A 453,712-nucleotide genomic window follows, 5' to 3' on the forward strand; every position below is an offset into this window, starting at 1 on the left:
ACCGCGGCTACGTCGAGGAACACGGCATCGACTCTCCCGACTTCGTGGGCGCTGCGCGTGCTTCCGATCCCGCCGAACAGGTAGCCGCACAGATCCGGCAACGCCTCGACTTCGAGGTCGCCGACCGACGCGGGCTTGCCGGTCCCAGTGCCGCACTTCGTGCGCTGATCGATCGTGTCGAGTCGCTCGGTGTGCTCGTCATGGTGAGCGGCATAGTCGGCAGCGACACGCACCGACGACTCGATCCCGACGAGTTCCGCGGGTTCGCGCTCGCAGATCCCGTCGCGCCGTTGATCTTCGTGAACGGCAGTGACACAAAGGCCGCTCAACTGTTCACACTGATCCATGAGCTGGCGCACGTCTGGCTCGGCGGAAGCGCACTGTCCGACGCTGCACCGACCGCGACGTCCGGCGTCACCGACGAACTCTGGTGCAATCGCGTTGCGGCCGAGGTGCTCGTACCCAGATCTGTCCTGCACGACGAGTTCAACGGTCACGCCGACCAGATCGAGATCACTCGACTCGCACGCCTGTTTCGTGCAAGCACGCTCGTTGTGATCAAGCGCCTGTTCGACATAACGTTGCTGGATTGGGCCGACTACCAGCAGGTCTACAACGACGAACGCGCCCGTCTCCTGAGTTTCATCCGCGATACGAAGCGCAGCGACGGCGGCGACTTCTACAACACTCAACCGCTTCGGCTCAGCCGACGGTTCACCCGATCCGTCATCGGAAGCACCGTCGAAGGGACCACTGCCTACCGCGACGCTTATCAGCTGCTCGGGACGAAGACGCACGCCACGTTCGAGAAACTCGCAGAGCGAGTCGGGGTCGCGTGATGTACCTCGTCGACGCGAACGTTCTCATCGAGGCGAAGAACCGCTACTACGCCTTCGATCTCGCCCCCGGCTTCTGGGATTGGATCGATCACGCGCACCAGCAGAACCTGGTGTGCAGCATTGACGCTGTCTACACCGAACTGACAGTCGGTACGGATGCGCTCGCGACCTGGGCGGAGCGGCGTCCAACGTTCTTCCGCCCGATCGACGAAGCAACTACGCGGCATTTCGCACCGCTGACGCAATGGGCCACGTCAACCGGCTTCACGCCGGCAGCGCTCTCGAAGTTCACCGGCGACAACACCGACTACCTCCTCATCGCCTACGCCCGCGAGCACGACCACGTCGTCGTCACCCACGAGATCTCTCAGCCAACAGCACGGAAGCGCGTCTTGATCCCCGACGCCTGCCACGCCATGGGAGTGCACACTGTCAATACGTTTGACATGCTCCGGGCGTCCGGCGCTCGGTTCGGGCTGCAGTTGCCCGCCTAATCTACCGAGCCCCGGCGAGTGCTGAAACTAGTCGCGTCCGGTCTGGTCCGGTCCGCGGAGCTCTTGATGCCTACTCCGTACATCTGGACAATTACGCGGTCCAAAAGTGCGGACTAAGCGCCGTTGACCGCCAACCCACACAGAACGCCCAATCCGATATCTTAGTAATCGGCTCGCCCTCCGAACAGCGCGCTCAGGAGGTGCTGGAATGCTGCGCGAAGGCCTGTACGACGCACTCAAGTCATTGTCGGCGCTCTACTCCGGACCTCCGGATGAAGCTCTCCTTTTCAACGATGCGGTAGCGACGGTCTTCTCTCTCACTGGCCCGATGTCGGGACGCTCCGAGGTTGAACGAGACCTGCTTTCGGAGGTCTACCTACGTCTCCACAAGCATGAGTGGACAGATCTGCTGGAACCGTTGATCGACGCGGCTCGCAGCAACGAAACCGAATCCGCTTTCGAGCTGAGCCTCGATCAGCTGGTGGCCGAGCACCAGAGCCTACGAGATGCCAGTGACGCATTACCGCACCTCAAACGCGAACGCCGAAACCTCCAGTCGATGATCGACATCGCGGCGGACGATTCCAAGAGACGGTTGCAGTATCACGTCGACGACGTCGAACAGCGCCTACGCGCCGCCGAGGAGATGCTGGCGAAGCACCTCGAAGTCGACAGGGTGGGCAGGACCGCAGCACGCACATACCGACTCAATTCCGACGGCATCAGGGAGTCGTTGAAGGCTCGCATCACCCGCGACGGCCCGGTTGCGGCCAGGGCATGGCTCCGACACGCGAATTTCCGAAGCGCCGTGGCCGACAGCGACTTCGCGGGACTCGCCGTCGGCCACGTCAAATCCTGGTGCCGAGAACACATGTCGGGGTTCGTCCCCGACGACGAGCAAGCCATCGCGATCGCAGCGGCGGGCGCTCATGCGATCGTCGAGGCACGCGCCGGAAGCGGGAAGACCGCCACCATGATCGCCCGCGCGGCCTACCTGATCGACGTCCACGGCGTCGACCCGCGATCGATCATGTTTCTCGCCTTCAACACCGCGGCAGCGCAGGAAGTCGCGGACAGGTTGGCCAAGTACCTGCCCGACGCGACCGTGCCGCACGCGATGACCTTCCACGCTCTGGCCAAACGCATCGCGAGACCACCGGAGAACATCCTGGTGGACTCGAGCGAGACGTCGCGCCCGCTGAGCCGGCTGGTCCAGACGGTGATCGACGAGTTCGTCCACGACCCCGCGCACATCAACCGTGTTCGCGATCTCATGCTCGAGTACGCGAGGCAGGACTGGGCGGAGATCTCGCGCCGCGGCGACGACCTTCCACCGGAGTTGCAGGTCCAGTTCCGCCGATCGCTGCGTCAGGAGACGATTCGCGGCGAATACGTGAAGTCGTTCGGCGAGAAGCTGATCGCCAACACCTTGGCCGAGCACGGCATCGCCTACCGGTACGAGAAGTTCTTCGCGTGGAATGGAAGTCCGTACCACCCAGACTTCACCATCTTCGATGCTCAGCACCGCGCGCGGATCGTCATCGAGTACTTCGGCATGACCGGCGACGCCGACTACGACGAGCAGACCTCGCAGAAGCGCGCGTTCTGGAAGGAACACAATGCTTCCGTCCAACCGTCGGATCAAGTGCACTTTCTGGAGTACGCACCACGCGACATCGCTCGTCCAGATTTCCCCGATATGCTCCTCGCCGATTTGGCCGAGATCGGCCTGAGTCCGGACCGGCTCTCGGAGGACGAGATCTGGTCGCAGATCAGGAAACGGTCCATCGGCAAGTTCACCGACATCATCACGAGCACGATCAACCGTGCCCGTCAGCGTCGTTGGTCGGGTTCGGACCTGCGAGCGGAGTGGGCCCGGTTCGATTCCTCGGCCGCCATCGTCGACGAGTTCATGGAGCTCGGCGCTGAGGCCGTGGACCGTTACGCGGAGTTGCTCGTCGAGACCTCGCAGATCGACTTCACCGGCCTGCTGTGGCGGGCCGTCGACGAGATGGCAGCGGGCGCCGTCGAATTCGGCCGCGGAGGCCGCGTCGAAGGTGACATCCGGACGCTTCGGTACATCATCGTCGATGAGTTCCAGGACTTCTCGCCGGTCTTCTACGAGCTCCTTCGGCAGGTCCTCGATGCCGCACCGCAGGCCGAAGTCATGGCTGTCGGCGACGACTGGCAGGCCATCAACGAGTTCGCGGGATCGACGACCAAGTACTTCACCGACTTCGACGAGTACTTCCCCGGCGGCAAACGCTTCCAGCTTCGCTCCAACCGACGGTCGATCGGTCGTGTCGTCGCACTCGGCAATGCAGTGATGGAGGGGCACGGGTTCCCCGCGTGGCCGATCGTCCGAGGCGACGGAGAGATCCGCGAGCTGGTCCTCGACGACTTGGTACCGACCCGCCACGAAGCAGAACAGTTCAGCGGCGACCTCCTGACCCCCGCACTGCTCCGCCTCATCGCCTCACACCTGGACGCAGACCCTCCGCGATCGGTTGCGGTCCTGGACCGCAGACGCACACGCTCGTATTGGACGTCCATCGACGGAAAGTCCATCGAACTGAAGGGAATCGAAGAGTACGGGGCCCGCCTCCTGAGGCTATTGGATCGCGGCGACGTCGATGTGCAGTTCGGTACGGTCCACGGGTTCAAAGGGCGCGAGGCGGACGCCGTCATCCTGACCGCTGTCGACGTGGAGTCGTATCCCCTCGTCCACCCGACGTGGGCCCTCGGCACCGTGTTCGGCGACACCTTCCCGTCACTTGTGGAGGCGGAACGGCGCCTGTTCTACGTCGGGACCAGTCGCCCCAAGAACTACCTCGACGTTCTCGTTCCCAGAACAGGCCAGTCCATGTTCTGGAGTCGGCTGCCCGCTTCGCTGATCATCCGGAAAGCGACCTGGGCGGAATTGAGGACTGCGGTCCAGGACCGATCAGACCGTGTCGAGATTCGTGTGTTCTTCTCCAAGTTGTCCGATGACGAATTCCAAGTCGTGAGATCGTGGCTGAAAGAAAACCGATTCAAGTTCAGCTCTCGCACAGGTGCAAAGTACTGGTGGACAGTGCTCGATGAACTAGATGAGGACAGGGCCAGGGACAGCTGGATCGGGCGTCACGCCGGCGTCACCCTCGAAGGCTGGCAGAACGACCGCTTGATCTTCTCGCATCCCCGGCCGCGCAGACCGTTCTAGCGTGCGCGTGTACGCCCCCGGTCCCGCCGACTCGTCAACTCGCCGCCACCAACGCCGACTCCCGCACCGACTGCAGCACCGCCAGGATCCCGTCGACACCGTTGTCGTCGAAGACTCCGGCCACGCCGTCGGACGCGTTGTCGATGTACGGGCTCTCGAACAACCGTCCCGGCTCCATGACGCCGTTCTTGGTCAGCTCGTCGATGATCAGGTCCACGAAGCGGATCTGCTCGACGGAGAAGCGGGAGCCGTCGAGGAACTCCGCGAACGCCTCCGACGCCGCCCCGCGGTCCAGCCCCACCAGGCCGCGGATGAAGATGCCCAAGCCTCCGGGCTGGGATGACGCCCACGTCAGATCCCCTTGGTCGCCGACACCGCTGTCGATGAGCATGGTTTCCAACGACGTCAGATCGTCTGCGGTCAACTGCTTGTTGCGACGAAGGCGTTGCAGTGCAACGTGGTTCACGTTTGCCTTCAGGTACGCCTCCGCCTTTGAACGGAAGCGCTCCAGATTCGTGCCCGGAGTGACGCCCGGGAGGTCGACGACGACGCCGTCGATCATCGTGTCCGTGAAGTCGCTGTAGAGAGGATTCGTGGGCTCCCGTCTGATCAGATTCACGAGACCGCGGATCCGCAGACGCGCCACCTCCAGCATCGGCAGGGTGACGTCGATCCACCACTCGTCGCCGGCGACGGACTCCAACAGTTCCATCTGCTGCTGCACCGAGGGAATCGCGTCCATGCCCTTCAACTGCGCGGCGATCGCCTGCATGGTCTCCCGAATGCGTTCGGCCGTCGACGTGTCCCCGTCCAGCTGTGCGAGCTGACGACGCAGCACCAAGATGTCGAATCGTTTCGCCTGCTCGTCGGCGTCGCCCACCGTCGACGGCAGCCCGGCGATCGCGTCGAGTTGTTCGGCGTCCTCCGCAGACAGCGACTCCCAGGCGCCGGCCTCCGCGAACCGCTCAACGGCCCGGCGGTGCGGTCGCACGACGAAGTTCTCGAGGTTCATCCCTGCGACGATCTCGCGCAGCGTGACGGCCGTGTCGTCGCGAAGCGTTCGCTCAGCAGGGTCCTCCGCGGCCGCAAGTCCGCGGATCAGTGCGACGCGTGCCTCGAAGATCCGATGCGACAGCGACTTCTGCGTCTGTCCCTCAGAGCCGGGCAGGTCTTGGCTGAAGAACTCGAGATTGCCGCAGAAGTCGAAGACGAAGAAGTCCTTCTTGTCGTGGCCCGGCCCGTACAGGTTCGGGCACAGTCGGGTGCCGCGGCCGATCATCTGCCAGAACTTCGACTTGGCGCGCACCATCTTGAAGAAGACGAGGTTCACCACCTCGGGCACGTCGATGCCGGTATCGAGCATGTCCACACTGATCGCGATGTGCGGCGCCTTGTCCGCCTGCTTGAACGAGTCGATGAGCGATTCCGCGTACGGCGTTCCGTGCGTGATGACCCGCGCGAACTGTCCCGCGTACTGCGGGTAGTTGATGTCGAAACGCTCGCCGATGAACTCCGCGTGCCTGCGGCTCTTGGCGAAGATGATCGTCTTGCCGAGCCGATCACCACCCTCCACCGTGTGCCCCTGCGTCATCAGATGCTTCAACACCTTGTCGACCGTGTCGGTGTTGAACAGGAAACGGTTGATCGCCTCGGAGTCCACCTCGTCGGGCGGTCCGTCCTCACCCCAGTCCAGCAGGTCCCACTGGTCCTTCTCGTCCGGGGTCAGCTCGTCGTACCGGATACCCGAGCGAAGGAACTTGGTGCCGACGCTGATGGCCTTCGGCGGCACCAGGTAGCCGGCGTCGACGGCCTCCTCCAGGGTGTACGCATCGGTCGGGACACCGTCCTCCAGATGGAACAGGCGGTACGTGTTGTGGTCCACCTCGTCCTTCGGCGTCGCGGTCAAGCCCACCAGCAGGGAGTCGAAGTAGTCGAAGATCGCACCGTACTTGGCGTACACCGAGCGGTGCGCCTCGTCGATGATGATGAGATCGAAGTAGCCGGGACCAAAACGTCGGCCACTTTCGTCGACGGCATTGATCAAGTTCATCATCGTCGGGTAGGTGCAGACGAAGACTCGCCCCTCCGTGGACTTCTCGGTCACCAGGTTCACGGTGGTGGCGCTCGGCAGGTGCTCCTTGAATGCGCCGACAGCCTGCGAGACCAGGGCCGTGCGGTCGGCGAGGAACAGGACCCGCTTCACCCAGTTGGCCTTCATCAACTGATCGACGAGAGCGACGACGGTCCGCGTCTTTCCCGTTCCGGTCGCCATGACCAGGAGAGCTTCGCGGTTCTTGTTGTCGAACACCGCGTCGATCGCTCGGATGGCCCGCTGCTGGTAGGGGCGGCCGGCGATCTCGGCATTGGTCGGCGCGGCTGACAGCGGCTGCCGAGTGGTGCGCCGCTGGATCAGGAGCTCCAACTCATCGCGCGTGTAGAAGCCGCGGACCTGACGCGGCGGGTAGCCGGCGGCGTCGTCCCACATCCAATGCTCGTAGCCGTTGGTGTAGAAGACGACAGGGCGTCGACCGAGGTTCCGTTCCAGGCAGTCGGCGTAGAGCGAAGCCTGCTGCTTGCCCACCTGCGGCGACTTGCTTGTTCGCTTCGCTTCCACCACAGCGAGCGGCAGGCCGTCGGCTCCCCAGAGGACGTAGTCCACGTAACCGGTGCCGCTAGCACTCGGCATCCCGGTGACCTCGTACTCGCGATCGCGCGCCTGGTCCAGCGGCCAGCCGGCCTCGTTCAGAAGCACATCGATGAAGGCGTCGCGCGTTGCGTCCTCGTCGTAGTCGCGGTCGTCGGGTGCGGTCTTGGTCGCTTGGGCAGCCTCGATCTCCTTGCGGAGCCTGGCGATCTCCGCTTCCTGCTCGGCGAGGAGCCCTTCCTTCTCGGCGAGCGCCTGCTTGTGCGCCTCGTCCTGATCGTTGAACATCTTCAGCAGGCGAGCAACCTCGGCCTTGCTGAGCGGCGCCGACTTCTTGGCCAGCGCGACATCGAACGGTGCGCCCATCGGCGCCGCTGCGGGATTCGGCGAATGGTTGTACGACGCCCAGAGCATCACGTGGTGCAGGTCTTTGATCACCTGGAACGCCGCGTTCGGCGGGATCGGCTGCACCTCGTGCGCGGCAGTGTTGCCAACCTTGCGGATCAGGTTCAGCTTGGCGACGATTCCGTTGCCCACCCGGGCCTTGAACACACCATCGTTGATGTGTGCGGACAGGTCGTCCCGGTACGGGTCGGCCAGGTTCATCACTCGGTAGAGATGTCCTACCAGGAGTTCCGTTGCCCGACGCGCGTAGACGCACGCCGACCGGGGATCAGACTGCATATAGCTCTCGGCCCGAGCACAGTCCTCATAGACTGCCGGGAGCGTGGTGTGTACGAAGTCGAAGTTGCCCATCGCATGTAATCCTATGCCGTGGTTACGACATACCGGTCAGAAACGGGACACTCGAGGTCTCCCCGCCGAGCCCCGACAAGCACCACCTCGGCCACGACTCACTCTGGTACCCAGCGGAGCCCACCTCCGTCACAGACGCCGCCGGCGAGGACCAGCCCCGCCACTACCTCCATTAGTCATTGCGTCCCGAAGGCCACATCGTCCGGACAACCCCCAACACCGGGATGGACAGCAGGAAGCCACCGGCCACGTTGTTTCCGACTGAGAAGAAGACAACCGCCGCGACGAAGAACGCGAGCAGGAAGAACGTGGCCATGCTCCGATCAGACTTTGCGTTGTCGATCTCCGCGTTGACCAGACGATCCTGGCGACGCGACCTGTCGACAGTTTGCGACTCAGCCATTCGCATGATCCGTTCGGCCGCGTCCGGAATCAGCATCTGATAGTCGCGCATCTCCTGCGCCGGCGGCATTGGGCCAGACCACCGGCGATGCTGGGTCAGTTCGATCGCGACCTGCTGAGCGACTTCAGTCAGCTGCGTTTCATCGCCCGACTGATCGAGCGACTGATCGACTCGTCGTAGATCGGCTCCCGATCCATCTCCTCGATCCGCATGCGCATGCGTCGAATCCGCGTGGTCTGATCCAGCGTCAGCCCCTCGAGACCACGCTCGATCGACCGGAGAAGACTCCGCCGATGCGTCCGATTCGTCACGCTCGTCATACCTCAACCCTAACCCCGATCCCCGAACATCGCGATCCGATTCCGCAGTGCGTCGAGCACCAGCAGATCTTGCACGGCCCCTCCCGCAACACCTCCGCACTATACCGACATAACGGACGATTAAGACATGTTCGAAGAACCTACTCGAAGAAGTCTTCATCCACTTCAACGACGTGCAGCGTCTGCTTCACCTGGACGCCGACACCGAACCTGATCATCAAGCGAGTCAGCCGGTCTCCGTCGATCAGGACGACACGCGTCGGCACCGAGTCGGCGTAGGCGATGGCGTCGGCACTGTACCTGCTGGTCGTGATGAAGACGCCCTGACTGGCCTGGTTGCCGGCGAGAGCCCCGACGAAGCCTTGGATCGCAGGCCGCCCGACGATGTTGTCACGCGCATACCGCTTCGCCTGGACATAAATGCGCGACAGGCCGAGTGCGTCTTGGTCGATCACCCCGTCAATGCCGCCGTCCTTCGACAGCCGAGTATGAAGTGCCGATCCCTCAACTCCGCCGTATCCCATTCCGATCAGCAGGTCCAGCACGGCCTTCTCGAAGAACGCCCAATCCTGATCCAGCAGTCGGTTCAACAACTGATCGGCAACGTCCGCTTTGATCCGCGCAATCCCCTCTTCGATCTGCTCACGAGGATCGAGCACCGTCTCGATTTCTGACGGCACCACCGCCGCAGGTTCCCCACTTGGACTTGGAAAGGCCTTCCAAGTGTGCGGTGCATTGGGGTCACCGGACAGCGCGCGGAGATGCTTCTCCGTGATCCCGTCCGGATGGTCGGCGAGCAGCTTCCGTCCGACGTCGGTGATCCGATAGTGCGCACGACTCGTCCGCTCCAACGCCCCGACCCGAGTCAGGTACGACAGCGACCAGTTCCCACGGTTCACCCACTGGTTCTGGCCGGACGGGATGACGATCGCGCGCTGCTCCTCCGACAGCCCGAGAAGGTCTGATGCGGCCTGAACGAGGTCCCGATTCCGACGGATCTCACCGTCCAGCGAAGCGCGCAGTGTCGGCGCCATGTACTGATCCCACGTCGGTGCTGCCATCAGAGTTCACCTCGGAATGCTCGGGATTGGAGGGCGGCAAAGAGTTCGTCATCGGCTGCTAGAGCGCGTTGAACAGCCTCGGCCATGCGAGCAATGCACTCATTCCTCGACCGATAGCTCTTCTGCTGATCCTCGGCAAGCTCAGGCACTGGCGCATTGCGCACAATGTCACTGTTCAGGTTCGGCAAGGTCGCACCCAACGAATTCCGCTTAAGATGGTCCTTCATCCTGACCGATGCCATCAAGGCATGCAAGTACTCCGGTACGATTCCCTCACGCGGCCGAAGAATCATCGATCCTGTGCCACACAACGAACCAACGTGTTCACGTTTCACCAGGCCTGCACGACCCATTTCGCCCCGGCGCCCTAGCACTACGTCTCCCTCAATCAGACGAAATGCGGTAAGGCCAGCTGCTTTTTCGGGCGATACCGAGAACGACCTGTCCACAGTAATCTTGCCGTCAACTAAATGCATCGGGTTGATCACTGGAATGCCATCATTGATGTAGTCATGCTTGTGAAGGAGGGACCCAAAAGGACCGATCTGTACCTCGGCAATACCTTCGACCCTCCCAGACCAATCCCGCCCTTCGATCGCTCCGCGAAAAATCGAACGCGACAGGTCGTCAAGGTGGGCCAACGTCTGGCGACGCTTGGTGCGGATGGCGTCGGCTTGGTCGAGGATCGCGGCGATGCGGCGTTGTTCGTCGAGGGGAGGGAGGGGGATCTCCAGTTCCGAAATATCAGCACGGTTCACCTGAAGGAAGGTTGCGCCCTTCCCTTTCGAAAATAGTTCACGCTCTGCCTTCGACAAGAAATGCCACAGATAGGAACTATCAAGTTCAGGTCCTGCTGTCAGTCCCGCAACACCACGCCCAAGACAGTAATCAGCATCCGCTGGAACCTTCGCTCCGATCGAGGCGCGAATACTCAAGACAATATCGCCAGGTTTGCATACCTTTGTTGGTCTGGTCGTGTACTTTTTCGGCAGAATTGTGCCGTTCATGAAGTCGCCTGCACCTGCAATCAGCGGTAGCCCGTCTTCGCTCCCATTATATGAATCACCCGACGGGGCTTGCCCCATTGTTATGGTGCATACCGAACCGAGCTCCACCATCCTCACGACAGCATCTCCTTCAACTCGGCCACACCGGCGGCGATCTCACCGTTCAGCGCTTCAATGTCGGCGATGATGTCCAGCGGCGGGCGATGCTCCACCTCGTCGTACTCGATCTCCTTGTACCGGTTGATCGACAGGTCGTAGCCCTGGGCCACGATGTCGGCCTTCGGGACCAGGAAGCTCTGGTCGGTCCGGGCCCGCGCACGTTCGGGTGAGTCCTTGCCCGACAGGGTCTTCCAGCGCGCGACCACATCCGCCAAGTCGTTGGCCTCGATCGGGTTGCGCTTGTCGTCGAGGGAGAAACCATCGGTCTGCACGTCGTAGAACCAGACGTCGTCGGTGCCGCCGGAGTTGGTCTTCGTGAAGAACACGATCGCCGTCGACACCCCCGCGTACGGCTTGAACACCCCGGATGGGAGCTTCACGATCGCGTCGAGTTTCTGATCCTCGACGAGGATGGTCCGCAACGCCTTGTGCGCCTTCGTCGAGCCGAACAGCACGCCGTCCGGCACAATCACCGCCGCACGACCACCCGGCTTCAGCAACTTCAAGAACAAGGCCAGGAACAACAGCTCGGTCTTCTTGGTCTTCGCGACCGCCTGGAGCTCCTTGCTCGTCGACTCGTAGTCCAGCGAGCCGGCGAACGGCGGGTTCGCCAGAATCAGCGTGTACTTATCCGCATCCTCACTCGCACCTTCGGAAAGAGAGTCACGGTAGCGGATGTCCGGAGCCTCGATGCCGTGCAGCAGCATGTTCATGCTGCCGATCCGCAGCATCGTCGAATCGAAGTCGTAGCCGTGGAACATGGAGTGGTGGAAGTGGTTGCGCTGCTCCGCATTCAGCAGCGCGTCGGCATGGTGCTCGCGCACGTACTCGCTGGCCTCCACCAGGAAGCCTGCGGTGCCGCACGCCGGATCGCAGATCTCGTCGCCGGGCGCGGGAGCGGTCATCGCCACCATCATCTCGATAATGTGCCGCGGCGTCCGGAACTGACCGTTCTTACCGGCGGAGGCAATCTGCGACAGCAGGTACTCGTAGAGATCGCCGTTGGTGTCTCGGTTGTCCATCGGGATGTCGTCGAGCATGTCAACGACCTTGCTCAGCAGCGCCGCCGTCGGGATCGTGAAGCGAGCATCCTTCATATGCTCGCCGAACGTCGAATCGTCGCCGCCGAGCTGCCGCAGGAACGGGAACACCTCCTCACCCACGGTCCGGTACATGACTTCCGGGGCCGAGTTCTTGAACACGCTCCATCGCAGATGGTCTTGACCGGGCAGGAACGTCGGGTTCTCGATCTTCCCGGTGACCCGCGCCTTCTTCTCCGCGCGCGTCTGCAACTCGTCCAGGCGACGGATGAACAGCAGGTACGTGACCTGCTCGATCACCTCGAGAGGATTGCTGATGCCGCCCGACCAGAACGAGTTCCAGACGGCGTCGATCTTATTCTTCAAGTCACCGGTGATCACGGGTCAGACTCTAGCGCCAAGGTCGGACATTTCTGCCGTCAGATGGTGCGTGGGGGTGTTTGTTCCCGGGGCCCAGCCCGGCGTCGATCTCGATGCGCTCCTCGCTTGCTCGATCAGCGTGGGGTGACGGAGCGTCGGCGCGGAATGCGACGACCGCGGAGTAAGGGCTCGAGTCCCCTCACTCCTCCGCGAACCCCGGGTTGCACCTGGTCCGAACCATCTCGTCCGGGGAGACGACGGGGCGGTCGGGCTCGATGTTCCAGGTGGGCTTGTTCGGCTGGACCAGGCGGGCGTAGGTCCAGTGGCACAGGAACTGGTCCTTCATGCCGGGGGTGTCGGCGGACGGGTCGAGCTTCAGGACCTCCGCCCAGGCCTCATCGCCCGCCGTGGGCGACGACACCTGGCGGCCGTTCGGAGTCGGCGCGATCTGCAGGCTCGGCCCCACCTCGGTCTCCACCCACGTCGCGGACTCGATGTAGGGCGGCGGCAGGACGGGCGTCGGAGACGGGGACTCGACGGAAGGGGACTCGACGACCGGGGACGACGACACCGTGGTCGGTGCGGGCGCGTAGTCGGTGATACCACCGTCGTCGGACCCGCCCGAGCAGCCCGTCAGGATGAGGGCGGCCGCGCAGCACGCGACCGCCGGCAGCGCGCGTCGGGTCACCCGGTCACCTGAAGGTGCACGCGTTCCCATGCGGCGCGACGCTCCCCGTCGGGATCGACCTCGACGCGGGTCGGGTCGTCGAGGATCATCACGCGACGATCGTCGACGGAGTAGGCGGGCCAGTCGGTCGCGGGCTTCCCGGTCCGCGCGAACCAGGTCCACCGCGACTGCAGGGTGGCGGTGATGCGCTTGGTGGACCCCCAGCTGCCTGCGGCGGCCAGGCCCGCGCCGATCGGGTCGCGGTAGATCCCGAAGACGGCGAACAGCTCGGTGGCGTGCGTGGCGCCGATCCCGCTGGCGCGCAGGAGGGTCGGCGCATAGTCGTACCGGTAGACGTAGGTCGGCGCGTGCGCGCTGTGATAGCCCGCGAACAGGATCGTCGGCGTCCAGAAAGTGGCGTCGGCGGAGAGCCGGACGTCGTCGCGCCTCCCCGGATACAACCGCTGCAGCGCTTCGCTGATCTCCGGATCGTCGATGCCCACCAGCGCCTGCGACGAGTCCGGCAGGATCTTCCAGAACCGCACGAAGAGCTCGCCCTCGTCCTTGTTGTTGCCGATGATCGTCGGCACCGGGAGCGTCTTGCCTGCGCGGGCGGCGTCGACCGGCCGCAGCGGCAGGTAGTCGCCGTCGATGACGGGCGCGAACGGGATCGGGTCGCTCATCTGTGCGGCGCGGGTGAACCCGAGGAGCTTGTTGCCGGTCGCCAGCAGTTCGAGCGCGGTGGCGTCGCCGACGACGCGGGCCACCTCGGCCGGGTCGAGCGGCGGCTCGTCGCGCTCGGCGCCCTTGCGCCGCGACGGATCTTTGAGGAGTCGGACGAACTCGTCGGCGAAGATCTGCGCGTTCTCCTTGGTGACGACGAGGTCGGGGGCCGGGCTCTGCGAGATGGCTCGCGAGAACAGGCCCTCCGCGGCCGGCGTCGACAGCAGGGTGAGGACCGCCGATCCGCCTGCGCTCTCACCGAAGATCGTGACGCGGTCGGGGTCGCCGCCGAACTCGGCGATGTTCCGCTGCACCCACTCCAGGCCGGCGACCATGTCGCGCAGGCCCAGGTTGCTGTCGAACCGGCGCTCATCGGTGGAGTAATCGCTGAAGTCCATGAACCCGAGCGGCCCGACACGGTAGTTCACCGTCACGACGATCACGTCACGGGACCGGGCGAGATACGAACCGTCGTAGATCGGCGTCGACGTGCCGCCCAGGATGTAGGCGCCGCCGTAGAAATACACCATCACCGGGCGCGGCGTCACCGACCTGGTGGAGGGGGTGAAGACGTTGAGAGTCAAGCAGTCCTCGCTGCGCGGCTGGAACCTGCCCGCGCCGCGCGCGGTGAACAGCTTCTCCTGGATCGGTGCGTTGCCGTAGTCGAAGCATTCGCGGACACCCGGCCACGGGGTCAGCGGCCGCGGCGCGCGCCAACGGTACTGCCGCACCGGGGGTTCCGCGAACGGGATACCGAGCCAGGAGACTGTCCCGCGCCGACCGAGTCGGCCGCGCTTGCCCTCCACTGCGCCGTCGAGCGTCTGGACCACGGTTTCCATAACTGCCATGGGTCGAGACTATCGGGAAACGGTCATTACCATGAACGACGTGGCCTCCCCTTCCCGCACAATCGATCTGAACGCCGACCTCGGTGAGGGCGTCGGCGACGACGCCGCGATGCTCGCCCTGGTGACGAGCGCCAACATCGCGTGCGGCTTCCACGCGGGCACCCCGACGCTGCTGCACCGGACGTGCCGAAACGCAGTCGAGGCCGACGTGCGGATCGGTGCGCAGGTCTCCTACCCCGACCTGCCGGGCTTCGGCCGCCGGTTCATGGACGTGACGCACGACGACCTCGTCGCCGACGTCCTGTACCAGGTCGGCGCGCTCCGAGCACTCGCCGAATCCGTCGGCGGGACGGTGGAGTATGTGAAGCCGCACGGTGCGCTCTACAACACGATCGTCCATCACACCGCCCAGGCTCGAGCCGTGGTCGACGCCGTCGCCGCCGCCGGTCTGCCCCTCATGTGTCTGCCCGGATCGGAGGCGCAGCGGCTGGCACGCGACGCCGGTCTGCCGGTGATTCTGGAGGCCTTCGCCGACCGCGGTTACACGCCCCAGGGCACGCTGGTGCCGCGCTCGGAGCCGGGGGCACTGCTGACGGACCCGAGCCGAGTGGCCGAACGTGTGGTCCGCTTGGCGCAGTCGGGGCAGATCGTCGCCGTCGACGGTACGGTGCTCGACGTCGCAGCCGACTCGGTCTGCCTACACGGCGACACCCCCGGGGCCGTCGAGCACGCACGCCACGTCCGCGCCGCACTGGCCGGCGCCGACGTCGTCGTGCGCGCTCGATGATCGCGAAGACCGGCTCAGAGAACGCGCGGGGCCTGGTCGCCGGGTTCGGCGCCTACGCCATCTGGGGCCTGTTCCCGATCTTCTTCGACGCCCTGCGCCCCGCGGGACTGTGGGAGATCCTGGCGCATCGCATCCTGTGGACGCTGCTGCTGTGCGGCATCGTCCTGGCGGTGCTGCGCGACTGGGCGTGGCTCGCGCCCCTGCGCCGACAGCCCCGCCTGCTGGCGGGCGTCACCGCCGCCGCGATCTTCATCGCGGTCAACTGGGTGGTCTACGTGGCCGCAGTGACCTCCGGACACACCAGCGACGCCGCGCTCGGCTACTTCCTGAACCCGCTCACCACCGTCGCCCTCGGCGTGGTGGTGCTGCACGAACGTCTACGACCGCTCCAGTGGGCCGCGGTGACCGTCGGCGTGGTGGCGGGCGTCTACCTCGCCGTCGCGGCGGGCACCTTCCCCACGACGGCGCTGATCCTGGCCGTCTCGTTCGCCCTGTACGGCCTGGTGAAGAAGAAGGTCGGCGACACCCTCCCCGCGCTGCACAGCCTGTCGCTGGAGACTGCGATCCTCTCCCCCGCCGCCGCGGTGATCCTGGCGGTCGTGGCGTTCACCCCGGTCGGTCTGACCTTCGGCGATCATCTGGGCCACACGAGCCTGCTGGTCCTGTCGGGCGTCGCAACGGCGATCCCGCTGCTGCTGTTCGCGGCGGCCGCCCGCCGCATCCCACTGGTGTCGATCGGGCTGATCCAGTTCATCACGCCAATCATGCAGCTGCTGTGCGCGGTGCTGGTGCTCGACGAGCATCTGCCGCGCGAACGCTGGATCGGCTTCGGGATCGTCTGGGTAGCCCTGGCACTGCTGGCCGCCGACAGCGTCCTCAGAGCTTGGTCGACTCGGTCTTCTTCAGCTCACGACTGATCGAACCGACCGTCTGTCCCGCCCAGGTGCGGGCCGCGTGAGCCATATCGGCGGCGCGATCCTGAAGCGCGACCGGACGCGGCGGTAGCGGCGCCATGTCCACCGGGATCTCCTGCACATCCGGATGGAGCTCGATGGTAAGGAAGCCCGCAGCCACCACCAGCACCGCACCGATCAACAGCAGGCCGCCGATGGCTCCGCTGGTCGCCATCTCGACGGACAGGTAGCGGGTGGAGAGCAGGATGCCGGAGAAGATGGTCGTGCCGACGGCGATGACCGACAGCCGATGCTTGGACCACCCCAGCTCCGGTCGGGTCAGCGCCGCCTCCAGGGTGAGGGTGAAGATGGCGCCGGCGAGGACGTCGATCGCGTAGTGGAAACCGAAGCCGAGGGTTGCGCCGGTGGTGCCGACCAACCAGGCGGTGCCGAAGATCTTCGACGCCAGCGGGCCGCGCCAGCCGTGCAGGAAGATGCACATGGCCCACGCGGTATGCAGGCTCGGCATGCAGTTGCGCGCGATGCCCTGGTCGTAGAACAGGGCTCCCGGATCACCGATGATCGGCAGCTGCATCGGCCACACGTCCTGCCAGCCGGCGTCGGCCAGCTCGTGCCCGAACGCGTAGGTGGGGCCGACCACCGGGAACAGGAAGTAGACCACCGGGCCGATCATGCCGATCAGCAGGAAGGTGCGGATGATGTGGTGCCGAGGGAAGCCGTCGCGCGCACTGTTGCGGAGTTGGAAGAAGGCGATCACCGCGGCCGCGACCGGCAGGTAGACGTACACCTTGCTGAGAATCTCAGCGAGCCACGCGTGCTGCGACACGATGGAGCCGACGGCCCACGACGGACTGCCAAGCGCACGGTCGGCGAGTTCGACGTACTCGTCGAAGACCGTCGGGTTGGCGCGACTCGACAGGACCAGCCACACGTCGCCGACGCGCCCCATCACGATCAGCAGCAATCCGAGGCCGGCGGCCTTCATGGTGCTGGCGCGTTCGGCGCCGTGCAGTTGCCAGGCGGCGAAGCCGATCAGACCGAGGAGGACGAACAGGATGCCGTTGCCGACGGTGCCCGCGTTGCCGACGAGGACCCGCTGCAGGTTCCACGCCAGTTCCAGGCCCACGGTGATCCCGAAGACCGGCAGGCGCAGGCGTGACGGCAGGCAGACCAGAGCCAGCAGCATTCCGGCGATCTTGATCTCGCCGATCTGCGGTCGGCCGACGAGGTCGGTGGCCAGCAGGCTCAGCGGGCCGCGGATGTGGTTGACCCGCGCGACGATCTCGATGGCGAGAGCGAACGCGACGAGCACACCGACGAGGAGCGCCCACATGGCGCCAGAGAATTCGACGCGGCGTCCCGAACGCAGTTGCGCCCCCATCGAACGCACGGATTCCCCACTGAACATTCACTACACGCTAGTGAACATTTACTGAACAGTAGACATCGAGTGATCGAATCGTCATTCAACCGGTTGTCGACAGCCACAATTCCGGCCGTTTAGTCGGGAATGCGGGAAACCCCCGAGGGTCGCCCGATCAGGCCAGACGACGCTGCCGAGCGAACTCGGCGAGCACCACGCCCGCCGCGACCGAGGCATTCAGACTCTCGACGCTGCTCGCGATCGGGATCGACAGGATCGAATCGCAGTTCTCCCGGACCAGTCGCGAGAGGCCCTTGCCCTCCGACCCGACGACGATGACCACCGGGCCGGTGCCGTCGTACTCGTCCAGCGAGACGTCGCCGCCGGCGTCGAGACCGACGATCTGCGCGCCCGCCTTGGCCCAGTCGATGAGGGTGCGGTTGAGGTTCGGTGCCGTCGCGACGGGCAGTCGTGCCGCGGCGCCGGCGCTGGTGCGCCACGCGACGGCCGTCATGCCCGCGCTGCGCCGCTGCGGGATCAACACGCCGTGCCCGCCGAACGCCGCGACACTGCGGATCACCGCGCCGAGGTTGCGCGGGTCGGTGATGTTGTCGAGGGCCACCAGCAGCGGAGCCTGCGCGCTCGCGAGGGCGTCGGCCATCAGATCGTCGGGGTGCGCGTACCGGTACTCGGGCACCTGCAGCGCCAAGCCCTGGTGCATGCCGTTGGGCGACATGCGGTCCAGTTCCGCGCGGCTGGCCTCGAGGATGGAGATGCCGCGGTCGCCCGCGGTCTGCACGGCCTCCTTGACGCGCTCGTCGGCGTCCACCGTGCCCATCACGTAGAGCGCCGTCGCGGGGACCTCCGCGCGCAGGCACTCGACGACCGGGTTGCGACCGACCACGTACTCGGGGCCGCCGTCCTCGGACTTGCGGTGGGTGCGACGACCGGCGGCCTTGGCCGCGGCCTTCGCCTTCTTGTGCGCCGGATGGTAGACGCGGTCGACAGCCTTCGGTGTGGCGCCGCGCCCCTCCAGACCGCGTCGGCGCTGACCACCGGAGCCGACAGTCTGGCCCTTCTTGCTTCCGTCTTTACGAATCGCGCCGCGGCGCTGCGAGTTCCCCGCCATCAGTCTTCCTTCGAGTTGAGCGCCCAGGTGGCGCCGTCGGGAGTGTCGGTGACGTCGATGCCTGCTTCGGCCAGGCGGTCGCGCACCTCGTCTGCCACCGCCCAGTCCTTCGCCGCCCGGGCCTGCGCCCGCCGCTCCAATTCTGCCTTGATCAGGACGTCGAGCGCAGCGTGCGCGTCGTCGCTGCCGGATTCCACCTCCCAGTGCGGGTCCAGCGGGTCGGTGCCGAGCACTCCGGTCATCGCGCGCACCGATGCGCCGACCGCCTGTGCCTGCTCGCCGTCGCCGGCCTCGAGGGCGGTGTTGCCTTCGCGGACCGCGTTGTGGACGGCGGCAAGCGCCGCGGGCACGCCGAGGTCGTCGTCGAGGGCGGCCGCGAAGTCGTCGGTCACCTCGCCGACCGTCACGTCACCGACGCGGTCGACGACGCGGTGCACGAACGATTCGATGCGCCGGTATCCGGCGGCCGCCTCGTGGAGCGCCTTGTCGGAGTATTCGAGCATCGAGCGGTAGTGAGCGCTGCCCAGGTAGTACCGCAGTTCCACGGGACGCACCTTCTGCAGCATCACCGGGATCGAGACGACGTTGCCGAGCGACTTGCTCATCTTCTCGCCGCTCATCGTCACCCAGCCGTTGTGCAGCCAGTACTGCGCGAAGCCGTCCCCGGCGCCGTGACTCTGGGCGATCTCGTTCTCGTGATGCGGGAAGATCAGATCCATGCCGCCGCAGTGGATGTCGAACTCGGCACCGAGCAGCGACGTCGCCATCGCCGAGCACTCCAGGTGCCAGCCTGGCCGGCCGTCGCCCCAGGGGGTGGGCCACGACGGCTCACCGGGTTTCGCGGCCTTCCACAGGGTGAAGTCGCGGGGGTCGCGTTTGCCGGTGCCCGCGCTCTCGCCCTGGTGGACGTCTTCGAGTTTGTGACCCGAGAGGGCGCCGTACTCGGGGAGGCTGCGGACGTCGAAGTAGACATTGCCGTCGGCGGTGTAGGCGTGGCCGCGCTCGATGAGCCGCCCCATGTAGGTGACCATCTGCGTCACGAAGCCCGTGGCGCGCGGCTCGGCGGACGGAGGTAGGACGCCGAGGGCGTCGTAGGCCTGCGTGAACTCGCGCTCATGGGTCGCGGCCCATTCCCACCACGGACGTCCGGCCTCGGCGGCCTTGCGGAGGATCTTGTCGTCGATGTCGGTCACGTTGCGCACGAACAGCACGTCGAGGCCACGGTGGGCGAGCCAGCGGCGCAGGACGTCGAACGCGATGCCGCTGCGCACGTGTCCGATATGGGGAACGCCCTGAACCGTCGCACCACACAGGTACACCGAAGCCGTTCCGGGTCGAAGGGGAACGAAGTCGCGTACCTCGCGGGTGGCCGAGTCAAACAGGCGGAGAGTCACGGCCTGCAATTCTACTTCAGCGCAAGCAGTGCTGTTGCCACCGCCGCGATCCCCTCGCCGCGGCCGGTGAGGCCGAGGCCGTCGCTGGTGGTGCCGGACACCGACACCGGGGCGCCGAGCAGTTCCGACAGCCGCCGCTGCGCCTCGGTACGGCGCGGTCCGATCTTGGGTCGGTTGCCGATGACCTGCACCGCCGCGTTGACAGGGGTGAGACCTTCCGCGTCGATCAGGTCACGGACGTGCACGAGCATCGCCGCGCCGGTGACGCCGGCCCATTCGGGGCGCCCGACGCCGAACACGGCGCCCACATCGCCGAGACCGGCGGCGGACAGCAGGGCGTCGCAAAGGGCGTGGACGCCCACGTCGCCGTCGGAGTGTCCGGAGCAGCCGTCGGCGTCGTCGAACAGCAGGCCGACCATCCAGCACTCGCGGCCGGGTTCGATCGGATGAACGTCGGTGCCGATACCGGTTCGGATGTCCATGTCGGGGTGCTCCTACGGTCGGTTCGACGGCGTCCGGGATCGGATCATGCGGGCCATCGCGAGGTCGAATTGTGTGGTGACCTTGAACGCCATCGCGTCGCCGGGCACCACCCGGACGGGAACGCCGAGGGCTTCGACGAGACCCGCGTCGTCGGTGGCGTCGCCGCCGCCGCTGTGCGCTTCGCGGAGGACGTCCGCGGTGAATCCCTGCGGGGTCTGGACGGCGCGGAGTTCGCTGCGATCCGGGGTGTCGACCACGGTGCCGTCGGCGTCGACCCGCTTGAGGGTGTCGGCGACGGGGACTCCGGGAACCACAGCGCGCGCCCCGCCCGCCAGCGCCTGCACCACGGAGGTGAAGAGCGCGGGCGGCGTGAGCGCGCGTGCTGCGTCGTGAACGAGAAACAGGTCGGCGTCGGGTGCGGCCGCGAGGCCGGCCCGTACCGAGTCACTGCGCTCGGCTCCTCCCGCGACGACGACGGCGTCGGGGACGAGGGCAGTTGCCTTCTCGATGAGCTCTGCGGGGGCGGCGACCACGATCTGGTCCACCGCGCCCGACTTCCGGGCCGCGTCCGCGCTGAGTTCCAGCAGCGTGGCACCGTCGACCTCGACGAACGCCTTCGGGATCGCCTCTCCGAGACGGGTTCCCATACCCGCTGCCAGAATCAACGCGGCCACACGGCCGCGACGGTTTTCGGTCAGGATGCCTCGGCCAGGATCTCGTCGAGCATGCTGTCGGCCTTCTCGTCATCTGTGTGCTGTGCCAGCGACAGCTCGTCGACCAGTACGCGACGGGCACGGGTCAGCATGCGCTTCTCACCTGCCGACAGACCGCGGTCCTGCTCGCGACGCCACAGGTCGCGGACGATCTCGGCGACCTTGATGATGTCGCCCGAGATCAGCTTCTCCTGGTTGGCCTTGAAGCGACGCGCCCAGTTGGTCGGTTCCTCGGTGTGCGGAGCCCGCAGCACCTGGAAGACCTGATCGAGTCCTTCTTCACCGACGACGTCCCGCACACCGACGTATTCGAGTTTGCTCGACGGAATCTGAACCGTCATGTCGCCGTCGGCGACCTTCAGAACGAGGTATTCGACCTCTTCACCCTTGATGGTTCGAACGACGATGTCTTCGACGTGAGCCGCACCGTGATGGGGATAAACAACGGTGTCGCCAACTTTGAAATTCAATGTCCACTACCCCTTTCGAATGTAACCAGTCTAACACGCGCCGCCGACACCCCTTCACCAACGGTGCAGGTCAACCCAGGTGGCAGCAGGTGAATCGTGGTATACGCACCGAGTTCACCATGTTCCGGACACGCGGTTGCGGTCCGAACGCGACGGCTGCGGCGCTACGATTACCGAGATGTTTCGGCGACCCGGAGGAACTTTTCCGGCGCCCGCCCACTACGCTGCGTAGTGAACCCCGCTACCTAGCGGATACCGCGACGACCACCGGAGGAAATGGTGTCAGTGCTCAATCGGTCCACCCGACGTCTGGCCTCGGCAGCTGCTGTCGGCGCATTCGGCATCGCCATCGCTCTCGGCACCACGGCCTGCGGCTCGGGCAAGATCTCGCAGACTGCGAATCAGGCCCCCGCAGTCCCCGGTGCGGCAGGAACCATCCAGCTCGCGCCGAGCGACGTCAGCGGCGACACGAACCGCTCCGGCACCATCGCCGTCCGCAACGTCCACATCCTGTACCCGACCGACAAGGCCGACGCCATCTTCGGCGACGGCGGCCCGTTCCAGGTAGCGTTCCTCGTCTCGAACGACAGCGTGAACCGCACGGTGAAGCTCGACAGCATCACCGCGAAGACCGGTGATGTGAAGGTGACCCCGCCGACCGACGCCAAGGACGGCAACCCCGCCGAGCTGCGCCCGAACACCGCACTGCAGGCCGGCGAGCCCGCCGGTGCCCTGACCGGCGCCGACGACAAGACCGAGGTCCCGCGCTTCACCGTCGAGCTGAACAACACCGGCAACACCGTCGCCGCGGGCCTGACGACGCCGCTGACCTTCAACTTCTCGGTCTACGACCTCCAGGGCAAGAAGGTTCAGACCGTGTCGACCACCATCGACACCCCGGTCGACGGCAACACCCTCCCCGGCCGCCAGGACATCGTCCGCGACCGTCAGGGCGAGTGACCTCGACTCTCGGATAGACCACCTCGGCACCCCGGTCCCCTTTGGGATCGGGGTGCTGTCGTAGGCGTCGCCTACAGTGGCTCCCGTGGCGAAGGCGAAATCGATTTTCCGGTGTTCCGGGTGCGGCCATCAGGTGCCGAAGTGGATCGGGCGATGCCCCGACTGCGGCGAGTGGGGAACCATCTCCGAGTCCGCTCCGGCAGCGGTCGCGGCGCGCGCGGGGACCACGTCGGTGGCGCCGTCGAGCCCCGCCGTCCGGATCACGACGGTTCGCGCCGACGCCGCGACGGCCACCCCCACCGGCATCGCCGAGTTCGATCGAGTGCTCGGCCGCGGTGTGGTTCCCGGGTCGGTGATCCTGCTCGCAGGCGAGCCCGGCGTCGGCAAGTCGACGCTGCTGCTCGAGACCGTGAAACAGTGGGCCGCGCAGGGCAAGACGGCGCTGTACGTGACCGGTGAGGAGTCGGCCGGGCAGGTGCGGTTGCGCGCCGAGCGGACCGACGCCGTCCACGAGAACATCTTCCTGGCCGCCGAGACCGACCTCGCGACCGTCCTCGGCCACGTCGAGCAGGTCTCACCCACCCTGATGATCGTCGACTCCGTCCAGACGATGGTCGCCACCGGCACCGACGGCGTCACCGGCGGCGTCACCCAGATCCGAGCCGTCACCACCGCGCTGGTCTCACTCGCGAAAACCAGCGAGATCGCGATCATCCTGGTCGGTCACGTCACCAAGGACGGCAACGTCGCCGGACCGCGCTCGCTGGAGCATCTGGTCGACGTCGTGCTGGCCTTCGAGGGCGACCGCCACTCGTCGCTCCGCATGGTGCGCGGCATCAAGAACCGCTTCGGTCCGTCCGACGAGGTCGGCTGCTTCGAGCAGCGGTCCGACGGCATCTACGAGGTCTCCGACCCGTCGGGCATCTTCCTGCACCAGCACGAGTCGGAGGTCGCGGGCAGCGCGGCGCTGGTGGCGATGGACGGTCGTCGCGCGATGGTCGGCCAGATCCAGGCCCTCCTCAACGACACCCAGATGACCTCGCCGCGCCGCGCGGTGTCCGGGCTGGACTCCTCCCGCGTCGCGATGATGCTGGCCGTTGCGGAGAAGCACGCGGGCATCACCGCGAGCAAGAAGGAGGTGTACGCCTCCACCGTCGGCGGCATGAAGGTCACCGAGCCGGCCGCCGACCTCGCGATCTTCCTGGCCCTCTACTCATCGCACAAGGACGTGCCGATCCCGTCGTCGACCGTCGCGATCGGCGAGCTGGGGCTCGCCGGGGAGGTCCGCCGGGTCTCGTCCATCTCCCGTCGCGTGGCCGAGGCCAAGCGTCTCGGCTTCCAGCACGCGATCATCCCCGCGGGCAGCGACGAGGAGCTCCCGAAGGGCATCCGCATCAGCCGGGTGAACAACCTGCTGGAGGCCTACCAGGCCGCTCGCGGATCGTCCCGCAGCAACGTGATTCAGGCTCCGTTCTGAGGCACTACTCCCCGGCGTGAACCGCCTTGTCGCGGTAACCGGCGAAGTGCTTCTCGAGGTCGATCTCGATGAACAGCGCGTGCGCGCCGGCGACGAGGACGTCCGGGTCGCCGAGGTGCGCGTAAGCCCGCGTGTAGATCTTGCGGCCGACGCCGCCGAGGATCTCGCAGGTGAAGTGGACCGTGCTGCCGAGCGGGATCGGTTTGGCGTAGTCGATCGCCAGATGACCCGTGACGACCGGCTTGCGCAGCAGCAACGGGGTGGTGCCCATGACCTCGTCGAACGCTGCGGACAGGACGCCGCCGTGGATGACGCCCGGACCGCCCTGCATCCAGTCCTCGACCTTCATGGTGGCCGTCGTCGTCACGCCTTCACCGGCGACGACGGTGATGCGAAGACCGACCGGAGCCTCGTCGCCGCAGCCGTAGCACATCGAGTGGTGCAGGCCGATCTTCTCGCCCGGCCGGGTGGCCTTGGGATGGCGGGCCAGCGGCTCGATGTCTGTGGGCAGCACGAATGAGGTCTTCACGTACGGCTACGCTAGTGCAGGTGAACGACTCCGTGATGCCCGAGGTCCGCCTCGGTGAGCAAGTCCGGTCGGCGCTTCGACGTGTGGCGCCCGGCACGGGACTCCGCGACGGTCTCGAAAGGATCCTCCGCGGCGGGACCGGCGCGCTGATCGTCCTGGGATACGACGACGACACCGAACGCATCTGCGACGGAGGCTTCCACCTCGACATCGAGTTCGCCCCCACCCGACTGCGCGAGCTGTCGAAGATGGACGGCGCCGTCGTGCTGTCCGACGACGGCAAGCGCATCGTCCGCGCCAACGTGCAACTGATGCCCGACCCCAGCATCCCCACCGAAGAGTCGGGTACCCGGCACCGCGCCGCCGAACGCACGGCCGTCCAGACCGGCGTCCCGGTGATCTCGGTGAGCGCGTCGATGTCGATCGTGAGCGTCTACGTCGCCGGTCAGCGCCGCGTCGTCGAGAACCCGGACGCCATCCTCTCCCGTGCCAACGTCGCCCTGGCGACCCTGGAACGGTACAAGTCCCGGCTGGACGAGGTCAGCAGCCAGCTCTCTCGCGCGGAGATCGAGGACTATGTCCTGCTGCGCGACGCGATGAGCGCGGCCCAGCGGATGGAGATGGTTCGCCGCGTGTCGGTCGAGATCGAGGAGTACGTCCTCGAACTGGGCGTCAACGGTCGTCAAGTGGCACTGCAGTTGGAAGAGCTGATCAGCGACAACGACACCATCCGAGAGCTGCTTGTCCGCGACTACCACGCCAGTCCCGAGCCGGCGAGCACCGAGCAGGTGCGGCAGATCCTGGAGGCCGTCGAATCGCTGACCGATGCCGATCTCCTCGATCTGACGATGGTCGCCGGAGCGTTCGGCTATCCGACATCGCTGGAGGCGCAGGACACTGCGATGAGTCCGCGCGGATACCGACTGCTGGCTCGCATCTCGCGGCTGCAGTTCGGTCACATCGATCGTCTGGTCCGCCACTTCACGACCCTGCAGGCGCTGCTTGCCAGCAGTGCCGCCGACTTGCAGTCCGTCGAAGGCATCGGCAGCATCTGGGCCCGGCACATCCGCGAAGGCCTGTCTCGGCTCGCCGAGAGCAGCTTGGAACGCTTTGACTGATCTCCCGTTCGGGCCCGGCAAACAACTGTGGAGGCCTTCTCCCGTCCGGGGTGAAGACCTCCACAGTTGTTTGAGCTAGAAGTTCCTACGCACCCGGGGCGGCCGGTGCCACCACGTTGAACGTGATCGGAGCCGACTCGCGCTCGCCGAGCTTCGCACTGGCCTGGTAGCCGCCGGGAGCGATCTGGACACGCTTCTTCTTGCAGCCGGGGCTGCTGGTGGTGCCCGACCAGGTGATGTCGTCGCGGGCCTGCTGTCCGGGCTGGAGCACCTGGATGTTCACCGACTTGTCGGGGGCGCAGTCCTGCGCCGACCACAGGGTCCGGGCGCCGTCGAGCGTCCGGACGGTGACGTTCGACGCGGCCTTGCCGACGTCGCGTGTGCACGCGGCCAGTCCACCGTTGGTGCTGACGATCGTGAAGACGGGCTGATCGCCGACGGTGTAGGTGGGCTTGTCGGTGTACAGGACCACCGAGATGCTCTGGTCGGAGCACAGGGGCACGCCGGTCTGCGCGGCGGGATCGCCCGGCGGCGGAGCCGCGGGTTCACTCGGCTTGGCGCTCGGGTCGCCGCCCGCACCGTGGTTTCCGCCCCCGCTGGGGGCCTCACTGGAGGCCGGTGCACTCGGCGTGCTCGACGGCGCCGGCGGCGTCGACGTGGCAGACGATTTCGCGGCCGCGTTCTTCGAATCGGACGCGCTGTCACCGGACCCGCCACTGAGGGCGACGATCAGGAGGATGACCGCAACAACCGCAACCACGACGCCGACACCGGCGACGACACGCCGTCGCCAATACACCTCGGGTGGCAGGGGTCCCTGTGGTTCAATCACGGCTCCAACGGTATCGTCGACCCCCTGTATCAGGCTCGACGACTATCGGCGTGTCGTGAAATTCAGAGGTGTGTCACAGTCCGACTTCGCCGATGTCACCGATGGCATTGATGAACTCCACCTTGCCGTCGTCGAGGTGGTAGGTGAGACCGACGACCGCCAGAGTCCCCGCTTCGACGCGGTCGGCGATGATTCGGCTGCGCTCCACCAGCAGGTGGACGGTCTCCTTCACATGGCGGCCGACGAAGTCGTAGTAGTCGGTGATGCCCTCGGCACGGCCGGCGAGGATGCTCGGCGCCACCTTCTCGACGATGGCGCGGACGTAGCCGTTGGGGATGGTGTTGTCGGCGAGCGCCTTGAGCGTTGCGCCGACGGCTCCGCAATTGCTGTGACCCAGGACGACGATCAGCGGGACGTCGAGGACGTCGGGGCCGAACTCGATGGTGCCCATGACCGCTTCGTCGAGGACGTGACCAGCGGTGCGGACGACGAACATGTCGCCGAGGCCCTGGTCGAAGATGATCTCAGCGGCCAGTCGGGAGTCACCGCAACCGAAGAGCACCACGTGCGGAGCCTGGCCCGCGGCGAGTGCCGCACGCTGCTCACTACTCTGGTTCGGATGGATAACTTCCCCGTCGACAAAACGCTTGTTGCCCTCTTTGATGACCTGCCATGCCTGAGCCGGGGTTAGATTTTCCATGACTGAAAGTATGCCACCGCACCTTCTCCTCGAATGGTTCACCCGGTCACAACGCGACCTCCCGTGGCGCGAACCCGGCATCCCGGGTTGGCACATCCTGATCAGCGAGATCATGCTCCAGCAGACACCCGTCTCGCGCGTTCTAGAGCCGTGGCGCGAGTGGGTCCGGCGGTGGCCGACACCGTCGGCGATGGCCCGCGAAAGCAGCGGAGAAGTGGTCCGGGCCTGGGGAAAGCTGGGATATCCGCGGCGGGCGATGCGCCTGCACGAGTGCGCGGGCATCATAGCCGAGAAGCACGACGACGTGGTGCCCGACGACGTGGACACCCTCCTCTCATTGCCCGGCATCGGCGACTACACGGCGCGTGCCGTCGCCTGCTTCGCATACGGGCAGTCGGTACCGGTGGTCGACACCAATGTTCGGCGGGTCATCGCCCGAGCGATCGACGGTCGCGAACAGCCCGGTTCACCGTCGAAGCGCGACCTCGCCGACGCCGAACGCCTCCTCCCCCGCGACGCGGACGGCGATTACTCGGCGACCGCACCGACGTTCTCTGCGGCGCTCATGGAACTCGGCGCGCTGGTGTGCACGGCCCGTGAGGCGCGCTGCGATCTATGCCCGCTGGAACGGTCGTGCGAGTGGGTGCGACGCGGCAGACCGGCCCACGACGGCCCCGCCCGCAAGACACAGAAGTACGAGGGCACCGATCGTCAGGCGCGCGGTCGCCTGCTCGACGTCCTGCGCAACACGTCCGGCCCCGTCGAACAGGCCGCCCTCGACCTCGCGTGGGAACGGGACCCGGGACAGCGGGCTCGCGCCTTGGACTCGCTGCTGGTCGACGGACTTGTCGAGGTGACCGACGACGGGTTGTTCTGCTTGGCGGGCGAGGGGTGAAGGCCTCAGTCGTCCGGAACCGTCAGACCATCCCGATAGCCTGATTCATGCCTATATACGTAATTCCACAGCACGTATCACGATCCGGTTTCGAATGATTGAACTAATCAAGTGTGATCTATATCATTATAAGTGCAATGAGCGAGGTGGCTTGCGGGTCGTCTCAAGTTGTTTGAGAAGTCCATAGCGCGTCGCGGCACAGGCGACACGGGCCATTTCCGGGGCGTGGGAGCTGGAGGGGTGGCCGGTGGGTGTCCGACGGCAAAAGGTGGGACGCCGTCGGTCGGGGTTCGGCCGGCAACGGGTGCGGACCGTTCGCCTGAATCCGACAGGGACGTCGAGCTGCGGGGAAGGTCGCTCGAGGACCTCGCCGGAGCGGGAGTCCCCAGTGGGGCTTCGGCATCAGGTATGCGAGTCCAGTGCCAGGCCTCGGCGACGGCGTCTCCTGCTTTCGTGATCGCACCGGAGTGTGGTTGCGGTGGTCTGCTCGTGCGTCCGATTTCGGAAATGTGGGAGTTCGATGCACGGTCGCCGACGCCCGCGGCGATCCTGCGGCCGGGTCGGCGATCGCGCGGAAAAGTTTGGTGAAGGCGAGGGGATTGTGATGGCTGGAATCGAAGCAGCGTTCGCTGATGTTGTCGATCAGTTCGCTGATGTGTTGACCGAAGCACTCTGCCCGCCAGGGGAATCCACGCCGGGCGGTGAGCTCGCACGCTTGTGTGCATCACCGTCCACGATCGGATCCGATGATGATCGGATCCTGGCGATGATGGTGGGCCTGGCGAGAGTGCTGAACCTGTCCACGACCGCCCTGTCGCAGGTGGCGGACGTGGCCGAACGTGCCGGAACTCGACGCCGGAAACGGTTGAAGAGTCCGGTGGAATTGTTGAAGCAGTTGGGGGTCGTGCCGGCGTTGGCGCAGCGGTTGGTCCGGGTCGGGCAGACGGCGCGGCTGATGCCGGGATTGATGAGCCGGGCGCGAGTCGGTGGGGTGCCGATCGAGCAGACCGATGCGGTCGCTCGTGGAATCGGCTTCGTCGAGAAGCGGGTCCCCCTCGACGAGGAGGCTCGCGCCGACCTGGTGCGACGCCTGTCATCCCAAGTCACGCCGAAAGACGTCGACAACCGAGCGCGCGAGTTGGCGATCGAATGGGCACCCGCAGTCGACGAGGCCGATCCCGATGCTGTGCCGGTCGCCGAGAATCCCGAGCTGAACGAGATGACTCTGATGACCGGCGACGATGGTCGGACGATGGTGTCGCTCGATACCGATGCGTTGTCTGGGGAGGAGTTGCGTCAGGCGCTCGACCCGTTGTGCAAGCCGGTTCTGCAACCGGATGGGACGCAGGATCCGCGGTCGGCGGGTCAGCGTCGTGCTGATGCTCACGCGCAGATCATTCGCGAGTATCTGGCAGGCCGTGATCGACCGACCGTCTCCGGTGGTGTTCTTCCGCATGTGTCGTTGATCGTGCCGATCGAGCGGGCCGGGAGTGCGGGCAGTGGCACGCCGTCGGAGGCTTCGCGGGTTGCTTCGCTCGGGTTCACCGGGCCGGTCTCCTCCGCGACGGTCGGGCTCGTCGTCTGTGAGGCGGCGATGCGACGAGTCGTGATGGATGCTGATTCCGCGCCCCTGGATGTGGGTCGCGAGCATCGGCTGGTGACCGCAGGACTACGCAAGGCCTTGGAAGCACGCGATCGTGGATGTGCGTTCCCCGGGTGCGGGCGCCCGGTCTCCTGGACCGACGCTCATCACTGCACTCCGTGGTCGGAAGGCGGTGACACCGCGATCGACAACTGCGTGCTCCTGTGCCGGATGCACCACACCGTGATCCATCAGACCGGGTGGGAGGTGTTCATCGGCCACGATCGGCATCCGTGGTTCCGGCCACCGCTGGATCCGGAGCATCCGGAACGATTCCGGGAACCGATCCGCTCCAATGCACGACGGACGATGACACTCGAACCGACGGCTGCCGCTTAGCCAACATCGAACCGCATGGTTGCATCGAGGCGAGAGTTCCGGCACGATTGCCGGCGACTACGCATTTCTCGCGGGCAGCCCCGACAGGAACGCCTCCACCGCCCCGCGATAGACGTCGGGATGGTCGTCGTGCACCAGGTGACCTGCACCCGGGACCTTCAGGTAGCGAGAATCCGGTCCGCGCCGCGACATCTGCTCCATCTGCCCCTCGGGCGTCACCGAGTACTCGGCCTCGATGAGCAGAGCGGGTGCTTGAACGGAGTCCCACTGTGCCCAGAAGTCGCGGGTCCCCCACTCCTCGGCGATAGCGCCCCAGACCGGGATGCTGCCGTGGAGACGGCCATCGTCGAAGGCCTCGTAGAAGTAGCGGCCCGCGACGTCACCGAACATCGCGGTCGCCTCGCCCATGCTCGCGAACCGCTCAGGCCACGAATTGAACCAGGGAGCCCAATCGCCGGTGGTGCGGCCCTGGAAGTCGGGTGCCATGTCCTCCACGACCACCGCGGAGACCAGCTCCGGGAACTCGGCGGCCGTGCACCAGGCGTGCAGTCCACCCATCGAGTGGCCGATCAGGACCGCAGGTCCGCGGTCGATCCAGGTGATCACCTCCGCGACGTCCGCGACGAACCGCTCGGTGGAGATCTCGTCGGGCTCGGGCATCACATCGGAGTCGAGTGCCCCCTGGTGAAACGCCGCGTCGAAGGTGAATACCCGACCGTAACGCCGCAGCCACGGGATTTGCCGGCTCCAGGTGCGACCTCGGCCCATCAGCCCGTGCAGCAGGACGATGGTGCCCAGCCCGGCCCGATCGGGATCGCTCTCATCGGGGTCGAGGCCGCCGTAGTCCAGAAGACCATTCACGCCTTCCGACCCTAATCGGCCCCGCTCCGCTTCCGTAGGGTGGTCGGCATGGCAGTTGTGAAGATCAATGCGATCCAGATCCCCGAGGGCGCAGGCCCCGAACTCGAGAAGCGCTTCGCCGCCCGCGCCGGCGTCGTCGACGAAGCCGAGGGCTTCCTCGGATTCCAACTCCTCCGCCCGGTGAAGGGCGAGGACCGCTACTTCGTCGTCACCCAGTGGACCGACGACGCGAGCTACGAGGCATGGGCCAACGGCGACGCCCGCGCGGCCCACAAGAGCGACCGCAAGCCGGTCGCGTCGGGTGCCAACCTCCTCGAGTTCGAGGTGGTTCTGGACGTCGCGCCGAAGGCCTGACGAACCATAGCGAGGGTTCATACCCTGGAAACGTTTTAGAACGTGTTCTAGTATCGGGAGAAAGGGGTCCCCGAACTAGGAGCACGCATGACCGAGCCCATCGAAACCACCAAGCTGTACATCGGCGGCGCCTGGGTGGAGCCGCACTCCACCGAGGTGCTCGAGGTGTTCTCCCCGGCCACCGGGGAGAAGGTGGGCTCGGTCCCCCTCGCAGACGAGCAGGATGTCGACGCCGCGGTCCGCGCGGCCCGCGCATCGTTCGACGCGGGCGTCTGGCGCAATACTCCTCCGGCCCAGCGAGCTGCGGTTATCCGCCGCGCGGCCGAGCTGATCAACGAGCGCGGCGCCGACATCGGTGCCCTGGTGTCAGCGGAGATGGGTGCCACCCCCGGCGATGTCGCCACCCTCCAGCAGCTCGCCGGAACCGGCGTCCTGAACGCCTATGCGGATGCCGCCGAGGCCTACGAGTGGGAGGAGAAGCGCACCGGCATCTTCGGTGAGACCCTGGTGGTCCGGGAGCCGGTCGGCGTGGTCGGCGCGATCATCGCGTGGAACGTCCCGCTGTTCCTTTTCTGCAACAAGTTCGGGCCCGCTTTGGCAGCCGGTTGCTCAATTGTGCTCAAGCCCGCGCCGGAGACTCCGCTCAACGCGAACCTGCTCGCCGAGTTGTTCACGGAGGCGGGCGTGCCCGAGGGCGTCATCTCGATCGTCCCCGGCGGCATCGAGACCGGTCAGGCACTCGTGAACCACCCCGACATCGACAAGATCACCTTCACCGGCTCCACCCGCGCCGGTCGTGCCATCGCCGCCACCTGCGGCGACCAGCTGAAGCGGTGCTCGCTGGAACTCGGCGGCAAGTCCGCGGCCATCGTCCTGGACGACGCCGACATCGCGGCCAGCGCACCGATGCTCGTCTTCTCCGGAATCCTGAACTCCGGCCAGGCATGCGTCGCACAGACCCGCGTGCTGGTCCCGCGCAGCAAACACGACGAGGTGGTCGACGCGATGGTCACCGTCGCATCCACATTCACGCCGGGACTGCCGACCGATCCGGAGACCAAGGTCGGACCGATCATCAACAGCCGCCAGCACGAGAAGGTGACCGGCTACATCGCCAAGGGCAAGAAGGAGGGCGCCACCGCGGTCCTCGAGGTCCCCGCACCGGAGATCGGCACCGGTAACTTCGTCGGGCCCACCATCTTCACGGGCGTCACCAACGACATGACGATCGCCCGCGAGGAGATCTTCGGTCCGGTCATCAGCGTCATCGCGTACGACGACGTCGACGAGGCCATCGCGATCGCCAACGACTCCGACTACGGCCTCGCCGGCTCCGTGTGGACCGCCGATGTGGCGAAGGGTGTCGAGATCGCCAAGCAGATCCGTACCGGAACGATGGGCATCAACTGGTACGCGATCGACCCGTCGTCGCCGTTCGGCGGCTACAAGAAGTCCGGCATCGGCCGCGAGAACGGCCGCGAAGGACTGGAGAGCTACCTGGAGCACAAGGCCATCCTGATGCCGATGGGCTACACCTCGTAGCTAGCTCTCCCCACAGACCGGCGCCCGCCCCGACCATCACCCCGGGGCGGGCGTCGTCATATCGATATCGTCAAAAACAGCAGTGACTGTGGAACCCAACGGACAATAGTCGCAAACAGCTCGCGCGCGGCATTTCGCTGATCACGACCGCCGACCTCCCCGCAGCGACGAGCCCCCGGTCGTGTTCTGAAACTCCACTGCCTTGGATCGGTGGATCCGATGGACGGCTGGCAAGGCGGAGGAGGGAGGCATAGCGGCAGCTATGTCGACCGACGACAACGCAGCCAGGCGTTCATCGGGCCGCCGAGACAGGCAAAGGGAGTTTCATAACACGACCCGGGCGAGGAGCGAGGACTGCGGAGGCGGCGTGATCAGCGAACCGCCGCGCGCGAGCGGGGCGGGTCGGAACAGAACCGAACTCAACCGGCAGGCTGAGTCGGCTGCGCCGGAGTCGTCTGCGCCGGAGCACTCTCCGAAGGCGGTCCGGGAATCGGAACCGCGTTGGTCGGTGGAGTGCCGTCGCCACCACCCTGCACGTTCTGGTTCAGGCTGTCGTCCTCGAGGATCTCGATCTCGTTGATCTTCCAGGTGTCGCCCTGCTTCTCCATGGTGAAGACGACGCGGCTCGCGGCGATCTGGACCTCGGCGGCGTCGTTGCGGGTGGACGACTGGTTGATGAACAGCAGCACGCGTGCGGTGTCGCGAGTGTTCTCGATGACGCCGGCGCCCTGGATCTTGAGCTGGGTGGAGACGCCCTGCGACTTGACGTTCTCGGCCACCTTCTCGCGAACGATGTTCTTCTGGTACTCCGTCTTGGCCGTGCCGACCAGGCGACCCATCGTCGCGTTGACGTTGGCGTCGATGGTCTTGGGGTTCCAGCTGAACATGTCGACGACGTAGGTCTGCGCGGCGTCGAGCGCCGAGTCGCGGGCCCGCTCCTCGGCGGATGCGTTCGCGAACATGACGCCGAGGACGACGGTCACCGCGATCACTGCGACCGAGACGAGGGCGAGTGCGACGAGCAGCCAGCGCTGCGCGCGGCTCATCAGGCGACCCAATCGAGGTAGGTCATCTTGGGCTCACCGTTGATGCGGGTGATGTCGACGCGGAGACGGAACGACGCCGACTGCGCGGCCTTCGGATCCTTCTTCGGGTGCCCGGTCCAGTCCAGGACGATCAACACGGATCCCTCATCGGCGGTCGCTTTCGACACCGCGTCGGCCAGGACCGTCGTCTTGGTGACCATGTCGCCCTCGCGGATCATCTTCGCGGTGTTCTTCATGTTCTCTTGGAACATCTGCTTCGCTCGGCCGCTGGTGTTGGCCATGACGTTCTTGTACATCTGATCGGCGTTGTCGGGGTTCAGGGTGAACATCGAGACCACCATGTTCTGGGCGAACGTGGAGTACTCGGCGCGCAGTTCCCGATCCTTCTTGATGTGGTAGTACTGCACACCGAAAACGGTCGACAGCACTACGCCGGCCACCAGCAGGAAGGCCGTCGAGGCGACGGCGATGAGCGTCCACGCGGAGCGATCTCCGGCGTCTCGCCCGGTGGCGGACTTCCGCACCACGGCCCGCTTACGGCGTCGCTCCCGGTACTCGGCGTTGCGAGCGAGTTCATCGGCGTCGGGTTCGACTGCGGCGGCCTCATTCTCGTCGGCCCCATCCTCGTCGGTCTCGGCCTCATCGGTCCCGGCATCGATGGCCACGAACGCATCCGGCTCGCTCGCCGAATCGCCGGCGGGCTCGGACTCCTCCACCTCGGTGCCTGCGTCGACCACAGTGTCCGGGTCGTCAGCGCTGTTCGGTTCGTCAGCGGCGTCCTGGTCGGCAGCGGTGCCGTCGTCGGCCGCAGCGGTCTCGACGGTCTCGTCGACCGGCGGGGTCGCCTTGGCCGCCTTCGACTTCTTCCGGCGGGCCATCGGGCTGGACCGTCGGACCACCTTCTGCTCAGGCTGTTCGGACCGGGATTCGGCGTCGTCCGGGGAGTTCAGGACTTCACCGTCTTCGTGATCAGGTCGTACCATTTCGTCTTCTGACTGTCCGTAGTCGGCTTCTGTGCGGCGTCCGTGGTGTACGTCTTGCCGTCGGGGCCGATGAACTCGCCGGTCGTTGGGTCGTAGGTGGTCGCGTACACGGCCGGGCCGGCGTCGTAGTCGCCCGGCGTACCCGGAACGACGTAGCCAGCGGGCTGCTTCGGCAGGTTAGTTCCGGGGAAACCGTTAGGCAGTGCCACATTGTCCCGAGCGGACGGCTTGAAGCCGGTCTTGCACTCGGCCGGAGTCGGGGCACGGCGGCCAGGGTACTCCACGCACGGGAAGTTACGAGCGCCGCGAACCGACGACTGGGCGTCCTGCGGGAGACGGCACAGCAGGCCCGGCGGAAGGTCCCGTGCGTCCTGTGCGGACGGGAACCGCCACTGGTCGGGCGGCAGGAAGCCGACGGTGCAGGTCGGCGGATCCTGGAAGCCGAGCGTGAAGTTCACATTCGGCCCGTGCCGGTTGGAGCCGGAGTTGATCGCGGTGATCAGCGCCGACAGCACTCGCGGGTACAGGACGATGGTCTGCCGCAGATTCGGCAGGTACACGGCCATCGTGTGCGCAGCCACCGACAGATTCGAGATCGCCAGCGGGAACGACTGGTTCATGTCCTGGAACAGCTTCTGGCTCTGCGCCGCGACACCGGGCCCCTTATCAAGGATGTCGGTGATGTCGGGGCGGCTGGCGCGGAGCTGGTCGGTCACGCGGGTCAGGCTCTTGGTCCACGACCGGATCTGATCGGCGGTGCGGTTCTGCGTCGCCATGATCGGACCGGCCTGGTCGACCAGGTCGATCACGCTGTCGACGTTCTTGTCGAGCTCGCCGACGAACAGGGTCATCGAGTCCATGAGTCGCTGCAGGTCCTGCCCGGTGCCGTTGAAGGCGAGGAAGGCCTCATCCATCACCGACCGGAGCTTGGTGTCGCTGACCTCATTGAGGAGTCCGTCAGCTTGGTCGAGCATCGCCGAAATCTCGACGGGCAGGTCGTCGGAGGTGATGGTGTCGCCGTCGCGGAGGTTCGACTCCGACGGATCCTTGGGCGGGGTGAACTCGACGAACTGCTCGCCGATCGCCGACACGCTGCGCACCGAGGCCTTCGCATCGGACGGGATCTCGGTGCCGGAGTCGATCCTGAGGTCGGCGGCCACGCCGGTGGGAGTCAGCCGAACCCCGGTCACCTTGCCGACGTTCTCGCCGCGGAAGCTGACGTTCGCGTTCTGGTACAGGCCGCCTGTCGACTTCAGGTCCAGCGTCACCGTGTAGCTGCCGATGCCGAACATCTTCGGGATCTGGATGTAGAACACTGCCATCGCGACCATCGCGATCACGGTGACGATGCTGAAGATGATCAGCTGCATCCGAACGAATTTGGTGATCTTCATCAGTTGCCGCCCCGCTTCTTCGGCAGCAGATCAGTCAACGACGGGTTGCCCGGATCGCTCTGCTTCTTCTGCTTGATGCCCGGCTGCGGAGCCTTGTAGGGGTTCGCTCCCCCGCGGGCGGCGCCTGCGGGCTTGCCCGAGACCACCTCGGGCCCGACGGTGGTCGTCACCGACGCGAGCATCGTCTTGTTCAACCGACTCCAGGTCAGGTCCAGGACCAGGTCGGAGTTCACGTAGTCGCCCTTGATGATGGTCGGGATCTGCTCCTCCAGGAACGGAAAGGTCAGCAGGATGCGCAGCGAATTCGCGAGCGCCGGCCCGGTCATCGACAGCTGCTGCAGCAACTCCCGCAGGTTGGGCACGATCACCTTGAGGTCGTCGCTGTTCTTGTCGAGAACCTGGTTGGCGGTCTTCGACAGCTTGCCGACGCTGTCGAGGGCGTTGGTCAGGTTCTGCCGCTGATCGACGAGCAGCTGCAGGATCCGCGGCCCGCTCTCCAGCGCGCGCTGGACGGTCGGGGTCTGCTTGTTGATGGTCGCCGAGAGCCGATCCAGACCCTCCATGGCGCTCACGATGTTGCCGGTCTGCGAGTTCAGATCGGTCACCAGCGTGTTGAGTCGCGGGATCAGCTTCGAGAGGGTCTCCTCGTTGCCGCCGAAGACCTTGCTCAGCTCGTTGACGACATCACCCATCTGCGAGAGGCCGCCACCGTTGAGGACCACCGACAGCGAGCTCAGCACCTGCTCGGTGGTCGGGTACATGCACGGGTCCACGTGCTGCGCGGACGTGACGTCCGGGATCTTGTCCGGCGACGTCTGCGGCAGGTTCTCCTGCTTCGGGCAGTTCGGCAGCGACAGCGAGCCGCCGTCGGCGACGAACTTCCCGGTGGGCTTCTCCGGCGGCACGATCGCGATGTGCGACGAGCCCAGGACGCTGGTCATGCCGATCATCGCGTGTGAGCCGACGGGAACCTTCACGCCGCCGTTCAGCCGCATCGTAACGCGGGCGCTCCACTTCTCGATCGTGATGTCGCCGATGCTGCCCACGGTCGCGTCGTGCATCATCACCGGTGCGTTGCGCACCAGTCCGGCGGCCGACGGGATCAGCGCGGAGATCTCGTACGCATCCGCACCGGTGCCCGCAGCGCCGATCGCCGACAGCGTCGAGACGCTGTTGCTACTGCATCCGGCGGTGACCGGCACGATGATCAGGGACGCGGCCGCCAGGGCGGCGACCATCCTCTTCGACCTCATCAGCCCTCACCTCCGAACGGCACCAGCAGCTTGGTCAGCGGATCGGGCATCGCCTTGCGGCTGGCGGCGTCGCGCTTGCGGACACCGGCCTGAGCGCGCGCCTTGGTGTCGTCGTTCTGGTACGTGATCTGGTTGGGCGTCGCCGTCCGACCGATCACCGGGTTCGCCATGAACGGCGGGTAGTTCACGACGAGATCCTTCAAGACCGGCGCCAGCAGGTCGACGCACTGTTCGATGTCGGCTTCGGTGTCACCGGGGCGGTTGGTGGACGCCATGGTGCCGCACAGCAGCGAGATCAGATTGTTGCCCATGCCGAGGCCGAAGACGCCGTCGAGCGAACCGGTCAGCGGGTTGTAGATGTTGAAGAAGTTGGCGAGCTGGTTGGGGGCCGAGTGCAGCAGGCCGCGCATCTGCTCGTCCTTCTTCTTCAGCGTTCCGGTCAGCGTCGCGAGCTTGTCCATCGTCGAGGCGACGGTCCCGCTGTTGCGTCCGAGGAAGCTCTCGAGCTCGCCGATGGCCTCGTTGAGGTTGGTCATCGCGTCACCGAGCTGATCGCTGCTGTCCGAGAGGACGCTGCTGACGCTGGCCATGCGGCCGTTGAACTGCACCAGCTGCTCGTGGCTCGTCGAGAGTTCGTCGGTCAGCTTCTGCAAGCTCTTGATGGTCGCGAAGACGTCGCCGCGGTTGTCGGACAGGGTGCCCATGACCCGCGACATCTCCTTGATGGAGCCGGCGATGGCCGTACCGTTGCCCGCGAGGTTCTTGTCCATCACGTCGATGGCGTCGGCGGCGGTGCCGCGGTCGGCGCCCTGCGGGCCGACGGCCTTCGAGAGGTCGTCGAGCTGCTTCTTGACGTCGTCCCACTCCATCGGGACCGCGGTGCGTTCCATCGGAATGGTGTCGCCGTCAGCGAGCTGCTTGCCCGTGGTGAACACCGGTGTCAGCTGGATGAACCGGCCGGACACCAGCGACTGCGCCACCACGACGGCCTTCGCGGTGGCCGGAATCGGGGTGTCGTCGTCGATCCGCATGGTGACCTTGACGTCGCCGCGACGCGGTTCGATGGACGTCACCGAACCGATCTTGACGCCGATCACGCGCACCGGATCGCCGCTGTACAGGCCCGTCACGGACGGGAAGTAGGCGGTGATGGTGCGGGTGGTGGCCTTCTGGACGCCGATCAGGACGACGGCGGCGAGCACGGCCACCGCGACGACGGCCGCGATGACGGTCCACGTTCGTTTCGAGAGGCTCATGTCAGTCTCCCGTTCCATGTCGCTGACCCGGTTTCAGGTCCTTGTTGTTCTGCGGTGCCTGCGGGATCGGCGTCGGGTACTGACGCTTCGGCTTGGGTCGGGTCGCATCGGGTGCGCCGACCGGCGGTGCGGGCGACCAGTTCTTCGGGAACAGCGGGTTGCCCGAGTACTCGTAGAAGTAGCGGGCGGCCTCCGGGTACTTCTTCTGCAGGACCTTCAGGAAGGCGCCAAAGTAGTCGCCGAAGGTCGGGATGCCGACCAGGGACGAGAAGTACGGGCCCGAGCTGACGGCCTCGCCGAGGATGTTGGCGTAGGGGCCGAGTCGGTCGATGGCCTTGCTGAAGTTGTCGGCGTTGTCGTTGAGGATGTCGACGACGCCGTTGAACTTCTCCAGCACGGGCTTCAACTGCTCGTTGTTGTCGTCGACGAACTTGGAGATCTCGGCGGTCACGTCGCGGGTGCCGACGATGACCTGGCGGATCGCCTCGCGACGCAGGTTCAGCTCGCCGAGGAGCGCGTTGGCGTCGACCAGCATCTGCCTGATCTGCTTGCTGCGGTCACCGACGATCTCGGTGACGCCGCGTGCGCGTCGCAGCAGATCGTTGAGCGCGTTGTCGCGGTCGGCGATCGCCTTCGACAGTCGGCTGACGCCTTCGACAGCGCCGCCGACGTTGGCGGGCGTCTTCGAGAACGTCTGGGTCAGCGTCGCGAGCGCCTTGTTGAGCTCGTCGGTGTTGGTCTCTTCGAGCGTGTTGGTCGCGTCGTCGAGCGCATCGGTCAGCGAGTACGGCGACACCGTCGAATCGATCGGAATCGATCCGCCGGGGCGGATACGACCGGTACCGATCGGAGTGATCGTCAGGTTGCGTCGGCCGAGCACCGTCTCGGTCTTGATCGAGGCGCGCGTGCGGTCACCCATGATCACCGTGTCGTTGAGACGGAAGTGGACCTTGGCCTTGAGTCCGTCGTCGGTCTTGGCGAGGTCGATGCCCTCGACGGCGCCGACCTTCACGCCTGCCACCATCACGATGTCACCGGTGACGAGGCCGCCGGCGTCGTCGAAGTACGCGTCGTAGGTGCTGACCTGAGCCAGGAACGGCAGGCGATCCATCTGCATCGCCATGACGACGATCATCGCGGTCAACAGGACGCCGATGAAACCGACCTGGTACTTGGGCCGACCGGCCCGCGCGAAGGGCTTCGGCTTCGGCGCCTTCTCGGGTTCGGTACTCGGGTTCTCCGGGTTCTCGCTCAACTCGCGCACCTCCCGCCTGCCTTGGTCGAATCCCCCATCACGTCGATGGCGGTGAAGTAGTACTGGGTGTTGCCCGGACCGGGGAGCAGCAGGCGGATGCGGCAGAAGTAGATCTGCAGCCAGGCGCCGTAGCTGCCGAGGTTCGAGAGCATCTTGAAGTCGCCGGGCAGCCTGCCGAGGAGGTCTCGGATGAAGTCCTCGCTCTTCAACGCTTCCTCGCTGGTCTTGCCGATCGCGGTGATGCTCTTGGTCAGATCGGGTTCGATCACGTTCATCAGGCTCGCGAGTCCGGTGGTGGCCTTACCGGCCTGCGTGATCGAGTCGCCGATCACGTCGCGGTCGCCGGAGAGTCCGGTGATCAGCTTCTGCATGCGGTCCACGCTCTGATCGAGCCCCTTGTGGTCGGCCTCCAGGGTGCCGAGCGTCTGGTTGAGGTTGTCGATGACACTGCCGATCAGGCGGTCCCGGTCGGCGATCGTGTTGGTGAACTCCGCGGTGTTGGCGAGCAGGTTGTTCAGCCCGGCGCCCTGCCCTTGGAACACTGCGATCAGGGCCGACGACAGCTTGTTGACCTGCTCGGCGTCGAGCGTCCGGAACAGCGGCTTGAATCCACCGAGGAGGTTGTCGAGGTCCAGCGCCGGTTCGGTCTGGCCGACGGGGATCTCGTCACCCGCCGACAGCGTCTTGCGGATGTCGCCGGTGCCCGGCTGCAGTTCCAGGTACCGGTCGCCGGTGAGGTTCTGGTAGCGGATCAGGGCCTGCACGGACGTCGGCAGCCGATAGTTGTCGTTGACGCTGAAGGTGACTCGTGCCTGGTTGTCGCGGGTCAGCTCCACACTGCTCACGCTGCCGACGTCGACGCCGGCGATCTTCACGACGCTGCCGTTCTTGAGCGCTGATGCGCTGGTGAAGACGGCGCTGTACTTGTCGCTGCTGCCACCCTGGTACCGGCTGAACACCAGCACCAGGCCGACGAGGACCAGGATCATCGTGACGGCGAAGGCGCCGAGTTTGATGACTGTCGCGCGGAATGCGCGTGCGCGACTATCCACGAGGGGTACCTCCGAACAGCAACTGGAAGAGCTTGCGCGACTCCACCTTGGGGGTGGTGCGCGGCTGGTAGGGATTCGGGGCGTTGTCGACCACGTAGAACGGGATGTGCTCCTTGGACTGGACGTCGCTCAGGCCTGCCTGGCAGGTGGGCGGGCCGTCACCGCGGACCTCGGGGAGGTCGTTCGGGTAGCGGTAAGGGTCCTGACCGGGGATCAGGCCGGCGTCGAGGAGCAGCATGCCGTTCTTGCCGCCCAGGAGCGGCGTGGCGATGTCGGCGGCGTCGGATGCACCGGTGATGAAGCAGCGGAGGCCGGGAGCCTGCCTGCCGAGGAGTCGGGAGACCGGGTTCAGGTCGGTCAGCGTCGCCATCAGGTCCTTCTTGGAGCGCGAGAGCACCCCGTTGATGGTGTTGCCCATGCCGGTGACGTTCATGAGCAGGGAGTCGAGGTTGGCCGCGTTGTCGACGAACGTGTTGCCGACGACGGTCGCGTTGTCGACCACCCGCATCAGATCCGGCATGGCGTCGGCGTAGACGTTCGTGGCGCCGGCGGCCTCCGTGAGGAGCCGATTGAGCTCGGGCAGGTGCGGGTTGGTCTTGCCGAGGATGTTGGTGAGCTTCACCAGCGAGTCGCCGATCTGCTGGCCGCGACCGGACAGTGCCTCGTCGACAGCGCCGATGGTGATGTTCAGCTTGTCGGGCTGGAGCTTGGCGAGGACGTCGACCAGCTGCTGGTACACGGTGTTCAGTTCGACGACCACGTGGTCGGCCTTGATCTGCGAGCCCTTGCCGAGCTGCCCCTTCGCCCCTTCCTGGGGGATCACCAGGTTGACGGCCTTGGCACCGAAGATGGTGTTGGACTTGATGTCCGCCGTCACGTTGGCGGGGACGTACTTGAGCTGATCGGTCTGCATCTCGAGCTCGATGCGCGCCCGGTCGCCGTCGGTGGTCACCGAGCCGACCCGGCCCACCTCCACGCCGCGCAGCTTCACGCGTGCGTCGGGGTTCATCACCAGGCCTGCGCGGGGCGCGAACAGGGTGACGTTGGTGGTGCTGGAGAACCAGCCCAGGAATTGTCCCGACGCCAGCGCGACGATGCCGATCAGCACGCCGACCATGACGACGGCCGCGATCTTCCGGGTGCCGTTGCTGTACCCGTGGTTGCCTCTGCTTGCCATCTCGAGTCAGCCCGCCAGGTTGAAGTTGCCGTCGGCACCGTAGATGGCGAGCGACGTGAGGAGCGTGATGACGACGACCACGACCAGCGACGCGCGGACCGCGTTGCCGACCGCGACGCCGACGCCGACCGGGCCGCCGGAGGCGTTGAAGCCGTAGTAGGTGTGGATGAGCATGACGGCCACGGCCATGCAGATGGCCTGGACGAACGACCACAGGATGTCCGACGGGATCAGGAACGTCGAGAAGTAGTGGTCGTACACGCCGGACGACTGCCCGTACAAGAAGACGGTCGCGAACCGGCTCGCGAGGAACGACGCGAGGGCCGCGAGCGAGTACAGCGGGATGATCGCGACCAGGCCTCCGACGATGCGGGTGCTGACCAGGTACGGGACCGACGCGATGGCCATGACCTCGAGGGCGTCGATCTCCTCGGAGACGCGCATGGCGCCCAGCTGTGCCGTCGCGCCGGCGCCGATGGTGGCGGCGAGCGCGATGCCGGCGATCACCGGGACGGCGATGCGCACGTTGATGAAGGCCGAGAAGAAGCCGGTGAGGGCCTCGACGCCGATGTTCGCGAGGGAGTTGTAGCCCTGGACGGCGATGGTGCCGCCGGTGAACAGCGTGAGGAAGCCGACGACGACCACCGTGCCGCCGATCATCGCGAGCGCGCCGGTGCCCATGGAGATCTCGGCGATCAGTCGCAGCGTCTCCTTCTTATAGAGGCGCAGGGCGCGCGGGATCGAGATGATGGCGTCCCAGTAGAAGAGCGCTTGGTCGCCGATCTTGTTCCAGTCCTCGCCGAAGCGCTTGAGCGCGACGCGGGCGGTGAGCAGTCGTGTAGTGCCAGGAAGAACCATCAATCAACCCATCGTCGCCTTGAGACCGACCGCGGTGACGACCACGTTCACGACGAACAGCGCCATGAACGAGTAGACGACGGTCTCGTTGACGGCGTCACCGACGCCCTTGGCTCCGCCCTTCACATTGAGGCCGCGATAGCAGCCGACGAGGCCTGCGAACAGACCGAACAGGGCTGCCTTGACCATGGAGATGACCAGCTCGCCGAGACCGGTGAGCAGCGTCAGGTTGGCGATGAAGGCGCCGGGGTTCACGTCCTGCAGGTACACCGAGAAGATGAAGCCGCCGGCGATGCCGATGGTGCAGACCAGGCTGTTGAGCAGCAGCGCCACACCCGTCGACGCGATGACGCGCGGGACGACGAGGCGGTGGATCGGGTTGATGCCGAGCACCTCCAGCGCGTCGATCTCTTCGCGGATGGTGCGCGCACCGAGATCCGCGCAGATGGCGGTCGCACCCGCACCGGCGACGATGAGGACGGTGACGATCGGACCGATCTGGGTGATCGTGCCGAGTGCGGCGCCGGCGCCGGAGAGGTCCTGCGCACCGATCTCGCGGAGCAGGATGTTCAGCGTGAAGCTGACGAGAACGGTGAACGGAATCGCGACGAGAAGGGTCGGGACCAGGGAGACGCGGGCGATGGCCCACGACTGCTCCACCGTCTCCCGCCACTGAAATGGCCTACGGAACAGCTCTCGGGCTGATTCCACCCCGAGGGAGACGAACTCTCCTACGCCGTTCATCGGGGCCGCGAGCTTACTCGACAAAACCCCTCCTCCCGCTCCGATGCTGGCAACGTACCATGTGGACGAAATTGTGCTCGGCGTTACAACCCAAGCCGACACACTCTAGGGAAATGCGTGCTAATCCATCAAATCTGACGCCGAGAACGTGCCACGCTCTTCGGGATTCGCGAAGTACCCGCCCATCGCTTCGCCCAGCGCGTCGGGCGACCACTGGTCGCCGTCGGCCGCGAACACTTCTTGCACCTTGGGTGCCGCCATCAGACTGACCTTCGGTCCGTAGACCACAAAGACCTGACCGGAGACGTTCTGTGCCGCCGGGCTCGCAAGGAAGCGCACCAGGGTCACCACATGGTCCGGCGACAGCGGATCCACCTGGCCCTCGGGGGCGTCCCCGAACACGTCGGCGGTCATCGCCGTCCGGGCGCGCGGGCAGATCGCGTTCGCGGTGGCGCCGTAGCGGGCCAGCGCACGGCTGGCCGAGACGGTGAGCATCGAGATGCCGGCCTTGGCCGCCGAGTAGTTGGCCTGTCCCGCGCCGCCGAGCAGCGCGGCCTCCGACGAGGTGTTGATGAGGCGACCGAAGACGGGAGCGCCCGCGGCCTTCGACTCCGCGCGCCAGTGGGCTGCGGCGTTGCGGTTCAGCAGGAAGTGCCCACGCAGGTGAACGCGCTGCACCAGGTCCCACTGGTCGTCGGTCATGTTGAACAGCATCGCGTCGCGCGTGATGCCCGCATTGCTCATCACCACGTGCAGGCCGCCGAGGCCTTCGACGGCCACGCGCATGATCTCGGTCGCGGTCGCTGAGTCCGAGATGTCGCCGGCCACCGGGACGGCCTTGCCGCCGAGTGCCGCGATCTCGTCGAAGACGTCACTGGCGTCGAGCGCCTGCTGCAGATCGTTCACGATGACGGTGGCACCGTCGCGCGCAAGACCTATGGCCTCCGCGCGTCCGAGACCTGCACCCGCACCGGTGACGACCGCGACCCGACCGTCCAACGATTCACTCACTTGAATTCCCTTCGATCCGCCAAAACTAGAACTTGTTCTAACACAGAAGTCCCCGAGTGGCGAACAGATCGGGCACGAATGCGAGTCAGTCGTCGACGATCGACAGCGCCGAGCGGGGGCAGCTGGCGACCACCTGACGCATCTCCTCGCGACGCGACTCGGCGACGTCGTCGGTGAGAATCAGCAGGTAGTCGTCGTCATCGAGCTCAAAAACGTCGGGTGCCATGCCGACACAGACGGCATTGGACTCACACAGGTCGTGGTCAACGGTGATACGCATCAGGTTCTCCTCCGATCGGGGTCCGCGACAGTTGACGGACTCGACATCTACACGTTAGAACGTGTTTCAATAATAGGGAACCACCCCGGGATACGAAAGCGCGACCCGACGGGTGAACGGCAACGGCGGGAGAGCCATGCAGATCGCCTACACGCAGGCACAGGAGGAGCTCCGTGCCGAGCTCCGCGCGTACTTCTCGAATCTGATGACCCCGGAGCGGCGAGCCGCTTTGACCGGGGGCGACGGTGAGCTCGGCGAGGGCGACGCCTACCGCGACGTGGTGCGCCAGATGGGTCAGGACGGCTGGCTGGCCCTGGGCTGGCCGACGGAGTTCGGCGGCGCCGACCGCTCGATGATGGATCAGCTGATCTTCACCGACGAGGCCGCGATAGCCGGAGCACCCGTCCCCTTCCTGACCATCAACTCGGTGGCGCCGACGATCATGCACTACGGCACCGAGGAGCAGAAGAAGTTCTTCCTCCCGAAGATCGCGGCCGGCGATCTGCACTTCTCCATCGGCTACTCCGAGCCGGGCGCGGGCACCGACCTCGCCGCGCTGCGCACCACCGCGGTGCGGGAGGGCGACGAGTACGTCGTCAACGGCCAGAAGATGTGGACCTCGCTGATCCCGTACGCCGACTACGTGTGGCTGGCGTGCCGCACCGATCCCGATGGGGCGAGCGAAGCGACGGGAGATCGACGCCGGTCGAAGCACAAGGGCATCTCGATGCTGATCATGCCCACCACTGCGGAGGGCTTCTCCTACACCCCGGTCCACACCATGGCCGGCGTCGACACCAGCGCCACCTATTACCAGGACGTGCGGATCCCGGTGTCGAACCTGGTCGGCGAGGAGGGCGGCGGCTGGGGCCTGGTGACCAACCAGCTCAACCACGAGCGCGTCGCCCTGTGCAGCGCCGCCCCCATCCAGACCGCGTTGCGCGAGACTCTCGCCTACGCGACCACCGAGGTCGACGGCCGTCGCCCGGCCGACCAGGCGTGGGTGCGCGCCAACCTGGCCCGGGTCCACGCCAAGGTGGAGTTCCTGAAGTTGGTCAACTGGAAGATCGCGTCGATCGCCGCGTCGGGAGGCTCGCCGTCGCCCGCGGACGCGTCCGCGACCAAGGTGTTCGGCACGGAGTTCGCGACCGAGGCCTACCGGCTGTTGATGGAGGTGGTCGGACCGGCCGCCACCCTCCGCGCGGGCAGCCCCGGCGCCCACCTCCTCGGTCGCCTGGAACGCTTCCAGCGCACCTCGCTGATCCTGACCTTCGGCGGCGGCACCAACGAGATCCAGCGCGACATCATCGGCATGCTCGCCCTCAAGCTCCCCCACGCCCGCCGCTGACCGGCCGCAGATTTAAGGACTCACCCATGGACTTCACCCCCACCGAAGCGGCGACCGACCTGTCGAAGCTGACCGCCGACATCGTGTCCCGGATCAGCCCGGCGGAACGAGTCGCCGACCTCGAGGCCGAGCGCGCGCCGATCGACGAGCGTCTGTGGTCCGAGGTCGCGGCCGCAGGCCTGCTGGGCCTCGCCGCACCCGAGACCGTCGACGGCGCAGGCCTGACCACGCTCGAGACGGTCGCCGTCGCCACCGAACTCGGCCACGGCCTGGCTCGTCTCCCCTACGGCCCGCACGCCCTCGCCGGCGTCCCGCTGATCGCCGAGCACGCGAGCGACGAACTGTCTGGGCGACTCCTGTCCTCCCTGGTCGACGGCACCGTCGTGCTGTCCGCTGCCGTCGAGGAGGACGGCAACTACGACGCCGCCGCGCCCCGCACCCGCCTGACCGGGTCGGCATTGACCGGCGCCAAGGTCAACGTTCCGTACGCGGCGGCAGCGGGCGTACTGCTGGTGACCGCCGCCGCGGACGACGGTGCCGCGCTGATCGCCGTGCCCACCGACCGTGACGGTGTCAGCATCGTCGAGACCGTCGCCACCGGCCTCTCCCCCGTCTACACCGTGGAGTTCGACGGTGTGACCGTCGACGAGGCGGAGGTGCTCGGCGGAGGCGGCGCGACCGTCGCGCAGGCGCTGGACCTGCTCCGGCTCGGCGTGGCCGCCGACCAGGCGGGCACCGTCGAAGCCGCTCTCGCCGCGACCGCGGAGTACGCCCGCGAACGCGAGCAGTTCTCTCGCCCCATCGGCTCGTTCCAGGCCGTCGCACAGCGGTTGGCCGACGGCTACATCGACGCGCAGGCGCTCTCGTTGACCGTCACGCAGGCCGCATGGCTGCTGTCCGGGCTGGCCGACGCCGAACCCGGTGAGCCGACGGCCGCGATCGCGACCGCCAAGTTCTGGGCCACCGAGGCCGGACATCGGGTGGCGCACACCGCCGTCCATGTGCACGGCGGCGTCGGCCTCGACACCAGCTATCCGGTGCACCGCTACTTCCTGCGCGCCAAGCAGAACGAGTTCACACTCGGCAGCTCGCCCGTCGTGCTCGACGAGCTCGGCGACCTGCTCACCGTCGAGCGCTGACGCATGACCGCTCCCGCATCGTCGGTCACCGACGCCCGCACCCTCGCCGACCTGCTCGGCGGTCTCGCCGACGTGGACGACCGCGGCCTCTACTTCGAAGGCGCGTTCGTCTCGTGGCGGGATCACCTCGCCGCCAGTCGACTGCGGGCGTCGGCACTGCGGGGGCGGCTCGATCCGGCACGACCGCCGCACGTCGGCGTGCTGCTGCCGAACATCCCCGAGTTCAGCCTCCTGTTCGGGGCGGCCGCACTCGGCGGCTTCGTCCTCGTCGGCCTCAACAGCACCCGGCGCGGCCAGGCCCTGGTCGACGACGTGCTCCGCGCCGACTGCCAGCTGGTGCTGGTCTGCGACGAGACCGCCCCACTGCTGCCGAACGTCAAATCCGTGCCGACGTTGAACATCGACGATCCGACGTGGACCGAGCTGCTCGAATCGGCGCCCGACCGGACGCTCGGCGACGTGTCGCCCGACGATCTGCTGATGCTCATCTTCACTTCGGGCACCACGGGCGACCCGAAGGCGGTGCGCTGCAGTCAGCGGAAGTTCGCGGCGCCGGGCGTGATGCTCGCGGACCGTTTCGGACTGGGCTCGACCGACGTCGCCTACCTGTCGATGCCGATGTTCCACTCCAACTCGTTGATCGCCGGATGGTCGGTCGCGGTCGCCGCGGGAGCGTCGATCGTGCTGCGGAAGAAGTTCTCCGCCAGCGGGTTCTGCGACGACCTCCGTCGCTACGGCGTCACCTACGCCAACTACGTCGGCAAGCCGTTGCACTATGTCCTCGCGACACCCGAACGCGACGACGACGCAGACGTCTCCCTCCGCATCATGTACGGCAACGAGGCGGGCGCCGCCGATCGCGCCGAGTTCCAGCGCCGCTTCGACGCTCGGGTGGTGGACGGCTTCGGCTCCACCGAGGGCGGCGTCTCCATCACCCGCACGCCGGACACCCCCGATACCGCGCTCGGTCCGCTGCGGGCGCCGAACGCGGTCGTCGACCCGGAGACCGGCGAGCCGTCGCCGGTCGGGACGATCGGCGAGATCGTCAACGCCGACGGCCCAGGCCTGTTCGACGGCTATTACGGCGACGACGCAGCGACCGCCGACCGGCTCCGCGGCGGCATGTACCGCACCGGTGATCTCGGGTGGGTGGACGCCGACGGCTACGTCTACTTCGCCGGCCGCATCGGCGACTGGCTCCGCGTCGACGGCGAGAACCTCGGGACGCGCCCCATCGAGCAGATCCTGTTGCGGCACCCGCTGATCCGCGAGGCGACCGTCCTCGGCGTCCCCGCCGAGATCGGCGAGACCGTCGGCGCCGTCCTGGTGGCGCCGGGCCTCGACCGTGCATCGCTCGACGAGTTCCTGCGCGCGCAGGACGATCTCGGCCCCAAGCAGTGGCCGACCACTGTCTGGCTCACCGACGAGGTCCCCGAGACCGCGACCTTCAAGACGGCCCGTGCCGCGCTGGCGGCGTCGTTGGGCGAGCCGAGCTGGCGGTCGGACCCCCTCGCCGGTTGAGCGCCCTTCGACAGGCTCAGGACCCGCGAAAGCGGGTCGAAACCCCTTCTCACCAAGCGCGACCGGCCGACACCGGCAGCAGCGCCATCTCCCTCGCGTTCCGCACCGCGGTGGCGAGCTGCCGCTGCTGCTGCACCGACAGCCCGGTCACCTCGCGCTTGCGGATCCGCCCGCGATCAGTGAGGAAGCGGCGCAGCGTCGCGGTGTCCTTGTAATCGAAGGTCAGGGTCGGATCGGCCTTGCGCTTCTTGGTCTGCTTCATCACCAGCTCGCTTTCTGAATGCCGGGCAGTTCGCCGCGGTGCGCCATCTCGCGGAACCGGACGCGGGACACGCCCGCCTTCCGGAGGTAGCCGCGGGGGCGACCATCGACGGCGTCGCGGTTCCGTAGCCGCGTCGCACTGGCATTGCGCGGCTGCTTCGCGAGCGCCACCTGCGCCGCCCGCCTGGCCGCAGCGTCCCGGGTCGGGTCCGCGATCGTCTTCTTCAGCTCGGCACGTCGTTCTGCATACCGCTCCACCACCGCGCGACGCTGTCGGTCGCGCGCGATCTTCGACTTCTTCGCCATCAGCGGTCCTCCTTGAACTCGACGTGCCGTTTCACTATCGGGTCGTACTTCCGCAGGACCAGCCGGTCGGGGTCGTTGCGACGGTTCTTCCGGGTCACGTAGGTGTAGCCGGTGCCGGCGGTCGAGCGGAGCTTGACGATCGGTCGGATGTCGGTGCTCTTCGCCATCAGACCCGCTCCCCTCGCTGCAGCATGCGTGCGACCACCGCATCGATCCCGTCCCGGTCGACCACCTTGATCCCCTTCGCACTCACGCGCAGGGTCACCGAACGCCCCAACGACGGCACCCGATAGGTCTTCCGGAACAGGTTGGGGCGCCACTGCCGTGACGTCCTCCGGTGCGAGTGCGAGACCTGCTTTCCGAACCCGGGAACCCGCCCGGTCACCTGACATCGTCCTGACATCACCACTCCTTAACGACAATGATTCGCATTAATGACGGAGGTGAGACTACAGTGGCGAACCAGTAAATGAAAATGACTATCGATAAGGAACGAGTGTGGACCCCCTCGAACCCGCCGATCGAACCCCGCTGACCCTGGTCACCGGCCTCGATCGCACCGCCTCAGCACGCATCACCCTCGCCATGCACAACCGCGGCACGGCCACCGTCTCGCACGACCTCCGCAATCTCGAACACGGCGTCGTCACCCGCATCGTGCATCGGATCGACGGCGCGGGCACCGACCGTCTGACCGTCGACGACATCGAGATCGAGCACGGCTGCATCTCGTGCACCGTGCGGCTCAGCCTGATCCCGCTGCTCCGGGAACTGCACGGAGATCCGGAGACCTCCCGGATCGTCGTGACGCTGGATCCGGCGATGGAGCCGGATCGGGTCGCGCTCGAGATCCGCACTCGCGCAGGAGATCAGTTGCAGATCGTCGACACCGTCGTCGGCGTCGACGCCGCGACCTGGCTCACCGCCGCGACCGGCGAGATCACCGTCGCCGAGGCCGGCCTCTCGGTGGACGAGGACGAGCGCACGCTCGCCCAGCTCGCCGTCGCGCAGGTCCGTTTCGCCGACGCGATCGTCATCGAGGGCGCCGACCAGGTCGGCGGGGCGTGGGAGCTCGCACGACTGCACGCCGTGCTGCTCCGGCTGGCGCCGGCCGCAGGCATGCGCACCCTCAACAGCCTGCAGATGCTCGATGCGAAGCTGCTCGCCGGACTGCGTGCATCGGAGACCGACGAGTCACCGCACGGGCGACCGCGACGACCGTTCGATCCGCTGCTCGCCGGTCGGCCGACACTCGACGACGACTGCGGCGTCGCTCTCACGACCTTCGAAGCGAGTCGGCCGTTCCATCCGGAACGACTGCACGAGGCCCTCGACGTCCTGCTCGACGGCGTCGTGGCGTCGCAGGGACGCCTGTGGATCGCGTCGAACCCCGACGACGTCCTGTGGCTCGAGTCGGCAGGCGAGGCGCTGGGCATCCACCACGTCGGACACTGGATCGCCGCCCGCCCCGATGGGGTGGCCGATCCCGAGCATCAGCTCGCGGCGTCCGTCCACTGGGACCCGATCCACGGCGATCGACATTCGAGCATCGTCGTCCTGTGCCACCGCGCCGACCCGGACCAGGTGCGGACCGCACTGGAGGACGCACTGGTGACCGACGCCGAGTTCGCCCTCGGGCCCGACCGTCTCGCCGCACTGCCGTCGCCGTTCGGCCGCAGTCACCAGGACCCGTGCGACGACTTCCCCGCGTCCGAACGCTCACCGCTCTCGTCCGACACCACCGAAGGAGAATCCCGATGAAGCCTGGAATCCACCCCGACTACCACCCGATCGTCGTGCGCGATGCGACCACCGGGACGCAATTCCTCACCCGCTCGACGGTCACCTCGAACGCGACCGTCGAGTGGGAGGACGGGCGCACCTATCCGCTCGTGACCGTCGACGTCACCAGCGACTCGCACCCGTTCTGGACCGGTACGAGTCGTCTGGTGGACGCCGAGGGGCGCGTGGAGCGTTTCAAGCGGAAGTACGGACTGTAGGTCAGTCCAGCGTCGCGTTCATCCGCGCGACGGCGTCCTTGTACTCGGCGACCAGTCCGTCGACCAGTTCCTGGACGGGCGTGATCGCGTTGCAGCGGCCGACGATCTGGCCGGCGGGCATGGCCACGACCTTGGGGTCGTCGGACGCCGAGATCCGCGCGTGGGCCTCGCCGACCAGCAGATTCTGCAGCGGCATGGGCAGCGGATCCGGCGCGCCGGGCGCATCCCAGGCGTCGGTCCACGCGGTCTTGAGCAGTCGTGCGGGCTTGCCGGAGTAGATGCGACGGCGGACGGTGTCGCGAGAGGTCGCGGCCAGCAGCGCCTGCTGCACGGTGGACGGTTCGCCCTCCTTGTGCGCGCCGAGGTTGTACTCGGCGGCGGTGAGCCAGTAGGTGCCCATCCAGACGCCCTGCGCGCCGAGCGCGATCGCGGCGGCGATCTGTCGGCCGCTGCCGACGCCGCCCGCCGCGAGGACCGGGTGGTCGCCGACGGCGTCGACGAGCTCGGGCCACAGGATCATCGAGGTGACCTCGCCGGTGTGGCCGCCGCCCTCGTAGCCCTGCGCGATCACGATGTCGACGCCCGCGTCCACGTGATGCAGCGCATGTTCCTTGGCACCGGCGAGCGCGGCGACCGCCACGCCGTTCTGGTGCGCGAGGTCGATGACGTCGGCCGGCGGCGAGCCGAGGGCGTTGGCGATCAGCTTGATCTGCCCGTACTTGCGGGTGTGTTCCATGGCGACGTCGACGTGCGAGCGCGCCACCGAGTGCAGCCAGCCGAGCACGCCGGTGTTGACACGATCGCCGCCGTCGGGCAGAGGCGGGACGCCGAGGTCGTCGAGCGTGCGCTCCACGAACGCACGGTGCTCCGGCGGGATCATCGAGTCCAGATCCATCTTCGATCCCTCGGTCGGGATCTTGGCGGGCATCACGACGTCGACACCGAAGGGCTTGCCGTCGGTGTTCTCGTGCATCCATTCCAGGACCGCGTCGAGTTCCTCGGTCTCGTTGAACCGGACGCAGCCGAGCACGCCGAGTCCGCCGGCGCGGCTGATCGCGGCGGCGACTTCTTCACTGGGGGTGAACCCGAAGATCGGGTACTCGATCCCGAACTTCTCACACAGTGGGGTCTTCATGAATGTCCTTGTCGTTGAAGGGAGGTTCTAGCAGGCTTCGTCGGCCGGGCGCTGCTCGGTGAGCTCGCGCGCCCAGCGGTAGTCGGGTTTGCCTGCGGGTGAGCGCTTGATGCGGTCGACGAACCACACGCTGCGCGGACACTTGTATCCGGCGAGGTCGACGCGGACCGCCTCCCCGAGCGAGCCGAGCATCGGGCGGCCGGCACCGTCGCGCAGCTGCACCACTGCCGCGACGCGCTGCCCGAACCGCTCATCGGGCACGCCGACGACCACCGCGTCGAAAACGTCGGGATGCGATTTCACCGCGGCCTCGACCTCTTCGGGGAACACCTTCTCGCCGCCGGTGTTGATGGATCCGGATCCGCGGCCGAGCATCGTGATGGTGCCGTCGGCTTCGACGGTCGCGTAGTCACCCGGCATCGAGTAGCGGACGCCGTCGTAGACGACGAAGGTGGCGGCCGATTTCGTGGGGTCGTTGTGATAGCGCAGCGGGATGTGGCCGGACCGCGCGATGCGACCGATCTCCCCGCTGCCGGGTTCCAGACGTCGGCCGTCGTCGGCGAGGACGTGGGTGTTCGGGTCGGCCTTCACCGTGGGCGCGCCCACCCGGCTCTGGCCTTTGACTGCGGCGCTCATGCCGCCGAAGCCGGTCTCCGACGAGCCGATGGCGTCGACGATCACCGCGTTCGGGAAGCGTTCCAGGTAGCGGTCCTTCACCGCCGGGGAGAACAGCGCCGCCGATGACGCCACGGACACGACCGTCGACGTGTCGTAATCGCCCGCCTCCAGCGCCTCGATCATCGGTCGCGCCATGGCGTCTCCGGTGATGAAGACGACGTGGACCCCGTGTCGTTGCACCGCCTCCCACACAGCGTTGGCGTCGAAGTCGGGGTAGACGACGGCTTTCCCGCCGGCGAACAGCGACTGGAAGACGGCCCACTGGCTGCCGCCGTGAATGAACGGCGGGATGGCAAAGCGCACCAGCTGACCGCCCGCGGCACCGGTGCGCGCGTGCTCCCACTCGTCCTCCACCGGCCGCCCGGTGTACCAATCGATGCCGCCGCCGAGGACCCGCCAGACGTCCTCCTGCCGCCAGACGACGCCCTTCGGCTTCCCCGTCGTGCCGCCGGTGTAGAGCATGTAGAGGTCGTCGTCAGAGCGTTCCTCGAAGTCCCGTTCGGTCGACGACGACGCGATCGCGTCCTCGAATCCGGTCACGTCCTCGTCGTCGGTGCCGCACCCGATCGGGCCGTCGGAGCTGTCGTCGACGACGATGCGGTGAGTGATGTCCGTGGCCGTTTTCGATAACACGTTGCACACCCGCGGCGAGTACTGCCGCTCGTGGATCAGCACGGACATCTGCGAGTCGACGAAGATGTGCTCGAGCTCGTTCTCCACGTACCGATAGTTGACGTTCACCATCACCGCGCGGGCCTTGAAGATGGCGACCATCGACTCGACGGCTTCGATGGTGTTTCTGCTGTACAGACCCACTGCATCGCCGGGTTTCACACCCCGGTCGCGCAGCGTGTGCGCGAGCGCGTTCGCCCGCCGATCGAGCTCGGCGTAGGTGCGCGTGACGTCGCCCGACTCGATCGCGACACGGTCGGGCATCAGGTCGACCGCATGCTCGAAAAGGTCTGCGACGGTGAGGGCCATGCCTCAAAACTAGAACGTGTTATCGTTCGCGGCAAGGTATTCGTTGCAGCAGTTCGTCGCACCAGGAGGAATGATGACCGTCGAGAGCACCACCGACGCTCCGGAATGTCTCGTCGAGAAGCGCGGGCACGTCCTGATCGTGACGATGAACCGGCCGCACGCGCGCAACGCGCTGTCCGGTCCGATGATGCGGATCATGGAGCAGGCGTGGGATCAGGTGGACGCCGACCCCGAGATTCGCGTCGCGATCCTAACCGGCGCGGGCGGCTACTTCTGCGCAGGCGCCGACCTCAAGGCGATGAATCAGTCCGCGCCCGGCGACTCGTTCGCGAAGGGCGGCTGGGACCTCACCAAACTCCCCGCCCTCCTCAAGGGCCGCCGGCTGTCCAAGCCGCTGATCGCCGCGGTCGAGGGTCCCGCGATCGCCGGCGGTACCGAGATCCTGCAGGGCACGGACATCCGCGTCGCCGGTGAGAGCGCCAAGTTCGGCGTCTCCGAAGCGAAGTGGGGCCTGTTCCCGCTCGGCGGCAGCGCAGTCCGCCTGGTCCGCCAGATCCCGTACACGATCGCCGCCGACATCCTCCTGACCGGCCGCCACATCACCGCCGCCGAAGCCAAGGAGTACGGCCTCATCGGCCACCTGGTGCCCGACGGCACCGCCCTCGACAAGGCCCTGGAGATCGCCGACCAGATCGCCGCCAACGGCCCCCTGGCAGTCCAGGCGATCCTCAAGACCATCCGAGACAGCGAGGGCCTGCACGAGGAGGAGGCCTTCAAGATCGACGCCGAGCTGGGCGCCACGGTGTTCCAGTCCAACGACGCGAAGATCGGTCCACGCGCGTTCGCGAACAAGCAGAAGCCGGAGTTCACCGGGGAGTAAGGGCAGTTGACCCGCACCACCTCGTCGAGCACCCTCACAGAGCATGGACATCACTCTCGCTCAAGCCGTACTCGACGCCCAGCCCTTCAGCCGTCTCCTCAATGCGCGGATCACCGAGGTCGGTGACCGCCACGTCGTCCTGGAGGTGCCGATCGACGACCGTCTCCGCCAGCAGTTCGGCCTCGTCCACGGCGGCGTGCTGTCGTACCTGGCCGACAACTCCTTGACCTTCGCCGCCGGCATAGCGCTCGGCGAGAGCGTGCTGACCAGTGGATTCACCATCGATTACCTGGCCGCGGCGCGGGACGGGGACGTGGTCCGGGCCACCGCGACGCTGACGCACGGCGGTCGCCGCAAGGCGTCGACGCGGTGCGAGATCGAGGTCGTCGCCGCGGACGGAACGGCGAAGCTGTGCGCCGTCGCCATGGGCACCTCGCTGTCGACCGCCGCGTAGCCCAACGGGTGTCATTCACCCGACAGACAGCACAGTGCCGACGCCGAGGAATCGCGGTACGAAGGAATGGACCACGAACTCGGCTCGGCGACGCGGCGGCGACATCGGATCCCCGATGCCGTCGCCGCTACCTTTGAACCCCGGAGTCGACAGGTGTGACCTGTAACACCATCACCCGATCGGACGACACTCTGAGTACGAAGCCCACGGGAAGATCGGATGACCACCGAAATGCGCCACCAGACCGCCCGCAAGATCGCCGCCACGGCCGTCGCCCTCGCCGCGACCGCCGCGTCCGTCGCCGCGCCCGGCACCGCGAACGCGGACCAGAGCAAGACCTACGCCATGCACGACTGCATCAACATCAGCCCGAACATCGTCGACATGCCGTATCGGCCGTACCGCGTGATCGTCTCGAAGTACCTCTCGAACACCTACCTGGTGATCGACTACACCAGCTACTGGATCGGCGTCGGCTACGACTCGGCCGCGCGGCTGGACTGGAAGAACCTCACGACGGGTCAGAAGGGCACACGCATCGCGCGCAATCACATCTCGCCGCCGTATCCGGGCACCCATCAGTTCCAGATCCCGACGGCGAAGCTGGGCCCGGGCAAGGTGAAGCTGACGCTGAGCACCGTCAACAGCAACGCGCTGTGGGCCGTCCCCGCACGCAGCTGCAGCGGCGTCATCGTCACTCCGTGACGCGACCGGAATTGTCGTAGGCCGGCGATACCTTGCCTTCACGAACCCACCCGTGAAGGAGGCCCCGATGTCCCCGATCCCCGTTGCCCGCCCGTTGGCTCCCGGCATCATCCTCCCCCGCCGATTGCCTCGGCACACCGTCCACCTGGCGGTATCGCGAAGTCAGTTCGGTCGGTGCCGGTATCTGGCGACGTCGACGCTCGGCAGGTGGTCCGCGATCGTCGCGACCGACCATCCGCGAGTCGCGCTGCTCGACGCCGTCCAGGCAGTCCGATCGGCGATTCCCGATGGCCACATCGCGCGAGTCGCCGTCAGGCTTGCCGGGCCGGCGATGACCCGACCGCTGCTCACCGACTTCGAAGCGTGCTTCCCTCAGATGCTGATCGAGCGTGAAACGGCGGCCGACGGTGCTGCACTCGACCGGATTCAGGCCGACCTCGACGCCCGGATGCGGGCCGACGCGGCCTGCGTCCCGCCGCTGGTCGTGGCGACCGACGGCTCCGTCGTGAAGAAGGCGACCGGCAGCGGGTGGCTCACTGAACTCGGCGACCACGGCCTGCGCACCTACCCTGCTCGTCCGTACTGGAATCACGGGTATCGCGTCATCGCCGCGGAGCTCCGTGCCGTGGCCTCGGCGATGGACGCCATCCCCCACCGCCGCTTGCAGTTCCTCATCGACAGCCGGCCTGCGATCACCGCACTGCTTCGGTGGCAGCGCAGCGGCCCCAGCGCACTCAGCACCTTCGACAACGCCGTCGACGACTCCCGGACGCTGTCGAGACTGCGCACACGGGTCGGCGACGAACGCGAGCGCCTCGACTTCACCTGGGTGCCGGGCCACGGCGGGGTCCCCCTCAACGAGGGGGCCGACTCTCTCGCGAAGTTGGCCCGTCTGCGCATGCAGGGAGTGGTGCCCGTCGACGAGTACCCGACCCGCGCCGCGGCGATCGCCACCGCGTTCGCCGACCAGCATCGAGCCGGTACCCACGAATCTGTGGCCGCTTAGGACGCGGGCCTAGACCCGGCCTAGACCAGCGCACCCAACTGCTGCACCGTCTCGACGTCCTTCGCCGTCACCATGAGCGTCGTGACCCCGGCGGCTTCCCAGACCTTGATCTGATCTCGGACCTCGTCGGCGGTTCCGACGAGCATGGTCTCGCGGACCATCTCGTCGGGGACAGCGGCGACGGCCTCGGCCTTTCGACCGGCGCGGAAGAGTCGGCCGATGTCGTCGACCACTTCCTGGTAGCCCATGCGGCAATAGAGGTCGGCGTGGAAGTTCTTCTCCGCGGCTCCCATCCCGCCGACGTACAGGGCCGTCGACGGGCGGTACCGGTCGAGGGCCGCGGCGACGTCGTCGGTGATGACGCACTGAACGGTCGCGGAGATCTCGAAGTCCTCGCGTGATCGACGCGCTCCCGGCCTGGCGAAGCCCTCGTCGAGCCACTCGTCGTACATGCCGCGCAGCCGCGGCGTGTAGAAGATCGCGAGCCAGCCGTCGGCGATCTCGGCGGTCTGCGCCACGTTCTTCGGCCCCTCCGCGCCGAGCCAGATCGGAATGTCGGCACGCAGCGGATGCACGATCGGCTTCAGCGGTTTGCCCAGCCCGGTGACGCCGGGACCGTCGCGCAGCGGCAGCGGGTAGTGCGGGCCGTCGTTGGTGACGGCGCCCTCGCGAGCCAGGACGTCACGGACCACGCGCACGTATTCGCGGGTCCGCGCAAGCGGTTTCGCGAAGGGCTGGCCGTACCAGCCCTCCACCACCTGCGGCCCGGAGACGCCGAGCCCGATGATGTGCCGACCGCCGGAGAGGTGATCGATCGTCAGCGCGGCCATCGCCAGCGACGTCGGCGGGCGGGCCGACATCTGCGACACCGCGGTGCCGAGCCGGAGCGTGCTGGTCGCCGCTCCCCACCAGGCCAGCGGCGTGTACGTATCCGAGCCCCACGACTCCGCGGTGAACACCGAGTCGAAGCCCGATTCCTCTGCCGCGCGCAACAATTCAGGGACGCCGTCGGGCGGCTGCGCGCCCCAATATCCCAGCTGGAGGCCAAGTTTCACTGCGGAGTCCTTCCGTCAAACCCTTGCGAACCAATACTAGAACGTGTTCTACTTTGCTCGTGTCCAATAGTGCAACCCACCCGTCCCCCGAGGTGCAGGTACCCGCACCCGAGTCACACATTCTGTCCGCGGAGCTGACCAACACCTTCGCCTACACACGCTCACTCGGACCGGTCCTGTCCCAGTTCGCCCTCGCTCTGCGCGACGGCCGCATCGTCGGCAGCCGCGGCTCCGACGGCCGCGTCACCACGCCGCCCGCCGAGTTCGACCCGGTCACCGGAGCCCTCACCACCGACCTCGTCGAGGTCGCCTCCGTCGGCACCGTCCAGAGCTGGTCGTGGCAGCCCGGCCCCTACGACGGCCACCCCCTCGACAAGCCCTTCGCGTTCGCCCTCATCAAGCTCGACGGCTCCGACACCGCCCTGCTGCACGCGGTGGACGCCGACGACCCGTCGCAGATGAGCGTCGGCGCCCGCGTTCACGCCGTGTGGCATCCGGTGCGGACCGGCTCCATCACCGACATCGCTCACTTCAGTCTCGGCGAGGACGCCACCGCCGCACCGGATCCGACCGGTGACATGACCGTCGACGACGCGGGCAACGTGGTGATCTCCACCCCGATCACGACGACGATCATGCACTCGGCCGCCGAGGCCGAGAGCTGGTATCTGGAGGGACTGAAGAACGGCAAGCTGATCGGCGGCCGTGTCCAGACCGGCGAGGTCTACTTCCCGCCGCGCTACGTGAGCCCCGCCGACGGCAGCCCGACCGTCGAGCGCGTCGAGGTCTCCGACACCGGCACCATCACCACGTTCTGCATCGTCAACGTGCCGTTCCTGGGCCAGCAGATCAAGCCGCCGTACGTGGCGGCCTACGTGCTGCTCGACGGCGCCGACATCCCGTTCCTGCACCTGGTCCTCGACGTCGACGCCGCAGAGGTCCGGATGGGCATGCGCGTGAATGCCGTGTGGCGCCCGCAGGCGGAGTGGGACCACACGATGCGCAACATCAGCCACTTCGCCCCGAACGGCGAGCCCGACGCCGACTTCGAGTCGTACCGGCACCACCTCTAGAGCGGGAAGGAAAACCACATGAGTTCACAGAATCTCCCCGCGTCGAATCTGCCCAGAATCGCAGTCGTGGGATTCGCACACAGCACCAACGACCTCGCGTCCACCGGCACCACCAACGGCGTCGAGATGCTGGTCCCCTGCTTCCAGCAGTTGTACAGCGATCTCGGCATCAGCCGCACCGACATCGGTTTCTGGTGCAGCGGGTCGTCGGACTACCTGGCGGGCCGTGCGTTCTCGTTCATCTCGGCCATCGACGCCATCGGCGCCGTGCCGCCGATCAACGAGTCGCACGTCGAGATGGACGGCGCCTGGGCGCTGTACGAGGCGTGGATCAAGATCGCGACCGGCGAGGTCGACGTCGCCCTGGCCTACGGCTTCGGCAAGGCCTCGGCCGGAGACTCCGATCGGACTCTCGCCCTCCAGACCGATCCGTACACCGTGCTGCCGCTGTTCCCCGACGCCCGGTCACTTGCCGGACTGCAAGCCCGCGCCGGTCTGGAGTCGGGTGCGTGGACCGAGGCCGACATGGCCGCCGTCGCCGCCCGGACCACCGGAAAGTCGGTCGACGAGCTGCTGGCCGCCGACTACGTCGCCGATCCGCTGCGCGCCCACGATATCGCGCCGTACACCGACGCCGGCGCGGCAGTGATCCTCGCGTCCGAGGAACGGGCCCGCGAGTTGGTCGAGAATCCGGCGTGGATCACCGGCTGGGACCACCGCCTGGACACTCCGAACTTCGGTGCCCGCGACCTGACACGATCGCCGTCCACCGCGATGGCCGCCGACACCGCGTTCGGCGACCGGTCACGCGATGTCGATGTCGCCGAGATCTACGCGCCCTACACGCATCAGGAGCTGATCGTGAAGCGCGAGCTCGGCATCGGCGATCGCACTCGCATCAACCCGTCCGGCGGCGCCCTGACCGGCCACTCGCTGTTCTCGGCAGGACTGCAGCGCATCGGCTACGCCGCGCACGAGATCTTGACCGGCACCGCCGACACCGCCGTCGCGCACGCCACCAGCGGCCCGCTGCTGCAGCAGAACATGGTCGTCACGCTCGCGAGCGAGAAGTCGCTCGCAGGAGGAGAGAACTGATGAGCCGCAATCGCGTCGCGGTCCTCGGAACCGGCCAGACCAAATACGTCGCCAAGCGCCTCGACATCACCATGGCGGGCATGGTCCGCGAGGCCATCGACCGCGCACTGGCCGACGCCCACCTGACGATGGACGACATCGACGCCATCGCCATCGGCAAGGCTCCCGACCTGTTCGAGGGATCGATGATGCCCGAGCTGTCGATGGCCGAAGCCATCGGCGCTGTCGGGAAACCGCTGCTCCGCGTGCACACCGCGGGCTCGGTGGGAGCATCGACGGCGATCGTCGGCGCGTCGATGGTCGGCAGCGGCATCCACCGCCGGGTGCTGGCCGTCTCGTGGGAGAAGCAGTCCGAATCGAACGCCATGTGGGCGCTGTCGATCCCGGTCCCGTTCACCATGCCGGTCGGTGCGGGTGCGGGCGGCTTCTTCGCGCCGCACGTGCGGTCGTACATCCACAACTCGGGAGCGCCCGAGCACATCGGTGCGATGGTCGCAGCCAAGGACCGCCGCAACGGCGCCAAGAACCCGCTCGCGCACCTGCACCAGCCCGACCTGACGGTCGAGAAGGTGATGGCCTCCCAGATGCTGTGGGACCCCATCCGTTTCGACGAGACCTGCCCGTCGTCCGACGGCGCGTGCGCCGTGGTCCTCGGCGACGAGGCCACCGCCGACGACGCGATCGCCGAGGGACGGAAGGTCGCGTGGGTGCACGCCACCGCGATGCGCACCGAGCCGCTGTCCTACTCGCACCGCAATGTGGTCAGCCCGCAGGCCGGGCGCGACGCATCCGCGGCGCTCTGGCGCGACGCCGGGATCACCAACCCCCTGGAAGAGGTCGACACGGCGGAGATCTACGTGCCGTTCTCGTGGTTCGAGCCGATGTGGCTGGAGAACCTCGGGTTCATGCCCGAGTACCAGGGGTGGAAGTTCACCGAGGCCGGCGAGACCGAGATCGGCGGCAAGCTGCCGGTGAACGCGTCCGGCGGCGTGCTGTCGTCGAACCCGATCGGCGCGTCCGGAATGATCCGCTGTGCCGAGGCCGCGATCCAGGTGATGGGCAAGGGCGGCGACCACCAGGTCCCGGACGTCCGCAAGGCCTTCGGCCACGCCTACGGCGGCGGTTCACAGTACTTCTCGATGTGGCTGCTGGGGGCCGACAAGCCGTAGCGGGCCAGAACCCGACCGCAACGCAGAACGTTGGCGACATCTTGCCGCTCAGAGCGGCAAGATGTCGCCAACGTTCTTCTTCGCTACGCCACCTGCTCGGGCATGTTGTTCTGAACGGCCTCCACCAGGGCTCGGACGGCGGCCGCGACGGCCTCGCCCGCCGACGTGAGCGCGTATTCCGGATGCGAGGGCTTGTCCTCGGACATCGTGCGGGTCACCAAACCGTCGCCGACCAGCGTCTTGAGGGTCTGCGTCAGCATGCGATCGCTGATGCCCTCCACTTCCTCACGCAATTCCCAGAAACGCTTCGGCACAGTGCTGAGCTTGCCCATGAGAAGGGCTCCCCAACGCCCGGTGACGTGCGAAAACACCTCGCGCGACGGGCACTGCTTCGCGAAGACGTCGAAGGGGATCATGCTTCGATGCTAGCGCGCAGGGCTTGAACTTACGAAAAGTAAGTGATTGAATCTTGCCGTCGCCTCGACTACCGGCGGGGCCGACGACGACACCGCCCGGTGTCACCGACGACCTCACACAGGGAGCCCCGCTTCATGAACACCATCAAGACCGGCCAGTCGCTGACCGTCACCATCGGCCGCGTGATCCTCGGCATCATCTTCATCGCCCACGGATGCCAGAAGTTCTTCGTCTGGGGCATGGACAACGTCGCCACCAACTTCGAGGCCATGGGTGCTCCCGTGCCGTCGCTGTCGGCATGGGTCGCCGCGATCGCCGAACTGGTCGGCGGCGGATTGCTGGTCATCGGTCTAGCAACCCCGATCGTCGCGGCCATCCTGATCCTCGACATGATCGGCGCCATCTTCATCGCCCACATCGATTACGGCTTCTGGGTCGGCGACGGCGGCTACGAGCTCGCCCTCGCCCTGATCGCCGGCCTGCTGGCCGTCGGCTTCGTCAACCAGGGACCGCTGGCCGTCGACTCCTACCTGCTGAAGGCGGCGGGCAAGGACGACGCACGGGAATCGATCGACGCCTGAGACCCCGCCGACAAGCGTTGCAACCGTCTGCAACGCTTGTCGGCGTCTGGCGCGGCGATCAGAGTGGGGTCCCCGACCGCTCTACGAGAGGACCCACCATGAGAGCCGCCCGCTACTACGACCGCGGAGACGTCCGCATCGAGAACATCGACGATCCCGTCGTGCAGCCGAGAATGGTGGGCATCGACGTCGCCTGGTGCGGCATCTGCGGCACCGATCTCCACGAGTACGCCGACGGTCCGATCTTCATCCCGCCCGCACACCATCCGCAGCCGCTCAGCGGTGAGAGCGCGCCGGTCACCATCGGCCACGAGATGTCCGGCGTGGTGTCCTCGGTCGGCGAGGGCGTCACCGACCTGGCCGTCGGCGACCACGTGGTGGTGGAGCCGTACATCATCGCCGACGACGTCGACACCGGCCCCGACAGCCACGACTACCACCTCTCTCCCGACATGAACTTCATCGGCCTCGGCGGGTGCGGCGGCGGGCTCGCCGAGCGGATCGCCGTGAAACGGCGCTGGGTGCACAAGATCTCGCCGTCGGTCCCGCTCGATCAAGCCGCGCTGATCGAGCCGCTCGCCGTCGGCTTCCACGCAGTCCAGCGCAGCGGAGCCGGCGCCGGGGCCGTCGCGCTGATCACCGGTGCCGGCCCGATCGGCCTGCTGACGGCCGCCAACTGCCGAGCGCGCGGCATCTCGGTGATCATCAGCGAGCCCAGCCCGCTGCGCCGCGCGAAGGCGACCGAGACCGGGGTCGCCGACCACGTTCTCGATCCGGCGTCGGAGGACGTCCTCGCCCGGGTGCGCGAGCTGACCGGCGGCCGCGGCGCCGATGTGGGTTTCGAATGCACGTCGGTGCAGGCCGCCCTCGACACCCTGCTCGACGCGCTCAAGCCGACCGCCGTCCTGGTGGTGGTGTCGATCTGGGGGCACCCGGCCTCCGTCGACATGCAGAAGCTGGTGCTCAAGGAGATCGACATGCGCGGCACCATCGCCTACGTGAACAGCCACCCGGAGACGATCGCGTTGGTCGAGAGCGGCGAGATCGACCTCGCCCCGTTCATCACCGGCAAGATCGGCCTCGACCAGCTGGTCAGCGAAGGTTACGACACCCTGCTGCACCGCAACGAGACGGCGGTCAAGATCCTGGTCTCGCCGTCCGGCGCCGGTCTCTGATCCGAGCCGGAGACGACCGAGCCCCGTCCATTCGTTGAATGGACGGGGCTCGGCGTTCGGGCCGATGGTCGCGTCAGGCCTTCCGCGTCGAGGCGATGGTCGCCTCGACCTCCCAATAGGCGCGGAGCGCCTGCATCTTGCCGTCGGCGTCGGCCCGGTACGTGAACACACCCTCAGCCTCGGAGATGTGTCCAGCGATGTACGTGACGATCTTGCCGATGTACGCCACCTCGTCGCCGCAGATGATCTCCTTCTCGAACTGGAAGTCGATCTTCTCCGTCGGCGCGATCGCCTTGTCCCAGAACGCCGACAGCCCCTCGGCGCCCCGGTGACCCTTACCCTCTTCGTCGAACATCGACGGCCCCACCGGATCCTCGACGGATCCGGTGGCCGAGAAGTTGTCGAGCCAGGCCTGCTTGTCGCGGACCTCGACCGCATCGCGGGAACGACGGCCGGCGAGCACGGCCGGATGGTTCTCGCGATCGATGTTCAGGTAGGCGGGAGCCTCGCTCATTGCTCGGTTCCTGGGCGCGAAGCGTTCAGCGAACCGCTCATTTCACAGTTCCATAATCGACCTGGAGCTCCTTGATGCCGTTGATCCAGCCGTGGCGCAGACGACGGGGGTCGCCGAGCTTGCTGATGTCGGGCACCATGTCCGCCAGGGCGTTGAACATCAGGTTGATCTCCATGCGGGCCAGGTTGGCTCCGATGCAGAAATGAGTTCCGTTGCCGCCGAAGCCAACGTGCGGGTTCGGGTCGCGCAGGATGTTGAACGTGAACGGGTCCTCGAAGACGTCCTCGTCGAAGTTGGCCGAACCGTAGAACATGCCGACACGCTGACCGGCCTTGATGTCGACGCCGCCGACCTGCGTGTCGCGCTTGGCGGTGCGCTGGAAGACGTTGACGGGGGTGGCCCAGCGAACGATCTCGTCGACCGCGGTGGCCGGCCGCTCCTTCTTGAAGAGCTCCCACTGCTCGGGGTTCTCCAGGAAGGCGTTCATGCCGTGCGTGATCGCGTTGCGCGTGGTCTCGTTGCCCGCGACGGTCAGCAGGATGAAGAAGAAGCCGAACTCCGCCTCGGTGAGTCCGTGGCCGTCGATATCGGCCTCGACCAACTGGGTGACAATGTCGTCGGCCGGGCACTTCTTGCGCGACTCGGCCATGTTGTAGCCGTAGCCCAGGATCTCCATGTTGGCGGTGAGCGGATCCGTCGTGAACTCGGGATCGTCGCCGTTCATCATCGAGTTGGACCAGTCGAACAGCTTCATCCGGTCTTCTTCGGGCACGCCGAGGAGGTCGGCGATCGCCAGGAGCGGCAGGTCGACGGCCACCTGGTGGACGAAGTCGCCGGAGCCGGCCTCGGCGGCACGGCGGACGATGTCGCGAGCGGCGTCGTCGAGCTTCTCCTCGAGGGCGTGGACCGCCTTCGGGGTGAACGCACGCGAGACCACCTTGCGCAGACGGGTGTGATCCGGCGGATCGTGGTTGATCAGCAGAGACTTGGTGACCTCGATCTGCTCCGCGGGCATGTCGTCCTCGAAGCGGATGATGACGCCGTTCTCGTTGGCCGACCAGTCGTCCGCATTCTTGGAGATCTCGCGGATGTGCTCGTGTTTCGTGACGGCCCAGTATCCGCCGTCGTGGAAGCCGCCACCCTTGCCGGGCAGCTGAGCGTTCCACCAGACCGGGGCGGTTTTACGCAGCTGCGCGAACTCCTGGACGGGAACACCTTCCAGCAGCAGGTCGGGGTCGGTGAAATCCCACCCCTCCTGATGCATGAACGGACACGTGCCGGACGCGCTGTCGCTCTGCGTCTGGGTCACGTCATCACCTCAATTCTTGAACCTCTTCGGATCCCCGCGGACAGGAATGAGAACCCGTTACAATTTTGGTAGCTCTCACTCTGCCACACTGGATAGACGCGAACAAGAACTTGTTCTAGTTTTGAGTCAGATGCATTCAGCAGAGAAGGAGTCGCCATGGGCGTGCCAGTGATCGTCGAAGCAGTTCGTACCCCGATCGGAAAGCGGAACGGCTGGCTGTCGGGCCTGCACGCGGCCGAGATCCTCGGCGCCGCCCAGCGCGGCGTCGTCGAACGCGCAGGCATCGACCCGGCCCTCGTGGAGCAGGTGGTCGGCGGCGCGGTGATGCAGGTCGGCGAGCAGGGCAACAACGTCACGCGCACCTCCTGGCTGCATGCGGGACTGCCGTGGCAGACCGGCGCCACCACCATCGACTGCCAGTGTGGATCTGCTCAGCAGGCCAATCACATGGTCGCCGGCCTGATCGCGACCGGCACCATCGACGTCGGAATCGCCTGCGGCGTCGAATGCATGTCGCACGTGCCGCTGGGTGCGAACGTCGGCGAGAACGCCGGGCCGCGTCGCCCGGAGTCGTGGAGCATCGACATGCCCAACCAGTTCGAGGCCGCCGAGCGCATCGCGCAGCGTCGCGGAATCACGCGGGCCGACGTCGACGAGCTCGGGTTCCGCTCGCAGGCCAACGCCAAGCGCGCGTGGGACGAGCACCGCTTCGACCGCGAGGTCCTCACCGTCAAGGCCCCCGAGCGCACCAAGGAAGGCGAGCTCACCGGGCAGATCCTCGAGGTCAACCGCGACCAGGGCCTGCGCGACACCACCCTCGAGTCCCTCGGGAACCTGAAGCCGGTCATCGAGGGAGGCATCCACACCGCGGGCAACTCGTCACAGATCTCCGACGGCGCCGCTGCGATCCTGCTGATGGACTCCGACCGCGCCAAGGAACTCGGCCTGCGCCCGCGCGCCCGCCTGGTGAGCCAGGCGCTGGTCGGCGCGGAGCCGTACTACCACCTCGACGGCCCGGTCCAGGCCACCGAGCGCGTCCTGTCGCGGTCGGGGATGAGCATGAGCGACATCGACGTCTTCGAGGTCAACGAGGCCTTCGCGTCGGTGGTACTGAGTTGGGCGCAGGTCCACAACGCCGACATGGACAAGGTGAACGTCAACGGCGGCGCCATCGCCCTCGGCCACCCGGTCGGCAGCACCGGCTCGCGACTCCTGACGACGGCACTGTACGAGCTGGAACGCAGCGACCAGCAGACCGCCCTGGTGACCATGTGCGCGGGCGGCGCGCTCTCGAGCGCGACCATCATCGAACGCATCTGACCGGCGGAGCAGGCAGACATGGATCCGAATGCGCGCCCCGCGCAACTCGATTCACCGGTGGTCGCGCAGGTCATCAAGCTCGGCTCGCGCCTCAACACCCGGCTGTACCGAGCCACCCGCGGGAAGCTCGGCGGGACCTGGCGCGTCGGAGCAGCACTGAAGAAGCCCACACCTGTCTGTCTGCTCACGACCGTCGGTCGCAAGTCCGGGCAGGAGCGGACCGTCCCGCTCCTGTACCTGCGCGACGGCGGCTCAATCATCCTCGTCGCCTCCCAGGGCGGACTGCCGAAGAACCCGGACTGGTACTACAACGTGCGCGACGAGCCGCGAGTTCGCATCCAGACGGGCGGCGACGAGCTTCCGTATCGCGCACGGATCGCCGACGACGCCGAGCGCGCCGACCTGTGGCCGCGACTGGTGGAGCTCTACGCGGACTTCGACACCTACGCTGCGTGGACCGACCGCCAGATCCCCGTTGTGATCTGCGAGCCGGCGTGACACCGGGCCGACCCCACCGCGGGGTCGGCCCGGTCTCGGTCAGGGCAGTTCGACGGGCTTTCCGTCTGCGAGCAACGTGAACACCGACTTCGGGCAGCGCGTCACGGCATTGATGACGCGGCCCTCCGCCTCCGAGGTCACATCGCTCTTCTTCACGACGACGAAGCCGTCGTCGTCCAGTTCGAAGTAGTCGGGCGCGGCCTTCACGCATTCGCCGTAGCCGTCGCAGAGGTCGAGGTTCGCAACGACGGTCAGTTCGGGAGAATCACTCATCGTCGTCAGCCGACCTTCCGGCCGGCGCCTTCCCAGAACTCGGCGCGGAGCGCCTTCTTATCGGGTTTGCCGAGTGCGGTCAGCGGCAGCGCATCCACGAAGACCACCTGCTTCGGCGACTGCACCGCCCCCTTGCGTTCCTTGACCGCCGCCTGGATGTCCGCGGCCACCGCGGCTTTCGCGTCGTCGCCGGTGTCGGCGTCGGGCCGGAGCACCACCACCGCGGTCACCGCCTCACCCCACTTCTCGTCGGGCACGCCGATCACACCCACCTGCGCGACGGCCGGATGCTCGGCGACCACGTCCTCCACCTCGCGCGGGAAGACGTTGAATCCGCCGGAGACGATCATGTCCTTGGTGCGGTCGACGATGAACCAGAAGCCGTCGTCGTCCTCGCGAGCGACGTCGCCGGTGTGCAGCCACCCGTCGACGAAGGTCTCGGCCGTCTGCTGCGGCAGGTCCAGGTAGCCGCCGGCCAGGAGCGGTCCGGAGACGCAGATCTCGCCCGGCTCGCCGCGGGCGACGCGATTGCCTTCCGGATCCAGCAGTGCGGTCCGCAGGAAGGCGGTCGGACGACCGCAGCTGCCGAGGCGTGCGGCGTCGTGCTCGTCCTTGCGGAGGTAGCTGATGACCATGGGCGCTTCGGACTGCCCGTAGTACTGGGCGAAGATGGGGCCGAAGCGGTCGATGGCCTCGGCCAGGCGGACCGGGTTCATCGGGGAGGCGCCGTAGTAGACGGTCTCGAGCGACGAGAGGTCGCGCGTCTTGGAGTCGGGGTGGTCCATCAGCGCGTACAGCATCGACGGCACCAACATGGTGGCGGTAATCCGTTCGCGCTCAATGGTTTCCAGCACTTCGGCAGGGTTGAAGCCGCCGAGCACCAGCATGGTCCCGCCCTTGATGAGCGTGGGAACGAAGAACGCGGCGCCAGCGTGCGAGAGCGGCGTGCACATGAGGAATCGGGGGCGCTCGGGCCACTCCCATTCCGCCAGTTGGATCTGCGTCATGGTGAGGATGGAGCGCGCCGTCCCGATGACGCCCTTCGGCTTGCCGGTGGTGCCGCCGGTGTACGTGATCGAGACGACGTGCTCCGGATCGAGGATCGCGGCGCGCAGTTCCTGGGCCTCGTACCCGGCTGCGGCGGCGACGATGTCGGTGCCGACGTCGGCCAGTTCCGCGGGGACCGGCCCCAGGGTCAGCACCTGCGTCAGGCTCTCGACTCGATTCACCAGGTCGACGGCGCGCTCGACGAACTTCGGGTTCGGGTCGATCACCAGGGTCGAGACGCCGGCGTCGGCGAGGACGTACGCGTGGTCGTCGAGCGAGCCGAGCGGGTGGAGTGCGGTCCGACGCCAGCCCTGCGTCTGACCGGCACCGATGACGAACAGCACCTCGGGTCGGTTCAACGCCAACAACCCGACCGCCATGCCGGCGCCCGCGCCCGCGGCCTCGAAGGCCTGAATGTACCGACTGACGTGCTCCGCCATCTCGCCACCGGTCAGTTCCGCATCCCCGAGGCGAAGCACCGGCGTGTCTCGATGCCGATGCAGCGCGGCGACCATCAGGTCGCCGAGGTGGACGGGGTTGCGCAGCGCATCGACGGCATTCGTTTCGGATCCCATAGGCGAATACTAGAACGTGTTCTAACTTTGCGAAAGGAAGTGTCCGAAAACCGTTGCCCGACAGCAACAGCCGCCGCGCGACGGTCGGACGAACGGTTCGACAACATTCCGATCAGCGAGAGAAAGAACAAGCACGCGGCCGCGATCGCACCTACTATCGAGCTATGACTGATCTGGACCAGGCAGCAACCCGACGAGACATCACCGACGCGCTGTTGACGGCGATGGAACGACGCCACGACGTTCTCGACGCGATCGTCGACGCGGAGGACCGCGACGCGGCCGCGACCGCCATCGCCGAGCTGCTCGGCAAGTCGAAACTGGGCGCCGAAGCCATCCTGAACATGTCGTTCCACCAGCTCACCAAGACCGAGCGTCGCAACAACCAGGCCGAGCTCGACAACCTCAACGAATCCATCACCTTCACCCTCGCCGAGCGTCCCGCCAGCACCGGCGACACCCTCGACCTCCGCCCCTTCTCCGCCGACGACGACGCCGATCTGTTCGCCGAGCGCACCGCCGAGCAGGGCGTGGCGGGCGACGGCTCGGGCGCCCCGGCCGGCGAGGTCAGCGAGGAGATCGCGAAGGGCGTCGGCCGCGTCGACGCCGAGGACGCCGTCTGGCTGGTGGCCCTCGAGGGCGAGGAGAAGATCGGCATCGTCTTCGGTGAACTGAGCGGCGGCGAGGTGGACGTCCGCATCTGGATCCGTCCGTCGGCCCGCAAGAAGGGCTACGGCACCGCCGCACTGCGCAAGTCGCGCGGCGAGATGGCCGCACTGTTCCCCGGCGTCCCGATGGTCGTCCGCGCCCCCAGCGCGTAACCCTGATCGACCACGACAGGCCCGGTCTGCGAGGACCGGGCCTGTCGTCGTCTGCGCCTACCCGAGCATCGGCGCCTTCTCCCCCAGCGTGTGCTCCAGCATCGACTGGAATCCGACGCGCAGCGCGTCCAGCGATTCGACGGTGCTCATCTGATAGCCGATCAGCAGATACATCGCCACCTGCGCGAAGACCTCCGCCCGGTCGGGATCGTCGATCACGGCGGCGCTGGTGTCGGCGATGACCCGGGCGCGCTCGCGATCCACCTCCTCCAGGTGGCCGCGCACCTCGTCGTCGTGGGTCGACCACACGCGGATCGCCGCCTCCGACGCGCGGTCGAGCGTGAGGCCGACGTCGGTCAGGAAGGTGATCCGCTCGATCGGATCGTCGATCGCGAGCGCGCCGTCGATGAGGCGCCGACTCTGCTCCTGCCGCCAATGCGCGATGAGCGCCGTCTTGAAATCCGCCCAACTGGAGAAGGCGTGATAGAAGCTGCCGGTGTTCGCTCCGGCAGCCGCGCAGACCTGCGCCAACTTCAGCCCGGCGTGTCCCCGTTCGCCCAGGACAGCTATGCCCGCATCCAGGAATCGTCGTCGCGCATGCTCGGACGGAACCGACTTCTTCGCCATGGCGACCAGCTTTCCACACGACGAGAAGTGACCTCTTGCACAAAACTATAAGTCCACTTATAGTTTGGCTCATCGCCCAGTTGAGGAGCTGACGACCATGGCATTGCCCACTCTCGCACCGAAGTCTCTGAAGAACACCGCGTCGCTGACCGCGGGGATGGACCCGGAGACGCAGTTCCACGAGATGTACCGAACGCTCGCGACGTACGAGTTCCCGTGGGACATCATGCAGGCGCTCAGCTTCGCCCTCTTCCGGACGTACGCGGTCCCCAGCGTCGGCGAACTGCTCGACGACACCCGCCAGTTCCGCGACCACGCGCAGAAGCGGTACGACGACACCGCGATCCTCCTCGAGGTCCCGCTGCTCGAGGGCTTCGACAGCCGCGACGGCAAGGACGCGATCCGCCGCATCAATCAGATGCACAAGATGTACGAGATCCCGAACACCGACATGCTGTACGTCCTCGCGACGTTCGTCGTGGTCCCGGTCCGCTGGATCGCCGACTACGGGTGGCGGCAGTTGACCGCCGACGAGGTCCGCGCGATCACGCTGTACTACCGTGCGCTCGGCCGCCACATGGCGATCAAGGACATCCCCGCGACCTACGATGAGTTCGCCGAACTGATGGACTCCTACGAGGCCGAGCACTACGTCCCGGGCGGAACGCCGGGCGTGCGCCGGACCGGCGACGCGACCCTGGCTCTGTTCACCACGTTCTATCCGAAACCGCTGCGCCCGCTGATCGATCCGTTCAGCCGCGCGATCATGGACGATCCGCTGCTCGACGCGTTCGGCTACGACGCGCCCCACCCGGCGATTCGGAAGGCCTCGATCGCCGGCCTCAAGCTGCGCGGGAAACTGGTCTCCTACCTGCCGAAGCGCCGGACGATGAAGCGGATCCAGGACATGGCACGCCAGAAGACCTACCCGGACGGGTACGAAATCGGGCAGATGGGCACGTTCGCACATGCGGGTTGCCCCGTGAAGCACTGACAGCGCAGAAGTTTGGCGACATCGTGCCGCCCTGAGCGGCAAGATGTCGCCAAATCTCTGTCTCACCAAGGAAATCGGCCGTCATCGGCGTGTCGTGGAACCGGACTCGCCTCCGCTGCGTCCAATCCACGTGGAACTCACTCGAAAAGGCCCCGCCAACCCCCATCTCGCCGTCGCAGATCATCTCGCCGACCACGACGGGGTGATCACCCGATCGAAGGCGACCGACCTGGGGCTGTCGCGCCATCAAGTTCAGAACCGCCTCGACACCGGACTGTGGACCACCGAATCGCAGGGCGTCTACCTGTCGGCCGAGCACCGCCTCACCGAGGCCGCGCGGGTCAGGATCGCGGTCGCAGCGCACGGCGGAGTCGCCGACCGATCGACGGCGGCCTGGTGGCACGGACTCCTCGACGAATTACCCGGCCCGCTGACGGTGTCGGTGCCGCGCACCACGCGCAACCGTCTTCAGCTGGGCTTCGAGGTGGAGGCCAAACGGCGAACATTTCCGGCCGAAGATCTGACGACAGTCCGTGAACTACCTGTCACCGACCTGCCTCTCACGGTGCTGCAGGTGGCGGCCGAGCACGAGGACGGTATCGCCATCATGGACCGCGCGCTGCAGGAGCGGCGCGTTCATCTCACCGACCTGCGACGGAGTCTCGAACGCAATGCCGGCTCGTTCGGCATGCACAGGGCTCGAATGCTGTTGGAGGCGGCGGAGGATCCTTCCGAGTCCGAGGCCGAGCGACTCTTCGTCAGGTTGCTCAAGGAGTACAACATCGACGGCTGGTCACAGCAGGTCCCGTTCTGCGGCTATCGCCTCGACTTCGCGTGGGTCGACGAACAGATCGGGGTCGAGATCCATGGTTGGAAGTTCCACAAGAACCACGACCGCTGGGATCGCGATCAGAAGAAGGGCAACCAGCTCGCCCTGATGAGCTGGCTCCCATTGAGTTTCAGCTGGGCTCGGCTGGTCACCGAACCCGATGCCTGCATGCGGGAACTCATCGAGGCCATTGAACTGCGTCGAGCGATGTGAACGACAGAGATTTGGCGACATCTTGCCGCTCTGAGCGGCAAGATGTCGCCAAATCTTCTGGGAGTTGCGCTACTTGCCCTGCCAGTTCGGTTCACGCTTCTCGGCGAAGGCGCGCGGGCCCTCCATCGCGTCGGCGGAGGTGAAGACCTTGAGGCCGAGTTCCCCGTTGACGGCCCACGGCTCCTCGGTGCCCCACGCCGGGTTCCAGTCCGACGGGCCGGACTGGGTGCGGTAGAGCATCTGCTTGCTGTACTGCACCGACAGCGGCGCGTTGGCCGCGATCTTCCGAGCCAGCTCCAGAGCGGTGTCGAGCACCTGGTCGGCGGGCACGACCCGGTTGATCAGCCCCCAGTCGAGGGCGACGGCGGCCTCGATGCCGTCGCCGGTCAACGCCAGCTCCAGCGCCCGCTTCATCGGGAGCTGCCGCTGCAGCCGGATCACGCCGCCGGCGCCCGCGATCAGTCCGCGCTTCACCTCGGGGAGGCCGAAGACCGCGGTGTCGGCCGCGACCACCAGGTCGGACGCGAGCGCCAACTCGGTGCCGCCGCCCATCGCGAAGCCGTTGACGGCGGCGATGATCGGTTTGTCGAGCCAGTGCTGCGCCAGGCCCGCGAAGCCCCACTCGGGATGCCCCTCGGCGGCGATCGACTCACCGCGCGAGATGGCCTTCAGGTCGGCGCCGGCGCAGAAGGCACGACCGGTGCCAGTCAGCACGACCACCCGCGCGGCCGGGTCGGTGGCCGCCTTCTCGATCGCCTCGCCGAGACCGGTCGCGAGGGCGGCGTTGACCGAGTTCATCGCCTCCGGGCGGTTCAGCGTGATGACAGCGACGCCGTCGCGGAGGTCGTAGAGGACGGGGCTTGCGGACGTGTCCGACACTGCGGATTCCTTTCGCGAGAGGTCAAAGCGCCTTGCGGCGCGGAACGGAGAACGACGCGACGATCGTGGTGATCTCGCCGTCGTCGTTCACCACGAACGACTCCACCACGCGGGCGGCGAGCCCGAGCGGTTTCGGCTGAACGTGCACGTAATACGTGCTGTGCACGGTGTCGCCGTCGACGGAGGCCTCGAACTCGCTGATCGCGTGGATCAGTTTGAACTGCGGGCCGCCCTCCAGGCTGCGCGCGATGTGCGCGCCGTCGCGCCCGGTCTTGACGCCCAGCTCGGTGCGGGTGCACATCGGATGGAGCCGGACCGCGGACGCGTCGTGACTGACGAGCGCGTCGACGTAGGCGCGAGCGGCCGCGATCCGGTCCGCGTCAGCGAGCGCCATAGGCCTTGACCTGCGCGGGCGACGCGGCGATCAGCTCGGCGATCACCGGCGTGAGCTCGGCGGGCTCCCAGCGGGCGCCCTTGTCGCGCGACGCGGCGCGCTGCCAGCCGTCGAGCACGGTGACGGTGCCGCCCTCCACCTCGAAGAGGCGGCCGGTCACGTCGCCGGACTCGGGCGAGCCGAGCCAGACGACCAGCGGGGAGATGTTGGCCGGGTCCATGGCGTCGAACGAGCCGTCCTCGGGGGCGGCCATCTGCGCGGCCATCGCGTCGCCGGCGCCCATGGTCATCTGGGTGCGCGCGGCGGGGGCGATGCCGTTGACGGTGACGCCGTAGCCGCCGAGCTCGGCGGCGGCCTGGATGGTCAGCTCGGCGATCGCGGCCTTGGCGGCGGCGTAGTTGCCCTGACCGACCGAACCGAAGATGCCTGCGCCGGAGCTGGTGTTGACGATGCTGGCCTGGACCTGCTCGCCGGCCTTGGCCTGCGCGCGCCAGTACGCGCCGGCATGGCGCAGCATCACGAAGTGACCCTTGAGGTGCACGCGGGTCACCGCGTCCCACTCCTCCTCGCTGAGCGAGAGCAGCATGCGGTCGCGCAGGAAGCCCGCGTTGTTGACCAGGACGTCGAGGCGACCGAAGGTGTCGATGGCGGTCTGCACGATCTTCGCGCCGGTGTCCCAGTCGGCGACATCGCCCGCGGCGACGACGGCTTCGCCGCCCGCAGCCTTGATCTCCTCGACGACGGTGGCGGCCGAGTCGGCGGCGTAGTCGTTGACGACCACCTTGGCGCCGTCGGCGGCGAAGGCGTGCGCGTGGGCGCGGCCGATTCCCTGGCCGGCACCGGTGACGATGACGACGCGACCGTCGTTCAGCTTGTTACTCATGGTTTTTCGCTTTCTCTTAGGACTCGTTGCCCGCGTTGGCCGCGGCGAGGAAGGCCGGCTTCTCGCCGCCGCCGTGGACGGTGACGGTGGAGCCGGTGATGTACTGCGCGAGCGGCGAGAGGAAGAACGCCACCGCGTTGCCGATGTCGGCGGGACGGGCGAGGCGACCCATCGGGATGGTCGCGCCGACGGCGGCGATGCCGTCGTCGTCGCCGTAGTGCATGTGGGAGAGCTCGGTCTCGACGGGACCGCAGATCACGGAGTTCATCCGGACCGAGGGTGCCCATTCGACGGCGAGCGAGTCGGTCAGGTTGTCGAGGCCCGCCTTCGCGGCGCCGTAGGCCGACGTGCCGGGCGACGGCCGGTGGCCGCTGACGCTGGAGATGTTGACGACGGCGCCGCCGCCCTCCTGCTCGACCATCACCTTCTGCGCGGCACGCGCGACGATCAGCGGCGCGATGAGGTTGAGCTCGACGATCTTGCGCGCGAAGTTGTCGGACGCGTCGGCGGCCAGCGCGAACGGCGAACCACCCGCGTTGTTGACGACGCCGTCGAGCCGTCCGTGCTTGGCGACGATCCGGTTGATCATGTCGGCCACCGCGTCGGAGTCGCGGACGTCGCACGGGTAGAACTCGCGGTCGTCGTCGCCGGGGCGGCGGGCGCAGACGATCGGGACGGCGCCCAAGTCGTCGAGCACCTGCGCGATGCCCGCGCCGACGCCACGCGCGCCGCCGGTGATGAGGACGGTTTTTCCTGCCAGCCCCAGATTCACCGGGCTGTGCACTGCTTCGGTCATGGTGCTACTGTAACAAACAACCAAGCATTTGCTTGGGTAGCTCCCACGCTCTCCCAAGAGCCCCTTTCCAGCCCCGAACAAAGGAGACGGTGTGCCGATCACCACCGCCCGAGCCGAATCCGGCATCGTCACCGTGACGGTCGACTTCCCGCCGGTCAACGCGCTCCCCAGCGCCGCCTGGTTCGAACTCGCCGACGCGATCCTCGCCGCAGGCGCCGACCCGGAGACCTCCGTGGTGATCCTGCGTGCCGAGGGCCGCGGCTTCAACGCAGGCGTCGACATCAAGGAGATGCAGAACACCACCGGCTTCGGCGCCCTGATTGACGCCAACAAGGGCTGCGCCGCCGCGTTCTCCGCGGTCTACGACTGCGCCGTCCCGGTGATCGTCGCCGTCAACGGCTTCTGCGTCGGCGGCGGCATCGGCCTCGTCGGCAACGCCGACGTGATCGTCGCGTCCGACGACGCCGTCTTCGGTCTGCCCGAGGTGGACCGCGGAGCCCTCGGCGCCGCCACCCACCTGGCGCGCCTGGTCCCGCAGCACATGATGCGCACCCTGTACTACACGGCGCAGAACGTGACCGCGCAGCAGCTGGTCCACTTCGGCTCCTGCTACAAGGCCGTTCCGCGCGAGGAACTGCTGGAGACCGCGCTGGAGGTCGCCCGGAAGATCGACGCCAAGGACACCCGCGTCATCCGCGCCGCCAAGGCCGCGATCAACGGCATCGATCCCGTCGACGTGAAGACCAGCTACCTGCTGGAGCAGCGCTACACCTACGAACTCAATCTCGCCGGCGTCGCCGACGAGCACCGCGATGCCTATGTGGCCACCGGAAAGACTCTGAAAGAGGGGAAGTGACTGGCATGGCTGCCAAGACTGACAAGACGTCGAGCCTCGACGACGTCGTCGCCGAACTGCGCGACGGCATGACCATCGGCATCGGCGGCTGGGGCTCCCGGCGCAAGCCGATGGCCCTGGTCCGCGCGATCGCCCGGTCCGACGTCAAGGACCTGACGGTCGTGACCTACGGCGGCGCCGACCTCGGCCTGCTGTGCGCCGCGGGCAAGGTGAAGCGCGCCTACTACGGCTTCGTCTCGCTCGACGCCGCACCGTTCTACGATCCGTGGTTCGCGAAGGCCCGCACCAGCGGCGCCATCGAGGCCCGCGAGATGGACGAGGGCATGGTCAAGTGCGGCCTCGAGGCCGCCGCCGCCCGCCTCCCCTTCCTGCCGATCCGTGCGGGTCTGGGCTCCGCGGTCACCGAGTTCTGGGGCGACGAGCTCAAGACCATCGAGTCGCCGTACCCGGACGCGGACGGTCGGACGCAGACGCTCATCGCGATGCCCGCACTGAAGCTCGACGCGGCCTTCGTCCACCTGGACCTGGCCGACGCCCACGGCAACGCCGCCTACACCGGCGTCGACCCGTACTTCGACGACCTCTACCTGGCCGCCGCCGAGCGCCGGTACGTGGAGGCCGACCAGATCGTCAGCACCGAGGAGCTGGTCTCGTCGGTGGAGCGCGAGCGTCTGATCGTGAACCGCATGAACGTGGACCGCGTGGTGCACGCCCCGAACGGCGCGCACTTCACCTTCGCCGGCGGCTACGGACGCGACAACGCGTTCCTGAAGCACTACGCCGCGTCGGCCGCCGACGACGAGAGCTGGACCGCGTTCCGCACCCGGTTCCTCGACGTCGACGAGGCCACCTACCAGAACGAAGTCACCAAGTGGCAGGCCGAGCAGGAGGAAGCCAAGTGAGTACTGCAGAAATCACGCGCGCGGAGTACTGCGTCGCGGCCTGCGCGGACATTTTCACCGGCGCCGGCGAGATCATGGCGTCGCCGATGGCCACCAACCCGCTGATCGGCGCGCGCCTGGCGCGGCTGACCACCGAACCGGATCTGCTGATCACCGACGGTGAGGCGCTGATCCTGGCCGACACCCCGGCCGTCGGAAAGGTCGGCGCCATCGAGGGCTGGATGCCCTTCCGCAAGGTCTTCGACGTCGTCGCCTCCGGCCGTCGCCACGTGGTGATGGGCGCCAACCAGATCGACCGTTACGGCAACCAGAACCTGTCGGCGTTCGGCCCGCTGCAGCAGCCGACCCGCCAGATGTTCGGTGTCCGCGGCGCGCCCGGCAACACCATCAACCACCCGACCAGTTACTGGGTCGGCAACCACACCAAGCGCGTGTTCTGCGAGCAGGTGGACATCGTCGCCGGCGTCGGCTTCGACAAGGTGGACGAGCGCAACCCCGCGTACGACGACCTCAACATCCACCGGGTCGTCACCAACCTGGGCGTCTTCGACTTCGGCGGCCCCGGCCACACCATGCGGGCGCTGTCGCTGCACCCGGGCGTCACCGCCGAGCAGGTGGCCGAGAACACCGGTTTCCCGATCTCCGACCTCGACTCGGCACCGGTCACCGCGGCCCCCACCGACGAGCAGCTCCGGCTGATCCGCGAGGTCCTGGATCCGAAGAGCCTGCGCGACCGCGAGGTCCGCTCGTGAGCGACGACCAGAACGCACCCGCACCGCTGTCGACGCGGTTCACCGAGATGGTCGGGATCAAATACCCGATCGTGCAGACCGGCATGGGCTGGGTCTCCGGCCCGTCGCTGACCGCGGCCACCGCCAACGCGGGCGGTCTCGGCATCCTCGCGTCCGCGACGATGACGTACGACGAACTCGAGTTCGCGATCAAGAAGACCAAGTCGCTGACCGACAAGCCGTTCGGCGTCAACCTGCGGGCCGACGCCACCGACGCCGAAGAGCGCGTCGACCTGATGATCCGCGAGGGCGTCAAGGTCGCGTCGTTCGCGCTGGCTCCCAAGAAGGAGCTGATCGCCAAGCTGAAGGATCACGGCCTGGTCGTGATCCCGTCGATCGGCGCCGCCAAGCACGCGGTGAAGGTCGCGTCGTGGGGCGCGGACGCCGTCATCGTGCAGGGCGGCGAAGGCGGCGGACACACCGGTCCGGTCGCCACCACGCTGCTGCTGCCGTCGGTGATCGACGCGCTCGGCGGCCAGGACGGCCCCACCTCGATTCCGGTGGTCGCCGCGGGCGGCTTCTTCGACGGCCGCGGCCTCGTCGCCGCGCTGGCCTACGGCGCCGACGGCATCGCGATGGGCACCCGCTTCCTGCTGACCTCCGATTCCGCCGTCCCCGACAGCGTGAAGCAGGAGTACCTGAAGCGCGGCCTCAACGACACCGTCGTCTCGAAGAAGGTCGACGGCATGCCGCACCGCGTGCTCCGGACCGAACTCGTCAACGCGCTCGAGAGCGGTTCCAAGGCCAAGGCGCTGATCGCCGCGGCGCGGAACGCCAACGAGTTCAAGCAGATGACCGGCATGCACTGGAGCACCATGCTCCGCGACGGCGCGTCGATGAAGAAGTCGGGCGAGCGCACCTGGCAGCAGATCATCATGGCGGGCAACACCCCGATGCTGTTGAAGGCCGGACTGGTCGACGGCAACACAGAGGCCGGCGTCCTCGCCTCCGGTCAGGTGGTCGGCATGATCGACGACCTGCCCTCGTGCCAGGAGCTGATCACCACGATCATGACGCAGGCGCACGCGCGCCTGGCGTCGCTCCCCCGCTGACCCCTCGACAGCAGCACCCTCCCAAGACTCAGGCCCGGCCGACGACGTCCCCTCGTCGGCCGGGCCTGACCCCATTTCCGCACCTGTTCCGTCTCCCGCACTCGGTCTCGACCGAGTGCGGGAGTCGGAAGCGGTGCGACTGGAGCGGGATGTGGTGCAGGACAGTCATCCCGACGACGGACCGTCGTCGAAATGCCCGATAGGCTCCGGGCGTGACCGAACCCGACCCCATCAGAGACCGCACCGGTGACGTCGTCGCGATGGTCGTGACCGCGGTCAGTGTCGGCACCGTCGTCGCTGCACTCGTCATCTCCGTCATGTCGCTGCTGTCCGGCGGCCCCGATCTGAGTCCCGAGGTCGATCAGTACCGCGTGTCGGTGTTCCTCGGGTTCGGCATCCTTGCGGCCGCGGCGCTCGTGGTCGCCGCCATCGTTCTGCTGCGACGGGACAGGGTGAGCCGCCGGACCCCGGCGGTCGTGCTGACGGGCATCTGGTTCCTGTCGTCGGTGGTCGCCGTCGCGAATCGGGTCGACGGTGCGGAGACGATCGACTACCTGATCCATCGCGCGGACATCGTCGGCTTCCTCCTGTTCCTGGCGGTTCCGGCGACGGCACTGTGCCTCGACAACGCCATCCAGTCCCGACGGCCACCGTTGCGCGGCAGCCGGATCGTGGCGATCGGGCTCGTGGTGGCGGTCGTAGCGACAGCCCTGACGACCGCACCCCGCGCCCCCGAATCGGAGTCCACCGCCCTCGTCGTGACGAAGCTCGACGTCCATCCGGTCGCCACGAGTCCGACTCCGACGTCCATCTCGACGCAGTCGCAGGCCGTCGAGATCGAACCCAACCCCCACCCCGACGCCCGACGGTCCATGAGGAACGCACGACCGGTCGGTCCCGGTTTCCTGGTGGCCACAGGCGAGCTGATCAACGCCGACACCGGCACCGTCCGCTGGCGAACCAACCTGCCCGCCGGTGAGGTGTCGATGCTGGCGGACCAGCGCAACGGACTGGTCATCGTCAGCGATCCCGACCGCGACGCGCCCTGGACGGCCGCGATCGACGCCGACACCGGCGACATCCGGTGGACGTCCGACCTTCCGCTCGCGGGCTGGGTCGATTGGGCCGCCTTCGATTCGCCCACGGTCTTTCTCGACGGCGGCTTTCCCGTCTCCGTGACCGACGATCTCCGGACGGTCCGCGCCTTCCGCCCGAAGGACGGCAGCGTTCTGTGGACGTACACCGTCCCGCGTGACTGCGCCGTCGACCAGATCCGCGATCGACCACGGCTGACCCTAGTAACAGCGTGCACCGGAGGCGAAGCCGGTCGAGTGCTGGCCCTCGACCCGACCACCGGCGCAGTGCTGTCGTCGCGGAGGTCGCACGGCCGGCCCGATCTCGCGCTCCAACCTCAGACCGCGGAGCTCCCCGACCGCTTCGTCCCGGTGACGGCAACCGGCACCGACTGGAGACTCGACGGAATCCGCGATACGACCACTGGCCGACTGGTCCTGGACTTGCGCGACAGTCGGTCCGCCGGCAGCTCAGTGGAATCGTGCGCCGCGAACGGTGAGTGCGTTGTACGCGACTGGAGCACGCGGCGGCCCGACCGTCTCCGCATCGTGTCGCTGACCGGTGCCCACCCCGACCTTCCGGTGCGCGGCGTCGATCGCTCTCCCGTGGAAGTCGTCTGGCTCCGCGACCAGATCGTCTGGACGCAGGATCGGTCCGACGACGGCACGCTCCCCGACGCGCTCGTCATCGTCGACCGGAGGACCGGCGCGGCACAGATCGTGACCGGCGCCGGCGGGGTTCCGCTGATCGGCCCAGTCGGAGTGACGGCCCTCAGCGACGACACGCTGGTGCGATTCGAGGGGAAGCAGTCATGACCACGACCGAATCGACAGGCGTCCCCGTCGTCTGGGGCGTCGGAGCCGCCACTGCGCTGACCGCGATCTCCTGCGCCACAGCCTCGTTGATCGGTGTGGACAACCTCGACATCGTGCCCGACAGCCAACGACTCACGATCCGCGCCGCCGTCGTGGCCCTGGTCGTCGGCGTCACCGTTCTGCTTCTGCTCTGGCACCTCGCGGCACGGGCTCGCTCCGACCGTCCGAGCCGACTCGATGCTGCGACCACCTGGCTGAGCCTGTGCCTGTTCGCCGCCGTCGCGATCTGGACGCGGATCCTCGCCGGCTCGCTCGCCGACGACTTCGCCACGCTGCGGCTCCTCGACGTCGGGTATTCAGTCCCGCTGGCGCTGATCGGACTGTCGTGCGCGGTGATCGGCATGCTCTGCGTCGGCGCGGTGTCGCACGGCGTCTGGGTCACGGCGCGCGACAGCGAGCCGCAGCCGATGCTCGGACTCAGCCGGTCCACCGCGATCTCCGCAGCCGTGACCTTCACGGTGTGCGCGGCAGTCGTCGCCGGATCGGTGGTCGTCGCCCGGCCGGCGCTGACCATCCAACAGCACACCGCGCCGGAGGCGAAGGTGCCCGCGTTCCCGGAGTCGATGGACACGGTGACTTTCCGTCACCGGATCGGCGGCAGCCGTGTCGCCGTGATTCCGACCGACGGTGGCTTCGTCACCGTCACCGGCGACGACGTGACCGCCTACGACGCGTCGACCGGCGCTCCGGTCTGGTCGTTCGACGGTCGAGCGATCGGCGGAATCAAAACACCGAGCGCGGCCTCCGCCCAGCTGACCACCGGCGCCGAAGCGCAGGTGCTCGTACTTCCGGGTGAGAGCCTGACCGTCGGTCTGGACGTAGTCACCGGCGCGGTCCGATGGCGATCGGCCGATCCCTGGGACGGCGGACGATGGCGCGTTCGAGGGGCAGCAGGCTTCGACGCCGGCGAGACGACGCAGGCCGAGTCCACCGAGGTCACGCTGATGAACCCTGACGACGGAACCGTTCAGCGCCGTATCTCCCTCCCGTGCAGTCCGAAGGTGGCCGTCACCCGCATTCACGTGCTCCGGACCGAGTGCGGCGCGCCGAACACGCTCGTCGTGGCCGAGTCGGCGACCGGTCGCGAGCAGCGCGTCACCGTCGATCCGACTATCGACTGGCGCTACCGTCAGATCTCCGCCATCGGGTCCGGCCACTTCGCGGCGACGTTCACCACGCGGCCTTTCGACGACGGCAATCCGACCTTCACCGCGATCATCGAGGAGGAGTCGGGTTCGGTGGTCGATCAGTTCACGAGTACGACGACGACGCTGTCGGCGCTGTACGACGGCAAGATCGCACTGATCGACGCCCCGCAGAAGGGTGCGCCCTTCTTCGGCACCACCCCGGCCGTCATGGTCCGAGACGTGCACGCACACCGGTGGACGCGGATCCCTGCGGCCGGCATTCCCACTCAACCGGGTTTCGTCGAGCCGGTCTGGCTGGGCGACACGGTGGTCGTCGGTGCCCGCGACGGCTTCCTCGTCGTGAACCCGCGGCAGCGCTCGGTGACGAGACGACCCGCGCAGTGCCTGCCCGGAACACTGACCCACGATCTCAGCCTGAGATCGCTCACCGTCGTTCCCGGCGCGGTCCTCGCCGTCTGCTTCGGATCGAGAGGCGGCTCCGTCATGACCGAGATCGTCGGTCTCCGCTGACCCGAAGCCCGTTCTCCCGCACCGGTTCCGCATTCGCCGGTCGGGCCCATCGGGAACGCGCACAATGGGGGCATGGCCGCAACAGAGATTCGGATGGATGGTTCCCTCGCCCGCGCAGCACGGCACCTCAGCGGGGTGTCGGCAGGCACGATCGCCCGACACGCCGAGGTCGAGACGAAGGCCCTACGCCAGTACGAGAAGGGCGGTGAATCGCTCACTTCCGAGGAGATCCACCGCGTCGCCCGCGCCCTGGTCCACTACGGCGCGCAGTTCGTCCCCGAGGACGAGTTCGGCGGCGTCGGCGTGCGCCGCAAGTTCACGGAGACCAGCGTCATGCTGATCGAGACGTGGGAGAGCGAAGGCGGCCCCGTCGGCGACGACGACGTGTAGCTGACGGCGGGTCGCACCACTTGTGGTTCCCGCACTCGGTCGCGACTGAGTGCGGGAACCGGAAATGGTGCTGCAGCGCCAGAAGTGGTGCGGTAACCGCTCACAACGTCTCCGGCAGCCCCGCCAGCCGGAACAGCTCCGGCTCGAAGAACGCGCCGACGTGCGTGATCTCGCCGCCTGCGATGGTGAGGACGTCGAGCTGGAAGCGGCGCCAGACGTCGCCGTCGCGCATGTACATGCCGGCGGCGGGCTGCCCGTTGCAGGTGGTCTTGACCATCTTGACGTCGCCGGCGACCTTGGCGGGACACTGCTCGAGGCTGAGCACGCCGATCTCCTCCGCGCCGATGTACCAGCCGGGGAACGGCGGCATCTCCCACACCGCGTCGGAGGCGAGCACGCCGACGACACCGGGGATGTCGTGCCGCTCGAAAGCCGAGCAGAAATCGTCCCAGACCTGCTGTTCGTGCTCGGTGAGCTCCGCGGCACGACGACCCTCCCGCCGGGTGCCCTCCCCGACCGTCGACCGCGCCCGGGCGAGCGCGCTGTTGGCCGCGGCCACCGACATGTCGAGGGCAGCCGCGGTCTCGGCGGCGCTGAACGCGAGGACGTCGCGCAGGATCAGGACCGCGCGTTGACGGGCGGGCAGGTCCTGCATGGCGGCGACCATCGCCAGCCCGACGCTCTCGCGCGCCGTGACCGCCGACGCGGGATCACCGAGCGCGCCGTCGGGCAGCGGCTGCAGCCAGAGGATCTCGTCGTTGGCGAAGACCGGCTCGCGCGGATCCGACGCCTCGGTGCCCAGACCGGTCGGGAGCGGCCGACGGGCCTTGCCCTTGAGCGCGGTCAAGCAGGTGTTGGTCGCGATGGTGTACATCCAGGTCCGGACCGACGACCGCCCCTCGAAGCGGTGAAACGCCTGCCACGCGCGCAGGTACACGTCCTGCAGCACGTCTTCGGCGTCGGTCGCCGAACCGAGCATGTGGTAGCAGTGCACCAGCAGCTCGGCGCGCAGAGCGCTGGTGGCCTCGTCGAAGGCGCGGTCGTCGGTCATGCCCGATCAGTTCCCGTTCTGTGCGGCGGCGTAGGCCTCGGGTCCGGCCTCCACGGCGGCCGGGTCCATCCACATGATCTCCCAGCCGTGGCCGTCGAGGTCGAAGAACGAGCTGCCGTACATGAATCCGTGGTCCTCGGTGTTGCCGAAGGTCGCGCCGGCGGCGAGCGCCTTCCCGACGATCTCGTCGACCACCTCGCGGCTGTCGGCGTCGAGGCAGAGGATGGCGCCGCTGGTCGTGGTGGCGTCGATGATCTGCCGCCCGGGGACGAAGGTCTGGTAGAAGTCGCGTTCCAGCAGCATCGCGACCATCGTCTCGCCGAGCACCAGCGCAGCGCACTGGTCGCCGCCGAAGCGGTCGTCGAAGCGGTACCCGATCTTGCCGAAGAAGGCGCGCGACGCCTCGATGTCGGCGACCGGCAGGTTCACGAAGATCATGGTGTGCATGGCGGGTTCCTCTCGTCTGCGGCTCCCGTCGGGATGCCGTCATAGAGATAGACCGACGCCGCGCTCGAAACTGATCGGTGTCGGCGAAGAAACTTCAGCGCGGGGACACGTCCCGGATCGTCGGGGCGTCGTCGGGCACGCTGAGGACGACGATCTCATCGCCCGCCGCGATGCTGCCCCGTTCGACGACGCGCAGGTACGGTCCGACGCGCGCCTCCTGCGCGAAACGCTTCACCCAGCCGCGGCCGTCGGCGTCCCTACCCCCACCGCCCATCCAGCGCGCGAAGGTCTGGCACGGGATCCGCGGGGAGGTGACCTCCACGACCACCTTCTCTCCGATCCGCCAGCGTTCACCGATGCGGGCGCCGTTGACGTCGATGCCGACGGTCCGGAGGTTCTCGCCGAAGAAGCCCGCGGGGATGTCGCGGCCGAGTTCGTCCGACCAGAAGTCGGCGTCCTCCTGCGCGTATGCGTACAGCGCCTTGTCCGGGCCGCCGTGGTATTTACGGTCGGCCTGCACATCGGCGTACGCGCCGTACTCGCTGATCGTGACCGGCCCGTTGACCGGTTGTTTGTCGATCGCGGTGGTGCCGATCTTTCCGGCGTCGGGATGCAGTCGGGCCACGACGCAGATCGCCGTCACGGATGCCATGCGGCCAGGGTAACGGGGTCAGCGCGCGGCGAGCATCTCGCGCGGATCAAAGGTCACCTGCACGCGGGTGATGAGACCGTTCTCGACATGGGTCCAGTTGGCGACGGCGGTGGCGGGCGCACCACCCATGCCGAGGTCGAACCAGGTGATGACGTCGGCGTCGTCGGCCAGCCGTTTGCGGACGACGAGGCTATCGGTGCCTGCGGCCATGCCCTTCAGTCCGGCGAGGAACTCGTCGGGTCCGGAGGCGGTGCCGAACACGCCGGTGAACTCGCAGTCGGCCGCCAGATACGGGGCCAGGTCGGTGAAGTCTTTCCGCTCCCAGCAGTCGACGTAGAGTTCGGCGATCTGGCGGGGCGTGAGGGTCTGTGCTGTGGTCATGTCTCTACTGTCCGCCCGGCGGGACCATACGTCCAACAGCTGGTTCTTCTACAAACTAGAATCAGCAGTCATGGAACTGCATCAGTTGCGCTATCTGGTCGCGGTGGCCGATCACGGCAGTTTCACGGCGGCGGCCGACGAGGTGCTCGTGAGTCAGTCCGGCGTCAGCGCGCAGATCGCGAAACTGGAGAAGGAGTTGGGGCAGCGCCTCTTCGACCGGTCCGGTCGCACCGTCACACCGACGCCGGCAGGCGAGGCGATCCTGGAGCACGCGCGGGCGGCGCTGCGCGCGGTGCAGGCCGTCCGCACCACCGCGGACGAGCTCGCGGGCGTGGTTCGCGGGCACGTGCGTCTCGGAACCGTCATCGGCTGCACCGTCCCCGGTTACCTGCGGGGGTTCGCCGCGTTCCGCCGCGACCACCCCGACGTGTCGGTGTCGGTGGTGGAGGACAACTCCGATCGGATGATCGCCGACCTGCTGCGCGGGCGGCTCGACGTCGCGCTGGTCGCGCACGGCGAACCGCTGCCGGAATCGCTGCGGTCGTGGACGCTGATCCGTGAGCCCCTGGCGGCGGTCGTTCCGGTCGACCATCCGTGGGCGGACCGGGACCGCATCGCCCTGGCGAAGCTCGCCGAGACCACCGTCCTGTCGCTCCCGGAGGGGACCGGCGTGCGGACCGCGCTCGACGGGACGTGCGCCGCAGAGCAGGTGCAGGTGGTCCCGGCGGTCGCCGCGCACTCCCCCGAGGCGGTCCTGGCGCTCGCCGAACTCGGCAGCGGCGTCGGACTCCTTACGCCGTCGATGGCCTCGGGACGTCCGGGGGTGGTGGCCGTACCGATCGCGCGGTCGCGCCGGACGTCGCTGTCGCTGGCGTGCCGTGCGGATCCGTCGTCCGCGGCCCGGGCGATGGCCGAGACGCTGGCGACGACTCTGACTCAGTGACGCAGCGTCGTCAGGAATGCGCAGGCCGAGAGCAGCGTGCAGATCACGACGACGATGGCCATCGGCACCGGGCTCGCCGATCCGCCGAGGCCGACGAGCGGCGGGACGATGGCGCCGACCACGAACTGCAGGGTGCCGAGGACCGCGGAGCCGGTGCCCGCGCGCTCGCGGACCTCACCGAGGGCGAGCGCCGTCGCATTGCCCGCGGTGAGGCCGAACGACGAGGTGAGGCAGAACATCAGCACCAGCAGCAGCCAGTGCACGCCGGGCGCGAGCGTGACCGCGAGAATCATCGCGATGCCGACCGTCACCAGCAAGGCGACGCCGACCGCGAGCAGCCGCTGCGGGCGCACGCGGCCGACGAGCTTGGTGTTGACGGTGCCCGCGATGCCGATGCCGACGGCGTTGATCGCGAACAGGATCGAGAACGCGCCGGGCGAGAAGCCCATGTACTCCTGAATCACGAACGGCGAGGCCGAGATGTAGGCGAACATGCCGCCGAAGCCGATCGCGAAGGCGAGCGTGTAGCCGAGGTAGCGGCGGTTGCCGAGCACGGCGCGCATGTTGTGCGCGATGGTCCCGGCCTGGAACGGATGCCGCCGTTCGGTCGGGAGGGTCTCGGGGACGAAGGCGAGCACCGAGAGCAGCATGACGACGGCGAGGCCGGTGAGCACGACGAAGATGCCGCGCCAGCCGATGGGGCCGATCAGCGCGCCGCCGAGCAGCGGTGCGACGACGGGTGCGGCGCTGGTGATGATCATCATGATCGAGAAGAGCTTCGCGGAGCGGTCGCCGCTGGTGCGGTCGGCGATCACCGCGCGCGCCACCACCACGCCGATGCCGCCGGTCAGACCCTGCACGAAACGGAAGACGATCAGCACCGCGATCGACGGCGCCACCGCGCAGCCGATGCCTGCGGCCACCAGAAGCACGGTCCCGAGGATCAGCGGGCGACGGCGTCCGAGGCTGTCGGACATCGGACCCATCAGCAACTGTCCGGCGGCGAGCCCGAGCATGAACGTGGTGAGCGTGAGCTGCACCGTTGCCTGGGACGCGTGGAGGTCGTCGCCGAGCACGGGCAGGCCCGGCAGGTACATGTCGATGGCGAGCGGCGCGATGGCTGCGAGCAGCGCGAGGGTCAGGAGCATCGGGACGGGGATCGCCCGTCGGGTCGATGTCGCTGCGGGAGAAGACATGAGGCGACGGTACCGCCGCGAGGCGACGATTCCGGAATCGCTCTCGCTCACCGGTAACCTCGCGAACGTGGACTTCTCCCTGCTGCGACGCGACCCCGACGTCGACGGCGCCGACCTCGCCGCGTCGGACGCCGCCGATCGGCTGATCCTCGACGAGGCCGCCTCACTCCTCGCCGAGAGCGCGCCGGGGACGGTGGCGGTGATCGACGACGCGTACGGCGCGCTCGCGACCGGCGCTGCCGCGTCGGGCGCCGTGGGCGTGCGCAGCCACCAGGACGTGATCACCGGGCAGCGGGCGCTGCAGCGGAACGCCGATCGGTTCGGCGTCTCCGTCGAGTCGCTCCCGTTCGACGCCGCCGCGGTCGCGGGCGCCCGCGTCGTCCTCCTTCGACTGCCGCGCAGCCTGGACCGGCTCGCCGAGGTGGCCGCACTGATCGCGGCGCACGCCGATCCCGAGGTCGTGGTGGTGGCCGGCGGTCGTATCAAGCACATGTCGGTGGCGATGAACGACGTCCTCGGCGAGGTCTTCGACCGCGTCGACGTCAGTCACGCCCGGCAGAAGTCACGCGTCCTGTTCGCGCGCCGACCGCGCGCCGATGTCGCGGCACAACAGCTCGCGGCGTGGCCGAAGACGCAGCGGCACGACGACGTCCAGCTCACGGTCTCCGCGAACGGCGGCGTCTTCGCAGGCACCCGGATCGATGTCGGCACCCGTTTCCTGTTGAGCGTGCTCGACGACGCGCTCCCCGACGCGACGACCGCCGTCGACCTCGCGTGCGGCAGTGGTGTCGTCGCCGCGCGGCTGGCGCTGTCACGCCCGGAGATCACGGTGCTCGCCACGGATCGGTCGGCCGCTGCCGCGACGTCGGCCCGCGCGACCGCCGATGAGAACGGTGTCGCCGACCGCGTGACGGTCGTGCAGGCCGACGGCCTGGAGGCGGTCGACGACGCCTCACAGGAACTGGTCGTGCTGAATCCGCCGTTCCACAGCGATGCCGCGCTCTCGACCGGGATCGCCCGCCACCTGTTCGCCGACGCCGCCCGCGCGCTGGCCCCAGGCGGCGAACTGTGGTGCGTGTGGAACTCGCACCTGCGCTACCGCCCGACGCTGGAGAAGGTCGTGGGACCGACCCGGCAGGTCGCGCGGAACGCGAAGTTCACGGTGACGGCATCCGTGCATCGATAACCGGCCGGCTCAACCGTGTAGTTCGATTCCGGCTAGAGCCTCCAGGTGGGTCGAGTTCGACGCTGCGAGCTTGCGAGCAACGATCGAGTATCGAGACCTCCGGGCTGGCGGGCTGGGTCATGCACCATCGAAAACAACTGCGTGCCAGCGAAACTCACGGTGGTCTCGATACTCGTCGAGCGCTCGCAGGCTCGCGTCGGCGAACTCGACCATCCTGAAAGCAGCGCCCTTACCGGGGCAGGATGCCGTCGAGGACGATCGACAGGTACTGGTCGGCGATCTGCTCGACGGTCATCGAGCCGCCGGGGCGGTACCAGCGGACGGCGACCCACACGGTATCGCGCATGAAGCGGTAGACGAGGTCGATGTCGAGGTCGGCACGGAAGTCGCCCTCGTCGACGCCGCGGCGGAGCTGCGACTCCCACAGGCGGCGGAACTCGACGTTGCGGTCGCCGATGTACTCGAACCGATCCTGACCGAGGAGATGGCGCGACTCGTTCTGGTAGATCGCGACCGCGGTGTGGCGGGAGTCGATGGCCTCGAACGACGCGACCACCAGCTGGCGGAGAGTATCGGTCGCAGGGAGTCCGGCATCGACGATCTCGCGGTAGCGAGCGAACAGCGAGTCCAGAAAGTCGCGCAGCAACTCGTCGACCATGGACTCCTTGGAGTCGAAGTGGTGATAGAGGCTGCCGGACAGGATTCCCGCGGCATCGGCGATGTCGCGTACCGTTGTCGATCGCAGCCCGCGATCGGCGAACAACTCCCCCGCGATGCCGAGGAGCTCGTCCCGCCGACTCGGACCGCTCGTCGTCTTCGACGCCACCATGCCTCCCTCGATTGTTCCGCTCCCTTCACCCTAGCAAACGCTTGGTTGGTGAAACTGTCGGCGTCTGCTACTCGACGCAAAGACGCCACCGCCGCGGACTCGTCTCCGAGTCCGCGGCGGTGGCGTTGATCAGGCGAGCGGTCAGCGCTTCTTCGCCGACTTCTTGACGGCACGACCGTTCATGAAGCGCCAGAACTTCATCTGCATGTCGGCCATCCGCCGATCACGCTTGGTGAACGGCGCGGTCATGATCTCCGCGAACGAGATCGGCAGCTTGGACACCGTCACCGCGCGGGCATGGCTGAAGGTGTTGAAGCCGAACTCGCCGTGGTAGTTGCCCAGGCCGGACCGGCCGACGCCGCCGAACGGCAGGCCCTGCGACAGCATGTGCAGGCCGAAGTCGTTGCCGGAGATGGACCCGCTGCGCGTGTTGTCCGCGACGGTCTTGAGGTTGTCGTTGTCGTCGCCAGCCCAGTAGAGGGTCAGCGGGTGGCCGCTGGAGTTGATCTTGTCGATCGCCTCCGACAACACGCGGTACGGGTACACGGTCAGGACCGGGCCGAAGACCTCGTCGTCCTCGATCTTCATGCCGGGGGTGACGCCGGTCAGCAGCGTCGGCGGGATCTTGCGCACAGCGTCGTTCGGGAGCTGCTCGCCGGCCGGCATCACCTGGCGCTTCTGTGCACCGAGTTCGACGGCGTCGTCGATCAGCCCGACGATCCGCTGGTAGTTCTTCTCGTTGATGGTCGACGTGTAGTCGTCGTTGTCGACGATGGTCGGGAAGTTCTTGGTCCAGCGGGCGATCACCTTCTCGGTGAACTCGCCGACCTTCTCCTCCGGAACGAAGACGTAGTCGGGACACAGGCACACCTGGCCGCCGTTGATCATCCGGGCGTCGGCCAAGAAGTGCGCGGCCTTGGTGATGTCGGTGGTCTTGTCGACGATCGCCGGGTTCTTGCCGCCGAGTTCCAACGTCACCGGGACCAGGTTCTTCGCGGCTTCCTGCGCCACCGAGGAACCGACCTCGGGCGAGCCGGTGAAGAACATGTGGTCGGCCTTCAGCTTGGCGAAGTCCGAGCCGCCGCCGTGCTTGCTGGTGATGACCGCGAGTTCCTCGATCGAGAAGTAGTCCGGGGCGACGCGCGCGATCACATCGGTGGTCTTCGCGGTGATCGACGACGGACGCATCAGCACCCGGTTACCCGCGGCGAAGGCCGACGCGGCGGGCACGATCGTCAGCTGCAGCGGGAAGTTCCACGGCCCCATGATCGCGACGACACCCAGCGGATCGCGGCGCAGACGCTGTTTGAAGCCGAGGGCGCCCGCGATGCGCGCGACGTTGGTCTCCTTCATCCACTTCTCGGCACTGCGCCGCTGGTGCGCGATGTCGATCATGCAGCCGGCGACGTCGGCCGCGATCGAGAGGTCGGCGGGCCGGGTGCCGAAGTCTGCAGTCAGCGCAGCGGTGATCTCGTCGGCGTGATCGAGCAGCATCTGCCCCAGACGATTGATGCGATCGATGCGGGTGTGCGCGTCGGGGATGCCATCACGCAGGAACGCCGCCTTCTGGATCTCGAGCAGCTCTTCCATCGTGTGCGACTCGGACGAGACCTTGTCTCCGGCACGCACCGCCACATCAGCAGGCTTGGTCATTCCACACTCCACTCACTTGTTTGAGACAAATTTGCCTTCTCATCCCAAGTGTAGCGGGAGCGTGGCGCCGATCACAGGGGGCACGGTCTCCTCAGTACAGAACTTGGTCGCCATCTCAATGGCGCCACCAACGGCGATACGGTCGGCGAGCCTTGCGAGATCCCCGCGATCGCGTTCTTGCCCGGTGACGACGCGAGGCCCGGGCCGACATGTCGTCGGCCCGGGCCCAGCGAAACCGCGGTGAGCGTCAGCCCAGTCGCTCGATGATCGTCACGTTCGCGGTGCCGCCGCCCTCGCACATGGTCTGCAGACCGTAACGCCCGCCGGTGCGCTCCAGTTCGTTGAGCATGGTCGCGAACAGCTTGGCGCCGGTAGCGCCGAGCGGGTGACCGAGAGCGATGCCGCCGCCGTTCGGGTTCACGCGGGCCGGGTCGGCGCCGGTCTCCTTCAGCCACGCCAGCACGACGGGGGCGAAGGCCTCGTTGATCTCGACGACGTCGATGTCGTCGATGCTCAGGCCGGTCTTCTCCAGCGCCCACTTGGTGGCCGGGATCGGCGCCGAGAGCATCATCACCGGGTCGTCGCCGCGCACGGTCATGTGGTGGATGCGGGCGCGCGGCGTCAGGCCGTACTCCTTCAGCGCCTTCTCGGAGACGACGAGGGTGGCGGATGCGCCGTCGCAGATCTGCGAAGCGACGCCCGCGGTCAGGTCGGATCCTTCAGCGAGGACCTTGAGGGAGGCCATCTTCTCCAGGGAGGTGTCACGCGGGCACTCGTCCACGACGCAGTCTCCGAGCGGCACGTACTCGTTGTCGAAGTGACCGGCGGCGATCGCGGCCTTGGCACGCTGGTGGCTCTGGAGGGAGAACTCCTCCATGTCCAGGCGGCTGATGTTCCACTTCTTGGCGATCATGTCGGCGCCGACGAACTGGCTGACCTCGGCGTCGCCGAACCGCTCCTGCCAGCCCTTGGACTCGGCGAACGGGGTGGTGAAGCCGAGCTCCTGGCCGGCGATCATGGCCTGGCTGATGGGAACGGCGCTCATGTTCTGGACGCCGCCGGCAAGCACGACGTCCTGGGTTCCGCTCATGACACCCTGCGCTGCGAAGTGGATGGCCTGCTGGCTGGAGCCGCACTGGCGGTCGACGGTGGTGCCGGGGACGCCGAGCGGCATGTCTGCGGCGAGCCACGCGGTGCGGGCGATGTTGCCCGCTTGCGGTCCGACGGTGTCGACGCAGCCGAAGACGACGTCGTCGACCACGGCGGGATCGATGCCGGTGCGTTCGACGATCGCCTTCATCACGTGGGCGGCGAGGTCGGCGGAGTGGACGCCGGCGAGCGAGCCGCCGCGCTTGCCGACGGGCGTGCGGACGGCGTCGACGATGTAGGCCTGGGGTGTGGTCATGGGAGGTTCTCCTTGGGAGGGGTGGGGCCTGGCTGCGAGCGTCAGGCTCGCTGGCTGGAGACGGCGACGACCTCGCCGGTCATGTAGGTGCTGTAGTCGCTGGCGAGCATGGCGATCACCGAGGCGATCTCCCACACCTCGGCCGCGCGGCCGTAGGCCTCGCGGGAGGCGAGCTCGTCGAGCAGCTCGTCGGTGGTGACCTTCGCCAGGAACGGATGCTTGGCGATGGACGGCGAGACGGCGTTGATGCGGACGCCGTAGTCGGCGGCCTCGACGGCCGAGCAGCGGGTCAGCGCCATGACGCCGGCCTTGGCGGCGGCGTAATGCGCCTGGCCGCGCTGGGCACGCCAGCCGAGGACCGACGCGTTGTTCACGATGGAACCGCCGTGGCCCGCGTCGCGGAAGTAGCGCAGGGCGGCGCGGGTGGCGCGGAAGGTGCTGTTCAGCGTGATGTCGAGGACGCGGTCCCACTGCTCGTCGGTCATGTCGGCGACGGGGGTCTCGCCGCCGAGGCCCGCGTTGTTGACCAGTACGTCGATGCGGCCGAGCTGCTCGGCGGCGTTCGTGATGAGGGCGTCGACCTGCTCGGTACTGGAGACGTCACAGACGAACGAGGTCACCTGGCGGTCGGGGAACTCCGCGGTCAGCTTCTCGACGGTCTCGCCGAGGCGGCGCTCATGGAAGTCGGAGACCAGCACGTCGCCGCCCTCCATGAGGACGCGACGGGCGGTCGAGAAGCCGATGCCGGTGCCTGCGGCGGCGGTGACGACGACCTTCTTGCCCGCGAGGAGGTCGTGACCGGGCGTCTCTTCGGGAGGAGTCGCGAGGGGGGAAACGGGTCGGGTCATGCTGGTCGTGCCTCTCGGGGAAGGCCGAGCACACGCTCGGCGATGATGTTGCGCTGCACTTCGTTCGAGCCGCCGTAAATGGTGTCGGCGCGGGTGAAGAGCAGAAGTCGTTGCCACTCGTCGAGTTCGACGTTCTCCGGATCGGAGAGGTCGTTGGCACGACCTTCCGTGGTGGCGGGCGGGCCGATGAGCGACGGCGCTCCGACGACGGCGACGGCGAGTTCGCCGAGGTCGCGGTGCCAATTGGCCCACAGCAGCTTGGTGACCGACGCGGCGCCGGCCTCGGAGACGATGTCGCCGGCGAGCGTCCGGCGGGCGTTGGCCTCCATGACCGTGAGTCCGACCTTGGCGCGGCGCAGGCGGGCGGCGATCTCCGGGTCGTCGACGGCGCCGTTGCTGTGGGCGATGGCGATGAGGTCGTCGAGCTCGCGGCGGAAGCCGACCTGCTGGCCGAGGGTGGAGACGCCGCGCTCGAACTGCAGCAGTCCCATCGCGACCTTCCAGCCGTCGCCCGGTGCGCCGACGATCAGGTCCGCGTCGGTGCGGGCGTCGTCGAAGAAGACCTCGTTGAACTCGGAGGTGCCGGTGATCTGCTGGATCGGGCGGATGGTGACGCCGGGCTGGTCGAGCGGGACCAGCAGGAAGCTCAGGCCCTTGTGCCGGGTGGAGCCCTTCTCGGTGCGGGTGATGACGAAGGCCCACTGCGACAGGTGCGCGAGGGACGTCCAGATCTTCTGGCCGTTGATGACCCACTGGCCGTCGTCGAGGACGCCGGAGGTCGAGACGCCGGCGAGGTCGCTGCCCGCGCCCGGCTCGGAGTAGCCCTGCGCCCAGAGCTCGGTGACGTTCACGATGTGCGGCAGGAAGCGTTTCTGCTGCTCAGGCGTGCCGTACTCGATGAGCGTGGGACCGAGGAGCTCCTCACCGAGGTGATTCACCCGCGCGGGCGCGTTGGCCCGCGCATACTCCTGGTGGAAGATGATCCGCTGCTCGATGGTCGCACCGCGACCGCCGTGCTCGGTCGGCCAACCGAGGCAGGTCCAGCCCGACGCCGCGAGGTGTCGGTCCCATTCCAGTCGCTCGGCGAAGAACTCGTGTTCGCTGCCGGGACCGCCGCGCCCGCGGAGCTCGGCGAAGTCGCCGACAAGGTTCTCCTCGAGCCAGGTGCGCACTGCTTCGGCGAAGACGGTCGCCGCGTTCGGCGTCGCCTCTGCCCATTCGCCCAGATCGACGGTGCGATCGGCGAGATTGATCGTCGTCATGACCGCTAGCTTAACCTACCAAGCATTTGCTAGGTTTTGGTTATGTTCCCGAACGTGCTGACCACCCCTGCTGCCCTGCATCGCGCCGAGAAAGAATGGCCCGACGGTGTCGCTGTCGTCGACGACCAGTGGGGACACCGCGTCAGTCTCACCTGGCCCGAACTCGCCGACCAGGTACGACGATTCGCCGCCGGCCTCATCTCGCTCGGCGTGCAGCACGGCGACCGCGTCGCCGTCTGGGCGCCCAACAGCTTCCACTGGCCGGTCGCCGCACTCGGCGTCCAGTACGCCGGTGCCGTTCTGATCCCGCTCAACACCCGCTACACGGTGAGCGAGGCGTCCGACATCGTCGACCGCGCCGGCGCTCGGGTGGTCGTGGTGTCGGGCGCGTTCGCCGGAATCAACCGTCTCGCCGAGGTTCTCGGATCGTCGATCCCGCAGGGGCGCACCGTCGTCTCCGTCCCGCTCGACGACGCCGCCGAGGCCGACGGCGTCCTCACCTGGGACGCACTGATGGCGACTGCCACCGACGAACTGATCGCTCAGGCGCGCGAGCGCGCCGACGCCGTCGCCGAGGACGACCTCTCCGACATCCTGTTCACCTCGGGCACCACCGGCGCACCGAAGGGTGTGATGGCCGAGCACCGGCAGACCATTCACGGTTCGCACGCGTGGGGCGCCAACGGACGGCTGTCTGGGACCGACCGCTACCTGATGGTGAACCCGTACTTCCACACCTTCGGCTACAAGGCCGGCATCCTGCCGTGCCTGCTGTTCGGCACCGCCATGGTTCCGCTCGCCGTCTACTCGCCGTCGGTGTCGATGGAGGTGGTGGCGAAGGAGCGGATCACCGTCTTCCCCGGCGCCCCGACCATCTTCCAGACCATCCTCGACGACCCGAAGCGCACCGAGCACGACCTCTCGAGCCTCCGCCTGATCGTCACCGGCGCGACCATCGTGCCGGTCGTGCTGATCGAGCGCCTGCAGTCCGACCTCGGCGTCGAGACCGTCGTCACCGCCTATGGACAGACCGAGACCAGCGGTTTCATCACCACGTGCCGGCCCGACGACGACGCCGTCACCGTCGCCACCACGTGCGGTCGTGCGTTCGACGGCATGGAGGTGAAACTGTCGGAGCAGGGCGAGGTCCTCACCCGCGGTCTGATGGTGATGCGCGGCTACCTCGACAATCCCCGCGCCACCGCCGAGACCATCGACGCCGACGGGTGGCTGCACACAGGCGACATCGGCACCCTCGATGAACGCGGCAACCTCACCATCACCGACCGTCTGAAGGACATGTACATCTGCGGCGGTTTCAACGTCTACCCCGCCGAGGTGGAGCAGTTGCTGTCGCGCTTCCCCGACGTCACCGAGGCCGCCGTCATCGGCATCCCCGACGATCGGCTCGGCGAGGTCGGCAAGGCCTTCGTCACCGTGAAGCCGGGCGCCGACGTCTCCCCCGACGCCGTCATCGCGTTCGCGAAGGAGCACCTCGCGAACTTCAAGGTCCCGCGCGTCGTCGAGATCATCGACGCCCTCCCCCGCAACGCCTCCGGAAAGATCCTGAAGCGCGAGATGCGCTGAGTCTCCGACCGATACAGAAAGATTTGGCGACATCTTGCCGCTGTGAGCGGCAAGATGTCGCCAGACTTCTCGCGCCCGTCTACGACCGCCGCAGAATGAACCGCTGAATCTTGCCGCTCGGCGTCTTCGGCAGCGAGTCGACGAAGTGCACGGTCCGCGGGTAGGCGTGCTTGGAGTACTGGTCGCGGACCAGGTTCTTCAGCTCGGTCTCCAGAGCGTCGGTGCCGTCGAATCCGTTGCGCAGCACAACGAACGCCTCGACCACCTCGCCGCGGATGCCCTCCGGGTCGGGGCGGCCGACCACGGCGACCTCGCTGACCGACGGATGCCCGGCGAGGACGCTCTCGACGTCGAACGGTCCGATGCGGTAGCCGGCGGCGAGGATCACGTCGTCGTCGCGGGAGGTGAAGGAGAAGTAGCCCTCGTCGTCCACCTTGCCGGTGTCGGCGGTCAGGTACCAGGCACCGTCGTCGGTGAAGCGTTCCGCGGTCTTCTCTGGCGCGGCATCGTACGCGGTGAACCACAGCAGCGGGCTGTCGGCGACGTTGATCGCGATCTGACCGTCGACGATGCTGCAGCGGTAGCCGGGCATGGCCTGCCCCATCGATCCGACCTTCAGCGGCTGCGCGAGTTCCGGATGCCAGTGGTTACCGATCACCATGCCGAGCTCGGTCTGCCCGTAGTGGTCGCGCACCTCGCAGCCGAGGTTCTCCACGCCCCACGCGACGATGTCCGGGGTCAGCGGCTCACCAGCCGACGACGCGCGGCGCAGGCTGATCGCACTGAGGTCGGCGCCGGCGCGCATCGCGCGGTAGATGGTGGGCGCGGCCGCGAAGTTGGTGACGCCGAACTTCTCGATGACCGCGACGGTGGACTCGGGTGTGAAGCCCTGATTGAGCAGCAGGCTGGTGCGTCCGGCGACCATCGGCGCCAGCAGCGCGTAGTAGAGGCCGTACGCCCAGCCCGGGTCGGCGGCGTTCCAGAAGACGTCGTCCTCGCTGACGTCGAGCGAGTAATGCAGGTACGTCTGGAACGAGGCCAGGCAGTACAGCGGCACCGGAACGCCCTTCGGCTTGCCGGTGGTACCCGACGTGTAGAGCTGCACCAGCGTGCCCTCGCCGCCGATCGCGACGGACTCGGCCAGCGGCTGCGCGTTCTCGGCTTCGGCGACCAGCTCGTCGACGTCGAGCACGGTGACGGCGGCGATGGGGTCCACCTTCTCGCGCTGCGAGGCATCGGTGACCACGTAGCGAGCACCCGATCCCTCGGTCCGGAGCTCCACGGCGCCGGTCGCGAAAGCGGTGAACAGCGGGACGTGGACGGCGCCGAGACGCCAGAGGGCCAGCAGCGTGACGACCAGCGCGCGACGCTTGCCGAGGAGGACCGGCACGCACTCCCCGCGGGCGATCCCCTTGTCGGCCAGCACGGTCGCCATCCGACGCGACTCCTCGGCGAGCTCACCCCAGGTCAGCGACACCGCGGAGAGGTCGGGCTCCACGAGGGTGAAGGCGACGGCGGTCGGATCGTGGCGGTCGCAGAGGAGGTGAGCCGCGCTCGCCTCGGGACTCCGATAGGCCTCCAGCCAGGCCTGGGTCTGCTCTTCCGCGTTCATCCGAACTCTCCTAGTCGTCTCGACGGCACGATCTGAGACAATGATCGTTGTGACCCGCGACACCGGCAACCCTCCGAAGAGGGGTGCGACCCACGACGACCTCGGTCGGCATCTGCGCCGCCCGTTGGAGCGGCTCCGCAGGCACACCGGCGCCAGCCTCGCCTTCGCCGGCCGCGTGGTGCCCGGCCGCGGGGCCGACGACCACGGGATCGAGCTGAGCTACTTCGACGGCGACGTCGTCGGTCCGCTCCGCGGCGCGCTGCTCGACGCCGGGCACGGACTCGGCGGCCGCGTCCTCACCAGCCGCCGGGCGACGGCGCTGCACAATTACGTCGAGTCGCCGCTGATCACCCACACCTACGACGCGATCATCCGCGCCGAGAAGCTCCGCTCGTTCGTCGCCGCACCGATCATCGTGGGCCGCAAGCAGATCGGCGTCCTCTATGCGGCCCGCCGCAGCAGGCACGACCAGCTCGACGCCTCCCTCGACGCGGTCGCGGACGAGGCGCGCGCCGTCGAACAGCAGCTCACCGTGTCCGAGGTCCTCGGCATGCGGACCGACGAGGAGGAGATGGAGCTGGCCGCCTGGCGCACCCGCGTCCAGGACTCGTATACCAAGCTGCGCGGGCTCGCCGACTCGGTCGATGACCCGTCCGTCCGCGCGCAGATGCTGGAGATCGCAGCCGAACTCGCGGGTCAGGCGCCCGACGACGACCTCGCCGTCCACCTCACCGCCCGCGAACAGGACGTCCTCGGCCTCCTCGGCGCCGGTCTCACCAATCCCGCGATCGCCGACCGGCTCGGCATCGGCCTGCACACGGTGAAGGGACACGTGAAGTCACTGCTGGTGAAGCTCGACGCGTCGTCGCGCTTCGAGGCGGTCGTGAACGCACGACGGGTGCGGCTGATCCCGTGACGCGGCACCCCGCTCGCTAGGACGAACCGAACGAGAACAGATCTGCCAGGCTGCCCGTGCTCGAGCCTCCAGAACCGCCAGTCGAATAGACGATCGTCACCGACGGCCGATCCCGCACCGTCGTGGGGTTCTCGAGGTACCGACCATTGAGCATCGAGGAACCGCCGCCACCGCCCCCATGTTCGGCACCGCCACCGCCTCCGTAGTACCCGCCGCCACCGCCGCCGCCGTTGCCGGTGGCGTCAGTGCCGACTCCGAGCCGACCACCGGATCGTGCATCCGTGTCTGCACCCCTGCCTCCCCCGATGTAGCCATACCCGGATTGGCCAGCGCTTCCACCGTTGTACACTTCTCCCCCTCCTCCACCGCCCCACTGTCTCCGCCGCCGTTCGCGCCTCCCCGAGCAACGGATCCGTCTTCTCTGCTCTCGCCAGACCCCGCCACGTGGATGAACACCGTGCGATCGGCGGGCACGGACACCGCACCCGAGACCTTTGCCCCGAGACCGCCGACTCCGTTGGGGACGACTCCGCCTCGGCCACCGATCGCCGTCACGGTCAGCCGCCACACTCCCTCGGGAACGACGAACTCGGCCGTCTCCGCCTCCCGCCACACACACGTCACCGTCGTGCCCGACTCCGTGCAGTGTTCGTCGAGCGCAGCATGCGCCGCGCCCGGCGCGGCCACCGCCGAGGCGCCGATCAACGTCATGCCCGCACACACCCTCGACCACCTGCGAAACACACTCATTGCCGCTCCTCACTTCGGAAATCACCGATGACGCCGACCGCCATCGCGACGACGAGACCACACCCAGCCACCGGCCCGCGTCACCTGCACTACCTGCTTTTCGGGCGGGTACTACCTAATGGCTGCGGTGCCCTTCTCACCACGACACGGGCGCGTGACCGCCGGTCAGCACATCCGCTGATGGGCGTCATTCATTCGGACGACCGTCGGGCAACGCTGGAAACGCTCCCCCGCGACAGTCCAAGTAAGCGGTCGACAACACCGACAGACGCAGGGCAGCGCGGTCGGACCGCTGCCGCTCCACCTGCGAGAGGAAGTGACCATCATGCGCACGCGCATCAGCACGACCACTCGAATCGCGGCGACCGCCCTCGCCGCCGTCGCCGTCGCGGCGGGAACGGGAGCCGTCGGCGCCGGAACGGCCGCGGCCGACGGCCTCCCCGGAGGGCCGTACTGCAGCGGCCCCGCCAAGATCCTCGCCGAGTCGGCGTGGTCCCGAGTCGCGATCTGCCCGGTGCAGGGACCGACCGGTTGGGCGTACGAAGGAGTCGCCAAGACGACCGGCGATCCCATCGCGATCTGGGGCGCCACCTGGGATTACAACGGCTTCCACGCGAGCAACAACGGATACACCTACCACGTGCACCGCGATCGCCTGATGATCACCGCCCCCAACGGGACGCTGATCTCCGACGAGCCGTGGATCACCTACGAGGAGCGCTGATCGAATGACGTCGAAGTACACGAAAGCAGCCCTGACCGTCGCGACCGCAGCGGTCGCCGTCGCAGCACCGCCGCGTGCGAGCAGCGGGTATCACGTCGCTCATCGCGGGTACCGCTTTCACGTGCGACCGGACGCTTTGGAGATCGAGGGGCCCGACGGCAACGTCGTCTCGTACGAGCCGTGGATCCTCTACGAATCGACCGAGTAGCCCGAGGAAGAATCTGTGGGATCTGAGCCCTCCACGGGCTCAGATCCCACAGAATTCTCAGTTCTGAACGGGCTTCACCAGCGGGAACAGCACCGTCTCGCGGATGCCGAGACCGGTGATGGCCATCAGCAGGCGGTCGATGCCCATACCGGTGCCCGCGGTCGGCGGCATGCCGTGCTCCATCGCGGCGAGGAACTCCTCGTCGAGGACCATGGCCTCGTCGTCGCCGGCGGCGGCCAGTCGCGCCTGGTCGACGAAGCGCTCGCGCTGGATCACCGGGTCGACGAGCTCGGAGTAGCCGGTCGCGAGCTCGAAGCCGCGGACGTAGAGGTCCCACTTCTCGACGACGCCCGGGATGGTGCGGTGCGAACGCACCAGCGGCGAGGTCTCGACAGGGAAGTCGCGGACGAAGACCGGCTCGTCGAGCTTGCTGCCGACCATGTGCTCCCACAGCTCTTCGACCAGCTTGCCGTGGCCGTAGCCCTTGCCCTTGGGGACCTCGAGGCCGACGCGGTCGGCGATCTTCAGCAGGTCCTCGACCGAGGTCTCGACGGGGACGATCTCCTCGCCGAGCGCCTCGGACAGCGACGGGTACATCGACAGGGAGGTCCACTCGCCGGAGAGGTCGTAGGTGCTGCCGTCGGGCATGGTCGGCGTCAGGGTGCCGACCGCGCCCAGCGACACGGCCTGGACGAGCTCGCGGATCATCACGGCGGCGTCGTCGTAGGTGCCGTAGGCCTGGTAGGTCTCGAGCATCGCGAACTCGGGCGAGTGCGTGGAGTCGGCGCCCTCGTTGCGGAAGTTGCGGTTCACCTCGAAGACTCGCTCGATGCCGCCGACCACGCAGCGCTTGAGGAACAGTTCCGGCGCGATGCGCAGGTACAGGTCCATGTCGAAGGCGTTGGAGTGGGTGACGAACGGTCGTGCCGCGGCGCCGCCGTGCAGCGTCTGCAGCATCGGCGTCTCGACCTCGAGGAAGTCGCGATCGGTCATGAACTTGCGGAGTTCGGCCATCGCGGCGACGCGGGTGCGGGCGACGGCGCGCGCCTCCGGGCGAACGATGAGGTCCACGTAGCGCTGGCGGACGCGGGACTCCTCGTTCATCTCCTTGTGCGCGACGGGAAGCGGACGGAGGGACTTCGACGCCATCTCCCAGGCGTCCGCCATCACCGACAGCTCACCGGTGCGGGAGCTGATGACCTCGCCGTGGATGAAGACGATGTCGCCGAGGTCGGTGTCGGCCTTCCAGCGGGCGAGAGCTTCCTCGCCGACGCCGTTGAAGCTGACCATCGCCTGCAGCTGAGTGCCGTCGCCCTCCTGGAGGGTGGCGAAGCAGAGCTTGCCCTTGTTGCGCAGGAAGATGATGCGGCCGGCGACGCCGACCTTCACACCGGTCTCGGTGTCGGCTTCCAGCTCCGGGAACTCGGCGCGGATCTGCGCGAGGCTGTGGGTGCGCTCCACGGCGACCGGGTACGCCTCGCGTCCCTCGTCGAGGATCCGCGTCCGCTTGTCCTGGCGGACCCGAACCTGCTCGGGAGTCTGGTCTGCATGCTGGGCGTTGGAAGGCTGGTCACTCACGTACCCAAGGTTATGCGGCACCGCCGCACCATGACCAATCGAGGCGGGGTCGTCGCGTCAGTGCGCGTCGAACATGTCGAGGAGGTCGTCCCCCACGGTGCCGTTGATGTGCGCCGACCGCAGTGCCGCGTGGCCGCCGACGACGAACCGCGCGCCCTGCACGCCGCGCGCCTGCAGGTGCCAGGCCAGCATCTCGGCGTCGTAGCCGTCGTCGGAGATCAGCACCCAGCGAGCGTCGACGGTGGCGCCGCGCAGTCGGTTCGACGAATCGGGGGCCAGGAGGTCGAGCGCTTCGGCAACGTCGAGCGCGATCGCACCCATCAGCGGTCCCTCGGCGATGCGAGTGCGGGCGTCGCGGAGGTCGACGGCGACGGCACCGTCAGCGAGCGCCGACCGGTACTGGCCGACCTGCAGTGACAGCGGAACAGCGGTGTACGACGTGGTGACAGGTGCAGAGAATGCGAGAGTCATGACGAGGGAGTCCTCAGGTGATGGAGCGAGTGGGGTTGGCGAATGGGGCCGACCGCGGAAGGCGGCGTCAGCCTCGACAACACTCCTGACAGCTCTTGATCACGACGACGATATTGCCACAGCGCCGCGGCCGTGACCAGGCTTTCCACTCAGTCTGGTTTTAAGTCACAGCCGACCCCCGCGTAGACAACAAATGAACGTCATCTGACACGCAGGTGTATCCGACAAATGTGCCGCGCATTACAGTTGCTGCCATGTCGAATCGCTTCTCACGTCGTCAGTTCCTGCGCGCGAGCGCCGCCACGGCGGGGGTCGTCGCCGCGGGCAGCGCATTTGCGGGCCACGTGCACGCGAATCCGGCCGCGACGGCGAACACGTCGGGTACCACCCTCGCGCAGACCGCGGCGGCCGGCCGGGCCCGGAAGGGCGGGTACCGCCCGCTGGTCGCAGGCAAGGGCTGGCCGCTCTACGTGCGTCAGGAGCTGGCGACGGCGAAGGCGAGCCGCGAGAGCAAGCGGTCGGCGCTGGCGTCGTACGTGCAGCTCACCGACATCCACATCACCGACGTGCAGAGCCCCGCGCGCTTCGAGTACGTGCACCCGATCCAGGGACCGGCGTTCCGACCGCAGGAGGCGCTGGGCACGCAGGGCGCCGTCGCACTGATCAACCGGATCAACGCGGTGGCCCGCGGCCCGTTCACCGGCCGCGCCTTCGACTGCGTGGTCTCGACCGGCGACAACACCGACAACCACGAGCTCATCGAGCTGCAGTGGTTCCAGCGACTGCTGTCGGGCGGCACCGTCACGCCGAACACCGGCGCCAAGAACCGTTTCGAGGGCCTGCAGGCGCTGGGGTCGTCGCTCTACTACCGTCCCGAGCTGGACTCCTGGGACATCTACAAGGACCGCGGCTTCATCCAGATCCCCGGCCTGCTGCACGCCGCGATCCGCTCGCACCAGAGCCCCGGGCTCAACGCGCCCTGGTACGCCGTGTTCGGCAACCACGACGACCAGCTGCTCGGCACCGTCCCGAACAACATCGTCGACTGGCTGTACAACTCGGGCATCAAGTACGACCTCCCCGACACCGATCCGACCGCCGTCGCCATCGGCCGCGCGCTCAGCACCAACCCCGCCGAGCTGGGAGCACTGCTCGCCAAACTCCGCGTCACCGGCCCGGCGATCCCGGTGACGGCCGACGCGCGGCGTCGTCCCGTGTCGCCGCGCGAGTTCGTCCGCAGGCATTTCGATCCGGCCATCAAGGGCGCCGGCCCGCTCGGCCACGGATTCACCGACCCCGACGGACCCACCTGGTACAAGTTCCAGATCGCCGACGGGGTGCTCGGCATCGCGCTGAACACCACCAACAGCATGGGCATCGCCGACGGCTCCATCAGCCAGCGGCAACTGGACTGGATGAACCGCACCATCTCCGCCCACCGCGACCAGCTGGTGATGGTGTTCAGCCACCACACCTCGTCGACGATGGGCTCCATGCTCCCCAACCCGGAGACGCCCGGCGAACGGCAGTACGACGGCGCACACCTGGTGAGCCAGCTGCACCGCCACTCGAACGTGATCGCGTGGGTCAACGGACACACTCACAAGAACGAGATGATCGCGCACAAGGGTGCGACGTCGAAGCAGAGCTTCTGGGAGATCAACACCGCCAGCCACATCGACTTCCCGCAGCTGGCGCGCATCATCGAGGTCGTCGACAACCGCGACGGCACCCTCAGCATCTTCACGCCGCTGATCGAGGCCGACAGCCCGTACACGGCCGACCCGTCGGACCTCTCCCAGCGCGGCCTCGCCAGCCTGTACCGCGAGCTGTCGTTCAACGACATCCACTACCAGGCCGACCTGCTCGGCAAGGCCCAGGACCGAAACTGCGAGCTGCTGCTGACGAACCCCCTGCACTGAGCGGGTTCGTCAGCAGCAGCCAGAGGACTGAGCGTCGAGACGTAGAACCCGACAAGAGCTTCTACTAGACTTATTGCATGACTACTATCGGCATCGCAGATCTGAGTCATCGAGGCTCTGAACTCGTCAAGAAGGCCGAAGCCGGGGAACGGTTCACGGTGACGCGGCAGGGCCGGGACACCGGCGTGGTCCTTGCTCGGGAATCAGGCCCGGCGTCACCGCCAACAGCAGCCGCATCGCTGCTGCGTGAAGTGCTGAGCCGCGGCCCGGCCCTCTCGGACGAACAGCGCCGCGAACGACTCCGCGAGATCGAAGAGGGTCGCGACCAGGATGTATTGGAGTGACGACCTACCATCTCGACACCAACGTACTCATCCTTGGTGTCCCGGAAGGATTTCCAGACGCTGCAACCCAGATCAGTTCACTTGTTTATGCGGAGTTCTTGGACGGGTTGAACTCTGCGCGGACCGAGACCGTCATCAGAACGCAGCGCGATGCTGACGGCCTGGCGCGCCTCTACGGCGGCGGCGTGCCCTTCGACGGCGAGGCTGCCCGGATCTACCAAGTCCTCTCGGCAGTCTCCCTCCGTTCGGGGAAGAACAGTCGGCGACGGCGAGTCGACCTGATGATCGCCGCGACCGCCGTCTGCCACAACGCAGTCCTCGCGACCTACAACCCGTCGGACTTCGACGGGATCGAGGGCGCTCTCGAAGTTCTCGACCTCGGGTCCGTGTAGCTACAACGACCGCCCGATCAGCTCCTTCATGATCTCGCTGGTGCCGCCGTAGATGGTCTGCACGCGGGTGTCGGCGTACATGCGGGCGATCGGGTACTCCATCATGTAGCCGTAGCCGCCGAACACCTGCAGGCAGCGGTCGACGATCTCCTTCTGCTTCTCGGTGGCCCACAGCTTGGCCATCGACGCGGTCGCCGGATCCAGGCGTCCGGCGATCTGCTCGGCGACGCAGTGGTCGACGAGGGTCTTGCCCGCGAGGACGTCGGCCTTGCATTCCGCGAGGACGAACTTGGTGTTCTGGAACTTCAGGATCGGCGAACCGAATGCCTGTCGTTCCTTCGCGTAGGCGATGGCCTCCGCGACCGCCGCCTCGGCGACCGCGACGGCGCCCACCGCGAGGATCAGCCGCTCCCGCTGCAGCTGACTCATCAGCTGGTAGAAGCCCTGCCCTTCGACGCCGCCGAGCAGATTCTCGGCCGGCACCCGCATGTCCGTGAACGACAGCTCGCGGGTGTCCTGCCCGTGCTGGCCGATCTTGTGGAGCACCCGCCCGCGCTCGAAGCCGGGGAGATCCTTGGTCTCGGCGACGAACAGCGAGATCCCCTTGGAGCCCAGCTTCGGGTCGGTCTTGGCGACGATCACTAGCAGGTCGCAGTGGGTCGCGTTGGAGATGAAGGTCTTGGAGCCGTTGATGACGTAGTGATCGCCGTCGCGGACGGCGGTGGTGCGGACGGACTGCAGGTCGGACCCTGTCCCCGGCTCGGTCATCGCGACGGCGAGCACCTTCTCGCCGGCGGCCGCCGCGGGCAACCAGCGCTTCTTCTGCTCATCGGTCGCATAGTTGTTGAGGTAGTGCGCGACGATCGTCGAATGCACGGCGAAGCCGAACGACGAGTTCCCGACCGCGCCGAGTTCCGACACGATCACCGCCTCGTGCCCGAAGTCTCCGCCGGAACCACCGAACTCCTCGGGGACGTCCAGGCAGAGCAGTCCTGCCGCGCCGGCCTTGGTCCACAGCTCGCGGTCCACCATGTGCTGCTCGGCCCAGCGCTCCTCGTTCGGGACCACCTCCTTCGCGAAGAACGCTCGGGCGTGGTCGCGGAGCGCCGCCTGGTCGTCGGACTCCCACGGGGAGCGGTAATCGGGGAACAGCCTGCTCATGAGTTCTCACCTTCGTAGAGGTCCGCGTACTGCGCGCGGAGGACTTTCTTGTCGAGCTTGCCGACGCTGGTCCGGGCGATCGCGTCGACGTAGATCACGGTGTCGGGCAGCTGCCACTTGGCGAAGCCGCCCTCCAGGAGCGCATGGATCTCCTCGATCGGGAGTTCGGCGCCGTCGACCGTGTGGACCAGGACCACCGGCCGTTCCTGCCACTTGGGGTGCGGGACGCCGATGACGGCCGCTTCGAGGATCTTCGGGTGACCGACGATCGCGTTCTCCATGTCGATGGAGCTGATCCACTCGCCGCCGCTCTTGATGACGTCCTTGATGCGGTCGGTGAGCTTGAGGTAGCCGTGCTCGTCGATCACCCCGATGTCGCCGGTGCGCCAGTAGCCGTCGAGGAAGCGCTCGTCGTTGTCGGGGAGGTCGTAGTAGCTCTCGACGATCCACGGACCGCGGACCAGGACCTCGCCCTGCGCGACGCCGTCGTGCGGGAGGTCGTTGCCCGCGGGGTCGACGATCCGGATGTCGACACCCGAGACCGGCAGCCCCTGGCTGCGCTTCTGGTCCCAGCGGACCTCCTCACCGAGCCCGCGCATCGACGGCTTGATGCCGCGGTTCATCGACACGGCGGGCGTCGTCTCGGTGGCACCGTAGCCGTGCACGATGTCGGCGCCGGTGGTCTCGAAGAAGCCGCGCATCATCGACTTCGGCGGCTCGCTGGCACCGGACAGGAAGCGGGCGCCGGAGAAGTCGGGCTTCTCCGGGAGGGTCTGGATGTAGCGGAGCATCGGCTCGAAGATCACCGGCGCGCCGTTGGCGATGGTGACGTTCTCGGCGATCATCACGTCGACCAACTCCGAGGTGTCCTCGGCGGCGTACCGGCCGGGGAGGACGAAGCGCGTCGCGGCCAGGGTGCCCGACTGCGGCAGGCCCCAGCAGTTGGCGTGGAACATCGGGGTGATCAGCATGATGGTGTCGTCGGGCGTCATGCTCAGGCACTGCGCCTGCGCCATGCCGTGCAGGTAGATGCCGCGGTGGGAGTAGTAGATGCCCTTCGGCTTACCCGTGGTGCCGGTGGTGTAGCAGGCGCTGTAGGCGGAGGTCTCCTCGATCATCGGGAAGTCGATCTCGTCCGACGCCGCGTCGACGAGTTCCTCGAACGAGACGACGTTCGGGAGCGTCGTGGAGATCTCCGACAGCGGCTTGTCGGACATGACGACCCACCGCGTCACCCCGACGCCCTGCGCTAGCAGGCCTTCCGCGACGGGCAGCAGCGTCTCGTCGACGAAGATCGTCCGCGCGTGGCTGTGATCGGTGACGAACGCGAGGTCCTCGGTGCCCAGGCGCAGGTTCATCTGCAGCATCACGGCGCCGAGCGCGGGGATGGCCCAGTAGAGCTCGAAGTGCCGCTTGCTGTTCCAGTCCAGGACGCCTGCCACGTCGGCCGGGCCGATGCCGAGGTCGCGCAGCACGTTGCCGATCTTGCGGACCCGGCGGTAGCAGTCGGCGTAGGTGTAGCGGTCCCAACCGCCGTCGGCGGTGCGGTAGACGATCTCCTGCTCGGGGTACGTGCGGGCCGCCTGGCGGATCGCGGTGGTGGTGTTGAGCTGGTAGTGGTCGCCGTGCGTCGACGGCAGGCCTTTCACGATGTCGTACACGGTGATTCGCTCCCCAGTCCGGCAGTTCGATGACGGTCGCGTTCGCACTGTCCGCGGCGTGATTCACGGTAGGCACGCCCGATCCGTCGCCGCAGTCGTTCCCGGCCAACCCGCGTCCGGACGAGCGTTTTCGTGCTCGACTCACGTCCGTCCAATACATATGTACAGTAAACAGTTCATTTACATTGGTCAACGGTCGAAAATTCCCGCCGCTCGGGCCCTCCCCACCCGTAGCAGTACTGTTCGCTCAGACCCTTCCACGACAGGAGACGACCATGACTTCCGAGGCCTACGACGCCGGGCTGTCGATCCGCCGCGAGGTGATGGGCGACCCGTTCGTCGACCGCGCCCTCGAACGCACCGCGGGCACCCACGCCGAGGTGCTGCAGCAGCACATCACCGAGCACGCCTGGCACGGCGTGTGGTCGCGCGAGGGGCTCACGCGCCGCGAGCGCAGTCTGATCACCATCGCGTTCCTCACCTCGCTCCGCGCGCATGAGGAACTGGTCGGGCACGTCCGCGGCGGCATGACCAATGGCCTCACCCCCGAGGAGATCACCGAGGTGATGGTGCAGGCCGTCGCCTACTGCGGTGCGCCCGCCGCGCTGTCCGCGATGAAGGTGGCCCAGCAGGTGTTCGACGACGCCGCCGGCTGATCGCTCTTGTGCCGTACTTCCGTCCCACCATGTGGGTCGGAAGTACGGCATAAGGCTGCTGTACGGTCGCACCGGAAATCGGTCACACGTATCGGGTCGTTTGTATACTCACCTCGGGAAAGAGGTGACGAGATGAGCGATCCGCGAGCCGCGGCGGGCGATCTGACCGCGAAGGCGAAGATCCGCAACGCCGCACTCGACATGTACGCCGAGCACGGCGAGGACCGCGTCTCGATGCGGGCCGTGGCCGCGGAAGCCGGGGTCACGGTCGGGCTGGTACAGCACCACTTCAAGACCAAGGACGGGTTGCGGCACGCCGTCGAAGAACTCATCGTCGACTACCACCGCACTGCGATCGCGTCGGCACCAAGCGACGGCACGCCGGCCGAGGTGGCGGCCGCACGCGACGCCGCGGTGCGCGACATGCTGAACGCGAACCCCGCCGTCGTCGGCTACATGCGCCGCGTCCTGCTGGACGCGAGCGTCGAACAGTCTCTGCTTCGGCAACTGACCGAACTCGCTCGCGAAGAAGTCGACAAGATGCGCGACGCCGGGCTCGCGTCGACCAAACGCGGCATCGCCGAACAGACCGTCGGCATGATGGTCCGCAACGTCGGACAGCTGTTCCTGCAGCCCATGGTCGACTCGATGTGGGAGCAGCTGGCGACCGGTGCCGACTGCGACGGGAAGCCGCGGTTGTCGGTGGATGCGCGGAGCTGAGAGCGGTCGGCGGGCCGAGTTCCAGCGTGTGTCACGGGGTTTCGACACGGTCCTCGGCTAGCGCCTCGGATCGGCTCAACCAACGGAAGGGGCGCTCAACCAGCGGTGGTGGCGGCGGGCGGTGCCGCCCACATCAGCGATGACATCGCCGCGCGCAGCACCGGCCTCCCCTCGACCGTCATCTCGGAGTCGACGTCGACGAGGGTGCGGTTGCGGTCGTCGAAGTCCAGTCCGGTGATCGTGAGCGTGCCGGTCAGGACATCGCCCGGGCGAACGGGGCGCAGGAACGACGTGTCGCGCAGAGTCTTGCCCGCGATCACCGCCCAGTTGTCGTAGACGTCGATGACCGAGAGTCGCTGCATGATCGCGAGCGTCTGGATGCCGCTGGCGATGAGTCCGCCGTAGGCGCCGGACTCGGCGATCTTCTCGTCGATGTGGAAGCCCTGCGGATCCCATTTGTTCGCGAAATCGAGGAGGTCCTCGCGGGTCAGCGTGTACTCGCTGAGCCCGAACACCTGCCCGACCTCCAGGTCGCGCCCGTACACCAGTGCAACCTTCTCGATGTCAGTGCTCAATGCCGCCCCTTTCCGACGCGGCGGCTGCGCTCATAGACACGGCGGAGGCCGTCGAGCGCGAGGTACTTGTGGTGCGCGGTGACGGTTCGGCACTCACCGACCATCAGCGGTGCCAGGAAGCCGGTGGCGACCACGGTGACGTCGGGCCCGTCGAACCCGGGGATCTCGGCGCGGATGCGTTCGACGAGGCCGTCGACCTGCCCGGCGAAGCCGTAGATGATGCCCGACTGCAGCGCCTCGACGGTGTTCTTGCCGACGACGCTGCGCGGCGGCATCAGCTCCACTTTGCGGACGGTGACGGTGTGCTCGCTCAACGCTTCGACGGCCAGGTTCACGCCGGGTGCGATGACGCCGCCGAGGAACTCGCCCTTCGCGGAGATCGCGTCGATGACGGTCGCGGTGCCGAAGGCGACGACGATGCACGGCCCGTCCGGATAGTTCTCGTGGGCGGCCAGGCAGTGCGCGACGCGGTCGGTGCCGACCTCTTTCGGATTGTCGACGAGCAGCGGCACGCCGGTGCGGACACCGGGTTCCAGCAGTACGTGCGGTCCGGGACCGAAGTAGCGCGGCGCCATCTCGCGCATCTCCCGCAGCAGCGACGGCACCGTCGACAGACCGGAGACGGCGGTCACCTGATCGATGTCGGGTCCCAGCAGACCGCGGAGTTGCAGTGCGAACTCGTCGGCCGTCAGGTGCGGCTGCGTGTGGATCCGCCAGTCATGCACCAGGTGTGCGTGAGCGCCGGTCCCTGCGAAGACGCCGACCTGGATGTTCGTGTTGCCGACGGCGACGGTGAGAAGCACTGCGCGGAGACGATCAGACCGATGCGGTCGCGAGGACGCGAGGGTCCTTGAGACCGGAGCCCTCAGGAACGTCGGCAGGGTCGCTGCCGAGCGTGATCGGGCGGTTGTCTGCGTCGACGAAGACGACGTGCGGCGAGTACTCGGCGAGCTCAGCCTCGTTCATGACGCCGTACGCGATGATGATGACCAGGTCACCGGGGTGCACCAGATGCGCTGCGGCACCGTTGATGCCGATGACGCCGGTGCCGCGCTCGCCCGCGATGACGTAGGTCTCGAGGCGGTTGCCGTTGTTGATGTCGACGATGCAGACCTGCTCGCCCTCCATCAGATCGGCAGCGTCGAGGAGGTCGGCGTCGATGGTCACCGATCCCACGTAGTGCAGGTCGGCCTGAGTCACGGTGACGCGGTGGATCTTGGACTTCATCATGGTGCGAAACATTGGGATTACTCCTCTTCCTGTGCTGCGGCGTCGTCCGCAGCGATCGAGTTGAATGCGTTGTCTGTGAAGCCTGCGACGGCCTCGGGGTCACGGAGGTCGATGCCGATGAGGACGCCGACGTTGTCGATGAGTCGGGCCGGTCCGACGCGGGCGGCCACCAGAAGGCGACCATCACCGTGGTCGGGCGCCTCCTGCAGTCCTCGTCCGTAGAGCTCCAGGTAGTCCACCCGGACCCGCGGTTCGGTGTCGAGCACCGCGCGGGCCGCGGCCACGATCGCGTCGCGTCCGCCCGCTGCGGCGTGAGTACCTGCGACCAGAGCGGCCGACAGGATCGTCGCGAGTTCGCGCTCCTCGGCGGAGAGGTAGCGGTTGCGCGACGACAGCGCCAGTCCGTCGGCCTCGCGCACAGTCGGCACTCCGACGATCTCGACGTCCATGTCGAGGTCGCGGACCATCTGGTTGATGAGAACCAGCTGCTGGTAATCCTTCTCGCCGAAGTAGGCGGCGTGCGGCGCGACGATGTTCAGGAGCTTGTTGACGACGGTCAGCATCCCGGCGAAATGGGTGGGGCGCGACGCCCCTTCCAGGATCGCGCCGGTCTCGCCCGGGTGAATGGTGGTTCGCGGACCGGACGGGTACATCGCCGAAACGGTGGGCGCGAAGACCAGTTCCACGCCGAGCGGCTCCAGTAGGGCGCAATCCTCCTCGAAGGTGCGCGGGTATGCGTCAAGATCCTCCACCGCGCCGAACTGCAACGGGTTGACGAAGATCGAGACGATGACGACGTCACACCGCAGCTTAGCCATCTTCACCAGCTGCAGGTGACCTTCGTGCAGTGCGCCCATGGTCGGCACCAGGCCGACCCGCTTACCCGCGGCCCGCATCGCCTTGGTGACGCGGTGCAGCTCGTCGGGGTGCCGATGCACGGTCAGCGTGCCGGGAGCGTAGAGGGTCGATACGGTCATGAGCAGACCTCCAACAGTTCTCGTAGGTCGCGGCCTGCGCCGCTCTGCGCAACGGCACGAGCCGACAACGCGCGATAGCCCGTGACCAGGTCGTGGTCAGGCAGCGCGGACAGTGCCGCAAGGTGACGGCGGACGGTGGCCGCGTCGTCGCGGGCGACCGGTCCGGTGAGGGCCGACGGCCCCATCTCCAGGACGTTCTCCAACGAGGCGCGCACCAGCGGGCCGAGGATGCGGGCGGCGACGCCGGCGTCCGGACCGTCGACCGTGGCCGTGGCCCGCCCCAGCCCATCCGGTCCGGCGATCGCGGCGTCGAGCGCGGCGACGGCGTCGGTGATGAGCGCGATCAGATTGTTGGCTCCGTGCGCGAGGGCCGCGTGGTACAGGGTCCGGTCTGCCTCGGCGATCCGAACGGGCGTGCCGCCGGTCTCGAGGACCAACGAGGCGGCGATCGCGTCGCCGATCTCATCGGCGGACGTGATGCCGAAGCACGACGACGCCAACCGCGCAGTGTCGTCGGTCGTCCCGACGAAGGTCATGGCGGGGTGCAGCGCGAGCGTGATCAGACCGAGTTCTGCGAGCGGTTCGAGGATCTCGACGCCGTGCGCTCCCGCGGTGTGCGCGACGATGGTTCCGGGACGGGGATTCGCCGCGGCCACCTGGTCGATGACGCCCGGAAGCGCGGTGTCGGGGACCGCGAGCAGCAACAGCTGGGCTTCGGCGACGACGCCGGGAAGATCAAGGACGCGGGCCTGCGGCAGCCGAGTGGCCGCACGGTGGAGAGAGTGGGGGGAACGCGCCGTCAGCGCGACGATCTGATGCCCCGCTGAGGCCAGCGCCTCGCCGAGCGCGGTGCCGACGCGACCGGCCGACACGATGCCGACACGCAGACGTGCCGGAGCCATCGGTGAATTCACCGCCGTTCCTCCATTCCGTTCCAGTCCCGACTCTGTGCCCTGGAGGGACACGCGGGTACCAGACGTTCGTCACTACGATAGGCGCGACGGCGCCGTCGATGCCACCCGCTGTGACAACCTTCACGGGCGGAAACGATTCGACCCCGAACCTCGATGATCGAGGTCCGGGGTCGAGCCCGAGAGGTCGGTCAGGCCGCGTCAGTCGCGCCGACGGCGGCTGCGACCACCGCCGTTGCCTGCGGCCGCGCGGAGCTGGCTCAGCAGTTCGCTGGCGGGCAGGCCGGCCGAATGGGCGCCGTCATCGCTCGGCGCGGTGCCGCGCCGTGCTCGTTCGGCGGGCTCGGCCTCTTCCTGGACCGGGATCGGGCCGGTCTGCGGCGGGACGGGCGGCGGCTCGTAGGCCTGAGCGCCGTAAGCGGCGCGCTCGAAGGCGCCGGTGTCGGGGTCGCGGGGCGGCTCCACGTACTCGTGGGTCGGCTCGTCCTCGTGCTCAGCGACCGGCTCGACGTCGTCGGCCTCGGTGTCGGCGAGACCCTGAAGCGCCTGCGCCGCATAGTCTGCGGGGTCGTCGGTGACGACGGGGATGATCTCGGTGAGCTGCGTCGGATCCACTTCTTCGACATCCTGCGGTTCCTCCGGCACATGCCGCCCGGAGTCGACGGGCGGTGCGGTGGTGGCGAAGTCGCGGTCGGCGACCACGCGGTCGTCGTGCACAGCCTGCGCATAGTCGGCGCCGCGCAGCCCCGATCCCAGCTCGCGCGGACGGTCTAGACCGATGGCGGCGCGGACGTCGGGCAGCGGCTTGCCGAGCAGATGCTCCAGGCTGGCCCGCAGCGCGAGGACCTGCATCTTGAGCTCTTCCAGCTCCACGTTCGACTCGGCGGCCACTTCGTGGCGGATCGCCGACTCGACGTCGGACTCGTACTGGCGACGGGCGGCGATCTCACGTTCCAGCTGCAGCTCGTAGACGAGGCGGAGGTCCTTGCTCCGCGCGTCGGCGACGTCGGCCTGCTTGCGGTACTTGGTGACGAGGACGGCGCCGATGACGGCGGCCCACAGTGCTGCGATCACGGCGAGGGTCGCGGTGATCGAGAAATCGTTGCCGAAGATCATCAGCAGGCTCGCGATCAGAGCCAGAACCACCAGAGTCCCGAGCAGCCATTGCCCCGCCGAGGAGGGTCGTTGGGATGCGGCCTCGTCGGATCGGGTCCGGGCGGATCGGTTCCTACTGGTCATGCAGGCAAACTTACCGCCCATCCCGACGCGACCGGTGTCACACGGGTGCCGTGTCGGAGATTCGACGCTCAGGCGACCGTCGGCGACCCGTCCGGGGCTGGGTCGGCATTGTCGGACATCGGATCATCGGGCGTGCGGCAGCAGTGCTCCAACCAGAGCGCCGCGGCCGCGAGGAGGACACCGCCGACGATGCCGATGATCGCGCCCGGACGGTCGGCGCGCGCGGCGTCGAGGATCAGGTTCTGCAGCAGAAAGACCAGGATGCCGGCCCATCCGCCCGCCGCGACGGCACCGAGGATCGCCGACGCCTTTGCGAGGGCGACGAGGCGCGCGACATTGATCGGATGCAGTTGTCTGCTGCCAGAGCCGATCTCGCGGTCGGCGATCCGTTTGCGGACGACGAAACCGATGACCACTTCGAGTGCGGCGACGGCGTAGAGGGAGATCCCGGCGAGCCACGGCAGGCTCGGGAAGGCGCCGTAGTTGTAGCGGATGACGATCCACAGCGCGAGCGCCGCCACCACGGCGACGGCGAGGAGGTCGCGGACCCGGGTGGGGCCGAGCTTGTGCTCGTCGTCGGGACCGGGCTTCCCGGTCGGTACGGGCGCCGTCACGGCTGCTCCCCGGTGCTGTGCACGCCCGCCACCTCGGCGGGATCGAGCGCAGCGACCAGATCGGCGACCGGCCGCACGCCGTCGGGCGTCCACAACTGCGCGTCGGAATCTATTTGGAGCCACGGGACCAGCACGAAGGCGCGGTCGCGGGCCCGCGGGTGCGGCAGGGTCAGCGCCTCGTCGTCGGACACCACCGGCTCACCGTCAGCCTCGACGGACACGACGTCGACGTCGAGGGTCCGCGGCCCCCAGCGGATCTCGCGGACGCGGTCGGCGGCGCGCTCCAGTTCCCAGCAGAACTCCAGCCATTCGCGGGGTGTGCGATCGCCGTCGGCGATGAGGGTGATGTTCGCGAAGTCGTCCTGTTCCACGCCGCCCCACGGGGGCGTCACGTGCACGTCGGACACTGCGCGGAGGTCGTCGCCGAGGGCGTCGACGACGGTCCGCAGGTGCGCGCGGCTGTCGCCGATGTTCGAGCCCGCGGACAGCACCACCCGGGTCGTCATGGCGTCAGACCCTCTCGTGCCACCGCGATGGACGGGGTCTTCAGCGATCGCCGGGTGACGACGGCGACGTCGTCGAAGGCGAGGGGGATCGGCGCGGACGGCTTGTGGACGGTCACCTCGACGGCCGAGATCCGTTCGTCGACCATGATCGCGTCGGCGATCTCCGCGCCGACCGTCTCGATCAGATTGCGCGGCGTCCCGGCGACGATATCGTGCGCGGTCTGCGCGAGGGCGCCGTAGTCGACGGTGTCGGCAAGGTCGTCGCTCGCCGCGGCCTGCTGCAGGTCGAGCCACAGGGTGATGTCGATGAGGAAGTCCTGGCCGTCGCGGCGCTCGTGGTCGAACACCCCGTGGTTGCCGCGGACGCGCAGGCCGCGCAGCTCGATCCGGTCAGCCATGTTCTCTGCCTCTCCTGCCGCCGCCCCGCCAGGCGGTGGCCACCTCGATCGCGTCGCGACTGGATGCGACGTCGTGCACTCGAACGCCCCAGGCGCCGCCCGCCGCGGACAGCGCGGAGATCGCCGCGGTGGCGACCTCGCGACCGGCCGGCGGTCGATCGACGCCGTCGGCCGCCAGCAGCGTACCGAGGAAACGTTTGCGGGACGCGCCGATGAGCACGGGGAAGCCGAGGCCGACGAGGGTCGGCAGCGCGTGCAGCAGCGCCCAGTTGTGGTCGGCGGTCTTCGCGAACCCGAGACCGGGGTCCAGGACGATCTGGTCGGGGTCCACGCCGGCAGCGACGGCGGCGTCCACCTGGCCGAGCAGCTCGCCCGAGACCTCGGCCACCACGTCGCGGTAGCCGCCTGCGTCGTCGACGCGGTGGGTGAAGTGCCTGTCGCCGGTGGGACCGCTGCCCGCCGGACGCCAGTGCATCAGGATCCACGGCACGCCCGCGTCGGCGAGAACGCGACCCATGTCGGCGTCGGCACGACCGCCGGAGACGTCGTTGATGATCGCGGCGCCCGCGGCGAGCGCATCGGCGGCGACGGCCGCGCGCATGGTGTCGACGGAGATCCTGGCTCCCGCGGCGACGAGCTCGCGGATCACCGGAAGGACGCGCGCCGATTCGGTCGCCGGGTCCACCCGGACGGCGCCCGGCCGCGTGGACTCGCCACCGACGTCGATGATGTCGGCGCCCGCGGCGAGCAGTTCCAGGCCGTGCTCGACAGCCTTGTCGGTCCGCAGGAAGCGGCCGCCGTCGGAGAACGAGTCGGCCGTCACGTTGAGCACCCCCATGACGAGGGTGCGTTCGTGAGAGTCCTCGTGGACCGTCACCGGACGCTCGGAGGTCACCGGGTGATCAGGTCCAGCGCTTCGCCGCGGGAGACCGCACTGGTCTTGAACAGACCGCGCACCGCGGACGTGGTGGTGCGGGCGCCCGGCTTGCGGATGCCGCGCATCGCCATGCACAGGTGCTCGGCCTCGATGACGACGATGACACCGCGCGGGTTGAGCTTGCGGACCAGGGCGTCGGCGATCTGGCTGGTGAGACGTTCCTGCACCTGCGGGCGCTTCGCGTACAGGTCGACGACGCGCGCCAGCTTCGACAGGCCCGTCACCTGGCCGGTGGGGCCGGGGATGTAGCCGACGTGGGCGACGCCGTGGAATGAGACGAGGTGGTGCTCGCACGTGGAGTACATCGGGATGTCCTTGACCAGCACCAGCTCTTCGTGGTTCTCGTCGAAGACGGTGGCGAGCACCTCGTCGGGATCGCAGTACAGGCCGGCGAACATCTCCGCGTAGGCCTTCGCGACGCGATGCGGGGTGCGCTGCAGGCCGGGGCGGTCGGGGTCCTCGCCCACCGCCAACAGCAGCTCGCGCACGGCGGCCTCGGCACGCTCCTGGTCGAACACCTTGGTCTCAGCGGTGTCCGGAACTGCCAATGCGTCCACTGCGTGGTCCGTCGTCATGTCTTTCAGATCTCCTTCACTGACCGTCGCGCGGCGGGTCTGCGGGCGGCCACCCGGGGGCCGACCAGTCGCGCGGAGCACCGTAATCCGGTCGGGTGCCGTGAGTCTGCTGCCCGCCCGTCGGCGCGCCACCATTCTGCTCCCCCGGCGCTCCGTGCTGCGGAGCACCGTACTGCGGCTGACCGTACTGTCCGTATTGCGGATCCCCGTACTGCGGAGCGGCATGCTGAGGTTCGCCGTACTGGGGCTGCCCGTGCTGGGGCTGCTGACCGTAGGGCTGGCCGTACACCGGCTGCTGCCCGTATTGCGGCTGACCGTACTGCGCGGGGGCGCCGTTCGCGGGCTGGCCGTAGGCCTGCTGACCGGTGGTCGGAGCGGTCGGCGCGGGCACCGGGACCGGCTCCTCGACCGGAGGCCACGGTTCGCCGCGTTCCTTCGCGAGCTCGCCGGGCGTCTTGATCGGCGGCTTGCTGCTGGGCGTGCGCTCGCCGAAGACGTCGAACTTCGTGATGCGCGGACGCTTGGTGACCTCTTCGAGGATCACCTCCAGATCCTTGCGGATCAGCGTCTCCTTCTCCAGGAGCTGACCGGCGAGGACGTCGAGCACGTCGCGGTACTGGTTGAGGATGGCCCACGCCTCGGTGTGCGCGGCCTCGATCAGGTTGCGGACCTCTTCGTCGATCTCCGCGGCGACGCCGCTGGAGTACTCCGGAGTGGAGCCCATGCCGCGGCCCAGGAACGGGTCGCCCTGCTCCTGGCCGTAGCGGACGGCGCCGAGCTTGGCGCTCATGCCGTACTCGGTGACCATGGCGCGCGCGATCTTGGTGGCCTGATCGATGTCGGAGCTGGCGCCGGTGGTCGGCTCGTGGAACACGAGCTCCTCGGCGGCACGACCTCCCATCGCCATCACCAGGCGCGCGATCATCTCCGACCGCGTCATGACGTCCTTGTCCTGCTCGGGCACGGCGAGCGCATGGCCGCCGGTCCGGCCGCGGGCCAGGATCGTCACCTTGTAGATCGGGTCCAGGTCGGGCATCGCCCACGCGGCGAGCGTGTGACCGCTCTCGTGGTAGGCGACGACCTTCTTCTCGTGCTCGCTGATGACGCGGCTCTTGCGACGGGGCCCGCCGATCACGCGGTCGACGGCCTCTTCCAGGGCCTCGCCGTTGATCACGGTCTTGTTCTCACGCGCGGTGAGCAGGGCGGCCTCGTTGATGACGTTCGCGAGGTCCGCACCGGACATGCCGGGCGTGCGCTTGGCCAGGCCGTCGAGGTCGGCGTCGGGCGCGATCGGCTTGCCCTTGGCGTGCACGCCGAGGATCGCCTTGCGACCCGCGATGTCGGGATTCGAAACCGGGATCTGCCGGTCGAAGCGGCCCGGACGCAGCAGCGCCGGATCCAGGATGTCGGGGCGGTTGGTCGCGGCCATCACGATGACGCCGGAGCGGTCGCCGAAGCCGTCCATCTCCACCAGCAGCTGGTTCAGCGTCTGCTCGCGCTCGTCGTGACCGCCGCCCATGCCCGCGCCGCGCTGGCGGCCGACGGCGTCGATCTCGTCGACGAAGATGATGCAGGGGCTGTTCTGCTTGGCCTGCTCGAACAGGTCGCGGACGCGGGAGGCGCCCACACCGACGAACATCTCGACGAAGTCCGAGCCGGAGATGGTGAAGAACGGGACGCCGGCCTCGCCGGCGACGGCGCGTGCCAGCAGCGTCTTACCGGTTCCGGGCGGGCCGTACAGCAGCACGCCCTTCGGGATCTTGGCGCCGAGCGCCTGATAGCGCGCCGGGTTCTGCAGGAAGTCACGGATCTCGTCGAGCTCCTCGACGGCCTCATCCGCGCCGGCGACGTCCTGGAACGTCGTCTTGGGCATGTCCTTGGTGAGCTGCTTGGCCTTCGACTTGCCGAAGCCCATCACTCCGCCGCGACCGCCCTGCATGCGGCTCATCACGAACAGGAACAGGCCGAACAGGATGATCATCGGGAGGATGAAGACCAGGATCGACTGCCAGATCCCCGAGTCCTTGGTGACGTTGGTCTGGTACTCGGCGCCGGTCTTGGTGACCGCGTCGAAGATCCGACTGGACACCTGCGCCGGGTACTGGGTCTGAATCTTGCTGGCTTCGGAGTCACCCTGCTTGATCGGCGTCTTGAGCTCCACCCGCAGGCGCTGCTCGCGATCGTCGATCTGGACCGACTTCACGTTCTTCTTGTCCAACTGGGTCATCGCCACCGACGTGTCGACGTCCGTGTACTCGCGGTCGGAGTTCCGGAGCATCGAGAAACCCCAGATCGCGAACAGAATGACGGCCACGATGGCCAGATTCCGGAACAGTGTCTTGCGATTCATGCGTGCACGCGAGGGCACGGATCCCGGTGATGGTGAGTCATCACGTCGCCGCGCCCGTTGTCCTTCCCGTCGGCTCGGAATACGAGGCTACCTGTAGCGGGCCGCATAACCGTCGTCGCCGCTTGATCCGTCGACGACAGCCGCCGACTGACCCGTTAACGCCCGAAGCGACCGATTGGTTCCTCGGCGGGTGTCAGTCGGAGTAGACCGACGGGTGCAGGCGGCCCACGTACGGCAGATCGCGGTACCGCTCGGCGAAGTCGAGGCCGTAGCCGACGACGAACTCATTCGGGATGTCGAAGCCCACATCAGCCACCTCGAGGGTCGCGCGGACGGCGTCCGGCTTGCGCAGGAGGGTCACGACCTCCAGCGAGCGCGGCGAGCGCGTCGCGAGGTTCTTGATGAGCCACGAGAGGGTCAGCCCCGAGTCGATGATGTCCTCGACGATGAGGACGTCGCGATTGGTGATGTCGCGGTCGAGGTCCTTGAGGATCCGGACGACGCCCGACGACGACGTCGACGAGCCGTAGCTGGAGACCGCCATGAACTCGAGTTGCGACGGGATCGAGAGGGCGCGAGCGAAGTCGGTCATGAACATGACCGCGCCCTTGAGGACGCCGATGAGGACGACGTCCTCGGGTGCGTCCTTGTACCGCTCGCTCACCGCATGGGCCATCTCGACCGTCCGCGCCTGAATCTGTTCCTGAGTGATCAGGACTTCTTCGATGTCATCGCCATAGCAATCGTCGCGCTCCACCCTTCTAGCTTCGCATGTCGTTCGGCGGACTCGAGAGCGGGTTTGGCTATCCACCGACCGGCGGCGCCGCATCTCCGACATTCCCGTCGGGAACGCCGAGCGAACTCAGCAGCGCCACGCCACCGTCCGGGTCACGATCTCCGCCGCGAGTCAAGGCCGACATGTACCCCATTGGGGTGAATCTCGTTGTCATCCGAACGGTCCAAATTGTGCCTACAAGGGCCCCTCACGTCCCATTCTCCAAAAAACATCCCAATTCGGACTAGCGTGATCCGCCGTTGTCTGCCATCTTTGATAAAGATTCGGTGTCGGTTACGTCACCACGATCCTGTTTCTGAGAGGAACCACATGTCTTTCCGCCACCTGATCCGCGGTGTGTTCATCACGCTGCTCGCGGTGCTGACTGCGCTGCCCTTCCTGGCTGCACCGGTCAACGCGGCGCCCGCGAAGGCGACCGCCGACGTCCAGAAGGGCACTGACGGCGATGTCATTGTGCGGATCCACAACGGATCCATCGTCGTGACCGACAAGGGCCTGGAACTCCGCAACAACGCGGGCAAGACCCTCGAGACCGTCCCGTTGAGCTACACCGGCAAGGACGCGCGCACCTACCCGATCGACGCGAAGGTGAAGGGCAATGTCGCGACTCTCGTCGCGTCGAAGGACGTGAAGCGTTCGGTCGACACTCCGGAGAGCGTTCTGAAGGCGGGCGCGAAGCCCGCCGCGAAGGACAAGGTCATCTGCGGCCCGCAGACCAAGAAGCAGCGTGACCAGCAGGCCCTGCAGACCCTGCAGACCGAGCTTGCCACTGCAGCCACCATCGGCGCCGTCGCCGGTGCCGTCATCGGCCTCATCATCGGTCTCCTCGGCGGCCCCCTCCTTCCCGTAGCAGGCCTCGCCGGTGCCGCTATCGGAGCAGTCGGCGGCCTCGCCGGCGCTGCCATCAACGGTGCGTTCGCCCGCTACTTCGGAACCATCAACCAGAAGAAGTTCAAGCCGAAGACCTGCTACATCTAGGTCAGCGCGACTCGCGCCCCGCGCGAAGCTCCCGAGCCCGCCTCGTCACGACGAGGCGGGCTCGTTCGTCTCCGCCGACGGCGACGGAACCCTGTCCGTGCCAGTCGGTGACGAGGGCGTCGACCGCCGACACCGTGCGGTACGACGGCTCCGGCGCTCCGATCGAGAGCAGCCAGGCGCGCAGCACGCGGGTGCGCAGGGCTGCGGGGACGTCGTCGAGCGGCTCCAGATCCAGTACGCGGCCGTATGCGCAGTCGGCGAGGAGATCGTCGGCAGGATCGTCGAGGGCGTCGAGATCGTCCTGCAGCTGCAGAGCGGTCCGCGCCAGAGCTTCTGTCACGCCGCCGCCGAGGACGTCGTCGAGCAGCGGCAGCACCTCGGAGCGGACCCGGACGCGGGTGAAGCGCGGGTCGTCGTTGTGCGGGTCGTCCCAGACCCGCAGTCCCCACCCCTCGCACGCCGCGCGGGTCTGCGCCCGTCGGATACCGAGCAGCGGTCGCCCCCACGGCCGCGACCACGCACGCATCCCGGCCAGCGACCGGGCACCGGAACCGCGACCGAGGCCCAGCAGGACAGTCTCGGCCTGGTCGTCGAGAGTGTGCCCGAGCAGGACCGGCCGCGAGCTGCGCGCATCGTCGAGCGCCCCGTACCGGACGCGGCGTGCTGCCGCCTCGGTGCCGCCGGGGCCGTCGACGGTCACCGCGCAGACCTCGGCGGTGGCACCGAGCCGTCGTGCGATGTCGGCGGCGCGCTGAGCCACCTCGCCCGACCCGTCCTGCAGACGGTGGTCCACCACCACCGCGTGCACGTCCAGGCCCGCGCGGAGGGCGCCAGCCGTCAACGCCAGGGAGTCGGCGCCGCCGGAGAGGCCGACGCAGACCCGGTCGGCCGGCGCGTACCGGGCGGCGAACGCCCGGACCGCGCCGATCACCGCGCGCTGGGCCGCCGCGGACTCGGGTGTCAGAGAACTCGCTCGATCCATGCGTCGGGCTGATCGATCTCCGCCATCAGCGGCATGGTCTCGGGGGAGGTCCAGATGGTGTTGAACTGCTCCATCCCCACCCTCTCGACCACGTGGTCGACGAAGGCCTTGCCGCGGACGTACTGCGCCATCTTGGCGTCCATGCCGATGAGGGCGCGGATCAGTCGCTGCAGCGGGTTCTTGGGCCCCTTGCGACGCTGGTCGAAGGCGGCACGAATCGATTCGACGCTCGGCACGTGGGCCGGGCCGACGGCGTCCATCACGTGATCGGCATGGCCTTCGAGGAGGGTGCCGAGCGCCAGGACCCGTTCGAAGGACTCGAACTGCTCGGGCGACTGCACCAACTGCATCAGGCCGATGACGCCCTTCTCACGCTGCTTGCCGCTGCGCAGACTCTCGGTGACGCGGCCGACCAGGTCGGCGACCGAATCGTCGTCGGTGCCGGTCAACGACGCCACGTTGGAGCGCATGTAGTCGGCCAACCACGGGTTGGCGGAGAACTGCACGCGGTGGGTCACCTCGTGCAGGCACACCCAGAGGCGGAAGTCCGACGGGTCCGCCCGCAGGGCGCGTTCCACGGCGATGATGTTGGGCGCCACCAGCATCAGGACGCCCTCCTGCCCGGTCTGCGGATCCACGCTGAACGGGTCGTACTGGCCGAGGATGGCGCTCGACATGAAGGCGAGCAGGCCGCCGGCCTGCACGCCGGCGATCTTGCCGCTGATGCCGTGGCCGGAGCGGTGGTCGTCGGACGCGTTCTCGGCCTCATCGGCGGACGGCACCGGCGCCAGCATCGCGGGCATGGAGCGGGAGGCGGCGTCGATCCAGCCCGAGCGGTCCAGGATCTGCGCGGTGGGAACGGCGAGGCCGTCGGCCAGTCCGGTCACCTCGCGGACGGGGCCCTCGGCGCGGACGGCGGCGTCGAGCAGTTCGGCGTTGGCTCGTTCCCACGTGTAACGGGTGACGCGCGGCCCGGGGCGCGCGACGCGCTTGCCGATGGTCGCGGCGAGCCCCCAGTCGATGTTCTCAGCAGGACCCGAGTTGTCGGCGGGTGCCTGCTCCGTGTCGGCGACGGTATCCACAGTCTTGTTCCTTCCGGTCGGTCAGCCGCGGCAGCCGCAGTCGCGCAGGGCGCCCACCACCGCGTCGACGGCGGGGCGTGCGTCTTCGGGGGAGGTTCCACCGGAGATCATGGCGAAGGCCAGGACGCGACCGTCGACGGTCTGCACTACTCCGGTCAACGAACTCACGCCCGTCAGTGTTCCGGTCTTGCCCCGCACCCACCCGGCACCGGCGGTGAGTTTGGGATCGAAGCGGTCGGCGAGGGTGCCGGTGCCTGCGGCGACGGGCAGGGAGTCGAGCAGCGACCGCAGCTTCGGGTGCCCCTCCCCTGCCGCTGCGGACATCAGCTGATCGAGCAGTGACGCGGGCACCCGGTCGGCGTACGAGATCCCCGACGAGTCCACCAGAGTCGCCTCGTCGGCGGCGAAACCGTTCTCACTCAACGTCGTCAGGACGGCCTTCGCACCGCCCTCGATGCTCGCCTCGCCTCCAGTGGCGCGAGCCAGTTCGATGGCGAGCGACTCGGCCAGGACGTTGTCGCTGAACCGCATCATGTCTCCGACGCGCACCGTGAGGGGCGCGGACTGGACCTGCGCGATGGTGGGGGCGTTCGACGGCGCGGTCGTCTCCTCCACCTCACTGTTGATGCCCAGTGCGCTCGCCAGCGCGCGGCCGGCGTCGAGGGCGGGTTCCTCGGTGCGGGGCGAGTACTCGTCGTTCGGCTTGAGTCGGCCGCCGTCGACCATCAACGACTCGATGGGGGCGATGTCGCCGCCCTTGATGTCACCGCGGTCCCAGGTCTTGGACATCGAGGGGCCGGTGAACAGCGAGGTGTCGACGGCGATCGAGGTGACGGTCTTCCCCGACTTCTTGATCTGCTCGGCGAGGTCCTCGATGTGTGCCGGGTCGGAGTAGAAGCTCGGATCGCCCTTCAGGGTGGAGGTGAGGGTCGGATCGCCGGCGCCGATGATGACGGCGCGGCCGGAGGGGTCCAGGACCACCTTGGTGGTGAGGCGCGCATCGTGCGGGAGGGCCAGCAGCACTGCGGACGCGGTGAGGATCTTGGCGTTGGACGCGGGGACCCGCGGCTCGTCGGCGCCCTTCGACCACAGCACGGTGCCGGTCAGCGGATCGGTGATCTGGCCGGTCAACTTGCCGAGCGCGTCGTTCTTGAGCGGCTTCGACAGTGCCTTCGCCACGCCGGCCCGGGTCGGGACCGGTGCGTTCTTGGAGACGGCGACGATGCTCGGGTCCACCGACGTCAGCGCGGGCTGCGCGGGCGTCCCGGCCGGGATCGGATCGGCCCGGTTCTGGTAGAGCCACCAGCCCCCGCCCGCACCGGCTGCCAGGAGCACCACCAGGGCGACGATCAAGAACCAGCGCAGGAATCTACGCGGCCGACGGGCGGCAGGACTTGTCGGCTGTGCCACATGTACTCCGGTCTGGGGACTGCGAGGGACGGTCTTAACAGTATCCTTGACACCCGTCGAAGCAATTTCCCGCCGCGAGTCCCAGATCAGCAGGCGCAGAAGCAACAGGAGGCAGCATGGAGTTCGAGGTCACCATCGAGATCCCCAAGGGTGGTCGTAACAAGTACGAGATCGATCACGAGACCGGGAAGATCTACCTGGACCGCTACCTCTACACCCCGATGGGTTACCCGGCCGACTACGGCTACATCGACCACACCCTCGGTGAGGACGGCGACCCGTTGGACGCGATGGTCCTCCTGCCCGAGTCCGTGTTCCCCGGCGTCATCGTCAAGGCTCGCATCGTCGGCATGTTCACCATGACCGACGAGGCCGGCGGCGACGACAAGCTGCTCGCAGTTCCCGCGGGCGACCCCCGCTGGGATCACATCCAGGACATCAACGACGTCAACGAGTTCGAGCTGAAGGCCATCGCGCACTTCTTCGAGCACTACAAGGATCTGGAGCCGGGCAAGGAAGTCACCGCCGGTGGCTGGGTCGGCAAGGACGAGGCGGCCAAGGTCGCCCAGGCCGCCGTCGACCGCTTCCAGGGCTGATCCCCTCAGCGTTCACTTCGATCCCCCGCTGCCACCACGGCCGCGGGGGATCGTTCGTTCGGTCGACCGTGGCGTCATTCGTTCGTGCGGTCGAGGGTGTCGGATCTGTACGGTCTAATAGAAGGCACTGGCGGATCGGGTCCACCGACGGCTCGACGACGACAACGGGGTGAGCACATGGGAATCATGGCCAAGATGCGCGGCGAGCTCGTCGACATCATCGAGTGGATCGACGACTCGCGGTCGACGCTCGCCTGGCGTTTCCCGCGCTACAACAACGAGATCAAGAACGGTGCCGAGCTGATCGTCCGCGAGGGCCAGCAGGCGGTCTTCGTCTACCGCGGACAGCTGGCCGACCAGTTCGGTCCGGGCCACTACCAGTTGACCACCGAAGCGCTGCCGATCATGAGCACGCTGCAGGGCTGGAAGCACGGCTTCAACAGTCCGTTCCGCAGCGAGGTGTACTTCGTCAACCGTCGCCCGGTCACCGACCTGCGCTGGGGCACCCCGAATCCCATCACACTGCGCGACCCGGACTTCGGCATGGTGCAGGTGCGTGCCAACGGTCTGTGCGTCATCCGCATCGCCGACCCGGAGATCTTCCTGCGCGAGGTCATCGGCACCGACAGCCAGGTGGACTCGAACGAGATCTCCGAGCTGCTGCGCCGCGTCATCGCCACGGCGTTCTCCGACATGATCCTGGAGACCGGCGTCGGTGCCATCGACCTGCAGGGCAAGCAGGGCGAACTGAGCGAGAAGCTCCGCGAATACGTCCAGACGCGCGTCGACGACGAGTTCGGCCTGTCGATCGAGTCGATCGAGATGACCATCTCGCTGCCCGACGAGATCACGGCGGCCATGACCCGGGGTGTGGCACGCGGCGTCGAGGAGCGCGGTTTCACGCAGAACGTCGGCGACATGCAGCGCTTCCAGCAGGGTCGCGCCGCCGACGCCATGCTCGCAGCCGCGCAGAATCCCGGAGGGTCGGCGATGGGCGACCTGATGGGGGCGGGCATGGGCATGGCGATGGCGAGCCAGATGGCCGGGCAGTTCGGTCAGGCCGGAAACGCACCGGCGCAGACACCGCCGCCGATCCCGGCGGCCCCCGTCTTCCACATCGAGCAGAACGGCGCGGCCGTGGGCCCCTACCCGGTCGAGCAACTGCGCGGCGTCATCACCGCGACCACCCTGGTGTGGGCGCCGACGCTGTCGGGGTGGACCCCGGCCGGTCAGGTTCCCGCTCTGGCCTCGCTCTTCGCGCCCGCGCCGCCGCCGCTGCCCCCGCAGGGCCCCGGCTCGCCGACGCCTCCCCCGCCGCCCGCCCAGTAGCGTGACGCTCCTTCTGCACCGCGGAGATCTTCGATGACCCAACCGCCCGGGGACCAGCAGCCCCCAGTGCCGCCGCCACTGCCCGACGCTCCGCGGGTGCCGCAGTCCGCGGTGCCGCCGCCGCTTCCGCACCGAGCTGTGCCCGAGGCTCCGACCGCATCGCCCCCGCCGCAGCCTCCGTCGCCGCCGCGACAGGCTCCCAGCGAGCCGCCTCGCGCACCGCGCGCGTCGGATCGGGCGATGCTGCACGTCACCGAGCAGACGCGCACCTACCCGTGCGGGTCGTGCGGTGCGGCACTCGCGTTCAACCCCGACCAGCAGAACCTGGCGTGCGGGTCGTGCGGCACCACGTATCCGATCGTCGTCGACCCGAAGGCCTCGGTCTCCAAGCACGACCTGCACGCGACGGCCGACAAGCTGCGGACGCTCGCAGCGCCCGTCGGCCAGACCGGCAACGAGCGCGAGGTCACGTGCCAGTCGTGCGGCGGTCGCACCATCTTCAACGGCACGCTGACGGCCACCCTCTGCCCGTACTGCGCCACCCCCATCCAGCGGACCGACATCCAGAATTCGCCGGAGCGCCTCGCCGTCGACGGGATCCTCCCGCTGCGCGTATCCGAGGATCGGGCCCGCGCAAGCATCACCGAGTGGATCAACAGCCGCTGGTTCGCGCCCAACGAGTTCAAGAAGTATCGGACGCTCGGCTCCTTCACCAGTGTCTACATGTCGTACTTCACCTACGACGCCGACGCGATCACCCAGTACCGCGGACGCCGCGGCGACAACTACACGGTGGTCGTCGGCTCGGGCGAGAACCGGCACACCGAGACCCGCATCCGCTGGCGGTCGGTCAGCGGCACCGTCCACAACCGCATCCGCGACCTCCCGGAGAACGCGAACACCGGCTTCGACGCCGGCCGCGTGCGGGAGTTGGAGCCGTGGCCGATCGCCGAGGTGACGCCGTACAAGCCGGAGTTCGTGGCCGGTCACCTGTCACGGACCTACGACAACGATCCGGTGCAGGTCTTCAACAGCGCCGCCCAACCGCGGATCGACAGCATCATCGACTCCACCATCCGCTCGGACATCGGCGGCGACCACCAGCAGATCAGCGGTAAGCAGACCAGCTTCTCCCTGCTGCAATTCATGTACGTCCTGCTGCCCCTGTGGCTGCTGACGGTGAATTTCGAGAGCAAGCCGTTCCAGGTCTTCGTCAACGGGCTGACCGGCGAGGTGCAGGGTGAGCGGCCGTGGAGCAAGATCAAGATCATCGCGACGAGCGTGGCGGTATTGATCGTCGTCGCGATCATCGCCTATTTCGTGTGGGGAAGAAGGTGACATGGGAACCGCCATCATCGTCGTCCTGGTCCTCGGGCTGCTGATCCTCGGCGCTCTCGCTGCCGGCGGCATCGCGCTGGCGCTGGGATCGGTCAAGGCGAGCCGGAAGAACGCCGCCATCGCCGGCGTCGACGTGACGGTCCCGCAGGAGTGGGCGCTGGGTCACGATCCGGAGGCACGACTGCACCGGCGCATCGCCGCAGCCGTCTCCGCGCTCGATGACACGATCGGTCAGGCAGGCGTCGCAGATCTGGAACTGCGGGCGCGGTTGATGAACGACGCCGCGGACCTCGACCGCACGCTGGTCTCCATCTGGTCGCTGCCCCGCGACGCGAAGCCCGCAGCCCTCGCCGACGTGGAACCCCGCGTCGCCGCCCTGGAGTCGGCAGCCACGCAGCAGGCGCTGAATCCCGACGTCGACCGACCCCGCCTCGGCGAGCTCCCGACCTTGCCGCCGCTCCCCGATCCGCCGGGCGCCGCACCGTCGCCGGCCGAACCCGAGGTCGCACAGCCCCGGCCCGCCCCTCGTCAGGAGCCGGAACAGCCCGCGTGACGTCGTCGACCCGGCCTTCCCGCGCCGGGTAACCGTTCCCACATGAGCCGTTGCTTCCCGCTCCACGTCTGACGTGTAGCGGGAAGCAACGCTTCATGTGGGAATCACGATGTCAGCGCCCGGACCGCGAACACCAGCCGGTCGACGTCGTCGACCGTCGTTCCGAGTCCGGTGCTGACGCGGATGACGCCGGACGGCTGGGCCCGGCACACACCGACGCCGTGCCGCACCGACAGGTGCTCGACGACCTCGACGGCGGAATGCCCGTCGACGATGAAGGCGTAGACGCCGGCGCGGTCGAGCGGGTCGTCGAAGTTCTGCATGCGACGCACACCGGGCACGGCCGCGAAGCCGCGGTCGAGCCGCTGGTGAAGCGCCTGCTCGCGGTAGCCGAGCTCCTCGAATCCCAGCGACACCAGCGCTTCCGCGGACGCGGCGACGGCTCCGACGGCGACCCCGCCCGGTTCGGATCGTGCGGCGACCGGGGCGAGCCAGTCGCCGCGCCCGACCAGGACGTGCACGTCGAAGAGAGCGTCGAGCTCTCGGCTGGAGAAGAGCACGTAGTCGATACCCCAGGAGGCGATAGAGACCGCGCGGTGCGCCACCAGGTGCTCGGCGTCGACCACGATGCGAGCGCCGTGACGATGGGCGGCCGACGCGAATCGGCCGGCCGGGAGCACTTCGCCGGTGACGTCCGACGACGCGGTGATCACCACGAGTGCCGCCGGGCGCGCGACCAACTCGGCTTCGAGTGCTGCGACGGTGCCGTCGATCGTGGCCGCCGGTTCGACGATCCGCGCTCCCGGGAGTCCGGGATGGCCGGCGAGGACCACGACGTCAGCCGGTGCCCCTGCTGCGAACAACCTCATCAGATCGGCGGAGGTGCGGGACAGGACGACGGCGTCGTCGCTGCGGCCGCCGACGAAGCGGCGCAACCGATCCGGTGCGGAACCGCGCTCCATGGCGGGCGCGGCGGGACGGACTGGGGCCCGGCTCGGGGCCCGTTCGAGGAGGAGGCTCATGCCGAGAAGACTCCTCCGCCGAGTCATTCACGGGAAGCATTTGACCCACCGCGACTTCAATGACAGACCGGAATCGGGTTAGCGTGGGACCAACGAGCAGCGAAGAAAGGCACTCAGTGGTTCATCCGTCCGATCCGCGTCAACCGAACGGCGGCGCAGAACAGTTCGGCGAGACACAGGTGGGTGTCCCGTACTTCAACACCGCGGGTGTCCCTCAGCAGCCGGCCCAGCCCGGATACCCTCAGCCGCAGTACTCTCAGCCGCAGTACGGTCAGCCGCAGTACTCGCAGACCCAGCAGCCGGCACCCCAGCAGCCGGCACCGCAGCCCCAGTACGGTCAGCCCCAGTACGGTCAGCAACCGTTCGGCGCACCGCAGCAACCCGGCGGTCCCCAGTTCCAGCAGCCGCCGTTCCACCAGGGTCCGTTCCCTCCCGGCCAGTACGGGCCGTTCCCGTACGGGCCGCCGCCGAAGAAGAGCCGCAAGCCGCTGATCTTCGGACTGATCTCGATTCTCGCGGTGGCGGCGATCGTGGCGACGGTGATGGTGATGGCACCGTGGAAGTCGACGCCGGAAGAGAAGACCCTGTCGTTCGCTCTGGGCGACGGCGTGTCCGTGCAGGTGCGTCTGCCCGCAGGGTGGGACGCACAGTCCGACACCGAGGACGGCAAGACGCTCATCCGCATCCACGAGGACGGCGACGACCGCATCCTCACCCAGCTGTCCGACAATCTGCGATCGCTGAGCAAGACCGGCTCCGGCACGGCGATGCACACCATCGTGATGTTCTCGGACAAGTGCACAACCAGTCCGTCCGGTCAGGACTGGTCCACCAAGAACCGCGACGACTCGTCGACCAAGCACACGGAGCGGTGGCTGTACGCGTCGTCGAAGGTCGACGACCGTCGCTGCATCAACCTCTCCGCGGTCGACAGCGCCGCCGACTCGGTGACCGCGGGAAGCACGGCCCGCAAGACGCTGCAGAAGCTGATCGACGAGGATCGCGTCACCGCCTCCAAGTCGGTGTGAGACAGGCCGGATCCCGGCCGAACACGGTGCCCGGTCGACGAGGAACGCGTCACACCGTCGCCGTCACGGCATCGGTTCGCGGGTAACCTGACCTGGTGTCTTCCGGTCTCTCGTTCGTGTTGTCGAACACCGAGTGCAATGCTCGCGGTTTCGGTGTCCGCGCCGCCTACGGGTCGGTGAGCGACGCCGCCGCGGCGCTGCGTTCGGGGTCTGCTGAGTTCGTCGGCGGCGCCATCGGCTTCGACTCCGCCGCGACCGCCTCACTGATCGCCCCCGAACGCCTCGTCTTCTCCCCCGTCCCTGAGGAGACGAGGTCCGACGACGTCGAATCTGTGGTCGAGAGCCTGTCGGTGACCCCGGATGCCGTCCACCGTGCGCGGGTGGAGGCCGCCGTCGACGCCATCTCGGCGGGCCGGGTGGAGAAGGTGGTGGTGGCACGCAGTCTGGAGGCGCGACTGTCGGAGCCCGTCTCTCCGGAGGAGATGGTGCAGCGGTTCGCCGCCACCGCAGGCGATTCGACGGTCTTCGCCGCCGACCTGCGCGCCGCACCCGGATACGACGGTCGCTGGCTCATCGGCGCCAGTCCGGAGCTCCTGCTCCGCAAGCGCGGCGCGACGGTCCACTGCGTCCCTTACGCGGGGTCGGCGGCGAAGTTCGACGCCGCCGGCGTCCCGGTCCCCGACGCCGCGGAGGGGTTGGCACGGTCGGACAAGGACCTGCGCGAGCACGCCTACGTGGTCGACTACCTGCGCGAACTCCTGTCACCGCTGTGCATCGAGATCGATGTCCCGGCACGACCGACCACCATCGCCACCGAGCACGTGTGGCATCTGGCGACCCCCATCGTCGGTCGGCTGGTCGATCCCACGATCACCGCGCTCGACCTCGCCGCGCTGCTCTCCCCCACCCCCGCCGTGTGCGGGACTCCCACCGCTGCGGCCGCCGAACTGATCGGCGAGATCGAGGGGCCGCGCGACTTCTACGCGGGCGCCGTCGGCTGGTGCGACGCCGCGGGCGACGGCGAGTGGGTGGTCTCGATCCGCTGCCTGGAGCTCGACACCGCGGCGTCCACCGTCACCGCGTGGGCGGGCGGCGGCATCGTCGCAGGCTCCGACCCCGACGCCGAGGTCGCCGAGACGACGGCCAAGTTCCAGACGGTGCTGTCGGCGCTGGGGCCGGTTCCGTCGCCTCTCGCCGGTTGAACGTCAGCCCAGTGCGGCGTCGAGGTCGCGCAGCAGGTCTTCCGGGTTCTCCAGACCGATGGACAGGCGGAGCATCGAGTCGGTGAGACCGATGGCGGCACGACCCTCCGGCCCCATCGCGCGGTGCGTGGTGGTGGCCGGGTGGGTGATCAGGCTCTTGGCGTCGCCGAGGTTGTTGGAGATGTCGATGAGTTGGAGACGGTTCAGCATCGCGAATGCGGCCTCCTTACCGGTCTTGCCCGCCTGCTCGGCGAGCTCGAACGTGATGACGGTTCCGCCGCCGGACATCTGCGACTTCGCGAGCTCGTACTGCGGGTGCGACGTCAGGAAGGGGTAGATCGCCTTCGCGACGCGGGGATCGGCGTCGAGGAACTCGGCGACGCGCAGCGCGGTGGCGACCGACTGATCCAGGCGGATCTTCATGGTCTCCAGGCCCTTGAGCATCACCCACGCGTTGAACGGGCTCAGCGCGGGACCGGTGTGGCGCATCATCGCCTTCACGGGACCGTCGATGAACTCCTCGGTGCCGAGCACGGCGCCGCCCATCACACGGCCCTGGCCGTCGATGTGCTTGGTGCCCGAGTAGACGATCACGTCGGCGCCCATCTCAGTGCCGCTCTGCAGCAGCGGGGTGGCGAAGACGTTGTCGAGCACCACCTTCGCGCCGGCGGCGTGCGCCAGTTCCGAGACCTTGCGGACGTCGACGAGGGTCTGCATCGGGTTGGACGGCGTCTCGAAGAACACGGCGTCGGCGGGCGTGGAGAGCGCGCGTTCCCACTGCTCCAGGTCCTCGCCGTCGACGAACTCGGTCTCCACCCCCCACGCGGGCAGGATCTCGTTGCAGATGACGAAGCACGAGCCGAACAGGCTGCGGGCGGCGACGACGCGATTGCCCTTCTTCAGCAGCGCGGCCAGCGCGACGAAGACGGCGGCCATGCCGCTGGCGGTCGCGAAGCAGGCCTCGGTGCCCTCGATCTGACGCAGACGTTCCTGGAACATCGCGACGGTCGGGTTGCCGTAGCGGGTGTAGACGAAGCGCTGGTCCTCGCCGGTGAAGGCGCGTTCGGCTGCTTCTGCGGACTCGTAGACGTAACCGCTGTTCATGAACAGCGCCTCGGAGGTCTCGAAGAAGCCCGAACGGAGGATTCCGCCGCGAACTGCGACGGTCTCGGGCGACACCCAATCAGGTAGTTCTCGGCTCACGGTTCGGTTCTCCTTATGACTGTTGCCACGGCAGCGACGCGGCTCGCCACCCTGCGCCGCCGCGGTGCCCGTCGGCGTCGATCGGGCCTTCGAACCCGTCCAGAATGTTGTACGCCTGCTCGTAACCGGCGGCGAGCGCAGCCTCGGCGGCGCCGAGCGAACGGTGACCGGAGCGGCACAGGAACAGGACCTCGTCGGTCTCCGTGACACCCGCGGCACGCAGTTGGTCGACGAACGCCGGGTTCAGCGCGCCGTCCGGGTATCCGAGCCACTCGACGAAGACGGTCCGCTTGCCGATCGAGCTGATGTCGGGGACGCCGACGAAGTTCCACTCGGCCTGGGTCCGGCAATCCACCAGCACGGCTCGCGGATTCTCCGACAGACGCTCCCACGCCTGCTCGCACGTCACGTTTCCGGTGATCGTCATCGTCCGCACACCTTCCATTCGCCCTTCTCGTTGACCAGCGTCAACTGCGTCTTCTGCTTGGCGTTCTCGTCGTTCTGCCGGTTCCAGTGCGCGGTGACCGCGGCGCGATCACCGGTCACCTCCACGTCCATGCTCGAGACGACGATCTTGCCCTTGGCGTCGTTGTCGGCGCGGTTGTCGTCGGCGAACTGCACCGAGGTCGGGAACTCCTTCGCGGCCACGTCGGCGGCGCAGAACGACGCGCGGTAGCGCTCATAGTTCAGGGTGCCCATCGCGCTGTACATCTGATTGACCGTCAGCTGAACCTTCGCCGAATCCGAGATCCGCTCCTCGGAGGGGCTCGCCAGTGCCGAGATGCCGATCCAGGCGAGGATCGCGAGGACCAGTCCGCCCGCGATCATCATGGGGAGCGCGGCCTTCCACGAACGCGGTTCTTCGGCTGTCTGTTCGTCGTCCGGGCCGTCCACGGCGGGCTCGTCTACGTTCATGAGATCCGAGTCTATCGGCCCCGCACCTGCGGCTTAGCGCGTGGAGCACCCTTCTGAGGTGATGGTCATCGAGCCTGATTCGTCAAGAGTTTTCTCCACCGCTCATTCAACTGAGGCATACCTCACACGGAAATTTTGGCGGTGGCGCGCCAAGACATAACGTAGGAGGCATCCCTGTCCAACCAGCTGAGGAAGCACCAGTTCATGAGTGACAACAGCCGCCCCTTGCGGGTCGCGATCGTCGGCGCCGGACCTGCCGGCATCTACTGCGCTGATGCGCTGATGAAGTCGGAGACGGCATCCCAGCGCGGCGTGAGCATCGACCTGTTCGAGCGCATGCCCGCCCCGTTCGGCCTGATCCGTTACGGCGTCGCCCCGGATCACCCGCGCATCAAGGGCATCATCAACGCACTGCACAAGGTGCTCGACAAGCCGCAGGTCCGCCTGCTCGGCAACATCGATTACGGCACCGACATCACGCTGACCGATCTGCGCAAGCTCTACGACGCGATCGTCTTCTCCACCGGAGCCACCGACGACCGCGCGCTGAAGATCCCGGGCGTCGACCTGGAGCGCAGCTACGGCGCAGGCGAGTTCGTCGCCTGGTACGACGGCCACCCGGACTTCTCGCGCGAATGGCCACTGGAGCAGGAGAAGGTCGCCGTCATCGGCGTCGGCAACGTCGCCCTCGACGTGGCCCGAGTGCTCGCCAAGACCGGCGACGAACTCCTTCCGACCGAGATCCCGGACAACGTGTACCAGGGACTCAAGGCCAACAAGGCCGTCGAGGTCCACGTCTTCGGTCGCCGGGGTCCCGCCCAGGCCAAGTTCACGCCGCTCGAACTCAAGGAGCTCGACCACTCGCCGAACATCGAGGTCATCGTCGACCCCGAAGACATCGATTACGACGAGGGTTCGGCCGTCGCGCGCCGGTCCAGCAAGATCACCGACCAGGTCGCGACGATCATCGAGAACTACGCGATCCGCGAGCCCAAGCAGGGTGCGATCCACAAGCTGTTCCTGCACTTCTTCGAGAACCCCGTCGAGATCCTCGGCGAGGACGGCAAGGTGGTCGGCCTGCGCACCGAGCGCAACCAGCTCGACGGCACCGGCAACGTGAAGGGCACCGGCAAGACCCGCGACTGGGATGTGACCGCCGTGTACCGCGCCGTCGGCTACCTATCGGACAACGTCCCGGACATCCCGTTCGACGATCAGGCCGGCGTCATCCCCAACGAGGCCGGACGCGTCTTCGACGAGGGCAAGCACCTGACCGGTCTATACACCACCGGCTGGATCAAGCGCGGCCCCGTCGGCCTCATCGGCCACACCAAGGGCGACGCCTCGGAGACCGTCGAGTGCATCATCGACGACATGAAGAACGACCACCTGAACCCCGCCGAGTCCCCCTCGGAGGAGGCGGTGATCGAGCTGCTCAACGAGCGCAAGATCCCGTTCACCACCTGGGACGGCTGGTACCGCCTCGACGAGCACGAGCGCAACCTCGGCGCCGCCCAGGGCCGCGAGCGCGTGAAGGTGGTCGAGCGTGAAGACATGCTCGCCGCCTCGGAGCCGAGCAAGGTTCAGAAGTAGTCACGGCACAGACAACGACGAGACCCGCCCCGAGAATTCGGGGCGGGTCTCGTCGTTCGTCTTGGGCGTGATCGCCGGAGACACTAGCTGGTGGGCTTCTCCTCGATCTTGCCGTTCTGGCCGTCCTTCGGCGGAGCCTGGCGGACGTTCTGCCAGAAGCCGACGTTGTTCATCGGGTTCTCGACCTGGTTGGCGATGGCGTAGCCGGAGATGGAGGCGGGCCAGCAGCCCTTCCACTTGGTGGAGAACAGGATCGAGGCCTGACCCGGCTTCAGCTGGCCGACCTTGGTGCCCTTCGCCTTGTTGGCCGGGACCCACTTGGTGGGACCGCCGAACTCGGTGACGGTGACGCCGGTCATCGTGGATCCGCCGACGTTGACGACACCCATCCAGCGGTGCATCTGCCACTGGGGACCGTCGGACCAGTTGGGGCCCCACGGGGAGAAGGTGCAGCTGACGCCACCGATGATCGCGAGATCACCCGGGCCTGCAGCCTGCGCCTGCGGCGCGGCGACGAGAGTGCCGGCGCCGATGGCGCCCGCAGCGACGGCGACCGTCGCAATCCGTGTCAGGGACTTCTTCATGTCGAAAGCCTTTCGTGTCATCGGTCGGTGGGTCAAGGTGTGTCCCCAACCCTTACCCTCCTATCGTCGGCGTCACAGTGCCTTGTTACCGAATCGTTCAGCAAACCTCACCCGCTCATGCGATTCATCCGTCCGACCGGCCGATCCCGACGAGAGAGCTCCCTCCATAGTTAGGTAAGGTAATCCTTTGTGAAGAAGGGGTTGGGAGTCGTCTTTCTGGTGATCGCGATCGCGATCGCCTTCATGGCATCCGTCGCGATCGGCTCACGCGTGGTGCCGTGGAGCGAGACCGTCGACGCGCTCCGGACCGCTCTCTCCGGTGCCGGACTGCCCGACCTCTACGACCGCAGGCTCACCCGCACCGTCCTCGGCCTGGTGGTGGGACTGGCGATCGGCGCGGCCGGCGCCCTCACCCAGGGGCACACCCGCAACCCGCTCGCCGACCCCGGCCTGCTCGGCATCAATGCGGGTGCCGCCTGCGCCGTGGTCATCGGCGCCTTCGTCTTCGGCACGTCCGGCACTCTGGTCAACACAGTCCTCGGGCTGGTCGGTGCGCTGATCGCGGCCGCCGCGGTCTTCGGCCTCGCCAACGTCACCGGATCGTCGCCGCTGACTCTGGTCCTCGCGGGCGCGGGACTCACCGCGTGCCTCACCGCCGTCTCCTCGGCGCTCGTCCTGATCGACGGCGCCAGCCTCGACACCTGGCGCTTCTGGAACGTCGGCGCCATCCGGCACGACCCCGACGTCCTCTGGACCACCCTGCCGTTCATCGTCGTCGGACTGGTCCTGGCCTTGATCGGGGGCTGGTCGCTGAATGTGTTGAGCCTGGGCGACGACATGGCCACCGCACTCGGCGGCCGCGTCGGCCTGATCCGCGCGGGCGGCGTCCTCGGCATCGCCCTGCTGGCCGGCGCCGCGACCGCCGCGTGCGGCCCCATCGTCTTCCTCGGCCTGGTGGTTCCGCATCTGGCCCGGGCGATCACCGGCCCCGACTACCGATGGATCGTCCCCTACTCGGCCCTGGCCGGCGCGCTTCTGATCCTGGTGTGCGACGTCCTCGGCCGCGTCGTCGCACGCCCCGGGGAGGCGCAGGTGAGTGTCGTCCTCGCGCTGATCGGCGGGCCGATGCTGATGCTCATGGTTCGTCGCAGGAGGCTTCCCACGGTATGACCACCCGCACTCGCGCTCTCGACATCGGTCCCACCTCCTGGGTGGTCCGACCGCGGCTGGCGATCTGCACCGGCATCGGCGTCGTGACCACCCTCCTGCTGATGGTCGTCGGGCTGTCCGTCGGTTTCACCACGCCCGTCGACACCGCACGCATCCTGCTGGGCGGCGGCCGCGTGGCGGAGAACATCGTCGTCTTCGACGACCTCCTCCCGCGCGTGCTCATCGCGGCCTTCGCCGGCTTCGGCCTGGCCCTGTCCGGCTGCCTGACGCAGGTCATCACCCGCAATCCGCTGGCTACCCCCGATCTGCTGGGCATCACCTCCGGCGCGAGCGTCGGCGTGGTCCTGGCGGTCACCTCGACCAGCACCGGCTTCGGCTCGGTCTTCGCGTCCATCGGCGTCCCCACCTCGGCGCTGCTCGGCGGCCTGGCGACCGCCTTCCTCATGTACCTGCTGGCCTGGAGCAGGGGTCAGGTCGTCACCAGCACGCTGCGGCTGATCCTGATCGGCGTCGGCATGACGTGGATGATGCAGGCGGTGGTCGGCTATCTGCTGTCGCGCGCCGACGTGCACGACTCGTCGACCGCGCAGCGCTGGATCGTCGGCTCCCTCGGCGGTACCGGCTGGAGCTCGGTTGCGCCGGTGATGATCGCCGCCGCCATCGGTCTCGCGTGGACGGCGATCATCGCCCGACCCCTCACAGTCAGCGGTCTGGGCCCCGACGTGGCGCGCGGTCTCGGCGTCCGCCTCGGCGTCGTCACCTACGGAACGCTGCTGGTCGCGGTGGTCGTGGCGTCCCTGGCCGTGTCGGCGGCCGGCCCCATCGCCTTCGTCGGTCTGGTGGCGCCGCAGATCGCGCTGCGCCTGGCGAAGACCGCGCAGCCGACACCCGTCTTCTCCGGCTTGATCGGTGCCGCCATGGTGTTGCTCGCGGACATCGTCTGCCGCGGTGCGCTTCCCGGCGGGCTCCCCGTCGGCGTGGTGACCGCCGCGGTCGGCGGCCCGTTCCTGATCTTCCTGATCGTGCAGACGGCCCGGAAGTCGTCGGTGTAGCGCAACCCGAAGTGGTACCGTGACCTTGTACCACTCACATTCTGAGGTGATGTCATGTCCATCAGCGCCAGTGAGGCCCGTAAGACCCTGTTTCCCCTGATCGAGCGGGTCAATGCCGACCACGAGGCCGTCGAGATCGTGTCCCGTCACGGCAATGCGGTTCTCATGCCCGCCGACGAGTACGCGGCATGGCAGGAGACGGCCTACCTGTTCCGCTCCCCCGCCAACGCTCGCCGTCTGCTCGATGCTTACGAGCGTGCCCGTGCAGGCACGACAGAGACCCACGACCTCGACCGAGACGTCTGAATGCGCCTGGTCTGGGACCCCTCGGCCTGGAACGATTACAAGCACTGGCAGACTGCGGACCGCCGGATTCTGAAACGAATCAACACCCTGATCGATGCGTGCCTCCGCGACCCCTTCGAGTGCATCGGCAAGCCCGAACAACTCAAGTACGGAGCCTCGGGAGCCTGGTCCAGGCGCATCACCGACGAGCACCGACTCGTCTACCTCGTCATCGACGACGACCTGATCATCCTCCAAGCGCGATACCACTACTGAGTGCCGCTGAGATCAGTCCAGTCATCGTGCGCCGACGGCAGTCTCGAGCTGTTGCAGTTTCGCCCCAGCGCGAGACACCAGCCTGGGGCGAGACTGGAACGGTCCCGTCTTCCGGCGGCTTGCTACGCTGCGAGGGCCAGTCGACTGTCCGTGAGAACGGCCGGTCAGGGAATCCGGTGAGAGTCCGGAACTGACGCGCAGCGGTGTGGGTGACGGGCGGAGCACGACGCGAGACAGGGTCTCGCGCAGCCACTGGGACCAAGAGTCCCGGGAAGGCGTTCCGTCCCGGACGATCCCGAGTCCGAAGACCTGCTGGCCCTTGCGGTGACACCGCGAGGTCAGTACTTGGGGTGACGCGCAGAGCCCCCGACCTCGAGGATGGAAGTGTCGACTCCGACGCGAACGCGTCCCGACCGATGCCCCGGCGTACTCCGCCCATGGGCCGCGGACGACGGCGCTCTGACCCGCATCCGGGTGCCCGGCGGACAGGTCTCCGTCTCCAGCCTGCTCACGCTGGCCGAGATCGCCGACCTGCACGGCGACGGCCTGATCCACGTCACCGGACGCGCCAACCTGCAGCTGCGCGCGCTGCCTGCGATCGACGGCTCCCTCATCGGCCCCGTGGTCGCCGCCATCGAGGCGACCGGGCTGCTGCCGTCGCGCAATCACGACTTGGCCCGCAACATCCTGGTCTCGCCGCAGACCGGGCTCGCGGGCGGTCGTGCGGATCTGCGTCCAGTCCTCGCCGACCTCGACCGCCGGCTGCTCGCCGAGCCTCGACTGGCGGAGCTGCCCGGCCGGTTCCTATTCGTCCTCGACGACGGCCGCAGTGATCTGCACGACCGCCACCGCGACCTCGGCCTCATCGCCCTCGACGGTGCGAACTGCCAACTCCGTGTCGGGAAGACCTTCGGCCCGGTGCTCCCGCTCGACGACGCCGCCGCAACACTGGTCCGCCTGGCCCTTCGCTTCCTCGACCACCGAGGCTCCGGTCCGACCGCCGCCTGGCACGTCGCCGAGCTCCCCGCGCCGCTGTGCGCGGCGTGCACGCCCGCGCCGCAGTCGTGCGTCCGCACCGAACCACTCCCCTACGGCCGCGTTCCCGGCGGCCACCACGTCGACGCCCTCGAAGGCCTCACCCGCAGTGACATCGCGGGCTGGGGCGCCGACCGCGTCGTGCTGACCCCGTGGCACGGCGTCCTGATCCCGGAGAACTCATGAATCCCGCCCCGACCGACCGCACCGCCGTTGCCGACCTCACGGCCCCGCCGCGCGCCTACGACTACCTCACGTCCGGCGCAGGCATCTACGACCGTTCGTTCGCCACCATCCGTGCCGAGTCCGACCTGAGCCGGGTACCGGCCGACGCCGAGAAGCTGGCCGTCCGGATGATCCACGCGAGCGGGCAGACCGATCTGGTCGACGACCTGGTGATCCACGCGCGGCTGCTCGCGGACGGTCGTGCCGCGTTGAACGCCGGGCGGCCGATCCTCGCCGACACCCAGATGGTGGCCCGCGGCGTCACCGCCGGTCGACTGCCCGCCGCCAACGACGTCCACTGCCTCCTCGGCGACCCGCGCGTCGCCGACCTCGCCGCCGACTGGGGCACCACGCGGACCGCGGCCGCGGTCTCGCTGTGGGAGCCGATGCTCGACGGTGCCGTCGTCGCGATCGGCAACGCCCCGACCGCCCTGTTCCATCTCCTGGAGATGCTGATCGCCGGAGCTCCGCGGCCGGCCGCGATCATCGGCTGCCCCGTCGGTTTCATCGGCGCCGCCGAATCGAAGGAGGCCCTCGCGGCGTTCGCCGACGAACACGGCATCGACGTCCCGTTCGTCACCGTCCGCGGACGACGCGGCGGCTCAGCCGTCACCTCCGCCGCGATCAACGCCCTGGCGCAGGAGGCGGAATGAGCGGCACGTTCACGATCGTCGGGCTGGGCCCCGGCGACCCCGAACTCATCACCCGCAAGGCCGCCCGCCTGATCGGGGAGGCCGACGTCGTCGCCTATCACGCGGGTGTCCGGAAGTCGTCGCACGCGCGGCGGATCGCCGCCGACCTGATCCCCTCCGAGGTCATCGAGGAGGAGCTCCGCTACCCGGTCACGACGGGGACCACCGACCATCCCGGCGGGTACGTCGGCGCGCTGACCGACTTCTACGAGGGATCCGCCGCGCGGATGACCGCTCACCTCGATGCCGGGCGCACCGTCGTGCTGCTCGCCGAGGGCGACCCGCTGTTCTACGGGTCGGCGATGTACCTGCACGACCGCCTCTCGCCCGACTACCCGACCGACGTCGTCCCGGGCGTCCCCGCGTACGCCGCGGCGACAGCCGCGCTCGGCACTCCGCTGGTCCGGCAGGACGACGTCCTCACCGTCCTCGCGGGAACGCTGCCCGAGCCGGAGCTGGCACGACGCCTCGCCGACACCGACGGCGCGGTGATCATGAAGCTCGGCCGCACCTTCCCGGCCGTGCGTCGTGCCCTGCACGCGGCCGGCCGACTCGACGGCGCCTGGTATGTGGAGCGCGCCTCGATGCCCGAACAGGAGTGGCGGCCGGTGGTCGACGTCGACCCGTCGACGGTCCCGTACTTCTCGCTGATCGTGGTTCCTGGCGACGCCGCCCATCCCGGCGAGGCGCGGCGCATGCGGACCGGTGCCGAACCGGAAGCGCAGACGACCCGCCCCGAGAACGCCGCCGAACTGCTGGTGATCGGCCTCGGGCCCGGCCCGGCCGAGTGGCTGACACCCGAGGCGTCGACGGCGCTCGCCGAGGTGGAACACGTCATCGGGTACGCGCCGTACGTGAACCGCGTCCCGCAGCGGCCCGGCCTCACCCGGCACTCCTCCGGGAACACCGTCGAGGTGGATCGCGCCAGACAGGCACTGCGTCTGGCACGCGCCGGGGAGCGCGTGGCCGTGGTGTCCGGCGGCGACGCCGGCGTCTTCGGCATGGCGGCCGCCGTGTTCGAGGCCGCGGAGGACCCGGAGTTCGCCGACGTCCCGATCCGGGTGGTGCCCGGCGTCAGCGCCGTGCAGGCGGTCGCCGCCCGCGCCGGCGCCCCGATCGGCGCCGACTTCGCCGTGATGAGCCTGTCGGACCGGCTGAAGCCGTGGGAGGTGATCGCGTGCCGACTGCGCGCCGTCGCCGAGGCCGACCTTGTCCTCGGGATCTACAACCCGGCATCGCACTCGCGGCGTGAGCAGATCGTCGCCGCCCGCGACCTGCTGCTGGAACACCGTGATCCCGCGACCGTCGTGATCGTCGGCCGTGACATCGGGCGCGACGAGGAGTCGCTGACCGTCACCACGCTCGGCGACCTCGACCCGGAGACCATCGACATGAAGTGCCTGTTGATCGTCGGGGCGTCGTCGACGCGCGTCACCGCGTCCGGTCGGGTGTGGAGTCCGCGGTCGGTGCCCGCCGGGGCGCTGCTGTGACGCCGCCGGTCACCGTGATCGGCGTCGGTGCGGACGGCTGGGACGGCCTCGTCGAACCGACCCGGCAGCGGATCCTGGACGCCGATGTCCTCCTCGGCGGCGACCGTCACCTGGCGCTGATCCCTCCGGTGGATGGGCAGGTCCGACGTCCCTGGCCGCGCCCGCTGTCCGATCTCGACGGCTTCCTGGCCGAGTTCGGCGATGCCCGCGTGGTCGCTCTGGCCTCAGGCGATCCCTTCGTCTCCGGCATCGGGACGCGGCTCGCCGCGATCCTCGGCGAGCGCCTCGAGTCGATTCCCGCCGTCTCGTCGGTGGCTCTCGCGCGGTCCCGGATGCGGTGGTCGGCGGAGTCGTCGACGGTCGTCACGCTGGTCGGCCGTGACCCGAACACCCTGCGCCGCGAGTTGGCACCCGGCGCACGACTGCTGGTGCTGTCGTCGGACGAGTCGACGCCCGCCGCGGTGGCCCGGATCCTCGTCGAGCACGGTCTCGGCGACTCTCGGGTCACCGTGCTCGGCGACCTCGGGGCCGTCGACGAGAGCCGCACCGAGTTCACCGCGAGCGACGGGCCGGGCACCTCGATCCCCCGCCTCCACGCCCTCGCGATCGAGGCCCGCGGCCCCGCCGGCCCTGCTACGAGCTGGGCCACCGGCCTGCCCGACGAGGCCTTCGAGCACGACGGTCAGCTCACCAAACGCGACCAGCGCGCGAGCGCCCTCTCTCGCCTCGCGCCCCGGCCCGGAGCCCTGCTGTGGGACGTCGGTGCAGGGGCCGGGTCGGTCGCGATCGAGTGGCTGCGCGCCCACCCGACCACGGCGGCGATCGCCGTCGAGCACCATCCGGACCGGGCCGCGCGGATCGTGCGCAACGCCGCTCGCCTCGGCGTGCCGCGACTCCGGCTCGTCACCGGTCGCGCGCCCGATGCTCTCGCCGACCTGCCCGCACCCGACGCGATCTTCGTCGGCGGCGGTGCCACGGCGGACGGTCTCCTCGACCTCTGTCGTGACGCCCTCACCCCCGGCGGACGGCTCGTCGTGCACGGCGTGACCTTCGAGACCGAAGAACTGCTGCTCGCCGCGTTCCGCGCGCACGGCGGCGAGCTGACGCGCCTGTCGGTGGAGCACGCCGCACCGCTCGGCGGCCGGTTCCACGGCTGGCAGCCGAGTCGCGCCGTCACCCAGTGGGCCTGGACTAAGCCTCTGACCGAACGGGAGAACGCATGACCGTCCACTTCGTCGGCGCCGGTCCCGGGGCGGCCGATCTGATCACGCTTCGCGCCGCACGACTGCTCGCCGCCGCCGACACCGTCCTCTATCCCGGCACCTACCTCGACGCCGAGGTGCTGAGCCACTGCCGGCCCGACGCGCAGTTGATCGACACCGCGAGACTGGACCTGGATCAGATCGTCGTCGCGATGGTCGACGCCCCCGGCGAGGTGGTCCGACTGACCTCCGGAGACCCGTCCCTGTACTCGGCGCTGCACGAGCAGACCCGCCGCCTCGACGCCGCAGGCGTGCCATGGGACGTGACACCCGGCGTACCCGCGTACGCGGCCGCCGCCGCCCGCGTCGGGCAAGAGCTGACGGTGCCGCTGGTCGCACAGTCGGTGGTCCTCACGCGCACGCAGGCACGATCCACCCGAATGCCCGACCGCGAACGGCTCCAGGACTTCGCCGCCACCGGCGCCACCCTGGTGCTGCACCTGGCGATCACTCGGATCCGCGAACTGATGGCCCAGGTGGAACCGCACTACGGCGCGGACTGCCCGGCGGTCGTCGTCTACCGCGCCTCCCAGCCCGACGAGACGGTCCTGCACGGGACCGTCGGCGGCGCGCGGCCGATCGCCGACGCCGTTGAAGACGCCGGTCTCCGGCAGGCCGCGGTGATCCTGATCGGGCCGGCGCTCGCCGCCCGCGAGTCCGGCGGCGAGTCGTACCTGTACTCACCGCACCGCGACCGTTCCCGCACCGCAGTCGACAGTAAGGACAGAGGATGAGCACTCCGCACTATCCGTTCACCGCCGTCGTCGGCGCCGACTCGCTCGACGAGCCGCAGCCCATGGCACTGGCACTGCTGCTGACCGCCATCTCCCCCGCCGTCGGCGGCGTCCTGGTCCGCGGTGAGAAGGGCACCGCGAAGTCCACGATCGTCCGGGCCCTCGCCGCCGTCCTCCCGCCGCTCGACGACGCCCCGGTGCCCCTCGTCGAACTCCCAGTCGGCGCCACCGAGGACCGCGTCATCGGCTCCATCGACCTCGAGACCGCGCTCGGCGAGGGCAAGACCCGCTATCAGCCGGGACTGCTCGCCAAGGCGCACCGCGGGCTCCTCTACGTCGACGAGGTGAACCTGCTGCACGACCACCTCGTCGACCTCCTGCTCGACGCCGCCGCGATGGGCCGCGCCACCGTCGAGCGCGACGGCATCTCCATGACGCACGACGCCCGCTTCGTCCTGGTCGGCACCATGAACCCGGAGGAGGGCGAACTCCGCCCGCAGCTCCTGGACCGCTTCGGGCTCACCGTCGAGGTGGCCGCGCCGCGCGAGCCCGCAGTCCGCGCCGAGGTGGTGCGCCGCCGCATGGCGTACGACGCCGACCCCGCCGGATTCGCCGCCCGCTATGCCGACTCCGAGGCGGCTCTCACGACCCGCATCGCGACCGCGCAGAAGTTGCTGCCGGAGGTGGTGCTGTCGTCGGCGGCGCTGCTGAAGATCGCCGAGGTGGGCGCCGCGTTCGACGTCGACGGTCTCCGCGCTGACATCGTCACCGCGCGGACCGCCGTCGCCCACGCCGCCTGGTGCGGTCGGACCGCGGTGACGGTCGACGACATCCGCGTCGCGGCCCGCCTCGCCCTCCCGCACCGTCGCCGACGCAACCCGTTCGACGCCCCCGGCCTGGACGAGGACCTCCTCGACCAGATCCTCGGCGACGACGACCTGCCGCCCGACCCGCCGGAGGGTGGGGGTCCCGGCGACGATCCCGCGGGCGACGGCGGTGAAGCCGACGCCGGCCCCTCGACCGACGCCGCTGACGGCCCCGCCCACTCGACTGACGACCCGGCAGACACCGCCGACGCACCCCCGCGCTCGACCGCCGACTTCGCGGACACCGCCGACGCACCCCCACGCTGGTTGAGCCGGTCCGAGGCGCCAGCCGAGGACCGTGTCGAAACCGCCGCGGGCACGCAAACAACCACCACCATCCCCGCCGGAACCCCGTACCGCACCCGCCTCCTCACCGTCGCCGGAACGGGAGCCGGAACCACCGGTCGCCGCAGTCGCGCGAAGACCTCCTCGGGTCGCCGCGTCGGCGTCGACCCCGCCGCCACCGCCGGTGCACCGCACCTCGTGGAGACGATCCGCGCCGCGATCCCGCACCAGCATGCGCGGGGCCGGACCGACGGTCGGCTGCTCATCGAGACGTCGGATCTGCGTCGCGCCGAGTACGAGGGCCGAGAGTCGAACCTCGTCCTGTTCTGCGTCGACGCCTCCGGGTCCATGGCCGCACGCAAGCGGATGGCGCAGGTCAAGACCGCGGTCCTGAGCCTGCTGCTCGACGCCTACCAGCGGCGCGACAAGGTCGGCTTGGTGACCTTCCGCGGTCACGACGCCGAGGTCGTGCTGCCGCCGACGGGGTCGGTCGACGTCGCCGCGGCCCGCCTGCAGGATCTTCCCGCCGGCGGTCGTACCCCGCTCGCCGAAGGGCTGACGAAGGTCGCCGAGTTGCTCGCCGTGGAGCGGATCCGCGATGCCCGACGTCGACCGCTGCTGGTGGTGGTGACGGACGGTCGCGCCACGTCGGGCGCCGACGCCGTCGCACGGTCTCACCTGGCCGCCGACCGTCTCGCGCAGCAGGGCGTCGCATCGGTGGTCATCGACTGCGAGTCGGGGCCGCTGCGACTGGGTCTGGCCGCCGACCTCGCCCGCCACCTCGGCGCCGACTACCTGGAGGTCGGCGACGTCAGTGCCGGTGACCTCATTGCCGCCGCACGCATCGCCACCGAAGGAGCCGCCTGATGCCCAAGGGACAGCCCACCGTCGTTCCGGACGACGGCCTCACCACCCGCCAGCGGCGGAACCGGCCGCTGATCATCGTGCACACCGGTCCCGGCAAGGGGAAGTCGACCGCCGCATTCGGCCTCGCCCTGCGCGGCTGGAACGCCGGTTTCCGGATCGGTGTGTTCCAGTTCGTGAAGTCCGCGAAGTGGCGGATCGGCGAGCAGACGGTTCTCGAACGGCTCGGCGCCCTGCACGCCGAGACCGGCGAGGGCGGCCCCGTCGACTGGCACAAGATGGGATCGGGTTGGTCGTGGAGTCGCAAGGGCGGCACCGAGGACGACCACGCGGCTGCGGCCGCCGAAGGCTGGGAGGAGATCAAGCGCCGTCTCGCGACCGAAGCGCACGACCTCTACGTCCTCGACGAGTTCACCTACCCGATGAAGTGGGGTTGGGTGGACGTCGACGACGTCGTCGAGACCCTGCAGAACCGTCCCGGCCGCCAGCACGTGATCATCACCGGCCGCGACGCCGATCCCCGCCTCCTCGAAGCCGCCGATCTGGTCACCGAGATGACTAAGATCAAGCATCCGATGGACGCGGGTCAGAAGGGTCAGAGGGGGATCGAATGGTGAGCAGGGAGGCCTAGGCCATGCACCTCCCCCGCATCCTCGTCGCCGCACCGGGCACCGGCCAGGGCAAGACTACGGTCGCCACCGGTCTCATGGCTGCACTCCGTCGTGCCGGGCACGAGGTGAGCGGCCACAAGGTGGGACCGGACTACATCGACCCCGGCTATCACGCGCTCGCCTGCGGACGCCCCGGCCGCAACCTGGACCCGCACCTCGTGGGCGAGGACCTGATCGTCCCCCTCCTCCAGCACGGCGCGCGCGACGCGGGCGTCGCCGTGATCGAGGGCGTGATGGGTCTGTTCGACGGCCGCATCGGCACGCAGGGTTTCGCGTCCACCGCGCACGTCGCAACACTCACGCGAACACCGGTGATCCTGGTGGTCGACGTCGCCCGCGCGTCACGGTCTATCGGCGCCGTCGTCCACGGCATGGCGACGTGGGATCCGACCGTCGGCGTCGCGGGCGTCATCCTGAACCGCGTCGGGTCGGCGCGGCACGCGGAGGAGATCCGCGAGGCCGTCGGTCTGCCGATCCTCGGTGAGATCCCCCGCGATCCGAACCTCGCGACTCCGTCCCGCCACCTGGGGCTGGTGACCGTCGCCGAGCGGGACGAGTCGGCGGCGACGGTCGCCGAACTCGCCGACGTGATCGCCCGGCACGTCGACCTGGACGCGATCGGCGACATCGCGCGCAGCGCCCCCGACCTCGAGGGGGACCCCTGGCACCCGGTGACCGCGCTCGGCGATGCCGCCGTCGTCGAACCGGCACGACGGCCCGTCGTCGCGATCGCCGCGGGCCGAGCCTTCACGTTCCGTTACGCCGAGACCGTCGAACTGCTGTGCGCGGCCGGATGCGACGTGATCGCGTTCGATCCCGCTCGCGACCGTCGGCTCCCCGACGGCACCGCGGGCCTGTACCTCGGCGGCGGATTCCCCGAGGAGCACGCCGCCGCCATCTCCGACAACGTCACGCTCCGCACCCAGATTCGCGAGGCCGTCGCCGACGGACTCCCCACCGTCGCAGAGTGCGCGGGACTGCTGTACCTGTGCACCACGTTGGACGAGCGTCCGATGGCCGGTGCGATCGACGCCGACGCCCGCATGACCGATCGCCTCACCCTCCGTTACCCGCAGGCCATCGCGACCGAGGACACCCTGCTGACCCGCGCCGGGGAACGCATCACCGGGCACGAGTTCCACCGCACGCAGGTGACGCCCGAGACGGTCGGCACGCCGGCGTGGTTCGTCGATCGCGCGCCGATCGGCTTCGCGAGCGAGACGCTCCACGCGTCGTACCTGCACACTCACTGGGCCGGATACCCGCAGATGGCGGCCCGCTTCGCGGCCGCGGTGCACGCGCGCTGACGCTTACTCCGTAGATTTCGACCAGTATGTGGTCGAAAAGTACGGATCGGATCAGTTCAGCCACTCACGCGTGTAGACGTCCTGCCAGCGGACGTGGATGTTGGCGCAGGCCTCCGCCGTCGCCGACGGTCCGAGGGAGTCGACGAGGACGGCCCGCGCGGCCTCCCGCACCACGTCGGCCCGCTCATGGAGGTCATCGCGGTACCGCGCGATGAGGCCGACGGTGACGCCAGTCAGGGCCGCGTCGTCGCCGTGCAGTTCCAGGCGCACCACCAGACGTCCCGACGCGGTGCGGATCCGCGTCGCGAGAAGCTGCTTGATCACCCGGTCGTTCACGGTGACGAGCTCGTCGTCGGTGTCCAGTTCCCGCCCAGGACGGCGCAGCTGCGGCAGGCCGCTCACGATCGACGAGATCAGGCGTGCGACGTCGCCGGTCGGTTCGTCGAGCCGACGACTGGCGTCGACCAGCCAGGCGTCCATCCGTTCTCCGCTGAGATTCGCGTTCGTCATCACTGCCTCCCTTCTCGTCCCGATTCCGTGACCTGCCCGGCGCTCGCCTCCGTTGATGCGCCCGGCCTCCACGGTGCCAGTCTGGTGGTGAGAAACGCACGACTTCGCTGCAGATGACCGCGAACCGAGCCGTCGCTGATGGCGAGGACCGTCGAGATCTCCGCCAGCGTCAGGCCCTCGACCTCCTTCAACCACCAGATCGCGCGCGGCGTGAACTGCATCTTCGACAGTTCCGCGCGCAGGGCATCGCGCAGGGCGGTGTGCTCTGCGGTCTCGGCGGGCAGCGGCTCCGGCGACTCCAGGTCGGCGAACCTCGTATCCGGTGCGGGCACGTCGCGGCGCCGACGGAAATGATCGACCACCTTCCGGTTCGCGATCCCCAGCACCCAGGTCCGCACGGAGCTGCGGAATGCGAAGTCCGGCAGTCCTCGCCAGGCGGCGAACAGTGTCTCCTGGGCCAGGTCTTCGGCGGTCTGGGCGTCGTCGACCATGCGGCGCACGAAGCGCAGCACGATCGGAGCCATGCGAGCGAGCAGGACCTCGAACGCTTCCGGATCGCCGGAGGCCGCAGCGGCCGCCAACTCCTCATCCGAGAAGCCTCCGAGCTCGTCGTCCTCCCCGCCCGCGCCTCGGTGATGTACGTCACTGAACAATTCGCGTGCAACTTTCTGCTCGGTAGCGACTGACTTTATACCCGAGCGAATGAAGCCGGGGATCGAGAAGGGACCGAGATGACCGAGCAGACCAACACCGAGAACGGCACCGACGCGCAGTCGACACCGAGCGCCACGGGCAAGGACCTCGAGCTTTCACGAAACGCCAACACCTCCCTCAACGGGCCGCACGGCACCACGTCGATCGCCGATCTGGTGGTCGCGAAGATCGCGGGCATCGCGGCCCGCGAGATCGACGGCGTGTACGACCTCGGCGGCACCACCGAGCGCGCGGTCGGCAAGGTCCGCGAGGTGATCCCCGGCACCGGATCGAGCGTCACCCAGGGCATCAGCGTGGAGGTCGGCGAGAAGCAGGCGGCGGTCGACGTCGCGATCGTCGCCGAGTTCGGCGTCGCGATCCACCAGCTGGCCGGTGCCATCCGCCGGAACGTCATCACCGCGATCGAGCAGATGACGGGACTGGAGGTCACCGAGGTCAACGTGACCGTTCACGACGTGCACTTCGACGACGATGTCGAGTCCGGCGAACCGCGCGTTCAGTGATGTCGTCACCGGCAGATCGACCCGACATCCCGCTGGCGAAACGGGTCGCGGACGCCGTCTCAGCGGTCCCGGGTGTCGTCGGCCTCGATGGTGGACTGTTCGGAGAAGTCGCCGCCTACCTGCCCGGAGAACGGGTCAGCGGTGTGCAGCTCTCCGACGACGAGGGGTCGGTCCACATCGTCGTCGATCCACGACGCAACCTGCGGGCGGTCGCGGCACAGGCCGCGGAGGCCGCCAGCGCCGCCAGCGGACTGCGGATCTCAGTGACGGTGGAGGACGTCGCCGTTCCGCAGCCGGAATCGGATGCTGCTCCAGGAGGATCGGATGAATAACGCTGCAACGATCGGTCTGCTCGCCGGGCTGCTGTTGGCGCTGGCCGCGATCACCGGCGGCATCGGGGGTTTCCTGCTCGCCGCGGCCTTCGGGGCGGTGGGGCTGCTCGTCGGCCTGCAGATCCAGGGCACGATCGACCTGCGCGCGATCGTGCGCAGCAGCAGCCGTGGCTGACTCGGAGCCGGAGTTGCGCGTCCCCGGTCGGGTGATCATCGACGACACGGTCTTCGAGAAGATCGCCCTCGGCGCCGCACTCGACGTCGCCGGAGTCGTGCGTTCCGACGACTCGGTCGTCGGCCGCCTCGGCGGCCTGGTCAGTCGCGAAACGACCGTCGGCACCGCCTATCCGCGCGTCAGCGTGGAGACCGTGGGCGGCGCCGCGCACGTCGTCGACCTGACGCTCGCCGTCGCATGGCCGTCCGCCATCGGGCAGGTGTGCCGCGAGGCCCGGGCACGGGTGGGGGACGAACTGCTCCGGCTCACCGGGGTACGTCCGGTCCGGGTGAACGTCACTGTGGCGCAGGTGCTGCCGCGGTCCTCCATGCGCCTCAGCACCCCGGGATTCGTGGAACTGCCGGATCCCGACCGTCTCGACTCCGGCCGTTTCGATCCCGATCGTCCCGGCAGGGACGCCACCGATGGGGAGGTGCACCGATGACCACCGACGAGGACGAGCGGATGTTCGACGCCCCCCGGGACATCACCCGCGAACCGGTCGACAGTCCGACCGCGTTTCCGGGCGTCGCCGTGGCCGGCGGACTGCTCGGCGTCCTGCTGCTCGTGGGCTGCGGGCTCCTGGTCCGCGACCTGCTCGCGGCGGCAGGCGTGATCGGCGGCGACACGTGGGTGCATCGTGCCGCGGTGGAGCTGGGCCATCAGACCTGGTCGGACTGGATGTGGGTGCTGCCGGCCGCCTGTGCCGTGATCGGCGTCGCCGCGCTGTGGATGTCCGTGAAGCCTCGGCATCGGACGCACGTGACGGTGAGCGACCAGTCGATCGTCTGGACGCGACGGGTCGACGTGGCTCGACGCGTGAGCGCCGCTGTGACAGATCTGCCCGACGTGCGTCGTGCCGTCACCGTCGTCGGCCGGCGGCGAGTCAAGGTCGTCGTGACAGCGGCAGGTCGCGTCGACACTGCCCGAATCGTCCGCACCGCACGGACCGCCGTCGGCGCGATCGCCGTGCCCGGCAAGGTGGTCGTCAAGGTCAAGACAGGAGTACGAGCATGAACCGCGGCGCCGCAGCACTGCATCGACTGTCGGTCGGACTGCTCGGGGTGCTCCTGGTCGCGTTCGCGATCGCGGTGGTCCTGACTCGGTTCTCCGTGCGTCCGGTCTCCGACTGGGTGTCTCGCATCGACACAGCCGCCGTCGCCGACGCGACCGGGACGGGGTGGTTCGCCGCTGTCGTCGCGGCGGTCGCGCTGGTCGCACTGTTCTGGGGTTGGCGGCTGATCCGGACGACGATCGCTCCGCAGCACCCGGACGTCGTCACCCTCGCCCACAGCGGTCCGGAGGGGATGCTGACCGTGCCGCCGAAGGTGGTCGCCCAGGCCGTCGAGTCGTCGCTCCGGGAGCAGACCGTACTCCGCCAGGCCCACGTCCGGGCGATCGACGACCGAGGCAGCACCATCATCCGCATCACCGTCGAGGCCCGGCCCGAACGCTCCTACGACGAGATCATCTCCATCCTGGCCAGGCCCATCGAGGATCTCCGCACGGCCTTCGCCGGCTCCGGCGTCCACGTGCAGGCGATGGTGCACTTCGAGCGTGTGGAACGGTGAGTCCGCCGCGGCTCAGACCGCGGTGGACATCGTCAGCACCCAGTCCCGCGCGGCGGCGACGTCGCTCACCGTCTGGACGCTGTCGGGCGGGGCGGGTCGTCGCACGACGACCGCCGGAATCCCCAGCGCCTCCGCAGCCTCCATCTTCGGCCAGGTGTGGGTGCCGCCGGAGTCCTTGGTGACCAGGACGTCGGCCGCGTGGTCGCGCAGCAGCGCCAGCTCGCCGTCGAGCTCGTAGGGGCCGCGGCTGAAGAGCAGGCGCCAGCGGTCGGGGACGTCGAAGTCGGGTGGGTCGACGACGCGGGCCACCGCATCGGTGTCACCGAGCGCAGGCACGAAGCGTGCCAGTTCCTGGCGGCCGATCGTCAGGAACGGCCGCGCGCCCAGCGAAGCGGCGGTCGCCGCCGCCTCCTCATGCGTGTCGACCCAGCGCCAGGACGGCCGACTGTGCGCCTCCCATCCGGGACGCGCCAGGCGCAGCAACGGCACGTCCTCCACGGCGCACGCCGCGGCCGCATTCCGAGTGATCCCCGCCGCGAACGGGTGCGTCGCGTCGACGACCACGTCGTAGTCCGCCAACGCGCGCCGCAGCCCGTCGACGCCGCCGAAGCCGCCGATCCGCACCTCGCCGACCGGCAGTCGCGGTCGCTGGACTCGGCCGGCGAGGGAGGTCATCACGTCGACCCCGGTGTCGACCAGCGCGGCGGCCAGGGCTCGGGCCTCGGCCGTCCCGCCGAGGATCAAGACGGTCACGAGTCGGCCGCCAGCGCGAGCAGCGCGTCCACGTCGAGGTGCTCGTCGACCAGGTCGCCGAGCAGGTCCAGGCGCCGTTCGCGGGCCGCCGGGAACGACGCCGCGGACCGCACGCCCAGCGCGTCGGTGAGGTAGGCGGCGCGGACGCCGTCGTCCTCCATCACGCCGTGAACCATGGTTCCGACGACGGCTCCGGAGCGGCCGTCGACCCAGCCGTCGCGGCCGGTGCCGGTGACGGTCCCGTGGTGGATCTCGTAGCCGGCGGGCTCGTGGAGTCGCAGGGTCTTCGCCGCACCGAAGACGGTGTCGAGGTCGAGCAGGCCGAGGCCGTCGACTGCGGCACCGACCGACCCCTCGATTCCGTCGGGGTCTGCGATGGTCTGCCCGAGGATCTGGCAGCCGCCGCAGATCCCGAGCACCGGGCGCCCGGAGCGGGCGTGCTCGATCACGGCGCGGTCGAGGCCGCGGTCTCGCATCCATTGCAGGTCGGCGAGGGTGGCGCGTGTCCCGGGCACGACTACCAGGTCGGCTTCGGCGATCCGCGCGGCGTCGGCCACGAAGCGGACGTCGAGGTCGGGTTCCACGCCGAGGGCGTCGACGTCGGTCAGGTTGCTGATCCGCGGAAGCCGCACCACCGCCACGACTTTCGCGCCGCCCGTCCGGGATCGTCGACCGTCCAGGTCGAGGGAGTCCTCGGAGTCGAGCCACAGGTCGGGGTGCCACGGCAGAACGCCGAACGTGGGTCGGCCGGTGCGCCGCTGGAGGTCGTCGAGGCCGGGCTGAAGCAGGCTGACGTCGCCGCGGAACTTGTTGGCGATGAAGCCCTTGATGAGCTGCTGGTCGGCGTCGTCGAGCAGAGCGAGGGTGCCGTAGCTGGCGGCGAACCAGCCGCCGCGGTCGATGTCGCCGACGACGACCGTCGGCACCTGCCCATGCTGCGCGAGCCCCATGTTGACGTAGTCGCTCGCGCGGAGATTGATCTCGGCGGGGCTGCCCGCCCCTTCGGCGAGCACGATGTCGTACCTGCTCACCAGATCATCGAAGGCGGCGAACGCGGCCTCGGCGAGGCGACGTCGGCCGTCGACGAAGTCGCGCGACGAGACCTCACCGTCGGGCAGGCCCATCCGGATCACGTGGCTGCGGCGGTCGCCGCCGGGCTTCAGCAGCACCGGGTTCATCGCCACCTCGGGGACGGCTCGGGCGGCGGCCGCCTGGATCCATTGAGCGCGGCCGATCTCCCCGTACCCGCCGTTCTCGAGCGGCACGACCATCGAGTTGTTCGACATGTTCTGCGCTTTGTAGGGCGCCACCGTCAGGCCGCGTCGGGCGAGGGCACGGCAGAGTCCGGTGGTGACGACCGATTTCCCAGCGTCCGAGGTGGTGCCGGCGATCAGCAGCGCGGCCATGTCAGGACTCCTTCCGGAGCAGGAAGACGTCCATCATCCATCCGGCCTTCTGGTGCAGCCGATCCCGCGCGGCCTCGATCTCGGCGCGGACGTCGCCCACGCGGCCGGCCACCAGCACCTCGTCGACCGCTCCGAGGTTGCCGCCCCACCAGATCCGCCAGTCGTCCAGACCGGGCAGCGCGACGTCGCGGTTCAGCATCGCGACGATGTTGTCGTGCCCGGCGTCGACGGCGTCACGAAGGGCCCGCCCGGTGGTGACGTGCAGCGGTCGGCCGACGCCGTGCAGCACGATCGCGTGCCGCGCGGCGAGGAGTTGGATCGAGGAGATGCCCGGGATCACGTCGACGTCCACCGCGATCCGCTCCGTGATCCGGTCGACGATGCGGATGGTCGAGTCGTAGAACGCGGGGTCGCCCCACACCAGCAGGCCGACGTCGCCGTCGTTCTCGGACAGCGCTGCGAGGTAACGATCCACCCGCGCCTCGTGCCACGCGGTGACGGCCGCGCGGTACTGATCGTCGGTGCCGGTGAACTCCGCACGACGCTCCCGCGGAGCATCGGTCACCCGCACGATCGTCGCCGGTCCGTCGAGGTGGCGGGCCAGCAGTCGCTCGCGCGCCACGACGAGCGGATCGGGCCGGTCGGTGCTGACCCCGGTCTTGTCGACGACGAGAAACCAATCGACCGACCGCATCGCCGCGACCGCCTCGAAGGTCACCTGCTCCGGATCGCCCGGTCCGACACCGATGATCCTGATCCGCCGCTCAGGCATCCGCGCCGTCCTCCAGATCGCCTTCGACGTCGAGGTACACCTGCTGCATCTGCGCGAGCACCTCCGGATCGGGCGACTCCCAGAGTTCACGGGACGCCGCCTCGTGGAGCCGTTCGACGATCCCCCGCAACGCCCACGGGTTCGACTTCTTCAGAAACGCCTGGTTGGTCTCGTCGAGGACGTACTCCTTGGCGAGGGACTCGTACATCCAGTCGTGGACGACGCCCGCGGTCGCGTCGAAGCCGAAGAGGTAGTCGACGGTCGCGGCGAGCTCGAAGGCACCCTTGTAGCCGTGCCGCTGCATGGCGGCGATCCAGCGGGGGTTCACCACGCGGGCGCGGAAGACCCGGTTGGTCTCCTCCTGCAGGGTGCGGGTGCGGACGGCGTCGGGCGATGTGGAGTCGCCGACGTAGGCCTTCGGGTTGTCGCCGGTCAGCGCGCGGACGGTGGCGATCATGCCGCCGTGATATTGGAAGTAGTCGTCGCTGTCGGCGATGTCGTGCTCGCGGGTGTCGATGTTCTTGGCGGCCACCCGGATCCGGCGGTAGTTGGCGCGCATGTCGTCGGTAGCGGGAACCCCGTCCAGGTCGCGACCGTAGGCGAAGCCGCCCCACGCGGTGTAGACCTCGGCGAGGTCGTTGTCGTCGCGCCACGAGCCGGCTTCGACGGCCTGCAGGATCCCGGCGCCGTACGAGCCCGGTTTCGAGCCGAAGATGCGGGTGGTGGCTCGACGGCGGTCGCCGTGCTCGGCGAGGTCGGCGAGGGCGTGCTTGCGGACGAAGTTCTGCTCGACGGGTTCGTCGAGGTCGGCGACCATCCGGACGGCATCGTCGAGCATCGCGACCACGTGCGGGAAGGCGTCGCGGAAGAAGCCGGAGATGCGGACTGTGACGTCGATCCGGGGGCGGCCGAGTTCCGTCAGCGGCACGACGGTCAGTTCACGGACGCGTCGCGACGCCTCGTCCCACTCCGGTCGGACGCCGAGCAGGGCGAGGACTTCGGCGATGTCGTCGCCAGCGGTCCGCATGGCTGACGTGCCCCACACCGAGAGCCCCACCGAATCGGGGTAGGCACCCTCGTCGTCCAGGTAGCGCGAGATCAGCGACTCGGCCATCGCCTGCCCGGTCTCCCACGCCAGGCGCGACGGGACCGCGCGCGGGTCGACGGTGTAGAAGTTCCGGCCGGTCGGGAGCACGTTGACCAGGCCGCGCAGCGGCGACCCCGAAGGACCCGCGGGGACGAAGCCGCCGTCGAGCGCGTGCAGCAGGGCGTCGAGCTCGTCGACGGTGCTGTTCAGTCGGGGCACCACCTGGGTGGCGGCGAACTCGAGGACCGCCGCGACGGCCGGGTCGTCGTGCAGGCGGGCAGCGTCGGCGGGATCCCAGCCGCGCTTCTCCATCGCTTCGATCAGGTCGCGGGCCTGCGCTTCGAGCTGGTCGATCTGCGGGAGCGGGAGGTCGGCGATGTCGCCGCCGTGGAGCGCGGTCCGCAGTCCCGGCACCGCCCCCTTCTGCCCGCCCCACATCTGTGCGGCGCGCAGGATCGCGAGGACCAGGTTCACCCGCGCCTCGCCGTCGGGCGCCTGCCCGAGAATGTGCAGGCCGTCGCGGATCTGGGCGTCCTTGATCTCGCACAGCCAGCCGTCGACGTGCAGCAGGAAGTCGTCGAAGGCCTCGTCGTCGGGTCGCTCATCGAGGCCGAGGTCGCGGTGCATCTCGGCGGCGTGCATCAGCTGCCAGATCTCGCCGCGGATCGCGGCGAGCTTGCCGGGGTCCATCGCGTTGATGCGGTCGTACTCCTCCAGCAGCCCCTCGAGCCGGGCGATGTCGCCGTATGACTCCGCGCGCGCCATCGGCGGCACCAGGTGGTCGACGATCGTCGCGTGCGCGCGACGCTTGGCCTGTGCGCCCTCGCCGGGATCGTTGACGAGGAACGGGTAGATCAGCGGCAGGTCGGCGATCGCGGCGTCGGTTCCGCATCCCGAGGAGAGGGCTGCGTTCTTGCCCGGCAGCCACTCCATCGAACCGTGTTTGCCGAGGTGGACGACGGCGTGCGCGCCGAATCCGTGCGCCACCCAGCGATAGGCGGCGAGGTAGTGGTGGCTGGGCGCGAGGTCGGGCTCGTGGTAGATCGCGACGGGGTTCTCGCCGAAGCCGCGCGGCGGCTGGATCATGATCACGACGTTCCCGGCCTGCAGGGTGGCGAGGACGATCTCGCCGGCGTCGTTGACGAACAGCTCGCCGGGCGACGGCCCCCACGCCTGCGTCATGCCGTCGCGCAGGTCCTGTGGGAGGTCGGCAGTCCACTCGTCGTAGTCGGCCTTGCTCACGCGCACGTGCGCGTCGGTGAGTTGCGCGGTGGTCAGCCACTCCTCGTCCTGCCCGCCGGCGGCGATGAGCGCGTGGATCAGGGCGTCGCCTGCCGCGGTGTCGTCGCCCGAGGCGTCGGCCTGATCGAGGATGGCCGTGACGTCGTTGCCGTCGCCGAGGTCGTAGCCGAGCGCTCGCATCGCGCGGAGCACGCGGATCGCGCTGACCGGGGTGTCGAGGCCGACGGCGTTGCCGATCCGGGCATGCTTGGTCGGGTAGGCGCTGAGCATGACGGCGATCCGCTTGTCGGCGTTGGCGGTGCGACGCAGCCGGGCGTGGTTCACCGCGATGCCCGCCACCCGCGCGGCGCGTTCGGAGTCGGCGACGTAGTGCGGCAGGCCGTCCTCGTCGATCTCCTTGAACGAGAACGGGACCGTGATGATGCGGCCGTCGAACTCGGGGATCGCCACCTGGCTGGCGTAGTCCATCGGGGTGACGCCGTCGTCGGACGCCGCCCAGTCGGCGCGACTGCTGGTCAGGCACAGTCCCTGCAGGACGGGGATGTCGAGGTCGGCCATCCGCGCGACGTCCCAGGCCTCGTCGTCCTGGCCCGCGCTCGCCGCCGCGGGCGTGCTGCCGCCGGCGGCGAGGACCGTCACCACCACCGCATCGAGGGTGCCGAGTTCGGCGTAGAGGTCGTCCGACGCGGTGCGCAGCGAGCCCGCGAAGATCGGGACGGCGACGGCGTCGCGCGCGTCGATCGCGTCGCAGAGGCCGTGAACGAAGTCGGTGTTCCCGCTGGCGTGGTGGGCGCGGTAGTAGAGGACGCCGACGCGCGGGCCGTCGCCCGCGGACGGTCGTGCGAGGTGTCCCCAGGTCGGGATGGTCTCCGGCGGCTCGAAGCCCTCACCGGTCAACAGGACGGTGTCGCAGAGGAACGCGTGGAGCTGTCGCAGGTTGGCGGGGCCGCCTTCGGTGAGGTACCGGTGGGCGTCGGCGGCGACGCCGGTCGGGACGGTCGACGCCGCCATCAGCTCGGCGTTGGGCGTCTGCTCCCCGCCGAGCACGACGACCGGCTTGCCATGCTCCCGGATCGCGTCGAGCTCGTCGGCGTACTCCTGGACGGAGCCGAGCAGCCGAACCACCGTCAGGTCCGCCTCGGCAGCGGCCTCGCCGAGCTGGGCGACGGTGGCGCGAGACGGGTTGAGCCAGCGGAAGTCGGCACCGCTGGCTCGGGCAGAGATCAGGTCGGTGTCCGACGTCGACAACAGGGCAACGCGCATGGTGAGTTCTCCAAAACCCTCGTGGAACCATTACGCCGTGGCCGGTCTCCTGGCTTCCGCGTCATCGGCGGGCGGTCGACCTTCCCAGACTCGCGTCCAGTGGCCCGTGCACCGTGAAAGTGCACGCGAGGACCGCCTTCCTCGGCGGTTACAGTGGCGAGGGCCGCGCCGGCATCGAACCGGCTTCCCGAACACCACGACTGCGTCAACGGTACCGAATGGCGTTCGTCGGCCCCAGCCCGCGGCTACCTCGATGCGCTCGTACCTCCACCATCAACAGTGTTCGATGTGACCGCGCGGTGGTCACATCGAACACCGTTGATCGTCAGCCGACAATGTCGTCACCCGCGCGGAGGCGGACCCTGGGGCGGGAAGCCCGGACGGGGCGGCGGCGGACCTGCGGGACGCTGGCCGCCGGGGCCGACGGGACCGCGCGGTCCGGGCTGACCGGCGGGAGCGGGGCGCATGGGCGGGCCGGGCGGCATCGGCGGGCGCGGCATCGGGGGCGCGTCGCGGCGGATCGGCTGCTCGGGACGTCGCGCGATCTGCGGGCTCGCCTCGATCATCTCGGTCTTGGCCTCGTCGGCGGGCCCCTCGGACGCCGGTCCGGCATCGGCTGGCTTGGGCGCGGGCGTCGGGACCGGCTTGATCTCGGTCGGCTCCACGCGGTCCTCGTGGTTCGACGGGAGCGGCTTCACCAGGCCGGCGGCGTGCCCGGCCTTGCGGCGCGCCCCCTCCACGGTCGGGGCGGTCGCCACGGCGACGCCGACACGTCGTCGTGCGAAGCTCTCGGGCTTCCCGAACAGGCGCAGGTCCACATCGGGATCGGCGAGGGCGTCCGCGACGCCGGCGAATGCGATCCCCTTGTCCTCGTGCTGCCCGTAGATCACGGCCGACGCGCCGGGACCGCGCGTCGCAGTCGACACCGGCAGACCCAGAACGGCGCGGGCGTGGAGTTCGAACTCCGACAGCCGCTGCGATGCGAGGGTCACCAGGCCGGTGTCGTGCGGGCGGGGGCTGACCTCGGAGAAGTAGACCTCGTCGCCCTTCACGAACAGTTCGACACCGAAGACGCCCCGACCACCGAACTCGCCGCGCCCCATCGCGTTCACGACGCGGGCGGCGATGGAGCGGGAGATGTCGTAGGCGGGCAGGCTCATCGGCTGCGGCTGCCAGCTCTCCACATAGTCGCCGTCCACCTGGCGGTGACCGATCGGCTCGCAGAAATAGGTGGTGAGCGCCCCGGTCGCGGGATCGATCGCGCGGACGGTCAGCAGAGTGATCTCGTAGTCGAACTCGACGAACCCTTCGACGATCACCCGCTCGTTGTCGACGCGGGCGCCGGTCCGTGCGTACTCCCACGCGGCGTCGACGTCGTCCGGTCCCTTCACGACGGACTGCCCCTTGCCCGACGACGACATCACCGGCTTCACCACGCACGGGAACCCGATGCTGCCGACCGCGGTCCGCATCTCCTCCAGCGATCCTGCGAACAGGTACGGCGAGGTCGGGATGCCGAGCTCCTCGTCGACGAGGCGACGGAGCCGTTCGCGATTGAGGGTCGCCGAGACGGCCTTGGCGCTCGGGATCACCTCCGCGATGCCCTCTGCCTCGACGGCTTCGAGGGCCTCGGTGGCGATGGCCTCGATCTCCGGCAGCACGTAGTCCGGGCGGTGCTTCTCGATGACGGCGCGCACCTGCTTCGCGTCGGTCATGTCGATGACCTCGGCGTGGTGCGCCACCTGGTGAGCGGGCGCGTCCGCGTACCGGTCGACGGCGACCACCTCCACCCCGAGGCGCTGCAGCGCGATCGTGACCTCCTTGCCGAGCTCACCGGATCCGAGCAGCAACACCTTCACCGCATTCGCACTCAGCGGCGTCCCGATCACCTTTGCAACCATGTCGATGAGTCTACGGTCGGACGTGGCATTGAACACGCTTGCCCGTTCAAGCGATAGACGCGGAAGGTGTGAAGATCTTGGTGCTCTCGCTCCGGCCGCGGAGCACCGTCGCCCGCCGCTCACACCAGCGAGCTGCCTCCTTGCGGCCCGCCGCCACGACCGTCCGCTCCGACGCGAACGGCAGTCGCGGCTCCTCCTTCGCCACCTCCGACAGCCGCGCGCTCTCGTTCACCGGATCGCCGATCACGGTGAACTCGAACCGCTGGATGGCGCCGATGTTGCCCGCCACCACATTCCCGTAGCTGACGCCGATGCCTGCCTTGAGTTCCGGGACCTCGGCGTCGAGGCGATCAGCGATCTCCCGCGCCGCGGCGAGAGCCGACCCCGCGCAGTCGTCGAGCTCGATCGGCGCGCCGAAGATCGCGAGCACCGCGTCGCCCTCGAACTTGTTCACCAGGCCGCGGTGATTCTCGACGGCCTCGACGATCACCTGGAAGAAGCGATTGAGCACGGCGACGACCTCGGTCGGGGTGCGCTGCGTCGCCAGCGCGGTGGAGCCGATGACGTCGACGAAGATCACCGCGACCACCCGTTCTGCGCCACCGAGCTCCGGATCCTGACGCAGGGCGGCCGCTGCGACGTCGCGACCCACGTGGCGGCCGAAGATGTCGCGCATCCGTTCCTGCTCACGCAGCCCCGCGACCATCGAATTGAAGCCGAGCTGCAGTTCGCCGAGTTCGGAGGCGTCGTAGACCACCAGATCGACGTCCGGACCGACCTCGCCGGCGCGGACCTTCGACATCCCGGACTGGACGTTCTGGATCGGACCGGTGACGTCCCAGGAGAAGAGGAACATGACGAGCAGTCCCACCGCACCGGCCACCGTCACGAGCACGGTCACCGAGATGAAGAAGCTCGTGACCGAGACCCGCTCGCCGACCGCTGCGAACAGGGTGAGGATGAAGATGCCGAGCAGCGGGATGCCGGTTCCGATCACCCAGGCGTTGATCGCTCGGGACCGGACGGTGCCCGCCCGGACCTTGTAACCGGCCTGCACGATCTTCGCGTAGACCGGCCGGAGCAGGACGTCGAGGAACAGGTTCACGATCGCGATCACGACCATGCCGCTCATCAGCACGATGAGGACCAGCTTGGGCCACAGACCGGAGTCGATCACTCCGTACCAGATCCCGAACATCAGCGCTGCACCCGCCCAGAGCAGTCCCTGAAGCGCCGTGAGCCGTCGACGAGCCCACACGGTGCGTTTCACGTCGACGGCCGTCGGCGTGCTCTCGTCGATGGACCATCGCAGCGACTTGACCGTCATGATGGTGCCGACCAGCACGCCGAGCACCAGTGCCATGACGATGTAGATCGGGAACGCGACGAAGTTGACCCACACCAGATCTCGGCGCAGGAACGACGGTTCCGGGATGCCGACGGTCGCGAGCCCGATCGCGATGAGGATGCCGATCACGTGGGCGAGGACGATGGTCGACGTCATCAGCAACTGGATCCGGACGCGCTGCTTACGGCTGCCCTCGTCGACCCGCCCCAAAAGCATTGAGCCGTAGTCACGGCTCAAACCCCGACTACGGCTCATCGCTTCGCTGACCGGTCAGACGATCTCGTGCCGCACGATGGTCTCGTCGCGGCCCGGACCGACGCCGATGCACGAGATCCGCGCGCCGCCCAGCTCTTCGAGCCGGTGGATGTAGTTCTGCGCGTTCTGCGGAAGCTCCTCGAACGTGCGGCAGGCGGAGATGTCCTCCGACCAGCCGGGCATGGACTCGTAGATCGGCTTCGCGTGGTGGATGCCGGTCTGCGTCATCGGCCAGTCCTCGACTCGCTCTCCATCGACCTCGTAGGCGACGCAGACCGGGATCTCCTCCAGACCCGACAGGACGTCGAGCTTGGTGAGGAAGTAGTCGGTGATGCCGTTGACGCGAGTCGCGTAGCGGGCTATGACGGCGTCGAACCAGCCGCAGCGGCGGGCGCGTCCGGTGGTGACGCCCACCTCGCCGCCGGTCTTGGCCAGGTACTCGCCCCACTGGTCGAAGAGCTCCGTCGGGAACGGCCCCTCGCCGACGCGGGTGGTGTACGCCTTCAGGATGCCCAGGACCGTGGTGATCTTGGTGGGGCCGACGCCGGAACCGACCGCGGCGCCGCCGGCCGTCGGGTTGGACGACGTCACGTACGGGTACGTGCCGTGGTCCACGTCGAGCAGGGTGCCCTGCGAACCCTCGAACAGGATGGTCTCGCCGCGTTCGAGCGCCTGGTTCAGCAGCAGCTGAGTGTCGGCGATCCGGTGCTTGAAGCCCTCCGCGAGCTGCAGCGTGTCGTCGACCACCTGCTGCGGGTCCAGGCCCTTGCGGTTGTAGATCTTGGTGAGGATCTGGTTCTTGATCTCCAGGGCCGCCTCGACCTTCTGGGTGAGGATTTTCTCATCCAGCACGTCGGCGGCGCGGACGCCGACGCGGGCGATCTTGTCCTGGTAGCACGGGCCGATGCCTCGTCCCGTGGTACCGATCTTGCTGTTGCCCAGGAACCGCTCGGTGACCTTGTCGATCGCCACGTGGTACGGCATCAGCAGATGCGCGTCGGCGGACAGGATCAGCGACGTGGTGTCCACGCCGCGATCTTCCAGCCCCTTGAGCTCGGTGAGCAGCACACTGGGGTCGACGACGACGCCGTTGCCGATCACGTTGTTCACGCCCGGCGTCAGGATTCCCGAGGGAATCAGGTGCAGCGCGAACTGCTCGCCGTTCGGCAGGACGACCGTGTGTCCCGCATTGTTTCCGCCCTGGTAGCGCACCACCCACTGAAGCTTTCCGCCCAGCAGATCGGTCGCCTTACCTTTGCCTTCGTCGCCCCACTGGGCGCCGATGAGCACAATCGCAGCCATATCAGGTGCTCCTCCTAACGTGCCTACCCTACTGGGTCGAGTCCATATTGTTGGTGCCCGCCGCGTATATCCTCGTGCACGTGTCCTCTCTGCTGATCACCGTGGCCGACGGCGACGATGTTCCCACCTCCCTGACCCGCAGACTCGCGGCGATGGTGAGCGATCCCTCCGTGACCCGTCTGATCGTCTCACCCGGGTCCGACAGTTCCATGGCGCCCGACGCCTTCTTCGCTCGCGTCGCGGCCGCGCTGATGAAGCTGGAACGCCTGGACATCGAGGTGGCGTATGTGGCTCCGCACGCCACGGCGGCCACCAAGAACTTCGGCCTCCCCCACGGCGACGCCGCACAGCGGCTCGCCGAAACCGGGACGGCACAGCAGCTTCCGCTGATCCGCGACGACGCGGCCACCGTCCTCGTCGGACGGGCTCGCCATCTCGGCGCCGACGGAGCCAAACTGCACGGCGAGTGCATCGCCGACTCCGACACGATCTTCAACGGCGACGCCCGCGGCGTGGAGATCGAACCGCTCACGGTGGAGCCCGGTGTCCGCGGACGCCTGATCCGCCGCCTGCCCGGCGGCTGGAAGACCGGCCGCGCCGTGCAGACCGGCGGCACCAACGTCACCGTCGAACGCGAGGGCGAGTGGACGCAGCGCGTGGTGAAGCGGTCCACCTTCTACCGACACCACATCGACTGGAACCTGGTGCTGCCATGACGACGCCGACCACCGCCGCCCTGAAGTCGGTGCGCCCGGGGCCGGTCTTCGCGGCCTTCTTCATCGCAGTCGGCGCCGGCGCTTATCTCCTCTTCGACAGCGGCTCGCAGAACAACGCATCGGCCATGTTCGGCGCCATGCTGTTCGTCGTCGGCGGCTGGATGATCTCGTTGTGCCTGCACGAGTTCGCGCACGCCTTCACCGCATTCCGCTACGGCGACCGGTCGGTGGAGGTGCGCGGCTATCTGACCCTCGACCCACGCAAGTACACGCACGCGGCCTTGTCGATCGTGCTGCCGCTGCTGATCGTCGCGATGGGCGGCATCGGCTTCCCCGGCGGCGCCGTCTACCTCAACACCGCGGGCTTCACCCGCGCCCAGCGCACCAAGGCCTCCCTCGCCGGGCCGGCCACCAACCTGTTGCTCGGCGTGATCCTGCTGGTGCCGCTGAGCCTGGTGGAGCCGACCGGACAGAACCTGAACCTGTGGGCCGCGACCGCCGCCCTCGCCTTCCTCCAGCTCACCGCTACCCTGCTGAACCTCATCCCGGTCCCCGGATTCGACGGCTACGGAGCCATCGAGCCCTACCTCTCGTACGAGACGCGGGCGACCGCCGCCAAGATCGCTCCGTTCGGCTTCCTCGTGGTGTTCCTGCTGCTGTTCATCCCCGCGCTGAACCGCGCCTTCTTCTCCCTCGTCTACGCGGTCTTCGACGCGTTCGGAGTCTCGAGCGGCCTCGTCGGGTACGGCATCAGGCTGTTCGCCTTCTGGCTCTGAACGACGCGTTCACCGCGACTGCGGATCACCTCTTGCAATATATGCGTATCTACGCATATATTGAGCGTATGAGCACAGAGAAGGAACACGGTCACAGCCACGGGCCCACCGCCGCGGACCTCGTCGGCGACGCCGCCACGCGGCGCCGCATCTGGCCCATGGTGGTCTCCCTCGGCATCATCGGCGTCTTCTTCGTCGTCGAGTTGGTCGCCGGACTCATGTTCGGTTCCCTCGCGCTCGTCGCCGACGCCGGTCACATGGCCACGGACCTCGTCGCACTGTCGATGGGCCTGGCCGCGCTTCTCCTGGCCCGACACGGCAGCCTCTCCGACGGCCGCAGCTTCGGCTGGTACCGCGCCGAGGTCTTCACCGCCGTCGTGAATGCGATCCTGCTGCTCGGCGTCGGCGCGTACGTGCTCTACGAGGCCATCGAACGCCTCGGCACCGACCCCGACGTCCCGGGCGGACCGATGATCATCGTCGCCGTGCTCGGACTGATCGCCAACATCGTGGTCATGTACCTGCTGCGCGCCGACGTCGAGGACTCGCTGGCCGTCCGCGGCGCCTACCTCGAAGTCCTCGCCGACGCCGTCGGCAGCGTGGGCGTCCTGATCGCCGGCGTCATCGCGATGACGACCGGCTGGGGCTACGCCGACCTCATCGTCGCCGTGTTCATCGCACTCTGGGTGGTTCCCCGTGCCCTCAAGCTCGCATTCGACGCGCTCAAGATCCTGAACCAGCAGGCACCGGCGTCCCTCGACCTCCCCGCCCTGCGCGCCGAACTGGAGCAGCTTCCCGAGGTGCAGAACGTGCACGACCTCCACGTGTGGTCGGTGACCAGCGGCATGGATGTCGCGACCGTGCACCTGAGCAGCACGGGCGACCACTGCGCGGCGCTGACCGCCGCCCAGCGAGTCTTCGCCGAACACGGCCTGTCGCACGCGACGGTGCAGGTGGAGAAGCCCGGTGCCGACGGCCAGTGCGAGAGCCTGACCTGGTGACTACTTGGTGAGGTGCAGTTGGGCGATCGCCGACATCCGCGACAGCCCGGCCACCATCATCAGGTCCACCAGGAGCGATCGGAGTTCGACGAGCAGCGCGGCCTCCGACAGGTCTTCGACGTCGTCTGCCAGCGACGTCCGCGCCTTGCGGACCACCGAGCGCAGGGCGCGGGCCGCGTCGGCCTGATCCGGCGACTCCCCCGGCTCGGCGAGCATCATCTGCCGAAGCACCTCGAAGACGTCACCGATGCCGTCGATGATCTCGATCATCGACTCCTCCACCGCGACGCCGCGCTGCGTCAGCGCCAGCGCCCGCCGGTTCACGACGCGGAAGTTGCGCACGGCGTTGTCGATGGGATCGGCGGTCGCGGCGATCTTCTTGAGCCGCGGCCGAGAACCCCAGTACAGCGGAGAGAGGGTGCCGACCTCGCGACCGGCCAGCACGTCGGCGCGCAGGCCGTCGATCGCAGCCTGTGAGCCGCGGGCCTTCGCGAGGACCCGATAGACCCCGTCCTCGTCGTCTGCCCGCAGGGCCGTGGCGAGGTCGTGGCTGAGGTCGCGGAAGGTGTTGAGGATCCCGGCGGCGTCGCGGCGTGCACGGCGGGCCGGGTTCACCGGGACCAGCGCTCCGACGAGCACTCCGATCAGGCCACCGATCACCGCATCCACCGCGCGTTCATAGGCCGCCGCGTCGCCCGGCGGCAGCAGTGTGGCGACCAGCACGGCCGACGACGCCGCCTGCGTCGGGAGCATCGGGCCCTTGTCTGCGAAGACCGCCACCGCCATCGCGGCCGCGACCACCACGCTGATCTGCCAGGCACCCGACCCGATCCAGGTGATGACGACATCGCCGACCAGGATGCCGATCGACACCCCGAAGATCAGTTCCACCGATCGGCGCCACCGCCGGGCCAGGGAGAGGCCCAGCGAGACGACCGCCGCGATGGGCGCGAAGAACGGCCGCTCGTGGTTCAGGAGGTCGAACGCGATGAACCAGGCCAGCCCCGCGGCGATCGCGCACTGCGAGATCGGGACGATCGACAGCCAGAGCCGTCGCACGCGCCCGCGCAGGGTGGGGTGCAGGCCCTGCACGGCCTGCGATCCGACCTCGCGGACGGTCGGCCGCTCATCAGGCTGTGTCGAATCCGTCACTCGCGTCCTCGACCCTCATCGACGGTGGTAGGTCGACCGAAGCGTCAGTCGAGTCCCAGTTCGGTGATCGCGCGCGGATCGCTGTCGTTCAGCAGATCCAGGCAGCGCAGGTACTCGTTCTCTTCCCCGACGGCCTGAGCCGCCCGAGCCAGCGCACCCACGCACCGCAGGAATCCGCGGTTCTCCTCGTGGCTCCACGGCACCGGGCCGAAGCCCTTCCATCCGTGGCGTCGCAGCTGGTCAAGGCCCCGGTGATAGCCGGTGCGGGCGTACGCGTACGCCGCGACCACACGCTCGAGGTCGGGTTCGTCACCGTCCAGGGCGCCGTCGAGCGCGGCCTCGGCGAGGTAGGCCCAGGCGATGGACGCGGACGGGTAGGCGGCCGCGACCGCTGCGGGATTCTTCCCGTTCAGCAGGTCCGACTCGGCCTCGTCGTCGCCGGGAAGCAGGGTGGGCGGGGGTCCGAGCAGATCTCCAAATGACGTCACCCTGTCATTCAATCACCAGTCACCCGCTCCTCCGAAGAGGATGCAGTCGGGCAGGTCCGATATCCTGGCGGTTGCGCTCAATGCGTCACGGTCCCCGACGAACATTGGATTTTGGATAGAATGTCTGATTCGGACAAAGACACTTCGGCTGCCATCAACAAGGTGGTCGGCGCTTTCCGTGCTCAGCGCGAGCAGGGCAAGGCCGCCGCGCCGGAGGCGGACTCCGAGCCGAAGCGGGAGCCCACTCCCGTGACCCGGCTCGACGAGCCTGCACCGAAGCCGCAGGGCGGCGGCGGGTCCGAGGCTCCGACGAAGGCGTTCAAGGTGCCTGCCGAAGCCATCGCGGCCGCGACCGCGGCGACCGGCGATGATCGCACCGGCAAGGAGCTCCGCGAGGAGACTGTCGTCGGCGATGAGATGTCCGCCGACGCGTCGGACGTCGCAGCCATCGTCGACGCCCCGGTCACGGAGAAGGCCGACCTGGTGGAGCACTCCGTCGAACTGTCCGACGAGACCGCCGACACCGACGACGCCGCCGAGACTCCCGAGGCGCAGCCGACCGATGACGCCCCGACCGAGGCCATTCCCGCCGATCAGGTGGCTGCAGCCGCCGAGATCGGCGAGTCCGAGGCCCCGACCACGAAGATGAAGGTCCCCGCGGCCGCCGTCGCCGCAGCTGCCGCGACCACCGCCGCAGCGGCCACCGCGGGCAAGGCCTCCGCCGCCAAGGCGCCGGTCGAGTCGATCCCGAAGCCCGAGCCGAAGGTCGTCGCACCGGCCGCGAAGGAGGCGGGCAAGCGCAAGTCCGGCAAGCTCGTCGCGATCCTGCTGGCCGTCCTCGTCGTGATCGCCGTCGTCGCCGTGGGCCTCTGGTACCTGCTGGTGGGACAGTCGGACGAGAACAAGGTCGCCGACGCCGCCAAGGACTATCAGAACGCGATGGCCGACGGCGACCTCGACGACCTCCGCGATCTCACCTGCGGCGCGAAGTACGACTACTACTCCACCGTCTCGCCGGAGGACTTCCAGAAGGCCGTCGACGCGCAGAAGGCGCGCAACGAACTGATGACCTTCGACGACGTTCAGGCCGTCCAGATCGACGGCGACGTCGCCCGAGTCGGCGTCGACATGTACCCGAGCAGCGACCCGTCGAAGAAGGTTCCCGCCCAGATCACGCTCCACAAGATCGACGGTGCGTGGAAGGTCTGCACCAGGCCGTAACCCGCACAGGCATGAAAAAGCGGGCCGCCCGAATCTTAGGCGGCCCGCTTTTTCACGTTCATCGGTCGGGGCGTCGGGCGACGACGCTGCGTGCGGTCGGATCAGTCGGAACGCAGGTGACCGAAGACCACGACGTCGGCGACCCTGTCGAGCCCGGGCACGCCCTCGGTCCGACCGTAGGTCACCAGCGCCACGGCTTTCGCGACCGGATCCGCGGCCACGCGCTTCTGCAACTCCACCGGGTCGGGTGCACGGACACCGGTGACCACGTCGTTGACCAGATAGGTGACGATCTCGTTCGTCTCCGATCGCAATACGATCTTGTCGCCGCGGTTCATGCCGCCGATGCCGTCGAAGACTCCCGGGTCGGCGGGCTCGCCGGAACGTCCCACGATCACCGACATCCCGCCGGCGCCCGGCTTGGGACCGTTGGACCACCACGCGGCGCTCGTCTTCTCCGACGGGAGTCCGAAAGCGGTGAGGTCTCGTCCCACCGCGGGCGAGTACTCGGTCACCGACCGTTTCGCCTCAACCCGAGTCTCGATGTCGATGGTCGGCAGTGCGATCCGCACCGGGACCAGCCCGTCGTCGCCCACCTGCTCCGACGGCAGCACCCGTGCCGAGTCGTCGAGCTCGCCCACCACTCCGTGTCCGGGACCTTCGGGTCCCACCATCCACCAAGCCACCGCGGCGACGCAGATCGCCGCGACGATCATCGCAGTCACCGCCAGCGCCGCCGCCGTGCGACTCGAGCGGTCCCTCCCGCCGATCTCCCCCACTGGTCTTCCTCCGTTTGAACCCCCGGGGCCGGTAATCGCCCCATCACGAAACTCGCGCACCTTAGACGCTAACACCCGAGAATGCGACATCTCCCCCGATGTCGTTTAGAACTGACGTTTTTCTCCCGAAAGACATTCGACGCAACAGAAGGGGACGCCCGGATCTCTCCGGACGTCCCCGCGTCTGAATCGACGAACCCGTGCGACGTCAGCGGCCGATGGTCTTGCCGGCCGAGCCGAGGTCGTTGCAGGCCTCGACGACGCGCTCGGCCATCGAGGTCTCAGCCTTCTTCAGGTAGCTGCGCGGGTCGTAAACCTTCTTGTTGCCGACCTCGCCGTCGACCTTCAGGACGCCGTCGTAGTTGCTGAACATGTGGGCGGCCACCGGACGGGTGAACGCGTACTGGGTGTCGGTGTCGACGTTCATCTTGATGACGCCGTAGCCGACGGCCTCTTCGATCTCGCTCTTGGCCGAGCCCGAGCCGCCGTGGAAGACGAAGTCGAAGGGCTTGGCGTCGGCGTCCAGACCGAGCTTGGCGATCGCGGCGTCCTGGCCCTCCTTGAGGACCGCCGGGCGCAGCTTGACGCCGCCCGGCTTGTAGACGCCGTGGACGTTGCCGAAGGTCGCGGCCAGCAGGTACTTGCCGTTCTCGCCGGTGCCGAGCGCGTCGACGGTCTTCTCGAAGTCCTCGACCGAGGTGTAGAGCTTCTCGTTGATCTCGTTCTCGACGCCGTCCTCTTCGCCGCCGACGACGCCGATCTCGACCTCGAGGATGATCTTGGCCTCGTTGGCCTTGGCGAGGAGTTCCTTCGCGATCTCCAGGTTCTCGTCGATCGGCACGGCCGAGCCGTCCCACATGTGCGACTGGAACAGCGGGTTCTGGCCGTTGGCGACACGCTCACGCGAGATCTCCAGCAGCGGGCGGACGAAGCCGTCGAGCTTGTCCTTGGGGCAGTGGTCGGTGTGCAGCGCGATGGTGATGTCGTACTTGTCGGCGATCACGTGCGCGAACTCGGCGAGGGCGACGGCGCCGGTCACCATGTCCTTGACGCCCAGGCCGGAGCCGAATTCGGCGCCGCCGGTCGAGAACTGGATGATGCCGTCGCTGCCTGCGTCGGCGAATCCCTTGATCGCCGCGTTGACGGTCTCCGACGAGGTGCAGTTGATGGCGGGGAAGGCGTAGCCCTCTTCCTTGGCCTTCGTCAGCATCTCGGCGTACTTCTCGGGGGTTGCGATCGGCATTCTCACGTCCTAGAACCGGTGGATGTTTTCCACTCATGTGTAACTGGTCCACCCCAGTATGACGGTTCACGGCTCGCGTCGGGGCAGTCCCCTGGCAACAGGCGCTTTAAGGCTTCTCGAAGGTTGTCGCGGTAGTGTAATGGCCTGTGATCGACACTCTGCTCGCCGAGACCACGACCAACGTGGCATTGATGCCCGGCTTCATGGACCCGTTCAACTTGATCGGGTACTTCGGCGCCGCCGCGTTCTGGGGACTACTCCTAGTCGTCCTGATCGAGTCCGGCGTACTTTTCCCTGTCCTCCCGGGCGACTCCCTGCTATTCGTCGCCGGCCTGATCGCCGCGGGTGAAGCTGGCGCCAACGCCGACAAGGTCGCAGACTCTGGGCTCACCCTGTGGCCGCTGCTCATCGGAGTCCCCATCGCCGCCATCATCGGCGGCCAGATCGGTTATTGGATCGGCCGGTACGCGGGCACGTCGATGTTCAAGCCGGAAGCGCGCTTCCTGAAGCAGAAGTACCTGGACGAGGCGCACACGTTCTTCGAGAAGCACGGCCCCATCACCATCTTCCTGGCTCGCTTCGTGCCGATCGTCCGCACCATCGCGCCGATCGTCGCCGGCGCCGCCAAGATGAAGTTCGCGATCTTCACCGTCTACAACGTGGTCGGCGCCATCGTCTGGGGCGCGGGCATCACGCTCCTCGGCTTCTGGCTCGGTCAGTTCGAGATCGTCCAGAAGCTCATCGAGCCGATCTTCATCCTGATCGTGCTGCTGTCGGTGCTGCCGATGATCATCGAGTGGCTGCGCAGGCGCAAGAACAGCCCGGAGACCGCGGTCGAGGCCGAATAGTCTCACCCCCTCTCCTCGAAGGCCCCGGACCGCCCGTCGGTCCGGGGCCTTCGGTTGTCTGCGGACCACAGGGCACTCCCATGATCTGCACACTCGAATGCCAAGGTCGGCGCCCATCCTCGATGACATGAGAAACCGCAGGAAGATCACCCCGACGACATTCCGCTGATCGTGCTCAACGACCAGACCATCGACTACGCCCGCTCCCGCGCCGCCGCAGGCACACCGATGGCCGTGGTGAGCGACAAATACTCCACCGTGGTGCCGTTCATGCTCGGCAACAACGGCTACACCATCGCGCTCGTCGCCGACGTGAACGATCCCATCCAGCTCGACGAGGTCCTCGACCGCGTCCAGTCCCGGATCGGCGCCGTGACCCGCACCGTTCGCGGCACCGACTCCCTTCCCGCGGCATGACCGCACCCGTCCGCAGAACTTTGTAGTCCTACTGGGCGTGGCGCCCAGCAGGACTACAAAATTCTCGACGGAACCGATCGGCGGCCTGGTGCGTCTAATTTATATGGGGGATTTCGGGAAGATTGCGCAGATTCTGGCCGAGAACGACGGCATCATCACCACCCAGCAGGCACTCGGCGCAGGCCTGACGCACGACCACCTGAGGGGCAGGGTCGACCGCGGAGAATGGCTCCGCCTCTTCCGATCCCTGTACCGCTCAGCGTCGCATGAGTTCACCGAGGCGGCGATGGTGCGAGCAGTCGTCCTGGCGCATCACGGCTGCGCCGACAGCGCCACGGCCGCGTGGTGGCACGGCATGCTGGACGATCTCCCGTCCCCGCTCACCGTCAGTTGCGAGGCCAAACCACCGCCCCTTGACTGGCCGGTCTCCGTCCGCGCCGTCCGCCGTAAGTACCAACCAGGATCGGTCGTCGAAGTGCGCGGCCTCCCGGTGACCGCCAAACCACTGACCGCACTGATGGCTGCCGTCGAACTCGACGACGGCACGGCGTATCTCGATCGCTGGCTCCAGACCGGCGCCGTGGATCTCGCTGACCTGCAGCGCGCGCTCGACGACAACGCCGGAATGCGCGGAATCGTCGAAGCAAGACGTCTGGTGAACCGGTACCGCCCCTCACCGTGCCGAAGTCCCAGCGCCTCTCACGTGGTCTCGACCGACGCCTCGGCCTTCGGCCTCGGAAGTCGGCTCGACCTGTCGCTCCGCTCCATTCGCGTGGCCTGAGCAACGCCTTGCAGTCGAGATCTCCGGCTGGACCTGGCATCAGACCGCCAAACGCCGCCGCAACGACTTCGCGAAGGCCAACCATCTCCAGGGCATCGAATGGAAGGAACTCCAATATGACTGGCACATGCTGAACAACGACGGAGCGGCCTGCATCCAGCAAGTGATCGACAACCTCAACGCTCGGGGTGCGGTTGCACTGTGACGACCTGGGGAAGAATCTTGTCGTCCTACCCGTTGCCACGACCAGTAGGACGACAACATTTTGATCCGAGCGAAGGGGAATCGCGATGAGCGACTGGAATACGAAGATCATCGAGGAGTTTCGGGCCAATGCGGGCCACGTCGGAGGGCAGTTCGAGGGGGCACCGATGACATTGGTGCACCACGTCGGACGAAAGTCTGGAAATCAGCACGTCTCACCGATGATGTATCTGGCTGACGAGCACGATCCGTCGGTCGTCTACGTGTTCGCCAGCAAGGGCGGCGCCCCGAGCAATCCTGACTGGTACTACAACCTGATCGCGGCTGGACGGGCGGAGATCGAGATCGGCACGGAGAAGCGCGACGTCAGCGTCGCCGAGATCACCGGCGCCGAACGCGATCGGATCTTCGCCGAGCAGGCGCGCCGTTACCCGGGATTCGCCGAGTACGAGCGGCAGACAGCAGGCGTTCGGACCATTCCGGTGCTCGCGCTGACGCGAGTCTGATCACCACGCCCGACCGAGATCGGCGTGCTGCGCCACCCAGGCGTGCATGACGATCCCGGCGGCGACGCCGGCGTTGATGCTGCGGGTGGAGCCGAACTGGGCGATGGACACGGTGACGTCGGCGCGGTCCTGCGTCTCCTCGGTGACGCCCGGCCCCTCCTGCCCGAACACCAGGAGGCAGCGACGCGGCAACTGGGTGCGCTCCAGGGGAACCGAGCCCGGAGTGTTGTCGACGGCGACCACGGCGAGGTCCTCAGCGCGTGCCCACGCCATCAGGTCGTCGACGGTCGCGTGGTGACGAAGATGCTGGTAGCGGTCGGTGACCATGGCGCCGCGGCGGTTCCAGCGTCGTCGTCCGACGATGTGCACCTCGGCCGCCATGAAGGCGTTCGCCGTGCGGACCACGGTGCCGATGTTGGCGTCGTGTCCCCAGTTCTCGATGGCGACGTGGAAGTCGTGGCGGCGGGTGTCGAGGTCGGCGACGATCGCCTCGCGCGTCCAGTAGCGGTAGCGGTCGACCACGTTGCGGCGGTCGCCCTCGGCGAGCAGCTCGGGGTCGTAGCGGGGATCGTCGGGCAGCGGTTCTCCGCGCTCAGTGAGCCACGGACCAACGCCGACGGCGGGGCCGATCCCGGTGACCCACTCCGTGGGGCCCGGTTCGGAGGCCTCAGGCAAGGCCGAGGTCGGCCAGACCCAGCAGCGAGCGGTACGGGACGCCGAGCTTCGAGATGACCTCGTCGGCACCGGTGGCGCGGTCGACGACCGTCGCCACGCCCACGACCTCCGCGCCGGCCTCACGGGCCGCCTCGACGGCCTGCGACGGCGAGGCGCCGGTGGTGGAGGTGTCCTCGACGACCAGCACACGGCGGCCGGTGATGTCCGGGCCCTCGATGCGGCGCTGCATGCCGTGCGTCTTGGCGGCCTTGCGGACGACGAAGGCGTCGATGACCGGGCCGTCGGCGTGCATGATCGACGTCGCGACCGGGTCCGCGCCCAGGGTGAGGCCGCCGACGGAGACGTAGTCCCAGTCCGCGGTGAGCTGGCGCATCAGCGACCCGATCAGGCGGCTGGCCTCCGAGTGCAGCGTGGCGCGACGCAGGTCGACGTAGTAATCGGCGATCTTGCCCGACGACAGCGTCACCGTTCCATGGACCACCGCCAGCTCGGTGACGAGCTCGGCGAGGCGGGCGCGCGCAGCGGGATCGATCTCGGGAATGATGTCGGACGACGACATGGGGTCACCAGCTCCTAGGGGAGAGAAAGGTCAGCGGTCGCGCGGATCGGTCAGCGGCGGCAGATCCGGCGGCGCGAACCGACCGGACCGCGGCTCGGCGACCGGACGCTGCGCCGGACGGCGGATCGGCTCGATGCGCGGCGGGCCCGGGCGAGTCTGTGGCTCGGCAGGCTCGGTGACGCGAGGAACCGCGGGGCGAGCCTCTGGAGCGCGCGGGTCGGACGGACGCGGCGTGGCGTCGAGCAGCGACTGCTTGGGCTCACGGGCCGCGGCGGTGGCCTCCTCGATGCGACGACGACGTTCCTTGTCGCGGAGCGACTCGGTCTTCTCGTCGGCCAACTCGTCGTTGGTGGGGCCGTGCGGGTCGCGCGGATCCGGAGCGTCCTGCGGGACCACCGACGGCGGCAGGACGCGCAGCAGGTCGGCGAAGCGTCGGACGGCGTCGAGCGCGACGTCGAGGCGCTCGTCCTCATTGGTGACGGGCAGGGCGCCGAGCACCCAGTTGCCCTCGTTCCACAGGATCTCGACGTACGACGGCGTCTCGGTGGCGAGGGTCACCATGCGGCGGTCGCAGATGCGGCGCGCGGCGTCGAGGTTGCTGGCGAACATGACGCGCGATCCCATGGCGCCGAGCAGGTCGACGTCGTCCTCGGCCGGGGCCAGGACGTCCTCGTACCGCAGGTCGACGGTCACCGACGACCCGGCCGGGCGACGAACCGCGATGATGGTCGCCGTCTCCTCGAGGTCGAAGACCACGGCCTCAGCACCCTCGTAGACGCCGTAGGCGACGTCCCGCACCTGGACGTGGTCCGGCGCGTCCATCGCGGCGCGATGGAAGACTGTGCGGAGCTTGCTGTCGGTCTCGCGGAACTTGAAGGAATGCGTCTCGCCCCACACAGCACGCTGGTGGTGAACCTGTTGCGACCGGTTCCGGTCCAGCCACAACAGGGCGCCCGCACCGGCAAGGGCGAGCACCGCAATCACGAAATACACAATGGCCATCGGGCATAGCCTACTATCGAGGCCCGCAGGCGCGCCCGACGACTCGACAGTGTGCGCCCGATGAGCCGACAAGCGAGCACCCCGACCACCCGATGCCCGAGGAGATGGCGAGCGAATGTCCACCCACCCGCGTGAGCAGGTCGACGCCCTGGCAGGCACCGTCGACGCCGACCGGATCGCCTCGCTCACCTGTGCGCTGGTCGCCGCCCCGAGCGTCAATCCCGGTGGGACGGAAGAAGAAGCCGTCGCCGTGCTGGCGCAGGCCTGCCGCGATGCGGGCTTCGATGTGGAACTGTCCGAGGCGGCTCCCGGCCGCCCGAACCTGATCGCCACCGTCAACGGCGACGCGGCGGGCCCCGGCCTGATGATCCTGGGGCACTCCGACGTGGTGCCCGCCGGTCCCGGCTGGTCGGCCGACCCGTTCGTGCCGCGCCGCGACGGCGACCTCATCATCGGGCGCGGAACCAGCGACATGAAGGGCGGCATCGCCTCCGCGGTGGAGGCAATGATGGTGATCGCTCGCGCCGTGGAGCAGGGACTTCGCGTGTCCGGTCCGGTGCGACTCGTCGTCACCGTCGACGAGGAGGAGCATGGCGTCGGCGTCCGCCATCTGGTGGAGAATCCACCGCCCGGACAGTACGTCGGCTGCATCGTCGCCGAACCCACCCGGCTCGACGTGGTCCGCGGCTGCCGCGGGGCGTCGTACTTCGACATCGAGGTGACCGGCCGCGCAGCACATTCGGGTCGCCCGAGCGACGGCGCCTCCGCCATCGACGCGGCCGCGAAGGTCATCGGCCTGATCGGCGACGACCAGCGGCGGATGGCCGCCGACCCCGATCCCCTGCTGGGTTACGGAACATGGAACGTCGGGACCATCGAGGGCGGTCAGGGCATCTCCGTGGTGGCGCCGACCTGCTCGATGGGCGTCGACCGCCGGCTGATGCCGGGCGAGGATGTGACCGAGATCGGCCGTCGTCTTTCTGCGGAGATCGGAGCGGCGGGGATCGACGGCGACGGCATCGAGGTGTCGGTGACGCCGACGATGTACCTGCCCGGATTCGCCACCGACGCCGACCATCCGCTGGTGACCGCCACGGCGCAGGCCGTGATCGACTCCGGTTCGCCGAGCACCGTCGGCGGCTGGTCTGCGGCGTGCGACGGCGGCTGGACCAGCAGCGCTCTCGGCATCCCGACCGTGGTGATGGGTCCGGGCGACATCAACGGTCAGGCCCACCAACCCGACGAGTCGGTGCCGCTCAGCGAGTTGGTGACCGCCGCGCAGGCCTATGTGCGGGCCGCGCTGGCGCTGCTCTGAGACAACCGTCGTCCCCCGCGTCCCAGCGCTACTCACGAGGTTTCGACACGCCACTCGCTAGCGCGAGGGGCTGCTCAGCCAGCGGGGACGTCTCGCACGCGGACGCCGATGGTCGCGTCCGCTCCGCGGCGCAGCCTCGAACCGAACGTCGTGAGCCGCCCCATGATCCCGTACTTGCGGTTGATCGCGTCGACGGCGTAGTTCCGGTCGACGATCTCGGCGATGCCCGCCACCTGCGGACCGGTGGTCTTCTTGCCGTTCACATTGCACGCCTGGACCAGGACGTTGTTGTTGCGGCGGAGACGCTTCACCTTCCACGAGTCGGCGACGGTCCACAGGAGCATGGCGTCACCGTCGGGTGCGGCCCACAGCGGCGACGCGACGGGCGTCCCGTCCTTCTTGTAGGTGGTGAGCATGACGTACTGCGCGTCGGCGATCTGGGCGACTGTCGAGGTCATGGAGCCGAGGGTACTGCAGCCACCGCAGTCATCGGACGAACCGATAACCCATGCCGGGCTCGGTCATCAGGTGCACGGGGTGTGAGGGGTCGTCCTCGAGTTTGCGCCGCAGTGCGGTCAGATAGACGCGCAGGTAGTTGGTCTGGCTGACGTAGGTGGGACCCCAGACCGCCGTCAGGATCTCGCGTTGACTCACCAGGTTCGGCTCGGCGCGGACCAGCAACTCCAGGACGGCCCACTCGGTGGGCGTCAGTCGCACCGGGTTCCCGTTGCGCGTCACCCGGGTGCCTGCCAGGTCAACTTCGATGGCTCCGGCTCGGATCACCGGGGTCTCGGCGGGACCGGCCGCGGTGCTGCCGCGGCGGATGGCGGCGCGCAGGCGCGCCAGGAACTCCTCCATCCCGAACGGTTTGGTGACGTAGTCATCGGCGCCGGCGTCGAGCGCCTGCACCTTGTCTGCGGCGTCGGTGCGGGCCGACAGCACGATCACCGGCACGGACGTCCACCCTCGAAGGCCGTCGAGCACCGTGAAACCGTCCATGTCCGGGAGACCGAGGTCCAGGACGACGACGTCAGGCAGGTGCTTGCTCGCGGCCTCGAGCGCCTGCGCGCCGGTGGCCGCGGTGGTGACGTCGAAGCCGCGCGCACGGAGGTTGATGCGGAGCGCGCGCAGGAGTTGGGGTTCGTCGTCGACGACGAGGACGTGACCGTGTTCGGCCATCAGCGGTCTCCTTCCTCGCCGACGGGCATCTGCACCACCATGGTGGTCCCGCCGCCCGGTGTCTGCTCGGCGGTCAGGGTGCCGCCGATCGCGGTCACGAAACCGCTCGCCACCGACAACCCCAGGCCGACACCGGACGACCGCCGATGCTGATCACCGTATTGGTGGAACGCGACGAACACGCGGGCGCGTTCGTCGGCGGGGATGCCGGGGCCGTGGTCGATCACCCGGACACGGCAGCGCGGACCGGTCGGGTCGTCGCCCGGGACCAGGTCGGTGCGTACCTCTACCCCGCCACCGCCGTGGCGGAGTGCGTTGTCGATGAGGTTGGCCAGCGCCCGCTCCAGCAGGCCGGCGTCGGTGAGCGCCCAGTCGCACCCGATGTCGACGACGATGTCGGGACTCCCCTGCCCCGCGGCGGCTCCGGCCCGGTGAATCACCTCGGCGAGATAGGTCCGCGTGAGGTGCGGGCGCACCACGCCCGCCGCCAGTCGCGACGAGTCGAGCAGGTTGCCGACCAGCGACGACAGCTGGTCCACCGACTCCTCGACGGTCGCGAGCAGCTCCGCGGTGTCCTCCTCGTTGAACGTGACGTCGGGGCTCCGCAGGCTCGACGCCGCCGCCTTCGCCGCTGCGAGGGGTGTGCGGAGGTCGTGGCTGACGGCCGAGAGCAGGGCGCGGCGGAGTTCGTCGGTTCGCGCCAGTTCGTCGGCGACGGCCGCCTCGGCCTCCAGCCGGTCGCGTTCGACGGCGGCGGCCACCTGGCTCGCGACCGCGGCCAGGACGCGCTGGTCGGCAGCACCCACCTCCGGCCCGCGCAGCAGCAGTTCGTACTCGCCGCCCGCCGCGGGGCAGACGGTGTCGGCGCTCGCCGCGGTGTCCGGAGGTTGGTGTCCGACCGACGCCGCGACGGTCTCCCCGCGGTCGTCGCGCCGGGCGACGGCCACCGCCGTCTGCTGATAGGTCTCGCGGACCCGGTCCAAGAGCCCGGAGACCCCTGCGCCGTCGAGCACCGCGCTGGAGAACAGCGCAAGGAGTTCGGCATCACGGCCCGCGCGCTGCGCCTGGTGGCGGCGGACGGTCGCCGAATCCACCAGGGCCGCCACCGCGATCGCGATGATCAACATGACGACCAGGGTGATGACGTTGTCGGGCTCGGCGATGGTGAACGTGAATCGCGGCGGTGCGAAGAAGTAGTTCAGCAGCAGGCCCGAGGCGACTGCCGACAGGGCGGCGGGCACCATGCCGCCGAGCATGGCGACGGCCAACACGACGACGAAGAACAGGGCGGTCTGACTCGAGAAGCCGACGAGCGGGTCGATCACGCTGAGCACTCCGGTCAGCGCCAGCGGCAGCACCACCGCGAGGATCCAACTTCCGGGTCGGTGGAAGCGGGTCTGGCGGATGTCGAGGCGGCGGCGCACGGCGGCCTTCTCATGGGTCACCATGTGGACGTCGATCCGGCCGCTGTCGCGGATCACGACGGCGCCGACGCCCTCGTCGAACAGCCGCTGCCACCGCGACCGGCGCGACGTGCCGAGGACGAGCTGGGTGGCGTTCATCGCGCGGGCGAACTCCAGGAGCGTCTGCGGGACGTCGTCGCCGACCACCGAATAGACGCCCGCGCCGACGCCGGCCGCGAGACTCCGCAACGCGGTGAGGTCGACGGCGCCGCGGTCGGCGAGTCCGTCGCCGCGCACCACGTGCAGCACCAGCAGTTCGGCACTCGATCGCGACGCGATGCGGCTCGCCCGACGGATCAGGGCCGACGACTCGGGTCCGCCGGTCACCGCGACGACCACCCGTTCGCGGGCCTCCCAGGTGTCGGTGATCGCATTGGCGGCACGGTAGGCCGCGAGTTTGTCGTCGACGCGGTCGGCGAGCCACAGCAGCGCGAGTTCCCGAAGGGCGGTCAGATTGCCCTGCCGGAAGAAGTTGGCGAGGGCGTCGTCGATCCGCTCGGCGTCGTACACCTTGCCCTGTTCGAGTCGCTGTCGGAGGGCCCGCGGCTCGATGTCGACGAGCTCGATCTGATCGGCCGCCCGAACCACCTCGTCGGGAACGGTCTCCCGCTGGGTGATGCCGGTGATCTGCGCGACGACGTCGTTGAGGCTCTCCAGATGCTGGATGTTGACGGTCGACAGGACGTCGATCCCGGCATCCAGGAGGACGTCGATGTCCTGCCAGCGCTTGGCGTTCCGGAGCCCGGGCGCATTGCTGTGGGCGAGCTCATCGACCAGGACGACGGCCGGTCGCCGGGTCAAGATCGCGTCCAGGTCCATCTCGTGCAGGACGGTGCCGCGGTGCTCCACCGGTCGCCGGTCGATCACCTCCAGGCCGTCGATCAGCGCTGCCGTGGCCGCACGACCGTGCGTCTCGACGACACCGACCGCCACATCCACGCCGTCGTCGAGCAGAGTCCGGGCCTGCTCGAGCATCTCGTATGTCTTCCCGACGCCGGGCGCACAACCGAGGAACACCTCCAACTGGCCGCGCGGCGACTCGGTGTCAGGCATGTCGCCAATGTTAGCGGCATCCGGTGCCATCGAACGCCTTCGGCGCAGCCGCAGCGAGGTCGCGGTTCACCTGCTGGACGTTGACCCGCTCCTCCCCGAGAAAGCCCAACTGACGACCGTCCGTGTGCGCGGCGACGATCTCGCGGACCCGCTCCATCGGCAGCCCGGTGACGCGGGCGATGCGCGGCGTCTGCAGCGCGGCGTACGCGGGGCTGATGTCGGGATCGAGGCTCGATCCCGAGCCGGTGACGGCGTCGGCGGGGACCTGCGACGGCGCCACGTGCTCGCGCTGCGCGATCGTCGCGCGTCGTGCGTCGACGATCTTCACCAGTTCCGGACTGTTGGGGCCCAGGTTGCTCGCCCCGGAGGCCGACGGGTCGCCGGGCGCCATCGGGTCGTCGACGCCGCCGGCGACGCGGTTGTGCAGGAACGGGTCCGGGCGTCCGGCGGGGACGCGCTGGTCCACGCCGATCAGCGTCGACGTGGTGCAGCCCCGCGCATCGGTGACGAAGGAGCCCTCGGCGGCGGTCGCGTCGACGCGGGAGATTGCCCACACCGCGACGGGGTACAGCCCGCCGACCACGACGGTCAGGGCGATCAGCGCGAGGAGTGCCAAGACGCACTGTCGGGCGAATCCGGTGACGAAGTTCTTCATGATGTTCAGCCCATCCCCGGCAGCAGCCGGACCAGCAGGTCGATCAGCCAGATTCCGATGAACGGGGTCACGACGCCGCCGACCCCGAACAGCAGCAGATTGCGGCGCAGCAGGTCGGCGGCACTCGCTGCCCGGTAGCGGACGCCCTTCAGCGACAGCGGAATCAGCGCGATGATGATCAGCGCGTTGAAGACGACGGCGGAGACGATCGCCGACTGCGCCGAATGGAGCCGCATGATGTTGAGCGCGTCGAGCTGCGGGTACGTGGACGCGAACAGCGCGGGCAGGATCGCGAAGTACTTGGCGAGGTCGTTCGCCAGCGAGAACGTGGTCAGTGCCCCGCGGGTGATCAGCAGCTGCTTGCCGATCGCCACCACCTCGATGAGCTTGGTCGGGTCGGAGTCTAGGTCCACCATGTTGCCCGCCTCCTTGGCGGCCATGGTGCCGGTGTTCATCGCCAGGCCCACATCGGCCTGCGCCAGCGCGGGCGCGTCGTTGGTGCCGTCGCCGGTCATCGCGACCAGCCGCCCGCCGGACTGCTCGGCGCGGATCAGGTCCAGCTTGTCCTCGGGCGTGGCCTGCGCGATGAAGTCGTCGACGCCGGCCTGCGCGGCGATGGCCTTCGCGGTGAGCGGGTTGTCGCCGGTCACCATCACCGTGCGGATGCCCATCGCCCGTAATTGAGCGAACCGCTCGGCCATGCCCGGTTTGACGACGTCGGACAGTTCGATCACGCCGAGGACGTGTGCCCGCAGGCCCGTCTTGGTCGCGACCACCAGCGGGGTGCCGCCGCGGGTGGAGATCTCGTCGACGGTGCTGCGCACGTCGGCGTCGAGCCGTCCGCACCACTTCTCGACGGCGTCGGCGGCGCCCTTGCGGAAGCTGTGTCCGTCCGCGTCGACGCCGCTCATCCGGGTCTGCGCGGTGAACGGCACGACCGTCGCGCCGGAGTCGTCGCCGGTCGTCACCTGGTACTCGTCGCGGGCCAGGTCGACGATGCTGCGGCCCTCGGGCGTCTCGTCGGCGAGGCTGCAGCGGTGGGCGACGGCGGCGAGCTCAGTGGTCGATACCCCGTCGGCCGGGTGGAACGCGGTGGCGCGGCGGTTGCCGAAGGTGATGGTGCCGGTCTTGTCCATGAGGAGGGTGTCGATGTCGCCCGCGGCTTCGACGGCGCGACCGGACATGGCGAGCACGTTGCGCTGCACCAGGCGGTCCATGCCCGCGATGCCGATCGACGACAGCAGCGCGCCGATGGTGGTGGGGATCAGGCAGACGAGGAGGGCGATCAGCTTCACCGGATCGGGGGCCTGCCCCGCGAACCCCTGCATCGGGCCGATCGCGAGGACCGCGAGCAGGAAGACGATGGTGAGGGCCGTCAGCAGGATGTTCAGGGCGATCTCGTTGGGCGTCTTCTTGCGCGAGGCTCCCTCCACCAGCGCGATCATCCGGTCGACGAAGGTGCTGCCCGGTTCGGCGGTGATCCGCACGACGATCCGGTCGGAGAGGACCACGGTGCCACCGGTGACCGCCGAGCGGTCACCGCCCGACTCGCGGACGACGGGCGCGGATTCTCCGGTGATCGCGGACTCGTCGACGGTCGCGATGCCGTCGATCACGTCGCCGTCGCCCGCGATGGTCTCGCCGGCCTCGACGACGATCCGCATTCCGACGTGCAGGTCGGATCCGGGCGTCTCGACGATGGCGCCGTCGTCGGTGAGGACGCGGGCCACGGTGTCGCGCTTGACCTTGCGGAGGCTGGCGGCCTGCGCCTTGCCGCGGCCCTCGGCGACCGCTTCGGCGAGGCCCGCGAAGATCACCGTGAACCACAGCCACGCGACGATCAGCCACGCGAAGACCGAGCTCGACGCCGCGGCGAGGATCGTCGATGCGATGGCGCCGAGGTAGACGACGAACATGACGGGGTTCCGCGCCTGGTCGCGCGGCTTCAGTTTCCCGACGGCCTGCGGCAGCGAGGCGACGAGTTGTCGGGCGTCGAACGCGCCGCTGTGGACGAGTTCGGTGTCGCTCGGCGTGTGGGGAACGAGTGTTGCGGTCATCTAGAGTGCCTCCGCGATGGGTCCCAGCGCCATGGCCGGGAAGAAGGTGAGTCCGGCGACGAGGAGTGCGGTGCCGAGGAGCAGCGCGCCGAACAGGACGCCGCTGGTCGACAGTGCCGCGGCCCGCTGCTCACCGGTTTTGGGCTTCTGCCGGGCGAGCGATCCGGCGAGGGCGAGGACCAGCACGATCGGCACGATCCGGCCGAGGAGCATGGCGAGGCCGAGGGAGATCTGCAGCCAGTCGCTGGTGGCGGTGAGGCCTCCGAAGGCGCTGCCGTTGTTGTTGGCCGCCGACGCGAAGGCGTACATGACCTCGCTGAATCCGTGTGCGGCACTCCGGCTTCCGACGAGGCCGTCGTTACCGAGGGCGTCGCCGATGGAGCCGAGAAGGACCGTGATCGACGCTCCGGTCAGCACCAGGGCGGGCATCACGAGGACGTACAGCGCGGAGAGGGTGATCTCGCGGCGGCCGACCTTCTTGCCGAGGAACTCCGGTGAACGTCCCACCAGGAGCCCGCCGACGAAGACCGTGATGATCGCCAGCACTAGCAGGCCGTAGAGACCGGAGCCGACACCGCCGGGCGCAACCTCCCCGAGCAGCATGTTCCAGAGGAGGCCGCCGCCTCCCCCGGCGGAGAAGCTGTCGTGCGCGGAGTTCACCGCACCGGTCGAGGTGCCCGTGGTCGACACCGCGAACAGCGCGCTGCCGGGGATCCCGAAGCGCGTCTCCTTGCCCTCGAGCATCGCGCCGGCCGCCTGCGATGCGGCGCCGTCGGTGCGCGACTCCATCGTCCAGACCAGGGCCAGCATGCCGCCCCAGATCGTGGCCATCACGCCGAGGAGGGCGAGGCCCTGCCTGCGGTCGTGCACGAGGGTTCCGTACGTCCGCGTGAGGCTGACCGGGATGATCAGGATCGCGAGGACCGAGACCACGTTGGTCAGCGGCGTCGGGTTCGAGAACGGGTGCGCCGAGTTGGCACCGTAGGTGCCGCCGCCGTTGGTGCCGAGCAGTTTGATCGACTCCTGCGAGGCGAACGGCCCCAACGGGATTCGACTGCGCGTGCCGTCGAGCATGGTGATCGTCGCGCCGGTGTGCCACGACTGCACCGCACCCTGGAACACCAGGATCGCTGCGACGACCGCCGCGAGCGGCAGCAGGATGCGCACCGTTCCGCGGATGAGGTCCACCCAGAAGTTGCCGATCTCGCCGTTGCCCCGGTGGTTCGCGATGCCGCGGATCAGGGCGACGGCGACGGCCATTCCGACCGCCGCGGACAGGAAGTTCTGCACTGCGAGGCCGAGCATCTGGGTCAGGTTGCTGATGGTGGTCTCCGGCTCGTACGACTGCCAGTTGGTGTTGGCGACGAACGAGATCGCGGTGTTGAACGCGACGGCGGGCGACATGCCCGGCTTGCCGTCCGACCACGGGAGATGACCCTGCAGTCGTTGCAGCGCGTAGAGCGCCGCGAGGGAGACCGAGGTGAACGCGAGCGCGGACAGCCCGTAGCCGCGCGCGGTCTGGTTGCCACGCGGGTTCACCCCCAGCACGCGAAACACCAGGCGCTCGGGTGCTGCGTCGCGCGGCGTCGAGTAGACGCGCGCCATGTAGTCGCCGAGCGGTACGTACGCCGCGGCGAGGATGGCGAGAACGGATGCCAGCTGCAGAAGGCCGGCCGAAAGATCTGTCAACGCACCGGCCTTCAGAACTTGTCCGGGTACAGCAGTGCTGCCACCAGGTAACCGATGAGAGCGACCGCGGCCGCCACCAGCAGCACCGCTTCGGCGCCCGCCGCGGTCATCGCCGCGACCCCCGTTCGAGCACGTACAGCAGACCGGAGCAGATCGCCATCGCGATCACTCCGATCCCCACCATCAGCAGATCGGCCATCGTCCTCGCCCCATTCGTCGACGGCCCGTCGTTCGACGGGCTCGACTCTCACGCTCGCCCCGGAAGGCGGTGGGCGCCAGAGGCTTTAACGCGATCTATACGGCGCGACGGCGAATCTTGACGGCTCCCCTACGCGCTCCGCCGACTCAGCGTCCCCGCAGCCAGTGCCAGCGCGATCAGCGTGCATGCGGCGACGATCCCGATATCGCGCCACATCAGTGACGTCGCCGCCACGTTGGCGGCCACCTCCTGCAGCGCCTGCACCGCGTAGGTCAGCGGCATCACCGTCGACAGCGCCTGCATCCAGCCGGGCAGGTCTTCGCGCGCGACGAACAGGCCGCACAGGAACAGTTGCGGGATCACCACTATCGGCAGGAACTGCACGGCCTGGAACTCGGTTTGCGCGAAGGCGCTGCACAGCAGCCCCAGCCCCACGCCGAGCATCGCGTCGAGCATCGCGATGACGAAGACCCAGCCGATCGAGCCGGCGAGCTGCAGGTCCAGCAGCCAGTACGAGACGCCGACGGCCAGAACCGCCTGAATCGCGGCGAGGATCGAGAACGCGAGCCCGTAGCCGCCGAGGAGGTCGAGCCTGCCGAGCGGCGTCGTCAGCAGGCGTTCCAGGGTTCCGGACCGTCGTTCGCGGAGCATGGCGATCGACGTGATCAGGAACATGGTGGTGAACGGCAGGATGCCGAGCATCACGGTGCCGATGCGGTCGAACGGGTTCGGCGCGAACGGGCTGTGCGGCGCCTCCGAGAACATGAAGTACAGCAGCGTCATCAGGATCACCGGGATCCCGAGGATCAGTCCGACGGTCCGCGGGTCGGCGCGGAGCTGCCGCAGCACGCGCACGGCCGTGGCGAGGAGCAGTTTCGGGCGGATCGGACCGGTGCGGGTCGTCGTCTCGGTCGAGCCGGTCATGCCGTCGCCCCCTCGATGAGTGCCAGGAAGGCTCTTTCCAGGTTGGTCTCCCCGGTGCGCGCCCGCAGTTCCGACGGCGGCAACTGCGCCACCAGACCGCCGGCGCGCATCAGGATCAGTTCGTCGCAGTGCTCGGCCTCGTCCATCACGTGGCTCGACACCAGCAGGGTGACCCCGGCGTCGGTCAGCCGTTTGAAGCGCTGCCAGAGGTCCGCGCGAAGGACGGGGTCCAGGCCGACCGTCGGCTCGTCGAGGATCAGCAGCTGCGGACGCGTGACCAGCGCGCAGGCGATGGAGACCCGGTTCAACTGCCCGCCAGAGAGGTCGCCCGCCAAGTGGTCGACGTGGGAGCCGAGGTCCACTGCGTCGATCGCCTCGGCGATCCCGTTCTCCGCGCCGTAGATCTGCGCGAAGTAGCGGACGTTCTGTTCCACAGTGAGGTCGCCGTAGACCGACGCCGCCTGGGTCACGTAGCCGACGTCGCGGCGCAGGCTCGGAATTCCGGCCGGACGGTCGAGCACGTCGATCCGGCCCGACACGTTCTTCTGAGTTCCGACGATCGCGCGCATCAGCGTCGTCTTGCCGCATCCAGACGGGCCGAGCAGCCCCGTCACCGAACCTCGCGGCACCGAGACCGTGAGGTCGTCGACCGCTTGCACCTTCCCCCGCCGAACGCTGACGTTCTCGCATCTGATCGCCGCGGGCATGTCGCCTCGATTCATCGATGGTCGATAATTCATCGTGCGTTGAATTTAACGCCGACGGTTCCGCATCGTCAAGATCCGCGTCGATTCGATTTGCGCACCGTCACGACGGTCCGTTTTAGTGGGATGGTCGGTCTCACTCTAGGGAGTTCCTCGTGAAGCGTTTGGCAAAGTTCGCCACCGTCGCCGCAGCGTCCGCCGCTGTCGCCACCGTCGGTCTCGTCGCCGTCCCCGGCGACGCCGCCGCGGGCACCGTCGCCGCCTACACCCAGCCGTCATCGGGCGCCGTGTCGATCACGTCGGGCAACAACGAGATCAACGTGATGGTCATCAACCGCACCGACGCCGACAAGTGCACCGTCACCGCCACCCGCAAGGACGGCAAGACCGGCACCAAGACGCTGACCCGAACGGTGTCGCTGAACGTGCTGAACCAGCACACTGGCATCGCCAACTTCGGCGGCATGCTGAACAACACCACCTACACCGTCTCCGGCACCTGCGTCGGCCCGAAGCCCGCCCCGGCCGAGGAGAAGAAGGACGACTCGAAGACTGACGGCACCAAGACCGACACCGTCAAGAACGACGCGGCCGAGACCACCGAGACCGTCACCACCAACCTGCTCGGCGGCACCAACAAGGTGGCCGTGAAGGTCGACAACTCAGTGGTCCCGAAGTACGACCAGTGCCTCCAGATCGTCAAGGGCACCGCCTGGGAACTGGGCCTGCGCGGCAGCCCGCTGCAGTTCGTGATGGGCGTCGCGACGCAGTTCTGCCCGCGGTAGTCACCGCTCTCCGACCCACGACGGTCCGGTTCCCTTGCGGGAGCCGGACCGTTCGTCGTTCTCATGCTCCTCTCCGACCGCCGTTTCTCGGCATGTGGGACGCCGCCACGCCGGAGTCGCGACCTCGCCCTACGATGCGACGATGACCGACACCGCCACCAGCCGCATTCGGCTGCGCGATCGACTCTCCGCTGCCCTCCCGGACGGCCGAGTCATCGTCGACACCGACATCACGTCGTCGTACGCCCGCGATCAGGCGGTGTGGGCTCCCGCGGGCGTGCCGATCGCGGTCGTACGTCCGCGCAGCACTGCGGAAGTGCAGACGACCGTCAGGATCTGCATTGAGTCGGGCACCCCGATCGTCCCGCGCGGAGCCGGCACCGGCCTGTCCGGCGGAGCGAACGCCGTCGACGGCTGCGTCGTTCTGGCCATGGAGTCGATGGACGCCATTCAGGCGATCGATCCTCTCGAACGTCTGGCGATCGTGCAGCCGGGCGTCGTCAACGACCAGCTCCGTGCCGCGGTGGCGAAGAAGGGGCTCTGGTATCCGCCTGACCCGTCCAGCGCACCGTGGTCGACGATCGGCGGAAACGTCGCGACCAACGCCGGCGGCGTGTGCTGCGTCAAATACGGCGTCACCCGCGACTACGTCTTGGCGCTGGAGGTCGTGACCGGACTCGGCGATGTGGTCCAGCTCGGACGGCGCACCGCGAAGGGCGTGGCCGGCTACGACCTCGCCGGGCTCATGGTCGGCTCCGAAGGCACCCTCGGCATCGTCACCGGAGTCACCGTTCGGCTGCGACCGGCCCCCGACCACCAGCGCACGATCGCAGGCTATTTCGATTCCGTCGGCGACGCAGGCGACGCCGTCGAGGCCGTCGCCGCCGCAGGATTGACACCGTCGGCGCTCGAGTTGATGGATCGCCGATGCCTCGTCGCGGTCGACGAGTGGAAGGGCATGGGCCTCTCCGCCGACGCCGACGTCATCCTCCTCGGCCGCATCGACACTCCCGGATCCGTCGGCGACGACGAGGCCGCACGGATGAGCAGGTGCTTCACCGGTGCGGGTGCGACGTGGGCGGCTGTCTCCACCGACGAGGCCGAGGCCGAAGCGCTCTTCGCCGCACGTCGGCTCGCCTACCCCGCGCTCGAACGACTCGGTCCGGTCCTGACCGAGGACGTCTGCGTCCCGAAGGGCCGCGTCGCGGAGATGCTGCGTCGCATCGAGGCGATCGGCGTCGAGCACGACACCGTCATCGCCAACCTGGCACACGCCGGCGACGGGAACCTTCATCCCCTGTTGATCGTCGACGACGGCGACGCCGCCGCCGAGGACCGAGCACAACGGGCGTTCACCGCGATCATCGACGCCGCCGTCGAACTCGGCGGCACGGTGACCGGGGAGCACGGCGTCGGACTGCTGAAGCGCGACGGTCTCCACAAGGAGTTCGCCCCCGAAGTTCTCGCCATGCATCATGCGGTGAAGGCCGCCCTCGACCCGCACGGGATCCTGAATCCGGGGAAGGCGTTCTAGAGAGCCGAGTCCTGGACGCGCACCGAATCGCAGGTCAGAGCGCCGACTCCACATCCGTATGCACGAAGTCCGACCCCTTGTACAGCAGCGGCCGCCCCTCCGCCTTCGCCGCACCATAGGAGAGACAGTCCCCGAAGTTCAGCTTCGCAGGCGAACCGGATCCGCGCCCGTACCGCGCATGCCCGATCCGTGCCCACCGAAGGTGCTCGGCGTCGACAGTGATGACCTCGATGCGAAGGTCGCGCAGGAAGTCCTCGACCAGCTCCGGTCCCGCCGACGCAGCGACGATCGAGAGTTCCAGCACGCCGGCCGCCGACATGCCGAGACGCGGAGCAGCACCCATCGCCGCGATCATCGCTGCGGCCTCCGATTCGGCACGCAGTAGCGCAACTGCGGCCGAGGTGTCGATGATCATCGCGGCAACCCGGCCTCGTCGTATATCGTTCCGCGCAAAAGACTCCGAATTCCACAGCTTCTGCACGTCACCGCCCCGAACGACAAACGGTCCCGCCCCCGAAGAGGGAGCGGGACCGTTCGTTTCGCTCAGGTCAGCCGATCACCAACGAGTCGCCGTCGGCGCCGACGTTCACCGGCACGGTGTCGCCGTCGCGGACGTCGCCGGCCAGCAGCGCCTTGGCGAGCTGGTCGCCGATGGCCTGCTGCACCAGGCGGCGCAGCGGACGCGCGCCGTAGAGCGGATCGAAGCCGCGCTCGGCGAGCCATTCCTTCGCCTTCGGCGTGACGGCCAACTCCAGACGACGCTGACGCAGTCGCTTGGCGAGGTTGTCGAGCTGGATGTCGACGATCCGGACCAGCTGCTCGGGCGAGAGCGCGTCGAAGATGACGACGTCGTCGAGCCGGTTGATGAACTCCGGCTTGAACGCCGCGCGGACGGCCGCCATCACCATGTCCTTGTCACCGCCGGCGCCCAGGTTGGACGTCAGGATGAGGATGGTGTTGCGGAAGTCCACCGTGCGTCCCTGACCGTCGGTCAGACGCCCCTCGTCGAGGACCTGCAGCAGCACGTCGAAGACGTCCGGGTGGGCCTTCTCGACCTCGTCGAACAGGACCACCGAGTACGGGCGACGACGCACGGCCTCGGTCAGCTGACCGCCTGCCTCGTAGCCGACGTAGCCGGGAGGGGCGCCGACGAGCCGCGCGACGCTGTGCTTCTCGCCGTACTCGCTCATGTCGATGCGGACGATCGCTCGTTCGTCGTCGAACATGAACTCGGCGAGGGCCTTCGCGAGCTCGGTCTTACCGGTGCCGGTGGGGCCGAGGAACAGGAACGAACCCAGCGGCCGGTTCGGGTCGGCGACTCCGGCGCGAGCGCGACGGACCGCGTCCGACACGGCCTTCACCGCGTCGAGCTGCCCGATGACGCGCTTGCCCAGCTCGTACTCCATGCGCAGCAGCTTGGCGGTCTCGCCCTCGAGCATCTTGCCCGCGGGCACGCCCGTCCACGCCGAGACCACCTCGGCCACCTGGTCGGGACCCACCTCTTCCTGCAGCATCACGTCACCGGTCTCTGGGTCGCCGCCGCTCTTCTCGATCGCGGCGTCGAGCTCCTTCTCCAGGCTCGGGATCCTGCCGTAGCGGAGTTCGGCCGCCTTGCCCAGGTCACCGTCGCGCTCGGCGCGGTCGGCTTCGCCGCGGAGGCGTTCCAGCTCCTCCTTGACGTCGCGAACTGCGTCGATGGCGGTCTTCTCCGACTGCCAGCGAGCCGACAGCTCGTTGAGCTTCTCGCGATGGTCTGCGAGTTCGCGGCGCAGCGCCTCCAGTCGTTCCTTCGACGCGGCGTCGGTCTCCTTTTCCAGGGCGACCTCCTCCACTTCGAGGCGACGGACGATGCGCTCCACCTCGTCGATCTCGACGGGGCGCGAGTCGATCTCCATCCGGAGGCGCGACGCGGCCTCGTCGACCAGGTCGATGGCCTTGTCGGGCAGGAACCGCGACGTGATGTAGCGGTCCGACAGCGTCGCGGCCGAGACCAGCGCCGAGTCGGTGATGCGCACACCGTGGTGCACCTCGTACCGGTCCTTCAGACCGCGCAGGATGCCGATGGTGTCCTCCACCGACGGCTCCCCGACGTAGACCTGCTGGAAGCGGCGCTCGAGCGCAGCGTCCTTCTCGATGTACTTGCGGTACTCCTCGAGAGTCGTCGCACCGACCAGACGCAGCTCACCGCGGGCGAGCAGCGGCTTGATCATGTTGCCTGCGTCCATCGCGGATTCGCCGGTGGCACCGGCGCCGACGATGGTGTGGAGCTCGTCGATGAACGTGATGATCTGCCCGTTCGACGCCTTGATCTCGTCGAGCACGGCCTTCAGCCGCTCTTCGAACTCGCCGCGGTACTTGGCGCCCGCGACCATCGAGCCCAGGTCGAGCGAGATGACGGTCTTGCCGCGCAACGACTCCGGGACGTCGCCGGCGACGACACGCTGCGCCAGCCCTTCGACGATCGCCGTCTTGCCGACGCCGGGCTCACCGATGAGCACCGGGTTATTCTTGGTGCGGCGCGACAGCACCTGCACCACGCGACGGATCTCCGAGTCGCGGCCGATCACCGGGTCGAGGTCGCCTTCGCGAGCCCGCTTGGTGAGGTCGGTGGAGTACTTCTCCAGCGACTGGTAGGTCGATTCCGGGTCCTCGCTGGTCACGCGTGCGGTTCCGCGCACGGCGACGAACGCATCGCGCAACGCTTCCGGAGTCGCACCGGCTCCGCCGAGGAGCTTGGCTGCGTCCGACTCACCCGTCGCCAGACCGACCATCAGATGCTCGGTGGAGACGTACTCGTCTGTCAGTTCGGTCGCGAGCTTCTGCGCGGCGGTGATCGCCGCGATCGACTCACGGCTCAGCTGCGGCTGCGCGCTCGCCGACGACACCGTCGGTGCGCGGTCGACGAGGTTCTTCGCCTCGTTGCGGATCCGCACCGGATCGACGCCCACCGCCTTGAGCAGCGGCGACGCGATGCCGTCGGTCTGCTCGAGAAGTGCGACGAGGATGTGGGCCGGGCGCACATCGGGGTTGCCCGCAGCTGCCGCGTCCTGGACGGCGGCCTGCAGTGCAGCCTGAGTCTTGGTGGTGGGGGTGAAACTGTCCACTGGGTTCGCCTCTCTGTTGGTCTGTCGTGTTCAGAGCGATTCTGAACTTAAGTCTACGAGGCTCATGTTTGCCTCACGACTCGTTCAACCAACACAGGGTTGAGCGTATTCCGCTTAAGTTTGAGTTTCGAGTGATGTGCAACACGCTTTCCCGCAGAGAGGCTGCCGCACCACTTGTCGACCAGTAGCACCACTTGTGCTTCCCACACTCAGTCGCGACCGAGTGCGCGAAACAGAGGTGGTGCGAGCTGTGTCCGACCGACGGCAACGCAGCCAGGCGGTCATCGGATCCACAGAAACCCGAAAGCAACTCCCGGCGCAGGACACTAGCTCCCCAGAACCAGAGCGAATCCAGTCCCCTGGACGGATGACACGAACCGGCCGCGAGGCGAACAGTAAGGGCATGTCCACTGCACCGTCCCGCCCCGCATCAACACCTCGTCTGTCGGCGCGTCTGATCACCCTGATGGGCGCCCTCTTCGCCCTCGGCGTGGCGCAGGGTGCGCTTGTGTACCTGCAGCGCTCCCCGGTTCTTGAAGCGCAGGTCGCCGACACCGACGGATGGGCGGTCCACGCGGTGCTGGCTGTCGTCGTTGCCGTCGTCGCACTCGCGGTCGCCATTCGTAGGCGTCGACTCGGGCGTCGCGGCTCGGCCCTGCTCCTACCGGTCGGAGAGAAAGCCGCACGACGAGTCCGCCTCACAGTGCGGCAGCGCCCGCGTCCCTGGTGGCGGCTGGGTGCCGCGGTGCTCCCGACGATCCTGCTGTTGTACGGCCCGATTCGCGCGGGCGAGCAGATCATCGCCGGCCTGGACCCGAACTTCACCGTCAATGCCTGGGGTGGCCCCGGCTACCTCGGTGCCATGGCCTGCCACTACCTCGACACACTGGTGATGATGGCCGTCGCGGCCTGGCTTCTAGACCGGATCCTGCTGCCGGACCGGGCGTGCACGGCTGCTGATCGGTCCGTTGACTAGGTCTCACCGCGGCCGCGATTCCCCCTCGGAACGTGCGGTTTCACGACGACATCACGTCACCGGCCGAGGCGGGAGGTGTGGACTCGGCCCGTGCCCGACCGCCCGCTGCAGAGCACGCGCGTACCGCATTCCGACCCGACCGCTTCGCTTCGTACAGCGCGCCGTCGGCCGACGACAGCATCCGATCGAACGCCTCGGTCTGATGCAGCTCACCGACGGAGATGCCGATGCTGACCGTGAAACCCGCCGACGATGCGGCAGACCGCCTCACGTCGTTCACGTCGTCACGGATCGCTTCGGCGACCGCGACGGCGGCATCGAGATCGGCCCCCGGGATCACCACGCAGAATTCGTCGCCTCCGAACCTCGCAAGAATGCCGCGCGCACCGAGGTGCGGCCGCACGACGTCGGTGAGGTCGACGAGTGCTGCGTCGCCTGCCAGATGCCCGGCGGTGTCGTTGATGGCCTTGAAATCGTCGATGTCGATCAGGAGGACCGCCGCGCGATCCGCTTTCGAGGTCAGCTGCTCGACCTCGACGGCCAACCCCGCACGGTTGAGCGCGCCCGTCTGGTGGTCGTGCCGCAAGGATTGGGCGAGTTTGCGGTCGACGCGTTCGCGCGAAGCGAGCATCTCGACGACGCCGATCATCACGACCAGCGCCAACAGGATCAACGCGGTGATCGACTGCACGGGTGAGGACCCGACCGGGTTCGTGGCGTCCGGAATCCAGATGCTGGACACCATCCGCGCGCCCATCGTGGCGACCCACGTCCACAGCACCGCCGCCAGTCCGCGTCGCCAGACGAGACGCTCGCGGGAGTTCGCGCGGTGAGCGTGCACAGCAGCCCACCCGAGCACCGCCGACACGCAGACGCCGTTGATATAGGTCTGCATCGCGATGTCGGAGTTGATGGTCGGCACGCTGAGGAATCCGACCAGCATCACGACGAGGGGCAACACGAGGACCGTTCGAGAGATCTTCGCGACGTTGAAGGCGACGACGCCTGCGGCGTCGATGGAGACGGCGAGGACGATCAATGCGTTGCCGACGGTGACCGATAGGAGGTCGGGGACGATCTCCCGGACCGCGAGGAGCGCAGCGCCCACCGCACCGGTCAGTTTCGCGATCCCCCATAGCAGCATCGCGGTCTCGCTCCGGTTGATCAGGAACTGGACCACCTGCAGTCCGCCGATGACGATTGCTGCGGCCGCGATCGTGCACCACAGGGTCATTGCGTCGAGGTTCATCCATTGATCCACATCTGTCGCTCCGCAGCCGACCAGATCCGCGCGGACGGGTCCGGTCGACGCCGCCTCCGTGCGGGTGACGTCGTCATCACGAAGATCGGGCCAACATCCTCCCACGTCGAACACCCGTCGACCCGGTCGAAAGCACTCATTACTCATGAGAACGCCAGTACGCTGAGCCGATGCAGATCCGAACGATGTTCTTCCGCATCCTCGGTGCGGGCCTGGCGGCAGCGTTCTTGACGCTGTCCACCGCAGTCGGCACATCGGCCTCGGCCGATGCCGCGCCGAACGGGAAGCATGAAGTGACGACGGTCGTTCGGAGCTGCACGGGCGCCAAACAGATCCGGCCAAGAGATCTGACCTCGATCTCTTGCGGCGACATGGGCCTGTACGTCACTGGCATCGCGTGGGTCGGCTGGACCGACGGCTGGGCGGCCGGGTACGGCACCGAACACCGGAAACTCTGCAAGCCGGACTGCGCCACGGGCCGCACCGCCAGTCGCCCCGTCGGGGTCTGGCTGTTCGCCCCCAAGGCCGGCAATTTCACGAGGGTCTCTCTGTACTCCTCTGTCACCGCACCCCCGGAGACCCTCCGCCTGACCGGTAACGTCCCACGCTGATCGACGCATCGAGTGGTGCCCGAGGCACGCCCGGAACACGTGCGCGACGACGACTTCCGACGTCCGGAATAGATCCCGAAGCAACCGCGTTGCACCGGCTGGATCGGTTGCGTTCCGTGTCCCCCGGGCTCAACCCTTTGCCTTCGCGGAATACCGTTCGGCTGGAGCCGCGTTGCGCCTTTCGCCGAGAGGCGACCGAACGCAGCCGGTCCGCAAACTTCTCCTCGTCGGGAGCTCAGACCGGTGGCCGAGGCCACCGGTTCGCGAAACCCGACCAGAATGGCCCGGTTCGTCAGGTAATTAAATCTTCGATGACGGAAATTCGGTGACCACCCCACGTCGACAGTGTCCTCAGAGCCTTGACCTGCACTGATCGTTACATCGTTCGAATGACGCCGGTCGCGTCACACTTGACCCGCCACCCCTTCGATGCCGTCCGCCCCGAAGTCCCCTGCGCAACACCCGTCTACAGCGTTAGGGTCTTTCTACCCAGCGACTGCTGGATGAGGACTGAGAGGGGATTTCATGAATCACGTTGCTCGACGAGTGGCCGGGGTAGTGGCCGCAGCTTCGCTCACCGCGACGGTCGTCGTGGGTTGCAGCAGCAACGACAGCGATGACGCCGCTTCCGCATCGTCCGGCACCGTCGCCGCGACCGCGACCGACGGCGCCACCAGCACCGACGGTGCGGACGCCAGCGGCGACAAGACCGGCGAGACCGGCGCCAACGCAGGCGAGTCGGTCGAGCTGACCGCCGCCGACGGTTCCAAGGTGACGCTGAAGGGCGCCATCGCCAAGAAGTACAGCTCGGCCACCGAGAAGCAGAAGAAGGATCTCGGCAAGCCGCTGACCGGCGAGAAGGGCTCGGGCACCAGCGCGAACGGCGTCATCTTCCAGCAGTTCGACGGCGGCGTCATCACCGCCAAGAACGCGGACGCGACCGCCTACATCACCTGGGGCAAGATCCGCGACGCCTGGAACGTCAAGCGCGACGAGACCGGCCAGCCCGCCGCCGACGGCAAGAGTGGCTCGGAAGGCCCGCTCGGCACCGCGACCAGCGACGAGACCGACGAGGGCGATCTGAAGGTCTCGACCTTCGAGAACGGCAAGATCACCTTCTCCCCCAAGACCGACAAGGTCGAGGTCACCGTCAAGGACAAGGTCGTCCCCGCCAAGTAATTCTTCGGCAGCACGACTCGACGACGCCCCGCTCGCACCCGCGAGCGGGGCGTCGTTCCGTGTGAACATGCTGGCCAGAGCCACAACGGTGCCTCACGTCACAAAAGTTACTCACAAGTAGCTTTTGTTTAATAAGTCATTACACTTACCGGATACCTCCCACACGCCCCTTGTGAGATCCCGGAGCAGTTCATGACCACCGCGCCCCCTCGTCCGAAAATGCAGCGATCACGGCTCGTCCGACTGATCGTCGCCCTACTGGTGACCATTCCGCTGGTCCTCGCCGCCGTCTACATGTGGGTCCTGTGGGATCCGACGAAGAAGGTCGACCAGATGCCGGTCGCGATCGTCAACAGCGACACCGGGTTCATCAAGGACGGTGCGCCGATCGACGCCGGGAAGAATGTCGTCGACAACCTCCTGGAATCGCAGGCACTGGGCTTCGAGCTCGTCGATGAGCAGACTGCCGTCCGCGGCCTCTCGACCGGCGAGTACTACTTCACGATCGAGATCCCCGCGAACTTCAGCGAGACGCTCGGCACCATCGCGACCGTCGCCGAGGCTCCAGCACTGATCACCGTCACCTTCAACGACTTCAACACCATCAAGGCCTCGCAGATCGGCGGCGCCGCGATGGAGAAGATCTACCAGTCGGTCCTCAAGGGCGTCGCCGCGACGACCGTCGGCGGACTGGTCGACGGCGTGCAGACTCTCGGCGACGGGCTCCGCAGCGCGGCCGACGGTTCGGTGAAGCTGTCCGACGGCGCAGGAACCCTGGCCGAGGGCATCAACGACGAACTCCGTCCCGGCGTCCGCTCGGCGCGCGAGGGCAGCGCGAAGCTGGCCGCGGGCGCGGGCACCCTCTCCGAAGGCCTCGTCACCCTGCAGGGCGGCACGGACAAGCTCGGTGACGGCGCCACCCAGGTGGCCGACGGCATCGAACGCCTCACCGGCCAGATCCCGATCGCCGAGGTGGAACGACTCCTGAAGCAGGCGCAGGCCGTGGTCCCGAACTCGTCGCAGCTCGCGACCGTCACCGAACTCATCGAAGGCCTGAAGGCGCTCAAGGCCGGCAGCCGCCAGATCGCGACCGAACTGACCGACCCGAACGCGCAGTACCGCAGCGGACTGAACCGCCTCGTCGAGGGCGGCGCCGAACTCAGCGCCGGATCCTCGGAGCTGGCCGCCGGTCTGGTGAAGATCGACGACGGCGTCGCCAAGGTGGCCGACGGAGCCACCCAGCTCGACGACGGCGCCGAACAGCTCCGCAAGGGCCTGGTCGACGGGTCGAAGAAGGCACCGGACTTCGGCGACGAGGCGTCGCGGATGACACTCGCCCAGCTGATCTCGAGGCCGGTCGACAAGCAGACGGTGCACGTGGCACAGGCGCAGTTCCAGGGGCCGGGTGGCGCGGTGACGATCCTGATCATCGCCACGATGCTGATCCCGATCGTGGTGTTCATGAGCTTCCGCGGCCACCGCTTCGTGACCGACGACGAGACGCCGCGCAGCCTCCGTCACAGCCTGCGCCGCGGCCTGCTGGTCAGCGGGATCAGCCTGGCGGGCGTGCTCGCGGTGGCTGTCGGCGCGTGGGCGTGGCTGAGTCCTGCACCGGATCCGGTGCACCTGTGGCAGGTGGTGCTGATCTCGGCCGGCGCGACACTGATGAACGTCGCCCTGATCTCGGTCCTGTTCACCCTGTTCGGCTATGTGGTCGGCGCGTTGAGCTCGCTGGCGTGGATGATGTTGCAGCTGTTCTCGTACGGCGGCATCTGGATGATCCAGACCGTCCCGGCGCCGTTCCAGTGGCTGCACTGGATCTCGCCGATGACGCTGGTGCGCCACGGGTACATCGCGGCGTTCAACGGCGCGCCCGGCTTCGGCGCGACTCTCGTGAGCCTGCTGCTGCTGGCCGCGGTCGGTGGCGCAGCGGTGTTCGCCGCGGTCCGCTTCCAGCAGAAACGGTTCCCGGAGACGACGCCCGACGACGGCGCGACGCGAGAACTGGTGACGGCCTAAACGCGGGTCCGGCGCGACCACCACGCGAGGAATCCGGCGGCCAGCACGACGATCGCGACCACGTCGACGATCGGATCCGCCAGCGCGGCGGCGCCGTCCTGCAGCCTGAGCTGCAGGTCGGCGTCGACCGGGTCGGAGAGCGCGATGAATCCGTTGGTGAACCAGAACGCGACGCCGACGACGATCAACAGCAGCCCGGTGACGACGTTGGTCGTGTGCAGACGCACCCGCCCGATCCGTAGCTCGCGGCCCCGGAGACCGGCGCGGATACGACCCCCGATCCGGTTCCACAGGGCGGCGATGAGCAATAGCGGCACCACCATGCCCATCGCGTACACGGCGAGGAGGACGCTCGCTCCGGCCATGCCGCGGGTCGCCGCCAGGGTGAGCACAGCGCCGAGGATCGGGCCCGTACAGAACCCCGCGACTCCGCTGACGGCACCGAGAAGCAGCGTCTTGACCAGCCCGGTCCGCCGCACCGTCTCCCGCTGCAGCCGGGACACACCTGGGATCGCACGGCCGAGATCGAAGCCTCGACCGACGAGCTGAATCACACCCATGAGGACGATGACCACCGAAGCGACGGCGATGATCGTCGACCGGTGTTCGGCGACGGCCCCGGCCAGCGCGCCGACTCCGATCCCCACGGGTAGCAGGGTGATCAGCAGGCCGACGTAGAACACCACGCCGTGCATCAGCAGCGCACCGCGCGCACCCACCGTCGACGCGAAGAACGCAGGCAGGAGCAGCGCCGCGCACGGGCTCAGCAGCGCGAGGACACCGCCGGCGAAGGCCGCGACCAGTCCGATGTCCACGCGGTCAGTCCGGGGTCCCGGGCAGCAACTCGTCGAGCTTGGCCAGGTACGTCTCGGGCGGATTGGCGCCGAGCATCGGCTGCCCGCCGAGGATGAAGGTCGGGGTGGAGTACGCGCCGGCAGTGGCGGCCTCACCCTCGCTGAGATCGACGGCCGCCACGGTCGCCGCGGACGTCAGGTCAGCACGGAACCGATCGACGTCGAGTCCGAGCCCGGCGGCGGTGCGGACCAGCGCCTCCCCAGAGAGGTCGCCCGCCGCTCGCTTCTTCCCGTTCGCGAACAGGGCGTCGTGGAAGTCGAGGTAGCGGTCCTGCAGTGCGGCCGCATAGGCGGCCTGGGCGGCGCGCCGCGACGCGTCGCCGAAGACGCTGATGTCGCGCATCTCGATCCGGAGCTGCCCGGCGTCGACCCGCTTCAGCAACGCGGGCAGCGACTCGGTCGACCACTGCGCGCAGTACGGGCACTGGAAGTCGCTGAAGACCACCATGGTGACCGGTGCGTCGACCTTCCCGAATGCGAGGCGGTCGGCGGCATCGCGTCGCTCGATCCCACTGTCGTAGGGGAACAGCTCCCCGGCCTGCGGCCGTTGCGCGGGGGCGGCATCGTCACCGGAGTTGTAGACCAGGACGAAGCCGATCAGCGCACCCGCGAGGATGACGACCAGCGCCGGCACCAGCCATCCGGGCCGGTTCGATCTTGCTTCGGACACCGTTCTCCTGTCGTCGCGTGCATCGGTGGTGAATGCATCGTCCCCGTGAGCGGCCGCCGCGGCAAACAGACCCCGGCTCCAGGGACGCAGAATCCAGTATCGGGCATACTCGCCGTCATGACCGTCCCCGCTGCAGCCGCATGAGCGCCGCCAACTCCCGTCGGCCGTACCTGATCGTGGCGGCCGCACTGGTGGCGGCGGTCGCGGTGATTCTCCTGGCGCTGCAGCTCCGCGACACCGCACCCGACGCGGCGGCACCGCCTGAGTCGACCGTGTTGAACACCAACACCGGCCCCGCCGGGGACGTACCACGTCGGGCTGCCGACGATCCGCTGATCTTGGGCGACGACGCGGCACCGGTGACGATGGTCGTGTTCAGTGAGCTGACCTGCCGCTACTGCGTGCACTTCGCGACACAGATCCAACCGAAGCTCGTCGACGAGTACGTGAAGACCGGGCGGCTGCGCATCGAGTGGCGCGACGCTCCCGCATCCGGCCCCGCAGCCCGGACGACGGCGCGCGCGGGGCGTGCGGCTGCCGAGCAGGGCCGCTTCTGGCAGTTCACCGACGCCGTCGTCCGCGCCGACCAGCGCTCGCCGCTGACGGTCGACGCACTCACCGACCTCGCTCGCACGGCCGGGATCACCGACCTCGAACGGTTCCGCTCCGACGCGGACGGCACGGCCTTCGACCAGCAGATCGACGCCGACCTCCGTCTGGCGCAGAGTCTGTTCATCCCGCCGTCGCCCGCGTTCTGGATCGACGGGACCCCGCTCCTCAGCGGTCTGCCCTTGCGCGCCTTCACCGATGTCATCAACGGGAAGCTCAAGCTGCACAACGCTGACTGAGCCGGGTACCGGCCGACCATCGCTCCAGCAGAACCGGGTCTGTCGAAATACCCCGAAACCGATCACACGCTCCTATCGTCGATCTCATGACCACCGACGAGAACTCCACCGATCCGGATATCAAGCCGCGCAGTCGCGATGTCACCGACGGGCTGGAGCGCAGCGCCGCCCGAGGCATGCTCCGCGCGGTCGGCATGGGCGACGACGACTGGGCGAAACCGCAGATCGGCGTCGGCTCGTCGTGGAACGAGATCACCCCGTGCAACCTCTCGCTCGACCGCCTCGCGAAGGCGGTGAAAGAAGGCGTCCACGAAGCAGGTGGCTACCCGCTCGAGTTCGGCACCATCTCCGTCTCCGACGGCATCTCGATGGGGCACGAGGGCATGCACTTCTCGCTGGTGTCCCGCGAAGTGATCGCCGACAGTGTCGAGACCGTGATGAGCGCCGAACGGCTCGACGGCTCGGTGCTCCTCGCCGGCTGCGACAAGTCGCTGCCCGGCATGCTGATGGCCGCCGCGCGCCTGAACCTCGCGTCCGTCTTCCTCTACGCCGGATCCACGCTGCCCGGGTACGCCACCCTGTCCGATGGGTCCGAGCATCAGGTGACGATCATCGACGCCTTCGAAGCCGTCGGCGCATGCGCGCGCGGGCTGATGAGCCGCGAGGACGTCGACACCATCGAGCGCGCGATCTGCCCCGGTGAGGGCGCATGCGGCGGCATGTACACGGCCAACACGATGGCCAGCGCGGGCGAAGCGCTGGGCATGTCGCTGCCCGGCAGTGCCGCCCCGCCAGCTCCCGACCGTCGGCGCGACCGTTACGCCCGCGAGTCGGGTGCCGCCGTCGTCGAACTGCTGCGCCGCGGCATCACCGCCCGCGACATCATGACCAAGGAGGCGTTCGAGAACGCGATCGCCGTGCTGATGGCGTTCGGCGGATCCACCAACGCCGTGCTCCATCTGCTGGCGATCGCCTACGAGGCGGACGTCCCCTTGACGCTCGACGACTTCGCCCGCATCGGGGCCAGGGTTCCGCATCTGGCGGACGTCAAGCCCTTCGGCAGGCACGTGATGACCGACGTCGACCGCATCGGCGGCGTCCCGGTGATCATGAAGGCGCTGCTCGACGCGGGGCTGATGCACGGCGACTGCCTCACCGTCACGGGGCAGACCCTCGCCGAGAACCTGAGGCACATCGCCCCGCCCGACCCCGACGGTCAGGTGCTGCGCGCCACCGGCTCCCCGATCCACGCCAGCGGCGGCATCACGATCCTGCACGGCAGCCTCGCACCCGAGGGCGCGGTGGTGAAGTCCGCGGGCTTCGACACCGACGTCTTCGAGGGCACCGCGCGCGTGTTCGACCGCGAGCGCGCCGCCATGGATGCACTCGAGGACGGCACCATCACGGCGGGCGACGTCGTGGTCATTCGCTACGAGGGTCCGAAGGGCGGACCCGGCATGCGCGAGATGCTGGCCATCACCGGTGCGATCAAGGGCGCGGGCCTCGGCAAGGACGTTCTGCTGCTGACCGACGGCCGCTTCTCCGGCGGCACCACCGGGCTGTGTGTGGGACACGTGGCGCCCGAGGCCGTCGACGCCGGGCCGATCGCCGTGGTCCGCGACGGTGATCGGATCCGCCTCGACGTCAGCGCCGGGACGCTGGACGTGCTGGTCGACGACGCCGAGATCGCCTCACGCCTCGAAAGTTTCGAGCCGCTGCCGCCGCGCTACACGCGCGGCGTGCTCGCCAAATATTCGAAGCTGGTCACGTCGGCGTCGCAGGGAGCGATCTGCGAGTAGTCGACGACGGTCACGAGGACAACGGTCAAGAGTCAGTCGACAGCGACGTCGCCCGTTCGATCATCATGGTCTGCAGGCGTTCCGTGTCCCGCTCATCGAAACCGATCTCGACGCATCGAGACGACCAGGGGAGGGCCGCCGCGATGAGCTCGTCGAGCATCCGCTCGACAGCCTTCGCGCGGAGTCCCAACCGAGTTGCCGCATCGACGAAGTCCTGCCGTCGCAGACGGTTGGCCCGGCCGTAAAGGTCCATCGCCATGGGGTCACGCCATCGGAGATACGGCTGGGTGGTGACGAGGTCATAGGCCGGCGTCGGCATCCACAAGCCGTCGGGCGCGTAACAGGAGAGATTCTTGCCGTGCAGATCACCGTTCCCAATGAGCCAGGAGAAGGCGACAATCCGCAGGAGTTCCAGTGTCGCCGCCATCCGCGAGCCTCCCCCGGCCTCGCACACGTCGGCGATTGCCGCGATCGCGGTCTCCGCCTTGATCCGGTATTTGGACGCCGGGTACACGTCGAGAACTTGACACGCATCTTCCTGCGCGACCCTCGTACCTCCCCGTCGATCGAAGCGTTCCACCAGGAGACCCGAGCGGCCGTCGACATCGTGAACGATGCGCGTCCGTGCGGACCGTACCCCACACGCGGACGCCATCGTCATGAAGAAATGCTCGTTCTCGACCAGACGGGGGAATCCCGACGGTGGTGTGAGTTTGAGGATCGCCGCCCCGGCGGTCGTCGCGGCCGGCACCGACCACATGGCAGCGCTGGCTTTCGGCTGAACCCCCGGCAGTGCAACAGGATCCGCCCCGAAGTCACCGGCGAGCCGACGGAAGACCGCCGTCAGGTCTTCGATCCGATCCTCATCGATCATCACCGGGAGGCTCTGCGGGCCGGTTCCGGCGGGAACGACGCGCACGTTTCCGATCGCGTCACCCCCGACCGCGAGTAGCAGGGTGAAGTGGTCGTCGACCGAAGTCTTCGTCGCAGTGACGACAGCCCCCAAACGCACCCCTTCGGGCAGGAGACCGGCGAAGAAGGCCGGAATCGCGCCTCCGACCGATCGGGCTTCACGCATAAAACGCGGAAGACTCCACGCGATGGCGTTCGATCGACCGCCCGACTCAGCACCGTCGTATGTCAACATAACGACGTCACTGCGATCGCGGATCAGCGTCGCCACCTGTTCGTCGTCGACGTAGACATCCGCAGCATCGACTTCCCGCAGTCCGCCGAAGTCACTCATCGCGTCGCCCCTTGGTCTCAACACCCATCTGCAGCCCGAGAGCGTCCAGCACGTCGATGAACGATGCGAGCTTCACTGACGCCCGGCCGTACTCGATCGCTTGGACACTGGAACGTGACACGCCGGCGAGATCCGCCAGCGTCTCCTGCGTCAGCCCGAGTTGAACGCGACGTGTGGCGACAAGAGCCGCTATGCCTTCGAACCCATGCATAGCAACATTGGCGGGTCGCTTTGTTCGACGGGGCGTCGCCATGCTTCTCCTTATGCCGTTAATCCCAAGCATAAATCAAGTCAAGCCAGCCTGACGGCAAGTCGCCCCGCCTTGCGCGTTCAAACCCACGCATAAGGACAAGGACACAAAGCTCAGAGACGCACGTCGGGCGCGAAATCGCGCTCGGCGACGAGCATGCGCACCTGGTCCTCGACGGGAGCCTCATCGTCTGCGGCGACCGCGGGAACGCCGATCTCGATGGCGTACGGCATCGTCGGTCCGAGATTGGCGATCACCTGACGTCCGTCGACCGTCGGGATTACGAATGGCCGCGCACCGAGGAAATTCTCTGCGGTGTCGGCGACGAACTCCATGATCCGGTCGCCTGTCTCCGCGGTGATGGGATACCGAACGCCGGCGAAGACGAAGGTCACGTGGGGCGCAGTCATGCGGGTCCTCCTGGACGACGGAGAAGAAGGTCCAAGACCGGCACCGGCGGCGGATGCTCCCCCCTGGGATCACCCGCCGCCGGCGGTCCTGCCGCACTCGCGCGAACCGGCCACACATTCCGAAAGTTGGATGACACCAACATCATCCACGTAGTCGAAACCCGTTACCGCCGGTTCACCGAGGCACGTCAGTTACCGTACAGCAAACGATCGATAACAACCAGCGTTGAGAGGGAATTTCCCGCCGAATCACCATTCCAGGTCAGACATAATTGCTGGTCAGACGCGAATTATGGGCATCAAAAAAATTTCTTGAGTCACACCCCTCGTACGGGATGTGGCAAATCACGTTTCCTTCAGCAACGCGCGGTTGCTAGAGTGTTAACTGCTGGGGAGGACCATGCACCAGAGACGGCACCGGGACCGCATCCACGAGGCGCGTACGCGCGCTTCGAGTGAATTGCGAATCGGGACCGACATCCCTGGGGCTACCATGTGTCGGGCATCAACAGGGGTGACGACCGCCTCCTCCGCACCTGGACACTCGAGAAGGCATGATGGAAGACGGCTTTGCAGGACGGCTGAACAAGCTGTTCGAGACTGTGCACCCTCCGGGGCGCAAGCCGCACACGAACGCCGAGGTCGCGGACGCGGTGACCGCGGCCGGACACAAGATCTCCAAGCCCTACCTGTCGCAGTTGCGCAACGGTCACCGGACCAATCCGTCCGATGAGACCGTCGCCGCACTCGCCCGGTTCTTCAAAGTGAAGCCCGAGTACTTCCACGACGACGTCTACGCGGCGAAGATCGACCACGACCTGGAACTGCTGTCGCAGCTGCGAGGACGCGGCCTGCGACGGCTGTCGAGTCGCGCCTTCGATCTCTCCGAGGAGTCACAGGACATGTTGACCGCGTTCGCGGAGAAGCTGCGACGCGGCGAAGGACTCCCCGAGAGCCCGCTCGACTGATTCCTACGAATCACCGTATTTGCGGGTCAAACGTTTGAGCGACCCGCATCCCCCAGGTAGTTTGGATAATCGATGCTGTTCCGGAACCTCCCCCGCGCCGTCGCGCGACCGTTGAGCGTCGCCGCACTGACGTTGGGCACCATGTGCGCCGTCCCCGCGGCGGCGCACGCTTGGCCGAGCATCACCATTGAATTCCCCACCGGACCAGGCAACGGCGGAAACAACGGCGGAGGCCTCGGCAACAGCCCAGGTAGCAACAACGGCAACGGTCCGGGCAGCAACAACGGCAGCGGCAGCAACGGCACGCCCGGCGGCAGCAACAGCGGCAACGGGAACGGCCCCGGCAGCAACAGCGGCAACGGCAACACCGGCAACGGCGAAGGCCACAACGGAAACGGGAACGGCGATCCCGGTCAGATCACCGTGACCAACGATCCCGAACCACCGACGGAGCCGGAGACCACGCAGCCTCAGCGCCCGAAGCCCGCACCGCAAGCGCCCGAGGCACCCGAGACCCCTTCAGCAGCAGTCCCGGCCCCGCCGGCCAAGAAGGCACCGCCCAAGACTCCCAAGAAGCCGGACGCCTCCAAGCCTGCGGTGCCGAAGACCGAGAAGCCGACGCCCGCTCCGGTCACCCCGAAGGAGTCGACCGTGGAGCCCGTCGTCCCGACAGCGTCGGAGGCGCCGTCGCTCGGCGACTACGCCGCGGCAGGCGGCGGCATCGGCGCGATGATCCTGATCGCGGGCGCCGCAGGCGGTATGACGTACCGGAACGCACGACTGGGTCGCCTCCGTGTGAACGCAGCGCGCGCCGAATTCCTCTCCCCCGGCGGCCGATAGCCGATGACCGACGCCGCCGACGCGCCGAGAGCGCGCCGCTCCCATCGCCGTGTTCACGCGGCGGTGGACGCGGTCCTCGATGTCGCTGCACAGAAGCACGCCAACTCCCTCGAGGAGATCGTCAACGCCGTCGGTGACAGCCGACAGCGTCCGATCACCGTCCTCGTCGAGGACCTGGCTCCGGGCGTCTGGGGCCAGCGCCGGGAGTACGACGATCACGACGAGATCGTGCTCGCACGGTCGTTGCCGAGCGAGGCCCGTACCCTGGCGCACGAGCTCGGGCACGTCGTCTTCCGCCATCCCGGCGCTGCCGCCGACACCTCCACCGTGGCCGCCGAGGACGACCTGATCGCCTACATGCTGGGCATGGCCGCCGAGGAGGAGACTGCAGCCGACGGCGCCGCGGCCGTCTCCCCGGTCGCGGACGCCGAGCACGACCTCCACGAGTGGGAGGCGGAGGCCTTCGCCGCACGACTTCTCCAGCGCCTCAACCAGCTGTATCGGAGCCACTCCTGGCGGCCGATGCTCCGCTACGACGAGGCTCTCGGATGACCTGGCTGACCTGGGTGATCGCCGCTCTGTGTTCGGCGGCCGTCGGTGCCCGGCTCGGGCGCCTCACCGTCCGTCCGCCGTCCCTGGCACGCACCTCGGTCGCCGTCGCGGCCATCGCCGTCGCCGCCGCAGCAGCCGTCCGGACCCCGACCGTCGCCACCGTCATCGGGTCACCGGGCAGCAGCGCTCCGATTCTCGTCTTCGTCGCCTGCTGGATCGTGGCGTCTTCGGCGACGGCCCTGATCGCCGCCTCCGCCCTGTCCCAGCTGGGCAGACGAGGGCTGACCACCGTCACCGTCGCGGTGTCCGCACTCGCCGTCGCCGACGTGATCGCCATGGTGATTCTCGGCGAGACGATGGTCGGCGCGATCCTCATCGTCCTGGCCGACCTGTTCGCTCTCGGGGTCGGCGCCCGCTACATCGCCTGGAATCCGCTGGGTCGGGCCATCGCCCTCTATCTGATCGGCGTGGCCGTCATGGTGGTGGTCCTCGTGGTATCCCCCGACGAGGTGACTCCGACCGGCGGCTGGTGGGCCGTGACGATCATCGCGCTGAGTGCCTCGTGCTGCTCGGTGATGGTGGAGTCGTGGCTCGTCGCCCGGCTGGATCTGCGGCGGACCCTCGCCCTGCACAGCGCGCTGATCGACGCGCACCCGGAACTGGCCGACCCCGACTACCGCTCCGCGACCCCGGTACTGCAGGCCAACGATCGAGTCTCCGAGATCCTCGACGGCCTGTACCTGCACGCCGGTGCGGGCCTGGTCCCGGCCGAGGGCAAGGAGTTCGACGAGAGTCCCCGAGACCGCGCCCGCAAGATCGCAGCCTGGCTCCGCACCGACGAGTTCACGGTGATCGATCCGCATCTCCTCAGCACCCCGCAACCGCTCTCCGACCTTCGCTGGGTCCGGCTCATCGCCCGGGAATACGACCGCGCCGCCTGAGCGCTCGGTCCGAGGCCGAGACTTCAGCCGCGCCGGCCCCCGGCGGAAAACTACTGCTGAAATCAGGCCGTCTGCACCTCGCCGAGGGAAGATCGGGCTGTTGCAGTTCGCCCCAGCGCGGGACACCAGGTTGGTCGAGTGTCGCCTGCGAGCGAAGCGAGCACGCTGTGCATCGAGCCTTGGGGGGAGAGAAACTGCGACAGCCCGAAATCGCCGTCAGAGAGCCGCAGCCGGCCTGATTTCAGCGATATCGACGGCTAGGCCGTGTTGGATGAGTCTTACGAGAGACAGTGGCCGGTCCCGGGGACACACGCGATGATGGGAGCATCATGATTTTCCTTGCGGGGTTGACGATCATCGGCGTGATCTTGCTGTGGATGTTCGGCGCCGGCATGGCGCGGTTCATCGGCATCGTGCTCATCCTCGACGGCGTCGGTGGAATGGCCATCCGTAATAGTGTCACCGAGAACCCGCGGTTCCCGATCGAGGCAGTCGTCGGGCTCGGGCTGTGGCTGCTTGGGCACTGGCTGTTCGCGGCGAAGGACGGCCTGTGGCGATCCCGCCTGGGGCAGCGCGTGTGGCGGTTGCCAGGGCTGTCGTGGATGTCGCCGGTTCGTCACGGCTGACGCGCGATCGCGCGCTGGGTATGAAGGTTGGGCTGCGGCCGTCGACTCGTTCAGAGTCGGCGGCCGTGGTGCTGTTCGGGGTGTGTCGCCGTGCGATCTCGCGGCCCCCGACATGCTGAGCTCGCAGAATCGCGATCTCCCCGTTCGGGAAATGACAGATAGCGGTTACCCGGCGCGACAAGGTTCAGTGGCGGCATCCCACCACCGTGCCGGAACCACCGGCCACCGACCGCCGACGACACGTCCACAGCAGCTGCCGCAGCCTCGGTCGATGCGCCAGCGACAATCTGTTTCCAGAACAAACGCTCAATGCTGCGTCGAGTCGCCAGTGCGCCCGGCGAGATCATCGCCGACCTTGTTAGCTTCGTTCTTCAGATGCTACATTCCTGGATGAAATTCATACACGAATGTAGGGACTTAAGGCTGATGGAACTGTTCAACCCCACGACGAGCGAGTTCGCGGAGTTCGATGCGCGGACGCGCGAGTTGTTGCGCGCCACCGTGGAGTACTTCGAGGGGCGTGGCAAGAACCAGTTGCTGGCCGATCATCGCGATCGGGTCTGGTACGCGGACTTCCTCGACTTCGTGAAGCGGGAGAAGGTCTTCGCTACGTTCCTCACGCCGGCGGCGTTGGCTGAGGGGAACCCGGACAAGCGGTGGGACACAGCTCGTATCGCTCGGATGAGTCAGATCCTCGGCTTCTACGGCATGGAGTATTGGTATGTCTGGCAGGTCACGGTCCTCGGTCTCGCGCCGATCTGGCAGAGCCGGAACGAGGTCGCGCGGCGCCGTGCGGCCAATCTCCTCGACAGTGGCGGGATTTTCGCGTTCGGGCTGTCGGAGCAGGCGCACGGTGCCGATGTGTACTCGACCGACATGCTGCTGACGCCGCGCGCCGCCGGCGGGTTCGTCGCCAACGGGTCCAAGTACTACATCGGTAACGGCAACGCCGCCGCCATGGTGTCGACCTTCGGCCGGCGGACGGACGCATCGGTGGTAGATGTGTCCGCGGCGTTGGGGCGGATCAGCGACGACGAGTACGCGGGATATCTGTTCTTCGCTGCGGATCCCACCGCCGACGGCTATCGACTTCGCAAGAACGTGGTTGACTCGCAGATGTATGTTGCAGCATTCGACCTCGAGGACTACCCGGTCGACGACGACGCCGTCCTCCACACCGGCCGCGAAGCCTTCGACGCGGCGATGAACACGGTCAACGTCGGCAAGTTCAATCTGGGGTTCGGAGCGATTGGCGCCTGTGAGCATGCGATGTACGAGGCGATCGACCACGCTGACCGCCGCATCCTCTTCGGTCAACGCGTCACCGAGTTCCCGCAGGTCCAGAGCTTGGTAACCGACAGCTTCGGGCGGTTGGCAGCCATGAAGCTCTACAGCGAGCGCGCCGTCGACTACATGCGGTCCGCGCACGCAGGCGACCGCAGATACCTGCTGGTCAGTGCGATCGAGAAGATGACGGTGACCCGTCAGGGGCAGCGGATATACGAGGACCTGGCCGACGTCATCGCGGCCCGCGGCTTCGAGAACGACATGTACTTCCCGAACGGCATGCAGGCCATGCTGGGGCTCCCGCGGCTGGAGGGCACGGTGCACGTCAATATGGCGCTCGCCCTCAAGTTCATGCCCAACTACATGTTCCACCCCACCGACGCGGGGCTCGCCGCACTGCGCAGCGTGCCCGGCGCCGGGCGAGCACCGAGTGCCGTGATCGATCCGCTTGCCGAGGCGCTGCGGTGGTCGGGGCGAGCCGTGGCGCCCGTCGTGCCGCGACTGCGATCGGAGACCGCCAAGACGGCGCCCCAGGATGTCCGGGTGCGCCGGGAACCGTCCGACGACACGTTCCTGTTCAAGCAGGGACCCAGCTCGAGACTGGGCAAGATCCGCTTCGGTCGATGGCGGGAAGCGTTCGACGGGTTCGCGCACATCCCGAACGTCGCCGTATTCACCGAGCAGGCCGCGGCGTTCCAGGTGCTGCTGGCCACCGCGGCACCCACCGACGAGCAGCAGCGCGACGTTGACTTCCTGTTCGCGATCGGGGAGTTGTTCACCCTGATTCCGTACGGCCAACTCATTCTGGAACAGGCAGACATCGACGACGCTGATCCGGCGGTGGTGGACCACATCTTCGACCTCCTGGTCCGTGAGTTCTCACGGCACGCGGTGACCCTGAACGGAAAGCCGACGGCAACGCCCGAACAGCAGACCCGGTCGTTGAACCTCATCCGCAGACCCATCGCCGACCCGGCGCGTAAAGCTGCCGTCCTCGCTCGCGCGCGCGCACTAGTAGGTGCCTACGAGATGGCACCGTGACCCCCACACGACCCGTGGCCCCGGCCCGAACCGAGACCACAGCCGACACCAAGGAGGCATCGCCCATGACCACCGACACGCAACGACCTCAGTTCCACACACCGGACCGTCGAATCCGCAGCGTCGACTACGGGTTCTTCGGCCCGGGCTCGCCGACCTGGAAGGTGTGGACGGCGCCGACCGCCGTCATCGCGTTCCAGCGCGCCGTGTCCCTCGAACACTTCGATTCGGGGTTGACCGCATCCGTCGCCGATCTCGGCGGAATCTACTCCGATCCGCTGGGCCGGTTGGACCACACGTTCGCCTACTTTCTGATCGTCGCCGTCGGCGATAGTCAGATGGCGATCGAGGCCTCCGAGCACCTCATGGCCGTGCACGCGAAGTCGACGGGCATCGACCCGATCACCGGCCGCCGCTACAGCGCCAACAACCCGGACTCGCAGCTCTGGATCCATGTGACCGGTTGGCACTCGGTCCTCAAGTGTTACGAGGTGTACGGGCCGGGACCCCTGACTCCGGAAGAAGAGGCCCGCTACTGGGAGGAGTGCGTCATTGCGGCTGAGCTGCAAACCTGCAAGATCTCCGACGTTCCTCGGACCCGCACTGAGGTCCGCGAGTACTTCGAGCGCGTCCGCCCCACCCTGTGCGTCTCCGAACGCGCCCGCCGAGGGATGCACTACCTGCTCTTCACTCCGTATTCGCGGGGGTTGAAGATCGGGCTATTCGCGAGACTGTCGGCGCCTGCCGCAATTGCGACGCTGCCGCGGTGGATGCGCCGGCTCGGCGGCTTCGAACTCCCGCCCGGCTTCCAGACCGCGTACCGGCCTCTCGTGCGCGCTGCCGTCGCGTCCATCGCGAACCGGCCCGCGGCCTCCGCGAAGGTGGCGCGTCAGGTTCTCGGACCGATGACGGGCAAGCTGTACCATCAGCACGTGGTCGCGGGGACCCCGACGGACCCGTCGGTCGTGACGGTCGCCGATGCGCGCGAGCGCTATGGGCGGACCGGTCGCAGCGGCTCGGTCGAGGCCGCCGCAACGTCGGAAGCGATCCCTTTCGCGTGAAACAAGCTGCGCCGGAACGGAAGTCATGGCGTGGCCGTGTCCGCCGCGCCGAAACTTCGGCGCCGAGGACTCGCACAACGGAACGGAGGAGTGCCTGCATGGCGCACGCAGTTGAGGCGAGCACACCGGCGACCGCGCCCCGAGTCCGGGCGCGACACCTGGGGCCGGAGCGTCGTCGACCGCAGATCCTCGACACCGCCTTGGAGATCGCCGCGGAGTCCGGCATCTCGGCGGTCACTATCGTGGCCATCGCCGAGCGCATGCACGTGACCCGACCGGTGATCTACGCGGGTTTCCCGGGCCGCACGGCGGTCCTCAAAGCGTTGATCGCCCGGGAAGAGAAGTACTTCGCCGAGGCCCTCGACGCGATCCTCCACAACCGCCAGGTGGAGGCCCCCGAGCAGGTCTTCATCGACGGCTTCCAGGCGTTGCTCACTGCCGTGCGGGCCAGGCCGCAAGCGTGGCTCCTGCTGTACGGAAGCCCTGACAACGACGTGATGGATCTGTTCGGGCGCGGGCGAGCGGTGGTCGCGGCACGATGCGCTCAACTCCTCGAGCCCACCCTGCGATCCTGGGGCACCGTCGATGTCGACGCGAAACTTCCCGTCCTTGTGGAGCAGTGGGTCTCGGCGGGCGAAGGCGCAGTGCGTACGCTGCTGTCGCAGCGGGCCGACGACCCGGTCTGGACTGTTGAGGACCTGGGCACCTTCGTCGGGCAGTCGGTCTATCGGTCCCTCCGCCACGCCTGAATCACGGTGGTGCGGCGCGGAACTCGGTCGGGATCTGAGCCCCACTTCGACGCGACGGTCAGCCGCGTCGAAGGATGCCGGTGGTGCAGGTAGCGGCGATCGTGAGGGAAGCCGTGGTCTCGCCCCGCGCAACGAGATAATGCTGGATGCTGCGAACGGCACGCTGTGCGCGCTGTCGGTCGGGCAACCCGCGCTGTCGGTCGCGGTCGATCCCGGCGATCCGTCTCGTCTGGTAGGTCTCGTCTGGTAGGTCTCGTCTGGTAGTCGGCACCGAGTCGGGTGAAATCGTCCGACTGGTAGTTCCGCTCGCCCACGGTCGGGTGGGACGGTCGTGAGACCGATTGCCACAGCGTGGAACTGGGCGAGAAGTCGCTTTCCGCCGAGCCGAGTGTGAACGAGCCGGGGGAGGGGCGGGTGCCGGCACCGTGACCTGCGACCCGCCATTCCGAGTAACAGCCAAGCTCCCGCGATCGCGTCGAAGGTGGTGGCGAACGTCCGTCACAGCATGAACCTGCGAGGTGTCGCCGACGCGCGAGTTCCACGACCCGCAGCCTGAAGCGGGTGTCGATTGGCCGGTCGACGGATTCGTCACGCCACGGCGCGGCACGCGCGCCGGGGTGTTTGTGGAGGTCCACCTGACGGTCGATGAGTGCCGCAGGTGATGCCGAACATCTCCGCCGCGTTTTCTGAGAACGACGTCAGAATCGCCGCAGCGTCTCCGACGGGTTCTCGCCATACCGCTTTCGATAGGCGGCGGCGAACCGGGGCAGGTGAGAGAAGCCGTATCGGAAGGCGATGTCGGCGACGGTCTGACCATCGCCGGGCTCGGCGGTCTGCAATGCGACCCGGCAGCGCGAGAGTCGGACACGTCGAACGTAGTCCATCGGTGCGAGTCCGAGGTGCTCCGCGAACGCGGCTTGCAGTGATCGGACGCTCACCCCGGCAACTGCAGCAAGTGACGACGCCGTGTGCGCGCCGCCGGGTTCGGCTTCGATGAGATCGGTGACCCGTCGCACCATACGTGGTCGCGGCGGCCGGGCCTCGCCGGCGATTCGTCCCGCGAAGGTGTTCGGCGCGGCGACGAGCAGTCGGCTCACGACCAATTCCTCCAGCGGACGTAAGACGAAGTCCGGGGACGCCAACTCGATCGATTCGCTTAACAACTCCACTGTTGCTACCCAAGCCCGACCTGCGGGAGTCGCGACATCGAACGCCAGGTCGAACTCAACGATCTCGTCGGGGGTGCGGCCGGTCAGTTGTTCGACGGTCGAGTCGAGAAGTTCTCGGCTGATCTTCACGGCGAGCTGTCGACAGTCGGCGCTCCAATGCATGAGCGAATCGCGATGAGGGGCGAACACGGCAGCTACCGAAGCATCGGACGTCAACTCTTCGTCCCCCCACACGGAGCCGGTGCTTCCTGCGAGTGGGATGTTGATCTCGTAATAGGAGTCGAGGGTGCCGGGAGCGATCACCACTTCAGTCCCGTGACCGATGCGGGCGATCGTCATCGAATCGGTAGCGTAGGCGTCCACCCGCACATCGAGGTCGGCCTCCGGCCCGACGATCTGCATTTGATGTGCGCTGAATACCTCCGAGACCTCGGCCACGGCCCTGTCACGATCAGTCGTGTGTATCGCGATATGCGACCAGCGTAAAGCGGCTTCAGGGCGCTGGCTCGGTGTGGCCGTCAATGCAATGCACCTCGTTCCCGGCAATCGAAACCGTCACAGCTCGCCCGCCAGAAACCCGTCGACGACGGTGTTGAAGGCCGCGGTCTTCTCGATCTGAACCCAATGTCCGCATTCGGCGAAGACGTGGAGTCGGCTGTCGGGGATGAGATCGAGAAGTCGGAGGCTGTTCGACAGGGGGATCACCTGATCGTCTCGCCCGTGCACGATGAGTGTGGGACAGCCAATCGCGCTGATCGCCGATTCGTCGACCGCCATCTCAGCGACCTTGCGCTGCCTGGGCGCGGGGAACATCGACGCGTACGACTCCTGGACGCCGGGCCGAATCGATGCTGCGTAACGGAGTTCGGCGAGTTCGTCGGTCGCGTAGCGCTCGTCGTAGGCGAAGACGTCGAGCAGTCGACGCATCGCCGGCACCGACGGCTGATACCCCCACACCGCGTCGAGTCCGGGCGTGATCGGGAAGAGTACGCCGACACTGCCCATCAGGACCAACCTCTCGACGCGGTCCGGATGTCGAGTGGCCAGCCTCATGGCCAGCGCACCGCCGAAACTGTTGCCGACTACAGACACCTTCTCCAGGCCGAGGGCATCGATCAGCCCCACGAGGTGGTCCAGCCAGGTTTCGGCGTTGTACTCGGCTCCGTCGGGACGAGTGGTGTAGCCGAATCCGAGGATGTCCGGAGCGATGACTCGGTGACGATCAGCGAGTGTAGGAATGGTCAACCGCCAGTTGGCCCAAGCAGACACGCCCGGCCCGGAACCGTGAATCAGCAGGACGGGGGCGCCCTTGCCCTGATCGTGATAGTTGGTGGCGACTCCGTTCACATCGATGCTGCGGCCGATCTCCGGGGTCTCCACCGGTGTCGTGGTCGTCATCGGAACGCTCCTCTCGGTGCGGTGTTCCCACCGCCCTCAGTTGTGAATCTGACATCTTTACGAGAAGTGTGCAACGTCATTGACGAAGGCGGAAGTAGTCCAAGGCACCTTCTCGCGCGAGGTGGACATCGGCTGCGCAAAGTGGATAAGGCGTCGTCGATCGGCGATCACGCGCGCCTGCCGACGCCGCGCACGGTGAGGTCATTGCCTGCGGTGGCAGGACCGCGGAAGGTGGACCGCACGGCGGATTACCATTTGTGGTCCGGCACGACTCGCAGGTCGCCGGGACCGATATGGCTCACGACGACAGACTTGGCGTGGGCGTCGGTGGCGACCCGGCCAACATCCTGAGGCGTCGTATGCGCCTGCTTCATATGCTCGATGAGACCGGCGCCGCCCAGGGCCTTCGCGTAGTAGTCGACATCGATCGTCTCGTGGACGAGTACGTCGGTGTCGGCAGCGACGCGGGCGACGTTGTCGCTGCGTGCGGTGTCGCCGGAGAAGGTGACCGAGCCCTCGCCGGAATCGAAACGGTAGGCCAGCGACGGGAACACGGGGCCGTGCGGTACGAGGATGGCGCTGACCCGGACTCGGTCGTCCTCGAAGACCGTCCACGGGTCCATCGGCGGCGCGGTGTTCAGCGAGTTGGCACCGACATGTTCCGGCGGCAGGACGTCCCGTACGGAATTGAGTTCGTGATAGTCGACGGGAGCACCCTGTTCGGTGTTGCGAACGTTGATCTCGTGCGCGTATGCGTCGAGCAGGCGGTTCCACATGTCCTTGGTGCCCGGAACCGGATTCTCCGGCCGAAGTACGGGGATCGAGTCGACGCCGAAAGGCTTGGGCAAGGCGTCGGCAGCGCCCGGCCCGTATATCTGAATCGGCTGCGTGAACTGACCGTACGAGTTGCCGGGATTGGCGAACCAGAACAGGTTGAACAAGTCGCCGATGTGATCGTTGTGCATGTGGGTGACAAAGACACTGCTGAGCGAATCTGGATGAATCCCGGCTTGACCGAGCCTGCGGGTGGCCGCCGGCCCTGCATTGACGAGATAGGTGCGATCGCCGACCATCACGGCGCTCGAGGTGCCCGCTCACGACGGCACGAAGAGCGGGCCGGCCGCCGTTCCCAAGAGCATGAGTTTCATGCGGCACCCGTCGGCGCCGCCGCGCACTTGGTTCGGTTCGGCGGGCACGGGACCAGAGCTGTCGGCAGGCTGCTGTGGTGCCGGGTCGTGGGCGGCACAACTCGTCGCCGTTGCCGCGGCCAAGGCTGCCAGACCGCCGAGCATGGCTCGGCGAGTCACGGAGCGGGGGTGGGGAGGTCGGTAGTCTCCGTTGTCACTGGGCATGAATCGGCTCTCCTCAAGTCTGGCGGATGCATTACATCGGCGCGGTGAACGAATCCCGAAATCGGGAACGGTCTGTGTGTAACCGCTATCTGACGCTTCGAATCTGACATCGATCCGATCAGTGAGCAAGACCACTTCTGCATCACGAATGTGAGCAAAGACAACTCGTTGCGTGAGGTGGATATTTTCCGCGTAGGACGGATAGAAACCGCAGGTCAGCACTCATAGAGTCCTTCGGCAAAGGCCCGAGAGGAATTGGCGGGCCGAGGAGCGAAAGGGAGCCGACGATGAGTTCACTAACCGCGCAAGTCACGGAGATTCAGATTCTCCCGGCGGGAATCCGATTGGCGATCGATCCCGGTGAGACGATCATCGGCGCAATACGGCGACACGGATACCGAACCCGCTACAGCTGCCGGCGCGGCGGCTGCGGGGCTTGCAAGGCGGACCTCGTTCAGGGCCGCGTGAGCTACCAGGTCGCGATCGCCGACAGCGTGCTCTCCCACGAGGAACGTGCGAACGGCAAGTGTCTTCCGTGCCGGGCCGTACCGAACGGCGACGTCGTGATTCACCTCGCGCCGCGGGACCGACTCCACGACGTGCTCGGCACCCGCGTCCGCAACTGCGCATCCACCCCGTCCATCGAACCCGACTAGGAGCTAGAAATGAGCGTCATTCGTCTCGGCTACGTTCACATCCGCGTTGCCGATCTCGCTGAATCAGCCGAGCACTACCAGAACACACTCGGCATGGATCGTGTCGCCGAAGCCGACGGCAGGCACTACCTCAAGTCATGGGACGAGCACGATCACCACTCGGTGGTCCTTGAAGAGGGTGGGGTCGGGTTGGTGAAACTCGGCTACAAAGTCGAGTCGACTGCGGACCTCGATCTCTACGAGAAACGCGCTCGCGCATTCGGCACCACCGTCCAGCGGATGAGCGCGGGCGACAACGTCGGCATCGGTGACGGCCTGCGGATCACACTGCCATCCGAGCACGTCTTGGAGCTGTACAGCGACGCCGAATACCTGGGCAATGCCACCGGCAACTGGAACCCGGACCCCTGGCCGCGCGAGGGCCTGCGCGGCATCGGCGTGCCACGTCTGGACCATACGCTCATCACCACCGAGTCCCCCGCCCTGCTGGAGAGATTCTTCTCGGAGGTGCTCGATTTCCGTGCTGCCGAACATCTGGTCGGTGGCGAAGACAACGAGGACCTCATCGCATCCTGGATGTTCTGCAGCGACCAGCCGCACGACATCGCCTTCGTGAAGGGCGAGCAGGGCAAACTCCATCACTTCGCCTACCACGTCGACGACTGGTCTTCACTGCGTCACGCGGGCGATCTGTTCTCGATGCGTGACGTCCCGATCGATTTCGGTCCGGCCCGTCACGGGATCACTCGCGGCGAGACGCTGTACTTCTTCGACCCCGCGGGCAACCGCAATGAAGTGTTCGCCGGCGGGTACCGCACCGGCCCGGATTTCCGAACCATCACCTGGACAATGGACAACGCCGCGCGGGGCATCAACTACACCCACCGTGAACTCGATCCCGACTTCCTCAACGTCGTCACCTGATCGCAGCCCATATCAGGCGACTCGAACGACCATCGAAGGAGACCAACCATGACTGCAACAGCCCCGAAGCCTCCGCAGCACCAGCCCAGCGGACTCGATCAACGTCTGCTGCGCCGCGTGATGGGAGAGTTCTCGACCGGCGTCACCATCGTCACCTATCGGGATGCGGAGGGCGAGTGTCGGGGAGCGACGATGAACTCGTTCACCTCGGTTTCGATGGACCCGCCGCTCGTCCTCGTCTCGGTCGCGCGGCAGGCCCGAGCGTGCGCAGGCCTCGACGGCAACCCGTTCACCGTCAACATTCTCTCGGCCAATCAACTCGCGGTCGCCCTGCATTTCGCGGGTCAGCCCGACCCCGATCTGTCTGTGCCGTGGCACGAGGCCGCAGACGCGCCGCCGCGACTGCTTGGCAGCACCGCCTGGCTGCAGTGTCAGCCGTGGCAGACCTATGACGGCGGAGACCACGTACTGGTACTCGGACAAGTGGTGCGCCACGACGTTCGCGCCATCGAACCGCTGACCTTCCACCGCGGCGAGTTCCGTCGCCTCGGACTCAAGATGTTCCAGATGCCGAGGACGGTCTCATTCGACGGCCGACCGGCCGTCGAATGGGCCGCGAGTCTGCACCAGTTGCATGGACTCGCCGAGCGAGGCGTCGGCCCGGACGACTGCCTCGATCTCTAACACCGCGGGGCGCAGAAACCGTAAGCGAATCTCCGGTTCGCGCCGCGAGGGTGTTCCTCCCGGATCCCCTGCGAGACCAGCAAAAGGCATCTGGGCGGCGTCCCCGAGTGGCTCTCGCAACGCAGCCACCTCACCTTTCACCATCCATCTCACTCTCGACAAGGAGCGCAAACATGAAAGTCACCTATTTCCAACAGGTCCCGTACAGGGAGCTGCCATCAGATTTCGAGGATCGGCACGAATCAGTCATCACCACCCCGTACTTCGATGTGACGAAGCCGGAGAAGGTGACCGCGGACTTCAGGTCGGCGCTCGACGAACTCATGTTCGCGGCCCGCCTGGGATTCGACGGCCTGGCCGTCACCGAGCACGGCCAGAGCTCCTACGACATGGCGCCGAACCCGAACATCATCGAGGCCGCCGTCGCGTACGCGACGGAGGTCGAGGGGATCGACACCGCGATCTACCCGCTAGGAAGGTCACTCGGCAAGAGCAAGGAACCACTGCGTGCCGCCGAGGAACTGGCGATGATCGACCAGATGTCGAATGGTCGCTTGATGAGCGGATTTCCGGTGGGCCTGGCCTACGACGCCAACATCAACAACGGCGTCCCACCCGCCCAGACCAGGCTCCGATTCGACGAGAACCTCGAGCTGGTCCTCAAAGCCTGGAGCGAGCCGGATGCGTTCGCGTGGAACGGCCGGTACGCACAGCATCCCGCGGTGAACATCTGGCCGCGGCCGGTGCAGCAGAATCCATTACCTCCGGTGTGGATTACCGGTATCGGTAATCCCCGGACCATGCAGTTCACCCTCGATCGTGAGTTCGGTTTCAACTACTTCGGTTGGTTCGGACTCAAGGTCGCCGGCCGCCGCATCTTCGACCGCTTCTGGGAGACTGTGGAGCAGTCCGCTAAGGAGGCGAATCCGTATCGGCTCGGGTTCATGCAGACGGTGTGCGTCGCCGAGACCGATGCCAAGGCCGAGAAGCTGTTCGCCGAGCATGCCGAGTACTTCTTCCAGAAGGGGATCGGCTCCATCCCGATGCACCGACTGGCGCTACCCGGCGGCATCGACATCCGCGGTGTCGAGGCGATCATGCGCGATCCCGGCGACTTCGGCATCTACACCCGGATGAAGACCGCATCGTTCGCCGATCTGATGGATGCCGGCTCGATCGTCTGCGGCTCGCCGGACACAGTCGCCGAGACCCTCGCCGCCCACGCACGCGAATACCGGATCGGCAACCTGCACGCCATGCTGCAGTTCGGCTCCATGCCGCACGAGCTGGCCAAGGACAACATCTCGCTCTTCGCCAGCGAGGTCATGCCGCGGCTGAAGAACGTGTGGAACGACGAAGGCTACGACCACCACTGGTGGCCCGAGCGACTCGGCGGCGTCCCCAATCCCATCGCATCGAACACGGCAGGAGCACTGGTATGACCACCGCACAACTGGCTGAACGCGTCGTCGACGTCTGGGGCGGCGCTGTCCGCATGCGAGTGAAAGTGGCCGGAAGCGGTCCCGCACTCGTCTATCTGCACCCTGCAGCAGGTTTCGCATGGGACGATTTCCTCGACCGACTCGCGCAGCGTTATACCGTCTACGCCCCCGAGTTCCCCGGCACCTCACCCGCGGACCCGTATGCCATCCACCACGTCCACGACGTGTGGCAGGTGGTGCTGATGTACGAGGAGCTGGTCCGCAAGCTAGAACTGGACGCCCCAGTTCTCGTCGGCCAGTCATTCGGCGGCATGCTGGCGGCAGAGATCGCGGCCGGGTTCCCCGGTCGTTTCGACAAGGTGGTTCTTCTCGACGCGATCGGGTTGTGGCTCGACGATCATCCCGTAGCGAACTGGATCGCGGCCGCTCCGGACGATCTGCCTCGCCTATTGTTCGCGGACCCGCAGGGACCGGCGGCGCAAGCGATGCTGGCCCCGCCGGAAGACCCCGAGGAGGCCATCGCGGCGGGCGCGGGCATGGTGTGGGCGCTCGGTTGCACCGGCAAGATCGTGTGGCCGATCCCTGACAAGGGACTCGTGGATCGGCTGCATCGCATCGATGCGCCGTCGTTGATCGTCTGGGGTGAGCACGATGCTCTCGTCCCCGCGGTGTACGCCCAGGAGTTTGCGGACCGGATCCCTGACAGCCGCGTCGTTGTCGTTCCCGGTGCCGGTCACATTCCACAGGTGGAGGCGACCGCGGAGACCTATCACGCAGTGTCCGAGTTCCTCGCGATCTAAGGTACGTGCCGGGGTGCCCGGCGCGTACCCTCGCCAAATCGGGGCCAACGGTACCGCTTCTTTGCGGGCTGACGGCACCAGGCCGGTCGGAACTTTGTAGACATGGCCGACGGAGGAGTCGGAGCGCGCGGCGTTTCGCGACTCCTTGCGAACAGCGACACACGAGTACGACTTCTTCTACCTAGGAGTCTGCTGAATAATCGGGCGTGTTGCGTCGGGATTCGGTGACGGGCTGGGACGCTTCCGCCTCGATCAGGGCCTGCGGGCCGGCCCGCAGGATCTCCGGGAGCACCCCGGCCAGGCCGAGTTCATCAGAGCGCAGTGAGGCGAATTCGGTCAGTTGGTCGAGCAGGGCAGAATGGTCGTGGGTCATCGCGCGAATGCCTTTCAGTTGAGTCACTTGCCGGTAACTCACGCGAATGCCCGCTCAAGCTCGCGCACCAGTCGCGGCGCGTCGATCGAGCGTTCCACGATGTTGATCACCGACTGCTTGGTGTGCGCGTCGACCCCGGATGCGATCTTGATCGCCTTCCCGTCGATCGTGGAGTCGAACTGAAAGTCGATGGACCACACCACCTTCGGGGCATCAGCTTCCACCGCCGGAGGTACCGACGATTCACCTGCACGTTTACGAGCCGAACGAACCCTGCGCTGCAGGCCCTCCTCGATCCACAGTCGGTGGACCTTCTTCTTGTTGATCTGCCGGCCCTCGTCATGACGTAGCGCCGCCCAGGCACGCCGGAATCCGTGACACGGATTCTTCACCGAGTACCCGCGGAGCCAACCGCGTAGTTCCCTGTCCGGATCCTGCGGCGTGTCAGCGACTTTCGTCCGACGGTAGGTCGATCTCGGGAGCCCGACCGCCTTGCACGCCAGCCGTTCCGACATACCCAACACCTGCTTGAGCATGTCGACGGCGGCGCGTTTGGCGTCCGGGCTCAGAATTTTCCCTTCGCAACCTCCCGCAGGGCGTCCTTCTCCAACTCCGCATCCGCGAGCAGCCGCTTGAGCCGAGCGTTCTGATCGCGCAGCTCCTTGAGCTCCTTCGCGGCGTCCATGTCCATCCCGCCGTGACTGCGACGCCAGTTGTACAGCGTCGCCGCCGACACCTCCAGCTCCGCCGCGATCTGCTCACCCGTCGAGCCTGCCGCAGCGAGCTCATCAGCCCTCCGCAGCTTCCGGACGATCTCCTCCGCAGAATGCTTCTTCCGACCAGCCACACCAATCAGTGTCCTATCCGCCCCACCTCGGGGCGATCACAGACTCCAATCAGAGCCGGACCGATCTACCGGGAACACGCCAACAGTTCCACCGGGAATCGATCATCTAGGAGACCGCTGAATAATCGGGCGTGTTGCGTCGGGATTCGGTGACGGGCTGGGATCCTGGATGAGTGCAGGGTGAAGCCGATCAACAGCGTGATGTACTCGATGTCGAATCGGTAGCGGGGCAGCTACTGCCCGCCGGCAGTGTGTTCGCGTGGTCAAGTCCCGGGTAGTGGTGTAACTGGTTTGTGATCCTTCGTTGGTGTTCAGGCGGGTAGTTCTATCAGCGGGTCGGTACTCACCTCCGTCTTCGGGTCGGTGTCGGTGTCGGTGGTCAGGGTTAGTCGGCATCGGCCCAGGACTTCCAGGCCGAGGTATCGGCGTCCTTCGGCCCATTCGTCGGTCTGTTCGGCCAGGACGGCGCCGATGAGCCGGATGATGGCGTCTCTGTTGGGGAAGATGCCTACGACGTCGGTGCGGCGGCGGATCTCGCGGTTGAGTCGCTCGGTGGGGTTGTTGGACCAGATCTGTCGCCACACGTCGTCAGGAAACGCGGTGAACGCCAGTAGGTCCTCGCGAGCATCGCCGAGGTGCTCGGCCACATCGGGGAGCCGTCCTTCGGTGTACTCGATGAGCCGGTCGAACTGGGCGTTGACGGCCCCTGCGGTGGGCTGGTCATACACGCTGTGCAGCATCGCCTTCACCGCTGGCCACATCGACTTGGGGCACACGGCCATCAGGTTCGCGGCGTAGTGGGTGCGGCAGCGCTGCCACGCCGCTCCCGGCAAGTTCGCTGCGATCGCTTCGATGAGGCCGGCGTGCGCGTCGGAGGTCACCAGCCGGACTCCGCCGAGGCCGCGGGCCACCAGGTCGGCGAAGAACGTGTGCCACGAGGCTTTGCTCTCGCTGGTGGCCACCTGCATACCGAGGACTTCGCGGTGGCCGTCACCGTTGACGCCGGTGGCTAACAGTACGACGGCTTTGACGACCTGCTTGTTCTCGCGGACCTTGATCGTCAACGCATCGGCGGTGACGAACGTGAACGGGCCAGCCTCGTCGAGACGGCGATGACGAAACGCAGCGACCTGTTCATCAAGATCTTCGGCCATCCGGGAGACCTGCGACTTCGACAACGAATCAATGCCCAAGGTCTTGACCAACTTGTCCATCCGGCGGGTCGAGACTCCGGCCAGGTAGCAGTCCGCCACGACAGTGATCAGTGCGGCTTCGGCGCGTTTGCGGCGTTCGAGCAACCACTCGGGGAAGTAGGTGCCCGAGCGCAGCTTCGGCACAGCGACGTCGATCGTGCCGACGCGAGTGTCGAGGGGGCGGTGCCGGTAGCCGTTGCGGTGGTTGGTGCGGTCTTCGGAGCGGCGGCCCCATTCGGCGCCGCAGACGGCGTCGGCATCGGCCGATAACAGGGCGTTGATCATCGTCTGCAACAGCTCGCGCATCAGATCCGGTGATGCATCGGCGAGGGCTTGGCTCAGCAGGCCAGCAGGGTCGACAATATGGGGTGCGGTCATCGTGATGACTCCGTTCGAGGATTCTGTGGAAGGTTGACTCGAAGGATCACACGGTGACCGCTCCCGTCCCCGGCAACGACACGCTGCCGGCGACCGTCCTGGTCACCGAGTTACACCACTCTATGGGGCACCACCGTTCGCGTTTCTGGGCGAGCATCGTTCGCGGTTGTTTCCGGCCGAGATGTCACCGATCTGTTCCCGTCACGGCGCGGGCGGCCGTCGGTACCGCCAGAGGTGATGGCCTCGGTTCTGGTGCTGCAAGCCTTGCATGGCTTGTCCGATCGAGAAGCGGTCGACGCGGTCACTTTCGACCTGCGATGGAAAGCCGCGTGCGGCTACCCGATCGACGCGGCAGGATTCCATCCTTCGACTCGGCGTGGAAAAGAACGATCACTGGCTGCACCGGCGGATTGCTGGGATCAACCTGCGACGCCTGCTCGCGATGGGCCTCACGGTCGATAGCGGAGCCTGGACAATCGCCTGACCAGGCGACTACGGGGCGGTTTACGTCCTCTGCGGCTCGATCGCGGCCGCGTGCACGCACTTCCTGCTGGTGCATGAGCACGATAGAGCCGATGCGGTCCTCGGCTGAGTCGCCGACACCGTTTGCGATGGTTCGCGACGTCGCTGAGAGCATCCCGCGGAACTCCGTTTATTCAGCGGTCTCCTAGGCACCGGCGGACGGTCGGAGACCACGCCGTACATGGTCATCCCGTGCCAGACCCTCGTGTCGAACAGCGTGGTGTTCCATCCGAGTTGGAATCAGTCGCGCAGTTTCGGCGAACCGGTCCATGCGTAGAACGGCAGCTCGTGGTCGCGGCAGTACTCCTCGATCGGTCGCGTGATGCGCGTGATCGTGTCGCCACCTCGGGCGTCCGGCGTTGCCGACGCGAACATCAGGTTCACCGCGTCGGGGACCGGCGGCGGGAGCGGCGGGCGGGTCCACAGTTCCAGCAGCCGTTCGCGCAGCCCGGGCGTACGCACGGCCACCTCGACGTCGTCCGGCGTCAGGGGCGGCGCGCCGTCGGACGACAGGTCGAGGTCGGGCGGCCGCCACACGACGAGACCCACCAGGCGGCCGTCGTCGACCGCACCCACCGTGCAGCCGACGCGGAGCAGCGGCCGCATCAGGAGTTCGGCGAGCCACTCCCGCTTGTCACGCTCGCCGATGTGCTCACCCAGCAGCCACTGATACAGCGGGATCTCCACGATCCCGTCCGCCAACAGCGAGATCGCGTCGCGCAGTCGCGTCTCGTCGAGGGTGATCACTTCCACCGTGAACCATCGCCTCTCGCAGACAGGCGAACCGCCCCGCCAAGTCGCGGGACGGTCCGTGCCATCGAGTTGATGCTGGATCGGCTAGGCAGCAGGGCCACCGCTGCCACTGTCGCTGCTGCCACCTTCACTGGAGCCGCCCGATTATGGGCGTGAGGAAGTCGATCTGCATCACAATGGGACCGTCGGCCATGTGCTTCTTCTTTCTCTCGGGAGGGGCGATACGTGCGGTTCAGGTCGATCGCACGTATCGACCAGACTGCCCCGAGATGTCGCCTAGATCACACAATGGGACCGAAGTGTCGTATAAACGATGTAGTTCATACAGACGACAAGCAGTGTCGCTTGATCGAACGACAATGTCGGGACGCTCACATTTGTCGACGGGTCCGGGAAGTCAGCGGTCGCCCGGAGACGCCGCCGTACATGTGGACACCGTTCCACTCCACCTCCGCGAACACCCGACCGTGCCAGCCGGCGGCGAACCAATCGCGGACCCGCGGCGACCCGGTCCACAGATACGCGGGGCGGTCGTACTCCCGGCAGTACTCCTCAACCGGCGCGACGAGGTCGGCCAGCACATCGCCGCCGCGCACCTCCGGCAGCACGGTCACCAGAATCATGTTCACGCCGTCGGGAACGGGCGGCGGCAACGGCGGCTCGGTCCAGAGCTCCCGCAACCGCTCCAACAGTTCCGGCGTCTCGATCACCGCACTGAAGTCGTCGCGGGTCAGCGCCCCCTCGGTGACCACACCCAGGTCGAGGTCGTGCGGCTGCCAGGCGAGCACACCGACCAGCCGACCGTCGACCTCCGCGCCCGCGACGCACCCTGCCCGCAGGAGCGGGAGCAGCAGGATCTTCGCCAGCCACGCCCGCTTGCCGAGGTCGTCCGCGTGCTCACCCAGAAGCCAGCGGTAGAGCGGGATCTCACGGATCCCGCGGGCGAGGACCGCCACGGCGGCGTCGAGATCCGCGTCGTCGAGAATCCGCACGTCGGCCACGATCACACGACCTTCCTTCGGGGGTTGGACGGCACGGTCCGAGTCCACCGAACATACCAACGAGGCCATTGACTCCCCTTCGACACGGCGTACGATTGTCAACAATCAACACTGAGCGGAGGGATTTGAATGACCGATGTGCGCACCGACCTCTGTGACCTCAGTGCACTGGAACTGTCCCGGGCGTATCTCGCAGGCACCCTCTCCCCCGTCGAAGTGATCGACGAGGTCCTCGCCGCCGTCGACCGCGTCGACGGCGATCTGAATGCCTTCTGCCAGGTGCATCCCGAGGTCGCACGCAGCGCCGCCCGCTCTGCTGAGCAGCGCTACCGCGCAGGCGAATCCATCGGACCGCTCGACGGTGTCCCGGTCTCGATCAAGGACATCTTCCTCACCGCGGGCCATCCAACGCACCGCGGCTCGCGCCTGGTGGCCGACCGGGACGACGGCACCGCGCCGACCGTCGACGCACCGGCGGTGGCCGCGACCCTGGCGGCGGGCTGCGTCCCGTTCGGCAAGACGACGACACCGGAGTTCGCATGGAAGGGTGTCACCGATTCTCCGCTGACGGGGATCACCCGTAATCCGCACGACCCGGCGACGACGCCCGGCGGATCCAGCGGCGGCTCGGCTGCGGCGGTCGCCGCGGGCCTGGGGCCGCTGTCGATCGGCACGGACGGCGGCGGTTCGGTCCGCATCCCCGCGTCGTTCACCGGGACCGTCGCACTGAAGCCCACGTACGGGGTGGTTCCCATGTACCCGTCGAGCCCGTTCGGCACGCTGGCGCACGCCGGTCCGATGACCCGGACCGTGACCGACGCGGCCGCGTTCATGGACGCCTTGATCCGACCCGACGCGCGCGACTGGTCGGCGATTCCCCCGTCGGCCACCAGCCCGGAGTCCGACGGCTACCTGGTCGCGGCGATCGACGGGACCCTCGGCGATCGGCCCCTCGCCGGGCTCCGCGTCGCCTACAGCCGCGACCTCGGATTCGTCACCAACCGCCCCGACGTGGAGCGGACCGTGGACGCAGCGGTCGCGACGATGTCCGATCTCGGCGCGGCCGTCGACGAGGTGGAACTGGGACTGTCGGACCCGGTCGACGCGTTCCACGTGCTGTGGTTCGCCGGAGCGGCTGCAGTGCTGAAACCGTACGGCGACGGCGCCGTCGACCAGGTGGATTCCCGTCTGCGTGACGCCCTGGACCGCTACCGCGACTACACCGCGCAGGACTATCTCGACGCCGTCGCCGAACGCATGGCGCTGGGTCGACGACTCGGCGCCCTCCACGCCGACTACGACATCCTGGTGACACCGACGATGCCGATCCCCGCGTTCGCGGCCGGCGCCGACGTCCCACCCGACTGGCACAGCCCCGACTGGACCTCGTGGACGCCGTACACCTACGTTTTCAACATGACTCAGCAACCAGCGCTGTCGATTCCGTGCGGCGTGTCCGACGACGGCCTCCCCGTCGGACTGCAGCTCGTCGGCGAGCGGTTCTCCGACCGCCTCGTCATGCGGACCGGTGCCGCCGTCCACGCGCGGATCGCCGACCAGACACCGCGTCCACGGATCCACGCGTGCGGCGGAGGTGCGCGCTGATGCCCGACTACGCGGCGATGTCGTTGGAACCCGTCGTCCAGGAGTCGACGCCGGCGATCATCGCGCGGTCGCTGCGGCGGGCGATCGCCGAAGGCGATTTCCCTCCCGGCACGCAGCTCGGCGAGGCCGCCCTCGCCAAGCACCTGGGGGTCAGTCGCGGACCGCTCCGGGAGGCGATGCAGCGGTTGACGCAGGAGGGACTGCTGGTCTCGCACCGCAATCGCGGCCTGTTCGTCCCCGAGCTCTCGCCCGCCGCGGTGTCGGACATGTACGTGCTGCGGACCAGCATCGAGCGCGCGGCGATCGAACAGATCCTGCTCGCGGGCGACGGCCCGGCCTGTGCCGCGGTGCTCGACGCCACCGTCGCTCGCATGGAGACACTGAGCCCGGATTCCCCGGAGATGCTCGCGGCCGACCTCGACTTCCACCGTCTCCTGGTGGAGGCGGCGGACAGCGAACGACTCTCCCGCGTGCATGAGACGGTGCTCGTCGAGACCAGCATGTGCCTGCGCGCGATGTCGTCCACCTACCGCCCAGACGAGGACCGGGTGTCCGAGCACCGCGATCTGGCCGATGCGATCCGCGACGGCGACGTCGTCCGGGCCACCGCGGTTCTCGCCGAGCACATGCGCGACGGGCTGGAGCGGCTGGTTCCTTCCGCTCGTTGAGCGAGCGAAGCGAGTCGAAACCGCCTACATCCTAGCGCAAATCACCGCACACGCACCGGGATCGCCACGTACTTCGTCTCCAGGAACTCGTCGATGCCGGTCAGACCGCCCTCGCGGCCGAGCCCGGACTGCTTCACACCCCCGAACGGCGCAGCGGGGTTGGAGACGAGGCCCGTGTTGAAGCCGACCATCCCGGACTCCAACTGCTCGGCGATCGTGAACCCGCGGTCCACCGACTCGGTCATCACGTAGGCGACGAGCCCGAACTCCGTGTCGTTGGCCAGCTCGACGGCCTCCTCGTCGGAGTCGAACGGCACCAATGCGGCGACCGGCCCGAAGATCTCGGTGCCCATCAGATCGGCGTCCGGGGAGACCGACGAGAGGACGGTCGGCGGATAGAAGTGCCCGGGTCCGTCCGGCCGTCCGCCGCCGCAGAGCACTTCGGCACCGCGCTGGACGGCATCGTCGACCAACGACGACACCTTGTCGACAGCCTTGGCCTCGACGAGCGGTCCGACGTCGGTGCCGGGGTCGGCGCCGTCGCCCACCGTCAACGACGACATCCGGCTCGCGAGCCGATGCGCGAAGTCGCCGATCACACTGCGGTGCACCAGGATCCGGTTGGCGGAGGTGCACGCCTCGCCCATGTTCCGCATCTTGGCGGCCATCGCGGCGTCGAGCGCGATGTCGAGGTCCGCGTCCTCGCAGACGATGAACGGCGCGTTGCCGCCGAGCTCCATCGACGTCCGCAGCACGCCGCGGGCGCACTGCTCCAGCAAGAGCTTGCCGACGGCGGTGGATCCGGTGAACGACAGCTTCCGCGCCTTCCCCGAGTCGATCCACGGTTCGACGACACTGCCCGCCGACGACGTGCACACCACCGACAGCACGCCCTCCGGGAGGCCGGCCTCGATCAGCAGATCCGTCACGTACAGCGAGGTCAGTGGGGTCAGTGCGGCGGGTTTGTAGACCATGGTGCAGCCGGCGGCGACGGCCGGGCCGATCTTGCGAGTGATCATCGCGAGCGGAAAGTTCCACGGAGTGATGAGGATGCACGGTCCCACCGGCTCCTGCGTGACGATGAACCGCGACTTCCCATCCGGACTGCGGCGGGCGTCGCCGCGGATCCGGACGGCCTCCTCGGCGAACCAGCGGAAGAACTCGGCACCGTACGCCACCTCGCCGCGCGCTTCGGCGAGCGGTTTGCCCATCTCGGTGGTCATCAGCAGCGCCACTTCGTCGGCGCGCTCGGTCAGGAGTTCGTAGGCGCGGCGCAGGATCTCCGACCGTTCGCGGGCAGGTGTCGCCGCCCATCCCTTCTGGTGCGCGGCAGCGGAGTCGATCGCCGCGAGGGCGTCGTCACGCCCGCCGTCGGCGAGAGTCGCGATCACCTGACCGGTGGCCGGGTTCTCCACGTCGAACGAGTCGCCGGACGCGGCGGTCCGCCAACGTCCCTCGATGTGGATGCCGGTTCCGAGTCCGGCGATGATGTCGGCGACGGAGCGGGTCATGACGCACCTCCTGATCGGTGTGGTTACTTCGGTGGCTTCACCGTCGACTCGGTCGGACGGGGATCGGGGTCGAGGAGTTCCAGCAGGTGCCTGCCGCGTCGACCGTCGCCGTCGTCCCCGCAGGTGGTGGGGTCCACGGTGGCGAGACGACGGATCTGGGTGGCGCACGAGAAGCCGTCGGTGAGGACGGTCGCGTGCGGGTGGCGGCGCAGGGCGGGCGCGAGCGCCTGTTCGGCGACGGCGTCGGACACCGCTTCGTGCCCCGCGGTGAAACCGAAGTCGCCGGCGACACCGCAGCATCCGGCGGCTTCGACGACGCTGCCGACGCCGAGTGCGGTCAACGCGGCGCGCTGCACGCGGTTCCCGAACGACGCGTACTCGTGGCAGTGGGTCTGGACGACGACGTACTCGGGCACCTCACCGGGCCACGCCGGTGCGCGTCCCTCGGCGGCCAGCTCGCCGAGGTGCGTCGCGACGGACCGGACGCGGGCTCCGACGCGGCGGGCCCGTGCGGCCTCGTCGGCACCCACCTCGTCCTCGGTCAGCAGTCGGGGGAGGTCGTCGTGCAGGGTGGCTGCGCAGCTCGGTTCGACGACGACGATCGGCGCTTCGCCGCCCAGTTCGTCGAGGTGGCGGGCGGTGCGCCGCAGTGTCTTGCGGGCGGCGTCGAGGCGGCCGGTGGTGATCTGGGTGAGACCGCAGCAGTGCTCGGCGGTGCACGCGACGGACCGGTGGACACCGCCGAGGACGCGAACCGCAGCTCCGGCCACCTCCGGGCGCAGACCGCGGGTGAACGAGTCCAGAAACAGCACGATCTCCGGGGGCGCGGGAGCGTTGATGCTCGCCGGCGCGTGCCGCAACTGCTCCTGGAGGGCGGCGGCCGACGCGAACTCCGGCAGAACGCGGTCGACGCCGATGCCGCCCAGCCGCGCTCCGGCACGACCGGCCCGGGTGCGCAGCACCGCGTTGAGCGGTCCGGCCAGGTACGGCGTCACGCGCAGCCAGGTGGGCAGCATGCCGAGGGTGTAGTGTTCGCGCGGCCGCAACCGGCCCTTGTAGCGGTGGTACAGCACCTCGGACTTCATGGCCGCCATGTCGACGCCGGTGGGGCAGTCCGACGAGCACGCCTTGCACGAGAGGCACAGGTCCATCGACTCGGCGAGGGCCGACGCCCGCCAGTCCACCCGGTCGAGGCCGTCGCGGGTGGCCTCCTGCAGCACGCGGGCGCGACCGCGGGTCGAGTCCTTCTCATCGCCGGTGGCTCGATACGACGGGCACATCACCCCGCCGGTGTGGGTGCGGCAGCGGCCGACGCCGATGCACGCCTGCGACGGATGCTCGGCGGTCACGTCGGCCAGCGACAGGTCGGCGTCGATCGGGGCGGTCTGCCGGAGGCCGCCGGGGGCCAGAATGCCTGCCGGATCCCAGACGGCACCGAACAGTTCGAAGGCGTCGAGCATCTCCGGCGAGTACATGATCGGCAGCAGCTCCGACCGTGCACGACCGTCCCCGTGTTCCCCCGACAGCGACCCCTCGTACCGCACGACGAGCCGCGCGGCGTCGGTGCAGAACTGCCGGAAGACGCGGCGGCCCTGCGCGCTGCGGAGGTCGAAGTCGATGCGGATGTGCATGCAGCCCGCGCCGAAGTGCCCGTACATGACGCCGGTCAGACCGTGGCGGGTCAGCAGATCGCGGAACTCGGCGAGATAGTCGCCGAGGAGGTCGGGGCGGACCGCGGCGTCCTCCCAACCGGGCCACGACAGGATGGTCTCCCCGGTGTCGGGGTCGACGAGACGCGAGCTGAGACCCGCACCGTCCTCGCGGACCCGCCACAGGTCCGCGCGTTCCGTCGGCTCAACGACCTGTCGGAGGTCCAGGGCACGACCGTCCGCGCGGAGATCGGCCTCCAGCGCGGCGGCGCGGGGGAAGCCGTCGTCGGCAGTCTCGTCGATCTCGATGAACAGCCAGGCGCTGCCCTCGGGGAGGTCGGCGACGGCGTCGGCGCCGCGACGCTCGCGCATCGTCGCGACGATCACCTCATCGACGCCCTCGACGGCGGTCGGCCGGTGCTTCAGCAGCAGCGGAACGTCACGGGCGGCGTCGACGATGTCGGCGTATCCGGCGACGATCAACGACGTGCGCGCGGGTTGTTCGGCGAGTGCGACGGTCGCCGAGGTGACGACCACGCACGTGCCCTCGCTGCCGACCAGGGCGCGGGCCACATCGAAGCCCTCCTCCGGCAGCAGATGCTTCAGGTGGTAGCCGGACACCTGCCGCGGGATGCGGCCGAGTTCCACACGGATGGCGGCGAGGTGGTCGTCGGCGAGCGAGCGGAGTTCTGCTTCCAGGTGCTCGGCACGCGCGGCGGCGATGTCGTCGCCGGGCACCGTCGCCCGGATCCCGGTGCGCGTCACGGTGATCCGCAGTCCGTCGGCGGTGACGGCGCGGAGTTCCACGACGTGGTCGGCGGTGCGCCCGTAGCGGACGGAGTGGTTGCCGCAGGCGTCGTTGCCGATGGCACCGCCGAGGCATGCGCGGCTCTGGCTCGACGGGTCGGGCGCGAAGGTGAGCCGTCGGTCGGTGGCGTCGAAGACCGCGGCGCGCAGCTGCGTCAGGACGACGCCGGCCTCGGCCGTCGCGGTGCGCGCGCGTTCGTCGACGGCCAGGACGCGGTGCATGTGGCGGGAGAGGTCGAGGACCAGGCCGCCGCCGATCGAGTTGCCCGACATCGACGTGCCGCCGCCGCGAGCGGTCACCGAGACGCCCAGCCGATGGCAGACCGACAACGCGGTCGCGACGTCGTCCTCGGAGTGCGGGAACAGGACCGCGGCGGGCGTCACGCGGTAGTTGGACGCGTCGTACGAGTACTCGGCGAGGCGTCGCGGATCGTGTTCGGGTTTCAGGCCTTCCGCGCGCAGTGCCGTTGTCAATGCGTTCGGATCAGCCATGCTGTCAGCTTTCCACTGCGCGTCGCACCGCGCGAATGAATCGCTGCGTGCCGGTGGCGATCTCGTCCTCGCTGACGGTCAGCGCGGGGATGATGCGGACGATCGATCCCAGCGGACCGCAGGTGAGGGTCAACAGGTCCTCATCGATGCACGCCTGCTGGACGGCGCCTGCCAGTCGGACCGCCTCCAGGGATTCGGGGCCGCCGGCGTTGGCCGTGGGATCACCGAACTCGACGGCCAGCATCAGGCCGATGCCGCGGATGTCGCTGATGGCGTCGACGTCGGCGAGACCTTCCTTCAGGCCGGTCAGCAACTGCTCGCCGCGGATCCGCGAGTTCTCGACCAGACCCTCCCGTTCCACGACGCCGAGCGTCGCGACGCCGGCCGCCGCCGAGACGGCGTTGCCACCGTAGGTGCCGCCTTGCGAGCCGGGCCAGGCCTTGGCCATGATCTCCTCGGGAGCGGCGATCGCCGAGATCGGGAAGCCGGATGCGATGCCCTTGGCGGTGATGATGACGTCGGGCACCAATCCGTCGACGTGCTGGTGCCCCCAGAACCTGCCGGTGCGGCCGACGCCCGCCTGGACCTCGTCGAGCACCATCAGCGCACCGTACTTCTCGGTGCGTTCACGCAGGCCGGCGAGGTAGGCGGGCGGCACCTGGAGGTAGCCGCCGTCGCCGAGGACCGGTTCGATGAGGACGGCGGCGAGCTCGCGCGGGCTGATGCGCGTGGCCATCATGTAGTCGAACTCCTTGAGCGCGTAGTCGACGGCGTCGGCCTCCGACAGCTGCAGTCGTCGAGCATCCGGGAAGGGCGTGGATGCGACACCGGCCATCATCGGGCCGAAGCCCGCGGAGAACTTGGTGCCCGCGGTCGTCAGCGACGCCGCCGCCACGGTCCTTCCGTGGAAGCCGCGCTGCACGGTGACGATGTACTGCCGTCCGGTGGCCATGCGTGCAAGGCGGACCGCGGCCTCCACCGCCTCCGACCCGGAGTTGGAGTAGAAGACGGAGTCGATGCCGTCGGGCAGGTGCTCGCCGAGCTTCTCGGTGAGCTGCAGCAGCGGCTGGTGCATGACGGTCGTGCACTGGGCGTGAATGATCCTGGCGCACTGGGCCTGTGCCGCAGCGACCACGTCGGGATGGCAGTGGCCGGTGCTGGTGACGCCGATGCCCGTCGTGAAGTCCAGGTAGCGGCGGCCGTCCGTGCCGTAGATCCACGACCCGAGCGCGTGGTCGACGACGACAGGCGTCGCCTGCTTGAGAACCGGGGAGAGCGATGCCTTCGTCATACGGCCAGTGTGTGCCTCCCGCCACCTACTGTCAATAGTAGGATTGTAGACAATAGTTGTTGGGGTTACGGTGGTCGACATGAGCGCTGATTCCCCCGTCGTCGTGCTCCTGACGGCCGACGACGTGCCCCCGCCGAGCGACCTCTCCACCGTCGAGCGACTCGCCGACGTGCGGCGCGCAACCGCCGCCTCCCTGGCCGACGCGCTGCCCGGCGCCGACGTGCTGCTGGTGTGGGACATCTTCTCGGGCGCGCTCGCCGACGGCTGGCACGCCGCCGACTCGCTGCGCTGGGTGCACGTCGCGGCGGCCGGGGTCGACAAGCTGCTCTTCGACGACCTCCGCGCCTCCGAAGTGGTCGTCACCAATGCGCACGGCGTGTTCGACGAGCCGATCGCCGAATACGTTCTGGCGTGCGTGCTCGCCAACGACAAGCAGCTGCACCGCACCGAGGAGTTCCGGCGGCGCGGCGAGTGGGTGCACCGCGAGACCCTGCGGGTCCGCGGGAGGCGAGTCCTGGTGGTCGGCACCGGCGGGATCGGCCGCGCGATCGCGCGGATGCTGACCGCGGTCGGCCTCGACGTCCGCGGCGCCGGCCGCACTCCGCGCGACGACGACCCCGACTTCGGGACGGTCGTGAGTTCGGCGGACCTCGCCGCGCATCTCCAGGACGTCGATCACCTGGTGATGGTCGCGCCACTGACCGACGCGACGCGCGGCATGCTCGGCGTCCGCGAACTGGCCGCTCTGCCCGACGGCGCGCACGTGATCAACGTCGGCCGCGGCCCGCTGATCGATCAGCCTGCACTGACCGCGGAGATCGCCGCCGGTCGACTGACCGCACACCTGGATGTACTGGTCGACGAACCGCTCCCCGCCGACGATCCGCTCTGGACTCTGCCCGGGGCACACATCAGCCCCCACATGTCCGGCGACGTGATCGGCTGGCGGGACGCCCTGTCCACCCAGTTCCTCGAGAAGCTCCGCGACTACGTCGCCGGCCGCACACCCGGCCCGGCGGTCGACAAGCAGCGCGGGTACGTGCCGGGCACGGTTCGCTGACCCAGCCCGAGTGCAACGGGTTTCGACTGCGGTGCTCGCTGCGCTGCGCTCCTCGCTCAATCAGCGAGTGGGGCGTCGGCACCACAGGTCGGTCGAGTTCGCCGACGCGAACGCAGTGAGCGCTCGACGAGTATCTCGAGACCACCGCACGACAGGCTGGGTCCGGCACCCGTCAGCCGGGCGCCGCCAACCCCACCGCAGCCGCCCCGTCGATCATCGCGTCGATGAAGGCGTTCAGCGGTTCGCGGTCGGCGTCGCGGGCGCGGAACGCTATGGACAGGTTGCGCTGGAAGTGCCCGGCGAGCGGGGTCAGTTCGACGCCGTCGGGCAGGGTCCGCGCGCCGAGGTCGGACACGAGGGTCACGCCGAGGCCCGCCGCCGCGAGAGCCAGGGCCGTCGACTGCTCCCCCGCCGAGTGGTGGACGTCGGGGTCGAAACCGGCTTCGCGGCACGCGAGCCGGACGGCACGACCGAAGTGCGATCGTGCGTCGGACAGGATCCACGGACTGGTGGCGAGTTCGGCGAGCTCGATCGGCTCGCTCCCGAAGGTCCCGGCACGCGCGGCCACCGACATCTGCTCGACGGCGATCGGCCGCCACCGCAGGGTGCGGATCTGCGGCATCGCGTAGTTGGAGTAGTCGATGACGAAGCAGAGGTCCAGCGAGCCGTCGCGCACGGCATCGGATCCGGCCTCCGGTTCCAGTTCGACGGTCTGCACGGCGATCCCGGGCGACCGCTGCGCGAGCAGCGCGAGCCCGGTCGGGAGCAACCCCGACGCGACCGACGCCCACACCCCGGCGTGCAGGGAGGCGGTGGTGCCGTCGCGCAGCGACTCGATGGCGTTACCGGCGCTCTCGACGGCGTCGAGGATGTCCTCGGAGTGGTCGGCGAGCACGCGCCCGGCCTCGGTGAGCACGATCCGACGACCGTGCCGTGCGAACAGCGGGGTCTGCGCCTCGCGCTCCAATTGGGCGAGCTGCTGGGAGACCGCAGACGCGGAGTAGTGGAGGGCGTCGGCCACCGCGGTCACCGTGCCGCGGTACCGAAGCTCTCGAAGCAGTTTCAGGCGGTGCAGCGAGACCTCCATGCATCGAGGTTACTGAACGATGCTGTGCACGAAGTCGACATGGACGCGATGCCCGTTTCGCCCCGACCATGAAGGTGCAGGTGATTCCTGCGATCCCACGATGCGACAGCAGAGGAGGCGACGATGACGCTCACCCCGATGGACCCCACCGCCCTGGGACGGACCGATGCGACCCCGTTGGCGACGCCGGAGGTCACGCCATCCGTCCTCCCCGTCTCCGACCGTCGCCCGCCGTACCTGCGGATCGAATGGCACGACGACGTCACCGGTGCCGTCGGCTACCTGGTGGTCGACTCCCTGGTGCACGGCATGGCCACCGGCGGAACCCGCATGCGCGCCGGCTGCACCGTTGACGAGGTCGCGGACCTCGCCCGCGGCATGTCGAACAAGACCGCGGCCTTCGACCTCCCGGTCGGCGGTGCCAAGGGCGGCATCGACTTCGACCCGAAGGACCCGCGCGCCCTCGACGTCCTCACCCGGTTCTGCGAGGCGATGAGCCCGTTCCTCGATCGGCACTGGGTGACGGCCGAGGATCTCGGCGTCTCGCAGGAGACGATCGACACGGTCTTCGATCGTCTCGGCATGCGGCAGTCGTACCACGCGGCCATCGAGCGCTCCGCCGATCCCGCAGCGACCGCCGACCGCGTTCTCGCCGGCCTGCACGCGCACGCACCGGGCGGCCTGCTCGGCGACGTGATCGGCGGATACGGCGTGGCGCAGGCGTGCCTGGCCGCGACCCGGGCACGGGGCCGGACGCCCGCGGAGACCAGTGTCGCGGTGCAGGGTGTCGGGACGATGGGCGGCGGCGCGGCGTTCTACCTGCACGAGGCGGGGATGCGCGTCGTCGCGTTGGCGGACGCCGTCGGCACCCTGTACGACGCCGACGGCCTCGACGTCCCGCTGCTGCTCGCGTCCCGGAATCGGTACGGCGAGATCGACCGCGCCGTGGTCCCGGACCGGGTCGCCCGATTCCCGCGCAACGCCGTCGTCGCCACCCACTGCGACATCCTGGTGCCCGCCGCGGTCTCGTACGCGATCACCGCGGAGAACGCTGGCGACGTCGCCGCCGAGGTGATCGTCGAGGCCGCCAACGCGCCGACTACCGCGGACGCCGAGTTGGACCTCACCGCGCGCGGCATCGCGGTGATTCCCGACTTCATCGCGAACGCGGGAGCCGTCGCGTGGGCGTGGTGGCTGCTGCAGGGATACGTCGGCGACGACTACCGCGACTCGTTCACGCGTCTGCACGCGGAGATGGACGCGAAGGTGTCGTCGCTGCTGCGCGGGTGGGACCCGTCGAGGGGCCCCATCCGCTGGGCTGCCGACGTCTCGCAGGCCGTCCGGTCGCCTGTGCCGCTCGTGGTGCCGTAGCCGGGCTGCGTGCGATCAACTGGTCGGGCTGACGCCGACGCGTCGGATGCGTACCGTCGAAGCCATGGCTGCCATCACGATCATCGGCGGGCACGGCAAGATCGCGCTGCTGCTCGCCCCGCTCCTCATCGCCCGCGGTGACACCGTCACCTCGATCATCCGCAACCCCGACCACGCGGCCCAGGTCGCGGCCACCGGAGCCGATCCCGTCGTGTTCGACATCGAGCGCGGCTCTGTCGAACAGTTCACGGCGGCCCTGCAGGGCTCCGACGCCGTGGTGTTCAGCGCGGGTGCCGGCGGCGGGAACCCGCAGCGGACGTACGCGGTGGACCGCGACGCGGCGATCACCTCCATGAGGGCGGCCGAAGCGGCCGGGATCCGCCGGTACGTGATGGTGTCGTACCTCGGGGCGCAGACCGATCACGGGGTGCCGGAGGACAACTCCTTCTTCCCGTACGCGGAGGCCAAGGCCGCGGCCGACGCGGCTCTCCGCGCGTCCGACCTCGACTGGACCATCCTGATGCCGGGTCGGCTGACGCTCGATCAACCGACCGGCGCGATCGATCCCGTCGCCCGACGCTCCGGAGACAATCCGGGCACGTCGCGCGCCAACGTCGCGATGGTGGCGGCCGCAGCGCTTGCCATGCCCTCGACCATCGGCGAGGACATCCCGTTCACCGACGGCGACGTGCCGATCGAGCAGGCGCTGGCGTGAGGTGAACTCCGACACCGCATCTCGTGCGACTGTCGGACCGAACTCGCGATGCCGAGCGCCTCGGGCGCAGTAAACTCCTGTCCCGATGCCTCCCAGTACCACCCGACGACGGCGGGCCGAACACCTCGGCCCGCAGCGTCGCCGACCCCAGATCCTGGACGTGGCACTCGACATCGCGGTGACCGAGGGCATCTCGGCGGTCACCGTCGCGTCGGTCGCCGAACGGCTCGACGTGACACGACCGGTCATCTACACGTGCTTCGCCAATCGCGTCGAATTGATCGACGAGCTGGTGCGCCGCGAGGAGGATCGACTGAGGCAGAGCGTCGGCGCCGTCCTCCGCCGACGTGAGGTGGACGCGGACGCCGACGTCTTCGTCGAAGGGTTCCGGGCGCTGTTGGGCACCGTGGTGGACCATCCGAACACTTGGCGCCTCGTGTACGGCTCTCCCGACGCCGAGGTGGCCGACTACTTCGGTCGCGGTCGTGCCGATGCCGTGACTCGCTGCACCGCACTCCTGAGGCCCACCCTGGTGAAGTGGGGCATGCCGGAGTCCCAGGTCGAGAAGAAGCTCGGCGCCATGGTGGAACTGTGGGTCTCGACCAGCGAGGGGATGGTCCGGACTTTTCTCGCCGACGACTCGTGGGATCCCGGCGAACTCGCCGAGTTCATGGGCCGCAGCGTCTACCGGGCGCTGCGCGCCGCCGTCTGATCCGACGGACCCGGCTCAGCGGCGCAGCGCTTTGGTCGCGTCGAACTGCTCCTCGTGCTGGCCGAGGTGCCAGGCGTGCCAGCGGCGCCAGCGCTTCATCTGCACGGCCTGCCAGCGGTCGTCGACGCCCGGAACCACGCGACGCAGCACTTCGACCGCGGCGATGAACGGCGCGCGGCCGATCAGGATCGCCAGGCCGGGGAGACCGCTGGGCAGCCGGTAGTTCCGTCGGTTCCACGGGAGCATGAACAGCCTCGTGAACCCGGCCTGCAGGCGCAGATGAAGGGTGCCGCGCAGGCGTGCGACGCCGTGGGCGTCCGCCGGCGGCTGGAACGACGGAACGAAGGACTCGACCAGCTCCGGTCCCAGGTCGCCGGAGTCGTGCTTGCGCGTCGCGTCGAAGTAGTAGAGGAGCCGCAGGCCGTCGGCGTAGGTCTGCGGATACATGTCGTCGACGCTGCAGCCGACCAGGTGCCCGAGGTAGCGGTTGAAGTGCAGGACGGCGCGGACCTCGGCCGGGCTGGTGAGGAAGCCGAGCGCCGTGAGGCCGAACGCCGGGCCCACGCTGCCGCCGAGCAGGGTCAGGAGCATCTCGCTCTGGCTGATCGGCAGGCCGTGTGCGGCGGCGTTCCACTCCGCGTGCTCGGCGACGCGGGCGCGGACCGACACGTGCATCACGCGAACCTTGAGCGAGAGTTCGCGCGCCTTGGATCCCGGTGTCAGGACCGCGCCGGGCTTGCAGACCTCGAGCCACCACTTGCTGGTCTCGAGGTAGCGGTTCAGTGCGCTGGCGCCCGCGTATCCGCCCGACAGCGAGAGCGGCACCGCGAGGGAGCCCTCGGTGTAGGTGTCCATGGTTCCTGCGTTGCCGACCGCACCGAGGCTGTAGCCCCACCGACGCCAGACGGCGGCTCCCTGCTCGATGAGGTCGGGGTCCAGCCAGTCGGGGATCGTTTCGAATTCGGCGAACAGCGCCCGCATCGATTCGGGGGCGTCGGGCACGTTGTCGATGCCGACGCGGAGTGCTTCGTCGAGGAGGGCCGCAGACTTCTCGCCGCCGAGTGCTCCGTGGTAGGTCTCGGCGACGAACTTCTCCGCGGTCGGGTCGCCCGCCGTCTGCCCGGCGAGGAACGCCGCCTGCACCGCCGGCGTCGGGAAGAGGTCGACGCGCGTCGCCCGCTTCACGCGGTCGCGCAGTTTCTGATGGGCCGGTGAGACCGTCAGTTCCATCGTCGTTCCCGTCGTCGTGCGGTGTGGGGTGGTGCCACCACTCCAATGAGACTACTTTAGAAATTCATCTCACGCCTCCCCTCGGTCCCGACGCCGCCTACGATCGACGGAAGTGCCCACGCCGCCCGCGACACCAGGAGTTCCGCTCATGCAGACCAGCGTCGTCTGGACCATCAACGCCCGCACCGCCTCCATCGACAAGGCGGTGGCCAACCTGGCCGAGATCCACGCGGAGGGATTCCGACGTGTCTGGACTACGCAGATGCCGAACGAACCCGACGCCCTGACGATGATCACCGTCGCCGGACGCGAGGTGCCGGAGATCGAGTTCGGCACCAGCGTGCTGCCGATGCAGGTGCAGCATCCGATGCTGCTGGCCCAGCGCGCGCTCACCACCCAGGCGATCATCGGGCCGCGACTGAACCTCGGCCTCGGACTGAGTCACCAGGTCGTGACCGAGGGCATGTGGGGCGTGTCGTACAAGCGACCCGTGCAGCGCACCTCGGAGTTCCTCGACGGACTGCTCCCCCTGTTGAACGGCGAGAAGGTCAGCGCCGCAGGTGAACTCATCACGACGCGGGGAGCCCTCACGATGACCGACGTCCCCGCGCCGCCGGTGTACCTGGCGGCGCTGGGACCGAAGATGCTGGGCGTCGCCGGCAGTCGTACGGCGGGCACCGTCACCTGGATGACCGGCCCCAAGACGCTGCGCGACCACATCATCCCGACGCTCCGCGCCGCGGCCGAGGACGCCGGTCGTGCCGCGTCGGACGTCCGGACCGTCGCGATGCTGCCGGTGTCGGTGACCGACGACGTCGACGCCGCCCGTGCGACCGCCGCCGAGCAATTCGCCATCTACGACACCCTGCCGTCCTACAAGGCGATGCTCGATCGCGAGGGCTTCACCGGCCCGGTCGACACGGCGATCGTCGGCGACGAGGCCACCGTCGGCGACCGCATCCGCGAGCTCGGCGACTTCGGCGTCGACGAGTACGTCGGCATCCTCTTCGACCGCGACCCGGAGGTTCGCGCCCGGACCCGCGCCCTGCTGCGGACGCTGGATCGGTAACCACCCACTTGTCGGCGAGTCGCACCAGCGCTGGGTAAAACCCCCAGGTTGGTCGAGTGCCGCCTGCGAGCGAAGCGAGCACGCGGTGTATCGAGACCGCCGCGAGTTCCGTTGGTCCACAGTGCTTTTCGGACAATCTGAGTGGCTGCCCGTCATGCGTGGGTCTCGATACTCGTCGAGCGCTCGTAAGCTCGCGTCGGCGAACTCGACCAACCTGGGGGCGAAACTACCGGGAATCAATCATCGAGAGCACAACCTAGCCCCGGCTTACCTAAGTTAGGCAAGCCTGCGTTACCCTTCTGGTCATGAAGTCGACGGTGAAGACCCTCCTGACCGTGCTCGCAGGCATCGTGGCGATCGCACTGACGCTGACCGCGTGCAGCCCGCCCGCGGAAGAGGAGAACGCAGGCGGCCCGATCCAGGTGAACACCGCGCAGGGGCCGGTCACGATCAAGGGCACACCGAAGAGGATCGTGACACTCGGCGCCCAGTGGATCGACACCGCGCTCGCATTCGGGGTCAAGCCCGTCGCCTATCTCGACAACATTCAGATCCTGACCGGGGCGCCGTCGCCGTGGACCGCTGACAAGCTCGACGGTGCCACCGCCCTCGACCCGGAGAACCTGGTCGCCGAGATCGCCAAGGCCGATCCCGATCTGATCCTGGCCGAGGGCTACATGCCGACCTCCCAGCCGGAGAACTTCAAGAAGATCAAGGACATCGCGCCCACCATCCCGGGCGTCACCGGCAAGCAGGTGGATCCGTGGCAGGACCTGGTGAAGCTGATGGGCACGCTGCTGCACGACGACGCGAAGGCTCAGCAGATCACCGACGACGTCAACGGCAAGATCGCCGATCTCAAGAAGTCGCTGCCCGGCCTCGCAGGCAAGACCTATGCGATGGCGTACATGTACTCGGCCGACCAGATCCAGGTGATGGCCGATCCGAACGACGGCGCCGCCTACCTGTTCAACGAGCTCGGCATGACCGTCGCGCCGAAGCTGCTCGCCCAGTTCCAGAAGACCAAGAACCCGCGCTTCCCGATCTCCACCGAGAACATTCCGATGCTCGACGCCGACGTCCTCATCATCACCGCGAACACCCCCGCGTTGAAGAAGGCCCTCGCGAAGCTCCCGGGGTACTCGGATCTGACGTCGGTCCGCAGCGGTGCGGTCGCGAACATGTCGCTCGCGGACATCAGCGGCATCAACCAGCCCACGCCGCTGGCGATCCCGTACCTGCTCGACAAGCTGGAGCCTGCCTTCGCCAAGGCCGCGAAGTAGCGACGTGACCGGTTCCGACCTGCGCACCGTGTACGCGTGGACGTCCGGGAGCAAAGCCGTCCTCGGCGCTCCCGGAGCCGCCACCGTTCTACCCGCCAAGGAGCAGCTGACCGGGCTGCTCCCCATGCAGGGCGGTGCCCTGAAGGCCCTCAACGCCGGGCCGATCGCCTTCGACGGACCGCCTCCCGCCCCGATCGCCGATCTCGTCGACCGACTGCTCGCGATCGGCGCCCTGCAGGTGACGGTGACCGCCGGCGATGAGCAGCTCTACACGGTGCGGCCGTTCCGCGGTGCGACGGGCGGTCGTGCGGAGGCGTCGACGGGCGTACTGTCGCGCTTCACCGTTCTCCGCCGCGACGGCGGCGAGTTGGTCGCCGAGAACCCGCGGTCGTGGTGCGACGTGGTGGTGCACAGCGGGGCGGTCGCCGGTGCCCTCGTGGGTGGCGGGGACACCCCGTGGACGGCCCGCCTGTGGTCGGATCTCCGGTGGACCGGGCACGCCGTCGCCGACGACGCAGTCGAGACCGGCGTCTTCCCGACGGCGTCGTGGAGTCCTCACGAACTGTGGTTCCACCGCCGCAGCACGGTCGGCGATCGCAGCACCAGTTGGGCGCACTTCGGTCCGACGCGGTGGGCGGACGGTCGTTTTCCGCCGGTGCCCGCCGCACCGGACTCCTATCCGGGCGAACCGATCTCGCTGCCCGTCCCAGATCTCGACGTTCTGACCGTCCCGTTGGCCCGCGCCGTCGAGGAGCGGGTGTCGACGCGCAGCTTCGATGACGCCTCCCCGATGACCGTGAACGAGCTCGGCGAACTCCTGTATCGCTGCGCGCGGACACGCGGAGTGCGGACGATCGAGAAGCCCGGGACCGCGACGACCGAGTTACCTTCGCGCCCTTACCCTTCCGGCGGATCGATCTACGAGCTCGAGGTCTATCCGGTGATCCGGAATGTCGTGGGCGTCGCGCCCGGGATGTACCACTACGACTCGATCGAGCACGTCCTGCGGCCGGTCTCGGCGATCGACGAGCCCGCTGTGCAGCGCCTGCTCTCCCCCGCGTCGCTGACCTTGGCCGACGGTGAGCGTCCGCAGGTGATGTTGACGATCGCCGCCCGAGCCGGCCGCATCATGTGGACGTACGAGCAGATGCCGTACGCGGTGATCCTGAAGCACGTCGGCGTCCTGACCCAGACCCTGTACCTGACCGCGACGGCGATGGGCCTGGGCGGCGTGGCCCAGGGCTACGGCGACACCACCGCCTTCGCCGAAGCGACCGGTCGCGACGAGCTGATGGAGTGCAACGTCGGCACCTTCGTCGTTGGCCGGCCGCGGTAGACCCAGCGCGCGGCGATCTCGATGCGCAGGCTCGCTCCGCTCGCGTGCTTACTCGATCAGCAAGAACACACGCTAGTCGAAGAGCGAGGAACGAACGCATCGCGCCAGCAAGTTCCTACGCTGGTCGAAGAGCGACGAACGAACGCATCGCGCCAGCAAGAAAACACGCTGGTCGAGTAAGCGAGGAACGAGCGCATCGAGACCGCCGCGGGCTGGGTCAACCCCTACTTCGCCCGGTTCAACGCGACCGCGGCCTGCACGATCGCAATGAAGGCATCCGAGTCGAGCTCATCGCTCTCGGCCAAGTCGATCGCGCGACGTATCCCCGTCGCAGGCAGGAACAACCCAGACGGGTCAGGCAACGACGCGCCTTTCGCGAAGGTGACCTTCACCTTGGCCTTGTACGTCTCGACCGTGCAGATCAATCCGTCGAGTGTGAAGGTCGGAACGCCATCGGGGTTCGACGCCTTCTTCCATTTCGCCTCTTCGACGACGCCGGGCGCCGCCTGGTTGATCAACGCGCGGATCTCGTCGACGAGAACTTCCCGCCAGTCTGCCGTCATGACGCAACGGTAGCGCCCGACCGTGTGGAGGCTCATCGTGCCGGGCGAAATCCCTTCTTCGCAGCCCGATGCAACGCCTCGAAGTCGCCGGCGATCAATGCCTCCCGCTTCGCACGTGACCACTTCTGAACTCGCTTCTCCATGGCGTACGCCTCACCGATCGTCTCGAACTCCTCGCAGAAGACGAGTTCGACGGGTCGTCGCCAACTCGTGTATTCGCAGCCCTTCCCCGATTGGTGCTGTTCGAATCGAACCTCGATGCTTCGGGTGCTGCCGACGTAATAGCTGCCGTCGCAGCATTTGAGGATGTACATGAAACCGGACATCGCTCGACTGTCTCTGATCGCCGAGTCCTCGACAACGTCGTTGTCCACAGGTTCCGGCAGATCTATCAACAGACCCAGCCCGCGGCGGTCTCGATGCGCTCGTTCCTCGCTTACTCGACCAACGTAGGAAAGCGGCCGATCTCGATGCGCTCGTTCCTCGCTTACTCGACCAACGTAGGAAATCGGCCCTTGCTGATCGAGTAAGCACGCGAGCGAAGCGAGCCTGCGCATCGAGATCGACGATGGCTGGAACCCGACCCGCGTCGGGAGTCGATCAGGACAGGGCGGCTACCGACCTCTCCCACAGGGTCGACAGGCGGGCGACGTCGTCCGCGGACAGGACCGTTGAGCAGTAGCGCCAGTTCGTCACGAGCTGGGGGCCGTCGTCGGTGGCCCGCACGACCGCCACGACGTCCAGCGCGTAGCGGAGGGGCAGGTCGGGCTCCGGATCGGTGGGGAGGTGCTCGTTCAGCTCCAGGTCGAGCACCGGCTGCCACGCGCCGGGCTCCTCGTCGGCGACGCCGAGATCGAATCGGCCGAGGTAGTTGAACTCCACCTGCGGGTCGACGCCGCCCACCAGCTCCGGATCCTTGTCGGCATACCGCAGGAGTCCGTAGTCCAGGCCCCGGTTCGGGATCGAATCCAGTTCCTCGGCAACCGATTCCAGCAGTGCACGACCGGCCGCACGATCGTTCTCCAGTACGTCCAGCGTCACCGTCCGACCGGCCGCCAGGCGCACCGGGAACACCGTCGTGAACCAGCCGAGCGTGCGGCCGGTGTCGACGTCGTCGCCGACTGTCGAGTCCTCACGGCCGTGTCCTTCGAGCGCGATCAGCGAGCCCGCCGACGCGTCCTGCCCGCGCTCGGCACGCCACGACGCGAACGTCACCGCGAGGGCGGTCAGCAGAAACTCCCGCAGCCCGAGGCGTTGGTCGATGCGCGCCAGGATTCGGGCGGTCACGTCGACGTCGGTCAGCACCGGCGCCGAACGGAGGTCGGCCCACGTGTCGCGACCGATCTCGGGGACCCGGCTGCCGATGACCGGGTCCTCGGCCGCCACCTGCGAGCGCCAGTACTCGCGCTGTGCCGCCACCGCGTCGGATCCCGCACGGGACAGGAGTTCTCGACACCATGCGCGATAGTCCGTGTACTCGGGGGCGAGCGTCGGCTCGCTGCCGTGGGTCACCGCGGCACCGGCCTCGACGAGGTCGCCGAAGAGCACCTGCCAGCTCACCGCGTCGACGGCGAGGTGATGGATCGCCAGCAGCAGGAGGTCGCCGTCGGACGACACGATGCGGACGGCGGCGAGCATGTCGCCGCTGTCGGGGTCGACGGCCTCGTTGGCCTGACGGGCCGCGGCGGTGACGAGTCCCCCGAGGTCCCGGTCCTCGTCGAGCGCCCAGAACCGCGACGAGACGTCGACGACGCCCGGCTCCCGGGTCACGAGGACGCCGCTCTCGCGGGTGGCACGCAGCATGTCGTGCCCGTCGACCAGCGCCTGCAGCACCGCTACGACCTCCACGTCTGCGACGCCGGCGGGCAGGCGGAACAGCAGGGTCTGGGTGAAGCGTCGCCAGCCACCGCCCTCGTACATCCACTCCACGACGGGCAGCGCGGGCACCGCACCGTACTCGCGGTCGGCGACGATCCGCTGCAGGTGCGCGCCGCGGCGGACAGCGGCGGCGAGATCGCGGACGTTCGGGAAGGTCATGACGTCGCGGGCGGCGACCTCGTCGCCACCGGTCCGCAACGCGGTGACCAGCGCCATCGCGACGATGCTGTCCATGCCGAGGTCGAAGAAGTCGTCGTCCAGTCCGGGACGGGTGCCGAGAACACCGGCGACCGCGGTGGCGACGCGTTCCTGGACGTCATCGAACACCTCGTCCCCTCGACCACCGCCGGTCAGGGCGGCGCGCGCCGACTCGCCCAGCACGGCGGCGTCGAGCTTGCCGTTCCTGTTGACCGGCAACACCGGCAGCACCAGCACGCGCGTCGGGATCATGTGCGCGGGCAGCCGATACGACAGCCCCGCGCGCACCGTCGCGGCATCCAGCCCACTGCCTGCAACGAAACCGACAAGGGCGGCGCCGATGGGCCGGTCGACGACGATGACGGCGGCCTCCCGGACACCGGGGACGGCGCGGAGCCCGGCCTCCACCTCGCCGACCTCGATGCGATAGCCGCGGATCTTGACCTGGTGGTCGCCGCGGCCGACGAACAGGATGTCGCCGGCGGCGTTGCGGCGCACCAGGTCTCCGGTGCGGTACATGCGCTGTCCCGTTCTGACGGGGTCGGCGACGAAGGTGCCCGCGGTCTGCCCGGGGCGATTCTGATAGCCGCGCGTCACCTGGTCACCGGTGAGATACAACTCGCCGATCACGCCGTCGGCGACGGATCGCAGCCGGGAGTCGAGGACGCGTGCGCTCATCCGGTCGGTGGGCCCGGCGATGGTCGGAACCGGCGACGCGGACACCCGCGCGACCATGGCTTCGACGGTGGTCTCGGTGGGTCCGTAGCAGTTGAAGACCGCGGTCCGCCGCAGCGCACCGAGCTGTTTCCAGAGGGCCGGACCGATGGCCTCGCCGCCGAGCGCGAGGACGGTGAGCGTCGGCCGTCCGGGCTCGCCCGAGACCAGGCCTGCGGCGGAGAGCTGCCCGAACATCGACGGCGTGGTGTCGATCATGTCGATGTCGCGACGGCCCAGCGCGTCGACGAGTCGCGCGGCGTCGTGGGTCTCCTCCTCGGAGAACAGGTGCAGTTCGTGACCGTCGAGCAGGGCTGCCAGCGGCTGCCAGGAGGCGTCGAACGAGAAGGTCCAGGCATGGGCGACGCGCATCGGACGGCCGAGGCTTTCGCGTCCGACGGACAGCACACGGTCGCGGTGGTCGCGCGCATAGCTGGCGAGCGCCCCCTGGGTGCCGATCACGCCCTTGGGCTCGCCGGTGGAGCCGGAGGTGAAGATCAGGTAGGCGGCGTCGTCCGGAGCCGGCACGGGTGCGTCGGCCGGGACCCGGTCTCGGACCGTCCAGTCGTCGATCACGGTGCGGCCGTCGAAGATTCTCGCGAATTCGGGATCGGTGAGCACTGCGGAAACACCGGACTGCTCCAGCAGGTTGTCGATGCGGGCGGCGGGCATCGCGACGTCGATCGGAACGTAAGCCGCCCCGGCGAGCATGGCGCCGAGGATCCCGGCGATCGACCGCCCGGATCGACGCGGCGCGACGGCGACCACCGAATCGCGTCGGACGCCGGCGTCGCGCAGGTCGGCGGCCACGTTCAGCGCCCACCGCTGCAACTCCGTGTACGTCCAGGTGCCGTCGTCGGCGACGAGCGCGACCGCGTCGGGAGTGGCCGCGACCTGCTCGACGAAGAGCCCGATCGCCGTCGTTCCGGCCGGCAGCGCGGACCCCGAGGAGTCCCGTGCCGCCCAGTCCTTCTCGTGCGGCAGCAGGACGTCGAGTCGGTCGGCCGGGCCGTCGGCGGCGTCGGGCAGTCGGGACAGGACCGCGATCACGCGGTCGACGATCTGCGCGGCGTCGACGGTGCCGAGCGCGTCGGGGACCGACTCGGTCATGACGACGAGCTCGCCCGCCGCCTCGTAGGCGACGACGGTGAGCGGGTAATGCGCCAGCGACTCCATGGCGAGGGGCAGGAAGCGGGTGCCGTCGGCGGCGGTGACCGGTTCGGTCGCCGAACCGATGGGCGCGTTCTCGTACACGAAGAGGGTGTCGAACAGGGTGGGAGCGCCTGCGACGCGGGCGATCTCGGCGAGGCCGAGAAAGCCGCGGTCGCGCATCTGCGCCGACGACCGCTGCATGGCGACGAGGCCGTCGAGCACGGTGGCCTCGACACGCAGGTCCGCGCGGACGGGGACGGTGTTGATGAACAGGCCGACCGTCTCCGCCGCGCCGGGCAGGCTCTGCGGGCGGCCGGAGATGGTGGTGCCGAAGACCACGTCGTCGGTGTCGGCGAGGCGCCCCAGGACCACCGACCACGCGTACTGCGTGACGGTGGCGGGAGTCAGGCCGTGACGACGCGCCCAGCCGAGGATGCGCTCGGTCTCAGTTGCTGCGATCGTCCGCCGGTGCCGGACCGGTTCCGAGGCAGGCGTTCCCGGAGCGCCGAGGAGCAGCGGGGCGACGCCGTCCAGGTACCGCTTCCAGGCGGCGAGAGCGCCGTCGGAGTCCTGCTGTGCGAGCCACGCGATGTAGTTGCGATAGGGCTTCGCGGGCGGGAGGCCGTCGACGGACCCGTCGGCGCTGTACGCGGCGAGGAGCTCGCGGAAGAACAGTGCGACGGCCCAGCCGTCCATGAGGACGTGGTGTGCGGTCAGCAGCATCCGGTGTCGGCCGTCGGGCAGTTCGGCGAGGACGACGCGGAGCGCGGGACCGCGTCGGAGGTCGAACCGGTGCGCCCGTTCGGCGCGCAGGAGGGCGTCGAACTCGTCGGGGGTGGTCGCGATCTGCCGCCACGGCACGCGCGCGTGCGCCGGAACGATCTGAACGGGGTGCGGAACGCCCTGGTCCCACAGGCTCACGCGCAGGTTCGGGTGGCGGACGAGCATCGCATCGACACTGCGGCGCAGGACGTCCGGGCGCAGCGGGCCGCTGATCTCGACGACGAACTGCATGCTGTAGACGTCGAGCCCACCGTCGGCCATCTCCGACAGCGAGAACAGTCCCGACTGGAGCGGTGAGAGGGCGAGGACGTCCTCGATGACGGGCTTCTGCGTTTCCGTGGAGTCGGTCTGCGCGGTCACTGCTGGGCCTCCCAGGCGGAGCCGAGCGCCGACAGCATGTCGGCGGACAGACCCGACGCGGCCATCGGCGCGGCGTCGACTGCCGGTTCCGCGGGCTTCGCGGCGGACTCCGTGCGGGCGGCGTCGACGGCTTCGGCGAGCTCGGCGATCGAGTAGTGGTCGAAGATCTGCTGGGGGTCCAGCGCGATGCCGGATGCGGCGGCGCGTGCGGACCATTGGATGGAGATGACGCTGTCGCCGCCGACGGCGAAGAAGTTGTCGTCACGCCCGATCCCGGTGACGGACAACAGTTCCTCGAGCATGGCGACCAGAGCGCGCTCGGTCGGGGTCTCGGTGCCGCCGCCCGCGGTGAAGACTTCCGCGACCGGTGCGGCGGCGGGCGCGGCCGCGTGGTTGTCGATGACGAGGGAACCGGGCGAGAGCGCGCGGAGGGTCTCGCCGAGTGACTCGGCGGCTCCGGGTCCGTCGACGATCCACGTGGCGACGGACGCGCAGTGCGTGAGGCCGGCGTGCGGGAGCCCGGCGAGTGTGGTCGGCCGCGCCTGGATGCGACGCGGTGATCCCGCCGCGACCAGTTCCGCGAGAACGGCCGGATCGTCGCCGTGCGTGGAGGCGTCGAGGGTGTCCGGCAGCGGGCGGATCGCGAACTCGGCGGGACGTCGTCGTGGATGTCGGGCGAGTTCCTCGAGGAGCGCGACGAAGCGGTCGGCGATGCCGCGCGCGGTGTCGTCGTCGTAGAGGTCGGCGCTCGCGACGAGACGGATGTGGAGGCTGCCGTCGTCGCCGGTGACGACGATGAGGTTGAGGTCCAGATACGAGGTGTCGACGGTCATCGGGAGCACCCGGACCGACGTACCCGGAGCGAGTTCGACCGGGGCCTCGTCAGCGGCGTCCCGGAAGTGGATCATGCTCTGGAAGAGCGGATTACGGGATCGGGTGCGACGCGGATTGAGTGCCTCGACGAGTCGTTCGATCGGCACCTCCTGGTGCGCGAAGGCGTCCAGGACGGCATCGCGGGACCGGTGCAGGGTCTCGGCGAGCGTCGGTGTGCCGGACAGGTCGGTGCGCAGGACAACCATGTTGGCGAGGAGACCGACAACGCCCTCGGTGCCCGGAGCGACACGACCGGCTGCCGGTGTCCCGACCGCGATGTCGTTCCCGCCGCCGAGGCTGCTGAGGGTGGCCGACCAGATGCCTGCCAGGGCCATGAAGTCGGTGACGCCGTTGGCCGCGAAGACGGTCTTGAGTTCGGCGTAGCGCTCGGCGGGGATCTCGACGTCGACCACGTGCCCGCGACGACCGAGTCCCTCCGGTCGGGGTCGGTCGGCGGCGACGAGGATCTCGTCGGGCAGTCCTGCGAGACGCTCGCGCCAGAACTCGATCTCGTCGCGACCGAAGCGGGCGGCCTCGCTGTCCGGGTCGGTGTCGAGGCCGAAGATCGCGTGTTGCCAGGCCGCGACGTCGGCGTACTCGACGCCGGTCTCGCGGTCGGGCAACGCGGGGCCGCCGGTGCGGGCTCGATAGGCGGTGGCGAGGTGATCGACGATCAGCGCGACGCTGCCGTGGTCCACCACCATGTGGTGGATGACCAGGGCGAGCACGGTGGCGTCCGCGCTGCGAATGAGGTGCGCGCGCACGAGCGACGGGTCGGTGAGCGGGAGGACGGCCGCGCTCGCGGCGGCGACGGCCGCGTCGATCCGGTCGTCGGTGTCGGTGATGGTGAGGTCGACGTCGACGTGATCGGCGATCACCTGCACGGGAAGTCCGTCGATCTCCTGGAACGACGTCCGCAGCGACGCGTGTCGGGCGACGACGTCGTTCACCGCACCGCGGAGCGCATCGAGGTCGACGGGACCGTCGACGCCGAGTTTCACGGTGATGTTGTCGTCGGCGCTCGCTCCGGTGAAGCGGTGGTTGAACCACATCGCCAGTTGGGAGAACGACAGCGGCGGTCGTGCGGGGGCGGTTCCGGCTTCGAGGGGCGGTCGTGCCGCCGCGGCCGAGGCTGTGGGAGCACCGAGTGCGACGCCGCCGAAGTCGGTGGCGGCCCAGTCGTCGGCCCAGTCCGAGTCGCCGTCGGCGTCGAGGTCGATGCCGAGTTCGTCCTGCGCTTTCGCGGCGAGCATGGCCGCGAGCCCGGCGACGGTCGGATGCTCGAACGGGGCGCGGACGTCGACGTCGAGTCCGAACTCGGCGGTCAGCGCGGTGACGAGGCGCGCGGCGAGGAGCGAGTGCCCGCCGAGGTCGAAGAACGAGTCGCCGGCGCCGATCTCGCGACCCGGGAAGAGTTCGGCGAAGACGTCGGCCACGCGGCGCTGTGTCGGGGTCGACGGCTCGACGAAGGCGACCGTCTCCGGTTCCGGGACGGGGAGGGCGTCGCGGTCGAGCTTGCCGTGGACGGTGTACGGGACGTGGTCGATCGGCACCACGGCGTCCGGAACCATGTGTGCGGGAAGGTGTTCGGCGACGTGGTCGCGGACGGCGACGGCGTCGAGCGCGCTGTCGGTCTCGGCGATCGCATAGGCGAGGAGGCGGTCGTCGATGACGGTGACGAGGGCGCGCTGCACGTCGGGGTGAGCGGTGAGGGCGGCTTCGATCTCGCCGGGCTCGATGCGGAAGCCGCGGACCTTGATCTGATCGTCGGACCTGCCGACGAAGCGGAGTTCGCCGTCGGAGCCGCGGCGAGCGAGATCGCCGGTGCGGTACAGCCGCTCCCCCGCCGCGAACGGGTTCGCCACGAAGCGGGATGCGGTGAGGGCGCTGCGGCGCAGGTAGCCGCGCGCGAGTTGCCGACCGCCGAGGTAGAGCTCGCCGACCACCCCGTCAGGCACGGGCTGCAGCCCCGCGTCCAGGAGGTGAGCGGTGACGCCCGGGTTCGGTCGCCCGATCGGGACCACGGAGCCGCCGCGCGGGCCGTCGACCCGATGGTGCGTCGCGGCGACGACGGCCTCGGTGGGGCCGTAGTTGTTGGAGAGATCGGCGGTGAACGCCGTGGTGAAGGCGTCGGCGACCTCGCCGGGCAGGGCCTCGCCGCCGACCGGGACCGTGCGCAGCGTGGTCCACTGCTTCACCTCGGGGATCAGCAGCAGGGTGGACAGCATGCTCGGCACCATGTGCATCACCGTGACGTGCTCGCGGACCAGCAGGTCGGCCAGGTATCTGATATCGGTGAGGGCGCCTCGCTTGGGGACCACCAGGGTGGCGCCGACGGTGAGGGTCGCGAAGATCTCGAACATCGACGCGTCGAAGCTGACCGACGAGGTCTGCACCAGGCGGTCGTCGGGGCCGACGACGCTGGTGGCACCGAAGGCGCGCAGGTGTTCGGCGATCGCGCGGTGGTCGACGGCGACGCCCTTCGGGGTTCCGGTGGAGCCGGAGGTGTAGATGACATAGGCCAGCGACGACGGTGCGGGGCCGGTGAGGGCGATGTCCGTGGGCGGCTCGGCACGCAGCCGCGCAACCTCGTCGGCGTCGAGCACCAGGGCCGGTCGGGCATCGTCGAGGAGGAAGGCGGCGCGGTCATCGGGGTAGTCCGGGTCCACGGGCAGGTAGGCGGCGCCGGCCTTCATGACGGCGAGGGCGGCGACGACGAAGTCCTCGCTCGCCGACATGCGGAGCGCGACGATCGCGTCCGGCCGCGACAGCGCGTCGCCCGCCTCGACGGTGATCCGGCGGGCGAGCGCGGTGGTGGCCTCGTCGAGGTCGCCGTAGGTGAGGGTGCGGTGGTCGGTGACGAGGGCGGGGTGGTCGGCGCGGATCGCGACGGCGGCGGCGAACATGTCGACGAGGGTCTCGGGACGGTCGTCGACGACGGGTCCGCCGGCTGCGGTGACGACGGCGTCGCGGGCGGCGGCGTCGAGCAGTCGCACGTCACGGATCGGTCGGTCGGGTTCGGTGAGCGCGTCGGCGAGGAAGGTCGCGTACGACGACAGGAGCGTCTCGGCCTCGGCGGCGTCGAAGCGGTCGGTGCCGTACTGCAGTTCCAGCATCGGGGTCTGGCCGGAGACGACGGCGAACTCCAGCGGCAGTTGCGCGTTGGGGGTGTGGAGGTGGTCGAGGTGCTCGCCGGTGACGCCGTCGAGATGCAGGCCGCCGAGTTCCCTGCGGACGGTGAGGCTGGCGGAGACCAGACCTTCCAGTCCGGCGCGGCGGTCGTGCGCGACTGCGGCGACCACCTGGTCGATCGGCGCTCGGTTGGCGCCGAGGCCCGTCGCGAGGGTGTCGCGGGAGGCGTCGATCAGCGAGGTCAGCGACTGGCGCGGTTCGACGGTGCCGCGCAGCAGGACGGAATTGCCGAAGTAGCCGATGAGGTTCTCGGAGCCGGCCGGGCGGTCGGTGGTCGGGACCGCGAGGAGCACGTCGTCGGCGCCGTAGACGCGGTGCAGGAAGGCCTGGGTCGCGGCGACCAGGACGGCGAAGACGGTGGTGCCGCGCGACTTGGCGAGAGCGGCCGCGGCGCCGGCGATCCGATCATCGAGCGGGCGGTGCGCACGACCGCTCCCCGCGGCACCGACGGCGGCGGGAAGGTCGAGCGGTTCGGGCGCCGGAGTCAGCGTCCGCGTCCAGTAGGCGAGGTCCGCGTCGATCTGGTCGGCGGTCGGGTCGGGGATGTCGACGTACTGGCGGCCGAGCGGCGGGAGGTCGTGCCCGCGGTACGCCATGGTCAGATCGGCGAACAGGACGCGCCACGACTCGTCGTCCCAGGCCACGTGGTGAACGGTCAGGAGGACGACGCGGTGGTCGTCGGCGAACTCCAGCACCGTGACGCGCAACGGTGCCTCGGCGTCGAGCCGGAACGGAAGGCGAGCCTCGCGGGCTGCGAGGACCTGGGTGCGTCGCTGCGCGGCGCTGTCGGAGAGGTCGCGCAGGTCGACGACGGTCCACGCGATGCCGTCGCCGACACGGTTCTCCATCACCGGCACGCCGTCGTCGCCGGGAAGGTAACGGGCTCGGAGCGTCTCGTGGCGTGCCGCGACGGCAGTGAAGGCGGCGTGCAGCCGTTCGGTGTCGACGGCGCCGCGGAGGCGGAAGCCGACCGAGACGTTCAGCGACGTGTCTGCGGCGTCGCGGTGCCCGGTGAACCAGAGCCGACGGGCGGCGATCGGCAGTGCAGTCCGTTCGCCGTGCGCTCGCGCGGGTACGGCAGACGCCTCGTCGTGGTGGGCCAGACCGGCGGCTTCCAGGCGCTGGCGCAGGAGTTCACGGCGACGTGCGGAGGCGTTGATCGTCATGCCAAGACTTTAGCCTAGCCTAACCTAATGAACGGACCCGGGCCGAAGTTCAGCCCGGGTCCGTTCAGGTTCGAGATCGATTACAGATTGCAGGGAATGTTCGCGTACGACCCCAGCGCGCAGACCGAGCTGTTCGTCATCTTCCAGCGCCCGTCCTTCCAGACCCAGGTCAACTTCATGTAATTGGGCTGGTAGCCGGGCGACGACAGCTTGAGACGAGCGGTCGCGGTAGTGCCGTTCACGGTCACCGGGTCGACGATCTGGTAGCTCAGCCCCATCGGCTTGAACTTCTTGGCGAGCGCCAGGATGCCCTGAGCCTGGCCGACAGCACGTGAGCCGCCCTCGAGCCGCTGTGCCTTCTGCGACGTCGACGCGCCCGAGGCCAGGAAGTCGAGGTCGTTCTGCAACTGTGCGGCGGTCGGCTTGGTCGGCGCGGCCGACGTCTTCGTCTGAGTCTGCGCGGGCGCCTGGGCGACCGGAGTGGTCGCCTCGGGAGCCGCTGCGACCGGAGCGTCGTCGGTCGGAGTCTCCGGCGCGGTGGTCTCGGACGGGTCGTCGGTGGTCGTCGTCGGTGCCGCGGCCTGCGGCTGCTGCGCCTGCTGGGCGCCGAGGTTGACGACGGTGGCCGGCGGTTCCTGCGCCGTCGGGCGGGAGCCGACGTCACTGAGCATGATGCCGACCAGTCCGATCGCGAGAATGATCGCCGAAACGACCGCCGAGATTCCTGCCGCCATCATCACCGTGGGCCAGTTGACCGAGGATCCCGATCCGCCGCCCGCCGCGGGCTCAGCCTCCGGCTGCGCCACGTGCTCATCGTCATACATTCCGTCATTGAACCAGGTATGAAGAAGGTAAGTCTAGCCTTAGTATGGTTAGCCTGGTCACTGTTGCGGATTCCGTGCTGATCGGTGAGCGCAGCGCGCCGGAACCCGGCTTCGTACCAGCGCAGCTCACGGGGGTTCGACTCGTCTGACAGCGCAAACCACGAAGTGGACGGACCGCCCGGCGCTACGAAGCCGCTCCCATCAAGCCGACCACCTCGTTCAAGCTGGCGCCGCCGAGGATCGCCTCGACGGGTAGGTCGCAGGCGAGCGACGCCTGGACGCGCTTGCGGAAGTCGAGGGCCTGCAGTGAGTCCATGCCGAGGGCGACGAGCGGGGTGCTCGGGTCGATGTCGTCGGGGCCGAGGCCCATCGTCACCGCGAGTTCGGCGGCGAGCTCGGAGCCGAAGTCGCCGGACAGCACCGGCTCGACGACGGCCTCGGCCTCGGCCGGTTCCGGGTCTGCGACTGGCTCGGACGGTTGCACGATCGGCTCGTCGATCACCTCGACCACCGCGTCCGGCACCTCCGAGATCAGCGACGCCGTCCCGGTCATCGCCAGCAGATCACGCAGATCGGGCCACGACGCGGCGAGAACCTGGGCGTCGAGTCCGCTGATCGGGAGTCCGGCGTCGAGCGCCGCGGACGGCGCCATCGGGACGACGCCGGTCGCTGTGACGCGGGCCAGCCTCTCGGCGTCGAGCGGCCCCTGCACCGACCAGAGACCCCACCCGATCGCGACTGCGTCGACGCCCTCGGCGCGCAGCCGAGCGGCCTCGACCTCGAGCAGCCGGTTCAACGCCGCGTACAGCGCCTGGTCGCGGCCGCCGATCGTCGCAGCCAGCGACGAGCAGATCAGCACGCGGTCGACGCTGCCCACCGCATCGAGCAGTCGTCGGAGGCCGAACACCTTCGCATCGACGGCCCGGTGCACGTCGTCGGTCGAGATCCGGTCGAGCGGCCGGTCGACGTAGTCGAGCGCGGCGTGGACGAGCAGCGTCACCGGCGGCAGATCGGCGGTCGCCCGCGTGATCGTCTCCTGATCGGTCACGTCGCAGCGTCGGACGTCCACGTCGACGCCGAAGCGATTGGCGATGCGAGCAACGCTGCGGTGTGCGGCATCCCCGCCCCCGCTCCTGCTGAGCAGGGTGATCCGGCGTGCCCCGTCGCGCGCGAACCGTTCGGCCATCACCAGCCCCACCTGACCGGTCCCGCCGCTGATCACGACGTGCGTCGGGTCGGGGGACGATGGCTCCGAGCCCTCCGCCGACATCAGACGTTTCACGTGAACCACGCCGTTCCGGACGGCGAGCGCTGTCTCCCCGGCGATGTGCACCGCCGACAGGACGTCGTCCGCGGAGGAGCCCGTGGCCGGGAGATCGAGGTGCGCGACGCGCACACCGCTCTGTTCGATCGCCAGGCACCGCAGGCCGGCGGCGAGCGCGGCATGCACCGGGTCGGCGACGTCCCCGTCGACGACGGCCTCCGCACCGACCGTGACGACCCAGAACGTGGCGGGCAGATCGGTGAGACCCGCGCGCCACCCGGAGTCGGCGAGGATCGCCGCGAGGTCGCCCTCCACGTCTCCGCTGCCCGGCGGCAGCATCAGCAGCACCGCGTCCATCGGTGCGATGTCGGCGCCGCCGTCGGGCACCTGCCAGGCGACGGCGCCGTGGTGCGGGGCGGCGTCGCAGATCGCGGCCGCCAGCGCGGTGTCGGCTCCGCGCGGTGTCACGATCGCGATCCGCTGGGGCGCGATGATGTCGCGTCGCGACGGCCGTTCCCAGGAGGTCCGGAGAACGCGGACGTCATGGTCAGTGCGCGGCGCAGCCCATCCCGGCCGGTTGACCGCGTCGTCGGCACCGGCGTCGTACCGGGCCCACAGATGAGTCCTGCGCATGACGGAGTTCGGGAAACCCTCCAGGGGAACGCCTCTGGTGCGGCCGGGGACGGCCCAGCTCGACCAGTCGAAGTCGGCGTCCGCCGCGGCGACGGCGAGGACGTTGCGGGTGAACAGCGCGTGATCGGTGCATTCCCGTCGCCGGGTGCCCAGGATGGTCGTGCCGTTCGTCTCGGCGAGGGTCTCGGACAGTGCCAGCACCAGGGTCGGGTGCTCGGCGATCTCGATGAAGGTGTCGGCACCGTCGTTCGCGGCGCGGGTGACGGCGCGGTCGAAGCGGACGCGGTTGCGCAGGTTCCAGAACCAGTAGTCGCGGACCGGCATCGTCTGGTCGACGGGCTCGCCGAGTGTCGCGCCGATGCAGGGGATCTGTGGCTCCGCGAAGCGCTCCCGCATGCCGTGCGCGTCGAACGCCGTGCAGAGGACGTCGGAGAATTTGCTGACGATACTGGTGTGCGCGGGGTAGGCGACGCGGATCTCCTTGGCGAACTTCCCGTCCGCTTCCAGCGTGGCGATGAGGTCGAGGACGGCGTTGCGTTCGCCGGAGACGCAGAGGATGTGCGCGGAGTTCACCACGGACAGTTCCATCCAGCCGGAGTTTCGCGCCAGGAGGCGTTCGGCTTCGTCGAGGTCGATGCCGAGCACGGCCATCGTGTAGCCGCGCGGCGCGATCCGGTCGACGGCTCGCGCGCGTTCGGTGACGACGACGAGCCCTTCGCGCAGGGTGGCGACACCGCTGCGCACGGCGGCCGCGATCTCGCCCTGACTGTGGCCCACGGTCATGGCCGGCCGCACACCGGCGGCGTCCCACATGGCCGTGAGACCCAGCATGTGCATGAACAGTGCGGGCTGGACGACGGTGACGTCGTCGGTCTCGGCAGCACCGTCCCTGCCGAGCACATAGTCGAGGGGCGAGGTCCCGAACAGCGCAAGGGATTCAGCGTGGCATTCGTCGACGGCCTCGCGATACGCCGTGGACTCCCGATAGTCGACGGCGCCCATCCCCGGACGCTGACTCCCCTGCCCCGGATAGACGTAGGCGAATCGGTGCGACGACGCCGTCCCGCGCACCGCGTCGGGGTGGGGGCGGTCGGCGGCGACGGCGTCGAGCGCATCCAGCAGACTCGCGCGATCAGTGGCTGCGATGAGGGCGCGGTGTCGGCGGACGGGCCGCGCGTCGAGGAGATACGCAGCGACCTGATGGATGTCCAGACCGGCGTTCGCCCGCACGTAGCGCGCGACCGACGAGGCGTACCGGCCGAGGTTCTCGGCGGCGTCGGCGGAGACGACGACCGGGATCCGACCGTCGGGGAGGCGGTAGTGGAGATCAGACACGGGTGGCCTCCGGCATGTCGAGGATGAGGTGGGCGTTGGTTCCGGAGACGCCGAAGCTGGAGACGGCGGCGTACCGGTGGCCGTCGCGGGCGGGCCACGCCTCCCGCTCCGCGGCGAGACGCAGACCCGAGGCGTCCCAGTCGATCTCGTCGGTCGGCTCGTCGGCGTAGAGGCTGGGCACGATGGTCCCGTGTCGACCGCACTGCAGCACTTTGATGAGTCCCAGGACGCCCGATGCGGCCTGCGCGTGGCCGGCGTTCGACTTCACCGAGCCGACCGCCGCCGGGTTCTCCGGACCGCGGGCGGCGCCGTAGACGGAGGCCAGGGCGTCGAGCTCCATCGGGTCGCCGAGGGTCGCGGTGCCGTGGCCCTCGATCAGATCGATCATGGCGGCGTCGACTCCGGATGCGGCGACGGCGCCCTCGATGACGCGGCGCTGCGCCTGCGCGTTCGGCACGACGATCGGGCCGCCCGCCCCGTTGTGGTTGACGCGCGATCCGGCGATCACGCCGTAGATCCGACGGTTCGCGGCGCGGGCCGACGCGGCGGTCTCGACGACCACCGCGCCGGCGCCCTCGCCCCAGACGGTGCCGGTGGCCCCCGACGAGTACGACCGGCACCGTCCGTCCTCGGCCAGCGCATTGCTGCGCGAGAACTCGAAGAAGGCGGCGGGAGAGGCCATCACGCACACCCCGCCGGCGACGGCCCAGTCGCAGTCGCCCGCGCGGATCGCCGCGGCGGCCTGGTGCACCGCGGTCAGCGACGACGCGCACGCCGTGTCGACGACGACCGACGGTCCCATCACGCCGAGCGCATGCGAGATCCGTCCGGACACCGCACCGAGCGCGGTCCCGGCGATGCGGTGGCCCGAGTACTCGTTGACGGTGGCGGCGCGCGGCCCGTACTCCATCAGGGAGGCGCCGAAGTAGACGCCGACCTCGTCGCCCGACAGCGCCGCCGGGTTGATGCCCGCGTTCTCGACGGCGCGCCAGGCGACCCGCATGGCGACGCGCTGCTGCGGGTCCATCGCGGCCGCTTCGCGGGGGCTCAGCCCGAAGAACTGCGGGTCGAACTCCGCTGCGCCGTCGAGGAATCCGCCGGCATCGGGCACCGCGCCCCAGCCCGGCTGTCGGTCGAGGGCGAGGACCTGGTCGACGGGCCAGTCGCGGTCGCGCGGCATGGGGCCGATCAGGTCGGCGCCGGCTGCGAGGGCCGCGTAGAAGTCTTCCGGGGTGTCGATGCCGCCCGGGGCCTCGACCGCCATGCCCGAGATGACGATGGCGGTGTCGCGGACCCAGCCGGTCATCGCGGCACCGCCGCGGCGAGGATGTCGACCAGTTCTCGCGGGTGCTCGTTCAGGTAGAAGTGGCCGCCGTCGACGATGCTGACGTCGACGGTGTCGGCGTGGTCGGTCCACGAATGCAGTTGAAACGGTTTGATGATCGGGTCGTCGGCACCGCCGATCACCTGGATCGGGACGGCGACGCGCGCGTCGACCGGGCAGTCGTAGGCGTCGAACGCCCGATAGTCGGCGCGCAGCGCGGGCAGCGCCATCCGCATCACCGACTCGCTGTTCATCACCGCGCCGCCGGTCCCCTGCAGACCCGACAGGTGCGCCATCAGCTCCTCATCCGAGTCCGGATGCTTGGGCAGCGCGGCGACCCGACTCGGTGCGGTGGCCGCCGACACGACGAGGCGAGCGGGCGCGCGACCCGCGTCCTGCAGCCGTCGGGTGAGTTCGAAGGCGACGATCGATCCCATGCTGTGGCCGAACGCGACGACGGTCCGCCCGACGAGCCCCTCGTCGGCGAGGACGGCCTCGAAGGCTTCAGCGGCCAGATCGGTGAGGTCGGTGGCCGCCGGTTCGCGCATCCGGTCCTGGCGGCCGGGGTACTGCATGATCCGGACGTCGAAGTGCGCCGAGAGCAGGCCCGAGAGCTCACGGTACGACGACGCTCCCCCACCCGCGTGCGGGAAGACGAGCAGGGCCGGAGCGTCCGGTCGGGTCGGCTTGTGGAAGGCGCGGAGGGCGGGCGGTGTGCTCACTCGACGGGCAGGTGCGGTGGTCATGCGGTGAGAACCTCTCGTTCGAGCAGATGCAGGGCGATGCGTCGTTCCGGCCTGACTTGGAACTCGCCGTGGTCGGTCCAGCCGCGTTTGACGAGGGCGCGGCGCATCGGGGCGTTGTCGGACGCCGGTTCCACGGCGATGCGCGGGCAGGCGGGGTCGGCGTCGAGCAGGGCCTCGGCGAGCTGTCGGATCAGACCGGAGACCAGGCCGCGACCGAGGAGGTCGGGATCGGCGGTGGCGACATGCAGGCCGAGGTCGTGCGGGTGGACGTCGTAGAGCCGGGCGATCTCGTCGCGCGCCACCCGGTAGATCTCCAGGTAGCCGACGTCGATGCCGTTGCGGGAGAAGACGACCGGTCGCGAGTAGTCGCCGGCGAGGCGGTGAGCGGCGTCGGCGCGCCAGCGTGCGGCGTCCCACTCCTGTTCCCAGGTCTGCACCAGGTGCGGGCGGGCGAACCACTCCTGGAGTCGCTCGGGATCGCTGCCGGTCGGGTCGACGAGGCGGAGTGCGAAGTCGCCGTCGATCATCGGGACCGGCGGCGGTCCCGCGGTGACGACGGCATCGGGGACGTCGACGATCTCGCGGGCGATCGCGTAGGGCTGCACAGTCATCAGCGCACCCCCGCCGGGGCGGAGACTCGACCGCTGCGGCGGTCCACGGCACTGCGGTCCACGGAACTGCGGTCCACGGCACTGCGGAGGACGCGGTTCGAGAGCTCGCCGAGGCAGCTGAGATTCGGGAAGCCCGGTCCCTGCGCGAAGCCCGCGAGGTTCGGCAGGTACAGCGGCTGCGGGAGTCCGGTGACGGCGAGGTCGTGGCCGATGGCGTTCTCCAGATTCCGCAGGTCGGGGGCGGCCCCGATCGCCAGTTCCAGCTCGTCGAGGGTCTCCGCATCGAGGAGGTCGAGGAACCACAGCGGACGACCGCCGGTGGCGTCGATGACCAGGTCGAACGCGTGCTCCACGGCCGTGCAGTCGGGGTTGCAGAGCGCCAGATGCACCGAGTCGCCGACGCGGCGTGCACGCGTCACGCGGCCGCGCAGGTGGTTGATGCGATCGTCGGCCAGCAGGTTCTCCTGAACGCTGACCGAGAACACGCCGCGATCGGTGCGGCGGATGACGTCGCGGCGTTCGGCGGCAGGCAGCGACGGCCACCCCGTCGGGTCGGAGAAGACCGAGTTCTCGAAGTAGCTCTCACCGCGCGTGTAGATGGTGGGTGCGGGCGAGATCACCGAGATCGACATGACCTCGTGGCGAACCAGCTCGTCGAGGGCGGACGCCGCGGTCTCGCCGCCGCCGATCACCGCGGCCCGCGACGACGCCGGGATCTCCCTGCGGGACACCGCATGCCAGAATTTCGACACCGAAAGCACGCGGGGATCGTCGAGCAGTGGCTCGTCGCTGGACCCGGGTCCGGTGACGAGAAGTCCGTCGCCGTCGACCGTCTCGACGGTGCCGTCGGCGCGACGGTACGCGACGTTCCAGCCGTCGTCGGTGAGTCGGACGGTCTCGGCGGTGCCGATGCGGACGTCGACGCCGGAGCGGGCCGCGGCCCACTCCAGGTATCGCGCCCAGACGTTGTGGTGCGGGTTGGGGCGACCGCGGTCGATCCACTCGGTGTACGTCTGGTGCGCCACGAGGAACGCCATCCAGCTGTACTCGAGCATCCCGGCGTTGATCTGCGCGGCGTGCGTGCGGTGCGGGGCGCCGCGGTAGGGGAAGCCGAGGTCCTTCTCGGGGCTGGTGCCGAGCCGGTGGCGGCCGTCGGTCCAGCCGCCGAGCGGCAGCCAGTTGCCGCCGACGCCGTGCTTGTCGATCACGACGACGCGCGGTGCGGGCAGGCCGAGGTCGGCCAGGACGCGCGCCTTCGCCGCCACCGCGAGGGATTTGGGTCCGGCGCCGATGGCGACGAGAGTGCCTGCGGCGCCGTACGCCTCGATGTCCGTCGGGGTCGGGTTCACTGGGCGATCAACTCCTCGTCGTCCATGGCGGCGATCTCCAGGTAGAGGTCCGCGATCTGCTCCAGGCGTCCGGGACGCTCGTCGGCGTCGTCGAGCCGCTGGGCGAGGTCGGCGACGGTGCGGGCGGCGAAGATGTCGGCGACCCCGGCCTGCGGGGCGTCGAGCAGGTCGCGGATCCGCGCGATGACCGTGGTGGCGAGCACCGAGTCGCCGCCGGAGGCGAAGAAGTCGTCGTCGATGCCGAGCGGACGATCGCTGCCGAGGACACCGGCGACGATGTCGAGCAGGGCTCGCTGCAGACGGTCCTCGGGTTCGCGGACGGGTCTGTCGTGTGTGCCCGTTCCGGCGAGACTCGCGGCGATCGCGGCGCGGTCGAACTTGCCGTTACCGGTCAGCGGCAGACCGTCGCGGACGTCGATCACGGCCGGGACCATGTACGACGGCAGCAGTCGTTCGAGACCGCTGCGGAGGTCGTCAGCGCTCAGTCGTTTCCCCGGCTGCGGGGCGACGACCGCCGCGAGCGTCGCAGGACCGCCACCGGTGACGAGAACGGCGACGGCGTGCCGGACGCCGGGGAGGGTGCGGAGGGCGCCCTCGATCTCGCCCAGTTCCACGCGGAAGCCGCGGATCTTGACTTGGTTGTCGGCGCGGCCGAGGAACTCGACGGTGCCGTCGGGCCAGTAGCGGGCCAGGTCGCCGGTGCGGTACCAGCGTCGTCCTTCGAAGTCGACGAAGCGTTCGGCGGTGCGCTGCGGTTCGTTGCGGTAGCCGTGGGCGACACCGTCTCCGCCGACCCAGAGCTCACCGGTCACCCAGTCGGGGCAGTCGGTGCCGAGTTCGCTCACCACGCGGCAGGCGACGTTGTTCAGCGGGGTGCCGAACGGCACCGACGTCCAGTGCGCGGGCGGCCCGTCGGCATCGACCTCGCAGACGGTGCCGTGGATGGCGATCTCGGTGGCGCCGCCGAGCCCGGCGAAGCGTGCTCCTGGAGCGAGGGCACGGAGTCGGCCGGGCAGATCGGCGCCCACCCAGTCGCCGCCGAGGAGGACGGCGCGGAGTGAGTCGCCGAGTCCCCCGCTGCCGGTCTCCGCGATGGTCAGCAGCATGTCGAGAGCGCTGGGCACGCAGGTCAGGACGCTGGCGCGGTGCTCGACGAGAAGGTCGCGCCAGGCGGCTGGATCCTTGGCGTCGTCGGCGCCGACGGCGATCACCGCGCCGCCCGCGCTATAGAGGCCGAAGAGGTCGTACACCGAGATGTCGAACTCGAGGGCGGCGACGGTCAGGGAGCGGTCGTCGGGACCGATGCCGAAGCGGGCGTTGACGTCGTCGATGGTGTTCATCGCGGCGCGGTGCGGCACCTCGACGCCCTTCGGCGTTCCGGTGGATCCGGAGGTGAACAGCACGTACGCCACCGCTTCCGGGTCGGGCAGGTGCGGCCCCGACAGCGGCTGCGCGGCCAGCGCATCCGACAGTTCCAGGATCGGGACACCGACGGTGTCCGGCGCGACGACGCCGTCGGCCAGGAGTGCTGCGCAGTCACCGGTCGTCAAGATCGCGGAGCGACGGGCGGCCGGCTGGTCGGCGGACACCGGCACCCACACGGCACCGGCGGCGTAGACGCCGAGGGTCGCGATCACCTGGCGGTACCCCTTGCCGACCTGGATGCCGACGGCGTCGCCGGGCGCGACTCCCGCGAAGCGGATCGCGGAGGCGACAGCGAGCGCCTGCCGAGCCAGTTCGCCGTAGGTCAGGCTGCCGTCGCGCCAGATCAGCGCGGTCCGGTCGGGGTCCTCGGCGGCGACGGCGAAGAAGCCCTCGTGGAGGATGCGGCCGCTGGCGGGCACGTCGGTGCTGTTGACGGCGCGGCGCACGGCGCGCTGGTCGGCGGGCAGCTGCGGCAGCGCCTCGGCGAGCCATCCGGCGGGCGATTCGGGATCCGCGAGACGGTCCAGGGTGGCGGTGAAGTGCGCGAACATCGCCTCGACCACGTCGTCGGGGAACTGGTCGATCCGGACGTCCCAGTTGGTCAGCAGACCGCCCGCGACCTCGGTGACCTGGGCGTCGAGCAGCACTTGCGGCCCTTGACTGATGATGTGCGCCGGCTGCCCGAGGCGGTCGTAGACGCCGTCGGCGAACAGTTCGCCGAGGCCGAGGGCGCTGGTGAAGACGACGGAAGCGAGGACCGTCTCACCACGTTCACGGCCGAGGTCGCGCAGGACGTCGAGCGCACCGTACGCACTGTGCGAGGCTGCCTCGTGCATGCGTCGCGACAGGTCGCGGGCCAGATCGAGGACCGACCCCTTGCCGGGTTCGGTGAGGACGCGGAGGTCCACGTCGACGAGGATCGACGAACTGAAGTCGCCGGACACCGCGTCGATGTCGGCGTGGGTCGGGACCCGTTGGAACAGCGGAACGTTGAGCAGGAAGGTGGGGCTCGACGACCATGCGCCGACGCTGGCCGCGTACACGGCGGCGACGACCGCGGCCGACGTGACGCCGTGGGCGCGGGCCGCGGTCAGCAGTCCGTCGCGGGCCTCGGGGCTCAGCCAGTGGTTCATGCGGGTGACCCGCGGGACGTCGCTGCGCGACTGACCGGCGGGCCGCGTCGGGAGGACGGGGCCGCCGGGCAGGTCGGCGAGGCGGTCGGTCCACCACCGCTGGTCGGCGACGCGCGCCGGATCCGGGTGCTGCGCACGGTGGCGCAGGTAGTCGCGGTAGTCGACGGCGAGCGCGGGAAGGTCGGCGCCGTCGTAGAGGGCGACGAGGTCGCGCAGCAGGGTGCGGTAACTCATGGCGTCGGCGGCCAGCATGTCGATGTCGAAGTGCAGGCGGTGCCGCCCCGCGGGGAGGAGCGTGAGGGTGAGGTCGAAGACCTGCCCCGTCGCGACGTCGAGGAGCTGGTGGCTCTTCGCCTCGCGACGCGCGGTCAGGGTCGCGTCGATCTCGGCGGAGTCCGCGGCGCGCAGGTCGTCGACGGTCAATGCCGGGCGTGGCAGTCGCGGCAAGATGCGCTGACGGCCGTCAGGGGTGAACTGCGCGCGCAGCATCCCGTGCCGTGCGACGAGAGCTTCGGCTGCGGCGGTGAGGCGCGCAGCGTCCAGGCCCTCGCCGTCGAACTCCACGTAGAGATGGGCGGCCACGTTCCCGAGGTCGGCGGCTCCGGTGCGGCCGACCCAGTACGCGTGCTGCATCGGCGCGAGGGGGAAGTCGTCTCCGGCCCAATCGGATTCGTCGAAGACGGCGTCGACCTCCGGTGCGGAATCGACAGCGGGAGCGAGCAGCGACGCCCAGTCCGCGATGGTCGGCGAGGCGGCCAGGTCGGCGAAGTTCACGTCGAACCCGGCCTTGCGCCATCCACCGGCCAACCGCATCATCCGGATGGAGTCGAGGCCCAGACCGATGAGGTCGTCGGCGTCGGCGATCGTCTCGGGGCCGACACCGAGGAGGGTCGCGACGTCGTCCCGGATGGCGTCCAGGACCGGCGCGCTCACTGGGCGGCTCGCACGACGAAGGGCGCGACGCTGCCGAGCTTCTCGCAGGTCTCCTCGAACTCGCGGTCCGGGCGCGACTGTCCGACGATCCCCGCGCCGGCCCGCAGCCAGGCGCGGCCGCCTTCGGCGAAGATCGAGCGCAGCGCCAGCGTCGCCTCGAGCTCACCGCTCGAGTCGGCGACCAGGACGGCACCGGAGTACAGCTCCCGACGGTCAGGTTCCAGACGATAGATCGCTTCGAGCGCAGGGGCTTTCGGGATTCCCGAGGCGGTGATGGACGGGAACAGCACGCCGAGGGCGCGCCACGGTCCGGCGTCCGGGTCCAGTCGGCCGGAGACGGTGGAGGCCAGGTGCTGGACGCTCCCCCGCTCCCGGACCTCCATGAACTCGTCGACGGCGGTGGTGCCCGGCAACGCGACGGATTCGATCTCGCTGAAGCAGGCGCGCACAGACATGGCGTGCTCGGCGATCTCCTTCTCGTCGGCGAGGAGCTCTGCCTTGGCGGCGGCGTCGGCGGCCGCGCCGCGACCGAACGCGCGGGTCCCGGCGAGGGGTTCGGTGACGACGGTGCCGAGGCCGTCGGCGGCGACGACGAGTTCGGGGCTGAATCCCGCGGCTTCGAGGCCCCCGAGCTGCAGCAGGTACGACCGCGCGGGGCTGTTGCCCCGGCGGCCGCGAACGTACGTGGCGGGGATGTCGACGTCGAAGCCGATCTCGACGCGGCGGGACAGGATCACCTTCTGGTAGCGGCCGTCGTTGATCTCGCCGACCGCGGTGGCGACGCGGCCGCGGTAGTCGTCGAGGTCGTCGGAGACGTCGATGGTCTCCTCGGCTCCGGCGCTCACCGGGGTGTCGGCGAGGACCCGGAGGCGGTCGAGGGTCGCCTCGTCCGCGCCGGGCGCGGAGATGCCGTCGACGTCGACGAAGGCCTCCAGTCCGGGAACGATGAGGTGCGCGAGGACGACGTCGTCCACGACGTGGTCCATGAGGCCGTGGTGGGGTGCGCAGTAGTCGAATCCCACCCAGCCGTACAGGCGCCAGTGCGGCAGGCCGAGCCCGTCGAGCGCCTCGCTCAGGGCGGCGGCGGGCTCCCCCGTCCACGGGATCTCCCGCTGAACGCTTTTGCCGTCGAGTGCACCGTCGACGATCACGCGGCTCTTGGTCAGGATGATCCGGGCCTGCGCTCGTGCGGCGAACATCCATCGGCCGTCGCGCTCGTAGACCACGTGCTCACCGAACTCGCCGGACGCCGCCCAGGCTCCGCAGACCGATGCCGCGCGGGCGGCGAGCTCGTCATTCGAGGGCGTGCCTGCGCTGATCGATTCCGTGCCGATCGTTTCTGGGCTGATCGATCCGGGAGTCCCCGGAGAAGCAGGTGCCACAACCATTGTTCAGTCCCATCGCTCACTTCATACTTATTAGGTGAGGCTAATCTACATTAGCTTGATTTCAATAGGTTAGGCTGCCCTGGTTAACAGGTTAGGAGTGAGCATGCCATCGTCCACCCGCGCTCTCGCGACCGGGTTCGTCCCCCACCGCTCGGACCTTGCTGAGCAGTACCGTTCCGCCCGCCTCTTCGACGACCGCCCGCTGTGGACGACGCTTGCGGACCGCGCGGACTCGGACGCACGGGCGGTGTCCGACGACGACGGCCGATCGCTCACCTACCGGGAGTTCGCTGCGGCAGCGGATCGTCGTGCGGCCGGCTTCGCCGCCACCGGGCTGGAATCGGGTGACCGCGTCGTCCTTCAGCTGCACAACTCCGTCGAGTTCGCCGTCACGTTCTTCGGCCTGCTCCGCGCGGGACTGGTTCCGGTGATGACGCTGCCCGCCCACCGGATCTCCGAGATCGCACACCTCGCCGCCGGCTCCGGCGCCCGCGCCTATGTCTGCGACGACGCCCGCGGCGGCTTCGACTTCCGCGATCTCGCCGCCGAGTTGCGCAGCCGCGTTCCCGACATCGAGCACGTCTTCGTGAACGGCGAGCCGGGCGCGTTCGCTCCGCTCCCCGCCGCCGACGTCGCGTGGACCCCACCGACCGTCGACCCGGATCTGCCCGCCATCTTCCTGGTCTCCGGCGGCACCACCGGACTGCCGAAGCTGATCGCGCGGACGCACAACGACTACGCGTTCAACGCCCGCACCTCGGCCGAGATCGCCCGACTGACGGCCGACGACGTGTACCTGGCCGCACTGCCCGCCGCGCACAACTTCCCGCTCTGCTGCCCGGGCCTGCTCGGGATGATCGGCGCCGGCGGCCACACCGTGTTCACCCGGAACCCCAGCCCGGACGCCGCCTTCGACGTGATCGAGAAGCACCGCGTGACCGTCACAGCTCTGGTCCCCGCCCTCGCCCAACTCTGGTGCGCCGCAACTGAATGGGAGCCCGCCGACATCTCCTCGCTGCGTCTGCTGCAGGTGGGCGGTGCCAAGCTCTCCTCCCCCGACGCGGCGGCGATCGACACTGCGATGGGGCCGGTGGTGCAGCAGGTGTTCGGCATGGCCGAAGGACTGATCTGTTACACCCGGCTCGACGACGACCGGGACCTGGTGCACGTCAGCCAGGGCGCCCCGATGAGCGGGTTCGACGAGGTCCGCATCGTCGACGAGGACGGCCGCGAGGTGGCCGACGGCGACGAGGGCGAGTTGCAGGTCCGCGGGCCGTACACGATCCGCGGTTACTACCGCGCGCCCGAGCACAACGCGCGCAGCTTCACCGCCGACGGCTTCTACGCGTCCGGCGACCTGGTGCGGCGACTCCCGTCCGGGCATCTGTCGGTGACCGGACGCATCAAGGACACCATCGTCCGGGCCGGCGAGAACGTGGCCGCCGACGACGTCGAAGAGCATCTCCTCGCACATCCCGCGATCGCGCACACCGCCGTCGTCGGACTGCCCGACGACGCCCTCGGCGAGCTGATCTGCGCGGTGGTCGTGCCGGGCCGGGACGCAGACGCCCCGTCCCTGCCCGACATCCGCAGCTTCCTCGCAGACCGGGGTCTCGCATCCTTCAAACTCCCCGACCGCGTCCACGCGCTCGGATCACTGCCGGTGACCTCGGTCGGCAAGATCGACAAGGCGTCACTGCGGACGAGTCTGGCTCAGCAGAAGTGCGCGGCACCGACCAGGATGTAGTCGTCGCGCACGGCGAGCTCGCCGGACACCAGATCCAGCGGATCCTCGATGGCGACGCCGCCACCGTTGGTGAGCCAGAGGTTCAGCGAGTAGCCGGGCTGCACCCCCACCACCGTCGCGCCGACGATCGGGATGTCACCGGTCACGGTCGCTCCTCGCCGCGGCCTCGCGCCGCCGTTGCGACCAGCGCGACACCACCGTTGTGAGCACGACGAACGGCACCATCAGCGCCAGGGCGTGCCACAGCGTGCCGTACAGGACCTCGCAGAGAGCACCGATCGTCGTGACCGCGGTCACGACGACCAGCGCGATGATCATCGCCGTCCAGATCCATGGTGCCGACTCGGACCAGCAGCGTCGTACTTCATTCTTCACGGTCATCGATCAACGCCTTCCCCCGAAGCGCATCCTCGCATGGGTGCGCTATCCCCCTGCGGGAGTTTCGGATTCGACGAAACACTGCACGTGTCGAATCGTCATCCCGACAGAGAACGTTACACGCGCGAGTGACACATCGACGAGTGGTGTCGCACCGTCCGCCGCGTGTGATCGCTCACGCGCGAGCCCCCGGCGCTCGCCCGGAGTGGCGATCAGCCGACCTCCACCGCGCGCGAGTCGTCCGCAGACCACTGCGAGTACGAGCCGGGGAACAGGGTCGCGTCGATGCCGATGCTGGCGAGGGCTGCGATCTCGTGCGCGGCGGTGACACCGGAGCCGCAGTAGACGACGACGTCACGCCGATCGGCGCCCAGCTGCTCGAACCGGGCACGGAGCTCGTCGGCGGACTTGAACGTCCCGTCGGCGGTCACGTTGGCACCGGTCGGCGCGTTGACGGCGCCGGGGATGTGACCGGGGCGCGGGTCGACGGGCTCGCTCTCGCCGCGGTAACGCTCGGGACCGCGGGCGTCGAGCAGCAGCGTGCTGTCGGTGTCGAGCGCGGCCACCTCGTCGATCGTCACGGTCGGCAGATGCCCCTCCGACAGCACCACCGTCCCGACGCGCGGCGTGGCGTTTCCGCTGGAGATCCGCATGCCCGCGGCCTTCCACGCGCCGAGACCGCCGTCGAGGATCAGCACCTCGGCGACGCCGGCCCAACGCAGCAGCCACCACGCGCGCGCCGCAGCCTTGCCCTCCCAGTCGTCGTAGACCACGACGGGTGATTCGAAGCCGACGCCCCAGCGACGTGCGGCCGTCTGGAGGTCGTCGATGCTCGGCAACGGATGCCGACCGGCCTCGGGCGTGGCGGGGGCGGCGAGCTCGGTGTCGAGGTCGACGTAGACGGAACCGGGCAGGTGTCCCTCCTTGTAGTGTTCGAGGCCGTTGGGGTCGCCGAGTTGCCAGCGCACATCGAGCACCACCGGCGGCCGCGACGACAGCATCGCCTCCACCAGATCCTCGACCGTGATGAACACCTGTCCGCTGCGCTCTGCGCCCATGTCTCGCCGATCCCTTCGATTGGGTTCCGTGCCGGGCTCGGTCCGGCTCCTTCATTCGAGGGTAGGACCGATGGCCGGGCTGCCGCGCACGTAGTGCCTTCGTGCGACAATCGGGGCATGTCCGAGCCTTCCGAAGCAGTCGCGGCAGCAGCCTTGCTGCGCGGTCGTTTCCTCGATGCCGGCATGCGTGTGCTGGCCCGTGACGGGTACGGCAGTTTCAAACAGTCGACGGTGTGCGCGGAGACCGGCCTGACGACCGGCGGCTTCTACCATTCCTTTCCCAGTTGGAAAGACTTCGAGATCGCACTGATCGAGCACTGGAAGTCCGATGCGACCGCGAAACTGGTGACCACCCTGCGCACCATCGGCAGCCCGGAGGAACGCGTCACCGCCGTGACCGCGGTCGCTAAGCTCCTGCCGCACCGCACCGAACGGGCGCTGCGCGTCTGGGCCGCCAAGGACCCCGACGTGGCCGCCGCGGTGTCCGATGTGGATCAGACCCGCTTCGACGCGATCGCCGAGTTCGTGGGCGCCCTCGTCGCCGATCCGGACGAGCCGACACGGATCGCCGCGCACTCGATGATGGTGCTCATCGGCTATCAGTGTTCGAACATCGACGCCGCCGACTTCGAGCAGACGCTGGGACGCATCCGCGACGACGCGCTCGCCCTGCCGCGCAGATCCGATCAGACGTCCGAGTAGTCGGCCACCTGCCCGGTCTTCGGCGCGTTCCGCAGCGCCATCAGCATTCGCGGCACCCGGCGCAGCGGGAGCGGTGCCGGCCAGTCCGTGGGCCGCAGCAGCGCTTCGGTGCCGCCGTCGACGGTGATCACCGACCCGGCCATGAAATCCGCGGCGGGCGAGAGCATGGTCATCACCCATTCCGCGAGCTGCTCGGGTGTGCCGTACTCGCGGACGGGCACCGGGTACGAGCGGACCTGCTTTCCCGACGCGCTCGCGAGCTGGTCGCGCAGGAGCTGCGTCAGGACGGGTCCGGGCGCGATCAGGTTGACGCGGATGCCGGACCCGGCCCACTGGCTGGTCACCGCACGTTCCCGCACCCATCGGCTCACTGCGATCTTCGACGCGGCGTACGCGGCCGGTGCCGACAGCGCGCCGCGGCGCTGCACGATCTTGGTGGCGCCCGCGGTATCGCCGTCGACCAGTCTGCGGATGGCGGCACGCGGGACGAACGGGGTCGACGTCGTCGAATTGGACCCGAACACCACCACCTTCGCGTTGCCCGCAGCAGCGAGCTCGGGCTGCAGGGCCAGCATCAGCTCGGTGACACCCAGGACGTTCACTTCGACGGTCAGCCGCTCCTTGCCGCGGTGTGCGCCGACCCCCGCGGCAAACACGGCGCCGTCGAGCCGTCCGTCTGAGACCGAGAGGATCTCGCGGACCGCCGTCGACCGTCCGACACGGGTCGAGAGGTCGGTCACCACGTCGGCGTCGCGTTGATCCACGCCGATCACCGTGTGGCCGTCGCCCCGAAGTCGTTCCGCCACGGCGTGCCCCATGCCCGAGGCCGAACCGGTCACCACATACTTGCCCATGTCTTCTCCCTGAGTAGCCCGAGTCGCCTCCGACTGTAGAACACGTTCTATTTCAGAGCGGTGTCGTCCATCCGGTAGATCCGCTGGGCATTCTTCGCGAACAGCTGCTGGAGCAGGTGGGGGCCGCGTTCGCCGAGGACGTCGAGCAGGGCGCCCACGGTCATGTCGATGGTGGAATTCGGGCGGTCGATCGGCGAATCCGACCCGAATACGACGCGATCGGGCCCGAACCGGTCCACCGCGTGCAGGACCAGTGGGCCGATCATGTCGGCCAGGACCTCGCGGGTACCGATGTTCCCGGAGGTCTCGCGACCGTAGCCGAGATTCGACAGTCCGAGGCCCGAGATCTTGAGGACGACGTTCGGGCGCTGCGCGATCATCGCGATCCGCTCGCGCCACAGACCGAGGATCTCCGCGCGCGCCGCCGCCGTCGTCCCGGTCCGCGCCCCGGTGGGTCCGAACGCACCCGCGGGCATGCCGAGGTGCTCGACGACGATGGTCGTCTCCGGGAATCGGCGCGCGAGCATGTCGAGCTGACCCAACTGGTGCGAGTACGCGAAGGAGACGAAGACCAGGTCGCGCTCGGCGATGGCTTCGAAGCCCTTCAGGAAACCGGTCGACGCCACCGCATCGGGTTCGTCGCACCAATCCGGGATCTCCGGGTCGGGGTGCTGCGCCCACTTGAAGCGGACACCGCGAACCCTGTCCGACAGCTCCAGCTGGCGATCCAGTTGCGCAGCGAACTCCTTGTGCCGCGGGTCCACCACGCTGATCGCTGCGCCGAGGTCGGGCCCGGCCTTTCCGTGCGGCAACCCGAGCACGTATTTCAGTTCGTCGTACGACGAGTCCATCAGGGCTTCAGGCGATTTCAGCGCTCGCCAGTGCGCTTCGATGGCTACGACGCTGCTGACGCCGACACCGGCGACCCGGTACAGCGCGTCGGTGTCGCGCGCATAGGCGGCCGGCTCGTACGCCGAGCGCAGCAGACTGGGATCCAAGCCGAGGCGACCGTCGTCGCCGCTGCCGAACTTCGACGCGACCCACAGGACCGGGGAGGGCACGAAACGCTTCATCGGCAGGTGCGACAACCGTTCGAACCGCGCTAGCGCCCACGACGACCGCGCGGGGTTGAAGTAGTGAACGTGCGCGTCGACGATTCCGGGGAGCAGGCCTTCGAGCGTCGTCACGGTCCCAGCGTGCCACACCCCACAGGCAGCACGGCGCGCAATATCCCAGGCGGTCGGTGTGCGCGACTACAGTGGACCTCGCTCCACCCTTCGACCAGCGCAGACGCGGAAAGTGAGCAGCAGCGTGACTTCGCCCGAGCAGCCGGCACTCACCCGAGCACGAGCCCTGATGGGAGCCGATCCCGACCGTTTCGCGGCCAATGTGTTCGCGCGGATGTTCGCGATGAAGCCGACGCTGCGCGAGTTGTTCCCCGCCGAGCTCAGCGGTCTGCGGCGGTCGTTCGTCGACGTCGTCGACCACGTGCTGACATCGATCGCCGCCCCCGACGGCCACAGTGAACTCATCGAGTTCCTGGCTCAGTTGGGTCGCGACCACCGCAAGTACGGTGTCGTCAGCGAGCACTACTGGCTCATGTACGACGCGCTGATGTCCGAGTTCCAGCAGGCGTTCGGCAGCGGATGGACGGACGACGTCGAGGAGACCGTCGGGCAGGCCATGCTTCTCACGACCGGCGTGATGCGCGGTGCCGCGGAGAGCGCCGCCGAGCCCGCACACTGGGAGGCCCGGGTGGTGCAGAAGTTCTCGATCACCCGCGACCGCGCCGTCATCCGGCTGATCGCCACCGGGCCGACCCCCGTCTACGCGGCCGGACAGTACCTGGAGACGCAGATCCCGCAGTGGCCGCGGACCTGGCGCAATCTGTCGCCCGCGATCCCCTCGAACGAGAACGGCGAGCTGGAGTTCCATGTCCGCGCGATCCCCGGCGGACGGGTCAGTCGGACCATTGTCAGCGACACGCAGGTCGGCGACGTCTGGACCTTCGCGCAACGGCACGGCACCATGCACCTGGATCCCGCGAAGCCGGCGCTGCTGATCGCCGGCGGCACCGGCCTCGCGCCGTTGCGGTCGTTGCTCATCGACTTCGCGCAGTACGCACAGCCCGCCCCCGTCCACCTGTTCTACGGGGCGCAGTACCCGGGTGAGCTGTACGAACTCGGCGTGCTGTCGCAGTTGGCGAGAACCAATCCGTGGTTGACGGTCACCGCCGTCACCGAGCACCCCGACGATCCGTGGTGGCTCCCCGACGCGACCGATCCCCGCCAGTGGGGACTCGAGATGAAGTACGGCAGGGTCGGCGAGGTCGCCGTCGCTTACGGCGATTGGAGCGACCGTCAGGTCCTGATCGCCGGCCCGGCCCCGATGATCTTCCACACCGCCCTGCACCTGCGGGCTGCGGGCGTGGATCCCGAAGCGATTCAGCACGATCCGCTGAATTGACGGCCGGAGCGATAAGGTCACGTCATGTCCGATTCCGCTGATGTCGTCACCTCACTGGCTCGTGGCATCGCGGTCCTGCGTTCACTGAGCGTGACCGACGGCCCCCTCACCCTGGCGGAGGTCGCCACTCGGTGCAACACCACTCGTGCCACGGCGCGCCGACTCCTGCTGACTCTCGAGCACCTCGGTTACGTCGCCAGCGACGGCCCGACGTTCTGGCTTCGACCGCGCGTCATGGAATTGGGCGACGCTTACCTGGCAGGCCTCGGCCTGCCCGACCTGGCACATGCGCATCTGGAGCGACTCGCGGACCGCGTCCACGACACGACGTCGTTGACCGTGCTGGACGACGACGACATCGTCTACGTGGACCGCGTGAAGGCCAGCCGCGTGATGACCGTCAACATCACCGTCGGCACACGTTTTCCGGCGTACATCATGTCGAGCGGGCGAGTCCTCCTCGCCGACCTGCCGGTCCCGGAGCTGTCCCGCCGTGTGGACGCATTCCCCGACGAGGACCTGCGTGAGCATCACAGCACACGTGCCGAGATCCAGTCCGCGATCGATCACGCACGCACCGACGGTTTTGCGATCACCGACAAGGAACTCGATCCGGCGCTGCGGTCCATCGCGGCACCGGTCCGAGACTCCAGCGGCCGGGCCGTCGCGGCGGTCAACGTCGCAACGTCGGCGACGCGGACCAGCGTCGACCAGCTCCGCATGGAGATCCTTCCAGAACTGCTCACGACCACCGCCGCGATCAGCGCCGCCCTGGCAGGGACCGCCACACCGGCCTAGAGATCGAGGACCAGTCGTGAGCTCTGGCACCTGCCGACGCACACCATCATGGTCTTCCCGGCCTCGCGTTCCTTCTCACTGAGAATCGTGTCATGGTGCTCCGGAACTCCGGCGAGCACCTGGGTCTCACACGTGCCGCAGAAACCGTCCTCGCACGAAGTCATGATGTCGCAGTGCGGCTCGATGACCTCGAGAAGTCCCTGGTCCTCCGCGACGGTGAGCACGACTCCCGACTTCGCAAGCTCCACCTCGAACGACGCGCCGCTCGCGGCCTCCGCCGCCGCCTCCCCGTCGGACTCGAACTTCTCCAGCCGGAGTCGGTCGGACTTCCCAGCCTCCGAACACGCCTTCTCCAACGCGGCCAGCATCTCCGCCGGTCCGCACGCGTAGATCAGCGTGTCGTCACCGGCGTCGGCGACCAGCGCAGCCAGGTCGGGCCGACCGGTCTCGGAAGTCACTGCCACCCTGACGTGCGGACCCGTAGCGAGCCGGTCACGGAACGCCATCGCGTCGAGGGTGCGGCCCACGTAGACGAGTTCGTAGGGCGACTTCTCGCGTTCGGCGCGGATCACCATGGCCAGCATCGGCGTGATCCCGATACCTCCCGCGATGAACAGGTAACGCGGGGACGGGTCGAGTGCGAAGTGGTTACGCGGACCGCGGATCTGAACCCGTTTCCCGACGAGCGCGGTCTCGTGGATCTCCTCGGAACCGCCTCGTCCGTTCGGCTCGCGGAGGACCGCGATCCGGTAGAAACTCCGATCGCCGGGCGGACTGCACAGGCTGTACTGGCGGATCAGACCCGACGGCAGCATCAGGTCCAGATGCGCACCGGGTTCATACGCCGGCAGGAGTCCTCGATCGGGCACCACCTCGATGGAGACGACGTTGTCGGCCTCCAGCTTCACTTGACGGACCGTGACCTCGAAGAAGTCCTGCTGCTCACCGGTCATCGGACCGCCTCCGATCGGGGCTGCACGTCCTCCGTGCGGGCGCCGCCGCGGAGCACGTCCACCAGCGCCGCGAGAAGGCCGGGACCGCGGACCTCCACCAGCATGTCGGCGTCACTGCGCAACCGCCGCATCGCGGACGCCCCCTCCGGCGTCTCCCACTTGCTGGACGCCACGAGCACCGCGGTGATCATCGCTCCGTTGCCCTCGGCCGCAGCGGCGACGTCGCCGATCAACCGCTCGTCGATCTCGGACAGATCCGATCCGACGAGGACCACCATGTCGGCGGCCTGGACCACGTTCACCACCGACGCGCTCTCGGCCGCTTCCCAGGCATGCGGGCCGACCGGAACGGTCAGGGTCTCCGAGTCCGTTCGTCGGAGAATGCGGATGCCGTCGATCCCCATCGCGATGATGTCGTCGGTCATCTGTCCACCGGTCGTCCCCAACGGCACCACGAGGACGCGAGCCTCGTACGAGCGCCGGAGCGGATTCAGTTGCTGTGTCATCGGTCTTCTCCTTCTGAGCTGTGTGTCGTCGGCCCGCCGTCGTGGCACGGACGCCACGGGTCGACGACGATGTGCGGACTGTGCGGACCGCGTCCGGTGTTCATGGCGTTCAAGGTGGCTTCGACGTCCTCGAGCGCAACCGGATGGGTCGGAACCGATTCGAGTCCGGTGCGGCCTTCGCCCAACAGCTCGATCGCACGACGCACTGCCTGCGGCGCCCGCCCGCGGACGCCTTTGACCGTCAACAGCTTTCGAACGATCAACGTCGGATCCAGCGGAACGTCGCCCCCGCTGAGTCCCGCGATCACCAGGACCCCGAACCTCTTCAGGAGCGCGGTGGCCGTCGCCATCGTCTGGGGCGAGCCGACGGTGTCGACGACGGTGTCGACCTCGCCGTAGCGGGCGAGCATCCGGTCCACCAGTCCGTCGTCGCTGGTCTCGATCGACGCCCCCATCCCTTCGGCGAATCCGAGCCGCGCGGCTCCGGACTCGCTGTCTGGACCCACGACGACCACTGTGCTCGCACCACCGGCCAGTGCGGCCGCCGCACACGACAGTCCGTGATACCCGGGCCCGATCACCGCCACTGTCGCCCCGGGTCCGACTCCGCCGGCGAACAGCGTCCAGTCGACGGCGTTCGCCAACGGCAGGGTCCAGGCGGCGAGGTCGACGCTCAGCCCTTCCGGCAACCGATGCAGGACGTGGTGCAGTCCGATCTCGAGGTACTCGGCGTTGCCGCCGTGGAGTCCCGATCCACGGTCGGCCGGAATCATTCCGACGCGTTCGCCGCCCGTCCACAGGTCGACCGTGGCGCAGAACCGATAGTCACCCGCCCGACACTCTTCGCAGTGTCCGCACGCCACGTATTCTTCAACGACGACGCGGGTTCCCACCGCGACGCCGACGGCCGCTTCGACCTCGGGGGTCAGCTGTTCGACGCGGCCGATGGTGTGATGACCGAGGACGGCAGGCCGCCGCAGCCCGCGGGCATGCAGCATGACGTCCGTGCCGCAGACCGCCGACGACTCGACCCTGATGCGGCTGCTCGCCTCATCGAGTCGTCGTTCCTCGACGTGCGTGTGGCCCGCGCCATCACTCACGGCGGCCCGCACTCGGAGGTCACTCATCGCTTCAGGAACTTCCGGTTGCGACGCACCACACGAGCCTCGGACTGTGCTTTGGCCTTCTCGACCTCTTCCTTCAACTGCGCCCAGATGTCGTACACGATCTCGCCGTACTCGGGCTTCTGCCGCAGCTCCAGAACGTCGCGGGGACGTTCGAAGGGCACGTCGATGAAGGCCTTGGCCCGGCCCGGTTGAGCGCTCATCACCATGATCCGATCGCTCATGGTCACCGCCTCGTCCACCGAGTGGGTGATGAAGACGACCGTCTTCCGGGTCTCCTCCCACAGGCGGAGCAACTCCGCCTGTAGCAGGGTCTTGTTCTGCTCGTCAAGCGCCGAGAAGGGCTCGTCCATCAGCAGGATCTCGGGATCGTTCGCGAAGGCGCGGGCAATCGACACGCGCTGGCGCATGCCGCCGGACAACTGGTGCGGGTAGGCGTCGGCGAACGGCGTCAGCCCGGTCGCATCGAGGTAGTGGCCCACGGTGTCCTTGATCGCGGCCTTCGGCACGCCGCGGGTGGTCAGGCCATACGCCGCGTTGTCCCAGACGCTCATCCACGGGAAGATCGAGTCCCCCTGGAAGACCATCGAGTTCTCGGGTCGTCCCTGCTGGTCCTGCACGATGCCGATCGAACCGGATGTAGGAGCCTCGAGGCCGGCGAGCATCCGGAGCAGCGTCGTCTTGCCACATCCGGAGGGTCCGACGATCACCAGGAACTGGCCCTTGGGAACGTCGAGGTCGAAGTCCTCCAGCGCGGTCACGACGTGTCCGCCGGGAACGGTGAAGCGCTTGTTCAGGCCTCTGATGGAGATCTTGGTTTCGGTCGTTGTCGTCGTCATGTCCGTATCCGTCCCTGAGTGCTTGTGGTCTCGTGTCGTTCGATCCGTGGTGGTGCGGTCCACTCGGGGGTCACTTCTTCGCCCACGGGGTGAGGCGCCGACCGATCCAGCCGACGAAGATCGCGAAGACGAGTCCGACGATCGCGAAGATCAGCAGGTACGCGTACATCTGATCGATGATGAACAGCTGGTAGGAGTTCCACACCATGAATCCCCAGCCGTTGCCGAGGCCGCCGAGCATCTCGACGATCGCCAGCATGATGAGTGCCATGCCCGCGCCCAGTTCGAGTCCGGTGATGATGTTCGGGGTGGCTCCGGGCAGCGCGACGGTTCGGAAGACGCGCAGCTTGCGGGCACCGAAGTTCTCGGCGACGTCGTAATACACGGTCGAGACGTTCGCGACACCCGTGTACGTGTTGATCAGCACGGGAAAGAATGCGCCGACGGCGACGAAGTACCAAGCAGTGTCCTCGCCGAGCCCGAAGAAGAGCAGGAACAGCGGCAGGACGGCCGACTTCGGCACCGCGTAGAGCGCGGACGAGATCGGTCGGATGGCCGCGTTGATGATCTTCGACAGACCCATCACGATCCCGAGGACGACTCCGGGAACCGCTCCGATGAGGAAGCCCGCGATGAGCCGGCCGATGCTGTGCTTGGACTGAGTCCACAGGTCGCCGTTGGATGCTTGATCGCCGAGCGCACGAAAGATCCGGGTGGGCGCGGGGAAGAAGCGTTCGTCGAGAACGCCCAGTCGGGAGAGCAGTTCCCAACCGATGAACAGGACGATCGGGGTGATGATGGAGACGACGAGGAGTTGGTTCTTGGACCAGACTCGCCGAGGTTTGACCTGAAGGGTCTGGACTGCCGGACGGTCCATGAGTGCGGTGGTCATGTCATTTTCCTTCGGTGGCGAGCTTGGCTGACGTATCCAGGAAGTTGCGGTTGATCAGGGATTCGAACTGGATCTTCTTCTTGCCCTTGTACATCCGGTGTTTCACGAAGAACTCGTAGTCGCGTTGCAGGCTGTCGACCGAGAGCATTGCGTCCGGGTCGACGTAGCTGGGTACGGTCGCGCGGACGGCCTCGGGTTTCGCATCGATGTTCCGCGCGATGATGTCGACGACCTGCTGGTTCCCGGGGCCGTTCCACGTCCCGCCCCGAACGGCGGCTGCGTAGTCCTTCGCCGCATGCGTGTACGCGTTCATGAAGCACTGTGCGGCGGCGCTGCGCTCCTTCGAGAATGTTCCGCCGTACAGCAGCACCGCGAGCTGCTGTCCGTTGTAGACCGTCGTCGAGTCCGCGAGCTTCACCGCGGCACCGGTGGACAGCGCTCGGCTGGCGGCCGGCTCCGTCGTCAGCGCCGCGTCCACCGATCCGTTCTGGAGCGCCGCGATGTGGTCGGGGAATCCGAGGAAGGTGTGCTTCACGTCGCTGTAGTCGAGGCCGACCGACTGCAGCAGCGCCTGTGCGGTGGACGCGGTGGCGGTCCCCGGCGCCGGCTCGGCGAGGGATCGACCCTTGAGGTCCGCGACCGACCTGATCTGTCCGGAGTCGTAGAGCTTCTTGCTCACGAGCAGGGGCATGTAGTCGTAGTCGGTGACGAGTTTGCCCTTGTCTGCGACGATCTCGATGTCGATGCCACGCGCGATGCCGTTGTAGAAGCCCGCGCTCGGTGCGCCCGCACCCACCGCGAGATGCCCTGCCGCAAGATACGGGATCATCTCACCGGCGGATTTGAACGATCGGAATGTGACGCTGAGGCCCTGCTCGGCGAAGTATCCCTTGTCGTTTGCGATGTACAACAGGGCGTCGGACAGGCTGTGCACGGTACCGACCTCCACGTTGACGTCCTTGCACGACGTCGCGCCGTCCTTCGGGCCGCCGCACGCGGTCAGCAGTGATGCGCTGACGGCCACCGCCGCGGCGATCGCCGCGATGCGCGAGCGTTTGTGGTGTCTGCTCATTGCTTCCTCGAATCCAGGTCGTCAGATCGAGTGGAAGAGTTCGCCCGGAGTGACCGAGAGGACATCCTTGGCGCCCTCTTGGAAGGGCACATCCTTCGGCAGCAGGATCGACGTCGACCGCACGCTGGTGTGCGCGGGATTCAGACCCGGGAGGTCGTCCCCATCGGCATCGTCCAGAGCAGCGAGGAGGCGACGACGCGCCAAGATGATGGCGGCGTCGGAGGTACCGAGTCGCTCCTTGGTTCGGTCGCAGATCTCGCCCATGGACTCCTGCAGGGAGAAGTCCTGCGCGGCGATGCCCGCGACTCCGGAGAAGGACTCCTTCCGGCGCTGCGCACCGCGATCGATCAAGTAGTCGTTGGCCTTGTCGGCGATCGGGTCGAAGGTGCCCGGCTTGTACTTGACGTGAATGCCGTCGCCGGCGTTGAGGGCGTCGATCTCGCGCTCGCCGAAGTCCTGAGTCGGGTGGTAGTTCCAGCTCCATGCCCAGCAGGTCTCATCGTCGATCGGTACCCAGGCGTGGCCGCCCATCGGGTTGTGGGTGCCGAACGGCGGGATGATCGTGTACCAGGGCATCATCCACTGGGTGATGCGCCAGTAATAGTTGTCCTCGTCGGCGTTCCGGCGGGCCCCGATCAGCAGGCCGCCGTCGGACTCGGCGACCTCGAACTTCGGTCGCGTGTCGGCCTTGATGTATTCATTGCCCTCGGTGCCCGCGTGGAGCGGGTCGTCATCGAGGTTGAAGCGGTGCGCGAAGGAGACATGGCTCGAGTCGATGCCGCCCTCCATGGCCTGGAGGTAATTGGTGAACTGGCGCCGCTTGGAGATGAACCGCTTCTCCGGGTTCAGGCCCATCCATTCGAGGTTCGGCAGGGCGGGCTCGCGGTCGCGATCCCCCATGTAAGCCCAGATCAGACCGCCGGCCTCCTCGACGCGGTAAGCGCGCTGCTTGATCTTCTGGCGAAACTTGCTGCCCTCCGGCTCGGACGGCATGTCGACACAGTTTCCGTCGACGTCGTACTTCCAACCGTGGTACGCGCAGCGCAGTCCGCACTCCTCGTTGCGGCCGAAGAAGAGCGACGCGGTGCGGTGACTGCAGAACTCGTCGAGCAGACCGAGGCGTCCGTTCGAGTCCCGGAAGGCGATCAGGTTCTCGCCGAGGAGCGTGACACGGACCGGGTCGCAGTCCGGCTTCGGGAGCTCGGAGGCGAGGAGCGCCGGAATCCAATAGCGGCGGAACAGCTCCCCCATCGGGGTTCCGGGACCGGTCTTGGTGAGTAGATCATTCTGTTCACGAGTGAGCATGGAGGTTCCTTTCGGTGGTGCGCCGAGGCGCGATGGAGTCGCGGCGAGGGCCTGCCGCGCGAGCACGGGTTCGGATGAGTCCGACGAGAGCTGCGATGAGAAATGATCCGAGCGGGAGCAGCCAGGCGAGACCGAACCGCGCTCCGTGGTTGAGGACGAAACCGAACACGAGCGGGCCTGTCGCGAAGCCGATGTACATGCCGGTGACGAGTGATCCTGTCGCCGCACTGAGGCGGTCGCCCGGGACACTGCGAACCAGAGCGACCATCGTCACCGCGTTCGATGCCAGCGCCGCCACGCCGAAGACTGCTGCACCGACCCACACCAGCCAGCCGCCGGCGGCCTGCGCCGCCATGACGAAGCCCACTCCGAGCGCCGCCCCACCGCCGAGGACGAACAGTGTCAGACGCCGGAGCCCTCCCCTCCCGGAGTCCCGAGCGGCGACTATCCGGCTGGCGACACCGACCGTTCCGACCACTGCGGCCGTGAGCCCGGCGACAGTCACCGAGAACCCCAGTTCGCGGTGAGCGAAGAGCGGCAGGTAGGCGTTGGTCGTCATGAGACCGAACGACATGAAGAAGGTGAAGACCGTGAGGGTCGCGACCGAGACGTGCTCACCGTCACGGGCGGCGGGATCGGCGGTCTTCGACGGCGTACGGTTCGGCACCAGGATCGCCGTGACACCCGCAAGGAGCGCGATCATCGCACCCGATGCCGCGGCCCAACGCCAGCCGGCGGCGACTGCGACGGCCGGCGCCACGAGTCCGGCGACCAACTGCGCGAGCTGGACTCCCGACTGCTTCCACCCGATCAGCGCGCCTCGACGGCGGGCAGGCGCTGTCGCCGCGACCCGATTGGTCGCCGGATTCGACAACGACTGTGCGATGCCACTGACTACCGCGGCGACGATCACGATCAGGTAGTTCTGCGCGACGGCCAGAAGCACCGAACCGACGCCTGCACCGAACGCGATGCCCAGCATCACCCGGCGCGCCGACAGTCGATTGCTCGGCCCGCCGAGGCAGTACGCGCCGACCGCCGCCGAGGCGAAGGTGATCGTCGAGATCGCGCCGTACTGGACGTCGCTGAGTCCGAGCTCGTCGATGACGAGGGGCGAGACCGCGGTGAGCGTGTACAGCATCAGTGGACCGACGCCCATGCACAGCGCGAGTGCGGCCCACACGACGATGGCGTCGCGTCGCCGCAGCTCGGATCGCTCAGCAGTCATCAGATTCCATTCCACTATGCGTACACATGTACGTAATTGATTGGATAGAGGTAAACACATGTTGCGCATCACGTCAACACCCCGAAGTGGTCTGCATCGCTCCAGACTGCGTGGAGCGCCCGGATACGCTGGAGGAATGCAGGAACGCCGGACGGACGATCGGGATCTCGTCCAGTCACTCATCCGCGGGGTCGAGGTGATCCGAATCTTCGATGGAGACCACTCCGCCCTCACACTCGACGAGGCTTCGACCCTCTCGGGGCACAGCCGGTCGGCGACACGTCGACTCCTGCGCACATTGATGCACGAGAATCTCGTCGAGTTCGACGGCCGTCTGTTCCGCCTGACCTCGCACGTTCTCGAACTCGGCTATGTCCAGCAGTCGCGTCTGCCCATCGCTGAAATCGTCGCCCCGCACTGTTCGGCACTCGCCGCGCGCATTCGGCACACGGTCTCGGTGGCACAACTCGACGGTGACGAGGTGGTGTACATCGCGCGAGCGAACGCACCACGCATCATGGCGATCGCGGTCGGCGTCGGCACCCGGCTCCCCGCACACCTGCCCGCGATCGGTCGTGCCCTGCTCGCGTGGCGGAGCGACGACGAATTGGCCGCCTACGCGAGGTCGGCGACCTTCCTGGAGAATCCCGTCGCAACACTGGGCGACGGCGACGCGCTGCTCGCTTCACTGGCCGCGACGCGAGAGAAGGGGTGGGCGTCCGCTTTCGGCGATCTGGACGTCGGGCTCACAGCCATCGCCGCGCCGATCCGCGATCGATCAGGCACCATCGTCGCAGCAGTCAACATCGCCACGCACGTGGACGATCTCGCCGACGAGTCGGTCCTGACCGATCTCGTCCCCGACCTCCTCGAGGTCGCCGGCGCGATCGGTGGAGATCTGCACGCCCGGCACCGGGCTTGAACCCGGCGCAGGCACTGGCCGATCGATTCCCGGTGGAGATCTCTTTCGTTCGGAGTCGACTGTGTTCGGGCGGTGACGGGCGACGGAACACCTGAGTGCGGTCGTGGCCGGCCTAGGCCGTCTGCGGCTGTCCGACGGCAATTTCGGCTGTCGCAATTTCGCCGCACGACGGGCAGCGACTCAGATCACCCGAAAAACACTGTGCTCCAGCGAAACACGCCCTAACCCAGCGTCTCCTGCGCGATGCGGAACGCAGTGTTGGCATCGGGGACGCCGCAGTACACGGCCGACTGGAGTATCACCTCGGTGATCTCCTCCCGCGACAGTCCGTTGCGGAGTGCCGCGCGCAGATGCATCGCAAGCTCTTCGTGGTGGCCGCACGCAATCAGCGCGGTCAGCGTGATCATCGACCGACTGCGGCGGTCCAGGCCGGGGCGAGTCCAGATCGACCCCCAGGCGTACTGCGTGATGAGGTCTTGGAACTCTTCGGTGAGCGGCGTCGTACGCGCGATCGACCGGTCGACGTGCTCGTCGCCCAGGACCTCGCGACGCACCGCCATGCCGGCCGCATGCACCTCGCGGCGCGTGGCCTCACCAAGGATCTGCGGGTCGATGTCGGTCACTACTTCTCCTTATATATAGGGGCTGCATTCCGCTCGAGGAACGCCGTCGCCTCGGCGAGCGCCCGATCGACGATGAAGTCGGTCAGACCTAGGTAGTCGCCGTCGCTCGGCTCGGTGCCGACGAAGGACGCGATGGAGGTGCGTTCGGCGGTCAGATCCGACCATGCCGATCGCGCCTGGCGGGCCATGGCGACGTCGTCGACGCGAAGCCCGGACAGCAACTGACTGGTGTGCACGCCGGCCACGACCGTACGCCGCGCCAAGTCCGCGAGCATCGGCCACTCGACGTGCCAGGCGCCGTCCGGCCGTTCATCGACGGCCAACGCCGCTGCCGCGTGCAGCGTCTGCCCGAGCGGAGGGTTGGCGATGGCTGCCCGCCGGATCAGCACGGCACGCGTCGGATTCTGTTTGTGCGGCATGGTCGACGAGCCGCCTGGCGTTGCGTCGCTGACGATGCGGCTGCCCGATCGAGACATGGCGGTGACGTCCGCGGCGATCACGCCCCACGCATCCGTCGCAGAGACGAGAGCGTCACCAATCGCGGTGATCGGCGACCGCATCGTGTGCCAGGGCAGCACCTCGTCCAAGCCGAGCGCGGCGGCGGCGGATCCGACCGCCTCGCGAGCGGTGGTCGCGGAGCCGGTCAGCTCGACAGCGGCCGACAGGGTTCCCGCCGCGCCGCCGATCTGCACGGGGAAACCGAGCGCCGCCGTCCGCTCCGCGGATGCGACGACCCCGGTGAGCCAGTTCGCCGCCTTCAGTCCGAAGGTGATCGGGACAGCGTGCTGCGTCAGAGTTCGACCGGGCATCAGCGCCCCCCGGTACCGGTCCGCGAGATCGACCAGCGTCGACACCTGGTCCCGCAGCTCCGGCAGGAGTCGGTGCACGGCGGCGCGTGCGCACAGGATCAGTGCCGTGTCGACGACGTCCTGGCTGGTGAGGCCTCGATGCACCCACCCGTTCGACGACCGCTCGCGGAGCAGCGTGACCACCGGTTGTGCCGGGTTGCCGCCGGGCTCGCTGTCGCGGGCGATGTCCGCTAGGTCGATCTCGTCGACGAGGCCGCGCAGGTCGGTGCCACGATCGGGCGCGACGCCGACCTCCACGAGCGCGTCGAGCCAGGCCTGCTCGACGGCCACCATCGCCTCGAGGTAGTGGCGGTCGCCGAAGAGGCCGTCGGCGTGGACCATTCCGGGCCACAGGAGGTCGGTCATCGCGTCGTCACATCCCGGGGTAGCGCAGGAACACCGTCTCGTCGTCGCCCTGCAGGTGGACGTCGAAACGGAACCCTTGGCCGTCGGCTTCTGCCAGTAGCGTAGGCCGACGATCGGCGGGAACGGAGTTCCACAGCGCGTCGCCGGTCATGTCGTTGCCGGGAAGGTACGCGCGGGTGAACAGCCGGTCGAGCAGGCCGCGGGCGAAGACGGTGACCGCGAAGAACGGCGGTCTGCCTTCTTCGGTGACGCCGGGGGTGACGGTGGAGAAGGTGTATCGGCCGTCGCGGCCGGTGGAGGCCCGACCGAATCCGGAGAACGTCCAGCCGTCGCGGCGGAGGGATCCCGTGCTCTGCGACACCGTGCCCGCGGCGTCCGCCTGCCAGATCTCGATCATGGCGTCTGGCACCGGCACACCGTCGCCGTCGTAGACGACACCGTGGAAGAGGATCGAGCCGACCGAACCGGCCGGCACGAGGTCCCGGTCGCCGTCGTACAGCATGCCCGGGTGGAAGAACGGGCCGATGGTCTGCCCCGGGGTCGGGGGGAGCAACTCGCTCACTGGTGGTCTCCTTCGGTCTCGAACATCGTGCGGTCGCTGCCGGTGAGGACGATGTCGAAGCGGTACCCGGTGGCCCACTCGTGGCTGGTGACCGAGTGGTCGTACTGGGCGACGAGTCGATCGCGCGCCCGCTGGGAGGTGAGCGACTGATAGATCGGGTCGAGGGGGATCAAGGGGTCGCCCGGGAAGTACATCTGGGTGATCAGTCGCTGCGTGAACTGCGTTCCGAACAGAGAGAAATGAATGTGCGCCGGGCGCCACGCGTTCTGGTGGTTGCGCCACGGGTAGGGCCCGGGCTTGATGGTCGTGAACGCGTAGTTGCCGTCGTCATCGGTCAACGCCCGACCGGCACCGGTGAAGTTGGGGTCGATCGCGGCCGGGTGCTGGTCACGCTTGTGCGTGTAGCGTCCGCCTGCGTTGGCCTGCCAGATCTCGACGAGTTGACCGCGGACCGGCCGCCCTTGCCCGTCGACGACACGGCCGGTCACGATGGTCCGCTCCCCGATGGGCTCGCTGGCGTGCCCGATCGTCAGGTCGGATTCGAGGGGGTCCACATCCCAGTCACCGAAGCACGGCGCCCACAGTTCCACCGTCTCCGGGTCCGCATGGTGCAGTTCCTTGGTGGGGTGCCGCAGTCGGCTGGACCGGTACGGCGGGTAGTCCACGCGCACCGCGGTCTCTTCGACGCCGCTCTGCGCGGCGCTCGCGGCGATGGCCGCGATCTCGGCGTCGATCACGCCCTGTGTGTCTTGAATCCCGTTCATGAAGCAATCGTGATCCACCAGACCCAACGGCTCCGAGAATCTTCCGGTGAGTGGAAGAATTGGGATTGTGAGCGCTCAAGCCGACGGCGACAGACCGGCAAAACCAGGAATGGTGGCCCGCGTGGCGGCCGTGCTGCGCAGCTTCGACGAGCACCATCGACAGTTGCCGCTGACCGCCATCTCCCGCCGGGCCGGACTGCCGTTGTCCACAACCCACCGAGTGATCGCAGACCTGGTCAACGAGGGACTCCTGGAACACGCCGGCTCGGAGTACGTGGTCGGCCGAACAGTGTGGGAGGTCGGCTTGCTCGCCCCCGTCGAGGCGACCCTACGCAAGAAGGCGTCGCCGTTCCTGCACGACCTGTACGCCGCGACACCGTCGACCATCCATCTGGCGGTCCGCGACGGGACCCAGGTCCTGTATCTGGAGAGGCTCCGCGGGCAGACCTCGGTGGAGATCGTGAGCGACGTCGGATCCACTCTGCCCCTGCACGCGACCGGGGTCGGCAAAGTACTGCTGGCGCACGCACCCGGAGACATCCAGCAGCAGGTCCTGGCGAATCTGACTCCGGTGACGCCCTACACGATCACCGACGCCCGCGCGCTCGACCGCGAACTCCGACAGATCCGGCGCGACGACTGGGCGCGGACCAACGACGAGATGACCATCGGCGCCAGCTCCGTCGCCGTGCCGATCCGGCGCGGCGGCGAGGTGGTCGCCGCAGTCGGCGCAGTGCTCGACAGCCAGTCCGGCGACCACGGGCGAGCCCTCGCCGCCCTGCAGGTCGCGGCGCGGGCGATCGGGAGAAGACTCTAGGGCGCAGCGCCCCCAGGCGACGCACGACAACCGAACACATCGCAGCCGAGCCACCTCACCCCGCAGTGACGGGACTCTCACGGAGTCTTGACGTGTGCGACGACTCACTGTAAAACAGAGAAATGTTCTTCACAGAGGAAAAGTCCAGTGAAGCGTGAACGAGCTCAACACGTCTTCAGACGCCTACTCGGGCTGACTTCGATCGCCCTTGCATCCATCACCGCAGTCAGCGCCTGCGCACTGCCCAGCTCCGTCGATGACGGGAAACTGACTATCGGACTGGTCACCAGCCAGACCGGTCCTGCCAGTCAGCTCGGAATCGGCGAGCTCCAGGGAGCGCGGCTCGCCATCGACGAGATCAACAAGAACGGCGGCGTCAACGGCAAGGCCGTAGAGCTCATCACCGCCGACGACCAGTCCAATCCCTCCCAGACCGTGCTTCAGGTTCGCAAAATGCTCGGACGAGTCGACGGCATCGTCGGACCGTCGACTTCCGGCCCCTGCAAGGCGATCCAAGAACTCGTCGCCACGGCGAAGATCGTCGACTACTGCCTGTCCCCTGGCGTCCGCCCCAAGTCGGACGGCTGGCAATGGTCTGCGAGCGTATCCACCGAAGATCTCGCGGTGGCACTCGTCGAGTACTGGAAAGCACAGGGAATCACCAAGATCGGCCTATTGAGTTCGACAGATTCCTCCGGCTCCGATGGAGCGAAAGCAGTCAAGGCGGCCATCGCCGGCGAACCCGGAATGGTCCTGACAGCGGCGAGCACCTTCATCCCGGATGCGGTCTCAGTGACCGCACAGCTCGGTCAGATCGCCCGAACCGCGCCACAGGGTCTGGTCGTCTGGGCCACCGGCGCCGGTGCCGGCGTCGCTTTCCAGGGACTCCGGTTGGTGGGCCTCCACGTCCCCGTGGCCACCACCGACGGCAATCTGACGCACGCGTTCGTCGACCGCATCAAGGCCTTTCTTCCCGATCCCCTGCTGATTCCGGCGACACGCGACTTCTGGGCTCCCGAAGCCCTCCCGAGTGACGAGGTCCGCACCATCGAAGAGACCTATCACGGCGACTACCAGGCCGCCTTCAACGAGCTCCCCGATTTCGGCCCCGGCGTCGCCTACGACGGCGTCCGGCTCCTCGTCGAGGCCCTTCGCCGAGCGAACGGAGATTCGGAGAAGGCCCGCACGGAACTCGAGGGCATCAAGGACTTCCCCGGTGTCGTCGGCAACTACCAGTTCAGCCCCGGCGACCGGCGTGGCCTCACCAGGAAGGACGTCGGTGTCGTGAAGGTGACGACGGACGGATTCGAATTCGTGGGAGGACAGCAATGAGCGGAACGCTTCAAACTCTCCTCGGCGGCCTCGCCGACGGATGTGTGTACGCACTCATCGCACTCGGCATGTCGATCGTCTACTCGATCAGCCGCATCATCAACCTGGCTCAGGGCGGGTTCGTCGTCCTCGCGGCCCTGACCGCGGTCTCCCTTCAGACGAACCTGGGAATCAGTTCGTTGGCAGTCGTCCCGATCGTGGTCGTCATCTTCGCTGCGGGAATGATCGTCGTCGATTACGCCATCGTCCGACCCGCCGCGAAACGCGCGACGCCCGAACGACTCCTCCTCGTGACAGTCGGAATGCTGCAGGCCGTCGGCGGCATTCTCCTCGTCGGCTGGGGCAACCTGCCGTACACGATGCCCGCGTTCACCGCGTCTGCTCCGCTCAACTGGGGCGGCGTCAAGATTCCCACCCAGTACTTCTGGTTGGCAGGTGCGCTGATCCTCGCGATCGTCGGATTGTGGCTCCTGTTGCACCGGACTGAGATCGGTCTCGCGATGCGCGCCACCGCCTCCAATCCGGCCGCCGCCCGTCTGCAGGGAATCCACGTCGACCGCATGCGTCTGATTGCCTTCGCACTCGCCGGCGCGATGGCCGCACTCGCTGGAAGCACCATCATTCCCATCACCTTCCTCCAGTTCACAACCGTGACCCCCTACGCCGTCGCCGGCTTCATCGCAGCGGTGGCCGGTGGCCTCGGCAGCAATGTCGGTGCGGTGGCAGGCGGCCTTCTGCTCGGCCTCCTGCAGGGTGTCTTCGGCCAGTACTGGACCGCCGATATCGCACAACTGGCCGCCATCGGCCTCCTCGTCGCGGTCCTCCTGGTTCGACCGCAAGGAATCTTCGGAACGCCGGAAAGGGTTCGCCGATGACCACCGCAACCAGCCCATCGACCGCGACGAACGCGCCTCGGCCGGCTCCGCAGACACGCCTTCTGACTCGCGGTGCACTTCCACTCGCCGCCCTTGTCGTCGCGATTCTCATTCCGTTCGTCGTGCCCTCGCAGATGAGCCTTCTGGTCACCGTCGGCATCTTCTATCTCGCGAGCATCGGCCTGACTCCGCTGATCGGACAGGCGGGCCAGGTGTCGCTGGGGCAGACCCTCTTCATGGCGATCGGCGGCTACGGCGCCGCCGTGCTCACGATGAAACTCCACGTCCCGACCGCCGTCGCCGCGGTCCTTCTAGCGGTGTTGTCCGGCATCGTCGCCCTCGTTTTCGGTGCGGGATTCCTTCGGCTTCGCGGTTACTACTTCGCACTCGCCACTCTCGGTCTGGCTGTCGCCACGGCATCGTTGAGCACGGCGTGGACCTCTGTGACAGGCGGACCGTCCGGCACCGCGGGGATTCCGAGTCTCCAGTTCGGATCTGTCGTCGTGTTCTCCGACACCGCGAACTACTACCTGTTGCTCGCCTTGGGACTCGCTGCAGCGTGGATCACCAGCAACTTGCGCAACTCGCAGACCGGCCGAGCCCTCGCCGCTGTCGGGAACGATTCGATCGCTGCTGGCATGCTGGGCATCCAAGCCTCGCACTACAAGGCCAAGGCATTCGCAGTCTCCGCGGTCACTGCCTCCCTGGCGGGGTCCCTGTACGCGTTCTACCTACGGTACTTCTCGCCCGAAATGGTCAATGTGACGATCGCTTTCAGCATCGTGATCATGGTGGCGATCGGTGGATCGCGGAGCGCCGTGGGACCGCTCATCGGCGCCCTGCTGATCCAAGGACTCCCTCAGGTCGGACAGACCTTCAGCAACTGGATGCCGCTCGTCGCCGGCGTGGTCCTGATCATCGTCATGACGTACTTTCCGAGCGGCCTCTGGGGTGCCATCCTCTCGGGCATCGCGTCGGTGAAGCATCGCCTGACGCCTCGAACAACCGCCCCCGACGTCTCACCGAACGGATCGGAGACCCACCGATGACCGCCCTCCTCTCAGTTCGCGACATGTCCCGAAGTTTCGGCGGCGTGGCTGCCGTTCAATCCGTCGATCTAGACGTCGACGCCGGCACGATCCGCGCAGTCATCGGCCCCAACGGCGCAGGCAAGACCACCCTCCTCGACCTCGTGACCGGATTCACCAAGCCGGACTCGGGCTCCGTGGAGTTCAAGGGTGATCAACTCGTCGGCCTGTCGCCGCGCGAACTGCCTTCCCGCGGCCTGATGCGGACCTTTCAATCCGCTCGACTGGTTCCGAGCCTGACTGTTCGGGAGAACGTGATGCTCGGGGCGTACCGCTTCACGCGGGCCCGCTTCGGCTCGGATGCGTTCCGGCTCGCCCGGTCACGACGCGAGGAGAAGGAGTTGACTGTTCGCGCAGACGAACTGATCGATTTCCTCGACATGCGACACTTCGCCGACACTCTCGCACCGGCCCTCCCAGCGGGCGCTCAGCGACTGGTCGAGGTCGCCCGCGGCCTCGCCGGCGCACCGGATCTGCTGCTTCTCGACGAGCCCGCAGCCGGGCTGGACGACAGTGAGACGCGTGAGCTCGCCGATGTGCTGCGGGCAGTGCGCACCGGTGGGATCTCCATGGTTCTGATCGAGCACAACATGGCACTGGTTCTCGCGGTCAGCGATCGGATCACCGTCATGGATGCGGGGCGAGTCATCGCCGAGGGCGTACCGAAGGACGTGCGCGGAGACCCCGCCGTCCGCAAGGCCTACCTGGGAGTGGATCAATGATCGAATGCAAGAATCTCTGTGCACGATACGGACGTGTCGGCGTCCTCCGCGACATCGACCTGACCGTCGAGCCCGGCAAGGCGGTCGCGCTACTCGGCGCCAACGGTGCAGGCAAATCGACGCTTCTTCACGCCATCTCGGGCGTTCATCGTGCAGTCAGCGGCACCATCACGTGTGACGACCAGGACCTCGGCAAGCTCGACGCTGCCGACCGAACCCGTCGCGGAATCAGTCTGGTTCCCGCGGGCAGGCAGGTCTTCGCGGAGCTGACCGTGATGCAGAACCTCATTCTGGGGATGCACGGCACCGGGATTCGCGGAGCCGACCGCACGGAACGCATCGACGACGCCTTCGCCCTGTTCCCGATCCTGGAGGAATTCGCACAGCGCGAGGCCGGTCTCCTGTCCGGAGGCCAGCAGCAAATGCTCGCTGTCGCACGCGCGCTCGTCCGCCGCCCCGCCTATCTGCTCCTCGATGAGCCGTCACTCGGACTGGCGCCCCAGATCGTCGCGCAGATCCTGTCGGTCCTGAGCACATTGACCGCGCGGGGCATGGGCGTCCTGCTCGCCGAGCAGAACGCCACCGCAGCACTCGGCGTCGCGCATTACGGCGTCATCCTGGAGAACGGATCCGTCGTCCGGCAGGACACCGCGGAAACCCTCGTCAATGACCCCGATGTCAGCAATCACTACCTGGGTTCATCGACATCGGAACTCGTCGACGACGTTGTGCACGCGCAGCTTCCCCGACGGATCTTCGAGGAGATCGACGCCGTGGGCTGACCGCCCGAAGGACCCGCCGTCATCGAAGCCGTACTCAGCCGAGTGCGGCTTCGACCTCTTCCACGGACTCGCGCAGCAACGCCGCGAGTTCCTTCCGCCGCTTCGCATTCATACGGTTCACCGGGACGGAGATGTTGATCGCGGCCGGCGTCGATGCACCCGCCACTGGCGCGGCGACCGAGCAGACACCGTCCTCGCTCTCCTCGTCGCTGTACGCATAACCGCGTCGACGAACGGCCGCGAGTTCGTTCAGCAGCTCGGAACGAGTCGCCACCGACGCCGGCGTCAGCTGTTCCAGTTCCTCGGTCGGGTAGAGCGCAATCACCTGGTCATCAGTCAGCAACGAGAGCATCGCCTTGCCCGTCGACGTGCAATGGGCAGGCATGGAACGGCCGGAACGGGACGCAACTCTGACCGCTTTACTGCTCTCGATCGATACGAGGAAGTGCACCGTCGCGCGGTCGAGAGTGCCGAGATGCACCGTTTCGTCAGATCGCTGATTCAAGCGTTCGAGTGCAGGACGCGCCTGATCTCGAATGTCCAACCGCCGAAGCAATGCCAGCGCGATCGTGTCGAGCGAAGGTCCCGCCTCATAGGCGCGCGTCGTCGGATTCTGTTTGACGAAACCCCGATACTGCAACATCGCCAACGCCCGATGAGCAGTCGACGACGCCACGCCCAGATACTGGCTAGCATCCGTCAGACGAAGAGATTTTCGTGAACTGAGCAGCCACAGTAGACGCAGAGCATTGTCGACCGACTCGATCGGATACTGCGGCGGGTCGGTGTGCTCTGGCGCAGGAGCGAACTTTGCGGCGTCGGCAGTCACATTCCCACCCTAGTGTCGTGTGTCGATTATTCCTAAGCGGCATTCCACTTTCGAAACACGCGAACTGGGCATGATCATGCGACTGACCGACGCCGTCACGGTCCACCGAAATGTCGTGTGACCAACGAGGACTCCGCCCCGAGACGGGGCCTCGTCTTCGTCGCGGAGTCAGCTGCCGAGGCGAGCGACCTCGTGTTGCCAAGCCACTCCGGTGTTGAACCCGGACCCGAGGTCCGGAAGCTCAGCCATGTCTGCGGCCGACAAGTCCGCGAGGACGCCGCCTGCCGCACGGATCTGCAGCGAGAGACGTGCGATGCCGTCAACGCTGACCGCCTGCAGGACCGCCTGTTGCACCGTGGTCGCGGCGCTGGTCAGCCCGTGGCCGCGCAGCAGGACCACGGGGCGTGATTGCATCGCGTCGACCATCTCATCGGCGAGCGAACGGTTCCGAATCAGCACGCCACGCGGGTAGACGGGCACTCCGCCGGCCGCGAGTTTCGCTCCCGGGATGTCGAACGCCCCGACGATCGGGCGAATCGGGATACCCGCGAGATCGGCTGCGACGACCTGAGCCGGATGGGCGTGAACAACGGCCGCGACATCGGGGCGACTCCGAAGTACAGCGACATGCAACGGCAGTTCGTTGGGGACCTGGTAGCCGTTCAATGCCCCGTCGGCCGCCTCGCTCCCGTCGAAATGCACGAGCCGGATGTCGTCGGGCTCCGTCCAGGCCAGGCCCCGCTCGCGCGGACCACGACACCGAACCAACAGGGTGTCCTCACTCATCCGAAGACTGATGTGTCCCAGGATCCCGTCAGCGAGGCCGCGCCCGGCGAGCACCCGGCAGGCGGTGGCGATCAGGTCGCGTTCTGCATCCATGGCCGACATCAGTTCTCCCCCGCATCGGCTGCGACGGCGGGCTGAAGGCGACGGACCGCCGCTGCCACGTCGAGACCCCCGGCTACGCCCCTGCGGGCCGTGATCAATGCCTTCGGCCAGTTCGCTATCGCCGCGCCGATCAACTCCCCGCTGTCGTCGCCGTAGAGCACCGCGAATCGCCCGTCGTCGGGATCCCCGAGCGTTCGAACCTCGGCGGCGCCCTCATGGTGTCCGACCACTTGGATCTTCCAGTCGTATTGGTCGGTCCACACGTACTCGACTGCCGAATAGGCCTGGGTGCTGTCCGGTTGAACGATGTTCCGCGCCACGCATCGAGCCTGGTCGACCGCGTTGGTCCAGTGCTCGGCGCGCACCAGTTCGCCCGACGAGCACGAGCGCCAGCGCGCCACATCACCCGCGGCGTACACGTGTTCGTGTCCGTGGGCGCGGAGGAACTCATCACAGACGACTCCGTCGTCGAGAGTCAGACCGGACGACCCCAGCCATCCCGTGTTCGGCGAGGCACCGATGCCCACGACCACGGTCGCGGCCGAGAGCTGTGTTCCGTCGGTCAATCGCACCACCAGGCCACGGTCTGTCTCCACGATCTCGTCCACTCCGGAGCCGAAGTGCAACTGAACCCCGCGGTCCGCATGCAAGGTCGAGAACGCGTGAGCCACAGATTCGGTGAACGCGCGGCCCATCGGGGCCATCGCCATGTCGACGAGATGCACCTCGAGCCCGAGGCCCCGCGCGGTCGCCGCCACTTCGGCGCCGACGAAACCGCTGCCGATGACGACGACGGGTCCACCCCTGTCGAGGTCTGCCCGCAGTCCGCGCGCGTCCGAGAGCGTGCGAACCACATGGATGCGCGCCGACGGCGCCCACGGCCCTCGACGTGCGTCAGCGCCGGTCGCGATGACCAGATCGTCGTAGGCGAGCGGCGTCCCATCGGCCATGTCTACCGAGCGATTCTGCAGGTCGACTCCGGTGACCTCGACGCCGAGCAGCAATTCCAGGTTCGTCTCAGCTATCTCGTCGTCGGTGATCAGCCTGATCGAGTCCGCATCGGATGCTCCGGACAGCAGAGCCTTCGACAGGGGAGGTTTGTCGTACGGGAGTTCGTCTTCGCGATCGACGATCACGATCCGGTCCGTGTATCCCTCCGATCGGAGAGCCTGTGCTGTGCGGACGCCGGCGACGGAGGCGCCGACGATGACGACGGTCACCCGTCCACGACCTTCAGCGCGGAGACGGGGCAACTGCGTGCGGCTTCCTCGACGCGCGCTCGATCGTTCTCCGGCACTTCGATCTTCAGCAGCACGACTTTGCCGTCGTCGTCGATGTCGAAGACGTCGTCGGCTGCGACGACGCAGTTTGCATAGCCTTGGCAGGCATTGAGGTCGGCGATGATCTTGGCCATGGCACGTTCCTTCTAGTACTGAATTGAAATTGCGGAGATTCGGTCAGCGCTTGACTGCGATACCGCCGTCGGGGTGAACGACGTCTCCGGTGATCCCTCGGGATCGGTCAGAAGCGAGGAACACGTAGCTCCACGCGTGGTCGGAACCGTCGAGTGCCACCGCGAGCGGCACCCTCGCCTGCAGTTCCTTCTCTCGCCCGGGTGTGGATCCGAGGCTGCGGTCGTGCAGTCCCAGACTGCTCAGTCCGCGCAGGTCGGTGTTCAGGGTCCCTCCTGGCGCCACGCCGTTCACTCGGATGTCGGGCGCGAGTTCGTAGGCGAGCGAGGTCACGATCCCGCGGACTGCGAACTTCGAACCGACATAGAGGACACCCCCGCGCCCGGGGTAGTAGGCCGACGTCGACTCAGTCAACAGAATCGACGCGTTGTCAGCCTCGCGCAGCGCCGGCAGAGCGGCCTTCACCGAGTGCAGTTGCGACTTCACGTTGACCGCGAAGATCTCGTCGAAGGCTTCGTCGAGGACCTCCGAGTCCAGCTCACTGAGCCCTCGGTAGTAGTCGAAGATCCCGACACAGTTCACCAGCAGATCAAGGCCGCCGAATGCGTCCACAGTGGCCGCGACCGCTGCTTCGTTGGCCTCGCGCGTCGTGGCGTCTCCACAGGTGACCGGGACGTTCGGCAGCGCATCGCGCACGGCCTGGCACTTCGCTTCGTCCTTCTCCAGGATGGCCACGGAAGCCCCCTCCGAGAGGAAGGCATCGACGACTGCCCGCCCGATTCCCGATCCGGCTCCGACCACCAGTGCGCGTCGCCCTTGCAGCCAGCCGGTCACTGCTCGTCCTCATCCGAAATCAACGGACCGAACGGATGGCCGACGAGGGCCGAAAGAGTTGCCGCATTCTGCCAGGTCAGCGACTCCAGTTCGAGCGGGTCCAACGTGATCCACTGTCCAGACTTCGGCGAATCGATCAGCAATCTGGCCCCATTGCGCGTCTCCACCCGGATGACGCGGGTCTCAGCGAACTCATTGGCGATGACGATGGGCTCGCCCGTCGCTTGCGCGAGCAGGCTCTCTCGTTCGCGCAACGCGTCCGCCGCCGCCTGCCGATCTTCTGCACTGCCTTCCCATTCGAGATTCGCCATCAGTGCCTCACAGGAAGATCGCCAGGTTCTGCATGCGCAGAACCGACTCATCGACGGCGATGTGCCTACGAGCCAGAAGCCAACGCCCATCGACACGGCGAAGCAGGTCCTCGCGGCCCGCGGAGACGAATGCGGCCTCACGGACGTCGCCGCGGCTGCGGAACAGCAGCATCGCGGAGTCGACGACCAACTCGTCCTCGTTCTCGGTGGCGAAGGTCCGCACGTTTCCGAGGTGGTGCCTGAGTCGGGACGGCGGATCTTCGGTCCAGGCGTGCTCGGTCGCAAACCGCGCGATGCGGCGGCTCAGCGAGTACTTGTTCTCGTCGAAGTGAGCCATGCCGGGCGCCGTGTCGTAGCCGGATCCGAGCGCCGTGGTGACCTTCACCGGCATGTAGTAGTGGATGTCGTCGGTCAGGACACCGAGCCAATCCGTGTAACGCTGCTCGTCGAGCATGTAGGTCTCGTCGACCAGCCAGCGATGGGCTTGCAGGTGACGGGCATCGTCGAACGGCAACGTCGCACCGGCGCGCACCGTCGTGGATGCGTAGCCGCCGAGTTGTGAACGACCGCCGTCGATCGGGTAGTAGGTGGTCATCGGCTCACAGCCTCCTGATTCGATGTCGGTTCGGTGGTCGCGTCCCCGCAGGGCGAATCGCAGGTGGTCCCCCCGACGTTGCCGCGGACTAGGCCGCCTATCGACACGGCGTCGACCTCGTTCGGCTCGCGTTCGAGGTAGTCGACCCACCGTTCCAGCAGATGCCGCTGGTTGTATTCGCCGTAGCCCACATGTGCTTCACCGGGACCGGCGAACTCGTCCGGCCCGAGGGCGGGAACCACCGGTGAGCCGTCTATCTTCATGCCCATCCGACTGTTCAGGTGGAGGCGCCGCGCCATCGATCCGGCCGCAGTGTTGGTCAGCGACACCCAGTTCTCGACGTCGTCCTGCTCGAACATTCCGGTGCTGCCGAAGCACATCAGGTAGGCCTTGTACGACAGCGCCTTGAACTCCTCCGGAGCGTCCTTGTCGACGACGAACCAGGAGAGGACTTCGGTCTCGTTCTCGCTGATCGGCTGCCACTGGCGAAGAGTCAGGAAGGGCAGGACCTCGTCGCTGTGCTCCTCCACTTTCGGCCAGTTGTGGACCAGGCTGATGTTCGGGAAGATCGACGCCGCCGAGACCATGAATCCGTTCTCGCCGATCACCTTGAGCTGCTCCGGCGACCAGGTCTCCTTCATGCGTTCGATCATCTCGTCGGGGTAACCGACGTAACGCATGCTGTCCTCGAAGCTGCCGGGGGGCAGCTTGTACGTGGTGCCGCCACCGTTGCCGGCCCAGTACGTGTTGCCGTCCTTACGCTTCTCCGCCTTCGGTTCACGGAAGAGCCCGATCTCCACGACGCTCGTGTGTGTCTGAGGCGTGTGGTACATGTCGCCCGCAAAGTTCTCGGCGCCGATCTTCCAGTTGGCCTTGATCCTCCACCGCTGAGGACCGCGCATCTCCAGGCCGCCCTTGCTCTGCTTGGTGTAGTAGTCCAAGTAGAAGGCGAAATCGCCGAGGTAGTCCTTCAACGACTCCGCGTTCGGATCGAGGCTGATGAAGATGAGTCCGTTGTAGCTGTCGATCGACGGTGCAGGCAGCAGCGTCTGCCCCTTCTTTGCGAAGCCCTCCTCGCCGCCGTACGCCTCCTGGTGAAACGGAAGACCGATGATGCGACCGTCGTTGCGGTACGACCAGCCGTGGTACGGGCATCGGAAGTGCGAGGCGTTGCCCATCTCTGCACGGCAGACCTGCATGCCGCGATGCAGGCACATGTTGAACATGGCGCGCACTTCGCCCTTGCTGTCCCTACTGACGATGAACGAGTCGTCCAGGACACGACGGACCACGTAGTCGCCGACGTCCGGGATCTCCGATTCGTGTGCAACGAACTGCCAGGAACGACTGAACAATCGTCCCTTCTCCAGCTCGAAGATCTCCTTGTCGTTGTAGATGTGCGCGGGGATCATCCCTGCACGCACAGCTTCGAACGTGGCGGAGTGGTCAGTCATACTTCCTCCATCAGTCTCTGATTTACAGATATGCATTCTGCCTGACAGAGATTCGTGATGCAAGCGTTCTTGTTCACCCGGTGCGACCCACACCACATTCAGGCGCGTCGACCTGCGCAGACGCGGCCCGCAGCGATGCAAAAAGGGCCGTCGACAGCTTCCGTCGACGGCCCTTGTTTCTGCTCTTCAGAGCAAGCTAGTCCTTCCGGCCACCCGCCAGGATCACCAGCGCACCGCCGAGCAGCGACATGTTCTTGACGAACTGCACCTGCTGCATCTTGCGCTGCATCGGGTCGTCGATCTCCCAGAAGCCGTGGCCGGCGAATGTGGTCGGGACCAGCGACGCGGCGATGAGGCCGGCACCCGTACGGGCGCCGAGACCGGTCGCGACCATCGCACCGCCGACGACCATCGCGGCACCGTTGGCGCGGACGATGGTGTCGTTGTCGAGCGGCACCGGCACCACACTGCGGACCTGGTCGAGCAGCGGTGCGGCGGCGTCGACGCGACCGCCCGGCTCGGTGGCGGCGTCGTACCCGAGCATCATGTACGGGATGCCGGTGAGGGCTCGGCCTGCGGCGTGAAGAAGGCGCATGCGGGTGTCCTTTCGAGGTGGGAACTGCTGGAAGCGAGGGTACCGGCAGCACAGCGCCGCCGACACGAGTGTCGGCGGCGCTGTGGTGGTCGGACCGGCCGGGTCAGCGGGTGCGCTTGCTCCGCGGCTGCCAGACGACGAGCGCGTTGGTCCGGGGAACCGGAACCAGCTCGCCGTGGCGGGCGCGCGTGGCGTGCTCCAGTTGGTGGACGAGGTCGTCGACCCGCTTGTGCAGGGCCTCCACCTCGTCACTCAATTCGATGATCCGCTTGATGCCCGCGAGGTTGACGCCCTCGTCCTGCGAGAGACGCTGGATCTCGCGGAGCATCTCGACGTCGCGGTTCGAGTACCGGCGACCGCCGCCGCGCGTGCGCTGCGGGGTCACGAGCCCGAGCCGGTCGTACGTGCGGAGCGTCTGGGCGTGCATGCCCGCCAGTTCCGCCGCCACCGAGATCATGAACGTGGCCGCGTCCGCGACCTCGTCACTCCTGCGTCGTTCGTTGCCTGCCATGGGTCATTCACCGCCCCCATCCGGCGCGGGGGTCGAAGCCGCTTGCGCGTTCGGCCTCCGCGTACTGCTTCATCGCTGCGGTCGCAGCGTCGTCGAGCGAGGTCGGGACCGCCACCTTCACGGTGACGAGCAGGTCGCCCGAGCCGCCCGACCGCTTCGGAACGCCACGCCCCTTGAGGCGCAGCGTACGCCCGTCGGACGTCCCCGCCGGGATCTTGACGCCGACGGAGCCGTCGAGCGTCGGGACCGAGACGGTGGCTCCGAGGACCAGTTCGGAGATCGACACCGGCAGTTCGACGCGGAGGTCGTTGCCGCTGCGGGTGAAGACCTTGTCGGCCAGCACGTGAACCGTCACGTACAGATCGCCCGACGGCGCACCGCGCATGCCGGCCTCGCCCTGTCCGGCGAGGCGGATCCGTTGACCGTCTTCGACGCCCTGCGGGACGCGGACGTTGATGGTCCGCGGACGCACGGTGATGCCGGAGCCCTGGCAGTCGGGGCACTGGTCGTCGATCTTGGTGCCGGTGCCCTGGCAGTCGGGGCAGGGTTCGGAGAAGCCGAAGTGTCCCTGGCTGCGGTTGACGAAGGCGGTGCCGTTGCAGGTGGGGCAGGTGCGCGGGCTGGTGCCCGGCTTCGCCCCGCTGCCGTGGCAGTTGGTGCACGGGGAGGGGCTCGTGACGCGCAGTGTCACCTTGGATCCCTGGACCGCATCGCGGAAGGCGAGCGTGGTCTCGGTCTCGAGGTCGTTGCCGCGCCGCTGACGGGTGCCACCGCCCGCGGACCGGCCGCGTCCACCGAGGAGGTCGCCGAACAGGTCGCCCAGTCCGCCGCCCCCGCCGGCCGCACCACCGCCGCCGAAGAGGTCGCCGATGTCGAATCCGCCGGTGCTGCCACCGGAACCGCCGAAGCCGCCGCCCCCGAAACCGCCGTTGCCGCCGCGGAAGCGACCGCTGGCCATCAGGCTGCGGGCCTCGTCGTACTCCTTGCGCTTGCTCTCGTCGGCCAGCACGCTGTGTGCTTCCGACACCTTCTTGAATCGTTCCTCGGCCGCCTTGTCGCCCGGGTTGGCATCCGGGTGCAGCTCGCGGGCGAGCTTCCGGTAGGCCTTCTTGATCTGGTCGGCGGTGGCGTCGGAAGAAACGCCGAGGTCCGCGTAGAAATCGCGTTCCAGCCATTCACGCTGTACTGCCATCAGACGTCACCTCCTGAAAAAGTCTGTGGTTGTGATGTGCCGCTCCTGGTTTGAGGTGCACGGGTCCGCAGGTGTGTGAGTGCAGCGGCGACGGGGCCGCGGCGGGCGCGAACCCGTCCGCGGCCCCGCGCGCACATCACTGTTCCGGTGCGGGTGCCGGATCTGTGACCGTCACGACGGCGTGGCGGATCACCTTGTCGCCCAGGCGGTAGCCCACCTGGTAGACGTTGCCGATGACCGGAGTGTCGCCACTCCCGTCGTTCTGCACTGCTTCGTGGAGTTCGGGATCGAACGCCTCTCCCGGCTCCGCGAACTTCGCCAGCTTCTCCCCCGCCAGGACGTCGCCGAGCTTGTCGGCGAACGCCCGCAGCGGGCCCGTCTCGAGATCGCCGTGCGCGCGGGCACGGTCGAGGTCGTCGAGGATCGGCAGCAGCTTCTTGACGAGGATCTCCTTGCCGCGGTCGACGGCTTGGAGCTGTTCCTCGGCGCTGCGCCGACGGAAGTTGTTGAACTGAGCGCGTTCCCGCTGAAGCGCCTCGGTCAGCTCTGCGACCTGTGCGTCAGCGTTGCTCGCCTGATCACCGTTCGTCTCGTCGGCGACGGCTTCGTCACCGGCGGGCTGGGCCGCCGCGTCGTCCGCGGCGCCCCCGTCCTGTCCGGCATCGGTGTGTCCGGCGTCCGCGGCGGTGCGCGGCTCACCCGTCTCGGGGTCGATCCGCCGGTTGTCGGTCACGGTGACCGGCTCGTCGACGTTCTCCTCGGGATTGGTCACTTGGACTCACCCTCGGCAGGATCGTCCACGACCTCGGCGTCGACGACGTCGTCGGCGCCGGCGTCACCGGCGGCCGCGGCACTCTCGCCCTCGGCCTGAGCGCTGGCGTAGATCGCCTGGCCCATCTCCTGGGAGACCTCCGACAGCTTCTCGACGGCGCTGCGGACGGCAGCGGTGTCGGTGCCCTTCAGCGCCTCCTTGGCGTCGGCGACGGCCGATTCGACCTTCTCCTTGACGTCGGCCGGAACCTTGTCGTCGTTCTCCTTGAGGAACTTCTCGGTCTGGTTGACCAGCGACTCCGCCTGGTTGCGGGTCTCGGCCTCCTCGCGGCGAGCGCGATCCTCTTCGGCGTGTGCCTCGGCGTCCTTCACCATGCGGTCGATCTCGTCCTTCGAGAGGCCCGAGCCGTCCTGGATCCGGATGCTGTTCTCCTTGCCGGTGCCCTTGTCCTTCGCGGTGACGTGCACGATGCCGTTGGCGTCGATGTCGAAGGTCACCTCGATCTGCGGGACACCCTGCGGAGCCGGTGCGATGCCGCCGAGCTCGAACGAACCGAGCAGCTTGTTGTGCGACGCGATCTCGCGCTCACCCTGGTACACCTGGATCTGCACCGACGGCTGGTTGTCCTCAGCGGTGGTGTAGGTCTCCGAGCGCTTGGTCGGGATGGTGGTGTTGCGCTCGATCAGCTTGTGCATGACGCCGCCCTTGGTCTCGATGCCGAGGGACAGCGGGGTCACGTCGAGCAGCAGCACGTCCTTGACCTCGCCGCGCAGGACGCCGGCCTGGAGCGCTGCACCCACCGCGACGACCTCGTCGGGGTTGACGCCCTTGTTCGGCTCCTGACCGCCGGTCAGCTCCTTGACCAGGTCGGTGACCGACGGCATACGGGTGGAGCCGCCGACCAGGACGACGTGGTCGATGTCGCCGACAGAGATGCCCGCATCCTTGATCACGGCCTGGAACGGCTTGCGGGTGCGATCCAGCAGGTCACTGGTGATCTTCTGGAACTCGCTGCGCGAGAGCTGCTCGTCGAGGAAGAGCGGGTTCTTGTCCGCGTCGACGGTGATGTACGGCAGGTTGATCGAGGTGCTCTGCGAGGCGGAGAGCTCAATCTTCGCCTTCTCCGCGGCCTCGCGCAGACGCTGCATGGCCATCTTGTCCTTGGTGAGGTCGATGCCCGACGACGCCTTGAACTTGTCGACCAGCCATTCCACGACGCGCTCGTCCCAGTCGTCGCCGCCCAGGTTGTTGTCACCCGAGGTGGCGCGAACCTCGACGACACCGTCGCCGATCTCCAGCAGCGAGACGTCGAAGGTGCCGCCGCCGAGGTCGAAGACCAGGATGGTCTGTTCCTTCTCGCCCTTGTCGAGGCCGTACGCCAGTGCGGCGGCGGTGGGCTCGTTGACGATGCGCAGCACGTTGAGGCCGGCGATCTGGCCGGCTTCCTTGGTGGCCTGACGCTGCGAGTCGTTGAAGTACGCCGGGACGGTGATGACCGCGTCGGTGACGTCCTCGCCCAGGTAGGCCTCGGCGTCGCGCTTCAGCTTCATCAGCGTGCGGGCGCTGATCTCCTGCGGGGTGTACTTCTTGTCGTCGATAGCGACGGTCCAGTCGGTGCCCATGTGGCGCTTGACCGAACGGATGGTGCGGTCGACGTTGGTGACCGCCTGGTTCTTGGCGGGCTGGCCGACCAGGACCTCGCCGTTGCGCGCGAACGCGACGACCGACGGGGTGGTGCGGGAGCCTTCGGCATTGGCGATGACGGTGGGTTCGCCACCTTCGAGCACCGACACCACGGAGTTGGTGGTGCCGAGGTCGATTCCGACAGCACGTGACATGTGTGTTCCTCCTAGTTCCGGCTCGTCCGTTGATAGGCCGGGTAGTTCTTGGGGCCGTTTAGGCCTGCGTGGTCTTGCGAAACCTCAGCGCCTGCGACTCAGGTTTAGTCGAGGTTCTGATCGACGTCAACCTTGTTGAGCGCTTGACACTCAAGTTTCTCGATCGGTTCAACTCCACGCAGGGGCGTTTCATTCCACGAAGTTGAGCGGATATCGCTCAATCTTGCGTGAGGCTCGTCACTGCGACACGTCCACTAGGGTGTGCGACTAGAACGTGTTACAGATTTCGAGATCGAGAACGGAAGCACCCAATGGAGATCAGAGAAGCCATGCTGGCCACCGCCGAGAAGTCGCCGACCGCGGTCGCGGATCACGACAGGACCGCATGGCTGGCGCTGTTCGACGACGGCGGGCTCGTCAACGACCCCGTCGGCTCCGCACCGCACCGCGGAAGCGAGGAGCTCGGCGCCTTCTACGACACTTTCATCGCCCCCAACACCGTCGTCTTCCACCCGGAGCACGACATCGTCTGCGGCGACACCGTGGTCCGCGATCTGACCCTCGAGATCCAGATGGCCGACGGCGTCACCCTCCTGGTGCCCGCTCACCTGCGGTACGTGCTCGCCTCGCCGAGCCGGATCGCCGGGCTGTACGCGCACTGGGAACTCCCGTCGATGGTCGGCCAGATGCTCGGCAAGGGCGCCGGCGCGCTGCCGGTGTCGGGACGGCTGTCGCTGCGGCTCCTCAAGAACCAGGGCCTCGCCGGCTCCCTCGGCTTCGCTCGCGGCTTCGTCCGGACCGGTGCCGCGCACAAACGGATCGCCGCCGCCTTCTTCGACGACCCGGTCGCCTCCGACGCCCCCGTCACCTACGACGCCGCCCCGGCCGTGCCGTCGTCGACCCTCCGCGACGAACTCATCGGCTGGCACGTCGGCAAGGCCATCGCCGCCGGCGACTACGTGACGCTGAGCCTGACTCGCGGCCGTCCGTCCGGGGAGACCGAGCACGCCGTCGCGATGTGCCGATTCACCCACCGAACGCTGACCGACGTGACGGTGTACGTCGACGCGTGATCGCGCGCCGCGCCGACGTCGGCACCCTCCGCTATCGTGACCGCATGTTGACTCCCGAGGACATCCACTACGTCGCTTTCAGCAAGCCGCCGTTCGGCAAGCGCGGCTACAACGAGGACGAGGTGGATGCCTTCCTGGATCTGGTGGAGATGACGGTCATCGAACTGCGCGAACGCCTCTCGAAGTACGAACAGGTGTGACACCCGCCATGATGTCCCTATGACGAACATCGACTACGAGGTCCGCGACCAGGTGGCGCATGTGCGACTCAACCGCCCCGAGAAGCACAACGGCCTCACCCTCGACATGATCGACGACCTCGCGAAGACCGCCGACCGCGTCGGCCGGGACCGAAGCATCCGCGCGGTGATCCTGTCCGGCGAGGGGCCGTCGTTCTGCTCGGGACTGGACTTCGCGTCGGCCGGTAGGGAACGCGCGCGGATCCTGCGGAACATGGTGCCGAAACGGTCGTCGGCGGCCAACAACTTCCAGGCCGCGGGCTGGGCGTGGCGCGGCGTCCCGGTGCCGGTGATCGCGGTGATCGACGGGCACTGCTTCGGAGGCGGCCTGCAGATCGCCCTCGGCGCCGACTTCCGATACAGCACCCCCTCCGCCGACTACTCGATCCTCGAAGCCAAGTGGGGCCTCATCCCCGACATGTCGCTGTCGGCGAGCATCGCGCAGCTGACCTCGATCGACGTCGCCAAGCGGCTCACGATGACCGGCGAGGTCTTCTCCGCCGAGCAGGCCCTGGGCTGGGGGCTGATCAGCGAGGTGCACGACGACCCGTACGCGGCGGCGGAGGCCTTCGTGGAACTGGTCAAGCAGCGGTCGCCGGACGCTGTGGCGTCGTCGAAGATCCTGTTCGAGAACACCTGGTACAGCGGTTCGCGACTCGGCTTCCCGGTAGAACAGGCCCTGCAACTGCGACTGCTGCGCGGTAGGAACGCGGCGATCGCACGCAAGGCCGGCCTCGCGAAGGAGAAGCCGCAGTTCCTCGACCGCCAGGTCTGAATCGTGAGTCGCCCTCCGCGCACCGCCGCGCTCCCCGCCGATCCCGCCGCCCTGTGGCGCGGGCTGGACGACGACGATCCCGTCGGTCCGCTGTGGCGGGCGACCCAGATCTTCCGCCTGGTCAGCTTCGTCTACGCCCTGGGTTTCGTAGTGGCCGTCAACGGCGATCTGGAGCATCCTGCGGTCGCGTGGATCCTGTTCGCGGTCCTGGTACTCGCCAACATCTGGTGGGCGACGGGCTATCTCGCAGGGTTCGGCCGACGCTGGTGGTTCGTCGCGACGGAAGTGATCGTGTCGATGGCGATGATGCTGTCGACCGAGTTCGTCGCCTCCCGCGACTGGATCGCCGACAACCAGACCTGGCCCACCACGCTCTGGATGACCAACGCCGCCCTGTCCGCGGCGTTGATCGGCGGGGCGCGCTGGGGTCTGGTCGGCGCCGTCGCGATCAGCGTCGCGAACTATTACGTCAAGGGCGAGATCATGATGAACTTCGGCCGCAACGCCACCGCGATCCTGCTGATCGCGGCATCGATGGCCGTCGGCATGGGCGCCTCCCGCGCACGGTTGATGCACGCGCGACTCACCTCCGCCATCCAGCTGGCTGCACGTGCCGCCGAACGGGAGCGACTCGCGCGCGAGGTGCACGACGGCGTGCTCCAGGTACTGGCGCTGATCTCTCGCCGAGGACGCGAGATCGGCGGTCCCACCACGGAACTCGCAGATCTCGCCGCCGAACAGGAACGGGTGCTGCGCCACCTGATCGCCGACGCCCCGCCCACGATCTCCGACGCCGCCGCCCGCGATCTGGGGCCCGCTCTCCGAGCGCTCTCGGACGAGCGGATCCAGGTCAGCACGCCCGGCGAAGCGGTGCTGCTCGACGCCGCGGTGGTCCGCGAGATCCTCGCCGCGGTCGGGAACATCCTCGACAACGTCGCCCGGCACGCGGGTCCCGCCGCCCGGACGTTCGTGCTGTTGGAAGACCTCGACGACGAAGTGGTCGTCAGCATCCGCGACGACGGCGTCGGGATCGAGCCCGGCCGGCTGGAGTCCGCGGTCAGCGAGGGCCGGATGGGCATCTCGCGGTCGATCATAGGGCGGATCGAGGAGTTGGGCGGCACCGCACGCCTGGAGTCCGCCCCCGGGGCCGGGACAGAATGGGAGCTGACCGTCCCCGTCGACCGCACAGAGGATCAGCCATGACCGAGACACCGCTCCGCGTGATGGTCGTGGACGACCACCCGATGTGGCGCGAGGGCGTCGCCCGCGACCTGACCGAGGAGGGATTCGACGTGGTCGCGACGGCCGACGGTTGCGCCAGTGCGGCCGCCCGCGCCGCGGCGGTCCGGCCCGACGTCGTTCTGATGGACATGCAGATGCCCGACGGATCGGGTGCCGTCGCGACCGCGAAGGTCCTCGAAGCCCACCCGACGGCACGGGTGCTGGTGCTGTCGGCGTCCGACGAGCGCGACGACGTCCTCGAGGCCATCAAAGCCGGTGCGCTGGGCTACCTGGTGAAGAGCGCGCAGCGGTCGGAGCTGGTGGCCGCGGTCCGCGCCACCGGAGACGGGCAGGCCGTGTTCACCCCCGGCCTGGCCGGGCTGGTGCTCGGCGAGTACCGGCGGATCGCACGGTCGCCCGCACCCGACACCCCGACGCTGACGCAGCGCGAGATCGAGGTGCTGCGGCACGTCGCGAAGGGGCTGTCGTCGCGGCAGATCGCGACGCGGTTGGAGATCAGTCCGCGCACCGTCGAGAACCACGTGGGCGCCGCGTTGCGGAAGCTGCAGCTGGGCAACCGCGTCGAGCTGGCCCGCTACGCGATCGAGCACGGCCTCGACGAGGAGCAGTGACCCGCACGCGTAAGTGACCACGCCGTCTGAGTAGTTCTGCGCATGTCCGAACGGCCCTCGCCGACGAGGCTTGAATGCATGCAGAACAACATGGATCCAGCAGTCACGGCGGCCCGCCTCGGCGACGAGCTGTCGAGCATCGCGGGCCAGATGTCGGCGGTGTCCGACGACTTCGCCGCCCTCGCCGAACGACTTGCGGACACGGCGGTCGCCGCGTTCGCCGAACGGTCGGAGACGAAGGCTCCCGCCCCCGCGCCGGCACCTGCTGCGGCCGCGGTCCAGGCTCCGCCGCAGCAGGCGCCCCGGCCGACGACCGCTCAGGAACCGCGGCAGCCGACTCCGGTTCATCAGATGCCCCCGGTCCCCCAGCCGCAGCCCGCGGCCGCACCCCGACCCGCGAACCCTGCGCCGAACAACGCCGCGCCCCACAACCCCGTGCCCAGCAGCCCGATGCTGCAGTACATGACCGCGACGACGCCGACGCCCTTCGGTCCCCCGCCGTCGGGCGCGACCGCTCAGTCACGGTGGACGCAGTTCCCCGCCCCGCAGCCGCCGGCCGACACCCGCAGCTTCGGCGAACGTCTGGCCGACGCCGCCGAGCGCGGTCTGATCGGCCGCATCCTGGCCGCGGTCGGTGTCGGCATCACGTTGATCGGCATCGTGCTGCTGCTGGTCCTCGCCGCGCAGGCGGGTCTTCTGCGGCCCGAGATCCGGGTCCTCGGCGGTGCCGTGTTCGCCGCCGCACTGGTCACGGTCGGCGCTCGGATCGGTCGTCGCGAGGAGAAGCGCTCCGGCGCACTCGCGCTGGTCGCCACCGGTGTCGCGGCCGCACTGTTCGACGTCCTCGCCGCGACGTCCATCTACCACTGGCTGCCCGAGGTGGCCGCGTTGATCCTCGGCGGCGCGATCGGAGCAGGAGGCCTGTGGCTGGCGCACCGGTGGGACAGCCAGACGCTCGGGCTGATGGTGTCGATCCCGCTGCTGGTGTTCGCACCCGTCGTCTCCGCAGGCGTCGACGCGACGCTGGTCTGCTTCATGCTGGTGTACGCCGCGTCGACCCTGTGGATTCAGGTCGGCCGCGACTGGACCGCCCTGTTCGTCGTCAACACCGTCGCGACCACCCTGCCGCTGATGGCGGTGGCGAACGGCATCGCCGACGTTGACGCCTGGCTGCTGGTTCTGACCGGACTGGTCAACCTGGCCCTGGCGGTGGGATCCGTGGTCGTGCTGGCGCCGTCGAGCAGTCGCGCCGTGATCCTCGGATTGACCGCTGTCGTGGCGAGCATCCCCCTGCCGATCATGGGTGGCAGCGAGATCCTGAACCGTCCCACCGCGAGCGCCACCGTCGCCCTCGGCGGTCTGCTGATGGCCCTCGCCGCGGTCGCGACGCGCGGTCGTACATCCGTCCCGTTCGTGTGCCGAGCAGTGTGGCTGAGCGGCGGCGCCGTCTTCGCCGCCCTGGCACTCGGCATCGCCCTCCGCGGCGACACGCTCTCGCTCGGCTTCCTGGGTGCTGCGATCGTGGTGATCGTCGCGAGCCGGTGGGCGGGCGACCTCGCCGACGCCACCCGCATCATCGCCGGAGTCTTCGGGTCTCTCGGACTCGCGACGCTCCTCGCCATCGGCGGTGCCGAGCAGGTGCTGGTCCCGGGCTCGCTGGACTCCACCGGCCAGGCGACCCTACTGGTCGGCGCCCTCCTCGGCCTCTCGGCCGTGACGCTGCTGGCCCACGAGTTCGGTGAGCACTTCCCCGTCCACGCCCAGCAGATCTGGCTGGTCGGCGGCCTCATCGACCTCTGGCTGATCACCGAGGCCTGCATCAGCATCGGCAACCTGGCGACCGGCGGTTCGGTCGGCGGCTTCCGCGGCGGCCACATGGCGGCCACCCTGATCTGGTTCGGTGCCGCGGCCGCGGTCCTGATGTGGGCGCGCACACTGACCGGATCGGCCCGGTCGCTGGCCCTCGCCACCGGGCTCGCTGTCCTGACGGCCGCGATCGCGAAGCTCTTCCTGTTCGACCTCACCGCTCTCGCCGGTGTCTTCCGCGTCATCGCCTTCATCGTCGCCGGACTGGTCCTCCTGTCCCTCGGCGTGGCATACGCGCAGAGCCTCACCTCGGGCGAGAAGCAGGCCCAGCCGGTCGGTCGCCCGGCCGCCTAGGCCGTGTTGGATGAGTCCACTGCCTTGGGTCGGTGGATCCGATGGACGGCTGGCAAGGCGGAGGAGGGAGGCATAGCGGTAGCTATGTCGACCGACGACAACGCAGCCAGGCGTTCATCGGGCCGCCGAGACAGGCAAAGGGACTCATCCAACACGGCCTAAGCACTGGCAGAAAATCTCGGCCCCCGAATCCATCTGTGAGATGGATTCGGGGGCCGAGATTTTTGAATGGAACCGATCCGGCCGCCGCTGCGTCTAATCATCATGGGGGAGATTTCACCGATAACAGCGCATTGGACAGAAAGTCCGGAAGTCGCGGTAGCGCACCACCTCGCGGCGAACGACGGAATCATCACCATCGCCGACGCACTGAACTGCGGATTCACGGAGGCTCAGGTCGAGTCCCGGGTGAAACGCGGACTCTGGGTGAGTCCTGCGCGCGGAGTCTTCCTCTCCGTGGAGCATCGACTCACCGAAGCCGCACGGATCCGCGCGATCGCCGCGGCGAGACCTGCCGTCATCGATCGGCTGTCGGCCGCCTGGTGGCACGGCTTCCGCCACGACCATCCACCCGAGGTCACGGCCTCGATTCCCCGCGGATGCAAGACGAGGGCGCGCTGCGACATCCCCGCCGACCTTCGTCGTCGCACCTACCCCAGCGAGGACGTCGTCGAGGTGAACGGCGTGACGGTCACCGCACCGGCGTTGTCGATTCTCGGTGCCACGGCCATGCTCGACGACGACGAAGCGCTGAACTTCCTGGACCGGATGATTCAGAAGGAGGTCGTCACGGTCCCCGAACTGACCGCGGCCCTGGATCGGAACAGGGGGATCCACGGTCTCGGTCGCGCGCGGAAGCTGATGGCGATCGCGGCGGGCGAGTCGGAGTTCGAGGCGGAGCGACTCTTCGTGAAGCTGCTGCGTCAGGAACGGCTCACCGGATGGAAGCAACAGGTCTGGTTGTGCGGTTACCGGTACGACTTCGTCTTCCCCGAGGAGCGGATCGCGATCGAGATCCACGGCTATTCGTTTCACCGATGGGAGGACCGCCAGAACCGCGATCTGACGAAGGCCAACGCGATCGCCACGGCGGGCTGGCTGCCGCTGGCCTACTCGTGGAAGCTGCTCAACCACCACCGCGAGGAGTCGATGACGCAGGTGGTGCGCGCCGTCGCCGCTCGCCGGGGCGAACTGTCCTGAACGAAAGATCTCGGCCCCCGAATCCATCTGTGAGATGGATTCGGGGGCCGAGGATTTCGAGACGGGCGTCTACTTCTTCGCGAGTGCCATCACTGCTCCGGAGGCCGCCATGATGACGGCCCCGACGAGTGCGAGGTACGCGCCGGTGCCTGCGCTGAAGCCGTCGTTGACGAGGAAGACACCGGCGGCACCCGCGGCAACGGAGAGTGCGGAGATGATCAGCGTCGGGCGCACCAGGTTGGCCTGGTACTTGCCGATCAGACGCCAGATGGCGACACCACCGAGGACCACCGCCGCACAGAGGACCAACCAGTGGATCCGCGACCCCGAGAACTCCACCTCGTAATCGGCAGAGTTCGTGACGCGCGTGAGGCCGTCGACCTTGGCGTCCGGATCCTCGGTCACGTAGTACCAGGTGAGGAAGTAGGAGGCGATCGACACCGCGGCGCCGAGGAGGACGCCGATCGCGGCGATCGAGAATCCTTCGAAGCCGCTTCGCTCTGATTCGGCAGCGGGTGCGACGGTCGCGTTCGGGAATCCGTTCGGGGCGTACGGCTGGTTCATCTGTTCCTCTCGGGCTGCGGATCCGGGCTCTCCGGGATCGCTCGCCTCGGACGCTACCGGCCCTCAGCACCGCTGTCGGTCAGAGAGATGACGACTCCCGGACCGGCCGAGAAGGCCGGCCCGGGAGACGAATTCACTGCATCAGGCCACGGCGGTGGTCGCCTGCGCGGGCTCGAGTGCCTGCGCGACGATGTCGGCGACATCGGTCATCGGCTTCACTTCGAGCGCCTCCAGAACCTCCGCCGGGACGTCGTCCAGGTCGGGCTCGTTGCGCTGCGGGATGAAGACCGTCGTCAGACCGTTCCGCTGTGCAGCGAGCAGTTTCTGCTTGACGCCGCCGATCGGCAGGACCCGACCGTTCAACGTCACCTCGCCGGTCATGCCGACCTCGCTGCGGACGCGTCGTCCGGTCAGCATCGACACGAGGGCGGTGACCATCGTGACGCCCGCGGACGGACCGTCCTTCGGCACCGCGCCCGCCGGGAAGTGGATGTGCACCGTGCCGTTCAGCGCCGCCGGATCGATCCCGAACTCCGCGACGTGCGCCTGCACGTAGCTGAGAGCGATCTGCGCCGACTCCTTCATCACGTCACCCAACTGGCCGGTGAGCTTGAGCTGCGGCCCCGACGGACCGTCACTCGCGCCACCCGACCCCGATACTCCGAGCGCTTCGATGAAGAGCACGTCGCCGCCCATGCCGGTCACCGCGAGTCCGGTCGCGACTCCGGGCACCTCGGTGCGTTCTGCGGTCTCCGGGGTGAAGCGCGGCCGGCCGATGTAGTCGACGAGCGACGCTGCACCGACGCTGACGGGCTCGTTCGAGTCGGACACCTTCACCGCCACCTTGCGCGCAACCTTCGCGAGCATCCGCTCGAACTGCCGGACACCCGGTTCACGGGTGTAGTTCGCGGCGATCTCGCGGAGTGCGTCCTCGGTGATCGCCACCTCCTCCGAGGTCAGCGCGGCACGCTCCAACTGGCGCGGGACCAGGTAGTCGCGGGCGATCGCCACCTTGTCGTCCTCGGTGTAGCCGTCGATGGTGACGAGCTCCATCCGGTCCAGCAGTGCGGACGGGATGTTCTCGACCACGTTCGCGGTGGCGAGGAACACGACGTCCGACAGGTCCAGGTCCAGGTCCAGGTAGTGGTCGCGGAAGGTGTGGTTCTGCGCCGGGTCCAGGACCTCGAGGAGGGCGGCCGACGGGTCGCCGCGGTAGTCGGAGCCCACCTTGTCGATCTCGTCGAGCAGGACGACGGGGTTCATCGATCCTGCCTCGCCGATGGCGCGGACGATCCGGCCGGGCAGTGCGCCGACGTAGGTGCGACGGTGACCGCGGATCTCGGCCTCGTCGCGGACGCCGCCGAGGGCGACGCGCACGAACTTGCGACCGAGCGCCCGCGCGACCGACTCGCCGAGCGACGTCTTGCCGACTCCGGGAGGACCGGCGAGGACCATGACGGCACCCGATCCGCGACCGCCGACCACGGACAGGCCGCGTTCGGCGCGCCGCGCGCGGACCGCCAGGTATTCGACGATCCGGTCCTTGACGTCGTCCAGACCGTGGTGGTCGGCGTCGAGGATCTCGCGGGCGCCCGCCAGGTCGGTGGAGTCGTCGGTGGTCACCGACCACGGCAGGTCCAGGACGGTGTCGAGCCAGGTGCGGATCCACCCGGTCTCCGGGCTCTGGTCGGAGGCGCGCTCCAGCTTCCCGACCTCGCGCAGCGCGGCCTCTCGCACGTTGTCGGGCAGGTCGGCGGACTCCACGCGGCCGCGGTAGTCGTCGGCACCGTCCGGTTCGTCCTCGCCGAGCTCCTTGCGGATGGCGTTGAGCTGCTGGCGCAGGAGGAACTCCTTCTGCGTCTTCTCCATGCCGTCGCGGACGTCGGATGCGATCTTGTCGCTGACCTCGGTCTCGGCCAGATGCTCGCCGGTCCACTCGATCAGCAGCCGCAGTCGTTCGTCGACGTCGGGTGTCTCGAGCAGCTGCCGCTTCTGCTCGTCGCTGATCCACGACGAGTAGCCGGACGTGTCGGCGAGCGCTGCGGGGTCGGTGAGCCGGTTGACGGCGTCGATGACCTGCCACGCCTCGCGGCGCTGCAGCATCGCGAGGACCACCTTGCGGTACTCGGTGGCCAGCTCACGCGTGGTGTCGGTGGGCTCCTTCTCATCGACGAGGTCGACCTCCACCCACAGCGCGGCGCCCGGCCCGGACGTTCCGGTGCCGATGTGCGCACGCTGTTCGCCGCGGACCACCGCGACATAGCCGTCGCGCCCCTGCATGCGTCCGACCTGGACGATCGAGGCGATGACGCCGTGCGTCGGGTAGCGGTCGTCGAGCCGCGGGGCGATCAGGATCTTGCCGTCTTCACCGGCGCGCGCGGCATCGACCGCGGCTTGACCGGCGTCGTCTAGCGGCACGGGTACGACCATGCCGGGCAGGACCACGAGGTCCGGGACGAACAGGACGGGGACGGAAATGTTGTCAGACATGACACCTCCAAAGTTCAGTCTGATGGACTCAACCCGGGGTGTTGTTCATTCATTCCGCGTCCGTGTTCGCCCTCGGCGATCAGGCCGGCCGCGGCGTCAGCCGGAACACGCGGGCACCGTCCTGCCAGGCCTGCTCGAGGTCGGACGGGTCGGGCTCGCCGCGATCGTCGAGTCGCACTTCGTTTAACGTGGCGAACTGCCGATTCTCCCGGCAGATCTGCCGATAGAGGGCGACGACGTCCTCGCGCTCGGAGTAGACCACGACGTCGGCGGCGCGTCGCACTCCCTGAAGCAGGACGGTCACCGGCTCGCCGGTTCGAAGGTTCCGGCCCCATGGAAACGGAGTTCCGACGAGGAGGTCGTCGCCGTCGCGGGTGTAGGCAACCGGGACCTAGAATCGTCTCCCGGTCTTCCGCCCGATCACCTCGATGGTGACCAGCCGTCTCCCGGCCAGCGATCGCAGTCCCGGCGCCTTGAGCACCGTCCGCACCACTCGATTCACCATGCCCTGCACGGGCAGCGTCTGAGCCATCGGATTCCTCCCGAAAGTCTATTTCAACAGTTGTTGAACTACTTTCAGTGTGCGCGCCTCCGACGACATCGCGCAAGGTCTGTCAGCTCGCGACCCGCCACTCGAAGCCGTCCGGGTCCGCGAAGCCGCCGACGGTCGCGTCGACCACGAGGCGGTGCGAGCCGCTTCCCTCCGGGGGCACGCCGGCGTCCTTGGCCGCAGCCTTGCGACCGTAGAGGGCGAGGGTCACGCCGCCTGCGGCGTCGAACTCGACGTATTTGCGCCCGTAGGTCTTCGCGACCGACAGCCCCCGGTCGACGTAGAACTCCTTGGTCGCGACGATGTCGTCGGCACCGATCAGCAGGACCATCGAGTCGATGACGCCCAGCGGCGCGCCGGTGACCTTCTTGGACGACGCCGCGATCTTCCAGAGTGTGCCGTCCGGTGCTTCGAGGACGCCGCCGTAACCCCAGAACGACTTCTTGGCAGGCTTCACCACGCGGGCGCCGGCGGCGACCGCCGGTTCGATGAAGGAGTCGACGACTGCCGGGTCGGCGACCACGAGGGAGATCACGAAGCCGCGGAAGCCGGACGTCGACGCGTCGGACTGTTCGAAGCGGAGCCGGTCGGCGATGCCGAACGCGGTGTAGAAGGACTCGGCGGCGGAGATGTCGTCGACCTGCAGGGTGAGCGTGTTGATGTTCGTCATGCGTTCAACGCTAGAAGCGCCGCAGCGGCAACGCTTCTCGAAAACTGCTCGATGTCAGGCGGGCGGACCACCGAGCGTCTCGTTGACCGTCTTGGAGCCGTCGACCGTGCACAGGGTCTTGGCGAGGGTGGCGGCGAGACCCTTGTTATTCGGGTGGATCTTGGTACGACCGCCGGCGATGATCACGGTCGCGACCGCCGTCTGGGTGGCTTCGTCGAGCGTGAGGTACTCGGCGCACGACATCGTCAACGAGTTCGCGGGCGCGTCGACCGGCGGGGTGGTCGCGGTCGGCGAATCAGTGGGAGCACTCGTCGTGGTGGTCTCCGTCGACGAGGCGGTCGTGGTGGTGGCCGCGACCGTGGCGGCGGGATCCTTGACCGCGGTGCCGTCCGCCCCGCATCCGGCGATCATCGCGGCGGAGGCCGCGATGCCGAGGGCCAACGGAATCACGCGGAGAGTCTTCATGCCTTGGACGGTAGCGGACCGACGGCCGCATTCATCCGAACACACGACTCGCATCCGAGATCGACGACGGTCGACGGCGCGCGGCCCAGCCACGAGGCCGCGCGCCGAACGGTCTACCAGTCGGTCTCGTCGAACACGATCATGCCGCGAATGTTGTTGCCCTCGAGCATGTCGTCGTAGGCCTTGTTGATGTCCTCCAGTCGGTACGTCTGGGTGACGAGGTCGGCGAGGTTGAGAGCACCGGTGCGGTACTCGTTGAGGAGTTTCGGCACCTGCGTACGCGGACCGGCGCCGCCGAAGATCGCGCCCTGCAACCGCTTCTGGAACAAGGTCATCTCGAACAGGTTGAGCTTGACGTCCATCGCCGCGTAGTCGCCCATGCCGACGACGACCGCCGTACCGCCCTTTCCGGTGAGCGCCATGGCCGGCGCGATGTACTCGCCCTTCATCTCGCCGATGGTGAGGACGACGACATCGGCCATGGTGCCCCATGTCATCTCGCCGACCGGGCCGACCGCGGCCTCCATGTTCTCGAAGGTGTGGGTGGCGCCGAGCTTCTCGGCCATGTCGCGCTTGAACTTGACCGGGTCGACGGCGACGACATGCCGCGCGCCCGCGGCCTTGGCACCCTGAACCGCGTTGATGCCGACGCCGCCGATGCCGACCACGACCACCGTGTCGCCGACTCTGGTGCCGCCGATCTCGGTGACCGATCCCCATCCGGTCGCGATGCCGCAGCCGAGGAGCGCCGCGTTCTGCAGCGGGATGTCGTCCTCGATCTTCACCAGCGACGCCTGGTTGACGGTGATGTACGGGGAGAAGGTGCCGAGCAGGCACATCTGAGTCAGCCCGACGTCGCCCTGGGTGACGCGGTGCGTCTTGTCGGAGATCGACAAGCCGGTCAGCAGTCCGGCGCCCTCGTCGCAGATGTTCTGCGCACCGCGCGAACACGGACCACAGACGCCGCACGCCGGAATGAAGGCGGTGACGACGTGGTCGCCCTCGGCGAAGCGGGTCACGCCGGGCCCCACCTTGACGACGGTTCCGGCACCCTCGTGACCGCCGACCACCGGCATCGGCGCAGGACTCTGCCCGGTCCGCAGATGATGATCGGAGTGGCACAGTCCCGAGCTGGCCAGCCGGACCTGGACCTCACCGGCGACGGGGTCGCCGAGCTCCACCTCCTCGACCTTCCACTCTTCGTTCACTCCGTGCAGGATTGCGGCCTTCGTCTTCATCGCGACAACACTTTCTCTCGACTGAGTGGGGTCCGTCACAGCGGCCCCGTCACCCATAGTGACGCGATTCCATCGCCTTCGTCGCAGTTCGCCAGGATGGCCGCGGATCGGCGTCCGCCTGTAGCCACACTCTCACCGAAGCAACGCTTTTCGTTAAGGGAACCGACAGGGTGCACGGCCCAGAATCGACATCGATGACACTGACACGCCCGCACCCGCTCCTGACCGCGACGCTCTCGACCGTCCTGGTCGCACTCGCGTGCGCAGTGGTCCTGGTGTGGGGAACCGTGACCCCTGGTTCGCATCCGGCCGCGCACTCGTCGCACACCGCGATGGTGGTCCCGGCCGCCCATCACGACCGATCGGTGAACGGCGACGTCGTCCGTCGGATCCACTACCCGGCGCACGACGCCGATCCGAACCAGAACTATGCAGACCTCTTCCTGCCCGCCGACTACACGCACCGCAGCGCCATCCCGCTGGTCGCGCTGGTGCACGGCGGGTCGTGGGCGCGCGGGGTCACAGCGCAGAGCTTCGACCGCCTGGCACACGACCTCACAGCCCGCGGCATCGCCGTCTACAACGTCGAGTACCGGAGGGTCGGCACCGGCGGCGGCTGGCCGACCACCTTCACCGATGTCGGGAACGCCCTCGACGATCTGCCGACCGTGGCGGCGAACTACCCGCAGATCGACCTCGCGACGTCGGTCCTCGTCGGTCACAGCGCCGGCGCACAACTCGCCGCGTGGGCGGGACTGCGGACCGCGGCCGCACCTGGGCCCGGGCTGGGTGCTCCCCGCTGGATCCCGCGCCGCGTCGTCAGCATCTCCGGGCCCCTCGACATGACGTGGTCGGCCACCCACGGCGACAGCCGCGTGGTGCGGGTCCTGCAGGGAACACCGTCACGGGTCGCCGCCCACTACCGCCTGGTGGATCCGCTGACGCTCATCGACCATCGGAACGACGCGGTCGGCCCCGACTTCGTGGTGCTGCACGGGACCGCCGACCATGTGGTCTCCCCTCGCGACTCGATTCGCTTCGTCGTCGACTACCTGACGCACGGCGGACACGCCCGGCTGAACCTGCTCCCCGGGCAGACGCACACCTCAATGTTCCGGTCCGGATCCACGGCTTATCGGGATCTGATCCGGACGATCGTCGACGCCGCGAAGTGACGATCGCCACCCTTTTGAGACGACACTCCACCGGACCGCGCGAATGGCTTTCGACGCGCCCGGCCCAGTAGCATCCGGCATGTGAAGTTTGCTGGAAACGAGGCCGACGCCCCGTCCGTGATCGCTCCGCGGTCCCGCCACAACGAAGATGCGGCGGCCGGCAAGTCCTCGGGCTATCGACTCGACCTCGACGGCATCCGCGGCATCGCGATCTTCCTCGTCGCAGTCTTCCACGTGTGGTTCGGCCGGGTCTCGGGCGGCGTCGACGTCTTCTTGACCCTGTCCGGCTACTTCTTCGTCGCCTCACTGCTCAAGCACGTCGTGAAATCCCAGCCCGCCGAGGTCTCATGGCGGATCGCGATCGATCCATGGCCGCGTCTGAGTCGACTGCTCCGCCGATTGATTCCGGCGATGTTCCTGCTGCTCGCATTCATCGCGGCAGGCATCTGGTGGCTGATGCCGAGCACCCGCTGGGGTCCGCTCGGCAAAGAGATCCTGGCGTCGGCCTTCTACTACCAGAACTATCACCTGGCCTTCCTCTCCCAGGACTACGGCGCGGCCAACTCGGCGATCAGCCCGATGCAGCACCTGTGGTCCATGTCGATGCAGGGCCAGTTCTTCCTTCTGACCCTGCTCACCGCCCTCGCGCTGGGCGGTCTGCTCAAGTGGGCCGGCGGTCGCTGGGAGATCCTGACCCGATACAACGTGATCCGCGCGATCGTCGGCGTCACCCTCCTGATCGTCACTCTGGTCTCGTTCGCCTGGGCCAACTACCGCCAGGGCATCAACCAGCCGTTCAACTACTACGACACGATCGCCCGGGTCTGGGAGCCGATGTCCGGCGGACTGCTGGCGATCTGGATGCCGACGCTGAGATTGGCGAACTGGATCCGCAACCTCCTGACCGTGTTCGCGGTCGGCATGATCGCGTCGTCCGGCATCTGGATCGAGGGCGTCGCCGAGTATCCGGCCATGCTGGCCCTGGTGCCCGCGGGCTCCACCCTCCTGCTGATCTGGATCGGCTCGTCGGCCACCGCGCCGCGCCCCGTCCCCGGCAACGACCTCAGCCAGGCCGGCCGCGTGCTGGCCCACCCGTGGATCGTGTGGCTCGGCTCCATCGCCTACTCGCTGTACCTGATCCACTGGCCCCTCCTCATCTTCTATCTGATGTGGCGAGAACAGGACGACGCGTCGTTCGCCGAAGGCACGGCGATCCTGCTGATCTCCGTCCTCTTGGCCTGGCTGATGACCAAGTTCATCGAGACCCCGCTGCGTGCGGGGCGCGGCGACGGCTTCTCCCAGCGCTACCGCCGGATCCTCACCGTGCTGCTCATCGCCGCCACGGTCTTCGGGCTCGGAAGCGCAGCCTACTGGCAGCACCGGCAGAGCCAGTTGATCGTCGACACGACCAACCTGGACGCCCGCCAGTACCCGGGGGCGGCCGAACTCCTCCGCGACGCCCCGACTCCCGCGGTGCCGGTGGCGCCGTCGCCCGAGGCGGCCTCCGACGACTGGCCGCTGAGCCACGGACCCCACTTCTCGAACTTCGGCGACCCGGCGATCAAGGTCGGCGCCTACGGCGACGTCAAGGCCACGCGGACCATCGCGGTGGTCGGCGGTTCGCACTCCGAGCACTGGATGACCGCTGTCGACCAGATCGGCCGAAAGCGCGGCTTCCGAGTCACGACGTACATGAAGGCGGGCTGCGCGCTCTCGACCGAGGCCGAGGTCAAGATCGACGGCCGCACCCTCACCGAGTGCACCGACTGGTCGCGCCGCGTGGTCGACAAGTTGGCCGTCGACAAGCCCGACTTCATCTTCACGACGGCCACCCGCCCCGCGCAGGAGGGCAACGGCGACCTGGTTCCGAAGGGCTACATCGACTTCTTCAAGGAGTTCCGCGACCGCGGACAGAAGGTGATCGCGGTTCGCGACACTCCGTGGACGCACGGCCCCCAGTCGCCGCCGGACTGCATTGCAGCGGGCAAGCTGCCGCGCGTGTGCGGTGTGGCACGTGACCGTGCGCTCGCGCCCGAGAACCCCGCGGACGAGCTGAAGCCCGACTTCCCGAACATGACTTTCCTGGACTACAGCAACGGGTTCTGCAACGAGACCTACTGTCCGGCGGTGGTCGGCAACATCCTGGTGTGGCACGACTTCCACCATGTGACCACCGCGTTCATGCGGAGCCTGGTCCCGTTCCTGGACGCCGATCTCGGGAAGGCCAGCGGCTGGTGGTGAGCCGCCGGTGATGTCCGTCTCGCACCGGTTCCACACCGCCGATGCACAGGCGATGCACAGAGACGACTGTTAGCGTGATCGGCTGTCGGCGCCTACACAGACGGCGTCGCAACCGCTATCCGCTATTCGCATGAGGTCTCGATGTCGTCGTCCACGGTCGCACTCTCCCCGGTGACCACCGGCATCGTCCGCCCCGCCCCGTCGGCCCCGCTCAAACGGCCGTACCTGCACCACGTGGACCTGATCCGCACGACGACGTTCGCGCTCGTCATCTTCATGCACGTGCTGACGTCGACCACCGCCGAGTTCTCCAGCATGGGGACCAACGCGACGGCGCTGCTGCTGCACTCGACGCGCAACATCTTCTTCGCACTCACCGGCTTCGTCCTGATGTACCAGTATCTGGACCGCCCGGACTTCCGCACGACGTCGTTCTGGCGGCGGCGGATGAAGCTGGTGATCCTTCCGTACCTGGTGTGGTCGTTCCTGTACTGGGTGGTCACGGTGATGTGGATGGGCGGGCGACTCGCCGACATCCCGACCAGCCTGAACGAGCTCGGCGACCGCATCATGTGGGGCACCGCCGCCTACCACCTGTACTTCCTGCTCGTGATGCTGCAGGTCTACCTCCTGTTCCCGCTGCTGCGGAAGCTGATCCTGGCGACGCGCGGCCATCACGGGCTGGTGCTCGCCGTCAGCGTCGGCTTGCAGGTGACGGTGCTTAGCCTGATCTCCTACTGGGCCCCGCCCGCCGCGCTGCAGGAACTGTGGAACCACCTGTACGCGACGGTGATCCCGTACCAGCTGCTGATCGTTCTCGGCGCGCTGGCCGCCGACCATCGCGACCGGGTGGGTCGCGCCCTCCGCGGCCACGGCGAGCTCATCGGTTGGCTGTTCCTCGGCACCGGCATGCTGGCGATCGGCGCTTACGTGCACCGGGTGCTGTTCAGTGGCGCCCCGATCAACGACCCCGGCAGCCCGTTCGAGTTGACGCTGCTGCCGTTCATCCTCGTCGCCGTCGTCTCCGTGTACGCGATGGCCCTGCACTGGTCCACCTATCACCTGGAGAGCACCCCGATCATGGCCAAGGTGGTGTCGTACGCGTCCAACCGGTCGTTCGCGGTGTTCCTGGTGCACGTGATGGTGCTGACCGCCCTGCTGTACCCGAAGACCGCCGACGGGCAGAAGTGGATCGTCGCGGCGATCCCGCAGCCCTTCGGGACGCTGACCGTCTATCTGGTGACGGTGGCCGTCTCCCTAGCGGCCGTCGAGGTGTTCCGACGCCTGCCCGGGTCCCTCTACCTGACGGGACGACCGCGACTTCCGTTGCGACCGATGATTTAGAGCAGACTTCTCCGGTTAACATCGAGATGCCCGATACCGCCTAGTCGGGTGCATCGCGATCCGAGAGGGACTCCCATGACCGACACCTGGCTCACCAGCCTCATCACCGACACCCCGCAGGCCGGGTTCGAGCTCGCCATCACGCTCAGCCGCCGGGGCGTCAAGTACACCCAGCCCGACGGCGAGGTGCTGCACAAGCTGCGCCCCGAGTACTCCGAAGACGCAGACGCTCTCATCGCAGGCTCGCAGGTCGTGGCGACCAACTTCCAGACGGTCGCCGCCGCGAACAACTACTGGCGCTGACCTCTCCCCGAGTCGGCCCGCGTGCCGCCGCCGAGACCACACATCACGGCGGCGGCACGCCCCTGCTCGTTCGCCGTCACCAGCACCACCTCGGAAAGCCCCTCCGCGCGCGCTTGAAGCAGCCCCTCGATCGGCGTCGCACCCGTCGCCGCGAGCGACACGCTCGCGAACCGACGCCCCGGCGCGAGCCGGATTCCGCCCGGCACCACCGCGACGATCGGGACGCCGTCGCCGACCGTTGAGAGCACCTGCTCCACCGCGGTCCGTGGACCGTCGTCGGTCAGTTTCACATCGGCCGTCCGACGACCGCCGCCGCGCACCGGACCGGGTCTGGGAGTCGCGGGCATCGGCATGGTGCCGAGCACCAACGCACCGCCGTCGACGGTCAACAGCACGGCACCGCCCCACTGCGCCAGGATCGATGCGCCGACGGCGATCGACGACGGCACCCCGCAGCCGTCGTCGACCATGTCGAGCACCCGCAGGTCGGGCGCCCCGCCGAGACCCAATCGTCCGACCACGGCGGCCGCGGACTCCCACGCGTCGCCGACATTGATGACGGCGGCGAGTCCGCGCGGATCCAGGCGGGCGTCGTCGAGCGCACGCCGGGCCGCGGTCAGGCGCGAATTCGGGTCGGTCGCGATGCCGGTGAGACGGACACGGACCGGCGACGTCGCGATGCGGGCCGCGCTCGCCCCTGCGTGCGCGGAACGCGGATGGTCAGGCATGTCCCCACGCTACGTTCGCCGGCAGGCCTCATCCGCCGACCGAATGACGATCAGGTCAGCGACCCGCGCGCAGCGCGTCGAACACGGCGCGCGGTCGTGATGCGAGTGCCTCGCGCAGCTGATTGCGCACCAGGCTCAGGATCGAGCACTGATCGCACGGCGCGACGACGCCGACCACGTCGATGCCCCAAGCACGGCACAGCGTCACCGCGCGGGCCACATGAAAGTTCTGGGTGACGATCGTCGCCGACTCGATGTCGTACAGGGTGCGCGCTCGGCGGCAGGTGGCATTGGTGTTGAGTCCCAGCCGGTCGTCTTCGATCGCATGCGCGGGGACCCCGCGCTGTTCCAGGTAGGCGCGCATCACGCGCACCTCGTTCCCGGCGTCGTCGCCGTCGTTGCCCGACGCGAGGATCATGTCGACGCGGCCGACCCGATAGGCCGCGACGGCGACGTCCAGGCGGGCGCGCAGGTAGACGCCTACCTCGTCGTCGGACACCTTGGCGCCGAGCACGATCATCGTCCGCGGAGCGTCGTCCGGAATCCCGGCGGCGTCGACCACCCGCCCGCGCGCGGCCACCACCATCCACGTGGAGGTGACGGCGACCATCACCTCGACCGCGATCACCGCGAGCAGGGCCGCCAGGCGCAGGTGAGAGGAGTTCCAGCGACGGGTCACCGACCCAACCTAGTCGACCGCCGCACGCTGCCGTCACCCCGACGGGTTGTCGTCGATTCGATGCACACGCGTACACCGGTTATGCGGCGTGCCACAATTCTTCGCAAGCGAGACGCACGAGCTCGTCTGAGTGTTAGGGGAACCCTTGCAGTACATGCCGGTCACCGAATCCATGTTCCTCATCGCCGAGACCCGCGACCAACCGATGCATGTCGGCGGTCTGCAGCTGTTCATCCCCCGCGAAGGACAGACGCCCGAGGAGTTGGCCGACGACGTCTCGCAGCGTTTCCACGCGGCCACCGAGGTGTCTCCGATGTTCCGTCGACGTCCCGCGACCCCCGCCCAGGTGGCCGGGTACACGGCGTGGACCGAGGACGATGAGATCGACTTCGACTACCACATCCGGCAGATCATCCTTCCGCGTCCGGGCGAGGTGAAGGACTTGCTGCGGTATGTCTCACAGAACCACGGCGCCCTCCTCGACCGGCGCCGCCCGATGTGGGAGGCCCACATCATCGAGGGGCTGCAGGACGGTCGCGTGGCCCTCTACACCAAGGTCCACCACTCGGTGGTCGACGGCGTCACGGCCCTGCGCCTGTTGCAGCGCACCCTGTCGACCGATCCGGACGACCGTTCGGCCACCGCCTTCTGGGACATGGAGTTGGTGCGCCGCCGCCGCAAGCGCAAGGCCGCCGAGAAGCCGGAGAAGAGTCTCCTGAGCACCATCACCGACGCCGCGGGCTCCGTCGTCGACGCCGCGGGCCAGGTGGCCGGCATCGGCCCGGCGGCAGCGAAGATCGCCGCCGCGGGGCTGCTGGACAAGAACTACGTCGCACCGCTGCAGATGGCACCGACCACCATGCTGAACCAGTCGATCGGCTCGGCACGACGGTTCGCCGCGCAGGACTGGCCGATCGAGCGGCTGCGGGCCGCGGGGCGCGCGCAGAAGATGACCGTCAACGACGTGATCGTCGCGATGTGCGCCGGCGCCCTGCGCTCCTACCTCGCCGAGCACGACGACCTCCCCGAGGAGTCGCTGATCGCCGCGATGCCGGTCTCGCTGCACGCCGACGGGGACGCCGACGGCAACGCCGTGACCCTGATCTCGGTCCGCATGGCCACCGATATCGCCGATCCCGGCGAGCGCGTGGCGGCGATCAAGGCGTCCACCGCGAGCGCGAAGAAGGTGGTCCGCAAGCTGAAGCCGCTGCAGGCCCTGACCCTGGGCGCCGCGATGGGCTGGCCGCTGGCGTTCGCGACGGTCCCGGGTTTCGTGCAGTACAGCCCGCGCGGCTTCAACCTGATGATCTCCAACGTCCCCGGACCCGACGAGGACCTGTACTGGAACGGCGCCAAGCTCGACGGCTGCTACCCGGTGTCCATCCCGATGGAGGGACTGGCGATGAACATCACCGTCACCACCGTCGCGGGCAAGGCGGGATTCGGCATCATCGGCGCCCGCGCGCAGCTGCCCAGCCTGCAGAAGATCCTGACGCATCTGGAGACGGCGTTGACCGAGCTGGAGGCGTTGCCGCCCGCCGAGTAGCGGCGCGTTCGAATACCCCACCGACGACGACGCCCGCCCTCGCTGCTGCGAGGGCGGGCGTTGCGTCGTCGAAGGCTGCGGTCAGGTCATGCCGCTCGTCGCGAGTGCGACGCTCGCGCCGGTGGCGAAGTAGTCGGCCAGCGCTCGGCGGATGCGATTCCATGCGGTCATCGGTTCTCCTCGGTGCGTGTGTCCCTACCACCCCAACGGTAAGACAGAGTGACTGCTGTCACATCGATTTGACGGAATCACCACTCCGACCGACTCGCCATCGACTGGACCACCTTGTTACTCGCGAGTAACATGACCACGAACTGGAACCGCTGAGCGGATCGAACTCGCGAAGTTAGGCAATCCTTGGCAGCGCTGAGCAGGGTCGAACCTTTACGGTTACCAGGAAATAGGTGACGGCGGAGTGCAGCGGTCCTGGTACTCGGCACGTCTTCGGTACGACCTGGAAAGAAAGGCCGGTACTTCCAGTGAATACGACCACCGTTGCGATCGGTACCATCGCCGCGCTGATCAGCCTCGTGTGTTGGGCGCTGTTCCTTCGCGGCGTCTTCACGATGATCCGATCCATCGCGCAGGGACAGAAGGTCGAGTCGAATCGATTCGCCTACCCGCTGAAACGCTTCGGCACCATGATGAAGGAGTTCGTCGCCCACACGCGCATGAACAAGTTCCGGACGGTGGGCTGGGCTCACTGGCTGGTCATGTTCGGCTTCCTGATCGGCGCGATCTTCTGGTTCGAGGCCTACGGCCAGATCTTCGATCCGGAGTTCCACTGGCCGATCATCGGTGCCTGGAACATCTACATCTTCGCCGACGAGGTCCTCGGCCTCGGCACCGTCATCGGCATCACGACGCTGATCATCCTGCGCCAGATCAACCACCCGCGCCTCCCGTCGCGTCTGTCCCGGTTCTCGGGATCGCGCTTCGACGCCGCGTACTTCGTCGAGGCCGTCGTGCTCGTCGAGGGTCTGGGCATGATCTTCGTGAAGACCTTCAAGATCGCCACCGACCTGGAGGATCCGCCGGTCTGGACGTCGTTCTTCACGCACTACTTCGCGCAGCTCTTCGACGGCATCTCGATCTACTGGGTCACCGCTGCCGCCGTCATCAAGCTGATGAGCGGCATGATCTGGCTGGCCGTGGTCGGTGTGAACATCGACTGGGGCGTGGCCTGGCACCGCTTCGCCGCGTTCTTCAACATCTACTTCAAGCGTGAGTCCGACGGCGGCGTCGCCCTCGGTGCCGCGAAGCCGATGATGAGCCAGGGCAAGGTCCTGGACATGGAGACCGCCGACCCCGACGTCGACGCGTTCGGCGCGGGCAAGATCGAGGACTTCAGCTGGAAGGGCTGGCTGGACTTCACCACCTGCACCGAGTGCGGTCGCTGCCAGAGCCAGTGCCCCGCGTGGAACACCGGTAAGCCGCTGTCGCCGAAGCTGATGATGATGTCGCTGCGCGACCACGGTCAGGCCAAGGCGCCGTACCTGTTCGCGGGCGGCAAGAAGGACATGGAAGGCAACGAGATCGGCATCGTCGACAAGGACGGAAACGTCGACGAAGCCCGCCTGGCCAAGGTCCCCGAGGCCGCCCGCCTGGAGGCCGAGCGCAAGCTGGTCGGCGAGTCCGAAGGCACCACCGGCGCCGTGATCGACGCCGAAGCGCTCTGGAGCTGCACCATGTGCGGTGCCTGCGTGGAGCAGTGCCCCGTCGACATCGAGCACGTCGACCACTTCATCGACATGCGTCGCTACCAGGTACTGATCGAGTCGGACTTCCCGTCGGAGCTCGCGGGCATGTTCAAGAATCTCGAGAACAAGGGCAATCCGTGGGGTCAGAACTCCTCGCAGCGCACCGCCTGGATCGACGAGATGGACATCAACATCCCGGTCTACGGCAAGGACGTCGACTCCTTCGAGGGCTACGAGTACCTCTTCTGGGTCGGTTGTGCCGGCGCCTACGAGGACCGCGCCAAGAAGACCACCAAGGCCGTCGCCGAGCTCCTCGACATCGCCGCCGTGGACTTCCTGGTCCTGGGCGAGGGCGAGACCTGTAACGGCGACCCCGCTCGTCGCGCGGGCAACGAGTTCCTGTTCCAGATGCTGGCGCAGCAGAACATCGAGACCTTCGACGGGCTCTTCGCGACCGCTCCCGAGCAGCGCAAGAAGATCGTCGTCACGTGTGCCCACTGCTTCAACGCCATCGGCAACGAGTACCGACAGGTCGGCGGCCAGTACGAGGTGGTCCACCACACGCAGTTGCTGAACCGCCTGGTCCGCCAGAAGCGTCTGGTTCCGGTCGCACCGCCCGCGGGCGAGCAGATCACGTACCACGATCCGTGCTACCTGGGCCGCCACAACAAGGTCTACGACGCCCCGCGTGAGCTGATCGAGTCCTCGGGCTCCACGCTCACCGAGATGCCTCGCCACGGCGAGCGCTCCATGTGCTGTGGTGCCGGCGGCGCCCGCATGTGGATGGAGGAGCAGATCGGCAAGCGCATCAACGTCGACCGCGTCGACGAGGCGCTGAACACGCTGAACTCGCGCCCGACGAACCCGGACGGCAGCAAGCAGGTCCGCAAGATCGCCACCGGCTGCCCGTTCTGCCGCGTGATGCTGACCGACGGTGTCACCGCGCAGACCGCCAACACCGAGGACGAGGGGCAGGTCGAGGTCGTCGACGTCTCGCAGATCATGCTGGAGGGCGTGCTCCGCGGCCGCCAGCAGGTGGAGCGCGGCGGCAAGTTCCTGGGCCCGATCCAGTCGGAGCTCGCTCCGGCCCCGGAGCCCGAGCCCGTCAAGGCCGCACCGAAGCCCGCTGCTGCGGCAGCTCCGGCCGAGGCCAAGCCTGCTGTCGGACTGGCGCCGAAGGGCGGCGGCCTGAAGAAGCCGGGCGGGCTCAAGAAGCCCGGCGGCGCACCCAAGCCCGGTGGCGCAGCTCCCGCTGCTGCCGCTCCGGCGGAGACCGCGGCGGCCCCAGCCAAGGGCCTCGCCATGGGCGGCGGCCTCAAGAAGCCGGGCGGACTGAAGAAGCCCGGCGGCGCACCCAAGCCGGGTGTCGCAGCTCCCGCAGCCGCTGCTCCGGCCGAGGCTCCGGCGACCGCTCCCGCGACGTCCGAGGCCACGGCGACCGAGGCCACCGAGGGCAAGGCCAAAGGCTTCGGCATGGCCGGCGGCCTCAAGAAGCCGGGCGCCAAGAAGCCCGGCGCGCCCAAGCCCGCGGCAGCCGCTCCGGCGACTGAGGCTCCGGCCGCCGAGGCTCCGACGGCTGACGCCGCTCCGACGGCGGGCACCGCCGCGGTGACCGAGGGAACCGAGGGCAAGGCCAAGGGCTTCGGCATGGCCGGCGGGATCAAGAAGCCCGGCGCCAAGAAGCCCGGCGCTCCCAAGCCGGCTGCTGCCGCTCCGGCCGCGGCGCCGGTCGAGGAGGCTCCGGCAGCTGCCGAGGCACCCGCTGCCGAGACTGCCACCGTTGCCGCGGTGACCGAGGGAACCGAGGGCAAGGCCAAGGGCTTCGGCATGGCCGGCGGCCTCAAGAAGCCGGGCGCCAAGAAGCCCGGCGCGCCCAAGCCCGCGGCTGCACCTGCTGCAGCGCCGGTCGAGGAGGCACCCGCCGCCGAGACTCCGGTGCAGGCTCCCGCCGAGGAGGCTCCCGCAGCAGCTGAGGCTCCGGCGACCGAGGCTGCCGCGCCGGCAGCACCGAGCGCCGACGGCCGCACCATCGCCGAGACGGGTGCGTCGAAGGCCAAGGGCTTCGGCCTCGCCGCAGGCAAGAAGCGCCCCGGCAAGAAGTAGGCACGACACCAGGGCGCCCCGAGACCAATGGTCTCGGGGCGCTCGTCGTTTGGCACCACCGGTCGTCGAGTCGCACCGGTTGTGGTTCCCGCACTCGGTCGCGACCGACTGCGGGAGACACGAGTGGTGCGATTGGGCTGGAAGTGGTGCGAGTCGACGGGATGTGGTGCGTTTACGGCGACCGCTCGTACCCGACGACGAGCGGTGCGTGGTCCGACAGCCGCTCGTCCGGCGACGGCTCCTTGTCGACCTGAACCCACCGCGCTCGGGAGGCGAGTCCGGGTGTCGCGAGCTGGTGGTCGATCCGCCAGCCGACGTCTTTGGTGAACGATTCCCCCGCCCAGCTCCACCAGGTCAGCGGGCCTGGACGATCACCGTGGAGTCGGCGCACCACGTCGACCAGTCGACGCGGCGAGAGCTGCGCCGTCAGCCACTCGCGTTCCTCCGGCAGGAAGCCCTCCATCTTGCGCGCAGGTCGCCAGTTGGTGACGTCGTGTTCGACGTGCGCGATGTTGAGGTCGCCGAGGAGCAGGAACTCGCGCCCGGCACGTTTGGCTGCGAGCCGGTTCCGGTCCAGTTCGCGAGCGAAACCGGCGAGGAAGTCCGTCTTGCGCTGGTATTTGGCACCGCCGTCCGGCTTCTCGCGCATGCTGCCCGGGCGCTGCAGTTCGGCGGGCAGACCGCCTTTCGGCAGGTAGAGACACGCGACTGTGACGGGTTCGTCAGCCAGATCGACTTCGATGTAGCGACCGTGCGTCGCGTACGCCCCGAGCCCCCGGGCCTTGGGCGGATGGCTCACCCAGGTGCGGACGGCGGCGGGCGGGACCCGGGTCAGGATCGCGACGCCGTTGCGCCCGGGGATCGACCCGACGTCGAAAGACGCCGTGTAACCAGGGAATTCACCGACCTCGTCGACCGGACAGCGCAACTCCTGCAGGCCGATCACATCGGCGTCGCGGCCGACCAGCCAACGGTCGAAACCGCGCCGTCGGGAGGCGCGAACGCCGTTGACATTGAACGAGACGACCGTCAGCTGCGCAGAATCCACGGTCCCCACCATGCCCCAGCCGTAAGCGGGACTCCCACCCGAATCGACCACGCGATTCAATTCGAGCGCCGGCGACTGACAGAATGTACTCATGAGTCGCCCTCGTGTTTCGCATCCCATCGCCAAGCTGCGCCCGCTGGAGCAATCCGAGAAGCTGCAGAACGTCTGTTACGAGATCCGCGGACCGGTGCACGAGCACGCCGCCCGCCTGGAGGCCGAGGGCCACCGGATCATGAAGCTCAACATCGGCAACCCAGCCCTCTTCGGGTTCGAGGCCCCCGACGTGATCGTGCGCGACATGATCCACTCGCTACCCTTCTCTCAGGGCTACTCGGAGTCGGCCGGCGTCCTGTCGGCCCGGCGCGCCGTCGTGACCCGCTACGAGACGGTCCCCGACTTCCCGTACTTCGACGTCGACGACGTCCTCCTCGGCAACGGCGTCTCCGAGCTCATCACCATGACGATGCAGGCGCTCCTCAACAACGGCGACGAGGTCCTCATCCCCGCGCCCGACTACCCGCTGTGGACGGCCATGACCGCACTGTCGGGCGGTACCCCGGTGCACTACAAGTGCGACGAGGAGAACGGCTGGAATCCCAGCATCGAGGACATCGAATCGAAGATCACGCCGAACACCAAGGCGATCGTCGTGATCAACCCGAACAACCCGACCGGCGCGGTCTACTCGCGCGAGGTGCTGGAGAAGCTCGTCGACATCGCGCGCCGCCACTCGCTGCTGATCCTGGCCGACGAGATCTACGACAAGATCCTCTACGACGACGCCGAGCACATCAGCATCGCGACCCTGGCCCCCGATCTGCTGGTCCTGACCTTCAACGGCCTGTCGAAGGCGTACCGCGTGTGCGGGTACCGCGCAGGCTGGGTGATCCGTACCGGACCGAAGGATCACGCGAAGGGCTTCATCGAGGGCATGACGATCCTCGCGTCGACCCGCCTGTGCGCCAACGTCCCGGCGCAGCACGCGATCCAGGTCGCACTCGGCGGCTACCAGAGCATCGACGCGCTGATCGTCCCCGGCGGTCGCCTCTACGAGCAGCGCAATGTCACGTGGAACAAGCTCAACGAGATCCCCGGCGTCTCCTGCGTCAAGCCCATGGGCGCGCTGTACGCGTTCCCGCGACTCGATCCCGAGGTCCACGAGATCCACGACGACGAGCAGTTCGTCCAGGACCTGCTGCTGCAGGAGAAGATCCTGGTGGTCCAGGGTTCGGGCTTCAATCTGCCCGACACCAACCACTTCCGGATCGTCACGCTGCCGTGGACTCAGGACCTGTCGGAGGCCATCGAACGCATCGGAAACTTCCTCTCCTCCTACCGCCAGTAGGAGGGGGGCGGGACACGCGGCAGGCCTTTCGCCTGCACGAACCAGGGTCATAGGACCCATTCAAAACGGGCGCTAACTTCTGCTAGCAGTTAGTTGTTACGGGTGGTAACGTCTACTTAACCGCTTTGAATGGGAGACCGAAATGGCCGACTGGCACCGCTTCAACGTCACGGGCGACGGAGTCGAACTCGCTGCGTTCTCGTACGGCACACCGGGAGAGTCCACCCCCGACAAGCCCGTCGTGCTCCTGGTCCACGGATGGCCCGACAGCCATCACCTGTGGGACCTGGTGGCACCGCAGCTCGCCGAGCACTACCGGGTGTACGCCTACGACACTCGCGGGTTCGGCGAGAGCGATCGCCCCGAGGAGGTCGCCGCATACCGCCTCGACACCCTCGCCACCGACATGTTCGCCGTGCTCCGCGCGGTGAACCCCGACGGCAAGACCCACATCGTGGCCCACGACTGGGGTTCGGTCCAGGCGTGGGAGACCGTCACCACCGACGGAGCCGACGACGCCATCGCGTCGTTCACCTCGGTGTCCGGACCCAACCTCGACTTCCTCGGCGAGTGGGCGCAGGGCAAACTGGCCAAGCCCACCCCGGGCAACGTCGGCCAGGCGCTCTCGCAGGTCGCGTCGTCGGCCTACACCGCGTTCTTCCAGGTGCCGGTCGTGTCCGACGCCTTCTTCCGCACCTTCGGCTCCGACAAGGCGTGGTCGGAGTTCCTGCACCTCATCGAGGGCACCCCGCGCGAGAACGCGCAGTTCGGCCCCACCCTGCGCGACGACATGGTCAACGGACTCAAGCTGTACCGCGCCAACATCCGCGGCAAGCTCGCCCGGCCGAATCCCCGCCCGACCCGTGTCCCGGTGCTCGAGGTGGTCAACGACCACGACATCGCCCTCCGTCCGGCGATCTACCAGCGTACGCACACGCACGCCGAGAACCTGTGGCGCAAGCGGAGCACCACCGGCCACTGGCTGCCGTACACCAACCCCGATTACCTGGCCGCAACGGCGACCGAGTTCATCGAGTCCGTCGAGAACGGATCCTCGAGCAAACCGAACAGCATCGACCGCGCCCACGTCACCGGCCCCGCCGGTGAGCTGATCGGCAAGCTGGCCGTCATCACCGGCGCGGGCAGCGGCATCGGCCGCGAGACCGCCTACGCGCTCGCCGAGCTCGGCGCCGAGGTGGTCCTGGCCGACATCGACCTCGACGCCGCCAAGGACACCGCCACCGAGTGCAAGGGCAAGGGCGTCCTCGCGACCGCCTACAAGCTCGACGTCTCGAACACCAAGTCGTACGCCAAGTTCGCCGAGAAGGTCCGCGACAACCACGGCGTCGCCGACATCGTCGTCAACAACGCGGGCATCGCGCTCGCCGGGTCGGCGCTGGCCGCGACGGACGAGCAGGTGGACCGGCTCTTCGCGATCAACCTTCGCGGCGTCGTCAGCGGCAGCCGCGAGTTCGGCCGACAGATGGTGGAGCGCGGCGCGGGCGGGCACATCGTCAACCTCGCGTCGGCCGCCGCGTTCACCCCGTCCCGCGATCTGGGCCTCTACTCGGCCAGCAAGGCCGGCGTGCTGATGTTCTCCGAGTCGCTGCGCGCCGAGCTGGCCGAGCACAAGATCGGCGTCACCGCCATCTGCCCCGGCATCGTGCACACCAACATCACCGCGAACACCCAGTTCGCCGGCGCGGCCGACGAGGCGGCGACCCGCGCCAAGGTCGACGGCTTCTACGCCAAGCGCAATTTCACTCCCGATCGCGTGGCCGCCGACATCGTCGCCGCGATCCGCAAGAACAAGGCTGTGGTCCCGGTGACCCCCGAGGCCGAGTTCGGCTACCGCGTGTACCGATTCTTCCCGTGGGCTTCGCGCATCGGCGCCCGCCAGAAGCTTGCCAACTGACGCGACGTCGCCCGACAATACGAGTACACCGGAGGAACCATCATGACTGCTGAAGCCACCCGCTCAACCGTCGAGACCGACCCGGGCAAGATCGAGCTCCACGCGCGGAACGTCGCCTTCGACCTTTCGAACACGCCGCTGCACTGGATTCCCGACCACCCGATGTCGTCGAACTTCATCACCGTGCTGAACCTGCTGCTCCCGGAGGGCGAGCGCTGGTTCGTCGAGACCTTCAACGAGGCGCTCCCGCTGATCAAGGACGAGGAGCTCGCCGCCGACATGCGCGGCTTCGTCGGACAGGAGGCCATGCACGCCGAGGTCCACGATCGCGCCGTCGAGGAGTGGCTGCGCGGTCAGGGCGTCGATCCCACCGGCTATCTGAAGCAGATGGAGTGGATCTTCCGCAGCGTGCTGGGACCCCGCGAGAGCGGCAGTCCCACGCAGAAGCAGAAGCATCTGATCGAGCGGCTGTGGCTGATCGCCGCGATCGAGCACTACACGGCGATCCTCGGCGACTTCGCGCTCAACTGCACGTGGAAGGAGAACGGCGCCGACCCGAACATGGCCGACATGTTCACCTGGCACGGCGCCGAAGAGGTGGAGCACCGCGCCGTCGCGCACGACGCCGCCGCGTACTTCGCCGACAGCCCGCTCCGTCGCGCTCGCGCGATGAGCCTGGCCCTGCCCTTCCTGCTGTGGCTGCTGGCCCGCGGTTTCCGGTTCATCAACAGCCAGGATCCGTCGGTCGCCGACAAGAGCGTCGTCGAGAAGGGCACGCTGTACGTGACCAGCTACTTCCGCGATTCCCGCGCGGGCGTGTTCCCGAAGCTGTCCAAGCTCGTGACCGCGACGGTCGGCTACTTCAAGCCCGGCTTCTCGCCGTCGGACATCGGCGACACCGCGCAGGCGGTCGCCTTCCTCGCAGCCTCGCCCGGAGCACGACGAGCAGCGTGACCATGACGAACGACTCCGTGCGCCATCAGATCGATCTCTCGACCGAACCGCCGCACCTGTACGGCAAGTACCGTCGCGATCCGCTGATGCGCTTCCTGACCGGCGTCGGGAAGTACTGGTTCCCGATCTGGCGGCCGCTGTCTCCGCTGCACAGTCGGGCCGCCGACGACGGCGTCCTGACGCTCGACATCGTGAACCGCGAAGTGGTCGCCGTGGACGAGAACGTGATCGCGTTGACCTTCGCGGCCCCCGACGGCTCGGTCCTGCCCGAATGGCATCCCGGCGCCCATCTCGATCTGCTGCTCCCGTCCGGCCGGATGCGCGAGTACTCGCTGTGCGGCGACCCCGGCGACCGCCGGACCTACCGCATCGCGGTCCGCCGCATCCCGGACGGAGGCGGCGGTTCGATCGAGGTGCACGACACCCTGCGGGTCGGCGACTCCGTGCAGATCAAGGGGCCGCGCAATGCGTTCCCGATGGTGCTGCCCGGATTCGGTTCACCGTCGAACAAGCTCCGCTTCGTGGCCGCGGGCATCGGCATCACGCCGATCCTCCCGATGCTGGCGATGGTCGACCGCTACGGCATGGACTGGACGATGGTCTACTGCGGCCGCTCGGCCGACTCGATCCCGTTCATCGAGGAGCTCGCCCGCTACGGCGACAAGGTGACGGTCCGGACCGACGACGTCGACGGGCTGCCGACCATGGCGGATCTGGTCGGGCCCACGCCCGACCAGGACGCCGCACTCGCCGTGTACTGCTGCGGTCCGGTCCCGATGCTCGAGGCCCTGCGGGTGCACCTCGCCGAGCGCGACGACATCGAGCTGCACTTCGAGCGGTTCTCACCGCCGCCGATCCTCGACGGCACCGAGTTCACGCTGAAGATCGCGTCGACCGGCCGCGAGGAGACGGTGGCCGCCGACGAGTCGGTGCTGACCGTGCTGCGCCGGGTGAACCCCGCCGTGCCGTACTCGTGCCAGCAGGGTTTCTGCGGCACCTGCCGGATGCGCACCGTCGACGGCGACGTCGACCATCGCGACGCGCTGCTGACGCAGCCGGAGCGCGACGAGGGCTGGTTCCTTCCGTGCATCTCCCGCTGTGATTCGGAGTCGCTGACCGTCGACATGTGAGCGCGTCCCGCGCGGGCATCCGCGATTTGGGACAATGCTGATCATGACCGAATACCGTATCGACGATCTGGCGCGTGCCGCGGGAACCACGACGCGCAATGTGCGTGGTTACCAGGACCGCGGGTTGATTCCGCGGCCCGTGCGGCGCGGCCGGATCGCGATCTACGGCGACGAGCACCTGGCGAAGCTCCGCGTCATCAACGACCTGCTGGCGCGCGGCTTCACGATGACCCACATCGCGGAGTTCTTCAAGAAGGTCCAGACCGGCGACGACATCGCCGAATCCCTCGGCCTGCGGGAGGTGGTGTCGCGGCCGTGGTCGCAGACCGCGACGGACACGGTTCCGGCCGCCGAGCTCCACGCCCGCCTCAACACGAGCGATCCGAAACTGTTGGGGATGCTGCGCGAGTTCGGACTCATCGAACCGATCGGCGACGACGAGTTCCCGTCGCAGTACGAGATCAAGGACGTCGAGAGCATCGACGCCTACCAGCGCCTGATGAAGATCGGGGTGCCGCTGCCCTACATCCTCGGGCTGCAGCGACAGCTCGACGAGGACATGGGTCGCGCGGCGCAGACCCTGGTGAGTGCCGGCCGTCGTGCCGTGACCGAGGGCCGTTTCGACGGCTGGATCCCGGAGCGTGGCGCCGAGGAGGACTGGGCGTCGCAGTTCCTGAACGAACTCCGGATCACCGGGCGCGTCGCGGCCCACAACACCCTGTACCGGGCGTTGGATCGAGAACTCGCCCGTCAGCTCGACGACTACCTGGCCGTCGCGCAGGAACGGCGCGAGCAGCGCGAATCGGATCCCGCGTAGGCGGCGCCGAAAGACAGGCGACCGAACACCTGAGCGCCGTCGCGGCCGGCACGTCGCACCATTTGTCGACCAGTGGCACCACTTGTGTTTCCCGCACTTGGTCGCGACCGAGTGCGAGAAACAGAGGTGGTGCGACTCGCCCACAAGTGGTGCGGGAAGGCCACCTCGTCCGGCAAACCACCGTCGTCAGCCGATCACGATCGGCGGCAACCCCGGGATCGGATTCGGGATGGTCTTCGTCTTGTGCCTGGTCGGCGCGGGAGGTTTGGGTCCCGGCTGGGCTTCCGTGGGCCGCTGTGCGGTCTCCTTCGGCGGAGGAGGCGGGGGCGGCGGCGTGGTGTACTGCGACATCGGTGCCCGCGCGGCGTCGAGGTCCCCCTGGTCGACGGAGATGTTGACACGTTCAGGCTCCTGTCCCGTCGCCGACGCCTTCGAGGTCGGCGCGGTGGAGTCAGCCGAGCTCAGCTCGGGCCCGTTGCTCTCATGTGCGTTCAAGGCCAGGGCGACGGCCCCGCCGCCCACCGCGAGCATCACCACGATGCCGAGCGCCACTACACGCCCACGCAAGCCCTGCGGCTGCTCTGCCGCAACTCCCTCGCCGTCATCGTCGAGGCGCTCCCCGTCGCTCGCGTCGGACGCCGCGTTCCCGAACCGGTCGAGTCCGTAGTCGGCGGGGTCGACGAGGGCCGGGTGGTCGCCGCTGTCCTCCCAGGCCCGGATCGCCGGCGCTTCCGCCACCGGCTCGAGGAGATCGGTGGGTCGGTCGTCTCCGCCGAAGACCTCGGGGAAATCGTCGCCCGGCTGCAGGACGGAGAAGCCGCGTTCGGTCAGCGCCTCCCACAGGCCCGGCCAGGCGTCGTGGCCGGGGCCCAGCAGAACCGCGTCGACCGGAGCCGCGCCCGCGAGCTCGACGATCATGCCGTGCGCTCGGTTGGCTTCGGGGACGGTGGCTTCGATGACGTCGTCGAGGCCGAGCCGGACCAGCCGCAGATGTTCGTACCCCATGGTCAGCGAGCTGTCGTGGCCGATCAAGGAGTGACGGCCGCGCCCCACCACGACGACGAGTTCACCGAAGGCCTCCGGGGTGCCTGCGTCCACCGCACCGGTGTCGCGCAGGTAGGCGGCGATCCGCGCGTCGAGCACTTCGGGACGGATGCGGGTCTCGGTCTCCGATCCCACCACCCGACCGGCTTCGACGCGTCCGGCCCAGAGTCCGGCGTCGCCGAAGTCGAGCGCGATGACCGCGCCGCTCGGGTCTGCGGGTAGCGCGAACCCCGCAAGCCACTGCGGTTGCGTACTGAATGAATCTGTCACGACGACCTCCTCCCCTGGGCTCGGCGACAGTCCGAAGCGTTACTTCGCGAAGTTCAGATAGGCCTTGGACGGCGTCGGCCCCCGCTGCCCCTGGTACTTGGAGCCGACCGACGCGCTGCCGTACGGGTTCTCCGACGGGCTGGTCAGGCGGAACAGGCAGAGCTGGCCGATCTTCATCTGCGGCCACAGGGTGATCGGCAGGTTCGCGACGTTGGACAGTTCGAGGGTGATGTGGCCGGAGAAGCCGGGATCGATGAAACCGGCGGTGGAGTGCGTGAGCAGTCCGAGACGGCCGAGCGACGACTTGCCCTCCAGGCGGCCCGCCAGGTTGTCGGGCAGGGTCAGGCGCTCGCGCGTCGAACCGAGGACGAACTCCCCCGGATGCAGCACGAAGGGTTCGCCTTCGGCCGGCTCGACGAGGGTCGTCAACTCGTCCTGACGTTGGGCGGGATCGATGTGCGTGTACTTGGTGTTGTTGAACACGCGGAACAGCGAGTCGAGGCGGACGTCGACGCTCGACGGCTGGACCAGGCCAGGATCGTACGGCTCGATACCGAGACGTCCGGAGTCGATCTCGGCACGAATATCGCGGTCTGAAAGCAGCACGACGCCCAGGATAGTCGACCTGGAACGATCGACCTGCACTGATGGGAACGCTCGGTCGGTTGGACCGACCGAGCGTTCATGGTTCAGCGCGTGGGGACTACCGTTTCTGCACCGTGGGCAGCTGCGGCAGCAGCTTGTCGGCGACCCACTTCAGGGTCACCGGATTCGGCATCGACATGGCCTCGCCGAGGCTTCGGTCGACGGTCACGACGTGCTTGTCGCGGACCACCTTGAGCGCCCGGAAGGCGGCGTCGTTGGTGACTTTCGTGCCGTAGTCGAGGTACACCATGGTGCCGACGTCGCCGAGGATCGCGAGGTTCTCCGTGGACACCTCGGTGTAGAACGCCTTGCCCGCGAGCTCGTCGATGCGGGGCAGGATCGGGGCGCCGATCGCGTTCATGGTCTGGCCGCGACCGTCCGATGACGCGTACGCGTACAGCGAGCCGTCGGCCTTCGGCAGCACGACGGCGTTGCCGTAGTAGGCGAGGTCGGGGCGGGACTCGGCGGCCTTCGCGAGTTCGGCCTTCGTCTTCGTGATCAGCGCATCGCCCTCATCGGCCTTGTTCACGCCCATCGCGATGGCCTTGACCTGCTCCTCCCACGGGACGGTCCACGCCTCGTAGCCTGCGGGACGCTTGACGACGGTCTTGGCGATCGCCGCGAGCTTCTTGTAGGTGGCGTCGTCGTAGCCGGTGTTGACCGCGACGATGATGTCCGGGCGGCTGGCGGCGATCTTCTCGACGGCCTCGCTCGACAGCTCGGAGCCGTTGCCGGAGATGAGTGCGGGATCGGAGCTCAGCAGCGGCTTGGACCATTCGCCGACCACCTGGGTCGCGTCCTTGGACCACGGCGCGACGGCGACCGGTTGGATGCCGAGGCTCAGCAGGGTGTCGACGTCACCGAAGCCGATCGCGGCGACGCGCAGGTCGGTGCCGGAGTCGGTGGAGCCGTCGGAGCTGCAGGCGGCCAGGCCGACGACGGCGATCGCGGCGGCGAGTACGGAGAGCAGTCGAATGCCCAGGCGCATGGGGCCTCGTGGAGATGACATGGTTAATAAGGTTAGCATTACCAATCATGCCCTTGGTTGAGTTGCGGACCGCATCCCCCGGTCACGATAGACGGCCCGGTGCCGCCGTCCGCCGGCGCCGCGTGTGCGGCCTGTTCGCACTCCTCGTCGCGGTGGCCGCCGCCGCTGTCGCGTCGATCCTGGTCGGTTCCAACATGGTGTCGGCATCGCTGATCTGGGACGGGCTCTGGCATCCGTTCATCACCGACGGCGTCCCGGCCGATCCGGCGCTCAACGAGGCGGCGATCATCGCCCAGACCGTCCGCGTCCCCCGCACCCTGCTCGCGGTGATCGTCGGAGCGGCGCTCGGTGTCGCGGGCGCTCTGATGCAGGGCCACACCCGGAATCCGATCGCCGACCCCGGACTGCTCGGTGTGACGCAGGGCGCCGCCCTGGCCGTCGTGCTGGCGATCTTCGTCGGCGGGATCACCTCACCGATGCAGTACGTGTGGTTCGCCTTCGCGGGCGCCGCGATCGCTTCGGTGGTGGTGTTCGGTCTGTCGAGCATCGGCGGGGCGACGGCGTCGCCGCTGACCCTGATCCTCGCGGGCACCGGCGTCGCCTTCTTCCTCAGCGCGATGACCTCTGCCGTGGCCCTCAGCGACGAGCGATCGCTGGACGCCCTGCGCTTCTGGAACGCGGGGTCGGTGGCCGGCCGCGGGTACGACGTCATCGTCGCGGTGGTCCCGTTCATCGCCCTCGGACTGATCCTCGCCGTCGCGAACGCACCGGCGCTGAACTTGCTGAACCTGGGCGACGACATCGCCCGCGGGCTCGGCCAGAACGTCGACGTCGCCCGCACCGTCGGCATCGTCGCGATCACTCTCCTCGCCGGGGCGGGCACCGCGGCCTGCGGCAGCATCGCGTTCCTCGGTCTGGTGGTGCCGCACGTCGCGCGGTTCATCACCGGCCCCGATCACCGCTGGTTGATCCCCTACTCCGCGGTCGCGGGCGCATTGATCCTGCTGCTGGCCGACATCGTCGGCCGCCTGGTCGCCTGGCCGGGCGAGCTGGAGTCCGGCATCGTCGTCTCGCTGGTCGGTGCACCGTGCTTCGTCGCGCTGGTCTGGTGGAAGCGGGCGGTGCGACTGTGACCGATCTTCGAGACGCCCCGATGCCTGTCGACCCGGCACCGTCCGAGGCCGTGCCCGCGCTGCCGACCGGAGTACGGATGGGCAGCGACGTCAGTTTCGTCTTCCGCCTTCGCCCGGTGCTCGTGACCGCCGTCGCCGCGGCGCTGGCCTTCGTCTGCTTCTGCGCGAGCATCCGGATCGGTGACCTGCCGATGTCGTTCGGCGACGTCTTGCAGGCACTGGTCGGCGCGGGCGACGAGGTCAACCGGTTCATCGTCAACGACCTCCGCCTGCCCCGCGCCCTGATGGGTGTCATCGTCGGCGCCGCGCTCGGCATGTCGGGCGCCATCGTGCAGTCCATCTCGCACAACCCGCTCGCCAGTCCAGATCTCCTCGGGATCAGTTCCGGTGCCGGCGTCGCCGCAGTCTTCCTGATCACCGCCGGCGGCACCGCGGCCGGACTCTCGCGCTACGGCCTGCCCGCGGCCGCCCTCGCCGGCGGTCTGGTGACCGGCGCCATCGTCTACGTCCTCGCCGCGCGCGGCGGCATGGACGGCATCCGCCTGATCCTCATCGGTGTCGCCGTCAACGCGCTCATGCACGCCGTCATCACCTGGATGCTGGTGCGCGCCGACATGCGCGACGTCGGCGCCGCCAAGACCTGGCTCGTCGGTTCGCTCGACGCGCGGACATGGGATCAAATCGTCGGGGTGGGCGCCGTCGCCGCGGTCGCGGCGATGATCGCCCTCGGCGCGTCGTTCGCATTGCGCGCCGTGCAGCTCGGCGACGACGTGGCCCGCGGCCTCGGTGTCGGCATCGGTCGTACTCGAGCCGTGCTGTTGATCGCGGCCGTGGTGCTGGCCGCCGTGTCGGTGGCCGGAGCCGGGCCGATCGCGTTCGTCGCCTTCGTCTGCCCGCAGGTCGCCCTGCGCCTGACCGGACTGTCGTCGCCGCCCCTGGTGTCGTCTGCGGTGATCGGCGCGGCGATGCTGTCGGGCGCAGACCTCCTCACCCGCACGCTGCTGCCCGACTATCTGCCCGTCGGGATCGTGACGTCCGCGGTCGGCGGCCCGTTCCTCGTGTACCTGCTCGTCCGCCAGAATCTGAAGGGGAAGCGATGACCCACACGCTCACCGGCATCGGTGCCGACTCTCGCCTCGGTGCCCGTGCCATCGACGCCGGGTACAGCGGCGCCCCGATCATCTCCGGGCTCGACCTCGACCTGCCCACCGGAGTCGTCACGACGATCATCGGGCCCAACGGTTGCGGCAAGTCGACGCTCCTGCGAGCCCTCGCCCGGCTGCTGAAACCGACGTCCGGGTCGGTGATCCTCGACGGCCGAGACATCGCCGAGTACCGGACCAAGGAGGTCGCGACCAAGCTGGGCCTGTTGCCGCAGTCGCCGGTCGCACCCGAGGGGCTGACCGTCGCCGATCTCGTCGCGCGCGGCAGACATCCGCATCAGAGTTGGATCAGCCAGTGGTCGTCAAGCGATCAGGACGTGGTCGACGCCGTGCTCCGGAAGACCGGGATCCGCGACCTCGCCGACCGCACCGTCGACTCCCTCTCCGGCGGTCAGCGGCAGCGGGTGTGGATCTCGATGACCCTCGCGCAGGGCACCGACCTGCTCCTCCTGGACGAGCCGACCACTTTCCTCGACCTGGCGCACGCCCTCGACGTCTTGGATCTGGTCGACGACCTCCACGAGGAGGGCCGCACCATCGTGATGGTCCTGCACGACCTCAACCTCGCCGTCCGCTACAGCGACAACCTGGTCGCGATGAAGGACGGCGCCGTGATCGCGCAGGGCGCTCCCGCCGAGATCCTGACCGAGGACCTGCTGTTCGACGTCTTCGGCCTCCGCTCCCGCGTCGTCGACGACCCCGTCAGCGACCGCCCGATGATCGTCCCGATCGGCCGGAACAAGACGACCCTCTGATCGCCCTCGCGGGACTCACCTCACGGGCGCGGGATAGGTCACTCCGCCGGCCTGGCCGACGACGGCGCCCGCACTCAGCTCCGCGGCGTCGGTGTGTCCCACACCCACGATGTGGGCGACGGTTTCTCCGTGTGCGAGCAGGTGGTCGGCGATGATCCGCCGATGGCATCGCCACCACACGGCCTCCGCGCACATGATCGCCGTGCGTCCGCGGTCGGCGTCATCCCTCAATGACGCCAGGGCCTCGGCGAATTCGTCGGAGAGCGCGTGATCGGCGTAATTGTGGAAGCTCCGGTTCTGCCACCACGCGTTCACCTCGAACGGCACGTCCTTGCTGACCGGCCGTCGCCCCGTCAGGCCGGCCGCACGGCGGAAGCCGATCCCCGCCGCATCGAGCACCGCGGCCAAGGCATCCGCGTTGAACTGCGGATATCGGTTCGAGCCCGGCAGGCGTCGGACGTCGACGACCATCGTGATCTGCGACTCCCGCAGCAGGCCGAGGAACTCCGCGATCTCCCGGTTCGAGTGGCCGATGGTGAAGAAGGGTTCCCGCATGACTCCCACCCTCCTCTCCCCGACGGCGGCCATCCGCATCAGGCGGACAATGGACGACGCAACAAGAGATTTCAAGCGGAAGGGTCCACCCATGTCCGAACTGAACGACGCCGTGTGTCGAGTCCTGCAGATGATCGAGCCGGGACATGTCGCGACCTACGGCGACGTCGGCAAGCAGGTGGGCGTCTTCCCGCGGCAGGCCGGTCGCGAGGTGGCCCGCGTCCCCGACGATGTCCCGTGGTGGCGAGTGGTCAGCGCCAACGGCACCATCGCCACCTGCCACGAGGGCACCGCGCCCGGCCTGCTGATCGGCGAGGGCGTGCCGATGAAGAACGGTCGCGCGGACCTGTCCCGCGCGCGGCAGGAGTGGAGTTGATCGGTCTCCACCGTTGATTCGGGGTACCAGGCGACAACAATCAACGGTGGAAAACTAATCTGGCTCCGATTCGGTCGACAGCACAGGGGGCTCGATGGAGAACATGAGTGGGATCGTCGTCGCGGGAGACACGTGCCGACGCAAGGGGCAGGCCGATCGGCTGTCGGTGATCATCGACGCCGCCGCGTATTTCCAGCACGCGAAGGCCGCACTGCTGCAGGCGCGGCACCGGGTGATGCTGATCGGGTGGGAGGTCGACTCGCGGATCCGGCTGGATCCGGCCTCCGACGATCCCGGCGTGCCCGACGTGCTGGGCGACCTGCTGCCCTGGCTCACCCGGACCCGGCCGGATCTGGAGATCTACGTCCTCCGGTGGAGCACCGGCGTGTGGACCGGCCTCTCCCGCGGGCTCCTGCCACCGGTTCTGCAGGATCTCCTCACCGGCGACCGCCTGCACTACCGGATCGATTCCGCGCACCCCTTCTCCTCCGCACATCACCAGAAGATCGTGGTGATCGACGACGGGTTCGCGTTCTGCGGCGGCATCGACATGACGGTCGACCGGTGGGACACCTCCGACCATCTCTCGGCGAACCCCGAGCGGGTGAATCCCGACGGCGAGCCGTTCGGCCCGTGGCACGACGCGACGCTCGCCGTGAGCGGTGATGCCGCCCGGATCGTCGCCGAGGTGGCTCGCGACCGATGGGAGACGGCGACCGGCGACCGGCTGCCGCCGCTCGAGACCGGGGACGAGGACGTGTGGCCGTCGGACCTGGACATCGATTTCAGCGACTGCGTCGTCGGGGTGGCGCGAACGCTTCCGGAGTACGACGGACGCAGCGAGGTCCGGGAGATCAAGCACCTCTACCTCGCGGCGATCGCTGCGGCCCGAGATCACCTCTACATCGAGAGCCAGTACCTCGCCTCGCGAGACATCGCAGAGGCCCTAGCCGTGAGACTCGCCGAACCGGACGGGCCGGAGATCGTCGTCGTGCTGCCGCGGCATGCGGACGGGCAGGTGGAGCGCCGGTCGATGGACGGTGCGCGGCACCGCCTGCTCCGGTTGATCTGGCACGCGGACGTCCACGACCGTTTCCACGCGTACTTCCCGGTCACCGCCGAGTCGGAGGACATCTACGTCCACGCGAAGGTGTTGATCGTCGATGATCGACTGCTGCGCATCGGCTCGTCGAATCTGAACAACCGATCACTCGGCTTCGACAGCGAATGCGACGTGGTCCTCGACGCCGCCGACAATCCCGAGCAAGCCGATCAGATCGTCGGCACGATCCGTCGGATCAGGACCCGCTTGATCGCCGAGCACGTCGGCACCACCGTCGACGAGCTCGACGCCGCCGTCACCGCGACCGGCTCGATCGCCGGCGGCATCGACGCGTTGAGCGGCAAGGGACGGGGTCTACGCCTGTTCGATCGCGAGGTCGTGAAGGACGAGGACTCGGTGCTGGCCGAGGACGAGCTGATCGACCCCGAGAGCGTGTCGTCGACCGGCCTCTCCCGGCTGCAACGCGAGCTCCTGCGCCGGGCGGGCCACGTCGGGCTGACCGTGCGGCGCCGGCTGCAGCGCAGCTGACCGCGGTGCGGCCGTGCCCCTAAGCTTGTCGAGTGCCGCCTGCGAGCGGAGCGAGCACGCGGCGTATCGAGCCGACCGGAACTTTCGCTGATACAGCACAGTTTTCATTGAATCCTGCGCGGTCCAGGGAAACCCGCCGAAGCGAACCTAGGCCGCGTAATACGGACCAGCTTCCGCCGGATCGAGGTCCGACGCGTCGCCGTAGCCCGCGGCGATCAGATCGAAGGCGTCGAACTCTTCGTGGTCGAACGGTCCCGCGGTCTTGGTGTATGCCAACCCGAGGCTGGTGTAGAACACCGTTCCGACGGTGATCGCATCGATGTCGGTCCATGCCGGAGTGCGCGAGGCGACTTGATCCGGGTCGATGACCGGCGGGACGAGATGGGCTGTGATCGACATCAGGTTCCTCTCCCTACGCGTCTGCGGGAGGACCCCGCGTGACGCCCTGATGTGAACTGTGACACAGATTTCATGTCGGTGGTGGCACCGACGCGCGAAGCAGCACACAAAGGTTCAGGCCGTGCGACAGGTGAAGATTCCGGACGAGAATCGGACGAGCTGACTTCGGTCGCCACAGAAGAGCAGTGCACCAACAATTTTCGTGGAGCCGGTGACGAGAATCGAACTCGCAATTTCACCTTGGGAAGGTGACGTGTTGCCACTACACCACACCGGCATCGCGAGAGAGTCTCGCGCACTGAAACATTAGCAAACAGGGTGAGCCAGTCGGCGATCGAGGGACCGACACGTGCGACAAACGCCAAACCGTCGTACGAACGAATGAATGAGACTAGCGTCACAGTCATGCTCGGAGTCTCCGCCGGTTGTCGCGGTGCCCCGTCGCGAATCAAGGGGGCTGTCGGACTCGTCGTGCTCGCGCTCGTCGCGGCACTGGCCACGGCGATCGCACCGGCAGCCGACGCGAAACCGTCGTCTCCGCTGCCGAACGACTTCCTGTGGGGTGTCGCGTCGTCCGGATTCCAATCCGAGGGGAGCTCACCGGACAGTAATTGGACGCGCTACATCGCCCGCGGGAAGACCGACGACAGGATCGGCACCTCGGTCGACTTCCGGCACCGCTACGCCTCCGACATCGCCCTCGCGAAACAGTTGGGCGCCAAGGTCTACCGCGTCGGGATCGAGTGGGCGCGGATCGAGAAGGCACCCGGGAAGCTCGACGTCCGCGAGCTCGACTACTACGACTCCCTGGTGAAGGCCATCGTCAACGCGGGCATGCGGCCGATGATCACCCTGGACCACTGGGTGTATCCGGGCTGGATCGCGGCGCTCGGCGGCTGGAAGGACTCCCGCACGCTGGAGACGTGGCTGACCCACAATCAGCTGGTCGTCGAGCGGTTCGCGAAATACCACCCGCTGTGGATCACCATCAACGAGCCGAGCGCATATGTCTTGAAGGAGGTGCAGTTCGGCGGTCTGGCGGCCAGGGACGCGCCGCTCATGTTCGACCGGCTGGTTCAGGCGCACAAGGCGATCTACCGGTTCATCCACCGAAAGGATCCGGGCGCTCAAGTCAGTTCCAACGTCGCGTACGTGCCGACCGCGGAACCGGTGCTCGACCGGCAGTTCCTCGACCGAGTGCGGAATCAGCTCGACTACGTGGGGCTGGACTATTACTACTCGATCTCCCCGACCGATCTGACCGCCCTGTTCGCCGCCACCGGCGAGTTCTGGAAGGCGTCGGTGGCCGCGGACGGAATCTTCTACGCCCTGCGCGACATGAGCCGACGGTTCCCCGGCAAGCCGTTGTACGTCGTCGAATCCGGGATGGCGACGAAGAACGGGCACCTGCGGCCCGACCGCTATCGTCGCGCCGACCACCTGCGCGACCTCGTCTACTGGGTGCAGAAGGCCCGCCGCACCGGCATCCCCGTGATCGGCATGAACTACTGGAGTCTCACCGACAACTACGAATGGGGCAGCTACACACCGCGGTTCGGTCTCTACACGGTCGACGTGAAGACCGATCCGACGCTGCGGCGCAAGCCCACAGCGGCCGTGGCCGCCTTCCGGAAGATCATCGCCGACAACGGCGTCGGGCGCAGTTACCGACCGACGCGGCCCGCGGCGTTCTGCTCGCTCGCGGCCGCGCCGCTCAGTTGCCTGCAGCCGGCACCGTAGGGGTCAGTCGGGCAGCCGCCCGACCTGCTTCAAGGCCATCCGGAGGGCGTACTCGAGCTGACCGTTGATGCTGCGCAGGTCATCGGCGGCCCACTTGGCGATGGCGGCGTGGACGTCCGGATCCAGCCGCAGGAGGACCTTCTTCGGTTGACGCTTCGCCGGACGGGAAGCGTCCGACTCGGCCATCAGCCGTACAGGGTGCCGGCGTTGACGACGGGCTGCGTGGCCCGGTCACCGCAGAGCACGACCAGAAGGTTCGAGACCATCGCCGCGCGCCGCTCCTCGTCGAGTTCGACGACGCCCTGCTCGGCGAGGCGGTCGAGCGCGAGCCCGACCATGCCGACGGCGCCCTCGACGATCTGCTGCCGCGCCGCGACCACCTGCGCCGCCTGCTGGCGGACCAGCATGGCCTGCGCGATCTCGGGTGCATACGCGAGGTGGGTGATGCGGGCTTCGATGATCTCGATGCCGGCGCGTTCGGTGCGCTCGCGGAGTTCGACGGTCAACTCCTCGGCGATCGTGGCGCCGTCGCGGAGGCTGATCGTGTCCTCCTGATGCGAGTCGTACGGGTAGCTGGTCGCGAGGTGCCGGACGGCGGCCTCGGACTGGATGGCCACGTACTCCTCGTAGTCGTCGACCGCGAACGCCGCCTTGAAGGTGTCGACGACCTGATAGACCACCACGGCGGCGATCTCGACGGGGTTGCCGTCAGCGTCGTTGACCTTCAGCTTCTGCGTCTCGAAGTTGCGGACGCGCAGCGAGATGGTCCGCCGATCGGTCATCGGCGTCACCAGGTAGAAACCGGCTTCGCTGACCGAACCGATGTACCGTCCGAAGAACTGCAGCACCTTGGCCTCGTTGGGACTGACGACGGTCAGTCCGCTCATGACGATCAGGGCCGCGACGGCCAGCAGCACGGCCACCACCGTCACGATCACCAGCGCGGGCGACATTCCGTTCGCCACGAGCGCGATGGTGGCGATGGCCACGACGACGCCGATCAGGAAGACCGCAATGGTCCCCAGGAGCCCGACGAACCCGTTGGTCCGCCACGCTTTTCGAAAGCTCATGTCACACCTCTCAGTCGTCGACGAGCACGACCCCGCCGCTAGCGTAATGATATCACTTCGCTATCCGCCGGGAGTCCGAACGACTACCGCGCCGGCCCCGACACCTTCGTCATGCGCCGTGTCCCGGACGTCACCTTCCACGACTGCGAGTGGTAGGCGACCGTGTTGCGATCGGTGCGGTCACGCACCGAGTACCAGTCCATCTGTGCGGCCGCGTCGTCGACGGTGAGGACGGCGTAGCCGTGAGCGTCGGTGTCGACCCAGCGGATGTGATGGTTGGTCGCGCAGATGGCGCTCGACGCGGCGTTGCCGACCGTGCGCTCGGGCACCTTGGCCATGTCGTCGACGTTGTTCGACGTCACCGATGTCACCACGAACTCCGTGCCGAGTGTTCCGGCGCCCGGGTAGGCGGCGGGCTTGCGTGGGATCTCGTTGGCGAAGGACATGTGGATGTCGCCGGTCAGGAAGACGACGTTGCGCTTCCCCGCCTTGTCGGCGGCGTCGAGCAGGCGGGCGCGGTCGCGGGTGTAGCCGTCCCACTGGTCGCCGTTGAACGGGATGCCGTTCTCGGGGACGCCGATCAGGTCGGTGAGCGCGCCGGTGGTGGCCGGGTCGAGCGGCGGGAGCAGGAACGGCGAGATCATCACCGAGTTCCCGACCAGTTGCCAGCGGGTGGTGGAAGTGGTGATGCCGCCGGTGATCCACTGCATCTGGGCGCGCCCGGTGATGGTGGTCTTGTCGCTGTCGGACTGCTTGCTGAACCGTGACGCCTCCTTGTCGCGGTAGGTTCGCAGGTCGAGCATCGACAGCTCGAGGAGATTGCCGTAGCGCAGCCGCCGGTAGATGTGCCGGTTGCTCTCGGTGACCACCGGGCGGACCGGCATCCACTCGTAGTAGGCCTGGTCCGCATTGGCCTTGCGGGCCGCCCACGCCCCCTGCGTGCGCGGATTGTGGTTCTCGGCGCCCGACCGGTAGGAGTTGTCGGCGGTCTCGTGATCGTCCCACGTGACGATGAACGGGTGCACGGCGTGCAGCTTCGCCAGGTCGGGGTCGGTCTTGTACTGGCCGTGGCGAATCCGATAGTCGGCGAGCGAGACGATGTCGTGCGCGGGCTTGTGGGTGCGGACCGGGCCGGTCTTGCCGCCGTACTCGCCCGCGCCGTACTCGTAGATGTAGTCGCCGAGGTGGACGACGGCGTCGAGTTCGGTGCGCTTCGCCAGATGCCGGTACGACGCGAAGTAGCCGGCCTCCCAGTTGGAGCAGCTGACGACGCCGAACTTCACGTTCGCCACGTCGGCGTCGGAGGCCGGCGCCGTCCGGGTGCGACCGATCGGCGAGACCGCGCCCGCGGCGGGACCGCCGGTGACGCGGAACCGATACCAGTACAGCGTCCGCGGCGCGAGGCCGCTGACGTCGACCTTGACCGTGTGGTCGCGGGAGGCGTCGGTCGAGACCGCACCGGAGGCGACGATGGAGCCGAATCCCTTGTCTGAGGACACCTCCCAGGCGACGGATGACGCGGCGCCGCGGCCCGATCCGGGCGTCGCATCGGCGGTGGGCGTGATGCGCGTCCAGATGATCACGCCGCCCGGCAGCGGGTCGCCGGAGGCCACGCCATGCGCGAAGGCGACCTTCGACGGCGTCGTACCGCGGGCGTCGCCGCTGCCGACTGCGGTGGGAACACCGATCGCCAGGGCGCCGGCACCGGCGGCGCTCATGAAGGTGCGGCGAGAGACAGGGAGGGAGATTCGCTTGTCAGACATCGGGTGGAACCGTCTCAAAGCGAAGTGTCCGCGCGGTGAACTCCGAGTGGCGTCAGGCTTGCGACTCGTGTTCGCGGCACGGCCATCTCGTTCATCTGAACATGCGACGATCATCGCCATGTCCGACAACAGCCCCCAGAAGCCCGCTCGCGGCCTCGACCGTCGTTCCTTCCTCGCCGGTGCCGCCGCCGTCGGCACCGCCGCCGGTCTCGGCTCCCTCGGCACCGGCACGGCGTCCGCGGCGCAGCGCTATCCGCTGCCCGCCCGCTCCGACGCCCTGCACCTGTTGGTGACCGGCGACGCCGGAACCGGCGAGAAGCCGCAGTACGCCGTCACCGACGCCGCCCTCGCGATCCACAACACCAAGCCCTTCGACGCCGCGTTCGGCCTCGGCGACAACATCTACGAGGCCGGCCCCAAGGGACCCGACGACCGCCAGTTCCAGACCAAGTTCGAGAAACCCAACGCGGGCCTGGACTTCCCGTGGCTGATGACGCTCGGCAACCACGACAACACCGCGATCTTCCCCGGCGACGGCGGCTGGCTGCTCCGCGGAGACGCCGAGGTGGCCTATCACCGCAGGTCCAAGCGCTGGTACATGCCGGCCCGCTACTACGCGGTCTCGCTGGGCTTGGCCGACGTCTTCGTCCTCGACATCAACCCGCTGGCCGCCTACATCCCGCCCTTCCTCTCCCCCGAGTGGCAGCCGGGCGGGCACTACATGACGCGGCAGGCGCAGTGGCTCGACCAGGGGCTGCGCACGTCGACCGCACCGTGGAAGATCGTCTGCACCCACCACCCGTACGCCAACAACGGCCCGCACGGCCCGGCGGGCGACTTCGACGGCCTGCCCGCACCGTTGAACGGGGTGGAGATGAAGAAGTTCATCGAGAAGCACGTGGCCGGACGCGCCCACTTCCTGTTCTCCGGTCACGACCACAGCCAGCAGGTCCTGGAGAATGTGAGCGGCTTGAAGGGCACCCGTCAGATCGTGTCCGGGGCTGCGGCGAAGTCGGTGAACGGCAAGTCCGCCAAGCGGTTCCGCGCGAAGTACGAGAACTACACCGACCGCGGCTTCATGACCCTGAACATCACGCCGTCGGCCCTCACGCTGAACGCCTACGAGGTGGCGGCCAACCGCACCACGTCGCACCGCGCGTTCACGACGACGTACCGCCGCTGACCGCGTCCGACGGTTCCGGTGATGCGGTGGCGGGCCGCCATCGCATCACCGCGACGCCCCAGAACGCGAGCCACACGCTCATGCCGCCGACCTGGATCCGCTGCGCCAGCCCCAGTCGGTAGTCGCCGTCGAGCCGGTCGGCGCCCAGCATCCAGAGGGTGGCCAGCACGACGATGACGAAGACCAGTCCGCCGCCGAACCGGAGCCACGGCCAGTCCCGTCGACGCCAGGCCGCCAGGGAGGCCGCACCCATCGCGAAGAAGATGCCGAACACGGCAAGCGAGCTCGTGAGCGCGTGGAAGTGGTGCAGCTGCGGGAGCAGGCCGCGCGATTCGCTCGGGCACCCGGGATCTCGGCCGGCGAGGCATTCGATGGGCATCAGCGCATCGGCGATGGTCGACGCCCCGAACACGGCGATCGCGACGGCCGCGGTGATCGAGAACCGATTCCGCACCAGCATCGGTGGCATCAGCAGTCCAGCGGCCGCGAGCAGGGCAAACGTGCCGGTGAGGACGTCCCCGGCCACGTAGACGTTGCGATGCGGCATGTGGCCGCTGGCGAGTTCGGAGAGGAACGACCGCATCGGGTCGAGCCCGGAGTGCAGGAAGTAGTCGAGCACCCAGGATGAATAGCAGACCCCCGCGAGCAGCAGAAGCAGCCCGATCAGCGTCGTTCTGACGCGTTGCCCTCGCACTCGTTCGACAGTACTCAACGGAGCCGCTTCGCCGCGGACGCATCACCGCCGAGCGGAACCTTGATTCGACCATCGGCAGTCTCCGGCGGCGTCATCACGCGATCTGCGGAACGTGTACGCCCGGGACGGGGAACCCGATTCCAGGTGCCCGCCCGAACGACGCGCGTACGAGCCAGACCAACCAGTCCATGCTGACCGCCGTCCTCAAGGCCCTGGTGGACCGAGACTCGCTGCGCGGCGAGCGGCACGACGAGCGGCGGCGGCGCCGTCATGAATCAGGCCCACGATCCTGCGCCTATTCGTCTCTGCGCGCTCCTCGGCTCGTCACCGGCACCACTTCGATTGCCTCAGCAGCCAAACCTGCACCGCACCGGTCGCAGACGAGCCGGGCGGCGAAGTCGTGATCCAAATGCTGCCAGTTCATCGCCGGCCCGTCTGCGTCGGCGAACCAGTGATCGGACCACAGCAGGGTCAGCGCGACAACCGGGAAGAAGGCCGCCCCCTTGGAGGTCAGACGGTATTCGGACCGCCCACTCCCCCTCTTCGCCGTTTCGACGAAACCCTGTTCCACCAGGACCCGCAGACGCTCGGCGAGCACATTCGGCGGGATCCGCAACGCGGACTCGAAATCGGCATAACGGCGGATTCCTTGAAAAACGGCGCCGACCACCACCGCCGACCAACGATTGCCGAACACCGTCATCGTCGACGGGAACTCCTCTGGGGTGCGTGGGGCACTGGCGCGGCGACGCGTTCCAGTATGAGGCAGGGAGCGGGCCCAGCCACCAGCCGGACCCCAGATCGCGCGCACGGTACTGAGCTCAGCAGGCTCACCGCACGTCGCACACATCATCCTCGGCCGAAACTCCCTATTGCACAACGCATGTCGCCGCAAGGGCAGCGCGACGGCACGCTCACCGCCCCACGTTCTCTCCCAGTCCCAGATCGCCAGCAGGATCGGCCAGGTCGCCGCACCGCGCGCGGTGAGAATGTACTCAGCCCGAATCGGATTGTCCTGATAGATCCGCCGGGCCAGCAGGCCGGCCTCGGACAGCAAGGTCAGCCGTGTCGTGAGGCTGGCCGCAGAGATCGCCAACTCAGCTTGAAACTGGCTGAAGCGGGTAGCGCCGAGGTGGGCCGCCCGGAGCAGGTGCAGCGACCACTCATCCCCGAGCACCCCCAGCCCCCGCGCGATCGCATTGGGCTCGGCCAGCCCCGGCGGCCCGGGACGCACCGCATCGTTGACGGAGATCTTCATGCCAGTCAGCCTAGTGCCCAGCCGCTTCAGCGCCGCGGCGTCGCACTCATGCCCGCTCCAGGACCACCGCGCTGCCGAGCCCGGCCGCGCCACTGACCGCGGCCACGCCCCGTTTGCCACCCCGTCGCTCTAGTTCAGTCAGGCATCCGCCGATCATGATCGCCCCGGTCGCACCGAATGCATGGCCCATGGCCAGGGTTCCTCCGTTGGGGTTCATCCGGTCATCGCCGCCATCGGCGTCGATCTTCAGATCTCGTTCGAAGCGAAGACACAGCGCCGCGAAGGCCTCGGCGAACTCAAAGCAATCCACCCCGTCGGCGGTGACGTCGAGGCGTTCCAGTGCGGCCTCCACCGCGTCCTGACCGGCGGTCAGCATCTGCACCGGATGGCCGGCAGTAGCCACGCTGGCCGCGATCCGGGCTCGCGGCGTCAGCCCGGCGCGCTCCCCCGCCTCCCTCGTGCCGACGACCAGCAGCGCCGCGCCATCGGCCATAGCCGGCGAGGTCCCGCGGGTGTGGCGGTGCTCGATCTGCGACAGCTCGGGGAACGCGCGCAGCGCGATGGCATCCTGCCCCTGCGCTCCGAGGTCGGCGAAGGCCAGCGGTTGCGCGGCCTGGACAGCGGCGGTGGTATCCGGACGGATCAATTCGTCCGCCGCCATCGGATCGGCACCGTCGCGGGCGACTGGGATCACCTCGTCGTCGAACCTCCCGGCCGCCCACGCGCGCGCCGCCCGCTGCTGGGACCGCACCCCGTACTCGTCGAGTTGCTCGCGCTCGAACCCCTCCAGGGTGGCGTTGAGATCGGCCGCGACGCCCATGTGGATCGACCCGACATCGGCGATGGTCTCCGGGTCGGTCCACAGCGGGCCGCCATCGGAGAAGATCGGCACCCGCGATACCGTCTCCACCCCACCGGCGACCACGAGCCCCGCGTCCCCGGCCTTCACCCGAGCCGCGGCGATGGCGACCGCATCGATCCCCGAGGCGCAGAAGCGGTTCACCATCATCCCCGGCACGTGGTGGCCCCAGCCCGCCCGCAGCGCAGCGACACGCGCCGGATTGGCCCCCTGCTCGTTCAGCTGGGAAGCGCAGCCGACGATCACATCCGACACCTCACCCGGGTCGACACCGCGCTCCCGCAACGCCCGCATCAGCTGGATGAGCAGGTCGGTAGCGGTCTGTCCGTGCAGTCCACCGTTGGGCGAGGCCTTCCCTCGCGGGGTACGCACATAGTCGAAGATCCACGCGCCGTTCGCGGCGGACGGACTTATCACTTTCACTCCTCGATCGAAAGAGCCAACTATATTTGACAGAGTCACTCTGATAGTTATAGTGACATACATCATCCATGATTCGCATCCTCCCTGCTAAGGAGCCCGCACGAGATGACTACTTCCTCCGTCTGGATGCTGGGCGGCTACCAGACCGACTTCGCCCGGAACCTGCACCGAGAGGGGCTCGACTTCGCCGATCTCACCGCTGAAGCGGTGACCCAGACCTGCGCAGCCGCTGGCGTCCCCGCGTCCGAGATCGGCGTGGTCCACATCGGCAACGCGTTCGGTCAGCTGTTCACCGGGCAGGGCCACCTCGGCGCCATGCCCGCCACGGTCTGCCCCGACCTGTGGGGCGTGCCCGCCACCCGGCACGAGGCTGCCTGCGCATCCGGCGGCACCGCGGTGCTCGCCGCCATGGCCGACCTGCGCGCCGGCAACTACGACGTCGCCCTGGTTCTCGGCGTTGAGTTGGAGAAGACCGTCTCCGGAGATCAAGCCGCCGCCTACCTGGGCGCCGCAGCGTGGGTCGGACACGAGGGACAGGACGCCACCTACATGTGGCCCTACATGTTCGCCGAGATGGCCGAGGAGTACGACCGCCGATACGGCATCGACGATAAGCACCTGCGCCGGATCGCCGAAGTCAACTTCGGCAACGCCCGACTCAACCCCAATGCGCAGACGCGCGACTGGACCAATCTGGTCTTTGAGGCCGATGACACCGCCAACCCGATTGTCGAAGGCCGGTTGCGACGCACGGACTGCAGTCAGATCACCGACGGCGCCGCCGGCGTGATCTTGGTCAGCGACCGCTACCGCCGCGAGCACCCCGACGTCACGCCGTGGACCGAGATCACCGGATGGGGTCACGCGAGCGCCGGACTATCGCTGACGAGCAAGTTCGAGGCCAGCCGCGACGACGAATACGTACTGCCCCACCTGCGCCAGACGATCACCGACGCCCTCGGCCGCGCCCGCGTCGACCTCGACGACCTCGACGGCGTGGAGGTCCACGACTGCTTCTCGATGAGCGAGTACCTCGTCATCGACCACCTCGGACTCACCGCGCCCGGCCAGTCGTGGGAGGCGATCGAGACCGGGACCATCGAACGCGACGGCCGACTTCCGATCAACCCCAGCGGCGGATTGATCGGCGGCGGCCATCCGGTCGGCGCAAGCGGGGTCCGGATGCTGCTCGACGCCGCCTCGCAGGTGTCCGGACGGGCTGGCGACCTGCAGGTCGACGGCGCCACCACCTTCGGGACGGTCAACTTCGGCGGCAGCACGGCCACCTGCGTCGCCCTCGTGTGCACCACGGTCGACGACTAAACCCGCTCACCCCCAGAACCCAACCCCCTATCCAGCAGAGGATTAACGATGGTTACCAGCGTGGACGTCGTGGAGCGGATGCTCAGCACCCTCCCCGACGATGACGATCATCCCTACCGCAGCGGCCCCTGGCGCCCCCAGCAGCGGGAGTGGAACGCCGACGACCTTGAGGTCGTCGCCGGCCGCATCCCCCACGACCTCGACGGCGTGTACCTGCGCAATACCGAGAACCCGCTGCACCAGCCGATTCAGCACTACCATCCGTTCGACGGCGACGGGATGGTCCACATCGTCGGATTCCGCGACGGCACCGCGTTCTACCGCAACCGCTTCGTCCGTACCGACGGCCTGGCGGCCGAGCAACAGGCCGGGCGCTCGCTGTGGGCCGGTATCGCCGAGTCGCCAACGATCTCCGACCGCACCGACGGCGTTGGCGCACGCCGGTTCTTGAAGGATTCCTCGAGCACCGACGTCACCGTCTTCCGCGGCGAGGCTCTGACGAGTTTCTACCAGTGCGGCGACCTCTACCGGATGGACCCGCTGACCGGTCGGGCGCTGGGCAAGGCGGACTTCAACGGCGGATTCCCCTCGGCGCTCGGCGTATCAGCGCACCCGAAGAACGACGACCGGACCGGTGAGCTCCTGTTCTTCAACTACGGCAAGGACGCGCCGTACATGCACTACGGCGTCGTCGACGCCGACAACGACGTGGTCCACTACACACCCATCGAGCTCCCCGGGCCGCGGCTGCCGCACGATATGGCGTACACCGAGAACTACGCGATCTTCAACGACTTCCCCCTCTTCTGGGATGCCGATCTGCTCCGGGCCGGGCATCATGTGCCGCGTCTGCACGACCTCCCGTCGCGCTTCGGCATCCTTCCCCGACGGGGCGACGCGTCCCAGATCCGCTGGTTCGAAGCTGATCCGACCTACGTCCTCCACTTCGTCAACGCCTTCGAGGACGGCGACGAGGTCGTGCTCGACGGGTTCTTCCAGCACGACCCCGACCCCGGTCCGCTGCCCGAAGACGCCGGACTTCCCCCCTCTCTCCGCCCCTTCCGCTTCCTGGCACTCAACCGGATGCAGACGCGGCTGCACCGCTGGCGGTTCAATCTGGTCACCGGCGCCACCACCGAGACGTCGTTGACCGACACGATCAGCGAATTCGGCATGATGAACGCCGATTACACCACCACCGACTACCGCTATGCGTACGCTGCCACCGGCAAGCCCAACTGGTTCCTGTTCGACGGCCTGGTTCGTCACGACCTGCACACCGGAGCCGAAGAGCACTACGCCTTCGGGGAAGGCGTCTTCGCCAGCGAAACGAGTGTGGCACCCAAGGTCGGCGCCACCGGCGAAGACGACGCCTATCTGGTGACCATCACGACCGATCTGAACGCCGACGCCTCCTTCTGCGTCATCTTCGACGCGGCCCGGGTTGCCGACGGACCGATCTGCCAGGTCCGCCTGCCCGAACGGGTGTCCTCCGGCACCCACTCGACCTGGGCGCCGGGTTCGCAGTTGCGACGATGGCGCACCGCCGAACGCGCCGCCGATGGCGTGGAGGTATGAGATGCGCGAAATCCTGAACCGACTGCGCCTGCCCGTCGTCGCAGCGCCGATGTTCCTGGTCTCCGGGCCTGAACTGGTGATCGCCGCGGGCCGCGCCGGCATCATAGGCGCGTTCCCGACTCAGAATTGCCGCAACGCCGACGATCTCGACCACTGGTTGGCGACCATCAGCGCCGATCTCACCGACGCCGACGGCACGACGCTGCCGTGGGCAGTGAACCTGGTGACCCACCGGACCAACGCGCGACTGGCCGAGGATCTGGTCTTGGTGGAGCGCTACCGGCCGCCCCTGGTGGTGACCGCACTCGGCTCACCTGAACCGGTCCTCGATACCGTCCACGGCTACGGCGGGGCGGTCATCGCCGATGTCGCCGATCTGCCGATGGCCCGAAAGGCGGTTGCGGTCGGCGCTGACGGACTAGCCTGCATCAGTGCCGGCGCCGGTGGCCACACCGGCTCCCTGTCGCCGTTCGCCTTCACCGCCGCGGTACGGGAGTTCTTCGACGGTCTGCTCGTCGTCGGCGGCGGCATCGCCGACGGCAACGGGGTCGCCGGTGCCATCGCAGCCGGCGCCGACCTCGTCTACGTGGGCACTCGGTTCCTCGCCGCACAGGAGAGTCTCGCCGTGGCCGATTACAAGGAGATGGTCGTCGACAGCGACATCGACGATCTCATCGTCAGCGCCGGAATCACCGGCACCCCGGCGTCGTGGCTGCGCCCCAGCCTTGCGGCGAACGGCATCGACCCGGACACCCTCGACGACCAGCAACCCGACCGGAATTACCAGGCCGGCGGCGACGCCGTGCGGCGCTGGAAGGATCTGTGGGCTGCCGGGCAGGGGGTCGGAGCGATCACCGCGATCAGCCCGGTCGCCGACATCGTCGACGACCTGGCCATCCAGTACCGGCTGGCCGCCCGGCGCCTCGACCACGCCCGATCCCTCGACGACCATCACTCCCTGGAAGGAGCCGCACATGCTTGACTTCACCACCGGCCTGTACCCGCCCGAGAAGATCGCCCGATTCCGTGAGCTCGGCGCCTGGACCGACGAGACCGTGGACCAGCTCTTCACCGACCGTGTCCGGGAACGCGGCGACAGCGTCGCGCTGGTCGACCCGGCCAATAACGCGGCCCTGGTCGGCACCGCGCCCCGTCGTCTGACCTGGAACGAACTCGACGACGAGGTCACCGGCCTGGCCGCCCGACTCCTCGAGCTCGGGATCAAACCCGGTGACGTGATCGGCGTGCAGTTGCCCAACGGTGTCGAATTGGTGGCGCTGTACCTGGCGGCCTGGCGCATCGGGGCGGTCGTCTCGCCGCTAGCGATGCAGTACCGCGAATACGAGATCGTCGAAATGGGTACGGCCGCCGACTTCCGCATTCTGGTGACCGTCCCCGACTTCTCCGGGTGGCCCGCAGCCGAGGTGATCACCGGCTTCGCCGATCGCCTGCCGACGCTCGCCGCCGTCGCGACGCTCACCTCCGCCCCCGTCGCCGAACCGGTCCCGGGAGCGACCCACCTCGTCTCGGCGCCGGCGACCGAGTCCGACCGCGCCGCCGTGGCTGCCCACGGCTATGTCGCCGACCCGAACCATCCGATGACCATCTGCTGGACGTCGGGGACCGAAAGCGCACCCAAGGGGGTGCCGCGCGCCCACTACGACTGGCTCTCATTCTCTTGGGCGGGTGTCGACGCCCCGCGGCTGACCGCCGACGATGTCCTGCTCAACCCCTTCCCCATGATCAACATGTCGGCATTCGTCGGAAAACTGCTTCCGTGGCTGAGGACCGGCGCCACGCTGGTCCAGCACCACCCGTTCGACGCCCCCACCTTCTTCGGCCAGATCGCCACCGAGCGCGTGACCTACACGGTCGCCCCGCCCGCTCTGCTGCTGATGCTGCTGCGCAACGAGCAACTGCGCAGTCGGATCGATCTGTCGAGCCTGACCCGCGTCGGTTCGGGTTCGGCGCCGCTGCAGCCGGTCACCGTGCGCGGATGGCAGGAGCAGATGGGTATCGCGGTGATCAACTTCTTCGGCTCCAACGAAGGGATCGGCCTGCTTTCGAGTCCCGAGGACTTCCCCGATCCCGACAACCGGGCCAAGTACTTCCCTCGCTACGGCGCTCCGCACACGGACTGGGCTTCCCGGGTCAGCGAGTGGATCTCACTCAAGCTCGTCGACCAGGAGACCGGAGAGGAGATCACCGAGCCCGGCCGGCCCGGGGAACTGCACATCGACGGCCCGATGGTGTTCGCCGGCTACCTCAATGGCGATCGGCTCCCCAGTCCCTTCGACTCCGCCGGCTTCCTGTGCACCGGCGAGGTCTTCGAGATCGCCGGCGACAACAACCAGTACCTGCGCTACGTCGACCGCTCCAAGGACCTCATCGTGCGGGGCGGAATGAATATCGCCCCGGCTGAGATCGAGGCCTTGATCAGCGACCACCCCGCCGTCGCCGAGGTCGCCGTGGTCGGTCGGCCGTCGGAGGTGATGGGTGAGCGCGTTCATGTCGTGGCGGCCCTGAACCCCGATACCGAGTTGACCTTGGATGACCTCACCGACTTCCTCCGCGAACAGCGGATCGCGACGTACAAGCTTCCCGAGAGCCTCGAAATGGTGGAGGTTCTACCTCGTAACCCGGTGGGCAAACTCCTCAAGCGAGACTTGCGCGCTCGGTTGTCACCGACGGATTAATCGTACCGCCGCCGACGCTGCGTGGACCGGGTCGGCGACGGCCGTCTTAGCAAGCGGCCGTCGCCGAGTGCGTCGGACCCGACCTCCCGACGAAATGCCGGAGCCCCAGCGGCGCCCCGATGAGATTTCGAGGCGAGGCTAGCTGAGCATTGATTCCGAACTCGGCGATTCGTTGATCAGGTATCCGCTATCGGCGCTGGTGTCGCCGGCCAAACGGAGATAGGCAGCGAAGAACTCCTCTGGATCCACTGCTGCTTCAGGAGCATTCACACCAGTCGCCGTGATGCCACCGGTTCGCAACAGATGCACTCCGATCGCCAGTGGGTATCCGGTGTGTCCGCCCATCTTTCCCCGAAGCTTGACTGCGGGTTGGACAGCCACCGAGGTTCGAACACCGGCACGCGATCCGACCGCGAGAGCAAACAGGTCCGGCAACGTCGCTTCGGACGGATCAGCGGTCGGCTCTTCCCGCTGGTGGATGAGTTCGACTGCGGCCTCGACCGTCAATTCGCCGGCCTCGACTGCTGCGGCGACCTGACGTAGCCCGGTGAACAATGCCTCCGGGCCGCACTGAAGGTTGAGACTCCGGCTGACCTGCGGGAAGGTCCGGGGGAGAGTCACCGGTTCCGGGTGTCCCATAGTGTATGCCGATGTGGACCCCAGCCCGGGGAAGTCGAAGTCGACGCGTTCGAGCGGTCTCACATCAGCAAGGCGGCCAGCCTGCCAGACCTTGATCTTGCCTGTGCATTGCAGCAGCCAGTGCTCGGCGGCGGCGGCGCCTCCAGGTTCGACATCGGCTTCCGGCTCGGTGACCGCTGACGCCAACGACCAGCCGGTGAACAGATCGTCGACGGTGTCGAGTCGGCTGGCCGCGATACGCGCGCAGATGTTGGTTGTCCCGGGACTGGCACCGAGTCCGATGACCACTCGAAGACCACTGTTGCGTGCCTGCTCATCCAGCTCGAACGCTTCGACGGTCGACTGCCAGTCGTCATCGATGTCGATATAGTCGCAGTGTGCGTCAAGTGCTGCCTGCAAGATCGGTGTCCCGAACTTCGCAAACGGCCCCATGGCGTTGAGGACGACGTTCGATTCTGCGAAGACCCGGCTCATCGCGATCGGATCGGTCGCGTCCAGCTCGACAGCCTGGGCAATCGGGCCGACGGCGGCCGCGATCTGTTCGGCGCGAGCGAGATCGAGGTCGGCGATGAGGATTCGATCAGCGGCTTCTAGTTCGGCGATGCCGCGGACAGCGAACCGGCCCATCGCGCCGGCACCGCCGACGACCGTCGCAGTGAAGGGGTTGGAGTTCATTAGTTCTCTTTCTGTGTGTCGGGAGTCGCCGATGGCGACAGTTGTCCGTCTGAGGTCGGGCACCGTCAATGGAGATGGTGCGCAGGTCGGTCATTGGGGGTCGTTTCGCGCTCGGCGGGGGCCGAGCGCGCGTAAGCCGATTCGCCAATAGCGCCGAAACGATCGGGACGATGTCGCCGCAGCCATTCGGCGTATCCGGCAGCGGCGACCCCGGCGAACACCAGCAGCAGCGGGAGTCGGTTCACGACCACATTGTCAACACCGGTCAGCTCCTGATAGTGGACGATGATCAGCACCACCGCGATGCTCAGGCCCGATCCACCGATGAGAGAGGCGAGCATGGGTCGCCACCCTCGCCGGTCCGTCGTGCGCCAGAAATACGCGACGATGGCGAACGCAGTGATCGCTTGCAGAAACACCATCCCGAGTGTGCCCAACGCTGACATCGATACCGCGAGAGTGGAGTACGGATTGGCTCCGAAAGCGGCGAACGCACCGACCACCAGCACGTTCACAGTTGTCTGCAACAGACTCGCGCGTACCGGCGCACACAGCCTCGGGTGGAATCGACCGAGCGCCGAGGGAAGCAATCCTTCTCGACCGATTGCCGATGTCAGTCGGTTAGTCGAATTGTGGCACGCCAGGAGCGTGGCGAAGAGCCCCGTGAGGAGAAGGACTGTCATCACCGCACTGAAGGCGGAGCCGAGCCGCTCGTCGGCAAGGTGGAGAATCAGATCACCCAACTGGGTTTGAGCGGCTTCGCGGACACCATCGATCCCGAGTGCACCGACTGAGATCCAACTGGTCAAACCGTAGAAGACAGCCACCACCGCGACCGACACATAGGTGGCAAGGGCGACAGTCCGCCTCGGCTCCCGCGCTTCTTCGCTGTACAGCGCCGCCGCTTCAAAACCGAGAAATGACGTGAACGCGAACATCAACCCCAGACCGAGACCCGCTTGGGTCAACTCAGTCACGTCGAAAGCGCCGATCGGCAGCGCCCGCACCCCCTCTTCCGAGAGCACTGCGGTGTTGAATACTACGAGAACTGCGAGCTCGGCAGCGACCAGAATTCCCAGCACCCGCGCACTGACGTCGATCCGGCGGCATCCCAGGACACCGACGGCGACGACAGCCGCAGCCGAATACGCCTCCCACGGCAAGTCGATTCCGGAGTCGGCGAGCACCAGCCGCGAGAAGTATCCGAAGGTGGCAACCAGCATGACCGCCAATGCGTTGTAGGAGATCAACGCGACGAACGCGGCGACTGCAGCGGCCCGGCGCCCGAGCCCCACTGCGACATACGAATAGAAGCCGCCGGGAGCGACCACCCGCCGACTCATCGCCGCGTAGCCCACCGCGAAACACAGCAGAATCGCCCCCGCGATCAGGTACATCAGCGGCGTAGTCGGCCCCGCGCCTACCGCGAGAGCCAGCGGAAGGGTCGCCACAACGGCGGCTAATGGGGACGCCGCCGCCACGACGAGGAATACGATGCGCGGGACGGTCAGCGTGCCCTGGGCGGCGGGGAGGGAAGAATCGTACTCCTCAGGCATCACAAACTCACTTTCCATGACAGAAGTCCAAACGCCGGTCTGACGTGACCCCGATCATAACTTGGTCAATCAACCAAGTTGCGTGAACGAGTCAATCGACCAAAAATCATCTGACCGTGGTCGCGGACTGTCGGTTCGTAACCGCGGATGGGCCACGGGACGGTGCATTCTGGCAGAGTTGAGGTCTGGCAGAGTTGGGGTCAACACAAACCAGGAGGCGGGTACGTGGCTCGGATCGCCGTCGAGGATCGACGTCAACTGTTGATCGACGCCGCCTGGCGTGTGCTGGTCCGAGACGGACTGGCGAACCTCACCACCCGGTCGGTGGCGGCCGAAGCGCAGATGCCACAGGGCGCGTTCCACTACTGCTTTTCATCCAAAGACGAGTTGCTGACGACCCTGGTCTCAGGTGCAGTCGCGGAACTGGGCGAGCATTCCGCACATCCGGTTGCACCTGGCGATGCCGACCTGCACTCCATTCTGCGAGACACGATCGACGCTCTGTGGCGGCGCATCGTCGCCCCGCCGGAAAAGCAACTCGCGCTGTACGAACTGACAGTCTACGCGGTGCGCAACGGCGCTACCGACCTTCCCGCGAGTCAGTACCGAGGTTACTTCGCCGCGGCAACCCGGCTCCTCGACGCGGTCGCCGATGCTGCCGAAGTCACCTGGACGGCACCGACCGACAGTCTTGCTCGACTCATCGTCAGTGTGATCGACGGCGTGGGTTTGACCTGGCTGACCGATCACGATGACGAGGCGGCCCAAAGGGTACTCGCGCTCCTCGTCAGCCAGCTCGAGTCCTCAGCAATCAATCGCTGACCGCCGACTGAGGTTCATCCCACGCCCGGCCCGGCAGGCCGTCGACTCAGCCGCTGTACACAGTCCCGTTCAGGGCAGTGCGACGGACTCGAGGTCGCCGACGCGACACCCCGGACTCGCGGCCCGGTGGATTCACCGACTCCCCAGCGGCCTCGCCTGCGCGGCCGTCGCGCGACGCGGCGGAACCAGACTGGAGCGGGCATGCTCGACGATGATCTCAGTCAGCGCCGTGACAGCCGGCGAGCGCAGTCGCCAGTGCTGCCAGTACAGCGGCACGTCGACCGGCTTCTCCGACAGCTTCACCAGGTCCCGCCCCGTGTGCTCGTCCTCGATCTCCACTTCGGGGACCGCGCCCCAGCCGGTCCCGGCGGCGATCGCGCGGCGGTACTCGGCGGCCGCGGGCACGTAGTTGACCGGCGGCGAGATCGGTTCGGCGATCAGCTGTTTGAGCGTCTTGAGCTGCAGATGGTCGTTGCTGTCGAACATCACCATGGGCGCATATCTCATGTCGCGGAGGCGGACGCCGTCGGGCAGCCAGTGCTCGATGTACTCCTGCGAAGCCACCGGGAAGTAGCGGAGCGAGCCGAGTTCGATGGTCTCGCAGCCGCGGACGCCGATGGGATCCGACGTGACCGCGCCGATCACATCACCGGCCCGCAGCATCGCGGTGGTGACGGACTCGTCGTCGCGGTTCACGTCGAGGGTCACCGCGTGCTCGCGGTGCATCTGCGCGAGGACCGGCAGGAACCAGGTGGCGAGCGAGTCGGCGTTGCACGCGATGGACAACTCGACCCGCGGGAGATGACGGGGATCGCCGTCGAACTCGGGTGCGGCCCCGAGGAGTTCTCCGCGCGCCTCGGCGACGAGGACGTCCCACTGTTCGCCGAGTCGGGCGAGGACGGCGCCGTCGACCGTGGCGGTCGCAGGTTTGGTGCGGCGCACCAGGACTCGGCCGACGGACTGCTCGAGCGCCTTGATCCGCTGGCTCACCGCGGACGGCGTGACGTGCAGCGACGCGGCCGCCGCCTCGAACGTCCCCTCGCGGAGGACGGCGGACAGCGTGGCGAGGCCTTCGGCGGAGAACTCCATGTTAAGCGAGTCTAATCTTTCGTAAGAATCATTCGTTGGACTAAGTAGTCGCCAATTCTTAGCGTGGACGTACGTGACCACCACGTATCTCCTCACCGCGCTCGCCGGCCTCGTCACCGGAGCGGGACTCATCATCGCCATCGGACCGCAGAACGTCTTCGTCATCCGCCAGGGCATCGCCGGCCGCTACGTGGTGCCGGTGATCACTGTGTGCGCAATCTCCGACATCGTGCTGATCAGCGCGGGCACCGCAGGCCTGGGCGCGGTCATCACCGCACACCCGAACGCCGTCGTGCTCGCCCGCTACGTGGGCGGCGCGTACCTGATCGCCCTGGGCGCCTTCGCTGCCAAGCGCACGTGGCGACCGACCGCGGGCGCCCATCCCGGGGCCGAGCCCGGCCGCAACCTCGGGGTCTGGGCCGCGCTCGGCACCGCATTGGCACTCACCTGGCTGAACCCGCACACCTATCTCGACACCGTTCTGACGCTCGGCTCCATCGCTAACAGTCACTCGAATGCCAAGTGGGCGTTCGCGATCGGCGCCTGCATCGCGTCGCTCCTGTGGTTCGGCATGCTCGGCTTCGGTGCCAAGAAGATGGCACCCGTCTTCGCATCCAGCCGCGCGTGGCGACTTCTGGACGCGGCAATCGCCGTCGTGATGTCGGGGCTCGGCGTGATACTGGTCGTGAGCGCTTAGTCGATGCGCCTGAGTGGGCCGTCAGACTCTGCCCGACGCGCTCCACGGTTACTATAATCAAAAGAAGTAATCGATAGAGATCCACTGAGGAGACGTGACATGACCGACACGAACCAGAACTCCGACCACGCGGTGATCATCGGCGGCGGCCTCGCCGGCGCGAAGACGGCGGAAGGACTCCGCGACAACGGTTACACCGGCGCCATCACACTGATCGCCGACGAAGCCGTCGCCCCCTACGAACGGCCGGCCCTCTCGAAGGAGTTCATCGCCGGATCCAAGACGCTGCCGGACTTCACCGTGCACGACGAGGCCTGGTACCGCGACAACAACGTCGACCTGCGCCTCGGCACGCGCGCCACCGCCTTCGACCCTGCCGCCAAGACGGTGACCCTGGGCGACGGCAGCACGCTCGCCTACACCTCGCTGGTCTTGGCGACCGGATCGTCGTCGTTCCGCCCGCCGATCGAGGGCGCCGACGCCGCAGGCGTCTATTACCTGCGCTCCGTCGACGACGCGACCGCACTGCTCGACGTCCTCGGCGAGGGCAAGCGCCTCGCAGTGATCGGCGCCGGGTGGATCGGCCTGGAGATCGCCGCCGGTGCGCGCGGCCGCGGCACCGAGGTGACGGTCGTGGAGGCCGCCGCCCAGCCGTTGCAGGCCGCCCTCGGCCCCGAGATCGGCGCCGCGTTCGCCGAGCTGCACCGCCAGCACGGTGTGGACCTGCGCCTCGACAGCAAGGTCGCCGCGGTCACCGTCGACGACGGCAAGGCCACCGGCCTCAAGCTCGGCGACGGTTCCACGGTCGACGCCGACGCCGTTCTGATCGCCGTCGGCGCCCGCCCGGAGACCGGTCTCGCCGAAGCCGCCGGACTGGAGATCGCCGAGCGCGGTGTCGCGACCGACGCCGGTCTGCGCACCAGTGCCGCCGACGTGTACGCCGTCGGCGACATCGCCGCCGCCCAGCACCCGATCCTCGGCACGCGCGTGCGCACCGAGCACTGGGCCAACGCTCTCAACCAGCCGGCCGTCGCCGCACAGAACATCACCGGCGGAAACGCGGAGTACGCGCGGATGCCATACTTCTTCACCGATCAGTACGACCTCGGCATGGAGTACCGCGGCCACGCCGACGGCTACGCCTCGGTCGTCACCCGCGGCGATGTCGCCAAGCGTGAGTTCCTCGCCTTCTGGGTCAGCGCCGACGGCGTGGTCCTGGCGGGCATGAACGTCAACATCTGGGATGCCGGCGACGACATCGCCGCCCTGATCGAGGCACGTCGCCCCGTCGACACCGCCAAGCTCGCCGACCCGAGCGTCCCGCTCGCCGACCTGCTGGCCTGAACGCCCTTCTTCAATCCCCGAACGAGAGGAGTCGCCATGGACGCGACCATCTACTACAACCCCAGTTGCAGCAAATCCCGCGCCGCCCTGCAGGTGCTGCGCGACGCCGGCGCCGACGTCAACGTGGTCGAGTACCTGTCGGACACCCCGACCAAGGACGAGCTGCGCACGCTGATCTCGTCGGCCGGGCTGTCGGTCCGCGACGCCATTCGCTCTGGTGAGCCGGTGTACGCCGAACTGAAGCTCGACGACGCCGACGACGAAGCGCTCCTGGACGCGATGGTCGCGAACCCGTCGCTGATCCAGCGCCCGCTGGTCGTCACCGACGGCGGCACGGTGATGGCCCGGACCGCCGAGAGCCTGGAGCAGATCGTCGCGGGGCTCTCGCGCGGGTAGCGTCGGGTGACGTGACCGAGCCGAATCCGCACCCCACCGAGCCCGAGCTCATCCGCGTCGCCGACGGCGTCGCCATCGCGGCGACGCTGGTCGGCGACGGCCCCGTCGTCCTGCTGAACGGCGGCCTCGGCATGCCCGCCGCCGTCTGGCCGTTCACCGGGATCCCGGACGCGTTGACCGCCGCCGGGTTCTCCGTCATCACGTATTCAGCGCGGGGCCTGAAGCCGTCGTCCGCTCCCCCGGCGCCGTACACGGTTCCGCAGATGGCCGACGACGCGATCGCCGTCCTCGACCACTTCGGCGTGCACGAGGCGATCGTCGCCGGCTATTCGATGGGCTGCTACGTGACCCAGGCGCTGGTGTCGCAGTGGCACGGCCGAGTCCTCGGCGTCGCGATGATGGCCGGACTGCGGTCGTCGGCCATCGGCGAGATCGTCAACGAGATGGAGCTCGGGCTCATCGACCGGCTCGGCGACCTCCCCGAAGCGGTCACGGTCTTCGAGCAGCTCATGACCACGCTGACCCCCGACCAGTTGGTCGACGACGACGCCGTCCGCACGTGGCGCAAGCTCCTGACCTCGGGCGACACGTCGTGGGCCGGGGCCGACGGCCTCCGCGGACAGCTGTCGGCATCGCAGAGCTGGATGCTGGCGAAGGAGCCGACTCCCGAGCGTCTAGCGGCTATCACCGCACCGACGCTGGTGTTGTCGTACGAGCACGACGTCTTCTTCCCGCCCGCCGGCGGTCGTGCGGCGGCCGAACACCTGCCCGACGTGGAGTTCCACGAGCTCGACGGTCAGGCCCACGGCGGCGTGATGCTCGATCCGCAGCGCCGCGCGATGTCGATGCTGACGGCGTTCTGCACGAGGGTGCGCGGCGGTGCCGCTGCCGACTGAGCATGGCGGTGAGCGAGCGCCAGTCCATGTTCACCGACTCAGCCCGCGGCGATCTCGATGCGCCCGCTCTCTTCGTTCGCGGGCTTACTCGATCAGCAGGGAAACGACAGGGTCCTCAGATCTTGTGGCCGTCCCACTCGTGGTCGTGCATGAAGGCCTCCGCGAGACCCACCTTGTACTTGTAGCCGTGCGTCAGGATGGCTGCGTACGCCGGAATCAACATGGCGGCGGGCTTGCGGTCCTGCGGGTCGTAGATGACGTCGTGGGCGGCCCGGAAGTCGCGCCAGAAGGTGCGGAAATTGTTGCGCGGCTTGGCGTTCTTGCGCCAGCCGTAGAGCGCCATTCCGACGCCGATCATGGTGACACGGCCCGGAGTGGGGCTGATCACGTCGGTGTTCTCGCCGAAGAACGCGCGGTCGACGCGGTTCTCCCGGGTGAACATCATGATGCCGCTGGTCGCGCGGGGGTTGCACTCGATCGTGTAGAGGCCGCGGACGGGGTGATCGAAGAAGTCGAGGCCCATGTGGCCGGTGAAGTTCACCGACTTCGCGAAGCGCTGCACCCACTCCAGGATCTCCGGATGGTCGACGTGCTCGAAGGTGAGGCACGAGTTGCCGTCAATCGCGTACGACACGGGGTAGGTGGCGTGCGCGAAGACCTCGCCGTCGCGGCACACCGAGTAGGTGCAGTACCGGTCGCCCGCCTCCAGCCACTCCTGCGCGATCCACGGATTGGTGGGGTCGTAGGTCAGGAAGTCGAGCGAGTCGCCCGGCTGCACCTTGTAGACCTGCTGCGATCCGCGCGAGTAGGTCTGTTTGACCGCGAACGGGGTGTCGAAGTCGAGCTTCGGCAGATCCTCGGCAGAGGCGATCTTCGCGAACTTGAGCGTCTGGAAGCCGCGTTCGACCAGCGCCTCCTGGTACGAGAACTTGTTGTGCAGCATGTCCTCCACCTCGAACGGTGAGAGGAACAGCTCGCAGGTCGACGGGAACAGGCCGGCCATCATCGAGATGATGTCGGTCTCCTCGTGGATCGGGATCACCATGTCGATGCCCTCGGACTTCACGAGTTCGGCCACCTCGCGGCAGTACTCCTGCGGCTTGAACTTCGGCGGGCTCACCCGGTGGAACGACGACACCGCGTTCGAGTACCGACTCACCGTGATGGGCAGACTGTCGCAGGTCGAGACGCGATGACCGGCCGCGGCGAGCCACCGAGCCAGGTTGAGCGTCAGAAACGACCGGCCGAACGTGATCAAAATGTGTTTGCGCGCACCAGAGTCCACAACTACACAGTAGACAGTCCTGGAAAACTCAAGGAACAAGTCTGCCGTGTAGCGTGTTCTTACCGAAGACTTATTGACGACTCAGAGGAATCTTCGTTGTACGCAATTGGGATCATTGCAGCTTCGATGGCTGCGGTGGCCTACGGAGTCTCGACCGTCCTCCGTGCACTCGGTGCGCGACGCGTCGCCGTGGAGCAGCGCGAGGAGGGCAAGGCCGGGATCGACGGCTCGTCGTCGCCGTCCATCGAGTCCACCTTCTCGACGATCGCCGACCCGGCCTTCATCTTCGGCACCGTGATGGTGGTGGTCGGTTTCGCCGGCGGCGCGGTGGCCGCGCGCTTCCTCCCACTGTTCCTGGCGCAGTCGATCGTGTCGGCCAACCTCGTGGTGACCGCGCTGCTCGGCACGCTGCTGCTGTCGATCACGCTCCACACCCGCGACTGGGTCACCATCTGGCTGGTGGTCCTGTCCCTGTTCATGCTGGGCGTCTCGTCGTCGCCGAACGTGCAGGACGACGCCTCGATGGCCTTCCACTGGGGACTGCTGATCGCCACCTTCATCCTGGTGACGGTGTCGCTGATCGGCGTCTACAGCGGCGGTCGGCTCGCCGCCCCGATCGGCGGCGCCGGCGCGGGCTTGCTGTTCGGCGTCATCGCCTGCGCCGTCCGCGTGCTCCACGGACTGGAGCCGTTCAACGCGATCACCCTCCTCACCGACCCGGCGGCCTGGGCCATCGCCGTGGCGGGCGCGGTGGGCTTCTACGTCCAGACCGTCGCCCTGCAGGTGGGCGCGGTGAACGGAGTGACGGCGATGCTCGTCGTCGGTGAGACCGCGGGCCCCAGCATCATCGGCGTCGCCTTCCTCGGCGACTCCGCGCACCCCGGCCTCGGCTGGCTGGCCGTGGTCGGCTTCGTCGGCGCCGTCATCGGCGCCGTGCTCGTGGCCTGGTACAGCACCGGCGAACCGGACCACTTCGGCGAGGCCCCACCCGAGAAGGGCGGCTGGCGCCGCGGCCGTCAGTCCCTGACCGGCGACGACGCCTGAGCCCAGAACCGCTTCGGGATGCGGCCGGCATGCGCTGCGAGGTAGCCGCCGGCGACGGCGTACTTCATCGCGGTGGCCATCGCGACCGGATCGTCCGCGCGGGTCACTGCTGACGCAAGAAGCACTGCGTCGCACCCGAGTTCCATGGCCAGGACAGCATCGCTGGCCGTGCCGATACCCGCGTCGAGCACCACCGGGATCTGCGCGCGCGACACGATCATCTCGATGTTGTGCGGATTCGAGATGCCGAGCCCGGTGCCGATCGGCGAGCCGAGGGGCATCACTGCGACGACGCCCGCGTCCTCCAGCCGCAGCGCGAGGACGGGATCGTCGTTGGTGTAGGCCATCACCTGGAAGCCGTCGGCGACCAGCGCCGCGGCGGCGTCGACCAGTTCCAGCGGATCCGGCAGGAGAGTGCGGTCGTCGGCGACCACCTCCAGCTTCACCAGGTTCGTCTCGCACGCCTCGCGGCCGAGTTGCGCGGTCAGGACCGCCTCGGCGGTGGTGTGGCAGCCCGCCGTGTTCGGCAGGACGGCGATCTCGAGGCGACGCAGCAGATCGAGCACGCCGGTCCCCGACGCGGGGCTGATGCGGCGCATCGCGACGGTGGTCAGCTCGGTGCCGGACGCGACGAGCGCGTGTTCCAGGACGGCGAGGTTCGGCGCACCGCCGGTACCGGTGATGAGGCGGGAGTTGAAGACGCGATCGCCGATGGTCAGGGTCGGGATCGGGGCGAGGTCGACCATCCCTAGCCGCCCTGGACCGCGGTGAGGATGTCGATCTCGGCGTAGGGCTTCAGCACGGTGTCCCACTCGGTCTTGGGGCGGACCACACCGTCGACGGCCACGGCGACGCCGCAGTCGGGGAGGTCGAGGTGCACCAGCAGTTGGCTGACGGTGGGCGCCTGGTCGAGGGTCACGGTGTCACCGTTGACGGTCAGCTCCATGGGAGACTCCTGGATTCGGTTCGGGTGTCGGGGGTAGCGGTTTCGGGTTGGAGGAGGTCGGCGACCACGTGCGCGGTCCACGCCGACAGCGCGATGCCGTTGCGGCCGTGTCCGGCGGCGACGACGACGCGGTCGTCGATCCGCTCCACGATCGGTACTCCGTCGGGCGACGACGGGCGGATGCCCGCGCCCGCCTCCGCGAGCTCGTAGGTGCGCAGGCTGGGCATCATCTCGCCGGCGTCGGCGAGGAGATCGGCGACGCCGCCGGCGAGCGGGACGCGGTCGGCGTCGTCGTAGGCCTCGTACTGGGTGGCGCCGAGGACGATGCCGTCCTCGCGGGGTACCAGGTACGCGGGACGACCGTGCCAGCGTGCGCGGATCACGTGCGTCGGCGGCGCCACGGAGAACCGGGTGCGGCGCAGTCGGAGGATCTCGCCCTTCTCGCCGCGGATGTCGATGCTCGGGAGCAGCTTCCGGGTACCGAGGCCCGCGGCGACGAGGACCTGGTCGCCGGGGACGTCGGCGAGACGGTCCACGTGCGCGTCGACCCGGACCGCGCCTGCGGCGTCGAGAGCGCGCTGCAGTCCGGTGATGAACTTCCGGTTGTCGACGGAGCCCTCGCCGATGGCGCGGAAGCCGCCCGCGATGCCGCGGACCAGCGCGGGTTCCGCCGCTCGCAGCTGTGCCGGAGTCACGGCCGGGAGGCGGTCGGCGTCGTCGGGCTCCTCCGACAGCAGGAAGCGGACCTGCGCGGTGAGATGTTCGACGTCGGCGGCCGTCGCCCCGATGAGAAGGCTGTCGGACGCGGTCGCGATGGTGGGGTCGCCGAGCCGCTCGATCAGGGCCGGCCAGCGGGCCACCGAGTCTCGGGAGATCGCCAAGAGCCGGTCCTCGCCGGGATGTCCCTCGGCGAAGCAGCCGAGCATGCCGCCGGCGACGTGGGCGGCGCGGCCGGTGGGGCCTGCGTCGAAGATCCGCACCCGCCAGCCGCGATCCGCGGCCGCGAGTGCGCAGGTGAGGCCGATGGCTCCGCCGCCGACCACGGAGAGGTCGCCGAGGGAGCCGGGCTCGGGTGCACGCGACAATAACAGTCCTTCCTTCGCCGGCATGATCCGGATCAGGTGTGACGGTCAGCGTCGGCGCGACGCACTCTCAGCTCGGCGGACCTCCGAACTCCCGTGTTGATGACACCCGCCAGCTTACCGCCGTGGGCAAGCGGCGCCGCCGTCGCCGAGGCGTATTACGGTGGCGGTCATGAACGCGCGCACCCGGCTCGACGACGCCCACCTCTACCTGTGCACGGACGCTCGGCGGGAGCGGGGCGACTTCGTCGACTTCGTGCGCGCGGCCCTCGCAGGCGGCGTCGACATCGTGCAGCTGCGCGACAAGAACTCGCCCGGCGAGCGCGAGTTCGGGGAGCTGACCGCCCTGCAGCAACTGGACCTGTTGGCGCAGCTCAAGGAGTTGACGATCGAGGCGGGTGCGCTGCTGGCGGTGAACGACCGCGCCGACATCGCCGTGGCCGCCGACGCGGACGTCTTCCACGTGGGCCAGGACGACCTCCCGCCGGCCGTCGCACGACGGATCGTCGGACCGGACGTGGTGATCGGCCGCTCCACCCACAGCGTCGAGCAGGCGCGCGGGGCGATGGCCGACGACGACGTCGACTACTTCTGCACCGGCCCGCTGTGGACCACTCCGACCAAGCCCGGTCGGCCCGCCACCGGACTGGACCTGCTGACCGAGACCGCGGCGTCGAACCCGACGAAGCCGTGGTTCGCCATCGGCGGCGTCGACATGCCGCGCGTGCCGGAGGTGACGGCGGCGGGCGCACGACGGATCGTCGTCGTGCGGGCGATCACCGGGGCCGACGATCCCGAGGCCGCGGCCCGCGCGCTGAAAACGGCTTGCCTTTCCGGCGACGGCGAGTAAGCTGCTCCCATCATGTTGTGGAACCTTCGTGTAACCCGCCGCTGCGGGGTCTGATTCGACCGACCCCCCGCTGCGGGTTCGTCGTTCCTCCACTTCCGGGACTGTCGGTCACCGAATCTTCGACCGAAATGAAGCTTCCCGATGCGTTCCATTCAGATCGTCCCGTCATCCTGTACGCGTAACGGATACGACAACCAGTCGCAGCCCCGCTCAGCCCGGAGGCTCCCCCACTGGTTTCCGCGAGAGGCGGCAGGCATGACCACTGCGAACTTCGACCAGACCTTCGCTCCCCGCGGGGAGATCGCCCTGCAGACCCTGTCGGTGGAGCCCACCCGCGGCGACACCGTCACCTGCCGGGCCCGCATCACCCTCGGCAAGCGCGCCCACGACGTCAGCGCGACCGCCGTCGGCACCATCGGCGCCATGGTCGAGATGCTGTACGCGCTGGGTGCCGGCGTCGAGATCGTCTCCCTGTCGCAGGAGCAGATCGACGACGAGGTCGTCACCTACCTGCGGTGCGAGCGCAACGCCCGCCAGTGCGTCTCGTACGGACGCGGTCGGACCGGCGACGAGGCCGTCGTCAACGCGTTGATCGCCGGAGCCAACCAGCTCAGCGCCTGACCCGATCCGAGATCAGGAGAGCCGAGCCAGCAGCCCCGGCCACGACTGCGCCAGCCCCGGGTGCAGGGGCAGCGCGGCGACCTCGGTGACCGGCACCCACCGCAGTTCCGCCGACTCCCCGTTCCCGACGGTCGCGACGGCGCTCGGCGCGTTGGCGATGACGGTGGTGTAGCTCCAGCCGGCGGCCTGATGCGTGACGACCGATTCGACGACAGCGACGTCGGCCGCGTCGATCCCGGCCTCCTCGTTCGCCTCGCGGACGGCGGCCTGTTCGACGCTCTCGTGGGAGTCGCGAGCACCGCCCGGTAGACCCCAGGTGCCACCCTGGTGGGACCAGATCGCGCGGTGCTGCAGCAGGACCGAGACACCGCCGTCGACGGGTGCGCACAGCAGCAGCCCGGCGGCGCCGAATCTGCCCCAATAGCGTGAGCCGTCGGCGTCGAACACCCAGCCGTCACCGTCTCCGTGCACCCTGCAAACCTCCTGCACCGCGATCCGCCTGACCAGACGCGAACCTCTGACGAATCACCGTACCGGGCTGACCAACCCAGCGCAGCCGCGACGACTAGGGTTGTCTCCAGAACACCGGAAGGAAACGTCGTGGCCGGGCAGGTTTATCGAGTGCGTTCGGCGCTCACGCATGCGGGCCGCAGCGTGCTGCCCGAGCGCGGCTCCCCCAGTCCCACCCTCCGGCAAGTGATCGCGGACCGCCGAGAGATCGCCGCCATGACCCGCGAACGGGTCTCGTCGCCTCTCGTCACGGCCCGCTTCTATGCCACCACCACCCCCGGCAAGCTGCTGATCATCCTGGTCGCGATGGTCCTCGCGTGCGGGCTCACCGGCTGGTACTCGTCGGTGTCGCTGACCGACCGCAGCCAGACGCTCGAGGCCCTCGTCGACCGCGCTGAGCCGCAGGCCGAGGCCGCCGAGGTGCTCTACAGTTCGCTGTCGGTGGCCGACGCCGCCGCCAACTCGGCGTTCATCTCCGGCGGCCGGGAGTCCCCTGAACTGCGCACCGAGTACATGAACGCAATGGCGACCGCGTCGTCGGCGATGATCGCCGCCGCCGACGGTCTGTCGTTGGGGTCCGACCCGGACTCGCGGGACCATCCGGCGCGCGACGACCTCAAGACCCTCGCCACCAGCATCCCCATCTACACCGGACTCATCGAGACCGCGCGCACCAACAATCGTCTCGCCAACCCGGTCGGCTCCGCCTATCTGAGCGAGGCGTCGACCCTGATGCTCGGCACCATCCTGCCCGCGGCGCAGCGCCTGTACGAGGACCGGTCGTCGGCCATCTCCGACCCGCAACGGACGCTGACCGTGCCGCCGTGGGGCGTGTACATCGCCCTGATGATGATCATCGCGATGATGATCCTGATCGGCCGCTACCTGGCCAGACGGACCCGTCGCCACTTCAACATCGGACTCATCGGCGCACTGACCGCGATGGTCGTCGGCACCGTCTGGCTGCTGGTGTCGGGGCTCCTGTCGGTGGCGGCGGCCAACACCGCGAAGACATCGGGCGCCGACCCGCTGCACACGCTGACGACGATGCGCATCCTCACCCAGCAGGCGCGGTCGGCGGAGACCCTGTCGCTGGTGCGTCGCTCCGAGCCCGGCGAGTTGGACGCCGGGTTCAACAAGGATCTGCAGGAGATCGGCGACTCCACCCGGAAGCTGCTGAACAACCCGTCGCACGCGGACAACAGCGGGCTCACCGAACCGCTCGCCGATGTGAAGTCGGCACTGGCGCGGTGGCAGAGCGCGCACGACGAGGTGGGGCGACGCCTCGCGAGCGGCGACTTCACCGCTGCCCGGGCCCTGACGATCGGCAACGGCAACATCAGCACGGCGACCGGGTTCAACGAGGTCAACGACGCACTGGTGAAGGCGATCGCCGAGGCCCGCACCACATTCCGACACAACATCAGCACCGCGCAGCAACTCCTCGGGTTCACCGGAACCGGCATCGGTGCACTCTGCGGGGTGGCCGCGCTCGCCGTCATCGCCGGCATGATCCCCCGCATCCGGGAGTACCGATGATCGCCACCCGCCGCCGTCTCCCGCTCCGCCTGACCGCACTCGTCCTGGTCGGTGTGCTCACCCTGACCGGGTGTTCGTTCGAGGCCAAGATCGCGGGCAACCCGCCGTCGGCCGCAGCCCAGGCGCCGATGCCGCCGAACGTGAAGTTCGGCGTCGACCGGGACACTCCGTCGACGTCCACGGACTGCAACACGACGGCGGGCCTGCGCCCCACCGCGATGCCGACCCCCGGTCGCATGCCGGCGAAGTCGACGATGGAGCGGATCGCCCAGCGCGGTCGGTTGATCGTCGGCACCGACCTCGGCAGCAATCCCCTCAGTTTCCGCGACCCGATCAGCGGCGACGTGAAGGGCTTCGACATCGACGTCGCCCACTGGATCGCAGGCGCGATCTTCGGCGACGAGAACCTCATCGAATACCGGATGCTCTCCAACGACAGCCGTCTCAAGGCCCTCGAGGAGCGGACGGTGGACGTCGTCGTCAAGACCATGTCGATCACCTGCGAACGGTTGAAGGTGGTCGACTTCTCGGTGCCGTACTACGCGGCCTCCCAGCAGATCCTGGCGTACCGGAACTCGGGGATCACGCAGGCCGCAGACCTGGCCGGGAAGACGGTCTGCGCGACCCGCGCCTCCACGTCCATCGCGCGGGCGCAGAAGGTGGTGCCGAGCGCCAAGTACGTCACCACTGCCAGCTGGGCCGACTGCCTGGTGATGATGCAGCAGGGCCAGGTGGAGGCCATCACCTCCGACGACACCATCCTCGCAGGCATCGCCTCGCAGGACCCGTGGGTGCACGTCGTCGGTGACAGTCTCGGCACCGAGAACTACGGCGTCGGAGTCCCCAAGGGCGAGGACGACTTCGTGCGCTTCATCAACGGCGTCCTCGCGGCCCGCGAGGCCGACGGCAGCTGGCAGCGGTCGTACAACGAGTGGCTGTCGTTGCTGGGTCCGGGCTCCCCTCCGCCGACGACGTACCGGGATTGACGCGATGGCTGCTGACAAGAGCGAGAAGAAGAAGCGGAAGAAGAAGCTCCGCGAGGACGAGCCGGTCGCCACGCAGGCGTCCGACGTCGAGGTGCACACGCAGGCGTCGGACATCGACCTCGCCGACACGGGCGATGCGGTGCAGACGCAGGCGGGCACCATGCCCGCACCGATGCCGACGGTCGGCACCGAGGCGTCGACGATGGGGACGCAGGCCGCGACGACGGGTGCGATGACCCAGTCGACGCAGGTCCGCCGGATCCTCGACGACATCGCCGCGTCGCGCCGGAAGAGCCGCAAGAACACCCACGTGCACGACCGCCGGCTCGGTGCCGACCTGGTGCAGCTGCCGGAGATCACGGACATCGACCCGGCCGACGCCGTCCTCGCCGATCCGGTCATCACGCCCAGCAAGCGCCTGTGCTGGAAGTGCGGTGAGCCCGTCGGCCGCAAGTCCGGTCGCGGCAAGGGCCCACTGAACGGCACCTGCTGGAACTGCGGATCGCGCTACTCGTTCGTGCCCGGCCTCAAACGCGGCACCATCGTGGCCGACCAGTACGAGATCGCGGGCGCCATCGCGCACGGCGGCATGGGATGGATCTACCTCGCGGTGGACCACAACGTGTCCGACCGCCCCGTCGTCCTCAAGGGCCTGCTGAACTCGTCGGACTCGCAGGCGCAGGCCGTCGCGATCTCCGAACGGCAGTTCCTCGCGTCGGTCAACGATCCCGGCATCGTGAAGATCTTCAACTTCGTCGAGGGCACCATCGACGACGGCCGGTCCGTCGGCTACATCGTGATGGAGTACATCGGCGGTCACACGCTCAAGCAGCTGACCACCGGGAAGACCGGGAAGCCGAAGCTGCTGCCGATCGAGCAGGCCATGGCGTACATCCTGGAGGTGCTCTCGGCCGTCGGCTACCTGCATTCGGTGGGGCTGGCGTACAACGACGTGAAGCCCGACAACATCATGATCACCTCCGACGACGTGAAGCTCATCGACATGGGCGCGGTGTCGGCGATCGACGGCACCGGCCACCTGTACGGCACCCCGGGCTTCCAGGCACCGGAGATCGTGCAGACGGGACCGCAGATCGTCACCGACATCTACAGCATCGGCCGCACGCTCGCCGTCCTGACCGTCGACATGCCGATGACGGCGGGCCGGTACGACGACGGCCTCCCCGACCCGGCCACCACCCCGCTGTTCGTCGACAACCCGTCGTTCTACTTCCTGCTGCAGCGGTCCACGTCGCCCGATCCGAAGGAGCGCTTCTCCTCCGCGGAGGAGATGACGACGCAGGTCTTGAACGTGCTGCGCGAGACCGTCGCCCTGCACACCGGCGTGCCGCGCCCGTCCATGTCGACCGTGTTCACCCCGCAGCGGTCGACGTTCGGGACCGAGCTGCTGCTGGCCCCGGTCGACGGCTTCTTCGACCCCAAGGACGCCGCGATCCACGATCCCGCCGACATCGCGCGCGCTCTGCCGGTGCCGCTCGTCGACCCGTCCGACCCGGCGGCCAGCGTGCTGACGTCGGCGGCGCTGTCATATCCGCGGCAGACGCTCGACACCATCCGCGCCGCGCGGGCCGACGGCTTCAAGGCGCTGATCGTCGCCGATCGCAGCGCCGCCGATGCCGCGGTGGATCCGATGCACCCGTCGGTGGAGCTGGACCTGGCCGAGGCCCGCGCGCATCTGGAGCTCGGGAACCTCGACACCGCGCTGCAACTGCTGCGCGAGGTGGCCCTGCATCACGGCGACTCCTGGAAGCTGCACTGGTATCTGGGGATCTGTTCCCTGTTGAACGCCGAACCGGAGCTGGCCTTCGAACGCTTCCACGAAGTCCTCGTGGCGATGCCGGGCGAGGTGGCGCCGAAGCTCGCGGTGGCGGGCACCGCCGAGTTGATCGGCTACTGGCTGTCGGCCGAGGAGTACACCTCCAATGAGCAGATGGCGCAGGTGGAGCGTTGGTACGAGATCGCCCGGCAGAACTATCACGACCTGTGGCTCACCGATCACGCGATCGTGTCGGCCGCGTTCGGGCTGGCGCGGATGATTCTCGCCGAGGGCCGGTTCGACTCCGCGATCGAGCCGCTCGATGAGGTCCCGACCACCAGCCGCCACTACGGCACCGCGCAGATCTCGGCGATCGTGACGCTGGTCCACGGTCGAGCCCCCGACGAGGTGACTCGCGCGGAGCTGTTCGAGGCGGCCGAGCGCTTCGAGGAGATCAGCTGGGACGACCCCCGACGCGGCCGCCTCCAGTTGATCATCCTGGGCACCGCCCTCGGCTGGATCGACGCCCACCTCGACGACGATCAGGCGGCCGACGACTTCCTCGGCTTCCCGTTCAACGAGCAGGGCCTGCGCGCAGGCACCGAACGCTCCCTTCGTGAACTCGCGAAGGCGACGCGCGACAACCGCGCCCACCGCTTCCTCCTCGTCGACCTCGCGAACCTGATCCGCCCCGCGACGCTGTTCTGATCACCGTTTCGCGCTTCCACCGTTGATCGGGCCCCGCTGCGGGGCCCGATCCCTTGCTGATCGAGTGCCCGGCTGCGAGCCTGCGAGCATCCGGGTGTATCGAGATCCGCCGCGGGCCGGGTCGCTCACCCCTCTCAGCTCAGCAGATCCTCGTACCGGTACTCGGTCGCGATGTCCTCGCCCGCGGACGACGCCGCGGACTCCCGCTGCTGGAGTTCCACGCGGCGGATCTTGCCGGAGATGGTCTTGGGGAGTTCGTAGAACTCCACGCGGCGCACCTTGAGGTAGGGAGCGAGGTGGTCGCGCGCGTACTCCATGATCGCCTTCGCGGTGTCCGCGGTCGGCTCCCATCCTTCGGCGAGGGTGACGTACGCCTTCGGGACGGCGAGCCGGGTCTCGTCGGGCTGCGGAACCACTGCCGCCTCGACGACGGCGGGGTGCTCGATGAGGACGCTCTCCAGCTCGAACGGCGAGACCTTGTAATCCGACGACTTGAAGACGTCGTCGGTCCGGCCGATGTAGGTGATGTAGCCGTTCTCGTCGCGGGAGGCCACGTCGCCGGTGTGGTAGTAGCCGCCCGCCATGACGGCGTCGTTGCGCTCGGGGTCGCCGAGGTACCCGGACATCAGGTTGAGCGGTCGAACGGTGAGGTCCAGGCAGATCTCGCCCTCGTCGGCGAGCTCGCCGGTCAGCGGATCCACCAGAACCACCGGCACACCCGGCATCGGCCGACCCATCGATCCGGCTTTCAGCGGCTGGCCCGGCGTGTTCGCGACCTGCAGGGTGGTCTCGGTCTGGCCGTAGCCGTCGCGGATCGTCAGGCCCCACGACTGCTCGACGCGGCGGATCACGTCGGGGTTCAGCGGCTCACCTGCACCGAGGATCTCCCGCAGGCCCGACGGCTTGCTGCCGAGGTCGGCCTGGATCAGCATCCGCCACACGGTCGGCGGGGCGCAGAAGGTGTTGACCTTCGCGCGGTCGAGCTGGTGCATCAGGGCCGCGGCGTCGAACCGGGAGTAGTTGTAGACGAAGATCGTCGCCTCGGCGATCCACGGCGCGAAGAACAGGCTCCACGCGTGCTTGGCCCAGCCGGGCGAGCTGATCGTCAGGTGCACGTCGCCCGGCTTCACACCGATCCACGCCATGGTGGTGAAGTGGCCGACGGCGTAGCTGACCTGCGAGTGCGCGACCAGTTTCGGCTTGCTGGTGGTGCCGGACGTGAAGTAGATGAGCATGGTGTCGTCGACGTCGGTCTCGGTCTGGAAGGGACCCGCCGATTCGACGTCGGCGCTGTCGGAGTACGACGTCCAGCCGTCGGTGTCGCCGCCGACGACGATGCGCCGGTAGTCGCCGGGGACGTCGTCGAACTTCGACGTGTCGCCGACGTTGGCGATCACCGTGCCCGCGCCGCCGCGGTCGATGCGATCGGTGAGGTCGACGGGACCGAGCGCCGCGGTGGTGGGCATGACGATGGCGCCGAGCTTCGCGATGGCGAGCATCAGCTCCCACAGCTCCACCTGGTTGCCGAGCATCAGGATGACGCGGTCGCCCTTGCCGACGCCGAGGCTCTGCAGCCAGGTCGCGACGCGGTCGGAGTTCGCGGCCATCTGGTCGAAGGTCACCTGGACCTCGGAGCCGTCCTCCTCGGTGATCCACAGGGCGAGGCGCTGGTTGCCGCGCGCGAAGTCGTCGAACCAGTCGATGGCCCAGTTGAATCGGCCGGTGATCTCCGGCCATCGGAACTCGGCGACGGCGCGGTCGTAGTCGTTCATCAGGTCGATCATCTGGTCGCGGCTGGCGCGGTACCGCTCGGTGTTCGTGGTCATGTTCACATGATCCAGGTCACAGCGGATCCTGACCACCCCCGGAAGAGGGGTGCGGCGCACCCGGCCGAAATCACGTGAGTGACACCGGGACTTCCGTCGCAACCGTCAGGAATACGCTGGACGCCGTACACCGAGCGAACCCGAAGGGAGCCTGCATGACCGGCTACTCCCGAGGGGATCTCCCACCATGGCCGTACGGCCCGCAGCCGCCGACGGTCCGGCCGCTCCGCTACTACTCGCCGCGCCCCGAACCACTGTTGCGCGAGGGTGTGGCGATCACCTGCGGCGGACCCACGCTGGGCCCACGGCTGGGCATCGGCGGTCTGCCCAGCGGTTGGTACCAGGTGTCGGTGGACGTCGACGGCTACGAGTTGCCGCCGATGCCGTGGGGTCGGATCGAGATCCCCGTGCGTCCCGGGATGCATACCTTCCGGGTGTTCCGACGCGAGCAGGGCAGGATCCTGAGCTTCACCGAGACGACGGAGCCGGTCCTGCCCGGTGAGCTGCTCGAACTCGCGTACAACTTCTACCCGAACGACTCGAACGACTACGACTGGGGCGCCGGCGGTCGCAAAGCGTTCCTCTGGGCCATCGACCCGAATGTCAAGGGGAGCCCGCTCATCGCTTTCCTCCTCCTCGGCGGCGTCGCGCTCACCTTCCTACTGGTCATCGGCGCGGGATTGCTCTTGCGATGATGTACCGCTCGCGGTTCGCCGTGTAGTTCCTTACCCGCTCCAGGTAACGAACTACACAGTTGAGCGCCCCCGCCGTCGCCTCACCGTTCGCGTCACGCCGGGTACGCGACCTCCATCGCCTGCCGGGCGATCGCCAGCTCCTCGTTGGTCGGGACCACGAGCACCGTGATGGTCGACGCGTCGGTGGAGATGACGCGCGGCTCCTTGGAGCGGATCGCGTTGCGCTCGGCGTCGATCTCGATGCCGTAGTTCTCCAGGCCGGCGAGGGAGTCGGCGCGGACCGGGGCCGCGTTCTCACCGACGCCCGCGGTGAAGACGATGGTGTCGACGCGGCCGAGTTCGACCATGTACGCGCCGATGTAGCGGCGGAGCCTGTGCAGGTAGACGTCGTACGCGAGCTGCGCGGCCTCGTCGCCGCCGTCCGCGCGTTCGAGGACCGAGCGGAAGTCGTTCTCGCCGCACAGGCCCTTGAGTCCCGACTTCTTGTTGAAGAGGGTGTCGATGTCGTCGATCGACATGCCCGCGACGCGGGAGAGCTGGAAGACGATGCCCGCGTCGATGTCGCCGGTGCGGGTACCCATCACGAGGCCCTCGAGCGGGGTCATGCCCATCGTGGTGTCGATCGGTTTTCCGCCGGCCACCGCGGACATCGACGCGCCGTTGCCGAGGTGCAGGACGATCTGGTTGAGATCGGCGTACTCGCGGTCGAGGGTCTCGGCGGTCTTGCGGGACACGTACTCGTGGCTGGTGCCGTGGAAGCCGTAGCGGCGGATCGCGTACTGGGCCGCCACCTCGGCGTCGAGCGCGTAGGTCGACGCCGCTGCGGGCAGGTCGTGGAAGAATGCGGTGTCGAAGACTGCGACCGCCGGGACGTCGGGCAGCAGCGCGGTGACGGCGTTGACGCCGACCAGGTTCGCCGGGTTGTGCAGTGGCGCGAGCGGTCCGAGACGTTCGATCTCCGAGCGGACCTCCGCGTCGATGAGGGTGGGCGCGAAGAACGACCGCCCGCCGTGCGCCACCCGGTGTCCCACCGCGGCCAGGCCGGAGTCGGCGATGTCGACGCCGTCGGACCGGAACAGTTCGAGGACCTTCGCGATGGCCGCCTCGTGGTCGGGCAGCACACCCTCCACCACGACGTCGTGCCCGCGGTACCAGTGCTTGATGCGCGAGGTGCTCTCACCGATCTGCTCGGCGAGCCCGTCGGCGATCACCTCCTCGGTGGTCGGTTCCAGGACCTGGTACTTCAGGGACGACGACCCGGCGTTGACCACCAGGACGCTGCCGTCGATGCGTTCGGTCATGCGTTGTGCTCCTCGGAAGGTCGAGCGTTCTTGTTGTTCTGCGCCTGGATGGCGGTGATGGCGACGGTGTTGACGATGTCGGAGACCAGCGCGCCGCGGGAGAGGTCGTTCATCGGCTTGTTGAGACCCTGCAGCACGGGGCCGACGGCGATGGCGCCGGCGCTGCGCTGCACCGCCTTGTAGGTGTTGTTGCCGGTGTTGAGGTCCGGGAAGATCAGGACCGTCGCCTGACCGGCGACTGGGGAGTCCGGCATCTTCGACGCAGCCACGGTCGGTTCGACGGCCGCGTCGTACTGGATGGGACCCTCCACCAGGAGGTCGGGCGCCTTCTCGCGGACGATGGCGGTCGCGGCCGCCACCTTGTCGACGTCCTTGCCGGAGCCGGAGCCGCCGGTGGAGTACGAGAGGAGCGCGACGCGCTGCTCGATCCCGAAGGCTGCCGCGGTCTGGGCCGACTGCATGGCGATGTCGGCGAGTTCCTCGGCGGTCGGATCGGGGACGATCGCGCAGTCACCGTAGACGAGGACCTCGTCCGCCAGGCACATGAAGAACACGCTCGACACGGTGGAGACGCCGGGCACCGTCTTGATGATCTCGAACGCCGGGCGGATGGTCTGGGCGGTGGTGTGCGCGGCGCCGGACACCATGCCGTCGACGCGGCCGGTGTGCAGCAGCATGGTGCCGAAGTACGACTCGTCGCGCACCACCTCCGACGCACGCTCGAGGGTCATGCCCTTGTGCTTGCGCAGCTCCACGTAGAGCGGGGCGAACTCGTCGGCCAGCGGCGACGTGGCCGGGTCGATGATCTCCACATCCGACAGGTCGATGCCGAGTTCGCTCGCCCGGCGGAGGACCGCGTCCGGGTCGCCGAGGAGGGTCAGCTTCGCGACGCTGCGGCGGATCAGGCGTTCGGCGGCGCGGAGGATGCGGTCGTCGTTGCCCTCGGGGAGGACGATGCGCTGCGGGTCGGACTTGGCCTGCTTGATCAGCTGGTACTCGAACATCTGCGGCGTCATGACCTCCGGCTTGTGGAGGTCGAGCTCGGCGATCAGCTCCGCCGGCGACACGTACTTCTCCATGAGGCCGATCGCCGCGTCGATCTTGCTGAACGAGCCGCGCGCCATGGCGCCGCGGGTGTTGGACGCGATCCGCGCGGTCTCGTAGGTCCCGTGCTCGCATGCGATGATCGGCAGCGTGGGCCGGAGGCCCTTGACGAGGGCGTCGATCATCGGATGCGGTCGGAGGCCGCCGTTGATGACGATGCCCGCCAGGCGCGGGAAGCCGGCGGCCGCGTCGGCGTTGACGAGGGCCAACAGAACGTCGGAGCGGTCGGCGGGGGCGATCACGACGAGGGACTCGCTGAGGCGCTCCAGGATGTGTTCGACGGTCATGCCGCCGACCATCACGTCCAGCGCCTCGCGGTCCATGAGGTCCAGGTCGCCGGAGTAGCGGGTGCCGTCGAGGGCGTCGCACAGTTCGGCCATGGTCGGAGCGACGAGCAGCGGTTCCTCGGGCAGGGCCCACGACTTGATGCCGGTCCCCTGCAGGGCTGCGGCGACGGCCGTACGACGGTCGGGATTGCAGCGGTTGGCGACGATGCCGACGGTGCTGGCGTGCGCGGTCTTGATGTCGGCCAGGAGCAGGTCGGCGACCGCCTTCACTTCTGCGGGCGTGCGGTCGTAGGCCTTGACCACCAGGATGATCGGCGCGGACAGGTTGGCGGCGATACGAGCGTTGAAGCTGAGCTCCGACGGCGACGCGACGTCGGTGTAGTCGGAGCCGATCACCAGCACGTTGTCGCACTGTTCGGCGACGGCGTGGTAGCGGGCGACGATCTCGCCGATCGCCGCGTCGGGGTCGGCGTGGACGTCGTCGTAGTGGACGCCGATGCACTGCTCGTAGGGGATCTCGACCGACGCGTACTGGTGCAGGAGGTCGAGGATGTAGTCGCCCTCGTCGGCGGTGCCGCGGGAGATGGGGCGGAAGACGCCGACCCGGCCTCCGGCCGCGGTGAGGACCATCAGCGCACCGAGCGCGACCGTCGATTTTCCGGTGTCACCTTCCGCCGACGCGACGTAGATGCTGCGGGCGCTCGTGCCTGTCATGAGTCATGACATTACTGGGTTCACAGCGGTCACCGTATGACGGCGCGCACCACCAGGTCGGCGATCTCGTCGTCGGTCAGAGTGCCTTCGGGAACCAGCATGCAGGAGTAGACGATTCGGACGATGAACTCGCTGCCGGCCCGCGGATTCGGGTACAGCACCGCCACCTCGTCGGGTTCGGCGTCGGGCAGCGTCGCGTCGACGATGAGGGCGATCAGCGACGGGCGGTCGGAGTCCTTGGTGCTGATGAGGGCGCGCACCACTTCTTCGGGCTCGTTGCGCAGGACGTACTGGAGCGCCTCGTGCTCGCGGATGTACTGCAAGCTGGCCTTGACGCGTTCGCGGACTCGTTCGGCGGGGTCGTCGTACTGCTGCCCCCACGTGTGGAGATGGACGCGGAGCTGCTCCAGTTCGCGCGCCATGATGGCGGCGACGAGCGCGTCGCGGCCGCCGAACATGCGGTAGGCGGTGGCGCGTGCGACGCCCGCCTGCCTGGCCACCGACGTCAAACTGAGAGCCTTGGCGCCGAAGCGCGACACCAGGGCCACTCCGACGTCCACCATCCGGTCACGATCCATGGATAAACGGTATCGAACCGGGGGCGGGAGTCTTCGGCAGTCGCCGTCATTCCCCGTCGATGTAATGCATCGCCGCCTCTTCAGCCGAGGCACCTGCCCCGTCGACACCCGCATCGGTCGCGAGGAGTTGATTGTCGACGTCGGGGCCGTAGCCGGCGTCGGGCGCGATCAGCCGACCGGCGCGGTGGCGGCCGACTTCGGCGCGGGAGGGCATGTCCGGGTCGTCGTCCTCGTTCTCGTCTCCGGAGACCTCGTCATCGTCGTCGTACGACGTGTCGGGTTCCTCTTCAGCGAGGCGGGAGTCGAGGGTGTCGTGCACGCGGGCGCCGCGTGCGTAGTCGGGCGGCGAGTAGCCGCGGTCGAGGATGTCGCCGACTTCGGCGTCCTCGAGGGTGTCCCCGGGCTGCAGTTGGCCGGTGGCCTCCTGCATGTACTCACCGCCGTCGTACGAATCGCTCTCGCTCATGGATCAAGGCTAACGCCGCACGGTGGCCGACGACGTGTGTCGTGCGGTTTCCCTCACGCACCACTTCGCGTCGTCGTGCACCAGTTCTGGCTCCCGCATTGGGTCGCGACCGAGTGCGAGAGCCAGAAGTGGTGCGGCTCGGACACGAGCGATGCGAGCACCACACCGGCCCCGTACTGACCAGAGCGGACACCCGAATCACCCACAGTGGCACTATTGAGTCATGCCGGTGAACATTCCGCGGGACCTTCCTGCTCGTGCGATCCTCGAGGACGAGGGCATCTTCGTGATGTCCGACGACCGCGCCCGCTCGCAGGACATCCGGCCGATGCGCATCGCGATCTTGAACCTGATGCCGACCAAGGAAGCCACCGAGACCCAGCTTCTCCGCGTCCTCGGAAGCACTCCGCTGCAGGTGGAGGTGACGCTGCTGCACATGGCCAGCCACGCGTCGCGCAACACCCCGCCCGAGCATCTCGAAGAGTTCTACACGACCTTCGAGGAGGTCGCCGACCAGTACTTCGACGGCCTGATCGTGACCGGCGCCCCGATCGAGCGACTGCAGTTCGAGGACGTCGACTACTGGCCGGAGATGGAGACCATCCTCGACTGGAGCCGCGACCACGTCTACTCGACGATGCACATCTGCTGGGGCGCGCAGGCCGGGCTGTATCACCACTACGGCGTCCCGAAGTACGAGCTTCCGGAGAAGCTGTCGGGCATCTTCGAGCACCGCGTCCTGCAGCCTCACTCGGCGCTGCTGCGGGGACTCGACGACACGCTGACCGTGCCGCAGTCGCGCCACACCGACGTGCACGCCGAGGACATCGAGGCGACGGGTGCCGTCGATGTGCTGGTGGTCGGCGACGACGCAGGCGTCCTGCTGGCCGCGACCCCGGATCTACGGCAGGTGTTCATCACCGGCCACCCCGAGTACGACCGCGACACCCTGGACCGCGAGTACAAGCGGGACACCGAGGCCGGGATGAATCCGCAGCTGCCGGCCCACTACTACCCGAACGACGACCCGTCGCAGGCCCCGAAGGTGACGTGGCGCAGCTACGGCGTCATGGTCTACGCGAACTGGCTCAACCACTGCGTGTACCAGCAGGTCCCGTTCGAGCAGACGCTCTTGAAGAAGGACTGACCGCCCCGCCTAGCTGTACAACACGGTCTACCGCCGCCAGGACTCGTAACTGCGCGGATCCTCGATCGGCTCCAGGTGAATGGTGGGCCGCAGATCCTCGACGGCCTGGTGCAGCGAGGTCTCGACCTCTTCGAGGAGGTCGTGTCCGCGCTGCACGGTCCACTCGCCCGGCACCAGCATGTGCAGCTGCACGAAGCGCAGGTGTCCGGCTTCGCGGGTGCGGACATCGTGGAAGTCGACGCCGTCGCCCCGATAGCGATCGAGCACGGCGTCGACAGCGGCACGCTGCTCGTCGGGGATGGCTGTGTCCATCAGGCCCATCGTGGAAGCGCGCATCAGCTTGTAGCCGACGAAGATGATGTTGACGGCGACGATGATCGCGATGACCGGATCCAGCCTGCTCCAGCCGGTCAGGTAGACGGCGCCGACGCCGACGATGACGCCCGCGGTGGTCCACACGTCGGTCATCAGGTGCTTGCCGTCGGCTTCAAGGGTCAGCGACCGGAACTTCCGACCGACGCGCATCAGCTGCCACGCGACGAGTCCGTTGATCACCGATGCGAGGACCGAGACCGCGAGACCGAAGCCGACCTGTTCCAGATCGCGCGGATTGAACAGGCGGTCGACGGCAGTGACGATGATGACGATCGCCGCGATCACGATCATGACGCCCTCGATGACGGCGGAGAAGTACTCGCTCTTCACGTGTCCGAAGTTGTGGTCGTCGTCGGCGGGCTTCGCCGCGATCCGGAGCGCGAAGAAGGCGACGACCGCGGCCACGAGGTTGACGACGGACTCGGCGGCGTCGGACAGCAGACCGACCGACCCGGTGAGCTGCCACGCGAACATCTTCAGCGCGATGACGACGATCGACGCCGCGATGCTCAGCAGCGCCCACTTGCTCAGGTCTCGGGTCTGTTGTTCGGTCACCTGTTCATCTTCGCGCATCCGCACCGGAACGGCCTCGCCGTACCGGGATCGCCGATTGCATTGAACAAATCGACTGTGACGGGGATCATAGGTGCATGCTCGACGAGTTGAACGACCAAGCCCAGGCCGACTACGACGCCGGCCAGTTCACCAGCGCGCTCGCCGGCTTCTCGGTGCTCCGAGAGATCCGTGCCCGACGCGAAGGCCCCTACTCCGTGAAGTATCTCGCGGCCATGCACGACAGCGTCCGCTGCATGTCCCAATTGGAGATGTGGTCGGACTCCGACCTCCTGTGCAGCGAGCTGCACAGCAAGTACGTCCGGACACTCGGCCGCGGTCAGTCGGTGACGGTCGACGTCGCCAAGCACTGGGCCTGGTCGATGATGCATCTGCGCGACCTCCGCGCAGCGATCGGCCTCTACCTGACGACCGCGGACGCGATGTGGGACGTCGACACCGACGGCGCCCGGCGACTGATCGGCGCCGCCGCCGCGATCCCCGCCGTCCGACCGGCCGCGATGGTCTGGAAGGGCATCGTCGACGGCGTGGCACTGCGGCACACCGACGAACTCCTCAGCGTGTTGACTGCGTGGACGTCGCGCCTGTCCGCCGAGGAGACCGTCGAGCCGACGATCACGCTCGACGGATTGGCGATGACGGCGTAGGCCGACCCGCCCGGGACTCAGTCCTCGGCAGGCGCGTCGAGTGCCTCGACCAGCTTGGCGATCTTCGCGGGGACCGTGAACAGGGTGACGATGCTGACCGCGATCAGCATGACGGCGAGGATCCACAGGATGGTGCTGAGCGTGTAGATGGCGGGCAGCGTGATCATCGCGATGCCGGCGAGAACCGACACGGCGCCGGCGAGCATGGCCAGCCAGCGCGGTCCCAGCTGCCGCGTGAGGCGGAGACCGAACAGGTCCTGGACGCCGCCGATGATCCAGCCGACGCCGATGAAGATGCCCAGCAGGGTCAACGACTTGGCCGGATTGATGGTGGCCAGGACGCCGACGGCGAGGACGATGCCGCCGAGGACGCCCAGCAGGATGCGGGCGCCGGAGGAGGCTCGGGTCACGGCGAAGGCGACGAACAGTCGGGCGAGGCCGGTGACGATCAGCGAGATGCCGAACAGCACACCCACGATCACCAACGACGCCTCGGGCCAGACCAGGGCGGCGATACCGAGGCCGATGCCCACCAGCGACGAGAAGATCACGAGAGTGCGGACGGCACCGACCGCGTCGTTCGGCAAAACGGACGGTGTTGCTTGAGTGGTCATGCACGCAGCGTAGCGTGACCGAGCATGGCGGCTAAGACCTTCTTCACGGTCGACGATTCCGGTCGATATCTTCCGACGGGCTACGCGATGGGACTGTGGGGCCCGGACGCCCTCAACGGCCCGGCCGTCTGTGCGATCGCCGTCTACGCGGCGGAGAAGGCCGGCGGGCGCGAGGACTTCACCCCCGCCCGCTTCACCCTGGAATTGTTCAAGAGCGCGCGCCGCCTGCCGATGGCGCCGTCCACCCGCACCCTGCGCGACGGTCGTCGTATCCGAGTGGTCGAGGTGTCGGTGAACCAGTACGACGGCGACGAGGAGATCCTCGTGGCGCGCGGCAACGTCGTCTTCCTGAAGCACGGCACCAATCCGCCGGGCGAGCGGTGGTCCCGACCGGCGGACGCCGACCCGTTCGTCCCGCCTGAGACCCCCGACAACCACCGTCCGTTCTTCCGGACCGACGAGCAGGACTGGTCCAGCAACCTCGCCGACTTCCAGAACTCCGATCGGCTGCGGCTCTGGACGCGCCCGTTCGCCGTGGTGGAGGGCGAGGAGCCGACGCAATTCCAGCGCGCGGTGATCGCGGCCGAGTCGACGAGTCTGGTGACCAACCTCGGCGACGGCGGCATCGGCTTCATCAACGCCGACCTGACCGTGGCCCTGGCACGACTGCCCGAGGGGGTCCGGGTGGGCCTGGCCGCCGACTCGCACATCGAGCACGCCGGCCTCTCGGTCGGGACCGCGAACCTGTACGACGAGCACGGCCAGTTCGGAGTCGGCCTGGTGACCGCCATCGACAACACCCGCGCGATGATCGACTTCGGCACCGCCATCCCCGGTACCTTCCGGGCACCCGAGTTGAGCTGACCGACTCCGTCGAACCCGGCACGCCGCCACCGTCGCGGGCGGTACGGTTCGGGCTCAGAGGGCTCGACGTCGGAGGTACGGGTGACGAACAGATATCTCAGGTACGGCGACCGCCGTTTCATCATCACGCGCGAGACCGAGGCGCGGCTGGACCGCACCTTGAAGAAGGTCTACGCCAGCGGCAGCAGCGGCCACGAGTGGCTGAACCTCTATCCGGACAGCGAGGCGCAGTGCCGTCTCCTGATCGCTGCGGGCGTGCCGATCACGATCGAGACGGAGCCTGCGTTCGATCCGCGCTGACCGCGGCGGCCGCTTCCCGTTCCGCGTCGCGTCGCGCATTCCGCGGCAGGATGTACCGCTTGTCGACGATGCGATAGGTCGCGTAGACGAGGGCGGCCAGTCCCCAGCCGAGGAGGACGTCGAAGACGTAGTGTTCGGCCGTGTAGACCAGCGCGAAGGCCATGACGACGGCGTACGCGGTGAACAGCGTCTTGCCGAGCCACCGGGTCCGCGGCCACATGAACAGCGCGAGCAGCGCGGTGAGACCCGCGTGCAGCGAGGGGATGGCGGCGACGAGATTCGATTTGGTCTGACCGAAGCGGATGGCCCGCAGCACCATATCGAGGTGCAGGACGCCCCATCCGCGGCTGGAGATCCGCTCCACGTAGGGCTCTGCGCCCGGGTGTTCGGGTTCCACCTGCCCGAGCAGGTTGTCGTCGACGACGCCGTACGGGTTGTACATGCACGGCGGGTCGTGCGGATGGTCGGCGACCTGCGCGGCGGTGCACTTGGACGCCGCCCACGGCGGTGCGGCGGGAACCAGCGTGTAGCCGACGAGGCCGAGGAAGCTGACCGCGATGAAGCACGCGGCGAAGCGGCGCCAGACGGCGCGGTCGCGCACCCACAGCACGGCGGCGGTGGCGTACGGGACGATGAAGTACGACATGTAGACGACGCTGGTGACGACCTCCCACCAGGGTGGACTCGCCTGCTTCAGGTGCGACTGCAGCCAGACCGTCGGGTTGACGCCGAACATCAGGTGATCGACGTCGGGGGCGAGGGTCCAGTGGGTCGGCATGTCGAGCCAGACCGCGACGTTCCGCGTCCAGTCGTAGAGCATCAGGATCAGGACGAACGGCAGCCAGTCGATGAGGATCGTGATGACCCGACGACGGCCGACTGTCGCGGCGGCCATGCCGAACGCCAGGAAGAAGATGAGGCTGGTCCGGTCGGCGGCGATGCCCTGGTTCCAGAAGTAGATACCCAGCGAGACCGCCCAGAGCGTCAGCAGGATCCGGCGGATGAGCCGGTAGTCGCGGACCTTCTCCTCGACGACCTCGATCACCGGTTCGGCAGGCCTGTCGTCGTGCGGTGCGGCGGATTCCTCGGGTTCGGGCCGGTCGATCTCCGGGTCGCTCGACGACGTCGAATCCGTCGTGTTCAGACTCACGAGGCGTCCTCCCGTTCCCGCCCGGCAGAAGCCGACCGCACCACCAGACCCTAGTAGGAGTTCACCTCCGATTCACCGGAATGCACCTTCCGGTTTCCTGTGAACAATCAACTCCGACCAGGCGGTTCAGCGCGGCGATCACGATAGGGTTGGGGCATGCGTGTCGGAGCCCATCTACGCCAGGACGAGAATCCCATCGCCACCGCCGAGGATCTCGGCATCGACATCTTTCAGATGTTCGTCGCCGATCCCCAGAGTTGGAAGAAGCCGCAGCCGCACCCCCACGCCGCGGAGATCCGGGAGTCGCCGATCGACGTCGTCGTGCACTCCAGCTACCAGATCAACGTGGCGAGTCTGAACAACCGGTTGCGGATGCCCTCGCGCAAGGCGGTCGAGGAGCAGGCGAAGGCCGCCGCCGAGTTGGGCGCCATCGGCCTCGTGGTCCACGGCGGACATCTGAAGGACGGTGAGGACGCCGCGGAGGGCTTCGAGAACTGGCGGAAACTGTTCCAGCGGCAGGAGGACAAGGGCGGCTTTGGCGTCCCGATCCTGATCGAGAACACCGCGGGCGGGAACCACGCGATGGCCCGAACCCTGGAGTCGATCGAGCGCCTGTGGGACGCGGTCGGCGACTACCCGCAGGCCGGCTTCTGCCTGGACACCTGTCACGCGTGGGCGGGCGGTGAGGATCTGGTGGGGCTCGTCGAGCGGATCAAGGCCATCACCGGCCGGATCGACCTGATCCACCTGAACAATTCGCGCGACGAGTTCGACTCCGGTCGAGACCGCCACGCGAACCTGGAGTCCGGGCAGATCGACGCCGATGTGCTCGCCGAACTGATGAAGACGGCCGACGCCCCCGGGGTGCTGGAGACGCCTGCCGACGGGATCGCCGCGGACCTGGAGTACCTGCGGTCGCACTGACCAGCGCGTCCCGCTTGCATTTGTTAGCGGGACCACACGACAGCATATTGTTCCCGACGCATGAGGCCGGTACTCTAGCTATAGTTACCGGCAAGTAACATAGCTCCGTGTCAGCCGCCGGAGCACTTGACCGGACAACGATCTCCACATACAGCGAGTAAGGAAAACCATGGGCCATTACAAGTCCAACCTGCGCGACCTGCACTTCAACCTCTTCGAGATGTACGAGCTCGACAAGGTGCTCGAGACCGGAGAGTTCGGCGACCTCGACCATGAGACCGCCGTCGATATGCTCCGTGAGGTCCGCACCCTCGCCGAGGGCCCCATCGCCGAGTCGTTCACCGACACCGACCGCAACCCGCCGGTCTTCGATCCGGAGAACCACACCGTCACCATCCCCGAGGGCTTCAAGAAGAGCTACAACGCCTTCATCGACGCCGGCTGGGACAAGGTCGGCGTCGACGAGGAGCTCGGCGGCCTGCCCGCCCCCCGCTCGCTGTACTGGGCGCTCGGCGAGATGATCCTCGGCGCCAACCCGCCGATCTTCATGTACGCCGCCGGTTCGGGCTTCTCGAACATCTTCTACGACAACGGCACCGACGAGCAGAAGAAGTGGGCCGCCATCTGCGCCGAGCGCGGCTGGGGCGCCACCATGGTCCTCACCGAGCCGGACGCCGGCTCCGACGTGGGCGCAGGCACCACCAAGGCCGTCAAGCAGGAAGACGGCACCTGGCACATCGAGGGCGTGAAGCGCTTCATCACCTCGGCCGATCAGGACATGACCGAGAACATCTTCCACCTGGTCCTGGCTCGCCCCGAGGGCGCCGGACCGGGCACCAAGGGCCTCTCGCTGTTCTTCGTCCCCAAGTTCCACTTCGACCACGAGACCGGCGAGCTGCAGGACCGCAACGGCGCGTTCGTCACCGGCGTCGAGCACAAGATGGGCATCAAGGCCTCGGCCACCTGTGAGGTCAGCTTCGGCCTGCACGGCACCCCGGCCAAGGGCTGGCTCGTCGGCGAGGTCCACTCCGGCATCGCCCAGATGTTCGACGTCATCGAGCACGCTCGCATGATGGTCGGCACCAAGGCCATCTCGACCCTGTCGACCGGCTACCTGAACGCTCTCGAATACGCCAAGCAGCGTGTCCAGGGCGCCGACCTGACCCAGATGATGGACAAGGCCGCCCCGCGCGTCACCATCACCCACCACCCGGACGTCCGTCGCGCCCTGCTGACCCAGAAGGCCTACGCCGAGGGTCTGCGCGCCGTGTACCTGTACACCGCGTCGCACCAGGACGCCGCCGCCGCGAAGATCGTCTCCGGCGCCGACGCCGAGCTGGCGCACAAGGTCAACGACCTGCTTCTCCCGATCGTCAAGGGCGTCGGCTCCGAGCGCGCCTACGAGAAGCTCACCGAGTCGCTGCAGACCCTGGGCGGCTCCGGCTTCCTGCAGGACTACCCGATCGAGCAGTACATCCGCGACTCCAAGATCGACTCGCTGTACGAGGGCACCACCGCCATCCAGGCGCAGGACTTCTTCTTCCGCAAGATCATCCGCGACAAGGGCCAGGCTCTGGGCCACGTCGCCGGCCAGATCCAGGACTTCATCGACAACGGCCAGGGCTTCGACGCTGAGCGCGCGCTGCTGAAGACCGCCAACGAGGACGTCCAGGCCATGGCCGCCCAGCTCACCGGCTGGCTGATGGGCGCCCAGGAGGATCCGAAGAAGCTGTACCTGATCGGCACCTCCTCGGTCCGCTTCCTGATGGCCGTCGGCGACCTCGTCATCGGCTGGCTGCTGCTGCGCCAGGCCGTCGTCGCGCAGGCTGCTCTGGACGCCGGCGCCACCGGCGACGACAAGGCCTTCTACGAGGGCAAGGTCGCCACCGGCACCTTCTTCGCGAAGAACATGCTGCCGCTGCTGACCTCGGTCCGCACCGTCATCCAGAACAACGTCGACAATGAGATCATGGAGCTCGACGAAGCCGCGTTCTGATCTGAAAAGACGCTTCGGAACTAGCGACTTCGTCGAGAGGGAGATCATGGAGCTCGACGAAGCCGCATTCTGATCTGAAAAGACGCTTCGGAACTAGCGACTTCGTCGAGAGGGAGATCATGGAGCTCGACGAAGCCGCGTTCTGATCCAGACGCATTCCGATTCAGCCCTCACCAGCTGATCTGAAGTAGAGAACCCCGCCGGGCGACCGGCGGGGTTCTCGCGTTCGGGCCTCTCCCTCCGCCTATTTGTTCGCCGCGGCCAGCACCGACGGCAGCAGGCCCGGGTACGCGTCGTCGACGGCGTCGGACCGGAGGTCGTAGCGGGCGCACTGCCCCTCGGCGATCCGCTCGACCAGTCCCGCTTCACGCAGGATCTTGAAGTGATGGCTGGCCGTCGCCTTGGTGACGGTCTCGTACAGCGCGGTGCACGCCAGCGGTTCGGTGGCGCCTGCGAGCCGTCGGACCATCTCGAGGCGGACCGGGTCGGCGAGCGCGCTCAGCACCGACTGCAGATCGGCGACGGTGTCGGTCTGGGTCATGTCGATCACTCCCGGGCAGCGATAGTTTGATGATTGTCGAACAGTCGACTACTGTCGGAACAGTTCGATTATCATCAAACATACCCGAGGACGCCATGGTCATCGAAGCCGTCGCCGAGGAGCACTCGACCCGCACCGTCCATCCGCAGCGGTGGGCCTTCCCCCTGCTGCTGGCCCTGCTCGCCCTCGCGCTGGGCTGCTCGGGCCTACCCTCGCCGCTGTACCCGATCTACCAGGCGGAGTGGGACATGAGCCCGCTGACGATCACCGTCGTCTTCGCCGTCTACGCGATCGGCGCACTGGGCGCCGCCCTGACGGTGGGACCGATCTCCGACGCTCTCGGCCGCAAGCCGGTTCTCATCACCGCACTGGTCCTGATCCTGTCGGGCCTCGTGCTGTTCCTGGTCGCGAACAGCGCCTGGGTGCTGATCATCGCCCGATTCCTGCACGGCATGGCCATAGGCACGATCACCGTGACCGCGGGTGCGGCCCTCCTCGACGTGCGCCCCTTCGCCGGGGCACGCAACGGCGTGGCCAGTGGCGTCGCCTTGAACGTCGGCATCACGATCACCGTGATCGGCGCCGCGGCGGCCGCGCAGTGGGCGTCGAACCCACTGCGGATCCCGTACGCGATCGTCGCCGGCGTGGTGGTCGTGATGCTCGTCGCGGTGATCGCCCTGGTGGAACCGCACACCGGGCGGACCGGCGGCCGGATCCGACTGCAGGCGCCGACCATCCCCCAGGAGATCCGCTCGGACTTCTGGTTCTCCGGCATCGGCATCATGACCGCGTGGTCGGTCCTCGGCGTCTTCCTGAGCCTCTACCCCGCGCTGACCCAGCATGCGACCGGCCATGAGTCGGTGATCTTCGTCGGTCTGGTGGTGGGCCTGATGGCGGCGGCCGCAGCGGTCTCGCAGTGGGTCGGCGGACGGCTGGAGCCGCGTCGCGCCGCGATCATCGGCGATGTCGGAATGGTCGTCGCGCTGCTGTGCGCCATCTGGGCGCTGAACGTCGGCTCCACCGCCTTCGTCATCCTCGACTCGATCGCTCTCGGCGCAGTGTTCGGCCTCGCCTTCGGCGGATCGCTGCGGCACCTCAACGACGTCGCCCCGCCCGATGCCCGCGGCCGCGTGATGAGCGCCTACTACCTGCTCGGCTACTTCGCGATGGGCGTGCCGACCGTCGTGGCCGGCGCGCTGGCCTCCACCTACGGCACGGCGACCATCTTCCCGTGGTTCGCGGTGGCCGTCGCCCTGGCATGCCTCGCAGCGGCCGTGCTCGGCGTTCGCGGGACGCGACAGGCGGCGATCGTGGAGTCCGACGTCCTCGGCTGACCCGGCACCCCGCCGTTCGCCGACGAACCGAACACCCCGATTCGCGCAGAAGTTCGCCCTGTCAACAGCTTTCACATATTGCCACTATTCACTACTGATGAGTAGCGCCAGATCTTCTCGTCGCAGCCCTATCACCTGCACAAACGTTACTTTCCAGTATCCGGTCAGATAGCTCACAACTATTTGTCAGCACGGTTTTCCGAACTTAGTCTTGAATCAGTCGGAATAAGAAATAGGCCCCTACCTCCCACATCGACAGAGGCCTATTCGACACAAACGCTTCCACGTTTCATGTCACCGTGGCCGACCCACGAAATTCCGGCGATCAAATGTACGACGCAGGCCTTCCCACTCAGCGGGATGAGGCCTATTCAGTGATAGGACAATGGTGACCCATTCCCTCTCGACGCCCGAATCGACCCGAACGATCGGCATCGCAGACCTACCCTCCCTCGTAGGACGACATCTGGGGACGTCCAAGCGCATCCGGATCACCCAGCAGCAGATCGACACCTTCGCCGACGCCACCGGCGACCACCAGTGGATTCACGTCGACACCGAACGTGCGGCCACCGGCCCGTTCGGCGGCACGATCGCCCACGGTTACCTCACCCTCTCACTCGCGGTACCGCTGTTCTGGGATCTGCTCCAGGTCGACGACGCCACGCAGGTCATCAACTACGGCCTGAACAAGGTGCGATTCCCCGCACCGGTCCCGGTGGACTCCGAGGTCGGAGCCGAGGCGCACGTCGTCGCCGTGGACGCCATCAAGAACGGCTGGCAGCTGACCGTCGGCCTGACCTTCACGATCGAAGGCGTCGAGCGCCCGGTATGCGTCTGCGAAATGATCATCCGCTACCTCGGCGACATCGCCTGATCACCGGATACTCGAATTTTCCCTCACCAGAACATCGTCACGAAGAGCACTGAAAACCCCATGAGCAACGCCCTCACCACTCGCATCGCAGCAGAGATCGATCCCGTCGGATATCTCGGATCCACCGTTAAGACCGCATCCAAACTCGCCGCGAATCCTCGCGGAATCGCACATGCCACAACTCGATTCACGAATCGAATGGCCACCATCCCGGTCGACTCGACCCGGGTCGCATTCGGCCTCGGAGACGTCGAGATCGACCCCGAACACGCCAAGGACCGTCGCTTCTCAGACAGCGCTTGGCGAGAGAATCCCGGCTACTTCGCGATCTGGCAGACCTACTGCGCGGCCCGCTCGTTTGCGCTCGATCTCGTCAATGCCTCGGAGGCGGAACCCCTCGACCTCGTCAAGGCCCGCACCTTCGTCGAACTGTGCGCCGACGTGCTGTCGCCGAGCAATTCCGCGCTGACCAATCCGACCGTGCTCGCCAAGGCGATCAGCACCGGTGGCAAGTCGCTCGCCCGCGGTGCGCGCTACGCGCTGTCCGACGCGATCCATCGCAAGGGCCGCCCCCTGCGCGTCGACACGGACGCTTTCACGCTCGGCAAGAACATGGCGGCCACCGAAGGCCAGGTGGTCTACCGCAACGACCTCATCGAGCTCATCCAGTACGCACCCCAGACCGACGAGGTCCACGCGACGCCGCTGCTCGCGAGTCCCCCGTGGATCAACAAGTTCTACATCATGGATCTGGCACCCGACCGCAGTCTCATCGAGTGGGCCGTCCAGCACGGACGGACCGTGTTCGCGATCTCGTACCGGAACCCCGATTCGACGATGAGATCGTTGGCGTTCGACGACTACCTCGAGCTCGGGATCCGTTCCGCGATCGACGTGATTCAGGAGATCACCGACGCGCCGAAGGTCGACGTCGTCGCCGTCTGCCTCGGCGGTGCCATGACCGCCATCGCCGCGGGGACCGGTGACGATCGGATCGGCGACCTCACCCTGATCAACACCATCCTCGACTACTCCGAGACCGGCGACCTGGGCGGGCTCACCGACGATGCGACTCTCCGGCGCCTCGAAAGCCTGATGGCCAAGAAGGGGTACCTGGACGGCGAGGACATGGCGATGACCTTCGACTCGCTCCGCGCCAACGACCTGATCTTCAGCTACTGGATCTCGCGCTGGATGCTCGGCGAGGCGCCCCCGGCGTTCGACCTGCTGGTCTGGAACGAGGACGCCACTCGGATGCCCGCGGCGATGCACAGCCAGTATCTCCGCAAGCTCTACAACGAGAATCAGCTGGCCAAGGGCGAGCTGGAGATGTGCGGCGTCGCCGTCGATCTGAAGAACTTCCAGGGAGACGTGTACATCGTCGGGGCGGAGCGGGATCACATCGTTCCGTGGACGACGTCGTACGCCGGCGCCCGGATGTTCGGGAAGAGCGCTCGGTACGTCCTCTCGAACGGCGGCCACATCGCAGGCATCGTCAGCCCGCCGAGCAAGAAGACCTGGACCGAGGCGATCGGCGCCCCCGACGCGCCTGCGCCGGACCTGCCCGCGGACGCGACGACGTGGCGGAAATCGGCCACCGTCACCGCCACCTCGTGGTGGGACGACTGGGTGCTGTGGTTCGGTGCGCGCTCCGGCGAGATGCAGGCTCCGCCCGCGATGGGCAGCGACACGCACGCCCCGATCACTCCCGCGCCCGGAACCTACGTCGGCTCCTGACGCGCTGGATTCCCTGCGCAGTACACCGTTCGGCCCCGGCGACGTTGATCGCCGGGGCCGAATAGGCGTTCAGATGCGGATCAGAGGCCGCCGAGGCTGCCGTTGCCGCCGCACTTGGTGAGGACACCGGTGGAACGGGCGGTGGTGGTCAGCGAGGTGGGAGGCGTCGCGGTAGAGGTCGCCGTGAACTCGATGACGAAGCGGTTGAGCGCACCGAGGTCACCCTTGACGGTGGTGACGGTCAGCGTGGTGCCGTTGTCGCTCCAGGCCTGATGGAGCCCCTCAGGGCCGACAGCCTTTGTCCACTTGACCGGCGCCTTGCGGTTGTCGAGCTGGTCGACGCCGAACCAGTTGTCCGTGCTCGCCTTGATCGTCGCGTTGTAGGCGTAGCCGGCAGGCAGCTTCACGACCAGCTTGTAGTTGGCGATCTCATTGTCGGTGGCCACCACGGTGCGCCACGTCATCGAGGTCATGGAGTTCCCCCACAACTGAACCTCGGTCACACCGTTGTCGCCGCGAGCCGGCGAGACACCGCTGGTGATCTCGTTCTTGACCTCGGTGCCGGACTGAGTCTTGGTGGCCGACGAGTTCCAGTCGACCTGGCAACCGGCGGTCTTGTTGGCCGGGTTGCTGTGGATGCCGATCACGTCGGCGAAGCCGGCCAGCGGGCCGGGCAGAGCCGGTGCGGCGGTGGCGGTGGCCGGTGCGACACTGGCGGCGATGGCGACCGCGGCGGCGATCGCAGCACAACGACGTTTAGACAAAACAGACTCCCATCAGAGTAAGGAACGCCCCCAGTCGAACTGCCGAGGAACAGTCCGGAATCGCTCCGAACACGCTTCCGACCCTATTCTCACGATTCCCTCGCGCCACAGCACAGAATGGTCACGACCAGGTCAGAAGCACGAATTGCGCCCAAGTGGACGACACTATATCGACGGCCGTTCCCCCATTCAGAGGGTCCGCCCATCGCCTTTCACCACTCGATCACCCCTGTGAGAACCGTCACCATGACTAGTTAGCAATCATCATGCTAACTTGTTAATCAACGACGCGGACCCCGACCGCATCGAGACACCGCAAGGAGCAATCATGACCGAGAACATCGCCACCAACGTCGCCAAGGCCTTCGACGATTCCACCAAGCAGTTCAACGACGTCCAGGCGTCGCTGCTCACCGCCGCCAAGCAGTCGGCGCTCGCCTCGATCGACGTCTACGAGAAGTCGGTCACCACCGTCCTCGACTTCCAGGAGAAGCTCGTCGAGTCGACTGGCTTCGCCGGTGCCAACGGCCTGGTGGCCGCCCAGGTCAAGCTGTTCTCCGACCTGAATGCCGCCGGCGTCTCGGCTGCACGCTCGGTCTTCGCGTAATCGCGAACCCCCGACGCCACGACGGCGCGGATCCGGATCCTTCCGGGTTCGCGCCGTCGTCGTTCTCCCGACCGGATCAGCCGTGCGTACCGCGCCGCCGGTTGCTGACGGTGACATCCTTGAAGGTCTCGTACATCTCTTCCAGCGCCGCCCGCTGCGCGCGCGTGAGGTCGGGATCGCGGCGGATCGCCGCAATCACCTCGGGCTGCCCTTCGGGATCCGAGGTCCGCGTGGACTCGGCGAGCACGTCGGCCGACAGCTTGAGGTTCTCGGCGATCGCCTCCAGCACCCGCTCACTGGGCTCGCGCAGGTTGCGCTCGATCTGCGACAGGTAGGGGTTGGAGATGCCGACCATCTCGGCGAGTCTGCGCATCGGCATCGCCGCCATCTCGCGCTGGGTGCGGATGAGTTCGCCCAGCGTGAGCGGGCGCGGGTCGCCGTCGGTCATGGTTCGATCGTAGCGAGCGCTCGTCCGACCGCTCCGGACTACTCGCCCTCGATGCCCAGGTCGACGAGCAGCTCTTCCGCGATCCGCTCCAGGTCGGCGCGGATCGTGGCCGCATCCGCGGTCGGCGGCACCAACACGTCCATCTGCGCCTCGAAGAGCATGCCTCCGGCCATCGGAGCCTCTCGGGTGCCGGTCGTCATCTTCTCGATGGTCACGCCGCTCGCACTCAACGCGGCGGAGAGTTCGTGGACGATGCCGGCACGGTCGTTGCCGAGAACACCGATGGTCAGCGAGTGCCATTCGCCGTCGCGCGCAGCACCGTCGCCACCGCTGTGCACGGCCACCTCGAGCAGTCCGTCGAGCCCGGTGACAGCAGCGATGAGAGCCTCCGCGCGCTCGTCCGGCACCGCGACGACGACGATGCCCGCGAACTTTCCGGCCAGTTGCGCAAGCTGACTGCGCTCCCAGTTCCCGCCGCCCGCCGCGACCGCGTCGGCCAACGCCGACACCAGGCCCGGACGGTCGTCACCGATCACCGACAGCACCAGATTTCGCATGCCCGAAGCATATCGAGCGAGGGCGCGACGGTGGCGACACCGAGGATTCCGACCGCCCATTGACTCTGTAAATATGAGCGTCACTATCAAATAATAGATTCTCTCACCTTAAGGGTCAGTCATGGTTCGCACTTCACGCCCCTGGCTGTCGCTGGGCGTCCTCTCGGTCGTCATGCTGGTCATCGGCTTGGACATGATGGTGCTGATGGTGGCATTGCCCGAACTGGCACGCGACCTGAACGCCACCACCGGCGACCTGCAGTGGATCACGATGGTCTATCCGCTCGCGTTGGGCGCCTTGATGATTCCCCTCGGCGCGGTCGGCGACCGCATCGGTCGCGTGCGACTGCTGAGCTGGTCCCTGCTCGGGTTCGCTGCGGCCTCGGTGTTCTGCGCACTGAGTCCGACGGTGTCGTGGTTGATCGCCGGACGCATGCTCCTCGGCGTCGCCGCCGCTGCCATCACGCCGCTGTCGATGGGCGTCCTCCCGAGCCTGTTCCCGGACCCGGACGAACGTCGGCGCGCGTTGGGGATCTGGATGGCGGCAGCGGCGGCAGGCGTGCCCATCGGCCCGATCTTCGGCGGGTTGCTCCTGCAGCACTTCTGGTGGGGATCAGCGTTCCTGATCGGCGTCCCGTTCGCCGTCGTCGCCGCCGTCTCCGCACGCGTGCTGATTCCCGAACCCCGGGAGTCGCTCGCCACCGGGCCGATCGATGTGGTCTCGGCCGTTGTTTCGACTGCGGCCTTCGGCGGCCTGGTCTATGCGTTCACCTCGGCGGGAGACGCCGGCTGGCTGTCGCCTCGATTCCTGATCGGCACGGTCGCAGCACTCGGCCTGCTCACCGCCCTGGTCCGGCGGATCCGCACGGCCGCGCACCCGCTGTTCCGCCCGGAGCTCCTCGCGAGTCGCAGCTTCCTGCTCGGCACCGCCCTGGTGTCGGCGGCGATGCTGTTGCTCGGCGGCATCACGTTTCAGTACAGCCAGTTGTTCGCGGTCGCCTTCGACGCCGACTCCCTCGGCGTCGGCCTGCGGCTGCTTCCGGTGATCGGCGGGCTGATCGTCGGCACCCGCCTCGTGGAACCGGTCGCCTCCCGGCTCGGACAGCGCGCAGCGGGCCTCGCATCGGGCCTGCTGATCGGGGTGGGTGCGTTGCTGCAGGCACTGCTGACCACCGGCGGATACGGAGTCTTCGCCGCGGTGATGGTTTTGACCGGAGTCGGCATGGGTGGACTGATTCCGTTGTCGATGGACCTGGCCGTCGGCGAAGTGGTGGGCGCCGACGCGGGTTCCGGCTCGGCCGTGCTGCAGTCTCTGCGGCAGATCGGCACCGCACTCGGCGTCGCGATCATCGGGTCGGTGAGCTCCGTGGCGTACCAGACCGGGATCGACGGCCTCCGTCTCAGCGCCCTGCCGCACGGGGTCGCGGACGCGGTCCGCGACAACGGTGTCGCCGGGGTGGCCGCCGCCCAGTCCGGTGCACCCGATCTGGTCGAACCGATCACCTCGGCGTTCCTCCGCGGCGTGTCCGCGGCCGGATGGGTCGGCGTCGGCATCGGATGCGGGTTGACGCTGCTCTGTCTGCTGCTTCCGGCACAATCGGGCCATGGACGAAGCGAATCCAACGACGACGGAGCAACCGATGGGATTGCGGGAGCGCAAGAAGCTCGCGACCCGGGTCGCCCTGCGTAAGGCGGCGTTCGACCTCTTCGCCGAACACGGATACGACGCCACGACCACCTCACAGATCGCGGCGGCCGCCGACGTCTCCCCCGCGACCTTCTTCCGGTACTTCGCGACCAAGGAGGCGTTGATCCTCGAGGACGATTACGACCCGCTGTTCCTTGCCGACACCGAACCGATCGATCCGTCGGGCAACGTTCCCGCGCAGATCCTGCGTCGCGCCGCCGACCTCTTCGACTCACTCGACGAGCCCACGCGGAGCACCGAGACCGAGCGCGCGCGACTCGTCTACTCCTCCCCCGGGCTGCGCGCCGCGCAGGTGACCTACCAGGAGAAGATGCTCGCGGCATTCGTCGAGTCGGTCACCCGACGGGCGACGGGTCCGGTCGACACCGCGGCCCTGGAGGCCGCCGTCGGAGCGACCTTCGGTGCCGTGATGACCTTCGCCGGCAGCCCGTCCGGACGCTGGCAGCTGGATTCGGCGGCGTTGCGCCGTGTCGCAGATCTCTTCGAAGCGGGACTCCGGGTGGATCGGCCGGCGTGAGCACCCGAAAGCACTTCTGCCGTTGATCGGGCCCCGCTGCGGGGCCCGATCAACGGCAGAAGATCAGATCGTCGAGAGTCCGGTGCTACTTCGGAGGCATCCGGATGCCGCCGTCGACGCGGACGACCTCGGCGTTCATGTACGAGTTGGTGATCAGCTCCTCGACCATCGAGGCGAGTTCGTCGGGCACGCCGAGACGCTTCGGGAAGAGGACGTTGGAGCCGAGGTTGGCCTTGAACGCGTCGGATTCGGGACCGGAGCCGTAGATCGGGGTGTCGATCAGGCCGGGGGCGATGCAGTTGACGCGCACGCCGACGGCCGAGAGATCGCGGGCCACCGGGAGGGTCATGCCGACGACGCCGCCCTTCGACGACGAGTAGGCGGCCTGACCGATCTGGCCGTCGAACGCGGCGACGGACGCCAGGTTGACGATGGCACCGCGCTCGCCGTTCTCGTTCGGCTCGTTGCGGCTCATGGCGGTGGCGGACAGGCGGACGCTGTCGAAGGTGCCGATCAGGTTGATCGCGATGACCTTCTTGTACAGGTCCAGGTTGTGCGCGGAGGCGAACTCGCCGTCCTTGCCGATGGTGCGCTGCGCCCAGCCGATGCCGGCGGAGTTGACGACTGCCTTCAGCGGGCCGAGTTCGACGGCCTTGTTGACGGCGGCCTCGATCTGCGCGGTGTCGGTGACGTCGACGGCAACGAAGGCGCCGCCGATCTCCTTGGCGAGCGCCTCGCCGTCTTCGGCCTTGAGGTCGGCGATGACGACCTTGGCGCCTCGTGCGGCGAGTCGGCGAGCCGAGGCCGCACCGATGCCCGACGCGCCGCCGGTCACGATTGCACTTGCTCCATTGATATCCATGCTGCGGAGCTTATCGTCCCGTGACCGAGCGCACATGTCCGGGGCTGGAACATGTTCCAGTTTCGCCGGCGGCAGCCGGTCAGCGGCAGCGCACGATCGGCCCCGTCAGCGGCAGCGGACAATCGGTTCCGTCAGCGGCAGCGGACAATCGGTTCCGGCGCGTAGCGAACGGTCCGCGTGTGCCTGCTGATCTCGGCGCCGGTCTTGAGGCTGCGGATGATCCGTGTGTTGGACGCGGTGAAGCCGGGGATTCCGCTGGCCGGCACGCAGTCGTCGCCCGCAGGGACGTCGATGGTGGTCGGCGACGTCGGATCGGTGCGGGGGCCGGTGATGGACTCCACCTCGACCGTCTTGGTGCTCCACATCCGGACGGTGATGTCCGACGGGCTCCACGACGTGTCGATGACGATGCCGTACGGGGTGTTGTTGGTGAACTGGAGGTCGATCAGCCCCTCGAACACCGTCGCCTCGCGCGCCTCCGGGTAGCGGGAGATGTAGTACGCGTGCTCGGTGTGGCCGGCGTCCTCCAGCCCGGCGAAGTAGGCCGCGTTGTAAAGGGTGGTGGCGAACTGCGAGATGCCGCCGCCGACGGCCTTCGACGGCCGCCCGTGGTCGATGATCCCGGACTCGACGTAGCCCTGCGCGGTTCCACGGGTGCCGGTGTAGCCGTTGAGGGAGAAGGTCTCGCCCGGCAGCACGACGGCGCCGTTGACCTCCTGTGCGACCAGTCGAATGTTCTCACCGGACGGCCCGCTGAAACCACCGGTGGTGAACTCGGAGACCACCTCCTTGACCCCGAGTTTGCGGGCACCCTTGGTGTCGAGCTTCGGCTTGGTGATCTTGTAGGTCACCTTGGCCTCGCGCTTGTCGGGTTCGATGGACAGCGCACCGATGGTGTCGGCCGTGCGCCGCCAGTCCACCTTGGCTCCGTCGGTCGACGGCACCACGGACGGGGCACCGCCGCTGAGACTGAAGGTCGCGTCCACCGGTGCGGACTCGGTGGAGGCGGCGCGCTCGCCGAGGACCTTCTTGGCGTTCTTCGACGTCACATGCGGAGCCAGTCCGCCGCGTCCGTCGGGCACGAAGGTGACGAGCGACCCCACCTCGCGCGGGGTCAGGGTGAGTTTCTCTCCGCGGCCGGCCAGCACGATGTTCGACGCGGTCACGTTCTTCGCGGGCCCGTCGAGCGCGGCCTGCACCGTCTGCGCGGAGACCGTCGGCGAGAAGGGCTCCATCGCCAAATCGACGGTGTGTCCGCTGAGCCAGTGCTCGGTGAGGGAGGTCTTGGCCGCGGCGCGGTCGATGCGCATGCCCTGCGACGGGAAGTCGCCGACGGCGCGGACGCCGTCGAAGTGGACGCCGCCCTCGACGGCCGCCTTCTCGAGTTCGCCCTTGTGCTTGTCGAGTTCCTCGTTGAATTTGGCGTCGTCGATGTTCACCACCGGCGAGACCGAGTGCGAGACGCCGATCATGCCGAGGAACCGGTCCCACGGATTCTTCGGCTGGTCCATGAGCCGCTGGAGGGTGGCCTCGACGTCGAACCCGGCACCGAGCGCGGCGGGGTCGAGCTTCGCCGATCCCGACTCGGTCCGGACGGAGATCGGACCGTGCGACGCGGTGGTCAGCTTCACCAGGACGGCGCGGGCATCGGCTGCGTCGAGGTCGCCGACGTCGAACTCGGCGATCTGCGCGCCGCGCGCGGTGTGCCCGTGAGTGACGATCGCATCGACACCGAAGGCGATGCCGACCAGCAGGAGTCCGCCGATCAGTCCACGCACAATCCACCTGCGGCGGCCGGGGGTGTCAGCGGAAGAAGTCACAACGGTTGGATCGTATCCCTAAAACAGGACTCCGGCTGAACCGCCGGGTCGGGGGTCTGGCGGTTCAGCCGGAGCTATCACCTATATAGCTCGGACGTTCTCGATCGTTACACGTCGACGAAAAGTTTTTGGTTCGCCGCTGAGATCGATCGGAAAGGCCCCGGTCAGCGGGAGATGAATCCCACCGACCGGGGCCTGCCCGGAAGATCCGATCGCTACGATCAGCCCTCGACGATCGCGGTGACGCCCTGGCCGCCCGCGGCGCAGATAGATACCAGCGCACGACCGCCGCCGTTGGCGTTGATCTGCTTGGCCGCCTGCGCGATGATGCGACCGCCGGTGGCGGCGAACGGATGGCCCGCGGCCAGCGACGAGCCGTTGACGTTCAGCTTGCTGCGGTCGATGGAGCCGAGTGCCTTCTTGAGGCCGAGACGCTCGGTGCAGTACTCCTCGGACTCCCACGCCTGCATGTGGCAGAGGACGACGGAGGCGAAGGCCTCGTGGATCTCGTAGAAGTCGAAGTCCTGCAGGGTGAGGCCGTTGCGCTCCAGCAGGCGCGGGACGGCGTAGGTCGGCGCCATCAGGAGGCCGTCGGGGCCGTTGACGTAGTCGACGGCGGCGGTCTCGGTATCGACCAGGTAGGCCTGGACCGGGAGGTTCTTCTCGGCGGCCCACTCGTCGGTCGAGAGCAGCACGGTGGACGCGCCGTCGCTCAGCGGTGTGGAGTTGCCCGCGGTCATGGTGGCGTCGCCCAGGTCCACGCCGAACACCGGCTTCAGGGTCGACAGCTTCTCGACGGTGGAGCCCGGGCGAAGGTTCTCGTCGCGGGTCAGACCCATGAACGGGGTAATGAGGTCGTCGAAGAAGCCGCGGTCGTAGGCGGCGGCCATCTTGTTGTGGCTGGCGGCGGCGAGTTCGTCCTGCTCGGCGCGGCCGATGCCGAACTCTTTGGCGGTGATGGCGGCGTGATCGCCCATCGACAGGCCGGTGCGAGGCTCGCCGTTGCGCGGGATCTCGATGCCGAGCTTGGTGGCGAGGCCGAGGGCCGCCTTGATCTGGTCGGCGGTGCTCTTGGCTCGGTTCACCTCGAGCATCTGGCGGCGCATGCCCTCCGAGACGCCGATCGGGGCGTCGGAGGTGGTGTCGACGCCGCCGCCGACGGCGACGTCGTAGCGGCCGCTCGCGATGCCGTCGGAGACGATCTGGATGGCCTGCAGGCCGGTGCCGCACGCCTGCTGGACGTCGAGGCCCGGGGTGTAGTGGGACAGCGACGAGCCGAGGACGCACTCGCGGATCAGGTTGAAGTCGCGCGAGTGCTTGAGGACGGCACCGCCTGCGACCATGCCGAGGCGCTCACCCTGCAGGTTGAATCGGCTGACGAGTCCCTGGAGTGCGGAGGTGAACATCTCCTGGTTGCTGGCCGTCGCATAGGCGCGGTCCTGTCGGGCGAAGGGGATGCGGTTGCCGCCGAGGATGGCGACCGGGCGCTGCTGGCGGGTTTCCGGCTTGCGGGGGGTGTACGAGGCCACGAAGCTCACTCCTCAAATGGGGTTCTCTGGACGTCGAACGAGGTCGACCTTGTGAGTATTCTTACTCCCGAGTAAGTTCGTTGTCGACTCCTGAACGTGCGGGACATGTCACAGCCGTCGCGACTACTGCTTCCCCGCAGCACCCGAATAGGGTCGTCGGCAGAGAAGGTTCTCGCAGTTTCAGGGCACCGGATTCGTTCACAGACTTCTAAGGAGATCGTCGTGGCAGGCAACACCGACCTGTATTCGTCCATCGTCAACAGCGGCCCGGGTGCGTTCATCGCAGCTCGCGTCGGCCTCCCGCAGCCGCCCACCCTGCGCCGCTACTCGGCGTCGCAGCCGGCCCTCGCCGGCCCCGTCCTGCTCGGCGGCTCCGGTCGCCTGGTGGAGCCGGTGCGCGAGATCCTGACCGCCGGGGAAGACTACACGCTCGTCGAGAACAACACCGATGGCCGCAGCGCCGACAAGCTCGGCGCCGTCGTCTTCGACGCGACCGGCATCACCAAGCCCGCCGAGCTGGAGCAGCTCTTCGAGTTCTTCACTCCGACCATGCGTTCAGCCGGCAACTCGGCGCGCTTCGTCGTCCTCGGCACCACGCCCGAGCTGACCGAGGCCGCCGACGAGCACGTCGCACAGCGCGCCCTGGAGGGCTTCACCCGGTCGCTGGGCAAGGAGCTCCGCAACGGTGCCACCGCACAGCTGGTCTACGTCTCGCCGGAGGCGAAGACGGGCGTCTCCGGCCTCGAGTCGACGCTGCGCTTCCTGCTGTCGGCGAAGTCGACCTACGTCGACGCCCAAGTGATTCGCGTCGGTGACGCCGAGGCCGCCTCCGTCGAGAGCTGGGACAAGCCGCTCGCAGGCAAGGTCGCCCTGGTCACCGGTGCCGCCCGCGGCATCGGCGCCACCATCGCCGAGGTCCTGGCGCGCGACGGCGCCCACGTCATCGCCGCCGACATCCCGGCTGCGGGCGAGGCCCTGAGCGAGACCGCGAACAAGGTGGGCGGAACCGCGCTGCCCCTCGACGTGACGGCGGCGGACGCCGGCGAGAAGATCGCCGAGCACGTCTTGGAGCGCCACGGTGGCCTGGACATCATCGTCAACAACGCGGGCATCACCCGCGACAAGCTGCTCGCCAACATGGATGCGGGTCGCTGGAACTCGGTCATCAGCGTCAACCTGATCGCACCGCAGACCCTGGTCAACGAACTCGTCGAGCGCAAGGCGCTCCGTGCGGGCGGCGCCGTCGTCGACGTCTCGTCGATCGCGGGCATCGCGGGCAACCGCGGTCAGACCAACTACGGCGCCTCGAAGGCCGGCGTCATCGGCTTGGTCGACACCTACGCGCCGATCCTCGCCAAGGAGGGCATCACCATCAACGCGGTGGCGCCGGGCTTCATCGAGACCGCGATGACCGCCGCCATCCCGCTCGCCACCCGCGAGGTCGGCCGTCGCATGAACTCGCTGCAGCAGGGCGGCCAGACCGTCGACGTCGCCGAGACCGTCGCGTACTTCGCCAACCCGGCGAGCAATGCGGTCACCGGCAACGTGGTCCGCGTCTGCGGCCAGAGCCTGCTCGGCGCCTGAGTCGGGTTCCGCGATGACCAAGACAGTCACTCTGACGTCCCTGCCGGGCGCCGGGCAGCTGTACCCGAAGGCCGTGGCCGCGATGCTGCCGGTGATCGGGAAGCCCGCCCGCGTCAGCCCGACGGCGACGCTCCCGGACACCGTCTACCGCATCGAGAACCTGCGGATCGACCAGTCGCAGCTCAAGGACTACTGCCGGACCACCGGATTGCAGTTCGGCACCACGGTGCCGCTGCCGTTCCTGTTCGTCCTGCAGTTCCCCCTGGCGATGAGCATCATGGTGTCGTCGGACTTCCCGTTCGGCGCCGTCGGCTCGGTGCACCTGGAGAACAAGATCGAGCGCCTGCGCGCGATCGGCGTCGACGAGCCGCTCACCATCTCCGCGCACGCGGAGAACCTGCGTGAACACCGCAAAGGCATGGTCGTCGACGTGATCTCCGAGTTCCGCGTCGGCCGCGAGCTGGTGGCCGTGCAGACCGGCACGTTCCTGAAGCAGCAGCGCACCAGCCTCTCCGACGGGGAGCGCGGCCCGGCACCGAAGGACGCGACTCCTCCGCCGCCCGGCCGCGTCCTCAGCGTGGACCTGAGTCTGATCCGCCAGTACGCGGACGCCTCGGGCGACCGGAATCCGATCCACATGGCCGATCTGACCGCGAAGGCGTTCGGCTTCCCGCGGGCCATCGCGCACGGCATGTGGAGTGCCGCCGCACTCCTCGACAACGTGGAGGCCCAGCTTCCCGATGCCGTGGTGTACTCGGTCCGCTTCGGCAAGCCGGTCCTGTTGCCCGCCAAGGTGAACACCTACACCACCCCCGTCGACGGCGGCTTCGACGTGTCCATGCTCAACCGACACAAGGGATACCCGCACGTCACCGGGACGCTGCGTCCCCGCGACTGAGGTCCGCCACCTCGTTCGAATCCCGCTCATCGCTGTGCGATGAGCGGGATTCGGCGCATTACGCCCCGATCGGGCCCGATGTCCGTTTAATCTCCAGACATGGGGGTTCGCTGGTCCGTCAAGACAGCCGTCACAGTCGTTGTCGTCGTCCTGCTCGCGGTTCCGGGCCTGGCCGACGCCGCCCCCGCCAGGGGGTGGGAGCCGCCGAACATGATGGCGGTGCCGCCGCAGATCCCGAAGGCCATCGACGACGCGATCCCGGCGCCTCCCTACCCGCGACCGCGGGTGATCCCACAGCGCGCACAGGCACCGGGCGTCACGAAGGCGACCCTCCAACTGCGTGCCGCGGCGCTGCCGTCGCCGAGCGGCGACCCGCTGTTCGACCGCTGGTCGCCGAACCTGAAGACCATGGCACCCGGAACGCTGATCACGGTGCGCGACGTGACCGCAACCGCCGCACCGCTGGTCACCGCCCCGATCACGCGGGCCCGCCTGATGAAGTTCGCCTCGCGCGACGCTCTGGGCCTCCCGTCGTTCGGGACGGCGACGATCCTGGAACCACGAGCGAAGGCACCGGTCCGGGGACCGAGACCGATCCTGGTGAACAACCTCGCGATCAACTCGCTCGGCACCACGTGCACGCCCGGTTACACGCTGGCGCACGGCTTCGACAAGGACTCGAGCCTGACGAATTTCTTCCCGCCGACCACCCAGTTGGCCTTGGCGCGCGGCTACACGGTGATCGTCCCCGATCACGAGGGGCCGCGGATGGCGTACGCCGAGCCGACGACCGCGGGCCACGTGATCCTGGACGCGCTCCGCGCCGCCGCTCGGCTCGATCGTCCCCGGTTCGGCGCGTCGAAGATCGCGATGGTCGGCTACTCCGGTGGCGCGATCGCCACCAACGGCGCCACCAAGTTGATGAGCGGCTACGCCCCCGAGCTCGTGGATCGGGTGGTCGGCGCAGCCATGGGCGGAGTCCCCGCCGACTTCCGGATGCTCGTCGGCAGCATGAACGCCAATCTGGCGACCGGCCTGTTCCACGGTGCGACGTTCGGCATCTCCCGCGAACGGCCGGAGATCCTCACCATGGCCAACCACCTCGCCCAGTGGATGGCGACGTCGCCGCTGAAAGACGTCTGCACGCTGCCGATGGCGGTCCTCGGCGGCAGCTTCCTACCGATGCAGCTGATGTCGAACGATCCCGACCCATTCCACTCGCCGGTCGCTGAGAAGATCTATCGGGTCACGAAGATGGCTGATGCGAAGTCCCCGGTCCCGCTGTACATCTACCAGGGCGCGTCCGAGTTCTGGATTCCCGTCGCCGGCGCCCGCAACCTGTTCCACGAGCAGTGCCGCCTCGGCGTGAACGCCTCATTCCACGCGGTCCCGGGGGAACACGTCATCGGTGAGCTCGCAGGATTCCCCGGCGCGTTGACCTGGCTCGACGCTCGTCTGCGGGGGATTCCAGCACGCGACGGGTGCGTACGGACCTGAATCTGACATAACGGTCGAAGCCTCGGAGAGTCAGGAGGAGACATTGGCTGCCGCGAGGGTCCGCACCGCGATCAGCGAGCACTCGACCCTGTTTCGGTGGCTCGCCGCTTCCACCTCAACGACGTCCCCGGCATCCTGTGGACGCCGGCGTGCGCGTCGCCGTCGAATCCCGTTCCCCTGGTCATCGCCGGTCAACCCGGCGGTATCGGCATGCAGGCGATGCATCCGCGACTGGCTGCGCGCGCTCATGCCGCGGCGCGCAGCGGGTACGCGACCGCGACCCTCGAACTCCCCGGGGCGGGCGAGCGGCCACGGCTCCCCGCGGTGGAGGAGGCCGGCGCCCGACTCCGCCACGCATTCGCCACCGACAAGCCCATCACCGCCGACATCACCGACCAGTTGGTCCTTCCGCTGGTGGACGCGGCAGCCCCGGAGTGCAGCGCTCTGCTCGACGAGCTCCTCGACCTGCCGGAGTGCAACGGCATCGCCGGATACGCAGGTGGAATGATCGCGCTCGCCGTGCGGGTGGCGGTCACCGAGCCGCGGATCCGGGCTGCGGTCCTCTTCGCGGGGAGCGTCATCCCGCAGTCGACGTTCGTCGAGGCCCGTGACGTGACGATCCCGCTGCACGCGCTGCTGCAGTGGGACGACGAGCACAACGACCGCCAGGCCGCTCTCGACCTGTTCGACGCCTTCGCATCGACGGAGAAGACGCTCACCGCCAACATGGGCGGTCACACGGGAGTGCCCGCGTCCGCGGGCGCCGCAGCCGACGAGTTCCTGGTGCGGCATCTGGCCGGGTGAGCCAGGGGGTGCGAGTCGAAACCCGCTACGCCTCGTCCCCGACGTCCGCCCCCTCGCCGACGCCGCGGAGGCCGCGCCAGGTGATGCCGAGGAGCAGGTCGGTGGCGCGTTCCAGGTCGATGTCGCCGTCGGCGATGCGGTCCGCGACGGCCTCGCCCGCGCCGACGAGGGCGACCGCGGTGACCTCGAAATCGACGTCGCTGCCGCCGGTCGTCGTACCGCGACGGATCAGGTCGGTGATCATGGCGGTGATGCTCTTGCGGCTGTCGGAGACGATGTGCGCGAACGCCGCCGAGCCCATCGCGACCCGGTACAGCAGACGCCACGACTCGGCGTTCGTGTACACGAACCGCAGGAACTCGCGGACCAGGATCCGAGCCTGGTCCTTCTGCCGCATCGTGGGATCGAAGCCGTCCGACATCGCGTCCATGAAGCGCCCGGACTCGCGGGCGATGCACGCGCTGAACAGCTCGTCCTTGGAACCGTAGTAGAGGTACAGCATCGGCTTGGAGATCTTCGCCTCGGCGGCGATCGCGTCCATCGACGTGTCGGCGTAGCCGTTGGCCGAGAAGGCCGCGATGGCGGCGTCGAGCATCTGCTGCTCCCGCACCGCGCGCGGCAGTCTCTTCGTTCCGCTTGCCATACCGCTTAACTTACCACCCGGTAAGTAATAGTCAGTCGCACTTCAGCACGCCCTTCGACTTCAGGATCCGCACGACGGACCGGTCGACGCGCTCGGCGGAGAGCTTGCCGTCCTTCACCGCCTTCTCGAGGGTGTCGAGCACCGAGCCGACCTGATCGGTGGTGAGCCAGAGGCCGACGTCGGCACCCGCCTTGATCGCCTTGAGCACGGCCTGGTCGATCGAGTACTTGTCGGTGATCGCCTTCATCCCGGACAGATCGTCAGTGAAGACGACCCCGTTGAACCCGGGGGCGTCGTACTTCTTACCGCTGCGCAGCATGCCGATGGCTGCGGGGCTGATGCTGGCAGGCGTCTGCGGTCCGGTGAGGCCGGGGACGATCAAGTGGCCCACCATGACGCCCGCGTTCCCGGGTGCGCGGAGCAGTTCGCGGAAGGGCACCAGGTCGATCTGCTGCATCTGCGCGAGCGGCGGCGTGACGACGGCGCCGAGGTGCGAGTCGCCCGACCCGTGGCCGTGCCCCGGGAAGTGTTTGAAGACGGGCATCACCCCGGCGTCCTCGAGGCCCTTGGCGAACGCACCCGCGTACTCGGTGACGACCTTCGGATCGTTGGAGTACGAGCGGTCGCCGATCACGGCGTCGGCGGGCTCGTCGCTGACGTCGGCAGACGGCGCGAAGTCGACGGTGATGCCGAGCTTCGACATCTTCCGCCCGGCCTCCTTCGCGATCTGCCGGACCTGCTGCGGCGTCTTGGTCTGCGCCAGCTCCCGCGCCGACGGCATGTCGATGCCCAGGCTCTTGAGCCTGCTGACGCGGCCGCCCTCCTGGTCGACGGTCACCATCAGCGGAATCTTCCGGCTCTTGGCAAGCTTCGCGGTGGAGCCGTCGGTGAGCATCGACAGATCACTCCAGCTGCCGATGAAGATGCCGCCGATGTGCTCCTGCTGCACCACCTGCTTCGCATCGGCTGCCCCGGTGACACCCACCACCAGCATCTGCGCCAACTTGTCGCGCATCGTCATGGCCTTGAGCTCCTCCGCACCGCACGCGGCGGGCTTCGCCGAACTGCTGACCGCGGACGACGTCGTCGACGTCGCCTTCGACGTGGAGGCAGAGGTCGACGTCGACGCGGCGGTGTTCTCGACCGGGGCGTCCGAGCACGCGGTGGTGACGAAGAGGCCGGCCACCGCGGCGACAGCGAGAACTGCGCGACCGCCGCGGGCCCGGCGCGAGGACTGAGATGTGAGGGCACGCATCACCCCAGTGTTCCATGCCACCCCGCCGCTTTCACGGCCGCGACCGGGGCGACGAGGATGGTAGTTTGGGGCAATGCTGCGTGAACGTCTCCTCTACGGTGCCCTGGCCGGGGTCGCCGGCGTCCTCATCGGCATCGGCGCCGTCTTCCTCGGTGGGCAGTTGGCCTCCGAGACCAAGCCCGCCACCGACGTCAACAGCTTCAACGCCGACACCGGCTTCGTGCAGGGCTCGGTGGACTACGGCTCCCGCGGTGACGGCGGGGCCAACCACTGATCGGTGACGCCTCGCGTCGCCCTCCGAGCGTGACCGCCGCCGACCGCACCCTGCGCCGTCGCGACCACCTCGTCATCGTCGCGGTCGCCCTGCTGATCTCCTTTCTCCAGCGGCCCGGTCGCATCTCCCCGGACACGAAACTCGACCTGACCGCCGACCCCATCGGCTTCCTCACCCGCGCCGCACACCTGTGGTCGCCCGACGCGCCCATGGGCCAGGTGCAGAACCAGGCGTACGGATACTTCTTCCCGCACGGGTTCTTCTTCGCGGTCGGCGACGTGCTGAATCTGCCGCCGTGGATCACCCAGCGACTGTGGTGGGCGATCCTCCTGGCGGCGGGCTTCATCGGCGTGGTGCGGCTCGCCGAGGCGCTGCGGATCGGATCGTTCTGGTCGCGATTGATCGCCGCGTGGGTGTTCGTCCTCGCACCGCGGGTGATGACCACGCTGGGCACCATCTCGTCCGAGACGCTCCCGATGATGCTGGCCCCGTGGGTGCTGCTGCCGGTGGTGCGCGCACTCGACGACGACCGCGACGACCGCCCACTGTGGCTCGGTGCGGCCCAGTCGGCGTGCGCGATCGCCCTGATGGGTGCGGTGAACGCCGTCGCCACGGCGGCCGCGGTCGCTGTCGCCGCACTGTGGTGGCTGATGATCCTGATCCGCGGCGTCGACCGGCGCAGCACCCTGGTGTTCGGCGGCTGGTGGACGCTCGGGGCGGCCGCCGCCTGTCTGTGGTGGGTGGTGCCGCTGCTGATCCTGTCGCGGATCTCGCCGCCCTTCCTGGACTTCATCGAGTCCGCGGCGGTCACCACCGAGTGGACCTCGCTCACCGAGGTGCTGCGCGGCACGGATTCGTGGACGCCGTTCGTGTCACCGGAGCGCGCGGTCGGCGCGGTGCTCGTGTCGGAGCCCGCTGCGGTCGTGGCGACCGGGGTCCTCGCCGCGGCCGGGCTCGCCGGGCTGGCGATGCGGGCGATGCCGCACCGTCGCCGACTGCTGATCCTGCTGGTGGTCGGACTCCTCGCGATCTGCCTCGGTTACCCGGGGGCGCTCGGCTCACCGCTGCGCGACACCGTCGTCGCCTTCCTCGACGGCCCCGGTGCCGCACTGCGCAACATCCACAAGTTCGATCCCCTGGTCCGTCTCCCCCTCGCCCTCGGCGTCGCACATCTGCTCGCGCGGGTACGGATTCCGGCGCGCACGGGCCCGGCACGCAGGGCGCACGCCGAACGCGGCTTCGCGGCCGCGCTCGTGGTGGTGATCGCCGCGTTCGGGTCGGGTTCACTGCTGTGGACCGGCGGGCTCGCTCCCGCGCAGAGCTACCGCGACATCCCCGACTACTGGACGCAGACCGCCGACTGGCTGCACGACGCGCAGCGCGACGCTCCTGCGCCGACGCGAGCGCTCGTGGTTCCCGGCGCCCCGTTCGCCGATCAACTGTGGGGCCTGACCAGAGACGAGCCGCTGCAGGCGCTCGCGCAGACCCCGTGGGCGGTGCGCGACGCGATCCCCCTGACCCCACCCGGCGCGATCCGCGCGATGGACTCGGTGCAGCGCGCGCTCAGCTCCGGTCGCGGTTCCCCGGGGTTGGCCGCAGCACTCGCCGAGCAGGGAGTCGGTTACCTGGTGCTGCGCGCCGATCTGGATCCGTCGTCGCGGTCGGCACGACCGCTGGCGGTGGCGCAGGCCATCGCGCGCTCGCCTGGGCTGTCGGAGGCCGCGCAGTTCGGGCCGATGGTCGCTCCGCCGACCGTCGACGGCGTGGTGGTGGACGACGGGCTGCGGCCGAAACTCCCCGCGATCACGATCTATCGGGTCGACGGCGCCGCCGCCGGCCCCACCCTGGTCGACGCCGCCGCGATGCCGCGCGTGAGCGGTGGGCCGGAAGCGCTGCTGTCCGTGGAGGACTCACGACGTCGCGCCGGGCTTCCGCCATTGGGTCCGGCACTGCTGGCGGCCGACGCCGCCCGCGCGGGCCTGTCGCCGTCGTCGCCGCTGATCGTCACCGACAGTCCCGTCGACCGCGAGGTGGACTTCGGTCGCGTCGACGACCACTCGTCGGCGATCCGTTCCGCCGACGATCCGCGTCTCACCAAGAATCGGGTGCCGGACTACCCGGTCGACGGTCAGCCGTCGGTCCGCGCGCAGTGGTTGCTCGACAACCAGCCGGGGCAGGTCCGCGTCACCAGTTCCGGATCGGCAGCGGACGCCACCCAGCCGGGACGCACTCTGCCCGCGAGTTCCACCGCCGCAGCCTTCGACAACGACGGCGAGACCGCGTGGGCGAGCCGCGGGCTGGAGTCAGCGGTCGGTCAGTGGCTGGCCGTGGAGTTCACGCAGCCGCGCAGCGACCTGGCCGTCACCGTCACCACTGCGAAGGCGCTCGGCCCCGACGTGACCAGCGTGCTGATCTCGACCGATACCGGCAGCACCGTGGCGCAGGGACTGAAACCCGGTGTTCCGACGCGCATCCTGGCACCCGCCGGGCCGACGCACCGCGTGGAGGTGCGGGCCATCGCGACGGCCGACGGGTCCGGCGGCAATCAGTTCGCCGTCGCCGATCTGGCCTTCTCGGACGCGAACACCGGCGTCCCGCTCGCCATCCGGCAGCGGATCGTGTTGCCGACGCTCGACGCCGCGGACGGTGTCGGAGGCTGGGAGTTGGGGCCCGAACTGGGGCAGCGATCGGACTGCGTGACCGGACCGGGCGGACGGGTCCGCTGCTCGCCGGCCCTCGGCCTGAGTTCGGAGACGCCGGGCGTCTTCAACCGGACGCTGTCGGTGCCGACCGAGACGACCGTTGCACCGACCGTCACACTGCGTCCGGTTCCCGGGGGCGAACTGGAGGCACTGCTGGCCCGGCCCGGAGCGATCCGCGCGGAGGGCCGGTCGTCGGTGGCCGATCCCCTCGGCAACGCCTCCGCCGCCGTCGACGGCGACCCGAACACCACCTGGGTGGCCCCCGATCCCGGCTCAGCCGGCACCAAGCACCGCCCGGCTCTGACGATGACGCTGCCGCAGGCGCGCGAGATCTCCGGCCTGCGACTGCAGACGCCCTCCGACTATCCGGCACGACCGACGAGGGTGACCGTCGACCTGCGCGACGGCGGTCGCCGCGTCGGCTCGACGACGGTGACGGTCGGCGACGACGGTGTCGTCCACTTCCCCGCCCGGCGCGCCGACACCGTCGTCATCACGGTCACGAAGCACAGCGACCTGATCAACATCAACGCTCTCGGCTTCGCGGAGGACGGGCCGGTGGGAGTCAGCGAGGTCCAAGTGCTGCCCGGCCCGCCGAATCCACAATTCGACGACGCCCGCCCCGTCCAGATCCGGTGCGACAGCGACCCGACGGGTCCGTACGGACTCGGCATCACCGCGTCGGGCCAGGTGCATCGCCTGCAGGTCACGACCACCGCCGGGGCGCTGCGCCGAGGCGAGCCCGTCGTCGCGACGGCGTGTCCCGGACCGCCGCTGACCCTGGCCGCCGGCGAGCAGGAGCTGTCGGTGAATCCGGGCCTCGCGTTCACCGTCGACGCGGTGTCACTGCCGGTTTCCGGGGCGCCGGTCGCGTCCGCGCCGGTGACACACCCGCGGGTCGACCGCTGGGATGCGACCCGCCGCGCGGTGACGGTCGACGCCGCTGACGCCGATCGGGTACTGGTGGTTCCGGAGAGCACCAACCCGGGCTGGCATGCCCGCGTCGACGGCCGGGAGCTGACGACCGTGGTCGTCAACGGATGGCAGCAGGGCTGGCTGATCCCCGCGGGGACCGCTGGAACCGTGGCGCTGACGTTCGATCTCGACTCCCCTTACCGCTGGGCGCTGGGACTGGGTCTGGCACTGATGGCGGTACTGTTCGCGGTGGTGCTGCTGGCGCGCCTGGTTCCAGCGCTTGGTCGCGGGGCTTCGACACGCCGCTCGGCCGGCGTCTCGCAGCGGCTCGACCAGCGAGGAGTGGTCATTGCGTCCGCAGCCGCCGGTCTCCTCTCTGCCTATCTCCTCACCGGCCCGTGGGGCGCCGCGTTGGCGGCCGCCACCGGCATCGTCGTCTGGCGACTCCCGGCACGACGACGACCCGTCCTTCCATTCGCGACGATGCTCGCCGCCACCGCCGTCCTCGCGGCGGGACCGTGGCACGGCGGGGCCGCGTACACCGGATACGGGATCTGGGCTCAGTCGTTCGCACTGATCGCCGTGGCGTCCGCGGCCGCGTCGTCCCTGTTCAGCCGAGAACGGTGACCAGCGCGACGACCAGCGCGGTCACCGCGAACGCACCGTGGGCCAGAACGACGCCGATCGGGAGGTTCCGGGGAGGCTCGCCCTCCTCACCGGCACGCAGGCGCGTCGCTCGCGGACGGTAGCTGGGGATCCAGCGGAGGAACATAGTCACCCCCAGCACGGCGGCCAGGAGCATGAACACCAGGGCGGTCCACGCCGCGTAGTCGCGGCCGATCACGACGAACGACACCCACGCGGTGACGGCGGCGATCCCGAAGACCATGTGTCCGAGGACCAGTTCGGCGGGCAGTCGACGATGGCGACCGCGACCGGTCTTCGCGCTCCGGACCTCGTCCATCGACATCCAGGCACCGACCGTGACTGCTCCGGTGACGCCGACGCACAGCAGCACGATCAACCCAGTAATGCCCATTGCGGAAACGTTAGACCAGTCGGGCCACGGACCGCCCGGTCAGGCCACGACCGGAGACTCTTCAGCTCGGGCGTCTCGTTGCTCCTCCCACCGTGACAGCCACGACCGCAGCGGTTCTTCGACGAAGGCGTAGCTGGCGGCCGAGACAGCGATCGTCGCGACCACGGTCAACACCCATACGGTGACGGAGTGGCCCGCGAACATAGGGATCCCGAACAGACCGAAGACGATCGACAACACCGCGAGATGCCAGATGAAGATCCCGTACGACCACCGCCCCAGCGCGTTCATAACCGCGGAGTCCAGGAAGGGGAATGGGCCGTCGGACAGCACCAGCGGCGCCAGGACCGCGTAGGCGGCGACCGCTCCGAGCAGCATCTTCACCACGTACGTCGCGTGGGTCATGTCGCCGAGGCCGACGGGACCGGCGATCGGAGTGCAGGCGAGGCCGTAGGCGATGACGAAGACACCCAGCATCAGCGGTCGGTTGGCGCTGACCCGCACCACCCTGGAGCACCGATCGATCCCGGCGACGGCTAGGGCCGCCGTGACCTCCGACAGGAGCAGACCGGCGATGAACCACGACAGATAGCCGGGCAGCCAGTTGCGCGCCTCCACCCCGGCAGGCAGCGACACGAGTCGCGTAACCCAGGTCCAGCCGAGACTGACGACCGCGATACCCAGCAGCAGCGGTAGGCGACGCCCGGCGCGGACGCCGCGGAGCCGGTAGAGCGCGAACCCGAACAGCGGCAGCAGCGCGTAGAAGGTCACCTCCACCGACAGGCTCCACATCTGGGTCAGCCCGGGCGCCAGGGTCAGCGGCACGAAGACCTGTGTCAGGCTCAGGTTCGCCAGCCACACCGTGAGCGACGCGCCGCGCGCCTGCGGCAGCAGCAGGAACACCACCGCGACCACCAGCGTGTACGCCGGCCAGATGCGGACGAGGCGATGCCGGAAGTAGCGGATCACGTCGGGCCGACGAGGACGGTCGTCCCAGGCCGCGGCCGCGTACGGCCGCCACAGCAGGAATCCGCTGAGCGCGAAGAAGAGGGCGACGGCGAGGTCGAGCCGACCCAGGACCTCACCGATCACCGGCCACTGCGTCGCCCGCGTCTGGAAGGCGACGTGCGTCGTCAACACGCCGAGGGAGGCGACGGCGCGCAGCCCTTCGAGCTGCGGGTAGAAGCGCCGGGACGGCGCGGCCGGGATGTCAGTCATGTCGTCGACCAGGGTATCCGCGAGCGCGTCCGCGACGTCGACACATACAGTCGGTGCCATGTCCGAACGCACCCCCGCCGACGCCCCGCGCTGGTCGGCTCGGGATCTGCTGGCGCCGACAGCCTTCTTCCTCGGTGCACTCCTGATCGCGGCGGCGGTCGCGATGGGCCCGATGATCGGGTCCGGCCTCCAGAAGGTGCCGCTGAGCATCGACCAGACGTCAGTGGCCGACGGCTCCGACGGCAGCACGGTCCTGGACCGCTGCTCCCTCGACGCCCCGGCCGCGACCGTTCTCGAGGCGCACCTGCAGCAACGACGTCGGGTGGTGGCGGTGCGCCCGGCCGACTCCGACGTGGTGACCCTGCAGGCCGGGACCGCGCTCGGTGTCGACTCGTACCTGGTGGACGGCAAGCGCGTCGACGCCGACAAGGTCTGCAAAGAGGAGACGCTCACCGCGATCATCGACCGGGTGACGCTCGATCGCCGGACCGCGGAGCCGCACGGACTCTCCAGCGTTCAGTACGACGACGCTCGCGCCGCCGTCCCGGTCCCGGATCGCCGCGGCCGCACCTACGTCTTCCCGTTCGGCTTCGACGCCGCCGGCGACTACTTCGATCCGGTCACCAGGCAGACTCTGCCGTTGCAGAACACGGGCGAATCGCAGGTCGACGGTCGGACCGTCGCCCGCCTGCGGACGCTGGTCCCGGACACCGATCTCGGAGCGCTCGGCACGGACCCGCGCGGGGTGATCGTGAGGCCCGCCTCGTGGTTCGGCCGGTTCCCCGGGGTCGCGCCGACCACCGAGCTCACCGCGTCGCTGCATCATCGCGCGACCGTCGACCTGTTCGTCGACACCGCCACCGGCGTCATCGTCGATCAACGCGTCGAGATCCACGAGGAATATCGCTTCACCGATCAGACCGCGCGCAGCGATCGCAGCCTCGTCGACTACCGCCTCACCAACCTGAACACCGTCCTGACCGGCGACCGCCGAACCCGGACCGACGGCGCCGACGCCGCCCGCAGCCGAGCGCGGCCGGTGCGGTGGACCACGGTGATCGGACCCATCGGGCTGGGCGTGCTCGGCGTGTCAGTGCTGGTCGGCGGCGTGATCGTCGTGCGGCGGTCGACCGCGGGTTAGGTCGTGTTGGATCAACGGGGGCCGCGCGACGACGACAGCCAGCCCCACGTCGCCGCCACCTGGCATGCGGCAGCGACCGCCGCGACGGCGACCAGACCGATCACCGAGTCGACGACGGTGAGGATCACGACCACTTCCACCCCCAGGACGGCGAGGGCGGGCAGAGCGCCGCGCGCCCGGTTGCGCGCGATCGCGGCGAGGAGCATCAACTGCAGCACCGCGACCAGCGATCCGGTCAGCGCGAACGCCCACATCAGACCGGCGACGTCGCGGTAGTCCTCGGAGATCACGACCGGCACCAGCGGTCCGCCGACCGCGGCGAGCACCGTCAAGACGGCTCCGATTCCGGCGAGGACCGCCGCGGCTCGACGCAGCGCGGCCGCCGAGCGGACGGGATCGGCGAGTCGCGGATAGGCGACGACGCCGATGGCCTGCGGCAGCCAGAACGCGGCCTTGGTGGCGACGGCGCCGAGGGCGTACACGCCGGCGTCGGCGGGCGAGAGCACCGCGCGCGAGAGGAGCAGGTCCACCGAGACCGCGACGATCATCACGAACTGCACCCCGGAGGCGGCGAGGACGGCGGACACCGATACCTCCAGATCGCGGAGACCGTCGCCGCGATACGGCCCGCGGACCGCGACCGCGCCGACCAGGAGCGCCGCCACCACCGTGCCGAGGGTGCCGACCGCGAGGGCACCGGTCGCATCGGACCCGGCCAGCACAGCGACGATCACCGGCACCGACCGCAGCACGCCGACCGCAGCGAGAACCGCGCCGAGCAATCGGAACCGCCCGGCACCCTGCAGGAATCCCTGCCCGCCGGCGATCACCGCGAGCGGCGCCGCACTGGCGAGAGCTGCCGCGGTGGGTGCCAGGTCGGTGCGGGCCAGGCCCATCATTCCGGCAGTCGCCACCACCGACAGTCCTGCGACCACGACGAAGACGATGCCGATCAGCCGCCACAGTCTGGCCGGAGACGATCCCCGGACCACCTGTCGCGCGACCACCGCCTGCAGCGCGAGCGCCGGGACGGAGGCCACCAGCATGGCGGCCCCGAGCACGGCGAACTCACCGAAGCCGTCGGGCCCCAACACCCGGCTCGCGGGCACCTGCACCGCGTAGGCCAGCACGTTCGCCAGCAGCGTTCCGACAGTGACCCATCCGACCGACGCCGCGACGGTGCCGCGACGGAGCGGCGCGGCACGGGAGAGCATGCTGACCAGTGTGCACGGAGACGCCACGATAGACTTCATCGGCAGTATCCACCCGATCGAGACGAGCGTTGACAGTCGATGTACGACACCGAACCCTTCCACGAGCCTGATCCCTCCGCCGTCGGTTCCCGAATCGACCCGGTACTGGCCCGCAGCTGGCTCTTGGTGAACGGCGCTCAGTACGACCGGTTCGACGCCGCCTCCCGCTCACGCGCCGACATCGTCATCCTCGACATCGAGGACGCCGTCGCACCGAAGGACAAGGACGCCGCCCGCGAGAACGTGGTGCGCTGGTTGGCCGACGGGCACTCCGACTGGGTGCGCATCAACGGTTTCGGCAGCCCGTGGTGGGCGGCCGACCTGGCGGCGCTGGCCGGCACGTCGATCGGCGGTATCATGCTCGCGATGGTCGAGTCGGTGGATCATGTCACCGAGACCGCCCGCCGGGTCCCGGGCGTGCCGATCGTCGCGCTGGTCGAAACGGCGCGCGGTCTGGAGCGGATCACCGAGATCGCCTCTGCGAAGGGCACGTTCCGCCTCGCGTTCGGCATCGGCGACTTCCGCCGCGACACCGGTTTCGGCGACCTGCCGTCAACCCTCGCGTACGCACGGTCGCGGTTCACCATCGCGGCGAAGGCCGCCAACCTGCCGTCGGCGATCGACGGCCCGACCATCGGTTCCAGCGCGCTGAAGCTGTCGGAGGCGACGGCCGTGAGTTCGGAGTTCGGCATGACCGGCAAGATCTGTCTGAGCCCGGATCAGTGCGGTCCGGTCAACGAGGGCCTCTCGCCGTCGCAGGACGAGATCAAGTGGGCGCGCGAGTTCTTCGCGGAGTTCGAGGCCGACGGCGGCGAGATCCGCAACGGCTCCGACCTGCCTCGCATCGCGCGCGGCACCAAGATCCTGGAGCTGGCCCGCGCCTACAAGATCGTTCCCGACGACTTCGCGGTGAACGATCACATGCCGGCCCCGACCGACACCTACCACTTCTGACCCCTTGTTGTACGCGGTCAGCGGGCTGCTCACCGCGCTGATCTGCGGGCCGATCTTCGGCGGCCATCTGCTGTTCCGCGACGCGGTCGCGGTCCCCCGGTTCTCGCTGACCGCGAGCGCTTTCGGGATCGACGGCACCGCACCGCGCGCCGTGCCGCAGGACGCTCTGCTGGCGCTCGGCTCCCGGGTGATCGACGGCGGCCTGCTGGTCGCGGGGTCGACCGCGCTCATCCTCTTCGCGGCGGGGGTCGGCTACGGCAGACTCGCCCGGAGGCTCGTCCCAGCGGCGGGCACCCCGGGCGCCGTCGCCGCCGCGACCCTCGGGATCTGGAATCCGTTCGTCGCCGAACGACTCCTGCAGGGCCACTGGAGTCTGCTGGCCGGCTACGCAGCCCTCGGCTGGGTGGTCTGCACGACGCTCGACGTTGTCGACCGCCCCGACTGGCGCACCTGGACGCTGCTCGCGGGTGTCTTCGCCGCCGGGGGCCTCACACCGACCGGTTCGCTGCTGGTCCTGGTCGCGGCCGGAACGACGGCGGTCGCGGCCCGGCTCCCCCTCCGACGCTCCGCGATCGGGTTCCTGTGCTGGCTCGTGACCGCGTCGCCGTGGCTGGTCGGCGCGGTGTTCTCGTCTGGCGTCGCGTCGTCGGGCGGCGCCGCCGCGTTCGCGCTGCGCAGCGAGCCGTGGCTCGGCCCGGTCGGTACGGCGCTGGGTCTGGGCGGTATCTGGAACGCCGACGCCGTCCCGGGCAGTCGGACCTCGCCGTGGGCGCTGGTCGCGACGCTCGCCCTGCTGACGGCGGTCGGGGTCGGAACCTGGTGGCTGCTGCGTCGCACGCCCCCCGACCGCACGATCACTGCTCTCGGCGTCCTCGCCGGCACGGCGGTAGTGCTGGTGATGCTCGCCGCGACGCCGACGGGCATCGCCGCGATGGACGCCCTCCTGGCGCACATCCCCGGCGCCGGCCTGCTGCGCGACGCGCAGAAGTACCTGGCCCTCGCCGTTCCGTTCGCGACCGTCGCGGCGGCCGCGGCGACGGTCGCGCTGCGTCGCCTGGTACCCGCCGCGTTCGCGACGGTCGCGGTGGCGGCATTGATCGTCGCTCCGCTCCCCGACCTCGCGTGGGGCGTCGGCGGAAAGATCAGGCCGGCCACGTTCCCTGCCGACTACGCCCGCGTCACCGCGCTGATCGGTGACGACCGCACCGGCGGTGACGGTGCCGTCGCCCTGTGGCCCACCGATGCGGTGCGACACCTGTCGTGGACGCGCGGCCCGTCACTGACGCCGCTCCCACGGATGCTGAACGCCCCGGTCGTCGTGTCGGGGGCCCTGACCGTCGACGGGCAGACGGTCGACGCGCCGACCGGGAGGACCGCGGAGATCGTCGGCACGCTGCTAGACGGCGGCGACCCCCGCGCCCTGGCTGGGCTGGGGGTCGGCTGGGTGGTGGTCGAGGAGGCCGATCCGCCGTCCGCTCTTGCAGCGGCGACACCGGTGTTCACCGGCGACCACCTGCGGGTCTACCGCATCGACGACGTGGAACCGCCGCCCACGCCGGGGATCACAGCGTGGGCGGCGGCGCTTCTCACGTTCGCGCTATGGATGGGCGCGATCGTCGCCGGTGCGGCAGGACGGCTCCGCTATCGCGGGTCGCCCTGGGCGCAGGGCTCATAGGTGGACTTCGCGAAGTCGGGCACGGCCGGTGCCGGTGACGCCACCAGCGGTGCCTGGGCCTCCCACGCCGACTTCTCGACCGTCGGCTTCAGACAGGCGCTCTTCAGCTTGTCCCACGACTTGGCGCCGCCCGCCGCGGTGTCACCGATCAGCTCACCGAGATGCTTGCCCATGGCCGCCGCGTTCTTCGGATCCTGCGAGAACGAGTAGGCGTCCCAGATGGCCTTGCAGTAGTTGCCCATGTCCTTGGGCCGGTTGTCGAGTGCCTGGCACGAAGCCGTGTAGTAGGCCTGGACCAGCGGCGACAGGGCGTTGCCCGACCGGCCGACGATGTCGGTGACGCGCTTGACCTGCGACGGCGGGAGATGCTCCTCCATCGTCGGGCCGTAGTACATGGCGTCGACCTTCTTGGCCTTGAACGCGGTGATCGCGGTCACGGGAGCACCGACCGCCACGAACGACACGTCGGTGGCGGGATCGAGGCCCGCCTGGGTCAGCATCTTGGAGATCCACAGTTCCATGCCGCAACCGCGCGAGGTGACACCGATGGTCTTGCCCTTCAGGGACTTCATCGTGGTGTCCGGGTTCGTCGGGTCGCCGGTGACGGGGGTGCCGGGCTGAGCGATCACCTCGAGGGTGTTGCCGAGCGTGGAACCGAGCGCCTTGACGCAGGCGCCCTTGTCGATCGTGGGCCACATGGTGCCGGGCACCATGGTGCCGATGGTGAGATCACCGGACACGACGGCCGCCGACTGAGCGGTGGTGAGCGACGGCGGCATCAGCTGAACGTTGACGCCCCGCTTCTTGAACAGGCCGGCCTTGTCCGCGACGACGGCCATCAGGTCGACGGGGACGCCCTGGGTGATGCCGACCTTGACGACCGAGCCCTCGGTGCCGGCGTCGACGCCACCGCACGCTGTCAGCGTCACTGCTGCGAGTACAGCGGTGGCCGCGCCCAACGACGCGGCCACACGACTGCCGAATCTCGTCTTCACGAGTTCTTCTCCTGGTGTCCGGATCAGGCGTGGTGGGTGAAGCCGACCTGGCCGGGCTGGCGGTTCGGCGCGAAGCCGAGCTTGGCCAGGGTCTCGTCGGCGTCGGCGTACCACTCGCCGATGCGGTAGATGTCGCGGGCTTCCTTGCCGCTGGCGACGCCGCGGCCGAGCTCGTCAGCCAAGCGAACCAGCTGCTTGATCTGATCGACTGACTTCATCTTCTGGCCCTTGGCGCCCCAGATGGTGTCCTCGTTGCCGCAGCGGGTGTGCAGACCCAGCGCGATCGCCATCGCGTTCACCGGAGCCACCGACCGCATCAGGGTCTCCAGGGTCAGGCAGGCGCCGTCCGGAACACGCTGGACGAAGTTCATGATGTTGTACGGATTCGGGCCCTCGAAACCACCGCCGATGCCGACCCACGTCAGGTTCAGCGGACCGGTGTACACCCCGCGACGGATCAGACGCTCGACGGTCTCCAGCTGCGGGATGCTCGAGAGCTGGAAGTGCGGCTGGATGCCGGCCTCCTGCAGACGACGAAGGTGCTCCTCGACCCACTGCGGGCCGGCCGGAACGGTCATCTCCCGGTAGGTCTCCGACAGTTCCGGACGCGCCAGCGAGGTGCCCGCGATGTCGTCCTCGGTCATCAACTCCATGATGTTCATCTGGCTGGTGTTGATCGCGATGGTGACCTGGTCCGGCTTCGGATCCAGCTCGGCCAGCATGTGGCGAGTGTCGTTCGAGAGCCACTTGGCGTCCGCGCCCTCGCCCTCGGGGGCGAAGGAGATCGAGCCGCCGACCTGCAAGATCATGTCCGGCACGGCCTCACGCAGACCCGAGAGCAGCTCGTTGAACTTCGACAGCCGCTTGGAGCCGTGGCCGTCCTCCTCACGAACGTGGATGTGCAGGACGGTGGCGCCGGCCTCGTAGCGCCGTTCTCAACGGCTACGTCGAGACCGCCGAATCACTCGATCTCAACCCCGACGCCCTGATGCGCGTGTCCGGGATCGACCCGGGCGCGTTCGCCTCGACGACCGGCTGAATCCCCGCACTGGCCGTCGACCGCCTCCTCGAACTGTCCGCCGACCAGGCCGGCCGTCTGGACTTCGGGCTATTGATGGCGACCGACCGCGGCCTGTCGAATCTGGGGCCGGTCGGCCTGGTGGCCCGGGAGGAACCGGACGTCCGCAGCGCCCTGGGCATCGTCCTGCGGCACCTGAACCTGCACAACGAGGCCATCGATCTCGCGATGTCGGAGGGACGAGGGCTCGCGACCGTGGAGGTCCAGGCGGCCGCCGGGATCGAACTGGGGCGGCAGTCCGTCGAACTCATCATCGCGTCGGTCCTGCACATCCTCGCGGACGTGCTGCCACCGCACTGGGCGCCGTCGGTCGTCTATCTCGCGCACCACGCACCCGAAGACACCTCGACCCACCGGCGACTGCTCGGCGAGCACGTGGTCTTCGATCACGAATTCAGCGGCATCGTCCTACCCGGCAGCGATTTGGATCAGACCAATCCCCTGTCGAATCCACAGCTGCGACCATTCGTCCAGGAGTACCTCGGACTCCTGGTGCCGGGCGCCGGCCCCACCCTGCCGGTCCAGGTGCACGACCTGATCGCAACGCTGCTGCCGACCGGCAACTTCTCGGCCGACAAGATCGCCCGCAGCCTCGGCATGGACCGACGGACCCTGCATCGGAAACTCGTCGCCACCGGGGATACGTACTCGTCGATCTTGGACGCCGTCCGTCGCGAGCATGCGAGCACCGCGATCCTCCGCGGCCACGCCTCGTTCACGGAGATAGCCGTCCACCTGGGATTCTCCGAACTGAGCGCCTTCTCCCGCTGGTTCCGCGGAGAGTTCGGTGCGAGCCCCCGGGCATGGGCCCGGAAAGCACGCGAGCAGGCCGCTCAGTGAGCCGATGAAAAACGCCAGTGCGCCACTCCCGCGATCAATCGGCGCGGGAGTCGCGCACTGGCGTCGGCATCCGACCTTCAGTCACGCCCTGAAGCACCCCTCGGCCCGTTCGGCGGAGTTCCTCCGTATCCACGCCGATGTGCAGCCTCAGTATCGTGCCCGAAAACCGGTTCACCGGTATGTAACGCTATACTCTCGAGTAACCACCCGCAAGTGGATCTCCGCAGGCAGTTGGGCCGATCAGCCGTTATTCACAAGAGAATCATCCGCAAGGGGGACCCATGGCGCAGCAGGCGAGAGCCGCTCAAACGCGTCAGCAGATCATCGTCGGTGCCGCCAAGCTGTTCAGCCGCGTCGGCTACGAACGCGCCCGGCTCAACGACATCGTGGGCGAGACCGGACTGACCCGCGGCGCCATCTACTTCCACTTCCAGTCCAAGGACGACCTCGCCAAGATCGTCGTCGACGAATTCGCGACCAAGTCCATCGAGGCCGTCGCCACGATCGCCGAGACCGGCGAGTGCGGCATGTGTCAGATCGCGATGCTGAACCGCGAGATGGGCCGCCTGCTCACCGTGGACCCGGTGGTCCGGGCCGGCATCCGCCTCGTCATCGAGTTGAATTCCGGCGAGGCGCCGGTCCCCGTCTACCTCGCCTGGATCGAGGCACTGAAGTACCTCGTGTCCCGAGGCATCGACGAAGGCGACGTCCGGCCGGGCGTGACGCCCGAGGACGGGGCCGTCTTCATCACCGAGGCCTTCGTCGGCGCGCAGGTCCTGTCGCACGCCGTGTCCGGCCTCGACGACCTTCCCGCTCGCATCGACCGGCTCACCGGCTTCCTGCTCAACGGGTTGATGCCCGACGAGCGGCTGGCCGCGCGGCCGGAGATCGGCGATGCACGGTTGGCCGCGGCACTAGGCTGAAGACCGTCGGGCCTTCACCCAGGGCTCCGGAATGTTCGCATAGGGTCAGGTCAGGACTAGTTTCATAGCTTGATCTGCGTGTTTGTGGTGGTGCCGGAGTGCTGCTGCGATGTTGGTGACGTCGGCCAGGCGTAGGAGGCTGATGGCGGTGTTGCGCAGGCTCGCCATGACCCTGGGGGCTTGTCCGGTGCGGACCTTGGAGGCGTCTTCGCCGAAGGAGACGTCGCGGACCCAGTGAAGCTTGTTCTCGATAGACCAGTGCCCGCATGTCCATTCGGCCAAAGTCTCCGGTTTCGCGTCTGTGAAGGGCGCTGAGGTGATGATGTAAACGACTTCGCAGGTGCGCTTGGCGGTCTTACGGTCGGTGGCGGTGCGGCGGATCTGCGCGACCTGCGCGGCGCCGGGGAATTCGATCCACTTCGGTGCGTCGACGACCTTGATCGTCCGCCGAACACGCCGCCCGTGCCCGGTCTGAACACTCGAGGTGGCGGGCACGGATTTCCAGTCGATGTCCTTGAGGTAGGCATGCAGCGTCGGCATGTTTCCCTTCACGGTCAGCAGGTAGTCGGCGTGGCCGTCGAGGATCGCTTGGGCGGTGGCGGTCTGGGTGTGCATCGCATCGGCGGTCACCACGGTTCCGGACAGGTCTATTGACGCGAGAAGTGTTCGGGCAGCAGGGATCTCGTTGCTTTTCATATCGGCGCACACCTGCCCGAGAACGACACCGAAGTGGTGATCGAGACCAGCGACCAGGTGTGGTGCACGGTCATCATCGGTGCGGGCCCCGCGGACGGTTTTACCGTCGATCGCGATCACCCGCCGGCGGGCGCGGATGGTGGTGCGCGCGAACATCCACGACCCTACGATCGCGTCGAGGAGATCGGTATCGAGGCGCGCGAACAGTTTCCGCCACGTCGACTCCTCCGGTGACGTATCGCCGAGACCTAGCATCGCGCGTTCGGCTGGCGAGAGCGAGGCCACCGATTGAGCGAGAGCAGCGAACGAGCGGGCACCACCGAGGGTCGCGACCACGGCCGCCGCGAGCATCGGTGCCAGCTCGAATCGGCGGCCCCGCCTCGATCGTGGATCAGACATCCCGCCCAGTGCTGAGATCAGAGATTCCAGGCGGGTCGTGTTGGCGACAGTGCTTGCGGCGGGAGAAGATGACATGCGGGAGTGGCCTTCTGGGCTGGACGGTCTTTTGGCGATTTCCATCCAAACCCAGGAGCCACTCCCGCCACAGCCGACACACCGGCCCCACGGCAACAAACTTGCAGGTCAAACCCTTACGTTCCGAACATTCCGGAGCCCTGGGCCTTCACCTCGGACGTGATCACGGTCTGCGGCCGGAGAACATCAGGTCGACTGCAACTGACAACGCCAATGTCAACAGGCTTGCCATCACGCCGAGAATGACGCCACCCCACAGTGCGCGGTTCGCTTTGACGTCGGCTGATACACGACTTCCGAACGTGTAGAACGGCTGATCGGTATAGGCGAAGTTCGTGTTGGTCTGCCAACTACCGCTCCACCGAACATTGTTGTAATAATACCAATCCGACCCGCTGGCCGAGGGCTGCGGGTAACCGACCGCGAGATCGATCCCCGCCATCCTCGAAATACTGATGAATGAATGGAGGGTTTCATGAAAGTCAGTGGCCCCTATTCCGGACCAATTCACTTGGAGAGGGCGGTGTCATACCGTCGTAGCAACACTGCAGGCCACGAGGGGTTGCGGGTGACGCGGTAGGAGAGCCTGGTGGGGTTGGGGCGGATGATGCTGACGTCGGCGGATCGGACAGAGATCGCGGTCGGACGGCGGGCCGGGATGACGATTACAGCGATCGCCGAGCAGATCGGGCGGGACAAGTCGGTGGTGTCGCGGGAGATCAAACGCAACGCCACCAAGACGGGCGCGTATCAGGTGGTGCACGCCGACACGCAGGCACGGGCGCGTCGGGCCCGTCCGCAGGTACGGGCGATCGATGCGGACTCGGTGCTCGCCGACCGGGTGCGGGCGGATCTGTCGAGATCGCGGACGCCGAGGCAGATCGCGGGACGGTTGAAACTCGAGGCCGAAGTACCCACAGTGGATCCCATGAAGGGTTCGCCGAGCGCGCAGGGGCGCCGTGTGTCGCATGAGTCGATCTATCGGTGGATTTATGCTCTGCCGAAGGGAGAGTTGGCTGCTCAGGGCATCCTGTTGCAGTCCAAGCGGACCACGCGTAAGCCGCGTAAGTCCGTTGGTGAGCGGTCGGCGCGGATTGTGGGCATGGTCAGCATCGATGACCGCCCCGAGACGGCGACCGATCGGCGAGTGCCGGGCTGGTGGGAAGGCGATCTGATCGTCGGGAAAGCTGGCCAGTCCGCCGCGGTGACCCTGGTCGAACGCACGAGCCGGTACACGCTCGTCCTGGGGCTGCCGGACGGGAAGAAGGCGCCCGGGGTCGCTGATGTGCTGATCGATCACCTGCGGGGACTACCGGAGTTCATGCGACAGGGGCTGACGTGGGATCAAGGCACCGAGATGGCCGAGCATGCCAGCGTGACCGTTGCTGCCGAGTTGCCGATCTACTTCGCCCATCCGCGTTCGCCGTGGGAGCGGCCCACCAACGAGAACACCAACGGACTGATCCGTGAGTACCTGCCGAAGGGCACCGAGATCCCGTCCGACCAGCTGTACCTGGAAGCGATCTCCCGCGAACTGAACGAACGGCCACGCCAGTGCCTGGGCTTCTACACCCCGAGGGAGGTCTTCGAACAGTTACTGAAGGAGAACGTTGCTTCGACGAGTTGACACCGCCCTCCGCTCCTGCGAATGAAGTCCAGTCATGAAACTCAGCGTGGGAGAACAGCGTTTCTCCGTTATGAAACTTCGCCTGAGCGAAGAATGTGCGCGAGCTTGTCCATGGCCATGAGAAAGTCCCCATTGGTGGCCAGGTCGAGGTCCCCGCTGGTGGCCAGATAAAAGTCCCCACCCTGTGTTCGTCGTGTCGACCCGGAACTGAGGGCCCAGGCGATGACGGTGAAGGTGCCAACCGATCACCATCACCGCCTGGGAGTTCCATTGAAGTCTGCGAAGGACCGTATGGACATCATTTCTGCTTACCGAGAACTCGGAAGCTATCGCGCCGCAGCCGAGGTGTGCGGCACCACCCACAAGACCGTCAAGCGTGTGGTCGACCGGTTCGAGGCCGACGATCAACCACCCGACCGCAAGGAACGGGCCCGCAACTACGATGCGGTCGCCGAGTTGGTCGCTGAGCGAGTCGAGCGGTCACACGGCCGGATCACCGCCAAGCGACTGCTGCCGGTAGCACGTGCCGCGGGCTATGAGGGCTCGGCCCGCAACTTCCGTCGTCTCGTCGCCCAGGAGAAAACACAGTGGCGCCGTGATCATCATCGTGGCCGCCGCCCGGCGGTGTGGGCTCCGGGTGACTACCTGGTCATCGATTGGGCCGTAATCGGCGGGCTGCACATGTTCTGCGCGGTGTTGGCGTTCTCGCGGTGGCGGTTCGTTCGGTTCGCCACCAACGAAACATCCACCACCACACTCGGATTCATCGCCGAAGCGTTAGAAGAGATCGGTGGAGTGCCCAACAAGGTACTCGCTGATCGGATGGGTTGCCTCAAAGGTGGAGTCGTCGCCAACGTCGTCGTACCCACCCCCACGTATGTGCGGTTTGCCACCCACTACGGGTTTTCCCCGGACTTCTGTCACGGCGCCGATCCGGAATCGAAAGGGATCGTGGAGAACCTCTGCGGGTACGCGCAGTCGGATCTGGCGCAGCCGTTGTGGACCGAAGCCAAGATCGCTGCTGGTCGTGACGACGTGCAGCTGGATGTGCACGCAGCGAACCGGGCCGCGCGGGACTGGTGTGTCGAGGTCAACACCCGCCGTCACAGCGACACACTGTGCGTGCCTGCTGACCAACTCACGATCGAACGAGACACATTGAGCCCGTTGCCGTCTCTGCGGGCCCAGGTCGGTCCACCGCCGGTCACCCGTAAGGTCGATCGCCTCTCGTGTATCCGGTACGCCTCGGCCCGCTACTCGGTACCCAACCGGCTCATCGGCACCACCGTGACCCTCATCCAGGACGGTGAGCGGCTCCTGATCGCCGAACCTGCCTCCGGTGAGGTGGTCGCCGATCATCTGTTGGCCGCACCTGGTGAGGTCGTCCTCAACGATGATCACTACGGGGGGCCACGCACCCCGCCCAGTCGTGCACCACGGCCCAAAACTGCGGTAGAGAAACAGTTCTGCGATCTCGGTGAGGTTGCTGAGCAGTTCCTGGTCGGTGCCGCGGCCATCGGGAACACCCGCCTGGGCGGTGAACTCGATGACATCCTCGGGCTCGTCACCTCCCACGGCCGCGAACAGGTGCTCACCGCTCTGACCAGGGCGGTGGCGTTCCGGAGGTTCAAGGCCGCCGATGTGCGCTCGATCCTCGATGCCGGAGCCGGCACCCCCAACCCGCGACCGGCCGGCACAGCACTGTTGGGTCACCTGCCTACCGCGCCCACCCGCTCGCTGGATGCCTACAAGCTGGGCGCCGGCGACAAGGAGGTGTCATGACCACCACAACATCGACACCCGTTGCACCTCAGACAGTGCCGCCGCTACCGGCCGACCTCGATCACGCGCTACGCCGATTGAAACTGGCCTCGATCCGCCGCAGCGCACCCGAGGTCCTGCTCACCGCGAAAACCCAGCGGTGGACACCCGAAGAAGTACTGCGAACCCTGGTGGAAACCGAGATCGCCGCTCGTGATGCCTCCAACATCCGCAACCGACTAAAAGCTGCCGGGTTCCCGGTCACCAAAACCTTGGAATCGTTCGACGTGGCCGCATCCTCTATTCCGGCCAATACCTTCGAATACCTGTCTTCACTGGAATGGGTTCGGGCGCAACATAATGTCGCCCTGATCGGCCCTGCCGGGACGGGTAAGAGTCACACCCTGATCGGGCTGGGGATCGCCGCAGTGCACGCCGGACACAAAGTGCGGTACTTCACCGCCGCCGACCTCGTGGAGACCCTGTATCGCGGGCTGGCCGACAACACCGTCGGCAGAACCATCGACACCCTGCTGCGCCAAGATCTGCTCATCCTTGACGAGATCGGATTCGCCCCGCTCGACGACACCGGCACCCAACTGCTGTTCCGGCTCGTCGCCGGCGCCTACGAACGCCGATCTCTCGCGATCGCCAGCCACTGGCCCTTCGAACAATGGGGACGATTCCTGCCCGAACACACCACCGCCGCCAGCATCCTCGACCGGCTCCTGCACCACGCCACCATCGTCATCACCGACGGCGACTCCTACCGCATGACACACCGAACGGAGGTGCCACCGACCTAGAACATCCCGCACAGGGTGGGGACTTTTACCTGGCCACCAGCGGGGACATCAAACTGGCCGTTGACATCGGAGCACCCGCAGCACCCCGTGTATCAGACAGCAGCGGGGCTAGCTTTCCACTACCCAAGTCGGGTGCTGGCGGGGCGGGCGCCACCTGTGCCCTCCATTTCTTGCCGTCCCAGTACCGTGATCCTGAACCTCCCGATGGATCTGGATACCACCCAGGTGGGGGAGGCGGTGGAGTGGTCGTATGGGTGCCCTCTCTTGACGAAACTCGACAAGATTAGCCGCACTCGTCCGTCCTTCGGCCCTGACCCTCCGCAGGATCACCCGCGGGCGACAAAGGGATATGGGGTGTCCCAGTGGCGGGTACGGGCTCGGATGGCCAGTAGGCTCAGCACGGGCCGGCCACCTTCCTGGCATGAAGCTGAGGGGCTGTGAGCATGGCAACGGACACCGGAGTCACGTACGAGACGAAAACGATCCGTGCGGTCCGCGGCATGGAGTCGCGGATTGTAAAGAAGTGGGAGGCCGACGGCTGGGAGTTGGTCTCGCAGTCGCCAGGTATGGTTCAGGTTGAAATCACCTTCCGTCGCCCCCGGCCGAAGTCTCGTCGGCTGCTTTGGATCATCGGTGGCGGCGTGGTTGTGCTCGTGCTGGCAATCATTGTGACCGTCGGGCTAGTCATCGAGAAGAACACTGCCCCGGCGAATCCCGCGCCGGGTGAAGCGACAGCTTCGCCGAGCGGGCAACCGTCCGCTGAAGCGACTGGCGAAGCAGCGTCACGGTCATCGACCCGTGATGGCGAGGTGCTCACGCCTGAGAACAGTCCTGAGTTCGCGGCTGTCCTCGCGTTCACTGACTACTGCTCGCCGGACATCGCAGCGTTTGCTGCGGCTCATCGTGGTCGAACGATCGTGTTTCCCGGCAGCATCGCCGCGATGGCACCGCACGGGAACGCGAAGACTAGGTACGACATCCTAATCAACGCGGGCGACGCTGCGTCAGCGACTGGACCGGCTTTCCAGTTCCGTGATGAGAACACCCTCAACGACCTCCACTGGGTCGGCCCGGTACCGGACACGATCGGCGTGGGGACGAACCTCGACATAACGGCCGAAGTCGACCGCTACGAGGATCGGTCGTGCCTGCTACTGCTTGAGCCGGTTGCAACCGCCGTTCGCTAGCCGTACGTAGTAGCTCGCGGCGCGCACGCCACCCACCTGTCTCGGAACGACATCCGCAGCTGTGCTGCTGTTAGGCGACATGGGAACAGGCAACGGCTAGTTGAGCCTGGAGTCGTGCTCGAGCGCACCACGCTGCCGACGCCCGCGGGCGGCAAAAACCTAACTGACCATGCTCGCCGACACCACTCCTCGGGTCCTCAGTCTGCGTAACGAGCTCTCCGGACAGGCGGATACACTCAGCGAAACCTGAGACCCAGTACCGGCAAGGAATTTCGCCCATGCACGCGGCCGATGACGCCGACAATGATCGCGACGCCCCCACGAGCTACTACCTGAGTCAAGCCGTCGCCACACTACTGATCCCAGGAACCGGTCTCACTGTGGCTGAGTGGGTTGACGACAACAAAGGTCCACTGATAATCGCGGACGGTGACCCTGCCTTTCGGGAGTGGCTGCGTCGTCTCCGCTCCGCAGCTGCTGACATGCTTGTCACTGCACCGTATGAAGCTTGGCCCATATCCGGATCAGTCGTAATCACTCGTCCCATACGAGGCAGCACCGGTAACGAACTGGTTCCCCCTCAGTCGGTGACAAGCGCGCGAAACAGCTTCTGCGTCCTGTGCGTCACGCCCGGAGCAGTCCTTCATCAGGCCTCTCATACTCCGCACACTCGTGGCGAAGTCCGGCCACAGCCGCCAGCCGCGGACGTCGCAGCGGCACCACCGTCCGGGCGCATTGGTAACGATGCTCAACTACGCTCTGCGCTATGGATTGACGCTGTTCGCCGACTGAACACGGTGCGGGAAGAGTTCGCTGCCTACGAGACCGACGCAACGGCATTCTTCCATCGCCCACTACTGGCCGATCGAACACACCCGCTCGTGCAAGCTTTCTACACTGCTTTCGCCCATGCCGATGCCTTGCGAGTAGATGGCACCGTTCCTGACGAACTCGGTTTCGTGCGTGACTTCGCCGATCGGGCCGTTGCTGCCGAAACCGCATGGAGGGCCGCGTACGCAGCTGCTTCAGCCTCGGGTGACAGCGGTCTGTCGGCTGAGCAACGAACTCTGCTGCGACGCGCTGAATCGGCAATCAAAGTGGCGCTCGACGATCGATCTCCTCCTAACGAACGAGCAACTGCCTACCGACGAGTGACCGAACTCTTCGGCAAGGCTCACATCGATGTTCCCGCGAGCATAGCCACGGAGTTGCGCCACCAAATCGAGAGCGCTACTCGCAAGACGCTCCCTGATCGACCCGGTCAAGGACTCGAGGCCCATCCAAAGATTGACAGACTCTCATGTCAATCCGCCGTTCCCGACAACAATTGTGACCAAGCAGAAGGACCAACCACATGGATGCCACCGGAATAGCAGTAGCGGTCATCATCGCGCTGGCCGTGATCGTCGGCGTCGGCTGGTTCGAATACCGCCGGCGGGAGTTCGGCAAGCTCGATGTCGAGGTACAGCACGCAGTGACAGCCGCCAGGTCTGCACGCAAGCAGTTCCGGGCTGCATCGCGGCTGATGACGACAGAAGTCGCCAGCATCGAGCGAACCATCAGCGAACTGAGCAGCGTCAAGGGCCAGCGGGTCGCCGCCGGCGGAGGAGTGACGGTCTACCAGCGATGGATCGACACCAGGCAAGGTAGCGGGTCGATCATCGGCGTCACCGCATCGGCAGCCGACGAATCCACCAACGGTGCCGGCAACGCGTACGTTGTGGTTGATGGTCCTGCAGTAAATGGTGTCGCCACCCTTGATGCATCGAAAGACCCAAAAGCCGGTCCGAACGCCTACGCGCTGGCGGCAGCGATCAACAAACAAGCACGGCTGGCCGCTGACGAGAAGAAGACGCTTCCCGAAAAGATCGAGCGAGCCAAGAGTCAGCTGACGACCGCCACACGAAGTCATGAGCAGAAGGTCGAGGCGGCACGCTCTCATTTCAGGGGACGGCTAGAAGTGCTGCCGACAGAGACTCGAGCGAAGTACTTTCGCAACGATCACGCCTAGTTTGGTCCGGCGCGCGTCACCCGTGGGGTTGGAGTTCACCCGGCGGTGATCGCGCGCTGGCTACGCGTCGTTTCGACCCGCTTGGACGCCATGTGTCTGCGACCTGCGTCGATCACTAAGCGCTGGACCAGCGGTCACGTGCTGCTGTGGTGGACAAACACTTGGTGGCCAGATGCATAGACGAGCTGTGTCGGTGACGGCCATGCTTCAGGGGCCAACCTGCGGAAGCCGGCAGACACGCTTGACTTCCGCAGGTCCTCGCTGTGAGCCATTTATTGGGTGAGTCGGCCTGCCAGCCAGTTGACTGCGATATTACCGGTAACCAATCCGACTGCGTGTCCTGGAGCTCCGATGGGCGGTAGCGATGGTGTGTTGATATTCGCCCTGGCGACGTTGGTACCCCCGCGTTTCCAAGCGTCTGCCGTGGCATTCGAATCGCCGGCGGGGACAACGTCGTCGTTCACGTTCTGCATAAGGAGTACCGGATGACTCGGTGCCGTTCGTCCCATTACGAAACTCTGGAATACGCTGTTTATCTCAGGATCGGAAGCCAACTCTTCGATTAACGGTCGCCCACTTACCGTCATCCCCTTTGTCGATCTGAAATAGTGGCCGACGACACTGCCCACCAGACACTCACCCGCAGTCTTACGCAGAAAATCTCTACCCTGACTGTTTAGTTTCGCATCGATCTTCGGCGCAAGTTGCGGATACTCAGCCCGTACCCCGTTCACGAAGTAGCCAATAACTCCGGCCGATAGCTTCCCTTCGTTGAACATCATTGTTCGCGCCGGGTTGGTCGGGGGCGCACCGACCACAGACCCTCTGATATTGAGTTCAGGGGCATAAGACTTGGCCTGTTCGGCAGCGGCGGCAGCTGCCCCGCCCCCCTGTGAGTATCCCCAGATTCCGACAGGCGCTCGGCGATCAACTGCCCCCACCGATATAGCGGCGCGCGCAGCATCAAGCACTGCGTGGGCTTGGGGAATGGGCTGCAGGTAAGGTAGCCGCCCCGGCGCCTCCGTCCCCTGAAAGTCGGTCATGGTTACAGCGAACCCTCGAGTCAAGAGGGAAGCCACGTCAAGCAGCTGTAGCTCGATCATAGGAACGCCAGAGCGGTCGGTGGTCAGTCCGCGAGTCAGCAGCTGTGAAGGTCGGCAACTCGGATCCGAGCCGTGGGTGCCAACTGCATAGGTGACCAATGGGCGAGGTCCTCTACCAGTCCACTTCGAAGCCGGAACCATAACAATTCCCGTTGTAGCGACTGGCTTGCCGCGGGTATCGGAGCTTCGATACGTGACCGAAGTCGCCTTCACCCCAGTAGGGATGGCGCCTGCCAGGAGATCCGTCTTAACAGACCGCAGCAGGCCGCCGTTCTCGACAGGGGCGTCCGCAGGCTCTGCAACGGCCGGAGCGCCCGCTGTTGCTGTTGCTGTTGCTACGAGTAGCGCAGCAGCTGCGTATCCAATCGATCTTGCTAGGAAAGTACGGGGCACATCCACTCCTTCAAAAGTACACGTTGAGTTCTCTAACTGTGAACACACATCGTACACGTTGAGTTCTCTAACTGTGAACACACATCGAACTGTCTCGGGAGAACCAGTCTTCGGCACCTCGCTCGGCCGCACCCGATGTCACGGCGCACTCACCCGAGGTGCGACTGTGAGGCGCGCTGATGGGACAGCTGCTGACCTGTAGCGACGTGAACACTCGGAGTCAGCGCCTCCACGAGCTGGTGCATCACAAACCCCCGATTTGGAATGCCAATCTTCCCTGGCGTTGTATGTTCTCTCACAGGGTGAAGCGGGCGCGACCTCGTCCACACACGATGAAGAATCGGTCGAGGATGTCTTTTGACGTGACGTCGCTCGGCAGGTCAGGGAGCCGCACGAACACGTCAACGTCCTTGACCCGCTTGATCGACACGCTCCTCTTGTACGAACCGATCAGCACCGGGTCCACTCCGTACTCGGTGAGCTTCGTGTCGGCTTCGAGCGCATCGCGCACCAGTCGGTGCGCCTCCGGCGCATTGGCCTTGTCATCGCCGGGCTCGATGGAGCTCAGCGCATCCTTGAACTGCTGCTTGAGGTGAGCCATCGGGCCCTCCGATCTCGTTGTGATTGTTTGGACTTCTCTGAGCCTGCCTCATACCGCCGCCACTGCGGCGAGCATGAAGGACAGGTTGCGTACTACTTCTTGCCGCGCTTGCCGGCGCTCTCGTTGGTCGTGGTCTTCGGGTGACGCTTCACCGTGGACTGCTTCACGAACCGCCCCGTGACCGCGCTGCGCCCTCGCTTCCCTGCCATACCCCTCACCTCCTCGATATTCCAGAATCGATGCTGCGTTTCAATTCTAACACACTCCGTGTCGCAGGTGACGAGCTGTCGCAGATGTGACACACTGGGGACATGGCCAAGACCACGATCAACACGGCCGCGCTGTACTCCGCCCTAGACGCCGCGCGCCAAGAGCGACAACTCTCCTGGCGAGCGCTGGCTGGCAAGATCGGCGTGAGCCCTTCTTTGCTCTCCCGGCTCGGCAACGGCCTCAAGCCGGACTCGGACGGCTTCGCGACGATAATTTCCTGGCTCCGCCTGCCGGCCGAGGACTTCTTCGAATACGAGGGAGAACGTGACGCCAAAGACGACCGCCAACCCGAACTCATGGCGCAGCTCGCGCCGCTCCTGCGCGCCCGGAAGGACCTCAGCGAGACCGACGTCAAGTACCTGCAACAGATCATCGGCGCGACCATCGAACGCGCACGGGCGCAGGGATGACTTGTGCGTCGAGGATTCAAGACCGAGGCGAAGAACCTCGCACTGGAGCTACGGGCCGAGATCGGCCTCGATGCGCACACGCCGTTCGACCCCTACGTCTTCGCCTCTGAGTACGGCATCACCGTCGTCCAACTCAGCGACCTCGACGGCGCCGCGCGCGACCACTTCCTCCGAGCGGACGGAAGCGCACTGTCCGGGGCGCTGATCCCGCACGGCACTGGGGTGGTCATCCTAGAGAACGATGCTCAGCCCCTGACCCGTCGTCGCACCACCATGTGCCACGAACTCGCCCACGTCGTCCTGGAGCACCAGTTCGGCGTTTCGCTCTCCGACGAGCGGAAGTGCGGGCTCGGCGGAGTCCAAGAAGCCGAAGCCGACTGGCTCTCAGGGGAGATACTGATTCCCAACGAGGGTGCATTCCGGCTCGCCCGAGAAAACGCCTCTGACGAGGAGGCAGCTGATACCTACGGCGTCAGCCTCGCTCTCGCCCGCTGGAGAATGAACCACAGCGGCGCCCGCAAGGTCATGGAACGCGCTCGCGCCAAACGGTCCAAGACGCCCAGCCCCTACCGGTAGCTGCGATACGGCAACGGCAACCGACCCTGGGCTCGATGCTCGCTAGCTGTAATGACCACGGCCGGTAGAGCCATACTCGTTCGCCGTCGAACTCAAGAAGGGCGCCTCGGCCGAGGATCGCGAGACGTGGCGGTCGAGACCGCCATGATCGTCAACTCGCTAGGGGGGCTTCGCCGACTAACGGCAGCCTGGTAGTTGCTCCAGTCTACTGGTAACCACTCGTATCACTTTGTCTCGAGTCCAAACCAGCTGAGGCAGGCTCCGAAACCTGCCCTCAGGACGAAAGGGCAGGGACCGGTTTCGTGTAGCCGTCATCGCTGGCAGTTGGTTTGGGCGGGGCGCTGACCGATCGGCGGTGTCCCACGGCGGTGAGGATCACGCCACCGACGATCCACCCGGCGAGTACCAGCCACGATGACGTCGTGTCGGCCTGGGGGAAGTACGACAGTTCACGGACCAGCGTCGCCGATGCACCGGGTGGGAACCACTGTCCGATTTCGCCCCATGCTCCGGGGAGGAACTGTGACGGCAACGCGCTTCCCGAGATGGGGTTGGCGAACAGCATCATCACGACCGGGCCGATTGCAGTACCAGCGCGGCCGATCAGCGCAACGCAGCCGATCATCGGTGCGGCGATAGCGGCGATGGCCACGGCGAAGGCGCCGACGTTGAGTAAGTAGTTGCCCTGGATCGACCCGAACCAGAGTTGCAGGATGCTGGCGAGGACGATTCCGCCGACGATGGCGTACGTCGTCACTGCGAGGATGCGTCGCCTCGCTCCGACGATGACAGTCGAGATGAGGACGCCGCCGATGATGCCGCCGAAGAGCATCGGGAAGAACGCCGAGTTCAGCAGCGCGCCATTGGGGTCTTCGTCGGAGAACGGTGCAACGTCGGTGAGGGTCACTGTGGGTTCACCGCCCGGTGGGACCCCAGACTGTTGAGCGAGCGCCGACTCCAATGGGGTCGCCAGTTGCGCGGCAACCTCATTGACCGCACCATTGGCCGATGCGGTGAGCACCTCGGGCTGCGCACCGAGGACGATCCCGCCCATGTAGTCGCGAGATTCGATGCCGGCCACCACGGCGTCTCGATCATCGACGACGGTGACGTCGTAGATCTCACCACTCGAGGACTGAATCGTCCCGGGTTTGATGGAGACAGGTTTGACCGGAAGGGACACTTGTTTCATGCCTCGCCCATCGAAGTACTCGAAGGAATTGCGGGACCGTGCCACGCGCATGGCCATCGACGCCCGTAAGGACCCCGAGACCGCGCCAGGAGCGTTGGCGCGGATCGCCAAACAACTCGACATCAACCCTGAAACCCTGCGCAACTGGGTTCGCCGCGTCGAGGAAGGACAGGCCGCGGCACCGGGTGTGGAGACGGTCTCGGATATCGAACGGATCCGCCAGTTGGAGAAGGAAGTCTCCGAGTTGCGGCGGGCGAACGAGATATTGAAGACCGCGTCAGCTTTCTTCGCCGCCGAGCTCGACCGGCCACACCGCTGATCGTCGACTTCATCGACCAGCACCGTCATCGATGGCCAGTCGAGGCGATCACCGCCGCCCTCACCGAGGCAGGATGCGCGATCGCGCCATCGACCTACTACGCCGCCCGCGGCCGCGCCCCGTCGGCTCGAGCGGTCCGCGACGAGTATCTGAAAGAGCAGATCATGGACGTCTACGAAGACTCCGGCGGCATCTACGGCCGCCGCAAGATCCGCGCCGCCCTCGCCCGCCGAGGGATCACCGTCGCCAAGTGCACAGTCGAACGACTGTGCCGTGACCTGGGGATACGTGGCGTCGTGCGAGGTAAGTTCCCGCGTACCACGAAACCGGCACCCGAGACCGAACGCCCTGCTGATCTAGTCGACCGCGCGTTCTGCGCGACTGCGCCGAATCAGCTATGGGTTGCCGACATCACCTACGTTCGAACCGAGGTCGGTTGGGTCTACGTCGCGTTCGTGTTGGACGTGTTCTCGCGGATGATCGTCGGCTGGCAGACCTCGACCCGCATGTTCGCCGACCTGGCGATCGACGCATTGGCGATGGGCCTGTGGCTGCGTCGCCGGGCCGGCCAGGACATCACCGGCTTGATTCACCATTCCGACCGGGGCGTCCAGTACCGGGCGATCCGCTACACCCAGGCCCTTGCCGAGGCCGGCGCCGTCGCCTCGGTCGGCTCGCGCGGCGACTCGTATGACAACGCGATGGCCGAAGCCTTGAACTCACTGTACAAGCACGAGTTGATCTACCGGAAGGGCCCGTGGGCGTCGACGAACGCCGTCGAGATCGCGACTGCCGAGTGGGTCCACTGGTACAACACCACGCGCCTGCACGGCGAACTCGATCACCGGCCGCCGGCCGAGGTCGAAGACCACTACTGGCAGCAGCACGCCGCTGCTGCTGAGACAGAACCTGCACTACAGAACAAATGATCGGTCTCCAACAAACCCGGGTCTTGACAGACCCTGCAGGAGGAATGGGCCTACGCCCGTCCCTACCTCAGTGAAACCGAACGCGTCGCGGCCTTCCCCGAGTTCCTTCGCATCTACAATCACGAACGCGGCCACACCGCACTCCGAGGCAACTCACCCGCCGACCGCGTACCCAACCTGTCGGGTCAGTACAGCTAGTCGGCCTGAAAGAATCTGGTGATGAGGTCTGCTGTGGCGCCCCAGTCTCCGTGACGAAGAAAATGACTCAAGTCGACCTTTACGAAGACCGCTTCTGCGGCGAAATAGGTTGTGTCGCCGACAGTACCGTTGGCTTCGATGAAGAGCGCGCGGTCGGTTTCGTCGACGAGGGAGGCGGTGATGTGCACGGGGGTGTGCAGTGGGACCGGGCGTCGATACTCCACGGTGAGGGTTCGGGTGACTGCGGGTGTCTCGGCGATCCACAGGGTGAAACCCATGATGTCATCGCATGCCGCTGAGATGGCTCCGCCGTGGGCGAGTCCCGGGGCTCCTGAGTGGCGCTCGTCGAATTGCAGGTCGGCGTAGACGTGGTCGCCGTGCAGGTGTACCTCGAGGTGCAGGCCATTGGGGTTGTCTTCGCCGCATCCCATGCACCATGGTGCGTGTGCTGGTAGTGGTTTGTCGCCCCTCATAAGTGACCTTTCTGAGCCTTCAATCGGTACCGCCACTGGCAGTTTCGCTCTGTTACCGACGGTATTGTTGTGCAGTCAGGGGTTCGTGATTTTGGCTATATAGGGAGTGGCCAGGTGGAAACCATCGATTCCGACGATGTTGACCCGAGGCGGGTTCGGTCGCGTCAGCGTTTGTTGGATGCTGCGGTGACCTTGCTGAACAGTGGCGGGGTCGAAGCCGTTACCGTGGAGGCGGTCACTCGACTGTCTCGTGTTGCTCGCACCACCTTGTATCGTCACTTCGAGAGCTCCACAGATCTGGTGGCGGCTGCCTTCGAGCGATTGTTGCCTCAGGCCGAGACCCCCGAGACGACGACGTCGATCCGTGATGACCTGCTGAAGCTGATGCAGCGGCAGGCTGAGCTTATTGAGCAGGCACCGCTGCAGTTGACGACGCTGGCATGGTTGGCAATGCTTCCCGAGCAGCCCCGGCAATCCGGGCAATCCGACGGGGATCAGAACGCGCTCGCGCCACTGCGTCGTCGAGTCGTCGAGCAGTATCGAGAACCATTCGATCGAGTTTTGACGAGTGACGTGGCCACGGCGGAGCTCGGCGACCTCGATTTGACCATGGCAGTCACTCAACTGGCGGGCCCCCTTGTCTTTGCCAAGCTCACGGGCATTCGGTCGATGACCGTTGGCGATCTCGAACAGCTTGTCGACGATTTCCTCATGGCCCACCGGCGACACCAAACCTCCTGACCTCCTCCCCCATCTATGGTACTGCTAGTACCGTAACGATACCGTCGGTTTCGTAGACGGGCTGGGTCGAGGGTGAGGTGCTGCGTATGGTGGTCCAACGTCCAAGTGGTGGGCGCTTGGCGGCGCGCCGGTTGGCGGAACGCAGCGAGTACAGCACGACATTGGGGCGGTTGGCACGGTTCACCTTGGCGCACAGATTCCTCGTCATCGGGGCGTGGGTGGCTGTGGGTATCGTCTTGGCGATACTGTTTCCCCAGCTGGAGACGGTGGTGCGGCAGCAGTCTGTTGATCCGATCCCTGCTGGGGTTCCATCGTTTCAAGCACTCGATCAGATGGGTGGTGCGTTCGGTGAGAAGGGCGCCAAGACCACTGTTTTCGTGACCATGGAGAACCCGAACGGGTTCACCGACGTGGCGCGGGAACGCTACGACATGCTCGTTCTGCAGTTGCGCGAAAATTTCGACGATGTGCAGTCAGTGCGGGATTTGCTCTCCGATCCGACGACGGCCGGCCAGGCCTTGAGTGAGGACGGGCAAGCCTGGTACTTGCCTGTCGGGGTCACCGGAACTTTGGGAGGGCCAACGGCCACGCATGCTGTGGAGACCGTGCGCCAAACCGCGCAGCGCGTGTTTGACGGTACGGACACCACTGTCCATGTCACCGGGCCGACGGCCACTTTCAGTGACCAGATCGTCAGTGCTGAAAGCGATTTAGTCGTGATCACTGTGGCGACGGTGGCGCTTATCGCGATCATTCTGTTGATCGTTTACCGATCGCTGTTCACCGCGCTGGTGCCGTTGTTGGTGATCGGTGTCAGCCTCGGCGTGGGCCGCGGGGTCTTGTCCGCACTCGGCGAACTCGGTATGCCGGTATCGCAGTTCACCGTCGCGTTCATGACCGTCATCCTGCTCGGAGCCGGGGTCGACTACTCAGTCTTTTTCATCAGTCGCTATCACGAACGGCTACGCCAGGACGCTACCACTGAGGTTGCGCTCGTGGACGCGACAGCAACTATCGGACGGGTCATCCTGGCTTCAGCTGCCACGGTGGCGCTGGCCTTTTTGGCGATGGTGTTTGGTCAGCTGAGCGTGTTCTCCACCTTGGGTCCGGCATGCGCGATCGCCATCCTCATCGGATTCCTCGCCACGGTCACCCTGCTACCACCGGTGTTGCTGTGGGCGGCGCGATTCGGCTGGGGCGCACCCAGACGAGATCTGACCCGAAAGTACTGGAATCGCGTCGCCGTGCTCGTCGTGCGGCGTCCTGTGCCTCTGCTGGCACTAACCCTGGTCGGGCTAATCGTGCTTAGCGTCTTCGCGATGGGCATCCAGATCACCTTCGACGATCGTGAGGGGCAGCCCGCGACAACCGACAGCAACGAAGGCTACGCGTTGCTCGACCGTCATTTCCCTCAAGACGTCACTATCACTGAGTTCCTCGTTGTAGATGCACCGATCGATCTCCGTACTGCCAGCGGGCTGGCCGATCTTGAGCAAATGGCCTCACGTGTATCCCAGATCCCCGGAGTGACTCGAGTCATCGGTGTTACCCGTCCCACCGGGGACAAGCTCGAGCAAGCCGAGCTGTCCTGGCAGAACGGTCAGATCGGGGACCGGCTGGCGGGTGCGGTCGACGATGGCCAGAACCGCCGAGGTGACCTCGAACAGCTCCGTACCGGCGCATTCCAACTCGCCGACGGGCTTACTCAGCTCGACACCCAGGTACGCACCAACTTGGCCCCCCTGGCCGGCATCCTCGATCAGGCAAGCACAGCAGGGCAGCAAATTCAGCAGTACCAGCCGATACTCCGCCAACTCGCCGCATCTGCACCAGCGCTCGATCGCGCTTCTCAGAATGCCCCACAGCTGGCCGCGCTCACCCGCCAAACATCTGCAGCCCTGGCAACAGTGACCTCGATCCTGCCCATCCTCGATAATGCGCCCTGGTGCACCCAAGTCCCGCAGTGCGCAGCTCTGCGCGCGCAGACCCGCAATCTCGACGCCCTACTGAGCAACGGGACCCTCGACCAGATCGCCACGCTGTCAACACAACTCGCGCAGCTGGATACACCGATCTCAACAGTCACCGACCAACTCACTTCCACCGTCAACTCACTGGGCTCCACGCTGGGAAGCATCAGCAGCCAAGACCTTCCCGGCAAGCTCACCCAACTGCAAACAGGTATCAGTCAACTCGCGGCGGGATCACGCCAACTCGCCGCCGGTGTATCCGCGCTGATCGACAGCAACCTTCAACAACTCGCCGGGATGGCCGCGCTAGCCACACAACTACAAACCTCCGCCCGCGAGACCGCCGGAACAAACTCAGCAACCGGCTTCTACCTCCCACCTCAGGCCAACGCAGACCGCCGTTTCGTCGACGTCGCTCGCCAGTTCGTCTCGCCCGACGGCCATACCGTGCGCTACGCAATACAAACCAGCTTCGACCCCTACAGCACCGAGGCCATGCAACTGGCCGACACAATCACCGATGTCGCACTCGCCGCCAGACCGAACACAACCCTGCAGGACTCCAACATCGCGATAGCCGGGTTCCCCGCCATCAACGCCGATCTGCAACGTCTACTCACCGAAGACTTCCGACTCCTAGCGTTGGCCACCCTCACCATCGTCGGCCTGATCCTGATACTCCTACTCCGAGCACTCATCGCGCCGCTATACCTTCTGGGCACCGTCATACTCAACTACACCGCGGCACTGGGTATCGGTGTCCTGATCTTTCAACACATCCTCAAAACCGATATCGCCTGGCCCGTACCACTACTGGCCTTCATAGTCCTCGTCGCGGTCGGCGCCGACTACAACATGCTTCTTATCTCTCGCCTACGCGAAGAATCCCAAAACAACATCCGCATCGGCGTCCTGAGAACCGTCACCAACACCGGATCAGTCATCACCTCGGCCGGCCTCATCTTCGCTGCCAGCATGTTCGGACTCATGGCCGGATCCATCTCGATCATGACCCAGGTCGGACTCATCATCGGCATCGGCCTGCTGCTCGACACCTTCATCGTCCGCACCATCGTTGTGCCGACCATCGCCACACTTGTCGGCAGAGCAAGCTGGTGGCCGAGTACCCGAACCGACACGCATCCAGTGTCCCGCTAGTACGCACGCACGTGCCGAGATCTGACCGGCCCCGCCAGTCATCCAGCCATCGCGCCCACCTCATCGACTGACACCCGCTCGACGGTCGGCCGCGGCAACCACACCCTACCGTCGCGGATCAGTGCCCAGACCACGTCAACCAGACGTCTAGCGAGAGCGATGAGAGCGTGGACGTGGGAACGCTTCTCGCGTCGTTTGCGCTGGTAGAACTCGCGGGACGGGCCGTCGCGTTGCGAGCTGTTGAGTGCGGCCATGTAGAACACCTTGCGAAGTCCTCTGTGGTAACGCTGGGGTCTACGCAAGGCTCCCCGGCGGTTACCGGAGTCGTGCGGTACCGGAGCAAGGCCGGCGTAGGCGGCGAGTCTGGCGGGCGAGCCGAACGAAGTGAGGTCGCCGCCGGTGATCGCGACGAGCTCAGCGCCGCTTCGGGTGCCGATGCCTGGCACGGATTCGAGAATCCGTGCGTGACGGTGGCGGCGGAACACCTCGGTGATCTGCTTATCCAGGTCGGCGATCTGACGGGTCAGCATGACCAACGAGGTAGCCGCGTGTTGCACCAGTAGGGCTGTGGTCGCCTCGCCAGGCAGGGTGACGGTCTGCGCGGCCGCCGCGGCACGGGCTTTGTCGATCATCTTCGGGATCGTGGGTCGGCGGACGCCGTGACTGCGCAGGTGGTCGTAGATCTCGTCGTCAGAGACCGCAGCGATCGCAGATGGCGTGGCGAAGCGGGTGAGGAACGTTAGACCGGTCAGTGTCGAGTAGTCGAAACACCGTTCTAGTGCAGGGAAGATGCGGGTCAGCAGGCCGCGCAGGCGGTTGATGCCTCGCGTACGTTCAGCGACGAGGTCGTTGCGATGTCCGGTCAGCAGGTCGAGTTCGATCGCGACGTCGTCGGGCGCCGAGACGGTGGCGAGATCGCCACGTAGGCGGGCTGTCTGGGCGATCACGACCGCATCGCGGGCATCGGTCTTGCCCTCACCCGCGAACGCACCGGTCATGCTGTGCACGACCCGGCCGGGCACGTAGCGGATCTGCTGGCGCCGCGCAGCCAGCACACCCCTCAGCAGCGCCGATTCCGGTGCGGTCATGTCGATCGCCCACACCACGAATTTCATGTCGGCGACCCGGTCCATGAGCGCTTCGATCGCCGGTTGATCGTTGGGAAGCCGCCGAGACCACAGCACCGTTCCCGCCTCATCGACCGCGGCGGCGTGATGCGCATGCCGACCGACATCAATTCCTACCCAGATCTTTTCGTCCATACTGTCCTTCCGTGTGCGGTTGGCTCGTCAGGGTGGTTTCGCCGGCACACCTTTACACAGCGACAAGTTCGCGAACACATCTCAATCAGCGGCCGAAACGACCCGTCACGGTCCGGGGTGACCTTCCACGCCAAGCCACCAGCGACAACAGGTGATTGTCGAGCCACGCCCCGAACCGCGGACGAACGTCCGAGGCGACCGCCCCGGACGTACTCCAACGTAAAGGTGATTGTGGCGGTGGGCACCACGCTCTACGGCGTGGGTGAGGCCGCGTCGGTGCGGGTCAATCAGGAGTCGGTGACGTTGAAACGGCTGCCCGCCGAGTTCGACGGTCTACGCGTGGCCGTCGTCAGCGATTTGCACCTGGGACCCGCCCGCGGGGAGGCGTTCACACGCACGATCGTCGACATGGTCAACGCCGAGCGCCCCGACCTCATCGCGATCGTCGGTGACCTGTCAGACGAAACCATCGAGCATGTCGGATCAGACCTGCAGCCACTCGCTGATCTGCGAGCGCCGTTGGGTGTCTTCGGTGTCTCAGGCAACCACGAACAGATCTCCGACGACGTCGGCGCCTGGATGGACGAGTGGCGTTCGCTGGGTATCACCACCATCAACAACTCAAGCGTGGAGATCCGACGCGGGGCAGCCACCATCGATGTCGCTGGAGTGCATGACCTCAGCAATTCCGCCCCGTACGAACCCGACCTTGACGCCGCGGTCGCCGGTCGACCCGACGATCGATTCACCCTGCTACTGGCGCATCAACCCAACCACGTCCGGGAGGCAGCAGCCCACGACGTCGATCGGGCCTTCCCCCTGGATGTTGGACACGCTGATTCCAGCCTGATGCTGGGGAAGCGAGATGATGTAGTCCATGGCCAGGAAGCACTACGACGAGGAGGGGCCTTCCCCCTGGATGTTGGACACGCTGATTCCAGCCTGATGCTGGGGAAGCGAGATGATGTAGTCCATGGCCAGGAAGCACTACGACGAGGAGGGGCCTTCCCCCTGGATGTTGGACACGCTGATTCCAGCCTGATGCTGGGGAAGCGAGATGATGTAGTCCATGGCCAGGAAGCACTACGACGAGGAGGGGCCTTCCCCCTGGATGTTGGACACGCTGATTCCAGCCTGATGCTGGGGAAGCGAGATGATGTAGTCCATGGCCAGGAAGCACTACGACGAGGAGTTCCGGCGTAACGCGGTCGACTTGTACGAGACCACGCCGGGTGCGACGGTCCGGTCGATCGCCGGCGATCTCGGGATCGAACGCGGCACGCTACGCGGATGGCTCGACAAGTACGGGACCGGACGCAAGACCGGCGCCGACGGAACCCCGACCACCAGCCCGCTACACCGCAGAACCACCGATGAGGTACCCGACGGCGAGACTCCCGAGGAAGAACTGGTCCGGCTGCGGGCACGGGTCCGGGCGTTGGAGGTCGAGACGACGAAGCTGACGACCGAACGCGAGATCCTGCGGAAGGCAGCCAAGTATTTCGCGGGGGAGACGAACTGGTGAGCCGCTTCCAGTTCGTCGCCGACAACTCCGCCACCTACCCGGTGAAGTGGCTGTGTGACCTGCTCGAGGTCGTTCGTTCCTCGTACTACGCATGGCGCAAGGCCGCGCCCGGTCGCGAGCGTCGAGCCGCTACCGACGATGCCCTGCTCAAGGAGATCACAGCCGT

General features: G+C 67.9%; 430 protein-coding genes, 1 tRNA gene, 8 pseudogenes and 2 riboswitches (2 of these 441 cut by a window edge). Of the genes and pseudogenes, 205 read left to right on the plus strand and 234 right to left on the minus strand.

What is annotated here, in order from left to right:
• The 3 genes from ACH46_RS17160 to ACH46_RS17170 all read left to right on the plus strand — a co-directional run.
• Nucleotides 1–839, plus strand: the 3' portion of a protein-coding gene (locus ACH46_RS17160) for an ImmA/IrrE family metallo-endopeptidase (protein ID WP_062393996.1). Its footprint begins 316 nt before the window's first position; only the last 839 of its 1,155 coding nucleotides appear in the window; the start codon falls outside the window, past its left edge; it ends in the stop codon at nt 837–839.
• A complete protein-coding gene (locus tag ACH46_RS17165; protein ID WP_062393997.1) occupies nt 839–1,333 on the plus strand; it encodes a DUF4411 family protein in 495 nt (164 codons plus the stop codon). Before ACH46_RS17160 ends, ACH46_RS17165 begins: the two co-directional genes overlap by 1 nt.
• 559 nt (nt 1,334–1,892) lie before the next feature.
• A complete protein-coding gene (locus tag ACH46_RS17170) occupies nt 1,893–4,535 on the plus strand; it encodes a UvrD-helicase domain-containing protein (RefSeq protein ID WP_162234645.1) in 2,643 nt (880 codons plus the stop codon).
• Nucleotides 4,536–4,569: 34 nt separating this feature from the next.
• On the opposite strand, the gene ACH46_RS17175 is transcribed toward ACH46_RS17170, so the two are convergent.
• The 8 genes from ACH46_RS17175 to ACH46_RS17210 all read right to left on the minus strand — a co-directional run bounded on the left by ACH46_RS17175 (nt 4,570) and on the right by ACH46_RS17210 (nt 14,523).
• Nucleotides 4,570–7,863: a DEAD/DEAH box helicase family protein gene (locus ACH46_RS17175; protein WP_335334149.1), complete on the minus strand. Its 3,294-nt coding sequence runs from the start codon at nt 7,861–7,863 to the stop codon at nt 4,570–4,572.
• Nucleotides 7,864–8,107: 244 nt separating this feature from the next.
• Complete coding sequence (locus ACH46_RS21360; RefSeq protein WP_062394000.1) at nt 8,108–8,407, minus strand: DUF2335 domain-containing protein; 300 nt, start codon at nt 8,405–8,407, stop codon at nt 8,108–8,110.
• A gap of 59 nt (nt 8,408–8,466) precedes the next feature.
• On the minus strand, nt 8,467–8,658 hold the full coding sequence (locus ACH46_RS21365; RefSeq protein ID WP_062394001.1) for a hypothetical protein: 192 nt from the start codon (nt 8,656–8,658) through the stop codon (nt 8,467–8,469).
• A gap of 140 nt (nt 8,659–8,798) precedes the next feature.
• Entirely contained in the window at nt 8,799–9,719 is a 921-nt protein-coding gene (locus ACH46_RS17190) for a restriction endonuclease (RefSeq protein ID WP_062394002.1), read from the minus strand.
• Nucleotides 9,719–10,837: a restriction endonuclease subunit S gene (locus ACH46_RS17195; protein ID WP_082399768.1), complete on the minus strand. Its 1,119-nt coding sequence runs from the start codon at nt 10,835–10,837 to the stop codon at nt 9,719–9,721. The genes ACH46_RS17190 and ACH46_RS17195 overlap by 1 nt, the downstream gene beginning before the upstream one ends.
• A 2-nt stretch (nt 10,838–10,839) precedes the next feature.
• Nucleotides 10,840–12,306 carry a type I restriction-modification system subunit M gene (locus tag ACH46_RS17200; protein WP_062394004.1) on the minus strand — a complete coding sequence of 489 codons (1,467 nt, stop codon included), beginning with the start codon at nt 12,304–12,306 and terminating at the stop codon, nt 10,840–10,842.
• 178 nt (nt 12,307–12,484) lie between these two features.
• Nucleotides 12,485–12,973: a DUF2599 domain-containing protein gene (locus tag ACH46_RS17205; RefSeq protein ID WP_226995665.1), complete on the minus strand. Its 489-nt coding sequence runs from the start codon at nt 12,971–12,973 to the stop codon at nt 12,485–12,487.
• Nucleotides 12,970–14,523, minus strand: a complete 1,554-nt coding sequence (locus tag ACH46_RS17210; RefSeq protein WP_062394006.1) for a carboxylesterase/lipase family protein — start codon at nt 14,521–14,523, stop codon at nt 12,970–12,972. The genes ACH46_RS17205 and ACH46_RS17210 overlap by 4 nt, the downstream gene beginning before the upstream one ends.
• Before the next feature lie 31 nt (nt 14,524–14,554).
• Here ACH46_RS17210 and ACH46_RS17215 point away from each other — a divergent pair, with 31 nt between their 5' ends.
• Both ACH46_RS17215 and rarD read left to right on the plus strand, forming a co-directional pair.
• Nucleotides 14,555–15,310: a LamB/YcsF family protein gene (locus ACH46_RS17215; protein ID WP_062394007.1), complete on the plus strand. Its 756-nt coding sequence runs from the start codon at nt 14,555–14,557 to the stop codon at nt 15,308–15,310.
• Nucleotides 15,307–16,227 (plus strand): EamA family transporter RarD, encoded by a 921-nt coding sequence (gene rarD, locus ACH46_RS17220; RefSeq protein ID WP_062394008.1) that lies wholly within the window; start codon nt 15,307–15,309, stop codon nt 16,225–16,227. Before ACH46_RS17215 ends, rarD begins: the two co-directional genes overlap by 4 nt.
• Here rarD and ACH46_RS17225 read toward each other — a convergent pair.
• The 6 genes from ACH46_RS17225 to ACH46_RS17250 all read right to left on the minus strand — a co-directional run bounded on the left by ACH46_RS17225 (nt 16,187) and on the right by ACH46_RS17250 (nt 21,776).
• Nucleotides 16,187–17,632 carry a phosphatase PAP2 family protein gene (locus ACH46_RS17225; protein WP_226995666.1) on the minus strand — a complete coding sequence of 482 codons (1,446 nt, stop codon included), beginning with the start codon at nt 17,630–17,632 and terminating at the stop codon, nt 16,187–16,189. The genes rarD and ACH46_RS17225 overlap by 41 nt on opposite strands.
• A 130-nt stretch (nt 17,633–17,762) precedes the next feature.
• On the minus strand, nt 17,763–18,716 hold the full coding sequence (rlmB, locus tag ACH46_RS17230) for a 23S rRNA (guanosine(2251)-2'-O)-methyltransferase RlmB (RefSeq protein ID WP_062394010.1): 954 nt from the start codon (nt 18,714–18,716) through the stop codon (nt 17,763–17,765).
• Nucleotides 18,716–20,110, minus strand: a complete 1,395-nt coding sequence (cysS, locus tag ACH46_RS17235; RefSeq protein WP_062395575.1) for a cysteine--tRNA ligase — start codon at nt 20,108–20,110, stop codon at nt 18,716–18,718. The genes rlmB and cysS overlap by 1 nt, the downstream gene beginning before the upstream one ends.
• A gap of 11 nt (nt 20,111–20,121) precedes the next feature.
• On the minus strand, nt 20,122–20,592 hold the full coding sequence (gene ispF, locus ACH46_RS17240) for a 2-C-methyl-D-erythritol 2,4-cyclodiphosphate synthase (protein ID WP_062394011.1): 471 nt from the start codon (nt 20,590–20,592) through the stop codon (nt 20,122–20,124).
• Nucleotides 20,593–20,604: 12 nt separating this feature from the next.
• Nucleotides 20,605–21,240, minus strand: coding sequence for a 2-C-methyl-D-erythritol 4-phosphate cytidylyltransferase (gene ispD, locus ACH46_RS17245; RefSeq protein ID WP_062394012.1), 636 nt, complete (start codon nt 21,238–21,240; stop codon nt 20,605–20,607).
• Between the two features lie 47 nt (nt 21,241–21,287).
• Nucleotides 21,288–21,776, minus strand: a complete 489-nt coding sequence (locus tag ACH46_RS17250) for a CarD family transcriptional regulator (protein WP_062394013.1) — start codon at nt 21,774–21,776, stop codon at nt 21,288–21,290.
• Nucleotides 21,777–22,052: 276 nt separating this feature from the next.
• Here ACH46_RS17250 and ACH46_RS17255 point away from each other — a divergent pair, with 276 nt between their 5' ends.
• A complete protein-coding gene (locus tag ACH46_RS17255) occupies nt 22,053–22,736 on the plus strand; it encodes a hypothetical protein (RefSeq protein ID WP_062394014.1) in 684 nt (227 codons plus the stop codon).
• An 85-nt stretch (nt 22,737–22,821) separates the two neighbouring features.
• Entirely contained in the window at nt 22,822–24,213 is a 1,392-nt protein-coding gene (gene radA, locus ACH46_RS17260; RefSeq protein ID WP_062394015.1) for a DNA repair protein RadA, read from the plus strand.
• A gap of 4 nt (nt 24,214–24,217) precedes the next feature.
• Here radA and ACH46_RS17265 read toward each other — a convergent pair whose 3' ends face one another.
• Nucleotides 24,218–24,742: a PaaI family thioesterase gene (locus tag ACH46_RS17265; RefSeq protein WP_082399770.1), complete on the minus strand. Its 525-nt coding sequence runs from the start codon at nt 24,740–24,742 to the stop codon at nt 24,218–24,220.
• A gap of 35 nt (nt 24,743–24,777) precedes the next feature.
• Here ACH46_RS17265 and disA point away from each other — a divergent pair, with 35 nt between their 5' ends.
• Nucleotides 24,778–25,860 carry a DNA integrity scanning diadenylate cyclase DisA gene (gene disA, locus ACH46_RS17270; RefSeq protein ID WP_062395578.1) on the plus strand — a complete coding sequence of 361 codons (1,083 nt, stop codon included), beginning with the start codon at nt 24,778–24,780 and terminating at the stop codon, nt 25,858–25,860.
• Nucleotides 25,861–25,945: 85 nt separating this feature from the next.
• On the opposite strand, the gene ACH46_RS17275 is transcribed toward disA, so the two are convergent.
• Nucleotides 25,946–26,692, minus strand: a complete 747-nt coding sequence (locus tag ACH46_RS17275) for a hypothetical protein (protein ID WP_062394016.1) — start codon at nt 26,690–26,692, stop codon at nt 25,946–25,948.
• Between the two features lie 73 nt (nt 26,693–26,765).
• On the minus strand, nt 26,766–27,392 hold the full coding sequence (locus ACH46_RS17280; protein ID WP_062394017.1) for a carbonic anhydrase: 627 nt from the start codon (nt 27,390–27,392) through the stop codon (nt 26,766–26,768).
• On the opposite strand from ACH46_RS17280, the gene ACH46_RS17285 reads away from it, so the two are divergent.
• Nucleotides 27,391–28,287: an HhH-GPD family protein gene (locus ACH46_RS17285; protein WP_062394018.1), complete on the plus strand. Its 897-nt coding sequence runs from the start codon at nt 27,391–27,393 to the stop codon at nt 28,285–28,287. The genes ACH46_RS17280 and ACH46_RS17285 overlap by 2 nt on opposite strands.
• 469 nt (nt 28,288–28,756) lie before the next feature.
• On the plus strand, nt 28,757–30,268 hold the full coding sequence (locus ACH46_RS17290; RefSeq protein ID WP_335334150.1) for an HNH endonuclease signature motif containing protein: 1,512 nt from the start codon (nt 28,757–28,759) through the stop codon (nt 30,266–30,268).
• Between the two features lie 57 nt (nt 30,269–30,325).
• Here ACH46_RS17290 and ACH46_RS17295 read toward each other — a convergent pair whose 3' ends face one another.
• Nucleotides 30,326–31,129 (minus strand): alpha/beta fold hydrolase, encoded by an 804-nt coding sequence (locus ACH46_RS17295; RefSeq protein WP_062394020.1) that lies wholly within the window; start codon nt 31,127–31,129, stop codon nt 30,326–30,328.
• A gap of 48 nt (nt 31,130–31,177) precedes the next feature.
• On the opposite strand from ACH46_RS17295, the gene ACH46_RS17300 reads away from it, so the two are divergent.
• Together ACH46_RS17300 and ACH46_RS17305 are read left to right on the plus strand one after the other, a co-directional pair.
• Complete coding sequence (locus tag ACH46_RS17300; RefSeq protein ID WP_062395580.1) at nt 31,178–31,483, plus strand: antibiotic biosynthesis monooxygenase family protein; 306 nt, start codon at nt 31,178–31,180, stop codon at nt 31,481–31,483.
• Nucleotides 31,484–31,570: 87 nt separating this feature from the next.
• Complete coding sequence (locus ACH46_RS17305; protein ID WP_062394021.1) at nt 31,571–33,025, plus strand: aldehyde dehydrogenase; 1,455 nt, start codon at nt 31,571–31,573, stop codon at nt 33,023–33,025.
• Nucleotides 33,026–33,444: 419 nt separating this feature from the next.
• On the opposite strand, the gene ACH46_RS17310 is transcribed toward ACH46_RS17305, so the two are convergent.
• From ACH46_RS17310 to ACH46_RS17365, 12 genes are all read right to left on the minus strand, one after another.
• Nucleotides 33,445–34,071: a hypothetical protein gene (locus ACH46_RS17310; protein WP_062394022.1), complete on the minus strand. Its 627-nt coding sequence runs from the start codon at nt 34,069–34,071 to the stop codon at nt 33,445–33,447.
• Nucleotides 34,071–35,054 carry a hypothetical protein gene (locus ACH46_RS17315; protein WP_062394023.1) on the minus strand — a complete coding sequence of 328 codons (984 nt, stop codon included), beginning with the start codon at nt 35,052–35,054 and terminating at the stop codon, nt 34,071–34,073. The genes ACH46_RS17310 and ACH46_RS17315 overlap by 1 nt, the downstream gene beginning before the upstream one ends.
• Nucleotides 35,018–36,448: an MCE family protein gene (locus ACH46_RS17320; RefSeq protein ID WP_062394024.1), complete on the minus strand. Its 1,431-nt coding sequence runs from the start codon at nt 36,446–36,448 to the stop codon at nt 35,018–35,020. Before ACH46_RS17320 ends, ACH46_RS17315 begins: the two co-directional genes overlap by 37 nt.
• Entirely contained in the window at nt 36,448–37,701 is a 1,254-nt protein-coding gene (locus ACH46_RS17325) for an MlaD family protein (RefSeq protein WP_062394025.1), read from the minus strand. Before ACH46_RS17325 ends, ACH46_RS17320 begins: the two co-directional genes overlap by 1 nt.
• Nucleotides 37,701–38,957, minus strand: a complete 1,257-nt coding sequence (locus ACH46_RS17330; protein ID WP_062394026.1) for an MCE family protein — start codon at nt 38,955–38,957, stop codon at nt 37,701–37,703. Before ACH46_RS17330 ends, ACH46_RS17325 begins: the two co-directional genes overlap by 1 nt.
• A gap of 1 nt (nt 38,958) precedes the next feature.
• Complete coding sequence (locus tag ACH46_RS17335) at nt 38,959–40,212, minus strand: MCE family protein (protein ID WP_062395584.1); 1,254 nt, start codon at nt 40,210–40,212, stop codon at nt 38,959–38,961.
• On the minus strand, nt 40,209–41,264 hold the full coding sequence (locus ACH46_RS17340; RefSeq protein ID WP_062394027.1) for an MCE family protein: 1,056 nt from the start codon (nt 41,262–41,264) through the stop codon (nt 40,209–40,211). The genes ACH46_RS17335 and ACH46_RS17340 overlap by 4 nt, the downstream gene beginning before the upstream one ends.
• The gene (locus ACH46_RS17345; RefSeq protein ID WP_062395582.1) at nt 41,257–42,381 is read right to left on the minus strand and encodes an MCE family protein; all 1,125 of its coding nucleotides are present in this window, start codon (nt 42,379–42,381) and stop codon (nt 41,257–41,259) included. The genes ACH46_RS17340 and ACH46_RS17345 overlap by 8 nt, the downstream gene beginning before the upstream one ends.
• 66 nt (nt 42,382–42,447) lie before the next feature.
• On the minus strand, nt 42,448–43,299 hold the full coding sequence (locus tag ACH46_RS17350; protein WP_062394028.1) for an MlaE family ABC transporter permease: 852 nt from the start codon (nt 43,297–43,299) through the stop codon (nt 42,448–42,450).
• A 3-nt stretch (nt 43,300–43,302) separates the two neighbouring features.
• The gene (locus ACH46_RS17355) at nt 43,303–44,067 is read right to left on the minus strand and encodes an MlaE family ABC transporter permease (protein ID WP_062394029.1); all 765 of its coding nucleotides are present in this window, start codon (nt 44,065–44,067) and stop codon (nt 43,303–43,305) included.
• 96 nt (nt 44,068–44,163) lie between these two features.
• Nucleotides 44,164–45,054, minus strand: a complete 891-nt coding sequence (locus ACH46_RS17360) for a 3-oxoacyl-ACP reductase (RefSeq protein WP_062394030.1) — start codon at nt 45,052–45,054, stop codon at nt 44,164–44,166.
• Nucleotides 45,055–45,139: 85 nt separating this feature from the next.
• The gene (locus ACH46_RS17365; RefSeq protein ID WP_062394031.1) at nt 45,140–45,334 is read right to left on the minus strand and encodes a ferredoxin; all 195 of its coding nucleotides are present in this window, start codon (nt 45,332–45,334) and stop codon (nt 45,140–45,142) included.
• A gap of 136 nt (nt 45,335–45,470) precedes the next feature.
• Here ACH46_RS17365 and ACH46_RS17370 point away from each other — a divergent pair, with 136 nt between their 5' ends.
• Genes ACH46_RS17370 through ACH46_RS17380 form a run of 3 tightly spaced genes read left to right on the plus strand, consistent with a single transcriptional unit; the run spans nt 45,471 to nt 49,342 of the window.
• Complete coding sequence (locus tag ACH46_RS17370; RefSeq protein WP_062395586.1) at nt 45,471–46,682, plus strand: acyl-CoA dehydrogenase family protein; 1,212 nt, start codon at nt 45,471–45,473, stop codon at nt 46,680–46,682.
• A 26-nt stretch (nt 46,683–46,708) separates the two neighbouring features.
• Nucleotides 46,709–47,821, plus strand: coding sequence for an acyl-CoA dehydrogenase family protein (locus tag ACH46_RS17375; RefSeq protein ID WP_062394032.1), 1,113 nt, complete (start codon nt 46,709–46,711; stop codon nt 47,819–47,821).
• 3 nt (nt 47,822–47,824) lie between these two features.
• Entirely contained in the window at nt 47,825–49,342 is a 1,518-nt protein-coding gene (locus ACH46_RS17380) for an AMP-binding protein (RefSeq protein ID WP_062394033.1), read from the plus strand.
• A 49-nt stretch (nt 49,343–49,391) separates the two neighbouring features.
• On the opposite strand, the gene rpsR is transcribed toward ACH46_RS17380, so the two are convergent.
• From rpsR to rpmB, 4 genes are read right to left on the minus strand one after another with little or no spacing between them, the layout of a single operon-like run.
• On the minus strand, nt 49,392–49,604 hold the full coding sequence (gene rpsR / locus ACH46_RS17385; RefSeq protein WP_062394034.1) for a 30S ribosomal protein S18: 213 nt from the start codon (nt 49,602–49,604) through the stop codon (nt 49,392–49,394).
• On the minus strand, nt 49,604–49,909 hold the full coding sequence (gene rpsN, locus ACH46_RS17390; RefSeq protein WP_062394035.1) for a 30S ribosomal protein S14: 306 nt from the start codon (nt 49,907–49,909) through the stop codon (nt 49,604–49,606). Before rpsN ends, rpsR begins: the two co-directional genes overlap by 1 nt.
• On the minus strand, nt 49,909–50,079 hold the full coding sequence (gene rpmG, locus ACH46_RS17395) for a 50S ribosomal protein L33 (protein WP_226995888.1): 171 nt from the start codon (nt 50,077–50,079) through the stop codon (nt 49,909–49,911). The genes rpsN and rpmG overlap by 1 nt, the downstream gene beginning before the upstream one ends.
• Nucleotides 50,076–50,312, minus strand: coding sequence for a 50S ribosomal protein L28 (gene rpmB, locus ACH46_RS17400; RefSeq protein WP_062395588.1), 237 nt, complete (start codon nt 50,310–50,312; stop codon nt 50,076–50,078). Before rpmB ends, rpmG begins: the two co-directional genes overlap by 4 nt.
• 95 nt (nt 50,313–50,407) lie before the next feature.
• On the opposite strand from rpmB, the gene mrf reads away from it, so the two are divergent.
• The gene (mrf, locus tag ACH46_RS17405; protein ID WP_062394037.1) at nt 50,408–51,670 is read left to right on the plus strand and encodes a ribosome hibernation factor-recruiting GTPase MRF; all 1,263 of its coding nucleotides are present in this window, start codon (nt 50,408–50,410) and stop codon (nt 51,668–51,670) included.
• Nucleotides 51,667–51,909, plus strand: a complete 243-nt coding sequence (locus ACH46_RS17410) for a type B 50S ribosomal protein L31 (protein ID WP_062394038.1) — start codon at nt 51,667–51,669, stop codon at nt 51,907–51,909. Before mrf ends, ACH46_RS17410 begins: the two co-directional genes overlap by 4 nt.
• A gap of 1 nt (nt 51,910) precedes the next feature.
• Here ACH46_RS17410 and ACH46_RS17415 read toward each other — a convergent pair whose 3' ends face one another.
• Together ACH46_RS17415 and ACH46_RS17420 are read right to left on the minus strand one after the other, a co-directional pair.
• On the minus strand, nt 51,911–53,044 hold the full coding sequence (locus ACH46_RS17415; RefSeq protein ID WP_062394039.1) for an NAD(P)H-dependent flavin oxidoreductase: 1,134 nt from the start codon (nt 53,042–53,044) through the stop codon (nt 51,911–51,913).
• A 27-nt stretch (nt 53,045–53,071) separates the two neighbouring features.
• Nucleotides 53,072–54,703, minus strand: a complete 1,632-nt coding sequence (locus tag ACH46_RS17420; protein WP_062394040.1) for an acyl-CoA synthetase — start codon at nt 54,701–54,703, stop codon at nt 53,072–53,074.
• 73 nt (nt 54,704–54,776) lie between these two features.
• Here ACH46_RS17420 and ACH46_RS17425 point away from each other — a divergent pair, with 73 nt between their 5' ends.
• The 4 genes from ACH46_RS17425 (at nt 54,777) to ACH46_RS17440 (ending at nt 57,748) form a co-directional block, all read left to right on the plus strand.
• Nucleotides 54,777–55,583: a crotonase/enoyl-CoA hydratase family protein gene (locus tag ACH46_RS17425; protein ID WP_120298898.1), complete on the plus strand. Its 807-nt coding sequence runs from the start codon at nt 54,777–54,779 to the stop codon at nt 55,581–55,583.
• A 43-nt stretch (nt 55,584–55,626) separates the two neighbouring features.
• Nucleotides 55,627–56,037 carry a PaaI family thioesterase gene (locus tag ACH46_RS17430; RefSeq protein WP_062394042.1) on the plus strand — a complete coding sequence of 137 codons (411 nt, stop codon included), beginning with the start codon at nt 55,627–55,629 and terminating at the stop codon, nt 56,035–56,037.
• 219 nt (nt 56,038–56,256) lie between these two features.
• Nucleotides 56,257–56,742, plus strand: coding sequence for a hypothetical protein (locus ACH46_RS17435; RefSeq protein WP_062394043.1), 486 nt, complete (start codon nt 56,257–56,259; stop codon nt 56,740–56,742).
• Between the two features lie 67 nt (nt 56,743–56,809).
• A complete protein-coding gene (locus tag ACH46_RS17440; RefSeq protein WP_157851087.1) occupies nt 56,810–57,748 on the plus strand; it encodes an RNase H family protein in 939 nt (312 codons plus the stop codon).
• A gap of 20 nt (nt 57,749–57,768) precedes the next feature.
• Here the strand turns inward: ACH46_RS17440 and ACH46_RS17445 are convergent, their stop codons facing one another.
• On the minus strand, nt 57,769–58,803 hold the full coding sequence (locus tag ACH46_RS17445; protein ID WP_062394045.1) for an LLM class F420-dependent oxidoreductase: 1,035 nt from the start codon (nt 58,801–58,803) through the stop codon (nt 57,769–57,771).
• A gap of 59 nt (nt 58,804–58,862) precedes the next feature.
• On the opposite strand from ACH46_RS17445, the gene ACH46_RS17450 reads away from it, so the two are divergent.
• From ACH46_RS17450 to ACH46_RS17460, 3 genes are read left to right on the plus strand one after another with little or no spacing between them, the layout of a single operon-like run.
• Nucleotides 58,863–59,876, plus strand: coding sequence for a Zn-ribbon domain-containing OB-fold protein (locus tag ACH46_RS17450; RefSeq protein ID WP_062394046.1), 1,014 nt, complete (start codon nt 58,863–58,865; stop codon nt 59,874–59,876).
• Nucleotides 59,877–59,894: 18 nt separating this feature from the next.
• Nucleotides 59,895–60,971, plus strand: a complete 1,077-nt coding sequence (locus ACH46_RS17455) for a thiolase domain-containing protein (protein ID WP_062394047.1) — start codon at nt 59,895–59,897, stop codon at nt 60,969–60,971.
• The gene (locus tag ACH46_RS17460; protein ID WP_062394048.1) at nt 60,971–62,140 is read left to right on the plus strand and encodes a thiolase domain-containing protein; all 1,170 of its coding nucleotides are present in this window, start codon (nt 60,971–60,973) and stop codon (nt 62,138–62,140) included. The genes ACH46_RS17455 and ACH46_RS17460 overlap by 1 nt, the downstream gene beginning before the upstream one ends.
• An 83-nt stretch (nt 62,141–62,223) precedes the next feature.
• Here the strand turns inward: ACH46_RS17460 and ACH46_RS17465 are convergent, their stop codons facing one another.
• On the minus strand, nt 62,224–62,556 hold the full coding sequence (locus tag ACH46_RS17465) for a winged helix-turn-helix transcriptional regulator (protein ID WP_062394049.1): 333 nt from the start codon (nt 62,554–62,556) through the stop codon (nt 62,224–62,226).
• 135 nt (nt 62,557–62,691) lie between these two features.
• Between ACH46_RS17465 and ACH46_RS17470 the strand changes: the two genes are divergently transcribed.
• Both ACH46_RS17470 and ACH46_RS17475 read left to right on the plus strand, forming a co-directional pair.
• A complete protein-coding gene (locus ACH46_RS17470) occupies nt 62,692–63,138 on the plus strand; it encodes a DoxX family protein (protein WP_062394050.1) in 447 nt (148 codons plus the stop codon).
• A 98-nt stretch (nt 63,139–63,236) separates the two neighbouring features.
• Nucleotides 63,237–64,313 (plus strand): 2,3-butanediol dehydrogenase, encoded by a 1,077-nt coding sequence (locus tag ACH46_RS17475; protein ID WP_062394051.1) that lies wholly within the window; start codon nt 63,237–63,239, stop codon nt 64,311–64,313.
• Nucleotides 64,314–64,386: 73 nt separating this feature from the next.
• Here ACH46_RS17475 and ACH46_RS17480 read toward each other — a convergent pair whose 3' ends face one another.
• Both ACH46_RS17480 and ACH46_RS17485 read right to left on the minus strand, forming a co-directional pair.
• Nucleotides 64,387–64,827, minus strand: a complete 441-nt coding sequence (locus tag ACH46_RS17480; RefSeq protein ID WP_062394052.1) for a nuclear transport factor 2 family protein — start codon at nt 64,825–64,827, stop codon at nt 64,387–64,389.
• Between the two features lie 37 nt (nt 64,828–64,864).
• Nucleotides 64,865–66,091: a cytochrome P450 gene (locus tag ACH46_RS17485; protein WP_193392994.1), complete on the minus strand. Its 1,227-nt coding sequence runs from the start codon at nt 66,089–66,091 to the stop codon at nt 64,865–64,867.
• A gap of 201 nt (nt 66,092–66,292) precedes the next feature.
• On the opposite strand from ACH46_RS17485, the gene ACH46_RS17490 reads away from it, so the two are divergent.
• Nucleotides 66,293–67,456, plus strand: a complete 1,164-nt coding sequence (locus ACH46_RS17490; protein ID WP_062394054.1) for a steroid 3-ketoacyl-CoA thiolase — start codon at nt 66,293–66,295, stop codon at nt 67,454–67,456.
• An 18-nt stretch (nt 67,457–67,474) separates the two neighbouring features.
• A complete protein-coding gene (locus ACH46_RS17495; protein WP_062394055.1) occupies nt 67,475–67,954 on the plus strand; it encodes a nitroreductase family deazaflavin-dependent oxidoreductase in 480 nt (159 codons plus the stop codon).
• A gap of 39 nt (nt 67,955–67,993) precedes the next feature.
• Here the strand turns inward: ACH46_RS17495 and ACH46_RS17500 are convergent, their stop codons facing one another.
• Together ACH46_RS17500 and fadD8 are read right to left on the minus strand one after the other, a co-directional pair.
• Nucleotides 67,994–68,161: a ferredoxin gene (locus ACH46_RS17500; protein ID WP_417935305.1), complete on the minus strand. Its 168-nt coding sequence runs from the start codon at nt 68,159–68,161 to the stop codon at nt 67,994–67,996.
• A gap of 71 nt (nt 68,162–68,232) precedes the next feature.
• A complete protein-coding gene (gene fadD8, locus ACH46_RS17505) occupies nt 68,233–69,849 on the minus strand; it encodes a fatty-acid--CoA ligase FadD8 (RefSeq protein WP_062394057.1) in 1,617 nt (538 codons plus the stop codon).
• A gap of 164 nt (nt 69,850–70,013) precedes the next feature.
• Here fadD8 and ACH46_RS17510 point away from each other — a divergent pair, with 164 nt between their 5' ends.
• Nucleotides 70,014–70,670: a GNAT family N-acetyltransferase gene (locus ACH46_RS17510; protein ID WP_062394058.1), complete on the plus strand. Its 657-nt coding sequence runs from the start codon at nt 70,014–70,016 to the stop codon at nt 70,668–70,670.
• A 57-nt stretch (nt 70,671–70,727) separates the two neighbouring features.
• Here ACH46_RS17510 and ACH46_RS17515 read toward each other — a convergent pair whose 3' ends face one another.
• On the minus strand, nt 70,728–71,297 hold the full coding sequence (locus ACH46_RS17515; RefSeq protein ID WP_062394059.1) for a TetR/AcrR family transcriptional regulator: 570 nt from the start codon (nt 71,295–71,297) through the stop codon (nt 70,728–70,730).
• A 97-nt stretch (nt 71,298–71,394) separates the two neighbouring features.
• Here ACH46_RS17515 and ACH46_RS17520 point away from each other — a divergent pair, with 97 nt between their 5' ends.
• Together ACH46_RS17520 and ACH46_RS17525 are read left to right on the plus strand one after the other, a co-directional pair.
• A complete protein-coding gene (locus ACH46_RS17520; RefSeq protein ID WP_062394060.1) occupies nt 71,395–72,291 on the plus strand; it encodes an oxygenase MpaB family protein in 897 nt (298 codons plus the stop codon).
• A gap of 130 nt (nt 72,292–72,421) precedes the next feature.
• Nucleotides 72,422–73,333 (plus strand): type IV toxin-antitoxin system AbiEi family antitoxin, encoded by a 912-nt coding sequence (locus ACH46_RS17525; RefSeq protein ID WP_062394061.1) that lies wholly within the window; start codon nt 72,422–72,424, stop codon nt 73,331–73,333.
• A gap of 69 nt (nt 73,334–73,402) precedes the next feature.
• Here the strand turns inward: ACH46_RS17525 and ACH46_RS17530 are convergent, their stop codons facing one another.
• Genes ACH46_RS17530 through ACH46_RS17545 form a run of 4 tightly spaced genes read right to left on the minus strand, consistent with a single transcriptional unit; the run spans nt 73,403 to nt 76,285 of the window.
• On the minus strand, nt 73,403–74,212 hold the full coding sequence (locus ACH46_RS17530; RefSeq protein WP_062394062.1) for a crotonase/enoyl-CoA hydratase family protein: 810 nt from the start codon (nt 74,210–74,212) through the stop codon (nt 73,403–73,405).
• Between the two features lie 22 nt (nt 74,213–74,234).
• On the minus strand, nt 74,235–74,606 hold the full coding sequence (locus ACH46_RS17535) for a DUF8021 domain-containing protein (protein ID WP_062394063.1): 372 nt from the start codon (nt 74,604–74,606) through the stop codon (nt 74,235–74,237).
• Complete coding sequence (locus ACH46_RS17540; protein WP_062394064.1) at nt 74,593–75,489, minus strand: SDR family oxidoreductase; 897 nt, start codon at nt 75,487–75,489, stop codon at nt 74,593–74,595. The genes ACH46_RS17535 and ACH46_RS17540 overlap by 14 nt, the downstream gene beginning before the upstream one ends.
• A 16-nt stretch (nt 75,490–75,505) precedes the next feature.
• Complete coding sequence (locus ACH46_RS17545; protein WP_062394065.1) at nt 75,506–76,285, minus strand: SDR family oxidoreductase; 780 nt, start codon at nt 76,283–76,285, stop codon at nt 75,506–75,508.
• A gap of 91 nt (nt 76,286–76,376) precedes the next feature.
• On the opposite strand from ACH46_RS17545, the gene echA20 reads away from it, so the two are divergent.
• The 7 genes from echA20 to ACH46_RS17580 all read left to right on the plus strand — a co-directional run bounded on the left by echA20 (nt 76,377) and on the right by ACH46_RS17580 (nt 83,883).
• Nucleotides 76,377–77,141 carry a (7aS)-7a-methyl-1,5-dioxo-2,3,5,6,7,7a-hexahydro-1H-indene-carboxyl-CoA hydrolase gene (gene echA20, locus ACH46_RS17550; RefSeq protein ID WP_062394066.1) on the plus strand — a complete coding sequence of 255 codons (765 nt, stop codon included), beginning with the start codon at nt 76,377–76,379 and terminating at the stop codon, nt 77,139–77,141.
• Nucleotides 77,142–77,146: 5 nt separating this feature from the next.
• Nucleotides 77,147–78,043 carry a CoA transferase subunit A gene (locus ACH46_RS17555; protein ID WP_062394067.1) on the plus strand — a complete coding sequence of 299 codons (897 nt, stop codon included), beginning with the start codon at nt 77,147–77,149 and terminating at the stop codon, nt 78,041–78,043.
• The gene (locus ACH46_RS17560) at nt 78,040–78,795 is read left to right on the plus strand and encodes a CoA-transferase subunit beta (protein ID WP_193392917.1); all 756 of its coding nucleotides are present in this window, start codon (nt 78,040–78,042) and stop codon (nt 78,793–78,795) included. Before ACH46_RS17555 ends, ACH46_RS17560 begins: the two co-directional genes overlap by 4 nt.
• A 47-nt stretch (nt 78,796–78,842) precedes the next feature.
• On the plus strand, nt 78,843–79,886 hold the full coding sequence (locus tag ACH46_RS17565; protein WP_062395590.1) for an NAD(P)H-dependent flavin oxidoreductase: 1,044 nt from the start codon (nt 78,843–78,845) through the stop codon (nt 79,884–79,886).
• A gap of 212 nt (nt 79,887–80,098) precedes the next feature.
• Nucleotides 80,099–81,775, plus strand: a complete 1,677-nt coding sequence (locus tag ACH46_RS17570; protein ID WP_062394069.1) for an outer membrane protein assembly factor BamB family protein — start codon at nt 80,099–80,101, stop codon at nt 81,773–81,775.
• The gene (locus ACH46_RS17575; protein ID WP_062394070.1) at nt 81,772–83,493 is read left to right on the plus strand and encodes an outer membrane protein assembly factor BamB family protein; all 1,722 of its coding nucleotides are present in this window, start codon (nt 81,772–81,774) and stop codon (nt 83,491–83,493) included. Before ACH46_RS17570 ends, ACH46_RS17575 begins: the two co-directional genes overlap by 4 nt.
• Before the next feature lie 72 nt (nt 83,494–83,565).
• Nucleotides 83,566–83,883, plus strand: a complete 318-nt coding sequence (locus ACH46_RS17580) for a transcriptional regulator (RefSeq protein ID WP_062394071.1) — start codon at nt 83,566–83,568, stop codon at nt 83,881–83,883.
• A 100-nt stretch (nt 83,884–83,983) separates the two neighbouring features.
• Here the strand turns inward: ACH46_RS17580 and ACH46_RS17585 are convergent, their stop codons facing one another.
• The 4 genes from ACH46_RS17585 to ACH46_RS17600 form a co-directional block, all read right to left on the minus strand.
• Entirely contained in the window at nt 83,984–84,934 is a 951-nt protein-coding gene (locus tag ACH46_RS17585; RefSeq protein ID WP_062394072.1) for an RNA polymerase subunit sigma-70, read from the minus strand.
• 6 nt (nt 84,935–84,940) lie between these two features.
• A complete protein-coding gene (locus ACH46_RS17590) occupies nt 84,941–85,381 on the minus strand; it encodes a VOC family protein (RefSeq protein ID WP_062394073.1) in 441 nt (146 codons plus the stop codon).
• Between the two features lie 94 nt (nt 85,382–85,475).
• On the minus strand, nt 85,476–86,033 hold the full coding sequence (locus ACH46_RS17595) for an MOSC domain-containing protein (protein ID WP_062394074.1): 558 nt from the start codon (nt 86,031–86,033) through the stop codon (nt 85,476–85,478).
• 18 nt (nt 86,034–86,051) lie between these two features.
• Nucleotides 86,052–86,414 carry a nuclear transport factor 2 family protein gene (locus tag ACH46_RS17600; RefSeq protein ID WP_062394075.1) on the minus strand — a complete coding sequence of 121 codons (363 nt, stop codon included), beginning with the start codon at nt 86,412–86,414 and terminating at the stop codon, nt 86,052–86,054.
• A 70-nt stretch (nt 86,415–86,484) separates the two neighbouring features.
• Between ACH46_RS17600 and ACH46_RS17605 the strand changes: the two genes are divergently transcribed.
• Nucleotides 86,485–87,357, plus strand: coding sequence for a LysR family transcriptional regulator (locus tag ACH46_RS17605; RefSeq protein ID WP_062394076.1), 873 nt, complete (start codon nt 86,485–86,487; stop codon nt 87,355–87,357).
• Here ACH46_RS17605 and ACH46_RS17610 read toward each other — a convergent pair.
• A complete protein-coding gene (locus ACH46_RS17610; protein ID WP_226995667.1) occupies nt 87,351–88,553 on the minus strand; it encodes a multidrug effflux MFS transporter in 1,203 nt (400 codons plus the stop codon). The two genes, ACH46_RS17605 and ACH46_RS17610, sit on opposite strands and share 7 nt — an antisense overlap.
• A gap of 67 nt (nt 88,554–88,620) precedes the next feature.
• Between ACH46_RS17610 and ACH46_RS17615 the strand changes: the two genes are divergently transcribed.
• Nucleotides 88,621–89,739, plus strand: a complete 1,119-nt coding sequence (locus ACH46_RS17615) for a class I SAM-dependent methyltransferase (protein ID WP_417935306.1) — start codon at nt 88,621–88,623, stop codon at nt 89,737–89,739.
• Between the two features lie 229 nt (nt 89,740–89,968).
• Here the strand turns inward: ACH46_RS17615 and ACH46_RS17620 are convergent, their stop codons facing one another.
• The 5 genes from ACH46_RS17620 to ACH46_RS17640 form a co-directional block, all read right to left on the minus strand.
• The gene (locus tag ACH46_RS17620; RefSeq protein WP_062394079.1) at nt 89,969–90,568 is read right to left on the minus strand and encodes a TetR/AcrR family transcriptional regulator; all 600 of its coding nucleotides are present in this window, start codon (nt 90,566–90,568) and stop codon (nt 89,969–89,971) included.
• Nucleotides 90,569–90,709: 141 nt separating this feature from the next.
• Nucleotides 90,710–92,221, minus strand: a complete 1,512-nt coding sequence (locus ACH46_RS17625; RefSeq protein ID WP_062394080.1) for an aldehyde dehydrogenase family protein — start codon at nt 92,219–92,221, stop codon at nt 90,710–90,712.
• A 247-nt stretch (nt 92,222–92,468) separates the two neighbouring features.
• Nucleotides 92,469–93,626 (minus strand): acetyl-CoA C-acetyltransferase, encoded by a 1,158-nt coding sequence (locus ACH46_RS17630; RefSeq protein ID WP_062394081.1) that lies wholly within the window; start codon nt 93,624–93,626, stop codon nt 92,469–92,471.
• A 41-nt stretch (nt 93,627–93,667) separates the two neighbouring features.
• A complete protein-coding gene (locus ACH46_RS17635; protein ID WP_062394082.1) occupies nt 93,668–94,474 on the minus strand; it encodes an SDR family oxidoreductase in 807 nt (268 codons plus the stop codon).
• Nucleotides 94,471–95,736: an acyl-CoA dehydrogenase family protein gene (locus ACH46_RS17640; protein ID WP_062394083.1), complete on the minus strand. Its 1,266-nt coding sequence runs from the start codon at nt 95,734–95,736 to the stop codon at nt 94,471–94,473. Before ACH46_RS17640 ends, ACH46_RS17635 begins: the two co-directional genes overlap by 4 nt.
• A gap of 42 nt (nt 95,737–95,778) precedes the next feature.
• Between ACH46_RS17640 and ACH46_RS17645 the strand changes: the two genes are divergently transcribed.
• A complete protein-coding gene (locus ACH46_RS17645; RefSeq protein ID WP_062394084.1) occupies nt 95,779–97,323 on the plus strand; it encodes a FadD3 family acyl-CoA ligase in 1,545 nt (514 codons plus the stop codon).
• Between the two features lie 79 nt (nt 97,324–97,402).
• On the opposite strand, the gene ACH46_RS17650 is transcribed toward ACH46_RS17645, so the two are convergent.
• On the minus strand, nt 97,403–98,935 hold the full coding sequence (locus ACH46_RS17650; RefSeq protein ID WP_062394085.1) for an AMP-binding protein: 1,533 nt from the start codon (nt 98,933–98,935) through the stop codon (nt 97,403–97,405).
• 40 nt (nt 98,936–98,975) lie between these two features.
• On the opposite strand from ACH46_RS17650, the gene ACH46_RS17655 reads away from it, so the two are divergent.
• Nucleotides 98,976–99,851 (plus strand): helix-turn-helix transcriptional regulator, encoded by an 876-nt coding sequence (locus ACH46_RS17655; protein WP_226995668.1) that lies wholly within the window; start codon nt 98,976–98,978, stop codon nt 99,849–99,851.
• 96 nt (nt 99,852–99,947) lie between these two features.
• Here ACH46_RS17655 and ACH46_RS21825 read toward each other — a convergent pair whose 3' ends face one another.
• On the minus strand, nt 99,948–100,562 hold the full coding sequence (locus tag ACH46_RS21825; protein WP_062394086.1) for a glycine-rich protein: 615 nt from the start codon (nt 100,560–100,562) through the stop codon (nt 99,948–99,950).
• Between the two features lie 364 nt (nt 100,563–100,926).
• Here ACH46_RS21825 and ACH46_RS17665 point away from each other — a divergent pair, with 364 nt between their 5' ends.
• Nucleotides 100,927–101,325 carry a hypothetical protein gene (locus tag ACH46_RS17665; RefSeq protein WP_062395593.1) on the plus strand — a complete coding sequence of 133 codons (399 nt, stop codon included), beginning with the start codon at nt 100,927–100,929 and terminating at the stop codon, nt 101,323–101,325.
• 4 nt (nt 101,326–101,329) lie between these two features.
• On the plus strand, nt 101,330–101,533 hold the full coding sequence (locus ACH46_RS17670; protein WP_062394087.1) for a hypothetical protein: 204 nt from the start codon (nt 101,330–101,332) through the stop codon (nt 101,531–101,533).
• 57 nt (nt 101,534–101,590) lie between these two features.
• Here the strand turns inward: ACH46_RS17670 and lysS are convergent, their stop codons facing one another.
• Nucleotides 101,591–103,111 carry a lysine--tRNA ligase gene (gene lysS, locus ACH46_RS17675; protein WP_062394088.1) on the minus strand — a complete coding sequence of 507 codons (1,521 nt, stop codon included), beginning with the start codon at nt 103,109–103,111 and terminating at the stop codon, nt 101,591–101,593.
• Nucleotides 103,112–103,168: 57 nt separating this feature from the next.
• The gene (locus tag ACH46_RS17680; protein ID WP_062394089.1) at nt 103,169–103,582 is read right to left on the minus strand and encodes a hypothetical protein; all 414 of its coding nucleotides are present in this window, start codon (nt 103,580–103,582) and stop codon (nt 103,169–103,171) included.
• A 254-nt stretch (nt 103,583–103,836) separates the two neighbouring features.
• Between ACH46_RS17680 and ACH46_RS17685 the strand changes: the two genes are divergently transcribed.
• The 3 genes from ACH46_RS17685 (at nt 103,837) to ACH46_RS17690 (ending at nt 106,240) form a co-directional block, all read left to right on the plus strand.
• Complete coding sequence (locus ACH46_RS17685; RefSeq protein ID WP_062394090.1) at nt 103,837–105,504, plus strand: TIGR03767 family metallophosphoesterase; 1,668 nt, start codon at nt 103,837–103,839, stop codon at nt 105,502–105,504.
• 77 nt (nt 105,505–105,581) lie between these two features.
• The gene (locus tag ACH46_RS20920; protein ID WP_082399780.1) at nt 105,582–105,848 is read left to right on the plus strand and encodes a type II toxin-antitoxin system Phd/YefM family antitoxin; all 267 of its coding nucleotides are present in this window, start codon (nt 105,582–105,584) and stop codon (nt 105,846–105,848) included.
• Nucleotides 105,845–106,240 (plus strand): PIN domain-containing protein, encoded by a 396-nt coding sequence (locus ACH46_RS17690; RefSeq protein ID WP_157851088.1) that lies wholly within the window; start codon nt 105,845–105,847, stop codon nt 106,238–106,240. Before ACH46_RS20920 ends, ACH46_RS17690 begins: the two co-directional genes overlap by 4 nt.
• On the opposite strand, the gene ACH46_RS17695 is transcribed toward ACH46_RS17690, so the two are convergent.
• The gene (locus ACH46_RS17695; protein ID WP_062394092.1) at nt 106,241–107,401 is read right to left on the minus strand and encodes an acyl-CoA dehydrogenase family protein; all 1,161 of its coding nucleotides are present in this window, start codon (nt 107,399–107,401) and stop codon (nt 106,241–106,243) included.
• Entirely contained in the window at nt 107,398–109,062 is a 1,665-nt protein-coding gene (locus tag ACH46_RS17700; protein ID WP_193392918.1) for a long-chain-fatty-acid--CoA ligase, read from the minus strand. Before ACH46_RS17700 ends, ACH46_RS17695 begins: the two co-directional genes overlap by 4 nt.
• Nucleotides 109,063–109,337: 275 nt before the next feature.
• Between ACH46_RS17700 and ACH46_RS17705 the strand changes: the two genes are divergently transcribed.
• Nucleotides 109,338–109,718 carry a carboxymuconolactone decarboxylase family protein gene (locus ACH46_RS17705; protein ID WP_062394093.1) on the plus strand — a complete coding sequence of 127 codons (381 nt, stop codon included), beginning with the start codon at nt 109,338–109,340 and terminating at the stop codon, nt 109,716–109,718.
• Nucleotides 109,719–109,850: 132 nt separating this feature from the next.
• Nucleotides 109,851–110,438 carry a TetR/AcrR family transcriptional regulator gene (locus ACH46_RS17710; protein WP_062394094.1) on the plus strand — a complete coding sequence of 196 codons (588 nt, stop codon included), beginning with the start codon at nt 109,851–109,853 and terminating at the stop codon, nt 110,436–110,438.
• 95 nt (nt 110,439–110,533) lie between these two features.
• Here ACH46_RS17710 and ACH46_RS17715 read toward each other — a convergent pair whose 3' ends face one another.
• From ACH46_RS17715 to hpt, 13 genes are all read right to left on the minus strand, one after another.
• The gene (locus ACH46_RS17715; protein WP_062394095.1) at nt 110,534–111,013 is read right to left on the minus strand and encodes a MaoC/PaaZ C-terminal domain-containing protein; all 480 of its coding nucleotides are present in this window, start codon (nt 111,011–111,013) and stop codon (nt 110,534–110,536) included.
• Nucleotides 111,010–111,816, minus strand: coding sequence for a type III pantothenate kinase (locus tag ACH46_RS17720; RefSeq protein ID WP_062394096.1), 807 nt, complete (start codon nt 111,814–111,816; stop codon nt 111,010–111,012). Before ACH46_RS17720 ends, ACH46_RS17715 begins: the two co-directional genes overlap by 4 nt.
• Nucleotides 111,817–111,829: 13 nt before the next feature.
• Entirely contained in the window at nt 111,830–112,255 is a 426-nt protein-coding gene (gene panD / locus ACH46_RS17725; protein WP_062394097.1) for an aspartate 1-decarboxylase, read from the minus strand.
• 5 nt (nt 112,256–112,260) lie between these two features.
• Nucleotides 112,261–113,220, minus strand: coding sequence for a pantoate--beta-alanine ligase (panC, locus tag ACH46_RS17730; RefSeq protein WP_062394098.1), 960 nt, complete (start codon nt 113,218–113,220; stop codon nt 112,261–112,263).
• Nucleotides 113,217–114,122 (minus strand): Rossmann-like and DUF2520 domain-containing protein, encoded by a 906-nt coding sequence (locus tag ACH46_RS17735; RefSeq protein WP_062394099.1) that lies wholly within the window; start codon nt 114,120–114,122, stop codon nt 113,217–113,219. The genes panC and ACH46_RS17735 overlap by 4 nt, the downstream gene beginning before the upstream one ends.
• A 210-nt stretch (nt 114,123–114,332) precedes the next feature.
• Entirely contained in the window at nt 114,333–115,370 is a 1,038-nt protein-coding gene (locus tag ACH46_RS17740) for a DUF6779 domain-containing protein (protein ID WP_062394100.1), read from the minus strand.
• A 68-nt stretch (nt 115,371–115,438) separates the two neighbouring features.
• A complete protein-coding gene (locus ACH46_RS17745) occupies nt 115,439–115,984 on the minus strand; it encodes a DUF3180 domain-containing protein (protein ID WP_062394101.1) in 546 nt (181 codons plus the stop codon).
• Nucleotides 115,981–116,490, minus strand: a complete 510-nt coding sequence (gene folK, locus ACH46_RS17750) for a 2-amino-4-hydroxy-6-hydroxymethyldihydropteridine diphosphokinase (protein ID WP_062394102.1) — start codon at nt 116,488–116,490, stop codon at nt 115,981–115,983. Before folK ends, ACH46_RS17745 begins: the two co-directional genes overlap by 4 nt.
• Complete coding sequence (gene folB / locus ACH46_RS17755; RefSeq protein WP_062394103.1) at nt 116,487–116,888, minus strand: dihydroneopterin aldolase; 402 nt, start codon at nt 116,886–116,888, stop codon at nt 116,487–116,489. Before folB ends, folK begins: the two co-directional genes overlap by 4 nt.
• On the minus strand, nt 116,881–117,726 hold the full coding sequence (gene folP, locus ACH46_RS17760; RefSeq protein ID WP_062395595.1) for a dihydropteroate synthase: 846 nt from the start codon (nt 117,724–117,726) through the stop codon (nt 116,881–116,883). Before folP ends, folB begins: the two co-directional genes overlap by 8 nt.
• Nucleotides 117,727–117,779: 53 nt before the next feature.
• Nucleotides 117,780–118,400, minus strand: coding sequence for a GTP cyclohydrolase I FolE (folE, locus tag ACH46_RS17765; RefSeq protein ID WP_062394104.1), 621 nt, complete (start codon nt 118,398–118,400; stop codon nt 117,780–117,782).
• Between the two features lie 16 nt (nt 118,401–118,416).
• The gene (gene ftsH, locus ACH46_RS17770) at nt 118,417–120,750 is read right to left on the minus strand and encodes an ATP-dependent zinc metalloprotease FtsH (RefSeq protein ID WP_062395597.1); all 2,334 of its coding nucleotides are present in this window, start codon (nt 120,748–120,750) and stop codon (nt 118,417–118,419) included.
• A gap of 193 nt (nt 120,751–120,943) precedes the next feature.
• A complete protein-coding gene (gene hpt, locus ACH46_RS17775; protein ID WP_062394105.1) occupies nt 120,944–121,507 on the minus strand; it encodes a hypoxanthine phosphoribosyltransferase in 564 nt (187 codons plus the stop codon).
• A gap of 348 nt (nt 121,508–121,855) precedes the next feature.
• Here hpt and ACH46_RS17780 point away from each other — a divergent pair, with 348 nt between their 5' ends.
• A complete protein-coding gene (locus ACH46_RS17780) occupies nt 121,856–122,524 on the plus strand; it encodes a DUF8020 domain-containing protein (protein WP_062394106.1) in 669 nt (222 codons plus the stop codon).
• A 1-nt stretch (nt 122,525) separates the two neighbouring features.
• On the opposite strand, the gene tilS is transcribed toward ACH46_RS17780, so the two are convergent.
• The 3 genes from tilS to dacB are packed head-to-tail and all read right to left on the minus strand — an operon-like array spanning nt 122,526 to nt 125,998.
• Nucleotides 122,526–123,506 (minus strand): tRNA lysidine(34) synthetase TilS, encoded by a 981-nt coding sequence (tilS, locus tag ACH46_RS17785; RefSeq protein ID WP_062394107.1) that lies wholly within the window; start codon nt 123,504–123,506, stop codon nt 122,526–122,528.
• Nucleotides 123,485–124,588 (minus strand): zinc-dependent metalloprotease, encoded by a 1,104-nt coding sequence (locus ACH46_RS17790; protein ID WP_062394108.1) that lies wholly within the window; start codon nt 124,586–124,588, stop codon nt 123,485–123,487. The genes tilS and ACH46_RS17790 overlap by 22 nt, the downstream gene beginning before the upstream one ends.
• A gap of 21 nt (nt 124,589–124,609) precedes the next feature.
• Nucleotides 124,610–125,998 carry a D-alanyl-D-alanine carboxypeptidase/D-alanyl-D-alanine endopeptidase gene (gene dacB / locus ACH46_RS17795; RefSeq protein ID WP_062394109.1) on the minus strand — a complete coding sequence of 463 codons (1,389 nt, stop codon included), beginning with the start codon at nt 125,996–125,998 and terminating at the stop codon, nt 124,610–124,612.
• Between the two features lie 116 nt (nt 125,999–126,114).
• On the opposite strand from dacB, the gene ACH46_RS17800 reads away from it, so the two are divergent.
• From ACH46_RS17800 to ACH46_RS17815, 4 genes are all read left to right on the plus strand, one after another.
• The gene (locus ACH46_RS17800; RefSeq protein ID WP_062394110.1) at nt 126,115–126,594 is read left to right on the plus strand and encodes an inorganic diphosphatase; all 480 of its coding nucleotides are present in this window, start codon (nt 126,115–126,117) and stop codon (nt 126,592–126,594) included.
• A 177-nt stretch (nt 126,595–126,771) separates the two neighbouring features.
• Nucleotides 126,772–127,923, plus strand: coding sequence for an SPFH domain-containing protein (locus ACH46_RS17805; protein WP_062394111.1), 1,152 nt, complete (start codon nt 126,772–126,774; stop codon nt 127,921–127,923).
• A gap of 33 nt (nt 127,924–127,956) precedes the next feature.
• The gene (locus ACH46_RS17810; RefSeq protein ID WP_226995669.1) at nt 127,957–129,261 is read left to right on the plus strand and encodes a TFIIB-type zinc ribbon-containing protein; all 1,305 of its coding nucleotides are present in this window, start codon (nt 127,957–127,959) and stop codon (nt 129,259–129,261) included.
• 1 nt (nt 129,262) lies between these two features.
• Nucleotides 129,263–129,814 carry a hypothetical protein gene (locus ACH46_RS17815; protein WP_062394112.1) on the plus strand — a complete coding sequence of 184 codons (552 nt, stop codon included), beginning with the start codon at nt 129,263–129,265 and terminating at the stop codon, nt 129,812–129,814.
• 104 nt (nt 129,815–129,918) lie between these two features.
• Here ACH46_RS17815 and ACH46_RS17820 read toward each other — a convergent pair whose 3' ends face one another.
• Complete coding sequence (locus ACH46_RS17820) at nt 129,919–130,836, minus strand: aminotransferase class V-fold PLP-dependent enzyme (protein ID WP_082399783.1); 918 nt, start codon at nt 130,834–130,836, stop codon at nt 129,919–129,921.
• Between the two features lie 116 nt (nt 130,837–130,952).
• Between ACH46_RS17820 and ACH46_RS21830 the strand changes: the two genes are divergently transcribed.
• Entirely contained in the window at nt 130,953–131,864 is a 912-nt protein-coding gene (locus ACH46_RS21830) for a hypothetical protein (RefSeq protein WP_062394114.1), read from the plus strand.
• Between the two features lie 95 nt (nt 131,865–131,959).
• Nucleotides 131,960–133,066 (plus strand): isochorismate synthase, encoded by a 1,107-nt coding sequence (locus ACH46_RS17830; protein WP_062394115.1) that lies wholly within the window; start codon nt 131,960–131,962, stop codon nt 133,064–133,066.
• A 3-nt stretch (nt 133,067–133,069) separates the two neighbouring features.
• Here the strand turns inward: ACH46_RS17830 and ACH46_RS17835 are convergent, their stop codons facing one another.
• The 3 genes from ACH46_RS17835 to ACH46_RS17845 are packed head-to-tail and all read right to left on the minus strand — an operon-like array spanning nt 133,070 to nt 135,184.
• Complete coding sequence (locus ACH46_RS17835) at nt 133,070–134,269, minus strand: O-succinylhomoserine sulfhydrylase (RefSeq protein WP_062394116.1); 1,200 nt, start codon at nt 134,267–134,269, stop codon at nt 133,070–133,072.
• A gap of 13 nt (nt 134,270–134,282) precedes the next feature.
• Nucleotides 134,283–134,696: a rhodanese-like domain-containing protein gene (locus ACH46_RS17840; protein WP_062394117.1), complete on the minus strand. Its 414-nt coding sequence runs from the start codon at nt 134,694–134,696 to the stop codon at nt 134,283–134,285.
• A complete protein-coding gene (locus tag ACH46_RS17845; protein WP_062394118.1) occupies nt 134,693–135,184 on the minus strand; it encodes an Rv0361 family membrane protein in 492 nt (163 codons plus the stop codon). The genes ACH46_RS17840 and ACH46_RS17845 overlap by 4 nt, the downstream gene beginning before the upstream one ends.
• 204 nt (nt 135,185–135,388) lie before the next feature.
• Here ACH46_RS17845 and ACH46_RS17850 point away from each other — a divergent pair, with 204 nt between their 5' ends.
• Nucleotides 135,389–136,777: an FAD-dependent oxidoreductase gene (locus tag ACH46_RS17850; RefSeq protein WP_062394119.1), complete on the plus strand. Its 1,389-nt coding sequence runs from the start codon at nt 135,389–135,391 to the stop codon at nt 136,775–136,777.
• Nucleotides 136,778–136,860: 83 nt separating this feature from the next.
• Here ACH46_RS17850 and ACH46_RS17855 read toward each other — a convergent pair whose 3' ends face one another.
• Nucleotides 136,861–137,361, minus strand: coding sequence for a hypothetical protein (locus tag ACH46_RS17855; protein ID WP_062394120.1), 501 nt, complete (start codon nt 137,359–137,361; stop codon nt 136,861–136,863).
• 189 nt (nt 137,362–137,550) lie between these two features.
• On the opposite strand from ACH46_RS17855, the gene ACH46_RS17860 reads away from it, so the two are divergent.
• From ACH46_RS17860 to ACH46_RS17915, 12 genes are all read left to right on the plus strand, one after another.
• Nucleotides 137,551–138,531, plus strand: a complete 981-nt coding sequence (locus tag ACH46_RS17860) for a FecCD family ABC transporter permease (RefSeq protein ID WP_062394121.1) — start codon at nt 137,551–137,553, stop codon at nt 138,529–138,531.
• Entirely contained in the window at nt 138,528–139,583 is a 1,056-nt protein-coding gene (locus ACH46_RS17865) for a FecCD family ABC transporter permease (RefSeq protein ID WP_062394122.1), read from the plus strand. The genes ACH46_RS17860 and ACH46_RS17865 overlap by 4 nt, the downstream gene beginning before the upstream one ends.
• Nucleotides 139,584–139,637: 54 nt before the next feature.
• A complete protein-coding gene (locus ACH46_RS17870) occupies nt 139,638–139,889 on the plus strand; it encodes a type II toxin-antitoxin system Phd/YefM family antitoxin (RefSeq protein WP_062394123.1) in 252 nt (83 codons plus the stop codon).
• Complete coding sequence (locus tag ACH46_RS17875) at nt 139,890–140,144, plus strand: Txe/YoeB family addiction module toxin (RefSeq protein WP_062394124.1); 255 nt, start codon at nt 139,890–139,892, stop codon at nt 140,142–140,144.
• Nucleotides 140,145–140,264: 120 nt separating this feature from the next.
• A riboswitch (cobalamin riboswitch) is annotated at nt 140,265–140,475 on the plus strand.
• Nucleotides 140,476–140,522: 47 nt separating this feature from the next.
• Nucleotides 140,523–141,365 carry a nitrite reductase gene (locus ACH46_RS17880; RefSeq protein WP_062394125.1) on the plus strand — a complete coding sequence of 281 codons (843 nt, stop codon included), beginning with the start codon at nt 140,523–140,525 and terminating at the stop codon, nt 141,363–141,365.
• The gene (locus ACH46_RS17885; protein WP_062394126.1) at nt 141,362–142,057 is read left to right on the plus strand and encodes a precorrin-8X methylmutase; all 696 of its coding nucleotides are present in this window, start codon (nt 141,362–141,364) and stop codon (nt 142,055–142,057) included. The genes ACH46_RS17880 and ACH46_RS17885 overlap by 4 nt, the downstream gene beginning before the upstream one ends.
• Entirely contained in the window at nt 142,054–143,586 is a 1,533-nt protein-coding gene (cobJ, locus tag ACH46_RS17890) for a precorrin-3B C(17)-methyltransferase (protein ID WP_062394127.1), read from the plus strand. Before ACH46_RS17885 ends, cobJ begins: the two co-directional genes overlap by 4 nt.
• Nucleotides 143,583–144,809, plus strand: a complete 1,227-nt coding sequence (locus tag ACH46_RS17895) for a bifunctional cobalt-precorrin-7 (C(5))-methyltransferase/cobalt-precorrin-6B (C(15))-methyltransferase (protein ID WP_062395600.1) — start codon at nt 143,583–143,585, stop codon at nt 144,807–144,809. The genes cobJ and ACH46_RS17895 overlap by 4 nt, the downstream gene beginning before the upstream one ends.
• Nucleotides 144,806–145,582 carry a cobalt-precorrin-4/precorrin-4 C(11)-methyltransferase gene (locus tag ACH46_RS17900; protein WP_062394128.1) on the plus strand — a complete coding sequence of 259 codons (777 nt, stop codon included), beginning with the start codon at nt 144,806–144,808 and terminating at the stop codon, nt 145,580–145,582. The genes ACH46_RS17895 and ACH46_RS17900 overlap by 4 nt, the downstream gene beginning before the upstream one ends.
• Nucleotides 145,579–147,600: a VWA domain-containing protein gene (locus tag ACH46_RS17905; RefSeq protein WP_062394129.1), complete on the plus strand. Its 2,022-nt coding sequence runs from the start codon at nt 145,579–145,581 to the stop codon at nt 147,598–147,600. Before ACH46_RS17900 ends, ACH46_RS17905 begins: the two co-directional genes overlap by 4 nt.
• Nucleotides 147,600–148,214, plus strand: coding sequence for a cob(I)yrinic acid a,c-diamide adenosyltransferase (cobO, locus tag ACH46_RS17910; RefSeq protein WP_062394130.1), 615 nt, complete (start codon nt 147,600–147,602; stop codon nt 148,212–148,214). Before ACH46_RS17905 ends, cobO begins: the two co-directional genes overlap by 1 nt.
• Nucleotides 148,215–148,231: 17 nt before the next feature.
• Nucleotides 148,232–149,575, plus strand: coding sequence for a cobyrinate a,c-diamide synthase (locus ACH46_RS17915; protein WP_062394131.1), 1,344 nt, complete (start codon nt 148,232–148,234; stop codon nt 149,573–149,575).
• A 51-nt stretch (nt 149,576–149,626) separates the two neighbouring features.
• Here ACH46_RS17915 and ACH46_RS17920 read toward each other — a convergent pair whose 3' ends face one another.
• Nucleotides 149,627–150,085 carry a hypothetical protein gene (locus tag ACH46_RS17920; protein ID WP_062394132.1) on the minus strand — a complete coding sequence of 153 codons (459 nt, stop codon included), beginning with the start codon at nt 150,083–150,085 and terminating at the stop codon, nt 149,627–149,629.
• Nucleotides 150,085–150,738, minus strand: coding sequence for an RNA polymerase sigma factor (locus tag ACH46_RS17925; RefSeq protein WP_062394133.1), 654 nt, complete (start codon nt 150,736–150,738; stop codon nt 150,085–150,087). The genes ACH46_RS17920 and ACH46_RS17925 overlap by 1 nt, the downstream gene beginning before the upstream one ends.
• Before the next feature lie 78 nt (nt 150,739–150,816).
• On the opposite strand from ACH46_RS17925, the gene ACH46_RS17930 reads away from it, so the two are divergent.
• Genes ACH46_RS17930 through ACH46_RS17955 form a run of 6 tightly spaced genes read left to right on the plus strand, consistent with a single transcriptional unit; the run spans nt 150,817 to nt 153,419 of the window.
• Nucleotides 150,817–151,302, plus strand: a complete 486-nt coding sequence (locus ACH46_RS17930) for an Asp23/Gls24 family envelope stress response protein (RefSeq protein WP_062394134.1) — start codon at nt 150,817–150,819, stop codon at nt 151,300–151,302.
• A complete protein-coding gene (locus ACH46_RS17935) occupies nt 151,302–151,634 on the plus strand; it encodes an Asp23/Gls24 family envelope stress response protein (RefSeq protein ID WP_062394135.1) in 333 nt (110 codons plus the stop codon). The genes ACH46_RS17930 and ACH46_RS17935 overlap by 1 nt, the downstream gene beginning before the upstream one ends.
• Nucleotides 151,627–151,809: a hypothetical protein gene (locus ACH46_RS17940; protein WP_062394136.1), complete on the plus strand. Its 183-nt coding sequence runs from the start codon at nt 151,627–151,629 to the stop codon at nt 151,807–151,809. Before ACH46_RS17935 ends, ACH46_RS17940 begins: the two co-directional genes overlap by 8 nt.
• Nucleotides 151,802–152,293 carry an Asp23/Gls24 family envelope stress response protein gene (locus ACH46_RS17945; protein WP_226995670.1) on the plus strand — a complete coding sequence of 164 codons (492 nt, stop codon included), beginning with the start codon at nt 151,802–151,804 and terminating at the stop codon, nt 152,291–152,293. The genes ACH46_RS17940 and ACH46_RS17945 overlap by 8 nt, the downstream gene beginning before the upstream one ends.
• Nucleotides 152,290–152,865, plus strand: coding sequence for a hypothetical protein (locus ACH46_RS17950; RefSeq protein WP_062394137.1), 576 nt, complete (start codon nt 152,290–152,292; stop codon nt 152,863–152,865). The genes ACH46_RS17945 and ACH46_RS17950 overlap by 4 nt, the downstream gene beginning before the upstream one ends.
• The gene (locus ACH46_RS17955; RefSeq protein WP_062394138.1) at nt 152,862–153,419 is read left to right on the plus strand and encodes a hypothetical protein; all 558 of its coding nucleotides are present in this window, start codon (nt 152,862–152,864) and stop codon (nt 153,417–153,419) included. Before ACH46_RS17950 ends, ACH46_RS17955 begins: the two co-directional genes overlap by 4 nt.
• Before the next feature lie 12 nt (nt 153,420–153,431).
• Here the strand turns inward: ACH46_RS17955 and ACH46_RS17960 are convergent, their stop codons facing one another.
• From ACH46_RS17960 to ACH46_RS17990, 7 genes are all read right to left on the minus strand, one after another.
• Nucleotides 153,432–154,172 carry a cobalt-precorrin-6A reductase gene (locus tag ACH46_RS17960; RefSeq protein WP_062394139.1) on the minus strand — a complete coding sequence of 247 codons (741 nt, stop codon included), beginning with the start codon at nt 154,170–154,172 and terminating at the stop codon, nt 153,432–153,434.
• Nucleotides 154,169–155,578, minus strand: coding sequence for a cobyric acid synthase (locus tag ACH46_RS17965; protein ID WP_062394140.1), 1,410 nt, complete (start codon nt 155,576–155,578; stop codon nt 154,169–154,171). The genes ACH46_RS17960 and ACH46_RS17965 overlap by 4 nt, the downstream gene beginning before the upstream one ends.
• Before the next feature lies 1 nt (nt 155,579).
• Entirely contained in the window at nt 155,580–156,350 is a 771-nt protein-coding gene (gene cobF, locus ACH46_RS17970) for a precorrin-6A synthase (deacetylating) (RefSeq protein ID WP_062394141.1), read from the minus strand.
• Complete coding sequence (locus ACH46_RS17975) at nt 156,343–159,942, minus strand: cobaltochelatase subunit CobN (protein WP_062394142.1); 3,600 nt, start codon at nt 159,940–159,942, stop codon at nt 156,343–156,345. The genes cobF and ACH46_RS17975 overlap by 8 nt, the downstream gene beginning before the upstream one ends.
• A gap of 22 nt (nt 159,943–159,964) precedes the next feature.
• A riboswitch (cobalamin riboswitch) is annotated at nt 159,965–160,156 on the minus strand.
• Between the two features lie 127 nt (nt 160,157–160,283).
• Entirely contained in the window at nt 160,284–161,843 is a 1,560-nt protein-coding gene (gene purT, locus ACH46_RS17980; RefSeq protein WP_062395604.1) for a formate-dependent phosphoribosylglycinamide formyltransferase, read from the minus strand.
• 46 nt (nt 161,844–161,889) lie between these two features.
• Nucleotides 161,890–163,407, minus strand: a complete 1,518-nt coding sequence (locus ACH46_RS17985; protein WP_417935259.1) for an adenylate/guanylate cyclase domain-containing protein — start codon at nt 163,405–163,407, stop codon at nt 161,890–161,892.
• A gap of 54 nt (nt 163,408–163,461) precedes the next feature.
• Complete coding sequence (locus tag ACH46_RS17990; protein ID WP_062394144.1) at nt 163,462–164,748, minus strand: adenylosuccinate synthase; 1,287 nt, start codon at nt 164,746–164,748, stop codon at nt 163,462–163,464.
• 80 nt (nt 164,749–164,828) lie between these two features.
• Between ACH46_RS17990 and ACH46_RS17995 the strand changes: the two genes are divergently transcribed.
• The 3 genes from ACH46_RS17995 to ACH46_RS18005 all read left to right on the plus strand — a co-directional run bounded on the left by ACH46_RS17995 (nt 164,829) and on the right by ACH46_RS18005 (nt 167,241).
• Nucleotides 164,829–165,464, plus strand: coding sequence for a hypothetical protein (locus tag ACH46_RS17995; protein WP_062395606.1), 636 nt, complete (start codon nt 164,829–164,831; stop codon nt 165,462–165,464).
• On the plus strand, nt 165,461–166,240 hold the full coding sequence (locus ACH46_RS18000) for a site-2 protease family protein (protein ID WP_062394145.1): 780 nt from the start codon (nt 165,461–165,463) through the stop codon (nt 166,238–166,240). The genes ACH46_RS17995 and ACH46_RS18000 overlap by 4 nt, the downstream gene beginning before the upstream one ends.
• A gap of 68 nt (nt 166,241–166,308) precedes the next feature.
• On the plus strand, nt 166,309–167,241 hold the full coding sequence (locus ACH46_RS18005) for a cation diffusion facilitator family transporter (protein ID WP_062394146.1): 933 nt from the start codon (nt 166,309–166,311) through the stop codon (nt 167,239–167,241).
• Here ACH46_RS18005 and ACH46_RS18010 read toward each other — a convergent pair whose 3' ends face one another.
• Both ACH46_RS18010 and ACH46_RS18015 read right to left on the minus strand, forming a co-directional pair.
• Nucleotides 167,242–168,333, minus strand: coding sequence for an FUSC family protein (locus tag ACH46_RS18010; RefSeq protein WP_062395607.1), 1,092 nt, complete (start codon nt 168,331–168,333; stop codon nt 167,242–167,244).
• Between the two features lie 104 nt (nt 168,334–168,437).
• A complete protein-coding gene (locus ACH46_RS18015; protein ID WP_062394147.1) occupies nt 168,438–168,881 on the minus strand; it encodes a DUF3151 domain-containing protein in 444 nt (147 codons plus the stop codon).
• A 120-nt stretch (nt 168,882–169,001) separates the two neighbouring features.
• Between ACH46_RS18015 and ACH46_RS18020 the strand changes: the two genes are divergently transcribed.
• Nucleotides 169,002–170,102, plus strand: coding sequence for an Rv0361 family membrane protein (locus ACH46_RS18020; RefSeq protein WP_062394148.1), 1,101 nt, complete (start codon nt 169,002–169,004; stop codon nt 170,100–170,102).
• A 101-nt stretch (nt 170,103–170,203) separates the two neighbouring features.
• On the opposite strand, the gene ACH46_RS18025 is transcribed toward ACH46_RS18020, so the two are convergent.
• Together ACH46_RS18025 and fbaA are read right to left on the minus strand one after the other, a co-directional pair.
• On the minus strand, nt 170,204–170,881 hold the full coding sequence (locus ACH46_RS18025) for a class F sortase (RefSeq protein ID WP_226995671.1): 678 nt from the start codon (nt 170,879–170,881) through the stop codon (nt 170,204–170,206).
• Between the two features lie 208 nt (nt 170,882–171,089).
• The gene (gene fbaA / locus ACH46_RS18030) at nt 171,090–172,124 is read right to left on the minus strand and encodes a class II fructose-bisphosphate aldolase (RefSeq protein ID WP_062394150.1); all 1,035 of its coding nucleotides are present in this window, start codon (nt 172,122–172,124) and stop codon (nt 171,090–171,092) included.
• Nucleotides 172,125–172,270: 146 nt separating this feature from the next.
• Between fbaA and ACH46_RS18035 the strand changes: the two genes are divergently transcribed.
• From ACH46_RS18035 to ACH46_RS18050, 4 genes are all read left to right on the plus strand, one after another.
• Complete coding sequence (locus ACH46_RS18035) at nt 172,271–172,972, plus strand: DedA family protein (RefSeq protein ID WP_062394151.1); 702 nt, start codon at nt 172,271–172,273, stop codon at nt 172,970–172,972.
• Between the two features lie 171 nt (nt 172,973–173,143).
• Nucleotides 173,144–173,389: a hypothetical protein gene (locus tag ACH46_RS18040; RefSeq protein ID WP_335334151.1), complete on the plus strand. Its 246-nt coding sequence runs from the start codon at nt 173,144–173,146 to the stop codon at nt 173,387–173,389.
• 103 nt (nt 173,390–173,492) lie between these two features.
• Entirely contained in the window at nt 173,493–174,170 is a 678-nt protein-coding gene (locus ACH46_RS18045; protein ID WP_062394153.1) for a type IV toxin-antitoxin system AbiEi family antitoxin domain-containing protein, read from the plus strand.
• 290 nt (nt 174,171–174,460) lie between these two features.
• Complete coding sequence (locus ACH46_RS18050) at nt 174,461–174,880, plus strand: nitroreductase family deazaflavin-dependent oxidoreductase (protein ID WP_062394154.1); 420 nt, start codon at nt 174,461–174,463, stop codon at nt 174,878–174,880.
• Here ACH46_RS18050 and ACH46_RS18055 read toward each other — a convergent pair whose 3' ends face one another.
• From ACH46_RS18055 to ACH46_RS18065, 3 genes are read right to left on the minus strand one after another with little or no spacing between them, the layout of a single operon-like run.
• Nucleotides 174,881–175,555: a TrmH family RNA methyltransferase gene (locus ACH46_RS18055; RefSeq protein WP_062394155.1), complete on the minus strand. Its 675-nt coding sequence runs from the start codon at nt 175,553–175,555 to the stop codon at nt 174,881–174,883.
• A complete protein-coding gene (pyrE, locus tag ACH46_RS18060; RefSeq protein WP_062394156.1) occupies nt 175,548–176,114 on the minus strand; it encodes an orotate phosphoribosyltransferase in 567 nt (188 codons plus the stop codon). Before pyrE ends, ACH46_RS18055 begins: the two co-directional genes overlap by 8 nt.
• A 30-nt stretch (nt 176,115–176,144) precedes the next feature.
• Entirely contained in the window at nt 176,145–177,116 is a 972-nt protein-coding gene (locus tag ACH46_RS18065) for a hypothetical protein (RefSeq protein WP_062394157.1), read from the minus strand.
• A 115-nt stretch (nt 177,117–177,231) separates the two neighbouring features.
• On the opposite strand from ACH46_RS18065, the gene ACH46_RS18070 reads away from it, so the two are divergent.
• Nucleotides 177,232–178,431, plus strand: a complete 1,200-nt coding sequence (locus ACH46_RS18070; protein ID WP_062394158.1) for a M20 family metallopeptidase — start codon at nt 177,232–177,234, stop codon at nt 178,429–178,431.
• A gap of 74 nt (nt 178,432–178,505) precedes the next feature.
• On the opposite strand, the gene ACH46_RS18075 is transcribed toward ACH46_RS18070, so the two are convergent.
• The 9 genes from ACH46_RS18075 to ACH46_RS18110 all read right to left on the minus strand — a co-directional run bounded on the left by ACH46_RS18075 (nt 178,506) and on the right by ACH46_RS18110 (nt 188,372).
• Complete coding sequence (locus ACH46_RS18075) at nt 178,506–178,889, minus strand: PPOX class F420-dependent oxidoreductase (protein WP_062394159.1); 384 nt, start codon at nt 178,887–178,889, stop codon at nt 178,506–178,508.
• 28 nt (nt 178,890–178,917) lie between these two features.
• Nucleotides 178,918–179,610, minus strand: coding sequence for a response regulator (locus ACH46_RS18080; RefSeq protein ID WP_062394160.1), 693 nt, complete (start codon nt 179,608–179,610; stop codon nt 178,918–178,920).
• The gene (locus ACH46_RS18085; protein ID WP_062394161.1) at nt 179,610–182,126 is read right to left on the minus strand and encodes a sensor histidine kinase; all 2,517 of its coding nucleotides are present in this window, start codon (nt 182,124–182,126) and stop codon (nt 179,610–179,612) included. Before ACH46_RS18085 ends, ACH46_RS18080 begins: the two co-directional genes overlap by 1 nt.
• Nucleotides 182,127–182,136: 10 nt before the next feature.
• Nucleotides 182,137–182,781: a potassium-transporting ATPase subunit C gene (locus ACH46_RS18090; RefSeq protein WP_062394162.1), complete on the minus strand. Its 645-nt coding sequence runs from the start codon at nt 182,779–182,781 to the stop codon at nt 182,137–182,139.
• Nucleotides 182,782–182,786: 5 nt separating this feature from the next.
• Nucleotides 182,787–184,838, minus strand: a complete 2,052-nt coding sequence (gene kdpB / locus ACH46_RS18095; protein ID WP_062394163.1) for a potassium-transporting ATPase subunit KdpB — start codon at nt 184,836–184,838, stop codon at nt 182,787–182,789.
• The gene (kdpA, locus tag ACH46_RS18100) at nt 184,839–186,527 is read right to left on the minus strand and encodes a potassium-transporting ATPase subunit KdpA (RefSeq protein WP_062394164.1); all 1,689 of its coding nucleotides are present in this window, start codon (nt 186,525–186,527) and stop codon (nt 184,839–184,841) included. It lies immediately after the preceding gene.
• Between the two features lie 11 nt (nt 186,528–186,538).
• Nucleotides 186,539–186,637, minus strand: coding sequence for a K(+)-transporting ATPase subunit F (gene kdpF / locus ACH46_RS20925; RefSeq protein WP_082399790.1), 99 nt, complete (start codon nt 186,635–186,637; stop codon nt 186,539–186,541).
• A 218-nt stretch (nt 186,638–186,855) separates the two neighbouring features.
• On the minus strand, nt 186,856–187,650 hold the full coding sequence (locus ACH46_RS18105) for an ABC transporter permease (RefSeq protein WP_193392919.1): 795 nt from the start codon (nt 187,648–187,650) through the stop codon (nt 186,856–186,858).
• Nucleotides 187,647–188,372 carry an ABC transporter ATP-binding protein gene (locus ACH46_RS18110; protein WP_226995672.1) on the minus strand — a complete coding sequence of 242 codons (726 nt, stop codon included), beginning with the start codon at nt 188,370–188,372 and terminating at the stop codon, nt 187,647–187,649. The genes ACH46_RS18105 and ACH46_RS18110 overlap by 4 nt, the downstream gene beginning before the upstream one ends.
• Nucleotides 188,373–188,509: 137 nt before the next feature.
• On the opposite strand from ACH46_RS18110, the gene ACH46_RS18115 reads away from it, so the two are divergent.
• Together ACH46_RS18115 and ACH46_RS18120 are read left to right on the plus strand one after the other, a co-directional pair.
• Nucleotides 188,510–189,139: a hypothetical protein gene (locus ACH46_RS18115; RefSeq protein ID WP_062394166.1), complete on the plus strand. Its 630-nt coding sequence runs from the start codon at nt 188,510–188,512 to the stop codon at nt 189,137–189,139.
• 142 nt (nt 189,140–189,281) lie between these two features.
• Nucleotides 189,282–190,673 (plus strand): FAD-binding oxidoreductase, encoded by a 1,392-nt coding sequence (locus tag ACH46_RS18120; RefSeq protein ID WP_062395611.1) that lies wholly within the window; start codon nt 189,282–189,284, stop codon nt 190,671–190,673.
• Nucleotides 190,674–190,707: 34 nt separating this feature from the next.
• On the opposite strand, the gene ACH46_RS18125 is transcribed toward ACH46_RS18120, so the two are convergent.
• Together ACH46_RS18125 and clpB are read right to left on the minus strand one after the other, a co-directional pair.
• On the minus strand, nt 190,708–191,088 hold the full coding sequence (locus ACH46_RS18125) for a type II toxin-antitoxin system VapC family toxin (RefSeq protein ID WP_062394167.1): 381 nt from the start codon (nt 191,086–191,088) through the stop codon (nt 190,708–190,710).
• Nucleotides 191,089–191,221: 133 nt separating this feature from the next.
• Entirely contained in the window at nt 191,222–193,777 is a 2,556-nt protein-coding gene (gene clpB, locus ACH46_RS18130) for an ATP-dependent chaperone ClpB (protein WP_062394168.1), read from the minus strand.
• 403 nt (nt 193,778–194,180) lie between these two features.
• On the opposite strand from clpB, the gene ACH46_RS18135 reads away from it, so the two are divergent.
• The gene (locus ACH46_RS18135; protein ID WP_226995673.1) at nt 194,181–194,753 is read left to right on the plus strand and encodes a hypothetical protein; all 573 of its coding nucleotides are present in this window, start codon (nt 194,181–194,183) and stop codon (nt 194,751–194,753) included.
• A 40-nt stretch (nt 194,754–194,793) separates the two neighbouring features.
• On the opposite strand, the gene ACH46_RS18140 is transcribed toward ACH46_RS18135, so the two are convergent.
• Entirely contained in the window at nt 194,794–196,002 is a 1,209-nt protein-coding gene (locus ACH46_RS18140) for a GGDEF domain-containing protein (protein ID WP_157851090.1), read from the minus strand.
• 182 nt (nt 196,003–196,184) lie between these two features.
• On the opposite strand from ACH46_RS18140, the gene ACH46_RS18145 reads away from it, so the two are divergent.
• The 3 genes from ACH46_RS18145 to ACH46_RS18155 all read left to right on the plus strand — a co-directional run bounded on the left by ACH46_RS18145 (nt 196,185) and on the right by ACH46_RS18155 (nt 199,823).
• Nucleotides 196,185–196,625, plus strand: coding sequence for a hypothetical protein (locus ACH46_RS18145; protein WP_226995674.1), 441 nt, complete (start codon nt 196,185–196,187; stop codon nt 196,623–196,625).
• Between the two features lie 525 nt (nt 196,626–197,150).
• The gene (locus ACH46_RS18150) at nt 197,151–197,804 is read left to right on the plus strand and encodes an LGFP repeat-containing protein (RefSeq protein ID WP_062394171.1); all 654 of its coding nucleotides are present in this window, start codon (nt 197,151–197,153) and stop codon (nt 197,802–197,804) included.
• A 192-nt stretch (nt 197,805–197,996) separates the two neighbouring features.
• The gene (locus ACH46_RS18155) at nt 197,997–199,823 is read left to right on the plus strand and encodes a YhgE/Pip family protein (RefSeq protein ID WP_062394172.1); all 1,827 of its coding nucleotides are present in this window, start codon (nt 197,997–197,999) and stop codon (nt 199,821–199,823) included.
• On the opposite strand, the gene ACH46_RS18160 is transcribed toward ACH46_RS18155, so the two are convergent.
• Together ACH46_RS18160 and ACH46_RS18165 are read right to left on the minus strand one after the other, a co-directional pair.
• The gene (locus ACH46_RS18160) at nt 199,820–200,638 is read right to left on the minus strand and encodes a cytochrome c biogenesis CcdA family protein (RefSeq protein WP_062394173.1); all 819 of its coding nucleotides are present in this window, start codon (nt 200,636–200,638) and stop codon (nt 199,820–199,822) included. The two genes, ACH46_RS18155 and ACH46_RS18160, sit on opposite strands and share 4 nt — an antisense overlap.
• Before the next feature lie 4 nt (nt 200,639–200,642).
• Entirely contained in the window at nt 200,643–201,347 is a 705-nt protein-coding gene (locus tag ACH46_RS18165; protein WP_062394174.1) for a DsbA family protein, read from the minus strand.
• A gap of 140 nt (nt 201,348–201,487) precedes the next feature.
• Here ACH46_RS18165 and ACH46_RS18170 point away from each other — a divergent pair, with 140 nt between their 5' ends.
• Entirely contained in the window at nt 201,488–202,195 is a 708-nt protein-coding gene (locus ACH46_RS18170; protein ID WP_062394175.1) for a DsbA family protein, read from the plus strand.
• 86 nt (nt 202,196–202,281) lie between these two features.
• Nucleotides 202,282–203,994 carry a dihydroxy-acid dehydratase gene (gene ilvD / locus ACH46_RS18175; RefSeq protein WP_062394176.1) on the plus strand — a complete coding sequence of 571 codons (1,713 nt, stop codon included), beginning with the start codon at nt 202,282–202,284 and terminating at the stop codon, nt 203,992–203,994.
• A 25-nt stretch (nt 203,995–204,019) separates the two neighbouring features.
• Here ilvD and ACH46_RS18180 read toward each other — a convergent pair whose 3' ends face one another.
• From ACH46_RS18180 to ACH46_RS18190, 3 genes are all read right to left on the minus strand, one after another.
• Nucleotides 204,020–205,240, minus strand: a complete 1,221-nt coding sequence (locus ACH46_RS18180; RefSeq protein WP_062394177.1) for a type II toxin-antitoxin system HipA family toxin — start codon at nt 205,238–205,240, stop codon at nt 204,020–204,022.
• Complete coding sequence (locus ACH46_RS18185) at nt 205,233–205,493, minus strand: helix-turn-helix domain-containing protein (protein WP_062395614.1); 261 nt, start codon at nt 205,491–205,493, stop codon at nt 205,233–205,235. The genes ACH46_RS18180 and ACH46_RS18185 overlap by 8 nt, the downstream gene beginning before the upstream one ends.
• Before the next feature lie 110 nt (nt 205,494–205,603).
• Nucleotides 205,604–205,900 carry a hypothetical protein gene (locus ACH46_RS18190; RefSeq protein ID WP_062394178.1) on the minus strand — a complete coding sequence of 99 codons (297 nt, stop codon included), beginning with the start codon at nt 205,898–205,900 and terminating at the stop codon, nt 205,604–205,606.
• A 557-nt stretch (nt 205,901–206,457) separates the two neighbouring features.
• Between ACH46_RS18190 and ACH46_RS18195 the strand changes: the two genes are divergently transcribed.
• The 8 genes from ACH46_RS18195 (at nt 206,458) to ACH46_RS18230 (ending at nt 213,965) form a co-directional block, all read left to right on the plus strand.
• Nucleotides 206,458–206,868, plus strand: a complete 411-nt coding sequence (locus tag ACH46_RS18195; protein ID WP_062395616.1) for a helix-turn-helix domain-containing protein — start codon at nt 206,458–206,460, stop codon at nt 206,866–206,868.
• Nucleotides 206,869–206,940: 72 nt separating this feature from the next.
• Entirely contained in the window at nt 206,941–207,708 is a 768-nt protein-coding gene (locus tag ACH46_RS18200) for a hypothetical protein (protein WP_062394179.1), read from the plus strand.
• A 3-nt stretch (nt 207,709–207,711) separates the two neighbouring features.
• On the plus strand, nt 207,712–208,260 hold the full coding sequence (locus tag ACH46_RS18205) for an ImmA/IrrE family metallo-endopeptidase (RefSeq protein WP_062394180.1): 549 nt from the start codon (nt 207,712–207,714) through the stop codon (nt 208,258–208,260).
• On the plus strand, nt 208,257–209,201 hold the full coding sequence (locus ACH46_RS18210; RefSeq protein WP_062394181.1) for a hypothetical protein: 945 nt from the start codon (nt 208,257–208,259) through the stop codon (nt 209,199–209,201). The genes ACH46_RS18205 and ACH46_RS18210 overlap by 4 nt, the downstream gene beginning before the upstream one ends.
• A gap of 329 nt (nt 209,202–209,530) precedes the next feature.
• Complete coding sequence (locus tag ACH46_RS18215; RefSeq protein ID WP_157851091.1) at nt 209,531–209,827, plus strand: hypothetical protein; 297 nt, start codon at nt 209,531–209,533, stop codon at nt 209,825–209,827.
• A 309-nt stretch (nt 209,828–210,136) separates the two neighbouring features.
• A complete protein-coding gene (locus tag ACH46_RS18220; RefSeq protein ID WP_335334152.1) occupies nt 210,137–212,155 on the plus strand; it encodes an acyl-CoA dehydrogenase family protein in 2,019 nt (672 codons plus the stop codon).
• Between the two features lie 65 nt (nt 212,156–212,220).
• Complete coding sequence (locus tag ACH46_RS18225; protein WP_062395617.1) at nt 212,221–213,216, plus strand: oxygenase MpaB family protein; 996 nt, start codon at nt 212,221–212,223, stop codon at nt 213,214–213,216.
• 98 nt (nt 213,217–213,314) lie between these two features.
• Nucleotides 213,315–213,965 carry a TetR/AcrR family transcriptional regulator gene (locus ACH46_RS18230; RefSeq protein ID WP_062394184.1) on the plus strand — a complete coding sequence of 217 codons (651 nt, stop codon included), beginning with the start codon at nt 213,315–213,317 and terminating at the stop codon, nt 213,963–213,965.
• A 698-nt stretch (nt 213,966–214,663) separates the two neighbouring features.
• On the opposite strand, the gene ACH46_RS18235 is transcribed toward ACH46_RS18230, so the two are convergent.
• From ACH46_RS18235 to ACH46_RS18245, 3 genes are all read right to left on the minus strand, one after another.
• Nucleotides 214,664–215,656: an AraC family transcriptional regulator gene (locus tag ACH46_RS18235; protein WP_226995675.1), complete on the minus strand. Its 993-nt coding sequence runs from the start codon at nt 215,654–215,656 to the stop codon at nt 214,664–214,666.
• Between the two features lie 33 nt (nt 215,657–215,689).
• Nucleotides 215,690–216,532 carry an alpha/beta fold hydrolase gene (locus tag ACH46_RS18240; protein ID WP_062394186.1) on the minus strand — a complete coding sequence of 281 codons (843 nt, stop codon included), beginning with the start codon at nt 216,530–216,532 and terminating at the stop codon, nt 215,690–215,692.
• A gap of 248 nt (nt 216,533–216,780) precedes the next feature.
• A complete protein-coding gene (locus ACH46_RS18245; protein ID WP_226995890.1) occupies nt 216,781–217,605 on the minus strand; it encodes an MBL fold metallo-hydrolase in 825 nt (274 codons plus the stop codon).
• Between the two features lie 566 nt (nt 217,606–218,171).
• Between ACH46_RS18245 and ACH46_RS18250 the strand changes: the two genes are divergently transcribed.
• The 5 genes from ACH46_RS18250 to ACH46_RS18270 all read left to right on the plus strand — a co-directional run bounded on the left by ACH46_RS18250 (nt 218,172) and on the right by ACH46_RS18270 (nt 222,390).
• Complete coding sequence (locus ACH46_RS18250) at nt 218,172–218,540, plus strand: 2Fe-2S iron-sulfur cluster-binding protein (protein ID WP_082399796.1); 369 nt, start codon at nt 218,172–218,174, stop codon at nt 218,538–218,540.
• Nucleotides 218,541–218,549: 9 nt separating this feature from the next.
• On the plus strand, nt 218,550–219,464 hold the full coding sequence (locus ACH46_RS18255; RefSeq protein ID WP_062394187.1) for a catechol 2,3-dioxygenase: 915 nt from the start codon (nt 218,550–218,552) through the stop codon (nt 219,462–219,464).
• Between the two features lie 48 nt (nt 219,465–219,512).
• Nucleotides 219,513–220,148: a flavin reductase family protein gene (locus ACH46_RS18260; protein ID WP_082399799.1), complete on the plus strand. Its 636-nt coding sequence runs from the start codon at nt 219,513–219,515 to the stop codon at nt 220,146–220,148.
• Between the two features lie 173 nt (nt 220,149–220,321).
• Complete coding sequence (locus tag ACH46_RS18265; protein ID WP_062394188.1) at nt 220,322–221,590, plus strand: LLM class flavin-dependent oxidoreductase; 1,269 nt, start codon at nt 220,322–220,324, stop codon at nt 221,588–221,590.
• Nucleotides 221,587–222,390 carry an alpha/beta fold hydrolase gene (locus tag ACH46_RS18270; RefSeq protein ID WP_062394189.1) on the plus strand — a complete coding sequence of 268 codons (804 nt, stop codon included), beginning with the start codon at nt 221,587–221,589 and terminating at the stop codon, nt 222,388–222,390. The genes ACH46_RS18265 and ACH46_RS18270 overlap by 4 nt, the downstream gene beginning before the upstream one ends.
• A gap of 181 nt (nt 222,391–222,571) precedes the next feature.
• On the opposite strand, the gene ACH46_RS18275 is transcribed toward ACH46_RS18270, so the two are convergent.
• The 5 genes and pseudogenes from ACH46_RS18275 to ACH46_RS18290 form a co-directional block, all read right to left on the minus strand.
• Entirely contained in the window at nt 222,572–222,790 is a 219-nt protein-coding gene (locus ACH46_RS18275) for a hypothetical protein (RefSeq protein ID WP_157851092.1), read from the minus strand.
• 11 nt (nt 222,791–222,801) lie between these two features.
• Nucleotides 222,802–222,987, minus strand: coding sequence for a hypothetical protein (locus ACH46_RS21690; RefSeq protein ID WP_226995900.1), 186 nt, complete (start codon nt 222,985–222,987; stop codon nt 222,802–222,804).
• Nucleotides 222,988–223,083: 96 nt separating this feature from the next.
• Nucleotides 223,084–223,299 (minus strand): annotated as a pseudogene (locus ACH46_RS21995) (IS3 family transposase); the annotation flags it as partial.
• A 29-nt stretch (nt 223,300–223,328) separates the two neighbouring features.
• Entirely contained in the window at nt 223,329–223,610 is a 282-nt protein-coding gene (locus ACH46_RS18285; protein ID WP_062394191.1) for a transposase, read from the minus strand.
• Nucleotides 223,611–223,921: 311 nt separating this feature from the next.
• Nucleotides 223,922–225,181 (minus strand): IS256 family transposase, encoded by a 1,260-nt coding sequence (locus ACH46_RS18290; RefSeq protein WP_062391848.1) that lies wholly within the window; start codon nt 225,179–225,181, stop codon nt 223,922–223,924.
• A 136-nt stretch (nt 225,182–225,317) separates the two neighbouring features.
• On the opposite strand from ACH46_RS18290, the pseudogene ACH46_RS20930 reads away from it, so the two are divergent.
• Nucleotides 225,318–225,583: pseudogene (locus ACH46_RS20930) on the plus strand (transposase); the annotation flags it as partial.
• A 360-nt stretch (nt 225,584–225,943) separates the two neighbouring features.
• Here ACH46_RS20930 and ACH46_RS18295 read toward each other — a convergent pair.
• Both ACH46_RS18295 and ACH46_RS18300 read right to left on the minus strand, forming a co-directional pair.
• Nucleotides 225,944–226,456, minus strand: a complete 513-nt coding sequence (locus ACH46_RS18295; protein WP_226995676.1) for a hypothetical protein — start codon at nt 226,454–226,456, stop codon at nt 225,944–225,946.
• A 371-nt stretch (nt 226,457–226,827) separates the two neighbouring features.
• On the minus strand, nt 226,828–227,463 hold the full coding sequence (locus tag ACH46_RS18300) for a hypothetical protein (RefSeq protein ID WP_335334153.1): 636 nt from the start codon (nt 227,461–227,463) through the stop codon (nt 226,828–226,830).
• Nucleotides 227,464–227,586: 123 nt separating this feature from the next.
• Between ACH46_RS18300 and ACH46_RS18305 the strand changes: the two genes are divergently transcribed.
• Nucleotides 227,587–229,062: an amidase gene (locus ACH46_RS18305; protein ID WP_062394192.1), complete on the plus strand. Its 1,476-nt coding sequence runs from the start codon at nt 227,587–227,589 to the stop codon at nt 229,060–229,062.
• Nucleotides 229,062–229,730, plus strand: a complete 669-nt coding sequence (locus tag ACH46_RS18310) for a GntR family transcriptional regulator (RefSeq protein ID WP_082399805.1) — start codon at nt 229,062–229,064, stop codon at nt 229,728–229,730. Before ACH46_RS18305 ends, ACH46_RS18310 begins: the two co-directional genes overlap by 1 nt.
• Before the next feature lie 41 nt (nt 229,731–229,771).
• Here the strand turns inward: ACH46_RS18310 and ACH46_RS18315 are convergent, their stop codons facing one another.
• Genes ACH46_RS18315 through ACH46_RS18325 form a run of 3 tightly spaced genes read right to left on the minus strand, consistent with a single transcriptional unit; the run spans nt 229,772 to nt 235,480 of the window.
• Nucleotides 229,772–231,241 (minus strand): NAD-dependent succinate-semialdehyde dehydrogenase, encoded by a 1,470-nt coding sequence (locus ACH46_RS18315; protein ID WP_062394193.1) that lies wholly within the window; start codon nt 231,239–231,241, stop codon nt 229,772–229,774.
• A 23-nt stretch (nt 231,242–231,264) separates the two neighbouring features.
• On the minus strand, nt 231,265–234,189 hold the full coding sequence (locus ACH46_RS18320) for an FAD-binding and (Fe-S)-binding domain-containing protein (protein ID WP_062394194.1): 2,925 nt from the start codon (nt 234,187–234,189) through the stop codon (nt 231,265–231,267).
• 4 nt (nt 234,190–234,193) lie between these two features.
• Nucleotides 234,194–235,480 carry an aspartate aminotransferase family protein gene (locus ACH46_RS18325; RefSeq protein WP_062394195.1) on the minus strand — a complete coding sequence of 429 codons (1,287 nt, stop codon included), beginning with the start codon at nt 235,478–235,480 and terminating at the stop codon, nt 234,194–234,196.
• Nucleotides 235,481–235,559: 79 nt separating this feature from the next.
• Here ACH46_RS18325 and ACH46_RS18330 point away from each other — a divergent pair, with 79 nt between their 5' ends.
• Nucleotides 235,560–236,540, plus strand: coding sequence for a D-2-hydroxyacid dehydrogenase (locus ACH46_RS18330; RefSeq protein WP_062395622.1), 981 nt, complete (start codon nt 235,560–235,562; stop codon nt 236,538–236,540).
• A gap of 172 nt (nt 236,541–236,712) precedes the next feature.
• Here ACH46_RS18330 and ACH46_RS18335 read toward each other — a convergent pair whose 3' ends face one another.
• Entirely contained in the window at nt 236,713–237,627 is a 915-nt protein-coding gene (locus tag ACH46_RS18335) for a LysR substrate-binding domain-containing protein (protein WP_062394196.1), read from the minus strand.
• 123 nt (nt 237,628–237,750) lie between these two features.
• On the opposite strand from ACH46_RS18335, the gene ACH46_RS18340 reads away from it, so the two are divergent.
• From ACH46_RS18340 to ACH46_RS18350, 3 genes are all read left to right on the plus strand, one after another.
• Nucleotides 237,751–238,998: a Glu/Leu/Phe/Val family dehydrogenase gene (locus ACH46_RS18340; protein ID WP_082399807.1), complete on the plus strand. Its 1,248-nt coding sequence runs from the start codon at nt 237,751–237,753 to the stop codon at nt 238,996–238,998.
• A 64-nt stretch (nt 238,999–239,062) separates the two neighbouring features.
• Nucleotides 239,063–239,713, plus strand: a complete 651-nt coding sequence (locus ACH46_RS18345) for an NAD(P)H-binding protein (RefSeq protein WP_062394197.1) — start codon at nt 239,063–239,065, stop codon at nt 239,711–239,713.
• A gap of 85 nt (nt 239,714–239,798) precedes the next feature.
• Nucleotides 239,799–240,425: a TetR/AcrR family transcriptional regulator gene (locus ACH46_RS18350; protein WP_062394198.1), complete on the plus strand. Its 627-nt coding sequence runs from the start codon at nt 239,799–239,801 to the stop codon at nt 240,423–240,425.
• A 15-nt stretch (nt 240,426–240,440) separates the two neighbouring features.
• Here the strand turns inward: ACH46_RS18350 and ACH46_RS18355 are convergent, their stop codons facing one another.
• Nucleotides 240,441–241,655 (minus strand): oxygenase MpaB family protein, encoded by a 1,215-nt coding sequence (locus ACH46_RS18355; protein WP_062394199.1) that lies wholly within the window; start codon nt 241,653–241,655, stop codon nt 240,441–240,443.
• Nucleotides 241,656–241,803: 148 nt separating this feature from the next.
• On the opposite strand from ACH46_RS18355, the gene ACH46_RS18360 reads away from it, so the two are divergent.
• The 3 genes from ACH46_RS18360 to ACH46_RS18370 all read left to right on the plus strand — a co-directional run bounded on the left by ACH46_RS18360 (nt 241,804) and on the right by ACH46_RS18370 (nt 245,343).
• The gene (locus ACH46_RS18360; RefSeq protein WP_062394200.1) at nt 241,804–242,724 is read left to right on the plus strand and encodes a TIGR03564 family F420-dependent LLM class oxidoreductase; all 921 of its coding nucleotides are present in this window, start codon (nt 241,804–241,806) and stop codon (nt 242,722–242,724) included.
• A 305-nt stretch (nt 242,725–243,029) separates the two neighbouring features.
• Nucleotides 243,030–244,007: an ABC transporter substrate-binding protein gene (locus ACH46_RS18365; protein WP_062394201.1), complete on the plus strand. Its 978-nt coding sequence runs from the start codon at nt 243,030–243,032 to the stop codon at nt 244,005–244,007.
• Nucleotides 244,008–244,011: 4 nt separating this feature from the next.
• Nucleotides 244,012–245,343, plus strand: a complete 1,332-nt coding sequence (locus tag ACH46_RS18370; protein WP_082399809.1) for a SagB family peptide dehydrogenase — start codon at nt 244,012–244,014, stop codon at nt 245,341–245,343.
• A 224-nt stretch (nt 245,344–245,567) separates the two neighbouring features.
• On the opposite strand, the gene ACH46_RS18375 is transcribed toward ACH46_RS18370, so the two are convergent.
• From ACH46_RS18375 to ACH46_RS18430, 12 genes are all read right to left on the minus strand, one after another.
• The gene (locus ACH46_RS18375) at nt 245,568–245,906 is read right to left on the minus strand and encodes a DUF1801 domain-containing protein (RefSeq protein ID WP_062394202.1); all 339 of its coding nucleotides are present in this window, start codon (nt 245,904–245,906) and stop codon (nt 245,568–245,570) included.
• A gap of 32 nt (nt 245,907–245,938) precedes the next feature.
• Entirely contained in the window at nt 245,939–246,232 is a 294-nt protein-coding gene (locus tag ACH46_RS18380) for a GIY-YIG nuclease family protein (protein WP_062395628.1), read from the minus strand.
• 274 nt (nt 246,233–246,506) lie between these two features.
• Entirely contained in the window at nt 246,507–250,991 is a 4,485-nt protein-coding gene (locus tag ACH46_RS18385) for a non-ribosomal peptide synthetase (RefSeq protein ID WP_062394203.1), read from the minus strand.
• Nucleotides 250,988–256,222, minus strand: a complete 5,235-nt coding sequence (locus ACH46_RS18390) for a non-ribosomal peptide synthetase (protein WP_062394204.1) — start codon at nt 256,220–256,222, stop codon at nt 250,988–250,990. Before ACH46_RS18390 ends, ACH46_RS18385 begins: the two co-directional genes overlap by 4 nt.
• Nucleotides 256,223–256,302: 80 nt before the next feature.
• Nucleotides 256,303–257,046: an MTB12 C-terminal domain-containing protein gene (locus tag ACH46_RS18395; protein WP_062394205.1), complete on the minus strand. Its 744-nt coding sequence runs from the start codon at nt 257,044–257,046 to the stop codon at nt 256,303–256,305.
• Between the two features lie 184 nt (nt 257,047–257,230).
• Nucleotides 257,231–260,278, minus strand: coding sequence for an SDR family NAD(P)-dependent oxidoreductase (locus ACH46_RS18400; RefSeq protein ID WP_062394206.1), 3,048 nt, complete (start codon nt 260,276–260,278; stop codon nt 257,231–257,233).
• Nucleotides 260,271–261,584 carry a beta-ketoacyl [acyl carrier protein] synthase domain-containing protein gene (locus tag ACH46_RS18405; RefSeq protein WP_062394207.1) on the minus strand — a complete coding sequence of 438 codons (1,314 nt, stop codon included), beginning with the start codon at nt 261,582–261,584 and terminating at the stop codon, nt 260,271–260,273. The genes ACH46_RS18400 and ACH46_RS18405 overlap by 8 nt, the downstream gene beginning before the upstream one ends.
• Nucleotides 261,581–262,348: a thioesterase II family protein gene (locus ACH46_RS18410; protein ID WP_062394208.1), complete on the minus strand. Its 768-nt coding sequence runs from the start codon at nt 262,346–262,348 to the stop codon at nt 261,581–261,583. Before ACH46_RS18410 ends, ACH46_RS18405 begins: the two co-directional genes overlap by 4 nt.
• Nucleotides 262,345–262,959 (minus strand): GNAT family N-acetyltransferase, encoded by a 615-nt coding sequence (locus ACH46_RS18415; protein WP_062394209.1) that lies wholly within the window; start codon nt 262,957–262,959, stop codon nt 262,345–262,347. Before ACH46_RS18415 ends, ACH46_RS18410 begins: the two co-directional genes overlap by 4 nt.
• Nucleotides 262,959–264,308, minus strand: coding sequence for a SidA/IucD/PvdA family monooxygenase (locus ACH46_RS18420; protein WP_082399812.1), 1,350 nt, complete (start codon nt 264,306–264,308; stop codon nt 262,959–262,961). Before ACH46_RS18420 ends, ACH46_RS18415 begins: the two co-directional genes overlap by 1 nt.
• Nucleotides 264,305–267,799: a non-ribosomal peptide synthetase gene (locus tag ACH46_RS18425; protein ID WP_062394210.1), complete on the minus strand. Its 3,495-nt coding sequence runs from the start codon at nt 267,797–267,799 to the stop codon at nt 264,305–264,307. The genes ACH46_RS18420 and ACH46_RS18425 overlap by 4 nt, the downstream gene beginning before the upstream one ends.
• Nucleotides 267,796–269,187, minus strand: coding sequence for a salicylate synthase (locus ACH46_RS18430; protein WP_062394211.1), 1,392 nt, complete (start codon nt 269,185–269,187; stop codon nt 267,796–267,798). The genes ACH46_RS18425 and ACH46_RS18430 overlap by 4 nt, the downstream gene beginning before the upstream one ends.
• A gap of 103 nt (nt 269,188–269,290) precedes the next feature.
• Here ACH46_RS18430 and ACH46_RS18435 point away from each other — a divergent pair, with 103 nt between their 5' ends.
• Nucleotides 269,291–270,934, plus strand: a complete 1,644-nt coding sequence (locus tag ACH46_RS18435; protein WP_062394212.1) for a (2,3-dihydroxybenzoyl)adenylate synthase — start codon at nt 269,291–269,293, stop codon at nt 270,932–270,934.
• On the opposite strand, the gene ACH46_RS18440 is transcribed toward ACH46_RS18435, so the two are convergent.
• From ACH46_RS18440 to ACH46_RS18450, 3 genes are all read right to left on the minus strand, one after another.
• Nucleotides 270,901–271,080, minus strand: coding sequence for a hypothetical protein (locus ACH46_RS18440; protein ID WP_062394213.1), 180 nt, complete (start codon nt 271,078–271,080; stop codon nt 270,901–270,903). The two genes, ACH46_RS18435 and ACH46_RS18440, sit on opposite strands and share 34 nt — an antisense overlap.
• Nucleotides 271,070–271,315: a hypothetical protein gene (locus ACH46_RS18445; RefSeq protein ID WP_062394214.1), complete on the minus strand. Its 246-nt coding sequence runs from the start codon at nt 271,313–271,315 to the stop codon at nt 271,070–271,072. The genes ACH46_RS18440 and ACH46_RS18445 overlap by 11 nt, the downstream gene beginning before the upstream one ends.
• Nucleotides 271,316–271,524: 209 nt before the next feature.
• The gene (locus ACH46_RS18450) at nt 271,525–272,370 is read right to left on the minus strand and encodes a sulfurtransferase (protein ID WP_062394215.1); all 846 of its coding nucleotides are present in this window, start codon (nt 272,368–272,370) and stop codon (nt 271,525–271,527) included.
• 117 nt (nt 272,371–272,487) lie between these two features.
• Between ACH46_RS18450 and ACH46_RS18455 the strand changes: the two genes are divergently transcribed.
• Nucleotides 272,488–273,072 (plus strand): TetR/AcrR family transcriptional regulator, encoded by a 585-nt coding sequence (locus ACH46_RS18455; RefSeq protein WP_062394216.1) that lies wholly within the window; start codon nt 272,488–272,490, stop codon nt 273,070–273,072.
• Here the strand turns inward: ACH46_RS18455 and ACH46_RS18460 are convergent.
• A complete protein-coding gene (locus ACH46_RS18460) occupies nt 273,057–273,926 on the minus strand; it encodes an SDR family oxidoreductase (protein WP_062394217.1) in 870 nt (289 codons plus the stop codon). The genes ACH46_RS18455 and ACH46_RS18460 overlap by 16 nt on opposite strands.
• A gap of 47 nt (nt 273,927–273,973) precedes the next feature.
• Nucleotides 273,974–275,113 carry an amidohydrolase family protein gene (locus ACH46_RS18465; RefSeq protein ID WP_062395631.1) on the minus strand — a complete coding sequence of 380 codons (1,140 nt, stop codon included), beginning with the start codon at nt 275,111–275,113 and terminating at the stop codon, nt 273,974–273,976.
• 124 nt (nt 275,114–275,237) lie between these two features.
• Between ACH46_RS18465 and ACH46_RS18470 the strand changes: the two genes are divergently transcribed.
• Nucleotides 275,238–276,392, plus strand: coding sequence for an FAD-binding oxidoreductase (locus ACH46_RS18470; RefSeq protein ID WP_226995677.1), 1,155 nt, complete (start codon nt 275,238–275,240; stop codon nt 276,390–276,392).
• 24 nt (nt 276,393–276,416) lie between these two features.
• Nucleotides 276,417–277,190 (plus strand): IclR family transcriptional regulator domain-containing protein, encoded by a 774-nt coding sequence (locus ACH46_RS18475; RefSeq protein ID WP_062394219.1) that lies wholly within the window; start codon nt 276,417–276,419, stop codon nt 277,188–277,190.
• On the opposite strand, the gene ACH46_RS18480 is transcribed toward ACH46_RS18475, so the two are convergent.
• The 8 genes from ACH46_RS18480 to ACH46_RS18515 all read right to left on the minus strand — a co-directional run bounded on the left by ACH46_RS18480 (nt 277,187) and on the right by ACH46_RS18515 (nt 285,109).
• A complete protein-coding gene (locus ACH46_RS18480; protein ID WP_062394220.1) occupies nt 277,187–278,143 on the minus strand; it encodes a PDR/VanB family oxidoreductase in 957 nt (318 codons plus the stop codon). The genes ACH46_RS18475 and ACH46_RS18480 overlap by 4 nt on opposite strands.
• The gene (locus ACH46_RS18485) at nt 278,140–278,649 is read right to left on the minus strand and encodes a hypothetical protein (RefSeq protein ID WP_062394221.1); all 510 of its coding nucleotides are present in this window, start codon (nt 278,647–278,649) and stop codon (nt 278,140–278,142) included. Before ACH46_RS18485 ends, ACH46_RS18480 begins: the two co-directional genes overlap by 4 nt.
• Complete coding sequence (locus tag ACH46_RS18490; protein ID WP_226995678.1) at nt 278,646–279,749, minus strand: zinc-dependent alcohol dehydrogenase; 1,104 nt, start codon at nt 279,747–279,749, stop codon at nt 278,646–278,648. Before ACH46_RS18490 ends, ACH46_RS18485 begins: the two co-directional genes overlap by 4 nt.
• Before the next feature lie 23 nt (nt 279,750–279,772).
• Complete coding sequence (locus tag ACH46_RS18495; RefSeq protein WP_062394223.1) at nt 279,773–280,612, minus strand: ABC transporter ATP-binding protein; 840 nt, start codon at nt 280,610–280,612, stop codon at nt 279,773–279,775.
• Between the two features lie 70 nt (nt 280,613–280,682).
• Complete coding sequence (locus tag ACH46_RS18500; RefSeq protein ID WP_062394224.1) at nt 280,683–281,504, minus strand: ABC transporter permease; 822 nt, start codon at nt 281,502–281,504, stop codon at nt 280,683–280,685.
• 1 nt (nt 281,505) lies between these two features.
• Nucleotides 281,506–282,576 carry an ABC transporter substrate-binding protein gene (locus tag ACH46_RS18505; RefSeq protein WP_062394225.1) on the minus strand — a complete coding sequence of 357 codons (1,071 nt, stop codon included), beginning with the start codon at nt 282,574–282,576 and terminating at the stop codon, nt 281,506–281,508.
• Between the two features lie 21 nt (nt 282,577–282,597).
• Nucleotides 282,598–283,881: a Rieske 2Fe-2S domain-containing protein gene (locus tag ACH46_RS18510; RefSeq protein ID WP_062394226.1), complete on the minus strand. Its 1,284-nt coding sequence runs from the start codon at nt 283,879–283,881 to the stop codon at nt 282,598–282,600.
• The gene (locus tag ACH46_RS18515) at nt 283,868–285,109 is read right to left on the minus strand and encodes an MFS transporter (RefSeq protein ID WP_062394227.1); all 1,242 of its coding nucleotides are present in this window, start codon (nt 285,107–285,109) and stop codon (nt 283,868–283,870) included. The genes ACH46_RS18510 and ACH46_RS18515 overlap by 14 nt, the downstream gene beginning before the upstream one ends.
• Nucleotides 285,110–285,245: 136 nt before the next feature.
• Here ACH46_RS18515 and ACH46_RS18520 point away from each other — a divergent pair, with 136 nt between their 5' ends.
• Nucleotides 285,246–286,031 carry an IclR family transcriptional regulator domain-containing protein gene (locus ACH46_RS18520; protein ID WP_062394228.1) on the plus strand — a complete coding sequence of 262 codons (786 nt, stop codon included), beginning with the start codon at nt 285,246–285,248 and terminating at the stop codon, nt 286,029–286,031.
• Between the two features lie 221 nt (nt 286,032–286,252).
• On the opposite strand, the gene pcaC is transcribed toward ACH46_RS18520, so the two are convergent.
• The 4 genes from pcaC to pcaH form a co-directional block, all read right to left on the minus strand.
• Nucleotides 286,253–286,591: a 4-carboxymuconolactone decarboxylase gene (gene pcaC / locus ACH46_RS18525; RefSeq protein ID WP_062395632.1), complete on the minus strand. Its 339-nt coding sequence runs from the start codon at nt 286,589–286,591 to the stop codon at nt 286,253–286,255.
• A gap of 62 nt (nt 286,592–286,653) precedes the next feature.
• Nucleotides 286,654–287,868 carry a lyase family protein gene (locus ACH46_RS18530; protein ID WP_062394229.1) on the minus strand — a complete coding sequence of 405 codons (1,215 nt, stop codon included), beginning with the start codon at nt 287,866–287,868 and terminating at the stop codon, nt 286,654–286,656.
• A gap of 7 nt (nt 287,869–287,875) precedes the next feature.
• Entirely contained in the window at nt 287,876–288,430 is a 555-nt protein-coding gene (gene pcaG, locus ACH46_RS18535) for a protocatechuate 3,4-dioxygenase subunit alpha (protein WP_082399820.1), read from the minus strand.
• A complete protein-coding gene (gene pcaH / locus ACH46_RS18540; RefSeq protein WP_062394230.1) occupies nt 288,427–289,194 on the minus strand; it encodes a protocatechuate 3,4-dioxygenase subunit beta in 768 nt (255 codons plus the stop codon). The genes pcaG and pcaH overlap by 4 nt, the downstream gene beginning before the upstream one ends.
• Nucleotides 289,195–289,261: 67 nt before the next feature.
• Between pcaH and ACH46_RS18545 the strand changes: the two genes are divergently transcribed.
• From ACH46_RS18545 to ACH46_RS18570, 7 genes and pseudogenes are all read left to right on the plus strand, one after another.
• On the plus strand, nt 289,262–290,011 hold the full coding sequence (locus ACH46_RS18545) for an IclR family transcriptional regulator (RefSeq protein WP_335334154.1): 750 nt from the start codon (nt 289,262–289,264) through the stop codon (nt 290,009–290,011).
• A gap of 147 nt (nt 290,012–290,158) precedes the next feature.
• Nucleotides 290,159–291,343: an ABC transporter substrate-binding protein gene (locus ACH46_RS18550; RefSeq protein WP_062394232.1), complete on the plus strand. Its 1,185-nt coding sequence runs from the start codon at nt 290,159–290,161 to the stop codon at nt 291,341–291,343.
• Nucleotides 291,340–292,218: a branched-chain amino acid ABC transporter permease gene (locus ACH46_RS18555; protein WP_062394233.1), complete on the plus strand. Its 879-nt coding sequence runs from the start codon at nt 291,340–291,342 to the stop codon at nt 292,216–292,218. Before ACH46_RS18550 ends, ACH46_RS18555 begins: the two co-directional genes overlap by 4 nt.
• Before the next feature lie 134 nt (nt 292,219–292,352).
• Complete coding sequence (locus ACH46_RS18560; RefSeq protein ID WP_157851094.1) at nt 292,353–293,267, plus strand: branched-chain amino acid ABC transporter permease; 915 nt, start codon at nt 292,353–292,355, stop codon at nt 293,265–293,267.
• A gap of 68 nt (nt 293,268–293,335) precedes the next feature.
• Nucleotides 293,336–293,743, plus strand: a pseudogene (locus ACH46_RS22000) (ATP-binding cassette domain-containing protein); the annotation flags it as partial.
• Nucleotides 293,744–293,935: 192 nt separating this feature from the next.
• Complete coding sequence (locus tag ACH46_RS22005) at nt 293,936–294,028, plus strand: ABC transporter ATP-binding protein C-terminal domain-containing protein (RefSeq protein ID WP_417935307.1); 93 nt, start codon at nt 293,936–293,938, stop codon at nt 294,026–294,028.
• Complete coding sequence (locus ACH46_RS18570; RefSeq protein WP_062394236.1) at nt 294,025–294,810, plus strand: ABC transporter ATP-binding protein; 786 nt, start codon at nt 294,025–294,027, stop codon at nt 294,808–294,810. Before ACH46_RS22005 ends, ACH46_RS18570 begins: the two co-directional genes overlap by 4 nt.
• A gap of 34 nt (nt 294,811–294,844) precedes the next feature.
• Here the strand turns inward: ACH46_RS18570 and ACH46_RS18575 are convergent, their stop codons facing one another.
• The 13 genes from ACH46_RS18575 to dnaK form a co-directional block, all read right to left on the minus strand.
• Nucleotides 294,845–295,639, minus strand: coding sequence for an IclR family transcriptional regulator (locus tag ACH46_RS18575; protein ID WP_062394237.1), 795 nt, complete (start codon nt 295,637–295,639; stop codon nt 294,845–294,847).
• Nucleotides 295,640–295,807: 168 nt separating this feature from the next.
• Nucleotides 295,808–296,527 carry a 3,4-dihydroxyphthalate decarboxylase gene (gene phtC, locus ACH46_RS18580; RefSeq protein WP_062394238.1) on the minus strand — a complete coding sequence of 240 codons (720 nt, stop codon included), beginning with the start codon at nt 296,525–296,527 and terminating at the stop codon, nt 295,808–295,810.
• Nucleotides 296,527–297,747: an NAD(P)/FAD-dependent oxidoreductase gene (locus ACH46_RS18585; protein ID WP_062394239.1), complete on the minus strand. Its 1,221-nt coding sequence runs from the start codon at nt 297,745–297,747 to the stop codon at nt 296,527–296,529. The genes phtC and ACH46_RS18585 overlap by 1 nt, the downstream gene beginning before the upstream one ends.
• Complete coding sequence (locus ACH46_RS18590; protein WP_062394240.1) at nt 297,744–297,941, minus strand: ferredoxin; 198 nt, start codon at nt 297,939–297,941, stop codon at nt 297,744–297,746. The genes ACH46_RS18585 and ACH46_RS18590 overlap by 4 nt, the downstream gene beginning before the upstream one ends.
• Before the next feature lie 43 nt (nt 297,942–297,984).
• Entirely contained in the window at nt 297,985–298,773 is a 789-nt protein-coding gene (gene hcaB / locus ACH46_RS18595; RefSeq protein WP_062394241.1) for a 3-(cis-5,6-dihydroxycyclohexa-1,3-dien-1-yl)propanoate dehydrogenase, read from the minus strand.
• Nucleotides 298,770–299,084: a hypothetical protein gene (locus ACH46_RS18600; RefSeq protein ID WP_062394242.1), complete on the minus strand. Its 315-nt coding sequence runs from the start codon at nt 299,082–299,084 to the stop codon at nt 298,770–298,772. Before ACH46_RS18600 ends, hcaB begins: the two co-directional genes overlap by 4 nt.
• 7 nt (nt 299,085–299,091) lie before the next feature.
• On the minus strand, nt 299,092–299,679 hold the full coding sequence (locus ACH46_RS18605) for a 3-phenylpropionate/cinnamic acid dioxygenase subunit beta (RefSeq protein WP_062394243.1): 588 nt from the start codon (nt 299,677–299,679) through the stop codon (nt 299,092–299,094).
• A complete protein-coding gene (locus tag ACH46_RS18610; RefSeq protein WP_082399823.1) occupies nt 299,676–301,133 on the minus strand; it encodes a Rieske 2Fe-2S domain-containing protein in 1,458 nt (485 codons plus the stop codon). Before ACH46_RS18610 ends, ACH46_RS18605 begins: the two co-directional genes overlap by 4 nt.
• A 196-nt stretch (nt 301,134–301,329) precedes the next feature.
• Complete coding sequence (locus tag ACH46_RS18615) at nt 301,330–301,728, minus strand: DoxX family membrane protein (RefSeq protein WP_062394244.1); 399 nt, start codon at nt 301,726–301,728, stop codon at nt 301,330–301,332.
• Nucleotides 301,729–301,831: 103 nt separating this feature from the next.
• Nucleotides 301,832–302,239 (minus strand): heat shock protein transcriptional repressor HspR, encoded by a 408-nt coding sequence (locus ACH46_RS18620; RefSeq protein ID WP_062394245.1) that lies wholly within the window; start codon nt 302,237–302,239, stop codon nt 301,832–301,834.
• A gap of 7 nt (nt 302,240–302,246) precedes the next feature.
• A complete protein-coding gene (gene dnaJ / locus ACH46_RS18625; protein WP_062394246.1) occupies nt 302,247–303,431 on the minus strand; it encodes a molecular chaperone DnaJ in 1,185 nt (394 codons plus the stop codon).
• A 136-nt stretch (nt 303,432–303,567) separates the two neighbouring features.
• The gene (grpE, locus tag ACH46_RS18630; RefSeq protein ID WP_062394247.1) at nt 303,568–304,203 is read right to left on the minus strand and encodes a nucleotide exchange factor GrpE; all 636 of its coding nucleotides are present in this window, start codon (nt 304,201–304,203) and stop codon (nt 303,568–303,570) included.
• Nucleotides 304,200–306,041 carry a molecular chaperone DnaK gene (gene dnaK, locus ACH46_RS18635; RefSeq protein WP_062394248.1) on the minus strand — a complete coding sequence of 614 codons (1,842 nt, stop codon included), beginning with the start codon at nt 306,039–306,041 and terminating at the stop codon, nt 304,200–304,202. Before dnaK ends, grpE begins: the two co-directional genes overlap by 4 nt.
• A gap of 311 nt (nt 306,042–306,352) precedes the next feature.
• On the opposite strand from dnaK, the gene ACH46_RS18640 reads away from it, so the two are divergent.
• The 7 genes and pseudogenes from ACH46_RS18640 to ACH46_RS18670 all read left to right on the plus strand — a co-directional run bounded on the left by ACH46_RS18640 (nt 306,353) and on the right by ACH46_RS18670 (nt 313,341).
• A complete protein-coding gene (locus ACH46_RS18640) occupies nt 306,353–307,114 on the plus strand; it encodes a nuclear transport factor 2 family protein (protein ID WP_062394249.1) in 762 nt (253 codons plus the stop codon).
• Between the two features lie 44 nt (nt 307,115–307,158).
• Nucleotides 307,159–307,308 (plus strand): annotated as a pseudogene (locus ACH46_RS18645) (DivIVA domain-containing protein); the annotation flags it as partial.
• 25 nt (nt 307,309–307,333) lie between these two features.
• On the plus strand, nt 307,334–308,128 hold the full coding sequence (locus ACH46_RS18650) for a crotonase/enoyl-CoA hydratase family protein (protein ID WP_062394250.1): 795 nt from the start codon (nt 307,334–307,336) through the stop codon (nt 308,126–308,128).
• Nucleotides 308,129–308,131: 3 nt separating this feature from the next.
• The gene (gene macS / locus ACH46_RS18655; protein ID WP_062394251.1) at nt 308,132–309,331 is read left to right on the plus strand and encodes a MacS family sensor histidine kinase; all 1,200 of its coding nucleotides are present in this window, start codon (nt 308,132–308,134) and stop codon (nt 309,329–309,331) included.
• On the plus strand, nt 309,328–309,981 hold the full coding sequence (locus ACH46_RS18660; protein ID WP_062394252.1) for a response regulator: 654 nt from the start codon (nt 309,328–309,330) through the stop codon (nt 309,979–309,981). Before macS ends, ACH46_RS18660 begins: the two co-directional genes overlap by 4 nt.
• Before the next feature lie 78 nt (nt 309,982–310,059).
• On the plus strand, nt 310,060–312,141 hold the full coding sequence (locus ACH46_RS18665; protein WP_062394253.1) for a DUF2339 domain-containing protein: 2,082 nt from the start codon (nt 310,060–310,062) through the stop codon (nt 312,139–312,141).
• Between the two features lie 426 nt (nt 312,142–312,567).
• Nucleotides 312,568–313,341, plus strand: coding sequence for a DUF559 domain-containing protein (locus tag ACH46_RS18670; RefSeq protein ID WP_157851095.1), 774 nt, complete (start codon nt 312,568–312,570; stop codon nt 313,339–313,341).
• A 69-nt stretch (nt 313,342–313,410) separates the two neighbouring features.
• Here the strand turns inward: ACH46_RS18670 and ACH46_RS18675 are convergent, their stop codons facing one another.
• The 7 genes from ACH46_RS18675 to ACH46_RS18700 all read right to left on the minus strand — a co-directional run bounded on the left by ACH46_RS18675 (nt 313,411) and on the right by ACH46_RS18700 (nt 319,318).
• On the minus strand, nt 313,411–313,905 hold the full coding sequence (locus ACH46_RS18675; protein WP_062394255.1) for a hypothetical protein: 495 nt from the start codon (nt 313,903–313,905) through the stop codon (nt 313,411–313,413).
• 141 nt (nt 313,906–314,046) lie between these two features.
• A complete protein-coding gene (gene lon, locus ACH46_RS18680) occupies nt 314,047–316,395 on the minus strand; it encodes an endopeptidase La (RefSeq protein WP_062394256.1) in 2,349 nt (782 codons plus the stop codon).
• Nucleotides 316,396–316,474: 79 nt separating this feature from the next.
• Nucleotides 316,475–316,699 carry a hypothetical protein gene (locus ACH46_RS21700; RefSeq protein ID WP_226995681.1) on the minus strand — a complete coding sequence of 75 codons (225 nt, stop codon included), beginning with the start codon at nt 316,697–316,699 and terminating at the stop codon, nt 316,475–316,477.
• Between the two features lie 87 nt (nt 316,700–316,786).
• Entirely contained in the window at nt 316,787–316,927 is a 141-nt protein-coding gene (locus tag ACH46_RS21705; RefSeq protein WP_226995682.1) for a hypothetical protein, read from the minus strand.
• 82 nt (nt 316,928–317,009) lie between these two features.
• A complete protein-coding gene (locus ACH46_RS18690; RefSeq protein ID WP_062394257.1) occupies nt 317,010–317,615 on the minus strand; it encodes a VOC family protein in 606 nt (201 codons plus the stop codon).
• A gap of 54 nt (nt 317,616–317,669) precedes the next feature.
• A complete protein-coding gene (locus ACH46_RS21370; RefSeq protein WP_062394258.1) occupies nt 317,670–318,080 on the minus strand; it encodes a hypothetical protein in 411 nt (136 codons plus the stop codon).
• A 113-nt stretch (nt 318,081–318,193) separates the two neighbouring features.
• Nucleotides 318,194–319,318 (minus strand): NDMA-dependent alcohol dehydrogenase, encoded by a 1,125-nt coding sequence (locus tag ACH46_RS18700; RefSeq protein ID WP_062394259.1) that lies wholly within the window; start codon nt 319,316–319,318, stop codon nt 318,194–318,196.
• A gap of 194 nt (nt 319,319–319,512) precedes the next feature.
• On the opposite strand from ACH46_RS18700, the gene ACH46_RS18705 reads away from it, so the two are divergent.
• From ACH46_RS18705 to ACH46_RS18720, 4 genes are all read left to right on the plus strand, one after another.
• Nucleotides 319,513–320,493 (plus strand): alpha/beta hydrolase family protein, encoded by a 981-nt coding sequence (locus ACH46_RS18705; protein WP_062394260.1) that lies wholly within the window; start codon nt 319,513–319,515, stop codon nt 320,491–320,493.
• An 81-nt stretch (nt 320,494–320,574) separates the two neighbouring features.
• Nucleotides 320,575–322,734, plus strand: coding sequence for an acyltransferase family protein (locus tag ACH46_RS18710; protein ID WP_062394261.1), 2,160 nt, complete (start codon nt 320,575–320,577; stop codon nt 322,732–322,734).
• Nucleotides 322,735–322,875: 141 nt separating this feature from the next.
• Complete coding sequence (locus ACH46_RS18715; RefSeq protein WP_062394262.1) at nt 322,876–324,078, plus strand: acyltransferase; 1,203 nt, start codon at nt 322,876–322,878, stop codon at nt 324,076–324,078.
• A gap of 75 nt (nt 324,079–324,153) precedes the next feature.
• A complete protein-coding gene (locus tag ACH46_RS18720) occupies nt 324,154–324,381 on the plus strand; it encodes a hexameric tyrosine-coordinated heme protein (protein ID WP_062394263.1) in 228 nt (75 codons plus the stop codon).
• On the opposite strand, the gene ACH46_RS18725 is transcribed toward ACH46_RS18720, so the two are convergent.
• Both ACH46_RS18725 and ACH46_RS18730 read right to left on the minus strand, forming a co-directional pair.
• The gene (locus ACH46_RS18725; protein WP_062394264.1) at nt 324,369–325,109 is read right to left on the minus strand and encodes a hypothetical protein; all 741 of its coding nucleotides are present in this window, start codon (nt 325,107–325,109) and stop codon (nt 324,369–324,371) included. The genes ACH46_RS18720 and ACH46_RS18725 overlap by 13 nt on opposite strands.
• 55 nt (nt 325,110–325,164) lie before the next feature.
• Complete coding sequence (locus ACH46_RS18730; RefSeq protein WP_062394265.1) at nt 325,165–325,788, minus strand: SanA/YdcF family protein; 624 nt, start codon at nt 325,786–325,788, stop codon at nt 325,165–325,167.
• A 145-nt stretch (nt 325,789–325,933) separates the two neighbouring features.
• On the opposite strand from ACH46_RS18730, the gene ACH46_RS18735 reads away from it, so the two are divergent.
• Nucleotides 325,934–327,334 (plus strand): WS/DGAT/MGAT family O-acyltransferase, encoded by a 1,401-nt coding sequence (locus tag ACH46_RS18735; protein ID WP_062394266.1) that lies wholly within the window; start codon nt 325,934–325,936, stop codon nt 327,332–327,334.
• Nucleotides 327,335–327,813: 479 nt separating this feature from the next.
• Nucleotides 327,814–331,137: a (Fe-S)-binding protein gene (locus ACH46_RS18740; protein ID WP_062394267.1), complete on the plus strand. Its 3,324-nt coding sequence runs from the start codon at nt 327,814–327,816 to the stop codon at nt 331,135–331,137.
• 172 nt (nt 331,138–331,309) lie between these two features.
• Here the strand turns inward: ACH46_RS18740 and ACH46_RS18745 are convergent, their stop codons facing one another.
• A complete protein-coding gene (locus ACH46_RS18745) occupies nt 331,310–332,185 on the minus strand; it encodes an exodeoxyribonuclease III (RefSeq protein ID WP_417935260.1) in 876 nt (291 codons plus the stop codon).
• A 91-nt stretch (nt 332,186–332,276) separates the two neighbouring features.
• Here ACH46_RS18745 and ACH46_RS18750 point away from each other — a divergent pair, with 91 nt between their 5' ends.
• The 5 genes from ACH46_RS18750 to ACH46_RS18770 all read left to right on the plus strand — a co-directional run bounded on the left by ACH46_RS18750 (nt 332,277) and on the right by ACH46_RS18770 (nt 338,346).
• Nucleotides 332,277–333,530, plus strand: coding sequence for a pyridoxal phosphate-dependent aminotransferase (locus ACH46_RS18750; RefSeq protein ID WP_062394269.1), 1,254 nt, complete (start codon nt 332,277–332,279; stop codon nt 333,528–333,530).
• Between the two features lie 142 nt (nt 333,531–333,672).
• Nucleotides 333,673–335,445 carry an SDR family oxidoreductase gene (locus tag ACH46_RS18755; protein ID WP_062394270.1) on the plus strand — a complete coding sequence of 591 codons (1,773 nt, stop codon included), beginning with the start codon at nt 333,673–333,675 and terminating at the stop codon, nt 335,443–335,445.
• Nucleotides 335,446–335,487: 42 nt separating this feature from the next.
• Nucleotides 335,488–336,399, plus strand: coding sequence for a metal-dependent hydrolase (locus tag ACH46_RS18760; protein WP_062394271.1), 912 nt, complete (start codon nt 335,488–335,490; stop codon nt 336,397–336,399).
• A gap of 2 nt (nt 336,400–336,401) precedes the next feature.
• Nucleotides 336,402–337,529 carry a PDR/VanB family oxidoreductase gene (locus ACH46_RS18765; protein WP_062394272.1) on the plus strand — a complete coding sequence of 376 codons (1,128 nt, stop codon included), beginning with the start codon at nt 336,402–336,404 and terminating at the stop codon, nt 337,527–337,529.
• Nucleotides 337,530–337,572: 43 nt separating this feature from the next.
• Nucleotides 337,573–338,346, plus strand: coding sequence for a MerR family transcriptional regulator (locus ACH46_RS18770; protein WP_062395637.1), 774 nt, complete (start codon nt 337,573–337,575; stop codon nt 338,344–338,346).
• Nucleotides 338,347–338,532: 186 nt separating this feature from the next.
• On the opposite strand, the gene ACH46_RS18775 is transcribed toward ACH46_RS18770, so the two are convergent.
• The 3 genes from ACH46_RS18775 to ACH46_RS18785 all read right to left on the minus strand — a co-directional run bounded on the left by ACH46_RS18775 (nt 338,533) and on the right by ACH46_RS18785 (nt 341,314).
• A complete protein-coding gene (locus tag ACH46_RS18775; protein ID WP_062394273.1) occupies nt 338,533–339,660 on the minus strand; it encodes a hypothetical protein in 1,128 nt (375 codons plus the stop codon).
• A gap of 39 nt (nt 339,661–339,699) precedes the next feature.
• Nucleotides 339,700–340,266 (minus strand): dCTP deaminase, encoded by a 567-nt coding sequence (gene dcd / locus ACH46_RS18780; protein ID WP_062394274.1) that lies wholly within the window; start codon nt 340,264–340,266, stop codon nt 339,700–339,702.
• Between the two features lie 97 nt (nt 340,267–340,363).
• Nucleotides 340,364–341,314, minus strand: coding sequence for an ABC transporter substrate-binding protein (locus ACH46_RS18785; RefSeq protein WP_157851096.1), 951 nt, complete (start codon nt 341,312–341,314; stop codon nt 340,364–340,366).
• A gap of 26 nt (nt 341,315–341,340) precedes the next feature.
• Here ACH46_RS18785 and ACH46_RS18790 point away from each other — a divergent pair, with 26 nt between their 5' ends.
• Genes ACH46_RS18790 through ACH46_RS18800 form a run of 3 tightly spaced genes read left to right on the plus strand, consistent with a single transcriptional unit; the run spans nt 341,341 to nt 344,344 of the window.
• Entirely contained in the window at nt 341,341–342,426 is a 1,086-nt protein-coding gene (locus ACH46_RS18790; protein WP_062394276.1) for a FecCD family ABC transporter permease, read from the plus strand.
• The gene (locus ACH46_RS18795) at nt 342,423–343,526 is read left to right on the plus strand and encodes a FecCD family ABC transporter permease (protein ID WP_226995683.1); all 1,104 of its coding nucleotides are present in this window, start codon (nt 342,423–342,425) and stop codon (nt 343,524–343,526) included. Before ACH46_RS18790 ends, ACH46_RS18795 begins: the two co-directional genes overlap by 4 nt.
• Nucleotides 343,523–344,344, plus strand: a complete 822-nt coding sequence (locus ACH46_RS18800; protein ID WP_062394277.1) for an ABC transporter ATP-binding protein — start codon at nt 343,523–343,525, stop codon at nt 344,342–344,344. The genes ACH46_RS18795 and ACH46_RS18800 overlap by 4 nt, the downstream gene beginning before the upstream one ends.
• Before the next feature lie 15 nt (nt 344,345–344,359).
• Here ACH46_RS18800 and ACH46_RS18805 read toward each other — a convergent pair whose 3' ends face one another.
• Nucleotides 344,360–344,899: a DUF488 domain-containing protein gene (locus ACH46_RS18805; protein WP_062394278.1), complete on the minus strand. Its 540-nt coding sequence runs from the start codon at nt 344,897–344,899 to the stop codon at nt 344,360–344,362.
• Nucleotides 344,900–344,990: 91 nt separating this feature from the next.
• On the opposite strand from ACH46_RS18805, the gene ACH46_RS18810 reads away from it, so the two are divergent.
• Nucleotides 344,991–345,275 (plus strand): MGMT family protein, encoded by a 285-nt coding sequence (locus ACH46_RS18810; RefSeq protein WP_062394279.1) that lies wholly within the window; start codon nt 344,991–344,993, stop codon nt 345,273–345,275.
• Nucleotides 345,276–345,369: 94 nt separating this feature from the next.
• A complete protein-coding gene (locus ACH46_RS18815) occupies nt 345,370–346,866 on the plus strand; it encodes a phospholipase D-like domain-containing protein (RefSeq protein WP_062394280.1) in 1,497 nt (498 codons plus the stop codon).
• Between the two features lie 147 nt (nt 346,867–347,013).
• On the opposite strand, the gene ACH46_RS18820 is transcribed toward ACH46_RS18815, so the two are convergent.
• Both ACH46_RS18820 and ACH46_RS18825 read right to left on the minus strand, forming a co-directional pair.
• Nucleotides 347,014–347,265 carry a hypothetical protein gene (locus ACH46_RS18820; RefSeq protein ID WP_062394281.1) on the minus strand — a complete coding sequence of 84 codons (252 nt, stop codon included), beginning with the start codon at nt 347,263–347,265 and terminating at the stop codon, nt 347,014–347,016.
• 203 nt (nt 347,266–347,468) lie between these two features.
• A tRNA-Gly gene (locus ACH46_RS18825) sits at nt 347,469–347,542 on the minus strand.
• Nucleotides 347,543–347,670: 128 nt separating this feature from the next.
• Here ACH46_RS18825 and ACH46_RS18830 point away from each other — a divergent pair.
• Complete coding sequence (locus tag ACH46_RS18830; protein ID WP_062394282.1) at nt 347,671–349,005, plus strand: family 1 glycosylhydrolase; 1,335 nt, start codon at nt 347,671–347,673, stop codon at nt 349,003–349,005.
• A 3-nt stretch (nt 349,006–349,008) separates the two neighbouring features.
• Here ACH46_RS18830 and ACH46_RS18835 read toward each other — a convergent pair whose 3' ends face one another.
• The 3 genes from ACH46_RS18835 to ACH46_RS18845 all read right to left on the minus strand — a co-directional run bounded on the left by ACH46_RS18835 (nt 349,009) and on the right by ACH46_RS18845 (nt 351,793).
• On the minus strand, nt 349,009–349,191 hold the full coding sequence (locus ACH46_RS18835) for a type II toxin-antitoxin system antitoxin (protein ID WP_062394283.1): 183 nt from the start codon (nt 349,189–349,191) through the stop codon (nt 349,009–349,011).
• Complete coding sequence (locus tag ACH46_RS18840; RefSeq protein ID WP_062394284.1) at nt 349,191–350,075, minus strand: SPFH domain-containing protein; 885 nt, start codon at nt 350,073–350,075, stop codon at nt 349,191–349,193. The genes ACH46_RS18835 and ACH46_RS18840 overlap by 1 nt, the downstream gene beginning before the upstream one ends.
• An 83-nt stretch (nt 350,076–350,158) precedes the next feature.
• Nucleotides 350,159–351,793: an alkaline phosphatase D family protein gene (locus ACH46_RS18845; RefSeq protein WP_062394285.1), complete on the minus strand. Its 1,635-nt coding sequence runs from the start codon at nt 351,791–351,793 to the stop codon at nt 350,159–350,161.
• 163 nt (nt 351,794–351,956) lie between these two features.
• On the opposite strand from ACH46_RS18845, the gene ACH46_RS18850 reads away from it, so the two are divergent.
• Nucleotides 351,957–353,021, plus strand: coding sequence for a metallophosphoesterase (locus ACH46_RS18850; protein ID WP_062394286.1), 1,065 nt, complete (start codon nt 351,957–351,959; stop codon nt 353,019–353,021).
• Here the strand turns inward: ACH46_RS18850 and ACH46_RS18855 are convergent.
• The 3 genes from ACH46_RS18855 to ACH46_RS18865 form a co-directional block, all read right to left on the minus strand.
• On the minus strand, nt 352,999–353,715 hold the full coding sequence (locus tag ACH46_RS18855; protein ID WP_062394287.1) for a DUF998 domain-containing protein: 717 nt from the start codon (nt 353,713–353,715) through the stop codon (nt 352,999–353,001). The two genes, ACH46_RS18850 and ACH46_RS18855, sit on opposite strands and share 23 nt — an antisense overlap.
• Nucleotides 353,716–354,010: 295 nt before the next feature.
• Nucleotides 354,011–354,973 carry a winged helix-turn-helix transcriptional regulator gene (locus ACH46_RS18860; protein ID WP_082399941.1) on the minus strand — a complete coding sequence of 321 codons (963 nt, stop codon included), beginning with the start codon at nt 354,971–354,973 and terminating at the stop codon, nt 354,011–354,013.
• Nucleotides 354,974–355,019: 46 nt separating this feature from the next.
• On the minus strand, nt 355,020–356,249 hold the full coding sequence (locus ACH46_RS18865) for an acetyl-CoA C-acyltransferase (protein ID WP_226995684.1): 1,230 nt from the start codon (nt 356,247–356,249) through the stop codon (nt 355,020–355,022).
• A gap of 111 nt (nt 356,250–356,360) precedes the next feature.
• On the opposite strand from ACH46_RS18865, the gene ACH46_RS18870 reads away from it, so the two are divergent.
• The 4 genes from ACH46_RS18870 to ACH46_RS18885 are packed head-to-tail and all read left to right on the plus strand — an operon-like array spanning nt 356,361 to nt 361,852.
• Nucleotides 356,361–357,578: an acetyl-CoA acetyltransferase gene (locus ACH46_RS18870; RefSeq protein WP_062394289.1), complete on the plus strand. Its 1,218-nt coding sequence runs from the start codon at nt 356,361–356,363 to the stop codon at nt 357,576–357,578.
• A 48-nt stretch (nt 357,579–357,626) separates the two neighbouring features.
• Entirely contained in the window at nt 357,627–359,156 is a 1,530-nt protein-coding gene (locus ACH46_RS18875) for a carotenoid oxygenase family protein (RefSeq protein ID WP_062394290.1), read from the plus strand.
• Between the two features lies 1 nt (nt 359,157).
• On the plus strand, nt 359,158–360,138 hold the full coding sequence (locus ACH46_RS18880; protein WP_062394291.1) for an NAD(P)H-dependent flavin oxidoreductase: 981 nt from the start codon (nt 359,158–359,160) through the stop codon (nt 360,136–360,138).
• Nucleotides 360,131–361,852 carry a class I adenylate-forming enzyme family protein gene (locus ACH46_RS18885; protein ID WP_062394292.1) on the plus strand — a complete coding sequence of 574 codons (1,722 nt, stop codon included), beginning with the start codon at nt 360,131–360,133 and terminating at the stop codon, nt 361,850–361,852. The genes ACH46_RS18880 and ACH46_RS18885 overlap by 8 nt, the downstream gene beginning before the upstream one ends.
• A 138-nt stretch (nt 361,853–361,990) precedes the next feature.
• Here ACH46_RS18885 and ACH46_RS18890 read toward each other — a convergent pair whose 3' ends face one another.
• Together ACH46_RS18890 and ACH46_RS18895 are read right to left on the minus strand one after the other, a co-directional pair.
• Nucleotides 361,991–363,166, minus strand: coding sequence for a saccharopine dehydrogenase family protein (locus ACH46_RS18890; RefSeq protein ID WP_062394293.1), 1,176 nt, complete (start codon nt 363,164–363,166; stop codon nt 361,991–361,993).
• Nucleotides 363,167–363,231: 65 nt separating this feature from the next.
• Nucleotides 363,232–364,740, minus strand: coding sequence for an APC family permease (locus tag ACH46_RS18895; RefSeq protein ID WP_062394294.1), 1,509 nt, complete (start codon nt 364,738–364,740; stop codon nt 363,232–363,234).
• A 207-nt stretch (nt 364,741–364,947) separates the two neighbouring features.
• Between ACH46_RS18895 and ACH46_RS18900 the strand changes: the two genes are divergently transcribed.
• Nucleotides 364,948–365,544 (plus strand): TetR/AcrR family transcriptional regulator, encoded by a 597-nt coding sequence (locus ACH46_RS18900; RefSeq protein WP_062394295.1) that lies wholly within the window; start codon nt 364,948–364,950, stop codon nt 365,542–365,544.
• A 132-nt stretch (nt 365,545–365,676) separates the two neighbouring features.
• On the opposite strand, the gene ACH46_RS18905 is transcribed toward ACH46_RS18900, so the two are convergent.
• Complete coding sequence (locus ACH46_RS18905) at nt 365,677–366,633, minus strand: LysR family transcriptional regulator ArgP (protein WP_062394296.1); 957 nt, start codon at nt 366,631–366,633, stop codon at nt 365,677–365,679.
• 73 nt (nt 366,634–366,706) lie between these two features.
• Between ACH46_RS18905 and ACH46_RS18910 the strand changes: the two genes are divergently transcribed.
• The 4 genes from ACH46_RS18910 to ACH46_RS18925 all read left to right on the plus strand — a co-directional run bounded on the left by ACH46_RS18910 (nt 366,707) and on the right by ACH46_RS18925 (nt 369,966).
• Complete coding sequence (locus ACH46_RS18910) at nt 366,707–367,330, plus strand: LysE/ArgO family amino acid transporter (RefSeq protein ID WP_062394297.1); 624 nt, start codon at nt 366,707–366,709, stop codon at nt 367,328–367,330.
• Between the two features lie 99 nt (nt 367,331–367,429).
• Nucleotides 367,430–368,674 carry an NAD(P)/FAD-dependent oxidoreductase gene (locus tag ACH46_RS18915; protein WP_062394298.1) on the plus strand — a complete coding sequence of 415 codons (1,245 nt, stop codon included), beginning with the start codon at nt 367,430–367,432 and terminating at the stop codon, nt 368,672–368,674.
• Between the two features lie 36 nt (nt 368,675–368,710).
• Entirely contained in the window at nt 368,711–369,070 is a 360-nt protein-coding gene (gene arsC / locus ACH46_RS18920; protein WP_062394299.1) for an arsenate reductase (glutaredoxin), read from the plus strand.
• A gap of 11 nt (nt 369,071–369,081) precedes the next feature.
• Nucleotides 369,082–369,966, plus strand: coding sequence for an alpha/beta fold hydrolase (locus tag ACH46_RS18925; RefSeq protein ID WP_062394301.1), 885 nt, complete (start codon nt 369,082–369,084; stop codon nt 369,964–369,966).
• Between the two features lie 115 nt (nt 369,967–370,081).
• On the opposite strand, the gene ACH46_RS18930 is transcribed toward ACH46_RS18925, so the two are convergent.
• Nucleotides 370,082–371,251: an ATP-grasp domain-containing protein gene (locus ACH46_RS18930; RefSeq protein WP_062394303.1), complete on the minus strand. Its 1,170-nt coding sequence runs from the start codon at nt 371,249–371,251 to the stop codon at nt 370,082–370,084.
• Between the two features lie 96 nt (nt 371,252–371,347).
• Here ACH46_RS18930 and ACH46_RS18935 point away from each other — a divergent pair, with 96 nt between their 5' ends.
• Nucleotides 371,348–372,295: a hypothetical protein gene (locus tag ACH46_RS18935; protein WP_062394304.1), complete on the plus strand. Its 948-nt coding sequence runs from the start codon at nt 371,348–371,350 to the stop codon at nt 372,293–372,295.
• Here the strand turns inward: ACH46_RS18935 and thiG are convergent.
• From thiG to ACH46_RS18950, 3 genes are read right to left on the minus strand one after another with little or no spacing between them, the layout of a single operon-like run.
• Nucleotides 372,268–373,041, minus strand: a complete 774-nt coding sequence (gene thiG, locus ACH46_RS18940) for a thiazole synthase (protein ID WP_062394306.1) — start codon at nt 373,039–373,041, stop codon at nt 372,268–372,270. The genes ACH46_RS18935 and thiG overlap by 28 nt on opposite strands.
• Before the next feature lie 2 nt (nt 373,042–373,043).
• Complete coding sequence (gene thiS / locus ACH46_RS18945) at nt 373,044–373,241, minus strand: sulfur carrier protein ThiS (protein ID WP_062394312.1); 198 nt, start codon at nt 373,239–373,241, stop codon at nt 373,044–373,046.
• Nucleotides 373,232–374,350 (minus strand): FAD-dependent oxidoreductase, encoded by a 1,119-nt coding sequence (locus ACH46_RS18950; RefSeq protein ID WP_157851097.1) that lies wholly within the window; start codon nt 374,348–374,350, stop codon nt 373,232–373,234. The genes thiS and ACH46_RS18950 overlap by 10 nt, the downstream gene beginning before the upstream one ends.
• A 145-nt stretch (nt 374,351–374,495) precedes the next feature.
• On the opposite strand from ACH46_RS18950, the gene thiE reads away from it, so the two are divergent.
• Both thiE and ACH46_RS18960 read left to right on the plus strand, forming a co-directional pair.
• Nucleotides 374,496–375,173 (plus strand): thiamine phosphate synthase, encoded by a 678-nt coding sequence (thiE, locus tag ACH46_RS18955; RefSeq protein ID WP_062395642.1) that lies wholly within the window; start codon nt 374,496–374,498, stop codon nt 375,171–375,173.
• A 255-nt stretch (nt 375,174–375,428) separates the two neighbouring features.
• Complete coding sequence (locus tag ACH46_RS18960; RefSeq protein WP_082399827.1) at nt 375,429–375,794, plus strand: hypothetical protein; 366 nt, start codon at nt 375,429–375,431, stop codon at nt 375,792–375,794.
• Between the two features lie 12 nt (nt 375,795–375,806).
• Here the strand turns inward: ACH46_RS18960 and ACH46_RS18965 are convergent, their stop codons facing one another.
• The gene (locus ACH46_RS18965; protein WP_062394317.1) at nt 375,807–376,265 is read right to left on the minus strand and encodes an NUDIX hydrolase; all 459 of its coding nucleotides are present in this window, start codon (nt 376,263–376,265) and stop codon (nt 375,807–375,809) included.
• Between the two features lie 129 nt (nt 376,266–376,394).
• Between ACH46_RS18965 and ACH46_RS18970 the strand changes: the two genes are divergently transcribed.
• From ACH46_RS18970 to ACH46_RS18980, 3 genes are read left to right on the plus strand one after another with little or no spacing between them, the layout of a single operon-like run.
• Nucleotides 376,395–377,843, plus strand: coding sequence for a hypothetical protein (locus ACH46_RS18970; protein ID WP_062394319.1), 1,449 nt, complete (start codon nt 376,395–376,397; stop codon nt 377,841–377,843).
• Nucleotides 377,840–378,829: a glutamate ABC transporter substrate-binding protein gene (locus tag ACH46_RS18975; RefSeq protein WP_062394320.1), complete on the plus strand. Its 990-nt coding sequence runs from the start codon at nt 377,840–377,842 to the stop codon at nt 378,827–378,829. The genes ACH46_RS18970 and ACH46_RS18975 overlap by 4 nt, the downstream gene beginning before the upstream one ends.
• A 4-nt stretch (nt 378,830–378,833) precedes the next feature.
• Nucleotides 378,834–381,314 carry a serine/threonine-protein kinase gene (locus ACH46_RS18980; RefSeq protein ID WP_062394322.1) on the plus strand — a complete coding sequence of 827 codons (2,481 nt, stop codon included), beginning with the start codon at nt 378,834–378,836 and terminating at the stop codon, nt 381,312–381,314.
• Between the two features lie 134 nt (nt 381,315–381,448).
• On the opposite strand, the gene ACH46_RS18985 is transcribed toward ACH46_RS18980, so the two are convergent.
• Entirely contained in the window at nt 381,449–383,140 is a 1,692-nt protein-coding gene (locus ACH46_RS18985; RefSeq protein ID WP_062395644.1) for an AMP-binding protein, read from the minus strand.
• Nucleotides 383,141–383,295: 155 nt separating this feature from the next.
• Here ACH46_RS18985 and ACH46_RS18990 point away from each other — a divergent pair, with 155 nt between their 5' ends.
• Nucleotides 383,296–383,835 carry a hypothetical protein gene (locus ACH46_RS18990; RefSeq protein WP_157851098.1) on the plus strand — a complete coding sequence of 180 codons (540 nt, stop codon included), beginning with the start codon at nt 383,296–383,298 and terminating at the stop codon, nt 383,833–383,835.
• Between the two features lie 92 nt (nt 383,836–383,927).
• Here ACH46_RS18990 and ACH46_RS18995 read toward each other — a convergent pair whose 3' ends face one another.
• Genes ACH46_RS18995 through ACH46_RS19010 form a run of 4 tightly spaced genes read right to left on the minus strand, consistent with a single transcriptional unit; the run spans nt 383,928 to nt 388,285 of the window.
• Complete coding sequence (locus ACH46_RS18995) at nt 383,928–385,136, minus strand: acetate kinase (protein ID WP_062394325.1); 1,209 nt, start codon at nt 385,134–385,136, stop codon at nt 383,928–383,930.
• Nucleotides 385,133–387,241 carry a phosphate acetyltransferase gene (pta, locus tag ACH46_RS19000; protein ID WP_062394327.1) on the minus strand — a complete coding sequence of 703 codons (2,109 nt, stop codon included), beginning with the start codon at nt 387,239–387,241 and terminating at the stop codon, nt 385,133–385,135. The genes ACH46_RS18995 and pta overlap by 4 nt, the downstream gene beginning before the upstream one ends.
• A gap of 29 nt (nt 387,242–387,270) precedes the next feature.
• The gene (locus ACH46_RS19005; RefSeq protein ID WP_062394328.1) at nt 387,271–387,819 is read right to left on the minus strand and encodes a TetR/AcrR family transcriptional regulator; all 549 of its coding nucleotides are present in this window, start codon (nt 387,817–387,819) and stop codon (nt 387,271–387,273) included.
• 46 nt (nt 387,820–387,865) lie between these two features.
• Nucleotides 387,866–388,285, minus strand: a complete 420-nt coding sequence (locus ACH46_RS19010) for a DUF5709 domain-containing protein (RefSeq protein WP_062394330.1) — start codon at nt 388,283–388,285, stop codon at nt 387,866–387,868.
• Nucleotides 388,286–388,508: 223 nt separating this feature from the next.
• On the opposite strand from ACH46_RS19010, the gene metA reads away from it, so the two are divergent.
• A complete protein-coding gene (gene metA / locus ACH46_RS19015; RefSeq protein WP_062394332.1) occupies nt 388,509–389,432 on the plus strand; it encodes a homoserine O-acetyltransferase MetA in 924 nt (307 codons plus the stop codon).
• A 27-nt stretch (nt 389,433–389,459) separates the two neighbouring features.
• Here metA and ACH46_RS19020 read toward each other — a convergent pair whose 3' ends face one another.
• Nucleotides 389,460–390,380, minus strand: coding sequence for a cation diffusion facilitator family transporter (locus ACH46_RS19020; protein ID WP_062394334.1), 921 nt, complete (start codon nt 390,378–390,380; stop codon nt 389,460–389,462).
• 77 nt (nt 390,381–390,457) lie between these two features.
• On the opposite strand from ACH46_RS19020, the gene ACH46_RS19025 reads away from it, so the two are divergent.
• Complete coding sequence (locus tag ACH46_RS19025) at nt 390,458–391,027, plus strand: hypothetical protein (RefSeq protein ID WP_062394336.1); 570 nt, start codon at nt 390,458–390,460, stop codon at nt 391,025–391,027.
• A 17-nt stretch (nt 391,028–391,044) separates the two neighbouring features.
• On the opposite strand, the gene ACH46_RS19030 is transcribed toward ACH46_RS19025, so the two are convergent.
• Nucleotides 391,045–391,641 (minus strand): HdeD family acid-resistance protein, encoded by a 597-nt coding sequence (locus ACH46_RS19030; RefSeq protein WP_062394337.1) that lies wholly within the window; start codon nt 391,639–391,641, stop codon nt 391,045–391,047.
• Nucleotides 391,642–391,665: 24 nt separating this feature from the next.
• Here ACH46_RS19030 and ACH46_RS19035 point away from each other — a divergent pair, with 24 nt between their 5' ends.
• Together ACH46_RS19035 and ACH46_RS19040 are read left to right on the plus strand one after the other, a co-directional pair.
• Nucleotides 391,666–392,505 (plus strand): acyl-CoA thioesterase domain-containing protein, encoded by an 840-nt coding sequence (locus ACH46_RS19035; RefSeq protein ID WP_062394339.1) that lies wholly within the window; start codon nt 391,666–391,668, stop codon nt 392,503–392,505.
• Nucleotides 392,506–392,586: 81 nt separating this feature from the next.
• Complete coding sequence (locus tag ACH46_RS19040; protein WP_062394341.1) at nt 392,587–392,805, plus strand: hypothetical protein; 219 nt, start codon at nt 392,587–392,589, stop codon at nt 392,803–392,805.
• Here ACH46_RS19040 and ACH46_RS19045 read toward each other — a convergent pair.
• Nucleotides 392,768–393,949 (minus strand): phosphatase PAP2 family protein, encoded by a 1,182-nt coding sequence (locus ACH46_RS19045; protein WP_417935308.1) that lies wholly within the window; start codon nt 393,947–393,949, stop codon nt 392,768–392,770. The genes ACH46_RS19040 and ACH46_RS19045 overlap by 38 nt on opposite strands.
• Nucleotides 393,950–394,111: 162 nt before the next feature.
• Here ACH46_RS19045 and ACH46_RS19050 point away from each other — a divergent pair, with 162 nt between their 5' ends.
• Together ACH46_RS19050 and ACH46_RS19055 are read left to right on the plus strand one after the other, a co-directional pair.
• A complete protein-coding gene (locus ACH46_RS19050) occupies nt 394,112–394,879 on the plus strand; it encodes a deoxyribonuclease IV (protein ID WP_062394345.1) in 768 nt (255 codons plus the stop codon).
• Nucleotides 394,880–395,048: 169 nt separating this feature from the next.
• Nucleotides 395,049–396,875, plus strand: coding sequence for an acyl-CoA dehydrogenase (locus ACH46_RS19055; RefSeq protein WP_062394346.1), 1,827 nt, complete (start codon nt 395,049–395,051; stop codon nt 396,873–396,875).
• Nucleotides 396,876–397,119: 244 nt separating this feature from the next.
• Here ACH46_RS19055 and ACH46_RS19060 read toward each other — a convergent pair whose 3' ends face one another.
• Complete coding sequence (locus ACH46_RS19060) at nt 397,120–397,416, minus strand: ArsR/SmtB family transcription factor (RefSeq protein ID WP_062395646.1); 297 nt, start codon at nt 397,414–397,416, stop codon at nt 397,120–397,122.
• 95 nt (nt 397,417–397,511) lie between these two features.
• Between ACH46_RS19060 and ACH46_RS19065 the strand changes: the two genes are divergently transcribed.
• The 3 genes from ACH46_RS19065 (at nt 397,512) to ACH46_RS19075 (ending at nt 401,364) form a co-directional block, all read left to right on the plus strand.
• Entirely contained in the window at nt 397,512–398,750 is a 1,239-nt protein-coding gene (locus tag ACH46_RS19065; protein WP_062394348.1) for an MFS transporter, read from the plus strand.
• Nucleotides 398,751–399,135: 385 nt separating this feature from the next.
• Nucleotides 399,136–399,627, plus strand: a complete 492-nt coding sequence (locus ACH46_RS19070; RefSeq protein ID WP_062394349.1) for a MaoC family dehydratase — start codon at nt 399,136–399,138, stop codon at nt 399,625–399,627.
• 198 nt (nt 399,628–399,825) lie between these two features.
• Complete coding sequence (locus ACH46_RS19075; RefSeq protein WP_226995686.1) at nt 399,826–401,364, plus strand: PHA/PHB synthase family protein; 1,539 nt, start codon at nt 399,826–399,828, stop codon at nt 401,362–401,364.
• Between the two features lie 80 nt (nt 401,365–401,444).
• Here ACH46_RS19075 and ACH46_RS19080 read toward each other — a convergent pair whose 3' ends face one another.
• On the minus strand, nt 401,445–402,128 hold the full coding sequence (locus ACH46_RS19080; protein WP_062394353.1) for a hypothetical protein: 684 nt from the start codon (nt 402,126–402,128) through the stop codon (nt 401,445–401,447).
• 328 nt (nt 402,129–402,456) lie between these two features.
• On the opposite strand from ACH46_RS19080, the gene ACH46_RS19085 reads away from it, so the two are divergent.
• Nucleotides 402,457–402,735, plus strand: coding sequence for a hypothetical protein (locus tag ACH46_RS19085; protein ID WP_062394354.1), 279 nt, complete (start codon nt 402,457–402,459; stop codon nt 402,733–402,735).
• A gap of 76 nt (nt 402,736–402,811) precedes the next feature.
• On the opposite strand, the gene ACH46_RS19090 is transcribed toward ACH46_RS19085, so the two are convergent.
• Together ACH46_RS19090 and ACH46_RS19095 are read right to left on the minus strand one after the other, a co-directional pair.
• On the minus strand, nt 402,812–403,183 hold the full coding sequence (locus ACH46_RS19090) for a helix-turn-helix domain-containing protein (protein ID WP_062394355.1): 372 nt from the start codon (nt 403,181–403,183) through the stop codon (nt 402,812–402,814).
• Between the two features lie 38 nt (nt 403,184–403,221).
• Nucleotides 403,222–403,740, minus strand: coding sequence for a glycine cleavage system transcriptional repressor (locus tag ACH46_RS19095; protein WP_062394357.1), 519 nt, complete (start codon nt 403,738–403,740; stop codon nt 403,222–403,224).
• A gap of 121 nt (nt 403,741–403,861) precedes the next feature.
• Between ACH46_RS19095 and ACH46_RS19100 the strand changes: the two genes are divergently transcribed.
• On the plus strand, nt 403,862–405,430 hold the full coding sequence (locus ACH46_RS19100) for an MFS transporter (protein WP_062394362.1): 1,569 nt from the start codon (nt 403,862–403,864) through the stop codon (nt 405,428–405,430).
• Nucleotides 405,381–405,965 carry a TetR/AcrR family transcriptional regulator gene (locus ACH46_RS19105; protein ID WP_062394364.1) on the plus strand — a complete coding sequence of 195 codons (585 nt, stop codon included), beginning with the start codon at nt 405,381–405,383 and terminating at the stop codon, nt 405,963–405,965. Before ACH46_RS19100 ends, ACH46_RS19105 begins: the two co-directional genes overlap by 50 nt.
• Nucleotides 405,966–406,050: 85 nt before the next feature.
• On the opposite strand, the gene ACH46_RS19110 is transcribed toward ACH46_RS19105, so the two are convergent.
• The 3 genes from ACH46_RS19110 to ACH46_RS19120 all read right to left on the minus strand — a co-directional run bounded on the left by ACH46_RS19110 (nt 406,051) and on the right by ACH46_RS19120 (nt 410,176).
• Entirely contained in the window at nt 406,051–406,827 is a 777-nt protein-coding gene (locus tag ACH46_RS19110) for an SDR family NAD(P)-dependent oxidoreductase (RefSeq protein WP_062394365.1), read from the minus strand.
• 131 nt (nt 406,828–406,958) lie between these two features.
• Nucleotides 406,959–408,647, minus strand: a complete 1,689-nt coding sequence (locus ACH46_RS19115; RefSeq protein WP_062394367.1) for a VanW family protein — start codon at nt 408,645–408,647, stop codon at nt 406,959–406,961.
• A 221-nt stretch (nt 408,648–408,868) separates the two neighbouring features.
• The gene (locus ACH46_RS19120; protein ID WP_062395647.1) at nt 408,869–410,176 is read right to left on the minus strand and encodes an acetyl-CoA C-acetyltransferase; all 1,308 of its coding nucleotides are present in this window, start codon (nt 410,174–410,176) and stop codon (nt 408,869–408,871) included.
• Nucleotides 410,177–410,392: 216 nt separating this feature from the next.
• Between ACH46_RS19120 and ACH46_RS19125 the strand changes: the two genes are divergently transcribed.
• From ACH46_RS19125 to ACH46_RS19140, 4 genes are all read left to right on the plus strand, one after another.
• On the plus strand, nt 410,393–411,760 hold the full coding sequence (locus tag ACH46_RS19125; RefSeq protein ID WP_193392995.1) for a 3-oxoacyl-ACP reductase: 1,368 nt from the start codon (nt 410,393–410,395) through the stop codon (nt 411,758–411,760).
• Nucleotides 411,761–411,773: 13 nt separating this feature from the next.
• Entirely contained in the window at nt 411,774–412,658 is an 885-nt protein-coding gene (locus ACH46_RS19130) for a MaoC/PaaZ C-terminal domain-containing protein (protein ID WP_062394371.1), read from the plus strand.
• Between the two features lie 99 nt (nt 412,659–412,757).
• Nucleotides 412,758–414,155: a lipase family protein gene (locus ACH46_RS19135; RefSeq protein WP_226995687.1), complete on the plus strand. Its 1,398-nt coding sequence runs from the start codon at nt 412,758–412,760 to the stop codon at nt 414,153–414,155.
• 96 nt (nt 414,156–414,251) lie between these two features.
• Nucleotides 414,252–414,959 (plus strand): dienelactone hydrolase family protein, encoded by a 708-nt coding sequence (locus ACH46_RS19140; RefSeq protein ID WP_226995688.1) that lies wholly within the window; start codon nt 414,252–414,254, stop codon nt 414,957–414,959.
• 25 nt (nt 414,960–414,984) lie between these two features.
• Here the strand turns inward: ACH46_RS19140 and ACH46_RS19145 are convergent, their stop codons facing one another.
• Together ACH46_RS19145 and ACH46_RS19150 are read right to left on the minus strand one after the other, a co-directional pair.
• The gene (locus ACH46_RS19145) at nt 414,985–415,602 is read right to left on the minus strand and encodes a TetR/AcrR family transcriptional regulator (RefSeq protein ID WP_062394374.1); all 618 of its coding nucleotides are present in this window, start codon (nt 415,600–415,602) and stop codon (nt 414,985–414,987) included.
• Nucleotides 415,603–415,633: 31 nt separating this feature from the next.
• Entirely contained in the window at nt 415,634–416,623 is a 990-nt protein-coding gene (locus ACH46_RS19150; protein WP_062395650.1) for a glycoside hydrolase family 3 N-terminal domain-containing protein, read from the minus strand.
• Between the two features lie 4 nt (nt 416,624–416,627).
• On the opposite strand from ACH46_RS19150, the gene ACH46_RS22010 reads away from it, so the two are divergent.
• The 3 genes from ACH46_RS22010 to ACH46_RS19160 all read left to right on the plus strand — a co-directional run bounded on the left by ACH46_RS22010 (nt 416,628) and on the right by ACH46_RS19160 (nt 421,375).
• On the plus strand, nt 416,628–416,840 hold the full coding sequence (locus ACH46_RS22010) for a hypothetical protein (protein ID WP_157851099.1): 213 nt from the start codon (nt 416,628–416,630) through the stop codon (nt 416,838–416,840).
• Between the two features lie 90 nt (nt 416,841–416,930).
• Entirely contained in the window at nt 416,931–417,131 is a 201-nt protein-coding gene (locus ACH46_RS19155) for a DUF2613 domain-containing protein (RefSeq protein WP_062394376.1), read from the plus strand.
• Nucleotides 417,132–417,160: 29 nt separating this feature from the next.
• Complete coding sequence (locus ACH46_RS19160; RefSeq protein WP_062394377.1) at nt 417,161–421,375, plus strand: alpha-(1->3)-arabinofuranosyltransferase; 4,215 nt, start codon at nt 417,161–417,163, stop codon at nt 421,373–421,375.
• Here the strand turns inward: ACH46_RS19160 and ACH46_RS19165 are convergent.
• Both ACH46_RS19165 and ACH46_RS19170 read right to left on the minus strand, forming a co-directional pair.
• On the minus strand, nt 421,359–421,787 hold the full coding sequence (locus ACH46_RS19165) for a hypothetical protein (protein WP_157851100.1): 429 nt from the start codon (nt 421,785–421,787) through the stop codon (nt 421,359–421,361). The genes ACH46_RS19160 and ACH46_RS19165 overlap by 17 nt on opposite strands.
• A gap of 39 nt (nt 421,788–421,826) precedes the next feature.
• The gene (locus ACH46_RS19170; protein WP_062395652.1) at nt 421,827–423,005 is read right to left on the minus strand and encodes an acyltransferase family protein; all 1,179 of its coding nucleotides are present in this window, start codon (nt 423,003–423,005) and stop codon (nt 421,827–421,829) included.
• Nucleotides 423,006–423,063: 58 nt separating this feature from the next.
• On the opposite strand from ACH46_RS19170, the gene pgfA reads away from it, so the two are divergent.
• Nucleotides 423,064–424,146 carry a cell envelope lipid trafficking protein PgfA gene (gene pgfA / locus ACH46_RS19175; protein WP_062394380.1) on the plus strand — a complete coding sequence of 361 codons (1,083 nt, stop codon included), beginning with the start codon at nt 423,064–423,066 and terminating at the stop codon, nt 424,144–424,146.
• A gap of 11 nt (nt 424,147–424,157) precedes the next feature.
• Here the strand turns inward: pgfA and ACH46_RS19180 are convergent, their stop codons facing one another.
• Nucleotides 424,158–425,360: an MATE family efflux transporter gene (locus ACH46_RS19180; RefSeq protein ID WP_062395654.1), complete on the minus strand. Its 1,203-nt coding sequence runs from the start codon at nt 425,358–425,360 to the stop codon at nt 424,158–424,160.
• 78 nt (nt 425,361–425,438) lie between these two features.
• Here ACH46_RS19180 and ACH46_RS19185 point away from each other — a divergent pair, with 78 nt between their 5' ends.
• Together ACH46_RS19185 and ACH46_RS19190 are read left to right on the plus strand one after the other, a co-directional pair.
• A complete protein-coding gene (locus ACH46_RS19185) occupies nt 425,439–426,353 on the plus strand; it encodes an HpcH/HpaI aldolase/citrate lyase family protein (protein ID WP_062394382.1) in 915 nt (304 codons plus the stop codon).
• Between the two features lie 7 nt (nt 426,354–426,360).
• Nucleotides 426,361–428,028: an MmpA family trehalose lipid delivery protein gene (locus ACH46_RS19190; RefSeq protein WP_226995689.1), complete on the plus strand. Its 1,668-nt coding sequence runs from the start codon at nt 426,361–426,363 to the stop codon at nt 428,026–428,028.
• Here the strand turns inward: ACH46_RS19190 and ACH46_RS19195 are convergent.
• Nucleotides 427,995–429,023, minus strand: a complete 1,029-nt coding sequence (locus ACH46_RS19195) for an ABC transporter substrate-binding protein (protein WP_157851101.1) — start codon at nt 429,021–429,023, stop codon at nt 427,995–427,997. The genes ACH46_RS19190 and ACH46_RS19195 overlap by 34 nt on opposite strands.
• 23 nt (nt 429,024–429,046) lie before the next feature.
• A pseudogene (locus tag ACH46_RS19200) lies at nt 429,047–429,949 on the minus strand (beta-keto acid cleavage family enzyme); the annotation flags it as partial.
• 170 nt (nt 429,950–430,119) lie between these two features.
• Between ACH46_RS19200 and ACH46_RS19205 the strand changes: the two are divergent.
• Nucleotides 430,120–430,941, plus strand: a complete 822-nt coding sequence (locus ACH46_RS19205) for an AraC family transcriptional regulator (RefSeq protein ID WP_236995138.1) — start codon at nt 430,120–430,122, stop codon at nt 430,939–430,941.
• A gap of 281 nt (nt 430,942–431,222) precedes the next feature.
• A complete protein-coding gene (locus ACH46_RS19210; protein ID WP_062394390.1) occupies nt 431,223–431,864 on the plus strand; it encodes a ScbR family autoregulator-binding transcription factor in 642 nt (213 codons plus the stop codon).
• Nucleotides 431,865–431,909: 45 nt separating this feature from the next.
• On the opposite strand, the gene ACH46_RS19215 is transcribed toward ACH46_RS19210, so the two are convergent.
• Both ACH46_RS19215 and ACH46_RS19220 read right to left on the minus strand, forming a co-directional pair.
• Nucleotides 431,910–433,133, minus strand: a complete 1,224-nt coding sequence (locus ACH46_RS19215; protein ID WP_226995655.1) for an ISAs1 family transposase — start codon at nt 433,131–433,133, stop codon at nt 431,910–431,912.
• A 64-nt stretch (nt 433,134–433,197) separates the two neighbouring features.
• The gene (locus tag ACH46_RS19220) at nt 433,198–433,476 is read right to left on the minus strand and encodes a hypothetical protein (protein ID WP_062394392.1); all 279 of its coding nucleotides are present in this window, start codon (nt 433,474–433,476) and stop codon (nt 433,198–433,200) included.
• Nucleotides 433,477–433,641: 165 nt separating this feature from the next.
• Here ACH46_RS19220 and ACH46_RS19225 point away from each other — a divergent pair, with 165 nt between their 5' ends.
• The 3 genes from ACH46_RS19225 to istB all read left to right on the plus strand — a co-directional run bounded on the left by ACH46_RS19225 (nt 433,642) and on the right by istB (nt 437,228).
• Nucleotides 433,642–434,661 (plus strand): IS30 family transposase, encoded by a 1,020-nt coding sequence (locus ACH46_RS19225; RefSeq protein ID WP_193392986.1) that lies wholly within the window; start codon nt 433,642–433,644, stop codon nt 434,659–434,661.
• Nucleotides 434,662–434,931: 270 nt separating this feature from the next.
• Entirely contained in the window at nt 434,932–436,443 is a 1,512-nt protein-coding gene (gene istA / locus ACH46_RS19230; protein ID WP_119699221.1) for an IS21 family transposase, read from the plus strand.
• Nucleotides 436,440–437,228: an IS21-like element helper ATPase IstB gene (gene istB, locus ACH46_RS19235; RefSeq protein WP_062394395.1), complete on the plus strand. Its 789-nt coding sequence runs from the start codon at nt 436,440–436,442 to the stop codon at nt 437,226–437,228. The genes istA and istB overlap by 4 nt, the downstream gene beginning before the upstream one ends.
• Nucleotides 437,229–437,253: 25 nt before the next feature.
• Here istB and ACH46_RS22015 read toward each other — a convergent pair.
• Nucleotides 437,254–437,409 (minus strand): annotated as a pseudogene (locus tag ACH46_RS22015) (hypothetical protein); the annotation flags it as partial.
• Nucleotides 437,410–437,671: 262 nt separating this feature from the next.
• Between ACH46_RS22015 and ACH46_RS19240 the strand changes: the two are divergent.
• The gene (locus tag ACH46_RS19240) at nt 437,672–438,415 is read left to right on the plus strand and encodes a DUF4839 domain-containing protein (protein WP_075844772.1); all 744 of its coding nucleotides are present in this window, start codon (nt 437,672–437,674) and stop codon (nt 438,413–438,415) included.
• 1,354 nt (nt 438,416–439,769) lie between these two features.
• The gene (locus tag ACH46_RS19250) at nt 439,770–440,426 is read left to right on the plus strand and encodes a hypothetical protein (protein ID WP_006898340.1); all 657 of its coding nucleotides are present in this window, start codon (nt 439,770–439,772) and stop codon (nt 440,424–440,426) included.
• Nucleotides 440,427–440,698: 272 nt separating this feature from the next.
• Here the strand turns inward: ACH46_RS19250 and ACH46_RS22020 are convergent, their stop codons facing one another.
• Both ACH46_RS22020 and ACH46_RS19255 read right to left on the minus strand, forming a co-directional pair.
• A complete protein-coding gene (locus ACH46_RS22020) occupies nt 440,699–441,670 on the minus strand; it encodes a lipase family protein (protein ID WP_120298774.1) in 972 nt (323 codons plus the stop codon).
• 547 nt (nt 441,671–442,217) lie between these two features.
• On the minus strand, nt 442,218–442,523 hold the full coding sequence (locus tag ACH46_RS19255; RefSeq protein ID WP_062394397.1) for an SMODS domain-containing nucleotidyltransferase: 306 nt from the start codon (nt 442,521–442,523) through the stop codon (nt 442,218–442,220).
• A gap of 311 nt (nt 442,524–442,834) precedes the next feature.
• On the opposite strand from ACH46_RS19255, the gene ACH46_RS19260 reads away from it, so the two are divergent.
• Both ACH46_RS19260 and ACH46_RS19265 read left to right on the plus strand, forming a co-directional pair.
• The gene (locus ACH46_RS19260) at nt 442,835–443,203 is read left to right on the plus strand and encodes a helix-turn-helix domain-containing protein (RefSeq protein WP_062394399.1); all 369 of its coding nucleotides are present in this window, start codon (nt 442,835–442,837) and stop codon (nt 443,201–443,203) included.
• A 3-nt stretch (nt 443,204–443,206) separates the two neighbouring features.
• Nucleotides 443,207–443,779, plus strand: coding sequence for an ImmA/IrrE family metallo-endopeptidase (locus ACH46_RS19265; protein WP_062394401.1), 573 nt, complete (start codon nt 443,207–443,209; stop codon nt 443,777–443,779).
• Nucleotides 443,780–444,053: 274 nt separating this feature from the next.
• On the opposite strand, the gene ACH46_RS19270 is transcribed toward ACH46_RS19265, so the two are convergent.
• A complete protein-coding gene (locus ACH46_RS19270; RefSeq protein WP_062392907.1) occupies nt 444,054–444,971 on the minus strand; it encodes a hypothetical protein in 918 nt (305 codons plus the stop codon).
• Between ACH46_RS19270 and ACH46_RS19280 the strand changes: the two are divergent.
• Both ACH46_RS19280 and ACH46_RS21710 read left to right on the plus strand, forming a co-directional pair.
• Nucleotides 444,970–446,219: pseudogene (locus tag ACH46_RS19280) on the plus strand (IS3 family transposase). The gene ACH46_RS19270 and the pseudogene ACH46_RS19280 overlap by 2 nt on opposite strands.
• A gap of 27 nt (nt 446,220–446,246) precedes the next feature.
• Nucleotides 446,247–446,417: pseudogene (locus ACH46_RS21710) on the plus strand (IS481 family transposase); the annotation flags it as partial.
• Here ACH46_RS21710 and ACH46_RS19285 read toward each other — a convergent pair.
• A complete protein-coding gene (locus ACH46_RS19285) occupies nt 446,414–446,890 on the minus strand; it encodes a PaaI family thioesterase (RefSeq protein WP_006896186.1) in 477 nt (158 codons plus the stop codon). The pseudogene ACH46_RS21710 and the gene ACH46_RS19285 overlap by 4 nt on opposite strands.
• A gap of 114 nt (nt 446,891–447,004) precedes the next feature.
• Between ACH46_RS19285 and ACH46_RS19290 the strand changes: the two genes are divergently transcribed.
• The gene (locus ACH46_RS19290; protein WP_006896187.1) at nt 447,005–447,631 is read left to right on the plus strand and encodes a TetR/AcrR family transcriptional regulator; all 627 of its coding nucleotides are present in this window, start codon (nt 447,005–447,007) and stop codon (nt 447,629–447,631) included.
• An 86-nt stretch (nt 447,632–447,717) separates the two neighbouring features.
• Nucleotides 447,718–450,759, plus strand: a complete 3,042-nt coding sequence (locus ACH46_RS19295) for an MMPL/RND family transporter (RefSeq protein ID WP_006896188.1) — start codon at nt 447,718–447,720, stop codon at nt 450,757–450,759.
• 38 nt (nt 450,760–450,797) lie between these two features.
• Here ACH46_RS19295 and ACH46_RS19300 read toward each other — a convergent pair whose 3' ends face one another.
• Nucleotides 450,798–452,021, minus strand: a complete 1,224-nt coding sequence (locus ACH46_RS19300) for an IS110 family RNA-guided transposase (protein WP_006896189.1) — start codon at nt 452,019–452,021, stop codon at nt 450,798–450,800.
• A 237-nt stretch (nt 452,022–452,258) separates the two neighbouring features.
• Here ACH46_RS19300 and ACH46_RS19305 point away from each other — a divergent pair, with 237 nt between their 5' ends.
• The gene (locus tag ACH46_RS19305) at nt 452,259–453,224 is read left to right on the plus strand and encodes a metallophosphoesterase (protein ID WP_226995583.1); all 966 of its coding nucleotides are present in this window, start codon (nt 452,259–452,261) and stop codon (nt 453,222–453,224) included.
• Nucleotides 453,187–453,712 (plus strand): IS3 family transposase gene (locus ACH46_RS19315; RefSeq protein ID WP_417935242.1). Its coding sequence is split into 2 segments (ribosomal slippage): nt 453,187–453,529 and nt 453,529–453,712, totalling 1,272 coding nucleotides; it runs 745 nt beyond the window's last position; the frame shifts between segments, so codons are not numbered across the junction. Before ACH46_RS19305 ends, ACH46_RS19315 begins: the two co-directional genes overlap by 38 nt.

This window comes from Gordonia phthalatica (genome assembly GCF_001305675.1).
Taxonomy (GTDB): Bacteria; Actinomycetota; Actinomycetes; order Mycobacteriales; family Mycobacteriaceae; genus Gordonia; species Gordonia phthalatica.

Excerpts from the sequence above, each read along its gene's own strand:
- ACH46_RS17165 (WP_062393997.1), top strand. The coding sequence starts at position 839 with ATGTACCTCGTCGACGCGAACGTTCTCATCGAGGCGAAGAACCGCTAC.
- ACH46_RS17170 (WP_162234645.1), top strand. The coding sequence starts at position 1,893 with ATGATCGACATCGCGGCGGACGATTCCAAGAGACGGTTGCAGTATCAC.
- ACH46_RS17175 (WP_335334149.1), bottom strand. The coding sequence starts at position 7,863 with ATGCAGTCTGATCCCCGGTCGGCGTGCGTCTACGCGCGTCGGGCAACG.
- ACH46_RS21360 (WP_062394000.1), bottom strand. The coding sequence starts at position 8,407 with ATGCCGCCGGCGCAGGAGATGCGCGACTATCAGATGCTGATTCCGGAC.
- ACH46_RS21365 (WP_062394001.1), bottom strand. The coding sequence starts at position 8,658 with ATGACGAGCGTGACGAATCGGACGCATCGGCGGAGTCTTCTCCGGTCG.
- ACH46_RS17190 (WP_062394002.1), bottom strand. The coding sequence starts at position 9,719 with ATGGCAGCACCGACGTGGGATCAGTACATGGCGCCGACACTGCGCGCT.
- ACH46_RS17195 (WP_082399768.1), bottom strand. The coding sequence starts at position 10,837 with ATGGTGGAGCTCGGTTCGGTATGCACCATAACAATGGGGCAAGCCCCG.
- ACH46_RS17210 (WP_062394006.1), bottom strand. The coding sequence starts at position 14,523 with ATGGCAGTTATGGAAACCGTGGTCCAGACGCTCGACGGCGCAGTGGAG.
- ACH46_RS17215 (WP_062394007.1), top strand. The coding sequence starts at position 14,555 with ATGAACGACGTGGCCTCCCCTTCCCGCACAATCGATCTGAACGCCGAC.
- rarD (WP_062394008.1), top strand. The coding sequence starts at position 15,307 with ATGATCGCGAAGACCGGCTCAGAGAACGCGCGGGGCCTGGTCGCCGGG.
- ACH46_RS17225 (WP_226995666.1), bottom strand. The coding sequence starts at position 17,632 with ATGTTCAGTGGGGAATCCGTGCGTTCGATGGGGGCGCAACTGCGTTCG.
- rlmB (WP_062394010.1), bottom strand. The coding sequence starts at position 18,716 with ATGGCGGGGAACTCGCAGCGCCGCGGCGCGATTCGTAAAGACGGAAGC.
- ispF (WP_062394011.1), bottom strand. The coding sequence starts at position 20,592 with ATGGACATCCGAACCGGTATCGGCACCGACGTTCATCCGATCGAACCC.
- ispD (WP_062394012.1), bottom strand. The coding sequence starts at position 21,240 with ATGGGAACCCGTCTCGGAGAGGCGATCCCGAAGGCGTTCGTCGAGGTC.
- ACH46_RS17255 (WP_062394014.1), top strand. The coding sequence starts at position 22,053 with ATGGTGTCAGTGCTCAATCGGTCCACCCGACGTCTGGCCTCGGCAGCT.
- disA (WP_062395578.1), top strand. The coding sequence starts at position 24,778 with ATGCCCGAGGTCCGCCTCGGTGAGCAAGTCCGGTCGGCGCTTCGACGT.
- ACH46_RS17285 (WP_062394018.1), top strand. The coding sequence starts at position 27,391 with ATGACTGAAAGTATGCCACCGCACCTTCTCCTCGAATGGTTCACCCGG.
- ACH46_RS17280 (WP_062394017.1), bottom strand. The coding sequence starts at position 27,392 with ATGGAAAATCTAACCCCGGCTCAGGCATGGCAGGTCATCAAAGAGGGC.
- ACH46_RS17300 (WP_062395580.1), top strand. The coding sequence starts at position 31,178 with ATGGCAGTTGTGAAGATCAATGCGATCCAGATCCCCGAGGGCGCAGGC.
- ACH46_RS17305 (WP_062394021.1), top strand. The coding sequence starts at position 31,571 with ATGACCGAGCCCATCGAAACCACCAAGCTGTACATCGGCGGCGCCTGG.
- ACH46_RS17310 (WP_062394022.1), bottom strand. The coding sequence starts at position 34,071 with ATGAGCCGCGCGCAGCGCTGGCTGCTCGTCGCACTCGCCCTCGTCTCG.
- ACH46_RS17315 (WP_062394023.1), bottom strand. The coding sequence starts at position 35,054 with ATGGTACGACCTGATCACGAAGACGGTGAAGTCCTGAACTCCCCGGAC.
- ACH46_RS17320 (WP_062394024.1), bottom strand. The coding sequence starts at position 36,448 with ATGAAGATCACCAAATTCGTTCGGATGCAGCTGATCATCTTCAGCATC.
- ACH46_RS17325 (WP_062394025.1), bottom strand. The coding sequence starts at position 37,701 with ATGAGGTCGAAGAGGATGGTCGCCGCCCTGGCGGCCGCGTCCCTGATC.
- ACH46_RS17330 (WP_062394026.1), bottom strand. The coding sequence starts at position 38,957 with ATGAGCCTCTCGAAACGAACGTGGACCGTCATCGCGGCCGTCGTCGCG.
- ACH46_RS17345 (WP_062395582.1), bottom strand. The coding sequence starts at position 42,381 with ATGGTCGGCGTGCTGATCGGCATCGTCGCGCTGGCGTCGGGACAATTC.
- ACH46_RS17350 (WP_062394028.1), bottom strand. The coding sequence starts at position 43,299 with ATGGTTCTTCCTGGCACTACACGACTGCTCACCGCCCGCGTCGCGCTC.
- ACH46_RS17365 (WP_062394031.1), bottom strand. The coding sequence starts at position 45,334 with ATGCGTATCACCGTTGACCACGACCTGTGTGAGTCCAATGCCGTCTGT.
- ACH46_RS17370 (WP_062395586.1), top strand. The coding sequence starts at position 45,471 with ATGCAGATCGCCTACACGCAGGCACAGGAGGAGCTCCGTGCCGAGCTC.
- ACH46_RS17375 (WP_062394032.1), top strand. The coding sequence starts at position 46,709 with ATGGACTTCACCCCCACCGAAGCGGCGACCGACCTGTCGAAGCTGACC.
- ACH46_RS17380 (WP_062394033.1), top strand. The coding sequence starts at position 47,825 with ATGACCGCTCCCGCATCGTCGGTCACCGACGCCCGCACCCTCGCCGAC.
- rpsR (WP_062394034.1), bottom strand. The coding sequence starts at position 49,604 with ATGAAGCAGACCAAGAAGCGCAAGGCCGATCCGACCCTGACCTTCGAT.
- rpsN (WP_062394035.1), bottom strand. The coding sequence starts at position 49,909 with ATGGCGAAGAAGTCGAAGATCGCGCGCGACCGACAGCGTCGCGCGGTG.
- rpmB (WP_062395588.1), bottom strand. The coding sequence starts at position 50,312 with ATGTCAGGACGATGTCAGGTGACCGGGCGGGTTCCCGGGTTCGGAAAG.
- ACH46_RS17410 (WP_062394038.1), top strand. The coding sequence starts at position 51,667 with ATGAAGCCTGGAATCCACCCCGACTACCACCCGATCGTCGTGCGCGAT.
- ACH46_RS17415 (WP_062394039.1), bottom strand. The coding sequence starts at position 53,044 with ATGAAGACCCCACTGTGTGAGAAGTTCGGGATCGAGTACCCGATCTTC.
- ACH46_RS17420 (WP_062394040.1), bottom strand. The coding sequence starts at position 54,703 with ATGGCCCTCACCGTCGCAGACCTTTTCGAGCATGCGGTCGACCTGATG.
- ACH46_RS17425 (WP_120298898.1), top strand. The coding sequence starts at position 54,777 with ATGACCGTCGAGAGCACCACCGACGCTCCGGAATGTCTCGTCGAGAAG.
- ACH46_RS17430 (WP_062394042.1), top strand. The coding sequence starts at position 55,627 with ATGGACATCACTCTCGCTCAAGCCGTACTCGACGCCCAGCCCTTCAGC.
- ACH46_RS17435 (WP_062394043.1), top strand. The coding sequence starts at position 56,257 with ATGACCACCGAAATGCGCCACCAGACCGCCCGCAAGATCGCCGCCACG.
- ACH46_RS17440 (WP_157851087.1), top strand. The coding sequence starts at position 56,810 with ATGTCCCCGATCCCCGTTGCCCGCCCGTTGGCTCCCGGCATCATCCTC.
- ACH46_RS17455 (WP_062394047.1), top strand. The coding sequence starts at position 59,895 with ATGAGTTCACAGAATCTCCCCGCGTCGAATCTGCCCAGAATCGCAGTC.
- ACH46_RS17460 (WP_062394048.1), top strand. The coding sequence starts at position 60,971 with ATGAGCCGCAATCGCGTCGCGGTCCTCGGAACCGGCCAGACCAAATAC.
- ACH46_RS17465 (WP_062394049.1), bottom strand. The coding sequence starts at position 62,556 with ATGATCCCCTTCGACGTCTTCGCGAAGCAGTGCCCGTCGCGCGAGGTG.
- ACH46_RS17470 (WP_062394050.1), top strand. The coding sequence starts at position 62,692 with ATGAACACCATCAAGACCGGCCAGTCGCTGACCGTCACCATCGGCCGC.
- ACH46_RS17475 (WP_062394051.1), top strand. The coding sequence starts at position 63,237 with ATGAGAGCCGCCCGCTACTACGACCGCGGAGACGTCCGCATCGAGAAC.
- ACH46_RS17480 (WP_062394052.1), bottom strand. The coding sequence starts at position 64,827 with ATGAGCGAGGCTCCCGCCTACCTGAACATCGATCGCGAGAACCATCCG.
- ACH46_RS17485 (WP_193392994.1), bottom strand. The coding sequence starts at position 66,091 with ATGCATCAGGAGGGGTGGGATTTCACCGACCCCGACCTGCTGCTGGAA.
- ACH46_RS17490 (WP_062394054.1), top strand. The coding sequence starts at position 66,293 with ATGGGCGTGCCAGTGATCGTCGAAGCAGTTCGTACCCCGATCGGAAAG.
- ACH46_RS17495 (WP_062394055.1), top strand. The coding sequence starts at position 67,475 with ATGGATCCGAATGCGCGCCCCGCGCAACTCGATTCACCGGTGGTCGCG.
- fadD8 (WP_062394057.1), bottom strand. The coding sequence starts at position 69,849 with ATGGGATCCGAAACGAATGCCGTCGATGCGCTGCGCAACCCCGTCCAC.
- ACH46_RS17510 (WP_062394058.1), top strand. The coding sequence starts at position 70,014 with ATGACTGATCTGGACCAGGCAGCAACCCGACGAGACATCACCGACGCG.
- ACH46_RS17515 (WP_062394059.1), bottom strand. The coding sequence starts at position 71,297 with ATGGCGAAGAAGTCGGTTCCGTCCGAGCATGCGCGACGACGATTCCTG.
- ACH46_RS17520 (WP_062394060.1), top strand. The coding sequence starts at position 71,395 with ATGGCATTGCCCACTCTCGCACCGAAGTCTCTGAAGAACACCGCGTCG.
- ACH46_RS17535 (WP_062394063.1), bottom strand. The coding sequence starts at position 74,606 with ATGGCGCTCGCTGACGCGGACCGGATCGCGGCCGCTCGCGCCTACGTC.
- ACH46_RS17540 (WP_062394064.1), bottom strand. The coding sequence starts at position 75,489 with ATGAGTAACAAGCTGAACGACGGTCGCGTCGTCATCGTCACCGGTGCC.
- ACH46_RS17545 (WP_062394065.1), bottom strand. The coding sequence starts at position 76,285 with ATGACCGAAGCAGTGCACAGCCCGGTGAATCTGGGGCTGGCAGGAAAA.
- ACH46_RS17555 (WP_062394067.1), top strand. The coding sequence starts at position 77,147 with ATGGCTGCCAAGACTGACAAGACGTCGAGCCTCGACGACGTCGTCGCC.
- ACH46_RS17565 (WP_062395590.1), top strand. The coding sequence starts at position 78,843 with ATGGTCGGGATCAAATACCCGATCGTGCAGACCGGCATGGGCTGGGTC.
- ACH46_RS17575 (WP_062394070.1), top strand. The coding sequence starts at position 81,772 with ATGACCACGACCGAATCGACAGGCGTCCCCGTCGTCTGGGGCGTCGGA.
- ACH46_RS17580 (WP_062394071.1), top strand. The coding sequence starts at position 83,566 with ATGGCCGCAACAGAGATTCGGATGGATGGTTCCCTCGCCCGCGCAGCA.
- ACH46_RS17585 (WP_062394072.1), bottom strand. The coding sequence starts at position 84,934 with ATGACCGACGACCGCGCCTTCGACGAGGCCACCAGCGCTCTGCGCGCC.
- ACH46_RS17590 (WP_062394073.1), bottom strand. The coding sequence starts at position 85,381 with ATGCACACCATGATCTTCGTGAACCTGCCGGTCGCCGACATCGAGGCG.
- ACH46_RS17595 (WP_062394074.1), bottom strand. The coding sequence starts at position 86,033 with ATGGCATCCGTGACGGCGATCTGCGTCGTGGCCCGACTGCATCCCGAC.
- ACH46_RS17600 (WP_062394075.1), bottom strand. The coding sequence starts at position 86,414 with ATGACCACAGCACAGACCCTCACGCCCCGCCAGATCGCCGAACTCTAC.
- ACH46_RS17605 (WP_062394076.1), top strand. The coding sequence starts at position 86,485 with ATGGAACTGCATCAGTTGCGCTATCTGGTCGCGGTGGCCGATCACGGC.
- ACH46_RS17610 (WP_226995667.1), bottom strand. The coding sequence starts at position 88,553 with ATGTCTTCTCCCGCAGCGACATCGACCCGACGGGCGATCCCCGTCCCG.
- ACH46_RS17620 (WP_062394079.1), bottom strand. The coding sequence starts at position 90,568 with ATGGTGGCGTCGAAGACGACGAGCGGTCCGAGTCGGCGGGACGAGCTC.
- ACH46_RS17625 (WP_062394080.1), bottom strand. The coding sequence starts at position 92,221 with ATGACCAAGCCTGCTGATGTGGCGGTGCGTGCCGGAGACAAGGTCTCG.
- ACH46_RS17630 (WP_062394081.1), bottom strand. The coding sequence starts at position 93,626 with ATGACCACACCCCAGGCCTACATCGTCGACGCCGTCCGCACGCCCGTC.
- ACH46_RS17635 (WP_062394082.1), bottom strand. The coding sequence starts at position 94,474 with ATGACCCGACCCGTTTCCCCCCTCGCGACTCCTCCCGAAGAGACGCCC.
- ACH46_RS17640 (WP_062394083.1), bottom strand. The coding sequence starts at position 95,736 with ATGACGACGATCAATCTCGCCGATCGCACCGTCGATCTGGGCGAATGG.
- ACH46_RS17645 (WP_062394084.1), top strand. The coding sequence starts at position 95,779 with ATGTTCCCGAACGTGCTGACCACCCCTGCTGCCCTGCATCGCGCCGAG.
- ACH46_RS17650 (WP_062394085.1), bottom strand. The coding sequence starts at position 98,935 with ATGAACGCGGAAGAGCAGACCCAGGCCTGGCTGGAGGCCTATCGGAGT.
- ACH46_RS17655 (WP_226995668.1), top strand. The coding sequence starts at position 98,976 with ATGATCGTTGTGACCCGCGACACCGGCAACCCTCCGAAGAGGGGTGCG.
- ACH46_RS21825 (WP_062394086.1), bottom strand. The coding sequence starts at position 100,562 with ATGACGTTGATCGGCGCCTCGGCGGTGGCCGCGCCGGGCGCGGCGCAT.
- ACH46_RS17665 (WP_062395593.1), top strand. The coding sequence starts at position 100,927 with ATGCGCACGCGCATCAGCACGACCACTCGAATCGCGGCGACCGCCCTC.
- ACH46_RS17670 (WP_062394087.1), top strand. The coding sequence starts at position 101,330 with ATGACGTCGAAGTACACGAAAGCAGCCCTGACCGTCGCGACCGCAGCG.
- ACH46_RS17680 (WP_062394089.1), bottom strand. The coding sequence starts at position 103,582 with ATGACTCTCGCATTCTCTGCACCTGTCACCACGTCGTACACCGCTGTT.
- ACH46_RS17685 (WP_062394090.1), top strand. The coding sequence starts at position 103,837 with ATGTCGAATCGCTTCTCACGTCGTCAGTTCCTGCGCGCGAGCGCCGCC.
- ACH46_RS20920 (WP_082399780.1), top strand. The coding sequence starts at position 105,582 with ATGACTACTATCGGCATCGCAGATCTGAGTCATCGAGGCTCTGAACTC.
- ACH46_RS17695 (WP_062394092.1), bottom strand. The coding sequence starts at position 107,401 with ATGAGCAGGCTGTTCCCCGATTACCGCTCCCCGTGGGAGTCCGACGAC.
- ACH46_RS17705 (WP_062394093.1), top strand. The coding sequence starts at position 109,338 with ATGACTTCCGAGGCCTACGACGCCGGGCTGTCGATCCGCCGCGAGGTG.
- ACH46_RS17710 (WP_062394094.1), top strand. The coding sequence starts at position 109,851 with ATGAGCGATCCGCGAGCCGCGGCGGGCGATCTGACCGCGAAGGCGAAG.
- panD (WP_062394097.1), bottom strand. The coding sequence starts at position 112,255 with ATGTTTCGCACCATGATGAAGTCCAAGATCCACCGCGTCACCGTGACT.
- panC (WP_062394098.1), bottom strand. The coding sequence starts at position 113,220 with ATGACCGTATCGACCCTCTACGCTCCCGGCACGCTGACCGTGCATCGG.
- ACH46_RS17735 (WP_062394099.1), bottom strand. The coding sequence starts at position 114,122 with ATGGCTCCGGCACGTCTGCGTGTCGGCATCGTGTCGGCCGGTCGCGTC.
- ACH46_RS17740 (WP_062394100.1), bottom strand. The coding sequence starts at position 115,370 with ATGACCAGTAGGAACCGATCCGCCCGGACCCGATCCGACGAGGCCGCA.
- folK (WP_062394102.1), bottom strand. The coding sequence starts at position 116,490 with ATGACGACCCGGGTGGTGCTGTCCGCGGGCTCGAACATCGGCGACAGC.
- folB (WP_062394103.1), bottom strand. The coding sequence starts at position 116,888 with ATGGCTGACCGGATCGAGCTGCGCGGCCTGCGCGTCCGCGGCAACCAC.
- folP (WP_062395595.1), bottom strand. The coding sequence starts at position 117,726 with ATGGGGGTGCTCAACGTGACGGCCGACTCGTTCTCCGACGGCGGCCGC.
- folE (WP_062394104.1), bottom strand. The coding sequence starts at position 118,400 with ATGACGACGGACCACGCAGTGGACGCATTGGCAGTTCCGGACACCGCT.
- ftsH (WP_062395597.1), bottom strand. The coding sequence starts at position 120,750 with ATGAATCGCAAGACACTGTTCCGGAATCTGGCCATCGTGGCCGTCATT.
- ACH46_RS17780 (WP_062394106.1), top strand. The coding sequence starts at position 121,856 with ATGTCTTTCCGCCACCTGATCCGCGGTGTGTTCATCACGCTGCTCGCG.
- tilS (WP_062394107.1), bottom strand. The coding sequence starts at position 123,506 with ATGGATCGAGCGAGTTCTCTGACACCCGAGTCCGCGGCGGCCCAGCGC.
- ACH46_RS17800 (WP_062394110.1), top strand. The coding sequence starts at position 126,115 with ATGGAGTTCGAGGTCACCATCGAGATCCCCAAGGGTGGTCGTAACAAG.
- ACH46_RS17805 (WP_062394111.1), top strand. The coding sequence starts at position 126,772 with ATGGGAATCATGGCCAAGATGCGCGGCGAGCTCGTCGACATCATCGAG.
- ACH46_RS17810 (WP_226995669.1), top strand. The coding sequence starts at position 127,957 with ATGACCCAACCGCCCGGGGACCAGCAGCCCCCAGTGCCGCCGCCACTG.
- ACH46_RS17815 (WP_062394112.1), top strand. The coding sequence starts at position 129,263 with ATGGGAACCGCCATCATCGTCGTCCTGGTCCTCGGGCTGCTGATCCTC.
- ACH46_RS17820 (WP_082399783.1), bottom strand. The coding sequence starts at position 130,836 with ATGAGCCTCCTCCTCGAACGGGCCCCGAGCCGGGCCCCAGTCCGTCCC.
- ACH46_RS17840 (WP_062394117.1), bottom strand. The coding sequence starts at position 134,696 with ATGACGATCACCGGAAACGTGACGTGCGAGCAGGCGTGGGAGCGTCTG.
- ACH46_RS17845 (WP_062394118.1), bottom strand. The coding sequence starts at position 135,184 with ATGAACGTAGACGAGCCCGCCGTGGACGGCCCGGACGACGAACAGACA.
- ACH46_RS17850 (WP_062394119.1), top strand. The coding sequence starts at position 135,389 with ATGAGTGACAACAGCCGCCCCTTGCGGGTCGCGATCGTCGGCGCCGGA.
- ACH46_RS17855 (WP_062394120.1), bottom strand. The coding sequence starts at position 137,361 with ATGAAGAAGTCCCTGACACGGATTGCGACGGTCGCCGTCGCTGCGGGC.
- ACH46_RS17865 (WP_062394122.1), top strand. The coding sequence starts at position 138,528 with ATGACCACCCGCACTCGCGCTCTCGACATCGGTCCCACCTCCTGGGTG.
- ACH46_RS17870 (WP_062394123.1), top strand. The coding sequence starts at position 139,638 with ATGTCCATCAGCGCCAGTGAGGCCCGTAAGACCCTGTTTCCCCTGATC.
- ACH46_RS17875 (WP_062394124.1), top strand. The coding sequence starts at position 139,890 with ATGCGCCTGGTCTGGGACCCCTCGGCCTGGAACGATTACAAGCACTGG.
- ACH46_RS17880 (WP_062394125.1), top strand. The coding sequence starts at position 140,523 with ATGGAAGTGTCGACTCCGACGCGAACGCGTCCCGACCGATGCCCCGGC.
- ACH46_RS17885 (WP_062394126.1), top strand. The coding sequence starts at position 141,362 with ATGAATCCCGCCCCGACCGACCGCACCGCCGTTGCCGACCTCACGGCC.
- cobJ (WP_062394127.1), top strand. The coding sequence starts at position 142,054 with ATGAGCGGCACGTTCACGATCGTCGGGCTGGGCCCCGGCGACCCCGAA.
- ACH46_RS17900 (WP_062394128.1), top strand. The coding sequence starts at position 144,806 with ATGACCGTCCACTTCGTCGGCGCCGGTCCCGGGGCGGCCGATCTGATC.
- ACH46_RS17905 (WP_062394129.1), top strand. The coding sequence starts at position 145,579 with ATGAGCACTCCGCACTATCCGTTCACCGCCGTCGTCGGCGCCGACTCG.
- cobO (WP_062394130.1), top strand. The coding sequence starts at position 147,600 with ATGCCCAAGGGACAGCCCACCGTCGTTCCGGACGACGGCCTCACCACC.
- ACH46_RS17915 (WP_062394131.1), top strand. The coding sequence starts at position 148,232 with ATGCACCTCCCCCGCATCCTCGTCGCCGCACCGGGCACCGGCCAGGGC.
- ACH46_RS17920 (WP_062394132.1), bottom strand. The coding sequence starts at position 150,085 with ATGACGAACGCGAATCTCAGCGGAGAACGGATGGACGCCTGGCTGGTC.
- ACH46_RS17930 (WP_062394134.1), top strand. The coding sequence starts at position 150,817 with ATGACCGAGCAGACCAACACCGAGAACGGCACCGACGCGCAGTCGACA.
- ACH46_RS17935 (WP_062394135.1), top strand. The coding sequence starts at position 151,302 with ATGTCGTCACCGGCAGATCGACCCGACATCCCGCTGGCGAAACGGGTC.
- ACH46_RS17940 (WP_062394136.1), top strand. The coding sequence starts at position 151,627 with ATGAATAACGCTGCAACGATCGGTCTGCTCGCCGGGCTGCTGTTGGCG.
- ACH46_RS17950 (WP_062394137.1), top strand. The coding sequence starts at position 152,290 with ATGACCACCGACGAGGACGAGCGGATGTTCGACGCCCCCCGGGACATC.
- ACH46_RS17955 (WP_062394138.1), top strand. The coding sequence starts at position 152,862 with ATGAACCGCGGCGCCGCAGCACTGCATCGACTGTCGGTCGGACTGCTC.
- ACH46_RS17965 (WP_062394140.1), bottom strand. The coding sequence starts at position 155,578 with ATGGCCGCGCTGCTGATCGCCGGCACCACCTCGGACGCTGGGAAATCG.
- cobF (WP_062394141.1), bottom strand. The coding sequence starts at position 156,350 with ATGCCTGAGCGGCGGATCAGGATCATCGGTGTCGGACCGGGCGATCCG.
- ACH46_RS17975 (WP_062394142.1), bottom strand. The coding sequence starts at position 159,942 with ATGCGCGTTGCCCTGTTGTCGACGTCGGACACCGACCTGATCTCTGCC.
- purT (WP_062395604.1), bottom strand. The coding sequence starts at position 161,843 with ATGGTTGCAAAGGTGATCGGGACGCCGCTGAGTGCGAATGCGGTGAAG.
- ACH46_RS17985 (WP_417935259.1), bottom strand. The coding sequence starts at position 163,407 with ATGCTTTTGGGGCGGGTCGACGAGGGCAGCCGTAAGCAGCGCGTCCGG.
- ACH46_RS17990 (WP_062394144.1), bottom strand. The coding sequence starts at position 164,748 with ATGGCTGCGATTGTGCTCATCGGCGCCCAGTGGGGCGACGAAGGCAAA.
- ACH46_RS18000 (WP_062394145.1), top strand. The coding sequence starts at position 165,461 with ATGACGACGCCGACCACCGCCGCCCTGAAGTCGGTGCGCCCGGGGCCG.
- ACH46_RS18005 (WP_062394146.1), top strand. The coding sequence starts at position 166,309 with ATGAGCACAGAGAAGGAACACGGTCACAGCCACGGGCCCACCGCCGCG.
- ACH46_RS18020 (WP_062394148.1), top strand. The coding sequence starts at position 169,002 with ATGTCTGATTCGGACAAAGACACTTCGGCTGCCATCAACAAGGTGGTC.
- fbaA (WP_062394150.1), bottom strand. The coding sequence starts at position 172,124 with ATGCCGATCGCAACCCCCGAGAAGTACGCCGAGATGCTGACGAAGGCC.
- ACH46_RS18045 (WP_062394153.1), top strand. The coding sequence starts at position 173,493 with ATGGGGGATTTCGGGAAGATTGCGCAGATTCTGGCCGAGAACGACGGC.
- ACH46_RS18050 (WP_062394154.1), top strand. The coding sequence starts at position 174,461 with ATGAGCGACTGGAATACGAAGATCATCGAGGAGTTTCGGGCCAATGCG.
- pyrE (WP_062394156.1), bottom strand. The coding sequence starts at position 176,114 with ATGTCGTCGTCCGACATCATTCCCGAGATCGATCCCGCTGCGCGCGCC.
- ACH46_RS18065 (WP_062394157.1), bottom strand. The coding sequence starts at position 177,116 with ATGGCCATTGTGTATTTCGTGATTGCGGTGCTCGCCCTTGCCGGTGCG.
- ACH46_RS18070 (WP_062394158.1), top strand. The coding sequence starts at position 177,232 with ATGTCCACCCACCCGCGTGAGCAGGTCGACGCCCTGGCAGGCACCGTC.
- ACH46_RS18075 (WP_062394159.1), bottom strand. The coding sequence starts at position 178,889 with ATGACCTCGACAGTCGCCCAGATCGCCGACGCGCAGTACGTCATGCTC.
- ACH46_RS18080 (WP_062394160.1), bottom strand. The coding sequence starts at position 179,610 with ATGGCCGAACACGGTCACGTCCTCGTCGTCGACGACGAACCCCAACTC.
- ACH46_RS18085 (WP_062394161.1), bottom strand. The coding sequence starts at position 182,126 with ATGCCTGACACCGAGTCGCCGCGCGGCCAGTTGGAGGTGTTCCTCGGT.
- ACH46_RS18090 (WP_062394162.1), bottom strand. The coding sequence starts at position 182,781 with ATGAAGAACTTCGTCACCGGATTCGCCCGACAGTGCGTCTTGGCACTC.
- kdpB (WP_062394163.1), bottom strand. The coding sequence starts at position 184,838 with ATGACCGCAACACTCGTTCCCCACACGCCGAGCGACACCGAACTCGTC.
- kdpF (WP_082399790.1), bottom strand. The coding sequence starts at position 186,637 with ATGACCGCGGCGGGCGCCGAAGCGGTGCTGCTGGTGGCGGCCGCGGTC.
- ACH46_RS18105 (WP_193392919.1), bottom strand. The coding sequence starts at position 187,650 with ATGACCGGCTCGACCGAGACGACGACCCGCACCGGTCCGATCCGCCCG.
- ACH46_RS18110 (WP_226995672.1), bottom strand. The coding sequence starts at position 188,372 with ATGAATCGAGGCGACATGCCCGCGGCGATCAGATGCGAGAACGTCAGC.
- ACH46_RS18120 (WP_062395611.1), top strand. The coding sequence starts at position 189,282 with ATGACCGACACCGCCACCAGCCGCATTCGGCTGCGCGATCGACTCTCC.
- ACH46_RS18125 (WP_062394167.1), bottom strand. The coding sequence starts at position 191,088 with ATGATCATCGACACCTCGGCCGCAGTTGCGCTACTGCGTGCCGAATCG.
- ACH46_RS18135 (WP_226995673.1), top strand. The coding sequence starts at position 194,181 with ATGTCCACTGCACCGTCCCGCCCCGCATCAACACCTCGTCTGTCGGCG.
- ACH46_RS18140 (WP_157851090.1), bottom strand. The coding sequence starts at position 196,002 with ATGAACCTCGACGCAATGACCCTGTGGTGCACGATCGCGGCCGCAGCA.
- ACH46_RS18145 (WP_226995674.1), top strand. The coding sequence starts at position 196,185 with ATGCAGATCCGAACGATGTTCTTCCGCATCCTCGGTGCGGGCCTGGCG.
- ACH46_RS18150 (WP_062394171.1), top strand. The coding sequence starts at position 197,151 with ATGAATCACGTTGCTCGACGAGTGGCCGGGGTAGTGGCCGCAGCTTCG.
- ACH46_RS18155 (WP_062394172.1), top strand. The coding sequence starts at position 197,997 with ATGACCACCGCGCCCCCTCGTCCGAAAATGCAGCGATCACGGCTCGTC.
- ACH46_RS18170 (WP_062394175.1), top strand. The coding sequence starts at position 201,488 with ATGAGCGCCGCCAACTCCCGTCGGCCGTACCTGATCGTGGCGGCCGCA.
- ilvD (WP_062394176.1), top strand. The coding sequence starts at position 202,282 with ATGACCACCGACGAGAACTCCACCGATCCGGATATCAAGCCGCGCAGT.
- ACH46_RS18180 (WP_062394177.1), bottom strand. The coding sequence starts at position 205,240 with ATGAGTGACTTCGGCGGACTGCGGGAAGTCGATGCTGCGGATGTCTAC.
- ACH46_RS18185 (WP_062395614.1), bottom strand. The coding sequence starts at position 205,493 with ATGGCGACGCCCCGTCGAACAAAGCGACCCGCCAATGTTGCTATGCAT.
- ACH46_RS18190 (WP_062394178.1), bottom strand. The coding sequence starts at position 205,900 with ATGACTGCGCCCCACGTGACCTTCGTCTTCGCCGGCGTTCGGTATCCC.
- ACH46_RS18195 (WP_062395616.1), top strand. The coding sequence starts at position 206,458 with ATGGAAGACGGCTTTGCAGGACGGCTGAACAAGCTGTTCGAGACTGTG.
- ACH46_RS18200 (WP_062394179.1), top strand. The coding sequence starts at position 206,941 with ATGCTGTTCCGGAACCTCCCCCGCGCCGTCGCGCGACCGTTGAGCGTC.
- ACH46_RS18205 (WP_062394180.1), top strand. The coding sequence starts at position 207,712 with ATGACCGACGCCGCCGACGCGCCGAGAGCGCGCCGCTCCCATCGCCGT.
- ACH46_RS18210 (WP_062394181.1), top strand. The coding sequence starts at position 208,257 with ATGACCTGGCTGACCTGGGTGATCGCCGCTCTGTGTTCGGCGGCCGTC.
- ACH46_RS18215 (WP_157851091.1), top strand. The coding sequence starts at position 209,531 with ATGATTTTCCTTGCGGGGTTGACGATCATCGGCGTGATCTTGCTGTGG.
- ACH46_RS18220 (WP_335334152.1), top strand. The coding sequence starts at position 210,137 with ATGCTGCGTCGAGTCGCCAGTGCGCCCGGCGAGATCATCGCCGACCTT.
- ACH46_RS18225 (WP_062395617.1), top strand. The coding sequence starts at position 212,221 with ATGACCACCGACACGCAACGACCTCAGTTCCACACACCGGACCGTCGA.
- ACH46_RS18230 (WP_062394184.1), top strand. The coding sequence starts at position 213,315 with ATGGCGCACGCAGTTGAGGCGAGCACACCGGCGACCGCGCCCCGAGTC.
- ACH46_RS18240 (WP_062394186.1), bottom strand. The coding sequence starts at position 216,532 with ATGACGACCACGACACCGGTGGAGACCCCGGAGATCGGCCGCAGCATC.
- ACH46_RS18245 (WP_226995890.1), bottom strand. The coding sequence starts at position 217,605 with ATGGTCGGCGATCGCACCTATCTCGTCAATGCAGGGCCGGCGGCCACC.
- ACH46_RS18250 (WP_082399796.1), top strand. The coding sequence starts at position 218,172 with ATGAGTTCACTAACCGCGCAAGTCACGGAGATTCAGATTCTCCCGGCG.
- ACH46_RS18255 (WP_062394187.1), top strand. The coding sequence starts at position 218,550 with ATGAGCGTCATTCGTCTCGGCTACGTTCACATCCGCGTTGCCGATCTC.
- ACH46_RS18260 (WP_082399799.1), top strand. The coding sequence starts at position 219,513 with ATGACTGCAACAGCCCCGAAGCCTCCGCAGCACCAGCCCAGCGGACTC.
- ACH46_RS18265 (WP_062394188.1), top strand. The coding sequence starts at position 220,322 with ATGAAAGTCACCTATTTCCAACAGGTCCCGTACAGGGAGCTGCCATCA.
- ACH46_RS18270 (WP_062394189.1), top strand. The coding sequence starts at position 221,587 with ATGACCACCGCACAACTGGCTGAACGCGTCGTCGACGTCTGGGGCGGC.
- ACH46_RS18290 (WP_062391848.1), bottom strand. The coding sequence starts at position 225,181 with ATGACCGCACCCCATATTGTCGACCCTGCTGGCCTGCTGAGCCAAGCC.
- ACH46_RS18305 (WP_062394192.1), top strand. The coding sequence starts at position 227,587 with ATGACCGATGTGCGCACCGACCTCTGTGACCTCAGTGCACTGGAACTG.
- ACH46_RS18310 (WP_082399805.1), top strand. The coding sequence starts at position 229,062 with ATGCCCGACTACGCGGCGATGTCGTTGGAACCCGTCGTCCAGGAGTCG.
- ACH46_RS18315 (WP_062394193.1), bottom strand. The coding sequence starts at position 231,241 with ATGACCCGCTCCGTCGCCGACATCATCGCCGGACTCGGAACCGGCATC.
- ACH46_RS18320 (WP_062394194.1), bottom strand. The coding sequence starts at position 234,189 with ATGGCTGATCCGAACGCATTGACAACGGCACTGCGCGCGGAAGGCCTG.
- ACH46_RS18325 (WP_062394195.1), bottom strand. The coding sequence starts at position 235,480 with ATGACGAAGGCATCGCTCTCCCCGGTTCTCAAGCAGGCGACGCCTGTC.
- ACH46_RS18330 (WP_062395622.1), top strand. The coding sequence starts at position 235,560 with ATGAGCGCTGATTCCCCCGTCGTCGTGCTCCTGACGGCCGACGACGTG.
- ACH46_RS18335 (WP_062394196.1), bottom strand. The coding sequence starts at position 237,627 with ATGGAGGTCTCGCTGCACCGCCTGAAACTGCTTCGAGAGCTTCGGTAC.
- ACH46_RS18340 (WP_082399807.1), top strand. The coding sequence starts at position 237,751 with ATGACGCTCACCCCGATGGACCCCACCGCCCTGGGACGGACCGATGCG.
- ACH46_RS18345 (WP_062394197.1), top strand. The coding sequence starts at position 239,063 with ATGGCTGCCATCACGATCATCGGCGGGCACGGCAAGATCGCGCTGCTG.
- ACH46_RS18350 (WP_062394198.1), top strand. The coding sequence starts at position 239,799 with ATGCCTCCCAGTACCACCCGACGACGGCGGGCCGAACACCTCGGCCCG.
- ACH46_RS18355 (WP_062394199.1), bottom strand. The coding sequence starts at position 241,655 with ATGGAACTGACGGTCTCACCGGCCCATCAGAAACTGCGCGACCGCGTG.
- ACH46_RS18360 (WP_062394200.1), top strand. The coding sequence starts at position 241,804 with ATGCAGACCAGCGTCGTCTGGACCATCAACGCCCGCACCGCCTCCATC.
- ACH46_RS18365 (WP_062394201.1), top strand. The coding sequence starts at position 243,030 with ATGAAGTCGACGGTGAAGACCCTCCTGACCGTGCTCGCAGGCATCGTG.
- ACH46_RS18375 (WP_062394202.1), bottom strand. The coding sequence starts at position 245,906 with ATGACGGCAGACTGGCGGGAAGTTCTCGTCGACGAGATCCGCGCGTTG.
- ACH46_RS18380 (WP_062395628.1), bottom strand. The coding sequence starts at position 246,232 with ATGTCCGGTTTCATGTACATCCTCAAATGCTGCGACGGCAGCTATTAC.
- ACH46_RS18390 (WP_062394204.1), bottom strand. The coding sequence starts at position 256,222 with ATGACGATCAACGCCTCCGCACGTCGCCGTGAACTCCTGCGCCAGCGC.
- ACH46_RS18395 (WP_062394205.1), bottom strand. The coding sequence starts at position 257,046 with ATGTATGACGATGAGCACGTGGCGCAGCCGGAGGCTGAGCCCGCGGCG.
- ACH46_RS18405 (WP_062394207.1), bottom strand. The coding sequence starts at position 261,584 with ATGACCGGCTGGGTCCGCGACACCGCCATCGTCATCTCGGGCATGGCG.
- ACH46_RS18410 (WP_062394208.1), bottom strand. The coding sequence starts at position 262,348 with ATGACCACCGCACCTGCCCGTCGAGTGAGCACACCGCCCGCCCTCCGC.
- ACH46_RS18415 (WP_062394209.1), bottom strand. The coding sequence starts at position 262,959 with ATGACTGTGCAGCCCTACGCGATCGCCCGCGAGATCGTCGACGTCCCC.
- ACH46_RS18430 (WP_062394211.1), bottom strand. The coding sequence starts at position 269,187 with ATGGTTGTGGCACCTGCTTCTCCGGGGACTCCCGGATCGATCAGCCCA.
- ACH46_RS18435 (WP_062394212.1), top strand. The coding sequence starts at position 269,291 with ATGCCATCGTCCACCCGCGCTCTCGCGACCGGGTTCGTCCCCCACCGC.
- ACH46_RS18445 (WP_062394214.1), bottom strand. The coding sequence starts at position 271,315 with ATGACCGTGAAGAATGAAGTACGACGCTGCTGGTCCGAGTCGGCACCA.
- ACH46_RS18450 (WP_062394215.1), bottom strand. The coding sequence starts at position 272,370 with ATGGGCGCAGAGCGCAGCGGACAGGTGTTCATCACGGTCGAGGATCTG.
- ACH46_RS18455 (WP_062394216.1), top strand. The coding sequence starts at position 272,488 with ATGTCCGAGCCTTCCGAAGCAGTCGCGGCAGCAGCCTTGCTGCGCGGT.
- ACH46_RS18460 (WP_062394217.1), bottom strand. The coding sequence starts at position 273,926 with ATGGGCAAGTATGTGGTGACCGGTTCGGCCTCGGGCATGGGGCACGCC.
- ACH46_RS18475 (WP_062394219.1), top strand. The coding sequence starts at position 276,417 with ATGTCCGATTCCGCTGATGTCGTCACCTCACTGGCTCGTGGCATCGCG.
- ACH46_RS18480 (WP_062394220.1), bottom strand. The coding sequence starts at position 278,143 with ATGACCGGTGAGCAGCAGGACTTCTTCGAGGTCACGGTCCGTCAAGTG.
- ACH46_RS18485 (WP_062394221.1), bottom strand. The coding sequence starts at position 278,649 with ATGACACAGCAACTGAATCCGCTCCGGCGCTCGTACGAGGCTCGCGTC.
- ACH46_RS18495 (WP_062394223.1), bottom strand. The coding sequence starts at position 280,612 with ATGACGACGACAACGACCGAAACCAAGATCTCCATCAGAGGCCTGAAC.
- ACH46_RS18500 (WP_062394224.1), bottom strand. The coding sequence starts at position 281,504 with ATGACCACCGCACTCATGGACCGTCCGGCAGTCCAGACCCTTCAGGTC.
- ACH46_RS18505 (WP_062394225.1), bottom strand. The coding sequence starts at position 282,576 with ATGAGCAGACACCACAAACGCTCGCGCATCGCGGCGATCGCCGCGGCG.
- ACH46_RS18510 (WP_062394226.1), bottom strand. The coding sequence starts at position 283,881 with ATGCTCACTCGTGAACAGAATGATCTACTCACCAAGACCGGTCCCGGA.
- ACH46_RS18515 (WP_062394227.1), bottom strand. The coding sequence starts at position 285,109 with ATGACTGCTGAGCGATCCGAGCTGCGGCGACGCGACGCCATCGTCGTG.
- ACH46_RS18520 (WP_062394228.1), top strand. The coding sequence starts at position 285,246 with ATGCAGGAACGCCGGACGGACGATCGGGATCTCGTCCAGTCACTCATC.
- pcaC (WP_062395632.1), bottom strand. The coding sequence starts at position 286,591 with ATGGCGGTGCGTCGCGAGGTCCTGGGCGACGAGCACGTCGACCGGTCG.
- ACH46_RS18530 (WP_062394229.1), bottom strand. The coding sequence starts at position 287,868 with ATGACCGACCTCCTGTGGCCCGGAATGGTCCACGCCGACGGCCTCTTC.
- pcaH (WP_062394230.1), bottom strand. The coding sequence starts at position 289,194 with ATGAACGGGATTCAAGACACACAGGGCGTGATCGACGCCGAGATCGCG.
- ACH46_RS18555 (WP_062394233.1), top strand. The coding sequence starts at position 291,340 with ATGAGCGGAACGCTTCAAACTCTCCTCGGCGGCCTCGCCGACGGATGT.
- ACH46_RS18560 (WP_157851094.1), top strand. The coding sequence starts at position 292,353 with ATGAGCCTTCTGGTCACCGTCGGCATCTTCTATCTCGCGAGCATCGGC.
- ACH46_RS22005 (WP_417935307.1), top strand. The coding sequence starts at position 293,936 with ATGGATGCGGGGCGAGTCATCGCCGAGGGCGTACCGAAGGACGTGCGC.
- ACH46_RS18570 (WP_062394236.1), top strand. The coding sequence starts at position 294,025 with ATGATCGAATGCAAGAATCTCTGTGCACGATACGGACGTGTCGGCGTC.
- phtC (WP_062394238.1), bottom strand. The coding sequence starts at position 296,527 with ATGTCGGCCATGGATGCAGAACGCGACCTGATCGCCACCGCCTGCCGG.
- ACH46_RS18590 (WP_062394240.1), bottom strand. The coding sequence starts at position 297,941 with ATGGCCAAGATCATCGCCGACCTCAATGCCTGCCAAGGCTATGCAAAC.
- ACH46_RS18600 (WP_062394242.1), bottom strand. The coding sequence starts at position 299,084 with ATGGCGAATCTCGAATGGGAAGGCAGTGCAGAAGATCGGCAGGCGGCG.
- ACH46_RS18605 (WP_062394243.1), bottom strand. The coding sequence starts at position 299,679 with ATGACCACCTACTACCCGATCGACGGCGGTCGTTCACAACTCGGCGGC.
- ACH46_RS18610 (WP_082399823.1), bottom strand. The coding sequence starts at position 301,133 with ATGACTGACCACTCCGCCACGTTCGAAGCTGTGCGTGCAGGGATGATC.
- ACH46_RS18615 (WP_062394244.1), bottom strand. The coding sequence starts at position 301,728 with ATGCGCCTTCTTCACGCCGCAGGCCGAGCCCTCACCGGCATCCCGTAC.
- ACH46_RS18620 (WP_062394245.1), bottom strand. The coding sequence starts at position 302,239 with ATGGCAGGCAACGAACGACGCAGGAGTGACGAGGTCGCGGACGCGGCC.
- dnaJ (WP_062394246.1), bottom strand. The coding sequence starts at position 303,431 with ATGGCAGTACAGCGTGAATGGCTGGAACGCGATTTCTACGCGGACCTC.
- dnaK (WP_062394248.1), bottom strand. The coding sequence starts at position 306,041 with ATGTCACGTGCTGTCGGAATCGACCTCGGCACCACCAACTCCGTGGTG.
- ACH46_RS18640 (WP_062394249.1), top strand. The coding sequence starts at position 306,353 with ATGGAGATCAGAGAAGCCATGCTGGCCACCGCCGAGAAGTCGCCGACC.
- ACH46_RS18650 (WP_062394250.1), top strand. The coding sequence starts at position 307,334 with ATGACGAACATCGACTACGAGGTCCGCGACCAGGTGGCGCATGTGCGA.
- ACH46_RS18660 (WP_062394252.1), top strand. The coding sequence starts at position 309,328 with ATGACCGAGACACCGCTCCGCGTGATGGTCGTGGACGACCACCCGATG.
- ACH46_RS18665 (WP_062394253.1), top strand. The coding sequence starts at position 310,060 with ATGCAGAACAACATGGATCCAGCAGTCACGGCGGCCCGCCTCGGCGAC.
- ACH46_RS18675 (WP_062394255.1), bottom strand. The coding sequence starts at position 313,905 with ATGAACCAGCCGTACGCCCCGAACGGATTCCCGAACGCGACCGTCGCA.
- lon (WP_062394256.1), bottom strand. The coding sequence starts at position 316,395 with ATGTCTGACAACATTTCCGTCCCCGTCCTGTTCGTCCCGGACCTCGTG.
- ACH46_RS21705 (WP_226995682.1), bottom strand. The coding sequence starts at position 316,927 with ATGGCTCAGACGCTGCCCGTGCAGGGCATGGTGAATCGAGTGGTGCGG.
- ACH46_RS18690 (WP_062394257.1), bottom strand. The coding sequence starts at position 317,615 with ATGACGAACATCAACACGCTCACCCTGCAGGTCGACGACATCTCCGCC.
- ACH46_RS21370 (WP_062394258.1), bottom strand. The coding sequence starts at position 318,080 with ATGAAGACTCTCCGCGTGATTCCGTTGGCCCTCGGCATCGCGGCCTCC.
- ACH46_RS18700 (WP_062394259.1), bottom strand. The coding sequence starts at position 319,318 with ATGAAGACGAAGGCCGCAATCCTGCACGGAGTGAACGAAGAGTGGAAG.
- ACH46_RS18705 (WP_062394260.1), top strand. The coding sequence starts at position 319,513 with ATGACACTGACACGCCCGCACCCGCTCCTGACCGCGACGCTCTCGACC.
- ACH46_RS18715 (WP_062394262.1), top strand. The coding sequence starts at position 322,876 with ATGTCGTCGTCCACGGTCGCACTCTCCCCGGTGACCACCGGCATCGTC.
- ACH46_RS18720 (WP_062394263.1), top strand. The coding sequence starts at position 324,154 with ATGACCGACACCTGGCTCACCAGCCTCATCACCGACACCCCGCAGGCC.
- ACH46_RS18725 (WP_062394264.1), bottom strand. The coding sequence starts at position 325,109 with ATGCCTGACCATCCGCGTTCCGCGCACGCAGGGGCGAGCGCGGCCCGC.
- ACH46_RS18750 (WP_062394269.1), top strand. The coding sequence starts at position 332,277 with ATGAGTCGCCCTCGTGTTTCGCATCCCATCGCCAAGCTGCGCCCGCTG.
- ACH46_RS18755 (WP_062394270.1), top strand. The coding sequence starts at position 333,673 with ATGGCCGACTGGCACCGCTTCAACGTCACGGGCGACGGAGTCGAACTC.
- ACH46_RS18760 (WP_062394271.1), top strand. The coding sequence starts at position 335,488 with ATGACTGCTGAAGCCACCCGCTCAACCGTCGAGACCGACCCGGGCAAG.
- ACH46_RS18765 (WP_062394272.1), top strand. The coding sequence starts at position 336,402 with ATGACGAACGACTCCGTGCGCCATCAGATCGATCTCTCGACCGAACCG.
- ACH46_RS18770 (WP_062395637.1), top strand. The coding sequence starts at position 337,573 with ATGACCGAATACCGTATCGACGATCTGGCGCGTGCCGCGGGAACCACG.
- ACH46_RS18785 (WP_157851096.1), bottom strand. The coding sequence starts at position 341,314 with ATGTCATCTCCACGAGGCCCCATGCGCCTGGGCATTCGACTGCTCTCC.
- ACH46_RS18790 (WP_062394276.1), top strand. The coding sequence starts at position 341,341 with ATGCCCTTGGTTGAGTTGCGGACCGCATCCCCCGGTCACGATAGACGG.
- ACH46_RS18800 (WP_062394277.1), top strand. The coding sequence starts at position 343,523 with ATGACCCACACGCTCACCGGCATCGGTGCCGACTCTCGCCTCGGTGCC.
- ACH46_RS18805 (WP_062394278.1), bottom strand. The coding sequence starts at position 344,899 with ATGCGGGAACCCTTCTTCACCATCGGCCACTCGAACCGGGAGATCGCG.
- ACH46_RS18810 (WP_062394279.1), top strand. The coding sequence starts at position 344,991 with ATGTCCGAACTGAACGACGCCGTGTGTCGAGTCCTGCAGATGATCGAG.
- ACH46_RS18815 (WP_062394280.1), top strand. The coding sequence starts at position 345,370 with ATGGAGAACATGAGTGGGATCGTCGTCGCGGGAGACACGTGCCGACGC.
- ACH46_RS18820 (WP_062394281.1), bottom strand. The coding sequence starts at position 347,265 with ATGTCGATCACAGCCCATCTCGTCCCGCCGGTCATCGACCCGGATCAA.
- ACH46_RS18830 (WP_062394282.1), top strand. The coding sequence starts at position 347,671 with ATGCTCGGAGTCTCCGCCGGTTGTCGCGGTGCCCCGTCGCGAATCAAG.
- ACH46_RS18835 (WP_062394283.1), bottom strand. The coding sequence starts at position 349,191 with ATGGCCGAGTCGGACGCTTCCCGTCCGGCGAAGCGTCAACCGAAGAAG.
- ACH46_RS18840 (WP_062394284.1), bottom strand. The coding sequence starts at position 350,075 with ATGAGCTTTCGAAAAGCGTGGCGGACCAACGGGTTCGTCGGGCTCCTG.
- ACH46_RS18845 (WP_062394285.1), bottom strand. The coding sequence starts at position 351,793 with ATGAGCGCCGCCGGTGCCGGCGCCCTGGCGATCGGTGTTCCCACCGCA.
- ACH46_RS18850 (WP_062394286.1), top strand. The coding sequence starts at position 351,957 with ATGTCCGACAACAGCCCCCAGAAGCCCGCTCGCGGCCTCGACCGTCGT.
- ACH46_RS18860 (WP_082399941.1), bottom strand. The coding sequence starts at position 354,973 with ATGAAGATCTCCGTCAACGATGCGGTGCGTCCCGGGCCGCCGGGGCTG.
- ACH46_RS18870 (WP_062394289.1), top strand. The coding sequence starts at position 356,361 with ATGACTACTTCCTCCGTCTGGATGCTGGGCGGCTACCAGACCGACTTC.
- ACH46_RS18875 (WP_062394290.1), top strand. The coding sequence starts at position 357,627 with ATGGTTACCAGCGTGGACGTCGTGGAGCGGATGCTCAGCACCCTCCCC.
- ACH46_RS18880 (WP_062394291.1), top strand. The coding sequence starts at position 359,158 with ATGCGCGAAATCCTGAACCGACTGCGCCTGCCCGTCGTCGCAGCGCCG.
- ACH46_RS18885 (WP_062394292.1), top strand. The coding sequence starts at position 360,131 with ATGCTTGACTTCACCACCGGCCTGTACCCGCCCGAGAAGATCGCCCGA.
- ACH46_RS18890 (WP_062394293.1), bottom strand. The coding sequence starts at position 363,166 with ATGAACTCCAACCCCTTCACTGCGACGGTCGTCGGCGGTGCCGGCGCG.
- ACH46_RS18895 (WP_062394294.1), bottom strand. The coding sequence starts at position 364,740 with ATGGAAAGTGAGTTTGTGATGCCTGAGGAGTACGATTCTTCCCTCCCC.
- ACH46_RS18905 (WP_062394296.1), bottom strand. The coding sequence starts at position 366,633 with ATGGAGTTCTCCGCCGAAGGCCTCGCCACGCTGTCCGCCGTCCTCCGC.
- ACH46_RS18915 (WP_062394298.1), top strand. The coding sequence starts at position 367,430 with ATGACCGACACGAACCAGAACTCCGACCACGCGGTGATCATCGGCGGC.
- arsC (WP_062394299.1), top strand. The coding sequence starts at position 368,711 with ATGGACGCGACCATCTACTACAACCCCAGTTGCAGCAAATCCCGCGCC.
- thiG (WP_062394306.1), bottom strand. The coding sequence starts at position 373,041 with ATGGTCGACCTCGCCCCGATCCCGACCCTGACCATCGGCGATCGCGTC.
- thiS (WP_062394312.1), bottom strand. The coding sequence starts at position 373,241 with ATGGAGCTGACCGTCAACGGTGACACCGTGACCCTCGACCAGGCGCCC.
- ACH46_RS18950 (WP_157851097.1), bottom strand. The coding sequence starts at position 374,350 with ATGCCGGCGAAGGAAGGACTGTTATTGTCGCGTGCACCCGAGCCCGGC.
- thiE (WP_062395642.1), top strand. The coding sequence starts at position 374,496 with ATGAACGCGCGCACCCGGCTCGACGACGCCCACCTCTACCTGTGCACG.
- ACH46_RS18960 (WP_082399827.1), top strand. The coding sequence starts at position 375,429 with ATGACCACTGCGAACTTCGACCAGACCTTCGCTCCCCGCGGGGAGATC.
- ACH46_RS18975 (WP_062394320.1), top strand. The coding sequence starts at position 377,840 with ATGATCGCCACCCGCCGCCGTCTCCCGCTCCGCCTGACCGCACTCGTC.
- ACH46_RS18980 (WP_062394322.1), top strand. The coding sequence starts at position 378,834 with ATGGCTGCTGACAAGAGCGAGAAGAAGAAGCGGAAGAAGAAGCTCCGC.
- ACH46_RS18985 (WP_062395644.1), bottom strand. The coding sequence starts at position 383,140 with ATGACCACGAACACCGAGCGGTACCGCGCCAGCCGCGACCAGATGATC.
- ACH46_RS18990 (WP_157851098.1), top strand. The coding sequence starts at position 383,296 with ATGACCGGCTACTCCCGAGGGGATCTCCCACCATGGCCGTACGGCCCG.
- ACH46_RS18995 (WP_062394325.1), bottom strand. The coding sequence starts at position 385,136 with ATGACCGAACGCATCGACGGCAGCGTCCTGGTGGTCAACGCCGGGTCG.
- pta (WP_062394327.1), bottom strand. The coding sequence starts at position 387,241 with ATGACAGGCACGAGCGCCCGCAGCATCTACGTCGCGTCGGCGGAAGGT.
- ACH46_RS19005 (WP_062394328.1), bottom strand. The coding sequence starts at position 387,819 with ATGGATCGTGACCGGATGGTGGACGTCGGAGTGGCCCTGGTGTCGCGC.
- ACH46_RS19010 (WP_062394330.1), bottom strand. The coding sequence starts at position 388,285 with ATGAGCGAGAGCGATTCGTACGACGGCGGTGAGTACATGCAGGAGGCC.
- metA (WP_062394332.1), top strand. The coding sequence starts at position 388,509 with ATGCCGGTGAACATTCCGCGGGACCTTCCTGCTCGTGCGATCCTCGAG.
- ACH46_RS19020 (WP_062394334.1), bottom strand. The coding sequence starts at position 390,380 with ATGCGCGAAGATGAACAGGTGACCGAACAACAGACCCGAGACCTGAGC.
- ACH46_RS19025 (WP_062394336.1), top strand. The coding sequence starts at position 390,458 with ATGCTCGACGAGTTGAACGACCAAGCCCAGGCCGACTACGACGCCGGC.
- ACH46_RS19030 (WP_062394337.1), bottom strand. The coding sequence starts at position 391,641 with ATGACCACTCAAGCAACACCGTCCGTTTTGCCGAACGACGCGGTCGGT.
- ACH46_RS19035 (WP_062394339.1), top strand. The coding sequence starts at position 391,666 with ATGGCGGCTAAGACCTTCTTCACGGTCGACGATTCCGGTCGATATCTT.
- ACH46_RS19050 (WP_062394345.1), top strand. The coding sequence starts at position 394,112 with ATGCGTGTCGGAGCCCATCTACGCCAGGACGAGAATCCCATCGCCACC.
- ACH46_RS19055 (WP_062394346.1), top strand. The coding sequence starts at position 395,049 with ATGGGCCATTACAAGTCCAACCTGCGCGACCTGCACTTCAACCTCTTC.
- ACH46_RS19060 (WP_062395646.1), bottom strand. The coding sequence starts at position 397,416 with ATGACCCAGACCGACACCGTCGCCGATCTGCAGTCGGTGCTGAGCGCG.
- ACH46_RS19065 (WP_062394348.1), top strand. The coding sequence starts at position 397,512 with ATGGTCATCGAAGCCGTCGCCGAGGAGCACTCGACCCGCACCGTCCAT.
- ACH46_RS19070 (WP_062394349.1), top strand. The coding sequence starts at position 399,136 with ATGGTGACCCATTCCCTCTCGACGCCCGAATCGACCCGAACGATCGGC.
- ACH46_RS19075 (WP_226995686.1), top strand. The coding sequence starts at position 399,826 with ATGGCCACCATCCCGGTCGACTCGACCCGGGTCGCATTCGGCCTCGGA.
- ACH46_RS19085 (WP_062394354.1), top strand. The coding sequence starts at position 402,457 with ATGACCGAGAACATCGCCACCAACGTCGCCAAGGCCTTCGACGATTCC.
- ACH46_RS19090 (WP_062394355.1), bottom strand. The coding sequence starts at position 403,183 with ATGACCGACGGCGACCCGCGCCCGCTCACGCTGGGCGAACTCATCCGC.
- ACH46_RS19095 (WP_062394357.1), bottom strand. The coding sequence starts at position 403,740 with ATGCGAAATCTGGTGCTGTCGGTGATCGGTGACGACCGTCCGGGCCTG.
- ACH46_RS19100 (WP_062394362.1), top strand. The coding sequence starts at position 403,862 with ATGGTTCGCACTTCACGCCCCTGGCTGTCGCTGGGCGTCCTCTCGGTC.
- ACH46_RS19105 (WP_062394364.1), top strand. The coding sequence starts at position 405,381 with ATGGGATTGCGGGAGCGCAAGAAGCTCGCGACCCGGGTCGCCCTGCGT.
- ACH46_RS19110 (WP_062394365.1), bottom strand. The coding sequence starts at position 406,827 with ATGGATATCAATGGAGCAAGTGCAATCGTGACCGGCGGCGCGTCGGGC.
- ACH46_RS19130 (WP_062394371.1), top strand. The coding sequence starts at position 411,774 with ATGACCAAGACAGTCACTCTGACGTCCCTGCCGGGCGCCGGGCAGCTG.
- ACH46_RS19135 (WP_226995687.1), top strand. The coding sequence starts at position 412,758 with ATGGGGGTTCGCTGGTCCGTCAAGACAGCCGTCACAGTCGTTGTCGTC.
- ACH46_RS19145 (WP_062394374.1), bottom strand. The coding sequence starts at position 415,602 with ATGGCAAGCGGAACGAAGAGACTGCCGCGCGCGGTGCGGGAGCAGCAG.
- ACH46_RS19150 (WP_062395650.1), bottom strand. The coding sequence starts at position 416,623 with ATGACGATGCGCGACAAGTTGGCGCAGATGCTGGTGGTGGGTGTCACC.
- ACH46_RS19155 (WP_062394376.1), top strand. The coding sequence starts at position 416,931 with ATGCTGCGTGAACGTCTCCTCTACGGTGCCCTGGCCGGGGTCGCCGGC.
- ACH46_RS19165 (WP_157851100.1), bottom strand. The coding sequence starts at position 421,787 with ATGGGCATTACTGGGTTGATCGTGCTGCTGTGCGTCGGCGTCACCGGA.
- ACH46_RS19170 (WP_062395652.1), bottom strand. The coding sequence starts at position 423,005 with ATGACTGACATCCCGGCCGCGCCGTCCCGGCGCTTCTACCCGCAGCTC.
- pgfA (WP_062394380.1), top strand. The coding sequence starts at position 423,064 with ATGTCCGAACGCACCCCCGCCGACGCCCCGCGCTGGTCGGCTCGGGAT.
- ACH46_RS19180 (WP_062395654.1), bottom strand. The coding sequence starts at position 425,360 with ATGCTCTCCCGTGCCGCGCCGCTCCGTCGCGGCACCGTCGCGGCGTCG.
- ACH46_RS19185 (WP_062394382.1), top strand. The coding sequence starts at position 425,439 with ATGTACGACACCGAACCCTTCCACGAGCCTGATCCCTCCGCCGTCGGT.
- ACH46_RS19210 (WP_062394390.1), top strand. The coding sequence starts at position 431,223 with ATGGCGCAGCAGGCGAGAGCCGCTCAAACGCGTCAGCAGATCATCGTC.
- ACH46_RS19220 (WP_062394392.1), bottom strand. The coding sequence starts at position 433,476 with ATGGCGGGGATCGATCTCGCGGTCGGTTACCCGCAGCCCTCGGCCAGC.
- ACH46_RS19225 (WP_193392986.1), top strand. The coding sequence starts at position 433,642 with ATGCTGACGTCGGCGGATCGGACAGAGATCGCGGTCGGACGGCGGGCC.
- istB (WP_062394395.1), top strand. The coding sequence starts at position 436,440 with ATGACCACCACAACATCGACACCCGTTGCACCTCAGACAGTGCCGCCG.
- ACH46_RS19240 (WP_075844772.1), top strand. The coding sequence starts at position 437,672 with ATGGCAACGGACACCGGAGTCACGTACGAGACGAAAACGATCCGTGCG.
- ACH46_RS19250 (WP_006898340.1), top strand. The coding sequence starts at position 439,770 with ATGGATGCCACCGGAATAGCAGTAGCGGTCATCATCGCGCTGGCCGTG.
- ACH46_RS22020 (WP_120298774.1), bottom strand. The coding sequence starts at position 441,670 with ATGGTTCCGGCTTCGAAGTGGACTGGTAGAGGACCTCGCCCATTGGTC.
- ACH46_RS19255 (WP_062394397.1), bottom strand. The coding sequence starts at position 442,523 with ATGGCTCACCTCAAGCAGCAGTTCAAGGATGCGCTGAGCTCCATCGAG.
- ACH46_RS19260 (WP_062394399.1), top strand. The coding sequence starts at position 442,835 with ATGGCCAAGACCACGATCAACACGGCCGCGCTGTACTCCGCCCTAGAC.
- ACH46_RS19270 (WP_062392907.1), bottom strand. The coding sequence starts at position 444,971 with ATGAAACAAGTGTCCCTTCCGGTCAAACCTGTCTCCATCAAACCCGGG.
- ACH46_RS19285 (WP_006896186.1), bottom strand. The coding sequence starts at position 446,890 with ATGAGGGGCGACAAACCACTACCAGCACACGCACCATGGTGCATGGGA.
- ACH46_RS19295 (WP_006896188.1), top strand. The coding sequence starts at position 447,718 with ATGGTGGTCCAACGTCCAAGTGGTGGGCGCTTGGCGGCGCGCCGGTTG.
- ACH46_RS19300 (WP_006896189.1), bottom strand. The coding sequence starts at position 452,021 with ATGGACGAAAAGATCTGGGTAGGAATTGATGTCGGTCGGCATGCGCAT.